Genomic DNA, 458,702 nt, shown 5'->3' with positions numbered 1-458,702 from the left:
GTGTAGCGCCCGCCCGGGCTGCGGCCGGCGTACGGATCGATGTCACAGAACGGCCGGATCGCCGCGCGCAGCCGCGCCGCGGTCGCGTCGTCGATCAAGTACTTGTATTCGCGCCTCTCGATCACGTTTGCCGTCACTACGGACATGACACATCGCCCTCCGTCGCCGCGCCCCACGGCGCGCTGGTTGTGCTCCAATCGCCGCAGCGATCGTTCGGGCCGGGGATGCCCGTCATTTCACATCCGTCCATCCTAGGACCGCCCGCGCTCCGGGACCGTGAGCTCGAGCATTCTCCGGCTCGATCGGGCCGCGCACCCGGTCGCCGGCCCGCTCCACGGCGTCGCCCGCGGCCGCCCGGATCACACGCGCAGCGCCCGCCCCGTCCGCCTCGCTCGGGCCCGCCGGCGATCGTGGCGGACGTCGCTCTTTCGGCGCATTCGTGCGCGCGGCCCCGGCGATCACTCCATCGCCGAAATCACCGCCGGGGGCCCCCGCCGCGGCCGCCCCGCCGGCTTTCGCCGCCGTACCCCGGTGACGCGGACCACCCGCGTCGGGCCACCCCTCACGTGACGCATTCGACACCCGCGAGGCGGATCCGTGGCGCCCTGTGATCAATGGGTCTACGCTGCAATCGTCGACTTCGCGCGCGCGCATCGTAGGAGCGGACCCTGGATCCGCGGCGCGCCGCCCTTGAACCGCGGACCACCCTCTGCAGATTGGTCGAATATGCGCTGCTGTTGGATGACCCTCCTCGCTATCATCACAGTGACTGGATGTCCCGCTTCGACACTGCCTCCGGCACGGGAACGACCGGCGCCGAGGAGGACGACGGCACCACCGACCCGGTCCAGCCGGGCACCGACGCCACCACCACCGCGGACGATCCGACCACCACCGGAGGCGGCAGCGAGTCCACCGGCGGCGTGGAGGTCACGACCGGCACGACGACCTCGACCACCACCGGCGACGAGCCGACCACCACCACCGGCGACGAGACCACCGGCGCCGTCGATCCGCCGCCGCCGGCGTGGGCGCCGAAGGACTGCCCGGAGATCTACGCCCAGGACATCCTGCCGACCTTCGAAATCGAGCTGGACCCCGAGGAGCTGGCGGAGCTCAAGGCCGAGTGGGAGGCCGGCGACGACAACAACACCCCGGACCACCCGGTGAAGCAGTTCAAGTACCAGGACGAGATCATCACCTACGCCTCGATCCGCCTGCGCGGCAACGCGACCTGGTGGCCCGGCCAGGGCAAGATGCAGTTCGAGATCGGCTTCAACACCTACGACAAGAAGGGCCGGTTCCGCGGCTTGAAGAAGATCCTGTTCGACGCCGCCGAGTACAACCGCGCCTTTTTGCGCGACCGCATGGCGATGCACATCTTCCGCGACCTCGGCCTGCCCGCGCCCTGCGCCAACAACGCCCGCCTGATGCTCAACGGCGACTACTACGGCCTCTTCACCAGCATCGAGAAGGTCGACAGCGAGTTCCTCGAGCGCGTGTTCGAGCTCTCCGAGGGCAACCTCTACAAGCGCGGCGGCGGCTGGGACAAGAAGACCAACGAGGATGACCCCGACGAGAGCGACATCGAGGCGCTCGACGACGCCGAGACGCTCGCCGACCTGACCCCGATCCTCAACATCGACGAGGCCGTGCTCGAGTGGGCCGCCGAGGCGGTCATGCCCGACAACGACGGCGCCTGGGCCGGCGGCCTCAACCTCTACGTGTACAACGACCCCAAGACCGGCTTCAACATCATCCCGTGGGACAAGGACGCCACCTTCGACCGCGTCGAGCCCGACGTCGACCCGTACACCTATATCAAGCCCAACGACAAGGGCCGCCCGCTCTACGACATCGTCACCGACGACCCCGAGTGGTTCGCCAGGTACATCGAGGCGCTCGCCCACGTGCGCGCCACGGCCTACGACGTGAGCGTGCTGCACGCCCGCATGGACGCCTGGTCGGCGCAGATCGAAGAGGCCGCATTGACCGACGTGAACAAGCCGTTCACCAACGCCCAGTATTACAACGGCGTCGAGACGATGCGCGAGTTCATCGCCGACCGCGCGGCGTACCTCGACGACTGGCTGGACTGCTGGCAGAACGGCGGCGAGAAGAACGGCACCGGCCCGTGCGTCGGGCCGTGAATCGCCGCCCCCCGCGCTCCTACCAATCGATCGCCACCGGCTCGAACCACTGCGGCGGGTAGCCGTAGTCCTCGCCGCACTCGTCGATCACCCCGAACTCGCGCGCTGACGCCGGTGACCTCGTACGTCGAGCCGACCACCAGGCTCGCGCACCGCGTCTCGAGCTCCGGGTCCCAGCGCAGCGCGCCCGACACCGCGTCGGGCACGAACACCTCGCTGTTGCGCACGCACCTCACGCGCACGCGCTCGAGCGCCGGCAGGCGCAGCACCTCGCGCAGCTCGGCCAGCCGGGCCGCCGCGATCGCCCGCCAGTCGGCGTAGCCGAGCATCTCGAGCACGCAGGCCGCGAACACCCGCGGGCGGTTCAGCGGCAAGAGCCCGTCGCAGTCGTCCTCGCCGCGGAAGCCGGCCGTCGGGCAGCGCTCGACCCACCGGTCGGCGATGCGGTACAGCGAGCGCACGCTCATCCCGGCCAGCAGGATGTGGACCTCCGGCCGCAGCTCCTCCAGCCGCGCCAGCAGGTGGTCCTCGGTGCCCGCGCGCAGCTCCTCGGCCAGCGGCCCCGGCGCGCTCAGCAGCATCTCACGGATGTCCGAACGGACATGGTCGAAAGCGCATGTGAGTCCGCGGTGCCCGGCCTCCGGCGACCACACCCCGCGCTGCGTCGTCGCCCGCCAGAACACCGCGCGGCTGCGCCGGTGCTCGCCCATCGCCGCCCACGCCAGCGCGCGTCGCAGGTGCCGCAGCCGGCGGGCCCGCGGCGGTCCGGCGCCGATCGTCGGTTCGAACAGCACCAGCTGGCGCACCAGCTCGGGCCGCCGCAGGGCCGCGTGGATCGCCGCCGCGCTGCCTCCCGCCCACGCCACCACCTCGGCCGCCTCGCCCATGCTCTCGATCACCGCGATCAGGTCGTCGCCGTGGGTCGCCCACCAGCGCTGCGGCGCGATCGTCCCGCGGCTGTCGCCCCAGCCGCGGCGGTCGTAGGTGACGACGCGGAGGTGCCGCGCCAGGTGCTCGGCCGCCGCGGCGAGCCCACGTCGCGTCATCCCGGTCGGATGGACGAGCACCACCGGCTCGCCCTGTCCGCGCGATTCGCCGACCAGCGCCACGCCGTCGGGCCGCCTGAGGGACCACGAGCGCACGCGTCATGGTCGCACGAGTTCGCCCACCCGTCAGCCCTCGATCGGCGGCGCTCGCCCGCCTGGTACCATTCCACGCATGAACTCGCCTGCGCGCTCTTGCTCCTTCGCCCTCGTGCTCGCGCTCGTGAGCGCGTGTCCGGGCGAACCCGCGACCACCAGCGAGGGCGAGACGTCGAGCTCGACCGGCGCGACGACAGCGGGCTCGACCGTGACCGGCGACGGCGCGACCGCGAGCACCGCCGGCGAGCCGACCGCCACCGCCGAGCCGACGACCGCGAGCACCTCGAGCGCGAGCACCGACGCAACCACCAGCGGCGGCCCCGAGGAAGTCGGCCTGTGGATGGTCCCGCTCGCGGCCACCGGCCCCGTGAGCGGGCACAGCGTCGTCGTCACCGACGAGGGTGATATCGTCGTCGCCGGCGTGTTCGGCGGCATCACCCCGCTGGACGGAGAGATCCTCACCAGCGCCGGCGGCCTCGATCTGTTCGTGGCCCGCTGGACCGCCGCGGGCGAGCTCCTGTGGGCCCGGCGCTTCGGCGGCCCCGGCGACGAGCACGAGGCCACGATCACCGCCGGCAGCGACGGTCGCGTCCTGCTCGTCGCCGAGTTCAGCGACGCCCTCGAGCTGCCCGGCCTGCCGCCGCTCGTCTCGCTCGGCCTCAGCGACATCCTCGTGCTGCAGCTCGACGCCGGGGGCGAGCCCGAGTGGGCGCGCAGCTTCGGCGGCCCCGGCCTCGAGCTCGAGCCGCGCGCGGTCCTCGACGACGCCGGCGACATCCTCCTCTCCGCCGCCTTCGAGTCGATCGTCGACCTCGGCGGCGGCCCGCTCGTCGCCGCCGACGCGCACGACCTCCTGCTCGCCAAGCTCGACGCGAGCGGCGTCCACCTGTGGTCGAAGACCTTCGGCAACCTCGCCGACGTCGGCGCCCACGACCTGGCCGTGAGCGAGGACGGCGACGTCGCGGTCGCCGGCTGGTTCGCCAACTCGATCGACCTCGGCGGCGGTCCATTCCTCGATGGCGGCGCCTACCTGGCGGTGTTCGACGGCGACAGCGGCGAGCATCGCTGGTCGAAGCAGTTCGGCAGCGGCAACTCGGCCGGCTGCGGCGTCCGCTTCGCCGCCGACGGCGGCCTGCTCCTGTCGGGGTGGTTTCAGGGCAGCATCGACTTCGGCACCGGACCCTTGCTCGCCACCGACGCGGACGCCGACTACTTCGCCGCCCAGTACGACGAGGGCGGCGAGCTCGCGTGGGCCGGCGTGCACGGCGGCCCCGGCGTCGACTCGGGCTGCGGGGTCGCGGCCGGCCCCGACGGCAGCTGGGTGCTCGGCGGCACCTTCAACCGGCAGATCGAATTCGGCGGCGAGCTCCTGACCAAAAAGACAGCCCCGTGCGCCTTCCTGGCCAGCCTCGACGACGGCGGCGCGCACCGCTGGTCGATGCCCGTGTGCGCCGCCGCGGGCGGCGGGGTCGACCGCGTCGCCACCTATCCCGAAGGACATGTGGTGCTCCTGGCCCACTTCGCCGGCCCCGTCTCGCTGTTCCGCCACTGGTTCGACGCCCCGGAGCCCTACGGCCTCCTCGCCCGCGTGCCCGTCGACCTGCTGGGGCCCTGATCGCGACCGCGGCCGCACCCGATCGGGCGCGGCCGCGTCGCTCGCCGGTGGGCGCCGACTTCAGTCCAGGAACCAGAAGTACAGGTACGCGTGGGCGACCGCGATGCTGCCGAGCATCAGCGGGAACGCCAGCTTGAGGTACGTCAGGAACTTGAACTGCACGCCCTCGCGCTCGGCCAGACCGGCCACGGTCAGGTTGGCGCTCGCGCCGACCAGGGTGCCGTTGCCGCCGAGGCACGCGCCGAGCGACAGGGCCCACCACAGCGGCATCACGCCCTCGGTGCCGCCCATCGCCGGGGTCATGCTCTTGATCAGCGGGATCATGGTGGCGACGAACGGGATGTTGTCGATGATGGCCGACAGCACCGCCGAGGCCCAGAGGATCACCACCGCGGTGACGTTGCGGTCGCCGCCGGTGACGTCGACGAGGCCGTGGGCGAGGTGGTCGAGCAGGCCGGCGTGCTCGACCCCGGCGACGACCATGAACAGGCCGACGAAGAAGAAGATCGTGACCCACTCGACCTCGCCGAAGATGTCCTGCACGCGGTGCGACTGGTCGTGGCCCGGGACCTTGCGGATGTAGAGGAACATCAGCACCGCCGCGCCGAACATCGCCACCGTGCCCGGCTCGAGCCCGGTCTGCCGCGCGGTGACGAAGCCGGCCAGCACCGCGAACAGCACGCCGAGCGAGCTGACCAGCAGGCCAGGGTCCTTGATCGCCTCGGCCGGCTCCAGCGCCATGATCTTGCGCTGCGCCTCCGGGTTGGCCCGCAGCTTCTTGCCCCAAATCGCATGCAGCGCCAGCACCTGCAGCGCGATCAGCACGCCGACCACCGGCGCCAGGTTGCGCACGAAGTCGTTGAACGACAGCGAAGTCGCCGAACCGATGAGGATGTTCGGCGGGTCGCCGATGAGCGTCGCGGTGCCGCCGATGTTGGAGGCGAAGATCTCCGCGAACAGGAACGGGTAGGCCGGCACGTCGAGCTCGCGCGCCACCAGCAGCGTGACCGGCGTGATGAGCAGGACCGTCGTCACGTTGTCGAGCAGCGCCGACAGCACCGCCGTCACCAGCGTGAGCATGATGAGCAGCTTCCACGGCACGCCGCCGGCCTTGCGCGCCGACCAGAACGCGATGAACTGGAAGATGCCGCTCTTCCGCGTGATGTTGACGAGGATCATCATCCCCGTCAAAAGCGCGATGGTGTTGAAGTCGACGCCGTGGATGGCCTGCTCCTGGGTGAGCACGCCGAGGCAGATCATCAAGCCCGCGCCGAGCAGCGCCACCACGGCGCGATTGATCTTCTCCGACATGATCGCGGCGTAGGTGAGGACGAGCAGCGCGGTGGCCAGCCAGAGGGGATCGAGGCCGAAGATCACGTGTTCGGGCATGGTGAAGATGTCTCGTGGGTCATGATGCAAGAGCCAGCTCACGCCGAGCTCTTGCCTGCGCGGCGGGGCTTAGCCCAAGCGAATCGCGCTTGCTATCACCCGAACCGTGAGTCTACGCGGCGCGGTCCGCGAGACGCTGCAATCAATGCACAGCGGACTCGGCTGCCATCGCAAGCCGGTCCAGCGCCGCGTCTGCGACGACCCGCGGGCGCACGAATCGACGCCGCGAATCACCGGCTCGATGCAGTGCGACCGATCGTTCGCAGCACCGAGATTCGATGTCGCTATCACTGCTGTGAGCACGCGCGGTCGTCGAATCGGCAGACGGCGCCTGCTTCGCCTCGTGAGGATCGCGGTCGTCAGGTCAGGTGTCCGCGATGCGACGTCGCCGAGCAACATCACCGGCCGCGGCGGCGCGCTCGCCGACGGCAAAGAAAACTTCATGATCGCCGGCGACCCTGCGAGGACCTGTCCGCGTGACCATCCGCGCGCGTCGACGGGGCGGGAGGAATCCGCTCGAGTACGGCCGACTCGACGCCGGCAAGCCCACGACGTCGAGCTCGGCGAACGACCTCGAGCCGCGACGTCGAGAGTCACCACGACCCGGCTCGTCCCGCTCGCGCCGCCATGAGCCGTGAACCCGTCCGCGCACTCCGTGCTCGTGCCGACCTCCATCGACGCGCGCTGCCTCGGCCGCGACTCTGTCCACGCACGCGTTGCTCGTGCCGACCGAGGTCGTCACGCTCATGGTCCACGCACGCGGTGCTCGTGCCAACCGGGTCGTCACGCGCATGCGGTCCGTCGCCGACCGCGAGCCGCGGCCGTCGCCCTCGCGCCGAGCCGCCCGGCGCACGGCGTGCGAGTGCCGACCCCGGCCATCGCCGTCGTACTGCCTCGGCCGCCCGGCGCACGTCGTGCGGGTGCCGATTCCGGTCGTCGCCGTCGTACTGCCTCGGCCGTGACCGGTCGGCGCCCGTCGTGCGAATGCCGACCCCGGCCGTCGCGCTCTCGCGCGGCTGCCGCGGCTCCCGAGCCCGGCGGCCTCGTCGCCGCTTTCGGCGCTCGCATTCCCGCGACCCCCTGCGGCAGCTGACCCAGCGAACCCCGCTGGGCCCCCTCGGCGAGTCCTGAGCCGACCTGTCACATCCGGCCGAATCCGGCAACGCCCGCCTTCTCCGGCCGGACGCGGCAACCGACCTCGCCCCGTCGCACTCCTCCTGCGCGCCATCGCCGCAGGTCCGAAGTTATTCTGAGCCATCGCAGGCGGCTCGTGCGACCCCTGGACCTGGATGCCCCTGCGAGTCGTCCGCAGCGATCACGAACCCGAGCGGCCGGGAGCGGCCGACGCCGCGGCGTCGCTGCTCGAGCTCGCGCATGCCGGTGACCCGCGCACGGGAGCCGCCCTGTTCGACCTCGTGGGGGCCCAGGTCAACCGGCTCGTGTGGCGCGTGCTCGGGGCCGACGAGGACCACGACGACCTCGTGCAGCAGGTCTTCGTCGCCCTCCTCGCCGGCCTGAGGCGCGTGCGCGACCCGGCGGCCCTGCGCGGCTGGGTCGCCGCGGTCACCGTCAACACGGTGCGCAGCGAGATTCGCCGCCGACGCGTGCGGCGATTGTTCGGCTTGCAGACCGCCGCCGCCGAGCAGGTCCACACCCTGACCGCCTCGCACGAGGCGCGCGAGCTGCTCGAGCGGACCTACGGCGTGCTCGCCCGCCTCCCCGCCGACGAGCGGATCGCCTTCGCCCTCCGCTTCATCGACGAGCAGCCGCTCGGCGACGTCGCCGCCGCCTGTGACTGCTCGCTCGCCACCGTCAAGCGCCGCCTGTCCGCCGCTCAGGCCCGCTTCCGCCGGCTCGCCGAGCGCGACCCGATGCTCGCCGAGCACCTGCGCGAACTCGAGGTGAAGCGATGACCGACCCCGTACAGCGCCTCGCCCGCGAGGTCGCCCGCAACCTCGGCGACGGCCCCGGCGCGGTCCGCCGCGAGCGTCAGCGGGCCGCGGTCGCCCGCCTCACCCGCGCGCCCCGGCCCCGCGCCTCCGCCACGTGGTGGCTCGTGCCGCTGGCCGCGGCTGTCCTTTTGGCCATGTTCCTCGCCCGCCCCGCGGCCGTGAGCGCGCCGCTCACCGTCACCGTCGCCCAGCAGGCGGTCATGGTCGGCGCCTGGCTGGCGGCCCCCGAGCGCGAGGCCCTGGTCCTCGACTTCCCCGACGACAGCCGCGCCGAGCTGGCCGCCCGGGCCGGCGCGCGGCTCACCCGCGCCGAACCCACGCGTGTCGAGCTCGCCCTCGAGCGCGGCGCTCTCACGCTTCACGTCACGCCCGTCCCCGGCCGCGCCTGGGCCGTCACCGCCGGCCCCTTCACCGTCGCGCTCACCGACGCCGACGTCACTGCCACGTGGAGCGCCGAGACCGGCGTCCTGCGCGTCGAGGTCCACCGCGGCAGCGTCGATGTCACCGACGCCGCCGGCACCACGCACCTCCGTGAAGGCCAGCGCCTCGAGCTGCGCGCCCCGGCAGCCGCGAGCGACGTCCTCGCCCGCCGCGAATCACTCCCTCCCGACGCCGACCCCTCTCCTGCCCCGATTCCCGTCGCCGCCGAGCCCGCCGCGAATCCCTCCGCGCCGACCCGGCCTCCATCACTCCCCCGCCCCAGCGCCCCGCTCTCCGGTGCCGCTGCGCCCTCGCGCTCCACCCCCGCCGAATCACCGACATGGCTCGCCCTCGCCGAGTCCGGTGATTGCACCGCCGCGCTCGCCGGCGCTGCGCGCCTCGGCCTCTCGCAGCTGCACCGCACCCTCGCCGCCGGCGACCTCGACCTCCTGGCCCACTGCGCCCGCGTCACCGGCGACGCCGCCCGCGCGCGCGAGGCCCTGCTCGCCCTGCGCCGGCGCTTCCCGTCCGACCCGCGCGCCCGCACGGCTGCCTTCTTGCTCGGCCGGATCGTCGTCGACCTCGACCACGACCCCACCCGCGCCGCCGACTGGTTTAAAGTACCTGGCCGAAGCGCCAGACGGTGCATTGGCCGCCGACGCGCGTCGCCGCCTCGAGGAGCTCGACGCGCACCGCTAGCAGATCCGACCTCGGTCGGACGTCCTGCCTCGCGCTCGCACCGCCTCCCTCGCCCCGCCGGGGCCGATCTGCCGAATCCCGCGATCCAAGCCCCGCTGCTCGCAGAATCACCGCGCTGGTCGTCGCGTTTTTCCCAAAGGCATGAGCCGTCGCCTCCCGCGACTCCACGCGCATGCCGACATTCCATCGCTCATCACCGCCTGCTCCCTCCCCTGACGCCGCAGCGGACCCTTCCGTCCCGCCCTGGGCGAGCGAATTCTCCTGAGCCATCCGCCCGGCCTCGCGCGACCTATCCTCGCATGCGCCGGGCGCTCCTCCTCGCCATCCTCCACACCGGTTGCGGGCCGGGATTTCTCGACCCGATCCTCACCACCGGCATCGACCCGTCGAGCCCCGGCGAAGCCACCACATTCGCGACCGACGGTCTGCCGGAGACCCCCTCCGGCGCCTCGATCTCCTCGGCCTCCGGCTCTTCGCCGGGCCCCGATCTCACGACCCTCAGCTCCGGCGTCCCCGACGACTGCACCTTCGTCTGCACCGCCACCACCGACGACGGCAGCTTCATCGTCCCGCCCGATCCGCCCGCCGCGTGCGACGTGTGGGCCCAGGACTGCCCCCCGGGCGAGAAGTGCACCGCTGCTGGCCCCCCGCCGCTCGAAGCCGACAGCATCGTCTGCGCGCCGATCGTCTCCGACCCCGATCAGCTCGGCGAGCCGTGCCAGATGCTCGCCGAGGGGTACCTCGGGCCCGACACGTGTGACCTCGGCCTCTACTGCCACGACATCGATCCCTTCAGTCACAAGGGCACCTGCATCCCGCTCTGCACCGGCGACTTCGCCGCCCCGTCCTGTCCCATCGGCCAGGCGTGCCTGAAGCACGACCTCCCGCTGTGCCTCCCCGCATGCGACCCGCTGCTCGATCTCTGCCCGGCCGGCGACACCTGCCTCTGGCTCGGCCACGAGTTCGGCTGCTGGCCCGCCGGTGAACAGCCGAAGAAGGGATTGTTCGAGGTGTGCGAGTACGCCGACCCGTGCGAGGACGGCCAGATCTGCACCAACACCATGACCGCCGCCGAGTGCGACCAGGACGGCGTCGCCTGCTGCATCCCTTTCTGCGACCTCGACGCCCCCGCCTGCCCGGGTTTCGGGCGAGCGTGCGAGACCTTCTACCCGGACACCCCGCCCCCGCCCGGGCTCGAGCACCTCGGGGTGTGCACCCTCCCGTGACCTCGCGCGGACTCTTCACTTCATTTTGAACGAACTCCTGGACATGCCCTTCAAGACATGTCCATTCAGCCACGTTCGTGAGCCGCGGGCTCGTCGTGTCGTCGCGCCGCGAACGGGTCCGATACAGCTCCGCGGGATGCGGTCGCCGATCGCCGGGGCATCGGGCATCCTTGTCGCGCGATGGCTCGCCGCGCCGCATGTCTGCTCGCCGCCACGGTCTGGCTCACCGGCAGCGGCCCTGCCCACGCCGCCACCGTCGTCCTCGTCCACGCCCCCGACGCGCGCTGGCGCCTGGCCGAGCTGCGCGTCCGCGACGAGCTGCGCGCGCTCGGCATGACCGTCACCGACGCTGCCGCGCGCGGACGCGACGACGGTGCGATGGCGACCTTGCTCGCCGAGCACGCCGCCGCCGCCGCCGTGCAGCTGTCCCGCGACGACGAGCGCGCCGCCATCACGCTGTGGTTCGTCGATCCTGCCGCGACCGCGCCCCGCCGCCTCGAGTTTGCGATCGGCGACGGCCGCCAACCCGGCCTCGTCGCCCTCCGCGCCGCCGAGCTGATCCACACCGAGACCCGCGACCGTGCCGAGCCCCTCGCCGCCGCCTCGACGCCCGCCGCCCCGCTGGTCCCGCTGGCCCCGTGGGCCGCCCCCGCGCCACCCGACGCCCCGCGCTCCCCGAGCGTACCGCCGTCGACCTCGGCCGCCGCGAACCCCACTTCGACCTCGACAAACCCAATCACCACGACCTCGGACGCTGCGACCACCACTGCGACCTCGATCGCTGCAACCACCCCTTCGACCTCGACCCATCCCACCACCGCCACCTCGGCCGCTCCGACCTCCCCTGCTCCCCTCTCGAACGCCGCGAATCCCACCGCCGCGACCTCGGCCTCGAACTCAGTCCCGGCACCCCCTCCGCTCACACCGCTCCCCCGCCCGTCACCCGCGCTGCCCGAGTTCGCCGACGACCTCCCGCCGCCCATCACCCCTGCTGCTCCCGAGAAGCGCCACGGCTTGCTCGTCGCCGCCAACGTCGGCGGCGGCCCGGGCGGCGCCGGTGTGCTCACGGGTCTCGAGCTCACGGGCTGGCGCGAGCTCGGACCTCGCCTCGACTTCGCCGGCGGCCTCACCGGCTTGGTGACGCCCGGTTGGCAAACGGATCTCCGCGGATCGATCTTGCTCGGCCTCGTCGGCGGGCGCGCGCAGCTCGGCCTGCGCTGGCAGCCCGGCTCGCGCACCACGCTGCGCCTCGGCCTCGGCGGCGGTCTCGCGCTCGGCTGGGCCCTCGGTCGCGCCATCAGTCCGTACCGCAGCGCCAGCGACTTTCAGCCGATCGGCATGCTCTCCGCGACGTTCACCCTCGCCGTGCGACTCGGCCCGCGACTGTCCGCGCACTGCGGCGCCGGCATCGACGTCCTCCTGCCCCCGCTCAGCATCCGCAGCGGCGGCGTCGAGGCCTTCGCCATCGGTCGACCGCTGCTGCGCGGCCTGCTCGGCCTGGCCTGGGACTGGCCGCTCGCCCGTCGTTGAGTCCGTCTTGCTTTTAGATCTTGGCCATCGCGGCCAGCTGCAGCACAGTCCGCCAGTTACGGCCCGTCAGCGGCGATCCGACCAGGCGGTCGACCAGCGCCGGCGACCACTTGGTGCCCCCGATCCCGTTGGGATAGTGGAACCACAGCACCTCGCCGGCGGCCACCACTCGCTCGCCCGCCGTCGCGCGCTCGAGCAGCTTCGCCACCGCGTCGGTCCGCGGCGGCCGCTTCGGCACCCCCAGCAGCACATGATTGGCCTCCGCCTGGGCCTCTGCCCACAGCGGATTGCCCGCCACGATCTGCCCCCACTGGGCCGCCGTGCGCACCATGACCTCGACCTGCAGCCCGAACACCCGCGTGATGCCCTGCTCGAGCACCGCCTCGTGGTCCTCTGCCGCGCCGTCCGCCGAGAACACGACGTTGCCGCTCTGGATGTACGTCTGCACCCCGGCGAAGCCGAGCTCGCCGCACAGGGTTCGCAGCTCGGCCATCGGCAGCTTGCGCGTGCTGCCGACGTTGATGCCGCGGAGGAGCGCGATGAACGTGGTCATGCTCGATGGTGCGCGCATCGGCCCGGTGCTGACAAGCCCGAAGCAGCCGCGCGGTGCACATGGCCCATCGACCATGTGCTCGCCGCGTGTTCGCCGGCTCTTCCGGCGGCAACCTTCGTCTCACAGCATTCTCTCGCTCGTAGCGACGGCCCCGATTCCCGCCGAAGCACCGCCGCTCGGAAGCCCCCGCGGCGCGCGACCGCCGAGAGAAGACCTCGTCCGCGACCACCGCAGCCAGCCGCCCCGCGCGGTCACCTGTCCTTCTCGCCTCCGCGGCAAGCGCCGGCGATTGCGAGTAAAACACTCGCGCAGTGCCGACCGGCGACATCCTCCCGCTCCTGATCGCCCTCTTCGGGCTCGTCGCCGTCGGCCAGCTGTTGCGGCTCACCGGCGCAGTCCCGACCAGCGCGCCCGACGTGCTCGCGCGCCTCATCTTGACGGTCACCATGCCGGCGCTGATCGTCGTCATCCTCGCCGACGCGCGCTTCGAGCCCGCGCTCGTCCCGGCCGTGCTCGCCTGCACCGTCGCCCTGCTCGGCGCCTGTGCGCTCGGCGTCCTGCTCATGCGGTCGCGCGGCGCCTCGCGGCCGGCCCAGGGAGCGGCCGGCGTCACCGCGGCCTTCGCCAACACCGCCTTCCTCGGCGTCCCCTTCGTCCTCGCCGTGTTCCCTGGTTCGCGCGGGGCCGCCACCGCCGCGGTGATCATCGACACCGTCGACACCACCATCCTCCTGCTCACCTTCGGCGTCGCCTTCGCCGGCGCCATGGCGCGGCCGCGGGCTCCCGTCCGCAGCCCGCTCGGCCCGCGGCTCCTCCGCGCCGGCGGCTCCTTGCTGCGTCAGCCGATGATCGTCGCGGTGCTCGTCGGCCTCGCGCTCGCGGTCAGCGGCCTCGCCATCCCGGCCGCGCTCGCGCGCCCGCTCGCCCAGGTCGGCCAGACCACCGCCGTCCTCGCCTTCCTCACCATCGGCCTCGGCCTCGACCTCCGCTCGCTGCGCGGCCAGACCGTCCCGCTCGCCGGCATCGCCGCCATCAAGCTGCTCGTCGCCCCGGCGATCGCCTGCCTCGTCCTGCTCCTCCTCGACGTCCGCGGCGACGTCGCCCGCACCGCCGTCCTGCAGGCCGCCATGCCCACCGCGGTGGTCTCGGCGATCATCGCCACCAACGCCGGCTGCGACGCCCAGCTCGCCGCCGCCGCCTCCGTCGTCACCACCCTGCTGTCGCTCGCCACCCTCCCGCTCGTCCTCGCCTGCCTGCAAGCGATCGGTCTTTAGCTGCGCCTTCGGACATGCCCCAAAGAGCATGCCCGATCGAACATTTTTTCCAAGACATGTCCCAGGGGACAGCGGCCTCTCCGCCGCGCTGCGAGCCGCTCGCCTCCGCTCCACATCGACGGCCATCGGCTCGCCGCCAGCTCCTCCAGGACCCTCGAGCGTGGTCCGTGCCATGTGCGTGGCCGCGAAAGCGCGCCCGGCCGCGCCCCCGACACGTCTTTCTTTTAGAAGATCACGCGTCGTCGACCGGTCCGCGCGCGCGGCTCGAGCGGCACCCCGAGCTCGCGGCTGAGCTCGCCGAGGTGCAGCAACTTCTCCAAGTTTTGCAGCGACATCTCGCCGAACACCGCCGCGATCGACGGCGCCTTGCCTTGCGGACCGCGAACAGGATCGAGCTGTAGGGCAGGTCGCGGACCGACTGGCCGAACGTGCGGTCGTCGGCGATCTCCTTGCCGCGGGCCAGCGCCGCCTCGGCCTCCGCGCGGAGGGCGAAGAAGCGCTCGCGGACCGCCTGCCAGGCCGGGCGGGCCTCCGGGAAGTACGCCAGGAATTCGTCGCTCTCGTTGGTGCGGACCACCTCGAGCAGGTGGCGGAGGTTGGTCGCCCCGCGCATGTGGTGCAGCGCCACGAACGCCGGCGACTTGATCTTCACCCGGTTGAAGCGCGCGTCGCGGGCCACCAGCCCCTCGTGGCGGGCCGGGTCGAGGTCGCGGGCGATCTGCAGCGCCTGCTTGAGATCGGAGACCGCGTGGGTCGGCACCAGCTCCCACCCGTACGCGCGCGCGAACGGGTCCGGCTCGGCCTCCTGCATCGTCGTCAGGTCGCGCGCCCCGTGCAGCAGCAGGCGCGGCGCGGCGTGGCGGATCAGCACCGGATCGCTCGGCAGGCACAGCTCGAACATGAAGCAGTGGTCGGTGCGGTCGGGCAGCGCGTAGCCGCCGGCGCGGAACACCTCCCAGAACGCCTCGGCCACGCTCCGCTTGGCGTTGCGCAGCTGCCCCTGCGCGTCGGGCAGCGACGCGCTCGCCACGTGCCACGCCCCGCGGTACGAGTACAGCGTCGCCAGCGTCCCGTCGATCTTCTCGAATACGCGCGCGGTGCTCCAGTCGATCGGCGCCGCGTGGCCCTCGTGGGCGTTGAAGAACTTGTCGTACGGGTACGCCACCGGGCGGAAGCCGTCGGCCTCGTCGACCACCAGGCCGCGGCACTGGCGGGCCACCGGATCGCCCATCGGCGTCTCGATCATGTCGTATTTGAGGAGGACCAGCTGCGGGTGCTCGCGGTGCCGGCGGGTCTGCAGCGCCAGGCGCCGCACCAGCCCGTCGAGCCCCTCGCTGCGGAGCGCGCGGACGACGTCGATATCGGACATAAGGCCGCGCAAGTTGCCAGAGGGTCCGGCGATTCGCAAGACCCCCTGCAGCGAACTATGCACAATCGCCGTCTGGGCCGCGGACGCTCGCCATCAGCGTCAGCACCTGCAGCTCGAGCTGGAGCACCTGCTCGCGTCCGCGCAGCTCGGCCTGCTCGATCGCGTGCATCAGCATCACCACCGCGGCCGTCACCAGCAGCGCCAGCGACACCACCAGCATCGCCAGCGCGCCCTGGCCCGGCGACGCAGCGGCCAGCGCCGCGGTCATCAACACCGTGGTCAGCGTGAAGCCGAAGGCCATCCGCGCCGCCGCCCCGCGATCGCGGCGGCGATGCACCGCCCCGCGCCGCAGCACCCCCGCGGCCCACAGCGACCAGCTCGCCCCGAACGCCGCGAGCAGCGTCAGCGCGGCCCGGGTCAGCGGCGGCAGCGTATCCGGCTCGGTCAGCGCCAGCGCGGTGCACACGCCCGCGCCCGCCAGCCCGGCCGCCGCCACCGCCCCGTGCAGCAGCCGCTGCGGCGGCGTCAGCGGGCGCACCAGCATCGCCTCCATCTGCCGCCGATGCCGCTCGCGCAGCCCCGCCGTCGTGTGCGCCTGCTCGAGCTCGAGCAGCGCGTCAGAGAACCTGTCCGAACGGTCAGCCATCACCCTTCTCCTTCCAGCACGGCCCGCAGGGCCTGTCTCGCCTTGAACAGCCGGGACTTCACGGTGCCCGGCGGGATCGTCAGGACCTCGGCGATCTCGGCGATCGAGAGGTCGTTCAAAAAGCACAGCGTGAGCACCTCGCGGTCGACCGGCGGCAGGCGGGCCAGCCCGGCGTAGACCTGCTCCGCGTCGGCCCAGCGGCCCAGCGGGTCGTCCTCGTCGATCGGCTCCGCCGCCTCGGGCCCGGCCCGCTCGCGTTCGGCGTAGCGCCCGCGCAGGTGGGTCATCAGCGTGTTGCGGGCGATCGTGTACAGCCACTGCGGCAGGCACTGCGGCTCGCGCAGCCGATCGATCCGCGACAGCACCGCCACCCACACCTCCTGCATCACCGGCCACGCCTCCTCCTCGTCGACGAGCATCCGTCGGACGTAGAAGAACAGCCGCGGCTCCCACGCGCGCACCAGCTCGGCCAGCGCGGCGGGCTCCCCTCGCCGGCAGCGGAGCGCCAGCAGTTCGTGACGGATGCGTTCGGTCTCGCGGTTCATCGTGTCTCACTGCGGACAGTCGGGGACCGTGCCCCTCCGGTTCACGCCCAGCGAAAATTCTCAGGTCCGCTCGTCCTGGCGTCGGGGCTCGCCCCAGGACCTTCATGTCATGCCTCGCCCTCGCTGCGAAGGATGGGACCCTCCCGCCGGCGACACCTCCGCGGCACGGCACGGCGCGGGTGCAGACCCGGAGCCGCGCCGACGACCTCGCGGACGCCCATGACGACCCGCCGTCGGCCGTCGTGCGACCGGAGAACCTGTCCATGAAGACATATATACATATCACGACGGCGCGCCGGTCGCCGCGCGGCGGGTGCGATGAATGTCGCACAGGCGGGCACTCGCGGCCGGCCGCGGCCTCGTGTGGGCGACGGCTCATATGTAAAGACCGACGATTGACACGAGGCCTCGATCGGCCCGGGCGTGCGCGGCGGGCTCCGGGGCCGCCGCGGGCGCGCCGCTTGTCCAATGAATCCGGCCAGTTCGCCGGGGAGGGTCGCCGGCGGCCCGGACGCGGGCTGCGGCGCGCAGTCCGATCGGGGCGGCGCGGCGGGCGTTTCACATGATGGACTATGTATATTGTGTAGCGCGTTACATCCCGCAGGACCGAGAGCGGCAATTCGTCGCCGCGCGGCCTCGTCCGGCGACCGGCCGGCACACGCGATATCACCGGTCTATTCGCCGCTCCGGACCGCGGCGAGGGGCCCGCTCGGCCGTTCCTGGCCACAATCGCGATTGCTCGGCCGCGCGACGCAATCATCCTTCGAGTCGGGAGCGGCGGCGGGAGTTCACTCGCCGTCATCCGGAAGAAAGGATTGCTACCATGTCTCGCAACATTCTCATGTTGGCCCCTGCGCTCGCGTTCGCACTGCCGTTCGTCACCTCCCAGCCGACGATGGCGCGTCCCCTCGCCCTTCAGGCCCAGGAGACTCTGTGGGACGACCGCCACGGCGACAGCGACGACGACGACGACGACGACCACGGCGGCGACGACCAGATCGCGATCATGGTCTGCTTCCAGGCGCAGCTCGTGCTCAACGAGGACAACCGCTCCTACTCGTGCGACCTCGTCGAAGGTCCGCAGTGCCTGGCGAGCTGCTCCGCCGAGGCGGTCGCCCCGCTGTGCCAGAGCGAGATCGCCAACCGCGCCCGCGCCGGCGACTTCGACACCTGCGTGGAGGAGCGCCTGGCCACCTGCCGCAGTCAGTGTGACACCGGCGGCGCCGCCTTCTGCCACGCCGACGACGACCTCAAGGCCCGCGGCGGCGGCGACCACGACGACGACGACAACGACAAGCACGAGAACGACGACGACGACGACGACGACAACATCGACGGGAACATCGAGGTCCACGAGGAGGACGGCCTGATCTTCATCGACGTGGAGATCTGCCTCGACCTCGTGATCGACCCCGACCGCCTCTGATCCGCGCAGCGCCCACCCCACGGCCGCGATCGGCGCTTCGCCGGTCGCGGCCGCTTTCGCGGCGTCACAGGCCCTGCACGAACTCCCAGATCTGCTGGCCCCCGAACAGCGGCCACCCGTGGGTGGTGCCGTCGTAACCGCCCTCGCTGTGCTCGCACCACACGACCGGCTGGCCGGCGTCGCATCCCTCGTAAGTCGCGCAGGCGTGGCTCTCCGGCTCGGCCTCGACCGCCGCGTGGACCTCGGCGATCGGCGGCGTCGTCGCGGCGTCGCAGCCGTTGCGCTCGCGCCAGAAGTCGCGCGCCTCCTCGCCGTTGGCGAACGGCACGTGGACATCGGCGATCCCGTGGATCACCAGCGCGGCGACCCGATCGACGCAATCGTCCTTCTCCGGCAGATAGCCGGCCACCGGCGCGATCGCCAGCAGCCGGTCGCCGAACCGACAGCCGAGGATGTTGACGAAGTGCGCGCCCGAGCTGGTGCCGGCCGCGAACACCCGCGCCTCGTCGACGCAGTACTCGCTGGTCAGCCGGTCCAGCACCGCGGCGAAGAACTCGGCGTTGATCTCGCGCTCCCCGTCGCCCTCCCAGCCGGTCCCGCCGAGCGACGTCATGTACACGAGGATCGCGTGATCGCCCATCGCCGCCTGGAACCCGGCGCAGTCGCCGTCCTGACAATTGGGCCCGGTGCGATTGCGGCCGTGGAATCCGAAGCCCAGCGGATAGGGGGTGTTCGGGTCGTAGTCGGGCGGCAGCGACACGATGTACTGCCCTGATTGATCCTGCACCTCGATCGTCAGCGGCCCGCTCGCAGGATTCATCACACCACAGCCCGCGCTGCCCGCCGCGCCCGTCGTGCCGTCCGTGGTGGTGGTCCCGTCGGTCGTCGCCGGCGCCTCGGTCGTCGGCTCCCCCGTCGTCGGCGCCGCCGTCGTGCCCGTGCTCGTGCTCGTCGAGGCTTCGGCGGTCGTTCCGCTCGTGGTGGTCGCGTCGCTCGCCGCCTCGGTGGTGGTCGCCGGCGGCTCCGTCGTCCCCGTCGTGGTCGTCGCGGCCGTGGTGTCGGTGCTGCCGTCGCCGCCGCCCGAGCAGCCGCCGATCGACCCGGCCGCCAGCCACGCCGCCCACGAGAATTCGCGCAATCCGCGGATCATGCGTCACGCTACCAAATCCGGCGAATCATCGGTGCGCGTTCCCGATCCATGGACGCCGAGCGGTGAATCGACGATCCTCACCGTATGCGCGATCCTCGTGAGATCTCACGGTCCGACGCCGCGGCCATGGGGGCGGAAGCCCTGAAGGCCTGTCGCGCCGGCAGCTACACCGCGCCGTCGGGCCGCGTCGTCGCGCTGGGCGACGCGATCGCGCGGGCGATCGCCGACACCGCCGATATTCCGCCCGCGCTCGCCCTCGACCTCGCGCCCCGCGGTCGCCGGTCGACCCGCATCGAGGTCGTCAATGACAGCACCCTGGTCGCGGCGCGCCGCATGCACGACGACGGCCTCGACGTCGTCGCCCTCAACTTCGCCTCCGCGCGCCGGCCGGGCGGCGGTTTCTTGTCCGGTGCGCGAGCCCAGGAGGAGTCGCTGTGCCGCGCTTCGGCGCTGTACGTGTGTCTCGAAGGCCGGGCGATGTACGGCGAGCAAGGCGGCTGGCACGACGCGATGCACGGCGACGCGATGATCTACTCGCCGGCCGTCCCGGTGTTCCGCGGCGACGACGGCCCGCTGCTCGAGCAGCCGTGGCAGTGCGGCTTCATCACCGCCGCCGCGCCGAACCGCAACGCCCTGCGCAGCCGCGCGCCCGCGCGAGAGGCCGAGCTGCCGCAAGTGTTCGCCGAGCGGATCGCCCGCGTCCTGGCCCTCGCCGCCCGCCACGGCCACGACGGCGTCGTGCTCGGCGCCTGGGGCTGCGGCGCCTTCGGCTGCGACCCCGAGCTCGTGGCCGACCAGTTTTACGCCGCACTCACCGGCCCGTTCCGGGGCGCCTTCGAGCGCGTGGTGTTCGCCGTCCTCGACACCAGCCTCGAGCAGCGCACCATGGGCCCGTTCGCCCGCCGCTTCGCATGACCCTCAGAACATGTTCTTCATGACATGTTCGATCGCAAACCTCATATCATTCGCTGCTGCAGCCTGAATCGCAGCACCATGAGCGCCAGCGGCATGTAGCGCCCGAGCGCCGTCCCCCCGCTCTGGCCCATGTACAGCAGCGACATCCCGGTCGCCAGCAGCGCCTGGCGCACGTGCGCGTGGGCCAGCAGCTTGGCCTCGGTCGCGCGAGCGATCAGCGCCCCGTGTGCGGGCGAGCCGACCGCGATCTCCTCGCCGCGCCAGCGGAACGACCGCCGCCCGCCCGTGACGACCCGCCGCCGCCCGGACGTCCCGTCCGCCACCGCCGCGCGGGCCGGATCGGTCTCCTCCAGCTTCAAGCACTGATAAAAGCTCCACACGCTGCGGCACGCGACGCGGTCGAGCACGAACGGCGCCGGCGCCTCGCTGGACAGCGGCGCGCCCGAGATCATGTGATCGAGCGGCCGCCGCTGCTGGGCCCGCCAAGCCGCGTACTCGGCCGGCCCGAATGCAAGCGCGCGCCTCCAGCTCGGCCGCCCGCGCGTCTCCGACGATCGCGCGGCGGCCCTCGTAGAGCAGGCCCTCGAGCTGCGGATCGGCCGGATCGATCACGCGACACGCATCGTCGACGCCGCGGCTCCTCACCAGCTCTCGCAGCGGTCGCTCGTTCGCCACGCGACGATTGTACCGCCCTCGTCGCGCACGTCTCGCGCTTCTTGTTACCCTCGGCGCATGCTCGGCCGCTTCTTCACCTCGCGCCGATACCTCGCCGGCGCGCTCGTGCTCCTCGCCTGTCCGTCGAGCTCGCCGAGGCCCGCGCCCGAACCCCCGCCGCGCGTCGACGCGGAGCCCGCGATCGCAGTCCAGCAGCGCCCGGCCGCGCCTGCGCCCGCCGAGCCGCCGCCGCCGGACGTCGCCGCGGCTCCCGACCTCGCGACGCCCGGCCCGCTCGACTACGCCGCCAGCCCCACCGGCGTCCTCGTCGCGTGGTCGCGCCACGACGGCGAGGCCAGCGAGATCGTCGCGCAGCAGCTCGACCCGCGCGGCCGCCCGCTCGCGCCGCCGAGGCACGTCCTGCGGACCGAGGGTGAGATCGTCGACCTCGCGGTGAGCACCGCGAAGGGTCAGGCCTGGCTCGCCTACGTCGCCGAGCTCGAGGCGCCGAGCGGCCTGCTCGGCGCCGCCACCCTCGCTCCCGACCTGTCCGTCACCGGCGCGCGCATCCTCGATCGCTTCACCGCCGCCGCCCTGTCCGCCTGGGAGGGCGACCGCGTGCGGGTGCTCGCCCTCGCCCCCGACGACGCAGTGATCGCGGCCATCGGCGCGCCGGTGCCGTGCCGCGATCGCGTCGTCGGCGGCATCCGACCGTGTCCCGGCTATCACCTCTACACCGTGCGCGGCGACGATTTTAACAGCCGACACGCCGCCGAGGTCGGAGTCGACGGCGGCCAGTCCGACATGGGCGCGCTCGTCGACGTCGGCGCCGGCGTCTTGCTCGACGTCTGGGCGTGGCACGGCGGACCGAGCCACGCCGACCTCTACCTCCCGCGCGGCGCCATCAGGGCGACCACCCCGAAGTTCCGCCGCGTCCGCTGTCGGCCTCCGTTCCACCGCGGCTTCGACGGCGAGGCCCTGGTCTCGTGGTGCGCCGGCGATGGCGCCGGCCTCGACGAGCGCTGTCGGTTGAGCGACGACCCTGCCGCTCGCTGCGCGCAGGTCCACCTCGTCACCTTGCGAGATCGGCCCCTCACCCCGCGCAGCGCCCGCAGGGCGCCCCGATCACCGCTTTGAAGCTCCGCTGCAGCGCCGGTCGGCCCGTGCTCGACGTCGCCTGGGACGGCGGCTCACGCCGGCTCGACCCCCAGGCCCCCGGCGCTGCGCTCGACCTCCGCCGCGAGCTCGGCGTGTGGACCGGCGAGTACGGCGTGCAGATCGCCGAGGACGGACAGATCACTCGCTACCGCTGCGAGCCCGACGAGCGCCTCGCCGCCGACCCCGAGCCCGCCGCGGCGCTCGACCTCACGGCCGCGGCCGGCACCTAGAGATGTCCCGCAGAACATGCCCTCCAGGACATGCTCTTTGGGACATCCTCAACCGGCCCACGCTCAACGGTTGAGGTTCCAGATCGCCGCGTTCAGCGCGAACGCGAACGACACCCACAGCAGGTGGGGGATCTGCAGCAACCCTGCCGCCGGGCGGATCTTGAAGAACGCGCGGGTCATCGACATCAGCGCGAACCACTGCACCCCCACGCACACCAGCGACAGGTCCGGGCGGTGGAGGCCGAAGAACAGCGGCGACCAGGCGGCGTTGAGCAGCAGGTTGAGGAAGAACAGCCCGATCGCCCACGGCACCAGCGGGTGCTTGTCCTTGCGCGCCACCATGTAGATGCTGAGACCCATGGTCGCGTAGAGCGTCAGCCACACCGGGCCGAACACCGAGTCGGGCGGCGTCCAGTCGGGCTTGTGGAGGCGGTGGTACCAGCGGTCGGGCCCGAAGAAGTACCCGGACAGCGCGGGCACGTAGGCCACGCCGATCCAGAACAGCAGGCTCAGGGGTGACAATCGGCGGTGCTGCATGAGCGCAAGACTGAGGGCGATCGGCACGCGCGGCAACTCGCGGCGATCGCGTCCGCGGCCGCGGAGGGTCTCGCTCGCGGCCGCCGTCTCGCGACGCGCTCAGCCGTCGTGCCACTCGGCGAGCGTGGTCAGCAGCGCAGACGTGAACGAGGGCGTCGAATGGGCGGCGAAGCGGGAGAACGGGAACTCGCGCACCCCGGCCCAGCGGAACGAGCCCGCCTCGTCGAGGAACAGCGCGCTGCCGAAGGGCAGCGGGTTACCGATCTCGACCACCGGGATCCACGCGAGCAGCGCCTCACCGTTCGCGCGCGCGGTGGCGTCGACCTGCGGCAGCGAGCGCCACGTCGTCGCCACGAACTCCGCGACCACCCGGCGCGCCGCCTCGATCGTGCGGCGCTCGCTACCCTCGATCGCCAGCGTCGTCACCGAGTTGGTGGCGAGCCAGTGATAGTCTTCAAGAAACTCGACCAGGCTCACCGGCAGCTCGCGGCCCAGGCGGTGGCGCAGCGCCAGGATCGCCCCCGGCAGCGCCCCTCGCGGCGCTCGCTGCAGCGACGCCCGCGTCGCCAGCCACGCGAGCGCCGCCTCGACGCTCGCGCGCGGCATCGCCTCGTCCTCGTCGTCGTCCTCGTCCCTCACTCGCCGCGGCCCGCCAGCACCCGCGCAGCCGCCTGGGCCGCCACCGCCTGCCCGAGCACGCTCAGCTGTTGCTGGGCCGCCACCGCGTTGTGCAGCGCCATCCCGATCGCGTGCGCCGCGACCTGATAGAGCGCCGCGCGGGCCAGGCCTGCGGGATCTCCTGCGGCCGCGCCCGTCGGCGCCCCTTCGGTCATGTCCTTCGGGACATCCTCGCTCAACGCCGGCGTGCTGACCGGCAGCGTCGGCAGCTCGAGCCCGCCGCACGCGGCCAGGGCCACGATCCCGCGGCGCTGTGCGGCCAGCACCGCCTCGAGCTGCGCGATCGCCTGCGTCACCGCCGACGTCACCGCCGTCGCCGTGCGCGCGAACGCCTCGGCCTCCTCGGCCGCCGTCACTTCTTCCCCCTCCCCGAGGCGGTGTCGACCGTGTAGAGCAGCGACACCCCCTGGGTCGTGGCCGCCTGAGCGACCACGTTGAGCTGCTGCTGGGCCGTCACCGCGTTCTGCATCATCAGCCCCGTCGCGTGCGCCATCGTCTGGTAGAGCGAGGCCATCGCCAGCGACGGCGCGTCGCCGAGGACCTTCGCGTTGCTCTGGCTGACGGCGTCGGTGATCTGGGGATTGACGGCGGTGGCGTCGGTGATCTGCGAGTTGACGGCGGTCGGCACGGCGTCGGTGATCTGCGCGTTGACGGCGGTTTCGCTGGCCATGGTGCTCCTGTTACCCGCGAGGATACGCCGCGTCGGCGCGCCGCGACAGCCGCGTCAGAAGCAGATGAAGAAGTCGCAGATCCCGAGGATGTTGTCCTTCACCCCCGCCGGGCAGCAATTCGACTGCGGGTTGTTCTCGTCGAAGATGCAGAACTCGCCCTGCCCGGCGCACATCAGCGTCTCGCAGCCCGACGTGTCGAGCGTGCACGACGGGGTGCAGCCCAGCGCGCCCATGTCGTAGCCGAGGCTGATGCAGGTCTGGCCGCCGAGCTGGGCCCCGTCGCACTGCTCCGCGCCTTCCTGCACCCCGTTGCCGCACGACGCCAGCGGCGTGCAGCCGGCCGTGTCGATGCTCTTGCAGTTCTGCGCGCACACCAGGCTGCCGCCGCCGTAGCCGAGGCTCTGGCAGCTCTTCCCGTTGAAGTTGGAGCCGTCGCACGCCTCGGCCATGTGGACGATGCCGTCGCCGCACGTGTAGCAGCCGTCGATGAACAGCTTGCAGTCGGGCCCGCACAGCAGGGTGCCGGCGCCGTAGCCCTCGGTCATGCACGTGCTGCCGACCAGCGACTCGCCGTCGCACGCCTCATTGGCGTCGACGTTGCCGTCGCCGCACACCCCCGCGGGCGCGCTGGTCCCCGTGGTGATCGGGTCGCTGGACCCCGGCGAGCTCGACGTCGGCTCCTCGCCGGTCTCGCTCTCGCTGCCGCTGCCGCCGTCGCCGCTGCTGCCGTCGCTGTCGCTGACGGACGTGTTCGGGTGGGCCGTGGTGATGTTGTGCGTCGTGGGCAGCGGGATCGACCCGGTGTCGCTGATGGTGCCCTCGGCACACCCCATCAACAGCGCGATCATCAGGCTCGACCCCGCGAACTTGCTCGGCATCCCATCCGAGCCTAACAGCGCCGGCGCGGGTGTGAACTCGCCCCGGCGACGGCCTCGCGCGCCCACGCGCCCGCGGACGCGAGAGGTTCCTCATTGCTCCGCCGAGCCGCGTCCGCGATCGCGCTCCTGCGCGATCGACTCACAGGGGCGCACGCGTCGGACACTCGCCCTCGCCCTGGAAGTCGCCGAGCGTGCGCGCCTGGGCCGCGAGGTAGTCGTATGCGGTGGTCACCGGGATCGACGCGCCGGTCACGGAGTAGCCGAGCTCCGGCGTGAACACCTCGGCGGCCTTCACCATGCGCAGCTCGTCGAGCGTCGTCTCGCCGTCGCGGTCGAGGTCGCTGTCGGCGACCCACTGCGCCCGCCGCTCGGTGATCTCGGCGCCCTGCGTGATGTTGGTGAAGAACCAGTGGTCGCCGTGGATGGTCGGCTTGATCTGCGCCGTCCCGCCCGACGGCACCGCGAAGCCGGCGTCGCCCTCCTCCGGCGCGCAGTCGTCGAACGACGTCCCGGCCGCGAGCCCCCACGCGAACTTCACCTCGGTCGCCGGCGCGCAGTCGTCCGTGCCCGGCAGGCACGACTGGCCGTCGGCCTTGGTGATCGCGCCCTCGACGTAGATCGAGAAGCCGTTGTCGATCATGAACTGCAGATCCGCCGCGGAGGTGCCCTCGGCCGCCTCGACCGACGCCGAGGCGTCGGGGATGTCGTAGCCGACGCGGTCCCAGCGGACCGCGTCGACGTCGTCGAACTCGGTCAGGACGAACCCGCCGACCGGCAGGTTGAGCAGGTCGACCACGTAGACCGCGGGGTCGGACAGCGAGGCCGACGTGTCGGCGCTCCGGCCGGCGCGGAAGTTGCCGACCACCACCAGGAACTTGGTGTAATCCGCGGCCCACCCGTCGACGATGTTCTCCTCGCCGGTGCCCGGCTGCAGCCCCTCGGGGATGGTGTCCTCGGCCTCGACGAACACCTGCACCCTCCCGGTCGCGCCGCCTCCGCCGTTGCAACCGGCGACCAGGGCGAGGGCGAGGGCGGGGACGAGGACCTTCTTCGGACGTGGCATGACGACTCTCCTTGCGCGATGACGCGGGGTGTTTGCAAGTTCTCGGACCGCCGCGCCGCGCTCGGCCAGGCGCGCGTCGGCCCCGGGGACGCCGCGATCGGGCGCTGCGGGGCCCGCACCCGGCCCGACAGGCCCGGCGGCGACGGACAGGCGAAGCGCGGCGGCGGTCACGGCGCGACGGTACGCCGCGCGTTCTTGCAAGTCAAATTGCAAAAGCCCTTCGCTTGCATTTACTGCCGCACCGCTCGCCGCGAGAGCTGCGCCTCGGGCCGCGCGGGCCTGCTTCTCACCCGCACACGGTCTACTCTTGCAATGCGTTTGCAAAAATTGACCTTGCGCACGCCGGGCGGCGCTTGTCCGGCGCGTCCGCGGCTGTCACCGTCTGGCATGACCTCGCAGTCGCCTCTCGCCGATCCGGCCTCGTGGAACCTCGTCGACGAAGCGTACGCCGAGCGCGGCGTCCACTTCCTGCACCCCTACGCCCGCGACGCGATCGCGCTGGCCGCCCCGGCCGCCGACGCGCGCGTGCTCGACGTCGCCTGCGGCCCCGGCACTCTGGCCTTGCTGGTCGCCCCCGAGGTCGCGCACGTCGCCGCTCTCGACTTCGCCGCGGCGATGATCGACCGCCTGCGCGAGCGCGCCGACCGGGCCGGGATCGAAGTCGACGCCCGCGTCGGCGACGGGCAGGACCTGCCGTGGCAGGGCGCCAGCTTCGACGCCGCCTTCTCGATGTTCGGCCTGATCTTCTTCCCCGACCCCGCCCGCGGCCTGCGCGAGCTCCACCGCGTGCTGCGCCCCGGCGGCCGCGCAGTCGTGGGCTCGTGGATCCCCTTCGAACCGTCGCACCCGCTCTCCATGATGTTCGCGGCCCTGCGCGACGTCATGCCCGAGCTCCGCTCGGCTCCGGCACCGCCCCGCTCGGCCAGCCCGGCGAGTTCGCGGCGGCCCTCGGCGCCGCCGGCTTCACCGGTATCCGCGTCGAGCCCGTCACCCACGAGTTCCGCTTCGCCGACGTCGACGCCTTCTGGACCTTTAATAAACGCGGCAACGCCCCGATCGCCCTCCTCCACCAGCGCCTCGCCCCCGAGCGCTGGCAGAGGTTCGAGCAGGACGTGCTCGCCCGCCTGCGCGAGCGCTTCGGCGCCGGCGAGGTCGCCTACGACCAGACCGCCCTGCTCGGCCTCGGCGTCCGCTGAAGCTCATGCAGTGACATGTCTCTTTGGACATGTCATGATGCGCTGCTCGATCCGAGGCGCGACCGTCAAGTGGCGGTTCGACACACGCCCGCGACGCCGCCCTCGATCCGGTCGCACTGCGGCACCACGCCGGGACAGCCCGGCTCGGCCGCCCCCGGGTCGCACCGCGGCACGCAGCACCCTGCGGCCTCGCGACACGGGGCCCCCTCGGGCAGGTCGGAGACCCGCGTCGTCTCGCAGCTGAGCCCCTCGGCGCAGCCGCCCAGCCACGGATCGCACGCGTCCAGCCAGACCCCTTCTTCGGCCTTCACGCACTGGCCGCGCCCGGCGGCCGCCAGCTTCGGCTCGGCGCTCGCCAGGCAGGTGAAGCCCTCCGCGCAGTCGTCCTCCAGCAGCGCGCAGTCCTGGCCGCACACCCGCAGGCGCGCACATCCCTGTCCTTCGGGGCATGTCGTTGGATCGTCGCACTCCGCCGTGCACACCCCGCCGACGCAGCGGGCCCCGACCTCGCAGGCGCGCGGTCCGTCCAGCGCCTGCTCGCAGGCGGCGCCGAGCGGCGCGGGGTCTTCGACCTGGGCCTCGCAGCGGCGCCAGATCGTGCAAACCTGTCCTTCAGGACAGTCTTGCTCGGCGACGCCGCACACCGGCGCGAGGACGACGTCCAGGTCGGCCGCGGGGTCGAGCGGGTGGTGCCAGCGGATCGTGTAGAGCCCCAGCCCCAGCATCAACGGACCCTCCTGCCGCGGCGGCAAGGTCGAGTCGGTGCGCCACGGCGCGTGCACGTCGACCCACCGCCACGCGAAATCGTCCGGCTGGCACAGCGAGATGCTGAGCCGCCCGCGGACCTCCCTGCGCAGTTCGAACGCGCCCGCGTGCTCGGGCGTGACCTCGAAGGTCCACTCGATGAACCCCTCCTGCGCCCCCTCGCCTTCGCGCGGGGGATCGTCCGCAGCGGCAAAATCATTGACGACCCGCGGCGAGCGACAGTCCATGCGCGCCTGCAGCAGCGCCGCGCCGGGCGTGCCGCCGTCCGGGGCCGGCGGCGCGTCGCAGCCGAGATGCATCGGCTCGAACCGGTCGAGCGGCCCGCGCCGCCAGCGGAGGAAGTCGTCGTCGAGCTTCGAGCCGAACCGCTCGCGATAGCGGGCCCGCACCACGTCCGGCGCGGTGTCCCTGGTGGTCTCGGCGAACAGCGCCAGCACCTCGGACGGCCCGAACGCCTTCAGCATCCCGTACACGAGATCGCCGCCGGCGTCGTAACCGTCGCGGTCCAAGGCCTGCGAGCGCGTCTTGGCCAGCAAGAGCTCGAGGTCGACCGCCATACACTCGGGCGTCGACAGGCACCCCTGCGTCAGCGAGCCGCCGCCGATCGCCTGCGCCAGGCCCTCGCCGAACAGCGGCTTGTCGCTGCCGTCCTCCTGAAATTGCCGCGCGTGCACGAGCTCGTGCCGCACCGCCGAGCGAAAGCTGTCACCACGGAGATACACCCGGCTGCCGTTGGCGCATCCGCCCCTGAACATGAAGGCCGAGCACGCCTCCGCCGCCAAGTCGCGCGACAGCATCCATACCGAGAGGGTCTCCGCACGAGGCGCCAGCTCGAGCTCCGCCTCCATCCACGCGACGCGGCGGTCGAGGAACTCCAGCGTGCCGGCGCACACCTCCGGCACGAGGTCGGTCCCCACCGACACCCGCTCCCCGTGCCACGCGAGCGGCGGCAACTCCGGCCCCGACGCCGCCCTCTCGGGCTCGCAACCAGCCATGAAGGCGAGCACCGTCCATGTCCTCCAGGACATGTATTTTCGGACATTCATGTCTCCCTACCTCTTCCGTCCTCGACCGTGAGGACGAGCATCTCTCGTGACCGCGCCCGCTACTCGGCCGGGCACCCGGCCCCCGGCGTCACCTCGCCGTGGGCCATGAAGTAGATCGGGTGGCTGCCGGCGAACGCCTCCGCCGGCAGCACCTCCCAGTTCACCCCGTCCTCGCTGCGAAAGAACTTCTGCTTCTCGTACCAGACCATCCAGCCGGCGTTGCTCGCCACGAACGTCCCGCCGGGGCTGCGCGCGACCTGGCCGATCGAGATGTCGCCCGGCGAGATCGGCTCGCTCTGCCAGCTCGCCCCGTCGGCGCTGCGGTGCAGCGTGGAGCCCTCGTAGACGAAGAACTCGGAGCCGGTCCAGATCGGCGGCGACGACAGGCCCTGGGACACCGGCACGTACTCCCAGTTGTCGCCGCCGTCGGTGGTGCGACAGACGTGGCCGTTGCCGCTGGCCATCACGCCCACACCTGACCCATAGGCCATGCCGATCACGTAGCCCCCGCACTGCGGCGGTCGGGTCGTCGCCGGCGTCCAGGTCACCCCGTCGGCGCTGCGGACGATGGCCCGCTGCTCGCCGCTCTCGCCGGAGACCACGAACCACCCCGCGTCATGCGGAAAGAACTCGATCGCGCGGGTGTTGATGCCGATGTCGAGCGGGCCGCCCTCCGTCCACGTCTTGCCGAGGTCATCGGAGATCTGCGTCGTCGAATTGTTGGCGACGAAGCGGCCGTTGCCGAACGCGATGTCGGCGAACGTGGGCGTGTCGCTGAGCACGGTCTCGAACGCCGAGGCGTCCTCGCTGCGCACCACCGAGCCCGGCGCGCCCCAGCCCCACGTGAGCACGAAGGTCTTGTCGCCGTGGGCGATCCCGCGGCCCGCGAACGGATTGTGGTCGCAGTCGAGGCCGGCCTCGAAGCAGCGCACCGCGTCGTCCTGCGACTGATCTTGAATCCACGTGCGGCCGTCGTCGCAGGAGATCGTCGTGCGCCCGTAGTGCCCCTGGGCGATGAACACCGGCACCGCGGTCACCGGCGGCGGCCCCGTCGTCGTCGACGTCGCGTCGGTGCCGGTCGGCGCCTCCGTGGTCGTCGGCGCCTCGGTCGTGCTCGTCGACGTGCTCCCCGTCGTCGTCTCGACTGCCGTGGTCCCCGGCGTCGTCGGCGACGACGTCACCTCCTGCGAGGTGCCCGACGTCGAAGTCGTCGAACTCGCCTCGCTGGTGCCGTCGACGCCCGCCGACTCCTTGCTCCCGCCCTGACATGCGACGACCAGCGCCGCCCCGATCCACATCTGCCGCACCGCATCACGGTAACGAGGTCGCTGCGAACCTCGCAAGGTGTCTTGCGCCCCCATCGTCGCGCGCGGCCTCGCATCGCGCGTCTACGCGCGTTTGACAGCCCCCTGCGCCCTCCTGTAGCTGTGATCGCCGCGCCGTGTGGCGAGGGCGGGAGGACAGGTGATGATCGACAGGCGACAGGCACGAGCATGGATGCTCGGTGGCACGCTGGTCCTGGGATGTAGCGGTGGTGGCGGCGGCAACGACGACGACACTGCGACCGCGGCTTCGACCGAGGGTCCCGGCACCGCCACCGATGTAGCGACGACGACGCCGACCACGAGCGAGGGCACCGGCGTCGACCCGACCGAGGGCGCGCCCGCCGACTGCGAGGGCCCGCTCGACCCCGGCCCGGCGCCGCTGCGGCGGCTCACGCACACGCAGTACAACAACACGGTCCGCGACCTGTTCCCCGGCGTGACGCTGCCGCCGCAGACGATCTCCGTCGACCCGAAGGTCAACGGCTTCGAGAACAACGCCGACGTGCAGACCCCCTCGGCCCTGCTCATCGAGCAGTACCAGCGCGCCGCGCTGGCCGTCACCGAGGCCGCGTGGGCCTCGCCCGAGGCCTTCCTCCCGTGCGCGGCCGACGGCGGCGGCGAGCCGCAGCAGTGCGGTCACACCTTCATCCTCGACTTCGGCGCGCGCGCCTTCCGGCGGCCCATGACCGCCGACGAGGAGGCCGCGTTCCTCGGCTTCTTCGACCAGCAGCTGGCCGAGACCAACTTCACGGTCGCCCTCCAGCTCACCACCCAGGCGCTGCTGCAGTCGCCCGCGTTCCTCTACTTCCTCGAGTTCGGCGGCGAGCCCGTCGAGGGCGGCGAGGCCGTCGCGTTGACAGGCCACGAGCTGGCCGCGCGCCTCTCCTACTTCCTGTGGGACAGCATGCCCGACGCCCAGCTGTTCGCGGCCGCCACCGCCGGCGACCTCGATACGGTGGAGGGCCTCGCGGCCGAGGCCATGCGCATGCTGGGCGACAGCAAGGCTCGCGGCGCGCTCGTCAACTTCCACCGCCAGTGGTTCGACTTCGACGGCGTCGCGCTCATCAACCCCGACCCCGCGACCTACCCGAACTACACCCCCGAGCTTCGGACCGCCATGCGCGCCGAGCTCGACCGCTTCGTCGAGTCGACCCTGTTCGAAGGGCCAGGTACCTTCGCCTCGCTGCTCACCAGCACCGAGACCGACGTCGACGCCACCCTCGCCGCGCTCTACGGCGTCGACGCTCCGCCGCCCGGCGAGTGGGCGCCCGTCAGCCTCGACCCCGCCCAGCGCAGCGGGATCCTCACGAGGGCCGGCTTCCTCGCCCGCACCGCCCACGCGGTCCACCCCTCGCCCGTCAAGCGCGGCGTGTTCGTGCTCGCGCGGCTGCTGTGCGTCCCGCCCGCGCCCCCACCGGCCAACGTCAACACCAACCCGCCCGACGAGGGCGAGCCCGGCCAGCCCAAGACCAACCGCGAGCGCTACGCCAAGCACACCGCGCAGGCCGACTGCGCCTCGTGTCACACCACGATCGACGGCGTCGGCTTCGGCTTCGAACACTACGACGCGCTCGGCCGCTGGCGCGACCTCGACAACGGCGAGCCGGTCGACGCCAGCGGCGAGCTGGTCGGCACCGACGTCGACGGCGCCTTCGACGGCGCGGTCGAGCTGTCGCAGAAGCTGGCGACCAGCACCCAGGCCCACGACTGCGTGGTCTCGCAGGTCTACCGCTACGCCCTCGGTCGCGGCACCACCGCGGCCGACCTGTGCAGCCTGGGCGACCTGCGGGCCCAGTTCGCCGAGTCCAGCGGAGACATCCACGCCCTCCTCCTCGCCGTCGTCACCAGCGACGCCTTCCGCACCCGAAAGGAGGCCCCATGACCGCCTCGCACCTCCGCGCCCCGCGTCTGCGCCGGCGCAGCTTCCTCGGCGGCCTCGGCCTCGGCCTCGGCGCGCTGTGCCTGCCCTCGCTGCTGCCGCGAGGCGCCCGCGCCGAGCCGCCGGGCCCGGTCAAGCGGCTGCTCATGCTGATGACGGAGCACGGCACCGTCTATCAGAACTGGCGCATGCGCCCGGGCAACCTGCCCGAAGATACAGATTGGGAGGCGCCGCTCGGGGCTCTCGGCGAGTCCGACTTCAGCGAGATCTTGCGGCCGCTGCACGGCTTCCGTGACCGCCTGCTGGTGCTCGACGGGGTCGGCATGGCGACCGGGCACATGACCGGGATCAACGAGCACGAGGAGGGCCACGCTACCTGCCTCACCGGCACGTTGGCGCAGCCGGTCGACGGCGGCGTCGCGCTCGCCGCCGGGCCCTCGATCGACCAGATCGTCGCCGGCGCGGTGGCCGAGCCGGGCCAGATCGCGTCGTTGCAGGTGTCGCACGGCAACTGGGCCTACAGCTACGATCCGAGCGGCAAGGCGCTGCCGTGGATCACCGATCCGTGGCAGCTCTACAGCAAGCTGTTCCCCAACGGCCCGGTCGACCCCAACGAGCCGCCCGACGACCTCAAGACGATCCGCAACCGCCAGAGCAGCGTGGTCGACCTCGTGCGCGAGCAGTACCACGCGCTGGCGCCGAAGATGTCGGGCGAGGACAAGCTCAAGGTCGAGCAGCACCGCGACCTCCTGCACTCGCTCGGCCAGCAGCTCGAGAACCTGGCCAACATCGTGTGCGAGGCCCCGGCCGAGCCCGACGGCGGCCCGCCGTGGGAGGACCCGCAGTTCTACTTCCACCGCGCCCAGGTGTTCACGACGCTGACGACGCTGGCATTGTCGTGCGACCTGACCCGCGTGGCGGTGCTCGCCTTCAGCGGCCTGCGCAACGAGCACGTCAGCGCCCCGCCCGGCGACCTCCACAACGACTACGCGCACCAGGCCTCGTCCGACCCGACGGCGATGCAGGTGATGACGAACTACCACAAGATCCACGCCGAAGATTTTAAAAATATTCTGGCGGCGCTGGACGCCGTGCCGAGCGAGAGCGGCACGCTGCTCGACGACACTCTGGTGGTGTGGGGCAACGAGCTGTGCACCGGCGAACACAGCATGAACCAGTGGCCGATCGTGATGGCCGGCGCGACCAACCATTTCAAAACGGGTCGATACGTCCGCTGGGCCCAGAAGAACATCATCAAAGGGACGTGGGGCGACGAGCCGCAGGGCCCGCCGCACAACCGCCTGCTGGTGTCGATCGCCAGGGCGATGGGCGCCGACGTCGACCAGGTCGGCGAGACCAGCGTGACGCTCAAGGGCGACACGCAATTGCCCACGACGGGGGAACTCGATCGCCTGACGTGATTCTTCGGACCCGCGATACACGCGTGGGCTCCGCGGGAGCCCACGCGTCAGCGCTCTCGACGACTCTTTGGGTGTAGCGCGCGACCGAGGCTTCCAGCGAGCGGCCACGCACGAGACCCAAGCCTTGCGCGCGAGACTCGGCCTGGCGGCAAGCACCGCCCCGAAGCGGGTTTGACGAATACGAAGCGAACAGCGACCCGCGCGTGGCGGGCCGCTACAGCATGTGCTCGTCGGTCATGAGGCAGAACTTCGGGTCCATGTCCTGGCCGATGGTGGGCATGATACGGCACTCGTAGCCCTCCCGCGGACACTCGCTGTCGTCGTCGCATTCGACCGCGCAGGCCTCGAAGTAGCCATCGGCGCCAATACACCAGACGCCGCGGCCGCATGCGGAGTCGTCGGGAACATAGAAGGTTTGGGAGGAAGCTCGCAAGTCTTGCTGCAGTAGCCGTCCGGCAGCTCGTAGATGCCGAGGACGTCCGTCAGGCACACGGCTCCGGCGCCGAGGAGTGCGACGCATTCGTCGTCGTTCGCGCAGGCGTGGCCCCATTCGGCCATCTTGCCGGCATCGGTGCCTGTGCTCTCGGAGGTCCCGGCGTCGGTCGTAGGTCCGCCGGTGGTCGAGGCGTCGGTCGTGACAGCCGTGGATCCCGAGCCCGTGGACGTGGTGGGCGCGGTGGTGCCCACGGTGGTGCCGCCGTCCGTCGGCCCGGTGGTGGCGGAGGGTTCATAGAAGGTGGTGGCGGAGGTGGCGCTGGTGCCCGGCTTGGAGAAATCTGGGCAGCCGGCGAGCACGAGCGTGAGCGACCCGATTCGCGCGTGGGCGAAGAGGCGAGACCCCATGAGGCGCCTTTTACCGCGGGGTTTCAGGGCTCACAAGCAGGGGCTCCTCGCCCGTGCGAGAAACGCAGTGCGGTGCGGCAAGCCGATGACGAATTCCAGGTCGTCCAGCGCCTCCACCTCACGCCTCACCGGAGAGCCGGAGCGGTGCGTCTGCCCGACGTTCTCGTGCTGAATCACGCCATCTGGAGCTCGGCTCGTGATGTCCGGCCGTGGCGACTTCTTCTCGACAGGTTCGGCCTGCTGCTGGGTCGGGTCTTGGTCTGCGCGAGACCAAGCGGCGGCAGTACAAGGCCGCCCATGTCCCATGAAGACTTCGACCTCGATGCCGTGGAGCGCCGCCTCTGTGTTCAGGCGCTCGAGCTCGCCGGCAACATCGTCGACGCCGCCTGGCGCCTCGGCATCACCCGGCAGGCGATGAAGCGCCGGATCAAGAAGCACCGCATCGTCTGGCCTCGACCCGCCGGGCGAGCACCTCGCGCCGACGACGAGGTCGGCAGGGGCCTCTCGCTCGCGGTATGAACCTTGGAAAACATGTCCTTTCGGACTCACGGGCAGTGAAACCCACGTCGCGGCATGGAGGCAGATATCCGCCGCTGCCGTCTGCACGCCCCGGCAAAGGAGCCTCTCACTGCCTTGCATGGCTCGCGGCACCCAAGACGTCTTTCCCGAGCTCTCCCCGCATCCAGGAAGTTCTACTGCCTTGCCGCTGAACCCGCTTGCGTCGCTCCAGCATGGTTGCGAGCCTCTACTGCCTTGCCAGCCTGCACGCTGGCATCGCTCGATGGTTCTCTCTCACGAGCCCGAGAGCTTCAGCATCTCTACTGCCTTGCTGGCGATTGCGAGCATGTAGGCGATCGCGATGTCCGAGTTCCGTCGCTGCGAGATTGCCCCGCGCGATCGCGGTGGTTGACAGGCTCCCGACGATCATGACATCGTCGCGCGATGTCGCGCATCCGCCTGCTTCTGCCCTCCGCGCTACTCCTGGGCGGCTGCGTGGCGCCTGCGCTGAAGTACATCGACGAGCCGCCGATGACGACGACCGGCGACTCGAGCACCACGAGCCAGGCCGAGGCGACCGCGGTCATGACGACCCCGGGGGACGCGAGCGAGACGGACGCAGGTAGCGCCAGCGAGAGCGACAGCCAGACCTCGCAGTCGAGTACCACCACGACGACCGCCGGCGCCGACGCGACCTCGGGTGACTCCGCCACCATCACGACCGGCACCACCGCCGCAGCGGAAGCAGTGTGCGGCGACGGCATCGTCGAGGGCGACGAGGAGTGCGACGACGCCAACGACGTCGCCGACGACCGCTGCCACGCATGCGCCAAGAACCGGTGGATCTTCGCCTCGGCCGCGCTCCACAACGACGGCGACCTCGGCGGCCTCGAGGGCGCCGACAGCCGCTGCCGCCAGTACGCCCTGCAGAGCGGCCTCGCCGACGACACCTGGATGACCTTCATCGCCTGGCTCTCCGACGCCGACCACGACGTCCGCGATCGCCTCTACCCCGGGCGCGGCCGCTACGTCCGCACCGACGGGGTCGTCGTCGCCGAGACTGTCGAGCAGTTCTTCTCCGGCTCGCTCGAGACGCCTATCAACGTCGACGAGCTCGGCAACCAGGACATCGGCGGCGGCGTCCTCACCGGCACGCAGCCCGACGGCACCGCCGCGCCCGGGACGCATTGCAACAACTGGACCAGCAGCGCCCTCTCGGACTTCTCGGTCTACGAGGGTAGCTCCTCCGCCACCGACGAATTCTGGACGATGTACCCCGATCCGCCCACGCCCTGCGCGGGCTTCCTGTCACGGCTCTACTGCATCGAGGGGAAGTAGCTCATGGCTCCGCAGGTTCGCCGCCTCGGGATCATCGCCCTGGCTTTCGGGACAGCCTGCACCGACGATCCACTCGTCTCGATGCCCGCCTCGGACGGCGAGAGCGCGAGCGATGGGCAGACGTCGTTCGACCCGCTCCCGACCTCTTCCACCACACTCGAGCCCACGACCACCGAGCCAGGCACCACCCGCGGAGTTTCGACCGATCTCACGAGCGCCTCGACGACCTCCGTCCAGCCAGTCTGCGGCGACGACATCGCCGAGGGCGCGGAGGAGTGCGACTTCGGCAAGGCCAACGCCGAAGACGCCGGCTGCACCATCGAGTGCAAGCTCGCCACCTGCGGCGACGGCCTCGTGTGGGAGGGCGTCGAGCAGTTCGACATGGGCGCCGGCAACAGCGACGAGTACGGCGGCTGCAGGCCTGATACTTGCCACTGGGCTGCTCGGTGCGGCGACGGGGTGGTGGATCCCGCTCACGAGCTCTGCGATCGCGGGGATCAAAACGGCAGCGGCATCTCGGACGACGAGTTTGCCCCGTGCGATCTCCACCATGGTTATTACGGCCGGTTGTTGTTCATCACGACGCAGGCGTACGACGGAGAGCTCGGCGGTGTGTCCGGCGCCGACCTCAGTGTCACGCCGCCGCCTCCGAGGCCGGCCTCCCGCACTCGAACGCCTATCGAGCGTGGATCAGCGATGACTTCCAGTCACCCGTGACGCGCTTCGAGCAGTGGGAACTCGCCGTCCCGCTGATCCTCAGCGGCGGTCTCGTCGTCGCCGAAGATCTCCTCGACCTCGTCGACAACGGGCCCCGCATCGGCATCGCCCGCACCGAGCTCGGCGATAGCCTGATTCAGCAGCCGGTCTGGACCAACACCTCGGCCTTCGGTGAGACCTTCAGCATCGGCGACCACTGCGAGGCGTGGCTTTCCGCGAGTGATCTCGCGACGGCGCGGCAGGGCTTGAACGCCCTTGCCGTCGAGGATGGTCCAGACTGGGAGAGCTGGCGCGACGAGCGATGGTAGACCAGCTACCTCAACCAGCGCTGCAACAAGCTCGCGCACCTCTACTGCGTCGACGACGGCTTCGTGCTCGAGCAGGAGCGGTGAGCGTCGGGCTACGCGGCGCCTGTGCGGAGGCTCGTCTCTACCGCGCTCGCTGCAGACGAAGCGAGCGCAAGGCTGCCTGCTACACGATATGTCCTTCAGGACATCTCGCCATTCCCCGAGGATCGCGCACGCGGCTCGTGACCCCTCTGCTCGAACGCTCGCGCTCGCTCATTGCTTCGTCCAGGTGTCGTCTTCCACTCGCCCTTGCGCCGGCTTGAGCGCCACCTGCGACGGGTTTGCCGCGGGCGGCACCGAGTCGTCGAGCCATTCGACGTGGAGGCCGTCGCCGGGGGCCAGCAGCAGCCATTCGTCGGCGATCACCTCGGGCACGAAGTAGCCGAACGACTCGCGGTACTGGTGCTCTTGCGGATTGTCGAGCGTGCACGCCAGCAGCGGCTCCGCGTAGCGCGAGTGCTCCGCGGCCTCGAGCTTGCGGCAGCGCAGCAGCCAGCGCTGCGGCGCGAGGTTCTCGTAGAGCTGCTGGCGGCCGCAGCGGCCGTCGTCGACGTTCAGCGTCACGTGCAGCCATTCGCCCTGGAGCTCCCAGCGGCCGCGGTAGCCCTGCTGGTGCGCCGTGCTCGAGAACGAATTGACCCCGGGCCCCGAGTGGCTGCTGCGCGTGCGGATGCCCCGGCACGCGTCCGCCTGACCGTTCGCGTCCAGGTTCAACACGAACGACGCCCGGCTGTCCTCGCTGAGCCAGTTGCGTGCGTGCGTGCCCGACAGCTTCTTGTGAATGTCGACCGCGTAGCGGCCGGGCTGCACCCACCCCGTCGATGCAACCTCAGCCGGAGGCCGCACGGCTGGGGCCCGCGGCGCAGGTGACGGCCTCGGTGTGGCGACTGCGACCTGCGGCGTGAGCGAGGGGGCGAGCTTCTCGGCGTCCGCCTCGTCTTCGGTCGCGGGAGTGACGGGCTGCGCTCGCGCCCGCGTGGCCACGTCGTGACCGGTGCATGCGCTCGCTGCGAGCGCGACGATGAGCGCGACCGGGAGCCAGAGATTGCACGGCGACACCATACCGGCAGCGTAACCGAGAATGCGACCGACGCCGCGCGCATCACCGCGCATCCGGGCGGCGCTCGGGCTCGGAACACGTCCGGGCCGCGAGGTCCCCGAGCGGAGAGATCCAGCCGCGCGGCCGCGAGGGGCGACGCCCATCAGCGCGCCGATCCCGGCTGAAGGACGCACGCCCGGGCAGCAAGACCACGGCCGGGAGCGGACTCTTCAGGGCTGCGACGGAGCCGGGCGCTTCAATCCTGCGAAGGCACCTGGAACCAGCCCCGAGGACGGCCGGGAGCAGCGCGACGGCAACCGGACACGAGAATCCATCGAGTCCGCGCGAATGGCCTCACCGCGGCGACGACAGCTGGAAGCGGAACTCGTCGGCGGCCTCATCGATCGCGCGCAGGTAGTTCTCGGGGTCGAGCTCGGCCTTGAGCTCGTCGGAGATCGGGAAGATCATCGGCGAGGGTTCGTATGCACATGTCTTTCCGGACTGGTCGACGACGTGGCCCTCCTGCAGCGCGCGCGCGGCCTCGGTGAGGCTCGCTCCCGGCAGCGCCTCGCGGATCGCCCGCATGCGCGCGCCGGCGCGGGGGTCGACGAAGCGCAGCCGCTTCTGCCACTGCACCGCGAGGTGGTACTGCGACGGCGTGACCACCAGGCCCGCCAGGCCGACGCGCTCGCAGGCGATGATCAGCAAGGCGACGGTCTCTTCGAAGAGGCCGAGGCCGGGGTAGCGCTGGCCGGGCAGCGCCGGCTTGTCCGCGGAGAAGTGCTCGCGCGGGTTTTGCAGGAGGAGCCAGTCGATCGCCAGCAACTCGAAGCCGGAGATCGTCCGCCGGTCGCGGCGCACGACCAGCTCGAACAGCAGCTCCTTGTGCTCCGCGTCGCCGAAGATCTTGAGGATGTGCCGCTGCGGATCGACGAGGTTGAACTCGAGCGACGGCTGGAAGCCCTTGCCGCGCAGGCGGCCGAGGAAGCCGTGGCGCTCGAGCGCCAATTCGAGGCCCTGGCGCGAGTAGTAGCCCAAAAACCGCGGCTCGCGGGCGGCCGCCGCCAGGCTCGGCACCAGGTCCTCGAGCGTGAGCCCGAGGTCGTCGGTCTCGCCGGTGAGCTCGGACGGCTTGAGCAGCGCCGCGTAGTGGCGCGCCCGCATCAGCGTCAGCTCGTCGTTGTCGGGCGGCTCGAAGCCGCGGTGGCCGCTCTGCAACCAGCGAAGCTGCGCGCGCTGTGCTGCCAGGTGGTCGGCCCGTAACCACCGGCGAGGCAGACCACCACCGCGGCGTCCGGGGCGAACTCGCGGATCGCCTCGAACACCGCGATGTCGCGCTCGAGCATGCCCTCCGCGCTGATCTGCCACACCCCGACGCGGTCGCCGACGGCCGGGTCGGTGCCGGCGAGGAAGTAGATCAGGCGCGGCCGGTGCTGCCGCAGCGCCTCGGTCAGGTGCAGCTGCACCGTCTCGAGGTACAGCGTGTCGCCGACGACGTCGCCGAGCGCGACGCTGGTCGAGGCGACCGCCTCGGTGTCGCCCCAGTGTTGATTGTGGATCGACAGCGTGAACACGCTGGGGTCGTCGGCGAACAGGGCGCGCGTGCCGTCGCCGTCGTGCTGGTCGAGGTCGACGACGAGGATCCGCTCGTGGAAGCCGAGCGCGCGCTGCTCGGCGATCGCCACCGCGACGTCGTGGAACACGCAGAAGCCGCGGCCGACCTGGCGATGCGCGTGGTGAAACCCGCCGCCGAGGTTGATGGCGATCTTGCCGGTGCCGAGGGCGATGTCGGTGGCGGCCATGGTGCCGCCGGTCATCGCCCGCTGGAGGTCGAGGATCCGCGCAGTGTCGACCTCGCTGACCTCGAGCCCGCCGAGGATGTCGATCATGACCTCGGGGCGCTGACAGGCGTCGAGGTAGGCGTCGTCGTGGACCCGCCGGATCGCGTGATACGTCGCCAGCGGCGGGCGCCGCACCTGCTCGAAGGTGACGAGGCCCTCGGCCGCCAGGGCGGTGAGGATCCGTTCGCCGCGCACCTCGTCGACCGCCGAGCCGGGCCACGAACACTCGTAATGCGGGCCGTAGACGAAGGCGGCCGGCGGCGGCCGCAGGCGGGCGAACATCTGATTGGCGCGGCGCCGCAATTGACGAAAGATCTTCTCGCCGGTCGTCATCGCCCGAGGTCGGCATAGTTGGCACGTCCCCCGCGGTTTGGCAACGCTCGCCCGTCCCGCTACGCTCGCCGCTGCGATGCATGTCTCGTCTCGTCGGCTCGCCGCCGCGGCCCTCCTCGGCCTCCACTGGACTTTTGGGACAGGTTGTGCTGCGCCGCGGGACGCGACCATCGTCCGCGAGCTGCCGCCCGTCGACTGGCTCGCCGCCCGCGTCGACGAGCTGGCCCGCGCCGACCTGTTGCGCGGCGCACCACCCCTGGCGCAGGCGCGGCTGGGGGCCCTCGACACCGAGCTGCGCGTGTGGATCCGGACCCCTGCGCGGCGCGCTCTGGTCGAGGTCCGCGAGGGCGCTGACGGCGTCACCGGCGAGATGTGGGTGTTCTGGTCGGCGCCCACGCAAGAAGAGGACGACGGCGTGTTCGCCGAGTACCGCGACTGGATCGACTGCGTCGACCGACGCACCGGCCACGGCCTCGGGATGTGTCGGCCGCGGCCGCGGCAACCGGTCGACTGGGCGATGGTGGCGACCCGGCTGCAGCCGGCGTGGAAGCTGCCGGACCAGGCGAAATTCGCGCCCCCGGGCGGGTTCGACGGCCAGCTGATGATCATCGAGCGGCGAGACGGCAGGCGCGGCGAGGTGGTCCACTGGGACATCGCCGCGCCGATCGCCACCGACCCCGGGCGCAAGGAGTCGGCGATGGCCGAGGAGGTGTGGGAGGCGCTGTGGGACACGCTCAGCCTGGCCGAGCGACCCGAGTGAGACGTGGTAAGGAGACCGCGATGCGCGAGGAGCTGTGGGAGTTCTGGATCGATCGCGGCGGGACTTTTACCGACTGCGTCGGTCGAGCGCCGGGCACCGGCCGGCTGCGCGCGATCAAGGTGCTGTCGACCGACGACGCGCCGCTGCGGGCGATCCGCGGGCTGCTCGGGCTCGCCGAGCACGAGCCCCTGCCGCGTTGCCGGATCCGCCTCGGCACCACCGTCGCCACCAACGCCCTCCTCGAGCGCAAGGGCGCACCCACGGCCCTGCTCATCACCCGCGGCTTCGCCGACCTGCTCGAGATCGGCGACCAGGCCCGGCCCGAGCTGTTCGCGCTGGCGATCCACAAGCCCTCGCCGCTGCCCGCCGCGGTCGTCGAGGTCGACGCGCGCCGGGCGGCCGACGGCGCAGTGATTGTGTCCTTCGAGACAGGTGCATTGGAACATGCTCTGCGGGACATCCGCGCGCAGGGCCTGCGCAGCGCGGCGGTGGCGGTGATCCACGACCACCGCGACGGCGGGCTCGAGCGCGAGGTCGGGGCGGCGGCGCGGGCGGCCGGGTTCGAGGAGGTGGTGCTGTCGCACGAAGTGGCGCCGGCGCAGGGGCTGCTCGCGCGGGCGGAGACCGCGGTGGTCGACGCCTACTTGACGCCGCTGCTGCGGGCCTACGTGCGCGGGCTGCGGGAGCGCCTGGGCTCGGCGGAGCTGCAGCTCATGCAGTCGAGCGGCGACCTGTGCGCGGCGGAGCGGTTCCGCGGGCGCGACGCGGTGCTGTCGGGGCCGGCCGGCGGGGCGGTCGCGTGCGCGGCGATCGCGACGCGGCTCGGCCTGCCGCAGGTGATCGGCTTCGACATGGGCGGGACCTCGACCGACGTGCTGCGCTGGGGCGGCGAGCTCGAGCGCAGCTACGAGACGCGGGTGGCCGGGGTCCGCCTGCGCACGCCGATGCTGGCGGTCCACACGATCGCGGCCGGCGGCGGATCGATCTGCAGGTACCGCGATCGCAAGCTGTCCGTCGGGCCAGACAGCGCCGGCGCCGATCCGGGGCCGATGTGCTACGGGCGAGCGAGCGCACAGGCATTGACGCTGACCGACGTCGACCTCGTGCTGGGTCGCCTGCACCCGGCGCGCTTCCCGTTCGCCCTCGACCGCGAGCGCTCGTTCGCCGGGCTCGAGGCGCTGACCGAGGCGGTGAACGCCGGCGGGGCCGCGATGTCGCCGCTGCAGGTCGCCGAGGGGCTGCGGCAGATCGCCGACGAGCGCATGGCCGCGGCCATCCGCGACGTCACGGTGCGCCGCGGCCACGACGTCCGCGAGCACGCCCTGGTGGTGTTCGGCGGGGCCGGGGGCAGCACGCGTGCGCGGTGGCGCGGGCGCTGCAGATCCGCACGCTCGTGTTCCACCCGCTCGCGGGGGTGCTGTCGGCCGTCGGCATCGGCGCGGCCCGGCCCGGCTGGCACGGCCAGGCCGACGTCGGCGGGGTCGAGCTCGCGGATTCACTGGACCTTTCGGACATGTTCCAAAGGCTAGAGAGCGAGGGCCGGGCGACGCTGGCGGCCGAGAGCGAGCTCGAGGTGTCGGCGGCGCAGCGGGTCGACCTGCGCTACCGCGGGACGCACGTGACCCTGACGGTCCCCTGGGGCCCCGGGCTGCGGGCGGCGTTCGAGCAGGCCCACGCGCGCGAGTTCGGCTACGCCCGGCCGGGTTACCCGATCGAGGTCGTCAGCGCGCGGGTCGAGCTCGTGGTCACCGGCGAGGCGGTCGGCAGCCAGGTGCCCGAAGAGACAGGTCGCTCCGACGTGCCTGCGCTCTCGGACATGTGGATCGCCGGCGAGTGGCAGCAGGTGCCGACGCTGCGGCGCGAGGCGATCGCGGCCGGGCAGCGGGTCGCGGGACCGGCGCTGATCCTCGACGCGACCGCGACGATCGTCCTCGATCCCGGCTTCGTCGCCGAGCTGGCGGAGGGCGGCAGCCTGGTCGCGCGCGACGTGGCGGGCGCCGAACCGGTTCGCGCCGGCGAGGTCGACCCCATCAGCCTCGAGATCATGGGGGCGCGGATCTCCGGCATCGCCCGGCACATGGGCGTCGTCCTCCAGCGGACCGCGCTGTCGACCAACATCCGCGAGCGGCTCGACTTCTCGTGCGCCGTGTTCGACGCCGAGGGCGGGCTGGTGGCCAACGCGCCGCACATCCCGGTCCACCTCGGGGCGATGAGCGAGTCGATCCGCGGCGTGCTGGCGGCGCACCCTTCGCCGCAGATCGGCGACGTGTTCGTCACCAACGACCCGGCCGCCGGCGGCTCGCACCTGCCGGACATCACCGTGATCGCGCCGGTCCACGACGCCGCGGGCGCGCTGTGCGGGTTCGTCGCCAACCGCGGACACCACGCCGACGTCGGCGGCATCACGCCGGGCTCGATGCCGCCGGACGCGCGCACTCTGGCCGAGGAGGGCGTGGTGTTCCGCGCGTTCCCTGCGGTCCGCGGCGGGCGGCTCGACCGCGACGGGGTGCTGGCGATCCTGACCCAAGGGACATGGCCCGCGCGCCGGCCGGAGGAGAACCTCGCCGACCTCGAGGCGCAGATCGCGGCCAACCAGGCCGGCGCGCGCCTCCTGCGAGAGCTCGCCGCGAGCTGCGGCAGCGCGGGCCTGGCGAGCTATCTGCGGGCGATCCAGGACGACGCGGCGGCCTGCGTCGCCGAGCTCATCGCCCGCATGCCGGCGGGCGCGCGCTCGTTCACCGACGCGCTCGACGACGGCACCGCGATCGCAGTGACGCTGACGAGCCGCGGCGCGCGGCTCGGCGTCGACTTCACGGGCACGGGGCCGCAGTCGGCGAGCAACCTCAATGCGCCGCGCGCGGTGACGGTGTCGGCGCTCCTGTACGTGCTGCGCCTGCTGGCGGGGCGGCCGATCCCGCTGGCCTCGGGCTGCCTGCGCGCGGTCGACCTGGTGCTGCCCGCGAGGACGATCCTGTCCCCGGAGACAGGTGCCGCGGTGGCCTCGGGCAACGTCGAGACGGCGCAGCGCGTGGTCGACGTGCTGCTCGGCGCGCTGGGGGCCGCGGCCGCCAGCCAGGGCACGATGAACAACCTGAGCTTCGGCGACGCGAGCTTTGGTTACTATGAGACGATCGGCGGCGGCAGCGGCGCAACCGCCGGAGAGGCCGGCGCGTCCGGGGTCCACACGCACATGACGAACACGCGGATCACGGACCCGGAGGTGCTCGAGGCGCGATTTCCGGTGCGCGTGCATCGGTTCGCGCTGCGCCGCGGTTCGGGGGGATCGGGCGCTGGCGCGGGGGCGACGGGCTCGTGCGCGAACTCGAATTCCTGCGCGGCGGGATCGAAGTCTCGATCGTGGCGGAGCGGCGCAGCAGAGCGCCGTTCGGGCTCGCAGGCGGGGCTGCGGGCGCCTGCGGGCGCAGTTGCTGGACGGCGCGGAGCTGCCTGGACGCGCGCGAATCACGGTGCAGGCCGGCCAGCGCCTCACGATCGAGACGCCCGGCGGCGGAGGCTACGGCGAGCCGGGCTCCGGGCCCGGCGCGCTGAGGCCCGGGGTTTTGCAGGGCCGGGGGGTTCGGCTACCTTGCGGCTTCCGATGCTCGAAGCACTGATCCCGTACATCAAGCCGCCCGAGAAGCTGATCGCCGATCTTCCCGTCATCGGGCCGCTGAAGCTGCAGGTGTTCGGGCCGCTGGTCGCGGTGGGCGTCATCCTCGGGTACCACCGCTGCCTGGCGTTCGCGAAGAAGCGCGACATGGACGAGTTCATCGCGCGCGACCTGATGTTCTACATCCTGATCACGGGCTTCGTCATCTCGCACTGGGTCTCGGTGCTGTTCTACTTCCCGGAGGACGTGGCCCGGAACCCCGCGGTGCTGCTGATGATCTGGAACGGCCTGTCGAGCGTCGGCGGGTTCTTCGGCGCGCTGGTCGGGTTCTTCTGGTACCTGCGCAAGGTGAAGCAGCCGTACCTGATCTGGTCCGACATGCTGGTGTTCGGCCTGCTGGTCGGCTTCACCCTCGGCCGCCTCGGCTGCGCCCTCGTCCACGACCACCCCGGCGCGATCGTCGACCCGTCGCACCCGCTCGCGGTCGGCCCCTGGCCCGGCGGCGAGTACCGCTTCGACAACGGCCTGCTCGAGTTCATGTACCTGGTGCCGATCGTCCTGTTCGTGCACTTCGTGTTCGGCTGGGCCAAGTCGGCCCCGGGCCGCATCACCGGCCTGATGTGCCTGCTCTACGCGCCGTTCCGCTTCACGCTCGACTTCATGCGCGAGAAGGACAAGCTGTACTTCGGCCTGACGACCGCCCACTACGCGACGATGATCATCTTCGCCGCCGGCGTGTACCTGGTGTTCATCCGCAAGCCGAAGCCGGACGACTTCGCCTACGCCAAGGACAGCGAGCGCATCGCCCGCGAGCGCGCCGAGGCCGAGGCCAAGAACGCCGCGCCGGCGGCGACCTGAACGCATCGCCGGGCGAGCGCCGGGCGCCGCTCTGGTGCCCGCGCCGCCAGGCCGCGCGCGATGCCGCGGCGCCCTGATACGGGCCACTTCACCGCCAGCGGCCCGATGCGAGGGGTCATCGTTCTTTCGGCGATGACCGAGGACATGTCCTTCAGAGCATGCCCTTCAGAGCATGCCCTTCAGAGCATGCCCTTCAGGGCATGTCGTCAGCGCGGGCTCCAGCGCGGCAGCCAGTCGACGCCCTTGCGCTCGGTGAGGCGGGTGACGCCGGTGCCGTCGGGGCGCATGAGGTAGAGCTCGGGGTCGCCGTCGCGGTCGGAGGCGAACACCAGCAGCTTGCCGTCGGGCGAAAACGTCGGCTCGCGGTCGAAGCTGGTGCCGGCGGTGAGCGGGGTGATCGCGCCGGTCGCCAGGTCGGCGCAGCGCAGCGCGCCCTGCTGCGAGCCGGTGCGGGTGCTGAACACGAGGCCCTGGCCGTCGGGCGTGAAGGTCGGCTCGGCCTCGGCCGGCTCGAACTTGGCGTCCGGCGCCGCCTTCTCCGCGGTCAACCGGCGCAGCTCGCTGCCGTCGGGCTTGCACAGGAAGATCCGGTCGGCGCTCTCGCGGTTGCTGACGAACGCCAGGAGGCCGCCGTCCTTCGACCACGTCGGCCCCCAGTCGTCGAGCTGGAAGTGGGTGACGCGCTGCGGCTCGCTGCCGTCGGCGTGCATGACGTAGATCTCGGCGTTGCCGTCGCGGCTGGAGACGAAGGCGATCCGGCGCCCGTCGGGTGACCAGGCCGGCTCGTAGTTGCCGGCCGGGTGGTCCGTCAGGCGGTTGAGCTTGGGCTTGGTGCGGTCGGCCAGGTCGACCGCGTAGATGTCGCGGAAGCTCGAGAAGGCGGCCTCGAAGGCGAGCGTGCGCCCGTCGGGCGACCACGCGGGGCTGCGCACCTGCGGCGCGGCGTCGCTGCGCCACAGCGGCTCGCCGAGCTCGCCCTCGGCCCCGAGCGGCCGGACCTCGATGCGCTCGAAGTGCGCGCCCTCGTGCTCGTCGACGGTGATGATCGCCATCAGCTCGCCGCCGGGCGCGACCGGGCCGGGCAGCACCGACGGCGGACCGTCGCCGGCTGTCCCCTGGAGCATGGTCTTTGCGCCCTGTCCCGAGGGCAAGATGACGTCGATGGTGGCCCCGCCCTCGCGCTCGGCGAGGAAGTAGATCCGCCCGGGCGCGACGGCCCGCTCGTCGGCGGTCAGCGGGGGCGTCACAGGCACCGGGGGCAGAGCCGGCGCCGGGACCGACGCTTCGACTGAAGTCGCGGGCGCCGTCGGGGCGGCCGGGGCAGGCTTGGCCGGGCTCTCGGTGCCGCCACCGCAGGCGGCGAGGAGGGCGCCGCCGAGGACGACGGAAGGGAGGATCGTGAAGCGTCGGTGCATCGCGCGGCCGTTCGTGGCAAGGAGTGCGACGATGGCTCATAGCGCAGGTCCGCGGGCGCGGGCAACCCGAAGGGGCCGATCGGGGTCGGATGTGAGCGGATCGCCGGCGAGTCACGCTCTGAGCGTGATGACAACCGCTCGCCGGTCCCTGCTCGTCGCCCTGAGCCTCGCCGCCTGCGCCGAACACGGACCCTCACCCGCGACCTCGCACCCCGAAAGCCCACCGCCGCCGCTGGCCGAGTGGGATGGCCCGAGCATCCCGGAGTCGGCGGTGAAGGCGTTCGAGGCGCTGCAGGCGTCCGCGTACGCGCAGGGCGAGCGCGAGGCCCGGGCTGCGCTGGGCCGCGGCGAGCTGACGCTGCAGACGTTCGGGCTGCCCGCCCCGTGTCGCGAGCGCTACGCCCGACTGCTGTGGCACGAGCACCGGATCGAGCACCGCGCGCTGTCGGACTGCGCAGCCGTCGACGAGCTCCGCATGCGCGCCCACGGTTTTAATAAGGTCATGGAGGCGGAGATCGGGCGCCGCTTCGGGGCCGACGCGCTCGCGGTGGCGGCGCGCAAGGCGGGCTGCCGCTGAGAACCGCTGCATCGATCGGCGCGGTGCAGGCGAGGAAGGCCGGCGCGAGCCCTCGCGGTCGCTCCGCTTCGGTGCCGGCGCGTCGGCCTCACGATCGATGCGCCGTGACACGAGGTCGGCGCGAGCCCGTCGCTCCGCCATCGCGGCGAGCGCGTCAGCCTCGCGACCCATGCGCCGTGGCCACGGTCGATGCGCGGTCGAAATTCGCGCGCCCACGGCTCGCTCCCGCGCGTCACCAGCCGACCGCGCGCACGGCCGCGAACACCAGCCAGCCGACCAGCGCGGCCAGGCCGACGGGGATGAGCACGGCCGCGACTGCGGCGGCGATCACGAGCCGGCGATCGACGACGCGGCGCCGCGCGGGGTCGGCGAGGTGACCCTCGAGCAAGGCGAGGTTGCGCTGGTTGGCCTTGAAGCCGAAATCGAACATGTCCCCGAGGACAGGCACCGAGCCGACCAGGGCGTCGACGAGGACGTTGCCGGTCATGCGCGCCAGGGTGGCCGGCGAGGCGCCGAGGCCGGCCGCGCGCACGACGATCCAGCCCGACAGCACGGACGAGACGGTGTCGCCGAGGCCCGGCGCGAGGCCGAGGAGCGGGTCGAGGCCGACCCGCCAGTCGGTGCCGGGGATCCGCACCGCGTTGTCGAGCCAGGTGGCGATCTGTCGCACGTCGTCAGGAGCGCGCTGCTCGGCGTCGCGGGGCATGCGGAGAGGATGGTGCCCTTCCGCAGGCCCGGCAACGCAGAACATGGGAACGGGTCGCGGCGCCGGAAAGACGACCGACGCCGCGACCGGCGAGCTCAGCGGACGAACACCGCGCCGAACGCCGCGAGGTTCTTGTCGCCGTTGTCGCCGCCGCAGCTGGCGAGGTCACCCACGGAGTAGCCGCTGACGTTGCACTGGCCCCCGTCGCCGCCGATGCCGATGTACGAGTCGGGCGAGTCGCAGTTGGCCTCCTGGTTGGAGACGATGCCGATCCGCGTCCGCGGCCAGCCGGCGACGTTCCACGGCACACTATTAAAACCCTCGCGGTTGCAGTTCGGCTGCAGCGAGCTGTTGTCGATCAGGCTCTTCCACGCGTTGCGGCCGACGGCGGTCGCGACGTAGGCGCCGCTCATCAAGTTCTGCAGCGACGGCCGGTTGAGCCCCGCGAGCTTGACCGTCTTCAGCACCAGCGGGCCGTTGCCGATCGGGTACTCCATGCCGACGAGAACGTCGGCGAACGGCACGGTGTTGAAGCTCTGCAGCTTGGCCTCGTTGTGGTCGAGGTCGGGGAACTGCGGCTGGTGCGTCGCGGTGTTGGTCCACAGCGCAGCGGCGTAGGTGAAGGTGCTCTGCGTGCCGTTGGCCTTGAGCGCGAGGGTCCAGCCGCCGCCGTCGATCGTCATCTCGCAGAAGACGTTGAACGGCTGCTGGGCGCCGGCGCCGTCCGGATCGATCGGGTAGACGCCGTTGCCGGCGCCGGGCGTGGCCTGCTTGATGGCCTTGCAGCTGGTGGCGATGCCGCACTTGCCGGCGTTGCAGTAGCCGGTGGTGCAGTCGAGGCCGCCGGTGCACTGCAGGTTCAGGCCGCACTTGCCGCACGAGCCGCCGCAGTCGACGTCGGTCTCGCTGCCGTTCTTGACGCCGTCGCTGCAGGTGGGCAACACGCATTGGTTGCTGCAGAAGTCGTTGTTGCTCTGGTTGCCGTCGTCGCACTGCTCGACGCCCTGGTAGACGATGGCGTCGCCGCAGGTGGCGGACTTGCAGGTGTTGAGGCAGGCGTCGTTGTTCGACAGGTTGCCGTCGTCGCACTGCTCACCCTTGCCGGGCTGGACGAAGGTGTCGCCGCAGACCGGGTTCTTGCAGGCGAGGGTGCAGGCGCCGGTGTTGCTGTTGTTCATGCCGGCGTCGCACTCCTCGCCGGGCTGCTTGAAGCCGTCGCCGCAGGTGGCGAGCTTGCAGACGTTGGTGCAGGCGTCGTCGTTGCTCTGGTTGCCGTCGTCGCAGGCCTCGCTCGGGCTCTTGTCGCCGTCGCCGCAGACGTTGGTCTTGCACATGGCGTTGCACGGCTTGCCGGGGCCGTTGGCCGCGCCGTCGTCGCACTGCTCGACGTTGGCCTGCACGAGGCCGTCGCCGCAGGTGGCGAGCTTGCACGCGACCGTGCAGGCGCCGCTGTCGCTGTTGAGGCCGCCGAGGTCGCACTGCTCGCCCTCGTTGGGTTGATGAATGCCGTCGCCGCAGGCCGGAGCTCGCAGCTGTCGGTGCAGCCGTCGTCGTCGTCGCCGTTCTGCTGGTCGTCGCAGTCCTCGCCCGGATCGAGGGTGCCGTTGCCGCACTCCTCGAGCTTGCAGGTGGCGGAGCAGCCGTCGCCCGGGTCGATGTTGCCGTCGTCGCAGGCCTCGCCGGGGCCCTGGTCGCCGTCGCCGCAGGTGTTGAATTGACAGTCGGCGTTGCAGGCCTTGCCGGGGCCGTTGTCGACGCCGTCGTCGCACTCCTCGACGCCGCTGCCGGTGTTGTAGAGGGCGCCGTCGCCGCACACGTTGAGCTTGCAGGCGGTGGTGCAGGCGGCGTTGTCGGCGTTGTCGTTGCCGTCGTCGCACTCCTCGCCGACGCTGTCCTGGACGTGGCCGTCGCTGCAGATGGCGTCGGTGCAGGTGTCGGTGCAATCGTCGGTGTTGTCGGCGTTGCCGTCGTCACACTGCTCGGTCGGGGCGACAATGCCGTCGCCGCAGCTGGCGAGCGCGCAGGCGTTGGTACAGTCGTCGGCGTCGTCGTCGTTACCGTCGTCGCAGCCCTCGCCCGGACCGACGGCCCCGTCGCCGCACACGTTGTTGGTGCAGTCGGCCTTGCAGCTGTTGGAATCCATGTTGTCGGCGCCGTCGTCACACTCCTCGCCGGGGCCCTGGTCGCCGTCGCCGCAGGTGTTGCTCTGACACTGCAGGTTGCACGGCTTGCCGGCGCCGTTGTCGGGGCCGTCGTCGCAGGCCTCGCCCGGATCGACGTGGCCGTCGCCGCACACCGGATCGGGCTCGCCGGTGGTCGTGGTGTCGGTGTCGCCGGTGGTCGTGGTGGTGCTGTCGGTGGTCGTCGTGGGCTCGGTCGGCGCGACGGTCTCGCCGCCCGACATGCCCTGCGTCGTGGTCGGGGTGTCGGTCACGCCGACGGTGGTCGTCGTCAGCGGCGCGCCCGTGCTGGTCTGCACGTCGCCGCTCGTGGTCGTGGCCTCGCTCGCGCTGGCCGTGCCGGCCGTGTCGGTCTCACCGCACGCCGCCAACAACAAGGTGGTCGAAAAGACAGATCGCCGTAGTCCAAGCTCCATCATCCGCATGTGCATCCTCCACGCCTCGCCGACCGCTCACCCCACGCATGGGGGCGAATCTCCGCACACTGTCGCCACGAGACCTCATATGCCTGCCAGAAGCCGCAGAAGGGCACAAGCAGGCGATTCGGCCGGGAGAGGTGAGGACGCAGCGCGCGGGTTCGAGCCGCGCGCGGGCGCGACGACGCGCTGGCGCGGGGATCAGCCAGCAGAACGATGATCCGATGGCGACGCGGGCAGGTGTCGGCGGCTCGCGGCGCAGGATCGACGAGCTCGACGTCGGCGATGGCTCCTCGACCGGGCGAGCCCCTCGTGACGAAGGCGACTGCTGCCGCGACCAAGGTGACCACACGAGCCGGACGAGCTCATCGAGCGCGACCGCGACCGAGGTGGCCACGAGCCGGGTCAGCTCATCGAGCACGACCCCGAAAGGTGACCACGACACGGGCCCATCGAGCGCGACCGCCACGAAGATGACCACGAGCCGGGCTCGTCGAGCGCGACCGCGACGGAGGTGCCGGGTGAGCTCATCCATCGTGCCCGCCGGCGAACCTATTGCTCGCCGGCTGCCGCGACGGAGGTGGCTGCGAACCGGCGAGCTGAGCCGCTCGCGCGTTCGTGGCGCGGGCTCAGCTCGCGGCCGGCAGCGGCGCGGCGGGCTTGCTGGCGCGGTTGCGGACGAACAGGCGGCGCAGGCCGAGCTTGGCGGCCAGGGCGGTACCTGTCCCAATGGCCATGACCGCAGGGACAGCCAGGCCGCCGGTCAGGGCGACCGCGCCGGCGGCGACGAGCACGCCGACCGAGGTCGAGGCGGCGCCGGTGCCGGCCTCGACCGTGGCGTGGACACAGGCCTGCTTGCCGGTCATGGTGCCGCGGCGGTAGGCCATCACGCCCTCGGCCGCGCCGAAGGCGGCGTCGACGACGAGGCCGACCACGCCCGCGCGGGCGGCGGTGCGCGCGATCTGGGCCCCGCGGCGCGGGCCGTCGTGACCACCGCGAGGCTGGTGACCTCGGCCGCGCCGGCCTGCACCGCGGCTTCGACCAGCAGCGTCGGCGCGGCGGCGGCGACGGTCCCGGTGGCGGTGCGCGTCAGCACGGTCTGCAGCCCGGCCTGCGCGACGGTCGGGAGGACGTCGCGGCCGCCGGCCTCGTACAGCGCGCGCGCTGCGGAACGAGCGGCGAGGGCGGCCTGGCCGGCGAGCGCCCCCATGACGAGATCGCGGTGACTGCGGGCAGAGTCCTGCATGATGGAGACGCTAGCAAACTGCGCGGGCGAAGGCCCGTGACGGCGACGAAGTGCTGACGCACGCACCCGGCGGGGCGTGCAGACGGCTACGCAGGCGCGGCGCCGAGTCCGCGAGGCGCACGGGAGTTCGCAGGTGCTTTTTTTATAGAAATGCACATGTCCTTTCGGACATATGCTTCGATCCGGCGCATCCTGGCTCTCCGCACGAACGAGGAACGCCGGCCCCGAGACTCTCACGTCACGGCCCTGCGCGCTGCACTCGGTACGACGAGGCGCGTGCGTCACCGCCGACTTCACAAGCTCGTCGGTCGGGGAACCGTCAGCCTCGGCGAGCACGACTGCGAACTCGAGGCTATCCGGAAGCTCGCCACGCCGAGGACTCGCTCGGCTCACGGAGCGGCGCGGCGCTCCGCGCCGGCGACGAACGCGTCGAGCTCTTTATTAAATTCTTCGGAGACGAGCTGCGGGAAGTGATGCGGGCTGGAGATCGTGATCAGACGGCCGCGGCCGAGCGACGCGACCCGGGCGGCGGTGATGTCCATGGCGCGGCTCCAGCCGCCGGTCACGACCAACAGGGGGATGTTCGCCTGGACGACGACGGCGAGCTCGCGCTCGAGGTCGGCCCGCGCGGGGACCCTGAGACGTTCGATGGCCTGGCCCATCGCGACGAACTCCGCGGGCGAGCCGCCGCCGCGGATGTCGTCGGGGATGTGCATGAGCTCGGCGAAGCGGCGGGCGCGGGCCTCGGGCGAGCGCGACAGCTTGAGCGTCAGCACCGTGCGGAGCACGAAGCCGAGGACGGCGGGATGCGGTAGCGCGACCGCCAGCATGGCCGGCTCGATGAGAGTGAGGCTGCGGACCGCAGTGGGTCGCCGGGCCGCGGCCGCGAGCGCGACGCAGCCGCCGAACGAGTGACCGACGAGGTGGGCGCCGTCGCCGAGCAGCTGCGCGACCCACTCGCCGTCGGCCTCGGCGTCGTCGGGGCGACCCGGCGCCGGAGTGCGGCCGTGGCCCGGCCGATCGGGCACGAGCAGCTCGAAGCCACGATCGGCCAGCCGCGCCTGCGCCGAGAAGTGGCGCTCGCCCCCGACCCCGCTGCCCTGCGCGCCGCCGTGGACGAGGACGATGCGCGGACCGCCGGCGCCCCAGCGGGTGATGGCGATAGTCTCGAGACCGCTCATGACGCGCAGTGCTATCACCCGCTGCCGCGCCGCGCAACGCAGTGTGCCGGCGCAGCCCCGGCAACTTCGGCGAGCGTGGCGCGTCGAACTGTCCTCAAGGACATGTCACATGTCCTCGAGGACGCGCTCGTCACCGGTCCCCCGCAACAGCATGTCCCTTCGGACATGCTACGGCACGAGGCCGTTGCGAAGGTAGTTGCCGCGGCCGGTCGGCCACAGCAGGCACGAGGCGGTCGAGCCGGGCACGGTGTAGACGCGCACGCTCTCGACCATGTCCTCGGCGTCCTTGAGCGAGACGACGATGTCGGCCTGGCCGTCGCCGTCGACGTCGGCGAGCGTGGGCACGGGCATGGCGCCGCGGCGCGGCAGCGGCAGCTGGTGCTGGACCGCGCCGTCGCTCCCGAGCACGAACAGCGCCCCCTTGTCGTCGCCGGTGCTGTAGCTGTTGAACACGACCTCGGGCGCGCCGTCGCCCGAGAGGTCGCCGATCACCACGCCGCCGGCCGCGACCTCGGGATCGGTGGTGTACTCGGTGCTCCACAGCACCTGGCCCGCGGCGCTCACGGCGTGCACCCGCCCGTCGAAGCCGACGAACACGATCTCGAGGCCCGGGTGGTCGGCGCGCAGGTCGGCGACCGCGACCTGGTTGGTGATGCCGACGATGTTGGTGTCGCCGTAGTCCCACAGGCCCGAGATAGTCGGGCAGGTGCACCGGCGGGTCGAAGCCGGGACGGCGGCTGGCGTCGGCGCCGACGACCCACACCGCGACGCCCTTCTCGCGGTCGCTCTGGGCCGCGTTCTGCACGCTGGCGAGCATGACGACCTCGCGCTGACCGTCGCCGTCGAGGTCGGCGATCGCCGGCGCGGTGTTGGTGAAGTGAGCCTGCAGCGCGGTCTCCTCGTCCTCGGCGTAGCCCTGCATCGCCTCGGCGAGGACGTGCAAGTAACGGACGCCCGGGGTCTTGGTCACGGGGAACAGGTCGGCGGCGTCGAAGGCCTCGCCGCTGCCCTTGTGGATGCTGGCGTAGGCGTTGTCGTGCGGGGCGACCAGGTCGGCCTTGCCGTCGCCGTCGAGGTCGCCGACAGCCAGGTTCTGGTCGTAGCAGCCGGCCAGGTAGCACTTGTCGTCGCAGCCGAAGCTGCCGCTCTGGTTGGGCGGAAAGCCCGGCAGCGGGGTGCCGTCGCTGCGCCAGGCGTTGACGACGTCGGTCGGGCCGCCGTGGCCGACGCTGACCGCGATGTCGAGGCCGCCGTCGCCGTCGAGGTCGCCGGCGGCGATGCTGCGCAGCTCGTCCTCCCAGGTGACCGGAAAGCCAGGTGCGATCGCCCCTGTGCTGTCGAGCAAGTAGACCTTGTCGCGAGCGGCGAACGCGATCTCGAGCTCGGGCCCGCCGATGAAGTTCGCCACCACCGGGCTCGCCCAGCTCCGCCCGCCCTCGGCCTCGAACTTGAACAAGACCTCGCCGTCGGCGGCCCAGGCCAGGAGCGCCTGGCCGCGCGGGACGATGATCTCGTTGTCGCCGTCACCGTCGAGGTCGGCGACCGCGGGCGAGCCGAGCCAGGCCTCCTCCCAGCGATCTTTCAATGTGATCGAAAGGACAGGTTCGGCGGCGACGGCCGGTCCGCCGCTGCCGTCGCAACTGGGCGCCGGGGGCTCGCCGGTGGTGCCGCTGGTGGTGCCCTCCGGCTGGCCGGTCGGGTCGAAGTCGGTCGTCGAGGTCGGCGCGTCGGAGGTGCCCTCGCTGCCGCCGGCCGAGGCGGTGGGGCTGCTGGGATCGCCGGTGGAGGAGATCGATGTGACCGGGTCGGTGGCGTTGCCCGTGGGCCCGCCGTCGGTGTCGTTGGCCCCGGCCGCCGTGCTGCAGGCGATCGCCAGGGCCGGCACCCCTGCGCCCAAGATCCTCCGAGTCGCTGCCTTCATCCTCGCACCTCCGCGGCCGACGATACGCCAAGGCGACCGCGACGTCGCCACGACGTCGCGGGCGCGTGGCCGCGCCGGGCGAGCGCGCTCAGTCCTCGGCGTCGCGGCTGCCGAAGGCCGCGCGGATGTAGCTCCAGCGCGACGTCGCCAGGTGCTTGATGACGTCGATCGTGCCGGCCTTGACCGCGCCCTTGCCGAGCTGACCGTCGCGGTACAGCTCCGACGTCTTGTTGCGCTGCAGCTTGCCGCTCGAGGTCTTCGGCAGGCTGCCCGGGGGCAGCAGCACGACCTCGTCGGGCTTGAGCGCGAGGGTCTCGAGGATCTTCGCGGCGATCTTGTCGCGCAGGTCGTCGGCGTGCGGCGTGCGGACCTCGGCGGCCACGATCACCCGCTCGCGCCCGAGCGACGCGTCCTCGATGCCGAACGCGACCACGTTGCCGCGGCGCACGCCCTCGACCTGCGAGGCCTGCCACTCGAGGTCCTGCGGGTAGTAGTTGCGGCCGTGGATGATGATGAGGTCCTTGATCCGGCCGCACACGTAGAGCTCGCCGTCGGCCAGGTAGCCGAGGTCGCCCGTGGCCAGCCAGCCGTCCTTGAGCACCTGCAGCGTGCGCTCGGCGTCGCCCCAGTAGCCGCGCATCACGCTCGGCCCGCGCAGCTCGATCTGCCCGACGCGGCGCTCCGGCAGCGGGTTGCCCTCGGCGTCGACGATCCGCAGGTCGTGCTCGGGGAAGGTGCGCCCGCAGCAGACCACCTTGAGCGCGTCGGCGCCGTCGCTCGGCTTGGCCTCGCCGTGGACCAGCGCGTCGGGGTCGACCACGTCGGCGCGCAGGTCCTCCTGCAGATCGACGAAGGTGACCGCGAGGCTGTGCTCGGCCATGCCGTAGCACGACAGGAAAGCGGTGCGCTTGAAGCCCCAGGCGGCGAAGCGCTCGGCGAACGCGTTGAGCGTGTCGTACTGGATCGGCTCGGCGCCGCAGCCGGCCACGCGCAGGTGCGACAGGTCGACGCCCTGCAGCTCGTGGTCCTTGATCCGCGCGGTGCACAGGCCGTACGCGAAGTTGGGCGCGAACGTGACGGTCGCCTTGCGCTCCGACAGCTGGCGCAGCCACAGCGCCGGCCGCTTGAGGAACAGCAGCGGCGACATGAACTGGACCCCGCGCACCTGCAGCACCGCCGGCGCGAACACGAAGCCGATGAGGCCCATGTCGTGGTAGAGCGGCAGCCAGCTGAGGCCGACGGTGTCGCCGTCGGCGTGGAGGCCGGCGCCGAGCGCCGCGATGTTGGCGATCAGGTTGGCGTGGGTGAGCGTGACGCCCTTGGGCTGCGAGGTGCTGCCCGAGGTGAACTGCAGGAACGCGACGTCGTCGGGCTTCACGTCGACGCCGATCGGCGCCGCGCGCTCGTCGACCTGCTTGACGAACGCCGCGTAGACCTCGACCGCGCGCACGCTCGGCACGTTGCTCATCAGCTTGCCGAGGATCGGCCGCACCTTGCCGTCGGTGACGACGAGCGAGCAGCCGGCCTGGCGCAGGATGTGCGTGGTGTTGGCGAGGTAGCCCTCGAACTGGCCGAGGTTCATCGGCGGGTACACCGGCACCGGGATCGCGCCGGCGTACATGGCCCCGTAGATCGCCTCGACGAACTCGGACGAGTCCGGGAGGATGAGGCCGACGCGCTCGCCCGGGCGGACCCCCGCCGCCTGCAGCGCCGCGCCAAAGCGTCGGGCCCGCCGCGCGGTCTCGGCGTACGACAGGAACCTGACCGGGTCCTTCTCCTGGACGAGGTGCGAGTAACCAAAATCGGCGCGGGCGGTCGCCGCGTCGAGGGCCTGCGTGAGCGTCTCTGGCCGCGTCATCGCGCTCAGGCCTCGCCGCGTTCCTGCGCGATGACCTTGACGACCTCGCGCGCCACGTCGCCGACGGTGACCACGTGCTGGAACAGCTCCATCGGCATGGTGATGCCGAAGTGGTCCTCGAGGTCGGACACCATCTCGAAGCTCTGCATCGAGTCGAGCCGCAGGTCCTGGATCAGGTGCGACTGCTCGCTCACGGGAGCGGCTGGCTTTTCGGCCAGGTTCTCGTCGAAGTAGGCGTAGATCTTGGCGAGCACGGCTTCGTAGGTGGGTCTGGCGGCTTCGGTCACGGCGCTCCCCGGAGTACCGGCGGCTATATCGCAACTGGAGCGCGACCGGAAGCCGCGCGCGCGCCGGCCACCGTTAGCGGGGTCACAGCGTGGTCTCGTACACGCGATACTTGGCGATCGGGTAGCCGCCCATGTTCTTCACGGCGGCGTTGACCCGGTCGTTGTCCTCGAGGGTCCAGCCGATCTGCCCCTCGGTCCAGCCGAGCCGCTGCGCGGCCCGGTGGGTGGCGAGGAACAGCAGCGTGTCGATGCCCTGCCCGCGGTAGGCGGCCTTGATCCCGAGCAGGATGAGCCGCCCCCTTGACGACCTTGCGCACCTTCAAGTCCCACAGGAGGCGCACGATCCCGAACGGGAACAGCCGGCCGTCGAGCTTCTTCAGCACCGGGTTCACGTCGAGCATCGTGATCACGAACGCGACCGGCTCGCCCTTCACCTCGGCGATGATCGGCAGCCCGGGCTCCAGCACCATCTTGAGGTCCTTGGCGATGTGCAGGTACTCCTCGCGCCCGACCGGGACGAAGCCCCAGTTCTTCTCCCACGCGTCGTTCATGACCTCGAGCGAGCGCAGGACCTCGGCGTCCCAGTCGTCGAAGCGCATGTCGCGGATGGTGATGCCGCGCCGCTCGGCGACCTTGGCGGCGATCTTCGCCACCCGCTCGGGGATCGGCCGCTGAGGATCGATGCCCCAGTGCAGCAGGTCCTTGGCCTTGGCCATACCTGTCCCTTGAGCAGGCGGTCGTAGTACGGCGGGTTGTACGGCATGTTGATGCCGGGGTCGCGGTCGAAGCCCTCGACCAGCACGCCCGAGATGTAGTTCATCGACAGCTCGAACGGGCCGATCATGGCGGTGCAGCCGCGGGCGGCGAGCCAGGCCTTGGCGGTGTCGACCAGCGCCTGCGCGAGCTCGCGGTCGTCGGGGCACTCGAACATGCCGAGGTAGCCGGTCTGCAGGCCGTGGAATTTCACGAAGTCTTCGTCGCGCACCGCCGCGACCCGGGCGACGTCGCGCCCGTCCTTGCGCGCGATCCAGAACGCCGCCTGCACGTGCTTGAAGAACGGGTTCTTGTCCGGGTTCAGATAGTCCCGCCGGTCCATCAACAGCGGCGGCACCCAGCGCGGGCTCGGGTGATGCTCGCGGTGGACGTACCAGGGCACCCGGATGAACCGCTCGACCAGCTTGCGGTCGCTGAGGGGGACCTCGATGAGCTCGAACGACGACATGGCGCGGCCTCGAAGCCGCACGCTGCGGCTTGTTCAGCCGCGGGGCTACCGCCCGCCGCACGTCGCGTCAAGTGCGCAGAGGCCGCTCGAAACGCCCGCGGGTGCATCCCCCCGCGATCGCTGCGGCGGCGCGAGCTATCCTCGTCGACGTGGCTGGTGCGCTCGCGCGGTTTCATCTTCGACATGTCCATTCGGACATGTCCGAAGAGACTTGCGAGCGCCCCGCCGTGCCCGGCCCGCGCGTCCTTCGCCGCGGACGAGCCGGCCCGTCCGCGGCGCGGCGGCTCGCGTCGGAGCGGGGCCCCGTCGCCCGCGCACCGGCGCCCCGCCGCCGCGGTGGTAGGTCCGGCCGCGTCCCCGCGGACCTCCGCCGCCGCGGGCCGCATCATCCGTGGAAGCGAGCACACCATGCGACATGTCCTTAAAACCATCTTCGCCATCGCCCCGCTCCTGCCCGCCTGCGGCGACTCGGTCCAGAGCAAGGACCCGACCGACTCGACCGGGCAGACCGGCATCGACTCGCTGAGCACCGCCTCCGCCAGCGAGACCTCGACCGACCCTGGCGCGACCGCCAACACCAGCGAGACCGGCGCGCTCACCGAGGGCGGCAGCGACGGCTCGGCGACGGCGGTGACGGTGTCGCCCACGGAGCCCCCGACCACGACCGCGACCACCGGCCCGGACGACACCACGACGAGCACGAGCACGACCTTCCCGATGACCGTCACCTCGTTGCCGGACACCACCGGCTTCGAGCCGCCGGAGTGCGACCCGGTGATGAAGGCGACGATCCGCGACTTCCGCACGAGCCACCCCGACTTCGAGACCTTCGGCGGCGACACGGCCTACGAAGGCCTGGTCCAGCAGGACCTCGGACCCGACCACAAGCCGGTCTACGCCCACCCCGGCGGTACGCCGCAGACCACCGGGCCGAACGAGTTCGCGCAGTGGTACAACGACACGCCGGACGTCAACATGGCGTTCCAGATCGACATCCCGCTGACCGAGGTGTCGCCGGGCCAGTTCACCTACCAGAACAACGCCTTCTTCCCCATCGACGACCAGGGCTGGGGCAACGAGGGCAACCCGCACAACTTCCACTTCACCACCGAGATCCACACCGAGTTCACCTACCAGGGCGGCGAGGTGTTCACGTTCACCGGTGACGACGATCTGTGGCTGTTCATCAACGGCAAGCTGGCGATCGACCTCGGCGGGCTGCACCCCCAGCTGACCGACACGATCGACCTCGACGCCCAGGCGGGCTACCTCGGGATCTCGATCGGCCAGAACTACGCGATGGACATCTTCCACGCCGAGCGCCACACCACCGAGTCGAACTTCCGCATCGACACCAGCATCCAGTGCTTCGTCATCCCGGGCTGACCGGGCTGACCCGAAACATGAAGAAGCTCACGTCGAATTTCGCCCACAGCGAAGCGAACTCAGCAGTAACTTTGTGTGCTCTCGGCCCCGCCTCCGTCGACGGCGGGCCACAGGATGGACCTCTTGAAGCACACGATCGCTCCCCCCCGCGTAGCCGCGCTCCTCGCGGCCGGTTTCGGCCTCTTCTCCCTCACCGCTTGCGGTGACGACTCCAACCCGCTGCTGACGGCCACCGCGACCCTCACCGCGGGCCCGACCTCGAACCCGAACACCAGCAACCCGTCGTCCGCCGGCGACCCGACCGGCGACCCCACCGACGGCACCACCGGCGACCCCACCGACGGCGGCACCGGTGAGACCGACGACCCGACCGGCGAGCCGCAGGACGGCCCGCACGCGCTGGGCACGATCTTCCTCGGCGAGAGCCACCCGGCCGCCGGCGGCAACAGCTCCCCGGCCGTGTCCGCGAGCTTCGTCCCCGACGCCGGCACGGGCGCGGCCCAGGGCTGTACCGAGAGCGTCGCCGGCTGTCAGCTGGCGCTGGTCCCCGACTGCGGCGGCGGCTGCGATGCCGACGAGTACTGCGGCTTCGACGACAGCTGCGAGGCCGCGTGCCTGCGGATCTGCGACGCCTCGTGCGGCGCCGACGAGGTCTGCTACTTCCCGGCCCCGAACACGCCCGGCTGCAAGAAGATCGAGTCGTTCGACGCCGGCGCGCTGACCTTCCTCGGCACGCCGATCCCGATCACCCTGTTCCCGCCGTACGCCTTCATGAGCGACGACAACGCCTCGCCGTTCGCCCCCGGCGGCACGGCCTCGGTGCAGGCCTCGGGCGCCAGCAACGCCGGCTTCGCGGCGTTCGAGAAGGAGTTCACGGGCACGGAGTTCATCCAGACCAGCCCGAAGCTCGACGCCCTCGGCTTCGCCGAGGTGTTCGGCGACGGCCCGCTGCCGGTGCGCTGGAACGCCGGCGACGGCGAGGTCACGATCACCGCGACCGTCACTTCGAGCGACTTCGCCGTCGGCACCATCACCTGCAAGGCCGACGACCCCAGCGGCAAGTTCGACATCCCGCGCGCCGCGCTCGAGGCGGCGGTCGACGGCGACCCGGCGGTCAACATCGCCGTGTCGGTGCAGCGCCAGCGCGTCGACGTGTACAAGGACCTGACCACCAAGGGCGAGCTCACCGGCGTCACCGTGCAGCCGGTCGGCTACCTGAACATCATCACCAGCTCGACCGAGTTCCACGCGTTCCAGGGCTGCAACCCCGGCGAGGCGGTGTGCGACAACACCTGCGTCGACGTGCAGTACGACGCCGCCAACTGCGGCGGCTGCGGCAAGGCCTGCGCCGGCGACGACGCCTGCGTCGAGGGCACCTGCAACGGCATCGAGGCTTGCAACGCCTGCGCCGAGGAGTCCCAGACCGGCGGCTGCAAGGCCGAGAACGACGCCTGCGCCGCCAACGCGGCCTGCAAGGCGCTCGAGACCTGCATCGCCGGCTGCCAGACCCAGGAGTGCCTCTACATGTGCGGCGAGAACGTCGAGGCCTCGACGATCGACCTCTACAACGCGCAGATCCAGTGCCTCTGCGACGAGGTGTGCGTCGGCGAGTGCAACGGCCTGTGCAGCTGAGCCGATCGCCGTGCGCCTGTCCTTCGGGGCAGGCGCGACGCCCCGCCCCGAAGCCCGGCTCACGCCCGCGTCACTCGGACCGTTCGGCCAGGTACTCGGCGGCGCGCTTGACGTAGACCGTCCAGGCGTACTCGATCCACTCGCGGTCCTTGGCGGTGAGCTGGCGGACCACGCGGAACGGGTTGCCCATCACCATCTCGCCCGAGCGCACCACCTTGCCCGGCGGGATCAGGGTGCCGGCGCCGACGAACGACCACGGCTCGACGACCGCGTTGTCGAGGACGATCGAGCCCATGCCGATCAGGCAGTCGTCGCCGATCGTGCAGCCGTGGAGGATGACCTTGTGGCCGACGGTGACGCGCGCGCCGACGGTGGTGTGCGAGACGCCCTCGGTCGCGTGGATGACGGTGCCGTCCTGGATCGACGTGTCGGAGCCGATCACGATCGCCCCGTCGTCGCCGCGCAGGACCGCGGCCGGCCAGATCGACGCGCGCGGGCCGACGACCACGTCGCCGATCAGCGTCGCCGCCTGGTGGACGAACGCGGTCGGGTCGACCTGGGGCCGGATGCCGCGGAGCTGCTCGATCATGCCTGGCCGAAAGGTCAGGTGAGGACCAGGAAGGCGACCACGCCGCCGCCGACCAGCAGCAACAGCAGCACGATGATCCACGCCGAGCCGCCCTCGCCCTTGTTGGTGGGCTCCGGGGACGGGCGGTGCGCGGGTCGGGCGGGATGGTGCGGTTGCCGGGCGGCGGGCGCTTGGGCAGCTTGTCGGCGGCGCTCGGCGAGGTCTTCGGCCGCGGGCTGTCCTTGCTGAGCCCGAGCTGGTCGACGAGCGACGGCTCGTTCTTGTCGGGCAGCGGCTCGGTCGGGGTCGGCGACAGCGCCAGGCGGTTCGGCGTGACCCCGCCGGGCGCCGGCGTGAACACGTCGACGTCGAGCGGCTGGCTCGGGTCGAGCGCCTTCGGCTCGCCGATCGCCACCACCGGCTGCGCGCCCGCGGAGGCCTCTTTCTTCTCCTCCTGGCCGAGCGAGCGGAAGTGCAGCATCTCCTCGTTGATGAGGTTGATGATGAGGTTGTTGCCGCCGGGCGAGCGCTCCTGCTGGGCCTTCGTCTCGGCCTGGCGGCGCTCGGCCTCCTGCTCCTCGCGGACCGGGCGACAGAAGTCGATCAGGTCGCGCGCCGAGACCTTGAGGCGGTGCGTGAACAGGAACCCGAGCAGCGCCTCGGCGAAGTCGTCGGCGGTCTGGTAGCGCTGCGAGATGTCCTTGTGCAGCGCCTTGAACAGCACGTGCTCGAGGTCCTCGGGCACGTTCGGGTTGTACTGACGGATGCTCGGGACCTCGCCCGCGCGCACGAGGGCGATCGTCTCGTAGTCGTTCTTGCCGCGGAACAGCCGGCGCCCGGTCAGCATCTCGAAGCCGAGGATGCCGGCCGCGTACAGGTCGGCGCGCGCGTCGATCTCCTCGGCGCGAGCTGCCTCGGGGGACAGATAGCTGTACTTGCCCTTGACCACGCCCGGGTCGGTCGACTCGAGCTGCGTCGTCGCCTTGGCCAGGCCGAAGTCGGTCAGCTTGATCTCGCCGTTCCACGAGATGAGGATGTTCGGCGGCGAGATGTCGCGGTGGATGATGCCGAGCGGCCGCCCGGTCTCGCTGTCGGTGAGGCGGTGGGCGTACGACAGGCCCTTCAGCACCTCGTTGAGGATGAAGACGGTCAGCGCCACCGGCATCGGTCCGCCGCGCTTCACCTGGTGCTCGAGCAGCGTCTTCATGTTGATGCCATGGACGAAGTCCATGACGATGAAGTAGGTGCTGTCGCTCTCGCCGATGTCGAAGACGGAGACGATGTTCGCGTGGGCCAGTCGCAGGCTCAGCCGCGCCTCGTCGAGGAACATGCGGACGAACCGCTGATCCTTGATGAGGCCCGGCAAGATGCGCTTGATGGCGACCTTCTTCTTGAAGCCCGCCATCGACTCGGCCTCGGCGACGTACACCTCGGCCATGCCGCCGGCGTCGAGCTTGAAGAGGGGTCGGTAGCGTTGCGAGGTCATGACGGCGCGGAGTTTTCGGCGGGTCGGCCCTGTCGGGCGGAGAAATATTCAATCTCGCGGAGCGTGCAAATCGCGGTGGCAAACCGCGAAAACGCGAGGCAGTGTAACAAAGGTTTCGGCTCCAGGGCGCGCTTCATCCGGGCACGGGCCCGGCGGCCGGAACCGCCGCCGGGGGCCGAGCAGGCGGTCCGGCGGGCGCTTGTGAGCTTGTCTGCGGACGCGGTGGATCGTACTGCGTGAGCACCAGGCGGACGACACCGAACCAGATGTCGCTCTCGACGGCCAGAGGGATGCGCCGGCCGTCCGTGCTCACCCAGACCCGCATTTTATACGACTTTTTTCCGGGAATTGCAGCCCCGTAGCGGTCCACGCGGGTGATCGATCCCTCGAATTGTTGCACCTGGTCGGGAGCGATCCCCAGGGCCGTCCCGATCGGCGGCATCCCCTCGAACCGCACCGGCCCCTTGCCGGTGATGTCGACGCGCAGCAGCACCGTGCCGTCGAGGCCGTACGCCTTGACCTTCTCGCCGGGCTTGAGGTCGAGCGAGCGGACCCACGCCATGATCGACAGCGGGTCGAAGGTGTCGACCGGCAAGCGCCGCCGCTGCGTCGCCGACCGCTCGTCGCGCTTGTCCTGGATCTCGACGAAGCCGCGGCCGAAGAACGTGGTCGTCGTCTCGCGCCGCTTGTACGAGCCGGGCAGGCCCTCGCGGCGGGTGATCGAGCCGGTCTCGAGCGGCGCGCCGGTCTTGGCGTCGACGTAGGCGGCCATGTCGTAGACGAGGGTGGTGAGCAGCGCGACCACGCCGCTGGTGCGCGCGAAGCCCTCGAGGCGGAGGCGGTCGGGCGAGCCGTTCGGGCCCGGCTCGCGCGCGACGACCCCGGCCTCGGCGATGCCGGTCGGGTTGCCGCCGAACAGGATGTCGTACTTGAAGCGCTCGCCCGGCTGCAGCGTGAAGCCGAAGTCCGGCGGCCGCGGCGACGCTCGCAGGCGCCGCGAGCGGTCGACCAGCGGCGGCCTCGCCAGCTCGCCGCTGCGACCGACCAGCGGCGACAGCCCCTGCTCGTCGCGCCCCTGCACCAGAGCGTTCGGCGGCTCGACCCGCGGCAGGCGAGAGCCATCTGTTGCAAAAATCCGAGGTCGATCTCCGGCGCCGCGAGTCGACCCTCGGGCCGCGGCGCCGGCTCCGGCGGCGGCTCGCTGCGCGGCTGCTTCGACGGCGTGATGCGGACCGACTTGTCCTTGGTTGCGGGGACAGTGGTTGCGGGTGCAGTCGTCGCGGGTGCAGTCGTCGCGGGTGCAGTCGTCGCGGTGGTTGCAGGTGCAGTCGTCGGCGCCGGGGCCGTCGCGGTCGGCGTGGCGTTCGCCGGCGCCTCGCTGTGCGAGGTCCGGGCTGCGGCTTCACGCGCCATGCTCCAGGTCGTCACCGTCGCCGTGGCGCACAGCACCGATGTAGCGAGGGCCGCGAGGGCCGCGCTCAAGGTCGCGCGTGTAGGCCGCGAGGAGGGAGGGCGCTTCGTCATGACGCGAGGCAAAGATGGTAGAGTGCCGGCCCTTTTCCGCCAACTTCAAGGAGCGCTTGAGTACCGCACTGCCAGCTGTGCCGCATCTCGTGGTGACCCAAGGCGACCCCGAGGGGATCGGTCCCGAGCTCTTGCTCCGTCTGGGTGAGGCCGGCGCGCTCCGCACAGGAGATCGCGTCGTCGCCGACCGCGAGCGCCTCGAGGGGCTCGCCCGCGCTCTCGCCACCCCGTGGGCTGCCCGCGGCTGGGAGGCGATCGCCCCCCTGGTCGACGACGTGCGCGGCGGTCAGGTCGCCGCTCTGGTCCGCGGGGTCGATCTCGTCCTGGAGCAGCCCGGCGCCGCGCTGGTGACCGCGCCGATCGACAAGGCCGCCTGCAAGGCCGAGGGCTTCGGATTCCCCGGCCACACCGAGTACCTGGCCCACCGCGCCGGCGTCGACGACTTCGCCATGCTGATGATCGGCCCGCGCCTGCGCGTCGTGCCGGTGACGATCCACGTGCCGCTGCGGGCCGTGCCCGAGCTGCTCACGCCGGCCGCGATCGTCCGCTGCGGCAAGCTGCTGGCGCACACGCTGCTGCGTCACCTCGGCCTCCCGGCGCCGCGCATCGGCGTGCTCGGGCTCAACCCGCACGCCGGCGAGCGCGGCATGCTCGGCGACGAGGAGCAGCGCATCATCGAGCCGGCGGTCGCCGAGCTGACGGCGTGGGCCGCCGCCGAATCCCTGCAGTGCAGCTTCGTCGGCCCGCTCGCGGCCGACTCCGCGTTCGTCACCCACCTCGAGGGCGGCCTCGACGGCTTGCTCGCCATGTACCACGACCAGGGCCTGGGGCCCTTCAAGCTGCTGCACATGCGCGACGGCGTCAACATGACCCTCGGGCTCCCGTTCACCCGCACCTCGCCCGACCACGGCACCGCGCGTGACATCGCGGGCCGCGGGGTCGCCGATCCCAGCAGCATGCTGGCGGCCGTCGCCCTCGCTCGGGGACATGTACCATGAGCCAGGTATCGAAGACCCGCAAGTCCGCCGCGGCCGCGTCGGCGTCGGCCGCCCCTGCGGCCCCGGCTGCGAAGACCTCCAAGGCCGCGGCTGCGGCCACCTCGTCGGTCGCGCAGGCCGTCGCTCCCGCGTCGACCGCGAAGACCTCCAAGGCCGCTGCGGCCACCTCGTCGGCCACCCAGGTCGTCGCTCCGACCCCGGCTGCGAAGACCTCCAAGGCCGCCGCTTCGAAGGCCAATTCTTCCGCCGCATCGTCGACCCCCGAGGCCGAACCGATAGCCCCGTCTGCGAAGGCCGCCAAGGCGCCTGCTGCGAAGGCCAGCTCCTCCGCGGCATCTTCGACGCCCGAGGCCGAACCGACAGCCCCGACCGCGAAGGCCACCAAGACCGCCGCTGCGACGCCTGCAGCATCCGCGCCGTCGCCGGCTCCCGAAGCCGCACCGATTGCCACTGCTGCCACGACCGTCGCCCCGGCTCCCGAGACCGTCACGCCCGTGACCTCGACCTCCGCGATCCCGGTCCCGCCGAACAGCATCAAGATCCGCGGCGCCCGCACGCACAACTTGCAGGGCATCGACCTCGATCTGCCGCGCGGCAAGCTGGTCGTCCTCACCGGCCCCTCGGGCTCGGGCAAGTCGAGCCTCGCCTTCCACACCATCTTCGCCGAGGGCCAGCGCCGCTACGTCGAGAGCCTCTCGGCCAGCGCGCGTCAGTTCCTCGCGCAGCTCCCGAAGCCGGACGTCGACCTCATCGAGGGCCTGTCGCCGTCGATCGCCATCGAGCAGTCGTCGCCGGGCAAGAACCCGCGCTCGACCGTCGGCACCTCGACCGAGGTCTACGACTTCCTGCGCCTGCTGTTCGCCCGCTGCGGCGAGGTCTTCAGCTGGCGCACCGGCAAGCCGATGAAGCGCCACAGCGTCGAGGACATGCTGAACGCGGTCCTCGCCCTGCCTGCAGGCACCCGCTTCAGCGTGCTCGCGCCGGTCGTGCGCGACACCCCCGGCGACCACCACGAGCTGCTCGAGGACCTGCGCCGCCAGGGCTTCGCCCGCCTCGCGGTCGACGAGGCGGTGCGCGACCTCAGCAGCGAGGAGGTCAAGCTCGACCCCAAGGTCCGCCACACGATCGAGGTCTACGTCGACCGCCTCGTGCTCAAGGACAACGTCCGCGGCCGCCTCGCCGACTCGGTCGAGACGGCGCTGCGACTGTCGGGCGGCCAGCTCAAGGTCGTCACCCTCGACGGCGAGGAGCTGCAGTTCTCCGAGCGCTTCGCCGACCTCGACCACGGCCTCGCCTACCCCGAGCTGACGCCGGGGTTGTTCTCGTTCAACAGCCCCGAGGGCGCCTGCCCCGAGTGCGACGGCCTCGGCGGCAAGCGGATCTTCGACCCGCGGCGGATCGTCCCCAACGAGCACCTCAGCATCAAGGAGGGCGCGCTCTCGGCGTGGACGCGGCGGGCCGGCAAGACCTCCCACGCCCAGCTGCAGGCGCTCTCCGAGCACTACGGCTTCGACCTGTTCGCCCCGTGGGTCGACCTGGCCGAGGAAGTGAAGATCGCGATCATCCAGGGCACCGGCGGCGAGGCGATCCCCGGCCTCGCCGGCAAGAAGGCCGCGCCGTTCGAGGGCGTGATCCCCGGGCTGCAGCGGCGCCTCCGCGAGGCCGAGGACAAGGTCGACGAGGTCGACGCCGACGACAACGGCGGCTCGCTCGAGGAGATCGCCGAGCTCATGGCGGAGGTGCCGTGCCCCGCGTGCGAGGGCCAGCGGCTGCGCCAGGAGGCGCGCATGGTCAAGATCGGCGGGCGCAACATCGCCGAGCTGGCGACCTTGCCGATCGAGCAGCTGGTGCCGTTCCTCGACGCGCTCGACCTCGGGCCCGAGACGGGCGAGGTGGCCGAGGCGATCCTGGCCCAGGCCAAGCAGCGGCTGAAGTTCATGCTCGAGGTCGGGCTCGGCTACCTCACGCTCGACCGCACGACGATGACGCTGTCGGGCGGCGAGGCCCAGCGGATCCGCCTGGCCACGCAGATCGGCGCCGCGCTGGTCGGCGTCACCTACATCCTCGACGAGCCGAGCATCGGCCTCCACCAGCGCGACAACGACCGCCTGATCGCCTCGCTCGTGCGCCTGCGCGACCTCGGCAACAGCGTGATCGTCGTCGAGCACGACGAGGACACCATCCGCGCCGCCGACTTCCTGGTCGACATGGGCCCCGGCGCCGGCAGCCAGGGCGGGCGGGTCGTCGCCGCGGGCCCGCTGCAGGAGGTGCTGCAGAACAAGCGCTCGCTGACCGCCGCGTTCTTGACCGGGCGCATGACGATCCCGGTGCCGGAGAAGCGGCGTGGCAGCAGCGGCCCGGCGATCTGCATCTCGCGCGCGACCGGCCACAACCTCAAGGACATCACCGTCAAGATCCCGCTCGGCGCGCTGACCTGCGTCACCGGCGTCAGCGGCTCCGGCAAGTCGAGCCTGGTGATCGACACGCTGCTGCCCGAAGCGGCGCGGCGGCTCAACGGCGCCTCGAGCTTCGGCCTCGCGCACCACTCGATCACCGGCCTCGAGCACCTCGACAAGGTGATCCACGTCGACCAGTCGCCGATCGGCCGCTCGCCGCGCTCGAACCCGGCGACGTACACCGGCCTGTTCGCCGAGCTGCGCACGCTGTACGCCAACCTCAGCGAGTCGAAGATCCGCGGCTACACGCCGGCGCGCTTCTCGTTCAACGTCAAGGGCGGCCGCTGCGAGTCGTGCCAGGGCGACGGGGTGCGGCGCATCGAGATGCACTTCCTGCCCGACGTGTACGTCACCTGCCGCTCGTGCGACGGCCGCCGCTACAACCGCGAGACGCTGGCGATCACCTACCGCGGCAAGAGCGTCGCCGACGTGCTCGAGATGTCGGTCGCCGACGCCTGCGAGTTCTTCGCCAACTACCCCAACCTGCGCCGCGGCCTCGAGACCCTGCGCGACGTCGGCCTCGGCTACGTGACGCTCGGCCAGAGCGCGCTCACCCTGTCGGGCGGCGAGGCCCAGCGCATCAAGCTGGCCAAGGAGCTGGCGAAGAAGAGCACCGGCAAGACGCTCTTCATCCTCGACGAGCCGACCACCGGCCTGCACTTCGGCGACATCAAGCAGCTGCTCAAGGTCCTCGACCGCCTGGTCGACGAGGGCAACACCATCGTCGTCATCGAGCACAACCTCGACGTCATCAAGTGCGCCGACTGGGTCGTCGACATCGGCCCCGAGGGCGGCGCGCGCGGCGGCAAGCTGCTGGCCGCCGGCCCCCCGCAGCAGGTCGCCAGGGTCAAGGACAGCGCCACCGGCCACTACCTGGCGCGCGCCCTCGGCCTGGCGTAAAGGGCATGTCCTGAAGGACATGCCCCGGAGAGGCGTGTCACTTCTTGGCGCTTTGCTTCTCCCAGTCGTCCATCGCGGTGATGTTGCCGTCGCGCCAGATCCACTCGATCTTCTGGTAGGTCAGGCTGACCTCCTGCACGACCCTGTCGTTCGGGCCCGGCAGCAGACGGATCGCGCTGATGCTCGCGTTCGTCAGCTTGACCGTGTACGTCAGCGTCTCCGCCCCCTTGGCGTCCGGCCCGAACACGTTGAGCTCGACCGAGGTCAGCAGCTCGTTGTCGAGGAAGGCCTGCTGGATCGCCGGCGTCGCCTTGCCGAGCTCCATGGTCAGCACCATCGGCTTGTGCTGGCGCCTGCCCGTCGCCAGGCCCGAGGCGGGGTCGCGCGGCGCGCTGACCTCGTGGTTCAGCGAGAGGATCTCGATCGAGCTCTCGCGCCCCTTCTTGGCCACGCTGCCCTTGATGTCCCCGACCTTCTGGCCCTTCATCCGCAGGTAGGCGTTGAGCGCCGCCTCGGCCTCCGCGAACGGGGCCAGCGCGACCCCCGAGACACACGCCACCAGCGCCATGGAACGCAACCACCGCTTGCTCGACATCGCCATCGTGCTCCTGCGCGACGAATCCTCGCGCGCGCGGCACGTTACCGCGGATCGCCGGCTCGATGCACAGGCGACGAGGGGCGCGCCGGCGCCCTCCACCCAGGTCGCGCGCGATGCCGCGGCGGCTCGCTCGCCACAACGCTTGGGGGTTGCCGAGGACCACGCGGCTTTGCCGAGCTTCGCACTTCATTATCCTTGGGACATGTCCGATAAGTCATGCCATGAATGGTTGCGACGCCGGTGAATGTCATGTGCCCGGAATGTCGATATCCACATGGCTGCCCGCTCCGTCGTGTCGCTTACGAGCGCACCTCGAACCCCGGGGTGACGGAGTGGCTGTCCTCCACCGACGCACCCGCGGACCCCCTCGCTGCGGTTTCGAGCGGTTCGGGCGCACCACGAGTCGCCGCTCGGCGCGTCGCGTGAGGATGTCTTGGAGACGGGTCGTGAAGGCTGTCGCCGGCGTAACTGGCCTGCTCGCCGACGAGCACGAGCCAGCGCGAGGGTCCCGGTCGCGGGTCGCCGGCAGGTCACTCGCCCGCGGTCGATGTGGTAGCGTGGCCATGGGGCGCTCGCGGGGGCGCGGGGAAGGCCGGAGGGGAGCGCGATGCCGCCATACCACCGGGGAACTGGGTTCCGGCGGCCGAGCCGAGGGCGGGTCGCGGTACGAACATTCGCGCGACGCTCGTCGTGCCCCTGGACCATGCCGCCTGCGCCCGAGACGGAGGGCAGGGCGAGGAGCACGCAATGACCGAACCGATCGTCGGGCTCAACATTCGCAAGGAAGCCTCCAGCCGCAGCGCCAAGGTCGGCATCTTGCCGCGAGGCGCTCGCATCGAGGTCGGCGAGCGCTCGGCCGACAAGAAGTGGGGGCGGATCTCCAAGGTCATCGAGGGGCAGATCGCGCCGGTGCGCGCCGGCACGCCGGTCGATCCTGCCGCCTCCACCGGCTGGGTGTTCCTCGGCGAGCTGGACCCCGACACCAACACCGAGCCGGAGCTCGACACCGTCGTCGCGGTCAAGCCGCCGCGGGCGATCCAGGCGGGCAAGCAGATCGGGTACCTCGGCGAATATCAGCGCTATGAGGACGCGAAGCCGGTGCCGGAGCGCGGCAAGCGGCCGCTCTTGCACGTCGAGGTGTTCAGCGGCGACGACGTGCCGGCGTTCATCGAGCGCTCGCGGACCTACGCGAAGACGCTGCCGGAGACCGCTCGCACCCTGCTGCTGGTCGAGAGCACGGCCAAGTTCGTGCAGCCGGCCGCGCCCGACGTCACGGTCCCGGCTGGATCGCGGCTGGCGCCCGTCGGTGGCGCGGCCGCGGGGCGATGGGTCAAGGTCCGCCGCAGCGAGGTGCGGGTCGCCGAGCGCTCGACCCTCGGCACGTTCACGTCGGCGACCAACACCTACTCGAGCGGCGCGGTGTGGACCGGCTGGTACGTCGGGGCGCGTGACGACCAGCGCACGCGCAACGAGGGCGAGGCCGAGCGGGGCAACTATCGCCGGCGCGAGGTCATGATGCCGAGCGGGCCGGAGCTGTGGGTCGAGCGCGGCGCGCTCGGCGAGGGCGGCGCGGGGCCGGCTGCCGATGCCTCGGGGTGGAGCGCGTTCCCGTTGCAGGTCGCCAATCCCGCAGGGCCCGAGGCCGGCTTCACGCGCGTGGTCCCGAAGGCCGAGCTCGAGGCGTTGCCCGCCGAGGACAAGGCCGTCGATCACGAGGGCAAGAAGTGGTGGCGCCTCGACGGGGTCGGGGCCGGCGGTGCGGCGGCGCGGCGCAGCAGCGGCGGGTGGGTCCGCGAGACCGGGCACGACAAGGTGTCGTGGCAATCGCCGTGGGCCTGGCCCGGCTTCGAGTGCGTGTCCGAGGGCGAGGTGCGGCCGGTCGATCTGATGGCGCGCGACCTGCTGCGCGACGGCGCCGCGACGCTGCGCGAGGAGGGCGACTTCACCGCGCGCGCGGACAAGGCCGAGGGCAGCGCGCTGGTGACGAAGATCTACGAGACGATCGACGAGAACCGCGACGGCAACCTCGACGCCCAGGAGTTGAAGACGGCGATGCGGCAGCCGCTGCTGGCGCGCGCGCTGGCGCGGATCGTCGCCCACTACGAGAGCGAGTGGGGCGGCGAGATGACGAAGTGGAACGAGCTCGATCCGCTGATGCTCGAGGGCCTGCCCGAGTGGCAGGTCGAGAAGCAGCGGATCGACAAGCTGCGCTGGTGGACGGAGGTGGCGGGCAAGGTCGAGGGCTTCCCGGCGAGCCCGATGGTGCATCACATCCACCCGATCGCGCTGGTCGCCAACTTCCTCGGCACCGGCGGCGGCTGCCCCAACTGCGAGGCCGAGATCACCGCCGAGGCGCTCAAGCAGATCTTCCCCAGCGCCACGGACGCGCGCATCGACGAGGTCAAGGCGGTCTTCAACGAGGCGTTCAAGAAGTTCGACATCGTGACCTGTCGCCGCAAGGCGCACTTCTTCGCCCAGGTGCGCGAGGAGGTCGGCGCGTCGGTGCGAGCGCTGGCCGAGAGCCTCGACTATCCGCCCGACCGCCTCATCAGCACGTTCAGCTACTTCGCCCGCAACCGCGCCGAGGCGCAGCAGCTCGGCCGCACCCCGGGCCACGCGGCAGAGCAGCAGGCGATCGCCAACCGCGCCTACGCCAACCGCAACGGCAACGGCAACATCGCCAGCGGCGACGGCTGGCGCTACCGCGGCAAGGGCTACCTGCAGCTCACCGGGCGCGGCAACTTCCAGAGCGTGCAGACCGAGATGAACGCCAAGTTCCCCGGGTCCGGCGTCGACATCATGGCCGACGGCGACCAGATCCTCGGACCCCGCGGCGGCATGATCTCGGCGATGGGCTTCTGGACCCACAACAGCCTCAACGAGGTCGCCGACCGCGGCGAGGCCGACGCCAACGTCAACGCCGTGACCGCGGTCGTCAACCTCCACACGCACTCGTACGCGCAGCGACGCACTCACTTCGGCGTCACCAAGGTCGCGTTCAAGCTGTCCGAGTGCACCGACGGCCGGCGGAGCGGCGCAGCGGCCCCCGCCGCCGCGCGCTGAGCCGCGCTCAGCCCTGCGGGTTGCAGGTCACGTTGTTGATCTGCCCGCCCGCCATGTCGCTGTACGTGTACGGCGCGTTGAGCCCGTCGTACGTGGCGATCTCGTAGGTGTCCGGGTGGATCCGGAAGGCCTGCGTGCCGCCGAGGATCACCGCCCAGATGTAGCCGTCGACGTCGATCCCGACCCCGCGCGCGAGCCCCGGGTTCGGCAGCGTCACGGTGTCGCCGACCATCATCGTCTCGGAGTCGACCCACCCGACCCCGCCGGTGGTCGCCTTCCACACGCGGCCCTTGAGGTCGACCGCGACGCCGCTGCCGCCGTTGCCCGGCTGGTTGCCGATCTGCGAGGCCCACTGCATCGTCACCGGGTCGTAGCGCTGGCCGCTGTCGATCCACACGCGGCCCTTGGTGTCGACCGTGATGCCGTACGAGCCGCCGTTGATGGTGTAGTGCTCGAGCGTCTCGTGGTCGACGTGCACGATCGTGCCCGCCGACCAGATGTACATCCAAAAATTGTTGTCGCTGTCGACCGCGCCGCCGTACGGTCCGAACGTCCCGCCGCAGGTGATCTCCGGCATGTGGATGGTGTCCTCGACCTCGCCGGTGTCGCCGTTCAGGCGGTAGACGAAGAAGCCCTGGGCCCCGTCGCACGGCCACACCGCGCCCTTGGTGCCGTTGGCCGCGGCGGTCCAGATCTTCTGCTCCTCGAACTCGCAGGTGGCCTCGTTGTAGGTGCCCGAGGTCCAGGCGATCGGCCGCTGCGTGGTCGCATCCGGAAAGGCGGTGAACCACGCGACGCACTCCTCCTGGTCGAACGGCAAGACGTTGTCCTTGCCCTGCGAGGTCTCGATCGTGCCGTTGCCGTTCTTGTCGGTGCAGTACTCGGGGCGCGCCCAGATCTTGGTGATCCCGCCGGCCCGGTTGGCGACCGCGACGGCCTTGCCGTCGATGCTGACCGAGGTCCGCGAGGGGTTGCCGGCCTGGTCGGCGCGGGTGATGTAGCGCCCCTCCTCCTCCATCGTCCGCGTGTCGATCTTGCTGATCGTGTGCTCGCCGCTGTTGGCGATCCACACGTAGCTCCAGTCGGTGTTGCCGCACTTGGTCGCACACGAGCCGCCCTGGTCCGGAGCGGCGACGTCGAGCTTGAGGCCGTTGGTCGTCGCGGTGCTGGTCGTCGGCGCCACGGTGGTCGCGTCGCTGTCGGAGTCGCTCGCGCCGCTGCTGCTCGTGGTCGTGGTCTGCCCGCCGCTGCCCGTGCTCGTCGGCGCGTCCGCGGTGGTCCCCGGCGGCGCGGTCGTCACGGTGGTGGTGCTGGTGTCTCCGGCCGTGGTGGCCGTGCCGGCGTCGCCGCACGCGACGAGCGCGAGCACGAGCGTGGAACCGAGGACCCGCGACGGATCGATGCAGCGTTGCATTTTATAGAGGGTATCCACGGGCCACCGTCGCGGGCAAGTCCTCCAAAATATCCACATACGCAGGCCCGTGGCTCTCAGGCCCCGAGCCGAGGATCTTCGAGACCTGTCCGAATGGACAGCCGTCGTATTGGCCATGTCTCGGTGGTCACCGTCGCCACGTGGATCGATTCAGTACAGGGATGCATTCACGAAGATCGCGTTCGAACGTATCCGTCGGATGGATTGCGTCTCGCTCGACGCGGGGTGTCCGCGTCGTCGTTCCTCTTCGAGGTGATCGATCCTCCGCGAGCCTGCGCGCAGGTGGGCTCGCTATGCGGCGTGACGCTGACTTCTCGGCGGATCACGCGACCACGAAAGCGGCGAGGTCGGCGAGCGTCGTGCCGGTGGCGTGCGCGGCCCCCGACAGGGCCTCGGGGGCGACGCCCAGGCGATTGAGCCAGACCGTCGGGAAGCCGAACCACGCGGCCCCGGCGGCGTCCCAGCCGCCGAACGCGGCGAACACGATCTGCTCGCGCGCGAGGCCGAGAGCGGCCGGCCCCAGCGCGTACGCCTGCGGGCTCGGCTTGAAGGTCCGGGCGCGGTCGGTGCTGATGTGCGCATCGAACAGGTCGGCGAGGCCGGCGTGCTCGAGCAGCCGCGCGAGCATCGACGGCGAATAGTTGGCGAGCGGGGCCAGGCGCAGGCCGTCGCGCCGCCACGCTTCGAGGGCGGCGCGCGTGTCGGGCCACGGCGCGAGCTCGGAGTACGCGGCCACGAGCCGTCGCCGGTCGGCGGCGGACAGGCTCAGGCCGTGCGCGCCGGCGGCGTAGTCGAGGGCCTCGCCGGTGACGACCTCGAAGTCCCGGTATTGCCCGGCGGTGGCGCGCAGCCATGCATATTCGAACTGGCGGACGCGCCATTCACGGCACAGGTCGGCGGCCTGACCGGGAGCGATGGCCTCGGCGACCCGCTCGACGCCCCGCGGATCGAACAGCGTGAACAGGTCGAAGCAAATCCCGCGGACGACGGTGCGCCGGCTCGGGGGCGGCCGTGGGCCGCTGGCGGCGGGTCCGGACCTGCACGCGCCGAGCAGGCCGCCGGCGCCCGCGACCCACTGAAGGAACTGGCGGCGAGACATGCGGCGAGGATCGCGGGTCCGGACGCCGCCGTCGATTGGCGAAGGGCGTACTGCGTCCATGCATTTTTGTATGGGGCCGCGTATGCTGGCGCGCGATGCTCGACTGGGACGACCTGCGCTTCTTCCTCGCGGTGGCTCGCGCGGGCTCGTTCTCGGCGGCGGCGCGCGGGCTGGGCGTGACCCAGCCGACGGTAGGCCGGCGGATCGCCGCGCTCGAGCGCTCCCTGGGGGCGCGACTGTTCGTGCAGGGGCCCGCGGGCCAGTCGCTGTCGAGCTCGGGGCGGATGATGCTGGCGCGCGCCGAGCAGATGGAGGCGGCGGCGCTGGCCGCCGAGCGGGTCGCCTCGGGGCGCGACGCGGGCCTGCGCGGACGCGTGGCGGTGACGGCCTCGGAGTGGCTGGTCGGTAGCGTGCTGGGGCCGCTGCTGGGGCCCTTCGTCGCCGAACACCCGGGGCTCGAGCTCGAGCTGGTGGCCGACGCGCGGCATCTGAGCCTGTCACGGCGCGAGGCCGACATCGCCGTCCGGCCGTCGCGCTTCGAGCAGGCCGAGGTGGTACAGCGACAGGTGGGGGTGGTCGCGTTCGGGCTGTACGCGTCCGACGGTTACCTGGCGCGGCGCGGCATGCCCGACTTCGCGGCGCAGTGCGAGGGGCACGTGCTCGTCGCGATGAGCGAGTCGCTCGGCAAGATCCCCGATGTCGAGTGGCTGCCGCAGATCGCCGCCCGCGCGCGTGGCCGTGCGCACCAACGGGCGCGAGCCGATGGTGACGATGGCCGCGGCGGGGCTCGGCTTGACCTGCCTGCCGCGCTTCCTCGGCGACCGCGCCCCCAACCTGCGCCTGCTGCCGACGCCGGTGCCGGGGCCGCGGCGACAGCTGTGGCTCGGGGTCCACCGCGACGCGCGCTCGGTGCCGCGGGTCAAGGCGAGCGCCGCGTTCCTGGCCGAGGGCATCGGGCGCTTGGCGTGGGCGCTGGGCTCGGCGTGACGACTCGCGCGAGCACTGGAACTCTTCCAAACGGGACGTGGGTCGATCCCGCGCTCGCCTCGGGGTCGTCGCCGGCGGGCCGAGAGTCTGCGAAATAATCTGTCCGAAAGGCCAGCTCAACCCTCGTCGCCGATCGGCCGAACCCGTCATTGCCTCGGGCGCGATGCGCGATGGCGATCGACGTGCGGCCGCGAGCGAGAGGTACGCGCTGGCCCTCGATGGGCCGGTACCGCGCCACCCCGCCGCGCTCAGGCGCTCGCGCCACCGTGCTACGGTAGTTGCCAAAGGAGGTTCGAGATGAAGACCAAGAAGCAGACCAATCCCTTGCCGATCAAGACGGGCGTCCGCGCCGGCACGCGGCACGATACGGCCAAGAACTCGATCGGCAACATCCGCTGAGCTCTGCCCCGGGACCGCGTCGCTCGCGGTTCCGGGCTCCAAGGTGGGCCGCCGAAGGGCCTGCGAATAGCAATCTGCCTTGAAAGACAGACCTGCTATTTCCTCGCCTCTCGACTCGGGCCATTGCCCAAAACCATGGCGGCTTGACGAATCGGTGAAGCTGGGTCAAAGTGTCCCGCGGTTTGATGGTCGTCCCCGATCACCCGCGGAGCCACGAGCCGCCCGGCGAGTTCGACGAGGTCCGGCGGTTGCTGCATGCGGAGCGGTCGGGCGCCGTGCGGACGTACGAGCTGCGTCGGTGTGGCGGGACCGTGACGGCGACCCGCGGCCGGCCCGAGCGCAGGTTCGCGGCGCGCACGACGACCACGCTCGCGCCCGCGGCCGCGGCCGCGTTCCTCGAGCGCCAGGTCGCGGCGCTGCAGGCCCGGGGCGCGCGGCTGCTGATCGACGGCGCGCTCTTCCCGATCGCCGAGCGGCGCTTCAAGGCGCTCCCGGGCATCGAGCCCGAGGTCGCCAGCGAGGTCGCCCGCAACTTGAGGGCGCACCGGCGCAAGTTCGCCATGCTCGGCAAGCTGCAGTGGGCGGCCGGCGACGACTGGGATCTCTTGTTGTGGTCGCTGGTGCGGGCCGGTCGCGTGCAGCCGCACCGCGACGTCGAGCTGTGGATGCTGCTCGGCGACGCCGCGCTCGAGGCCGACGCGATCACCGTGATGGACCTGTTGACCAAACTCGTCGACCTGCCCGGCCTCTACCGCGCCCGCCGGTACGACGAATACGCCGAGGCGATGCCCGGCGGCGACGCGGCCGCCGAATCGCTATTGTGGAGCGCGTACCTCGACGAGCCCGGCCACGTCGACGCGCGGGCGAGCGAGCTACCCCCGCCCATGCAACTCGGTCTGTGGCTGATCCGCGCCTGCGCCGGCGAGCGCGTGCCCGCGGCGGCTGCCGAGCGGATCGCCGCGTGGCTGCGCGCCCGCCCGCGGCCGTTCACCCCGCTCGAGGCGCGAGCCGGCGACGCCTTCGTCAAGCTCGACGTCCCCGAGCTGCTGCGACGCATCGACCGCGCGCGGCTGCCGGCCGCGCAATGAGGCGTCACGCTCCGTTCCGGCTGAACGACCGCCGCAGGCGATAGAGCCGTTCCTCGTCGACGAACAGCACGAAGAACGCGCACATCTGCAGGGCGAAGAACACCAGCTCGCGCATGGTCACCGCGATGGTGAGGAACATGCCGAAGCCCATCGCGTAGCCGAGCGGGCGCAGGCGGCGGACGGTGAACAGCAGTGGCGAGGCGAGCTCGAACACCAGCGCGAGGTGCTGCAGCCCGGCCCACACCGACATCGGCAGGGTGCGGACCATCCACGCCGCGCTGTCGGTCATGAAGTTGAGCTGGACCTGATGCCACAGGGTGTCGCTGTGCGCCAGCCAATCGCCGTACCTGACCTTGCAGACACCCGCGCCGAACAGCTGGACGATCAGGGTGAATTGCAGCACCCGCAGCGGCCAGGCCGAGCGGATGCTCGCGCGGCCCTCGGCGTCGGTGACGATCGGCGGGGCGAGGGCGAGGATCAACAGGCCGCCGAGGAAGATCTTGTTGATGGTGAACGCCGCCAGCCGGTCGGCCCCGGTGACGTAGGCGGTGCCGAGCAGGACCGGCCAGATCGCCAGGCGCGGCCTGATGCCGACGATCAGCGCCACGATCGCGGCGAAGTAGACGACGCCGAACCACGGCAGCATCGCCTCCGACAGCAGCGGCACCGCCTGCTGAAAGCCCGCGCTCGCGCCCCCGCTCGGGTGATAGCCGACCGGCGTGAGCCACTCCGCCGCGAAGCGCCAGCGGAACACGACGTAGTACAGCAGCGTCGCCGCGAACAGCGAGCGGAACGCGACCAGCCGCCCGGCGGCGACCGGCCCGAACACGAACGCCTGGGCCCGCTGCAGCGGCGTCATCGCCCGCCTGTCCCTTCGGTCACTCGCAGGTCGTGGCTCGACAGCACGCGGACCGTCTGGGGCGTCGGCGCCGGCTTCTGCCAGTGGCCGGTCGGCGGGCGGGCGGGGTCGATCTTCTGCGCCCCGGCGAGGAAGCGGACCGCCACCACCGGCGCGCGGGTCGGGTTCAGCTCGCGGTCGCGGGCGGCGACCCAGCGGGCCAGGTCGAGGCGCGACGCCTCGTGCTTGGCGCCGAAGCGCTCCATGAAGCGGTCGAAGCGGCTGCGGTAGCCGAACGGCTCCATCGGGAACAGCGCCCGCTCGTCGATCGGCTCCCACTCGCGCCGGCCGTCGCGCAGCACTTGAATGAAGAAGTACGACACGCTCTCCGGCCGGTGGCGGAACAGGCAGGAGATCGATCCGAGATCGCGGACGACCGTGGGCCACCACGTCGCCGGCGCCGCCTGGATCGCGCCCTGGCTGATCGGCACCACCCAGACCACGAGCACCAGCAGCGCCGCGGCGACGTCGCGTCGCAGCGGGCGCGCGGGCGCGGGGGCGGGCGCGCTCACCCGGGCAGCACCTTGCCCGGGTTGCACGTGTGCTTGGGGTCGAGGCTGTCCTTGAGGCCAGCCAGGAGCGCGACCCCGACCTCGCCCTTCTCGCGCAGCAGCCACGGCGCGTGGTCGGTGCCGACGCCGTGGTGGTGGCTGATGGTGCCGCCGCCGGCCACGATCGCGTCGGAGGCGGCGCGCTTGATCGCCAGCCACTGCTCGACCTCGGCGCCCTGCTTCTGCGGGAAGATCATCGTGAAGTAGAGGCTCGCGCCGTCGACGTAACCATGGGACAGGTGGCACATGACGATCGCGCGCGCCTCGGGGTCGGCCGCGTTGTCGCGCAGGGCGTCGTGGATGGCCAGGTGGACGCCGCGGTAGAGGTTGTGCAGGTCGGACCAGCGGACCGACGTCTCGAGCGTCTCGACGGCGATCCCGCGGTCGAGCATGGGGTCGCGCATGTACGGCATGGCGAACCGCTTCGAGTACCAGCGCTCGCCGGGGCGGTTGCCGAGGTGCACGCCGCCGAGGCGCTCGATGATCGCGCGGGTGCGGACCTGCGACTCGAGCACCGTCTCGCGGTCGCCCTCGAGGCCGACGATCATCAGGCAGCGGCCCTCGCCGTAGCCTCGCCACGCCAGCGCCTGCATGGCCGCGCGCTCGAGCGCCCCCGGCGGCTTCTGGGCCGCCGAGAAGCTCTGCAGGAAGTGCGTCTCGGGCCCGTCGGACAGCCGCAGCATCGCCACCGGCAGCTCCTCTTGCAGGATCGTCCGCACCGCCTTGGCGCCGGCCTCGAAGTCCTTGAAGAAGAAGCCGCGGTAGTCCCTCTCGGCCGGCACGCGGTGGATCTTCACCGTCGCCGCCGTGATGACGCCGAGGATGCCCTCGCTGCCGGCGACGAACTGGTTGAGGTTGGGCCCGGCCGCCGAGGCGGGAAGCTCTCGGTGCGCCACGGGCCCTTCGGCGTCGCCAGCTCGGCCGACACCAGCCACTTCTCGGCCTTGCCGTAGCGGTACGACTGCTGCCCGGCACCGCGCGCGGCGATCCACCCGCCGAGCGTCGAGAACTCGAACGACTGCGGGTAGTGGCCGAGGGTGAAGCCCTCGCGCTGCAGCGTGCGCTCGAGCTCGGGGCCGTAGATGCCGGCCTGCACCCGCGCGGTCAACGACTCGCCGTCGATCGCCAGCACCCGCCCGAGCCGCGTGGTGTCGAGCGTGACCACGGCCCTGTGCGCGTCGCCGCGGATCGCCGAGACCCCGCCGACCACCGACGAGCCGCCGCCGAACGGGACCAGAGCGACGCCCTCGCGGTCGCAGTGGCTCACCACGGCCTGCACTTCTTCCGCGCTGCCGGGGTAGATCACCGCGTCGGGGGCGTGCCGCAGGTCACCTGCCCGAACGGCCAGGAGATCGAGGTAGCTCTTGCCGCGCGAGTGAAAGGCGCGCTCGTAGCGGTCGGTCTTGACGTGGTCGGCGCCGACGATCGCCCGCAGGGCCGCGAGGTCGGCCTCGGAGAGCGCGCTGGCGGCCAGCTCGAGGCGGTCGAGCGGCGCGGCCGGGCGGTGCGGCAGCGTCTTGCGCCCGAGCTGGTCGGCGACCCAGCGCCACACCTCGGGCTCGCGACGGCCCAGTTCGAACCCGGCGTGGACGAAGCCCCAGCCGTTCCAGCGCAGCGCGCGGCGGTCGATCATCGATCTGTCCCTTCGTACATGTGGTGAGACTCAATAGCGCAGGGTCAGCGCCCCGGGCAACACGGTGAAGGTCGCCGGCAGCCGGCCGGGGGCCTCGCCGTCGATGTCGAGCAGCACCTCGGCGCCCGCGGGCGCGCGCGCCTCGACGCGCGTGCCCGAGAGGTGGCGCACCTTGGGCTTCTGGAGGTGCTCGCCGCGGTAGATCGCGTTCGGGTCTTTCAGCAGATCGAGGATGCCCATGTCGTGCATCACGATGACCTCGAGCCGGCCGTCGCTCGGGTCGGCCATCGGCGCGACGTGCATGCCGCCGCCGAAGTAGCGGCCGTTGCACACCGCCGCGGTGTTGACGACCAGCTTCAGCTCGGGCCCGTCGTCGACCCGCATCACCACCTCGGTCGGGCGGTAGCGCAGCAGGCCGCGCACGGTCGCGGCGAAGTAGGTGAACGTGCCGCCGAACAACTTGGTGAGGCGCGCCTTGTTGACCTCGCGGTCGACCACGCCGGACACGCCGAAGCTGGCGATGTTGATGAAGTAGCGGGCGGCCGGCGAGCCGTCGTCGGCGACGTAGTCGACGCGGCCGACGTCGAGCGGCCGGAGGGTGCCCTCGGCGATCCGTCGCACCTGGGCGTCGACCTCGCCGGCGGCGCCGAAGGTCTTGCGGAAGTCGCCGCCGGTCCCGAGCATCAGGATCGACAGGGCCGCGCCCTCGCCCACGCGGACGTCGGGCCCGCCGGGCACGGGCGGCTCGAAGAAGCCGTTGACCACCTCGTTGTTGGTGCCGTCGCCGCCGCAGGCGATCACCAGCTCGACGCCGTCGCGCAGGGCCTCGCGCGTGAGCCTGGCCGCGGCCATCGGCGCGTCGGTGAACGCGACCTCGACCGGGCCGAGCGCCGCCTGCAACCTCGCGTGCACCTCGGGCCAGGCGCGGGCGAGGCGGCCGCGGGAGGAGTTCGGGTTGACGATCGCTCGCGCGCGCATACGAGGAACCTTCGCGGCCGATGATGGCCCGGACCTGAGCTTATGTCGCTTCGGCCCGGCCTGTCATGCCGGCGCGGCGTAGCGGTCGAGCACGCGGTCGACCTGGCGCACCTGCTCGGCGCGGTCCCAGCCGCGCGGCCCGCCCATCAGGCGCGCGGCGGCCTCCAGCGCGCGCAGCCCGGGATCGCCGAGCTGCCCGAGGCCCGTCCGCCGCAGCACCGCGTCGCCGAGCTCGAGCGCCCACTCCGCCCGCGCCGCGTGCACGATCTCCGCCCCCACCTCCGGCAGCCCCGGCCGCAGCGGCGCGCCCAGCGTCGGGTCGGCCTGGATCAGCGCCAGCAGCTCGCCCGCGCGGGCGCCGTAGTTGCGCGCCAGGTGGTACATCAGCGACTCCGGCAGGCTCGGGTGGCGCGCGTGCAGCCCGGCCACGAAGGCGCGGAAGTTGCCGATCGCGCCGCCCGGCAGCGGGGTGCGGTCGGTGATGCTCGCGGTGCGCCGGCGGCCGAGCAGGCGCAGGGCCAGGTCGACGACCTTCTCGGCGAGCGCGCGCGAGGTGGTCCACTTGCCGCCGATGGCCGAGATCAGCCCGGGCACGCCGTCGGTCGGGCCGTGGTCGCAGACCTCGGCGCGGCGGCTCTTCTGATACGAACCCGACTTCGGGCCGGCGTCGTCGACCAGCGGGCGCATGCCGCCGTAGCTGTGCAGCACGTCTTCGCGGCGCAGCTCGGCCGCCGGGTAGTACTGGTTGACCGTGGCGATGAGCCCGGTGATGTCGGCCTCGGTGACGCGGAAGGCGTCGGGGTGGCCGGAGTAGACCTCGTCGGTGGTGCCGATGAGCGCGTGGTCGCGCCAGGGCAGGACGAAGAAGTGACCTGTCCCGGCGGCCATCATCAGCGCGACCTCGCGGGTCAGCTTGCGGGTGATGATGTGGATCCCCTTCGAGCGGACCAGGTGGGCGTGCGGCTGCTGCCCGAGGGTCTCGAGCATGAGGTCCGCCCACGGCCCGGTGGCGTTGACGACCACCGGGGCGCGCAGCTCGACGAAGCCGTCGCCCGGCTGGCGGCCTTCGACCTTCACGCCGACCACCCGCGCGCCTTCGCGCACGAAGCCGACCGCCTCGACGTAGTTCACCAGCTCGGCCCCGGCCGCGGCAGCGCTGAGCAGGCACTCGAGCTCGAGCCGCTCGGGCGAGAACATCTGACAGTCCCACAGCAGCGCCCCGCCCTTCAGGCCCTCCGGGGACAGGCTGGGCTCGGTGGCGAGGACCTCGGCGGGCTTCAGGCCGCGGTGGGCCGGCAGCCGCTGCTCGGGGTCGGGCAGGTCGTTGCGGTCCCAGGACAGCAGGTCGTAGAGGGTCAGGCCGACCCGCATCTCGGCCAGCGAATTGCCCGCGCCGGCGTAGACGGGCATCAGCATCGGCAGCGGGTAGACCAGGTGGGGCGCGTGCAGCTCCACAGCCGGCGCTCGCGCAGCGACTCGCGCACCAGGCCGAACTCGAGGTTCTTGAGGTACCGCAGGCCGCCGTGGATCAGCTTGGAGGACGCGCCCGAGGTGGCGCTGCAGAAGTCGCGCTTCTCGACCAGCGCGACCCGCAGCCCCCGCAGCGCCGCGTCGCGGGCGACACAGGCGCCGGTGATCCCGCCGCCGAGGATCACGAGGTCGTAGGTCTGCTGGGCCAGGCGCGCGAGGCTCCGCATGCGGGGCAAACCTACTGTCCTTCCGACCCGGCGGCCAGGCCCTCGTGCGCATTGTCCGCGAGACGCCGTTCACACGGTGCCGCTGGGCCCAGCGATCGCGTATTCTCTGCCCGCCGCATGCAGGACCGACCGATCTCCGAGTTTATCCGCCGCCATTACCGCCACTTCAACGCGGCGGCCCTCGTCGACGCCGCGACGGCGTACCGGGCCCATCTGGACCGCGGCGGCAGCATGCTGGTGACCCTCGCCGGCGCGATGAGCACCGCTGAGCTCGGACTCAGCCTGGCCGAGATGATCCGCCAGGGCAAGGTCAGCGCGATCAGCTGTACCGGCGCCAACCTGGAAGAGGACGTGTTCAACCTGGTCGCCCACGACCACTACGTGCGCGTCCCGCACTACCGCTCGCTGACCGCGCAAGACGAGCAGGCGCTGCTCGAGCGCCACCTGAACCGCGTGACCGACACCTGCATCCCCGAGATGGAGGCGATGCGGCGCATCGAGACCGCGGTGCTGGCCGAGTGGGAGCGCGCCGACCAGGCCGGCGAGCGCTACTTCCCGCACCAGTTCATGTACAAGATCCTGCGCTCGGGTGTCCTGAAGGACAGCTTCCAGATCGACCCGAAGGACAGCTGGCTGATGGCGGCGGCCGAGCGCGACCTGCCGATGTTCGTGCCCGGGTGGGAGGACTCGACGCTCGGCAACATGTACGCCGGCCACGTGATCGAGGGTCACGTGAAGAACGTGCACACGGTGCGCACCGGCATCGAGTACATGACGGAGCTGGCGAAGTGGTACTCGGGCACCGCCGACAAGAGCTCGATCGGGTTCTTCCAGATCGGCGGCGGCATCGCCGGCGACTTCCCGATCTGCGTGGTGCCGATGCTGCACCAGGACCTGCGGCGCACGGACGTGCCGCTGTGGGGCTACTTCTGCCAGATCAGCGACAGCACCACCAGCTACGGCTCGTACTCCGGCGCCGTGCCCAACGAGAAGATCACGTGGGGCAAGCTCGGCGTGAACACCCCCAACTTCATCATCGAGTCCGACGCGACGATCGTCGCGCCGCTCGTGTTCGCCTACGTACTCGGCTGGTGACGTCGTGAAGCACCCGCGCATCAACCATCCCCTGAACGAACTGAAGCAGTCGGCGGCCGAGCTCGGCTACCGCATGCCCGCGGAGTGGGAGCCGTTGTCGTCGATCTGGCTGGCGCGCCCGCACAACCCGACGACCTGGCCCGGCTGCCTGGCCGAGGCGCAGACGCAGCACGCCGACTTCGCCGCCGCGGTGCGCCGCTTCGTGCCGGTCCGCATGCTCGGCGAGTCGATCTCGATCGCCACCGACGACGCGTGGATCCGCGACTACGGGCCGATCTTCGTCAAGCGCAAGTCCGACGGCGCGCTGGCCCTGCACGACTTCCATTTTAATAATTGGGGCGGCAAGTACGGCGACTGCGCGAACGACGACGTGGTGCCGCAGAAGGTCGCGCTGATGCTCAGCATGCCGCTGTGGGTCCACGACTTCGTGCTCGAGGGCGGCAGCATCGAGGTCAACGGCGTCGGCACGGTGATGACCTCGGAGTCGTGCCTGTTCCACCCCGGCCGCAACGCCGACCTGGGCCGCGCGGACATCGAGCGCGAGCTGCACGCGGCCCTCGGCACGACCCACGCGATCTGGCTGCCCGCCGGCATCGCCGGCGACGACACCGACGGCCACATCGACGACCTCGCCCGCTTCGTCAAGGAAGACACGATCGCCGCCGTGCGCGCGCCGCAAGGCCACCCGGACCACGACGTGCTCGAGCGCAACTGGGAGGCGCTGACGCAAGCCCGCGACCAGAACGGCCAAAAGCTGCAGCTCGTCGAGCTGCCCGTGCCCGCGCCGATCTTCTGGGACTTCCCCGCGGAGGACGACTGGCCCGGCGGCATCCGCCAGGTGCCCGCGAGCTACGCGAACTTCTTGTTCGCGAACCGCGCCGTGCTGGTGCCGACCTTCGACCAACCCACCGACGCGCAGGCGCTCAAAATCTTCGAGCAGCTGTTCCCCGACCGCGTGGTGGTCCCGGTGGCCGCGAAGTATCTTGTGGTCGGTCTCGGCTCGCTGCACTGCCTGAGCCAGCAGCAGCCGTTTTGAAGGCTTTTTGAAGAGAAGAAGGGGAGCGCGCTCTCGGGCGCGCCTCCCTCAGACAACCCAGCAGGGCGGCGGTCGCCCCGAGAGGAGCTGACGATGATCAGTGACTTGTTGCTCAACTTCCGCCACCTCGAGGGGCTCCAGCTCCGCAACCTCGCGCCCGTGAACATCATCGTCGGGCCGAACAACGTCGGCAAGACGACGCTGTTCCGCGGCATTCAGGCGTTCGTCCCAGGCTCGACGCAAAAGATCATACATGCGTTCTGCATGTTGGATCCCAGTTAACCGCATCGGATGCAGCATCGCTTAGAAAACATCTCAGTCATATACGAGACATAGACCTCGTTTGGTCTTCCACACCGAATACAGGCTTACTAGCCTTCTGGTCTGATAAAGCACAGAAGGTTTACGGCATTCACCAGCAATGGAACACTCTTCGCCTAGGACTCTTGAAAAGTATCATAGAATGGCGAGATGGTCACATCGAGGCGGAACAGCTTAAACCTCTAGCACATCAGGCGAGGTCGACTCACACTACCTGGCTCAAGAGTCTCTATTTCTTATGGCATCGCAGAAAATCTCGTTATACCGAACAACTGGGTGCTTTTCATAATCGACTAGATTCCGAGGCGGAACATTTGACCGGGCGCCTTGACCATTTGTTATCGAGCCTCGAGGGCGGTGCCCTAAAGTTCTATCGATAGATTCATGAATTCTGTCATTCCCGGCGTCGGCACCATTGGAATCCATCGAGTCAGAAGGGAATCATCGACGGAGATCTCTACCGCCTTCCAGGATGGCTCTGGCATGCGCAGCCTCGAGGACCTCGGCGGTGGAGTCGAACAAGTTCTTGCACTTGCGCTCGTGCTCCTCGCAGAGCCTGACGAGGGCGCCGTGTTCATCGAGGAGCCGGAGTCGCACCTACACGAGTCTGCGCAGCGCCGCCTGATTGAGCAAATAGAGCTATACCGCGGCAAGCGCCAGGTCTTCCTCGCCACGCACAGCCCGATCTTCGTCAACGAGTTCCCCGGCGCCAACGTCTACCGCCTCTCGCGAGATCCGACAACCAAGAAGACCAGTGCATACTCCTGCCTCTCTAAGCCCGAACAGCGCCAGGTCCTCGACGAGCTCGGAGTCCTCCCCAGCAGCCTCACGCAGACCAACTGCGTCATCTGGGTCGAGGGCCCGACCGAGGTACGATTCGTCACGCACTGGCTCGGCCTCGTCGCTCCGAAGCTCCTCGTCAACCAGCACTACACCTTCGCCCAGACCGGCGGCTCGAACATCCTCAGCCTCGCTGCCGACATCGCCCCTGACCCGGAAGCGTGGATTCAGGACATCAACCGGATCTGCCGCCACAACTACTTCATATGCGACCGCGACGCCGGCATCGGCCAAGATCCGGCGAAAGAGCCCGTGCGCGACATCGACAAGCTCGTCGGCGACAACCACTGGATCACCCACGGCTACGAGATCGAGTGGTACCTGCCGGACGAGGGCGTCGAACATCTGTGGGGTGCTGCCGTGGCCGAACATGTTCGCAAGCAACGCTCCACCGCCGACGTACCCTTCTACGAGCATCTCAAGGCCTCGGGCATCCGCGGCACGGCGACCGCAGGCGAACGCAAGACCGCCCATGCGGAGCGCATCGTAAAAAGTCTCTCCCCAAGGAGACATGGTTCGCCGGCCCCGCGGGAGCAGACTTGCAGGCTCAGCTCGAAAGACTCGTCGCGTTCATTCGCCGCGCGAACCAGCTCGAAGCGCCGTCTTCCAAGACCTGCGCCACCTGTGAGCGCCCGCTTCCCTGAAACTCCTCTCTCCGCAGGAGCGCCATGGGCCTCAGCTACAGCTTCGAGTTCATCGCCCGCCGCAGCAGCGGCGACGCGCTGCTGACCGCCCTCGCCGATCGCGTCGACGACGGCTACGCCCGCCGCCTGCGCGCCTGTCTGCCCTGGTCACCGAACACCCCGCAACGAGCGAACGCCGGCATCCGCGGCTTGCCGCCGGTGTTCGACATCGTCAACCACCACGACCTCGTCGTGATGGTCCCGGTCGACACCGAGGTCCGACGCTACTTCGACGGCTACAGCGAGCCGATCGCCCGCCACGTGCGAGACGGCAAGGCGGGCGTCGGCCTCGTGTACATGAAGCTCAGCGCCGGCGCGCGGTACATCGCCCTCAACCTGTCCGCCGCGAGCAGCGGCATGAGCCGACTCTTCGCCGCACCCGGCGGCTTCCGCAAGGTCATGACCGCGCTCGCCGCCGCCGGTCAGGCGCGCGCGGCCTTCCTCGACGACGAGGACGACGAACAGTGGGAGCTGCTGTTCCCGCGACCTGCATCGTCGACTGTCTCCCCGCGAGTACCACGGCCGCCCGGCGATCCAGCCACCCCGGCCGACGTCGACGCGTACTGCGAACTCGCGCTCGAGCTCGCAAGCCTATCCGCGTGACTCGGTGTCGCCACATGACCTTTGAGACATCCTCGTCTCGTCCGTCGTTCGCTCGGCGCGCCGCACCACAACGACCGCCGTGAGCGCCGCGCCGGCGGCTGTCTCGCCACCACAACTTCGTGAGCTCGGCCGTGTTCGACTTGGTGGCTCTCGTGGTTGCCGCGGCGGCGCCGCCGGCCATGGTTCCCGGCCATGTATGACGCCTCGCGTGCCATCGATCTCAGCACGCTGCTCGAGCACGCCGACCGGCTCTTGCGGCGGCTCGTCACCGGCCGCGGGCACCTGCGGCGGTGCGGCGGCGACGGCGTCGCCGCCATGTGGCCTGTCCTCGAGGACACCCAGGGTCGGCGGCTGCGCGTCACCCCGTGGTTGCCGATGGACGACTTTTCGCCGCGCCTGGCCGGGCCGGGCGGCCGGCATCCACGCGGCTTGCGGGACTTCTTCGGCCACGACGTCCTGCTCACCGGCGTGCTCGAACGCGACGCCGACGGCGAGCTCGTGCTCGTCGCCAAGCGGGCCCAGGTCGTCCACGAGCTGCACCTGCGGCGGCTCGACGCCGCTCAGCTCGCCGCCGTCTCCGGCGTCGGGGGCGAGGGCACCGTCGGTTACGGCGCGCTCGCGGGGGAGCTCATCATCGACGGCGGCGACCAGCTGCGGCTCGTCACCGCCGACCGCGGCGGCCCGTGCGAGGTCAGCTTCACCCTCGACGTCCTGCGCCGCGACGACCTCGTGCTCGGGCAGCCGATCCACGTCCACGGCCTGATCCGCAAGGCCACCCCCTGGCTCGGGGCGATCCGGCGCGCCGCGGTCGCCCTCGAGGCACCGACCTCCTGACATGCGCGCGATGATCTTGGAGCGCGTCGGCGACCCGTTGCGGCTCGTCGAACGACCGGTCCCCGAGCCGGCCCGCCATCAAGTCGTGATCCAGGTCGCCGCCTGCGGCGTGTGTCGCACCGACCTGCACGTCATCGACGGCGACCTGCCCGACCCGTCGCTCCCGCTCGTCTGCGGCCACGAGGTCGTCGGCCGGATCGTCGCTCGCGGCGCGGACGCCAGCGGCCTGCCTCTCGGGACACGTGTCGGTGTCCCGTGGCTCGGCGGCGCCTGCGGACATTGCAACGCCTGTCTCCGGGGACAGGAGAACCTGTGCCCCGCCGCGCGCTTCACCGGCTACACCCTCGACGGTGGTTACGCCGAGTACGCGGTCGCCGACGCGCGCTTCTGCTTCGAGTTGCCCGCGCGCTACCGCGACGTCGAGGCCGCTCCGCTGCTGTGCGCCGGCCTCATCGGCTACCGAAGCTACCGCCTGGCCGGCAACCCGGTCGCGCTCGGCCTCTACGGCTTCGGTGCCGCCGCGCACATCCTCTGTCAGCTCGCCGCGCACGAGGGCCGCCGCGTCCACGCCTTCACTCGCCCGGGCGACCTCGAGGCCCAGAGCTTCGCGCGCAGCCTCGGCGCGACGTGGGCCGGCGGCTCCGACGAGCCCGCCCCCGAACCGCTCGACGCCGCGATCCTGTTCGCCCCCGTCGGCGCGCTCGTCCCCCTCGCTCTCCAGGCCGTGCGTCCCGGCGGCGTGGTCGTCTGCGGCGGCATTCACATGAGCGACATCCCCGGCTTCCCCTACCGCCTGCTGTGGGGCGAACGCGTGGTGCGTTCGGTCGCCAACCTGACCCGCGCCGACGGTCACGCCTTCTTCGCCGCCGCGGCCCGCACCCCGCTCGTGCTCGCCACGCACACCTATCCGCTGGATCAGGCCAATCGGGCTCTGGCGGACCTGCGCGCCGGCGCTTTCACGGGCGCCGCGGTCCTCGTCCCGTGAGCATGCACCTCACACGACGACCTCACCTTGCACCCGCGTCATCTGCTCGCGGCTCCAGGGTCACCTCGCCTCGCTTTGCCGCGCGTCGCGTGTTGCTCGCAGCACTCGCGGGCCGAGGCCGTCGTCTCGGCACTAGTACAGCCGCCCCGAAGTTCTTCGAGGGTTGTTAGGCCTGTGGCGTGAGGACCCACCCGAAGTCCGCGACGAGCGCCTCGAGCAGTGCGTCGCGGGGGGCGCGGAGGGGAGTCGGTTGCCAGCGGCCCGTGTGGGTGGCCATCTCAAGCTGCCAGATCTGGCCGGCCACGCGGCGCAGGCGAGCGTGCGGGATAGGGTCGTTTGAGGGACCGGACTCGAGGGTGATGAGCGCCCCGCGGTGGCGGACGCGGATGTGCGCGAGGTTTGGACGACGGCGAAAGAACTGTTCGACGGCGCGAAGGTCGTCGTCCGTGTCGGGGACGGCGCGGCGGGCGGTGGTTCGAGGGCGGCTCATGAGGCGAGTCGCCGCTCATTCTGGACGAAGTGGCCGCGGAAGGTCCAGTTGAACGGGTGGGCCTCCTTGCGGTTCCAGTGCCGGATGAAGCCCCTCACGGCGCGAAGCAACGCGTCGGCGTCGGGGAAGTCGGCGTGGCGCAGGACGCGACGCTGGAGCAGCGAGAACCAGATCTCGATCTGGTTGACCCACGACGCGTGCAGCGGCGTGTAGACGAAGTGGAACCGGCCGCCGTGACGCTTGTTGAAGCGGGCCCAGCGCTCCTCTCGACCATCGTAGTGGATGTTGAGGTTGTCCCAGACGACGTACACGTCGCCGGTCGGGTACTTGCGCGCCAGGCCCTCCATGAATGCGACGAGGTCCTTGGCTTCGCGCCCTGCCTTGCACTCGCCGAACAGCTCGCCGGTGCGAACATCGAAGGCGCCGAACAGGCACCACGTACCACGTCGGATGTACTCGAACTCGAAGCGACCGGCCCGTCCAGGGGCCGGAAGCTTGGTCGGAAACCGGCGTCCGAGTGCTTGCATGCCGGTCTTCTCGTCGACGCAGATGACATGAGCCTCGTCCGGCGGGTGATGATAGAGGTCGCAGATATGCTGTACTTTGGGACAGAACTCAGGATCGGGGCTGTGCAGCCACAACCTCATCTTGTGAGGTCTGAAGTCCTCGTTGCGGAGGATCCTGCCCACCTCGGACACGCTGAGCTTCACGCCCGTCTCGCGCAGCAGCACCTTCGCCAGGGCCCCGTAGGTCCACGTGGTCTGGTGCTTGACACCGTGGTTTTCCGGCTTGTCGCATGCGAGCTTGATGAGCTCGCACCGCGTTGCCGCGGAGACCCGCGCTGGACGGCCGCTGCGCGGCAGATCTGCGAGCGTGCTCACCCGGCCGTCCTCGGCGAAGCGCTGGCGCCACTGCCTCACGGTGTCGACGTGGCAGCCCACTCGCCGAGCAATCTCGGCGTTCGGGAGCCCTTGGGCCGCCAGCAGCACGATCCTGGCTCGCTGAACCAGGCGCGCCTCGATGCAACGACTCCGCGCCAGCGCCTCCAGCTCCTTGCGGACGGACGGCGCCAGGCGGAGTCGCTGCGCTCTCGGTCCCGGCACACCAATGAGATCGTTTTCGCGCGCTCTCTATTTCAAGGCCTACGGCCCCTTCAGCGATGGATCCAGGTGGATCCATGAACCGCCGCCGTCGATAAACCCCTGGAGAACTTCGGAGCGGCTGTACTAGGACCCTGCCGGTCGCCGCCGGCGCAGCGCTGCTACTCTGGGCGCGATGCGGAGGTCGTGTTCGTCCCCTGTCGTCGCACTCGCGCTGACCGGCCTGCTCGCGTGTGGCACCGGCCCCGCGTATCAGACCGGCGACGGCACCACCACCACGACCTCGCTCGGCGGCTCGACCTCGACCTTCACGACCCTCACCACCGCGACGCCGACCACCGGCGACGACGCCAGCGCGGGCGCCTTCATCGCGCGCCCCGACGCCGCCATCCTCGAGTGCGACCTCTTTCTCCAAGACTGTCCCGAAGGACAGAAGTGCACCGCGCTGAGCGGCAGCGGCCCGCTCGACACCTTTCGCTGCGTCCCCGTCGCCCGCGATCCCGACCATCCGGGCGAGCCGTGCTCGACCGGCGAGCACGCGTTCGACGGCCTCGACTCGTGCGCCGCCGGCTCCCTCTGTTACGAGCAGGCCGCCGATCCGTCCGACCGCGTCTGCGTCTCGTTCTGCACCGGCAGCCCCGACGCCCCCGCTGTCCGCCGTTGGGCCTGCCCGAGTGCAGCACCGCCCACTGGTGCTCGATCTCCGGCTCTGGCCTGTCCGTCTGCCTCCCGGGTTGTGACCCGATCCACGATCCCTGCTCCGACTCCCAGGTGTGCGTCCCGCTCGCGCTCGGCCGCGGCCTCGTGTTCGAGTGTCTGACCGACGCCTCCGGCTCCGCGGGCGCCTTCGGCGACGGTTGCAACGACGGCAGCGAGTGCGACCCCGGCCTCCACTGCGCCGACCCGGGCGCGGCGCTCGAGTGCGATCCGGACGCCGCCGGCTGCTGCGTCCCGTGGTGCGACCTCACCCAGCCTTCTGGGTGTCCGGGCGCGGGCCAGGCCTGCCAGCCGTTCTACGGGCCCGACGAGGCCCCGCAGTGCCTGCACCTCGGCGTGTGCCGCCTGCCGTGACCGGCGACGAACCCGGCGCTCGGGACATGTCCCTTCAAACATCTGGCCAATCGCGCGACCGCGTCATCCTCATGACATGTCTCTCGGGACAATCGTCATAGTTCTCGACGCAGCGGCGACTCCTTCGGACATGCCCCTTCGGACATGCCCGAACGCGCAGCCGCCAGCAGCAGCCGCTTCTCGGCGGCGGCCACGGTCGCGCGGGTCTGGTGGACCGCGTCGACGTTGACCGAGATCGACGTGATCCCGAGGCGCACCAGCGTCTCCGCGAATTCGGGCCGGTTCGACGGCGCCTGCCCGCACAGCGACGACGTGAGGCCGTGCGCGCGCGCCGTGGCGATGATGCGGGCGATCGCGTCGACCACCGCCGCGTCGGACTCGTCGAACAGCTCGGCGCACAGCTCCGAGTCGCGGTCGACCCCGAGCATCAATTGCGTGAGGTCGTTCGAGCCGATCGAGACCCCGTGGATCCCCATGCGCGCGTACTCGGGGATCCAAAACGCCACCGACGGCACCTCCGCCATCACCCAGCGCAGCAGGCCGCGGTCGCTCCCGAGCGGGCTCTTGTCGAGGCGCTCCAGGCAGCGCTCGAGCTCCCATCGGGTGCGCACGAACGGGATCATCACGTGCAGGTTTTGTGACTCCTCGCGGACCTGCGCCAGCGCCTCGAGCTCGAGGTCGAACAGCGCGGGATCCTTGATGTAGCGGAAGCAGCCGCGGTACCCGATCATCGGGTTGTCCTCGCGCGGCTCGTGGCGCTCGCCGCCGCTGAGCCCGCGGAACTCGTTGCTGCGGAAGTCGTAGGTCCGGTAGATCACCGGCCGCGGCGCGAACGCTCGCGCGATCTGCCGCAGGCGCTCCGTCATCGCCGCCACGAATTCGCGGCCGCCCCCGCGGGCCACCAGGTCGCGCGGGTGCTGCCCGGCCAGCGCGTCGAGGATCATGAACTCCGCCCGCAGGAGCCCCACCCCGTCGACCGGCAGCGCCGCCGCCTCGGCCGCGCGCTCGGCCAGCGCCAGGTTGACGTACAGCCGGGTCGCCAGCGCCTCGCTCGGCGCGGTCGGTTCGCCGACGCTCGGAGTCACCACCTCCACGCGCTCCGGCTTCGCGCCGGCGAGCACCTGCCCGCGCTTGCCGTCGACCGTCACCAGCTCGCCGTCGCGCAGCACGCGGGTCGCCTCGCGCGCGCCGACGATCGCGGGGATCTTCAGCTCGCGGCTGACGATCGCCGCGTGACAGGTCATCCCGCCGGAGTCGGTCACGACCGCGGCGGCGCGGCGCATCGTCGGCACCCAGTCGGGCGACGTCATCGCCGCGACCAGGACCTCGCCCGCCTCGAGGCGGCCGGCCTCGTCGGGCGAGCGCAGCACCCGGACCTTGCCGCTGGCCGTCCCGGGCGACGCCCCGAGCCCGTGCAGCAGCACGCGCCCGCGCTCCGCCTCGGACGGCCCCGGCGCGGCCTTCTGCAGGGTCGTGATCGGCCGCGTCTGCACGAGGAAGAACGCGCCGCCGGCCTCGGCCCACTCGATGTCCTGCGGCGCCCCGTAGTGCGCCTCGACCTGCGCCCCGAGGCGCGCGAGCTGCAGCAGCTCCTCGTCGCTCAGGACCCGGCGGTTCGCCTCGTCTGTCCCGAGAGACACCTTGCTCTCGTGCCCGCGGGCGTCGCGGACGATCTTGAATTGCTTCGACCCGACGCGCGCCGAGCGGACCGTCGGCCCGGCCTTGGCCAGCACGTAGGTGTCGACCTCGACCTGCCCGCCGACCACCACCTCGCCGAGGCCGAACGCCGCCTCGATGACGACCGTCTCGCGGTCGCCGCTGGCCGGGTCGGCGGTGAACATCACCCCCGAGCGGGCCGCGTCGACCATCGCCTGCACCACCACCGCGATCGTCGGCTCCTCGCCGATGCTCTCGGCCTTGCGGTACGCGAGCGCCCGCTGCCCGTAGGCCGAGGCCCAGCAGGCGACGATCCGCTCGCACAGCGCCGCGGCGCCGACGACGTTGGTGTACGTCTCGTGCATCCCCGCGAACGACGTCGAGCCGGTGTCCTCGCTGGTCGCCGACGACCGCACCGCGACCGCCACGTCCGCCCCGAGCTCCGCGTAGGCCCCGGCGACCGCCGCCCGCACGTCCGCCGGCACGCCCGCCCGCTGGATCAGCGCCCGCATCCGCGCCGACGCCTCCGCCAGCCCCTGCGGCGACTCGGCGTCTGCCTTTTTGAACATGTCGAAGAGCTCGGCCCGCACGCCGGCGGCGTCGACCGCGGCGAGGAACGCCGCCGTGGTGACGACGAAGCCGCCGGGCACGGGCAGGCCGGCGCGGGTCATCTCGCCGAGGTTAGCGCCCTTGCCGCCGACGCTCGGGACGTCGGCGGCCGACAGCTCGGAGAGCCATGCGATGTACGTCGCCATGGCCCAACTATGGCGAATGTCGCCGGGGCCGCTACTGCGAGGACTTGGGCCACTCGGTGTGGACGAACACTCCGGGGGCGTCCACGCGTTCGTAGGTGTGACTGCCGAAGTAGTCGCGCTGGGCCTGGATGAGCGACGCGCTGCCGCGCGACTGGGTGAGTGTGTCGAACCACGCCAGCGAAGCGGACAGCCCGGGGATCGGGTGACCGGCCGCAGCCGCCGCCGCGACCACGCGGCGCCAACCGGGCAGGCGGCGCGCCACGTCGGCGGCGAAGTCGGGCGCGAGCACCAGCAGCTCGGACTTGTCGCCCGAGGCCTGGGCGAAGGCGGCCCGGATCCGCTCGAGGAAGACCGCGCGGATGATGCAGCCGCCGGTCCAGATCCGGGCGACCTCGGCGAGGTTGGTGCCGTAGTCGCGGGCCTCGCTGGCCGCCTGCAGCAGCGCGAAGCCCTGGGTGTAGCTGGCGATCTTGCTGGCGTACAGCGCGTCACGCAGGTCGGCCGACGAGACGCCCTGGATCACCCCGCGAGCCGGCCGCAGCGCCGCCTCGGCGCGCGTGCGCAGGTCCTTGGCGGCCGACAGAAGGCGCGCGTCGACGGCCGCGGCGATCGTCGGGATCGGCACCCCGTGCTCGGCCGCCGCCACCACCGTCCACTTGCCGGTGCCCTTCTGCCCGGCGCGGTCGAGGATCGCGTCGATCAGCAGCGCCCCCGGGTTCTGCGGGTCGGGCGCGCGCAGGATGTCGGCCGTGATCTCGATCAAGTAGCTCTCGAGCTCGCCGCGGTTCCACTCGGCGAACGTGTCGGCGACCTGTCCCCAGGGCCAGCCCATGCCCTCGCGCATCAACGACGTGACCTCGGCGATCAGCTGCATGTCGCCGTACTCGATGCCGTTGTGCACCATCTTCACGAAGTGCCCGGCCGAGCCGCGCCCGCAGTAGGTCACGCACACGCCCGAGGCGCTGCGGGCCGCGATCGCCTCGAGCGGCGGGCGCAGGCGCTCCCACGCGTAGCGGTCGCCGCCCGGCATGATCGACGGCCCGAGCAGCGCGCCCTCGGAGCCGCCCGACACGCCCATGCCGACGAACCGCCACGGCCGCGCCTCGGCGCGCGCGACCCGGCGGTCGGTGTCGGTGTAGAGGCTGTTGCCGCCGTCGACGACGATGTCGCCGTCCTCGAGCAGCGGGTCGAGCTGGTCGAGCACCGAGTCGACCGCCGGCCCGGCGTTGACCATCAATACCAGCCGCCGCGGCCGCTCGAGCATCCCGACCAGCTCCTCGAGCGTGGAGGCGATCCGCAGGTGCGCCTCCGGATGCGCCGCCGCCAGCGCGTGCGCGTGCTCGACGGTGCGTTGATAGCCCGCCACGCGCAACCCGCGGCTGGCGAAGTTGCGGGCGAGGTTGCCGCCCATGACGCCGAGGCCGACCACGGCCAGATCGCACAGCCCTGTCTCACTCATCGCTCTCACCCTCCGAATCGATGTCGGTCGCAATCACGAGGTACGCGAGCGCCGTCGTCGGCAGCCCCGCCTCGCGCCTTGTCACTCGCCGCAGCGCGGCCCGCTTGCCCGCGCCCGCGGCCATCATCACCGCCAGCGGCGTCTTCCGCAGCACCGGCAGCGTCAGGCTCATCCGCCGCGCCGGCGGCTTCGGGCTGTCGGCCACGAACACCGCCGCCCCCGCGGCCTGCAGCGCCGGGTGCCCGGGGAACAGCGAGGCGACGTGCCCGTCCTCGCCGAGGCCCAGCAGCGCCACGTCGAGCGCGCCCGCGAAGGTGCGCATGAACTCGCGCTCGAACCGCTCCACCGCGCGCGCCGGGTCGGCGTCGTCGTCGGCCCACAGCGGCAGCGCCGCGCCCGGCGGCGGCAGCCCGAGCCGCAGGAACGCCCCGCGGTTGCTGTCCTCGGAGCCGGCCGGCACGCAGCGCTCGTCGACCCACGTGAGATGTACTCGACCATGTCCCTTGCGGCAGGTCCTTGAGGACATACGGGAGTACGGCCAGCGCCGAGCCGCCGGGGATCGCCAGGCGGCACGCGCCGCGCTGGGCGTCGACGCGGGCGATCGCCCGCGCCAGCCGCTCCGCCGCGGCCTCGCTCGGCTGCGAGGTGCGCACGATCTCGAGCGTCGGCGTCATCCCTCCGACCACCCGCCCTCGCAGCCGTTGAACAGCTCGTCTGCCTGCTCGGGCCCCCACGAGCCCGCCGCGTACTGCGCCGGCGGCGGCGCGTCGGGCCGGTCCCAGGCGCCCCGGAACGCGTCGGCGAACCGCCAGCTGGCCTCGATCTCGTCGGCGTGCAGGAACAGCGTCTGGTCGCCCGAGAGCGCGTCGAGCAGCAGCCGCTCGTAGGCCGGCGCGGTGCGGTCGCCGAAGCGCTCGCGGTAGTCGAAGTCGAGCTCGGCCGGGGCCATGACCATCGCGGCGCCCGGGCGCTTGACCCCGAACGCCAGGCGGATCGCCTCGCGCGGCTGGATCGAGATCGTCAGCGCGTTGGGGCGGATCTGGCACAGGTCGCCCTGGCGCAGGCGCTCGCGGAACTCGTCGTCGCTGATGCCCTCGGGGCGGTTGAACAGCTGCACCGGCGGCACGCGGAACTGGATCCGCACCTCCGTGAATTTCTTGGGCAGGCGCTTGCCGTGGCGCAGCAGGATCGGCACCCCGCCCCAGCGCCACGAGTCGCACTCGGCCCGGATCGCCACGTACGTCTCGGTGCGCGAGCCGTGCGGCACGCCCTCCTCCTCGGCGTAGCCCGGCACCTTCTTGTCGTCGACGCGACCCGCAGTGTACTGCCCGCGGACCGAGTAGCGCAGCGCGTGCTCCGGCCCGGGCACGTGCAGGCTGCGCAGGAACTGGATCTTCTGCCCGCGGATCGCCGCCGGCTCGAGCGAGCTCGGCGGCTCCATCATCGCCAGCGCCAGCACCTGCAGCATGTGATTCTGCAGCATGTCGCGCAGCGCGCCGGTCGAGTCGTAGTAGGCCGCCCGCCCGCGCTCCATCCCCAGATCCTCGGCGACCGTGACCTGCACGTGCTCGACGTGGTGCCGGTTCCACAGCGGCTCGAAGATCGCGTTGTGGAAGCGGAACCCGAGCAGGTTCTGCACCGTCTCTTTCCCGAGGTAGTGGTCGATGCGGTAGATCTGCTCCTCGCGCAGCGACTCGTGCAGCTGGCGGTTCAGCGCCGCCGCCGAGGCCAGGTCGTGCCCGAACGGCTTCTCCACCACCACCCGCCGCCAGGCGCGAGCGTCGTCGGCGCGCACGTGCAAGAGCCCGCCGACCGACAGCAGCGCGACCGTGGGCGCGAACAATTCTGGCTTCAAAGACAGGTAGAACAGGCGCCCCGCCTCGCGCCCGCCGGGCAGCTCGTCGAGCCGCTGCGACAGGCGGTCGAGGTCCTCGGGCGCGCCGACGTCGCCGGGCAGGTAGTGGACGCGCGGCGCGAGGGCGTCGAAGTCGGCCCGCTGCTCCTCGGGCATGGCCTCGCGGATCTGGCGGCGGTAGGCCTCGTCGTCGAGCGGACGACGAGCGACCCCGAGCACGTGGAAGCCGCCGCTCGGGCGGCCGCGGGCGGCGAGGCTGGTGAGGGCGGGCATCAGCTTGCGCAGCGTGAGGTCGCCGCTCGCGCCGAAGATCACGACGTGCGCCGGAGGTGAGGAGGACATGAGGCGCGGCAATGGTAGCCCGCATCGCCGCGCGCGGCAGCCCCCACCGCCGGGCGGGCGAACGCGGGGTCGCGTGGTACATTGCGCGCGGCCATGGATCCCGAGCGCCAGCGCCAAGCCGAACAACGTCGACGAGAGCGCCGCTGGGACCTGTTCGGGCCCTACCTCGCAGAACGCGCGTGGGCCACCGTGCGCGAGGACTACAGCGAGAACGGCGACGTGTGGCGCTACTTCCCGCACGACCACGCGCGCTCGCGGGCCTACCGGTGGAACGAGGACGGCCTCCTCGGCTTCAGCGACGACCACCAGCGGCTGTGCTTCGCCCTGGCCCTGTGGAACGAGCGCGACCCGATCTTGAAGGAGCGGCTGTTCGGGGTCACCGGGCCGCAGGGGAACCACGGCGAGGACGTCAAGGAGGTCTACTTCTACCTCGACAACACGCCGACCCACAGCTACATGCGGGCGCTCTACAAGTACCCGCAGGCGGCCTACCCGTACGAGCGCCTGCTCGCCGAGAGCGCCCGCCGCTCGCGCACCGAGCCCGAGTTCGAGCTGGTCGACGCCGGGGTGTTCGACGAGGGCCGCTACTTCGACGTGTTCGTCGAGTACGCCAAGGCCGGCCCGACCGACATCCTCATCCGGATCACCGCGCACAACCGCGGCCCCGAGCCGGCCCCGCTGCACCTGCTGCCGACGCTGTGGTTCCGCAACACCTGGGCCTGGTCGGGCGACCCGCGCGTCCCCTCGCTCACCCCGATCGACCGCCCGGACGGCCTGCCGGCGATCGTCGCCGAGCACCGCGAGCTCGGCGAACTCTGGTTCGTCGCCGACGCCGCCGGTGAGCTCCTCTTCACCGACAACGAGACCAACGCCGCGCGCCTGTGGGGCGCCGAGAACCGCACCGCGCACGTCAAGGACGCCTTCCACCGCCACGTCGTCGACCGCGAGCCCGGGGTCCTCGCCGCCGACGGCACCAAGTCAGCCGTCCACCTGCGCGCGGTGGTCGCCCCCGGCGCGAGCTGGACGGTCCGCCTGCGCCTGTCCCAAAAGACAGAATCACCGCAGTGCCCGAGCGAGCCGGTCGCGGGCCCCGGGTTCGCCCCCTTCGCCGAATTCGACGCGGTGATGCAGGCCCGCCGGGCCGAGGCCGACACCTTCTACGACGGCGTCCGCGCGCACATGACGGACGACGAGCGGCAGGTGTTTCGCCAGGCGATCGCCGGCCTGTTGTGGTCGAAGCAGTTCTACCACTACATCGTCCGCGACTGGCTCGCCGGCGACCCGGCCCAGCCGCCGCCGCCGCGCGAGCGGGCCAGCGGGCGCAACGTCGACTGGAAGCACCTCTACAACCACCACGTCATGTCGATGCCCGACACGTGGGAGTACCCCTGGTACGCCGCGTGGGACCTGGCGTTCCACTGCCTCCCGCTGGCGCTCGTCGACCCCGAGTTCGCCAAGGCCCAGCTCGACCTGCTGACGCGCGAGTGGTTTTTGCACCCGAACGGGGCGATGCCGGCGTACGAGTGGAACTTCAGCGACGTGAACCCGCCGGTGTTCGCGTGGGCGACCTGGCGGGTCTACAAGATCGAGCAGCGCCACGGGGGCCACGGCGACCGGGCCTTCCTCGAGGCGATGTTCCACAAGCTGCTCTTGCACTTCACCTGGTGGGTGAACCGCAAGGACTCGGCCGGCAAGAACATCTTCCAGGGCGGCTTCCTCGGGCTCGACAACATCGGCGTGTTCGACCGCAGCGCCGGCCTGCCGCGCGGCGGCGTGCTCGAGCAGAGCGACGCCACCGCGTGGATGGGCATGTTCTCGCTCAACATGATGACGATCGCGCTCGAGCTCGCGCAGGGCAATCCGGTCTACGAGAAGATCGCCAGCAAGTTCTTCGAGCACTTCCTGTCGATCGCCGACGCCATGAACAACCTCGGCGGCGAGGGCATCGGCCTGTGGGACGACCAGGACGAGTTCTTTTACGATGTCCTGCACCTGCCCGACGGTCGCGCGCTGCGCTTGCGGGCCCGCTCGCTCGTCGGCCTCATCCCGCTGCTCGCGGTCGAGACCGTCGAGCCGCTGCTGCTCGAGCAGATGCCCGGCTTCCGCCACCGCCTCGAGTGGTTCCTGGCCCACCGCCCCGACCTCGCGCGCCTGGTCTCGCGCTGGTACGAGCCGGGCGCCGGCGAGCGCCGCCTGCTCGCGCTGGTCCGCGGCAGCCGCATGAAGCGCCTGCTGCGGCGCATGCTCGATCCCAAGGAGTTCTTGTCCGACTACGGCGTGCGCTCGCTGAGCAAGATCCACGCGACCGAGCCGTACCGCCTGCACATCGACGGCAGCACCCTCTCGATCGGCTACGAGCCCGGCGAGTCGCGCACCGGCCTGTTCGGCGGCAACAGCAACTGGCGCGGCCCGGTGTGGTTCCCGATCAACTACCTCATCATCGAGGCGCTGCAGAAGTTCCACCACTACTATTCGGACGACTTCCGCGTCGAGTGCCCGACCGGCTCCGGCAACTACATGTCGATCCGCGAGATCGCCGACGAGCTGTCGCGCCGCCTCACCCGCCTGTTCCTGCCCGATGCCCGCGGCCGTCGCCCGTACGCCGGCGACGACCCGCGCCAGCGCGACCCGCACTGGCGCGAGCACCTGCAGTTCCACGAATATTTTCATGGTGACACCGGCCAGGGCCTCGGCGCCAGCCACCAGACCGGCTGGACCGCCCTGGTGGCCAAGCTGCTGCTGCAGCAGTGCCCGAAGGCCGACGACGATCACTGACGAATCGGCGTCGCGCGAGGGGCCGGGCGCGTCAGGGCACCCAGCGCATCTCGGCCCAACCGTGCGACTTCGTGTTGCCGTGGAAGTCCTCCGCGGTCACGTGCCATTTGTAGGACACCGAGGCCAGCGTCCAGCCCGAGTTGCAGGTCGCGTAGTCGCGGAGTCGGACCGTCGGCCCGGTCCACACCCCGTTCGACACGGTCGCGCCCACGGAGCCCGTCTGCGTCTCCACCATCGGGACGAACGACCCCGTCGCGTTCTGCCCGAGGTTGCCCTGAATACAGGTGCGAGAGAACTCGTGGCTGAACGTGACCTTCTTGGTGCCGCCGTCGTCGGTGCCGGCGCCGATGAGCAGGTAGTACTCGTCCGGGTCGTCGATCGGGAAGAACAGCGCCGAGCCGCTGTTGCTGCTGCTGATCGCCACGTGCTCGCCCCCGTGATACACCGCCGCCCACGCGACCGGCGGCGTGCTGTCGCTGGCCGGCACCGTCGTGTCGTAGAAGTAGTCGCAACCCACCAGCGCCAGCACCAGCAAGCCGGTGCCGCCTGACCATTGCCTGTTCAAGCTTCGATCTTTACGCATAACGTCCTCGTCGAGCCGTCCGGCTCGTGACAAAGTGAGAGCCGGCGCCCGTGAGCGCCGGGGAGGCGTAAGGCCTCCCTCTTCATCAGTGTCACGACCTCGGCTTTCGATCGCGGACGGTCGACCCTCGCAGACTTTGCACCGACGCGCGCGAGCGAACCAGCTCGTGCCCGCATCGGCGCGAGCCCGAGCCCTCTCAGGCCTCAGCGGACGCTCGCGGACATGCCTTCAAGAACATGTCCCAACGAACATCTCACCCCGGCAGCGCGTCCGGCTCGTCGCCCTCGACGTCGAGCTCGAGGTTCTCATAAAAGTCGTCGCTGACGATGAACAGCGGCCAGTCGGGCTCGATCTCGACGAAGCCGCGGCGCTCCTGGAACATCGCCACGTCGTCGAATTCGCCCTGGTACCAGCCCCACAGGAAGCGGACGCGCAGCGGGTCGATGTTGCGGGCGCGCAGCTCGTCGACGATGTCGGCGATCTCCTGCTCGTCGAACTCGTCGATGTAGCTCTCGGCCTCGTCGATCAGCTTGCCGAGGTGGGAGATCCCCCGCTTCGTCAGCTTGTAGAGCTGGGCCTTGCGATCGATCTCGATGTAGCCGTCCATCACCAGCTTCTCGAGCACCTCCTCGAGCGGGGCGTGCTGCGGCTCGAGCAGCACGGGCAAGCGGATCCCGCCCTCACCGCCCTTGAGGTCGAGCTTCTTGAGGACGTAGATCCCGGCGTAGACGAGCTTCTTGGCGTGCGAGACGGTCATGGTGCTCCTGTCAGCAGCTGTACCAGCGTGCGGCCTCGAGCTGGACGAACGCGCCGCCTCCGAGCGACCAGTCGGTCGCGCCGGGCCGGCGGCGCAGCCAGGCGACGACATCGCCTGTCCCGTAGTACATGCGCCGCCCGGCCAGCGCGGGCGGCTTGGAGATCCGCGCGCGCCGCGGGTTGCACAGCGCGAGCACGATCGACCTGGCGTCGCCGACGATCGCCGGCGCGCGCGCGGCGAGGAATTCCGACAGCAGCGCGATCGCCGAGTCCTCGTCCGAGAGCGTGAACTCGAGGTTGATGTCGCTCGGCACCCCGCCTCGGCGGGGCACCGCGATCTCGTCCTCGTCGGGGCTGTGGAGCGCGAGCACCAGCGGCGACTCGACCCACAGCGTCTGGTCCTCGCCGACCAGCTCGACCCCCGGCAGCGCGCACCAGCCGTAGCGCGTGTGCTCGTGGCCGACCGGGACATCGCCGTCCCGGTCGAGCCCGAACAGCGCCAGCGGCGGCGTCTGCTCGAACGGCAGGTCGCGCAGCGAGCTCATGTCAGGCGCGCAGCAGCACCCGGCTCCGCTTCGACCCCAACTTGGAGTGGATGCCGAACCCGCCGCCGCGTCGACCGCCGCCGCCGCTCGAGCGGCCCGAGCCGCCGGAGCCCCACGCGCCGCCGCGGCTGCCGTACGAGCGGCCGGAGCTCGCGCCCGACTTCGCCGGGAACTTGCTCGGGTTGGCCGCGCGGTAGCTGTCGCGGTGAGCCGCGAGCGCCCCGGCGCGGGCCGGGCTGGTGCTGTACGGCACCATGTACATCGGGCGGTAGCCCGGCATGAACATGTTGCTGAGGAACGAGCCGAGCATCATGCCCGCGGCGATGTCCCACATCGGCGAGTGGTAGTGCGAGTACGGGCCGGCGCCTGCGATCTGGTACTGCGCGGCGCCCTCGCCGACGATGTCGCGCTTGATCGTGAAGATCTTCTCGGACTCGCCGGCGCTGCCGTCGCCGTCCTTGTCGAAGAAGCCGGTGACCACCTGCGACTTGTCGTCCTGGTCACGCACCGAGACGCTGATGACCTCGTCGCCGGTGTAGATCTCGTTGACGCGCTTCTCGAAGTCCTCCGGCCCCTCCGCGTCGCGGTAGGCCTGGTTGACCGCGTCCCAGTCGATCTCGACCCGCGTGTCCTCGGTGACGACCCAGCGCTCGTTCGAGCGCCCCGACTCGCAGCCGGTGACTCCGCCCAGCGCGACCGCCGCCGAGAGCGCGACAACGAGAGGACGGACCGCAACCATTGACAGTGGACTTTTCATGGTGTCTTTCGCAGCGCGGGCTTCCCGCGCCGCATCGCAAAAACTAATGCCCGGGTCCACCCCCGTCAAGGATCGTGGCGAGAAGCCCGCGCGTGTGCTCACGGGCTCGTGGTCGCGGCCTCGGCCTTGCGGCCCTCGTCGTTCGCGCTCGTCGCGGCGCCTGCGGAGCCGGGGGCGCGCCCGGGGCCTTCTTGCTCGCCTGCCCCGAAGCCGCCTCGATCGCCGCGTCTTCGCTCGGCCGCTCGCCGGGCTCGCCGCGGAGCTCCTCGGGCAGCTCCGTGCCGTCGACGCGCTCGAGCAGGATGAGCCCCATCGTGTCTTCGAGCACGCGGAATTTGCCGCGCTCGACCAGCCGCTTGTAGCGGCGGTCGTCGTCCTTGCTGAAGCTGTAGACGTCGGTAAACAGGACCACGTATTGCGCGTCGGCAATCATGGGCCAGTGGTACGCGTAGCGCCGGTTCGAGAAGTGCGGCCCGATCTCGTGGCTCACCGTCACCTTCGCGTCCGGGCCGACGCGCGCCACGATCTCCTGCACCTTCGCGTAGCGGTCCAGCATGTGCTGCGTCGGCCGGCGCTCGAGGCGGGTCCAGCCGGCCACGAACGAGCTGTTCTCGAACAGCACGCCGCGCTTCCACGACACCAGCAGCGAGCCGGTGAGCATGCCGAGCAGCAGCGTCCAGGCCACGCGGGCGCGCGCCAGGCCGAGCTTGCGCAGGCGCTCGCTGTCGACCGCGCGCGCCAGGCCGTCGGGCAGCGCCGCGAACAGCATCGGGAACAGCAGCGCCGAGTACTGGTAGTGCAGCGAGAACAGGTGCTTGCGGCTGGCCAGGCCGAGGAACAACAGGCCGTGGAGCATCAGCACCACCTTGCGGCCGGCGACGAACGGCAGCGCCAGCAGCGGCAGCAGCAGGTGGAAGAAGAACAGCAGCTTCTCCTCCTTGAACAGCACCAGCAGCGCGAACAGCGGGTTGGCCACCAGCGTGGTGAACAGCCCGCGCGCGCCCTCCTTCTCGTGCGGGATCATCTCCTCGTAGAAGTAGATGTACGAGTACGCCTTGTCGGCCGACATCAGCAGGCTCGAGTCGGCCATCACGAACGCCTTGACGTACGCCAGGTACATCAGGCTGACGGCGATCGTCACCAGCCCGGTGCGCGTGCGGCCGACGAGGATCGCGTAGGCGCCGATGAAGCAGTTGAGGAGGCTCATGTCCTCGCGCGTCGCCAGCAGCAGCGCGAACACCAGCCAGTAGCGGCGCAGGTGGCCGCAGTCGAGCAGGTACACCGCCCACATCGCCAGCGGCACCATCAGCGCCACCGAGTGGAAGTCGAACATGTTGACCCCGTGCAGCGCGGGGTACAGGAAGTAGACGATCGTCAGGACCGTCGCCATCCACTCGTTCTTCAGCCGGCGCCGCGCCGAGAGCCACAGCGGCAGCGCTCCGCTGGCGAGCCACAGCGTCTGCACCACCAGCAGCGTCTCGGCGTGCGGGTAGAGCAGGTAGAGCGGCGCGATCAGCAGCAAGATCGGGTCGAAGTGCGCCGACATGTGATTGCCGCCGCGGATCAGCGAGCAATCGAGGAAGTGCCCGTGCGCCGTCTGCCACACCAGGTTGTCGTAGATCCCGAGGTCGTAGACCGTCGTCGCGATGTTGCGGTGGTCGAGCAGCGCGAACCAGCACAGCAGCGCGCAGTAGCCGAGCAGCCCGGCCGCGAACACGCCTCGCGCCAGCCGCCCGTCGCGGGCCGGCACGAACGGGTCCTCCGGCGGCGCGAACCGCTTGAGCCCGAGCGCGCGGTAGAAGAACGCCATCGCCAGGGCCGTGACGGCCGCCGTCAGGAACGCGGTGAAGACCGGGTGCTTGACCTCGATGCGGACCGCGCTGAGGCCGATCAGCAGCGGCCCCGCGAGCGCCACGAAGGCCCAGCGGTTGGTCGCGGCGAACGACGCGCCGAGGCCGAGCTCCGGCTCGGTCCGCCGGCGGCGCCGCCAGATCGCCACATAGGCCGCGGTGGTCGCCACGATCGACGCGGCGATCGCCGCCAGCACCTCGTACCGCTGGCCGATCGACAGGTCGTTCTTGACGACGTAGCGGAGCGCCGGTGCGCGCAGCAGCGGCCACAGCGTGAGCCCCGGCGAGATGGCGATCAGCAGGTACAGCGGACCCCAGCTCCACAGCTGCGCGACCGTCGCGTCGATGGCCCGCAGCAGGCGTCCCTTCGGCGGTTCGGTCTCCGGTGTCGTCGTCATAAGGCCTGTCTCGCGCGGCCCGCCGCGGGCGAAGGACCGCGTTCCCGGGCCTTTATTCCGGACGGCGGAGTGTAACAGCGGCCCCAGCAGCCCAGCAAGCCGCGCTCTTTTGCGGCACACTTCACCCGTCGTGCTCCTGTTTCTCGTTCGTCACGCCATCGCCGCCGAGGCCACGCCCGACCGTCCCGACGCGTCACGCCCGCTCACGCAGGCGGGCGAGCGCAAGTTCGCCGCCGCGGTGAAGGGCGCGCGCCGACTCGGCTGGCGCTTCGACCGCCTCTACCACAGCCCGCTCCTGCGCGCGGTCCAGACCGCGGAGCTCTTGCAGCCGCTGCTGGAGGGCACAAGCCAGAGTTTGGCCGACCTTGCGCGCCCGCCGGATCTCGAGATGCTCGCGCACGTCGAGGGCGAGCGCGTCGCGCTGGTCGGCCACGAGCCGCACCTCAGCGCGCTGCTGGCGTTCTTGACGGTCGGTGAGATCGCTCGCGGCGAGCGGTTTCCGCTCAAGAAGGGCGGGTTCGCCTTGCTCTCCGGACCGCTGCGTCCGGGGTCGATGGAGCTGCAAGCGCTCGTTCTGCCGAAAATGCTGCGAACGCTCGGCGCCTGATACCCTGGTGCCCGCTGCGATCATGGCGCCCGTCGAGCTCACCCATCCGAGTCTCTACATCAACCGCGAGCTGAGCCAGCTCGAGTTCAACCGCCGCGTGCTCGAGCAGGCGATGGACCCGCGCGTCCCGCTGCTCGAGCGCCTGCGCTTCACCACCATCGTCAGCACCAACCTCGACGAGTTCTTCGAGATCCGCGTCGCCAGCATCAAGGAGCAGGTCGGCTTCGGCCTGCCGCAGGTCGGCCCCGACGGCCGCACCCCGCAGGACGCCCTGCGCGCGCTCAAGGAGGCGGCGCAGAAGCTCGTGCGCGAGCAGTACCTGTTCTTGCAGCAGCAACTGCTGCCCGCGCTCGCGGCCGAGGGCATCCGCCTGCTCAAGCTCTACACCTGGACCCCGGAGCAGAGCGCCTGGCTCGAGGATTACTTCGACCGCGAGGTCCTGCCGGTGCTCACGCCGATCGGCCTCGACCCGTCGCACCCGTTCCCCAACATCCAGAACAAGAACCTCAACCTGATCGTGGCGCTCGCCGGCAGCGACGCGTTCGGCCGCGACAGCGGCACCGCGGTGGTGCAGATCCCCCGCAGCCTGCCGCGCCTGGTGTTCCTGCCGCCGAACGTGGCCGACTGCCCGCACGGCTACGCCCTGCTCGGCTCGATCGTCACCACCTTCGTGCACAAGCTGTTCCCCGGCATGCAGGTGCGCGGCTGCTACCAGTTCCGCGTCACCCGCGACAGCGAGCTGTGGGTGCAGGAGGAGGACGTCGAGGACCTTCTCAACGCGCTCAAGGGCGAGCTCCGCACCCGCAACTTCGGCGACGCGGTGCGCCTCGAGGTCAGCGACACCTGCCCGCCGGAGATGGCGGAGTTCCTGCTCAGCAAGTTCGACCTCCAGCCCGACGACCTGTACCGCGTCGACGGCCCGGTCAACCTGCACCGCCTGGCCGCGATCTACGACGTCATCAAGCGGCCCGAGCTCAAGTACCCGCCGTTCATCCCCGGCCCGCGGCGCACGCCCGGCGCCGAGATCGACCTGTTCGCCGAGCTGCGGCGCGGCAACATCCTGCTGCACCACCCGTACGAGAGCTTCTCGCTGGTGCTCGAGCTGGTGCGCCAGGCGGCGCGCGACCCCAAGGTGCTGGCGATCAAGCAGACCCTCTACCGCACCGGCGCCGACTCGCCGATGGCCGAGGCGCTGCTCGAGGCGGCGCGCGCCGGCAAGGAGGTCACCGCGGTGGTCGAGCTGCGGGCCCGCTTCGACGAGGCCGCCAACATCGACCTCGCCACCCGCCTGCAGCAGGCCGGCGTCACCGTGGTCTACGGCATCGTCGGCTACAAGACCCACGCCAAGGCGCTGTTCATCGTCCGCCGCGAGGACGGCCGCTACCGCCGCTACGTCCACCTGGGCACCGGCAACTACCACAGCGTGACCGCCCAGTTCTACACCGACTTCAGCTTCCTCACCTGCGACGACGCGATCGGCGAGGACGTGCACAACGTGTTCATGCAGCTGACCGGCCTCGGCACCGTGCCGCGCATGAACAAGCTGTTGGTCTCGCCGTTCACCCTGATGGACCGGCTGATCGCGCTGATCGACCGCGAGGCCGAGCACGCCCGCCAGGGCAAGCCGGCCCGCATCGTCGCCAAGCTCAACGCGCTCACCGAGGTCAAGGTCATCGAGGCCCTCTACCGCGCCTCGCAGGCCGGCGTGTCCATCGACCTGATCGTCCGCGGCGTCTGCTGCCTGCGCCCCGGCGTGCAGGGCGTGTCCGACAACATCCGCGTGCGCTCGATCGTCGGCCGCTTCCTCGAGCACCACCGCATCTACCACTTTCACAACGCCGGCGAAGAGGTCACCTACGGCGCCAGCGCCGACTGGATGTCGCGCAACCTGCTGCGCCGCGTCGAGACCGCGTTCCCGATCGAAGAGCCGGCCCTGCGCGCGCGCGTGGTCACCGAGGGCCTGACGACCTACCTCGCCGACAACACCCAGGCGTGGGAGCTGCAGACCGACGGCAGCTACGTCCGCTGCGCCCCCACGCCCCCCGACGAGCCGCGCCCGGCCCAGGAGACGCTGCTCCGCCTGCTGTCCGCCAACCAGGGCGCGGCCCAGACCCAGCGCCAGATCCTCGAGGACCTGCTCGTCCGCCAGGACATGCTCGAGTGACCTATCTCAAGGGACATGTCCACGACGACATGTCTCTTCGAGCTCACTCCGCCAGGACGATGTCGCCGCGGTCGACGAGGACGTAGGTCTCGACCACCTGCCCGCTGTCCTCGAGGTCAGGTTCGCCCGCGCTCGCCGGCGCCAGCCACAGCCCGGCGTTGCCGCCGTACACCAGCCACGACACGCCCGCGCCGCTGTCCTCGACCGGGCAGGCCCACGCGGGCGCGTCGGCGTCGAGGCTGCCGTCGCTGCGGCGCTGCAGGCCGCGCGCCCGCCGGGGCCCCGCGCCGTCGAGGTCGACCGTGTGCACCCGCTGCGGCGGCTCCAGCCGGCGGAAGGTCAGCTGGACCGGCTCGGTGAACGTCGCGTCGTCGACCTCGACGGTCAAAAAGTCGGAGCTCATGCGCCGGGTATCGCACGGACCCGCCCGCACGTCACGAGCAGCCGCGGCGTGTCGATCGGCGCCCACTGCTCGACCGCGTAGCACCCACGCCCCAGCCACACCCCCGCCCGCACCTCCGAGGCCCGCCGCACCAGCTCCGCGCGCGCCGCCCATCGCGACGGCCGCCACCACGGCACCACCGGCGGATGCGCCAGCTCGATCAACGCGCCGCCGCCCTGCACCACCCGCAGCACGTCCGCCGGCGGCTCCACGCCCCCGAGCGCCATCACCACCACCAGGCCGTCGAGCCCGCTCGCGCCCGCGGGAGCGACCCATCCCAGCCGGTCGCGCAGCGCCGTGGTGGTCGCCCGCGCGGCCCGACCTCCGCGCCCGCGGCCCGCGTCCGAACCTGTCCAAAGGGCCACCTTCTTACCGCTCAGCGCGGCGAGCAACCACTCGGCCAGCCCCGGCCCGGGCAGCAGCAGGTCCATGACCCGCGCGGTGTACCACGCCCGCGTCCGCCGAGCCGCCGCGACCCTCTCGACCCGCCGACTCGCCCGCCCGAAGCCGACCTCGATCCTCCCACCGAGACGCGCGCGACTTGCAGCCTCACTGCCGCACGACGTCCGCGACCGCCGAAGCACGCGCGATTGAATCCGTCGCGCATCCCCTGCGGATTGCAGCGAGCTACGGGCGATCTCATCCACGGGACCGCCCGGCGATCGAAGGCCGAGACTGGCTGAGCGTGCGCGGCGCGGCGACGCCGGACAGGTCCTCCCTCCGGGGACGCGGGGCCCGGCACGCGCTCGACGTCCTCACCAGCTCGCAGCGCGATGGGGTCGGGCCAGGTCCTCGCGCATCCGCTACAGTCTCGCCGTGCTCGTCCTCGGCGACTCGCCCGGGCCCGACATCCCGCCCAAGCCGGCTGTCCTGTCGCGCCTGCTCCGCGCCGGCCTCCCGGTCCCGCCCGGCCTCGCCTGCGCGGCCGAGGAGCTGACCGGGAGCGCGGTGCGCGAGCGCCTCGCCGACCTCCTGGCCGGCGGCCCCGTGATCGTCCGGGCTGCGCTCGCGAGCGAGGACACCGTCGACGCTGCCGCTGCCGGCCTCGGCCTGTCCGTGCCCGACTGCCGCGATCTCGCCGACGTCGACCGGGCCGCGGCTGCCATCGCCGAGGCCGCCGGCGATCCGTGGCTCCGGCGCTACAGCGGCGGCGCGCCGACCTGCCGCTGCTCGTCCAGCGTCAGGTCGAGCGCCGCTGGCTCGCAGTCGCTGCCGCCGATCGCGGCGGCGCCCGCCTGCTCGAGCTGCACGACCCCAGCCGCGCCGACGCCCTCGCCGCCGGCGCCAGCCCGAGCTGGTCCGGCCCGCTCGCGCTCGCCGAGCCCGCCCTGGCCGCCGCCATCACAAGCATCTTCGACCATGTCTCTGAGGTCATGTCCGAAGTGCCAGCTCTCGACCTAGAGCTCGTGGTCGACCCGGCAGGCTCCGTGTGGCTGGTCCAGGCTCGCCCGCTCGCGCGCCCCCTCGTGCCCGGCTGGCCCGAATTCCTCGCCGCGGTCGCCCCCGGCGCCGACCGCCTCCCCGACCCGCCCGGCCTGTGGAAGCTCGACGGCGAGCACAACCCGGCCGTCCTCTCGCCCGCCCACGCCGGCGTCGTCACCTGGCTCATCGGACAGGGAGCCGGCCTGCGCGTCCTCGCCGGCTGGCTGTACGAGCGCGCCTCGTCCTCCGGCCGGGCCGGCGTCGACCCGCACCGCGCCCTGACCGAGCTGCGCCGGCGTCATCTCCCGGCCGCGCGGCGGGCCCTCGAAGCGTTCGTCGACGACCTCGCCGGAGATCTCCGCCCGCTGCTCCCGCGCGCTCTCGAGCATCTGCGGGCCATCATCGCGGTCCACGCCGAGCTGCGCGTCGAGCTCCCCCGAGATCTCCCGGCGCCCGATCCGCGGTCCCTCCTGTCCCTGCGCGACCGCGGCGACTACCTCGACGTCCTGCCTGCCGCGTGGGACATCGCCAGCCCGGCGCTCGCTGACCTGGTCGATCCGACAGGTCTCGCGGCCGACGGCGCGACGGGCGATCCCCGGGCCTCCTGCGATCGAGGGCTCGAGAGCGACCCCGCCGACCCGCAGCGGGCCGCCGTCCTCGTCCGCGAGCTCGACGACCACCTGTTCGCCCTCGGCCTGGCGCCGTTGCGGCGGATCTACCTCGCAGCGGGCGGGCGCCTCGGGCTCGGCGACGACGTCTTCCTGCTCGCGCCCGACGAGCTGGGCCACGCGCTCGCCGGCCAGGACCTCCCCGATCTCGCCGCGCGCCGCCGCCAGCAGCGACAGTTCGCCTCGCTGCAGCCGCCACCGGCCCTGTTCGACGGTCGGCCCGTCCCCGTCTCACCGCGGCGGCGGCTCGGCGGGATCCCCGTCGGTCCCTCCGTGCGCGGCGTCGTGGCGCAGCGGAGCGACCTCGCCGACCTGCTCGCGCGCCCGCCGGCGCCCGACGCAGTGGTCGTCCTGCCGGCGCTCACCGCCCAGGCGGCGGTCGCTCTGCGGGCGCTCGGCGTGCGCGCCGTCTGCTGCGAGTACGGCGGCGCGCTCAGCCACGCCGCGTTGATGGCCCGCGAGCTCGGCCTGTCGGCGCTGATCGGCTGCACCGGCTGCACCGAGCTGCCCGACGACCTCGAGGTCGAGCTCGACACCCGCGTCGGTCGCCTGCGCGTGCGCTCTCCCGACCTGTCCTGAAGCACAGGTCATTGTCGACCGCCGCGGCGGGACATGTCCCTTCGGACAGATAGCGGTCCTGTCCCTTCCGCCAGGTGCGCCGGCCCCGGCGCCGCCTCCGCGGCCTAGATCTCGTCTTCCGAGAGGTGCTCCTCGCGGAGCTTCGGGGCCGGGCGCGGCTTCGCGGCCGCGGGGGCGGCGGCGGCCGGCTTGGGCGCGGTGGTCTTGCGCTCCTGGACCTCGACGTCGTCGCCGTCGTCCTCGGCGAGCGGGGCGGTCGACAGGTTGACGCGGGCGCGCAGCTCCTTGCCGACCTTGAAGAACGGCAGGCGCTTCGGCTTCACGTGGACCGACCCGCCGGTGCGCGGGTTCCGGCCCTCGTAGGACTTGTACTGCCGCACGGTGAAGCTGCCGAAGCCGCGGATCTCGATGCCCTCGCCGCGGACCATCGCTTCCGTCATGGCCCCGAAGATCGTCCCGACGACCAACTCGGCCTTGCCCTTGGTCAGCTTCGCAGCTTCGGACACGCGCTCGATGAGTTCGGATTTGGTCACGTCGCAGATCTCCCAGACCGCCGGGGACGATGATGTTAGGCGGAAAAAACGAGGGATCTCAAGCAGTAAGACGGTCCCTGAGGCCGCTAGGGCACTGGCGGTGGATCGCCTGCCCTGGCGTCCCACGGACCCTCACGTCCGAACAACTCCAGGTTGAGCGCCGACAGGTCCAGATTGGCCTGGGCGGCCAGCCAGGCGTACGCCATGCGCACCCGAGCTTGCGGACCGCCGACCCGGACCAGCAGCGCGGGATCCGCCGGCCAGCGATCGGCCGCCGGAGTGCCCTTGACGAACGCCAGCAGCCCTGCTGGGCCGCCCTTTCCGGCCGTCGCCCGCCGCCACGCCAGCAGATCGGCCAGCAGCGGATGCAGGTCGGCCCACAGCGCCACCGGAGCGGCCCCGGCCTCGCGCCAGCGCGCACGCGGCCGCTCCTCGCCGTTCAGGCCGGCCGCCGCCTGTTCATGACGGAGCCGACAGCGAGCCGGACCGGCCAGCTGCGACTCGCGGAGGCAGCCTGGCCAGCGTTCGGCCGCCGCACGGAGGGCCGCGTCCTGGGAGGCGCCGCCGGGCAGCGCCTCGAGGGCGGCCAGGGCCGCGTACTTGGCGGCCATCGCGGTACACGTCGCCCGGTCCAGGGGCCGGTCCCAGTAGCGGGCCCGCCAGGACGAGAGCGCGCCCGTCGCCGGATCGATCACATCGCCAGTGTAACCCTGCTATGGTGAGGCGAAGCGCCCGGAAAAATTCCGCGGAAAGGTTGTCGGATCGGTGACACGCAACGCCCGCCCCATGGATCAGGCCCTGCCGATCACCGATCTGTTCGCCGCCGACGCGACCACCGACGCCGCCGCCACCACCGAGGCGCGCGCCCCCGAGTACCTCACCACCGAGGAGCAGCTCGTCCTCGCCGGCGCGCGCGCCGGCAACCCGCGGGCCTTGCGGCAGTTCTACGAGGCGCACCAGTCCCAGGTCCGCGGCCACCTCTATCGCCTGCTCGGGCCCGACAGCGAGATCGACGACATCGTCCAGACGGTGTTCGCGCGGGCCTTCGCGGCGCTCGGCAGCTTCAAGGGCAACTCGGCGCTCAGCACGTGGCTGTACCGGATCACCACCAACACCACGCACAACCTGCTGCGCCAGCGCTTCCGTCGCAACCGCGTCAAGTCGGCCTTCCAGTGGTGGACCGACGGGCGTGACGCGCACCTGCAGACCGGCCGCGTCGACGTGCGCGGCGAGGCCGAGCGGCTGCTGCAGCGGCTCGCGCCCGACCTGCGCGAGGTCTTCGTCTTCTATCATTACGAGGGCCTCACCCTGCAGGAGATCTCCCAGATCCTCGACAAGCCGGTCTCGACCGTCGGCGACCGGCTCACCCGCGCGCGCAAGCGCCTCCACGACCTCGTCCACGGCGACGCATGAACCCCGCGCTCCACGACGACTCCGCTCCGCGCTACGGCTGCCTCGAGTGCCGCGAGGACGCCGAGCTCGTCGTGTGCGATCGCCTGCACTCCGAGGGCCTCGCCCGCTACCACGCCCACCTGCGCGGCTGCGACGCCTGCCGCCGCGCTCATCAGTTGCTCGCCGCCGTCTACCGCGGCCCTGACCCGGCCAGCTCGGGCCCCGGCATGGTCGCCCGCGATCGCGAGTTCGGCGCGATCCTCCGCAAGGTCCGCGCCTCCGCACCTGTCCCTTGGTACAGGCAGAACGTCAGCCTCGCCGGCGTCACCGCGCTGGCCGCAGTGCTCGCGTGGTTGGTCGTCAGCCCCACGCGCGGCCCCGCCGCCTCGTCCGACGCCGGCGGCGACGCGCCCGACCTGCTCGCCAGCCTGCCCGCCCAGCCGCCCGCGCGAGCCGAGCCCGCGCGCCCCGCCGGCCTCGATCACCACGCCCAGGCCGACTACGGCCGCGTCGTCGCCGGCAACAGCTTCGTCGCCGAGGGCGAGCGCCCCGTCGCCACCGACACCTTCCCGGTCGGCACCCGCTTCGAGGTGTTCCCGGGCAGCAGCATGCAGATCGGCCTGGTCGGGAAGATCCTCGCCAACTTCGGCAGCGGCTCCGAGATCCACTGGACGCGCGCCGATCCGGGCCTCGTCGAGCTCGACCTGCGCCGCGGCATGATCGCCGTCCGCTACGAGCGTCTGCCCGCCGATCCGATCCTCAAGATCCGCACGCCCTCCGCGATCGTCCGCGTCGTCGGCACCGTCTTCACCGTCGAGGTCGACGACCACGGCGACACCGCCGTCGCCGTCCTGCGCGGCGAGGTCGAGGTCCTCGATCTCAAGACCGAAGATCTGCTCGCCGAGGTCAGCGCCGGTTATCGCTTCGACGTCGCCCGCTCGACCTACGCCGACGTCGGTCGGCCCGAGGTCGGCCTCGCCATGCCGCTCAGCGACGGCGACGGCGAGGGTCAGTTCGTGTTCGCCGACGGCACCATCCCGCCGAGCTGGGTCGTCCCCGGCCTGCCCGACGTCCCCGGCCTGCGCCGCCTCGAGCACATCGTCGTGCGCACCCCCGCCGCCGACGATCGCCCCCGCGTCGATCGTCCGCACACCTCCGCGGCCAAGCGCGGCCGCCAGGTCCGCGGCGACGACGGCCAGGCGCTCATCGACAAGCTCGTGCGCGAGACCAGGGCCTCGCGCCGCGAGCAGCTTCATGGCCTCGCTCGCCCACTGCCAGGGCCTCTACGAGTCGGCCGAGACCCGCTACCTCTCGGCCCGCTGCCTCACTCAATTCATGAGCGAGCACGGCGACGAGGACATCGCCGAGGGTCACCTCCTGATCGGCATCCTGCGCATGGACTTCGCCAACGACTACCCGGCCGCCAAGCAGGCGTTCGAGAAGTTCCTGGCCCGCGCCCCCGACCACGCCGACGTCGAGCTCGCGCGCTACCGCTTGTGGCTCGCCAGCACCGAGAACGGCGACATCCACGAGGCCATCGAGCACGGCCGCGATTATTTGCGGCGCCACCCCGACGGCAAGTACGCCGGCAAGATCCTCCAGCGCTTCCCGCAGCTGGTCTCCGAGCTGTAGCGCTCGACGGCTGCGGTCCTCGGCCGCGCCCGACGATCGCGATCCGGCACGACGTTCACGACGAACGGACGCGCCGCGGCCAGACACTGACGATCGGCGAGACCGCCACGCGGCGAGCTGACCGGCGCTTCGGTTTCGCCGTGCTACACCGCGACGTGCGGCTCCAGGACCGCGGGACGACCTTCAGTTTAGCGAAAAGGAGTCAACGATGCCGAAGCGCATCCGCGTAGAAAATATGTCCATGACCACCACGCCGGCGCAGGTGAAGGCCGGCTTCGACGGCTTCGGGTCGATCGTCCGTTGCCAGCTCGACGTCGACGAGACGGGCGCGTCGACCGGCGTCGCCCACGTCGAGTTCACGAACACGCAGTCCGGCAGCGCCGCGATCGCGATCATGAACAATACGCCGTTCAACGGCGCCACCATCAGCGTCACCGAAGACGCTTGAGCCGGCGACGCTTGTCGCCCCGGGCAAAAGCTGGCTGGTTGCCCGCGTGCAGCTCGTCGACCTCACCTATGACCGTCCGGACCTGCTCGAACAGGCAGCCGAGCTCCTGCACGCGCGGATGCCCGAGGGCTGGCCCGACGTGGCGGCCGCGCGCGAGGAGGTCGACGCGGCGCTGGACCCGGCCCGGATCGCGCGGGCCGTGGTCGCGGGGGACACCCTGCTCGGCTGGGCCGCGGCCAACGAGCGGTACACGGATCACGTGTGGGAGATCCACCCGCTCGTGGTCCGGGTCGACCGCGAGCGCTCCGGCGTCGGCCGCACTCTGGTGCGGGACCTCGAGGACCGCGTGCGCGCGATGGGCATCCATACGATGTTCGTCGGCTCCGACGACGAGCTCGGGCCGACTTCGCTCGCCGGCGTCGACCTCTATCCCGACGTGATCGGCCACCTCGCGCGCCTGCAGAACCTGCGCGGACACCCCATCGGCTTCTATCGCCGGCTGGGCTATTCGGTGATCGGCGTCATGCCCGACGCCAACGGATTCGGCCAGCACGACATCTATCTCGCGCGTCGCCTCGTCCCCCAGCATGACCCCCGCGTCATGGCGCGGGCGTCATGTCGACACGCACCTGACAATTGGTTGACGGGGCCGCAAGTCCATCTACCCTCGGGGTCATGACTTTGCTTCGTCTGTCTTCCTCCTTTATCGCCCTCGCGCTCGCCGTCACGGCCTGTCAGCCCGACGGCCCCGACGGCAACGGCCCGAGCCAGGCCCCCGAGGTCGAGCAACCCGCGCCCGATCCGTGGATCGCCGAGAACTACGCGCCGGTGCAGGAGGAGGCCAAGAAGCTCAGCGTCGAAAAGTTCCTCGAGCTCTATCCGCAGCCCGCCTACGTCGCCTCCATCTCGTACGACGCGCTCAAGGCCGCAGGCCTCGAGCTGATCCGCCCCTACGCCGGCCTCACCGACGCGCACGACAAGCTGCTCGCCAACAACGGCTTCGTCGCCGTCGACGCCGCCGAGACCCAGACCTTCGCCACCACCTACCTCGACATCTACGACAACGACCTGCCGGTGCTCGTCACCGCCGACAGCATGCTCTACGCGCTGCACAAGTCGTTCGACTCGATGCTCATGTACTTCGAGCGCACCGTCCTCCGCGTCGAGATGGCGACGATGCTCGAGACCAGCCACAAGGCCCTCGGCGATCGGCTCGCCAAGCTCCCGCCCGAGCTCGCCGCCGCCGCCGCCGACCTCGACGTCTTCCTCACCGTCGCCCGCTCGCTGCTGTCCGGCTTCGCCCAGCCCGTCAGCGACGACCCCGCCGTCCAGGACAAGGTCGACCGGATCCTCGCCGCCGCCACCTCGCTGCAGCCGGCCCAGCTCGACCTGTTCGGCGTCGCCGTCGACTACGACTTCTCGCAGCTCAAGCCGCGCGGCCACTACGAGGACGACACCGACCTCCAGACCTACTTCCAGGCCATGATCTGGCTCGGCCGCACCGACCTGCCGATGGTCGTCTACGACGAGAACCAGAAGCCGCAGTTCAACCGCCGCGGCCTCGAGGCCGCCTTCCTCATGCACCATGTCCTTCAGGACAGCGGCGCCGAGAAGAACTGGAAGCGCATCGACAAGACCATCTCGCTGCTGATCGGCGAGCGCGACAGCATGAGCCCGGCCGACATGACCACCTACATGGACGCGGTCAAGGCCCACACCCCCGAGGAGCTGGTCGAGCTGTCCGACGAGGTCGTCTACAAGGCCCTCATCGACGGCGACTACGGCATCCAGCGCATCATGTCGCAGATCATGTACACCGACCCGAACGCCCCGCAGCTGATGCTGCCGCGCGTGTTCCATCTGATGGGTCAGCGCTTCACGATCGACTCGTACGTCTTCAACAACGTCACCTACGACCGCGTGCAGGACCTGCGCACGGGCACCAAGGTCACGCGCATGCTGCCGAGCGAGCTCGACGTCCAGTTCGTGCTCGGCAACAACGCCGCCGCCCACCACCTCGAGCCCGAGCTCGACGAGTACGGCTACCAGGGCACGCTGCACGAGATGCGCTTCCTGGTCGACAGCCACCCGCAGGAGTTCTGGGACGGCAACTTCTACAACGGCTGGCTCAACGCCATCCGCGCGCTCGGCGACCACAGCGAGTTCGACAACCTGCCCGAGTCGATGCGCACCGCCGCGTGGGCCGACAAGGGCCTCAACACCCAGACCGCCTCGTGGGCCGAGCTGCGCCACGACACCCTGCTCTACGTCAAGCAGTCGTACTCCGGCGGCAACGGTTGCGAGTACATCGACGCCTACGTCGAGCCCGTGCCGACCCTCTACAACCGCCTGGCCCACCTTGGCGACCTCGGCCTCGAGCTCACCGGCGAGCTCGGCGGCGAGGGCTTCGAGGTCAGCCACGCCCAGGACTTCTTCACCCACCTGAAGGACGTCTCGACCACGCTCGAGAGCATCGCCCAGAAGGAGATCGACGGTCAGGCCCTCACCACCGCCGAGTACGACTTCCTGCGCGGCACCATCGAGATGGAGCTCGTCGGCTGCGGCGAGGTCCAGTACGACGGCTGGTACGGCAAGCTGTTCTTCGACCAGGCGAAGATCGCCGAGTTCGAGCCGACCATCGCCGACGTCCACACCGCCCCGACCGACGCCGAGGGCGTCCCCAAGGGCTGGGTCCTCCACGCCGCCACCGGCCGCCCGATGCTCATGGTCTTCACCCTCGAAGACTGCTCCGGCACCCGCGCCTACGTCGGCCCGGTCTCCAGCTTCCACAGCGTCCTCACCGAGAACTACGACCGCCAGACCGACTCCGCCTGGGCCGAGAAGCTCGCCGGCGACCCGCCGCCCCGGCCGTCGTGGACCGAGAGCTTCGTCCGCTAGTCATGGAGCGCCCCGCACCTCCGCGTCGACGCGGAGGTGCTCTCTTCGGGACATGTCCTCGTGGACATGTCCCGCAGCTATTCAGCCCTGCCCGTACGCGGCGATCCAGCGCAGGTGCGGCCAGGTGTAGATGCCGTTGTCGTGGCCGTCGGAGAAGCGGATGCCGAGCGCGTAGGCGCCGACCTCGTGCAGCTCGGCGATCGTCACGCCCGCGGGCGGCTCGTTGAAGCGAATGCCCGGCGTGTGGCCCTGGCAGGTCGCGCACGGGCACCAGCCGCGCAGCAGCGCCGCCGGCAGACGCGACACCGAGTCGTCGTCCCACGTGACCTCGAGGACAGCTTCTTTCACGTGATGGGCGATGTCGACCGGGACCATCGGCACCTCAGCGGAGCGAGCACAGCGGCTCGCCGTTCACTTCGTCGCAAGCAGGGCAGATGGCCACGTAGTAGTAGGTCTTGCCGGCGTCTTCGACGCACAGCTCGACCTTCACGCCGTCGCCGGCCGGATCGCCGCACTGGCTCTGCATCCCCATCGAGCACTCGCCCTTCGGCGTGTCGGCGCAGGCGCACGACCACGCCATCAGCGAACCCATGCAGCCGACGATCTGCGGGTCGGCGAGCCCCGTGTCCGCGCACTTCGACGGATCGCAGAGGAGGTCGTTCTTGACCTGCCATTTGCCCCCCTGGCAGTACAGCAGGTCGCCGAGGACCCCGGGCCCGCCGTCGCACACCAGCATGCCCTCCTCGCCCGGGCAATCGCCACCCTCCATCGGCCCACCGCTCGTGCCCGTCGTCGTGTCGGTCGTGTCGGTCGTCGACGTCGTGGTGGTGGTCGTCGAGTCGGTCGTGCTCGTGCTCGTCGTCTCGGTCGTGCTCGTGCTCGTGCTCGTCGTCTCGGTCGGGTCCGTCGTCGTCGTCGTCGTGCCGGTCTCGGTGCTCGTGCCCGTCTCGCTCGTGCCCGGCCCGGCCGTCGTCGGATCGATCGTCGTCGGGGTCGTCGTCGTGCCGGGCGCGCCCTCGCACTCGTCCTTGCCGAGCTCGAGCGCCTCGCCGAGCGCCGGGACCGCCTCGTTGTAGATCGCCTGGACCATCTCGTCGGCGCTGATCCACGTCACCGTGATGTCGGCGCTGAGCGTGCCCGCGGGCGGCGTGAAGCCCACCGTGGCGAACTTGTCCGCGAACACGCCCTGATCGGCGATCGGAAACGTCTTGCTCAGCGGCTCACCGATGGCGCCGTCGGCCCCGTAGCTCTGAATCGCAGCGACACGCTCGTCGGCGCGCCGCTCATCAAATCACAGGGATACAGCCGCAGTTCGACCTCGGTCGGCTGGGCCCCGCACGCGCCGAGCATCCACACCGTGGAGCCGCCGACCAGCCTCAGGAGGCGAGAATGCACGGCGCGGATCCTACCACAAGCGGCGAACTCGCGCGCACACCGCTGAACATCGTATCAGCCCGCGCGGCGCCGCCTGGCCCAACAGACCTGTCCCAAAGTTTCAGTCGCTACTGGAGAGAACGCCGCGGCTGGCCGTCCGCTCGCCCCCGCGGCCGCGCCGCCTGATCTATGCTCCGCGCCCTTATGTCCGCCCGCGAACTGATCGCCCTCGGCACCGCCAGCCAGGTGCCCACGCGCTACCGCAACCACATGGTTATCTGCTGCGCTGGGACGACCACGGCCTGCTGTTCGACCCCGGCGAGGGGACCCAGCGGCAGATGATCTACGCCGGGGTGACGACCGCCGCGATCACGCGGATCTGCGTGACCCACTTCCACGGCGACCACTGCCTCGGGCTGGCGGGGATCTCCCAGCGCATCTCGCTCGACCGGGTCCAGCACGAGGTCGCCGTCCACTACCCCGCGTCGGGCCAGGTGTACTTCGACCGCCTGCGCCACGCCTCGATCTTCCACGACGTCGCCCACATCACGGCCCGACCGATCCGCGGCCCCGGCACGATCTACGAGGACGCCGACCTGACCCTGTCGACCCTGCCGCTCGACCACGGCGTCGAGGCCTACGGCTACCGCCTCGAGGAGAAGGCCAAGCGGACCATGCTGCCCGACCGCCTGGCCGCCGCCGGCGTGCGCGGGCCGATGGTCCGCCGCCTGATGCTCGAGGGCTCGCTCGAGGTCGACGGCCGCACCGTCCGGCTCGACGACGTCAGCCTGCCGAAGCCGGGCCAGGTGTTCGCGTTCGTCATGGACACCCGCATGTGCAAGAACGCGGTCGCGCTGGCCCGCGGCGCCGACATGCTGGTGTGCGAGTCGACCTATCTCCACTGCGACGCCGACCTCGCCCACGACCACGGCCACATGACCGCCGTCGAGGCCGCGACCATCGCCCGCGAAGCCGGCGTCCGCCGCCTGGTCCTCACCCACTTCTCCCAGCGCTACACCGACACCGAGGCCTTCGTCGCCGAGGCGCGGGCGATCCACCCCGACGTGATCGCCGCCCGCGACTGCGACGTCATCCCCGTGCCGAAGCGCCTCGAAGTCGGCGCCTGAGCCCACGGCGCGCCGCACGTTCCCGCCTGTCCTCTCGAACAGGCTGAACGCCGCGCGCCCATCGTGCCGGGCCGGCGATCGATCGCATGCCTTCGAGAACATGCTCCGAAGCACATGCCCGCAGGGACATGTCGTCCGGAGCATGCCCCGAGGGCCAGCCTAGCCGCCGAGCTTGCTCTTGACCTTGGAGATGCGCTGGGCGGCCTTGGCCTCGCCGAGCTCCTGGGCCTTCTCGTACTGCAGCAGCGCGTCGCGGTAGCGGAGCGCATTGTAATAAGCGTCGCCGAGCTTGATCCGGTACGTGCCGTTGTTGGGGGCCACCGCGACCGCCTTCTCGGCGAAGCGCTGGGCCTTGTCGGCCGAGCCGCGGTCGAAGTAGATGTCCGACAGGCCGATCAGCGCCTCCGCGTTGCGGCGGTCGTAGCTGATCGCCTGGTTGAACAGCGACTCGGCCTCGTCGCGGCGGCCGGACGCCAGCGCCGCCTTGCCCTGGCCGGCGATCTCGGTCGCCTTGGCCGGGTCGCGCTTGACCGGCGCGTCGGGCGCTCGTCGTCGCCCGGGTCCTCCGCCTCGCTCTTCTTCTTGCTGCCCTTGCCCGACTTCGGCGTCGGCTTCGCGGTCGGCTCCGGCGGCGTCTCGACCACCTCGAGCTCGCTCGGCTCCGCCGGCGCATCGACCTGCTTCGGCGGCCCCGCCTCGGGCTCCGTCTCCTTCGGCGCCGCCGCCTCGGGCTCGACCGCCACGCCGGCTCCGCGCGCGACCTCGAGGATCGCCGTCTGGGCCGACAGCGGCGCGTCGGTCCGCGCCTTGGCGATCGCCTTTTTGAAGCCCGCCTCGCGCTTCTTCTCGTCGGGCTGGATCATCGCCACCGCGATCTCGCCGCTCGCCTTCTCGCCCGGGCTCAGCGTACCGGCCTCGGCGCGCTTGACGTAGTCGTCGATCTCCGCCTGCGAGCGGGCCGCGCGGGTCAACGCGCGCTCGCTCTTGGGGTCGAACGCCAGCGCCCACGCGTAGTAGTCCCGCGACAGCGAGCGCGTGCCGTCGGTGTCCCAGAACTTGTCGCCGATCGTCAGCAGCTGGTTCGAGAACTCCTTGCGCAGCTCTTCGCCGCGCTCGTCGGCCATGCGCTCGCCGCTGCCCTCGACCGCCTCGAGCTCCTTGACCTTGAGCAGCGCCGTCGGGCCGCCGTCCTCCGGCAGGTTGACGTAGTGGCCGATGCTCGCCGCCTGGCGGGCGATCCGGCTCAGCGACTCGATCTGCTCCTGCTCCTCCGGCGTCACCTCCGGCGCGGAGGTCAGCATCAGCACCACCGCCGTGACCACCGCCGCGCCCACGGCCGCCACCACCGGCAGCACCCAGCGCCGCTTCTCCGCCTGCTCGGACTGCGAGCCCGGCATGCGCGCGAGCAAGGCAGCGCGCCGCTCCGGATCGATGTCGGGCAGCGGCAGGTCGTCCCACTCGGTGGTGATCCTGGCCGCGATCTGGGCCTCGCACAGCGCCGCCTCGAGCTCGGCCATGTTGGCGTAGCGGTCGGCCGGCGACTTGGCCAGGCAGCGCATCACCACGTCCTCGAGCGCCTTCGGGATGTTGCGCTCCGGCTTGATCTGGCTCGGCAGCGGCGGCGTGATCTTGATGTGCGCCAGCAGCACCTCGGCGAGGTTGTCGTCGACGAACGGCGGGTGGCCGACCAGCAGCTCGTACATCACGCAGCCGATCGCGTACATGTCGAGGCGGCCGTCGAAGTCGGTGTTGTTGATCTGCTCCGGCGGCATGTAGGCCGGGGTGCCGGCGATCGGGCCGGAGCCGCGGTCGTTGGACAGCATCGCCGACACGCCGAAGTCGACGATCTTCGCCATGTCGCGGCGGCCCTCGTGCGTCACGAGGATGATGTTCTCGGGCTTGATGTCGCGGTGGACGATGCCGGCCTTGTGGGCCATGCCGAGGCCCCGGCACACCTGGCGCAGCACGGCGATGAGGCGGCCGAACTCGAGCTCGGTCTCGACCAGGCTGGCGAGGTCGACGCCGTTCAGCAGCTCCATGCAGAAGAACAGGCGCCCGTCGGGCAGCTCGCCGAAGTCGAAGATCTCGACGATGTTCTTCGAGCCGGCGCGGGTCGCCGCGCGCGCCTCGTCGCGGAACACCTGGGCCGTGTCGCTGCGGAGGCTGAGCTCGGCGCGCAGGATCTTCAGCGCCACCCGCCGCTCGATGTCGATGTGCTCGGCTTCATAAACCACGCCCATGCCGCCCTCGCCGAGCCAGCGGAGCAGCTTGTAGCGGGTGCCCGGGATCGCCTTGCCCGCCGTGAGTTTCACCGGCGTGCGCAGCTCGAGGTGCGTATCGGCGTTCGCTATCGCGGGCGGCGTGAACTCGCCGGTGTCCCGCTTCTGGCCCGTGACCGCGCGGATGTCGGGCATCGTGTGGTCCGACACCGGCCGCTCCGCGGCGGCCGGCGTGGCCGCGGAGCCGAAGATCTGCCCGGGCCTGGCGACGATCGTGCGCTTGTCGTCGGCGACCCGCTTGTCGTCCGGACGGGTGAGGTCCCGGACGTCTCGCATGGTGTCCTCGTCCTCCGGCTTCGCGGGGACTTTCACCGGGGGCGCGGGCCTCGGGACCGGGGGCGCGGGCGGCGACACGGCCGGAGCCGCGCGAGTGGCCGCCTGGACCGACGCCGGCAAGCCGATGCCGAAGACCGTGCGCCCCTTGTCGTCGCTCTGACCGCGTCCCTTGTCCTCGTCCGCCATAAGGAGAACCTCGCCGGCGATTATAAATGGAAAGCGCGCGCCGAGATCGTCGGCGCGCACCGACCTCGTGCGCGCGACGAGCGGCGGGGCAGTACCGCGCAAAAGGTGGTAGCCTCGGCGCCTCCATGAGCGCCAAGACCCGCGGCACACCCGCTGTACCGATGTTTCGCCGGCTGATGGTCGCCAACCGGGGCGAAGTCGCGGTCCGGATCGCCAGGGCGTGCGACCTCCTCGGCATCACGCCGGTGTTCGCCACCTCGACCGCAGACCGCGACGCCGGCTATCTGCGCGGGCGCGAAACCGTATGCATCGGCGCCGCACGCTCGCCGCAGAGTTACTTGAATATGCAGGCGATCGTCCAGGCCGCGCGCCAGAGCGAGTGCACCGCGCTGCATCCGGGCTGGGGATTTCTCTCGGAGAATCCCGTGTTCGCGGCGCTGTGCGAGGCCCACGGCGTCACCTTCATCGGCCCGCCCGCCCGCGCGATGCACCTGATGGGCAAGAAGACGCCGGCGAAGACCGCCATGCGCGCCGCCGGTCTGGCGCTGATCCCCGGCAGCGACGGCATCCTCGACAGCGTCGAGCAGGCGCGCGAGGTCGCCGACCGCGTCGGCTACCCGATCCTCCTCAAGGCCGAGAGCGGCGGCGGCGGTCGCGGCATGCGGATCGCCCGCGGCCCCGACGAGGTCGCGTCGGCTTACGCGGACGCGCAGGCCGAGGCGATCGCCGCCTTCGGCGACGGCCGCCTCTACCTCGAGCGCCTGATCGAGGGCGGCCGCCACGTCGAGATCCAGATCATGGCCGACCGCTACGGCAACGTGGTCCACCTCGGCGAGCGCGACTGCACGGTCCAGCGCAATCATCAGAAGCTGCTCGAGGAGTCGCCCTCGCCGTCGCTGTCGCCGGACGAGCGCGAGCGGACCCTCGCCGCCGCCGTGCGGGCCGCCGCCAGCATCGGCTACGTCGGCGCCGGCACCATGGAGTTCCTGCTCGACCAGGGCACCCTCCGCTTCATGGAGATGAACACGCGCCTGCAGGTCGAGCACAGCGTGAGCGAGGTCCGCAGCGGCCGCGACCTCGTGGTCGAGCAGATCCGCGTCGCCGCCGGCCACCCCCTGTCCTTCGGGCAAGCCGACGTCGTCCTCACCGGCCACGCCATCGAGTGCCGGATCAACGCCGAGGACCCGGCCAACAACTTCAAGCCCGCGCCCGGCAAGATCGTGCGCTGGCACAGCCCCACCGGCGAGGGCGTGCGCGTCGACACCCACGTCGACAGCGGCTACGAGGTCCCGCCGCACTACGACAGCCTGCTCTGCAAGGTCATCACCGCCGGCGCCACCCGCGACGAGGCCATAGGCCGCATGATCGCCGCTCTCGGCGAGCTGGTGTGCGAGGGCGTGCCGACCACCGTCCCGCTGCACCTGCAGATCCTCCGCTCCCCCGCCTTCCGCAGCAATCACTACGACACCCGCGCGATCCCCGGCATCTGAAGATCGCCCGCGCTCCCAGGAACCTGACCGATGGCACATGTCCCTTTGGTCCCGATCGGCACCCCGCGCGAGCAGGCCGCCGACTCCCGCACCTTCGACGAGCAGCGCCAGGCGCTCGGCGACCTCGAGGCCACCCTCGCCTCGCGCCGCGCCGCCGTCCACGCCGGCTGGGGTGACACCTACGTCGCCCGCGTCCACGCCAAGGGCAAGCTGACCGCGCGCGAGCGCGTCGCCCAGCTGATCGACCCCGGCACGCGGATCTTCGAGGTCGGCACCTTCGTCAACGACGGCCTGGTGTTCGGCGACAAGCTGACCTCGCCGGCCGCCGGGGTGGTCACCGCGTTCTGCCGCGTCGAGGGGCGGTGGTGCATGGTCATCGCCAACGACAACACGGTCGCGTCGGGCTCGTGGTGGCCGCGCACGCCGGAGAAGATCGAGCGGGCGCAGACGATGGCGCTGCGTCTTCGTCTGCCGACGATCTACCTCGTCGACTGCTCCGGCCTGTTCCTCCCCGAGCAGTCGAAGAGCTTCCCAGGCGGCACCGGAGCGGGCCACATCTTCAAGATGAACAGCCTGCTGTCGGCGAGTGGCGTGCCGCAGCTCGCGGGCGTGTTCGGCGACTGCATCGCCGGCGGCGGCTACATGCCGATCATCAGCGACCGCGTCTACATGACCGAGCAGGCGTACATGGTCATCGCCGGCGCCGCGCTGATCAAGGGCGCCAAGAGCCAGAAGCTGACCAGCCTCGACATCGGCGGCCCCGAGGTGCACGTCCACCTCAGCGGCTGCGCCGACCGACGCGTGCCCAACGACGAGGTCCTGATCGACTGCCTGCGCCGCGAGGTCCGCAAGCTGCCGAGCTCGGGCGCCGACTTCTACCGCGGCGACGCGGGCGCGATCGACCCGCTGTTCCCCGCGCACGAGCTGTGCGGCCTCATGCCCGTCGACCACCGCGAGAGCTACGACTCGTACCAGGTGCTCGCGCGCCTGTGCGACCAGAGCCTGTTCTGGGAGCTCATGCCCGACGCCGGCGAGGAGATGATCTGCGGCGTCGGCCGGATCGGCGGGCTTTACGCCGGCTTCATCATCAACCGCCAGGGCCTGGTCGGCGACCCCGAGCATCCCGGCGCGCGCAGGCCCGGAGGCACCCTCTACCGCGCCGGGATCGCCAAGATCTCCGCCTTCTCGCGCGCGTGCGACAGCGACGGCTTGCCGATCATCTGGTTGCAGGACATCTCTGGCTTCGACATCGGCGTCGAGGCCGAGCGCCAGGGCCTGCTCGCCTATGGGTCGAACCTCATCTACACCAACAGCACCAACACCACGCCGATGTTCACGGTGCTGCTGCGCAAGGCCTCCGGCGCCGGTTACTACGCCATGGCCGGCCTGCCCTACGACCCGGTGGTGCAGCTCTCCACCTGCCTCACGCGGCTGTCGGTGATGGAGGGTCGGACGCTGGCGATCGCCACCTACAACACCAAGCTCGACGACAACTTCGAGATCCTCGCCAAGGATCCCGACGAGCGGCGCGCCATCGAGACCGGCATGCGCTCGGTCGAGCAGCGCATCGAGGCCGACATGGACCCGTACGTCGCGGCCCGGCAGATGGACACCGACGAGATCGTCGGCGTCCGCGAGCTCCGCAGTTACCTTTGCGCGCTCGTCGAGATGAGCTACCAGTACACAGGATACCGGCGGGTCAAGAACCCGCGGATCTGGACCATGCACGACCTCGCGGTGCTTACCGGAGGGATCCGCTGACATGCCCGTGAAGAATTTCGTCCTCGACGCTCGCCTCACTCCGCCGGTGCTCCGCGCGCGCCTGGCCGCCGGGCCCGACGGTCGTCAGCGCCTGCTCGCGCCCGGCGTCGGCATGTTCCGCGGCGCGCCCGACCCCGGCATGCTCGTCGGGCCCGATCAGGCGATCGGTGCGCTCGAGATCCTCGGCGTCGTCCACCACGTCCTCGCGCCCGTCGGCGCCGGCGGCCTCGTGGTCGCCCCCGAGGACGCGCCCCGCACCTCCGCGCCCGCCCGTCGCGCGGTCGGCTTCGACGACCTGCTGCTCGTCCTCGACCCGAGCGCCACCCGCAGCGAGTCGGCCGCCAACCAGTCCGGCCCGGCCGCCGGTCCCGGCGTCAGCGGTGGAGCGGTCCTGCGGGCCCCGACCAGCGGCCGCTTCTACGTCCGCTCCGGTCCGGGCAAACCGGCCTTCGTCAGCGTCGGCGCCGTGCTCGAGCCCGGGCAGACCGTCGGCCTCATCGAGGTCATGAAGACCTTCAGCCGCGTGCTGTACGGCGGGGACGCCTTGCCGTCACGCGCCCGGGTAGTCCGGATCTGCCAGGCCGACGAGTCGGATGTCGCGCAGGGCGACCCGCTCCTCGAGGTCGAGCCGGTCGACGCCGCGGACGACCAAAATACGAAACCCCACCCGGCATAGCGATAGCAGGTGGGGGTCGACTTAGATAGCGTTGAGGGGGGACGGCCTCAGTTGGCGACGGATCCGCTGACTGCGGACCAGCGAACCCGCGTGATCATGAAGTGCCTGTCCGACCGATTTGGATGACAGGTCGATGCGTTTTTTCTGACCCCCGCTGAAGAGGTAATCCGTGGACGAACGAGCCGAAGACAAGCGCGAGAAGGTCCGCTGGCTCATCCTCCTGAGCGGAGTCGCGCTCGCCTTCTACCTCTGCTGGCTGATGCTGCAGCCCTTCGTCCGGGTGCTGCTGTGGGGCCTCGTCCTCACCTCCGCCTTCGGCCCGGTTCACCGGCGGATCTGTCAGCGCATCAAGAACCCGGACATCGCCGCCCTGGTGTCCTGCTTCGCCGTCGTGCTGACGATCGGCGTGCCGACGGCCCTCATCGGCCTGGCCCTCGTCCGCGAGCTCGCGCCGGCCTTCGAGACCTTGCAGGCCATGATCTCGAGCCTGCTCGACCCGAACTCGCCGGTGATCGGCAAGCTGACGCAGTGGCTGTCGGAGCACGGCATCGACATCGAGGCGGCGAAGCAGCAGGCGATCGAGCAGGCCCAGGCGGCGATGGGCGAGGTGACCACGAACTCGATCGGCTACGTGCGCGGGATCCTCGGCGGCATCGCGGGCGTCATCATCGAGGCCTTCTTCGTCTTCTTCACCATGTTCTATCTGTTCCGCGACGGGGCGAAGCTGTGGGCCGCCCTGGCCAACGCGCTGCCGCTGCGCGGGAAGACCATGAACCAGATGATCGTCCGCGTCCGCGAGGTCATCAGCGCCAGCGTCTACGGCGTGTTCGTGATCGCGATCATCCAGGGCACGCTCGGCGGCATCGCCTTCTGGTTCATCGGCCTGCCCTCCGCGGTGGTGTGGGGCCTGGTGATGACCTTCATGTCGCTGATCCCGCTGGCGGGCTCGTTCGTGGTGTGGGTGCCGGCGGCGATCTACCTCGCCATCACCGGCTCATGGGGCGCGGCCATCGGCCTGTCGCTGTGGGGCACGATCGTGATCGGCCTGGTCGACAACTTCATGCGCCCGAAGCTGGTCGGCGAGAAGGCCAAGCTGCACGAGCTGTTCATCTTCTTCGCCGTGCTCGGCGGGCTGCAGCTGTGGGGGATCGTCGGCCTGTTCCTCGGCCCTGTGATCCTCGCCATCGCGCTGGCGCTGTTCGACGCCTTCCTCCACCCCGACACGTCGCTCAAGGGGGACGGCCGACGATTCCGCCGCCGGACCTGCCGCTGCCGCCGGTGCTCCCGCCCGTCGTCTCACCGCCCGACCAGGGCAAGTGACAGCGACGCCGGCCTCGGGTCCTTTTCTTCTTTAAAAGATTGCGACCGGCCACGGCGCACTTGGACCCGAACCCTGGACACCAAGGCCCAGGTGCGCCGTGACCGGTCGAGGACACAGACCGATGACTCGATGAATGAGCGTCGCCTCGGTCCTCAACGGATCACGGATTTTTGGCGGGACCTTCGCGCGCGGATTCGCGCGCCGCGACGTGACCTGCACGTCGCGAGACTGTCACCTTCGCTCAGCCCATCATGACCAGGCGGACGACCGCGCTGATCACGCCACCCGCCGCGAAAAGGCAGCAGAGGTCACTTCTGAGCCTGCGCAACCGCGCCAGGGCGAGCGGGCCCTGGGGGAGATTTCTTCGAACAGCATCGGGAAATCTCGAGTACGCGTAACGTCCATGACTCCCAGTTGTAACAGAACGAAGGGTCGTCGCAAGATCTGTTAGCGCGCGTTATGCGCGCGGAACTGCTCCGACCCTTGTAGAAGCAACGAGCGCGGCGAGCGATCGCTGCTCGAGGTCGTCGCCGGGACGACGTGTCGGCGTCCGGGATGCGCGGCGAGTTCGAGGTCGTCGCCGAGCCAGAGAACGTCCGGCGGCGCCGGGATGCGCGGCGCGCCCGGTCGAGTCGTCGTCGCCGGGCCTGCGGGCGCGTCGTCCGGCGGTCAGGGACGCGCGGTGGGCTCAATCGAGGTCGTCGTCGTCGTCGCCGAGCCGGGACAGCACGTCGTCGTCCAGCGGGGCCGCCGAGGCCGGCGCGTTCGCCAGCTCGGCGGGGTGCTCGTCTTCGTCGTCGGTCTCGGCGGTCGCATCGAGGTCGGCGCTGAGGCGCCGGCTGATCTCCAGCTCCGATGGCCCGGTCTCTTCGGACATGTCCGATAAGTCATCCTCGGCGTCGCCGGCTGATTCCTCCTCCGAGTCGGAGCTGCCGCTCGAGGTCTCGGCCGCCGCTGCTCCGCCGCCGTCGCCCTCGTTGCTCGCGGTCACGGCGGTCACCGGCGCGGTGTCCTGCGGCGGGCGCTTGCTCGCCGTCTTCTTCGCCGTCGCCTTCTTCGCGGTGGTCTTCTTGACCGCGGTCTTCTTCGCGGCGGTCTTCTTCGCGGCCGGCTTCTTCGCCGCCGGCTTCTTCGCCACGGCCTTCTTCGCCGCCTTCTTGGGCGCCGCCTTCTTCGCCGTCTTCTTGCTTGCGGTCTTCTTCGTTGCCTTCTTCCGATATGACGTAGCCATCGCTCCTCCTCCCCAGGCCCGCTCGTTCTTTCGAGGGGCTACTGTGACCGGAGCAGTTTGCCACGGAGCGCGACGACGTTGTCGATCTGGACCAGAGCACGCGGCGACGGACGACGCGCGCGCCGTCGCTCTCGCGGTGCGGCGCTCGTCGATCGGACGTCTCCGACGCTCGCTAGCGGGGGCCGTCCTCGCCGCGGGCGTCGGGCGCGAGTGACGACCGCGGCGGCGTCCTGCGTCTCCGGCCACGGACGCGAACACGACTTCACGGCCGCCGTGAACGCGACCGCGAACGTGGCTACCGGGACCACGAAAGCGGTCGGCGGCCGTCCGGAGGCGACGGGCTCACACGGTCCAGGGGTAGACTCCCGAACGCGCGGGGCTCTCCTCGATCGACTCTTCTTCGCCGTCCATGCTGGTGGCGGCCTCCACCTCCACGGGGGCTCGAGGTCGGCCTCGGCGAGGCGGACGGGCAGGCGCACCGTGAAGGTGGTGCCGCGGCCGAGCGCGCTCTCGACCTCGATGTCGCCGCGCATGAGGTGGCAGAAGTTGCGGCTGATGGCGAGGCCGAGGCCGGTGCCGCCGTAGCGGCGGGTGGTGGCGGCGCTGCCCTGCGCGAACTCCTGGAAGATGCGCTTGATCTGGCTCGGCGACATGCCGATCCCGGAGTCGGACACCGTGAAGACGAGCTGCTCGCCGTGGTCGGTGGCGGTCCGGTGGGCGGCCAGGACGACCTCGCCGCTGCTGGTGAACTTGGCGGCGTTGCTGAGGAGGTTGAGCAGGACCTGGCGGACCTTGACGCGGTCGAGGCGGACCGGGCCGAGGGCCTCCTCGCAGCGGGACGCGAAGGTGTTGCGGTTCTTCTCGATGAGCGGGCGCGCGGTCATCGACACCTCGTCGATGACCTCTCCGAGCTCGAACTCCTCGAGGAAGAGCTCCATCTTGCCGGCCTCGATCTTCGACAGATCGAGCATGTTGTTGATCAGCGACAGCAGGTGCTTGGCGGCCGCCTGGATCTTCTGCATGTCGGGGATGAAGCTCCCCGCCTGGACGACATCGTTGAACTCGTCCTCGAGCAGCTCGCTGTAGCCGATGATGGCCGACAGCGGGGTGCGCAGCTCGTGGCTCATGTGGGCGATGAAGGCGCTCTTGGCCCGCGAGGCGTCGAGGGCCTCTTCGTTGGAGCGGGCCAGGCGACGCGCGCGGCGCTCGAGCGTGTTGCGCTCGAGCTCGAGCCGCTCGGTGTGAGCCGTCTCGAGCGCGAGCGCCAGGTGGTCGGCGATCGCCAGCAGGATGTCGACATCGTCCTGCGTGAACGGCCCGCGCGTGAGCGGCCGGTCGAGGTAGATGACGCCGAAGAAGCGGTGGCCCAGCAGCAGCGGCGCGGCCAGCATGTGCCGCGGCGGCAGCGGGCTGCCGTCGAGCTGCTCGGCGCCGGCGGCGTCGCCCGAGACGGCGAACGGCTCCCGGCTGAGGCGCACCCGCTCGAGCACCGCCGCGCTCGCCAGCGCGAGGTCGGCCTCTTTGCCCTCGGCGTCGCGCGCCGACTTGAGGTGCAGCCGCTCGGTGCTCTCCGAGTAGAAGTACAGGTAGGCCGCGTCGGCTCCGACGATCCGGACGATCTCGGGCAACGCGAGCGGCGTGGGCGACTTCCGGATCATGACTCGAAGGGCTAGGTAGATGACGCGTCCGCGGGCTCGGAGCGCGTCCTGTAGCTAGAATGGCAGCCTAGACCATCGGCGCGGGCGTATCAACTGTTCGACGGGCACGCCCCGCCGGACCCGCCGGACGGCCCCGTGCTCGCGCAGATCCGCCCGCATGCGAGCTGTGCCGCTCGGGCTCGCCTTCGATGTTCTGGGCCGCGTTCTCGGCCTCCGTCGTCACGCGTGCGACCCTACGTCACGAGGTCACATGGCCCATGCGCCATGCGAAAAACGACGGGCGGTCGCTACGTGTAGCGGAGCGCGCAGCGGGTCTCTTCGCCGTCGACCTGAAAGATGAAGCGACAGTCGGGCCGCTCGCTCTCGCAGATCGTGCCGCCGATCGCCGAGGGTCGACCTTCCGGGTCCATGACGGTCTGCACCTCGATGCTGACCCCGAAGGTCTGCTCGAGCGAGCGCACCCACGTCATGTAGTCGTGCGAGCAGTTGGGATCGCGCGTAAGCAATGCACTGCTGCGTTGCGCGATCAGGTTGACCAGATGCGTGTAACGGCGAGGACTGTTAGCGATCACGACACCGAACTCCAGGTGTTCCGCCAGGGGGACTTCAGAGTACTATGGGCTGGAACGCGCGATCCATCCATCGACGCGAGTCGAGGTGGGAAAACTGTGTATCCCAGATCGCAAAAGCCGGGCTCCGCGCCCCGGTCGTCAGGGACTTCCCGTCGCTGCTGCCGCCTCTGAACCGCCGGACGGTTGTCCGTGTGGGAGTTCGCGGCAGAACACTCCGCGGTCCCAGATCGTGTTCGAAGACGCGGCGCAGACGACACCGCGGCGCCAATCGACGGCCAGAGAGCGCACCTGGACCCGCGTCAGCCCCAGCGGCGTCCACGTCGCGCCGCCGTCGTCGCTGCCCCAAACACCCTGTCCCCACGACCCGGCGATCACCCGGGCCCCGTCGTCCGGGTCGGGCACCATCACCCGCAAGTCCGGCGCCGGCGGCGTCCTCGGCTCGAACGACCGGCCAGGCGGTGCGACATGGAGATCGCTCGACCAGATGCCGCTGTGCCACGCGTAGCGCCACCCGCCGCCGACAGCCGGATAGAACCACCCGTCCCCGCGCTCGGGCGGCGTGCGATCGACCCACGCCACGGCACCATCGCGCGACCACCATGACCACCCGAGCGCCGCTGCGGAGCCGCCGCCGAGCGCGACCTGCTCCACCCGACCCGCAAGCTGCTCTTTCGACCATGTCCCTTTCGCCATGTCGAGACGATGCAACGCACCGTCGACGGTCACCAGGAGCTCGCCGCTGTCGACAGCCAGCGACTTCAGTTGACCGGCCGGCCGGCCGATCGAGCGCCACTGCCCGGTGACCGGGTCGCGCCGGTCGAGCCGCGCCACCCCGGTCGGCGCCGTCCACAGCGCGCCGTCGGGCGCGGCGTGAAATTCCCAGGCGCGCCCGCCGGGCGGCTCACCGAGGTCGCGCCAGTCATCGCCGGTCCACGCCCGCACGCGACCCCCGCCGCTCTGCACGACGAAGCCGTCGACCTGCGAGAAGACGAGCAGCGGGTCCGACCAGTCGGCGCTGCCCGCCAGCGGAGTCCACGCCGGATCGATGGGCCGCAACCACTCGACCACGCCCCAACCACCGACGATCAGGTGCGAGGCCACCGCCAGTCGCACCGCCGCCCGTCGCACCCACGCGGGCGCCCACTCGAGCAGGTTTGCGAGCGCCGCGAGGTCGAACCACAGGCCGATCGCCACGAGCACCACGGCCATGGCGGGGATCCCTCTCAACGCCCACCACGGCCCGACGATGAGGAAGCCGCCGGCGAACACGAGCACGATGAACGACCAGCAAACTTGCACGCCCCGGACCACGCGCTCGAGTGGTGTCAGGCGCTGCCCGCCCCGGCTGCGACGCTGGGTCCGCCGGTGCTGCTCCTGGGACTCCTGTGCGGCGGCGACGGGGGGCGGCTGCTGATGGCCACCGGCGTGCTCTACGTGATGGTGTCGCTCGCTCACGGCCCGAGGATGGCACAGCGAACCCATCGGCAGCAGGGCGAATGATCATTCTCGTCGGGTCGTGACCTTCGCTCGCATCGGCGCTGCAGCTCGACGGCCCGCGCTTCGCCAGCAACGACCGAACTCTTCGCACGAGTCGCCTCCTCCGCCATGTTCGAGCTCGCGCTCGGCCCTCCTCGAGCGGCGCCGGTGCTGAAACCAGCTCGCGCCGCATCGCGCTCGAGCTCGACCGCGACGAGCCGCAGGCAGTGCGAGTCCCATCTTCGTCTGCGACGCTCGCATTGCTTGCGGGTCGTCGAGCGGAGTCCGCTCGAGGTCGGATGTCGCGAGTGAATATCGACGACAGGCTCTCGAAGTCCGCGCGACGTCTCTCCGCGAGCTCCTCGCGTGACGACGTCTGGTTCCGAAGCGCGTCCGGTCCGTGCGAGGTCTCGTGCCGTTAACGTGAGACCATGTTCGAGCACTATCTGGATCAGCACGCCCCGGATCGTCGTCGTCGTCTGCGCTTGCTGGTGGCGGCCCACCTCGCGGCGCTGTCCACCGTCGGGGCGCTCGGCTTCACCTGGCTCATGGGCAAGCTGCAGATCGCCCAGGTCGCGCCGCCGAACGCCAGCTTCGTGCTCGTGCAGATGTCGCTCGACACCCCGCTGCCGCCGCCTCCGCTGCCGCCCGCGCCGGCGCGCACCGAACCGGAGGACAAGGTGGTTCCGGAGGAGCCGAAGCCCGACGACGAGCCACCCGAAGACTTCACCGAGCTGCTCCCGCCGCCCAAGCCGCGCCCCGGTCCGGTGGGCAACGGCGCGCCCACGGCCACCGGCACGGCGCCGATCGGCGTGCCGGGCGTGCGCACGGGGATCCCCGGCGTCACCGGTCTGCCGCCCGGCTTCAACGCCCCGACGCTGGCCGCCCCGCGCCAGCCGAAGAGTGAGCAACGAGCCCCGGTGCCGCTCGCGGTCGTGCGCGCGCAGGGCGTCTACACCCCGAACCCCGACCAGCAGCGGCTCGCGGCCACCCGCGCCGGCATGTTCGACAAGCGGCCGGGCGAGAACGAGACCTCGTTCTGCGTCGACGCCACCGGCCGCACCACGGAGATCCGCACCCTCAAGGCGTTCCCCGGCGACCCGGGCGTGGACGAGGTGATCCGCTCGACCATCAAGACCTGGCGGTTCCGCCCGTTCATGGTCGAGGGCAAGGCGGTCAAGACCTGCACCTCGCAGGTGTTCCGCATCACCTTCAAATAGGCATGTGTCCCGCAGGGCATGCCCTCATGGACATGCCCTCTCATGCATGTTCTTTAGAGCATGCCCTTCAGGGCAGGCCGATGGGGGCGCCGGTGATGCCGACCGGCAGGCGGTAGAGGTCGCCGGGGTTGCCCGAGAGGTACAGGCTCTCGGGGTCCCAGCCGACGCCCCAGCCGAACTGGGCGTTGGCGACGTTGCTGTCGAACTCGGCCAGCAGCTCGGGCTGGCCGACGAGCGCGGCCTCGGTGTCGAGGATCCCGCGGAACAGGCGGCTGCCGCCCTGGTCGACCGCGTAGATGTTGCCGCACTGATCGAGCACCAGGCCGTCGAGGCGAGCGCCCGGGACCGTGAGGACCTCGCTCGGCTCGCCGACCGCCTCGCCGAGGTCGTCGACCGCGAGCTTGAGCACCCGCCCGGCGCCGTAGTTGGTGAAGAACAGCAGGCTGCGCGCCTCGTCGAGCACCACCCCGTTGGCGGACGCGGCCATCGGACCCTCGTACACCGTGGTCTTGTTGAACTGCGCGTCGAAGCGGACGACCCGGCTGCCGCCGAACTCGGTGAGCCACACGCGACCCGCCGGGTCGACGTAGAGGCCGTTGGGGCTGACGAGCCCGCCTGCGAGATCGGTGACGGCGCCGTCGCCCGCGATCGCCTGCAGATCGCCCGACTGCGGCAGCGCGACCAGCAACTCGCCCGTGGTCGCGAAGCGGGTGCCGTAGACCTGCGGGAAGCCGCCGGCGAGGTCCGTCTCCAGCATCTCGCCGGTGACGATCACCACGGTGTCGCCGCGCTTGAGGGCGAGCCCGCCCTGGCCGTCGAAGCCGAGGTCCTCGCTGCCGTCGAAGCCGCCGGCGATCAGCTCGGGCGTGAACGGCCCGGGCGCGATCGTCACGCAGTCGAGGTCGTCGCCGGTGGTCCCGTCGGTGCTCGTCGACGTCACCGGTTCGGTGGTCGACGTCGACGTGGTCGCATCGGTGCTGGTCAGCGACGTCGTCGGCGGCTCGCCGGTGGTCGTCGACGGCTCCGAGGTGCCGGTGGTCGGTTCGGCGGTCGAGGTCGTGTCGCTCGTCGTCGAGGTCGCGTCCGTCGTGGTCGCGTCGCTCGTCGAGGTCGTGTCGGCGGTGGTCTGGCCGCCGGAGTCTCCGCAGGCGGGAGAGAGCGGAGCGAGGGTCAGGAGGATCGCAAGAGTAGGTGCGCGCGAGGCCATGGGCCGCACGCTATCGCGTCGTGACCAGGCTCGCCAGGCTGCGTCCGTCGATCTGCTCCGGCGGCTTGATACCGAGGAATTCGGCCAGCGTCGGCGCGACGTCGACGGTCCCGACCGGCTCGGCGAGCGTCTTCGCCACCACCTTCGCGCCGAAGAACAGCACCGGCACGTGCGTGTCGTAGCGGTACGGCGAGCCGTGGCTCGTGCCGCTCGGGAAGCTCGCGGCCAGCGTCCACTCCTTGAAGCGCAGGGTCACGTCGGGGCTGCGCGCGGAGAAGAAGCTGCGGCGGTAGCGTTCGAGGAACTCGGACGCGCCGGTGTCGGGGGCCGTGCCCGACAGCACGTCGGCGGTGAACACCTCGGCCACGAAGTCGAGCTTCGCCAGCTCCTTGCCGACGGCCGCGCGCAGCTGCTCGGGCTTGACTCCCTTGGCCTCCGCCGCGGCGACGTCGAGCCATACGCCCGTCTCGCCGATGTCGAGCAAGGTCTCCGGCGGCAGGTTCAGCGCCTTCGTCGCGAGCCCGACCTTCTCGGTGACCTGCGTCTTGTAGTCGGCCATGACCACGCGACGCGCGTCCTTCTGCTGACCGGTCTGTTTGAGGAGCTCGGGGATCGGGATCGCGCCGTGATCGGCGGTGAGGGCGAGGACGTAGTTGCCGGCGCCGACCTGGGTGTCGAGCTCGCGCAGGAACACGTCGAGGTAGCCGTCGAGGCGCATGTAGTAGTCCTGGGCCTCGTGGCTCATCGGCCCGTAGCGGTGACCGACGTAGTCGGCGCTCGAGCAGCTGACCAGCAGGATGTCGGGGTCGGCGTCGGCGCCGAGCTGCTCCTCCTTCATCATGCGCTGGGCGAACGCCAGCGTCAGCTCGTCGCCGAACGGGGTCCACTGCAGCTCCTTGAGGAAGGTTTCGCGCGCCTGCGGGGAGCCATCGTCGAACTCGTGCGGCAGCTCGGAGTGGACGCCGTCGGCCTCGAAATCGGCCTTGTCGGCGCCCGAGCGCGAGTAGGTCGCCGGGTCGCGCAGCCGCTGCCAGCCCTCGGCGAAGCGGCGGAACACGTTCGTCTCGCCGTTGAAGTCGGCGACCCACGCCGGCAGCGCCTCGCCGTACCAGCTCGACGACACGTAGCCGGCGGCCGCGGCGTCGAACCAGAAGGCGCGGTCGGGGTGCTGGCCGCCCATCATCACGCTCGCGCGGTCCTTGAAGGCGACCGCGAACACCCTGGCCTTCGGGACCTGTTCCTTGAGCCAGTCACCGATCGCCGGGCGCATCAGCTGCTCGGGCGAGCGGCCGTCGGGCGAGCCGGCGCGCTGGCCCGACACGACGATGCGGGCGTCCTTGTCGTCGGCGGCGTAGGCCTTCTTGCGGATCGAGCGGTCGTACCACTCGTTCTCGATGACGCCGTGGTGGCTCGGGTGGGTCGCGGTCGACGCGCTGGCGTGGCCGGGGGCGGTGAACGTCAGCGCGTGCTGGATGTGCGCCTCCTCGAACAGGGCGCCCTGCTGGCGCAACCGGGCCAGGCCGCCGGTATAGAGGTCGGCGTAGCGCGACAGGTAGTCGGCGCGCATCTGGTCGACGACCAGGAGGACCACCAGGCGCGGCCGCGCACTGCAGCCTCGGGGACCTCGGGCGTGTAGACCGTCGAGTGGCCGCCGGACTCGCGCGTGCAAGCCGCGGCCAGGCCGAGGGCAAGAGTCCACGAGAGCGCAGTGTGCTTCGCTGCGGGCATGCGGCGGCAGATCTACGCCCCTTCGCCGCCAGGGTCCAGGTGTGAGGCAGGCACTCATTGACAGCCCCAGGTCGCCCTTTCACACTCCGCGCCATGCACGTCCGCCACGCGATCCTCGCCTCGCTCCTCGGATGCACCGTCGTCGCCTGCCAGGGCCCCGCCGCTGCCCCCGCCGCCCAGCCCGCTGCCGAGCCGGCGAAGGTCGCCGAACCCGCGAAGGCCGCCGAACCCGCGAAGCCCGAAGAGAAGGTCGCCGTCGCCGAGAAGCACGAGGCCGAAGAGGGCTGCATCTACGCCGACGCCCACAAGAAGGAAGGCGACGAGGCAGATTGCCCGCACGGCGGCGCCGAGGGCACCCCGAACTCCGGCGAGCCCAACCACTTCGGCGCGGCCTTCGCCCTCAAGGAGGCCAAGCCGCTCGGCCCGATCCTCGCCGCCGGCAAGGACGCCCTGCCCAAGGACGCCGTCCAGGTCAGCGGCACCGTCGACAGCGTGTGCCAGAAGAAGGGCTGCTGGATGGTCATGAAGGACGGCGATCAAGAGGCCCGGATCCTCATGAAGGACCACGGCTTCACCGTGCCGATGGACACCAAGGGCAAGCCCGTGGTCGTCGAGGGCACCATCGAGGCCCGCACCTTCACCGAGGCCCAGGTCAAGCACCTCGAGAAGGACGCCGGCAAGGACCCGGCCGCCGCCTCGGGCGAGCGCACCGAGTACGTCCTCACCGCCTCGGGCGTGAAGATCCAGAACAGCTGAGCCGAGCCTGGCCTGTAGGACAGGTCGCTACGCTCATGCCCGAAGGGCCATGTCCGCGAGGACATGGCCCTTCGTCTTGGCCGCTAGCCCGACGGCGAGCCGGCGTTGCTGAGGGCGAAGCCGGTCATGTCGCTGTAGGTGTAGGGCGCGGTCAGGCCGGTGAAGGTGTCGACCGTCTTCATGACCGGGTGCACGCGGTAGGCGTACGGCTCCGACAGCGTCACGCCCCAGACGTAGCCGTAGAAGTCGATGCTGATGCCGTGCACGTAGCTGGGGACGTTCAGCACGTCTTTCTGGACCATCGTCTCGGTGTCGACCGCGATGATGAGGTTGGGGTTGCCCGACATGTAGAGGGTGCCGGCGCCGTCCTCCATGCAGCCGCCGCCGCCGGAGACCACGACGGTCTGCCACGTCTCGGTCATCGGGTCGAAGCGGGCCGCGCCGCTGCCGCTGCAGGTCCACACGTAGCCCTTCGAGTCGACGGTCATGCCGTAGCCCGACATCGCCATCGGCCACATCTTGACCTGCAGGCTCTGGCGGTCGATGAACACCAGCTGGCCGACGCCGAGCTGCGAGCCCCAGAAGTTGCCGTTACCGTCGACCGCCGCGCCGTAGATGCCGTAGTAGTCGGGGTTCACGCCGACCACGTTGACGGTCGCCTCGATCGCGCCGGTGTCTCCGTTGACGAGCAGGACGTCGAGCTGGTTATCGGCGTTGACGAAGTCGTCGTTGTTGCCGGATGTCCAGATCTTCTGGTTCTCCCACTGGCACGTCGCCTTGTTGAAGTTGCCCTGCGTCCACGCGACCGGCCGCTGGCTGATGTAGCTCATCGGCGTGTACCAGGCGACGCACTCGTCGGCGCCCCACGGCAGGAAGTTGGCGTCGACGGCAGTCTGGATCCCCGGCGTCCCGTTGGTGTCGGCGCAGCGCTCGGGCTGCGCGTACACCTTCGTCAGACCGCCGGCGCGGTTGGCGATCACGACGTCGCCCGAGAGGTTGACCGAGGTGCGCGACGGGTTGCCCGCCGAGTCGGGACGCACGATGTAACGCCCCTCCTCGACCAGGTTCACCGTGTTGATCTTGCTCATCGTCCCCTGGCCGCTGTTGGCGATCCAGATGTACGAGAAGTCAGGCTCGCCGCCGCCGCCGCCGCTGCAGGCCATGCCGCCGTCGGGCGTGATGCCGAGGTCGAACTTGGGCCCGCCGCTCGCGGTCACCGAGGTCCCGGTGACACCCTCGGTCGGGTCGGTGGGACTCTGGGTGGTAGCGTTGCTGTCACTACCGGTCCCCATCGTGGGCGTCTCACTGGTCGGCCCGGCGGTCTCCGACGCAGTGCCCGGCTCGGTCGCGGTGACCGCAGTCGGACTCGAGGTCGGCGGCGTCAACGTGGCCGACGCCCCGCCGTCGTCGCGCCCGCCGTTGTCCCCGCAGGCGAACACCACCGAGGCGGCGATCAAGGACTTAAGCTCGTTTCTCATGAGAACTCCCCGAAGCCGCACGCTAGCACAGCGAGGGGAAATTCTCGTCGGCGGAAGCGGAGATCCCCTCCCGGTACGGAGGGGCGAATCCGGGGTTCGCCGAGCGCGGAAACTCGCTCAAGCGCGACGACGACGTCGCAGGCCGAGCAGCAACAGACCGAGCGCCCAGGGCGGCGGACCGCCGGTGACGCTGCAGGTCAGCGAGGTGTCGTTCGACGAGGCCGGCTCACCGGCCGCGACGCGCACCGAGATCTGCGACTCGACGCCGTAGGCCCGCGCGGTGATCTTGCGGAACTCCTGCTCGGGGTCGTGCTCGTAGATGAACACGTCGCCCGGCTCGGTGAAGCCGCGGTCCGGCAGCGCCCACTCGAAGTCGACGCCGTAGATCGGCTGCTTGTCCTCGGCGACCGCCTGCCCGACGAGGAGCCACTCGCCGGCGAGCTCGTCAGGGTTGGTCGCGTCGCCGTCGATGAGCTCGACGCCGGCGATCATGCTGCTCGGCACGCCGAAGATGTCGACCTCCTCGACGAGCGTGTCACCGAGCCACAGCTCGGCGCTGTGCCGGCCCTGGGCGCCGACGCTCACTTGCAACCAGTTGCGGTTGTCGACCAGCTCGGAGTGACGGATGGTGGCGTCGATCGCCGCGCTGCTGGCCACCTGGATGTCGGTCGAGCCCTGCAGGCGGATGTCTTCGTGCAAGTACTCGACGGCGAAGGTCGCGGTGCCGCCGACGAGGATCCGCGGGTGCGGGGTCTCGCCGCGGAAGTCGGGGTTGTCGAGCGCGTAGATCGGCGCGGCGAACAACTTGGCGCGGGTGGGCCGCTTGACCTCGACGGCGGCGCTGCCACGGATCGCGCCCGAGGTGTCCTTGAGCAGCAGCTCGGTGACGCCCTCGCCGATGGCCCCGACCTCGACGACGAGGATGTGCGGGCTCATCTTGTACGGCTCGGCGCGCAGCTGCAGGACCTTCGGGTCCATGCTCTCGACCTTCCACCCGAGGAAGTCGGTCTCCTGATCGTTGTCCTCGACGAACACCTCGAACTGGGCCCCGAGCACGTACGGCGTGCTCAGCTCGTCGCCGTACTCGGCGCGCGGCTTGAACTCGTACAGCCGACTGTTGACCGAATCCGAGAAGGTGAACTCGCTGGTACACGCGGCGAGCACCGAGAGGCCGAGGAGCGTGGACGCGACCCGCATACCCACAAGCTAATCGGACACGATGACGCGCTCAAGTGCGACCGGCTGCCAAACTGTCACGCCGGCCGGCCGGCCCGCATGGGGCGGACCACGAGAGGCCACAGTGGGGCGGATCACGCGCAGGCGGGCGGCGGTTTGGGTTAGGGTCCCCGCGCCATGGACCACGCCGCCTCGCCGAAGAGCCTCGCCGCCGCGCGCTCGACCATCCCCTGCTCCGACCCGGCCACCGGCGAGTCGCTCGGCGAAGTGCCGGCCATGGACCGCGCCGAGGTCCAGGCCCGCCTGGAGCGCGCCCGGGTCGCGCAGGCCGCGTGGGCGAAGACGAGCTTCGCCCAGCGCCGCCGGGTGGTGCGCCGGATCCTCGAGCACCTGCTCGACCACACCGACGAGCTGTGCCGCCTCATCAGCCGCGACTCCGGCAAGACGCTCGAGAACGCGACCGTCGAGATGTGGCCGATCTGCGAGATGCTGCGCTGGAACCTGGCCCACGCCGAGCAGGCGCTGAAGCCGCAGAAGGCCTCGTCCGGCGTACTCATGCACAAGGCCGCGCGCATCGAGTACCACCCGCTGGGGGTGATCGCGGCGATCTGCCCGTGGAACTTCCCGCTGCAGAACGTGCTCGCGCCGGCGATCCCGGCGCTGATGGCCGGCAACGCGGCGATGATCAAGGTGTCGGAGTGGACGTCGTGGTCGGCGCCGCGGATCCAGCAGATCTTCGACGAGGCGCTGCGGGCCGAGGGCCACTCGACCGACCTCGTGCAGCTGATCACCGGCTACGCCGAGACCGGCGCGGCGCTGGTCGGCGCGGGCGTCGACAAGGTGATCTTCACCGGCTCGATGGCCAACGGCAAGCGCGTGCTGCAGACCGCGGCCGAGACGCTGACGCCGGTGATCCTCGAGCTCGGCGGCAAGGACCCGATGATCGTCTGCGACGACGCCGACATCCACCAGGCGCTGCACAACGCGCTGATCGGGACGCTGACGTCGGCCGGCCAGCTGTGCATGGCGGCCGAGCGGATCTACGTGTTCGACGCGGTCTACGACGAGTTCGTCGCCGCGGTCGCGCGCATCGTCGGCGGCCTGCGCCAGGGCCCGCCGCTCGGCGGCGGCACGGTCGACGTCGGCGCGATGACGATGCCGGGCCAGGTCGACATCGTCGAGCGCCTGGTCGCCGACGCGGTCCACCGCGGCGCGCGGATCCTCGCCGGCGGCAAGCGCGGCCCGGGCGGGCAGTACTTCGAGCCGACGGTGCTGGTCGACGTCGACCACGACATGAAGATCATGCGCGAGGAGACCTTCGGCCCGGTGATCGCGATCATGCGCGTGCGCTCGGAGGAGGAGGCGATCCGCCTGGCCAACGACTCGGCGTACGGGCTGTCGTCGTCGGTGTTCTCGCGCGACCGCGCCCGCGCCGAGCGGATCGCCCGCCAGATCGTCGCCGGCTCGACGGTGATCAACGACTTCGCGATGCACTACATGGCCCACGAGCTGCCGTTCGGCGGCGTGCGCGGCTCCGGCTTCGGCCGCCTCAACGGCCCCGAGGGCCTGCGCGGGCTGTCCAACGTCAAGGCGGTGATCACCGACCGCCTGCCGATCCACGCCGCGGTCGAGATGTACCCGGTCCGCCCCGGCACCTACGAGCAGGGCAAGGCGATCCTCCACATCCTCTACAGCACCAGCCTGGCCGGCCGCGCCCGCGGGCTCGTCGACATGGGCAAGGCGCTGTGGAAGCGCGCGACGGCCGGGAAGTAGCTGTCTCTGGGGACATGCTCGCAAGGGCATGTCGCGGCGGGGCGCTGGTCCTGCTGGCCGCCGGCTGGGCCGCCCTCCGCCTGCAGATGAACGGCGAGTACAAGGGCGCGACGTGGGCCCAGATCGCCGAGTTCACCGCGCCGCTGCCGTTCGGCCACCGCCCGCTGATGGCGCTCGTCGCCTGGCCGCTGCGCGCCGCGACCGACTGGCCGCTGGCGCTGGTGTGGGGAGTGTGCGAGGCCGCGGCGGCGCTGGGGCTGTGGTTCGCCCTGCGCGTGGCGCTGCGTCCGCTCGTGGGTGCGCGATGGGACATGTTCTTCGCGACATGTTTCTTCGCGCTGCTGGCTTTCCCGTTCCTGCTGAAGCACAAGTGGGCGGTGTTCTACCCGTGGGACACGCCGGCGATGGCGTTCACCGCCGCCGGCCTGGCGCTGGTCGCGGATCGGAGGTTCGCCGCCGCGACCGCGCTTTGCTTCGTCGCGGCGCTCAATCGCGAGAGCGCGGCGCTGATCCCGGCGGCCGCGCTCGCGCTGCACGTCGGGTCTTCGGGACATGTGCTTCGGGACATTCGGGGAATGATTCGGCCCGCGCTGGCGATGGTCGCGGCGTTCGTCGCGGCGCGCCTGGCGGTCGCGCTCGCGCTGCCCGACAACCCCGGCCCAGCCCTGCACTTCGCAATTGGAAAAAACACGCCGCGCTGGCTGCACAATCTCGAGTGGCTGGCAGAGCCGGTCCACTGGTTGTGGTTGCCGATGTACTTCGCGCTGCTACCGCTGGCGTGGGTGCTGCTGTGGAAGACAATTTCCGCGGACCACCGGCGCCTGGCGCTGGTCGCCCTGGCCTGGTTCGCCGGGCTGATGCTGGTCGCCAACATCTACGAACCGCGCGTGTACGGCGAGCTCCTCGTACTCCTGTATGTGCCCGTCGCGGCGGCGGCGTGCCGCTGGCTGCGCGCTGATACACTGGGCGCGGCATGACCAAGATCGAGCTGACGCCGGCGCAGAAGCTGGAGATCTTCGAGGAGTACCAGCGACGCATGCGCAGCTGCGTGCCGTGGGACTCGGCGATGAAGTGGGCGCCGGAGCTCAACATCGTCGGCGCGTCGTACCGGCCGTTCATCGCCTTCCCCGAGCTGGCGCCGAGCGACGCGCCGGTCGCCGAGCTCAACCCGGCCGAGCACGCCGACTCGCCGAACAAGTTGTTCCGCTACTGCATCCGCCTGCACCGCGCCGGTCGCCGATTGTTGACGTGGTGGGGCCCGCAGACAGGCTCGGTGATTTTTGACAGCGACGTGCCGATCCCGGCGATCTTCCAGTGCCGCGAGGGCGAGCCGGGGGTGTGGAGCGAGTCGCCGTGGATGTCGTTGACGCCCGCGGAGCTGATGACGCTGCGCGAGGGCACGCGCCTGGCGAAGGGCCGAGTGGTGATCGCGGGCCTCGGCCTCGGCCACCAGCTCATCGAGGTGTCGCGCCGGCTGCAGGTGAAGGAAGTGGTGCTGGTCGAGCTCAGTCAGGAGCTGGTCGACTTCTATCTGCCGAAGATCCGCCCGCACGTGAAGAAGCGGCTGACGGTGATCGTGGGCGACGCGTTCGCGGTCCTGCCGACGCTCGCGGCCGACGTCGCCTTGGTCGACATTTTTCCCAATTACGGCGGCAACGAGGCGGCGATGCTCGAGCTCCGCCGCCGCTGCCCGAAGATCAAGAAGCTGTGGGGCTGGGGCACGGCGACGATGTCGCTGTGATTCTTCACGGAGCCGGGCCGCGAGTCGTGCTGGTCGAGGCGAGCCCGAACGCCACAAGCTCGTGGCCCCGCCGCTCGGGGGACGCGCCGGGCGAGCGCTCGCGGACGCAGGCGACCCTTCGCTCCTGGCGCGCCGCGTCTCCTCGGGCGCCGCTCTCGCAGCCACATAATGTCTTTCAGGACATGTTCTTCAAGACACGTCGCAGGATGTCGGGCGCGCCGTGGCCGGTGATGCGGCCGGCGGCGTCGATCTGCAGCTCGACGTGATTGCGACCGCGCCACTGCGCGGGGTCGGCGTGGCGCGGGGTGAGGTGAACGATCTGCTGGTTGGTCGAGCCGATCCACCGGCGACCGTCGGGCGGCTCGCGGCGGCGGGCGTCGAAGCGGCCGTCGACGAGCGTGTCGGCGGCGTCGAGCAGCGCGCGCATCTCGGTCAGGGCCTGCAGCTCCGCGTGGGTGCGACCGGTGAACACGATGGTGCTCAGGCCGAGCTCGCGCGCGGCCCGGCACAGGGCGGCGACTGCTTCGGCCTGCTCGCTCGGCTCGCCGCCCAACACGGTGAGGCCGGTGATCGCGTGGAGGTCACGGGCGGCGCGCAGCTCGTCCGCCAGCGCGGCCACGGCCAGTGATTCGCCGCCCTCGCGGGCGAAGAACTCGGGGTTGCAGCAGCCGGGGCACCGCAGGTCGCAGCCCTGCACCCACACCGCGAACCGGCGCCCGGGGCCCTCGGCCTCGGTGCAGGCGACCCGGGCGGCGACGCGGAGCTGGAGTTCGCGGCGAATCTCGGAGCTGCAGGGTGACGAGCTCGCGGCGGAATTACCTGTCCTTTCAGACAGCGAGCCCATCAGCGGCGAGCGCTGCTCGTTCGACGCCTCGCTCGCCGCGGGTGCGCGCTCGCCGGGCCTCGCCCGTGCGGCCGTGTCGGTCCTCGCCCCGGGTGTCTCTTCGGACATGTCACTCGTCCTCGAGCAGCGGGTCGGGCGGCGCCTCGTCGGGCGCCTCGCCGGGGGCCAGCGGCGCGGGGTGGAGGGTGCCGGCGAACAGGGCGTGCAGGTCGATCTCGCGGTGCTCGCCGGCGGGCAGGTCGCGCGGGAGCTCGAGCGGGCCGAATGAGACGCGGCACAGGCCGAGGACCTCGGCGCCGAGGGCGGCGAAGATCCTTCGAACCTCGTGGAACTTGCCGGAGGCGATCGTGATGCTCGCCAGCGCACCTGTCCCTTCGGGCACGTGGAGGCCGGGGTGGGCCTCTTCGGCGGCGAGCGGGCGGAGGTCGAGGATCTCGGGGCGGTGGCCGTCGTCGAGCTCGAGCTCGGGCGGCGGCGCGCGCCACGGGCCGGTCAGGGCGGCCTGGTAGGTGCGGCGCACCGCGTAGCGCGGGTGGGTCAGCCGGTGCAGCAGGGCGCCCTCGGTGGTCCACAGCAAGAGGCCGGAGGTGTCGAGGTCGAGGCGACCGACGGCCCGGAGATCGCGCCCGAGCGGCGCGCCGCGGACCAGCTCGTAGGCGGTGCGGTGGCGATCGTCGCGCAGGGCCGTGACCACGCCGACGGGCTTGTGCTGCAGCAGGTGATAGCGGACCCGCAGCACCAGCGGCTCGTCGGCGAAGATCACCGTCTGCGGCAGGGCGCTCGGCGCGATCTTCAGCCCCGGGTCCTTCAGCGGCGCACCTTCGGGCGACCGTACGCGCCCGGCGCGGACGGCCCGGGTCACCTGCCCGCGCGACAGGCCGAGGTTGTGGGCGATGAGGAGGTCGAGCCGCGGCACCCCGGAGCCTAACCTCGCCGCGCTCGCCACACCGACGAAAAGCGCGATAGTCTCGCGGCGCGTGGGTCGCCCCGAGCCGCTCCCCGACGAACGCAGCGTGGTCGACAAGGCCGCCGCCGGGGACCGCCGCGCCTTCGAGCGGCTGTACCGGGCCTACGCGCCGACCCTGTTCTCGTACGTGCTGGTGCCGATGCTCGGCGACCGCGACGACGCCAACGACTGCCTGCGCGAGACCTTCCTCTCGGCGTATCGCCACTTGCCCAACTTCGTGTGGCAAGAGGCGGGGGTCTACCCGTGGCTGAAGACGATGGCGAAGAACAAGGCGCGCGACCTGCTGCGGGCCTCGGGTCGGCGGCAACGGCTGCGCGGCGCGTTCGAGGAGCACCTCGGCAACGCCGGCGCGGCCGAGCCGAAGAACCCGGCCGAGGAGGAGCTGCAGCGCGACGCCCTGCGGGTCCGCATCGAGGCCGTGCTGTCGGAGCTGAACCCTCGCTACGCCCTGGTGCTGCGCTTGCGCCTGCTCGAAGATCGTCCGCGCGAGGAGTGCGCCGCGACTCTCGACGTGAAGATCGGCACGCTCGACGTGCTCCTCTTCCGCGCGTGCAAAGCCTTCCGCGCCGCGTGCGAAAAACGCGGCCTACCCGTAGGCGCCGAGTTATGACTTTCATGGCCTCGCGTAAGCTTCTTCCGGCTGCCCACGTTCAGCCACCAGACCGCGCCTCAGGAGGCTCGCATGACCGGGTCTGATCCGTCCGCCACGTCCCCCAAGCCCGAAATCGACCGCGCCGCCGCGCGGCGTCCTCGACCCGGCGTGGGAAGACGAGCTGCGACGCGGCCAGGAGGCCGAGGGCGAGGCCGGCTCGATCGAGGACGAGCTGGCGATCGTCCGCCTCTTGCGCCACGCCCGGGCGCCCGAGGCGCTCACGGCCGGCGAGCTCGACAAGTTGTGGTCGGGCGAACTCGCCCCGGCGCTGACGCCGACGCCGTGGTGGCGCCGTCGCTGGCTGTGGGGCGCCGTGCCCGCGGTCGCCACTGCCGCGGTCGTGCTGGTGGTGGTCCGCGGGCCCGAGCCGGAGTCTGCGCCCCGGGTCGCCACCGCCGAGTCCGCCGCCGCTACCGCTGCCGCGGCCTCCGGTCCCTCCACCTCGAAGTTGCTCGCGCAGCAGTTCGCCCAGCTCGAGCACGACGCGCGCCGCGACCTCGACGACCGCGTCGACGACGATCGCGGCGTCCTTCGACATGACCTTTTGGCCATGTCACTCGGAGACAAGCCATGACGCGCCACACGTGGATCGCCACGCTCCTCGGCGCCGTCGTCGGCGCCGGCGTGATGCTGGCCGGCCTGGCCCAGGCCGGGCGGCTGGCGCCGGCGCCACGGCCCGAGGTCCTCGTCACTCTGGCCCAGACCGTCGACGCCGAGCACCGCCGCGTCGACGTGCTGCTGAAGCAGCGCGACTACGCCGGCGCGATCGCGGCGCTCGAGCAGATGCGGACCATCGCCTGGCCCGAGCCCGCGGTCGCCGGCGACGCCGCGGCGGTCCTGCGCCACGACGTCTACGGCCGCCTGGTCCGCCTCCGCCTCGACCACCCCGACGTCGACCCCAAGACCCCCGACGCGCTGGCCGAGCTGGTCGGCGAGGGGCTCGGCGTCGACTACAAGGCGATCGCCACCAACGCCTTCACCGCCCGCCTGGTCGGCCTGCGCGGCGAGATCGCCGAGAAGCAGGGCCGCGACGGCGACGCCCTCCTCGCCTACGAGGAGGCCCTCGACATGAACCGCGCGCTGCTCCAGCAGGCGCTCGCCGGAGCCGCGCCATGAACGCGATGTTGGGGCCTGTCCGTTCAGACCTGTTCCTTCGGACCTTGCGTTTCGGCCCTGTCACAATGAACATGTCCTTGCGAACACTCGCGCTCGCGCTCGCCGGGCTGGCCTCGACCGGGTGCGCCAAGCGGGCGGCTGAGTCGGCCCCGCCCCAGGCGGAGTCCGCGGCGGCCGGCGCCGCCGGGCCCGAGGACATCGACGCGCTCGAGGCCCAGCTGGCCGCGCGCGAGGACCAGCTGCGCGCGCTCGGAGCGACCCCGCCGGCGGCGGCCGGCGGCGGCGGCGAGGCGCTGGCCAAGGCCGAGGCCGAGGACCGCAACGCGCAAGCGGACGCGGACGTGCGGGCGGGCGACAAGGCGGCGAAGTCGGCCGAGCGGCAGACGCCCTCGGCAGGACCCGTGCCCCCGAGCGCGTCGCCGATGCCATCCGCAGCCCCCGCCGAGCCTTCGCCCGCGCGCTGCGAGTCGGTCTGCGACATCACCACGTCGATCTGCCAGCTGCGCGATCACATCTGCGACCTCGCCCCGCGTCACACCGACGAGCCGCGCTACCAGCACGCGTGCGAGCGCGCCACCACCGACTGCGAGTTCGCCACGGAGGCCTGCCATGCGTGCTCGTGATCTCGCCGGCGCTTCACTGCTGGCGCTGACCGCCGCCTGTGCCTCGCAGGACGCCGAGCGCTTCGCCACTCCCGCGCCGCTCGATGCCCCGGCGCCGGTGGCCCCGGAGCGCGAAGAGGCCGAGCGCGGCAACCCCGACGACGAGCTCGGGCTCGCCGAGTACGAGCGCCTGCTCGCCGACAAGGAGTCGCGTCTGCGCGCCGCCGGGGTGTTGCTGGCCGCGCGCGACTCGGGGCTCGCGGCCGATGCCAGGGGTGGGGGCTTCGCGCCGCCGCCTCCGCCCGCGCCAGTGCCGGCCGAAGAGGTCGCGGGCGAGTTCCAGATGAACGCTGCGAAGGCCAAGCGACCGCGCAAGGACGCCAGCGCCGGACGGGCCGCCGACGCGCCCACGGTCGCCCAGGCGCCCGCGCCCGCGCCGGTGAAGCCGAAAGGCGGCGCGACGACCCCTGGCCCCTCGGCCACGCGCGAGAAGAAGGTCGCGTACAACGCCGACGCCAAGCCCGAGGCGAGCGCGCGGGGTTACACCGCCGTCGACGACGAGGCGACGGGCAACCGCTGCCAGAACATCTGCGACCTGTCCGCCGCGACCTGCGAGCTCGAAGGCAAGATCTGCGACCTCGCGACCCGGCACCCCGAAGACCCGCGCTACGGCGACCTGTGCCGGCGCGCGGACGACGACTGCCGCCAGGCCGCCGAGGCCTGTCAGCGCTGCTCGCCGTGATCGTGAATCACGAGACTCCGCGATCCTATTTGTTGTGACATGTCCCGAGGGACATTATCACGACCCCGCCCCGCTGACGTGCAAGATCTCCGGGACCGGGCGGCGCAGCGACGCTTGCGTCGGGGCCTCGGCCTGCGACACCCGGAACAGCAGCACCTCGGCCTGCTCGGGCCCCACCGGGAACAGCCGGGTGAAGCGCGGGCGGGCCTCGGCGAGCGCGGCGACTGCGGCCTCGCTGAGGCCCTCGCCGCCGTGGCGGGCGCGCAGGAACATGTACGCGAGCGTCGTCATCGGATAGATCGCCAGCCCCAGCGTGTGCGCCACCAGCCACATGCGCTGGAGCGCCTGGCCGCCGCGGAAGAAGTCGTCGGCGCTGACGCGCGGCATGGTCAGGAGGCCGACGGCCGAGGCCGAGGCGATGGCCTTGGCGGCCGACTTGCGCAGGCCCTTGCCGCCGCCGAGGGCGCGCAGCAGGGCCAGGGCGTCGCGTCGGCGGCACATCGACAGGCCGGCGAGGTCGGCCGCGCTGAGCTCGAGCGACTCGATGTAGATGCCGTCGCGGGTCGCCTCCGCCTCCTCGGGGGTCCAGCGGACCTCGCGGAACATCTCCTGGTTGAGCCGGTCGTCGATGATGCGCAGCTGATCGCCGATGCCGACGAGCTCGGCGATCTCGGCCAGCTCGGCGTCGCCGCTGACGAACAGCAGCTGCGCCCCGTGGACCGAGCCGGCGGCCGCGGCCAGCGCGGCGTGGTGGGCCGGGTCGAACGGCGCGCGGTCCGAGTTCTTGCGGTTGGTGTGGCGCAGGCCGAGCGCGCCGGCGAGCTCGTCGCGCCAGTGCGGCGCGGCGCCGGGGCCGGGCCCGGGCAGGCGTTCGAACACCGCCGCGAGGTCGGGCTCGTCGGGGCTGGGGAACGCGACCTGCGACAGCTCGAGCCCGCGGGCGTGCGCGGCCAGCCGCAGGCTCTCCGCCGCCGCGCCGAGGGCCGCGACGCCGCCGAGAGTGCGGAAGTCGGCGAGGGCCTCGGAGCGGGCGCGCTCGTGGAACAGGAACAGCCGGCCGCCGCGCAGCAGCCAGCGCCACGGCTGGGTGTTGCCGCCGGAGGGCCCGCGCCGCGATCTCGACCAGCTCGCGCGCCAGCTCGGGCGGCCACGCGTGCGCGGCCGGGCGCCCGTGCGACCAGCGATCGGCGGCGCGCTCCATGCCCTCGGCGGTCCACTCGGGCACGCGCGGGAGCCCTGGTTGACCGTCGCCGCCGCCCGGATCGTTGGGCACGATGTTCTCGATGTCGGCGATGAAGCGGCCCGAGTAGTTCATCTGCCCGAGGTTCATGCGCCGGACGATGTCGGCGGCCGCACCACCGCCGTAGACGACGCACGAGCCGAGCTGCGGCCAGGTCTTGATGGTCGACTCGATCTCGATCATCGAGGTGACCATGCGGCTCGACATGGTGCCCTCGCCGATGATCTTGAGCACGTAGGGGATCTTCTCCTCCGTGGAGAGGTTGGCGATCCGCTCGGGCTCGATGTTGCCGACGAGGCCGTGGAAGATCGGCCGCGTCGGCTCGAGGTCGAAGCGCTCGACGTCGATGAGCGAGCGGTCGCTGGTCTCCATCAACACCGGGATCTTGTGCAGCCGCGCGGTGAACCGCAGCTTGAGCTTGATGTCGATGCTGTCGCACTCGTCGATCAGCACGTCGAGCCTGCCGCCGCGCAAGAGGAACGCGGTGAGGTTGTCGTCGTGGACGCCGACCGGGTAGAGCACGACCTTGAGGAAGGGGTCGATCTCGGCGATGTCGCGGGCGGTGATCAGGACCTTGGAGACGCCGAGGTTGTGGACGGAGCTGCGGATCCGGTTGAGGTTGGACAGGTCGAGGCGGTCGAAGTCGGCCAGGCGGATCTCGCCGACGCTGCGCTCGAGCGCCATCGTCGTCGCCACCGTCTGACCGACCGACAGGCCGACCACGCCGACTCGCTTCTTGGCCAGGCGGGCCTGCTCTTCGGGCGTCAGCTTGTACTTGTTGCGGTTGGTCCGCAGCTCGACGAACTCGGCCTCGTCGAGCAAGTGCACCAGACGCGCGGCCCACGGGTAGTAGACCCACACGCCGTACTCGTCCGGCGGCGTCTCGCCGAGGTACACCTGCACCCGCTCGCGCGCCGCGAGGTCGCTGATCCGCTCGCTCGGGTTGCGCGTGCGGATCAGGTCGATCAGCTGCTCCTCGATGGCGTCGTAGACCTGGAGGCCAGGCACCTCGTCGAGCAGCTTCGACAGCGCACGCCGGTCCTCGGCGACAGCCAGGCGAAAGAGCTGAGGTCGCCACGCCTCGGACTCGTAACGCGCCTCCAGCAGCCTCTTGCCCAGTCGGTCCCCTGTTTCCACGTGCTCTCCCGCCGCTGCCCGTCGCGCCTGCGCGGCCCGTTCTCCCCGCCATGATAGGCTGGGCTCGTCGCGTCGATCCACCGCAGCGCGCGCGCTCGATCGCGCCCGTCCGGCGCCGCGGGCGCGGAACCTGGAGCCGCAGCCCGCCTGCGGGCGGTAACGCACCGCACGCCCGTTCCGCCGCGTCCTCGCGACATGCCCTTTACGGCATGTCGCAAGGGACATGTTTCAAAAAACAGCTCCATGGCCGCAGCGAGCGCGACGATGCGCAAACCCCGCAACCCTCCGATGGGCGAAATCGCGCGCCCTCCGCGGCCCGGTCTCCACGCTCTTGGTCTATACTCTCGCAGGCTCAGCGGGGTCCGCACCGCCGTCGCCACGCCCAGAAGAAGCGCGCCCCATGTCCGCCCCCACGATGGCCTACTCGCTCTACCACTCGGTGCTGGTGGCCGTGCACACGAAGGACAACCCCACCGACGAGGAGTGGAGCGGCTACGTGGACTTCGGGCGCAAGCAGATGGGCAAATACACCAGCTCGCTCGTCATCTCGGAGGGCGGGGGGCCCAACGCGACGCAGCGCGGGGCGATGAACGACCTGCTCGAGGCCAACGGCTTCAAAGGCAAGGTCTCGGTCGTGACGCTCAATCGCCTCGTCCGCGGCATCGTCACCGCCCTCAGCTGGTTCAACCCCAACGTCAAGGCGTTCACGACCGTCCAGATCCCCGCGGCCATCGAGTACCTCGAGATCCCGAAGGACCACCACGAGCGCCTGATGGCCGAGATCAAGCGGCTGCGGGACAAGGTCGGCATCTCGAGCGCGATGACCTAGCGGCCCCGCGAGTCCCCGTCAGACGAGCCCGCAGCGGTCGCGCGCGTCGTCGATCGCGACCCAGCGCGAACGCGACGGCGGACGTAGCGACGATGCTCCGCGTCACAGGGCGCGCCGTCGCGTCACGCCGGGTGCTCGGCCCGACACCCACGCGACGGCGGAGGTCGCGACGATGCTCCGCGTCACAGGGCGCGCTGTCGCGTCACGCCGGGTGCTCGGCCTGCGCGATGCCGGCGATGTGCTCGGACGACGACGAGACCGGGACGTGCTCGCTGGGCTGCACGGGCACGTGCTCTTCGGTCTCGGGCGACCAGAAGATCGGGCAGTGCATGCGCAGCGCCTGGCGGAGGCCCAAGATCCGCCACTTGTGCTCGGGCTCGGCGGTGGCGAGGCGGACGGGGTCGAGGAGGATGACCTTCGAGAAGTAGCGGGCGTCGGGGTACGAATGCACGCCGAGACGCGGCTCCGCGGTGAATCCGATCGGCGCCCAGTGGTTGACCACATAGTGGTGCGACAGCGCGATCAGCAGGTTCGTCTCGCACAGCGGCGCAGCGGCCACGGCCGTGCGCACCAGCGCATTGCTCAGCTTGGTGCCGCGATACCGCGAATAGGCCCACAGGCCACACACCTCGGCGACACCGTGCTGTCGCCGGCTCTCCAACAATCGTGCGAGCTGTGACAGTTGCGAGAGCGTGTGCTCGACCGGCAACTTGGTGCCCGGAAAGCTGAGGTGCAGGCGCAGACCCCCGACCATCGCCCCCGTCTCGTCGCGGGCCACGAAATACACCACGCGGCCACTCATCAGGTCGTCTTGCGCGACCTCGCTGACCGCCGCTTCCGCCGAGAACTCCTCATAGCAGGCCCGTTGGGCCTGCGAGAACTCGTCCACCACGGACGGCTCAAGATGCGGGTTCACCAGGGAGAGCGAGAGCATGTGTGGAACCACCGTCCATGTGTGGAAAGGGCGCGGCAACCCTCACTAGCACGCAAAACCCTGTTTGCCTCCCGCCACCGCATGTTCGGTCGAGAGTACGGGAATCACCTGGCAGTGTCAAGACGCGCTGCTTTCTTGCACATGCAGCAAATGTGTGCTGCGATACACAATTGCAACGAGTTTGCGGTCTTTGGGCCCCTTCGCGTGCGAGAGAATCACGGCGATTTCTTCTCTGGTTGCGGCACGGAGAACACGGCATCGACCGGTCTGCGTAAGGTCCGCAACGGCGCGGGGTCTGCGTAGGAGAGGCGAAACAGCAGGATTTCGACATCGGCGAGCGCGACGGTGAAAGCGCGAGTGAAGCGCTCGCGCATCTCGAGGAAGCGCTGAATCTCGCGTTTGTCGAAGCCGGCCCCGTGGAAGCGTTCCACCCGGGCGAACATATCAATCAGCGTGTTCATCGGATGGACGGCGACCCCGAGGGCGCTGGCGGTGAGCCACAGTTGTTGCATCGCCTGGCCCCCGCGCACCAGCGCCGTGGGCGATTGACCCGGAATGGTGAGCAGGCCGACCGCTGCGGATGAGGCTAGGGCCTGAACCGAGGACATCATCAGCAAGCGCCCACCATTGGTGTCTCGTAGCACCTTGGCGACATCCGTCGAGCGCAGCAGCTGAAACGCCGCGAAGTCCATCGGTGTCACTGCCAGTGCCTCGACGCGAATGCCATCCTGGGTGTCGTGGGCCTCGGCCTCCGACCAGCGGATCTGGCGCATCGTGGGACCGTGAAGCGTCGGGGTGAGCAGTCGCAGCCGTTCGGCCTCACCGATCAGTTGCCCGAGCTCGCCGAGCAGCGCGCGGTCCGTACATAGTTGCAGCTTGGCCCCGCTGTCGCGGGCGGCTGCCGACAACGCTTGCACATGGACCGGCGACAGGTGCGCACGGGTCCCGAGGCCGCGGTTGGTGTTTCGCCGCGGAATCTCCTCGAATAGTGGGTCGTCGGCCGGTCCGCCGGCGCGCAATCCGAATCGCACCTCCGCGACCAGGGACGGGTCTTGTTTGGGCGGGAACAGCTGAATGTTGGCTTCGCGACCCTTGACCCCCGCCGCGATCTGCAAATTGGCCAGCGCCCCACCGATGGCCACCAGCGCCCAGTGACGGCCGATCTCGTCGCGTCCGCCGCCGCGCTCGGTGTCGTGGAGGACGCGCAGGACGCCGTCGCCGTACTCGAATCGCCACGGCTGGTCGTTGCCGTGCGACGGCGCCATGATCGCGTACTGCACCAATTCACGGACCTCCGCGGTCTCGCGGAGCCGCCGCGGGTGGCTCAAGTCGGGCAGCGGCGGCGAGGTGACCTCGGCGAGCTGACCGCTGACGTCGATGTAGACGCGACCCGAGGCGAGCGGCATGCCGAGCGCGAGGCGGCGGACCGCGGTGGTCGTGGTCGCGCCGCCGAGGGTCACGTCGGAGCCGAGCTGGGAGAAGCCCTTGAGCGTGAGGTTGAGCTCGAGCAGCGAGGCGGCCAGGCGCGGCGAGATGGTGTGCAGACCGGCGATCTGCAGGACCAGGCCGAGTCGGGCCGGGGGCGACAGCGTGTTGACCTGGTCGGAGGTCACGTTGCCGACGAGGCCGTGGAGGATCGGGCGGTCGGGCTCGAGGTCGAAGCGCTCGATGTCGAGCATGCCGCGGTCGCTGGTCTCCATCAGCACCGGCAGCCGGCGGGCCCGCGCCTCCTCGCGGAGCTTGAGCTTGATCTGGACGCTGTCGCACTCGTCGATGACGATGTCGGCGCGGTCGCCCGGGCCGGTGCCGTCGATGAACTCGCCGATGTTGTCGGTCGTGACGCCGTCGGTGAACAGCACCAGGTTGGCGTACGGGTTCTGCTCGTAGATCTGGCGCGCCGCGATGATCGCCTTGTTGAGCCCGAGGTGATGCACCGCGCAGCGGATGCGGTTCATGTTCGACAGGTCGAGGGTGTCGAAGTCGGCGAGGCGGAGCTCGCCGAACACGCCCTCGAGCGCGAGCGTGACGGCGACCGCGTTGCCGACGCTGAGGCCGGCGAGGGCGATCTTGATCTTGCGCAGCCGAGCCTGCTCTTCGCTCGTGATCTTGTTGCGGTTGCGATCGGAGCGCAGCTCGATGAACGAGTCGGGCGGCAGCAGGTGGACCATGCGCCGCGACCACGGATAGAAGGCCCAGCGCCCGTAGTTCTGCGGCGTCTGGTCGGCGAGCAGGCGCACGATCTCCTGCGCCACCTCGTCGTCGGTGTAGTTCTTGCTCGGCGTCCGCGAGCGCACGAGGTCCTTGAGCTGGGCCTCGAGCATGTCGTGGATGTACACGACCTCGCCGTCGTTCATCAGCTCGTCCATCGCCTCGGCCTCGGCGGGCACGGAGCGATCGAAGATCAACGGGAACCACGACTCGCGCTCGGCGGACGCGAGCACCTCACGCCACGGAGCCAGAGTCTTCGGCAAACGGCGCGCAGACATCGACGGCTCCTCAGACAACGCGGCGCGTAGGCTCGGCTCGCAACGCCTCGACGATAGCGCAAGGCGCGCGAAGTCGACAAGGGCGGCGCATTGCCTTCAATTCCCGACGTGTCGGCGCGAGCTCGCGGTTCATGCGGCGGCGCTCCCGACGGCCGTCAGCAGGGTCGTCGCGCGCGCCCCGATCGCTGCGAGATCTCCGGACTGCACGAGTTCAGGGGGGAACAGCGGCGTCGTGAAGCCCACGCCGACCGCGCCTGCTCGCAGCACCGCGGCGGTGTTCGCGGCGTCGACCCCATTGGTCGGCAGGATGCGCAAAAACGGCATCGGCCCGAGCGCCGCGCGGACGAACGCTGCCACGTCGCCGGGCGACGGGAACAGCTTCTGCGCCGCGGAGCCGGCGGAGTGGGCTCGCCACAGCTCGGTCGGGGTGAAGCAGCCGGGCACCGCCGCGGCTCCGAGCGCGCGCGCGCAGGCGACGACGCGCTCGTCGAGCACCGGCGAGACCAGGAAGCGCGCGCCGGCGCGGACCGCCGCGCCCGCGGTCTCAGGGTCCATCACCGTGCCGGCGCCGACGGTGAGGCGGCCGTCGCGGGCGAACTCCGCGATGAGGCCGAGCGCGTCGGGCGTGGTCACCGTGAACTCGAGCACGCGGAAGCCGGCCTCGACGGCGGCCCACATCGCCGCGGCCGCGTGGTCGCGGCTGGTCGCGCGCATGATGGCGACCGCGCGGTGCTGGGCGAGCGCCGCGGTGAAGGCTGTCTCCGAGGACATGCTGGTGCCATCGTAGGCCAACGGCCACTCGCGCCGCAAGTTCGCCGCCGGGCCGGGGCAAGGGTGAGCCCGAGGTGAAGCGCACCCGGTCGCACGCGGAGGTGACCGCGCAGGCCCGCGGCCAGCGGCGGTCACGCAGGGTGTGCCTCGCTGCGACTCGCTGCGACTCGCTGCGACGAAGGCCCGCGCCGCGGCCCCGAGACGACGACCGAGCGCGCCGCCGCGGCCGGCGATTTTGGCGCTTGCAACGCGCGAGGCGTCGCTTCACAAGCAGCAGCGCAGTGCTCCCGCTGTACGACACGATCCCCGGGCGCTACCCCGCGGTCGCCAATTGGCTGCTGATCGCCGCGCATGTCTTTGTGTTCATGTTCGAGCTGGGGCTGTCCGACCCAGAGCTGCTGCGGGTGCTGTTCACCTTCGGCATGGTCCCCGCCGAGCTGACCGCCGGCCCGCCCGCCCCCTACTGGTCGCCGCTCACGGCCGTGTTCCTGCACGGCGGATGGGTGCATCTCATCGCCAACATGTGGACCCTGTGGATCTTCGGCGACAACGTCGAGGACCGCATGGGCCCGGCGCGCTTCGTCGCCTTCTACCTGGCGTGCGGGGTGTGTGCCTCGCTGGCCGAGCTGATCGTCCACCCGACCTCGACGGTCCCCGTCATCGGCGCCTCGGGGGCGATCGCCGGGGTCATGGGCGCCTACCTGGCGATGTACCACCACGCGCGGATCGTCCTCCTGATCCCGCTGTTCTTCTGGCCGCTGTTCGTGCAGGTGTCGGCGCTGTTCTTTCTCTTCTACTGGTTCCTGGTCCAGCTCGTCAGCAGCAGCCTCGAGCCGTCGCTCGGCGGCGTGGCCTACTGGGCCCACATCGGCGGCTTCGTCGCCGGCTTCGCCCTGCACCGTCTGTTCATCCCGCACGGCGGGCGCGCCCCCTGCGACGACGAGGGGCCGCTCGCGCGCGCCTGGGAGCTCCCGCCCCGCGGAGGTCGCCGTGTCCGTCTCTGAGGTCTTCTGGCTGTTCTTCATCCTCGTCACGCTGCAGCCGGCGCTGAAGCAACGGCTGCTCGACGCCTCGCGCGCGCGATGATCGGCACCATCGAGCGGCAGCGCGGCTCGCGGGTGATCCTGCTGGTCCACCGGCAGGAGACCATGAGCCTGCTCGGCTTCCCGCTCATGCGCTACATCGACATCCAGGACAGCGAGGCCGTGCTGCGCGCGCTCGACCTCACCGATCCGAACATCCCGATCGATCTCGTGTTGCACACGCCCGGCGGCCTGGCGCTGGCGGCCTCCCAGATCGCGCGGGCCATCCACCGCCGGCCCGGGAAGGTCACCGTGTTCGTGCCGCACTACGCGATGTCCGGCGGCACGCTGATCGCCCTCGCCGCCGACGCGATCGTCATGAGCCCGCACGCGGTCCTCGGCCCGGTCGACCCGCAGATCGGGGCCAACTCCGCCGCCTCGATCCTCACCGTCGTGCGCGACAAGCCGGTCGCGGAGATCGACGACCAGACCCTGATCTGGGCCGACCAGGCCCGCAAGGCGCTCGAGCAGATCCGCGAGCTCGTCCGCGAGCTCACCGCCGCCGACCGCGACACCGAGGCCGGCCGCCGCCTGGTCGAGCTGCTGTCCGAGGGCCACTTCACCCACGACTACCCGATCACCGCCGGCGTCGCCCGCGACCTCGGATTACCTGTCTCCGAGGACATGCCGCAAGAGTTCATGCGCCTGATGGGCCTCTACCCCCAGCCGACCCGCCAGCGCCCCGCGGTCGAGTTCATCCCGTCGCCCTACCGCAAGGTCGACGAGCGCTGACCCGGGCGGCTGGGGTCCTGCGACTGCGGCCCGCAGGCCGCCATGACCTGACCCATGGGACAGCTCGCTCCCGTCGCCGGGCCGCGCTCCGCCTCTGACCTGCCCCATCGCTCGTCTCCGACAGCCGGGCGCGCGCGGATCTTATAAGCTGTCCTTGGGGACATCTCATTCGCCGCGGGTCCCGCGACAACTTGTCAGCGGTGACCCGCCCCGGTTGGCAACGCGTCGCGCTCGGGGGCTCGTCGCCTGGTCTTTCCTCCGCGCGACTCGCGGTCCAAGGCTTGCACGGGGCCGCGGCCATGCGATCGTGGACGTTCGTGGTCGTCGCGCTGAGCGCCGTGTGGTGGCTGTTTCAAACCTTCAGGCTGCTGGGGGCGATCCGCGTGCTCCCGCACGTGTCCGGGATGCCGCGCGAGACCAGGCCCGCCTGGCCCCGGCTCTCGCTCGTGGTGCCGGCGCGCAACGAGTCGACGCACCTCGCCGACGCCGTGCGGACCCGCCTCACCGAGGGCTATCCCGAGCTCGAGGTGGTGATCGTCGACGACCGCAGCGACGACGACACCGGCGCGATCGCCGATCGGCTCGCGGCCGGCGATCGCCGGATCACCGTCGTCCACCTCGATGCGCTGCCGGACGGCTGGCTCGGCAAGGTCCACGCGATGCAGCGCGGCCTCGATCGCGCCGGCGGCGACTGGATCCTCTTCAGCGACGCCGACATCCACCTCGCGCCCGGCACCCTCGAGCGGGTGATCGCGTGGGCCGAGCGCGAGGGCGTCGACCACGTCGCCGCGCTGCCGTCGATGACCGCCAGGCGCTCGCTCGAGCCGACGCTGGCCGGGTTCTTCCGCCTGTTGACGACCCTCCTCCCGCTGACCGCGGTGGCCGACCCGTCGGCGAAGACCGCGGCCGGCTCGGGCGCCTTCAACCTCGTGCGACGCAGCGCGCTCGACCGCAGCCCGGGGCTCGAGTGGCTGAAGATGGAGGTCGCCGACGACTTCGCGCTCGGGGTCATGCTCAAGCGCTCGGGCGCGCGCCAGGCGATGGTCGTCGGCGGCGAGTTCGTGCGCCTCGAGTTTTACCCGTCGTTCGCAGTCTTCCAGCGCTCGCTCGAGCGGACCGGCGCCAACGCGTCGGCAGCGGCCGTGATCGCCGGGGTCGCGGTGCTCGCGACGCTCGAGCTCGGGTGGCTCGCCGGGCTCGCGCAGCCGGAGCCGGCGCGCTGGCTGGCGCTCGTCACCTTCGTCGTCGCCGCGAGCACGCAGTACGCCGCGAGCCGCTGGCTCACCATGCCGCGCTGGCCGGCGGTGGTGCCGGGGCTCTCGATCGTCCCGCTCGGCTGGGTGCTGATGCGCTCGGCGGTGCTCGCGTGGCGCCGCGGCGGCGTGCTGTGGCGCGGGACTTTCTATCCGACCGCGGTGGTGCGGGCGGGGACCCGCCTGGGCCGGCGTCAGCCGAAGATCGGCAGCAGGCGCTCTTCGTAGAGCGAGTCGAGCATCGTCTGCATCGTCTGCTCGACCCTCTCGTAGATCGTGGGGGCGCGCTCGGCCGCCTCGACCTCGCAGCAGGGGCGGTCGTGGAGCGCGAGCGGCTCGCCGACCTGGAACGTGATCTTCGACGGCAGCGGCAGGTAGGGCAGCGCGCAGGTCGGGCCGAGCAGCAGGCCCCAGGGGGCGGCCAGGATGATCGGCAGGGAGCTGATGCGGGCCCACTTCTGGGTCTGCATCAGGCGCGCCAGTCGGTGCCCGCGGGTGAGCACGATCATCGTCTCGTGGCTGCCGGCGCTGACGACCGGGACGATCGGCACGCCTGCGCGAAGAGCCAGGCGGGCGAAGCCCTGGCGCTGGGCCAGGACGATCCGGCGGCGGTCGCGGAACGGGCGCATCGACTCGACGTCGCCGCCGGGGAACACCAGCACCTTGTGCCCTGCCTCGAGCAGCGAGCGGGCCTGGCCCTTGCGGGCGCGGATGATGCCGACCGACTCGAGCAGCTTCGCCACCCGCTTGATGCGGAACAGGATGTCGTGGGCGAGGATGAAGATCGGCTGGTCGTAGCCGCGCTGGCGGTAGTACTCGACCAGGAACAGGCCATCGACCGGATTGAGGCCGCCGTTGTGGTTGGCGACGATGAGGGCCGGGCCCTCGGGGACGTTCTCGACCCCGCGCACCTCGCAGCGGTGGTAGCGGGACAGCACGTCGAAGCCGGCCACCGCCGACCGCAGTGTCGAGCGGCACACCCCCTGGAGGTTGCCGGAGGGAGCGGCTGAGTCCACGGCAGGGGCCGCGCGCAGCAACGGGGGGGCGTTCCCTCAGCAGCCTGCGGCGTGAAGCCCTCGAGGGGGTATGGCTTTGCTAGGCGGATGCTCGAAAAGTGTCATGACCCGGGGCACACGTCGAGCCGCGCTGTGAAACATCCTGCGCAGGCAAGCGCCGCGCGAAATCGAGCACGCGACGCGTCAGCGCCTCTGGTTGCTCCATGAAGCCGATGTGACCGAAGTCGGTGAATTCCTCGAACTCGGCGTGCGCGGGCAGATTTTGCGCGAAGAAGCGATAGTGCGCGCGCGGCAAGATCCGCTCCTCGCGCCCCCACACGAAGAGCACGGGCATGTGGAGGCTCGCGAGCTCCGCCGGCGTGAGCAGCACGGACGGAGAGATCTCCCCGAGCAGTTGGCGCAGCTGCGGATGGTTGAAGCGGCGGCGGAGGTTGTGCGCGATCGGGTGCCGCATGAGGGGCGGCACCTTGGCGAACACGTCGTCGACGAAATCGAGCGCCTGGCCGTAGGTGTCGATGCGGAAGCGGTCGAGGAAGGCCGCGTGCTGGGCGGGGGGCAGCGGGGCCCCGCCGGGCGACACCAGCGCCAGGCCGCGGACCATGTGCGGGCGGGCCAGCGCGTAGCGGATGGCCACCAGGCCGCCCATCGAGTTGCCGAGGATCAGCGCCGGCTGGTCGAGCACCTTGTCGAGCGTCTCGACCAGGGCGTCGAGCAGCACCGTCGGCGGGTCGCCCGGTCGCAGCAGCGAGGAGAAGCCGTGGCCCGGCATGTCGGGCGCGATGACCCGGCGGACGTGCGGCTGGAAGCGCTTGAGCAGCCCGCCGTAGCACACCGCGTGGGCGGCGAGCCCGTGCAGCACCACGATCGGCGGCAGACCACCGCCGCCCGCCCCGTCCAGCACGTGAATGTCGCCGACGCGGGTGGCCACCCGGCGGCTCTTCAGGCCGGAGACGTTGAGGACACGACGGGCGAGTCGCTCGGGCAGGGTCAGCATGCGATCAGGAGACTTCAGAGCCCCAGGAAATGTCCACAAAGCGGCGCGTTCAGACCGTGCTGGGGATCACAGGACCGCTGCGCACCCCCCTGCGCACGCGCGCATGCGGCCGCGCTCCGCCCGACCGCGCCGCCCACGAGTGTGACCTGTCCCGCGAGACAGATGGCGGCCGCGATCGGGGGCGCCCTTGCGACGGCTGCGCATCGGCCGCCCGCACAGCGGCGCCCGCGCTGGGGGCCCGAGAAGACGGCGAAGAGGTCGCATGCCTCTTCGGACATGTCCCTCGGGACTGCTTGACTGCCTCGTCGCCGCCCGCGTAAAACCCGGCGCCCGCGCCATGAAGCTCGTCGACGTGACCGAGTTCTACTCCCAGCGCGGCGGCGGCGTGCGCACGCACCTGACGGAGAAGGCCGCCGCCGCGGCGCGTCGGGGCCACGAGCACCTGGTCTTCGCGCCAGGTCCGCGTCACGCCGCCGACCCGGGCGTGCATTACATCCCGGGCCCCTCGCTGCCCTACGACCCGACCTACCACTTGCTGTGGCGGATCGGCGCGGCGCGGCGGCTGCTGCGGGCCGAGCGGCCCGACGTGCTCGAGATCCACTCGCCCTACGTCGCCGCGATCGCGGCCCTCGGCCTGCGGCCGGGCGAGTTCGGGGCGCGCACCTTCGTCTGGCACTCCGACTTCATCGACACCTACCTGCGCGGCGGGCTCGAGCGGCGCCTCGCGCTGCTGTTCCGCGGGCGCGCCCCGCGGGCCGCCGATCGCCTGGTCGAGCCGCTGTGGGCCCACGTGCGCCGGATCGCCGACGCCTGCGCCATGACCGTGGTCGGCTCGCGCTGGCAGAAGTACAAGCTCGAGCAGCACGGCGTCGCCCGCGTCGAGCACATCCCGTTCGGCATCGAGCCCGGCCGCTTCGCCCCCGAGCGGCGCAGCGAGGCCCGCCGCCAGGAGCTGCTGGCCGGGCGCACCGGGCCGCTGGTGCTGGCGATCGGCCGCTTCGCCGTCGAGAAGCGCTGGGACGTGGTCGTCGACGCCTACGCGCGGCTGGCCGAGCGTCGGCCCGGGGCGGTGCTGGCGGTGTTCGGCGACGGTCCCGAGAGACATGTCTTCAAGGACAGGCTCGGCGACCGCGACGACGTCCGCGTCCTCGGCTTCGAGCGCGACCGCGACCTGCTGGCGGTGACGCTCGCCAGCGGCGACCTGCTGCTGCACGGCTGCCCGTTCGAGACCTTCGGCCTCGGGGTCGCCGAGGCGATCGCCAGCGGCCTGCCGGTGGTGGTGCCGGACGCCGGCGGCGCGGCCGAGCAGGCGCCGCCCGAGAGCGCGGTGCAGTACCCGGCGGGCGACGTCGCCGCCTGCGTGGCCGCCGCGGAGGCGCTGCTCGCCGTCGACCCGGCCGAGCTGCGGGCCCGCGCCGCGATCGCGGCCCGTCGCGTGCCCAGCGTCGTCGACCACTTCGACGCCCTGTTCGGCCGCTACCGCGAGCTGCTGGCGCGCTGAGAAAAACAAATCACCCGCGCCCGCACCGGCTGCGCGCTGCATCACTGCGCCAGCGCCCGCAGGACCCGCGTGGACCGCGGCGTCATTGCGAGCGCACCTCCGGCGTGCCAGCATCCGCGCGTGCCGGTCCACGTATCGATCCACGACGTCACCCCCGCCTGGGCCGCGGAGGTCGACGCCGCCTTGCAGGCGTGCGCCGAGGTCGGCATCAAGCCTGGCCTTCTGGTCATCCCCAACTATCACGGCGCCTGGCCGCTCGACGATCACCCCGACTACGCCCGGCGCTTGCGACAGTGGCAGGCCGACGGCCACGAGATCTTCCTGCACGGCTATTACCACCTCGCAGGCGCCGATCGCCGCGCGACCGCCACGGCCGGCAACGCGGCGCCGCGCGGCCTGCGAAAGTTGTGGGCGCAGAAGGTCGTGTCCGGCGGCGAGGCCGAGTTCAGCGACGTCGACGAGGCCGAGGCCCGCCGCCGCCTCGACGACGGCGAGGCCGTGCTGCGCCGCGCCGGCCTGGGGCAGCTCGACGGCTTCATCGCCCCCGCGTGGTCGATGCCGCCGTGGATGCACGCGGTCCTGCGCGAACGCGGCTACCGCTACACCGAGGATCACCTGCACGTGTACGACCCCGCGGCCGGCGCTCGCCGGACCAGCGTCGTCCTCAACTACGCCAGCCGCACCCCGGCGCGGCTGTGGTCGAGCCTGATCTACTGCCGACTCGCGCGCCCGGCCCGGCGCTTCGTGCCCGCGCGCGTGGCGATCCACCCGGCCGACATGCGCCACGAGGTGCTGCGCAAGGAGATCCGCGGCCTCCTGCGCTGGGCCGTCGGCGACGCGGTGGTGCCCGCGCGCGCCCTCGTCGAGGCCTGAGCCATGGCCCGCGTCAGCCTCGTCGTCCACGGCCGCGGTCGCGGCCACGCCAGCCGGGCCGTCGCCTGCGCCCGCGCCCTGCGCGACGCCGGCCACGCCCTGCACGTGTTCGCCGGCGGCGACGCGGAGCATGTCCTCAAGGACATGTATGAAGTGACATCCGTCCCGATCGTCCGGCCCGGCCTCGGCGCCGTGCGCGGGTGGTTGGGGCGCTTGGCGAGCGACGCCGACCGGTTCGCCGCCGCCGCGCCCGAGTGCGTCGTCAGCGACGGCGATCAGCCGAGCCTCGTGGTGGCGCGCCGGCGCAAGGTCGGCAGCGTGGCGATCGATCACGGCCTCGCGCTGACCCACAGCCGCCTGCCGATCCGCCCGCCCGCGGCGATGCGGCTGTACGAGCGGCTCAACAACGCCCCGCTGGCGCTGGCCGACCGCCTCGTCGCCGTCCACTTCCTGCCGTTCGAGGTCACCGACGCGCGCGTCGCGGTCGCCCGCCCCGACCTGCGCGACGACCTGCGCGGCCCCGTCACCCGCGAGGGCTTCCTCCTGGCCTACTTCCGCGACGACAACGGCCGCGATGCCCTCGCCCTGGCCCTCGCCGCCGGCGCCGAGGTCGTCTGCTTCGGCGAGCGCGACCCGCAGCTGCCCGGCCTCGTGTTCCACCGCTCGGACCGCGCCGGCTTCGCCGACCACCTGCGGCGCTGCGACGGCGTCATCACCTCGGCCGGCAGCAACGTGCTGGCCGAGTGCGTCATGCTGCGCAAGCCGGCTCTGGCGCTGTACAAGCGCGGCGACGCCGAGCAGGCCCTGAACGCCCGGCTCGCCGAGCACGCCGGCGTCGCCCTCGCGCGCAGCTTCGAGGACCTGCGGCCGGGGGACATCGCCGAATTCCTGGCCCGGGTGCGCGGCGGTGAGTTCGCCGCGCCCGACCTCGTCACCGCCATGCCGCCGGTGTCCGAGGTGGTCGTCAGCGCCGTCGCGGCGCTCCTGGTATAAGGCCCACGCGCATGTCCGAGTCGTCGTCCCGCGCCACCGGCCTCGCCGGCCTCGTCGTGCGCCGCCCGCTGGCGATCGTCGTCGTCGCGCTGGTGCTCGGCGTGCTCGGTTACTTCGGCACCCGCCGGCTCGGCATCGACCAGGAGCTGCGCGCGCTCCTCCCCGACGACGCCCCCAGCGTCACCCGCCTCGACGCCGTCACCGAGCGGCTCGGCAATCAGTCCGACCTCTACGTCACGATCCGCGGCCCCTCGCGCGAGGCCAACCTCGCCCTCGGCGCGGCGATCGCCGCCGACCTCGAGCAGCGCGAGGATATCCACTACGTCCTGTTCCGCCGCGACCCCGCGTTCTTCCGCGACAACCTGCTGCTCTACGCCGGGCTGCAGGACCTGCTCGACCTCCGCCGGCAAGTCATCGACGCCATCCAGGCCCGCGTCCGTCGCGAGCTCAGCATGTTCCCCGAGGACCAGGAGGCGAGCGGCGAAGGCGACGACCTCGGCCTCGACGAAAAAGCCCTGCGCGAGCGCTACGGCCTCGACCGCGAGCCCTCGGAGTACTTCGAGCGCGACGAGGGCCGGCTGGTCGTCGTGCGCGCGCGGCCGACCCGGCCCAACACCGACATCTCGTTCGCGCGCGGCCTGTCGCGCAACCTCAAGACCGCGATCGACGGACTCGAGCCCAAGCGCTTCCACCCCGACATCGAGGTCACGATCGACGGCAGCTACGCCGAGCACACCGCTCAGGCCAGCAGCCTCGAGCGCGACATCATCTCCGGCACCGCGTTCGCGTTCGGCCTGCTCCTGCTGGTGGTGGCGATCTACTTCCGCGGCCTGCGGGCGGTCCCGCTGGTGCTGGTGCCGCTGCTGATCGCGGTCGTCACCACCCTCGCCGTCGGCTGGGCCCTCTACCGCGAGCTCAACCTCGTCAGCGCCTTCATCTTCGCCGTCACCCTCGGCCTCGGCATCGACTTCGGCACCCACATCCTGTCGCGCTACCGCGACGAGCGGCGCCGCGGCCTCGATCAGTTCGCGGCGATCCGCACCACCATCGCCACCACCGGTATGTCGACGGCCGGCGGCGCGCTGAGCACCGCGTTCGCGTTCCTGTTCCTGGTGATGGCCGAGTTCCGCGGCTTCTCGCAGTTCGGGGTGATCGGCAGCCTCGGCATCATGATCGCCTTCGTCGCCGCGCTGGTGGTCCTGCCCGCGCTGGTGCTGGTGCTCGATCGCATCGTCCCCTGGCGCGTGCCCGCACCGGCGGCCACCCAGGCTCCCGGCGCCCGCGTCGTCTCGCGCAATTTCCCATGGCTGGCCCTTGGGACAGCTCTGGTCTGCCTCGTCGGCGGGGCCCTCGGCGCCGCCCAGCTGCCGCGGATCGGCTTCGAGTACAACCTCGGCAAACTGGGCCCGCCCGACCGCACCAGCCCCGAGGAGCAGCAGCGGGCCAACGAGTACCGCGACGCCGTCGGCCGCACGCAGTCGACCGACCCGACGATCGTCCTGACCGAGAGCCTGCCGCAGACCGAGGCCGTGAACCGCCAGCTGCAGGCGATCCTCGACCTCGAGCCGGAGCAGATCGCTGAGATCACGGGCCTTGAGCCCTACCCCGACACCCCGCGCAAGCCGAAGCTCGCGCCGAAGCCCGCGCCCGCGCCGAAGCCCGCCGACGAGGAAGAGGACGAGGACGACGTCGAGCCCGACGACCCGAAGTTCGTCCGGCTCGGCGAGCTCGCGCGCACCCGCGGTGCGGTCGACCCCGCGGTGCTCGAACAGCTCAAGCAGTACTCGCCCGAGCGCCTGCGCGAGATGGACGACCTGCTCAGCAGCGTGCTGTCGATCTACAGCTTCGTGCCCGAGCTGCAGGCGGAGAAGCTCGAGGTCATCCGCGACATCCGCACGCGCATCGACAACAAGCGCGGCTCCTTCAGCGACGCCGACCTCGAGAAGTTGAAGTCGTGGGAGCGCTACCTGCAGGTCGACCGCCCGGTCGGGCCCGACGACCTGCCGCCGTGGGTCAAGGTCCAGTTCACCGACATGCACGGCGAGCTCGGGCGCTTCGTCGCCTGCTGGCAGCGCGGGCCCAAGTCGGAGTACGCCCACGCCAAGCGGATCCACGACGCCTTCGACACCATCGACACGCCGCTGGGCCCGGCCCCGGCGGTCGGCTCGCACTTCGTCGTGCCCGAGGTCGTCGACGCCATCCGCGGCGACGGCCCGCTGGTGATGTGCGCCGTGTTCGGCGTGCTGATCTTCACCGCGCTGGTGATGTTCCGCAGCGTCGGCCACGCGGCGATCGTGCTGGCGACCGTCGGCTCGGCGCTCGGCTGGCTGGCCGCGGTGTTCGTGGCGATGGGCTGGACGCTCAACCTGTTCAACCTGGTCGCGCTGCCGCTGCTCGTCGGCATGGGCCAGGACGACGCGCTCCACATCATCCACCGCTACCGCGAGGAGGGCCTCGGCCGGCTGGCCCACACCATGCGCGAGACCGGCGGCGCCGTCGTCCTCACCACCGTCACCACGGTCATCGGCTTCTCGAGCATGCTGTTCGTCGACCACGTCGGCCTGCGCTCGCTCGGCTGGACCGCGGTCGTCGGCATGACCTTCTGCCTGGTCGCCTCGCTCACGCTCGTGCCCGCTTGCCTGCGCCTCGGCGAGTGGCTGCGGGTCCGGCGCGGCGAATGAGAGGTCCTTTACGACATGTTCCGAACGCCAGACGAGCCTCCGGCGCCGCTCGCCGCCGTCCTGCCGGCCGGCGCAGGAGCGGCCGGGCAGCCGTGCTCGCGGTTGCACGGGTCGGCCGCGCGCAAGCGCGCGTACTGGCCTGCTGTGGGGCAAAGCCGCTAAAGTGAGGGCTGTATGCGGATCGCCCTCGTGATGGCCGGCGGCGGCGGCTCACGGCTCTGGCCCGCCTCGACCCCCGAGCGGCCCAAGCAGTTCATGGCGCTGCGCGACGATCGCGGGCAGAGCCTCCTCGCCGCCGCGGTCGATCGCGCCGCCGCGGTCGCCGGCGCCGACTGCACCTTCCTCGTCACCACCCACGGCCTGGCCGCCGCCGTCCGCGCAGCGGCGCCGCAGCTCGCCCCCGAGCAGGTGATCGAGGAGCCGTGCCCGCGCAGCACCGCGCCCTGCGTGGCCCTGTCGCTGGTCCACATCGTCGAGCGCCTGCGCGCGCGGCTGGTCCGAGAGACAGATCGACGAGACCGCGCTGATGGTCCTGCCGTCCGATCATCACATCGGCGACGAGGGCCGCTTCGCCGACCTGCTCGCGCGCGCCTGCGACTGCGCCGCGGAGACCCGCGACGTGGTGGTCCTCGGCGTCACGCCGACGCGGCCCGAGACCGGCTACGGCTACATCGAGCGCGACGGCCTGCCGCGCTCGTCCCCCGGCGACACCGCCTGCGCCGCGCTGAACCTCTATTCCGCGGTGCGCTTCGTCGAGAAGCCGAACCTCGCCCGCGCGCGCGAGTTCCTGGCGAGCGGACGCTTCTTGTGGAACGCCGGCGTGTGCATCACGCCGATCGGTCGCCTGCTCGCGGAGTACCAGCGCCACGCGCCGGCGCTGTGGCAGGCGTTCGCGCCGGTGGTCGCGGCCCTGCGCGAGGGCGAGGCCGAGCTGGCCCGCACGCGCACCGCCGCCGCCTACGCGGCGATCCAGCCGGCCTCGATCGACGTGGCGATCCTCGAGCAGCTCGCCGACCTCCGCGTCGCCGCCAGCGACGTCGCGTGGACCGACCTCGGCTCGTGGGCGGCCATCCGCGAGGCCCTGCCGCGCGACGGCGACGGCTTCGCCGTGCACGCCGAGAACGGCGCGGCCGTCCACGTCGTCGACGGCCGCGACGGCCTGGTGTGGACCGACGGGGCCGACGTCGCCATCGTCGGCCTCGACGGCGTCGCCGTGATCTCCTCGGGCGGCCGGATCCTCGTGTGCCCGCTCGAGCGCGCCCAGGAGGTCCGCGCCGCCGCCGAGGCCTCCGCCAGGCACGCCGCCCGCCCCCGCGACAAGCCCGACGCTTGATCGCTGGCTGTCCCGAAAGACAGCCGCCGCCGAGCCACGGCCCGCCCGCAAAGCTGGCGAGCGCAATCAAAGGCTGTCCCGAAGGACATCTTTCCTCGCAGAGGAGACCGCCGCCCCGACGACCGAGCTCCCCGGTCCTCCCGCGCGGTCCCCGGCCCCGTCACCCGCGCGAGGCCTCGCACGCCGGCGCGCCTGGGCCGGCCGCGCCGCTTCGTTATACTCGCCGCACGTGACGAGCACCGAGGCAAGCACCCGCGCCACCCCGCCGCCGTGGCTGCGGCGCATCGCCATCCTCAACGACTACGCGCGGGTCCCCTACGCCAACGGCTCCTCGTTCGCCTCGCAGATGCTGCGGCGCGAGTTCGCGGCGCGCGGGCAGGAGGTCACGGTCATCGGCCCCAACGACCCGCACGCGCGGCCCGACCAGCTGCCGCCGCGGCGGATCTTGCTGCCCTCGTTGCCGCTGCGCAATCACCCGGGGGTGTACATGCCGTTCCCCTCGGCGCGGAGCTTTCGCGAGGCCGCGGCGCAGAAGTTCGACTTCGTGCTCAGCCAGAGCAACCACGACCTGTGCGACCTCGGCGTGTGGCTGCGCTTCAAGCACGACGTGCCGCTGCTGTGCGTCAACACGCTGCACCTGCCGAGCGTCTACGGCGTGGTCCTCACCGATCGCATGCGCAAGAACCGGACGATCAACGGCCTGTTCCAGGACCGCTTGATGCCGTGGCTCGAGCACCACTCCGCCGAGGTCTACAACCTCGGCGACGGCCTCATCGTCCTCGCCGAGGGCCTCGTCGACTACTGGCGCGAGCGCGGCGTGACCGTGCCGATCCACGTGATCCCGCGCGCCGTCGCCCCGCACATCTTCGACGCCCCGGCCGGCGCCGATCCGTTCCCCGCGAGCGCCACCGCCGGCCAGCGCCTCCTCGTCGTCTGCCGCCACTCGCGCGAGAAGGGCGTCGAGCGGCTGCTGCGGCTGTTCGCTCGCCACGTCGCGCCCGCGTGCCCGCAGGCGTCGCTCACCCTGGTCGGCGACGGCCCCGACCACGACGTCTTCCGCGCGCTCGCCGAGCGCCTCGGCCTCCGCGGCCGCGCGCACTTCGTCGGCGAGGTGCCCGTCACCGAGGTCCCGAACTACTACCGGCACGCCGACCTGTTCGTCTACACCTCGCTGTCGGAGACCTACGGCCAGGTCGTCAGCGAGGCGATGTGGTGCGGCCGCGCGGCCGTGGCCTTCGCCGACGGCATGGGCGTGTCGCAGCAGATCCGCAGCGGCCGCGACGGCTGGCTGGTCGAGCCCGGGCCCGACGCCGAGGCCGCCGACGCCGAGTTCGGCGCCCGCGTGGTCGCCCTGCTGCGCGACGAGGCTGCTCTAAAAAACATGTCCGAAGAGGCAGCCCGTCACGCCCGCGACCGCGCCGACCCGGACCGCAGCATCGCCCGCTACTACGCCGCCTTCGAGGCCGCCCGCGAGCACTGCCGCAGCACCGCCGGCGAACGCCGGGCCCAGGGCCTGAACACGCCCCGGCTGATCTCCCGCTGGTTCGCGGTCCACGGCGCCGTGGTCGGCCTCAGCGCCCTGCGCCCGCCCGCCCTGCTCAACCGCAACGGCGGCGAGCAGCCGGCGTGGAGCTGACGCCCGACCTGTCCTTTCGCGCAGCCTCGCCTGTTGCCGCTGGCCGCCTCTCGCGGCTGCACGTCGCGCTCGCCAGCCCCGGAGTCGCTGCGCGCGGCCGCAAGCAGCGGCCCCGCGCTGTGACGCACGCACGATCGCCACGCGAACCTCTCCGTCTGAGCGATGTTCTCCGCCGCGTCATGCCGCGCGCGTTCCCGGTAGTCGCGGCACATCGGCTTGCCTTTCGCCCGACGGGGCGTGATGCTGCGAGGGCATGACATCGCCCGAGCCGCGCGTGCTCCTCGCCTGGCGAGGGAGCGATCCTCTCCACCGGCGCCGTTCGACGAGGCCTACTACTGCCCGGCGTGCAACGCATACTTTGGCCTGGCACTCGCACCGGTATCGCAGCCGCTCGCGCCCGGGGTCACCGTCCTCGCCACTCTGAACGGACCCGCCGGCCCCGTGGACATTCGCTGCCCCGGCTGCGGCGCGGCTCACCCCGAGTACGGCACGCTCGGCGACGCCGCCACTCCTCCGGCACGTCCGACGGTCGCCGAGCTGCTGGTCACGACCTTCCCGCCCCGGGCGCCGCGCGCTGCCCAGATACGCGTGGGGCGGCTCGTCGTCGAGCGGTTCGTCCTCCTGCTCGCCGGGCCGCTGCCGCCGCCCTCGATGCTCGCGGACTTCGTCGAGACGGCCTGCGCCTCCATGATCGAACTGATGCTCCGCGCTCCGGTCCGCGGCGGCGCGGTCCCCTTGAACGTGCTCGCCGTGGACAGCCTGTTCGACGACACTCAGTGGCTGTCGGCCTTGCTCGACACGCACGTGTACAGGGGTACCCTGGGGGTGAGGGTGTTCGCCAGCCTGGGCCCGCTAGAGGCGCCGAGCGGGACGCAGGTACTGCTGTGTCCGGTCGGAAGCGGGCCCACGCGCTGAGTTCAGGGGCCGTCAGCCGCAGGACGAAGACAGTGGTAGCGAGGACCGAAGTTCTTCGTCAAGTCATCGAGCGGAGGTACCTCGTAACGCGGAGCGTCTCGTAGATGTCTTCGCCCCCGCCATCGTGGAGATCTTGAATGTAAGCCATCATGTTCTCGACTTTGTCCTTCAACTCGTCCCACCGTGAGCACTTCGCGGCGGAACGGATCAGTCGACCCTTGAGATCCTCCGAGAGCGCGCTCTGGGCGACGAACGACACGAAGGCGGCCCGCTTCCTGGTGAACGCCTCGGCGAGCGCGGCTTCCCGCACCAGGGGCTCGTCCACGCCCGCCGCTCGAAAGAGACGCCGGACGATCGAGGTGATGCGCTTGAAGATCCGCACGGCTCACGTCACTTCAGCGGAGGCGCCCATTCAGGTTTCATGCGCCCACGTATGTCGGGCTCGAGCCAGCCTCACTCCGGCGCGTTCGCCAGCGCGACGTCGAGGTACGGCTGGACCATGTCGAGCACGCGGCTGCGGGCGCGGACGCGGCGGAGGTTGCCGTAGTGCCCGGCGATCGCGCGGTCGATGAAGATGATCTCGCGCGGCGGCTGGAACGAGGCCATGCGCTTGATGGCCGCGGGGATCAGGCGGATCACGTCCTCGTGCAGGGTGGCGCGGGCGTAGTCGAACGGCTCGCCGGTGAGGAACGGCAGCGCCAGGGTGTCGCGCCACTGCTTGTAAAAAGCCGGCTCGACCGGCGGCCCCTCGGGGTTGCGCACGCCGAGCTCGCGCAGGGCCTCGTCGACGCCGTCCCAGTCCTCGGCGATCCCGCGGCGGATCGTCTTCGCGTAGGCCGCGGCGATCTCCGGCCGTACCTGCTTCACGCATCCGAAGTCGTACAGCACGATCTCGCCGTTCGGGCGGAACGCCAGGTTGCCCGGGTTCGGGTCGGCGTGCAGGATCCGGTGCTCGAACAGCTGGGCCGCCAGCGCGCGGAACAGGTTGTCGCCGATCCGGTCGCGGACCTCCTGCGGGTAGCCGCGCGCGTCGAGCTCGTCGATGCGGTCACCGGGCTCGAAGGTCAGGGTGAGCACCCGCTGCGACGAGCGCTCGCCCACCACCTCGGGGACGATGATGTGCGCGTCGCCGCGGTGGATCTCGCCGAAGCGGCGGACGTTGTCGGCCTCGTTGCAGTAGTCGAGCTCTTCCACGAGGCGGGCGCGGATCTCCGCGAACACCTCGTCGAGGCTCTGCTGCTTCACGTCGACGAGGCCGGTGGCGCGCTTGACGAACCCGCCGGCCTTGAGGGCGAACTTGAGCTGCGCCAGGTCGGAGTCGACGGCGCCGTCGACGCCCGGGTACTGCACCTTGACCACGACCTCGCGGCCGTCGTCGGTGGTCGCGCGGTGGACCTGGCCGATCGAGGCTGCCGCGAACGGCTCGACCTCGAAGCGTTTGAACAGGACCTCCGGCGCCGCGCCCAGCTCGCTCTCGATCTGGCGGGCGATCACCGCGAAGTCGACCGGCGGCGCCTGCCGCTGCAGCGAGCGCAGCGCCTCGGCCAGCTCCTTCGGCAACAGGTCGCTGGCGATCGACGCCATCTGCCCGACCTTCATCACCGCGCCCTTGAGCTCGCCGAGCGTCCGGGCGATGCGCCCGCCGTTGAGCTCGTGGGCCGCGTTGCGCTCGCGCTCGGCGTCCTCTTCCGACTGGAACAGGCCCTTGATCCGCGTCTTCGCGTAGCTGCCTGCGACCTGCGCGGTCATGCCGGCGAGCTTGAAGAAGCGCCTCCCCTTGGTGACCGGGCCCTCGTTCATCGCGCCGCTCGCTCCTCTTACTCTGCCCGCCCGCTCAGGCCCGCGCAAGCCCACGCGCCCGCGCGTCGCAGACCCGCGCCCGCGGGCCTCGCCGCCACCTGACCGTGACCCGACCGCCGCCGGCGGACCTGACGCAGATGTCCCTCGGGACAGGTCTTCCGCCCGGGAATAAATGTCCTGAGGGACATGTTCCTACGAGCAAGTTCGTCCTGCCCTGCGGCTCGCCGTCGAGGGAGTGATTACCCGCGTCCCCGTGTGCGCTGGCTCGCGGCCGCGGCCCCGCGGTCTCGCCGAGGCGGCGCTGCGAACGCCGCAGATCGGTCGTCCGCGCCGGGATCGGGCCGAACGCCCCTCCGAGCCGCGGCCCGGGCGCTCGCGGGGACGGGGCCCCGCCCGCCCGGCCTTGCGAGGAGCCCGCGCCGCCGGGCCCGCGAGCCTGTAGGATGGGCGACGGAGCAGACCGTGACCCGCGAAGCGAAGCCAGACTCGTCGAGGACCGTCCAGGAGACCGCGCGCTTCATCCTCCGCTACTTGCGAGAGAACGGCGACGGCGCGACCAAGGAGACGCTGTCCACCAAGGCCGGCGTCGCCGGCGTGACGGTGCAGCGGGCGCTCAAGTACATGCGCGAGGAGTGGGACGCCCCGCTCGAGTTCGTGCACGCGAGCAAGGTGTGGAAGCTGCTCGACGACAAGTTCACGCTGCCGCTGACCGACCCCGACCCCGAAGATCTCGCAGCGGTCGTGTTCGCCTCGGCGCTGCTGCAGCCGGTCGCCGACGCCGAGCTCAACGCTCGCGTCAAGCGGCTGGTCGAGCAGATGGACGCCGCCGTCGAGGAGACGCAGAAGAACGCCGCCAAGGTGCGGCCGAAGAGCGTCACCGCGACGATGACAACCGGCACGCGGGTCGACTCGCGGCTGGTGTCGAAGCTGCTGCAGGCGGTCGGCTCGGGCGTGGTGCGCATCGAGTACGACAGCCCGTGGTCGGGCACGCGCAAGACCCATGACGTCGAGCCGTGGCAGCTGCGGCTGCACGACGGCGTGATGTACATGCGCGCGTTCTCGCGGACGACCGGTGACGCGCGCAGCTTCCGGGTCGCGCAGATCGTCCACGCGCGCGTGCTCCCGGGCCAGACCCCGCGCGAGGCCGTGCCGACCAAGAGCAACCTGTGGGGCGGGTCGGAGCCGGGCTACGGGATCGACAGCGACCGCCCCGGCGTCGCGACCTTGCGCGTGCGCGGCGGCGTGGCCCGGTGGATCGCCAACCTCGTGTGGGACCCCGGCCAGGAGGACAAGTGGATCGAGCCTGGCGAGCTGCTCGAGCGCAAGGTGCCGTACCACTCGTGTCGCGAGTTCGCGCGGCGGCTGTTCACGATCGTCGACGGCCTCGAGTCGATCGAGCCGACCGAGCTGCGCGAGGAGGTCGTCAGCGACGCGCGCGCCTTCCTCGATCGCCTCGATCGCCACGGCGCGCAGGCGTGAGCGGCGCGTTGTCTGCCGCGGATCAAGCGCCCGTGGCAAGCTCCTCCGCGAGGTCGAGGGGAGATTGACTCTGGGAGGGTGACTCCATCGCCCCGGGGCCGAAGCTGGCCTTTCGGGCTTGGAGTCGTGGTGACCTCAGGCCCCGGCGGGGGACCGATGCGACGCAGGTCGTCGCATCGGTCCCCCGCCTCCTTTTGCTATCATCCGCGCGTGAGCACGCGCCCGCGAGTCTGCGTCCTGCACGTCGGCGGCACCATCGGCATGGTCCGCACCGAGACCGGCTACGCGCCGCAGCCGGGCTTCCTCGGCGAGTACATGGACGCGATGCCCGAGCTGCGCCGCCCCGAGCTGCCGACCTTCGACGTCGTCTCGCTCGAGCCGCTGCTCGACTCGGCCGACATGGCGCCGGAGGACTGGGTCCGGATCGCCGAGGCCATCGCCGCTCGCTACGCCGACTACACCGGCTTCGTGGTCGTCCACGGCACCGACACGATGGCCTACACCGCCTCGGCGCTGAGCTTCCTGCTGCCCGGCCTGGCCAAGCCGGTCATCCTCACCGGCTCGCAGCTCAGCCTCACCCACGTCCGCAGCGACGGCCGCGAGCACATCATCACCGCCATCCTGCTCGCCGGGACCTGCGAGATCCCCGAAGTGTGCATCTACTTCGCCTCTCGCCTCCTGCGCGGCAACCGGGCCCAGAAGGTCCACAACCTCGACTTCGTCGCCTTCGACAGCGGCAACCTCCCGCCGCTCGCCCACGTCGGGGTCGGCATCGAGGTCGCGCGTCACCTGGTCCGAAAGCCAGGTTCAGCCGGCGCCGCCGGCCTCACGATGCTCCCGCAGGTGCGCCGGCCCGAGGTCGCCGCCCTCCGTCTGTTCCCCGGCATCGGCGCGGCGATGATGTCGAAGCTGCTCGAGCCCCCGCTCGAGGCGCTGGTGCTCGAGACCTACGGCGTCGGCAACGCGCCCAGCCGCGACCAGGCGCTGCTGTCGGCGATCGCCCGCAGCGCCGCGCCGCCACGCGAGGTCGTGATCGTCAACTGTTCGCAGTGCCACGGCGGCTCGGTCCGCCAGACCACCTACAGCACCGGCGCCGCGCTCGCCCGCGCCGGCGTGCTGTCCGGCTTCGACATGACCCCCGAGGCCGCGCTCACCAAGCTCTACTGCCTGCTCGCCTCCGGCCTGGCGCCGGCCGCCGTCCGCGCGCGCATGCAGCAAGACCTCGCCGGCGAGCTGACGCCGGACCCCGCGAGCGCGACCGTCTCGTGAAGGTGCGACGATGCGTGATCTCTTCGTAAGCCTGTCTGTTTGCACATGTCTCCTCGCACATGTCTCCGGGTGCAGCTCCGACCCGCCGCCCGCGCCGGCCGCCGCTCCTGCCAAGCCGATTACTAAACCCGCCGGTGAGGCGCTGGTCGGCTACGACCTGCGGCGCCTGCGACCGCGCGACGAGGAGACCCTGGCCGCGATGTTCGACCGCCTGCGGGCTCAAGCCCTGGCGGAGGGCAAGCGCGTGGCGGTGCTGTTCAGCGCCGACTGGTGCGAGCCGTGCCGCGAGCTCGAGCAGGAGCTCGGCAACCGCCACCCGGCCGCGGAGATCGGCGACGTCCGGTTCCTCGAGCTCAAGGAGGAGGACTGGAGCGCCGCCGCCCGCATGGACGAATTCAACGAGCTCCGCCGCCGCTGGGTCGGCCAGACCGGCTCGTATCCGCTGCTGATGTTGCTCGACGACGAGGGCAAGCCGCGCGAGGAGATGAAGCAGGCGATCGAGCGCCTCGAGGCTGCGAAGATCGAGCCGACCCTGGCCCACTGGCTGGCCGACACGCGGCCGAAGAGCGCGACCTAGCCGGTCGCCGAGACGGTCCCGCTCGTCCGAGAGCGACCTGTCTTTTCAGGCAGGATACGGCGGCTCGGCCCCGGAGCGGCTGTTCTCGACGACGGGTCGAGCAGCTCGCAATGCCGCGAGGCCCCGCGAGCGCGGCTTCCGCTTCACGAACGGCTCGAGCTCGGCGGAGCAGCGGACGTGAACGGCCGCGCGTCGAACACCACCCGGGCCGCGCGTTCGACCACGAGGCCCACGCCACCAGCCCCGGCCGCAAGCTGCTGCTCGATCGACTGCTCGACATCCTGTTCGTGCAGGCCGTCCGCGCGCACTTCCAGGCGCCGACGAACGCGCCGCCCGGCTGGCTCGACGCCCTCCGCGACCCGCAGATCGGCGCCGCGGTGGCGCTCCTCCACCGCGAGCCTGGCACTTCGGACATGTTCCGAAGCGCTGGCGCGTCGAGCCCGCGGGCCTGCGCGTGTGCCGGGCGCGAAATGCCTGCCCTTCAGGACATGGCGCAACGCACATGTCCCAAAGCGCTCATGTTTACCGCCGACGTCGATGCGGAGCCTGACCTGAAGACCAGGCTCTTCCGCTTTCGGGTTGCGCGGATCCGAGGGCCAGGGTGCTCTCGGGCCCGCAGCGCGCCTAGCGGCGGCGGCGGAGGATGAAGCCGGCGCCGAGGGCCAGGAGGACCATCGCGCCGTTCCAGGCGTTGCCGTCGGCGTCGACGGAGCAGCCCTTCTTCTTCTCGACCGGGGGCGGGCCCTCGCTGGCGGAGCCGGGGTTCGGCGTGCTGCTGCCGTCGCCCTCGTTGCCGTCGCCGCCGCCGAGGGAGTCGTGCGCGTCCTGCTCGGCCGCGGCCTCGTCCTCCTTCTCCTCTTCCTTCGGGGCCTCGGGCTTCTTGCCGCTCTTGATCAGCTTGATCTTGCCGCTGGCGAGGGTGAGCTCCTTGCCCTTGGCGTTGACCTGCGTGACCTTGATGTCGTAGGTGCGGTTCTTATCAAAACCCTTGCGGCCGTCGAGCTCGAGCTCGCCGTAGAACCACTTGTCGCCGGCGAAGTCGTTCTCGTCGTGGCGCCACACCGACGACTTGTTGCCGTCGAGCTCCTGGAAGAACTCGATGTAGAGCGGGCCGGGCGCCGGGTTGTCGAGCTTGGCGTGGATGTAGGCGATCCAGCGGTCCTCGCCGGGCACCTCGTCGAGCGTGTCGACGACGGCCGACTTGCCCGTGGCGGTGATCTTGCCGGTGCCGTCGATCTCGATCGGAGTGGCGCCGACCTTCACCTCGCCCGCGTAAGCCGCGGCGCTGCTGAGCGCGGCCAGCGCGAACGCCGAGGAGAGCGTCAAGCGTCGAAGGAAGTTGATGCGCGGTGTGCTTGTCATGGCGGTCGGGACGGAGGGTAGCACAGCCCGCGCCGGGGACTGTGAACCCCAAGATACGTCCCGCTGCCGCGCGCCCCGGAGCGAAAGCACGTGCAAAACGCGCGGGCTCAGCCAGCCAGGGCCGTCGCCAGCGCTCCGTTGCGGTCCATCGCCGCCAGCTCCGTGAAGCCGCCGATGCTCCGATTCTTGATGAAGATCTGCGGGACCGTGCGGCGGCCGGTGCTCTCGATCAGCCAGCTGCGGGCCTCGGGCAGGTCGGTCACGTCGACGGCGACGAACGCGATATCGCGCCGTCGCAGCAGCGACTCGGCCATGCGGCAGTACCCGCACGTGTCGGTCACGTACAACACGACGTCGGCGCCGAGCTGCTCCGGCGTCTTGAATTCAGTGATGGCCTCGGCGACACCCATGACGGTTCTCGCCGAGGGTGTAGCAGAGAATCAGTCCTCGGCGAGCAGGGCGAGGATCTCGTCGTCGAGCTTGTGCTGGTGCTCGCTGGCGAACTTGCCGACGATGACGTCGCGCCGCTGGGCGATGGGCGTGCCGGCGGTGACGCCCTGTCCGCCGATGCCGCCGATCGGGCGCCGACCGACGCGGCTCGGCCCGCGGCTCGGACGCGGCGGACCCTGACCCGCGGCCGAGGCGGCCACCTGGGCCTGCGCCTCGGGGGCGGTGAACACGACGTGACCGAGCGTGGGATCGAGGGTCGGGCCGGGCTCCCCGGCGGCGAGCGGCGGACCCTGCGGCACGACCTCGCGCGGCTCGGGCGGCGGCCGCCGATCGGGTCGCTTCGCCGGCGCCTTCTCCTGCACCACCGGCGCCGCGACCTCGGGCTTGTTCGAGGCCTCCGGGTGAGCGCCGATGTACTTGATGATCCGCTCGTCGAACGACCCGCTGCGCAGCTGGCGGATCATCGACTTGTGCGAGTCCTGCATCGCCGCGACGATCACCGCGTCGAGGTTCTCGCTCTCCAACCGGTCGCGATAGTCGACCTTGTTGGTGGAGATGATCGTGCCGTCGTAGAACACGTGCGTGAAGATGTGGGCCTTCTGAATGCCCGAATCCTCGGTCTGCACGTGATAGAGCCGCCCCCGGTGCGGGATGTTGTGGTTGTAGCCGAGCTGGGGGGACTGGTTGGCCGCCATGGTGCTGCTCGCAGGAGCGTGCCGGTCTAGGTTGCCGGCGATTTACGCGCACCGCAAGCCCAACTGTACTTCGCAGGCGGTCCACTCACACAAATGTCCTGTAACTACGGCGGCGAAGGCTCCTGCTATGCTGCGGCACCCGACATCGTCGGGCCGCGAAGTCCCGTGTCCGCAGCCGTCGTCCCGCTCCTCCCCTCCCCCGGCGAATTGCTCGCACCGGCCGTCCAGGCCGGCAAAACGGGGGAGATCCCCGAAAGCGCGCTCACTGCGCAAATCGCCGCCTGCGCCGAACGGGTGGCGGCCATCGACCCGCGAGAGGCCTTCGACCGTCTCAGCGAGGCGTTCTGCGGCCGTTACCCCGAGGTCGCGATGCAGTGGCTCCGCGACGCCGGCCTCCTGGTCCACCTGTTGCCCGAGCTCGACGCGACGGTCGCGTTCTCCCAGGAGGGCGGCCGCCGGCACAAGGACGTCTGGGAGCACACGAAGGCGGTGGTGCGCCAGTCGGTGCCGCGCCCGGCCGTCCGCTGGGCAGCGGTCCTGCACGACATCGGCAAGGTCACGACCCGTCGCTTCGTCGGCCCGGGCAAGGTCACGTTCCACGGCCACGCGGAGGAGGGCGTTCGCATGTACCGGCGCGGCCCGGCCCGCCGCATCGGCTTCCCCCGAGCTGCGCGAGCAGGTCGAGCTGCTCATCCTCCATCACCTGCGGCCGGGCCAGTACGACGGCAGCTGGACCGACGCGGCCGTGCGGCGCTTCAACCACGAGATGGGCCCGCTGCTCACCGACCTGCTCGACCTGTCGCGCGCCGACGTGACCAGCAAGCGGCCGGGCAAGCGCCAGCGCTGCCTCTTCCTGATCAGCGAGCTGAGCCGGCGGATCCGCGAGATCGCGGAGCTCGACGCCCGCGTGCCCCCGCTGCCCTCCGGCGTCGGCGACGTGCTGATCCGCGAGCTGGGCCTCGCGCCCGGCAAGATCATCGGCCTGCTGCGCAACCGCCTGACGGCCTTGTGCGAGGCCGGCGAGATCGAGGCCGGTCAGCCGGCGGAGTATTACGTGGGGGTCGTGCGCGAGCGCGGGCTGTTGACCGAGCTCGCCGGGCCGACGACCTGAGCTGCCTCTCGGGACAGATCTCGCCGAAGAGCTCCCGTGAAGCTGTCCCGAAGGACAGCTCGTTCCGCGACCGCTCAGGTCTTCTTGCCGTCGTCGGCCTTCGCGTCGGCCGGGGCCGTGCCGCCCGCCGCGGGGGCGCCGTCGACGGGGATCGCCTTGCCATCGCCGGCCTTGCCGTCGCCGTGCTTGGCGCCGCCGCAGCTGCCCTCGCCGCACTTGCCCTCGCCGCACTTCATCTCGCCGGGCTTGGCGTCCGCGGGCTTGGCGTCGACCGGCTTGGCGTCCACCGGCTTCGCGTCGGCCGGCTTCACGTCGGCCGGCTTGGCGTCGGCGGCCTTGGCGGGGGCGGCTTCCTTGGCGTCCTTCTTGGCCTCGCCGCCGCACGCGCCCGCGCCGAGTCCGAGGAGAGCGAGGGTGGCGGTGATCGTCTTGAGATCCATCAGTCTTTGCGTCCTTGCGCCGAGGATAACAGCCGGCGCCGGCGATGACGACGCGCTCGCCCGGAGCGGGCTCATCCAGCGCGATCGACCCGGCGACGCAGGCCCAGGGCGAGTGCGGGCGCGAGCCAGGGCATCGCCGCTCGGACCGAGCGCGCCGGCAGCGACCCGACCGCGTTGACCGGCGAGCCCGGCTCAATCGCGCCAGGATCGGCCCAGGGCGGCGGCTCGGCGCGCACGTCGACGGCGACGCCGGTCAGCGGGTGCGTGAAGGCGAGACGCACGCACGCCAGCTCGAGCACCTCGCCGGCCGCGGCGCGACCGATGATGGGCCGCTCCAGCGCCTGCGCGTGCAGCGAGATCTGCTCGGTCGGCCCGCGCCGCAGCTCGACCTCGACCAGCGTCGCGCCGTCCCCCGCGGCCAGCGGGCGGAACTCCGTGCGCGCCGCCACCACCTCGCGGTCCTCGGGGCGGGCCAGGCGGACGCCCGCGCTCGTCTTGACCAGAGGTGTCTCGCAGGACATGTCCTTCTCGACATGTCCTGAAAGCCTGGCGCGATAGACCCTGAGCATGTCGAGCTCGCTGAACTTGGGCAGGAAGCTCGACCGGTCCTGGCCGCGGGCGGTGAACAGCGCGAGGCCGGCGGCGCCGGGCTCGAGCGCGTGGACGAGGCCGACGTAGGGCCGCAGGACGCCGTCGCGCGCGAGCAAATGGACCAGCGCCTGGCTCACCGCCCCGCGGCTGCCCTCGCGGGTGGCCGCCGCCGGGACGCCGTGGGGCTTGTCGACGATGATGCAGTGCTCGTCGCGGTGGACGACGACCAGGCTCTCGGGCGCGAGCGGCTCGGCGCTGGCGGCGTTGGCGTAGATGGTGACCCGCTCGCCCTCGCGCACGCGCAGGGTCGGGATGCAGGTGCGGACGTTGCCGATGTAGACCCCGCCGGCGCGGATGAGGTCGGACGCCCGCGTGACGCCCAGGCCGAGGCGCCGGCCCAGCAGCTGGCGCAGGGTCATGCCGTCCTCCATCGAGATCACCCGCACCCGCACCCGCCCCGCCGGCTGCGCGGCGGGTCCCGGCTGCGTCGGCTCGTCGGACCTGTTCATACGGACCTGCCCACCTCTCTCGTCGCGGCCGCCCCTCCGCGCCGTAGCGAGCGCGACCGGCCGGCGTCGCCTCGGCTCGTCGGAGGCATGCCATTCAAGACATGGCCCACAGAACATGTCTGAAAGCGCATCCCTCGCCGCGGCGCACTACTGGTCGCCCATGTCTCGTGCGACATGTCTTTTGAGCAATGGCGGTGAGGACATGACTGCATGGACATGCCTACGATCGCCGGAGGCGCAGCTCGCCGGCCAGCTCGCGCAGCTCGGCGGCGGAGAGGAGGTAGCGCTCGCCGCAGTAGGAGCAGCGGACCTCGGTGGCCTCGCGCTCGCCGGCGAGGGCGTCGACGTCGTCGGCGCCGAGCATGGCGACGATGTCGCGGGCCATCGCCGGGCCGCAGTTGCAGCGGAACGCCAGCGGCGTCTCGCCGACGACCTCGAACGGGGCGTCGCCGAGCGCGAATCGCAGCAGGTCGGCCGGCGCGCGCGGCAGGAGCAGCAGCGACGACAGCGCCTCGCCCGCCAGCCGCTCGCGCAGCGGCGCCAGCACCTCGCCGTCGTTGCCGGGCAGCGTCTGGCACAGGATCCCGCCCGCGCGCAGCACCCCGCCGGTCGCGTCGAGCAGCACCTCGCAGCGCAGCAGCGACGGCACCTGCTCGCTGGTGTTGAGGTAGTGCTCGAGGTCGAGGTCGACCTCGCCGGCGACCAGCTCGACGGTGCCCTGATAGCGCGAGTCTGTCTCTGCGGACAGGTCGAAGTCGCGGGTGACGGTGAGCGCGCCGCGCCGGCCGAGGAACGGCGACAGCGGCAGGCGGCCCATCGCGCGCTCGAGCGTGGCCTGCAGCGGCGAGTCGCCGAAGCCGCGGCGGAGACAGCCGCGCACGGTGCCGTCGCCGCGAGCGTCGAGGAGGAAGCCGCCGGGCTCGCCGTCGCCGCCGCCCGCCCCGGGCAGGTCGGAGAAGCAGCGCGCGTCGACCCGCAGGCGCTCGGCCGGTGACTTCGTCAGCGTGGTCAGCAGACAGCCGGCCGTGAGCGCCCGACCCAGCGCGATCGCCTCGAGCCCGCGGATGCCGTGGCGGCGGCACGACTCCTGGACCAGGTCGGTGGTGACGGCCGCCAGCGTGCGCATCGCCGGCGCTTCGGGCGAGTCGGAGTCGGGCGCAGCGGCGATTGCGCGGAGGAGCACGTCCACGGCGAGAGGGTAGCGCGCCGCTCAGGGCAGGTCGATCAAGTTGAGGCGCACGCTGGCCGGCGCGCCGTCGCGGACCAGCTTGACCTCGACCTCGTCGCCGACCTTGTAGCGGTCGAGGGCGTTGTACAGGTCGTCGTAGTTCTTCACCTTGTGCTCGTTGATGCCGACGATGATGTCGCCGAGCAAGATCTCGCCGGTGCGGTCCTGCTGCAGCCCGCGGATGCCCGCCTTGGCGGCGGGGCCGCCGGGGGCCGTGCGCGTGATGACGACGCCCTTGACGCCGACGCGCGCGGCGTAGGCGTCGGGCAGCGGCTCGATGCCGAGGCCGGGGTGCTCGACACGGCCCTTGTCGATGATCTGCGGGACCACGCGGCGCACCGTGGCCACCGGCACCGCGAAGCCGATGCCGGCGCTGCTGCCGGTCTTGCTGAAGATCATCGTGTTCATGCCGATGAGGTGGGCGCCGCTGTCGAGCAGCGGGCCGCCGGAGTTGCCGGGGTTGATCGAGGCGTCGGTCTGGATCATGTCGCGGATGGTGACGCCGCCGTAGCCCTGGACCTCGCGGCCGATCGCCGAGACCACGCCGGTGGTCAGCGTGTGGTCGAGGCCGAACGGGTTGCCGATGGCGATCGCGGTCTGGCCGACCTCGAGCGGGCCGCCCTGCGGGAGCACGCGGATCGGGGTCAGCGGCTCGTCGCAGTTGATCAGCTTGAGCACGGCGATGTCCTTGTTGGGATCGCCGCCGAGCAGCTGGGCGTCGTAGGTCTTCTGGCTGTAGAGCGTGACGCTGTAGGTGCCGCGCGCGCGGCCGGCGTCGACGACGTGGTAGTTGGTGACGACGTGGCCCTGCGTGTCCCAGACGAAGCCGGTGCCCGAGCCGGCGGGGACCTCGAGCGCGCGCATCGAGTAGTCGCGGACCAGCCGCTTCTGCGTCACGAACACGGTGGCGGGCGCGGCGGCGCGGAACACGTCGATGACGTTTTGTTCAGCTTCGAGGCGCGCGGCCGGCGACGGTGCCTTGACCTCGGGCGTCGCTTGCGACGGTGCCGGTGCGGCCGCGAGCCCCGTCAGCGTGGCGTGCGCGCCCATGTCCGGGGCGATCTCTCGCGGCGCGGGGGCGGACACAGCGACCGTCTCGGGCTGGGGCGACGGCGGCGCTGCAGCCTGGCACTCGGTCATGCCCGGCAACACCGTGAGGCAGCCGAGGAGGACCAGGGACGAAGACAGCAAAGTACGGCGTGAGGCGGCCATGGCTGGCTCTGTTTTAGGCGCCCGCCCGGCGTCCGCAAGGGCCTGCTGCACCCGCTGACGGCCGCGAGGGCTGCATTTATGTGCAGGCCGAAGCCGCGCAGGCGGGGTTTCGCCCAGCGCCGTGATATACCTTGCCGACCATGAACGGTGCCGCCGCGCCAGCCCCATGCCCCTTCTGCCAGCAGTCGCACCCGGAAGACGTGTTCGTGTGCCCGACCGCGGGGAAGGTCCTGCCGCTCGAAGGGAGGCTCTTGGACGGCAAGTTCAGGTTCACCAAGCTGCTGGGGGCCGGCGGCATGGGGGCCGTGTGGCGGGCGCAGAACATCCGCGTGCGCAAGGCGGTCGCCATCAAGCTGATGCACCCCGAGTTCGCCGGCAACCCGGGCATCCTCGACCGCTTCAAGAACGAGGCCACCGCGGCCGGGCAGATCGGCAACCCGCACATCTGCGACATCTACGACTTCGGCCAGAGCGTCCTCGGGCCCTACATCGTGCTCGAGATGCTCAACGGGCGCTCGCTCGGTGAGCTGGTCCAACAGACAGGTCAGGTCGACCCCGGCCTCGCGGTCCTCATCCTCCGCCAGGCGCTCATCGGCCTCGACGCGGCGCACGCAGTCGGCATCGTCCACCGCGACCTCAAGCCCGAGAACATCTTCCTCCACGAGCCCTCGCCCGGGCACCTGCTGGTCAAGCTGATGGACTTCGGCATCTCGAAGTTCTCGCAGGGCGGCACCGAGGGCGGCGGGCGCACCAGCGCCGGCGTGCTGATGGGCACGCCCGAGTACATGTCGCCCGAGCAGACCGAGGGCGCGGCCGGGGTCGACCACCGCACCGACATCTGGGCGATGGGAGCGATCCTGTACAAGGCGCTGACCGGCGCCGACGCGTTCAGCGGCGCGACGATGGCGGCGATCCTCGTCGCCGTCTCGACCAAGCAGCCGACGCCCATCGCCCAGCTCGCGCCGCACGTGCCGCCCGGCCTCATCGCCGTGGTCGAGCGCTGCCTGGCCAAGGAGGCGAACGACCGCTTCGCCTCGTGCTCGAAGCTGTCGGCCGCGCTCGCGCCGTTCGAGCAGCTCGGCGCGCCGCTGCCGGCGATGGCCTCGCACACCCACGCGCCGCCGATGACCTCGGCGCCGATGACGGGCGCGCCGTCGTCCGTGCCGCCGGCGCAGGCCTCGACCGTGATCACCGGTGGACCGCCGCCGACGTCGAACCCCGGCTTCGCGCCGCCGGTCGCGACTCTCATCACAGGTGGACCGCCGGTCTCGCAGCCGGTCTCGCAGCCGCCGACCTTCCAGCCGGCGAGCAACAAGCCGACCTGGTCCGGCGAACTCGGCAAGCCGAACCTCGCCGAGGAGTCGTGGTCGCTCGGCCGCGGCGAGGGGACCAGCACCCAGCCGCCGATGCCGACGAGCAGCGGCGGCGGCAAGGGCATCCTCATCCTCGTGGTGCTGCTCGTGCTCGGCGGCGCCGGGGCCGGCGTGTTCCTGATGATGAAGCCGAAGGCGAGCGTCACGCCGCCGCCTCCGCCCGAGCTCGTCGGCGCCGGCACTGCGGGCAGCGAGACCAAGACGACGCCGACGCCCGACACCAAGGTCGACACGCCGCCGACGCCCGACACCAAGGTCGACACGCCGCCCGACACCAAGGTCGACACGCCGCCCGACACCAAGGTCGACACGCCGCCCGACACCAAGGTCGAGACGCCTCCCGACACCAAGGAAGACAAGGAAGACAAGAAAGAGGACACCAAGAAGCCGACGCCCAAGCCGAAGGAGCTGATCAGCGACGCTGACGTCCCCGGCCTGCGTCTGCCGGGCAAGATGCTGTGGGAGAAGGCCAAGGAGCACTGCGACAGCTCCACCGAGGCCGGCCTCAAGACCTGGCGTCTGCCCAAGAGCGGCGAGGTGCTGAAGTTCCGCAAGAACCCCAAGCTCGCCAATCGCAAGGTGTGGACCAGCGAGATGAGCGCGGGTCGAGTCAAGGTCGTCGACACCAACACCGGCGCGGTCGAAGAGGTCGCTGCCAACACGCCGAAGATCGACGTCACCTGCGTCGCGCTCAAGTGAGACCGGCGCGCAGGCGCGCCCAGGCGTGTGTTAGGCTGCCCGCCATGTCTTGGCAGAACTTCGCCCGCCTCACCCTTCTCCCTTGCGTCACGCTGCTCGCGTGCGGTGACGACGGCAAGGCCTCCGGCACCGACGCCTCGACGTCCGCCGGTCCCACCACCGACAACCAGACCGGGACCACGGACACCTCGACGACGACGGGCACCGGCACCGACGGCACTGCGACCGCCACGTCGACGGTCGATCCCACCTCCGCCGGTCCCACCACCGACACCCCGCCGACGTCGACCACCACCGTCGACCCGACCACCGACGGCACCTCGACCACCACCGGCGAGCCCGCGTGTCCCTACACCCCGGTGCCCGGACGCCCCGGCTTCGCGCTCGAGGTCGTCGCCACCGGCTTCGACCGCCCGCTCATGGTGCGCGCCGATCCCAGCGACCCCGAGCGCCTGTTCGTGCTCGAGCAGGGCGGCCGGATCAAGATCCTCGAGCCCGGGCAGAACACCGCCCCGGCCGAGAGCTTCCTCGACATCGACGTCAAGAACAAGGTGCCGAACCAGATCGGCCCCGAGCAGGGCCTGCTCGGCTTCGACTTCCACCCGAACTTCCCCGCCGACCCGCGGATCTTCGTCAACTACAACCCGGGCATGTGGCAGGGCCCCGGGCCGACGTACGTGGCCGAGTTCACGCTCGACCCCAACGACCCCGACAAGGTCGACCCGGCGTCCGAGCGGCTCGTCATCGCCATCTCGCAGCCGGCCAGCAACCACAACGGCGGCATGATCGAGTTCGGGCCCGACGGCATGCTGTACATCGGCATGGGCGACGGCGGCGGCGCGGACGACCAGTTCGACACCGGCCGCGACAAGCAGTCGCTGCTCGCCAAGATCCTCCGCATCGACGTCGAGCCCGACGGCACGCCCGACATGAACGAGCCGTGCGGCCAGTGCGAGATGCTCGACGGCTTCGACTACACGGTGCCGGCCGACAACCCGTTCGTGAACGACCCCGAGTTCGCGCCCGAGATCTACGCGTGGGGCTTCCGCAACCCGTGGCGCTTCAGCTTCGACGAGGACGGCACGCTGTACGCCGCCGACGTCGGCCAGAACCAGTGGGAAGAGGTCAGCGTCGTCGCGGCCGGCGCCGACTACGGCTGGAGCCTGATGGAGGGCAACCACTGCTTCAACGGCGGCTGCGACGACGGCAAGGGCGTCAACGAAGTCAACGACCAGGGCCTCACCACCCCGATCGCCGAGTACAACCACGGCGAGGGCTGCTCGATCACGGGCGGCACCGTCTATCGCAGCTGCGAGGTGCCCGAGTGGAACGGCACCTACTTCTACGGCGACTACTGCTCCGGCGGGGTCTACGCCCTCAACTGGGACGGCACCAACGTCGAGCTCCTCGGCATGGTCGCCGGCCAGGAGGACCGCGTCCTCGGCTCCGGCAGCAACGGCTTCGGTGACGTGCTGTTCACCGTCGTCGAGCTCGACGGCTTCAACGCCCCCGTCGACGGCAAGATCCTGCGGGTCGTCCCGCAGTGACGCGAACGTGAAGACCAACGCCGCCAGGATCCTCGACAACCTCGGCATCGACTACGAGCTGCGGCCCTACCCGGTCGACGCCGAGCACCTCACGGCGGCCGAGGTCGCAGCCCTGGTCGGCCTGCCGCCCGAGCAGGTGTTCAACACTCATCGCCCGCGGCGACCGCAACGGGGTGTGCCTGGCGGTCGTCCCGGGCGACGGTCACCTCGACCTCAAGGCGCTCGCGCGCGCCAGCGGCGACCGGCGCATCGAGCTGGTCGCCCTGCGCGAGGTGACGCCGCTGACCGGCTACGTCCGCGGCGGGGTCACGGCCCTCGCCGGCAAGAAGGACTACCCGGTCTACCTCGACGAGACCGCGATCCTCTTTGAAAAGATCGCGGTGTCGGCGGGCACGCGCGGGCTGCAGATCGTGCTGCACCCCGACGACTACGTGCGCGCGACCCGGGCGACCCTCTGTCCGCTGGTACAGGGTGCTTGAGCCATGTCCGAAGGGCAATGCCCCTTCGGACATGTCCTTCAGTCGTCGAGCGCGCCGGCCTCGATCCACGCGCGCAGCTTGGCGACCAGCGGGTCGGGCAGCAGGGTCGGGGCGTTGAACGGCATGTGGCGGACGGTCGCGCCGTCGCCGTTCTGCGGCTCGCACTCGGCGACCAGCCGGTACAGCCAGCTCGCCTGCGGGTCCCCGGGGGTGACGAGCGCGTCGGGCGTGTCGGCGACGACCTCGTGGGCGAGCAGGCGGGCGCCGAGGCCCTCGGCGGTCTGCAGGTCGAGGCCGGCGGCCGGCGCCGAGGCGTCGTGGCACGACGAGAAGGTGCAGCTCGGGGTGAAGATCGAGTCGCGCACGCTGGCCAGGGTGGTGGGCGTGTCGGGCGCGGCCGTCGGCGCGCTGTCGATGCAGCTCTTGGTCGGCTCGAGGTCGACGTCGCCCGGGTCGGCCGGCGGCACGTAGAGCGGCCGGGCGATCTCCTCCGGCGTCGGCGGGCCCTGGGCCGGGTTCTTGAACACGGCATAGTTGGCGCACTCGGCCTCGTGCAGCACCACCTCGCCGTCGACGCCGACCAGCTGCGAGCCCTCGCTGACGCGCGACTCGATCATCACGCGCGCGTCGACGAGGCCGAGCATCATGCACATCTCCTGGTCGCCGATGCCGTAGCCGATGTCCTTGCCCAGCCAGTTATTAAAGCCGCAAGCGAAGCGCAGGCCCTCGGCGTCCGACAGGTCGACCGGCGGGTCGAACGCGGCCCCGTTGGCGCCGCCGTTGAAGCCGTCGAGCTTGAACAGGAACTCGCCGTCGCGCGCGCCGCCGAGGACCTGCAGGCCGAAGTACTCCCCGAGGTAGTGGTAGTGCGGGAGCACGTAGTAGAGCTTCATGTCGAACGGCTTGCCGGTCGACTTCTCGAAGGTCGCCTTGAACGAGCAGTTGCCGGTGAAGCGGCTGTGCTTGTTCGCGGGGATCGCCAGGTCGCGGTAGTCGAGGTGCATCGCCGCCAGCACCGCGCCGATGTCGCGCGGGTGGATGATGTCGAGCGCCATCCGCAGCTCGGAGTCGAGGTCGGTGCTGCCGAGGTTGAGCAGATGGGTGCCGGCGATGATCTTGTGCCGCGCGGGGATCTTGATGACCGCGCCCGCCGGCAGCTGCATGACCTCCTGGCGCGACTGGGTCGACTGGGCGAACAGCACCGTGCCCTCGACCGCGGCGGTGATCTCGTTGTAGCTGCGCGAGGCGCAGTCCCAGAACCCGTCCTCGCCCGGGAACACCTCCTCCGGCACCGCGAACCAGTTGCTGTGGTGGAACCCGCCGTCGTTGACCAGCGTCACCGCGTTGACGTAGATCGCCTCGTCGTTGTGCAGCGTCCACTGCACGCACGGCTCGATCTCGAGGTACGGCGTCATCAAGTAGCTGCCGAAGCTGTGGACCACCGTCGCGGTCTCGGTCGCCGGCTCGCCGGTGGTCGACGTCGGCGGCTCGCCGGTGGTGCCGGTCGCCGCCCCGGAGGTGGTCCCGCTGGTGGAACCATCGCTGTCCGAAGAACCAGGTTGTGGACGACAGGCGCACGCGAGGGCGAGGACGACGAGCGAGCGACGGGTCATGGCAGTACTCAGTATTCTCGGCGCCGGCGTTGATCCACGCGCGGATCAGCGCGACGGCGCCGTCGGTGAGCAGGGTGGGCGCGTTGTAGGGCATGTGCCGGACGGTCTGGCCTTCGCTGTCGGTCGGGTCACAGCGCGAGACGATGCGGTACAGCCAGCTGCCCTCGGCGTCGCCGGGAGCGACGAGCGGGACGTCGACCCGGGCCGCGACCTCGTGCGCGAGCAAGCGCTCGTGCAGGCCCGGCGACTGCAAGTCGAGGCCGGCCGCGGGCTGCTTGGCGTCGTGGCACGACGAGAACACGCAGCCCGGTGCGAAGATGGCGCCGGAGATGTCCCGCAGGCTCGGCGCGCCCTTCGACGGCACGCTCGGATCGGCGTCGACGCACTGCTTGAGCGGCTCGAGGTCGACGTCGCCCGCGGCGCCCGGCGGGACGTACAGCGGCGCGGCCTTCTCCTCCGCGGTGGGCTCGGTCTGGGCGCCGTTCTCGGGAACGCGAGCACCTGACACGGGCCCTCGTGGAGCAGCACGTCGCCCTCGACGCCGGTCGGCTTCGAGTTGACGAGGACGCTGACGTCCATGATCGCGCGGCTGTCGGCGAGGCCGAGCATGACGCACATCTCCTGGTCGCCGATGCCCCAGCCGATCGACACGTCGCGCCAGTTGTCGAAGCCGCACGAGAAGCGCAGGCCCTCGCTGCCGTCGAGGGCGAGCGGCGGGTCGAACGCCTTGCCGCCGGCGTCGGCGTTGAAGCCGGTCTTCTCGAACACGACCTCGCTGTTGCCGTCGGCGTCGAACGTCTCGAGGCGGAACTGGTCGCCGAGGTAATGCGTGTGCGGCAAGACGTGGTAGAGCTTGAGGTCGAACTCGCCGCCGACGGCGCCGACGTAGGGCCCGCGGATCTTGCAAGTCCCGGTGAAGCGGCTGCGCCGGTTCGGCGGGATGTCGAGGTCGTAGTAGGTCAGGCGGAACGGGGCGACCAGGACCTCGACGTCGCGCGGGTGGATGATGTCGAGGGCCATGCGCAGCTCGGTCTCGATGGCGACGCTGGCGAGGTTGAGCAGGTGGACGCCGGCGATGATCTTGTGGCGCGGGGGGATCTTGATGACCACGCCCGGCGGGAGCTGCTGGACCTCGCTGCGCGACTGGGTCGACTGGGCGAACACGACGGTGCCCGAGAGCGCGGCGTCGAGCTCGGAGTAGCCGCGGTCGGAACAGCGGAAGAACCCGTCCTCGCCCGTGAACTTGTCCTCCGGGACCGTCAGCCAGTTGCTGTGGTGGAAGCCGCCGTCGTTGACCAGCGTGACCGCGTTGACGTACAGCGGCTGATCGTTGTGCAGCGTCCACTGCACGCACGGCTCGGTCTCCTCGAAGGCCGCGAGCGTGGTGAGCCCGTAGGTGTGGACCAGCGTGGCCCGCGAGCCGTCGTCCGGCTCGCCGCCGCTCGCGGTCCCGGTGTCGCCGGTGGTCTCGGTCGCGGCCGGGTTCTCGGATGTCCGACAGGACAGGCTCGCAGCGACGAAGCCCGCCGCGGCCGTGCGCGCCAGCGCGTGCATGTACAATGCCTCCAGGACCGGCCCGGGCCGCCCCACGGCAAAATATCATCGCCCCCGCCGCCGGGCTACGAAGACCTGCGCGCGGCCGTCTGGGACGCCAACACCGCGTCGATCGCCGCCTCCAACCGGGGCACCACCAGCGCCTCGAAGCGACCCCGCACCGCCGGGTCACCGAAACACCAGTAAGCCACCAGCGCCTCGAGGCCGGTCGCCGCGCGGTAAGCCCGCACGTCCCGCACGCCGCGGCCGGAGGCCTTGAGATTGACGTTGCGGCCGCGCCGCACGACCCCGGCCTCGTCGTCGTCGAGCTCGGGCTCGATGGCCGCGAGCAGCTCGGCCTGCGCCTCGGCGCAGACGATGCGGGCCTTGATGGCGTGGAGCCGGTCGGTCGGGTAGTCGCCCCGCCGCGCCAGCCGAAGTCGGACCTCCCGCTCGAACTCGGCGTCGCCGAGCCAGGCGAGGGTGCGGATCGATCTGCCGCGCAGGTCCATGGCGCGGCGCAGGATAGTCCAGAGGCGCGCATACCCGCGCGTGAGCCCGTGCACGTGCGAACCGCGGGTCGGCGTCGGTGACGCTGCCGGGCAGCGCTATGCTCCGGCCGCCCATGGCCGAGCGCCCCCGCTTCTCCTCCCGGTATCTGGCGTACGCGCTCGCGGTCGTGTTCTTCGCCAACTTCCTCAACTACGCCGACCGCCAGGTGGTGAGCGCGCTCGAGGTCGAGATCAAGGGCGCCTTCGCCATGGACAAGGCGGAGTTCGGCATGCTGTGGTCGGCGTTCACGCTCGGCTACATGGTGTTCGCGCCGCTGATCGGCTACTGGGCCGGACGCTACCGCCGCACCATGATCTTCGCCGCGTGCGTGTTCATCTGGTCGCTGGCGACGATCGGCTCGGGCCTGGCGACCGGCAAGACGGGGCTGTTCCTGTCGCGCTTCCTGATCGGCGTCGGCGAGGCCGGCTGCCTCGTCATCGGCCCGACGCTGGTCGCCGACTACTTCTCGGACCGCGTCCGCGGCCGCGCGCTGGCGCTGTTCTTCCTCGGCATGCCGCTCGGCGGCACCGCCGGATACCTGATCGGCGGCCTCGTCACGCACTACTCCGGGAGCTGGCAGAACGCGTTCTTCGTGGCCGGCGCGCCGGGGCTGCTGGTCGCGATCCTGATCGCCATGCTCGCCGAGCCGCCGCGCGCCGGACAGTCCGGGACAGGTCCCGAAGAACATGTCTCGGGGGTCAAGTCGTACCTGGCCCTGCTGCGCAACAAGACGCTGATGCTGATCATCCTCGCGCAGGCGTTCGCGGTGATGATCCTGGTGCCGATCCTCCACTACAGCATCGAGTTCTTCCAGAAAGAGCGCGGCATGACGAAGGTCGAGGCGTCGCTGGCGCTCGGGGTGATCGGCCTGGTCGGCGGCCTCATCGGCTCGGGCCTGGCCGGCCTGCTCGGCGACCGCCTGGCCCGCCGCACCCGCGGCGCCTACGCCCTGCTCGCCGGCATCGCCTACGCGCTGGCGCTGCCGGCCTTCTTCATCGGCTTCTCGACCGAGAGCCGGGCGATCTTCCTGCCCGCGCTCGGCGTCGGCGCGACCTGCCTGTTCCTGTGCATGCCGTCGGTCAACACCCAGATCGCCAACGTCGTGCCCGGCACGCAGCGGGCGATGGCCTACGCGCTGGCGGTGTTCATCCTGCACTTCCTCGGCGACATGGCCGCGCCGCCGCTGTTCGGCAAGGTCGCCGACATCTACGGCTCGCAGCAGACGTTCCTCGTGACGTCGTCGACGCTGATCCTCGCCGCGACCTGCTGCTTCATCGCAGTGCGCACGGCCGAGAAGGACATCAAGAAGTTCGTCGAGGGCCAGCCCTAGCGAATCATCGCTGCCCACAAGGACATGTCCTTATGTCCTTGTGGGCCGCAGGCCGGGCGCGACCGACCGGCTTTGCCGGCGCCCGCGCGGGCCCTCGCAGTGTCCGTCCCTCAGCTATCTACTTCGCGCTGCTTCTGCGCATCATCGATGCTAGCAACCGCGCGCGGCAGCGACAAGCCGCGGCGGGACCCCATGTGGCCTTTGCGACAGGCGACGTACGGCGTCAACCGTCGTAGCTCTCGTCGCCGATCGTGGCCTTGAGCGCACCGGTTGCGGCGTCGTACACCTCGACGGAGCTCATGCGCACCAGGAAGACGTGGTTCGCGCTGGCCTCGATGCCGCGCAACCAGTCGACCGCGAAAATGCTGCGCAGCTTGTTGTCCCACAGGCGATCGCCGGTCTTCGCGTCGAAGGCGACGAGGTGCCAGTGCTCGGGGCCCTCGCCGTAGGTGCCGAAGTAGCGACCCCCGGCCAAAATGTCCTGTTCGTTGTCGCGCTCGCGCACGGAGGCGAGGTCGACCGCGGGCACCGGGCTCTTCCACCGGACCTCGCGCGACGCGGGGTCGAAGCCGAAGACCATCGGATAGGCGGTGCCCGGCGACTTCACGCCGCGCGCGACCCCCAGCGTGCCGTCGAGGTGCACGCCCGAGACTTCGATGCCCTCGACCTTCGGCGCGCGACGCAGCCGCTCGCCCGTCGACAGCGACGGGTCTCCGCCGCGCGGGGCCCATACGTTCTTCGCGTCGCAGGCCTTCGGCAGCTTCTCCTCCTTGAGCGCCGGCGTGGCCACGTCGACCATGAACTGGCGCCGGTCGACCAGCGCGAGGTACAGGCGCGGGCTCTCGGCTGTCTCATCGAGCAGGCAGAAGCGCTCGGCGCGATCGGTCAGCGCCATCTCCTGCACCGACTTGCCGCTGGCCAGGTCGAACGCCTTGAGCTTGCCGCGGAAGTCGGTCACGAAGAGGCGCTCGCCGACCACGCTGAAGTGGGTCGCGCGGTAGGCCTCGCCGTAGCTGCCGAACGGGCCGACGCGGTAGCGCTCCTTGCCGTCGTCGGCCGCGAACACGGCGACGTGCAGCTGGTCGTCGGGGCGCACGCGCAGGCGCCCGAGGACGTGCTCCTTGCCTTCGATGGTCACGACGATCGGCGGGCCGCCGACCTCGTCCCACATGAAGTCGGCCTCGTTGCGCATCGGGTCGGCCTTGACCGGCGGGCCGCCGATCGTCGGCGTCTGGGCCGGCGCGCCCGGGGTCGTCGGCACCAGCGCCTGCGTGACCGAGGTCGAGGTCGCCGGCGACATCGCGAGATACGAGGTGACGACGCCGAGCACCGTCATCGTCGCCACGCCGGTGACCAGCGCGCCGACGACCTTCGGGGCCGCCTGGGCGCCGGCGTGGATGTGCTGCGGCTGCACCGCGGTGGTGCGCGGCAGGTCGAAGTTGGCGCCGCAGTACTGACAACGAGCGCGGCGCTTGCTGTCGTCGGGCTGGAGCTTGGCGCCGCAGTTGGGGCAGTCGAAGCTGATGACGGCCATGCGGCGACGACGGTACTACGACTCGCCGCGCGGGGGCGCACTCGCTGCGGCCCCGCCCTCGCTGAGGGCCTCGTGGATCCGCTGCGCCAGCGCTGCGCCCACGCCTTTCACCTCCGTCAACCGCGCCGGCGCCGCGTTGCGGATCTCCGCGACCGTGCCGAAGTGCTGGATGAGCGCCTTCTTCAGCGCCGGGCCGACGCCGGGGATGTCGTCGAGGGCGCTGTGGAGGGCCCGCTTGCCGCGGCGCTTGCGGTGGTGGGTGATCGCGAAGCGGTGGGCCTCGTCGCGGATCTGCGTCATCAAGTACAGCTCGGAGCTGCCGGGGCGCAGGCGGATCGCATCCTTCGCGCCGGGCACGAACACGCGTTCCGGCTTGACCTCCCACTCCTCGGGGTCGTCGTCGGGCGTGCGCACGACGAAGTCCTGGTAGCTCTGGCCCGGGCGCTGCGGCGCGTCGGGGTCGGGCTCCACCGGCGTCGGCGCGTCCTCGGCCGTGAGCGTGCCCGCGGCGTCGAGCGCGGCCGCGGCGTCGGCGTAGGTCTTGAAGGTGCGCAGCCGCTGCAGCGCCGCCTTGCCGCGCCCCAGGCCCTGGCGCCGCTCCTTGGCCAGCGAGACGACGTCGACCCCGCCCTCGCCGATCGGCACCCCGAGGTCGTGCAGCGCGGCGATCACCCGCCCGAGCTGGCCCTTGCCGCCGTCGATGACCAGCAGGTCGGGCAGCGCCCAGGTGTTCTCGACGACCTCGTCGAGCGCGTCGATCGTCGCCTCGGCCTCGACCTCGGCCTCAGCGGATTCATCTGCCTCTTCGGACATGTCCTCACCGACATTCGCGCGCTTGAGCCGGCGGCCGAGCACCTCGTACATGCTGCGGAAGTCGTCGTTCTGGCGGTCGCCCTGGGCCAGGCCGCCGAGGCCCTTGATCTTGAAGCTGCGGTAGCGCTTCTTGGCCGGGGCGCCGTCGACGAACACGACCATCGACGCGACGGTGTCCTGGCCCTGGATGTGGCTGATGTCGTAGCACTCGATCACGCGCGGCAGGCGGGTGAGGCCGAGGCGCTGCTGCAGGGTGCGCAGCGCCTGCTCGCTGTCCTCGGCGCGGTTGCGGCGCGAGGTGAAGTTGGAGGCGGCGTTGCGCTGGGCCAGGAGCAGCAGCTTCTTGCGGTCGCCGCGCTCGGGCACGAGGAGCGCGACCTTGCGGCCGCTGTGCTCGCGCAGCCACGCCTTGAGCGGCGCCTCGTCGTCGTCGAGCAGCTCGGCGGGCAGGAGGATCTCGTCGGGGATCGTCGGCGCGTCGTCGTAGTAGGCGACGAGGAAGCTGCCGAGCACGTCGGGGTCGGGCAGCTCCATGCCGCGGGCCGAGAAGGTGCGCGTGCCGAGCAGCTTGCCCTGGCGCACGTGCATGACCACGAACTCGACCTGGCCGCCCTCGCGGTACATGCCGACGACGTCCTGGTCGAGCGCGGCCGAGCCGACCACCTGCTGGCGCTCGAGGCTGGTGCTGATCGCCGACAGCTGGTCGCGCAGGCGCGCGGCGGTCTCGAACTCGAGCGCGCCGGCGGCGTCCTCCATCTGCGTGGTGAGGCCGGCCACCAGCTCCTTGTGCCTGCCCTCGAGGAACAGGCCGACGCCCTTGACCTGCAGGCCGTAGGCGTCGCGGTCGACGGGGTAGACGCACGGCGCCGGGCAGCGGCCGATCTGGTGCTGCAGGCACGGGCGCTTGCGGTGCGTCAGGGTGTAGTCGGTGCAGGTCCGCAGCTTGAAGTAGCGGTTGACGACCTTGAGCGTGTGGCGGGCGCTCTGGGCCGAGTGGTACGGGCCGAAGTAGCGGGCGCCGTCCTGACGCATGCGCCGGACCAGCTCGAGCCGCGGCCACTTGGCCTTGGGGTCGAGGCGCAGGACCAGGAACTGCTTGTCGTCGCGCAGCTTGACGTTGAAGCGCGGCTTGTACTTTTTGATGAGGTTGTTCTCGAGCAGCAGCGCCTCCTTGTCGTTGGAGGTCACCACCGTCTCGATGTCGCCGAGCGTGTGCGCCAGGTAGGGCACGAACAGCCGCGGGTCGGTGCCGTTGAAGTACTGCCGCACGCGCGCGCGCAGCCGCTTGGCCTTGCCGACGTAGACCACGTCGCCCTTGCGGTCGCGCATGATGTAGACGCCGGGCAGGTCGGGCAGGCGCTCGACGATCTCCGCCAGCTCCTCGGCCGTGCCCGCGCGCGGCTGCCACTCGGCGTCGGCCTGGATCGCCGCCAGCGCCTCGGTCCGCGCCGAGCCGACGAACCGCCCCGGCGCGTCGAGGTCGCCCGCGCCGCCGTCGGCGACCTCGAAGCTCTCGAGCACGTCCTCGGTCTCGGGGGTGTACGCCTCGGTCGACGGCGCCTTCGGGGCGTCGTCGGAATATGGCTTTTGGGACATGGCCTCAGGAGCCTGTCCCGCAGCGCCTGCTGCCTGGGACATGTCCTCGGGGGCCTGTCCCAAGCACCTTCAGCCGGAGGACCGGCGGGGGGCGGCGGCGCGGCGGCGGGGGAGGCGGAGGGTTTGTGCGGGGGTCGTCCTTGACGCGCGGCCATGGGCCATCTCAGCCGAAGAGGTGCGAGAACAGGTCGTTGCGGATGGTGACCCAGAGGATGAGGCCGAGCAGGGCCAGCATGCCGATGCCGTGGACGGTCTCCTCGATGCGCGGGGTGACGCGCCGGCGAGTCACGGCCTCCCACAGGAGGAAGACGAAGCGGCCGCCGTCGAGGGCGGGCAGCGGGAGCAGGTTGAACAGGCCGAGCAGGGTGCTCATCTTGATGGCGATCTCGAGGAAGGCCTCGATGCCGCGCTCGGCCGACTTGGCGATCTCGCGGACGATGCCGACCGGGCCGCTCATCTTGCCCTCGATGCGACCGGTGACCCACTTGCCGAGCGCGTCGAGCTGGAAGGCGCTGAACTTGATCGGGAACAGGACGGCGGTCTTGGCGGCGATGCCGACCGGGTGGGTCTCACGCGTGACGTCGCCAGGCGACATCTGGATGCCGATCTTGCCCTCGGCGGTCAGCGGCAGGTCGAGCGCGACCTCCTGGCCGTCGCGGCGCACGACCATCGCCACGGTCTCGCCCTTGTGCGCGGCGGTGGTGGCGAGGATCTTGTCCTGCGTGCCGCGACCGGTGACATCCTCGCCGGCGATCTTGTACAGCTCGTCGCCGGGCAGAAGGCCCGCGGTCTGGGCCGCCGGCTCGACGACGTTGTCGACGCGCATCGACAGCGGGACCTCGTTGCCGATCATGGTCAGGGCGACGAAGCCGAGCACCATCGCGGTGAGGTAGTTGGCCAGCGGACCGCCGAGGATGGCGAGCATGCGGGCCCAGATCGGGCGGTTGCGATAAAGGGTGGGATCGTTCGGGTCGTGCTGGGGGACCTCGCCGGGGCGCCCGCCCTCGGCCACCGCGAGCGAGGGGGCGTCGTCGGCCTCCATGCCGACGATGTGCACGTAGGCGCCGAAGGGGATCGCGCTGATGACGAACTCGGTGCCGCGCCACACGCCGAGCCGCGCGACCACCGGACCGATGCCGAACACGCTGAAGCGGTCGACCTTCATGCCGGTGGCGACCGCGCAGATGTAGTGCCCGAACTCGTGAACGATGATTAAAAGCGAGAGCGCGACGATGGCGAGGATTGTGGCCACCGCGGGACTATAGCAGCGGGCGAGCTCAGGTCCCGAGCGGGCGGTCGAGCTGGCTCAAACCGACCCAACCCAGGCGCTGGCGCACGAACAGCGCGGCGCGTTCGGCGACGCCGCGGTCGGGCGCGGGGCTCCACGCCGCCCGCTGACCCCGTGCCGCGAGCTCGTGTTCGACGGCCTGCTGGGCCGAAACGAGCCCACCGGCGAGGTGGCCGAGCACCTGCGCGCCGAGCTTGGCCTCGACCGCGAGGATCTCCCCCGGCACGATCGCGGCCCGCTTGCCGCTCTCCAGCTGATTCAAGCCCCAGGTCATGAGCTGGGGGTCGACGACGCGGTCGACCAGCAACCAGCGATCGCCGCGGGCCGCCCGCGCCGCCTCGATCACCGCCATGCCTTGACGCACGTCTTGCAGGATCCGCAGCTCGGGGATCCGCGCGTGCAGGACGCTCAGCAGGCTGAGCGTGTTGTCGACGGAGGTCTGGTCGACCGCCAGCAGCTCGAACGGCCGCCCCTTGGCCCCGAGACTCCGCACCACGTCGACAGCCCGCCGCACCATCTGGGTCACGGCCGGTTCACGGTTCCGTAGCAAGAGGATGACGCTGAGCGACAACTGCATGGCGGCGTACGTGGGGAGTACTCCTCACTATGCCCGGTAATAGTCCCGAACGCCGCTCATCGTCAACAAATCACCGGTTGGCGGCCAGGCGGACGCGGAAGAATCAGGGATCGCGGCGTCCCCACTCGGGGGCGGAGCGGTGTACTTCAGGGCGGGCCCGAGTCGCGACGATCTCGGCAGCGTCGCCCGAGCCCAAACTATCGTGCGCAAAGTCAAGCGTCCGAGCGCACTTTGCCGCTACGCCGCGTCCGAGCGCGCGCAGGGGTCGCCACGGCGACACGACGGGCTCGACTTTCTTCGCGGCACCTGCAAACAGGCAGCCGCACCGAGCGACCTCCCCGCGGGGGCAGTTTCGCGTATCATCCGCGCGCCGCTCGTGATTGCCCCTCACGGGCCTCGTGCGACCACAGGAAGAACCAGAGCAATCTCATGGCTGGCGTCAACAAAGCCATCGTCCTCGGCCGCCTCGGCCGCGACCCGGAGCTCCGCTACATGCAGAACGGGCAGCCGGTCTGCAAGCTCAACGTCGCGACCTCGCGCAAGTACCAGAACAAGAACAACGAGATGGTCGAGGAGACCGAGTGGCACCGGATCACGGTGTGGGGCAAGCAGGCCGAGCACTGCAACAACTTCCTCACCAAGGGCCGCGAGGTCTACGTCGAAGGCCGCCTGCGCACCTCTTCGTACGAAAAAGAGGGCCAGAAGCACTACACGACCGAGATCGTGGCCGACACGGTCCAGTTCCTCGGCGGCCGCGGTGAAGGCGGCGGCGGCGGTGGTGGTGAGGGCGGCGGCGGTGGCGGCGGCTTCGGTGGCGGCGGCGGCGGTGGTAGCCGCGGCGGCGGCGGTGGCGGTTACAACCGCGGCGGTGCCGGCGGCGGTGGAAATCGCGGCGGCGGCGGCGGCGGGTACAACCGCGGCGGCGGCGGTGCCGGCGGCTTCGGCGGCGGTGGTGGCGGTGGTGGCGGCGGCGGCTTCGACGACGACGGCGGCGGCGGTGCCGGGCCGGGCAACGAGCCGTACGACAACAACTACATGCCGTCCGACCCGGGCGACGACGACATCCCGTTCTGAGCCGCCGCAGCGGGCGGAGCTGGCCGCGAGGACCTGGCGCGAGGAGCATGTCTCGCGTGCCAGGTCCCGAGGGACATGTCTACAAAGACTGCCGAGGCCTGCCTGAAGATCTCGGTGGTCTGAGGCCGCGAACTCTCGACCTGTTCAGAGAGTATCCGCCGCCGAACGGCGCGGTTGCGCGCGGGGCACGGCTGCGCTCGAGTCGAGACCGCGGGCTCATCGCGACGCTGCGGCCGAACCTCGCGCGTGTTCGCGCCGACCTCGTGACTCGGCCCCTCGGAGGGTCGCGCGATCGCGCGCTCATGGCCTTCTTCGCTCGGGCATGAGCGACAGGTGCCGAGTGCAGGTCTCAGCGCGGGTCACCGAGCGGCTTCTGCGACGCGTCACAGAGGCATGCCTCAGAACATGTCTCGAAGGACATCTTCGGAGCAACGGCCGGGACGGCGCGGGCTCGGCTCCCAGTCGGAGCCCGGACTGCGCCCGGGGCAGCGCGGTCGGGCGGCGCGGACCCGACTTCGGCCGTAGCCCGGGTTGCCGGTGCTCGTCGCGCGCGGCACGTACACATGTCCCGAAGGACATGTTGATCGCAGCGTCAGGGCAGCACGGTGAGGCGGCGCGGGCCCGGCTTCGTGGGCTGGGGCAGGTCGGGCACGGCGACCTCGTCGGGCTCGCCGCGCGCGAGCAGGCGGGGGTCGAGCAGGTGCGAGGGCGCCACGTTCTTGAGCGCGCTCAGCATCACCGAGCGGACGTCGGGGTTGTCCTGCTCGAGCTGGGTGATGAGGGCGGACATCTTGTCGCGGCGGAGGTTGTCCTGCGAGCCGCACAGGTTGCACGGGAGGATCGGGTAGCCGGCCTCGCTCGCGTGCGCGGCGATGTCGGCCTCGGCGCACTCGATGAGCGGGCGAATCACGCGGAATCGGCCGTCGTCGGTGGTGTAGCCGGCGGGCATCGCCTGCAAGCGACCGGCGTAGAACAGGTTGAGCAGCAGCGTCTCGAGGCTGTCGTCGCGGTGATGGCCGAGCGCGATCTTGTTACACCCGAGCCGCTCCGCCGCGGTGTACAGGATCCCCCGCCGCAGCCGCGAGCACATCGAGCAGAACGCCTTGCCCGCGGGCGTGTGGGCCACCACCGGCGTGTACGTGTCCTCGCGCAAGATCTCGAACGGCGCCCCGAAGCGCTCGAGCCAGCGGCGCAGCGGCGCCCCGTCGTAGCCGGGCTGCACCTGGTCGAGGTGGACCGCCACCACGTCGAAGCGGAACGGCGCCCGCGCCTTCGCCTCCCACAACAAGTCGAGCAGCGTGTAGCTGTCCTTGCCGCCGGAGACCGCCACCATCACGCGGTCGCCGGCGCCGATCAGCTCGTAGCTGGCGATCGTCTTGACCATCGCGCGCGCGAGCAGGCGGCGCCGCGAGGACCGGCCGCTCGGCGGGAGCTCGGGGGACAAAGGCGCCGATGAGACGGCGCTCGTGTCCTGCGACGAGTCGGTCATGAGCTGGTGAGGGTGAGGCGCCTTGGGCGTGGCCGCGGCGTTGTCGTCGGTCGAGTCGGTCACGAGCCGATGAGGGTGAGGGTGAGGCGGCGGCGGTGGGCCGCGTGGCGGTGCTCCCACAGGTAGATGCCCTGCCAGGTGCCGAGGGCGCAGCGGCCGGCCTGCACGGGGATCGACAGCGACGTCTGGGTCAGCGCGCTGCGGACGTGGGCGGGCATGTCGTCGGGGCCTTCGGCGTCGTGGCGGAACAGCGGGTCGCCGTCGGGCGCGAGGCGGTGGAACAGGCGCTCGAGGTCGCGGTGGACCTCGGGGTCGGCGTTCTCGGTGATCAGCAGCGAGGCGCTGGTGTGGTGGATGAACACGGTGACGAGGCCGTGGCGCAGCTTGCTGTCGCGCACGAACGCCTGCACCTCGGGGGTGACGTCGACGAGGCCGCGCCCGCGGGTGGCGACCTCGAGCTCGTGGGATGCGAGCGACAGCGTCATTTCTGGTGCTTCGCCTTCCACTCGCTGTACGGCATGCCGTAGACGCGCTCGCGCGCCTCGTCCTGCGTCAGCGGGATGCTCCGCTCGGTCGCGGCCTCCTGGTACCAGCGCGACAGGCAGTTGCGGCAGAAGCCGGCGAGGTTCATCAGGTCGATGTTCTGCACGTCGGTCCGCTCGCGCAGGTGCGCGACCAGGCTGCGGAACGCGGCCGCCTCGAGTTGCTCGGTCTGCTCCGGGGTCAGGCGCTCGCTCGTCATGACATGTCCTCTCGTACAGGGTACATCGTGCATGTCCCGGGGGCCATGTCTCGGGAGACATGACCGATCGACCAGGACCGCACGGGTGGGCTCAGAAGAAGATGCCGCTCACGAGGGTCAGCGGCTCGTGGCGCAGGGTCCGCCAGGTGAAGTCGAGCAGCACGCGGTCGAAGTTGTCGCGCGGGTAGGCGGCGAACACGGCGGCCACCGGCGCCTTCGGCAGGCCGAAGCGGAGCAGGCCGTGGGTGTGCTCGATCTGGACCGCCCGGCGGAACGCGTCGGCCTGCGGCGACAGGTTCGGCACCGGCAGCAGGCGGTGGTTGTAGACCAGGCACTCGTCGACCACGTCCTGCGCGGCGGAGAGCTTGAAGCCGGCCATCTCGCGGGCGAACAGGCTGCGGCTGCGCTCGAGGTAGGTGCGCCCGGTGTCGCCGCGGCTGACGATCCCGAGGTCGTGGCACATGGCGATCGCATACGCCAGGTCGCGCGCGAGCGGGGTGCCTTCGCGCGCGAGCAGCATCTCGGTGAACAGGAACAGGCGCCGGCAGTGGTTGCGGAAGCCGTCGCCGTCGTAGGGGCTGGTGGCCTCGAAGACCTCCTCCGCGTGCGCGGCGAGCGGGCTCGTCGGTAACGAGGGGGCGGCCGGGGCGGTGAAGGTCTCGGTGGCGGACTCGAGCACTGGCCAAAATCTACCGCAGACCCGCGCGAGGCACGACAAAACCGGCGTGAGGCTCCCCCGCGCAAGGCCCGTGGCAGCGGGACGCACGCCTGGGGCAGAACGCGCGCGGGGCGGCGTTTCAGGCCATCGGACGCACACCGAGGTCGCCTAGCAGCAGCTCTACCACGAGGCGCTGCAGCTCGATCCGCCGCGGCTCCGGCAGGCCCATCCATGTCTCGACGCAGATCCCCACGCAGCCGGTGGCGTCGACGATGACCTCCGTGGACGACGTCGCGACAGGGTAGTACTGCGGGGCCCAGCGCTCGTCCTCGCCGGCGATCCGCGCGTTCAGGCGGTCGATCGTGCGGCCGATGATCGCGGGCATCGGCTCCACGCCGTAGACCAGAGTCTGACCGAACGACGGCTTCACGTCGGGGTGGTAGCGCTTGTGGCTCTCGTGCAGCGTGGCCATCAGCGCCGGCCGCTCGGCCAGCACGAGGTCCATGAAGCGGCGGGCCAGCCGGCGCTCGCGCTCGGGTGCGTCGGCGTCGCCGGGGAAGCAGCGGTTGAGATCGAGGCCGCCGGGGGCGCAGCGCTGGCGCGCGCGGTAGGCCGGCGGGTTCATGACCGGGACGACGATCAGGCGCCCGCGCGCGGGACGGATCTGCTCCTCCAGCAGCTCCTGCAGCGCGTGGACACCGGCGATCTCGTCGCCGTGGATGCCGGCCTGGATCAGCGCGACCGGGCCCGGCTCGGCGGCGTCGAAGACGTGGATCGGCAGCGTGGGCGAGAACCAGTGGACCCCGGGCGACAGACGCGACACGCCGCGAGGGTGCCTCACGGGCGCGCCCGAGGGCAAGAGGTCGCGGCTGTCCCGAAGGACATGTCGATCACGGCGGGCCGGGCAGGTCGGTCGGCGCCTCGATCCCAAGCGTGCGGCAGGTGGGCGAGTTGGGGACCGCGGTGTGGTCGGGCATGGTGCCGAGGATCCGGTCGCCGAGGTGGGTGGTGACGCCCTGCCAGTAGTGCTCGTTCTTGAAGTGGTGCAGGCGGTGGTAGCGCCAGATCCGGCGATAGAACTCGCCCTGGGGCTTGTAGCCGGTGTGCGTGAGGTAGTGCGTCCACTCGTAGAGGAAGGCCATCGTCACGCTGCCGACGACGCCGGTGAGGGCCATCTGCGGCGTGGGCGCGAGCATGAACCACACGGCGGAGAACATCGCCAGGCCGAGCCAGCCGGCGCGTCGGGGGATGAAGACCAGCTCGAGCCGCCACGGGTCGCGGTGATGGGCGCGGTGGAACTTGGCGATCTGCAGGTCGAACTTGCGGCCCCACACCGTGGTCGGCTTGAAGTGGAGGATGTAGACGTGGATCAGCCACTCGACGAAGGGCTGGGCCGCGAGGAGGATCGGGACGACGAGTAAGTCGGCCCAGCCGAAGTCGCCGACGGCGATACGCGTGGCGACCAGCAGCGGCCACATGACGGCGAAGATCCGCGGGCTGTGAAAGGTGAAGAAGGCGCGCGCGGCCTGGCCCAGCGTGGGGTTCTTGCCGCCCATTGGATCGTGCTCATTGCTCGTCATCGTCGTCCTCCTCTCCGTTGGCTGCCTGATCGTCAGTGGAGCTCTCGAGCGCCGCGAGCAGCTGCAAGATGCCGCGCGAGCCGTGCTGCATCAGCGCCTGGGCGCTCTGGCCGGCGCCCTCGCCGTCCTTGCGGCGCACCGCGTCGGCGATCCGGCGGTAGGCCGCGAGGTCGCGCAGCTCCTCGCTCATGACCTCGACCAGGGCCTCGCGCATGCCCTCGTAGCTGTGGCGCAGGCCGTTGAAGGCGAGCTGGTAGGCGATGTTCTCGCTGCAGACCGTGAGCAGGTCCCAGAACTGCAGCGCGAGGACCTGGAGCGCGAGCAGATCCTGCTCCTGCGCGGCCATGGCGGCGACCATCTCGTCGAGCTGCAACACCTGGCCGGGGCTGCGGCGCAGCGCGGCCAGGCGGGCGATGTCGGGCGCCATCGCGGCGCGCATCTCCATCACGCTGCGCGCGACGCGGAGGTCGACCGTGCCGTCGTGGTGAAAGAGGAGGCGATTGAGGAGGTCGAGGCTGGCGGTCTGCTTGAAATCGAGCACCCGCGTGCCACCGCCGTGCTGGATCGCGATCAGCCCGGCCTGCGACAACCGCTTGAGCGCCTCACGCACCGCCCCTCGGTTGACCCGCAGAACGTCGCACAGCGCGCGCTCGCTCGGCAGCGGAGTGCCGGGGCGCATGCGGCCATGCACGATCTCCTGGGATAGCTGCTCGAACACAGCGTCGGACAGGGACTTTCGGGCAACGGGCTTGAGGCGCATGAGCGGTGCCTGATGCGCTCAGCATGTCATGCCGAGATTCGATGGTCAACTGGTCATACCAGTTATTAAAATGCGCATGACTTCGCGGCCGAGGCGCGGCCGGCCGGAATCGGCCGAGCGGCGGCCGCGAGCGGCAACCGGGCGAGCGCCGCGGGGCTAGCGCGGATGCGCAGGCCGAAGGGCATCCCCTCACGGTCGGCCGATTGCGAGCCCTCGCAGTCGGGGCACTCGAGCGCGAGGCTCGGCCGACGCGCGGCCGAGGACCATCAGGGGTTCGGAGCGGCGAGGCGAGCGCTCGGGCGAGGCGAGCGCGGCGCTACGCCTGTCTCTTGCGTCATGTCTCTTCGGACACTGCCTCGACGGCCGCGCCGACGCGCTCGAAGCGGCGCCAGCGGCCGGCGATCCGGCGCTCGTGGGGCAGGTAGCGGGCCTTGTAGGCCATCGACGGGCACTCGCGGATGTACAGGCCGAGGTACAGGTAGCGGAGGCCCCAGGCGCGGCACAGCTCGAGCTGTTTCATGATCGAGAACACGCCGGGGGACAGCGGCTCGAAGTCGGGGTCGAAGTAGAAGTAGACGGCGGACAGGGCGTCCTCGGCGCGGTCGACGACGGCGACGCCGATCAGGCGGCCGTCGACGCGGTAGCGGAGCTCGAACGACTCGCAGCAGGTGTCGACGAGGAAGGCGCGGTAGCCGACCTCGTCGATGTCGTGGCCGTCGGCGTTGAGGTCGCGCTCGGCCTTGTGGCGGTTGTAGAGCGCGACCTTCTCGGGGGTGAGCTCGGGCGGACCGATCTCGACGTCGATGCGGCCGAGGCCGCGACGGTACACGCGGCGCTGGGTCTTGTCGGCCACGAAGCGGTCGACGTCGATGCGGATGGGCTCGCAGGCCTGGCAGGTCGGGCAGGAGGTGCGGTACAGCAGGACGCCCTGGCGGCGGTCGCCCACCCGCAGGCGCTCGGCGAACTCTTGCGGGGTGAGCATCCGCGTCGGCACGCGGAGCGGCATTCGAGCGTCGCGCCCCTGGAGATAGGGGCAGACGGTCGCCTCGTCGTATACCAGCAGCTCGGGCGGGTCGGCCGCGAGCAAGCGGGGGCGCCAGCGCATCATCGGTCAGTATACGGGTCCTCGCCGCCGCGAGGCGCGCCATCGGTTTGTACTGGGCGGACTGGGCACTACACTCGCGTGTCATGGCCGAGCCTGAAGTCCTGGACCCCGGCGTTTGGCGGGTCCCGTACGAGACGCCGACGCTGCCGCCGGCGACTGCGACCAATACTTTGATCGTCGGCACGCGGCGCCTCGCGGTCATCGAGCCGGCCACGCCGTTTGCGACTGAGCGGGCCGCGCTCGATGCGTTGCTCACGGAGCGAGCCGGCGTGGGCGCGGAGATCGTCGCCGTGCTCGTCACCCACCACCACGGCGATCACATCGGCTACGCGTTCGAGCTCGCGCAGCGGTGGGGCGCGCCGATCTACGCCCACTCGCTCACCGCGGCCCGCGTGGATTTCCCGGTCGACGTGGCCCTGGCCGACGGCGACCGGCTCGAGCTGGACGACGGATATGTCCTTCGAGCCCTGTTCACGCCGGGCCACGCGCCGGGCCACCTCGTCTATTGCGAGGAGCGGACCGGGATCGCCTACGCCGGCGACCTCGTCGCCGGCATCGGGACGATCCTCATCGACCCTGCCGACGGGGGAGACATGTCGGCGTACCTCGATTCGCTCGCCCGCCTGGGGGCGGCGCGACCGACGGCCCTCGTCCCCTCCCACGGGCCCGTGATCACGGCGCCGCAGGAGTGCCTCGAGCGCTACATCACCCATCGCAGACAGCGCGAGGGCCGGGTGCTCGCCGCCCTGAACGCCGGCGCCACGCGGATGCCCGAGCTGCTCGCCGGCGCCTACGGCGACACCCCGCGGGAGATCTGGTGGCTGGCCGAGCGGTCCCTGGACGCCCACCTGCGCAAGCTCGAGGGCGAGGGCCGGGTCCGCCGCGAGGCCGACGGACAGTTCATCCTGACCTGAACGGGCGCGCCGCCGTACACGGGCTTACCAGACGCGAGCTTGGCGGCGCGCAGTCGCCCGGCGCGTCGCGCGGTCGCCCTTCGCCGGCCGCTGGTGTTAGGATGGACCCGGTTATGCCCAAGGTCTTGATCGTCGAGGACAACGAACTCAGCCGGGACATGCTCTCGAGGCGACTGCGTCGCAAGGGCTACGAGGTGCTCGTCGCCGTCGACGGCGGCGAGGGCGTCGCCATGGTGAAGAAGGAGAAGCCCGACATCGTGCTGATGGACTTGAGCCTCCCCGACATGGACGGTTGGTACGCCACGCGGGTGTTGAAGGAGCACGAGGCGACCGCGAATATCCCCGTCATCGCCCTCACCGCGCACGCCATGTCCGGCGACCGCGAGAAGGCCCTCGAGGCCGGCTGCGACGATTACGACACCAAGCCGATCGACCTGCGGCGGCTGCTCTCCAAGATCAACCGCTTCGTGCCCGACCCTGAGGGCGGCGCCGGCGATCCCAGCGATAGCCGGGCCGGCTGATCACCGACTCTGCGGACGCAGCGTCGTCCGTCGCCGCCTCGCCGGCTCTTGCGATGCCGGCTCGCAGGCCCGACCGACGGCGCGTTCGCGTCTGTCCTTTCCGCCATGTCATCGGGCGCGCCGCGGTCACCCGTCCGCGGACCTGTGCGTCCGTCCGAGCGCCGATCTCCCGGAAAATCGCGCCGGAGGGGCCGGAAAACCGCGATAGAACCGCGTCCGGACCGCCTCCTCACGCGTCCTGCAATTGACACCCCTCGCGGGCCCCTGTAACGCTCTTTTGGCGGGGTTTTCCCCGCGGAGAGCTGCGATCACGGACGCCCACGCACATGCCGGACCGCCCGCCGAGAGCGGGCTCGAACCCCAGGGGGAGGTCGGGGCCGGAGGCCGCCTGGCCGCCCTGCGCGCGCAGATCGAGCAGCGTTTCGGCTACCTGCCGGCGTTCTTCGAGCCGGCCTTCGCCTGTCCGGACACCCTCGCCGACCTGTGGCACGCCGCCAGACACGCCTATCTCGAGTGCCCGCTGCCCGCCGTCTTCAAGGAGCTCACCCTCCTCCTGACCCTGCGTCGGGCCGGCGCCGGCCTCGTCGAGCACGCGCTCGCGCTCACCCGCCTGGGCCTCGCGCCCGCGGCCGTGCTGGCGGCCCTCGACGACCCGCGCGCCTTCATCACCCAGCTGCCGGCCGCCCGCGACGCTCTCGCCGCGCAGCACCTGCACCTCGAGACATGGCCTGAAGACCCTGTCCTTCACGACAGGCTCATGACCTGCGGCCTGGCCTTCGCCGCCGACCCGCAGGGCGGCGCTGACGGGCGGGCCGCGCTGGCCGGGGCGCTGTCGCCGGCGCTGTACACCCGCTGGACCGCGCTGGTCGCCTACGCGCGCGCGGGCCGCGTGGTTCGAGCTGCACCCCGACCTGGCGCAGCGCGTCGACCCGCCGCTGGTCGAGACGCACGCCTGGCTGCTGCGCGAGGCCCGGGGCTCGCGCGTCACTTCGGCGACCCGGCCGTCGGCGCCCGCCCGCTGGTCGCCCCGGCGCTGCTGCGCCTCATCGACGCCGTCCCGACCGGCATCCTCCAGCTCGACGCCCGCGGCGCGATCGTCATGTCGAACACCACCGCGCAGCGGCTGCTCGGTCACAGCGCCGAGGCCCTCGCCGCGCTGACGATCGACGACCTCGAGCGCGGCGCCCTGCGCGACGACGGCCACCCGCTCGCCTCCGCTTCGCCGCTGCGGCGCTGCCTCGAGCAGCACAAGCCGCAGCCGCCGCTCACCGTCGGCCTGCGCACCGCCCGGGGCGAGCTGCTGTGGACCCAACTCGCCGCCGTTCCGGTCGAGGACGACGACCAGGGCGCGGCGATCATGATCACGCTGGTCGACATCAGCGAGCGCCGCAAGATCGAGCGCGCCCTGCAGGAGAGCGAGATCAAGTACCAGCTGCTGGTCGAGGCCAGCGACGTCTTCCTGCTGTGCTTCGACCGCGACGGCGTCATCTTCCACGCCAACGAGCTGATCGCCGACCTCTTCTCTTCGACCGTCGACAGCCTGATCGGCAAGAGCCTCGGCGACCTCGCGCCCGACATGCCCGATCTGGCCGAGGCCTACCTCGCCCGCTTCGCCCAGGTCATGGAGAGCGGCATCGGCGTGTCGGTCGAGGAGATGATCGAGGTCCGCGGCAAGAACGGGTGGTTCTCGTCGACCGTCGTGCCGCTGCGCGACTTCGACGGCGAGGTCACCGGCGTCCAGGTCGTCGCCCGCGACATCACCCGCCGCCGCCGCGCCGAGATCGCCCTGCGCGCCCGCGAGGAGCGCTCGCGCCACGACTCGCTGCACGACCCGCTGACGCGCCTGCCCAACCGCCAGGCCTTCATGGAGAAGCTCGAGACGGCGCTGCAGGGCGTGCGCCAGGGCCGGGCCGCGTTCGCGGTGCTGTGCCTCGACCTCGACCGCTTCAAGAACGTCAACGACAGCCTCGGCCACTCGACCGGCGACCGCCTGCTGATCTCGGTCGCGCGCCTGCTGCAGGACTGCGTCGGCCCCGACGACCTGCTCGCGCGCCTGTCGGGCGACGAGTTCGGGGTCCTGCTGCCCAACGTCCAGGACGCCAGCGACGCCATCCGCGTGGCCGACCGGATCCTCGGCCAGCTCAAGCAGCCGCTCGCCCTGCGCGACCAGGAGGTCTACACCTCGATCAGCGTCGGCATCACCTGGAGCGCGCTCGGCTACGAGCGCACCGAGGACATCCTGCGCGACGCCGACACCGCGATGCACCGGGCCAAGCGGCGCGGCAAGAGCCGCTACGAGCTGTTCGACGCCGACATGCACGCCGAGGCCGTCGCCCAGCTCACGCTGGAGGGCGACCTGCGGCGGGCCATCGAGCGCGGCGAGTTCGAGGTCTACTACCAGCCGGTCATCGACCTCGTCAGCGGCCAGATCAGCGGCTTCGAGGCGCTGCTGCGCTGGAACCACCCGACGCGCGGCCTGGTCCTGCCCGGCGAGTTCATCGGCTGCGCCGAGGAGACCGGCCTCATCATCCCGATCGGCGAGTGGGTCCTGCGCGAGGCGTGCGGCCAGATGCAGCGCTGGCACGCCAAGTACCCCCACCGCGAGGCGCTGTCGATCAGCGTCAACCTCTCGGGCAAGCAGTTCGCCCAGCCGGCGCTGATCGCCAAGGCCCTGCACGAGAGCATGCTCGTCCCGTCGAGCCTCAAGCTCGAGATCACCGAGAGCGTGATCATGGAAGATCCGAAGACCGCCTCCGAGCTGATCGAACAGCTCCGACTCGAGCAGGTCCACTCCTACGTCGACGACTTCGGCACCGGCTACTCCTCGCTCAGCTACCTGCACCGCTTCCCGATGTCGGCGCTGAAGATCGACCGCTCCTTCATCAGCAACATCGGCCCCGACGGCGAGAACGCGGAGATCGTGCGCACCATCGTCACGCTGGCGCACAACCTCGGGATGAGCGTGATCGCCGAGGGCGTCGAGACCCGGGCCCAGCTCGACCTCCTGGCCGAGATGGGCTGCGAGTTCGGCCAGGGCTACTACTTCTCGCGCCCGGTCAACCGCGGCGTCGCCGAGTCGATGATCTCGCGCGACTGCAAGCCGTGACCGCGGCTGTCTCTCGGGACATGTCCCTCAGCGTCCGGCCGCGATCAGCTCGGCCGGCGCCTGCACCAATTCGATGAGCACGCCCTCGCCGCCGATCGGCGCGCCGCCGTCGTCGCCGCGGGGGTGGATGAAGCACACGTCGTGGCCGGACGCGCCGCGGCGGATCCCGCCGGGGGCGAAGCGGACCCCCTGTCCCGAGAGCCAGGTCACCGCCGCGTCGAGGTCGTCGACCCACAGGCCGACGTGATTGAGGGCCGGCTCGTGGACGCGGGGTCGCTTGTCGGGGTCGAGCGGCTGCATCAGGTCGACCTCGACCTGCCACGGCCCCGTGCCGGCGACCGCGATGTCCTCGTCGACGTTCTCGCGCTCGCTGCGGAAGGTGCCGACGATCGGCAGGCCGAGCAGGTCGGACCACAGCCGGCGCAGCGCCGCCTTGTCGCGGCCGCCGACTGCGATCTGCTGGACCCCGAGGACGCGGAACGGGCGGTGTTCGCTGGTCATGCGGGCCTCAATGTAGCGCAGGGTCGACCGCGCTGTGCAGCCGCGGCTCGCCCGGGTCGCCCCGCAACACCTCGGCCTCGTGCGCAGCCAGAACATCGAGCCGCGCCATGAGCTCCGCTTCAGGAACCAGCTCCAGCTCCCGCGCCAGCTCCACGTAACTGTGAAAGTGGCGCGCCTCACATGCCAAGAGCCCGCGGTACAGCTTCACCAGCCCCGGGTCGTCCAGCGTCTCCGCCAGCAGGCGCATCCGTTCGCAGCTGCGGGCCTCGATCAGCGAGCAGCACAGCAGCGTATCGAGCAGGCGCATCGGCTCGTGCGTGCGGGCGGCCGCCATCAGCTTGGCCGCGTAGGGGCTCGGCGTCTGGCGGCGGAACTCCAGCCCGCGCGCGCGCATCACCGCCACCACCTCCTCGAAGTGGGCCAGCTCCTCGCGCGCCAGCCGCGACAGCGGCACCACCATCGCCGGCCGCTCCGGGTAGCGGAAGATCAGCGACAACGCCGTCGACGCCGCCTTCTTCTCGCAGTGCGCGTGGTCGAGGAGGATCTCGGGCAGGTGCTCGCGCGCTCGCGCGGCCCAGCGCTCATCGGTCGGCGCGGCCAGGTGCAGCATCGGCGGCGGCAGTGTACCCTGGCGCTCGCGTGCCTGCCCTGTTCCGTGTCGCGGCCGCCCTCGCGTTCGCCGCCTGCGCCGTCGCCCCGTCCGACATGCCGCCGCAGCCTCCTGGCGGCGCCCCCGCGGCCGCGCGCCCGCTCGGCGTACCCACCCGGATCCTCTCCGCCCACGCCCAGCCCCCGCCCACCGGCGACGAGCGCGAGTACTTCGGCGTCCCGGTCGGCACCCTCGTCTACCTCGTCTTCACCCGCCCGCTCGACCCGGCCGCGCTGATCCCCGGCCGCTTCGTCGTCCTCGCCCGCGACGGCACCCGGCGCGTCCCGATCGCCGCCAGCCTCGCCCCCGCCAGCGAGCGCGACGAGCTCCGGGCGCTCGAGCTCGTCATCCCCGCGCCGCAGCGCGAGCTCGTCAGCGTCACCGTCGCCGGCCAGCTGTTCGACGCCGACGGCCGCGACCTCGACGGCCAGTCCGCCGACGTCGTCGCCGCCGACGCCCCGCCCTTCCCCGTCGCCGCCGAGCTCGTGTCCCAGGGGACAGATTGCCCCGCCCAGCCCGGCGCCGGGGCCCCTGCCGCCGTGCGCGTGGTGGAGCGCCCCGGTCGCCGCGGGGACCGCGGGCGTGCGCCTCTCGCTGGCCGACGGTCGCGCCCTCCCGCCGCTCGCCGTCGCCGACGTCGCCTGCACCCCCGAGCAGCGGCTCGCCGAGGCCGCGCCCGCGTGCGACCCCGAGGACGACAGCGTCCTCGACTACTGCACCCCGGTGGGCGCCGCCATCGAGCGCGTCGAGCTCGACCCTGGCGCCGCGCGCGGCCGCGGCGGCAGCCCCAGCGCCGCCGGCTCGCTACAACTTTCGCACATGTCCTCGGGAACATGAGCTTATCGCCATGACCCGAGGGACACGCACCATGGCGATCGCCCGCATGACGCGGTCGATCTCCCTGCCGATCATCCTCGCCTCCGGGGCCGTCGCCCTGTGCCTGGCGCTGCTGGTCGGCTGGAGCTACCTCTTCCTGCAGAACCCCGAGCTGGTGGCCGACCTGCGGGGCAACTGGTGGCTGCTGGCCGCGGGCATCGGCTCGCTGGTGGTCATCATGTTCGTGATCGTCCTCTTCACGGTCTTCCTGGTCCGGGAGATCCGCGAGGTCCGGCGGCAGACCAGCTTCATCGACTCGGTCACGCACGAGCTCAAGAGCCCGCTCGCCGCGCTCAAGCTGTGCCTCGAGACGCTCGCGCGGCCCGACCTGCCCGGCGCCCAGCACGAGCGGCTGCGGCGGATGATGCACGACGACGTCGAGCGGCTCACCGCCTTCATCGACCGGGTGCTCACCGCCACCCGGCTCGCGGGCGAGGTCCGGCCGTCGCAGCACCTCACCGACATCTCGCTCGCCGAGCTCGCGCGCCGCTGCGCCGCCGGCGTCACTCGCCGCGCCCACCTGGCCGACGACGTCGTCCGCGTCGACATCGCCCCCGAGCTGCGCATCGTCACCGACGAGGTCGCGCTCGCGGCCGTGCTCGAGAACCTCATCGACAACGCGATCAAGTACAGCGGCGACGACGTCGCCGTGGTCGTCAGCGCCGACGCCGTCGAGGCCCGCGGCCAGGTCGCGCTCGAGGTCCGCGACCGCGGGATCGGCATCCCGCGCACCCACCTGCGCCGCGTCTTCGAGCGCTTCTACCGCGTCCCCGACGAAGCCGTCCGCGAGCGCCGCGGCACCGGCCTCGGCCTTTACGTCGTCTCCGCCCTGGTCCGCTCTCTCGGCGGCCGCGCCGAAGCCCTCTCACCCGGCCCCGGCCAGGGCACCACCCTCCGCGTCACCCTCCCCATGCGCCTCCGCTCGGCGTGAACGCTTTCGGAGAGGACGGCGAATTCAGCATGTTTTCCCAGCCGCCTGAAGATTTCTGGAGCCCTCGCCGCCTCGCCGAACCACTCGCGGAGGACCTCGAGTGAGCACCTCGCCCCGACTCCTCCTCGTCGAGGACGAGCAGCACCTCGCCGCCGGGCTCAAGTTGAACTTCGAGCTCGAGGGTTACGCCATCGACCTCGCCAGCAACGCGCGGAGGGCCGCGGAGCTGCTGCTCGCGGCGCGCTACGACGCCATCGTCCTCGACGTCATGCTCCCCGACACCGACGGCTTCGAGCTGTGCAAGAAGTTGCGCGACGGCGGCAACTTCACCCCGGTCCTCATGCTCACCGCTCGGGACTCCACCGACGATCGAGTGCGGGGTCTCGAGGTCGGCGCCGACGACTATCTCGTCAAACCGTTCGAGCTCAGCGAGCTGCTCGCCCGGGTGCGCTCGCTGTTGCGCAGGCGTTCGTGGGAGCGCGAGCAACGCCCGCCGCAAGAGCGACCTGCGCAAGATCTGGCCGCGGTCGCCCCGATCCGCTTTGGCGACGCCGTCATCGACGTCGAGCGCGGCGAGGCGCGCATGGGCGAGCAGGAGGTCAAGCTCACTCGCCTCGAGTTCGACCTCGTGCGCTACTTCGCGGCCAACCCTGGGCGGGTGCTCTCGCGCCAGGAGCTGCAGGAGCAGGTGTGGAAGCTGGCGAACTACCCCAACACGCGGATGGTCGACAACTTCATCATGCGCCTACGGCGCCACTTCGAACCCGACCCGGTGAATCCCGTGTATTTCGTCTCGGTGCGCGGAACGGGTTACAATTCGTGGTCCCGAGTCCGGTGACCAAACCGTGACACGGATTGACCACTCGAGGACAGGCGTCGTTCGGGCATCTCCGGCACCTTGACCGGTGCGAATGCAGATCGACTCGCCGATCCCGATCCCCGAGAAGTACCGCGACCTCCCGCCGCCGGAGCGCCCGGGCTACGACTGGGGGAGCATCGCGCCGGTGGCGATCGTCCATCTGCTCCCGCTCGCGGCCATCTGGACGGGCACGCGCTGGCAGGACTGGGCCATGTGCTTCGCCCTCTACTTCGGGCGCATGTTCTTCGTCACCGGCTGGTACCACCGCTACTTCTCGCACCGCACCTTCAAGACCAGCCGGATCGTCCAGTTCATCGCCGCCTTCCTGACCCAGACCGCCTCGCAGCGCGGCGTGCTGTGGTGGGCCGCGCACCACCGCAACCACCACAAGTTCAGCGATCTGCCGTGGGACACCCACTCGCCGATCCAGCGCGGCTTCTGGTACTCGCACATCGGCTGGATCTACGAGAAGAACGCCGGCAACTGCGATTACAACAAGGTCCGCGACCTCGCCAAGTACCCCGAGCTGCGCTGGCTCGACAAGTACTGGCTCGTCCCCCCGACCGTCCTCGGCACCCTCGTCTACCTCACCATGGGCGCCTCGGGCCTCTTCATCGCCTTCGCCCTCAGCACCACCCTGCTGTGGCACGGCACCTTCACCATCAACTCGCTCGCCCACGTGTTCGGCAAGCGCCGCTTCGAGACGACCGACACCAGCCGTAACAACTGGCTGCTGGCGCTTATCACCCTCGGCGAGGGCTGGCACAACAACCACCACCACTACATGGGCTCGACCCGCCAGGGCTTCTACTGGTGGGAGGTCGACATCACCTACTACATCCTCAAGGCCATGAGCTGGGTCGGCCTCGTGTGGGACCTACGACCTGTCCCCGAGACCATCCTCGCCGAGGGCCGCCGCAAGGCCCCGCGGCGCCGCAAGGGCCCTCGACCACCGACCTGCGCGACGCCCTCGACGCCGCCCTCCCCGACCAGGCCTGAGTACCTGTCCCGGGGGACATGTCGAGCTGCAGCGTCGGCATCTATCCCGAGAGACAGAACATACGAGCTGGCCCGAAAGCCAGCTCGCAGTCTTTAACCCTCAGGGCCGCTCTCCGAGCGTCAGCTGCACGCTCGCCCCGCGCGCGAGCCCCAGCGTCAACGTCGTCTGCGCCGGCGCCTGCGTCAGCCCCGGGAACAGGTAGCTGTTCGCCCCCTGCACGTCCTGCCCGTCGACGCTGACGATCTCGTCGCCGACCGCCACGCCCGCCTGCGCCGCCGGGCTGTTCGGCCGCACGTGGGCCACGATCCACTGCCGCTTCAGCGGATCGGCGCCGGGCGCCGCCTCGTGGGTCGTGAAGCCGAGGTCGCCCGCGTACTCGCCGGACGGCGTCCGCCGACGCGCCATGCGGATCGGCGGCAGCTCGATCGTCGACGCCTCGCCCGACAGCGTCGCCGGCAGCGACGTCCAGCTGAACTCGTCCGAGTTCGTCGGCGACACGTAGATCTGGACCAGCCCGGTCGGCGCGTTGCGGAACTCGAACCGACCTGACGCATCGGTCATGTTGGCCTTGCCGTCCTGCGCGCTCGAGCCGCCGCTGCCCGACACCGAGACAGTCGCCCCCGGCACCGGCTTGCCCTCGAGGTCGACCACCGTCCCGCGCACCGTCACCTTCGGCGCCAGCTCGATGCGCACCCCCGACAGCTCCTCCCCGGCCGCCACCTTCACCGTCGTCTCCGCGGCTCCGCTCGACGCGCTGACCTGCACCTTGTACTCGCCCGCCGGCACCTCGGGGAAGCTCCACGCCCCGTTCGTGCGGTAGAAATAATCGCTGCGGCCATATCCGGACGCCGCCTCGCGGATCGCCACCGAGAATTCCTCCGGCGCCGCCCCGCCGCGCAGCGCCACCGTCCCCGCCAGCCGGGCCGCCGGCGCCAGAGTCAGCGTCACCTCGCTCCCGACCGCCACGTGCTCCGCGATCGCCTCGCCGCCGCCGCGACGGTGCGCCCGCAGCGTGTGCTTCCCGTCGCTCAGCTCGGACAGCGTGAAGCGCCCCTCCGCGTCGGTCATGTGGGGCTGCTTGCCGAACGTCCACCGCGTCTCGCGTGACGCCGTCCCCTGGGCCGCGCCCGCGCGATCCACCTCGCGCGCAGCTCCGACGAACGCGTCCGCCACCGGCGCTCCGTGTTCGTCGCGCACCACTCCCGTGATCTTCCCCGAGGCGCTCGCCACCACCAGGTTCACCGTCGCCACCGCGCCCGCCCGCACCTCGACCTTCTCGCCCTGGATGTCGTCGTCGCTCGTCCCCGGCGCACGCAACTTCTCCCAGGCCTTCTGCACCTCGGCCCGGTACTCGCCCTCGCCCACGTGCTCGATGCGGAACGTCCCGTCGTCGGCGGCCGACACCCCGAACCGACTCCTCCCGCCGGTCAACGACACCGCCGCCCCGCGCACCGGCTGACCCTTCGCGTCGCGTACTGTCCCCCGCACCTCCCCGGCAGCCGGCAGCTCGATCCGCAGCCCTTCCACGTCCTGTCCTTTGGGCAAGGTCATTTCCATCGGCTTCGGCGTCGAGCGCGGTGGGTCCCACGCCGACAGCTCCACCTCGTAATTGCCCGGCAAGAGCCCCGCCAGCTCGAAGCGCCCGCTCGCGTCCGTGCTGCCGTTGTACGCCGAGGTCCGCTGCGCGTGCGGCCGGGCCGGATCGGGCTTCGCATCCGCGCGCACCGCGACCTGCGGCACCGGTCGCCCGCGCGCATCGACCACGACCCCGCGGATCGACTGCGCCCGCCGCACCTTCCACTCGAGCCCCGACACGCTGCGGTCCACCACCTTCACTTTCTCGTACGTGTCCTCCGAGACATGTCCGGTGCACCGCACATCGACCCCGTACTCGCCGGGCCGCACCGCTCGCAGATGGAGCAGTCCGCCGTCGATCGCCCCGCGCGTCGCGCGACCGCTCGCCCCGTCGCGCAGCACCACCGAGCCGGACTCGCAGCTCCCCCGCCCTCGATCACCACGCGCCCCTCGACGAAGAACGCCGGGTGGGCCGCGATCACCAGCGGCTCCGACGTCTCGCCCAGCCCCAGCATCACCAGCTCCTCCGCTTGCCCGTACGTCTCGTCGGACACCGCGCTCGGCTTGTACCCGCCCGGCTGCAAGCGATCGAGGCGGAACATCCCCTGCGCGTCCGTCATCGTCGTCGTGTACGAGCTGCCGCCGCTCGACACCTGCATGCCCGCGAGCGGCTCACCGCTGCCCGCGCGCACCACCTTGCCGACCAGCACCGCCTCCGGCGTCATGAACACCTCGTAGAAGTGCCCCGGCGCCACACCGTGGTCGCGCCCGTCCGCGTAGCCGTCGGCCATCGCCCGCACCGCGAGCTCCCCGGCCTCACCCACATCGAGAACTCGCCCTCGGGCCCGGTGACGACGACCGGCTGGCGATTGCCGAGGAGCTGCGCGCCCTCGATCGGCCCGCCGCTCAGATCTTTCACGACGCCGCGGATCTCGACGCCACCGGCCTCGAGCACGATGTCGGCCCCGAGCATTTCCATCCCCTGCCGCAGCTCGACCCACTCGCGCCGACTCGCGCCCTCGCCTTGCGCGTACAGGGCCGGGATGAACCCCGGCGCCGAGCCGACGACCTCGTGACGCACCGGGAACAGCCCCGCGATCCGGTAGTGCCCGTCGCGCTCGCTCGTCGCGCAGTCGGGACGGCGGCGCTCCTCCGTCGTCACCCGCTCCGAAGTCGCCAGCGCGCACACCTGCGCCCCCGCGATCGGCGCCCCGCGCGAGTCCTTCACGAACCCGGCGATCGACGCCCGCGCCCCGAGTCGCGGATCGATCTGCAACACCGCCGCCTCGACCCGCGCCACCGTCACCGCCTCGACCGCCGCTTCCCCGACCTCGCTCGCCGCGACGGCGGCCGCGTCTTCCTTCTCCTCGCGCAACCACCACAGCACCCCCGCAACCACCACCAGGGTCACACCGATCACGACTCTCCCGCGCATCTCGTCACTCCTCGCTCGCGCATCGACGGGTCTTCGGCGCGTCCGCACGCGCCCTACCCTCGCCCGTCCGTATTCCTGCCGCAACGGTCACGAAGGACATGTCCTTCGTGACATGCCCTTCAAGACATATGATTCTCGGTCACGGCGCCTTGCCGGCCGTCACCGGGACGCTCTTTCCGTTCGCCAGGCCCAGCGTCACCGTCGTGCCCTCGAGCACCTGGGTGAGCCCCTGGTACAGATACGAGTTCGCCCCGGTCACGTCCTGCCCGTCGACGCTGGTGATCTGATCGCCGATCTGCACCCCGCTGCGGCCGCGGGGCTGCTCGGGCGCACGTACGCCACCACCAGCTGCCGCGCCAGCGGGTCCGCCCCCGGCTCCGGCTCCTTGACCTTGATCCCCAGCTCGCCGGACTTGTCGCCCTCTTTCACGCGCCGGCGCGCCACCTTGATCGGCGCCAGCTCGGTCACCGACGCGTCGGACGACAGCATCACCGGCATCGACGTCCACGAGAACTCGTCGCTGCCCCAGCTGCGCGGGTACACGTTCACTTGCACCTTCCCGCTCGGCGCGTTCGACACCTCGTAGCGACCCTGCTCGTCGGTCACGTTGCGCTTGTCCTCGTCGTCGCCGCTCGACGACCAGACGCCCGGCGCGGTGACGTAAACCTGCATCCCCGCGATCGGCTTGCCGTCGGTGTCGACCACCGTCCCGCGCACCGACACCTTCGGCGCCAGCTCGATGCGCACCCCGCTGGTGTCCTTGCCCGCGGCCATCGCCGCGTGCGTCTCGGCCGTGCCGCCGCCTGCGGTCACCGACACCTTGTAGTTGCCCGCAGGCAAGTCCGGCACGCTCCACGCCCCGCCGGTGCGGAAGAAGCTGTCGTGGCGGCGATACCCCGTCGCCTCGTCGACGATCGCTATCGAGAACTCCTCCGGCGCCGCTCCGCCGCGCACCTGCACCGTGCCCGACATCCGCCCCGGCGACGCGATCGTCAGCACCACCTCGCTGCCGAGCTCCACGTGCTCGACGATCGCCTCGCCCCCGCCCTTGCGGTGCGCGCGGAGCGTGTGCTTCCCGGTCGGCAGCCGCTCGAGCGTGAACCTCCCGTCCTGGTCGGTCAGGTTTGGTTTTTCAAAAACTCGCCCCAGCGACCCTGACGCACCCCTGCGCCCGCCGACTTCGTCGCGCTGTCCGGCTCGCGCGACGACTCGACGAACGCGTCCGCCACGGGCCCGCCGTCCTCGTCGCGCACGACCCCGGAGATCCGCCCCGACGCGCTCTCGACCACCAGCTTCACCGTCACGACCTTGCCGTCGCGCACCTCGACGCGCTCGCCCTGCACGTCGTCGTCGCCCGTCCCCGGCGCCCGCATCGCCCCCTCGAACCAGCTCGTCTGCGCGACGACGCGGTAGTCGCCCGCGGCCATGTGCTTGAATACGAAGCTCCCGTCGTCCTTCGCCGTGGTCGACTGCCAGTGCACCCCGTCGCTGGCCATCAGCTTGACCGAGCCGATCGGCTGGCCTTTCGGATCGCGCACCGACCCCTGCAGCTCCCCGGTGGCCGGCATTTCGATGCGGATCCCCGTCGCGTCCTTGCCCTTCGGCACCTCCACCACCGTCGGCTTCGCCGGCGTCGCCCGCGGGCTCCGCCACGCCTCCACCGACAGGTCGTAGGTCCCCGGCAGCAACCCCGACAGTTCGAAGCGCCCCTGCGCGTCGGTCTCGGGTCCCCACACGTTCGCGGTCTGGTGCTCCCGCGGCTTGCTCGGATCGGGCTTGAGCGACGCGCTGACGCCCATCTTCGCCACCGGCTTGCCGCTCGCGTCGACCACCACCCCGCGGATCGACTGCCCCCGCGACACGTCCCAGCGCAGCCCCGTCACGCTCTTGTCGACGATCTTGATCCGCTCGTAGCGCTCCGCCGACACGTACCCGCGGCAGCGGACGTTGACCTGATAATCACCCGGCAACACCCCGCGCTTGCGCACCGTGCCGTCGCTCTCGATCGTCATCCACTCGTCGCGCCCCTGCGCCGGATCTTCGAGGTTCACGCTGCCGTTGTCGCAGCCTCCGCCGCCCTCGGTCACGATCTTGCCCTCGATGGTGAACGCCGGGTGCGCCTCGATCACGATCGGCGCCGACGTCTCGCCGAGCCCGAGGATCACCTGCTCCTTCGCCAGCCCGAGCGCGTCGTCGGCCTCGGCGCGCGGCTTGTAGGCGCCGGGCTCGAGCCCCTCGATGCGGAACTCGCCGTTCGCGTCGGTGTACACCGACTTCGGACCGAAGCCCCAGCCGCCCGACACCGCCAGCACCCGCGCGCCCTCGATCGGCCCGCCGTCCTCGCCCGCGCGCACGACCTTGCCGACCAGCACCGCCTCGGGCGTCAGGAACAGCTCGAACTCGTGCCCCGGCGCCACCCCGTCTTCGTGGCCCATCGCATAACCGTCGGCGGTCGCCATGGCGAAGATCGGCCCCTCCTTCACCCACGCCGAGAACGACCCGTCGGCCGCCGTCCAGGTGAACGTCGCGTCGACCGCGACCTGGGCGCCCTCGATCGGCCCGCCGCTCAGATCCTTGACGAAGCCGTGGAGCTCGACGCCGCCGTCCTCGAGCGCGATGTCGATGCCGAGCGCCTCCATCTTCGGCCGCAGCTCGATCCAGTCGCGCAGGCTCGCCCCCTCGCCGTGTCGGTACTTGCCCGGCGCGAAGCCGGGGGCGCTCGCCAGGATCACGTGGCGCACCGGGAACAGCCCCTCGATGCGGTAGTGACCGTCGCGCTCGGTCTTCGTGCAGATCGGCTTCTCCCTGTCCTTCGACGCCAGCTCCTCCGCGTGATTGGCCGCGCACACCTGCGCCCCGGCCACCGGCTGCCCCCGCGGGTCTCGCACCGTCCCGGCCACCGTCGCCCGGTCGGCGAAGCGCGGGTGCAACGCGAGCTCCGGCTGCACCTCCGGCAAGCTCGTCGCGAACGCCTGCGCGGGCGCATCGCCGGACTCTGCCGCCACCGGCTCCGTCGCGCTCTCGGCTCCGCTACGCCACCACCATAACGCGGCCCCCGCCAACCCCGCGACCACCAGCCATACCGGCCCCGATCCTCGCGCTGTCTCGTCGTTGCTCACGAAATACCTATCCTTTCAAACATGCTCGAAGAAGCATGTTCCAAAACCATATCAACGGCGCACCGCCCACGGCGAAAATCTCCCCGCGCACCACGCCGATCCGACCGTCGCCGTGCGTCGCCCCGCGCGGCTCATCCTCCGCGAGCCGCCCGCTCTCCACCTCGTCGCTGCGCGTCGCCCCGCGCGACTCGTCCCCCCGCGCGGCTCATCCTCCGCGAGCCGCCCGCGCTCCCCCTCGTCGCTGCGCGTCGCCCCGCGCGACTCGTCCCCCGTGACCTGCGCGCGCGCGACGCTCCACGACGCTCCACGCTTCGATCGCGTCGGCGAGCGCGAAGTCGATCGCCGGCTCGCCTCGCGGGCCGCGCCGTGAGCATCGAGCCTCGCCCGCCCGCGGACCAGCGGAGCCAGCTTTTCGAGCGAATCGCTGGTGCCGCGCTCGCTCGCGCGGACCCGCACCCACGCTGCCGCGGCCCGATCCATGCCAACTCTCGGACACCGGCCGAGACGGGCGAGGGCAGCCGTTCCCGGCGATGCGCGCTTCAGCGCCGCCTCGTCGTGCTCGCCGCCTCGACGCGACCCGGCCTTCATCCCGAACTGTCTCTTCCGTGGATCTTCGGCCTTCAGCACGCGCGTCTCTCGTCTCGGCGACGTGTCACTCGGGACATGTGATTTTTCCGCTACGCCCGAGGGTCCGCGGATGTTCCCGGGTTTGGGGACGTACGCAGGAGCGGCGCCCACGATCTCACGATCCGTCGCCATGCGATCGCCTCCTTGCGACGCTCTCCTGCGGCTCTGCCCGAGCCTCGCCACGGCGTCTGCGCCGCCCCGACAGCGCCCGGAAATTTCACCGCCGCGATGCGAAGAAACATCTCGTCGGCCCAGAGGCTCGGGCTGCGAGATCGGCCCCCAGGGAGCTCTGGCCCCCAGTTTCCTCGGCTTCGATCCATGACCGCGGCGGCGCCGCCCCGGCGCCGCCGCCCTGGCACCGGGCGATCAAAGGTGCCACCGTCACCGGGGATGAGGGTCATCCACGCCGCCGACCTGCACATCGACAGCCCGCTCCGCGGGCTCGGTCGCATCGAGGGCGCGCCCGTCGACGACATCCGCCTGGCCACCCGTCGCGCCTTCAGCCGCCTCGTCGACACCTGTCTCGAAGACCAGGCCGCCCTCTTGATCCTCGCCGGCGACGTGTTCGACGGCGAGTGGCGCGACTTCAACACCGGCCTCTTCTTCGTCCGCGAGCTCGCCCGCCTGCGCGACGTCGGCACCCGCGTCGTCATGGTCCGCGGCAACCACGACGCCGAGTCCGTGCTCGCGCGCCACATCCCCTTGCCGGAGCACGTGCACACCTTCCCCGCCGAGGCCGCCGGCACCCTCGAGCTGCCCCGCCTCGGCCTCGCCGTCCACGGCCAGAGCTACGGCAACCGCAGCGTCGAGGACAACCTCGCCGAGTTCTACCCCGACCGCCGGCGCGACCTCGTCAACATCGGCGTCCTCCACACCAACGCCATCGGCGCCGCCGAGCACAGCAACTACGCCCCCTGCACCGTCCAGCAGCTCGTGCGCCGCGGCTACGACTACTGGGCTTTGGGACATGTCCACAAGCGGAGCATCCTGCACGCCGACCCGTGGGTCGTCTACCCCGGCAACCTGCAGGGCCGCCACGCCCACGAGTCCGGCGCGCGCGGCTGCACCGTCCTCGACATCGACAATTGAAGATTCGCAGCGTCGCCCACCGCGACCTCGACGTCCTCCGCTGGGCCGAGATCTCCCTCGCCGCCGCCGCTGCCGCCGACACCGACGACCTGCTCGGCACCTTGCGCCTGCGCCTGCAGCAGATCGTCTTCGAGGCCGGCGGTCGGCCCGTCCTCGCGCGCGTCCTCGTCGACGGCGCCACGCACCTGCACGCGCGCCTCGCCGCTCACCCCGAGCCCTTCGCCGCCCAGGCGCGGGCGATCGCGGCCGACCTCGGCGACGTGTGGATCGAGCAAGTCCGCTTCCGCACCCGGCCGCCCGCGGAGACCGAGCACGGCGAGCTGCTGGCGCTGCATCAAGCCCTGCGCGACGAGCTCGAGGCCCTCGCGGCCGACCCGCAGCGCCTCGCCGAATACGGCCCCGCCCTCGCCCCGCTCGGCTCGCTCGTCGCCCCCTACCTCGGCCTGCGCCCCGACGACCCCGAGCACCTCGCCGCCCGCCTCTCCGAGGTCGAGGCCCTCCTCCTCGGCCTCCTCGCCCCCGACCACCCGCACCCGCGCCCCGCCGCGCACCTCCCCGCGCAAGACCCGGCCCCGGTCCGCGCGAGCGAGCACCCCGAGCCCCGGTGAGCCGATCGCCTCTCGCGCCTCCGCTCGCCCGAGGCCCGGCGAGCGCCCGCACTCGCTCGCGCCGCGCGACGTTTTTGCATGTCTCCTGGACCATGTCTGAAGAGACACATTCCGCCCTCTCCGTCCATGGCGCATCGGACATGTCCCCGAGGACAGCCATCGACCTCGTCTCTCCAGCCTCTCGACCCCTCTGCAGCAGCGCCGCGAGGGCCGCCGTCCCCCGATCTCCCCATGCGTTTTGAGCGCCTGACCGTCGAGCGCTTCGGCCACTTCGAATCGCTCGACATCGACCTGCCCGGAGGGCCAGGTCTCGTCGTCCTCTACGGCCCCAACGAGGCCGGCAAGACCACCCTCCTGCGCGCCCTCCACGGCCTGCTGTTCGGCGTCGACGACCGCACCCCTTACGCCTTCGAGTACGACTACCGCGCGATCGCCCTGCGAGCGGTCCTGCGGGACAGCGCCGGCCAGCGCCTGCACGTCACCCGCCTCAAGAAGCGCAAGGACTCGCTGGCCGGCAGCCTGCACAGCGAGGCCGGCGAGGTCCCGCTCGACGGCCCCCGCTTCGCCCGCTACTTCGGCGCCATCACCGAGGAGCTCTACCGGGCGATCTTCGGCTTCACCCACGCCGACCTGCAGCAGGGCTCCGACGTCCTCCAGGTCGCCGGCCTCGCCGAGCTGCTCGGCGGCGGCGCGCTCGGGGGCAGCGCCGAGAAGATCCGCGGCGCCCTGGCCGGCCTCCAGAGCGAGAGCGAGGGCCTCTTCAAGGCCAAGGGCAAGAACCCCGCGATCAACCGCGGCCTCACCCAGCTGCGCGACGCCAAGCTCGCCCTGCGCGACGCCATGTTCGCCCAGCCGCAGTACGCCGCGCTGACCACCAACCTCGCCGCCGCGCGCCACGACGCCGACGCCGCCGAGCACGAGCTCGCCCGCCTGCGCGAGCGCGAGGCCCGGCTGCGCACCTTGCTCGGCGTGTTCGAGGACTTCCACGAGCACCTCGGCCTCGTCCGCGCCCTCGCCGACCCGTCGCTGCGCACCGACCTCGACGAGCCCTCCGCCGAGCGGGCCCGCCAGCGCCACGCCGAGTTCACGACCGCCGACAACCAGCTGCGGGCCCTCGACGCCGAGCTCGCGCGCCTGCTCGCCCGCGCCGACCAGCCCGCCGCCGACCCCGCCCTGCTCGCCGAGGCCGCGGCCGTCGAGCGGCTCGTCCGCCGCGTCGAGGCCGTCGCCGAGCAGCGGCTCGTCGTCCCGCGCGAGCGCGAGCGCCTGGCCCGCGAGACCGACGCGCTCGAGTCTATCCTTGCGACCATGTCCCCGGGACACGCCCTGAAGACCATGTCCGATGGGTCATCCAGCCGCACGAGCTCGACCGCCTGCGCGCCCTCGCCACCCGCTGGCAGCGCGCCCGCCAGGAGCTGATGCTGTCGTCGCGCGGCCTCGCCGACGACGAGGCCGAGCTGGCGGCCCTGCGCGCCAGCGTGGCCGAGCTCGCCGCCGCCGCGCCCGACCCCGAGGACAGCGCCCTGCTCGCCGAGCTCGAGGACGCCCTGGCCCGCCGCGCCGAGCTCGAGCGCGAGGAGCTGGCGCTCGCCCGCCTGCGCGCCGACCTCGACCTCGGCCTGCTGCGCCTGCACCCGCCGCTCGCCGCCGCCGACCTCGCCGCCGCCCCGCTGCCGCGCCCCGCCGAGCTCGACGACCACCACGCCCGCGGCCTCGACCTCGAGCGCGAGCGCCGGGCTGCCCTTTCGGACCTGTCCCGAGAGCAAGACGAACTCGCCCGCGCCCGCGCCGAGTGGGGGCCCTCGCCGCCGCCGACCTGCCCGACCCCGACGCCCTCGCGACCGCCCGCGCCCGCCGCGACGAGGTCTGGCACGAGGTCCGCCGCCGTCTGCACACCCAGGAGGGCTTCGGCGCCCTGTTCGCCGGCGCCGACGCCGACCTCGGGCCCGACACCGCCGCCGCGCGCAAGCAGCTCACGCGCCGGTTCGAACGCGCCCAGACCGACGCCGACGACCTCGCCGACCGCCTGCGCGACGCCGCCGACCAGCTGGCCAAAAAGACAGGCCTGCAGCGGCAGATCGATCGCGCCGAGCAAGACGTGGCCCGGGCGCAGGAGCGGGTCGCCGCGGCCACGCGCGCCGAGCAGCGCTGGGCCGCCGAGTGGGCCGCGCTGTGGCGCCCGACCAAGATCGTGCCCGGCCCGCCGGCGGCGATGATCCCGTGGTACCGCGACGCCGCCAACCTGCGCGAGCTGGCCGCGGAGCAGGTCCGCCGCGAGGAGGTCGTCCGCCGCCTCCGCCCCGGGCTCGAGGAGTTCACCGCCCGCCTGCAGCGCCGCCTCGCCTGGCCCGGCGCCAGCTTGCCCGCGCTCGCCCAGGGCCTCCGCGACCGCGAGCGCAGCGCCCTGGCCGCGCGCGCCCGCCTCGAGGCCGCCTCTGCCCGCCTCGCCGGCCTCGAGAGCGCCGTCGGCCGCGGCCACGCCGCCCACGCCGCCCTCACCCGCGAGCTCGCCGACATCCGCGTCGCCCTGTCCGCCTTGCTCGTCGACCTCGGCCTGCCCGCCGACCTCGAGCCCGACGCCGCGCTCGCGCGCATCGATGCCCTCGAGGACATGTCCCAAAAGCTAGTCAACCTCGAGTCCCGCCGCGAGGCCCTGGCCCGCGGCGAGGCCCTGCTCGCCGGCTTCGACGCCGAGTTCACGGCGCTCCTCGCCCGCCTCGGCCGCCCCGCCGACGATCAGGCCCCCGAGCACACCGTCGACCGCCTCAGCCGCCGCCTCGCCGAGGCCCGCACCGCCGCCGCCGCCGCCGCCCAGGCCCGCGAGCAGGCCGAGGCCAAGCAGCGCGAGCGCGACGCCCTGGCGGAGCTCCGCGCCGCCGCCCAGGCCGAGCTCGCGGCCCTGGCCACCCGCGCCGGCGCCCGCGACACGGCTGAACTCTTGGACATGTCCGAACGGGCACTCCAGCGCGCCCGCCTGCACAAGCGCCAGAGCGAGCTCGCGCTGCGGCTGGCTCGCGCGCTCGGCGACGGCCCCGCGCGCGACAGCTACGACGCCGAGCTGCAGGCCGCCCGGCGCGAGGCCCTGCTCGCCGAGCGCGACGATTTGGCGCGACGGATCTCCGACCTCGATCGCCACCGCACCACCGCCGTCGAGCAGAAGGGCAAGCTCGACAACCAGCTGCAGCACCTCGGGGGTGACCGCGCCGCCCGCCTCAACGCCGAGTGCGAGGCCCTCCACGCCGACCTCACCCAGCACGTCGACCGCTACGTCCTGGTCCAGCTGGCCCAGCAGGTGCTGGCGCGCGTCACCGACCGCTACGCCCGCGAGAACCAGCCCGCGATCCTCCATTACACCTCCGACCTGCTGGCCACGATCACCGGCGGCCGCCACCTCCGCGTGGTCCCCCAGCCCGAGGCCGGCACCCTCGCCGCGGTCGGCCGCGAGGGCCGCCTGCGGCTCCCGAGCGAGCTGTCCCTCGGGACACGCGAGCAGCTGTTCCTCGCCCTCCGCCTCGCCTACGTCCTCGACTACTGCGACCGCAACGAGCCGCTCCCGCTGGTGATGGACGACGTCCTCGTCAACTTCGACGAGGACCGCGCCGCCACCACCTTGCAGGCCCTCCGCGACGTCGCCCGTACCACCCAGATCCTCTTCCTCACCTGCCACCGCCACCTGATGCACCTCGCGCGCCAGACCACCGACACCGGCGCCGCCCTGCAAATCGTAGAGCTCCCCGAGCCGCCCGCCGCCACCCTCTCGCGCGCGGCCGAGGCCTGAGCTCTTTCAGACATGCCCTGTGGGCCATGCCCGATCGAGCATGCCCCAACGGACATGCCCGATCGGCCATCTAGTCAAGGTACATGCGCTGCCACTGCTCGAGCACGATGAGCGACCAGATCCGCAGCGCGTGATCGCGGGTGCCGCGGCGGTGCTCGCCGACGATGCGCGCCACCCCGTTGACCTCAAAAAGCCCGCGCCGCTTGATCACGTCGGGGTGCAGCCAGTCGGCGACGATGCGCGCCTCGGCGGCCTTGAGCCACGCCCCGAACGGCGCCGAGAACCCGAGCTTCTTGCGCTGCAGCACCGCGGGCGGCAGCCACTTGCCGGCGATCGCCCGCAGCACCCGCTTCGACGCCAGCGCGGTCACCCGCATCGACGACGGCGCCGCCGCCATCTGCTCGAGCAACACGTGGTCGCAGAACGGCACCCGCACCTCGAGCCCGTGGGCCATGCTCATGCGGTCGGTGCAGCGCAGCACGTTCTCGGGCAGAAACCCGTGGATGTCGGCGTACCACGCTCGCGCGACCAGATCGCCGAATACAGGGCGATCGAACGCCTCGGCGATGAAGCTCGGCGCCCGCACCTCGGCGATCCGCCGCGCCGTCTCGCGCGCGTAGGGCCGGTCGCGCGCCGAGTCCGAGCCCTTGCCGACCCACGCCGCGTAGCGCTCCCCGGGCGGCAGCGCCAGGCTGTCGAGGAATTGCCGGCCCCAGCGGCGCAAGCTGAGCGCCGTGGTCGGCTCGCCGAGCACCCGCAGCGCCCGCCCGGCCAGCGCGATCGCCGTCGGCGGCACGTGCCCGAGGTGCTCGGAGATCCGCAGCCCCCGGTAGCGCGGATAGCCGCCGAACACCTCGTCGCCGCCGTCGCCCGCCAGCGCCACGGTCACCCGCTGCCGCGCGAAGCGAGACAGGTGATACGCCAGCAGCGCCGTCCACGAGCCGAACGGCTCGTCGAAGCCGGCCACCATCGCCGCCAGGTCGTCGAGGATGTCGATCTTCAGCTCGAGCTCGTGGTGCTGCAGCCCGAAGTGCCGCGCCACCGCGCGCGTGGTGCCGCTCCTCGTAGCTCGCCCCCTCCGGCCCGTAGCCGACGCAGAACGTCTGCAGCGCCGAGCCCCGCCGCGCCAGCGCAGCCACGATCGTCGACGAGTCGAGCCCGCCCGACAGGAACGCCCCCACCGGCACGTCCGACACCGTGTGCAGCTCGATCGCCTCGGCCAGCGTCGGCGCCACCGCCTCCGCCCACGCCTGCACGCTCGGCAGCCGCGGATCCGGCGGCCGCGGCTCGCAGTCCCACCAGCGCGCGATCGTCACCTGTCCTTCACGCCAGGTCAGTCGATGCCCCGGCGGCAGCTGCTTGATGCCGGCGAAGATCGATCGCGGCGGCGGGACATAGTAGAGCTCGAGGTAGCCGTCGAGCGCGGCGAGGTCGAGCGAGCGGTCGACCGCCGGGCACTGCAGCAGCGCCTTCGGCTCCGACGCGAACAGCAGCACGCCGCCCGGCAGCTGGGAGTAATAGAGCGGCTTCTGCCCCAGGCGGTCGCGCACGAGGTGGAGCTCGCGGGTCCGCCGGTCCCACACCGCGAACGCGAACATGCCCCGCAGCCGCTGCAGCGCCGCCGGGCCCTCGCGCCGCCACAGCTCGAGCAGCACCTCGGTGTCGCCGCGCGTGCGCAGCGGGACGCCGGCCGCCAGCAGTTCGGCCCGCAGCGCGGCGAAGTTGTAGATCTCGCCGTTGTAGACGATGACGAGGTCGCCGCTGGCGTCGACCATCGGCTGGGGGCTACCGGCGAGGTCGAGGATCGCCAGGCGGCGATGACCGAGCCCGACGTCCGGCTCGAGGTGGACGCCGTCGCCGTCGGGCCCGCGGTGCCGCAGCGCCGCGGTCATCTGCGCCACCAGAGCCGCGTCGCACGCCCCCGCCATGCCGGCGAGCCCGCACATCAGGACCCGCCCCTCTGCGCGCGCGCGCATCGGCCAGATTCGGGTCGCCAGGGCGGCATCAGGGGCGAGCTTGGCATACTATGGCGCGGCCCGCCTGAAGCTGCCCTCATCATGACCGCCGCGACCGACGCCCCCACCGACGCCCCCACCGTCGAACCCGTCGATGCCTGTCCGGTCTGCGGCGCCCGCGATGCCCGCCCGCTCCTCCCCGAGGTCCACCGGATCGGCGTCGTCCGCTGCCAGGGCTGCGACCTCGTCCACGCCACCGGCCACTACGCCGCCACCTACCTCAGCGAGTCCTACTACGGCACGCGCGCCAGGCAGCGCCAGTCGCCCACGCAGCCGTCGGCCCGCGACGCCGACCGCAAGCGCCGCAACGTCGAGCTCTACGATCGCCTCAGCGGCGGCCGCCTCGGTCGCCCCCGCGCGGGCGCTCGCGCCCTCGACATCGGCTGCGACACCGGCCTCCTGCTCGACGTCCTGCGCGAGCTCGGCTACCGCACCGAGGGCATCGAGCGCTCCCCCGCCGGCGCGCAGGCCCAGGCCGCCGGCCACGAGGTCCACGCCCTCGACATCGAGGTCACCGACCTGGGCCTCGGCCGCTTCGACCTCATCACCATGACCCACGTGCTCGAGCACCTGCGCGAGCCGGTGCGCGGTCTGGTGTGGATCCGCCGCCACCTCGCCCCCGGCGGCCTGGCCGTGATCGAGGTCCCGAACTGGGGCGATCTCCTGCGACCGCTGTGGGGCCGTCGCTTCCGCCCGCTCGAGCTCGGCGATCACATCAGCTTCTTCGAGCGCGCCACCTTCACCGCCGCCCTCACCCGCGCCGGCTTGGAGCCGGAGATCTTGTGGAGCGCCCCGCAGATCGGCACCTCGCTCGCGCCGAGTTTGCTCACGGCTGCCGACCTCGCCCTCGAGCTCCGACGCCAGCTCCGCCCCGGCCACGCCGCCCCGACCGTCGCCGGCGTCGCCGGCGATCGCCTTCGGTCCTCCAAACAGGGCCGGCGTTGGCAGCGCCTCGCCGGGCCCCTGGTCGTCCGCGGCCTCGACAGCCTCGACAGCGCCCTCGGCCCCTGGCTCGAAGGCGTGTTCGGAGCCCACTGCGCCTGGGGTGCAAACCTCGTGGTCGTCGCCCGGGCACACGCGCAGTGAAAAACCCACGGCCCAATCTCCCCACCCTCATCCGGGCTTTGCCGCCCTCGCTTTCGGGTGCTGGGACCCTCGGATCGTGCTTGACTTCCGCTCAGAACCGGAGCATCTTCCTGGCCCCTCGCACCGAACGGCGCGAGGGCTCAGGGGTGGTAGTTAAGTTGGTTATAACGCCGGCCTGTCACGTCGGAGGTCGCGGGTTCGAGCCCCGTCCGCCCCGCCAGAGAAACTGAAGCGAAGCCCCGAAACCACCCGGTTTCGGGGCTTCGTGTTTTGGTCGCGTGCACCGAGCCGACGCCCCTGCACCGACCGGACGAGCTCGCACCCGGGCGCTCCGCCGAGACGCGGCCTCGCTCGAGTTCGCGGACCCTGCACCGCGAAACAGCCCGCGCGCCGAAGCTCGCCGCCGCGGACCTCCGACGAGATGCTCGCGCCGGGTCGGCGGACCAGACGCCGCCGCAGACCCCCGGGGACGGTCTCCGCCGCAGCTCACCGAGGACGCACCACCAGCACCCGGCCACAGCAGCCCGTCGGCGTCGACCCATCCGAGCCGGTCTGCTCGACCGGCCACTTTACTCTTTGACAGACAGAGAACTTCGCACCGACGCGCTCACAGCGTCGAGTAGACCGCGTGCCGGCCGACGCCGATGCGCTCGACCCGGCCTTGCTTGACCAGCACCCCGAGGTGGTGGCGCAGCACCTTGCGATCGATGCGCGAGTACTCGGCGATGTCTTCGATCGTCACGTCGCCGTTGCCCTCGATGAAGGGCAGCACCTGGCGCGCGACCTCGTCGGTCGACAGCCCGCCGTCCTCGGGGGCCTCTTCCTTCTCCTTCTTCAGCGCCTTCGCCTCGGCCTCGACCTCGGCCAGCTCTTCCTCGAGGATCCGGCGCTTCTTCTTGCGCCCCGTCGGCTCCGGCTCGGTGGCGACCGGCTCCGGCGGCGGCCCGAAGCCGTCGCGCAGGTCGCCGAGGGTGATCTTCCCGAACTGCGCCCACAGCCCGCGCGCCTCCAGGAAGTGGACCAGGTCCCCCAGCGACACCGTGTCGCGGTTCTTGAGGCCCTTGAGCGTCTCGAGCGCGCTCAGCCGCTCGAGCGCGCCGCTCTCGGCGCGGAAAATGGCACTGGCTTCACGTGTCATGGATGTTCCAGATCGGGCGCTGCGGGCGTTCCAGCCGGCGCTGCGCGCTTCGGCGGGTATTGCTCATCCGATCGGCCCGCGCAAGCCGCGATCGGCGGGACATCGGGGAATCATTGTCCCAACCGCCTCCGGGATTCACCTGCGCGCGGAGAGATCTCTTCGTCGCCTCCGCACAGGGGCGTGAAGCCGCGCCCGGGAATGTACGTAAGCGCCCCTACAGGTACGAGTCCTGACACCCCCAAGGCCCATGTGGACAACTTCGGCGCGGTTTTCGCCGCTTGGCGAGCCCGCCGCCTTGTGCGGACCGCGCGAACCCTTCGAGGCACCTCCCCGCTCGACTAAACACCATTCCAGATTCGCGCAGGACAGGCGGGCTCGACTGCGGAATTCCTGTGAATGCGGGAGGGCTCGGGGCCCCCTCCCTAGAGCCTGCTGACGGGCGAACAGCGCGGAGCGCGGAAGTTCTCTGCCCCAACATGTCGTGCTACAAGGCCCCTCACCCACAAGATGTGGGGGTCGCGGAGCGCTTCCGTCCGGCTTGCATCCGGGTGCTCCTCGGTCCATCTCTGCCCGACTTTACAATTCGCCCCTGCTGCTCGACTTCGCTCGCCCCGGCCCTGGGAGCGCGCGGAGCCTGGTCGCGGCTGGCCGGGTCTTGCATTCGCAAGGCCGGTCGCGCTTTTCCCGCCCCCCCGACAACTCTGCCCCCGGAGTCCGCCCCGTCATGAAGCTGTCCCGGCTCTTCACCAAGGATCAACCCCGTCCTTTCTCCGGCGTCGATTTCGAGCGCCGTAGCTCGCGGATCACCAACCCAGACGGGACGGTGGTGTTCAGAGCGAGCGACATCCAGGTCCCGCAGGGTTGGTCGCAGGTCGCCGTCGACATCATGGCGCAGAAGTACTTCCGCAAGGCCGGCGTGCCCGCCCGCCTGCGCAAGGTCGCGGAGGAGGGCGTGCCCGAGTGGCTGTGGCGCAGCGAGGCCGACACCGACGCGCTCGCCGCCTTGCCGCCCGAGCAGCGCATGGTCGGCGAGACCGACAGCCGCCAGCTGTTCCACCGCCTGGCCGGCTGCTGGACCTACTGGGGCTTCAAGCACGGCTACTTCAGCGACGAGGACTCGGCCCGCGTCTTCTACGACGAGCTGACCACCATGCTCGCCGACCAGGCCGTCGCGCCGAACAGCCCGCAGTGGTTCAACACCGGCCTGCACTGGGCCTACGGCATCACCGGCCCGGCCCAGGGTCACAGCTACTGCGACCCCGTCACCGGTGAGCTCGGCCTCTCGAACAACGCCTACGAGCGCCCGCAGCCGCACGCCTGCTTCATCTCCTCGGTCGGCGACGACCTCGTCGGCCCCGGCGGCATCATGGACCTGTGGGTCCGCGAGGCCCGCCTGTTCAAGTACGGCTCGGGCACCGGCACCAACTTCTCGACGCTCCGCGGCGAGGGCGAGCCGCTGTCGGGCGGCGGTCGCAGCAGCGGCCTGATGAGCTTCCTGAAGATCGGCGACCGGGCCGCCGGCGCGATCAAGAGCGGCGGCACCACCCGTCGCGCCGCCAAGATGGTCATCGTCGACGTCGACCACCCCGACGTCGAGAAGTTCATCGACTGGAAGGTCATCGAGGAGCAGAAGGTCGCCGCGTTGGTCGCCGGCAGCCGCCTGTGCAGCCGCCACCTCAACCTGGTCCTCGGGGCATGTCACGACGTCGCCCTCACCGGCGACGACCGCTTCGACCCGCGCAAGAACAAGGGCCTGCGCAAGGCGATCCACAACGCCCGCGCCGCCGAGATCCCCGAGAGCTACGTGCAGCGGGCGATCGCCCTCGCCAGGCAGGGCGCGCGCGAGATCGAGTTCACCGAGTACGACACCAACTGGGACAGCGAGGCCTACGCCACCGTCTCCGGCCAGAACTCGAACAACTCGGTGCGCGTCACCGACGAGTTCCTGCGCGCCGTCGAAGAGGACGGCACCTGGGACCTCATCCGCCGCAGCGACCGCAAGGTCCACCGCACCGTGCGGGCGCGCGAGCTGTGGGACAAGATCACCTTCTCCGCCTGGGCCTGCGCCGACCCCGGCCTGCAGTTCGACACCACCATCAACGAGTGGCACACCTGCCCGAACGACGGCCGGATCAACGGGTCGAACCCGTGCTCCGAGTACATGTTCCTCGACGACACGGCCTGCAACCTGGCGTCGCTGAACCTGGCCAAGTTCCTCACCCGCACCAGCGGCGCCAGTGACCTCGACCTCGACGTCGACGCCGTGCGCCACGCCTGCAAGCTGTGGACGATGGTGCTCGAGATCTCGGTGCTCATGGCCCAGTTCCCGAGCGAGGCGATCGCGGTCCGCAGCTACAAGTACCGCACCCTCGGCCTCGGCTACGCCAACCTCGGCACCTACTTCATGCTGCGCGGCATCGCCTACGACAGCGAGCTCGCGGTGGCGATCTGCGGCGGCGTCACGGCCCTGATGACCGCGGCCTGCTACAGCACCAGCGCCGAGCTGGCGCGCGAGCACGGCCCCTTCCCCGGCTACGCCGCCAACCGCGAGCCGATGCTGCGGGTCATCCGCAACCACCGCCGCGCCGCCTACAACGCCGCCCGCGCCGAGTACGAGGGTCTGTCGATCGCGCCGATGGGCATCGCCCAGCACGTGTGCCCGAGCTACCTGCTCAAGGCCGCCCAGGCCGAGTGGGACGCCGCCCTCCGCCTCGGCGAGCAGCACGGCTACCGCAACGCTCAGGTCACCGTCATCGCCCCGACCGGCACCATCGGCCTCTTGATGGACTGCGACACCACCGGCATCGAGCCCGACTTCGCCCTGGTGAAGTTCAAGAAGCTCGCCGGCGGCGGCTACTTCAAGATCATCAACCAGTCGGTGCCCGCCGCGCTCGCCACGCTCGGCTACACCGAGACGCAGATCGCCGACATCGTCCGCTACTGCAAGGGCGCCGGCACCCTCGTCGGCAGCCCGCGGATCTCCCACACCGACCTCAAGCGCAAGGGCTTCACCGACGAGGTCCTCGCGCGCATCGAGTCGGAGCTGGCCGGCGCCTTCGAGATCGGCTTCGTCTTCAACCGCTACGTCCTCGGCGACGACTTCTGCCGCGACGTCCTCAAGTTCAGCGACGCCCAGCTCAACGACCCGACCTTCAACATCCTCGAGGGCCTGGGCTTCTCGGCCGAGGACATCCAGCGCGCCAACGACTTCGTGTGCGGCACCATGACCGTCGAGGGCGCCCCGCACCTGCGCGCCCAGCACCTGCCGGTGTTCGACTGCGCCAACAAGTGCGGCCGCTACGGCACCCGCTACATCGCCCCGATGGCGCACGTCCGCATGATGGCCGCCGCCCAGCCGTTCCTCTCCGGCGCGATCAGCAAGACCATCAACATGCCGAGCGACGCCAGCGTGCGCGAGGTCGAGAGCGTCTACGTCGCCTCGTGGAAGTACGCGCTCAAGGCCAACGCCCTCTACCGCGACGGCAGCAAGCTGAGCCAGCCGCTCTCCTCCGCGCTCGCGGTCGAGGCCGAGGACGACATGGGCGACGCGCTGGCGACCACGCAGCCGCAGGTGATCGAGAAGGTCACCGAGAAGATCGTCCACCGCTACCTCGCCAAGCGCCGGCGCATGCCGGACCGCCGCGGCGGTTACACGCAGAAGGCGACCATCGGCGGCCACAAGGTCTACATCCACACCGGCGAGTACCAGGATGGCTCGCTCGGCGAGATCTTCATCGGCATGCACAAGGAGGGCGCCGCCTTCCGCAGCCTGATGAACTGCTTCGCCATCGCCATCAGCCTCGGCCTGCAGTACGGCGTCCCGCTCGAGGAGTACGTCGACGCCTTCGTGTTCAGCCGCTTCGAGCCCGCCGGCCCGGTGGTCGGCAACTCGCGGATCAAGATGTCGACCTCGATCATCGACTACATCTTCCGCGAGCTCGCCGTCACTTACCTCGACCGCAACGAGCTGGCCCACGTCAACCCCGAGGACCTCGAGCCCGACGCGCTCGGTGACCAGAGCCAGAACGAGGGCGTCGAGTTCCAGGACGAAGAGGTCGTCTCGGAGCGCATCGTCACCCCCGGCCCGCTCAAGCTCAGCGCCAACCTCCCGCGCGGCCCCGTCCCCGGCCAGAAGCGCCACGCGATCGAGGTCGAGGACCGCACCGCCCCCGCCGAACCCGCCCGCGCCGCCGCCAAGCCGCGCCCGGCCGCCGCCGCCGCCAGCGTCAGCGAGCAGGTCCGCGTCGCCCGCATGTCCGGCTACGAAGGCGACGCCTGCGGCTCGTGCGGCAGCTTCACCATGGTCCGCAACGGCTCGTGCCTGAAGTGCGTCAGCTGCGGCGCCACCAGCGGCTGCTCGTGAACCGTCCGCCGTGCGCGGATCTTGCTCTCCAGCGGGATCCGCGCATCGCGTCGCTGCACCACTGTTGCCCGCAGGGCCCTGGGCGGTACTCTTGGCCGATGACGACGGCCAGGTCGCCGCGTAGGGACGCACCATGACAGCCAAGCTCCGCGCCGTCGCGCTCGTCGGGATGGGCATGCTCTTCGGGGCAGGTCTCTCGGGATATGTCCAATCGGCCATCGCCCAGCCCGGCACGCAGGTCGCCCAGTCGGCGCCGGCCGACTACTCGCGCTACCGCAAGCTCGACATGTTCGCGCGGGCGCTGACCATCCTCGAGAACCACTACGTCCGCCCGGTCGACAGCGAGAAGTTGATCTACGGCGCCATCGCCGGCCTCGTCGCCGAGCTCGACCCGCACAGCGAGTTCCTCCCGCCGCGCGAGGCGAGGCTCTTGCGCGAGGACATCGAGGGCAGCTTCGGCGGCGTCGGCATGGTCGTCATCCTGCGCCAGGAGACCGAGCCGCAGGCGCGCTACGTCCTCGAGGTCCGCGAGGTCGTCGCCAAGGGTCCGGCCGAGCGCGCCGGCGTCGTCGTCGGCGACCTCATCCCCTCGATCGAGGGCAAGCCGATCAGCCACTTCTTCGACCTGCGGCGCGCCATCATGGCCATGCGCGGCGCGCCTGGCACGAAGGTCACCTTCACCCTCGAGCGGCCCGCGCCCAAGGTCGACGGCAAGCCCGGCAAGCCGAGCGTGCGCAACGTCGTCGTCACCCGCGAGTACATCGACAGCCCCGCCGTCACCAGCAAGGCCCTCGGCGAGGGCCTCGGCTACGTGCGCCTGCGCGACTTCTCCGAGACCAGCGGGCGCGAGCTGGCGGCCGCGCTCGCCACCTTGCGCGACCAGTCGCGCGACGGCCTCGCCGGCGTCGTCTTCGACCTGCGCGACAACGGCGGCGGCCTGCTCGACCAGGCCATCCACATCGTCGATCTCTTCGTCAACGAGGGCTCGATCGTCCGCACCCGCGGCCGCCGCGGCGAGCTCCTCGACGAGGCCCGCGCCACTCCCGGTCAGGCCTGGTCCAAGCTCCCGCTGGTCGTGCTCGTCAACAAGTCGTCCGCCTCCGCCTCCGAGATCGTCGCCGGTGCGCTGCAAGATCACCGGCGCGCCCTCATCGTCGGCGAGCGCACCTACGGCAAGGGCTCCGTCCAGGCCCCCTTCGAACTCGGCGACGGCTCCCTGCTCAAGCTGACGATCGCCCTCTACTACACCCCCAACGATCGCCTCATCCAGGCCAGCGGCATCCAGCCCGACGTCGTCGTCGGCGCCGACTTCCGCCCCTACAAGGACAGCCAGCCCGAGCTCGAGCCCGAGCGCGCCCAGCCGCGGCACCTCAAGCCCGAGGAATTCGGCTACCCCGCCGTCCCGCTGACCGACGACAGCGAGGCCGTGCGCGCCGCCGGCGAGGACGCCCAGTTGCGCGTCGCGGTGCAGCACCTGCGCGGCCTCGTGCGGGTGCCCGCGCGCGGCGGTCGGCGGAGGTAGCGCCTGGACTCGCCCGGCGCTCCGCTGCTCCGGCCCGCTGCGATGCCGCCGTGGGCGCGCGCTTGTTGGTCGCGTGGTGGGTGCTCGCTGCGGCGTTGTTCTGGCTCGCGCCCGCCCCGCCGCTCGCCCCGCTCGCGGCCGCGGAGGACGAGGCGATCTTCCAGCGCCAGCTCGACGAGACCGTCGCGCGCACGCGTCGCTGGCAGGACTCGCGCGGTGACTTGCAGATCCCCTGGGACGAGGCGCGCGGTCACCTTGCGATCGTCATCGACGACATCGGCCGCGAGCTGCACTACTTCGACCAGCTGCTCGCGCTGCGCTTCCCGTTGACCTTCAGCGTCGTCCCGGGCGGGGTCTTCGCCGCGGGCGCCCAGCTCCGGCTGCGGGGCGACCGTCGCCGGCCGCGGGAGATCCTCCTCCACCTTCCGAGCGAGCCGCTCGACGCCGGCAAGATGACCGCCGGTCCCGAGGCGCGGGAGCAATTCCTCCGCGTCGGCGCCTCGGCCGAAGAGCTGCGGGCGGCGCTGCGGGCGGCGCTGGACCGCGTCCCCGTCGCGGTCGGCGTCAACAATCACATGGGCTCGCGGCTCACCGCCGACCGGGCCGCCATGGACGCGCTGATGCCCGAGCTGCGGGCGCGCGGTCTGTTCTTCCTCGACTCACGGACGACCGCGCACAGCCAGGGCCTCGCGGCCGCGGGCGCCGCGGGGGTCCCGGCGCTCGGGCGCGACGTGTTTTTGGACCACGATCCGCGGCCCGAGGCGATTTTGGCCCAGCTTCACCAGGCCGCCGCCCTCGCCCGCGAGGCCCCGACCGTCGTCATTGCCCATCCCTCGCAGGAGGTCGTCGAAGCCCTGCGGACCGAGCTTCCGCGGCTCTACCGGGACGGGATCGGCGTCTTTTCGCTGCGCGAGATCCTCGCACGCCGCGGCCTCGACAAAGTGCGGGAGTGAACGTTGTTATTGCCGAACCGGCAGCAACGGCTGGGTTGGCTGGCTCCGAACGTGCGGATGCGGAGCCGCGGCGCCGCGGGCTCGCTTGACAGTAATTCGCTGAACTTCCTACCCTGAAGCTCACACGGATGGCCCTGCGACTGATCATCGAGGACGAAGAGGGCGCGACCACGATCGTGCCGCTCGGCGAAGAGGAGATCACGATCGGACGGGAGCCGGGAACACCATCCAGCTCACCGAGCAGAACGTCTCCCGACAGCACGCGCGGCTCACCCCAGGTTCGGACGGGTGGGTGATCGAGGACCTCGACAGTTACAACGGGGTCCGGGTGAACGGAGTCCTCATCGAGGGCACGGTCAACCTCAACGAGGGCGACGTGGTGCAGATCGGCGATTACCACCTCGCCATCACCAACAACGCCGAGCAGACCACCCTCAACATCGAGCGTCAGGGTGGCGTGCCGGGGACCGACCCGATGCGCGCCGCCCCCAGCATGGATCTGCCGCGGATCCCGGCCACCGAGGCCACGGCGATGATCGCTCCGCCGCCGCCGCTGCCCGACACGTCGCGCGATCGCGACGACGAGCGGCACACGGACCAGCCCGCTGAGGGCAAGGGTCGCGGCTTGTTGTTCGCGTTGCTCGCGGTGTTCCTGATCGGCGGAGGCTTCGTCGCCTATCAGTTCGCCGGCGGTGGTGGTGGTGGTGCCGGCACCGAGACGCCGAAGGGTCCGAAGGTCGACCCGCCGGCCAAGGTGGAAGAGCCGCCGGCGCCCGATCCGAAGGTCGAGGCCAAGGCGCCCGAGCAGCAGCCGCCGCCCGAGCAGCCGCCGCTGCCCAACGATCCCGTCCCCGGAGTCACCTCCGCCGAGCCGAGCGATCCGCCGGTCGAGGAGCCGCCGCCGACCAAGACCGACAAGCCCGCGGTGCCCAAGGGCGAGAAGGTCGTCAAGCCGCCGCCGCCGACCAAGGCCGAGAAGCCGCCGGTGCCCAAGGGCGATCCGGTGCAACTCCTCGAGGACGCGCGCAAGGCCAACCTCGCCGGCAACGCCACCCAGGCCTACGACCTGGCCAAGAAGAGCTACGAGATCGACAAGACCTCGAACGCGCTGGCGCTGATGGGCGCCTCCGCGTGCAAGATGGGCGACCAGGCCAAGGCCAAGTCCGCCTTCAAGAAGCTGACCGATCCGAACCGACAGAAGCAGATGGTCTCGGTATGCGCCGAACGCGGGATCGTGCTCGAGTGAGCGGTGGTTCTTCGGGACATGTCCTGAAGAACATGTTCGAACTCCTGACCGTCACCGGCGTCGTCCTCGTCGCCGCGCCCGCGCGGGCCGCCCCGTGGGAGGACGCGACGGCGATGACGATCGGGACCACCGCGGAGTGGTCGAACAAGGTCGAGCTCGCCGACATCGACGGTGACGGGCGGGTCGACATCCTGTTCGCCAACGGGGCCGGCTACGCCTCGCCCGAGGACCCGGAGCTGAACCGGGCCTTCCTCAACCAGGGCCCCGGCATGCCGTTCCTCGACGTCAGCGAGGACGTGTTCGGCGGCGAGCCTGACTTCACGCGCGCGATCAAGGTGCGCGACCTCGACGGCGACGGCAACGTCGACATCATCGTCGCCAACACCTTCGAGACCCCGAGCCGGCTCTACCTCGGCGACGGCCAGGGCGGCTTCACCGAGACGAGCGACAACCTCCCGCAGGTCCCGCGCAGCTTCGGCGACGTCGAGCTCGGCGACGTCGACGGCGACGGCGACCTCGACGCCGTGCTCGCCGACTGGGGCCCCGGCGCCGCCAACCAGAGCTCGGGCGTCACGCGCCTGTGGCTCAACGACGGCGGCGTCTTCACCGACGTCACCGACACCAACATGCCCGACGCCCTGGTGGCGTGGTCGTGGGAGCTCGAGTTCGCCGACGTCGACAACGACCTCGACCTCGACGTCCTCGTCTCGTGCAAGTCGTGCACGGGCTCGTACATGTTCGTCAACGACGGCACCGGCGTGTTCACCGACGCCTCGGACAAGCTGCCCCAGTACGGCAACAACTACGAGTTCGAGGCGATCGACCTGACCGGCGACGGCTACCTCGACCTCATCACGATCAACGACGGCCCGCAGTCGCGCGAGCACATCTTCGTCAACGACGGCGCCGGCGGCTTCGTCGACGCCACCGCCGACCTCTGGCCCGACAGCGACAACCCGGCCGGCGACGACAACATGGTCGCCTTCCTCGACTACGAGAGCGACGGCGACGCCGACTTCGTGATCGCCGGCCTGTTCGGCAGCGACGATCGCCTGATGCTCAACAGCGGCGACGGCCACCTCGAGATCGCCGACGCCTTCATGCCCGCCAACTCGATGGGCACCCTCGGCATCGCGGTCGCCGACCTCGACGGCGACAAGAAGATCGACGTCGTCCTCTCCGAGGGCGAGGCGCCGCAGAGCGCCGACCGCGTGTTCCTCGGCGTCGACGTCGCGGAGGACACCGCGGCCCCGAAGATCTCCCTCGTCACCCTGGTCGACGGCGACGTGGTCGCGCGGATCCACGACAACAAGACCCCCGTCATGCCGCACGACTTCCAGTCGGTCGTGCTGGTCGCCGGCGGCACCGAGGTGCCCATGCAGTGGTACGGCGAGGCGCTGTGGCGCGGCACCCCGAGCGAGGCGTTCGGCCAGCTGTGCGCCGTCGATGCCGCCGGCAACGAGACCTGCGTGATGTTCGGCGAGGACCCGGGCGAGACCGACACCGACGGCACCACCAGCACCAGCGACGGCCCGGACCCCACCACCAGCACGAGCGACGCGCCCACGACCGGCGGCGACCCGACCACCGGCCCCGGCCCCGGCACCACCACCGGCGAGCCCGGCACCACCGCCGACGCGACCTCCAGCGACGACACCGCCAGCACCGGCGACACCAGCGGCGTCGACGACGACGGCGGCTGCGGCTGCCGCCAGCAGCCTGCCAATTCCGCCGGCCTGCTCGCCCTCGGCCTGCTCGCCCTCCTGCGGCCGCGTCGCCGCCGCTGACTCGCTCCTGTCCTGCAGGACATGTCTCCTCGGGGCAGTCCAGGCTGCCCGTGAGACCATGTCCTTCAGGGCATGCCCCTTCGGCCAGGCGCAGCGACCGAGACCAGCGCGCTCGAACGGAGCCGGACCTCCGCGTCGTCCGACGCCCACAGGCCCTCGCGCCGGAGTCGTGCCTGTCCCTCAGGCCAGGCCTCACGAGCGCGCCGGCGCCTCCCGCCGCCTCCGCGGTCCGGACCTGTCCCTCAAGCCAGGCGCCGCGCCCCTTGCCGCCGCCCCGTCCCTCGGCACGCCCTTCGCCGCGAGGATGCGACCGCCAAGCGCGCCCCGGCCGTCGACCGAGCTCGACCGCGGCCCGTCGGCACTGCGGAGCCGAGTGAGCTGCCGACCGCTCCCTGCATCGCGTCGCTCGAAGACCGGCGCGTGATCCGCGGACTCGCGGAGGCGCCGATCTTTCTTCAAGCGGCCGTCACTCGGACGACCCGGAGGGTTGCGAGGCCAGGTGGCCCCGCAGGTGGTGCGCTCGGCAGGATTCGAACCTGCGGCCCTCGGGTTCGAAGCCCGATGCTCTATCCAGCTGAGCTACGAACGCAGCCGGCCCAGGATACCCGAACTCGCGCCGGGCGAAAAGCGCACGCGCAGCGCGCCGTGCATGGGCCATGCCGCCCTTTTATACTGACGGACGAACTGACCGCCGGCCTCAGGCCCCTCCCAGGAGCACCCATGCGTCTCGTCTCGGCCCTCTCGCGTCACCGCACCCTCCTTTCAGCCTCAGGCCTCGCCGCCGCCAGCGTCTGGCTGGCCATCGAGCACCGCTCCACCGACGACGGCGTGCGGGCCGCGGACATCACGCCCGTCTCCGTCGCCGACCTCGACCTCGCCGAGGGCACCGGCGCCCTGCTCCTCGACCTCGTCGAACCCGAGGACGGCGAGGGCGGCAGCGAGGCCGAGCTGCGCGCGCTGCTCGACGACCTCGGCCTCGCCTGGGAGCCGGCCGGCTTCTACAGCGAGGGCGAGCACCTCTTCCGCGTCGTCGGCGAGCCCGACGAGCTGGCCGCGCTGCAGACCACTCTGGCGAGCAACCCGCTGGTCGAGGTCGTCGAGCCCGAGCTCGTCTACTCGCTCGTCGGCGACGTTGCCACTTCACGGCCCTCCGGGCCTGTCAGCGAGCCCGCCGAGTCCGCCGACGAGATCGAGCCGACCAAGGAGCGCCGGCCCCGCTTCGAGCCCGACGACCCGATGTACGCCCGCCAGTGGCACATGCAGATGATCCACACCCCCGAGGCGTGGGGCGTCACCAAGGGCGAGGGCGTCATCGTCGCCGTCATCGACACCGGCGTCGCCTGGAAGGACCTGCCCGGCGTCGCCAAGCAGGCCCCCGACCTGGCCGGCACCGCCTTCACCCAGGGCGTCAGCTTCGTCCCCAACTCGCTCCCCGACGGCCTCGACGATCACCTCCACGGCACCCACGTCGCCGGCACCATCGCCCAGACCACCCACAACGCGCTCGGCGTCACCGGCGTCGCCTTCAAGAGCACGATCATGCCGCTCAAGGTGCTGTCGGGCGACGGCCGCGGGCAGATCCCGTGGATCGCCAACGCCATCCGCTACGCCGCCGACAACGGCGCCCAGGTCGTCAACATGAGCCTCGGCGGGCCGATGCCGTCGAGCGTGCTCGCCAAGGCGATCGACTACGCCAACAGCAAGGGCGTCACCGTCGTGTGCGCCGCCGGCAACGAGAGCCGCGGCCGCGTCGGCTGGCCGGCCTCCAACAACGGCTCGGTCGCCGTCGCAGCCGTCGACGCGATGGGCGTGCGCACCTGGTACTCGAATTGGGGCAAGGACCTCGACGTCTCCGCGCCCGGCGGCGACACCCGCGTCGACAAGAACGGCGACGGCTACCCCGACGGCGTCCTGCAGAACACCATCCTCCTGCAAGATCCGATGAAGAACGATTACATGTGGCTGCAGGGCACCTCGATGGCCTCGCCGCACGCCGCCGGCGTCGCCGCGCTGGTCGTCTCGCGCGGCGTCAACAACCCGCCCGAGGTCGAGCGGATCTTGAAGAAGACCGCGAAGCACCCGAACAACATCGAGTGGGACAAGGAGTACGGCGCCGGCATCATCGACGCCGTCGCCGCCGTCGACGCCGCGATCGAGAGCTACCAGGTCGAGCGCGGCGGCCTCCTCGGCCTGCTCGGGCTCGCCGGCCTCGCGGGTCTCGGCGTCGCCGGCCTCGCGGGTCGACGCGCGCGTGGCTGCCTTTGCGAGCATGTTCCTCGGGGCAGGTCTCGCCGCCGGCGCGTTCGGCCTGGCGCCGATCGCCTACGCCGCGGCCGACCTCGCCGGCGCCACCGCGATCGGCTCGCCGATCTTCCTGTCGGCGCTGCTGCCCGTGCTCGCCACCCTGTTGCTGGTCGGCTTCCGCCCGCTCCGCGGCGTCCTCGTCGGCCTCAACCTCGGTTACGCCGCCCTGCTCCTCCACGGCGCGATCGTCCTGCCGACGCTGCTGAACGGCCTGCCCGGCGGCCCGACGATCGACCGCCTGTGGCTGGCCGCGCACGCCCTCGTGGCCCTCGCGCTCGCCCGCCGCGTCTCGCGGATGTGAGCCGCAGATAACCCACGAAGCCCGCGCCCGCGCGGGCTTCGCTTCTCGAGCGCCTTCGAGCCCGCGTCCGCGCGGGCTTCGCTTCTCGAGCGCTTCCAAGCCCCCCGTCCACCCGGGCTTCGCTTCTCGAGCGCGCCCCTCGCATCTCGTGACGTGCGCCGCTCCGTGATGCAGACGACGCCCCCGGCATTTCTGAGGTCGAGGTGACGCGCGGCACTTCGTGCTGCAGGCGATGCACCCGGTCACTCGCATCGACGTGACGCTCACTGCTTCAGACGAGGTTCGTCTCGTCCTTGAGCGCGTGCTGCAGACGACCCTGAACTCACGCGATGCCTCTCCTCCCGACACTCGGCCCCGCGTGACGCACGACTCGAAGCTGCCGTTGCAGCAGCAGTCTCGCTCGCTACGACTCGATACCGGCCTTCCCAAACCGTCGAGGACTCGCGCCCTTCGTCGCAAGAATCGTCGCTCCCGGTCGAGCCGCCGAGTCTCGTCTTGTCGGCCTGCTCCGCGGCGGCTCTCTCCTTCTTCACCACCATCCCTTCCCCGCCGCCCTGCCTCTCCCTTCATCGAAGACTCCCTTCAGGGTCTATCTCTCCGCGAATCCCTCCCCGCCGGACCGCCCGAGGTCTCCCTCGCTCCGCTTCCTCTCTCCGCCAGAGCGCGGCATCCTTCTCGGTCGCTGCCGGCGCAGCCCCGCCCGGGCTCGCCCGCGCCCCTGCCTCGTGCGCCGATCTCCCGCTCCCCGCCGGGCGTGAGCCAGGAGCGCGGCCCGCCGAGCGGACTCGTCCGCATGTCCAAGCGCCCGCAGCGGGGCCTCAATTCCTCGAAGCGCACCCTCCGCACTCTGTCCCGCACCGGCGCGCCTGCCGCGCGAGCGGAATCAATCCTGAAAATCACTTTCAAACTCCTTGCGAACCGACCTCGAGGTGGGCACCCTGAGAGAGTCGTTTTGACAATGAATTTCACCGCCATCCTCAGGACCAGGGCGCGTAAGGCATCATGATCGTCTGTCTGTGCAAGGGTGTTTCGTGTCGCACGATCCTCGCGGAGGCTCGTCGAGGGCCTGCACGCTGAAGCAGATCCGGCAGACCTGTCAGGCGGGCACGGGCTGCGGCGCGTGCGTCCAGCAGATCCGGCAGCTCCTCGAGAGCGCCGCGCCGGCGCGGCACGAGCATCACAGCGGCAGCGTCGGCGGCAGCGAAGCGACCTGAGGCTTCGCGCCGAAGTTGAAGGTCTTTTTCACCGCGGCGCTGCTGTCGGCGGCTCGCGCGAGCCCGTGCTAGCGTGCGCCCACGATGAAGGGCAACGACAAGATCCTCAACGCGCTGAATGACGTGCTGACAGCCGAGCTCACGGCGATCAACCAGTACTTCATCCACGCCAAGATGTGTAAGAACTGGGGCTACAACAAGATCGCCCACAAGGTTCGCGACGAGTCGATCGACGAGATGAAGCACGCCGACGACCTCATCGAGCGGATCCTCTTCCTCGACGGGATCCCCAACGTCCAGCGCTACAACAAGGTCAACGTCGGCGAGTCGGTGAAGGAGCAGTTCGAACTCGACCTCAAGCTCGAGTACGACGCCGTCCAGCGCTTCAACACCTGCATCGCCCTGTGCCGCGACCTCGGCGACAACGCGACCCGCGAGATGCTCGAGCGCATGCTCGTCTCCGAGGAGGAGCACGTCGACTGGCTCGAGACCCAGCTCGGCCTGATCCAGGCGCTCGGCGAGCCGATGTACTGCGCCCAGCAGCTCTGAGCGCCGCGCGCTCGCAGAGCGACCGCGGCTGTCCTCAGGGACAGCCGCGACGGCACCGCTGCCGCCTCCGCACACATCGAGTATCCGCTGCCCCATCGGGCAGCTCTTTGAAAGGGCCGATAGAAGCCGCCGTCCGAGAGCTCGACCTGCTCTCGCCGGAACGGCGGCGGATCATCGCGTCCGAACTCCCGGGTCGCCGCGCCTGCTCGCGACAGCGGCGGCTCACCCCCTCGCCTCCGTCCTCTCGAGCAGTCGCGCTTGCTCCGGACGACGGCTCATCGCCTCGCGCCCGTCCTCGCCTGCTCCGGATGGCAGCTCATCGCCCCGCGCCCGTCCTCGCGGCCTGCCTCGCCTGCTCCGGATGGCAGCTCATCGCCCCGCGTCCGTCCTCCTGAGCAGCCGCGCCTGCTCCGAATGGCAGCTCATCGCCCCGCGCCCGTCCTCGCGGCCTGCCGCGCCTGCTCCGGATGGCAGCTCATCGCCCCGCGTCCGTCCTCCTGAGCAGCCGCCTGCTCAGACGGCGCGGCTCATCGCCTCGCGTCCGTCGCGGCTCACCGCCTCGGTCCGCCGCTCGGACAGCCGCGCGCATTCCGTGTTCAGCCGCGAGCGTCGGACCGCAACACCCTCGCGGCTCCGTGCCTATCCGTCTGCCCGGACAGCCAGGGAGCTCGTCGCAGACCTGTCCCTGCGGACAGCCTTACTTCTTCGCGTCGGTCTTCGCGTCCGCTGGCGCCTTCGCGTCCGCCGGCGGCTCGGAGCCTGGCACTGCGAACTTCGTCTCGTCGACCGGCACGTTCAGCTCGAGCTTGGTGGTCGTCGTCTTGAGCTTCTGCAGCTTCATGTCTGCGACCTGCTCGAACGCGAACCACACCCCGTCTTGCTCGCGGTAATCAGACAGCGTGACCTCGACGGGGATCTCGCCCATCGAGCTGAACTGCTTGAGCCGTTGCGTCACCACCCGGTTGTCGCCGAGGTCGATGCGCAGCGTCACCGAGTTGCCCGACTTGCTCGCGGTGAGCGTCACCTCGGCGAACTTCTTGCCCGCGACCTCCTCGACCTTGGTCGTCTCCGCCTTGTCGAAGAAGCGCTTCCAGTCGTGGGCGATGTTCAGCGACGTGCCCATCTCGGCCATCGCCGCCTCCTTGCCCGTCAGCTCGCGCAACCCCTGGATCGGGTCGAGCGTCCACAGCTTCCCGGCCTTGCCGCCGCCCGTGCTCACGCCCACCCCGGGCAGCGTGATCTCGAGATAGAAATCGTCGCCCTTCGACCAGGTCTTGCCGGCCCCGGAGATCCCCGCGCCGAGGATCTCGACCTGCATCTCCTGATAAAAACTCTTGATCTCGTCGAGCTTGGCCGCGCCGCCGCTCGCCTCGACCACCTTCGCCAGCAGCTCCGCCGCGTCCGGCATGGCGTTGGCCGCCGGTGTCGCCGCCTCCGCCGGCTTGGCCTCGGTCGCCGGCGTCGCCTTCGTCGCCTCGGCCTTCTTCGCCTCGCCGCCGTCGCACCCGCCGAGGGCCATCAGGGCGGTCAGACACAGGACTTGCAGCCGTCGCATGCGGATAGCTCCTTGGGACATGTTCTCAGGGACTCTTGCTGTCGAACGCCGCCACCGCGGCGGCCAGCACCGGGTCGCGGCCGGCCACGAAGTCGGCGCGGGTCTCGACCGCGGTGATGTCGGGGCTCACGCCGTCGCCCTCGGCCACCGTGCCCTTGGCCGAGTGGTAGTCGCCGACGACGTATTGCAGCAGCGCGCCGTTGTCGAGCCGCTCGAGCAGCGACGGCAGCGCCGCCCCGGCCGAGGCCCGCGCTCCCGCCACGCGCACGCGCCCGAGGTCGCGCAGCCCGGCGGCGAAGATCTCCGACGTGCTCGCCGTGCCCTCGTCGACCAGCACGATCACCGGCCCCGCGAACGCCTGCGGATCGCCGGCCACGTTGAACTCCTGCGTGAACTCGCGGAACTGCAGCTTGCCGAGGCTACCTGACTCTTGGAGCAGGAGGCGCGCCACCGGGATCGACATCGCTCCCACGCCGCCGGGGTTGCCGCGCAGGTCGAGCACCAGCGCCTCCATGCCTTGCCCGCGCAGGTCGGTCATCGCCGCCTTCACGCGCTCGACCATCGGCAGCATCCAGTAGTTGAACGCGATGTAGCCGATCTTCTTGCCGCCGCCCTCGCTCGCCAGCATGCGGTGCTCGACCGTGGTCGGCAGATCGCGGAGGTTGCCCAGCGACACCAGCTCTCCGGGCGGCGTGACGCAGGCGACCTCCTTCGTCACCTCGCGGTCCTTGGACTGGGGGTCGAGATACGTCAGGCTGCGCTTTTGGCCAGGTTGGCACGACAGCGCCCGCCCCGCCTCGAACGCCGCGTGATAGGCCACCTCGCCCGGGCGCATCGCCTCGCTGCGGGCGCGATCGATCAGCGCCTCGGCGGTCTTGTCGCCGATCTTCACCAGCGCCGCGCCGGCGGGCACGCCGCTGGCGACGCCGCCGACCTTCGGGTCGACGACCACGAGTTGCTCGCCGATCATGCGCACGTGGATCGGCACGCGCGCCGGACCGCCGCGGGTGTCGTCGGGCTCGGCGCCGCCGAACGGAGGCACGACCTTGAAGTGACTCTGCCCGAGCGTCTCGAGCAGGTCGTTCATCACCTTGTACGCGGCAGGCGCGTCGGCCACCGTGGTGAGCTTGGCGCCGTACTCGGCCCGCAGCGCCGGCCAGTCCTTGCACGCCAGCGTCGGGTCGAAGTGCTTCTCGAGCACCGTCCGCCACACGCGCTCGAAGGTCGGCGTGTACGGCGTTTCGGGCAGCGGCGGCAGCGTCGCCGGGTCGAGCTCGGCCCAGCTGCGGCAGGTGTCGCCTGACGGCCTCGCGGCGGAGCCCGGCGCCTCGCTCGCCTCCTCGCCGGACGGCGTGGCGGTCGCCGCGTCGTGGCCCGCGGCCTTCTCGTTTTTGGCGGCAGGCGTTTCCTGGCCCGCCTTCCCGGACGTGGCCGGCTCGCCGCACGCGCAGACGAGCGCCACCGCGGCGGCGCTCACCAACCTGGGGAAGCGCATCGGCTCACTCGTAGGTCACGCGCTCGAGCGCGTTGAGATCGAGGACCACGATCTCCTGGCGGCTGAGGCTCAGGATGCCCTCGCGCTGCATGCGGTTGAGGGCCCGCGAGATCTCCTCCCGAACGGTGCCCAGACGGGCCGCAACGGTGTTCATGTCGAGCTGCCGCGGGATCACGCACGGCTTGCCCGGCTCGGCCCCGGCGCGCATCGCCAGCGACAGCAGGAACGACGCGAGTCGGCGCTCGACTGACCGAAGGGACAGGTCGAGCACGAGGTCGATCAGGCGGTTGGCGCGGAACGCCATGTGCCGCATCAGCGCGAACGCCAGCGGCTGAGAACGCCCTATAAGGTTGATCACCGGGTCCGTCTCGAACTGCCACGCCTCCGAGTCGAGCATGGCGAAGGCCGAGGCTGCGCACTGGACGTCGCGCGGCAGGAAGCCCTCGCCGATCAGCTTCCCGGGCTCCGCGAGGTACAGGATCTGCTCGCGGCCCTCGGAGGAGATGAGGCTCAGCTTGAATTCGCCCGACTTCACCACGAACAGACCGGGACCTGGCTCACCCCGGCGAAAGACTGAGCGTTTGCGCTTCACCTCGACGAGGTTCGCGCCGAGACATAGCTCGGTCATCGTCTCCTCTGGAACCTGGTCCCAGCCGGCGTATCGCAGCAGCGCCTGGCGGACTTGTTCGACTTCCGCGCCCTCGATCGGCATGGCGCAAGTGTAGCCGTTTTGCGCTCATGATGAGTCTCTCATTTGGTCTGAAGTGAGTTCATCCGGGGCCGTCAGCGGTTTTGCGCAACTCCCGCCGAACGGCGCAGGACCCGGCTTCGCCGATCTTTTGGATGGCCCACATGTAGGACATACACTCGCGCCAACTTACCACCCCGCGCCAGAGAACGGAGCCACCCATGGAAACCCAGCAGATCGAGAAGCGCCCCCTTCGCCTGCCCCCCTCCCGCGGCCCGGCAAGCCTCTCTACGAGCGGCGCCGTAACCGCTTCCAGGACACCAAGTCCGCGCTGATCGCGGCGTTCGACGGCGCGGTCAGCCGCGGCGAGCTCGACCTCGTGGTCATCGCCGACGAGAGCGGCTTCGTCGTCTCCCAGAGCACGACCGATCTCGACCTGACCATGCTCGCCGCCGTCGCCCCGCTCGTCGGTCGCGGCCGCGCGCGCGCCACCGTCAAGCGCGACGGCCAGGAGCGCGGCCTCAGCGTCAAGACGATCGAGGTCCTCGGCGAGACCCTCTACGTCGCCTGCCTCGGCGGCAAGTTCGGCTCGCGCGAGCGCGAGCTGGCCACCAGCGCCAACGCCGCCAAGCGGATCCTCCTCAGCTAGCCGGGCGGCCGGGTGGCCTCCACCCCTCGCTCGCGCCCGCGTGCTCGCGCCCCGCGGTTCGGCGGCCGGCGCGAGGGGTTCCCGACCGCGGAATCGACTTCCCCTTAGTACATGTCTCTTACGACAGGGTCGAAAGACCCTGTCCCATCGAACTGGTCCAACTTACAGGGCCGTGAGCGCCGCGCGCAGCGCAGCCTCTGGTTGCGTCGCCATGTCGGCGACCGCGACGTCCGGCTCGACGCCGAGCCCGTCGATCAGGCGATCCTTCGGCGAGAAGTAGCGCGCGATCGTCAGCGTCAGCACCGAGCCGTCGTCGAGGCCGATGACGTCCTGCACCGTGCCCTTGCCGTAGCTGCGCTCGCCGACCACCTTCGCGCGCCCGTGATCCTGCAGCGCGATCGCCAGCAGCTCCGAGGCCGAGGCCGAACGGTGATCTTGCAGCACCACGACCTTCGTCGCGTCGTCGGTGGCCGCCTGCGTCGCTCGCTCCTCGCGGAGGATCTGCCCGCCCCGTCCGCGCGTCCGCACGAGTACGCCCTCGCCGACGAACGTGTCGGCGATCAGCACCGCCTCGCCGACATCACCGCCCGGATTGCCGCGCACGTCGAGCACCACGCCGCCGAGGCCCGCCGCGCCGGCGGAGCGACGCAGCTCCTTCAAGGAGTTGCGCACGCTGTCGGCCACGCCGGCGCGGAAGGCACGGATCCGCACGTGGGCGAACTTGCGGCCGGCGTGCTCGACGAGCGCGCCGCTGACGACCGGGAGCGACTGACCCGAGAGCACCAGGCGTTGCGCGGTGGGGCCGGGATCGTTGCGTCGCTGCACGGTGAGATCGATGGTCTCACCGTCGCCGCCGAGCAGCAGCACGTCGACCTCGGCCCGCGAAAGCATGAAGGCGACGTCCTGATCGCGGATTCTTAAATGGAGTCGCCGGGCTGCAGACCGACCTTCTCGGCCGGTGAGCCGGGCAGCACCGCCGATACCTCGAGTCGCGCCGGTTTGCGCGAGCCGGCCTCGGCGCGCTGGAACTCGACGATCATCCCGGTCGTCCCGCCGCGGCTGCGCTGCTTGAGCAGCGCGCGCTCGTCGGCGGTGAGATAGTGACTGTGACGATCGAGGCCGCTGACGATCCGCTTCAGCGACTCTGCCAGTACGCGGCTCGGCTCGACCGGGTCGACATAGCGATCGAGGACGGTGCGGAGCGCCTTGCCGTAGGCGTCGGTGCCGAGGTTGTTGCCTGCCTGCGCGTCGGGGAGCCCCGACTGCACGCACCACATCGCCGCAGCGCCGAGCGAGAAGGCCAGAAGCGAGCGCCAGCGAGACACGGGGTTCATCGTGGCGGAAAGACGCCCGAGGGTCCAGGTTGGTTCCCGACCTCGCGCGCGGCGGCACCTGTCATGCGGCGTGCGGCAGGGCCGCCGGAGCGGTGACAGGCGCTGCGGGCTCGCGCGTCACGGGTCCGGCCGCGCGGCGCTGCTCCAGCAAGTCGTGGAGCAGCGGGCGGGTGGTGACAGCATCGACGAATACGCGGGTAAAGAGGGCTGGGCGAGAACGGAGGCGCATGGTGCCGACCGTCTTGCACGTCGCGGGCCAGCGGGATGACGAGGAGCTACGGGGACGGGAGGGTAACCGGGAGCGGGGGACCCAAGAAAAATGGCAACGGCGCTTGGCTACCGTTGCCAACTTGCGACGCGGCCCGCGGCCTGGACCGACCGGCCGATCGGGCCTGGTGGGACTCAGCCGCCTTCGAGCGTACGAGCGACCTTGACGAGGTCGCGGATCTGCTTGGGCGACAACTGGGCGGCGACCGCGTGAAGCTCGTCGAGAAGCTCGCCCTTGGGACCGCTCTTCGCCTTGGTCTTGGGCAGCAGGTCGGTCGGCTCGCAGCCGAACGCCTGGGCGAGGAGCAGGAGCGACTCGATACGCGGAGCCTTGTAGCCGAGCTCGAGCTTGTTGACCGTGGTGACCGTCAGACCTGTCTGTTTGGCCAGCTCTTCGATCGTCAGGTGCGGCCGCCAGCCGGTCTCGCCCTCACGCTTGCGGCGGGTCTTGGGCGGCGGAGTCGCGGTGCGCCACAGCCTGATCCGTCGTCCGATTTCCTGTGCAACTTCGTTCATCTTGAGCTCCTCGGTCGGATGTCCCGAGCCCCATCATGACACAAGTTACTTGGTGCTTCGAACCGTCCTCCGTTGCGGATGCTCACACGGGCATGTCCCATGGGACTTGTCCTTCGGGGCTTGTTGGCCCCCGCCTAGAACACCCCACGAAGGCCTAGAGAGGGCAAAATGTATCTTAAGCCACGCGAGCCGCAAGCCGTGTCGCTGACGATCGAGCCTGCACCGGATGATGCGACGTCCGAATTTCCTTGGAGCACGCACGCGATCACTTCGCTCGAATACGTGGAGTTGAGCAGGTCTGCGACGAAGTGCAGGCTCCACGCGCGGAAGCGCCAGGTTCGTTCGGCGCGCAGATCGAGCTGAAAGTAAGCGGGCAAGCGACGGTTGTTGCGGTTGTACAGGAGCGCCTCAGAAGCCGTCTGATCGCCGATTTGGACGGTGTACGGGCGACCTGAATGAAAGTGCAGGCGACCGCCGAAGCTCCAGCGATCGCTGATGCGATAGCCGAGCACGACGTTGACGATGTGACGCTGATCCCAGTTCGAAGCGGCGCGTCCGCCGTACTCGTACTCGCGGGTCGAGCGCGACAGCGTGTACGCGGCCCACCCGTAGGCGCGCTGACCGGGCAGCAGGCGCGCCATCGTCTCGAGCCCGTACGACCAACCCTTGGCCGAGATCACGAGGTCGTCGATCTCCTGCAGCTTGCCCGAAGACAGCGACGCGAGGTCGTAGTCCTGCAAGTTCGTCAGCCGGCCGAGGTACACGTCCTGCGTGATCGCCAGCTTGTTGCCGAGCACCAGCTCGTAGCCGACGCTGCCCTGGATGTTGCGCTGCAGGCCGCGCTCGAAGCCGAAGCTCTCGAGCCCCGGCAGCGGCACGGGGAAGCTCGGCGGCTGGTGATACACGCCGACGTTCTGGCGCAGGGTCCAGCGCTCGCCGACCTTCTCGCGCACGAGGATCCGCGGGTCGATGCCGAACGCGTGCGTGACGGTGCGCGCCTGCGGCAGCACCGGCGAGTGACCGACCTGGGCGTAGAGGTCGGCGCGCACGCCGGGGCGGATGTCGAACCGACCCTTGCGCCACAGCAGCTCGGCGTACATCCCGGTGGCCGAGACCACGCGGTCGCTGAACAGCTGCGTCAGGCTCTCGAGCTTCCACCCCTCGCTCGCCGTCGCCGCCGTCGCGCCGCGGAAGATCTGCACCTCCTGATCGATGCCGGCCCCGAACTCCGCGTTGCCGCTCTCGCCGACCGGCACGCGCACGTCGACGCGCGGCGCGACGAGCCACTCGTTGCTGCGCGTGCGCGACAGGCCGGTGCGGTCGAGGCCGAGGCCGAGGCTGTAGGTGGCGACGCCGCCCCGCGGCAATCCATGGCGGATCTTCTGCACCAGCCGGTAGAACTCGAAGCGCACGAACGGGGTCGGGTTCGACTTCTCGCCCAGCTCGTCGAAGCTGCCGAGCGCGAACGCGGTGTAGGTCGCGCGCTTGCCGAGCGCGTGGTCGAAGCGGGCCTGGTAGTCCCAGAAGCGCAGCTTGAGGTTGGCCTGCACCAGCGTCAGCACGCCGGCGGTGTAGCTGTAGCGGCCCGCGAACGTCAGCGAGCCGCGCGCCGGTCCGCGCCGGCACGCCTCGCGCTTGACGCGACCTGTCTTTTTAGACCTGGCCTTTTGGCGCTGTTCTGCGAGACATGCTCGATCATACTTGTAGTTGAGCGGGATCTCGACCAGGCCGCCGGCGTCGGTGAGGCGGACGTCGAACTCGCCGTAGGCGCGGTCGCGCCGGGCCGCGCGCGTGCGGCCCTCGATGATGCCGCTGGCGTAGCGTCCGAGCCGCACCGGGGCGCCGCTGGCGTAGAAGTCGACCTGGTCGATGAAGTAGGGGTGGATGACCGACGGCCCGAGCGCGACGTGGAACAGGATCGGCACGCGCACGCCGTCGAGGTAGTAGCCGGTGTTGCCGGGCGCGGCGCCGCGGACCACCACGTACGGCAGGAAGCCCGCGAGCTGCGACACGCCGGGCAGGCTGCCGACCACCCGGAACGGGTCGCCGAAGGTCCCCGGGATCGCGCGGATCTCCTCGTCGCGCAGCGTCGTGCTCGACACCGCGACCTCGCGTTGCTGCCGGACGACCGTGCGGAACTTGTTGCCCGCGACGTCGGGCGCGAGGCGGTACTCGTAGACCAGGTCCTGCCGGTCTTCGAGCTTGATACTTACGGACAGGTCCTGAAAGCCAGCCGCGCGGATCAGCAGCTCGTGCTCCCCGGGCGGCAGCCACAGCTCGAAGTGGCCGGTCTTGTCGGTCTCGGTCGAGTTGTCGTCGCCGAGCAGGCGGGCGCCGGCGACCGGATCGCGGCTGCCGTAGACCATCACGCGTCCGCGCAGCCGCGCTCGTCCGAGCGGGCTCGCCGGGGTCGTGGGCGTCGCAGCGGTCGTCTCACTCGCGGCCGGCCCGCCAGGCGCGCTCGTCGGCGCCGAGGTCAGCGCGAGCGCAAAGAGGAGGGCGAGCACCATTGGTAGATCCTACTTTCCTTTCCGCATGAGGCGGAGAAGTTGGGCAAGACCCCCGTTCAAACCGTGCATGCGAATTTCCCGCACACGGCTTACCGGTGGTCTCTCGGGCCGTCGCATTACGCGGCCTCCGGGTACTGCACGGTCCCACGTAGTCGGTGGAGCCCGTGGTCATGGAAGAAGTCGCTTGTCCAACCTTCGACGTCGTTGGCTCGCAGGTGTCGGCCATGGCGCCGCACCATGAAGTGCGTGAGCCGGCGCCATACGTACGTGTCGATCTGATTGAATTTCGCGGCGGCGTTCCCGGTGCGGAAGTAGTTACCCCAGCCGTGCAGCACGGGGTTGATGTCGCGGATGAGCACCCGGACATCTTTGACCCCGTTGCGGTTCGAGCCAGTTAGCTCCTTCACGCGGTGCCGAACCCGCGTCATGCTGCGCTGCGAAGGCCAGCGCTGGAGGAAGTACACCCTGCGATGCTCCTTCTCCCAGATCGGCCCGGACATGCGCTTGCGCAGGTGACAGCCGAGGAAGTCGAAGCCTTGCCGTCCCCGGCTCAGCTCGACGCGCCTCGTCTTTTCGGGATGCAGCTCCAGCTTGAGCCGTCGCAGGATCTCGCGGACCCTGACCTCGGCCTCCTCGCACGCCTTCGCGGTCCTGCACAGGATCACGAAGTCGTCGCAGTAGCGCACGAGCTCGCCCAGGTGGGCGTGTCGTCGCTGCCACAGCTTGTCGAGGACGCCGAGGTAGATGTTCGACAGCAGCGGTGAGATGACGCCGCCCTGGGGTGTCCCCGAGAGCATCGCCGTCACTTCGCTGTCCTCCATCACACCGGCTTCGAGCCACTGCCGCACCAGCTTGAGGACCCTGCGATCCGAGATTCGCATCGCCACGAGCTTCATCAGTCGCTCGTGATCGATGCTGCCGAAGTAGTCGCGGATGTCGGCGTCGAGCACGTGGTTCCCACCGCGCGCTCCCAGCACGCGCAAGCGCTCGAGCGCCTGCGTCGCACTGCGCTTCGGCCGGAAGCCGTACGAGCACGGAAGGAAGTCCGCCTCGAATATCGGCTCCAGCACCAGCTTCGCCGCCATCTGCACCACTCGGTCCCGGACTGTCGGGATCCCCAGCGGCCGCTTCTTCCCGTCCGCCTTCGGGATGTACCGCCGCATGACCGCGCTCGGCCGGTACGTCCCGCCCTTGAGTTCGTCGGCGATCTCTTCGAGGAAGCGATCGACGCCGTACTCCTCCACCTCGGCCAGCGTCTGTCTGTCGACGCCCGCCGAGCCCCTGTTCCTCTTCACCCGCCTCCATGCTTCCCTCAGGACGTCACGCCTGAAGATGCGGTCGTACAGCGCATGGAAGCGGCGACCCGGATGCCGCTTGGCCGCGGCCCACAGTCGGCGTCGAAGTTCTCGCACTTTGTCACGCGGCCTGCGCCGCGTGGGGTTGTTGGGACCTGTCCTGCAGGCCATGCCCTCGCGCTTACCTTCTTCTCCGACACGACCACCCCAGGGGCCCTTCCCTCCGGCGGCGTTGTTCTGCGCCGCCATCGCCGGTACTACGACCCCCTCGGACTCCCGCTGCACAGCGCTCGACTTCGCCTTCGGCTTATACGAGTCGCCTCGCCCCGACACGGGCCGTGCAGACGGGCCTCTCCTGTTCCGCATCGCTCCTTGAACGCGTGCTGCGCCCCGTACCCCGGGAGGACCCACCGCGCTTTCTGATCCGGATGACTGCGCGGTGGACGTGGCCTTCGCCGTGACATGAGCGGCTCGGCTCCTCCATTGTTTCTCTGTCGAGGCTGCAGGCTTCACTTCATGTTGCGGCCCGCGTTCTTGCTCCCTCCGTAGAGGCTTTTGACGCCCCGCTCGGGCCGCGAGAATCTCTCCTCGCGCCTGGGGCCTGCTACCGGGCGCTCCGGCGCCTACCCGGGCGGGACTCTCACCCGCTGGAACGGTGCAGCATGACGCGGCCGAGCCGCCCCTTCGGGGTCCTGCTCGCCCTCGTCTTCAGGACGCACCACGCGGCCAGGATATCGAAGGTCCGCCGCGTCGAGGTCGCGAATGCGCGCGAGGCCGGCCTTCCTCCGGTGACCGGCGACGGGGCGCCGCGGGCCCGCGAGACGCGCTCCCGGCCTGGCTCCCGCGTCGTCCCTTCGATCATCGCAACGAAGACATGTCTTTTAAGGCATGTCCATGCCGTTCATGGCTCGCCGCGGCGGAGCGCCGCTCGGCGCGCGCCGGGCAGGCGGGCATCGTCCGCGCTCGACGGTCCGCGGCTCGGCGCCGGAGCCCGCGCCTCGGCGGTTCTCGTCTCGGCGGGCGGAGCCGAGCGGACGGCGGCTTGCGACGGCCGGGGCAGCGATCGACGGCGCTCGCCCGGCGGCTCCTTCGAGTTCGTCGCGCGCGTGGGCGCCTCGACGTACTCGCCGAAGATCCGCTGCTTCATGTCCTCGAGCATCGGCGAGATCCGCCCGCGCGTCCCGTCGAGCAGCTCCTTCGCCTGCGGCGTCTCACCGATCCGGTCGACGTGCTCCGAGAGCGTGTAGGCGCCGAGCTTGACCGTGCAGCTCGCCCACAGGATCGCGATCAGGAACACGAGGCTGAGCAGGGTGCGCATGAGGCCGGGCGCGCGGCCTGCCCGGGCGCGCGCGCGCGATCTTCGAGCCCGCGCGCTCTCGAGGCAAGTCTTCGACCGGCGGTGCCCCGCGCCTGCGAGCCGCGCGGACCGCCGCGCCGTCACTTCTCGGCCGAGCTGTCGCGGCCGAGCTCGCTGGCGACCTTGGCGGCCTCCTGGATCGTGCGCGCCAGGACGGAGCGGATCCGGCCGTCCTCCATGGTCAGGATGCCGGCGATGGTGCAGCCGGCGGGCGTGGTGACCTGATCCTTCAGGGCTGCCGGGTGGAAGCCGGTCGACAGCACCATGCGCGCCGCGCCCTGGAACACCTGCGCGGCCATCTGCAGCGCCACCGGGCGGGGCAGGCCCATCATCACCCCGCCGTCGGCCATCGCCTCGATCATCACGTAGACGAACGCCGGGCCGCTGGCGCCGAGGCTGGTCACCGCGTCCATCAGCTTGTCCTCGACCTCGAGGCACAGGCCCACGGTGTCGAACAACTTCTTCGCCAGCGCGACCTCGGCGTCGCCGGCTCGCTGGCCGCGCGCGAGCACCGTCATCCCCTGTCCGATGAGACATGGCGTATTGGGCATGGCCCGAATGACAGGGCTCTCGGGTAACCAGCCCTGCAACTGGGCGAGCGTGACGCCGGCCGCGATGCTGATGACCGGCTTGTCGACCAGCGCGGCGCGGACCCCCTCCTCGTGGAGCACCTTGCTGACGCGCTGGGGCTTGACCGCGATCAGCACCGCGTCGGCCTCGGCGATCGCCTGGAGGTTGTCGGTGGCGATCCGGACGCCGTGGCGCTGGCGGACGGCCTCGGCGGCCTCGTGACGGCGCGTGGTCGCCACGATCTGGGTCGGCGCGAGCAGCCCCGCGCGCAGCAGGCCGGCGACGATCGCCTCGCCCATGGTCCCGCAACCGATGATCGCCAGAGTGCGCCCTGCCAGCAGCATGGCCGGCGCTTACCACAGGCCGCGGGCTCGCGCCTCAAAACGGGCGAGCGGGCTGGTACACCCACGACACTGCGACGGGCTCACGATCGACGGCCTCGCCCGGCTCGCGGCTCGGCGCGGCCTCGTCGACCCATGGATCGACGTCGTCGTCGGCCGCGACCACGGCCGGCTCGAGCGGGGCCGCGGCCTCCATGGGCGCGGAGATCGCCGCCGTGAATTCTCTCGGGATGTCGAACCCGCGAGGCGGCCAGGCGCCGCGACCGATCGCGGCGATCTCCGTCAACAGGCTGCCGCCGGCGATCGCCTCCTCGAGCCGCCGCTTGAGCGCCTGCACGGCCGGGAAGTAGTCCTTGCGCGAGTAGCGCTGATTGAGCACGCAGAACTCTTCGTTTTTCAGGCCGACGCAGGCGAAGCACTGCGTGCAGCCGGTGCAGTCGACGCAGAGCACGAGGTACTGCGAATCCTCACAACCTTCGCAGAATTCGAGGTGACCCGAGCGGACGCACGAGCGGCTCATGCGCGAGCGGGTGCAGGCGCGGCAGTCGTGGCACAGCTCGCAGTTGCTGCAGTCGTTGCAGCGGACGCACTGGACGCAGAAGCGGCAGCGGTTGCAATCGAGGCAGCCGTCGCAACGGAGGTTGCCTTCGCCGGCGCGGGTCGGTGCCGTCCCGGCGCGGTGGGCGTCGAGGAGCCCGCGGAACTGGACCAGCAGCTCGTCGAGGGTCGGATGCACGGCCTACGAGGGTGCCACGGATCGCGGCGTGACCCAAGTAGAGGGCCGTGTATGCTCCGCGCGCGCCTATGGCCTCCAGCCGCCTCCTGATCGTCGTTGCGCTGCTCGCGCAAGTCATCGCGCTCGGCGCCTGTCAGCGAAAGATCGGCAGCGCGTGCCGGGTGAGCACCGACTGCAGCTTCCGCGGCGAGCGAATCTGCGACCTCTCGTACCTCATCGACAGCAACGGCAACCCCGACCCCAACGGCAAGGGCGAATGCACGATCGAGGGCTGCACACCCGGCTCGTGCCCAAAAGAAGGCGCCTGCATTCAGGTCTTCAACACGGAGTTCCTGAGCGTCGCGTGCGATCCCGACTGTGAAGATCGCCGCCCCGTCGACCCGGGCGACAAGCTGTCGCCCGACGACCCGCAGTACAAGTGCCGCGAGCTCGACGACCCGACGATCTACAACCGCTGCACCGACCAGGAGCTGTGCCTGCCCGAAGGCCTGTGCGCCGACCTCCTGAGCGCGCGGATCTCCTGCCGCAAGGAATGCAACAGCGACCGCGGCTGCCGCGACGGCTACGAGTGCCGCGAGACCGGCAGCAACGGCGTCTACGTCGCGTTCTCGCCGACCAACCCCGAGTCGCTGCCGATCGAGAAGATCTGCATGCCCGTCGAGCCGAAGGCCGGCGAGTAACATTTTGGCGCTGCCCGCTCGCGCGCGGGCGTGAGGGCTGAAGAGCACGGACTGAGCTGTCGTTGGCGACATGTCCGTAGGGACATCTTGCGAAGCGAGCAAGCCGGTCGCTTGGTGCGATGGACATGTTCTTTGGGTCATGTCCGGTAGTGAGGTCGATATGCTGTTCGGCGACCCGGCCTTGATTCGATCTGCGCGGCCTTCTCCCGCGGGGCGATGCGGGTCACGCCGAGGTGGATCGATGGGCTGCGCGGAGTATCACTCCTGCAGTCCAACGGCTGCCCGGTCGCACCGCCCCTGCTGCCCGGTCGCATCGCCCCTGCTGCCCGGTCGCATCGCCCCTGCTGCCCGGTCGCATCGCCCCTGCTGCCCGGCTACATCGCCCTGCTACCCGGCTGCATCGCCCCTGCTACCCGGTAGGCCGCCCGGTCGCATCGCCACTGCCGCCCCGCTGCATCGCCGCTGCTGCCCGGCTTCCTCGCCCCTGCTACCCGGTAGGCTGCCCGGTCGCATCGCCCTTTCGCGGGCCGCTCCGCTGCTCCGCCCCCTGCTGTCCAGCGGGCTGACAGGGCGTCCCGCCGGCTGGCCACCTGGCCCCGGCGCCACGCTGCCAAACGCTTGAAATGCTTCGATCCACGTCGCGGCGTTCGGCTTGCTCAAGGTCCTGCGTCGGCGCAACGCCGAACGGAGACACCATGTTCAAGCAGATCCGCAATTTCCTGTCCCTGTCCGCACTCACCGCCACGCTGCTCGCCGCCACGCCGGCCTTCGCGGCGCCCACGCTCGAGGGTCAGGTCAACCTCAACACCGCCACCGTCGAGCAGCTCGAGCTGTTGCCGGGCATCGGCCCGGCCATGGCCAAGAAGATCGTCGACTACCGCGCCAGCAAGCCGTTCCAGGAGACGGGCCACCTCGTCCGGATCAAGGGCATCGGGCCCAAGACCTACGCCAAGCTCAAGCAGTATCTCGTGCTCAAGGGCGAGACCACCCTGCGCGAAGTCCCGAAGGACGAGTTGGCGACCAAGCCCTGAAGTCCGCGCGCTCCGACCAGCCGGGGCACGGGCACGGGCGCGACGGGCGAGGGAAACTCCGTGGCCCCGTTCATCGCGACGGTCTGCACTCCTCCATGGCGATGACGCTCGTCGCGTCCGTGCCCGTGCCTCGGCCGGTTCCTGCTCGATAATACATGCTCTAAAAGCCAGACTCGTTCACCCGGTTCGTCTCGACGGACATTCCTTCCTCTCGCCTCGGGAGACCGCGACCGGCGCGCAGCGCTCGGCGAGCGTCCCTCCTTCACCTCCCACCGACGATAAAGCCGCCGGTTCGCGGTCCTCCGAGCTCTTCGCCTGACTCCGAGCGCATCCGTCTCGCAGCCTCATGTCTCGCTCTCACCCAAGCCTCGCCTGACTCCGAGCGCCATCCGTCTCGCAGCCTCCATGTCTCGCTCTCTCCCAAGCCTCGCCTGACTTCGAGCGCTTCCGTCTCCCAGCCTCCATTCCTCGCTCTCATGCATTCCTCGCCTGACTCCGAGCATCACCCCTCTCGCAGCCTCCATGTCTCCTTCTCACGCAATCCTCGCCTGACTTCGAGCGCTTCCGTCTCGCAGCCTCCATACCTCGCTCTCACGCGATCCTCGCCTGACTCCGAGCACCATCCCTCGCGCGGCCTCCGTGTCTCCTTCTCACGCGACTCCTCCTTCCGACCACCCTACTCGCCCTCCGCCTCTCGGTCTCCGCGTCCGATCGCCCTGCGACCTCGCGCCCGCGAGTTCCGCCCCTTCGCCGGGCTCGCGCGCCTCTCGGCGGCCGCGTGCATGTCGTGCCGGGACGGGTTAAGGTTCCGGGGCGTGCGTTCGCGTCTCCTCGCTCCTGTCTTCGCCGCGCTTCTCGCCGCTGCCGCGGCAGGGTGTCGTCCGCCCGAGATCCTCCCGCCCTACGCGACCGGTCAGGCGCCCGAACCCCAAGCGTTGCTGGGCGCAGCGGCGCCGAAGATCTCCGCCTTGCAGGTCCCGGTCGCCAAGATCCGGATCGGTCGCGCCCCGAGCGGCAACCTGATGTTCCTGGCCCAAATGCCAGGTCGCTTCTCCGGGCAGATCCAGATCGCCGGCCACGAGTTCGTGTCCCTCGCCTTCAACGAGCGCGGCTACACCCTGCGCAACGTCGCCGCCGACAACCTGCCCACCGGCTTCTTCGCCGGGCCGCCGGCCGACTGCGCGATCCAGCGGCTGCTCGGGGTGCCCTTCGCCGCGCGCGAGCTGGTCTCGCTGGTGCTCGGCGGAGCGCCGGTGCTCGCTCCCCTACGAGGTCGTGGCGCAGTCCTGGGATCCACGCCACGGTCACGAGGTGCTGCGCCTGCGCGCCCCCGGCTACGAACAGGAGCTGCGCTTCGCCTTCGTCGACGGCGTGTGGTGGCCCGCCGGCGGCACCTTGTGGCAGCGCCGATCGGACGGCGAGCTCGCGCGCATGTGGTCACTCCTGCACGAGGAGCTGCACCCGGTCGACGGCACGGTGTTGCCACGCCGCACTCGCCTCGCCGGCCCCAGCTCGCGCCGACAGGACCTCGTCATCATCACGTACGGCGCCCAGACCGTCGATCCGGCGCTCGGAGACAGCTCCGCCACTGCGAGCGACGACGACGCCGGCTGGGAGGACGAGGACACCGCCAGCCCCCCGTCGGACGGCGACGGCGGCGACGGCGACGCCAGCCCGCCACCTGTCCCCGGGGACACACCCGCCGCGACCCCGCCCGCGCCCGCCGAGGCGGCCATTCCTCCGCAATTCACGCTCGACGGCGCCGGCCTCGCGCCACGCGGCGAACTCTGTCGCTGAAGAGCAGCGAGAACACCGCGAACGGCGGAGGTTCAACCCTCCGTCGCGTCGGACGCGAGCCACGGGAGGTGGCGCCGACACCATGTCCCGCAGGACGACATGCCTCGGTGTTCATGCCTCCATCAGGACATGGCGCGATGGACATGTCCCGAAGGTCATACCTCCCGACACTCATGCCCCAGAGGCATGCTTCTCATTCCCCATCAGGACATGGCGCGATGGACATGTTCCGCAGGCCATACATCGATGTCCATGCCCCAAAGGGCATGCTCCTCATTTCCCCATCAGGACACGGCGCGATGGACATGTCCCGAAGGACATGCCCCAAAGGACGTGCCCCTGCGAGCACTTCCCGCAGCCCAATCACTTCGAGCCGAAGAAGTACTGCAGGCTGCCGCCGAAGTAGAAGCCGGTGTTCCAGCCGCCGGTGAGGTTGATGCCGAACGTGTCCTTGATGAGGAAGCGGGCGGTGAGCAGCAGGTTGACGATCGGGATGACCGGCAGGTTGATGCCCTTCGCGCGGCCGAGCGCGTTGAGGTCGGCCTCGTTGCAGCCGTCCTTGTTGCACTTGGCGAAGCGGCCGGGGTTCCCTCCGGGCTGGTCGTCGAGCTGCAGGCTGCCCGCGGCCGGCGGCGGCGCACCCGGGTTGTCGGGATCGGGCGACCAGTGCGGCGTGCACTTGGTGAAGTCGGAGTAGTCCGAGATCGAGTTGCAGGTCGCCTGCGGGTTGCCGTCGGTCGAGCCGGCGGCCGGGCTGCCGAGCGGCGTCTGCCACAGGCCCTTGCCGGTGATGATGCCGAGGCCGAGACCGCCGCCGCCGCCGAGCTGGAACGCGAAGTCGGGCGTCTCGACGACCGTCCCGCGGCCGATGAAGTCGACCTGCAGGGCGACGAAGCTGAAGTTGACCTGCGTGTAGTCGGCGGCCCCGAGTTTTGGGCCGTTCTCGTCGCGCTCGCTGTCGTCGAGCCACAGGCCGTCGGGCGCCTTGAGGCGGTGGTAGGCGACGGCGGGGACGATGTCGAAGTTCTTGGAGAAGCGGTAGATGTACTCGCCGCCGATGTAGAAGTTGCAGCCGTCGACGCGGGACAGGCCGGCGCCGAACTTGCCGCCGGGGATCGAGTCACCGCGGCACAGCGCGTTCGTCAGGCTCTGCACGTAGCCGCGGACCGCCCAGGTCGGGATGATCGAGATGCCGCCGCGGATACCGAAGCCGTGCCGCGTCCACTTCGGCTTCTCCGGCTCGGGCGGCGGCGGCTCCGGCTCGGGCGTCGGCTCCGGCTTCACCTCGGGCGCCGGCTCCGGCTGCGGCGTCTCCTCGAGCTCGTTGCTCTTCGGCGCCTTCGAGCTGGTCGGCTGCCACTGCTCGCCCGCAGGCTGCGTCGTCGTCGTCTCCTGCGTGGTCGTCGTGGTCGTCGTGGTCGTCGTGGTCGTCGCGGGCTGTGTCGCTGCCGCCTGCGCCCACACCGAGCTCGCGCGCGCATAGGGGTTTGCGAGGGCGAGCTGGGGCGTCAACACAAAAACACAAGCGACAGCAAGAACCGAGCGACGCATGACCTCTACTATACGCAGATCGCGTCGCGCGCGGCAAAACTGCTGCCGTCTTCAAGCCCCAGCCCAAGCGCGATTTCGCACACTCTCCAGTGCGCACTTCACGCTCGTCGGTAAACCGGCAAATCGCAGTTCTCGATCTCGCCTGACCCCGGCGACATGGCCTTTGCGCCCGGCGGCTCGCCGGCCAGCGACGCGTCAGCGCGACAGGACCGCGCGCGCCGGCTCGTCTGGTTCGTCGAGGAACTCGCGGACGGCGGCATAGAACGGCTGCGCGATGACCAGCGAAGAATGACCGCCCGGTAACACGACGTAGTCGTGCTCGCGGTCGACGCCCTCGATCGGCCCGGGGTCGGGGCACAGCGCGTCGGCGTCGGCGTGGATCTGCCGCAGCCGCACGCCCGCCGGCAGCGGAGCGGCGCGCAGCTCCTTGATGAACCGGCTGCCCGGTCGGACCTGCCACACCGAGGCGCTGACGAGCCCGACGGTCGCCATGCCCGCGAGCGACATCCACGTCCCGCCGAGCGGCGTGCCCATCAGCGCCAACCGCCGCACGTGCCGGTGCGCTTGCAGGAACTTCACCGCGTGCAGCGCCACGAGCCCGCCCATGCTGAAGCCGACCACGTCGACCCGATCGATCTCGAGGCTCTCCGTCAGCCCGCGCAGCTTGACCGCCAGCTCCTCGGCCGAGCGACTCAGCGAGCCGAGCTGCAGCATCCCGTGGTGGTAGCTGAACACCACCTTGCCGTCCGACTGCAGCCGCCGGGTCAGCGGCAACATCGTCCCGCGCGTGCCGAGGAAGCCGTGCACCAGCACCACCGGCCGGCTGCCGGGTTCGACCCAGGACATGTCTCCGGCGACACGATTGCCGCGCAGGAGGTGACGGGCGTAGCCGAAGCCGTGGCTGATCGTCTCCGTCGCGTGCTGGATCATCCCTCGCTGTCGCTTCGCCACTGCTTCCTACCTTAGCAGCACGAGGGGGCCGGGTCGCAAGACTCGGCGCCGCACGCGGAGGTCGTACACGTGTCCGGAGGCCGGGGGTCAGCGCGTGCGATCGGAGCGCGACAGGGCCAGCGCGGGCGTCGGCGACTCGGGCAGCATGCCGCGGAACAGCTCGTCGCGACCGCCGGTCCCGAGCGCGAGGCAGCGGGCGCGTGCCTCGCTGGCCAGGCGCGTGCCGGGGAACGACTGCATCGCCTGCTCGTAGCGCGCGACGGCATGCCGGCGCTCGCCGATCTGCTCGTACGCCTGCCCGAGGTGGAACAGGTAGACCACGCGCGCCGGGTTGTAGCCGAGCGACTCGAGCCCGTGCTCGAGCAGCGCGGCCGCCTCGCGTGCGCGACCCATGCGCGCCAGGCAGAGGCCCTCGAGCGCGTTCCAGGCCTGGGCCACGGTCGGCTGGTAGGCCGGCGGGACGAAGCGGAGGCAGGCGTCGCGGTCGCCGCGGATCCTCGCCAGTCGCTCGGCCGAGGCCGGCTCGGCGAGGCAGGCGATCTCGTGCCGACCGAAGGCCGCGAGCGCGTGCAGGTGCGGCGACAGCTTGGTCGACTGCTCGTCGTAGAGCGCGCCGGCCTCCTCGAGCCGCCACTCCGCCACCAGCAGCCCGCCGAGCTGCGCGCGAGCCAGCCACTGGCGCTCGACGCTCACCGCCTCGCCCGCGGCCGCCAGCGCGAGCTCGCGCCGCAGGTGTTGCTCGATCTCTCGGTGGCGTCCGGTCGCGATCGCGCGGCGCAGCACCTCCGCCTCGAGCATCGCGCGTCGTCGCCGGTCGCGCCCGACCAGCCACGCGCCGAACGACATGCTGAACACGAGGGCCGCCAGCGCCGTGACCTCGCCGGAGCAGCCGGGGAGCAGCACGAGGGTCGGCAGCAGGGTCCACGCGTCGCGCACCTCTTCACCATAGCGCGACGCGACCGCCTGGCGGGAGCGTGCGGATTTTTGCTCGCCGTGCAAAAGAAGGCCGGCTCGCATCGACCTCAGGGGGACCATGTCGCACGTCCCGCCTGATTTTGCCTCACGACCTCGCCGAGCGGCGCAGCTCTCGGCCCGCGCACCCGCACTCGCCGCCGGCCCCGCCCTGCTCGCAGTCGTCCCTCCGCCCGCATCGGTGAATGCGCGAGCCCCGGGCGCCCGGGCTGCTCGCGCGCCGAGATCGTCCGCACCCGTCCGCTTGCCCGACCTCGCGCGACCGCTCGCAGCTCGCTCCCTCCGGGCCCGCCTGCCCGCCGCCGGCACCACCGCCCTCGCCTCCGCCCCTGCGCTCGCCCGCCGAAGCATGACGACCTCGCAAGCTCCCGCGAGCTCCTCGACCACCCGCGCGAACCGACGAGCCTCGCCCTCGCCTGCTCCCGCCGAGAGCTCCCCGCAGATCTCGAAGGCGACGAGCGGCACGAGCCCGCGAGCGTCGTCCGCACGCGCTCGGGTCACGGGCGCCCAGGCGGCACCGGCGAAGCCACGACCTCCGAGGTCGCCCTTCGTCGCTCCCCCGTCACCCGCCGCCGAGTCACCTGCGAAGTCGCCCCTCGTCACGGCGACCCGGTCACCCGTCGCCGAGTCACCTGCGAAGTCACCTCTCGTCACGGCGCCCCAGTCACCCGCCGAGTCATCACCTCCGAAGTCGTCTCTCTCCGCCGCTTTTCAATCACCCGCCGCCAAGGCGCGACCGCCGAGGCCGCCCGTCTCTCTCGCCACCGTTCCCCAGTCACCCGCCGCCGAGTCACCTCCGAAGTCGCCCCTCGCCACCGCTCCCCGATCACTGGCCGCAAAGCCGCGACCTCCGAGGTCGCCCCTCGCCACCGCTCCTCAGCCGCCCGCCGAATCACCGCCTGCGAGATCGTCTCTCTCCGCCGCTCCTCAATCACCCGCCGCGACAGCGCGACCGCCGAGGTCGCCCGCCGCGAACTCGCGCCCGCCTGCTCGAGTTTCCGCGCCCGCGGCCGAGCTGCGCCCGCCCCCGCCGAGCGCCGCCCATCGGACCGGCACGAGGACGTCCATCGTCGCCTCCACGCAGCATCGGTCCGTCACCCGCGACTGCGCAGCGCCGGCGCTCCGGTCCTTGCTCGTCCATTCCGGCGAGTGCGGCCGCCACCCCGGCGCGCTCGCCCGCGAGCTCGCTCCGGGTCTGTGCGAGCTCGTCGCCTGCGCCGTTCCGGACGGCCGCATCGAGATCCCCGACCGCCGCGAGCTCGCGGCCACCGGGCTCGGCCCGGCCGGCTTGTTCCATCGCGCGCGCCTCGGCACCTGCAGCGAGCGCCTCGAGTTCGCGCTCGCCGCTCCCGCGCCGGGTGTCCATGCGTACATGCTCGGAGGGCCAGGTCGGGTCGACACCACCGCCGCGGTGCTCGAGCTCGAGGCGCTGCTCGGACAGCCGCCGGGTCCCGTGGGCACCGTCGTCGCGTTCCCGGCTCGCGGCACCGCCCTGTTCATCGCCCCGGGCGCGCGACGGCTGCGGCGTTCGCTGGTCGCCTGGGGCCTGCGGCAGTTCTGGTGCGCCGAGCCCGAGGCCGCGCCGCTCAACCTCGGCGACACCCTCCGCTTCATGGCCGGCTGGGCGCGCGACGCCTATCGCACCCTCCCCGGCCCGGTCTCGCCGCTGCTCTACTGGCACCATCAGGGCAAGCTCAGCGTGCTCGGCGACCTCGGCCTCTCGCACCTGCCGAGGAGCTGGCGCGGCTGGTCCTCGCCAGCTCATGAGCCGCCCATTTTATGCACGACATGTCCGGTGGAGCATGTCCGCTCGACGGTCACTCTCCCTGGTGACCGCGAGGGAACGCGTCCCCTTCGCCATGCCAACGTCGCAGGAACCATGATCTTTGGAGCAGGCCTCCTTCGCCATGCCACGCGTCGCATCGACATGATCTTTAAAACATGTCCCATTCGCCATGACGAATTGCTCATGACATGTCCGTTTGAGCATGTCTCGTTCGCCATGTCATGCTTCCCCAAAAACCTGTCCGACGGAGCATGTCCGATTCACCATACTGAGCCCGAGGTCCCTGTCTCATTCGGCATCACCGCCTCACGGACCCGGCAGATCGGCCCGACGCCATTTCTCTCTCCTCGCCCCCTCCGACCCGCGGGCGGCCTCCCCGCCGCCCGCATCTTGGCCTGTATCCCTCTCCGCAGCGCACGCCGCTGCCACCCCCTCGCGCGCCTGCTACGCTCGCCGCTCATGCCGCGCCCCATCGACAACCCGCCGAACCCGTGGCTGTCGACCCACGTCGAGTACTTCGGCGAGCCGCCGCCGGCCGGCCTCGAGGTGTTCGAGGAGGACGCGCGCAGCGTCGTCAGCACCAACGACAGCCCCGACATCCCGTTTCGCTACAGCGTCAATCCGTACCGCGGCTGCTACCACGGCTGCGCCTATTGCTACGCCCGGCCGACGCATCAGTACCTCGGCTGGGGCGCCGGCACCGACTTCGAGCGCAAGATCGTCGCCAAGGTCAACGCCCCCGCCCTGCTGCGGCAGTTCCTCGCCCGCCCCAAGTGGACCCGCGAGCTCCTCGCCTTCAGCGGCGTCACCGACTGCTACCAGCCGCTCGAGGCCCACTATGGCCTCACGCGCGGCTGCCTGGAGGCGTGCCTCGAGTTCGCCAATCCGGTCGGCATCATCACCAAGGGCCCGCTGGTCGCCCGCGACGTCGATCTGCTGGCCGAGCTGAACCGCCGCGCCGGGGCCTCGGTCACGATCAGCATCCCCTTCATCGACGACGCCATGGCCCGGCGGATCGAGCCCTCGGTCGCGCGGCCGTCGAAGCGGTTCCAGGCGCTCGCTACCCTGAGCGCCGCGGGGATCCGCACCGGCGTCGCGGTGGCGCCCGTGATCCCCGGCCTCAACGACAGCCAGATCCCCCAGATCCTCGCGCGCGCCCGCGAGTGCGGGGCGCAGAACGCCTTCCTCACCCTGCTGCGCCTCCCGGCCGAGGTCTTGCCGGTGTTCGAGGGCCGCCTCAAGGAGGCCGAGCCGCTGCGCCACGCCCATGTCCTCTCCGCCATCCGCGACGTCCGCCGCGGCGCCCTCAACAACGCCCAGTTCGGCCGGCGCATGGAGGGCGAGGGCCCGCGCTGGCAGGCCATCGAGCAGCTGTTCGAGCTGCACGCCCGCCGCCTCGGCTTCAACACCGATCCGCCGCGCATGCCCGCCCAGGCGACGATGCGCGCCGAACCTGCCCCCAAGGCCAGGCCGCAGCAGCGCTCCCTGTTCGGCGACGACTGACTCTTTACGGCCTGCCGCGGAGCGCAGGTCGGTCCCACGGCACGTGTCCCGCGCGCCAGGTCAACTCGGCTTCAGCGCCCCGACTCGCTCTTCGGCGACAACGAATGCTCCTCGTCGCACATGTCCCAAGCGCCAGGCCGCTGCAGCTCGTTCTTCGCCGGCGACTGCTCAACGCCCTGTCCCGAAAACATGTGGATCGCCTCGATCCACCTGTCCCGAGCGCCAGGTCGCTTCAGCTTCAGCTCCAGCGCGCGCACGATCCAGAAGCCGGGCGCCTCGAGCGTCTCGATCTGCGCGCGCATGTCCTTCAGCACCTGCGTCAGGCGACCCGAGCGATTGACCACGAACCATGCCTCTCCGCCCTCGCGCAGCCAGTGGGGCAGCGGCTTGACCAGCGCCGCGAACGCCTCCGGGGGCGCGTGCGTCGGCGGGTTGACCAGCGCCAGCTCGACCGTCCCGCGCCACGGGTGGGCCGCGGGCAGCCCGTCGGACAGCAGCGCCTCGACGCGCTCGCAGCCGAGGCGGGCCGCGTTCTCGCGCACCAGGCTCGCGGCGATCACGTTGCTCTCGACCGCCATCACATGTCCTTTCGGCCATCTCTTCGCCGCCCACAGCGCCAGCGGTCCGATGCCCGCCCCGAGGTCGATCACGCGGCGCGGCGTCGGCAGCTCGGCCGCGGCCAGCGCCGTCAGCAGCGCGCGCGTGCCGTCGTCGAGGTGCTTGCGGCAGAACACCCCGGGCGCCGACAGCAGCGGCACCTCGCCGAGCAGTGGTTCGGCGATCTCGTAGCGCACCGCGAGCAGCTCGGCGGCCGCCTTCGCGTCGAAGCGGTCGGTCTTCTCGGCGGCCAGCAGGTGGTAGCCGCGGTCGCGCTCGACCGTCTCGCACGAGCCGAGCAGCGCGGCGATCGTGCGGGCCAGCGAGGGCGCGCCCTTGTCTTTGCGGACGGCGCACAGCAGGCGTCCGCCGGGCAGCAGGACCGAGGCAGCGAGGGCCAGGCAGGCCTCGGAGAAGTCCTTGCCGAGGTGCGCGCGCGGCCACACCGCGGCGGCGCGGAAGCGCGGGGTGGTGTCGACTGCCCACGGAGCCACGAGCGCCGCGGGTTCTTCCGCAGACTGCTCGCGGACATCGATGGCCCAGCGCGTGGCGCCCTGGCGCAGGCCGGGCAGCGGTCCGCCGTACACCAGCGCCAGCGCTTGCGGCGGCAGGTCTTGCACGGCTTGGGCGAGCAGGCGCACGCCCGGGTCCGAGGGATTAAAGAGGTTCTCGCCCTGCACGGCGCGGAGGGATAACAGCGGGGCGCCTGGCGCGCAATTCAGCTCCTTGGCAGCGCCGTCGACGTCGCCTGCGCCCGCGTCAGTCCACGCACGACGGTGACCCCCGCCAAACGCCCCTGGAGCGGCCCCTGAATGCGCGCTGGACACCGCCCTCACGGTGGATCGGCCGCGAGCAGCCGAGCAAATGCGCCCGAATGCGAGATTGGGGGTGGACCCACGAAACGGCCCGTGTTAAGCACCTGCGGACCCTCCGCCGACCTGGCGTGTACTCGCCGCGGTCGCCGTCGGGCCCATGTGCTTGTTGGAGCTCTCGGCGACTCTTCCGCGGGTCGCCGCGCGGGTCCGGCTACCGAGGCGTGGCCGACCGTGTCTGGCCCGTCATCGTCCCAGGATCTGCGTGTCCACACTCGAAGCGTTCCTCCCCCTGTTCGAGCCGGAGTCGCTGGCGAAGATCGCCAGCAAGAAGGCGTACGCCGCCGGCGTCGAGCTGTTCGAGGCCAAGGCCGTCAGCGACATCGTGTTCGCCGGCAACTGTCTCAAAGGCAAGGTCAAGGGGTCGCATCCGCAGCCGCACGCGACCACCATCAAACTGTTGGAGTCGGGCGCCATCGAGGCGACGTGCGACTGCCCGACGTACACCGACGGCTGGGAGAAGATCTGCCACCACGCGGTCGCGCTGGGGCTCGCGCTGCGCAAACAGTACCAGGCCGGCGGCGAGATCACGCTGACGCAGAACCCGTGGACCGCCGACGTCGCGGGCACCGGCGCCAACGCGCAGCGCTACACGATCGAGGCGCGGCGCGGCAACTGGCACGTCATGGCCTTCCGCGGCGGCGGCACCCCGGTGGTCAGCCGGCGGCGCTACGAGGGCATGAGCCCGGCCGACCGCGTCATCCACCACTACCTCTCGCAGGAGGTCGACGACGCCGACGACGGCGGCCACGTCATCGACGACATGGCGCTCTCGGGCCTCCTCTACTTCGCCCGCGTCGGCAGCACCGTCAGCCTCAAGGGCGTCGGCAAGCTGCAGTTCGCCGCCGAGCCGCTGACCCTGCGCGTGCGCGCCGAGCCGCGCCCCGGCGACAACAGCGTCGTCCTGCACGCCTTCCTCGAGCAGCGCAGCACCGGCCGCGACCTCGAGGTGCCGGCCGGTCGCATCATCGTCGGCGCGCCGACCTGGTACCTCCTGCCCGAGACCGCCGAGGTCTTCCTCGTCCCCGACACCCCGCCGTGGGTGCTCGAGGCGGTCGCCAAGCAGCCGCGCATCGTCATGGACGCCCGCGTCAGCGCGCAGGCGATGGACGCCCTCAGCGAGTCGCTCAAGACCGTCGGCGTCCCGCATCAAGACCTGTTCGCGCTCGCCTCCGACTCGCGCAAGATCGACGCCATCATCGCCACCGTCGAGGGCGACGCCGCGCAGATCAAGGTCGGCCTGGCGGCCCGCTACGGCAACGTCACCATCGGCGTCACCGGCAGCGAGCCCGAGTCGGCGCGCTACACCATCAACCTCGGCGACCAGCCGCTCAGCTTCTACCGCGACCTCGAGGGCGAGGCCGTCGCGCGCAAGACGCTGACCGACCTGGGCCTCAAGTACAACCCCGACGCCGACGGCTTCATCGCCACCGGCGACGCCGCCGTCGAGTTTACGATCGTCGGCATCCCGCTCTTGCCCGAGACCTGGGAGAAGCGGGTCCCGCAGCTGCCGCGCGTGCGCAGCAAGTCGCCGACCCCGCGGCTGGCCGTGCGCAGCAAGGAGGGCAGCGTGCTCGACCTCGACGCGATCGTCGACGTCGAGGGCGAGGAGGACCTGATCTCCTTCCGCGACCTGCTGCGCTGGCTGCACGAGGGCCGGCGGTGGATCACCCTGGCCGACGGCTCGGTCGCCAAGCTCGACCCGCAGATCCTCCAGCCCATCGCCGAGGCCGCCGGCGCGATCGAGTTCGACAAGAAGGGCCACGCCGAGATCAGCACGCTCGAGCTCGGCACCTTGACCCGCCTGCTCGGCGCCGTGCCCTCGGCCGACGTCGCCAAGGAGGTCAAGCGCCTGATGGAGAACATGACCGGCGAGCGCTCGGCCAAGGCGCCCAAGCGGGCCAAGTCGCTCACCGCCAAGCTGCGCGAGTACCAGCGCTCCGGCTTCGCGTGGTTGTGGCAGCTCCACGAGAACCAGATGACCGGCATCCTGGCCGACGACATGGGCCTCGGCAAGACGGTCCAGGCGCTGGCGCTCTTGACCAAGGCCAAGGAGGAAGAGGGCGACCAGCCGACGCTGATCGTCTGCCCGACCTCGGTGCTCAGCGTGTGGAAGCAGGAGGTCAAGAAGTGGGCCCCGAGCCTCGTGCTGACCACCTGGCACGGCGCGGAGCGGGCCGAGAACCGGCGCATGCTCAAGAAGGCCGACATCGTCGTCACGACCTACGCGATCTTGCGCCGCGACATCGACGAGCTGAGCAAGATCCGCTGGCGCTACGCGATCCTCGACGAGGCGCAGTACATCAAGAACTGGGCCACCACCACCGCCAAGAGCGCCAAGCAGCTGACCGCCGACCACCGCCTCGCGCTGTCCGGCACCCCGGTCGAGAACCACCTCGCCGACCTCTGGGCCATCTTCGACTTCCTCGCGCCCAACTTCCTCGGCAAGCTGTCCGACTTCCAGAAGAACTACGTCCGGCCGATCGAGGAGAACGACACCAAGACGCTCGAGGCCCTGCGCGCGCGCATCCGGCCGTTCGTCATGCGCCGCAAGAAGGAGGACGTGGCGCAGGAGCTGCCGCCGAAGACCGAGCAGACGCTGTTCGTGCAGTTCGGCCGCAGCCAGCTCGGCCTCTACAACCGGATCCTCAAGACCGCGAAGGACGAGATCAAGGGCCGCATCGAGGAGGTCGGCCTCGAGAAGTCGCAGATGACGATCCTCGCCGCGCTCACGCGCCTGCGCCAGGTCTGCTGCGACCCGCGCCTGCTCGGCCTGCCCGACGCGTCGACCCTGCCGCCCTCGGCCAAGCTCGACGCCTTCAAGGAGCTCATGGCCGACTGCGTCGGCTCCGGCCGCAAGGTCCTGGTGTTCTCGCAGTTCGTCGAGATGCAGAAGCTGCTCGGCGACGCCCTCACCGAGCTGAAGATCCCCTACCTCTGGCTGCACGGCGGCACCAAGAACCGCGAGGAGCTGGTCCAGCAGTTCCAGAACAAGTCCGGCCCGCCGGTGTTCCTCATCTCCCTCAAGGCCGGCGGCTCCGGCCTCACGCTCACCGAAGCGGACACCGTCGTCCACTTCGACCCGTGGTGGAACCCCGCCGTCGAAGACCAGGCCACCGACCGCGCCCACCGCATCGGTCAGGACAAGCCCGTCATGGTCTACCGTCTCGTCTGCGAGGACACCGTCGAGCAGAAGATGGTCGAGCTCGGCGCCCGCAAGCGCGAGGTCGCCGAGAGCGCGCTCGGCCGCGACGTGTCGGCCGGCAAGAAGCTCACCATGGAAGACGTCGAGGCGCTGCTCGAGACCCCGAGCGCCGCGGCGACCTGGGATCAGTGAGGACACCATGGCCGGCGACCCCGACGCGATCGTCATCGGCTCCGGCCCCAACGGCCTCGTGGCCGCCTGCATGCTCGCGCGCGCCGGCCTGCGCGTGCTCGTGTGCGAGGCCCACTCGCGGCGCTGGGGCGGCGCCCTCGGCTCCGAGGAGGCCACCCTGCCAGGCTTCGTCCACGACGTCGGCGCCGCGTTCTTCCCGTTCCCGCGCATCAGCCCGGCCTTCCGCGCGCTCGAGCTCGAGAAGCACGTCGAGCTGTGCTTCGCCGAGTTCGAGAGCTGTCACCCGCGCCCGACGGCTCGGTCGCGTGTATCAGCCGCGACCTCGACGTCTGCGCCCGCAACTTCGGCGACCCGCGCGACGGCGAGACCTTCGCCGCGCTGGCCCGCTGGTACCGCGGCGTCGAGCCGGCGGTGCTGGGGATCCTCCTCAACACGCTGCCGACGATCGCACCTGTCCTGAAGTTACTGCCGTTCGGGATCTTCAAGCTCGCGCGGATCTTGCTGTCCTCCGGCGGCGGTCTGGCGCGCCGGCTGTTCCGCGGCGAGGCGGCGCGGCGCGTCATGCCCGGCCTCGCGCTGCACGTCGACGTCGGTCCGCGCGACCCGCTCGGCGCCGCTCTCGGCTTCATGCTCGGCATGACCGCGACCACCGGCGGCTACTCGATCCCGCGCGGCGGAGCCCAGGCGCTGGCCGACGCGATGGTCGCCGACCTGCGGCGTCACGGCGGCGAGATCCGCCTCGCCAGTCGGGTCGAACGGATCCTCACGGAAGGTCGGCGGGCCGTCGGCGTCCGCCTCGCCGACGGCACCGAGCTGCGCGCCGCCCGTCGTGCCGTGCTCGCCGACACCGCCGCCGCGTCGCTCCTGCTCGACCTCGTGGAGCGCGACCTCGTGCCCCGGCGCGTGGTCCGCTTCATGGAGAAGTTCCCGCAGGGCTGGGGCACCTTCAAGGTCGACTGGGCGCTGTCGTCGCCGGTCCCGTGGTCTGTCCCCGAGGCCAGGCGCGCCGCGGTCGTGCACGCCGGCGACAGCCTCGCCGACCTCGAGCGGTTCACCGCCCAGGTCCGTCGCGGTGAACTCCCCGACAACCCGTACCTCGTCGTCGGCCAGCAGACCCTCGCCGACCCGACGCGCGCCCCGGCCGGCAAGCACACGCTGTGGGCATACTCGCGCGTGCCGAGCCGCCCCGCCGGCGGCTGGCAGGCCCACGCCGAGGCCTTCGCCGACCGCGTCGACGCCCGCATCGAGGGCCTCGCGCCCGGCTTCCGCAGCACCGTGCTGGCGCGCCGGATCGTCGCGCCACCTGACCTCGAGGCCATGGACGCCAACCTGGTCGGCGGCGACCTCGGCGGCGGTTCGAACGCCTGGCACCGCCAGCTCTTCTTCCGCCCGCTGTTCCCGTACTTCCGCCACCGCATGCCCGTCGAGGGTCTTTACCTGTGCTCGAGCTACGCACATCCGGGCGCAGGTGTGCACGGCATGTGCGGCTACAACGCGGCCCACGTCGCGCTGCGCGACCTCGGCTGAGCGACCACCTCGTCTGCGTCGCGCGACCGGTTCGCGACGGCTCCGGGATCGATCCGCGGCGAGCGTCGTCGAGGCAGACCTCGCGGTCCTCGACCGCGGTCCGCAGCGCCCGGAGGTCGCCGGCGGACCGTCAAAGCAGCGATGCCGGCGGCCGCCCGATGGGCACGACGGATCGCACCGCGAGGTCGCCGGCATCACCCGCGCGAACTCGATCTCTTCGCTGCTCGCCCCCTCCTGCGACCCCTGCAGCGGCTCCTTCGCCGGCTCGACGACGGCATCGTCGCCGGACGTCGGCTCGGCGGCGCGCAAGCTTCACGCAAGACGTTCGCGTTCGGCGACGTGTCGAGCACGTCGCGCTGGCCGGCGCAGCTCCAGCAACTCCGGATGACACTCGCGCCGCCTCGTCACCGGAAGCCATCTGCACGCTTCGCAGCGTCACGCGACGGCGTGCGCGCGTGGGCGCGCGAGCAAGCGTGTCGCAACGCGGCGTCACACTCGCTACCATCGATGCGCATGACAACCTGGTTTGGCTCTTTTTCTGCGCTGCTCGGCGCCGCGATCGTCCTCGCCGCGGGCTGCGGCAACACCAACAATAACGTCACCGCGTCGGAAGGCGGCTCCGACTCCGACGCGACCGCCGGCCCGACCTCCGCTGCCACCGACGGCACGACCACCGCGAGCGGCAGCGACAGCGACAGCGGCGAGACCGACGGCACCGGTTCGGCCAGCATGACCTCGCTGCCGACCACCGGTGAGCCGACCTCGACCAGCAACGGCTCGGCGACCTCGTCGACGACCGATCCGGACACGACCTCGACCACGAGCCCCGTCACCGACGGCAGCGCCACCGATCCCGACACCGCCACCACGATCGAGCCCGGCACGACCACCGAGCCGGGCACCACGACGATGGGCGAGAGCACCACCACCGGCCCGGACTGTATTCCGGCCGAGGAGGTGTGCAACGACCTCGACGACGACTGCAACGGCGTCGTCGACGACGTCGACGTCGGCGGCGACGGCATCTGCGACTGCCTCAACATCGCCATCTTCGGCAACGAGGGCGCCAACCCTTCCGCGGAGTTCCAGGCCTGGCTCGAAGCGCAGGGCACCCAGGTCGACCGGATCTCCCTCGACGCCACCCCGATCGACGCGGTCACCCTCGAGAAGTACGACATCGTCATCCTCGACTGGCTGGTCCGCACCTACAGCGCCGACGAGGCCGCCATCATCAAGACCTGGATCGAGGGCGGCGGCGGCCTGATGTCGATGACCGGCCACACCAACAACAACACGGTCGTCGAGCGCCCGAACTCGATCATCGCCCCGATGGGCCTGGCCTACAACCAGAGCAAGGGCTTCTTCAGCGGTCCGGTGACGCAGTGGGCGATGCACCCGATCACGCAGGGCATCACTTCGGTGTCGTTCTACGGCGGCCTCTACGTCGACATCACCGAGGACGGCGTCGCCGTCAACGAGGTGATCGGCACGCTGCCGCAGGGCCCGGTCGCGGTGGGCCAGACCCGCATCGACGGCAAGCTGTTCATCTTCGGCGACGAGTGGATCGAGTTCGACTCGGAGTGGCAGCAGATCCCGCAGATCAAGCAGTTCTGGGTCAACATCCTCGGGTGGCTGTCGCCGCAGAACTACTGCACGATCCCGCAGTGATCCGCGCGCCTCGCTCGTCCGCCGCCGCTCTCGGCGAGCGAGGAGCGTCACAGCGCTGGCGCCTCGCAGGAGCTCAGAGCTCGTAGCGACGAGCTCGTGGGGCCCCGTCAGCGGGCGTGGCTCAGCGCAGTTCGAAGGTCCGCAAGACCACGCGCCCGGCCAGGGTGCGCAGCCCGGGCGCGAGGCACCACGGGTACAGCCACCAGAAGCCGGGCAGGATCGGCACCAGCGCGCGCCCGGCCTCGGCGCCGGCCTGGCGCGTCTTGACGTCGGGTGTGACGATCACCAGCGCGCCCGCGGGCACGGACGGATCGGTCTCGAAGCGCAGGCGCGCGCCGAGGTCCCACATGCGCAGCAGCGCGACCCGGCGGATCGACGCCTCGTCGGCCGCGTGATGGACCACGTACGGCTCGCGCGGGCCGCGGTAGCGCAGACGGTCGAGCGGGCGCAGCAGCGAGGCCTTCCAGCCCGGCTTGTGCTTCGGTCGGTCGCCCTCGCCCTCGCCGAGCGGGCGCGACATCAGCGTGCGCCACACCGCGTCGAGCTCGCTCGCCGACAGCCACGGGATGTAGACCGCCAGCATCACCTGCACGAAGGTCCCGACGTTCATGGCCACGTCGATCACCAGGTGCATGACGACGCCGAGCCCCAGCCACAGCCGCTTGCCGCACAGCCACCGCAGCACCCACGCGTGGGCCCGCGGCCGGCGGGCTCGCAGCCACGAGTACGCACCCAGCAGCAGCGCCGGGAACGCCAGCACCCCCGCGACCACGAGCGCCTGCGCCTGCTGGCGGGTGATCGCCACCGGCGCCTCGCCCGGGCTGTAGTAGTACCAGGCGGTCAATCCGCCCACGTACGCCAGCACGCCGACGACCGCGGCGATCAGCGCGTACGACAGCAGCCGGCGCCACGCCTGCACCTTCGGCCATGTCCCTGCGGACACCTCGCGTTCGAACCGGCGCAGCGCCACCCCGACGAGCGCCAGCGGGAACAGGGTCTCCCACGCCTTGGTGACCCACGTCGAGAGCGGCAAGAAGCCGATCCAGTGCAGGAACGTGGCGATCTGGATCTGGACCGGGTGGCGGTAGAAGTGGTCGAGGCTCAGCGCGTAATAAAGCGCGGTGCCGTCGAACCAGGTGAGGCCGCTCTTGAGCGCCCCGGTGGCGCAGTAGATGATGGCGAGCTGCAGCATCATCAGCCGCAGCGGCCACGCGGGGATCTTGCGCAGCGCGGGGACGACGAGGCTGCCGCCCAGGAGCTCGCGCTTGCGTCGCCACCAGGCGTCGAGCGAGTAGGCCTCGCCCCAGCGAGTGAGCAGGCCGAGGAACAGGAACACCCGCAGGACGGTGTCGCCGCCGCTGTAGAAGACCGGGCTGTAGCTGTAGAAGGTGTTGACGAGAAACCAGCTGAGCAGCGTGCTGAGGCGCGTCTTGACGCCGAGGATCATGGCGGTGACGCTGGCGCAGGTCAGGCCGAACACCGCCCACACGAAGGCCGGGTCGGCGCGCAGGTGGAACAGCGAGAACTTGGCCCACAGCGCCGGGACGACGCTCCACCAGCTCTCGAAGCCGTACTCCGGGTCCCACAGCCGCCGCAGCTCGCCGCCGTAGTTCTTGCGCGCCATCGCCGGCAGCCACAGGCCCTCGTCGGTGAACAAGAAGCGCAGCAGCGGGATCAGGTCGAGCAGCGTCCACAGCACCACCACGCCGAAGACGATCCGGAACAGCCCCGCCGGCCGCGGATCGACCCGCTCGAGCCACAGCCGCCGCCACAGCTCCGGCCGGACGAGGAAGAACGCGACCGCGCAGCCGAGGCCGAGCCACAGCGCACCTGTCGCAAGGGACATGTGCGCCGACAGGTCGACCGCGGGCGCCTTGGCCGGGGCGAGCAGCGCGGCCAGCATCAGTCACCACCCCCGTCGGCCCCGCCGCCCTCGTTGCCGCCCTCGTTCGCCAGCGCCGGCTCGTCGCCGGGCGCGCCCTCGGCCCCGCCACCTTCGCCCGGCGCACCCTCGGCCCCGCCCTCCGCCGGCGGCGCCGCGTCCTCGCCCCGCGCGGCCTTGCCCGCGGGCGCCTTGCCGCGCCCCGCGTCGGCGGCCCGCCGGCGCTGGAGGATCCGCGCCTTCGCGTCGGCCCGGTCGCGCCAGGTGTTCTCCTCGATGTCGACGAACGCGCCGTCCGGCAGCGGCGTGAAGCCGTAGCGCGCGCGGATGTCGTTCGGCAGCTGCGCGTGCGGGGTGGTGGCGCAGTCGAAGCCCTTGAGCGGCTCCTTGTACAGCTTGAGCGCGAACGGGTCGAAGCCCATGGTGGCGATCGCCTTGTCCGGCGGCGGCACCTTCGTCCACATCTTGGTGAAGTTGATCCGCACCGGCGCCTCGCCCCCGTGGGTGCGCGCCCACTCGCGGCAGACCCACGCGGCGTACGGCGACTGGTAGCGCTCCTGCTCGAGCAGCCGGCGGTTGATCTTGCCCATCCGGTCGTAGAAGAAGTACGGGTAGTCGCGCCGGCCGTAGATGTCGTGCAGCAGGTCGAGCTCCTCGCCGTCCTGCGTCACCACCCGCACCTGCAAGAACTGGTTGGTCCGGTGTGGGTTGGGGGCGAACATCGCCCAGCTCTGCACGCTCGAGGTGGCCCGCATGTACGCGCCCGCGCGCAGGAACCCCGCCAGCTTGCGGTTGAACCGCTCCGCCAGCCCGGCCGCCGGCGTGGTGTGCTGCAGCAGCGCGACCGTGTGATAGAGGATGAACAGGCTGACCAGCAGCGCCGCCCACCCGCGGTAGGCCCACGGCTCGTCGGACGGGTCCTCGGCCGCGGGCGCGCGCAGCAGCGCGTCGGCCAGCCGCGAAGCGGGCTGCTCGGCCGCCTGGCTCATCGCACATGCTCCTCGAGACATGTCCCGCACGCCATCCCGCGAGCCTCCGCTCGACCGGTGCGCGGACCGTCCTGTCCTTCGAGCCATGTCCCGCGCGCCACCCCGATCCCGCGAGCCCCTGCTCGCCGGGGGCCCGGTCCGATATGTCTCTCAAGCCATGTCCCGTAAGCCATCACGAAAGTCCAAGGATAATTTACAAAGGGGGAGCTCGAGGTCCTCCGCGACCCGGGCGGGTCGCTCGCGGCGATCGATTCTACTCGCCATCGCCGTCCTCGGCGCCGCGGGCCGGCTCGGGCGGCGGCTGCTCCTGCGCGGCGGCAGGCGGGTTGACGCTGGGGGTGCGGGGCTGGGGGCTCCCGCCCCAGTCGCGGCGAGAGGCCCATTGCGCCGGCGCTGCTCGGCCTGGCGGGCCTGCTTGTCCCGGGCGGCCTCGAGCTCGCGCTGGTCGGCCTCGTCGAGCTCGAGGCCGTAGCGCTGCTTCATGAACGCGGGCAGCTGGCCGTTCTTGAGGCAGCTGTGCGACTCGACCAGCTCGTGGGTGGCCTTGAGGTCCTTGGGCCGGTACCAGCCCTTGGTGGCGACCTGCTCGGGGGTGGGGATCTTCGTGGTGATCCGCCACATCTCGACCTTGGCCGCGGGGGTGCCGTAGTCGAGGAACCAGTTGCGGCAGACGAAGAACGACCACGGCCGCAGGTACGACTTGCCCTTGCCGATCATGCGCCGATGCATCTTGCGCATGCGGTCGTTGTAGATCCACGGGAACGGGCGGTAGCTGTAGCTGTTGTAGCCGATGTCCCAGCGGGTCCCGTCCGGCAGCACCACCACCGTCTTCATGAAGGTGTTGGCCCGCGGCGGGTTGGGCGCGAACATGTTCCAGCTCTGCGAGGTGCCGGTGACGCTGAGGTAGCTGCCGAACACGCCGCGCGCGGCCGACCGCCACTGGCTGAAGATGTTGCTGCCGGGGAACAGGCTCAGGCCGACGGCGCAGAAGTGCCAGGTCATCAGGCCGGAGCGACTGCCCGGTACAGCGCGCCCCCGGCCAGCCCCGGCGCTCCCCCGAGCGCGGCGCTGTGTGGCACTTCGGACATGTTTTTGAAGACATGCCGAAGACGCCGGGCCGCGAAGCGGAACACCAGAGCGACGGCGGCGACCAGGCCGAGCCAGGCGTAGACGAGGCCGCCGACGTCACGGTCGCCGCCGATCCGCTTGTAGATGATGGCCAGGAGCAGCAGGCCGAGGACGACGACGACGGCGTCGGCGATCTTGCTGCCCCGCGCGGGCAGGTCCTCGGGCCGCTGGGCCGGGCCGAACCACTGCTCGCCGCTCGCCGGCAAGACCCGTCGCAGGCCGGTGCGCCGGAGCTGCCGCCACACCCAGTGCAGGGCCGCGGCGATCTCCTCGCCGCGCAGCCACGCGACGTAGACCATCAGCATGATGAACGGGAACATGCCGATGTTCATGAACAGGATCAGGAAGCCGTGGAAGACGACCCCGAGGGTCAGCCACAGCCGGCGCCCGAGCAGCCAGCGCTGCACGAACGACTGATCGATCGTCCACCGACGCACCTTCAGCGGCCAGCGCCCGAGCGCGAACCAGGCCGCGACGAGCAGCGGCACCACCACGCCCATGGTGATGTGCACGCGGAAGATCCCGCTGCTGACGATCGTCGCCACCTGCTCGGGCTGGTTCTTCGGCAGCTCGCCCACGTACGGGTAGGCGAGCACGCTGATGCGGTAGAGCGCGAGGTAGCCGAGGACGAGCGCGACGCGGCCGAGCCAGCGACGCCATGGCCGGTCCTGGGCGACAAACCACGGCTGGTCGCGGTGGCGCAGCTGGAACCCGACGATCGCCCCGAGCATGGCGATCGCGAAGTGCTCCTCCCACCAGCGCGTCACCCACGTCATCAGCCGGAACAGGTTGGTCCCGAAGATCGCCGAGACCTGCTGCGTCCAGTCCTCGAAGCGATAGAAGTGGTCCATGTTGAGCGCGTAGTACAGCGCGTCGCCCTGGACCCACACGTTGCCGGTCTTGACGATGCCCGTGGCGGTGTAGATCGCCACCAGCTGGGCCATGATGAGGTAGCGCGGCCAGCTCGGGACCAGGCGGTAGACGGGCTGCTTGCCCGGCTGCGCCGGCTCGCCGACCTCCTGCAGCTTGCCGGCCCGGCGCAGCAGCTTGCAGCGGACCCAGTTGTCGACGCTCCACGCGTCGCCGGTGCGGGCGAAGATCAGCACCCACCACAGCGTGCGGTACACCGTGTCGGTGCCCTCGAGGTAGAGCCCGTTGTGGTTGTAGACGCTGCACACCAGCAGCCAGCTGAGCACGCCGGTGAGCCGCGACAGCACCCCGAAGGCGTACAGCAGCAGCACGCCGAAGATGCCGTACATCACCCACTCGACGCCGTCGGGCGACGACCAGAAGTAGAACAGCGAGTGCTTGCCCCACAGGTACTTGAGGACAGCCCAGTGGTCGAGGAAGCCGTCCTCCGGGGTCCAGCCCATCAGCGCCGAGCTGCCGAACCGCGAGCGGATCTCGTCGAGGTCGTAGAGGCCCTCGTCGCTCCACAACATGCGCCAGTACGGCTTCAGGTTCCAGAAGCACTGGATCGTCATCAGCGCGGTGCCGATCCGCAGGGTCGCGAACATGCGCGGGTCCTCGAGCCCGAGCAGGCTGCGGCGCACCGACTCCATCCGCGTCGCCGCCCACGCCAGCGTCGCCACCACCACCGCCAGACAGAGCCAGCCGACGTGGCTGCCGAGCTCGGGGGGACGCGGCTGAAGTCGAGCGCCTCGGGTGCCAACATCGGGTGAGGCCGCCGACACTACCACGTGGAGGACCCTCCTCAGCGCCGGAAGACGGCGTGCAAAATTTGCGCGATGGACACAATAGGGGCTACTAGGGCGGCCTGGGCGGGGGAATCTGCCGGAGGGTCAAGTTCGGGGGCGCGCGCCGTGAGCTGTCCCGAGAGACATCTGGTCGGGCGGATCCGTCGCCGCCGGGCTTTCGCGGGCGGGCGGGTTCGCGGTACAGGAGAGCCGTGCCTTGGAGCAGGCGGCGGGTGCTGGGGCTCGTGGCGGTGGCGGCGGGGTGTCGCCCGCCGGAGATGCCGCCGTCGGCGCCGACCAGCCTGCTGGGCGAGGCGGCGCCGCAGTTCTCGCGGCGGGGCCTCGACGGTCGGGTGGTCGACCTCGCGGCGCTGCGCGACCAGGTCGTCGTGGTCGAGTTCTTCGCCCGCTACTGCGAGCCGTGCTGGAAGCACCTGCCCAAGGTCCAGCGCTGGGCCGCGCGCCAGCGCGACGTCGCGGTGATCGGCATCGGCGCCGACGAGTTCGCGGGCGACACCCAGGCGATGGTGCGCGCGCTCGGGGTCGCCTTCCCGGTCGTCCACGACAGCGGCCTCGTGCTCACCGCCCGCTTTCGGGTCGACAAGATCCCCTCCACCCTCGTCCTGGGCCGCGGCGGGCGGGTCCGCTGGCGCTCGTTCCCCGGCGACGGCGTCGGCGCGATGAACCGCGCGGTCGCGGCGGTCCGCCGCGCGCGCGATTGAGGTACTCTGGCGGCGTGACCGCCCCCCGTCCGGCCGCGATCGCGTTCGGGTTCGCCGTGCTCCTGTCCTCCGGGACAGGTTGCCGCAACGCCAACCTCGCCAGCGCCATGGCCCAGACGCCGACCTACGAGCCGGAGGGCCAGACCCGCTGCGGGGTCGCGCGCAGCCACGCGCGGCCGCTGATCATCGAGTGGCCGGCGCACGACCGCAGCGAGCTCGAGACGCTGGTGGCCGAGGGCGAGCGGATGGTCGCGGTCCGCTACGCCGGCTGCGAGATGGAGCTGCTGCGCGGCTGCACCGCGGCGGGCAGCTACCGCTACCAGGGCGTGCAGCCGAAGCGCGAGGACTACGTGTTCAAGCGGGCCGACGACCTGTACGCCAAGATCCCGCTCGGCGCGGCCAACCTCGAGGCGGAGCTCGAGCGCCACGGGGCGCTGACGCTCGGCATGACCGTGGTGGGCCGCTGGCAGGGCGGTCACGGGCGGCCGGCGCGGGTCGACCTGCGCGGCGACTGCGAGCGGGCGACGCACGTGATCTCGGGGCTGTCGGTCGGGGCGTTCCGCCTGTCCTCCGAGGCAGGTGCGGAGATCCGCGGGGAGGTCGGGTGGATGAACGCGGGCGGCGGGGCCGGCTCGTCGGCGGCGCGCGGGCTGGTGCGCAGCGACGGCGACCTCGGGGCCTGCGGCGACGACCGCGGCGACGGCCCGCCGAACCGCTGCCGGGCGCTGCTGCGCGTCGAGGTCGAGGCGATCCGCGAGCCCGCGGAGGTGGCGGCGGCGCGGGCCCGCCAGGTGTGCCCGCGTGACGCGGCGCTGGTCGAGGGCGGCCGTTTCCGCGCCAGCGTCGGCGGCCAGGTCGAGGTGGCCGACTTCTGCCTCGACCGCGAAGAGGTGCGCGTCGCCGACTACGCCGCGTGCGCCGCCAAGGGCCCGTGCTCCGAGGCCGCCACCAGCGCCCGCTTCAAGACGTCGGCCGCCGAGCTCGAGTGGGCCAGCGCGCAGTGCAACGGCGACCGCTCGGGCAAGCGCCGCCACCCGATCAACTGCATCAGCTGGAACCAGGCCGCGGCCTACTGCCAGTGGGCCGGCGGCCGCCTGCCGACCGAGGTCGAGTGGGAGTGGGCCGCCCGCGGCGGCGAGCAGGAGCGCACCTACGCCTGGGGCGAGCAGGAGCCGGGGCCGCGGCTGGTCAACGCCTGCGGGGAGGAGTGCGCGCGGGCGCGGGCGCGGCTGCAGCCCGAGCTCAAACATGGCCTGAAGGACATGCCCCCTCCGACATGGCTCAAGTTACACAACAAGAGCGACGGGGTGGTCGGCACGGCGCGGGTCGGCAGCTTCTCCGGCGGCCGCGGCCGCGGCCAGGTGGCCGACCTGGCCGGCAACGTGTGGGAGTGGACCGCGAGCGCGGAGATCTCCTATCAAACGGGTGAGGAGCAGCACATCGGCTGGGGCGGACCCGACACCGGCCGCCGCGCCACCCGCGGCGGCGGCTTCCTGTCGACCGACGACGCCGACGTGCGCACCACGGCCCGCCGCCTGCGTGACCTGAAGGACAGGCGGCCCGACCTCGGCTTCCGCTGCGCCTACGATCCTTGAGACGCGGAGGAGCCATCTGGCCCGAGGGACAGGTTCACCACGGACACTTCCGGTCGCAGCTCGCCTCGACGAGGCAGGCGGTCAGGGCTTTCCACGCGGTCATCGACGGGCTGTCGGGAGGGCCGTAGAAGTTCATGACGGTAGCGCACGGCGCGTCGCACTCGTCGCCGTAGCAGCCGTTGGTCTGCGCGCACTGCTGGATCGCCGTGCAGCCCTCGTCCGCGTGGCACGCGTCCCACTGCATCAGGCATTCGGTGCAGATGCACTCGTTGCACTCGTCGCCGGGGTCGACCTCGGCGAGACAGGCCTCGACCGGGTCGAGCATCGTCGTGCTGCTCGCGTCGCCGGTGGTCGTCGTCTCGTCGCCGGTGGTGGTCGTCGTCGAGTTGCTCGTGCTGCTCGAGGTGCTCGTGCTGCTCGAGCCCGCTTCCGTGGTCGCGGTCGAGGTCGTGCTGCCGGTACCCGCGTCGCTGCCGCCGCTGCTGCTCGAAGTCGAGCCCTCGGTCGTGCCGGTCGCGGGACTGGTGATGTCGGTGGTGGCGCCGGTGACGATCGTCGTCGGGCCGTCGCCGTTGTCGCTACAGGCGGCCAGAGCGAGCGCAGCGGCCAAAACGAGGGCGGCGGGGGGCCGATCCATATCGCCCGACGATACCCGCTCGCTTGCGCGCCGGTCAAAATCGCGCAACAGGCGCGAATGTGACCTCGCCCGGGGGCGAAAACAAACGCCGGCGCAGGGGCTGCGCCGGCGTGGGCACCGGGAGGGTTCAGACCCGGTGCGAGGCGTGCGAGCCGGGGCTCAGCACTGGCCCTGGCACTGCTGGTCGACGCAGGTGCCGATGGCCTGGGCCTTCATGCCCGACGGGCCGAACGGGCCGCCGTTCATCTGGATGACGTTGCCGCACGGCCCGAGGCAGTCGATGCCGCCGCAGCCGGCCATCTGGGCGCAGTCGCGGATCGCCTGGCAGCCGGGGTCCTCCGCGCAGATCTGCAGCTCCTCGAGGCACTCGGTGCAGGCGCACTCGCCACACGGGTCGCCCGGGTTCACCTCGTCGAGGCACTGCATGACCGGGTCGTCCGTGGTGGTGCCGTCGGTCGTCGTCGTGCTGGTGCTGGTGTCCTCGGTCGTCGTGCCGGGCTCGGTCGTCGACGTGGTCGACGTGCCGGGCTCGGTCGTCGTCGTCTCGGGCTCGGTCGTCGTCTCGATCGGGCCGGACGTCGAGGTCAGCGGACCGGTCGTGGTCGGGTCGTCGCCGGTGATCGAGGTGCCGGTGCCTTCGGTGCTCGGCGTGTTGGTGGTGCCCGGCTCGGTTGTGCCGTTCGTGGTGTCCGTGGTGTCCGTGGTGCCCTGGGTCTCCTGGACGTTGGTGTCGCTGGTCTTGCCGTCGTCGCCGCAGGCGCCGAGAGCGAGCAGGCCGAACGCCGTCACAGAGCTGAAGAAGAAGTTGCGAATCATTAGGTCAGTGCCTCCTGAGGGGGCGCCTGGCGCCCTTTCCGCCGCACCCTAACACGCCCCCCGGGCAGGTGAACCAGAAAGGAGCGAAAAGGCGCTCGTGTTCGCGGACTGTGACGCGCTTCACAACTGCGTAGCAGCCCCGCGCGCCGGGCCCGTCGCGGCGCTCGCAGACGCGGGCGCAGCGGGCGACGCGGCGACCTTCTGCAGCATGTCGAAGCGGGCCTGATAGAGCTCGGCGATCCGCGCCAGACCCTCGATGTGGTGGCCCTGGCCGGCGAATTCGACCAGCGTCACCGGCTTGCCGAGCGCGCGGGCCTTCTCGTAGAAGGCGCGCGACTCGCCGACCGGCACGCGCCAGTCGTTGCTGCCGTGGGTGAGGAGCAGCGGCGCCGCGAGCCGGTCGACGTGCGTCAGCGGACTGCGATCCTTCATGCGCGCCAGGTCGTCGGGCCGGCTCGGGTCGCCGCTCTCGAGCACCACCCAGTCGGGGATGTTGCACTGGTCGTGGAAGCTCTTGATGTCGGAGAAGCCGGCGTGCGCCAGGCCGAAGCCGAACTCGTAGATCTCGTTATGTCCCTTGGTACCTGGCGGAAAGGTCAGGGCGCGCATGGTCGCGTAGCCGCCGTGGCTGCCGCCGAACACGCCGATCTGCGCCGGCCGCAGGCCGAGGGTGCGCTCGGTCCAGCGGGCGACGTGGAACAGGTCGACGATCTCGTCGCCGCCGAGGTCGCGGTCGTTGAGGGCGGCGAACGCCTTGCCGAAGCCGTCGCCGCCGCGCACCGTCGGCGAAACCACGGTGAGGCCGGCCGCGCACATGACGTGGGCGAAGGTGCTGTAGCGGTTCTCGCCGCCGTAGAACGCCTCGATCAAGGCGAGGCGATGACTCGGGTCGGCCGGGGCGTGCAGCGGGGTGAGCACGAAGGCGTGCAGCTCGCGCGGCTTGCCGGTGGCCTTGTCGCGGTCGAAGGTCGGGATCTTGACGCGCTCGGCCTTGCACTGGACGACCGCCTCGCGCACCGCCGGGGTGAGGCCGACGCTCCAGCCGCGGCCGAACGCCGGGCCCTGGGCGTCGGCGAGGACGCTCTGGACGTTGAGCTCGAAGTACTGGTCGGGTGCCTCGTGGGTCCAGAGCACCCGGCCGCCGCGGCCCTCGAGCACGTCGGCCGCGCCGGGCAGCTTGCGCGCCGCGAGGACCTTGCCGCTGCGCGGGTCGATCACCGCCAGCGACGCGCCGAGCGGGCTGCGGTGCACGCCGACCACGCCGATGTCGGTGATCGACGCCGAGGTCAGGTCCTCGGTGAAGCGGGTGAGCTGCTTCATCGCGCCTGTCTTTCGGGACATGCTGAAGAGGTTGCGGTAGCCGTCGTCGTTGGCGAGCAGGAGCGCGGTGTCGGCGTCGAGCCAGCCCTCGAGCAGCTCGGCGTCGGTGCGCGTGAGCTTGGGGTCGGTGACGACGCGGACGGCCGGGCGCGCGGCGGTCAGGTCGACGGCGACGAGCTGGGTGCGGTTGCGGTCGCCGTCGACCTGGGCGGCGAAGTAGACCTCGCGGCCGTCGGGCGAGAACCGCGGCACCGACCATGTGAACGACAGTGCAGGCGTATCGCAGACGACCTCACGCGCCGCCTTGCCGGCGACGTCCATGACACGCAGGCAGGTGCGGTACGGCGGCGCCACACCGGCGCGCGGGAGGTAAGCGATCTGCGATTCGGCGTCGTCGAGGCCGAATCCGTAGACGTAATCGTGGTCGGTGACCTGCTCCAGAGCGCCTGTCTTCAGATTCAGGGTCCACAGATTCATGTGCTCGTCATTGCGAGCATCGGCGTGCAGCCATAGCGTGTCGCTCTCGGCGTGGTGGTGCAGGCGCCACAGGCTGCGCTGCGACCAGTCGACGTCCGAGACGGTGACGGCCCGCGCCAGGCTCTTCGCCTCGTCGCCGGCGAGGTCGAGCATCTGCAGCTCGTAGCGCTCGCCGGTCTTGAGCACGAACAGCTTGTCGGTGCGCAGGCTCGGCATCCATTGCACATACGGGAAGCCGGTGAGGAACGGCGCGAGGTCGACGGCGCGGTCGAAATAGCGGACCACGCCGGCCTCGCTCGCGGGCTTCGCCGCGCCCGCGGGCGGCTCGGCGTTCGGATAGGGCTTCGCCGCGTTCGGGGGCGCAGGCGGCGAGCAGGGTGAGCGACGCGACGAGGGGGCTGCGCATGGCCCTACCCTGCTAGCAGCCCACCGGCGCCCAGGGCAAGGGGGCGCCGGCAGCGGCGCGCGGGTCAGAGCGGATTGGCCTGGGTCATCAGCAAGCCGCCGAACTCGGTCGGGTTGTTGTTGGTGCAGTAGGGCAGCACGCCCTTGCCGGCGGCCACGCACTCGGCGATCACGGTCGCGCGGGCCCACGACTGCCGCCGCGGCGTGTTGAGGCACACCGCGCCGTTCGGGCCCCACTTGGCCTCGACCGGCCAGGCGGTGCCGGGCTCCTGGATGCTCCACTTGTCGCTCACGTCGATCGGGTTGCCGTTGATGGTGTGGGTCACGCCCGTGCCGCAGTAGTCGGCCCGGATCATGCGCACCGCGGCCTGGTGGGCGTCCTTCAGCGGGGTCGCGCCGGCGCTCCGCCACGGCGCGTAGCCCCACTCGACCGCCTTGGCCAGGGCGGCGCCGCGGCAGGCCCAGGTGAACGCGTCGGCGTACTCGAGCCGGCTGCCGGTGCTGTCGTCCCACGCGAAATTGAGGGCGATCGCCTCGGTCGGGTTGCTGGCGCCGTCGCGGCACAGATAGTCCCAGGTGACGGCGTCGACCTGGTAGCGCACGTCGTTGAAGTAAATGTCGGCGTCGGTGCTGCTCTGCACGACGCTGACGATCCGCAGCTTCTTGTTCTCATAGTTGCCGGGCACGACCTCGTAGTCGAAGTCGTACTCGGCGCCCGCGAGGTCGGCCCCCGAGCGCTGGATCGAGTCCAGCAGCGCGGTGATGAGGCTGCCCGCGGTGATGGCGAAGTTGTCGAGCTCGGATGTGTTCATGCGCATGCCGTTCATCCGCATCCCGTTCATCCGCATCCCGTTCATTCGCATCCCGTTCATCCGCATCCCGTTCATCAGCGGGCCGTTGAGCTCGACGCCGTTGTCGATCACCGTGCGAAACGTGATGCCGTCGTCGATCGGCGTGCCGACGTGGGCCTGCTCGATCGGCTCGTCGCATCCGACCAAGGCGACCGACAGCGCAGCGACCGCGAAAATGTTCTTATCAAGCGAAAACGAAAGCATGTCGTCCCTCCCCGAGCACCGGCCAATCCGGCGCCACCGTCCCCTTCATAACGCGGGCGGTCCGATTTTACGAGCGACGCGACGCCGCGAAATCTTCGCAGCGCGGCGCTGTCCGGGCGCCCGCCCAGCGCCCGCTCGCGGGGTCTTCGACTATTGTCGACTGTCGCCTCCGCACCCGCGAATCATCGCGCAGAGCGGATGACCTCTTCACGATCCGCCGGTCGGCCGTGTCGGCGGGATCGAGGCGCAGACACGCAGCCCGAGCGTCGAATCGCGGGTGTCCGGAGACCACGGATAACGGTTGACCGAGCGACAGGTCACCTCGTCGTAATAATAAGCCCCGCCGCGGATGATGCCCTCATTCGCGGCCAGGGACGAAGTCGTCCACTCCCACACGTTGCCGACCAGATCGTCGACGCCGAACGGGCTGCGCGAGGCCGGGTGAGCGCCCCCGACGTCGGGACCGCCGTGCTCGGCGACGCGGGCGTAGGTCTCGTCGAAGTTGGCGTCGGCGCGCGTGATCGTGTCGGCGTGGGGGAAGTTGCGAGCGTCGGCGCCCCGGGCCGCGCGCTCCCACTCCCACTCGGTGCAAAGCCGGGCGCCCGGGACGCGCCCGGAGCGATCGAGCCAGGCGAGGTACGCGAGCGCGTCGTCCCACGAGATCGCGGAGACCGGCATGTCGAGCCAGTCCTGCTCCGCCAGCACCTCGCGCCCGGCGTACTTCAGCAGCTCGCCCGCGCGGGCGGCGTACGTGGCCTCGCCGGCCTTCATCACCAGCCGCCAGCCGCCCCCTTCCGGCTCCAGCCGCACGCCGACGTGGAACTTGTCGGCCTCGACGCCCGGGGTCCGCAGCGCTCGCTCGGCCGCGGGCAGGTCGTCGAGGAAGGCGATCCAGTCGCGATAGGTCGTCTCGCGCCGCGCGATCGCGTAGCTGCCGGTGACGACCTCGTGCTGCGGCGCGGCGAAGAAGAACTTGCGGCGGATCGTGTCCTCGTCGGCGCTGCCGAACAGCGACGCGCCGGCGGCCACGAACGCGAAGCCGGCCGGGATCGCCGAGGCCGGCGGGAGGTCGAGGGCGAGCCTCCGCTGCTCGGCGCGCCGAAGCAGGACGGGGTAGAAGATCGGCTCGCGCCCGTCGACCGCGATCTCGAGCAAGTACGAGCCCGGCGCCAGCTCGAGCGGCGCGACTGGAGCGGAGCCCAGCTCGCGCGGCTCGACGAGGACGTAGCGGTGGGCGTCGTCGCGCTCGTAGCGGGCGATCTTCACGCTGGCGGCGTCGGGCCCGACCGCGACCGAGAGCGACGCGGGCGCGCTCCAGCGGGCCTGCCGCGAGCCGTCGTCGTAGAGCTTCACGCGGGCGATCAGCTCCTCGGCCAGCTCGGGCCTGTAGCGCTCCTCGGCCAGCACCGCCCGCTCGTACAGCGCGTCGGCGATCAGCTGCTTGGCCTCGGCGTGCAGCGGGTCGAAGCCGAGGGCCACCTCGGAGGCCGAGATCGCCTCCTTGTAGGTGCGGTCGGCCTCGTCGAAGCGCTGCAGCGTGCGCGCCCACTCCTCCTCGCCGCCCGGCACGTCGCGCGCGTCGAACTTGCGCAGGGCCTCCACGCGGCTGGTCTCGGCCGCCTGGTCGTGCGCGTGGGCGGCGGCGAAGGCCTTGCGCGCGCGCGCGAGCTGGCCGTCGACCTTGCCCGCCAGCGCCCGCGCCTCCTGGACCTTCACGCCGGTGAACGCGAGCCCGGCGACGAGCGGCAGGGTCGCGACCGCGGCGCGCCGCAGCCAGCGACGACGCCGCAGCTCGGTCGCGCTGGCGGTCAAGAACTCGCGCTCGCGCGCCCGCAGGCTCGCGGCCTCGAGCTTGTCGGCCTCGCCGAGCTGCTCTGCCGTCCACAGGCCGACGCGGCCCTGGCCGAGGCGCTGCCACTCCACTGCCGCCTGCTCGAGGCGGTGACGGATCTCCCGCGACTCGCGCTCCTCGTTGATCCACCGCTGCAGGGTGCTCCAGTTGCGGATCAGCGCCTCGTGGGCGATCTCGTGGACCGTGCCGTCTTGGGCCTCGCGCGCGACCACGAGGCGGCCGCGGACCAGGGCCTCGAGCGCGGCCTCGCTGGCCGGGTCGGCGCTGACGAGGTCCTCCAGCGGCAGGCTGGCGCGCGTGTCCTCGATGGTGACGAGGCGCATCAGCAGGCGGCGCACCGCGATCCGCTGCGACGGCGGCAGGCCGGCGACGACGTTGTCGGCGTGACGCGCGAGGGCCCCGGTGACGCGACCGATGCGCTCGAGATCGGCGGCGGTGATGATCTTGCTGCCGGCCTCGCGGGCCTCCCACAGCTCGGCGAGGGCGAACTGCAAGAGCGGCAGGCTGCCCTCGACGCCGGCCTGGATCAGCTCGTCGACGAGGCCCTCGGACTCGAAGTGCACGCCCTGCAGCGCGGCCGGGCCGACGATCGCCTCGCGCATGCCCTCGCGCGTGAGCGGCGTGAGCAAGTAGACCGCGGGGTTGATGAACGGGCCGAGCTGCGGCAGCGCGGCCGCGCGGGTGAGGAAGTCGCCGCGCACGCTGGCGAGCAGGCGCAGGCTCGGGATGCCCGAGGCGAAGGCGGTGAGGAAGCGGCCGAACGGCTCGACCTGCGGCGCCTCGCTGAGGGTGACGAGCTCCTCGAGCTGGTCGATGAAGAGGATGAAGCCGCGGTCCTTGCCCTGGCGGCGGGCGAGCAGGCGCACCAGGCCCTCGGGCTCGCCCATCAGGAGCGTGCGCAGGGCCTCTTCTTTCAGCGTGAAGTGAGAGGCGAGCGCGGACACCAGCGTCTGCAGCGGGCGCCGGCCGGGGATCATCGCCAGGCTGCTCCACGTGCGACCGCCGACCCCGGGCGGCTCGCTCGCCTGCGGCAGCACGCCGGCGCGGCACAGCGACGACTTGCCGACGCCCGAGTCGCCGGCGACGAGCACGAACGACTGCACGCGCAGGCGATCGACGACCGCGCGGATCTCCTGGACCCGGCCGAAGAAGACCGCGCGGTGGCGGGCCTCGAAGGCCTGCAGGCCGCGGTACGGGTTGCCGTGGATGACCTCGGCGATAGGTCCCGTGGTGAGCAGCAGCTCGAGCGCGGTGCACAGCTCGTCGGCCGAGGCGAAGCGGGTCGTCGGCGAGCGCTGCAGGCAGCGGTCGATCAGCGCGGCGAAGCGGGCGTCGACGCCGGGCGCGACCTCCTGCAGCGGACGCGGCACTGTCTCTTGGGACAGGCGGGCGAGCTCGAGGGTGCTGCTGGCCTCGATCGGCGGGTGACCGGCGCACAGCATGTAGAGCAGCGCGCCGAGGGCGTAGATGTCGGAGCTGCGGGAGGCCGGCTCGGCGCGCCACAGCTCGGGCGCCATGTAGTACGGCGTGCCGACGAGCACCTCGGAGCTGTCGTCGTCGGGGGCGGCGCCCGACAGGCGGTCGTCGAGCGAGGCGACGAGGTCGACGCGCGGAGACCCGAACTGGACGGTGTCGCCGAGGTGGTCGTCGGTGTCGACGACCACGGGCGGCGGCGTCTTGATGTCGGGCAGGCGCGGGCCGCCCTGCGGGACCAGCTTGGCGAGGCCGAAGTCGAGGAGCTTGATCTCGCCGAACTCGTTGCGGATGACGTTGGCGAGCTTGATGTCGCGGTGCAGCACCCCCTGGCGGTGCGCGGCGGCCAGACCGCGAGCGAGGCCGACGGCGATCGTCAGCGCCTCCTGCCACGGCAGCGCGCCCTTGATCTCCGACAGCGGCTGGCCGCGGACGTACTCGGAGATGATGTAGAGCCGGCCCTCGAGCTCGCCGATCCGGTGGATCGACATCACGTTCGGGTGGGCGATGCGGGCCGCCGCGCGCGCCTCGGTGACGAACCGCTCGCGCGTGCGCGGGTTCGCCTCGCGGGCGTTGATGAACTTGATCGCTACCGGCCGGTCGAGGATCGTGTCGTGGCCGAGGAACACGACCCCCATGCTCCCGCTGCCGAGCACGCGGACGAGGCGGTACTCATCGAACTGTTGCGGAAGGGTCCATTCGCCGCCGGCCGACATCGCTTGCGCGTCGACCGCTCCTTTCAACGTTTCCTGGATGCCGGCAAGTATATACGGCGCAGGCGCCGCTCCGAGGCGCTGCGGGCCCTTCGCTCAACCGACGGCCCCGCCGGTCCTGGCCATGCGCCGCTCGCGGATGCGCCGCTGCGGGCGTCGGCACCGGAGCCGTGGGCCAGCCGTCGTCCCTCGACCTGATACAAGAACTCGAGCGCGCCGTCGAAGCTGCCGCCCTCGCCGACGACCTGCACGACGATCGTGCCAGTCCCGGCGCCGATCTCGAGCACCAGCCGGCGCGAGGTGCCGTACAGCAGCATGAGCAGCAGCGCCACGCCGAACAGGCCGTAGGTGATCGTCCGGTCGTACTCGAGGGCGGCGATCCCGAGCACCGCGGTCACTGCCGCGAGCCACAGCAGCCACGGCAGATGATGACGTCCCAAGCGGACATACTGCACCGCGTCGATCGGGATCGACGTCAGCGCCGCCGACGAGCCCTCGCGCGCCTCCTGCCAGATCCGGTGAGAGGTCAGCGTGACGTCTCGCCAGTTGGAGATCAGGTGCTCGCCGCGCAACAGCTTGCGGTTCATACGGTGGCGAGGATGCTACCGCCGCCGCGAGGGGCGAGAAAGCGCGGCGCCGAAGCGGTGGGGGCTGGGTTATCCTGGGCCGCTTGTCGGTGCGGACGCTGCTGACCCTGGTCGCGAGCGGATGGCTCGTACACGCGGCCTGTGACGCCTCTGCGGGCCCTCCGGCGCGCGCTGCCGAGCGACCGGACGCGGCCGCGGTGCCGCTGGCGACGGCGTTGCCGGTTGCAGCTACACCGGACGGCGCAGCGTCCGCAGACAGCGACTGGGGCGGACCACCAAGGGCCGCGGGCGAGCCTGTGCCGCTGACGCCGTCGCAGGCGGCCGCGCTGGAGCGGGTGCGGTCCGAGCGGATCTTCGTCACCCCGCTCGAGCACTTCACGGTCAGCAACGAATACCGCCACGCGCTGTGGTTCCCGTTCGTGCGCGAGCTCGGCGGGGTCTACGTGGGCGTCGCCTCCGACCAGAACTACACGCTGCTGGCGGCCGCTCGCAGCGAGTTCGCGTTCCTCGTCGACATCGACCGCCAGGTCGTCGACCTGCACCGGATCTACGCGGCCCTCATCGCCGCGGCGCCCGACCCCGCGGCGTTCCTGGCGCTGTTCGAGGTGCGGGCCCGCGGCGCGGCGCACGAGGCGATCGCGGCGGGGCTGGCGAGCGACAGCCAGGACCGGCGGGCCCGGGCGCTGGCGCTGTTCGAGGCCCAGCGCGAGGCGCTGGTGGTGTACCTGCAACGGGTGCGCGAGGAGCAGGCCGGCTCATGGTTGGCCGACCCCGCCGCGTACACCTATGTCCGCAAGATGTTCGCGGCCGGACGGATCCGCGTCCTCCAGGGCAACCTCACCGGCCGGACGACGATGGCCGACATCGCCGCGGCCGCCCGCGCCCTCGCGTCGCCCGTGACCGTCCTCTACCTCAGCAACGCCGAGGACTATCTGTTCTACACCGACCGCTTCGCCGCCAACGTCGCGGCGCTGCCGAGCGACGCGCGCAGCGTGCTGCTGCGGACGATCCACGACCGCTTCCCCGGCTGGGAGAGCGCCGAGGGCGACGCGCGCTGGAACTACCAGGTCCAGGCGCTCCCTGACTTCCAGCGCCGACTCGGGGAGCGCTCCCATGGCCGCAATCAGGACCGCACGTCGATGCTGACCGCGGCCCTCGCCGCCGGGGCGGTCGAGCGCAAGGCTCGCGGGGTGAGCGTGATCGCCCTGCACACGGCCAAGCCCTCCGGCGGGGGAGATCTCCTCATGGCCCGCGCCGGCGACTCCGTCGACGCGCGGCGAGACTGACGCCGCGGGAACGTCGTCGATCGCAGGTCCCTTCGGACATGTCCCGCGGTGCGATCTCCCGCTGGATCGACGCGAGGCGGGCCCTGGGCAGGCAGCACTGCGTCAAGGGTCGGGTAGAGAGGGCCGCGAGGTTCACCGAGTCTTGCCGAGCGCTCTGGTCGCTCGGATAGGTCTCCTCGCGGTCCTCCCCCCACGGATCCGGACGTGCAGATTTCCCGCATCCGGCTCTTCTTGTCAGAGGTTCGCTGAGCGGTACACGGAGTGCACGACGCGTGGCAGTGGGAGTGGGAACCTGGCCAGGATGGTCTTGGAGAAGCGCGCCGCGGAGAGTCTCCGTTGCGAGCGTCGCCTCAGACTCTTCCACCAGGCGAGCTCGACCCAGTATCGCAGCCTGCGAAGAGCACGGAAGTTGCCCGTGATCCCGTAGTACTGGTCGTGTCCGCGGAGCTTCGCCGCGAGTATCTTCGCCTGATAGGCCACGGGTGCGTGGAGATGCTGGCGACACCAGTCGGTGATCGCTCGCACCGCCCGCGTGAAGCGCGACCGCATCGTACTGCGCAGCACGGCCCACCCGCCTCTTAGCGTCTTCGCCCACGTGTGGGTGAAGCCCAAGAAGTCGAACGAGCGCGACTGACCCGGTCCGCTTCTCGGCGCTTCGTCGCCGCGAGGGCGCTCGAATCGCAGCAAGCGAGTCTTCTCCGGATGCAGGCGCAGGTTGTACTGCTCGAATCGCTTCGGCAGCACGGCCTGCACTCTCCTCGCGTCGTCCTCGTGCTCGAAGCAGATGACGAAGTCATCGGCGTAGCGGATGAGGAACGCCTCGCCACGCATGCGCGGCAGCACGTCTTCGACCCACCATCGGTCGAGCACTTCATGCAGGTAGATGTTCGCCAGCAGCGGCGAGATCACGCCCCCTTGCGGCGTGCCCGCCTCGGACCGTCTCACGACGCCGCCCTCGAGCACACCCGCGTTCAGCCACTTGCCGACGAGGCGTACGATCACCCCGTCGCTCACCCTCTTGCTCAGCAAGTCCCGGCAGACCTGATGATCGAGCGTGTCGAAGAAGCTCTGGACGTCGACGTCCAGCACCCAACCGATCCGCTTGTTCATCAGGCCCCGCCACAACGCCTCCAACGCTTGATGCGCGGAGCGCCCGGACGGAAGCCGTACGAGAAGTCGTAGAACTCCGTCTCGTAGAGCGGCTCCAGCACCATCGCCACCGCGCGCTGCAGGACCTTGTCCTCGTGCGTCGGGATCCCGAGCGGCCGCGTCTTGCCGTCGCCCTTCGGGATCTCCACGCGCCGCACCGGCGGGGCCCTGTACAGCCCCGTCTTCGCGGACCCGAGCAGGCGCTCGAGGTTTCCCTCGAGGTCGCGCTCGTACGCCTCCGCGGTCACGCCGTCGACCCCGGGTGCCGCATCCTTGCGCGTCATCCGATGGGCCTCCGTCAGCCACTCGATGTCGATGTGGTGCGCCAGCGTCCTCAGCGCCGTCCCGGGCATCTGCTGCGCAAGCTTCGCTATCCGATCTTGTTTCGTTGAGATGTTGGTGGGTTTCGGTGTTCCCGACATCTTTCCCTCCTCGGTTCTCTGACAAGGCGCCCCCTTCCCTCCGCCGGGTCCTCGCGGGTCGAGTTCCCCGGCCTCCTCGGTACTACGAGGCGCTCCGACTCCCTGCTGCCCTTCCACGCGCGCTTCGGTTCGCCCTCGCGTCGCATGTACCACCTGTCCGTGGAGACAGCAGGGCCTCCCAAGTTCCTGGGTGACCCCCTTGCACACGTGCCGTGTTCCACGACCCCGGAGGAGTCCTCGGGAACGACCGAGCCTTCAGCCCGAGGATGTTGCCTTCCGCCGCATGTAGAGCGTCGGCCTCCTCGACTTCTGAACCTTTCGAGGCTGATTCCACGGCCCACGTGCTCCCTGTGTACGCTTCGCGTTTCCGTCTCCGGATCCCGCGCAACACTCGGTTCCGGCCGGGACTCGGCCTTGCCGGACGAGGGCAGGTCCCCTCGCACAGGGTCACTCTCAAAGGTTTCTGCTTCCTTGCTTCCTCCTTCGCCAGGCTTCCTTGGCGCACACATGCTCGATCGAGCATGCCATTTTTGAAGATGTTCACGTCGTCGCGCCTCGTCCCGGGTTCGCGAGCGCCGCGTCGGCAGCGAACCGCCTCAGCTCGGCCGCCGCGCTTCGCTCCTCACACCGCGAGCACGGCGTCGGCGGCGGGGAACAGCAGGACGACCTCGACCTGCTTCTTCTCGAGGCCGGCCTGCTCGGCTGCGGCGGCGCGCCAGGCGGACACCGCGTCGCGGTAGCCCTTGGCCCGCTCCTCGGCCTCGGACAGCTTCTCGATGTTGTCGAGGCAGAGGCCGTAGACGGTGGCCTTTTGCACATGTCCCTCGAGACCGATCGCGTCGAGCTCGCCGAGGTCGAGGTCGAGGTCGAGGTTCGGGTCGAGCTCGAGCACGAGGCGGGCGATCTCGCCGGTCTGGAGGGCGCCGCTGCCGTCGAGGCGGGCGAACGGGATCTGCCGCTCCACGCGCGAGGCGGCCGGGTCGCGCTCGCCGCGGCTCAGCGCGGCGCGCAGGTTGGGGCCCTCGAGCACGCGCAGGAACTCCTGCACCCGCGCGCGCACCCACGTCTCGTCGCGGGCCGGCGTGGCGGCGCGGACGATCGCCTCGAGCCGCGGGGTGCTGGGGTTGAACTCCTCGAACCAGGCGATCTCGCCGAACAGCGCCCGCATGGCCGCGCCCCACTGCGACAGCGGCGTGTCGGCCAGGTGCATGTGGTCGGCCACCGTGCGGCCCGGGTCCTGCGCCATCACGGCGGCGCGCACCAGCGGGCCCTGCGAGGGCAGGAAGCTGAGGCTCGTCGGCTCGCTCGCGGTCGCGTCGGCGGCCGGGCGCTCGCCCGCCTGCGGGCGCGACGACTCGAGGTGCGGGTCCGACGGGTCGAACACGTCGGGCGCGACGTAGGCGTGCGGCGCCAGCCAGCTGCGGTCGCCGTACTCGAACAGCACGCTGTCGGGCTCGACCGGCCCCTCGTGGAGCGCGTGGATCAGCAGCGCCGAAGCCTTCGCCGGCGCGCCGCGGCTGCCCTCGCTCGGCGGGTCGACCAACATGAACAGGCCCTCGCGCGCGCGTGACCGCGACGTAGAGGAGGCACAGGCTCTCGTGGGCCAGGCGGTCGATGTGCTGCTCGAAGATCGGGCGCAGGTCGTCGAACTGCTGCCACATGTCCTTCGAGACATGTCGAGCGATCCGCACCACCGGCCCGGCGTCGCCGTCGCGCTCGTAGACGACCTTGAGCGTACGCGTCGAGGCCAGCTCGATCTCGAGCTCGGGCAGGATGACGATGTCGAACTCGAGGCCCTTCGACTGGTGGACCGTCATCACCTGGACCGCGGAGGCCGCCGGGTCGGCGACCGGGCGGGTCTCGACCATGGCGACGAACTGGTCGCAGCGGAGGGTCCGCCGCTCGTCCCACACCTGGGCCAGCTGGATGAGCTGCATGCAGCGACGGTACTGCCGCTCGTCGACCTGGCCGGCGATCGCCCGCACCCACTGCTGCAGCGTCGGCGCCAGGCCGTCGCTGGCGATCTGCCGGCGCACCCGCGCGGCGACGCGGCGCTGCAGGTTGCGGTCGTCCTTGTCGAAGCCGACCACCTGTCCCAAAGGACTGGCGAACACGTTGAAGCCGGCGATCGAGTGGTCGGGGTGATCGGCGAGGCGCAGGAGGTCGAGGATCGCGTTGACCGCCGGGGCGTCGGTCAGCGGACCGCCGCCGCGGCCGGTCGCGGGGATCTTCAGGCGCGTGGGCCCGAGCTCGTAGAGGACGCGGCCGACGGCGCCGTTGGTGCGCAGGAGCACGCCGATCGTCTTGCCCGGGTGGCGGTGGTACAGCTCGGCGACCAGCGCCGCGGCCTCCTGCAGGCGCAGCGCCTGGCGCTTGCCCTGGTCCTCGCAGCGACCGACGGCGCGCACCTGGACGTAGCCGGCGATCTTGCGGGTAGTGGTGTGCTGCTCGAACTCGGAGTCCCAGCGCCTGGCGGCGTACGGGTAGCGCAGCAGCGTGGGGTTGTCCTTGAGGTTGGTGAAGATCTTGTTGACGACCTCGATGACGGCCGGCGACGAGCGGAAGCTGGTCGCCAGGGTCTCCTTGTGCAGGACCTGGCCGCCTGGCCGATGGAGCAGGTCGTCGAGGCGCGAGAGGATCTCCGGGCACGCGTTGCGCCAGCCGTAGATCGACTGCTTGACGTCGCCGACGCAGAAGAAGCTGCGCTCGTCGGTCGAGTAGGAGACGGTCTCGTCGACGATCGGCCGCAGCGCGTTCCACTGCTGGATGCTGGTGTCCTGCATCTCGTCGAGCAGGACGTGGCGCAGGCGAGCGTCGATGCGGAAGCAGATCTCGTCGAGGTGGCCGGCGAGGTCGGCCTGGGCGAGCGCGACGGTGAGGTCGGCGAAGGTGAGGACCTTGTGCTCGCGCTTGACCCGGCGATAACAGCTGTCGAACAGCTGCAGCAGGGTGCAGGTGGCCCGCGTCTGCTCGATGACGCGGCGGCGGAACACCCCGCGCGCGTGGCTCAGGAGGCGCCGGTAGGCGAACACGGTGCCCGGGGCGATCGGCTTGTTGTAGTAGACGAGCTCGTTCTCCGCGACCTTCTTGGCCAGGCCGGTGGTGAAGAACTCCATCCAGTCGTCGGAGCTGCCGGTGCGACACTGCTCGGCGCGCTGACAGTCCTTGGTGTGCGCCTCGATGCCGCGCTTGCCGAGGTCGGTCGGCACCGCGAAGCGCAGCGCCGCGATCGCGTCGTCGAGCTCCTGCTCTCCCAACGTCGGCTCGGGCGCGATCGCCTCCCACGCGGAGGTGTCCTGGGCCTCGCGGTAGAGGTCGTAGAGCGAGCTGACCGTGTTGTCGATCGTGTCGGTGACGGCCCGCTCCGAGCTGCCCTCGGTCAGCGACGCGAGCAGCTCGATGATCGCCTCGGTGTCGCCCTCCTCGAGCATGAGGCCGATCGCCTCGCGGCGGAGACGGAAGGCCTCGTCCTCGTCGACGATCCGCGCGTCGGTCGGCAGGCCGAGCTCGAGCGAGAAGCAGCGCACGATCGTGCCGAAGAAGCTGTCGAGCGTGCGGATCTGCAGGCGGTGCAGGTTGTTGGCCAGGCTGGCCAGGAGGTCGAGCACGCGCGTGCGCGCGAGGTCGCGGTGCAGGCGATGCCCGAGCTCGTCGCGCTTGGCGGCGTCGTCGGCGGCCTCGGCGAGGGTGCGCAAAATTCGATCGCGGATCTCGCCGGCCGCGGCGCGGGTGAAGGTGCTGGCCAGGATCGAGTACGGGAAGGCGCCCCGGCTCAAGATCTGCAGGTAGCGGTTGGTCAGCTGGTAGGTCTTGCCCGAGCCCGCGGAGGCGAGGATCCGCATGTGCTCGAGCCGGTGCCCGCCCGCGAGCCGCGGGTCCGGCGGCAGGTCGAGCGCGGCCTCGGCGACCCGCTCGGCCTCGGCGATCACCGCCAGGACGTCCTGCCGCGGCGCGGGCGGGACTTCTTCGAGGACCTGCGACCTGTCCTTTCGCGCATGTCGCTTGCGCGCGTGCGGCGGGTCGAGCACGACGGCCTCGGCGAGAGCGATCGCGTCGGCGAGGCTGTCCGCAGGTTCAGGTCGATCGGAGGCCTCGCGGTGGCGATCGAGGGCGTCGAGCTCGCCGAGACCGGCGCGCATGTCCTCGGCGACGAGCTCTCGCTCGGCGCTCAGCTCGGGGTCCGCAGGTTCGAGGCGCGACCACTCGAGGTCTTCGGAAGGAACGCTCTCAAGACCAGGCTCGCGCTCGGAGTGAGAGTCAAGACGGGCCTCCGCGGCGCGGGCTTCCGCGCGGCGAGTGCGCATCCCTCGACTCCTGGGCGCCGACCTCGGCGGTCTTCTCGGGCTTGGCGCCGCGCGAGCGCTGGCCGCAGAAACCGAGCGCTCCGCGTCCGTCGGCTCCGCGAGATAGCGGTCATCGAGCGCGATACCCCAAACCTCGGGCTTGCCCTCGAGGATAGGCCGCTCCGCCTCGCCCGTGGCTCCCGCGACGACGGCTCCTGAGCTAGCCGGCGTGTCGCTCGCGCCCCGCGATTCACTCGCTCGCGCGTCCGTCGTACGCCCCTGCCTGTCTGTCGGGACAGATTCGCTCGCTCGCGCGTCCGTCGTGCGCGCCTGCCCGTCCGTCGGGACAGGCCCACCGGAGGCGTCGCTCACGCGGCGCGGCTTCTTGTCCGCGGGGGCAGGTCCGCCTGTCGGCGTGTCGCTCGGCGTCCTCCTGTCCGAAGGGACAGAGCTTCCGACCTGGCTGTCGCTCAGGCCGCGCGCCTGCCTGTCCGTCGGGACAGGACCGCCGGCCTGCGCGTCGCTCGCGCCGCGCGCCTGCCTGTCCGTCGGGACAGGCCCGCCGGCCTGCGCGTCGCTCGCGCCGCGGGTCTTCCTGTCCGTCGGGACAGGTCCGCCGGCCTGCGCGTCGCTCGCGCCGCGGGTCTTCCTGTCCGTCGGGACAGGTCCGCCGGCCTGCGGGTCGCTCGCGCCGCGGGCCTGCCTGTCCTCGGGGACATGTCCTTCGCCGCCGCGGTCGCCCTTGCGGCCGCGCTTGCGCGGCTCGGCGATCGGCTCCGCGGGCTGCGGCGCCGGCCGGGCGGCTGCTTCGGCGCTGCGGGCGAAGGCGCCGGCGACCGCGTTGAAGAGGTCGCGGGCCGGGCGGGCGACCTGGCGCGGCGCGGGTCGGTTGCGCCTGGCCTTGCGGACAGGTGGGGGCTGGGCCGCGGCCGCCTCGGGCTCGCCGAACAGCCACAGCGACTCGGGGCGCGGCGGCTTCTCGGGGTCGCTCACGCCTCGGCCTCCAGGTCGTCGGCGCCGCCGAACACGCGCGTCTGGCAGATGTTGGCGAAGTCGTCCTGGTAGCGGGCGGCGAAGTCGCCCATGATGTCGAAGCGGCCGGCGCGGATGCTGCGGACGATGTCTCGCGCGGTGCCGACGGCGTCGTCGAGGTCGGCCGGGGTCCAGCGCGCGATGTGCAGCGCCTCCTGCTCCGGCTTCTTCGGCAGGTTCATGTAGGCCAGCTGCACCGGCCCGGTGTAGCCGTGCTGGGCCGCGAGGTGGTGGTAGAGCGGCAGCTGCAGGTCGCTCCACTGGCTCGCCGAGCCGCGCGCCGCCCGGTGGGTCTTGTCGGGGCTGTGGCCGGACTCGCTGGTCTTGTAGTCGATGATCATCCACGAGCCGTCGCGGACGTTTTGATCGATGCGATCGATCTTCCCCTTGATCCGCATCGGCGCCTGATCGGGAATTTGCAGATATGTCTCTTCGGGCAGCTCGAACTCGCAGCGGCGGATCTTCCACCCGTCGGCGCGGCGGCGGGCCTGGTGCGGCGCGAAGGCGACGAGGCGCTGGCGCAGGCGGGAGATCTGGATCCGGATCGCCGGCAGCGGGCGCGCGCCGAAGGTGTCCCGCGCGCGGTCGTCGAGCACGCCGTCGAGGTACTTGGCGATCGCCTCGGGGTCGACGCTGTCGGCGATCGACGGGTCCTCGCCGAAGCGCTGCAGGACGTCGTGGGTCAGGTTGCCGAACTGCAGGGCGTCGAGCTCGACGGCGCTGTCGTCGACGAGGCGCAGGCGGCGGACGTACTTGAGGTAGTAGCGGAACGGACAGCGCAGATACCAGCCGAACTCGGTGACCGTCATCGCCGGGGGCTCGACGGCGGGGCCGGGTTCGGGGATCCGGAAGCCCGAGGTGGCGCCCGAGGGCGGGGCGCCGTACGGCAAGGCCCAGCGGCGCGCGTGGTTCGGATCGCAGAGGCGGAGGATCCGCGCGGGCAGGCGCTCGAGGTCGCCGGCGAGCAGGAGCCGCGAGGGCGTGAGCGGCTCGCCGTCGGCGGCCTGGCGACCGGCGATGAAGGTGCACTTGACGCGGCTGCGGCGGATCGCCTCGATGAGGTAGGCGTCGCGGGCGTAGCGGCGGCCGTTGCTGAGCACGCCGAGGTGCTCGCGCAGGCCGTCGGGCAGGAACGCGTCGGCGGTGACCGCCTGCGGCACGGCGCCGTCGTTGCACCCGGCCAGCACCAGCACCGGCGCCGGGTCGTGGTGCAGCTCGAGCCAGCCGAGCATCTCGATCTGGCCCGAGCGCGGATCTTCCGGGACGCGCAGGCCGGCCAGCTGGGCGAGCACGAGGCGCAGCGCGGTCGGACCGTCGACGTCGGGCTGGAGGCCGGGCGCGGCGCCGGTGAGGCCGCCGAGATTCTTGGCGATCTCGATGCAGGTGTTGGCGACGCGCTGGTCGCTGATCGCCTTGGCGTGGACGTCGAGGTGGCCGTAGGCGTTGCGCAAGACCTCGAGGATCGGCTCGAACCACTGCGTCAGCGGCCGGCGGTCGCCGACCAGCGGCGAGTACAGCTTGGCCACGATGTCGTGGAGGATCTGCATCCGCCGCGCGACCTTCTCGTCGCCCAGCCAGGCGCTGCCGAGGTTGTCCTGCAGGTGCTCGGTGTGATAGCGGTCGAGCACCGTCAGCCACTCGACGATCGTGTGGTCGTCGGCGGCGACGTCGCCCTTGCTGTCCTTTGAGCCCTGTCCTTCGAGACCTGCGCTGAAGGGCACGTCCTCGGCGACCTGCTCGACCGGCTTGCCCTCGGCCCACTCGGGCGCGGGGCCGGCCTGCGGCTTGGCCTTGCCGAGCAGGCGGCGGACGAAGCCCTCGACGTCGGGGTGGCGGATGAGCGCGGCGAACGGGAAGAACCGCGAGTCGCGGACCCACTCGAGGCCGGCCTGCAGCAGGCGGAACGGGCGGCCGTGCAGGGCCAAAAGGCCGCGCGGGTCGTGGACCGCGATGTCGGCCCACTGCCCGGCCTGGGTCATGGTGGGCGCGAGCTTCTCGTCGCCGAGGCCGATCGTGACCTCTTCGGGGCGGTAGGCGCCGCGAAGGTCGGCGAGGCAGCGGATGACGGCCTGGGCCTGGTCGGCGGGGCGGTCGGCGATGACGAGCTGCTCGTCGGGGATCTCGATCGGGCGGCCGGACCAGAAGTTGCGCTCGACGCAGCCGTCGGCGTCGAAGCCGGCGTAGAGGTGCTCGGGCGCGTGGATCAGGGCGGTGGCCCGGTCGCCGTAGGCGCGGACGATGGCACGATGGACGCGGGCGAGGTCGACGACGCCGACGAGCACGAGCTGGTGATCGGGGTCGACGGGGGTGGCGCCGTCGACGAGGGCCGCGATGACCTCGCGGCGGCGCTCGTGCGGGCAGATGCGGTCCTCGCGGGCGAGGCGCTCGCGGTAGCGGGCCTCGAGGCGCTCGAGCACGGCCCAGCGCTCGGCCTCGCGGTCCATGTTCATGCGCGCGGCGACGCGGGCGACGTCGCGGAGCGCGAGCAGCTCGGCCGACAGCTCGTCGACGACGCCGACGACGGTGCCCGCGAGGTCGTGCCAGGCCGGCCAGTCGTAGAAGTCGGGGCGGCTCGGCAGGAGCGGCGTGATGTGCTCGGGGCGGGCCTCACGCAGGACGTGCATCCACGCGAGGGTGCACTCGAGGGTCGAGGCGGTGCGGGAGTCGCCGGGGACCAGGAGCTCGGCGAGCGCCCCAGGGGTCAGGACCTGCGGCGGGACCAGGCGGAGGCCGCGCTCGGCGCATTGCCGGAGCAGCAGGTGGAGCAGGACGCGACCGGCGCGGGCGCCCGGCAGCACGCAGCGGACCGCCCGAAGGTCGCAGCGACGACCTTCGGCGTGGCGCTCGATGAGCCAGGCGGCGGCCGCGGGGAGCAGCGGCCCTTGCCAGTCCAACCATTGACGCTGCATGGGCCTCTCGCCGGACAGGCAACCTACGAAACGAAAGGGGCCGTGCAAGGGCCGCGGCGCGCCGGAGATCGCTCGAGCGGGCCTGGGGGCTGCTAGATCCATCGGACAGATCGGACAAGGGACCGCCGCGAGTGTGAGGTCCGATACAGACTCGGAAGTTCGGCCCATCGCCGGAGATTCGCGGCTTTTTGCGGCCTCGCCGGATTTGTCGAAAATTTGACAGGCTCGGCCTCGGCGCCATGCCCGTGACCCTCACGCGCGGCAGAGGTCGGCGTCCGGCGGGGTCGGCGTGGTAGCGTGAGGACCGGGTGTTCACGACGGTCTTCGCCGCGGCCGCCATGGTCCTGACCCTGGCCCTGCCGCCCTTCCCGCAGGGCCTGACCATCCTGATCACGATGTACCTGCTGCTCGTGACCCTGGCGGGCTTCGGCGGCTTCCTGCGCTCGTCCGCGGCCAGAGCGCAGGTCACCCTGCTGCTGCCGTGGGTGCTGGCGCTGATCGTCGGGCTCGCGGTCGGCACGATCGGCGGCAACTCGCTCGGGCAGTCGCTGGAAGACGCCCTCTCGTACCTGCTGTTCGCCCTCGGCCTGTGCGCCGGGCGGGCCGCGAGTCGGCCGCGGTGGCTGTTCGCGGCGATCCTGCTGGTCGCGGTGGTCGACGGCCTGGCGTCGCTGTACCTGATGCCGACGTGGGACCTCAGCCGTTACCGGTCGGTCTACAACTACTTTAAGATGGCGATCGGGCACCCCCTGGTCGGGCTGTTCTGCGCCACGTTCCTGCTGCACTTCGTGCAGAGCCGGTCGCTGCGGCGGGTCTGCTCGCTCTCGCGCGCGGTGCTGGTAGTCGTGGTGATCGCCACCGTGAGCCGCGGCATGGTCCTCGGCATGGCGCTCGGGTGGCTGACGAGCCTGTCGATCCGCTCGCCGCGGAAGGGCGCGCTGGTGGTCGGGCTCGGGGTGCTGGCGGCGGTGGTGTTCGCCACGGTGCTGTCGGACTTCGCGGTGACGTACCTGCGCCTGGGGCAGCAGGGCACGGTGGACGCGCGGGTGCGGGAGATCGAGGAGTGCCTGCACATCTTCGCCGAGAACCCGATCTTCGGCGCGGGTCTGGGCGCGGAACTCGAGGTCGACGGCCATCATGCGAGTTACGTGCACAACATGGTCGCGTACCACCTGTGGAAGTTCGGGCTGTTCGGCTCGGCGCTGTTCGCCCTGCCGGTGTTCTCGCTGGCGCGGCAGGCGATGCGCACGCCGGTGCACCTGCGCGCGACGATCTTCTCGGGCGCGGTGGCGGTGATGCTGTACGTGGTCACGGCCGCGTCGTACAAGAGCTACATCCTGGTGCCGATGGTCGGCATCGTGGTCGGCGCGGCGCTGCAGGTCTCGCTGCCGGCGCGAGCCCAGGTGGGCGGCTCGCCGGCGCTGCAACAACATGTCCCGAGGGCCCGCTCATGACACCGTTCGCCGTCGTCATCCTCACGCGTGACGAGGAGCTCAACCTGCCGAAGGCGCTGGCGTCGATCGCGGGCCGCTGCCCGGTGCTGATCGTCGACTCGCACTCGGTCGACCGCACCGAGGCGGTCGCGCGCGAGTACGGGGCCGAGTTCGTGGTCCACAAGTTCGAGGACTACTCGAAGCAGCGCAACTGGGCGCTCGAGCAGGTCCAGGACCGCTTCGAGTGGATCTACTTCCTCGACGCCGACGAGGAGTTCACGCCGGCGCTGTGGGACGAGGTGCAGGCGACGATCCGGCGCGACGACCTCGACGGCGCGTACGTCCGCTGGGACGTGCGCATCCTCGGGCGCAAGCTCAAGCACGGCGAGTTCACCCACGCGATGATGCTGCGGCTGATGCGGCCGACGGTGGCCCGCTTCAGCCGCGGGATCAACGAGCGCGTCGACGACAAGGACCTGCGGGTCACCCTGCTCAAGGCGCGCATGATCCACCGCGACGCCAAGCCGATGTCCGAGCTGTTCCGCAAGCACGTCGGCTACGCGGCCCGCGAGGCCAGGGTCTACGTCGACGGCCTGAGCCAGCAGCAGCGGCTGGCCGAGCTGCACCTGCGCACCAAGGCCGGCCGCGTGGCGGTGCTGCGGCGGATCTACAACAAGCTGCCGCTGTTCGTGCGGCCCTTCATCAACTTCAGCCGGGCGATCGGCCTCGGCGCCTGGCGCGACGGGATCCCCGGGGTCCTCCACGCCGGCATGCACGCGCTGTGGTACCCGATGCTGATCGACCTGCTGATCCACGAGGAGCTGCTGCGCCGCGCCGGCAAGCTCGACGAGGAGTTCGCGCCCCGCTGGGGCGGGGAGGACGCGTAGTGGCGGCGCGCTTTTTCAAAGAGCTGCTGACGCGGGTCGGCGCGCGCCTGTCCTCGCGGACAGTTCACAGGCTCAACGCGACGATCAACTACGTCGAGGTCGGGCGGTGGATGGCGGCCCGTGGGTTCGACACGTCGCGCCGCGCGGGGCATCGGTTCGAGATTTACGAGCAGATCGCGCGCGAGCTGGGGGCGGCGCAGGTGCTCTACCTCGAGTTCGGCGTCCACCGCGGCGAGTCGATCGCGCGCTGGGCCGAGCTGCTCCCGGGGACAGGCTGCCGCTTCGTCGGCTTCGACAGCTTCGAGGGCCTGCCCGAGGACTGGACGGCGATCGACCGCAAGGGCACGTTCGCGACCGGGGGCGCGGCGCCGGTGGTGAGCGACGGGCGGGTGTCGTTCGTCAAGGGCTGGTTCGACGCGACGCTGCCCGAGTTCGTGGTGCCGCCGCACGAGCGGCTGGTGCTGCACTTCGACGCCGACCTCTACAGCTCGACGCGCACGGCGCTGCAGGCGATGGAGCCGCACATGTCCGTCGGGACATATCTGCTCTTCGATGAGTTCGCCGACCGCAACCACGAGCTGCGCGCGTTCGAAGAATTCTGGGCGACCCATCCCGAGTGGGGCTTCCGCCTGGTCGGCTGCGACCGGATCCTCGCGCGCGTGGCCTTCGAGAGGGTGCGGTAGTGGGCGACCGGGCGAGTGACGCGCGGTGAGCGAGGCGCGACAGCAGACCCCGCGCGGGCACGCGTCGGCGTTCGTGTGGATGGCCGGGCTGTCGGTCGTGACGCTGCTGCTCGGGGCCACCCGCGAGTTCTTGATCGCCCGTGAGCTGCGGGCCAGCGGCGCGGCCGACCTGTTCTTCCGCGGCCTGGTCGCGATCTCGGCGGCGCGCATGGTCGGCCTGTCGCTCTACCGGTCGCGGTGGATCCCCGCACCCCGCGAGGTCCTCGGGACAGTGCTCTTGCGACAGGAACGATGGGTCAGCCTGGCGATGGCCGTGGTCGGCGTGGCCGCGCTGCTGGCGATCGTCGGGCCGCGCGCGTGGGCGGACCCCACCGTGTGGGTGTTCGCGCTCGGCGTGGGCCTGGCGGTCCACGGCTCGGCGCTGCGGGCCCTGGCCGAGCGGGCCGGACGGGAGCGCCGCGGCTTCGCGCTCGAGTGGGGCATCCCGTTGGGGACGATCGCCGGGGCGACGCTGCTGCCGGGCGGGGCCCTCGGACCCTCGCTCGGGCTGGTGGCGGGGCTGGCGGTCGGGGTGGTCGGGGTGTGGCCGGCGGCTCGCTGTCCCGGAGGACATGAGACGAAGGACATGCCCCATGAGACACCCGGAGGACGACCGCGCTGCTGGTCGACGCCCTGGTGTACGCCAACCTCGGGCTGCTCGACGCGGCGCTGTCGCACCTGTTCGCCGTCGGCGGGTTCGCGCGGTTGAACTACGCCTATCTGTTCGTCAACGCCGCGATCATGGTGCCGTCGGCGGCGGCGACCGTGGTGGCGCTGCGGGCCTCGGCCGGCGATCCCGCGCGCGCCCACGCGGCGCTGCGGCGCTGGGCGGTGCTCGGCGGGGTGGCCGGTGCCGTAGCGGTCACGGCGGTGGGCCTGCTGTTCGCGTGGGCGCCCGCCGCGGCAGTGATCGACCGGGCGATCGGCTGGGACGTGTCGGCGCAGACGGGGGTGCTGATCTTGTGGAGCGCGCCGTTCGCCGGGCTGCGCCTGGCCAACACGATCGGCCGGCAGTCGCAGGTGGCCGCCGACCCACGCGGGCTGCTGGCCTGGGACCTCGGAGGGATCGCGGGTCGAGCGCTGATCCTCGGGTTCGGTGCCGGGCTCGTGGGGCTGATCGCGTCGCCGATCGGGCTGGCCTTCGCCGAGGTCGTGCAGCTCGGCGCGTGGTGGCGCGGCCCTCGACGCAAGGGCGAGTGACTTCTCTTCCGGGGACGGGATGCCCGGTCGCTCAGGGCACGAGGCGTCGCAGCGTCACGCGGGTGTGCTCGGGGTCGCGATCCGCGGCGATGAAGACGCTGTCGCACGGAGCGAGGAGCGGCGCGCCGTCGACGGTGCCCAGCGGATCGCCGATGGAGAGGAGTGCGCTCCGGGGGACCTCGATCGTGACCTGGCCGCGGACCTTCACGATCTCGAGGCGCGGGCCCGGATGAGCAGACGGCAGCGGTCGATGGGTGCGAGTGCAGATCGTCTCGATCGCATCGAGCGGGGCGTTGCGGCCGTGCGTGGCGACGCGGGCGGCGTAGGCGACGAGCGCGGGCAGATCGTCGGCGGTCCCCCAGCGGCGCAGACCCTCGACGGCGGTCTCACGCACTGCGCCGTCGCGGTCGAGCAGCAACTTCGCCAGTCGCGGAGCGACCTCGACCTGGCCACGCGAGAGCAACGCGTAGAGAGCGTGCCAGCGGATCGTGCCCTTGCGATGGCCGAGCGCGGCGATCAGCAGCTCGGCCGCGTCCGGGCCGGGAATCTTGGCGAGCGCGCCGACGACCTCGGCCCGATCGAGGGTCGCCGGTTGCTCGCGGACTTCACTCAAAATGTTTGCGGGTGGTGCTCGGCGAGCTGCATCAGGCACGCGTGGGCCTCGCTCTCGATCGCGCGGCGGCTGGAGCCCCTGGCCGTGGTGAGGCGGTTCTCGGTCAGGAGCGCGGCGAGGAACTCGCGGACGCTGGCGGGGCCGTGCGCGCAGTAGGCGGCGATGGTGCTCGCGGCGTCGAGGCCTCCGAGGGCGGCCAGCAGCGTCGAGAGGGTCGGCTCGGGCACGCGCGGAGCATCGCACGGCGGCTGCGTCGAAGACATCCGCGCTGTCACACAGGCCTGATTCGCGGTGCAGTGCATGCGGCTGTCGAGGTCGCCCGCGACGACCGGCGCTGATTTGCAGCGCAGCGCAGCCGCTGCTCAGCGCGCGACCGCGTAGACCTCGAAGCCGGTGCCGAGGCCGGCGCGGTCCACCAGGCGGGCGACCGGCTCGGCGGCCAGGGCGAGGCCGGCGGACACGGCGCGGGCGGGCAGCGAGCTGCCGAGGACGAAGCGCTGGAAGCCGCGGCTGAGGGCCGCGCGGTCGAGGCCGGAGAAGCTGGTCCAGCGCACCGGGTCGAAGTCGGCGGCGCCGAGCAAGGTCTGCAGGCCGCGGCGGCTGAACAGCGACAGGTGGTCGGGCGGGATGACCATCGGGAAGCGAGGCCCGAGCGCGCGCGCCGGCAGGCCCGAGCTCGACGGCGTCGACAGGGCGAGGAAGCCGCCGGGGCGCAGCCACTTGCGGGCCTGAAACAAGATGTCCTTTGGGTCAGCCACGTGCTCCACGACCTCCCACAGCGCCACGGCGTCGAAGCGCGGCGCGGGCGGGCCGAAGTCGGAGAACCACACGTCGTGGACGGTGTGGCCGCGGCGGCGCGGGCCCTCGGCCGTGCGAGCGCGGTCGACGCCCTCGACCTGCAGGCCGAGGTCGCGGCAGGCGTCGAGGAAGTGGCCGGGGCCGCAGCCGACCTCGAGCACCGAGCGCACGCCGAAGCGGCGGAGGATGGCGGCGCGCGCGTCGCCCTCGGCCCGCATGCGCTGCTCCTGGCCCACGGCGCTGCCGTGGTAGTCGGGCGCGAGGTAGAGGGTCTCGAGCGCCTGCGGGTCGGGCAGCGGCGTGACGAACACCGTGCCGCAGCGGCGGCAGCGGGCGTGGTCGAAGTCGCGGACGCGGAACGCGAAGTCGGCGTGAGGGCCGTCGCAGGCCGGGCACGGGCGAGCCGCCGAGTTCACGCCCTCCTGATTAACACGGGCGGCGGAGGCTCGCCAGCCCGCCGGCGCCCCCGCCGTGCTAGGGTTCGAACCCCGTGGCCTACGTCGTCCTCGCCCGCAAGTACCGCCCGCAGCGCTTCGCCGACCTCGTCGGCCAGGAGCACGTGACGCGCACGCTGGCGAACGCGATCGCCCACGACCGGGTCCACCACGCCTATTTGTTCTGCGGCGCGCGCGGCCTCGGCAAGACCACCGCCGCGCGGCTCCTCGCCAAGTGCCTGGTGTGCGTGAAGGGCCCGACGATCGACCCCTGCAACGAGTGCAGCGAGTGCGTCGCGGTCACCGAGGGCCGCTCGGTCGACGTCATCGAGATCGACGGCGCCAGCAACAACCGCGTCGAAGACGTTCGCAACATCCGCGAGCAGGTCCGCTACCTGCCGCAGACCGCCCGGCGAAAGATCTACATCATCGACGAGGTGCACATGCTGACCGGCTCGGCCTTCAACGCCCTGTTGAAGACGCTCGAGGAGCCGCCGCCGCACGTCACCTTCATCTTCGCCACCACCGAGGTCCACGAGCTGCCGGCGACGATCCTGTCGCGAGTGTCGCGCTTCGACTTCCGCCGGCTTTCGAGCGCGCAGCTCGTCGGCCACCTCAAGTCGATCCTCGCCCGCGAGGGCGTGAGCGTCGAGGAGGCCGGCCTCTACACCGTCGCTCGCGCCGGCGACGGCTCGGTGCGTGACTCGCTGACGCTGCTCGACAAGGTCATCGCGTTCGCCAGCGACACGGGCAAGATCAGCGCCGAGGAGGTCCGGGTCGTGCTCGGCGTCCCGAGCACGCTCGCGGTCGCCGGCCTGGTCGAGGCGATCCTGGCCCGCGACGCCACCCTGACCCTGCGGCGCTTCGACGAGATCTTCACCTCCGGGCAAGATCTCCTGGCCCTCGCGCTGGAGCTGCTCAAGCACCTCCGCGACCTCACGGTCGTCAAGCTGACCGGCAGTCGCGACGTGCTGCTCGACGCCTCAGACCAGGAGTTCGAGCACCTCACGCGTCAGGCCGCGGGCGTCGACGCGACCGCGCTGTCGCAGCTGTTCGACCGCTTCACCCGGGTCGTCGACGCCCTGCAGCGCACGCGCGTGCCGCGGCTCGTGCTCGAGATGGGCCTCCTGGACCTGGTCCACACCGAGCCGCTCATGCCGCTCGGCGATCTCATCGATCGCCTGGAGCAGATCTCTGCTCCGGGCCCCGGCGGCAACAGCGGCGGCTTCAATCCGGGAGGTTCGGCACCGCGCGGTGGGGGTGAGGCGTCTCGACCTCAGCGCCCGACCCCGGACTTTCCCGCGCGGCCGCCTCAGCGCGCCAGCGCCCCCGCGGCGGATATCGACACGTTCCTCGCGAATCTGAGGCCGCCCACGAGCGCTTCGGGCGCTCCGCCGCAATCGGCCAGCCCCCCGCCGCAGCCGGCAAGCTCACCGCCACGCCAGCCCGACCCGCCGCGAGAGGCCGCCCGCTCGTCAGCCCCGACCCCGCCAAGGCGTCCCGAGGCGACCCCGGCGCCGTTCACTCCGCCCGGGCCGCCGGCCTTCTCGCCGCCGCCTCCCAATAGCTTCTCGCCGCCGCCAGCTCGAGTTCCCCGGCGCCGCCAACCTTGAGTTCCTTCTCGCCGCCACCGGCTCCGAGTTCCTTCTCGCCGCCGCCGGCTCCGAGTTCCTTCTCGCCGCCGCCGGGCCCAGCCTCGTTCGCGGCCCCCGCCCCTGCCGCTCCGCCGGCTTCGGCAACGCCGGCGGCCGAGGCCTGCGCCGTCTGCCCGGGCACCCCGCGGGAAGCGCCCGGCACCGGAGCGATCGCCTGGGCCACGCTGCCGCCGTTCACCGCCTGGGAGGACTGCAATCGAATGCGCCGCGAGGAGATGGCGATCTTCGCCCTCCTGGCCGAATTCGGGCTGCTCGGGGTGGGCGAAGGGGTCGTCCGCCTGATCGGCAGCAACTATTACCGCGACATGCTCCAGAAGCACCGCGGCCAGATCGACGAGGCGCTGCATCTGCACATGGGGATGCCGTTCCGCCTCGAGCTGATCGAGGGCGAGCCGGTGCTGCCGGACACGCCGTCGCTGCGCCAGATCGAGCGCCAGCGCCAGGAAGCGCTCCAGGCCGAGGTGCTGCAGGAAGCCCGCACGCACCCCCAGATCCAGGCGCTCCTGGCCCAATTCGAGGGTCAGCTCAGGGGGTCCGGCCGCTGGTCGCGCCGCAGGCTAGTGAGCAACCCGGGCGCAGAATGGCGCACGCGACGGGCCCCCGAGCCTTGGACCTGTGCCCGGACGCTTTCCGAGTAGGATGAACCCATCATGAGCGAGTTTGACCTCGGAGCGATGATGCGGCAGGCGCAGGTTTTGCGCCAGCAGCTTGAGAGCATGCAGCAGAACCTCGATCACGAGGTTGTCGAGGGCAGCGCGGGCAGCGGCCTGGTGAAGGCCAAGGCGTCGGGGACCCAGCGGCTCATCAGCATCGAACTCGCCCCGGCGGCGATGACCGAGGACCGGGAGATGGTGCAGGACCTCATCGTCGCCGCGGTCAACAACGCGCTCGACAAGGCCAAGTCGCTGCAGCAGCAGCGGGTCGGCAACCTGATTCCCCCGGGGATGATGGGCCCTGGCGGTTTCCCTGGGCTGTGACCGGCGACGACGCGCAGAACCCCCTGCAGCGCCTGGCGGCGCTGCTGACCCGCTTGCCCGGGATCGGCGAGAAGACCGCGATGCGCCTGGCGCTGTCGCTGGTCAAGGCCGACGGCGACTACGTGGCGGCGCTGGCCGACGCGATCGCCGGGGTCCATCGTCAGCTCGGGCTGTGCGAGGTCTGCTTCGACCTGTGTACCGGCGGCACCTGCGAGCGTTGCCGGGACCGGCGCCGCGACCACGGCATCATCTGCGTCGTCGCGCAGCCGCAGGACCGGATGGCCATCGAGCGCACCGGCGCCTATCACGGGCTTTACCACGTGTTGCACGGGGTACTCGACCCGCTCGGCGGCGTCGGGCCCGACGAGCTGCGGGTCAAGGAGCTGCTGCGGCGCCTGCAGGGTGACAGCGTCCGCGAGGTCATCGTCGCCACGAGCCCCAACGTCGAGGGCGACGCCACCGCGGTGTATCTGGCGAAGCTGCTGCGCCCGCTGGGGGTGCAGGTGTCGCGGATCGCCAGCGGGGTCGCCGTCGGCGGAGAGCTCGAGTACGCCGACATGAACACCTTGAATCGGGCGCTCGCGGATCGCCGCGCGCTGTAGGGCCCGAGGGCGCGCGGAACGACTCGTCGCGAGGACGCGGTCCGGGTCGGGGTCTCGATGCCCACGCGCGCCATGGCCGCGTCACGCGGACAGAGCGCCGCGCGCTCGCGTGACCCTGAACGTCGGGCCATGGCCCTGGAGAGGTGTTGCGCCGGCATTCGCTCGAGGCTGCCATCCGTGATGGACTTGCCCGAATGACTTTGTTACGGTTTTGGCGCCCATGGACATAGGTCCGGGTCCCCACGTCGAGCCTCAGGAGTCTCACCCTTGAACCCGCTGAATCCCCAGCTCGTGATGTATGAAGAGGAGCAGAAGCAGATCCAAGCGATCGCTGAGCGGCTCCATCAGGACTCGCGAGCGAGAACGATTCTCCTCATCGACAAGAACGGACAGCTCGTCGCAGCCGCGGGCGACAGCGCCGCCCTCGATACGACCTCGTTGAGCTCACTGGTGGCCGGCAACGTCGCGGCGACCGGTGGCATCGCTCAGCTGTTGCGCGAGGACGAGTTCACCGCCCAGTTCCACGAGGGCAAGGGCATGTCGATCCACATGTCGCTGGTGGGCCGGCGGATCATCCTTGTCGTGCTGTTCGACAAGAACACGACGCAGGGACTGGTCCGTCTCCGCGTCAAGAAGGCCCAGGACGAGCTCGTGCCGATCTTCGAGGCTCTGGCCAAGAAGGTGCCCACGCAGTCGGCCCCGTTCGCGGAGATCACCGACCAGGACATCGACAACCTGTTCAACGACTAGCGAGAACCGATGTCGTTCATCAACTACAGTTCGCGCGAGATCAACTGCAAGCTCGTCTATTACGGGCCTGGACTCTGCGGCAAGACGACGAACCTGCAGTACATCTACAACAAGACGCGTCCGGAGGCGAAGGGCAAGATGATCTCGCTCGCCACCGAGACCGAGCGGACCTTGTTCTTCGACTTCCTGCCCCTCAGCCTCGGCGAGATCCGGGGCTTCAAGACGCGCTTCCACCTGTACACCGTCCCGGGCCAGGTGTTCTACGACGCGAGCCGCAAGCTGATCCTCAAGGGCGTCGACGGCGTGTGCTTCGTCGCCGACTCGCAGGACGCCCGTTACGACGCGAACATCGAGAGCCTCGAGAACCTGCGCATCAACCTGCAGGAGCAGGGCTACGACCTCGACAAGCTGCCGTACGTGATGCAGTACAACAAGCGCGACCTCCCGAACGCGATGTCGATCGAGGAGCTGTCCGCCGCGCTCAACCCGACTCGCGTCCCCGAGTTCGAGGCCATCGCACCGAACGGTCAGGGCGTGTTCGACACGCTCAAGGCGCTCGCCAAGCAAGTGCTCGCCGAGCTGCGCAAGGGCACCTAGCGCCCTGCGAGCGCAGCTCGCTTTCTGTACGTCCGGACATGTTGGATCGGACAGGTCTCTTGCGACAGCCTCGTGCAGTCCGCCGGCGCCCGTCGCGTGGTCGCGCCCGCGTGGAGATTAAAGTCACAGCCGCGAGGCCGCGACTGCATGGGACGACGCTCCCGGCCGTGACACACCGGCCGCTCGGTCGACGCGTTCCCCGCCTTACGGCCGCGAGAGCCCGGAATTATTCAGTTGGAGCGCCTCTAACGCTGTGTATTATCCCCTCGAGTGGTCCGCGCTGCCTCGCGCGAGCCGCCTGACCGAAGCGGAAGCCCCATCATGGCCACGGAAGAATGGATTCAGGAGTCCCTCGCGCGGCTCGAGAGCCTCGAAGAGGAGCGGAAGAAGCACGAGGACGCGCTGGAGACCGCCAGCGATCCCGCCACGCTCCGCATGCACACGCAGGCCGTCGAGCGCCTCGAGGTGAAGATCCGGGCGCTGTACGCCGAACTCGAAGCCGTCGCCGCTCAGGACGGTGGTGACGACGCCGAAGACGCCGGCGACGACCTCGACGACGCGGCACCGGAGCCCGAGCCCGTTCGTGCCGCTCCCGCCCGTCCTGCCGCCCCCGCCGCGGCCCCGTTCAGCTCGCCGCCCGCAGCCGCACCGTTCAGCGCGGCTCCCGTCTCGCCCTTCGGCGAGGTGCCCCCGGCCGCGCCGTTCAGCTCGCCGCCCGCCGAGAGCCCCGCGTTCGCGTCCTCCCCGGCGTTCGCCTCCACGCCCGCCGCCTCGTTCGACTCCGGCGACGACGGCGAGAGCAGCGGCTCGGGCAGCAAGATCGGCATCATCATCGGCCTCGTCCTCGTGCTCGGCGGCGCCGGTGCCTACTTCGCCCTGGGCCGCAAGCCCGCCGAAGAGGCGCCCCCGCCGGCCGCGCCCACCGAGGTCAAGGTGATCAAGAGCGGCGAGGTCCCGCCCGACACGCAGGGCCCGCGCACCGCCAAGGGCGGCGAGATCGACGCGACCCACGGCGCCCAGATCAAAGAGACCGATCGCCGCACCGGCGGCGGCAGTGGCGGCGGCAGCAGCAGCGCCCCGCCGTCTTCCACGGAGCCGAAGAAGAAGAAGGAAGACAAGGCCACCAAGATCGAGTCGACCGACGACCCGCTGGCCGGCATCCGCTGAGCTGACTTCTCGCGCATGTCGAAAGGGCCATGTCGCTTGCGACATGGCCCTTCGTGCATTCGAAGATCGACGGCTCGGGCCACGCACGTGCCGACGAGCGACCCCTTCTCTTCGGCCCCGCACGCGCCCAGCCTCGACCGCGTGCGCGAGGCCGGCGACGCACGTCGGCAGTCCGCGGTGCGTTGCCTCGAAGAGCTGCCGTCTGCTCGACATGTATCGACACGAGGAGCTGCCGCCCGCTCGAGATGTCCGCGGGGAGCCGACGCCGGCTCGACATGTGTCGTAGCGGGGAGCTGCCGCCTGCTCGACATGTGTCGTAGCGGGGAGCTGCCGCCTGCTCGACATGTGTCGTAGCGAGGAGCTGCCGCCCGCTCGAGATGTCCGAGGGAGCCGACGCCGGCAGCCGCGGCGCGACGGGCTACCCCTTCTTCTCGTCGTTCTTCTGCCCCGGCTTCGGCGGCGCCCGGAACACCGGCGCGGGGCCGGCGGGGTTCTGCGGCGGCGGCGAGCCGATCGCCGGCAAGTCGAGCCGCGTCGTGCCGCGCGTGGGCAGCCCCGTCCGCGGCATCGCCGGCGCGAACGGTGCGCCTTGCGGCGGCGGCGGTGCGCCGACGTTGTTGAGCGACGGCAAGCTCGGGGCCGGCGGCTTGCTCGGCTCGTTCGTCGGCAGCACGCCGAGCAGCGTCTGACGCCGACGCATCGTCGGCGCGTCGCTGTCGGGCTTGGCCTCCGGCGGCGTCGCGGCCGGCGTCGCTACGGGCGGCGTCACCGGTCCGGGCATGAAAAGCGACGTCGCCCGCGGGGTCGGAGCCGGCGGCGGAGCGGCCGGGGCCGCGGCCTTCCCCTCGGGAGCGGGGCCCGGCGTGAACGGCATCGTCCCGCCGACGCGCGGCGCCCCGATGACGGGCGGCGCGACCGGCAGCGGCGTATGACCGATGTCGGGCACGATGAGGCTCGGCGGCGGGGCCGGACTCGCGGGCACCTCGGACGACAGCGCCGCGGCGACCGAGTCGATGCGAGGCTTCGAGTCGTCGCTGTTCCTGTCCTTGAGCAGCTCCGACAGCGGCGGCGCCGACGTGTGCGGCGTCGAGAACAGATCGATCTCGAGGCCCTGGCGCGGCGCGTCGGGGTCGCGCTCGATCGGCGCGGCCGGCTTCGGCGGCGCAGCGACGGGGGCCGGCGTCGGCGTCTCGACCGGCCCGAACCTCCGCGTCGGCTCGGCGGCCTCGGAGCGCGCCTCGTTGGTCTCGCTGGCCGTCGGCTCGCCGCCGCTGCCGATCTCGCCCGACACGATCTCGCTGGCTGCGGCCTCGCTCGACACCACGATCGTCGTGCGCCGCGAACGAGCGCGACGCTCGCGACGGAGCTGCGCCTCGAGGTAGTCCTGCAGCCCCTTGCGGGCGCGCTTGATCAGGTCGTCGGCGACCGAGTCGTTCGTCGCGTCCTTGGTCGCGATCTGCACCTGCTCGAGCAGCACCGACGCCTCGTCGATGCGCTCGAGCTTCTGCAGCGCGAGCGCCTGCGCGGCGACGACGCGCGGGTGCTCGCCGATCGTCTTGCGCGCGTTCTCGATGTAGCTCAGGGCCTGCTTGAACTTCTTGCTCTCGATCAGCAGGACGATGCCGAGGTCGAGCTGGTCGCGCGGGCCGAGCAAGTTGGCCGTCGTCAGCTTCTGCAGCAGCTCGCGGGCCTTGGTGCGCTCGCCGGCGAGCACGTGCGCGTGGGCCTGCGCGCTGATCAGCATCACCGCCTCGGGCTGGCCACACAGCTCGGCCGTCTCGGCGAAGCCGGCCGCGGCCGCGTGACCGTCGCCCAGCTTGAGGTTGAGCAGCGCGAGCTGCAGCGAGCGCCAGCCGGCCGGCGCGAACAGGCGGACGATCGGCCGCTCGGGCAACTCCGTGATGAGCTCGCTGGCGCGGGAGCGATCGGCGGCCAGGACCTCGCGGCCGAGCGCCTCGAGCCGGCTGGTCACCAGGCCCGGCAGCAGCAGGAACACACCGAAGCCCGCGAGCACGAAGCTGACCCGCAGCGCGGTCGTCGACATCAGCAGCCCGACCAGGATCAGCACCCCGGGCACGGCCCACTGCACGACCTTCCCCTGGACGGGGCGGGGGCTCCGCAGCCAGAGGTGCTGCGGGACCACGACGGCCGGGAGCTCGCTGTGTTTGGGACCTGCCATGAGTTATCCGCAGCCGGGCATACCTAGATCGGCGCAGGCCTGCAAGCTGGTTGCGCCCGCTCCGGCTTTTCGGCCGGACCGGCGACAGATCGCGTGGCACGCCTGCTAGAATCGCTCCGGTGAGCTCCCCACTCGACCTCGGCCGCTTCGTCCAGCGCCGTCAGCTCCGCGGCTACGAGCAGGACCTCGCCCGCGCCACCTACGCCTACGGCGTCGACCTTCGCCGCTTCCAGTGGCTCAGCCACTCGTTGGCGGCTCAAACCGCCATGCGCGCGCTCGAGTTGCGGTGGAGTACACATGCGACGACGCTGATGACCGCGGGGGACCTACAGTACCCCGAAGGTGCCGAGAGTCTCCCGATTCTGCAAGAGCTCATCCAGATCGCCGAGCTCCTCCACGCCGGCTTACCCGGCATCCGCTTCGTCTCTGCGAAGGGTCGCGCCTCGGGCATGTGGCCGCTCGTGGCGCCGCTCGCCAACTCTCGCGGCGGCGACGCGTGGCTCGTCCTCGACCACGACCGCCTGCAGACCGAGGCCCCGGCCGTGCGCGCCTTCTTCCTCGCGCAGGGCCTCGCTCACCTGCAATGCGGCCACGGCGGCCTCTTCATGGCACACCTCATGAGTGCGCGCGACCGCGTCACGCACGGCCTCGTCCGCGCCGCGCTGCGCTCGTGGAGTCAGGTCGCCGTTTTCTCGGCCGACCGCGCCGGCCTGCTCGCCGCGGGCGAGCTCGAACCCGCCTTGCAGGCGCTCGACCGGCGCGGCCGCCCGCAGCCTGACTGGCTCCCCAGCTTCTCGCCGCGATCCGAGCGCGAGCGCGCCCTGCGGGAGTTCGAGCGCAGCCGCGTCGTCGCGCGCATTCGCTCGCAACAACGCCACCGCCGCGAACAAGCCTCGCCCGAGGAGATCGTCGCGGCGCTCGAGGCCGGCGAGGCGACCAGCGCCGCTGCGCAGCCGGCGGACGCTCCCGCCGCCGAGGTCCCGGCCGACGCCTGGCCGCTCGCGCGCTGTGATCAGCGCCTCACCACGCGACTGAGGCTCCTGTAATGACGAGCTCTCCTACGGACTCCGTTTCCTCCGCCCTCCTCCACCTCGCCGATGGCCTGCGCCAGGCCGCGGACCAACTCGGCCTGCCGCGCCTCGGCGCCCAGGTCCTCGAGGAGACCACGCGTCGCCTCACCGAGTCGCGCTTGCGCGTGCTCGTGCTCGGGGAGATCAAGCAGGGCAAGAGCACCCTGATCAACGCGCTCCTCGGCGAGGCGCTGCTGCCCACCGGCGTCACGCCGACCACCGGCGCGGTGGTCCAGCTGGTCCGCGGCGACACCACCGAGCGCCGCTTGCACGGCGCCGCCGGCTCCGAGATCCTCGCACCCGAGCGCTTCGCCGAGCTCGCGCGCGGCAAGTCGCCGATCGAGGGTTCGCTGGTCGTCACCACCACCAGCGAGCAGCTCCCGCCCGAGCTCGAGCTGATCGACACGCCCGGCATCAACGACATCCTCCGTCTGCGCACCCTCATCAGCCGCGGCGAGCTGCCCCGCGGCGACGCGCTGTTGCTCGTCCTCGACGCCACGCAGGTGCTCAAGCGCACCGAGCTCGCCTTCCTGCGCGACGCCTTGATCGCCGTGGGCGGTCTCGGTGACAGCGGCGCCACCTTGCTCCTCGCGCTCAACCGCGTCGACCTGATCCCCGAGGCCGAGCGCCCGGCGGTCCTCTCGCACATCGAGGCCCAGCTCGCGAGCATGATCCCGGGCCCGCTCGAGATCTTCCAGACCGACGCGCGCACCGCCGCCAAGGACCCGGCCAAGGACACCTCGGCGTGCGCGAGGTGCTGCGCCTGCGCGAGCGCCTCAAGCAGCTCGCCGGAAAGACCCGCGACCTGTCGCCGCCGCGCGCCCGCACTTACTTGCTGCGCAACGCCGACCTGCTCGCCCACCACGCCGCCACCCTGGCCCGCGCCCTGCGGCTCGAGCACGCGGCCGTGCGCGACGAGCTCGAGGCCGTGCGCAAGGCCTTCATCGAGCAGCAGCTCGACGTCGAGCAGCAGCGCGCCACCATCGCCACCCGCCGCGCCGAGATCGTCGCCCGCACGCGCGAGCACCTGGCCAACTTCCGCGGCGAGCTCGAGGAGGCGATCTTCAAGCAGCTCGAGCGCGCCGACCTGCGCATCACCGCCGAGCTGCTGCCGAGCGCCTCGCAGGACGCGCTCATGCACTTCGTCTACAGCGAGGCCGAGCGGCTGCGCCTCGCGCTCGAGGGCCTCACGCGCGAGGTCATGCAGACCTGCGGCGAGCAGGCGCAGCGCCGCCTCGCCACCGCGATGCTCAGCCTCGGCCTGCGCGGCCCGGTCATCCACATCCGCCCGCCCTCGGTGTTCGTCGAGGCCGGCACGCTCGCCGTCGGCATCGCCGGCACCGCGGTGATGTACTTCGGCAACATCGTCACCGGCCTGGTGATGACGGTCGCCGCCCCGCTGGCCACCATGGTCCTGCGCGAGCGCTCCGTCCGCGAGGTCCGCACCGCCGCGCGCGAGAGCGTCCCCTCGGCGCTGGCCACCGCGTTCGGCGAGCTCGAGTCGGCGCTGGTCCGCGCCGTCGACGACCATGTCGCCACGCTCGAGGAGATCCTCGTGCTCGCCCACGGTCAGCTCGGCGATCAGCTGCAGTCGCTGCTGCAGCGCGTGCTCGACCTCGACGAGCACGCCGCGTTGCCGCCCGCCGATCCGACACCAACGCCGACGCCGCCCGCGAGCGAGCCCGTCCTACAACCTGTCTCTTCAGCCAGCGAGGCGCGCAAGACCGCGGCCGCCGAGCTCCGCGCGCTCGAGCCCCGGCTCGCCGACCTTCGCGCCCAGATCGCCGCGGTCCCGATCGCCCCCGAGCAAGCGCGATGAGCAGCGACGACACCCGCAAGCCGAAGGACGAAGACAAGAACCCGCTGCGCTCGATGGGCTCCGCCCTCGGCGGGTGGGCCAAGCGCATGGGTACGATCCTCAGCGAGGTCACCCAGCAAGGCCCGCCCGAGGAGGTGGCCCGCGCGATCTCCCAGGCCCGCGAGCTCAGCCTCACCGGCGACTACGCCGGCGCCGCCACGCGCCTGCGCGAACCGCTGATGCAGCGCCCCGGCGACGCCCACCTCAAGCTCGCCCTGGCGATCACCCGCGTCGCCCAGGTCCTCACCGGCAACGCGCACCTGAGCGTCCTGCTCGAGCTCGCCGAGCCGCCGAACAAGCGCGGCGAGCGGGCCCTGCCCGAGACTCTGGCCGAGGCCACGCGCCTGCTCCTGCGCGACGAGTTCGACCCCGCGCTCGACCAGCTCCGGCGCGGCCGCAAGCTGGTCGAGGACGCCGCCGAGCCGGCGCTCCACGACGCCCGCTTCCTCCTCAACCTCCTCACCACCCTGCTGCAGGTCCGGCGCGGTCGCTTCGAGCGCGGCCTGCTCGAGTTCCAGCGGGCCCGCGCGCGCCTGCCCGAAGGGACACGTGGTCCGCTGCGCGCGCTGCTGATCCGCGAGGGCGCGCAGCTGCTGCTCGCCGAGGATCACCTCGACGAGGCGATCGCCTGGCTCACCGGCGAGGCCGACCTCGGCAACACCGCCGCCGAGGTCGAACAGGGCACCGCCGCCGCGCGCTTACCTCTCGGTGGCCCTCGCGGCCAAGGGAGATCGCGTCGGCGCCGAGGCCGTGCGCGCGAAGCTCCCCGCTCGCCCCGAGTGGGAGGAGCACCTCGTCCGCATTCACCTGCTCCTCGGGACAGGGTCCGAGGCGCGCGCGCTCGCCCTCCGCCACCTCCAGCAAGACCCGCAGAGCCCGCGGCGCAAGCGGTTGTGGGCCCTGTGCGAGGTCGCGGCCTGGCCCGTCGGCGGCTGCGACGCGAACCCCTCGATCCGCGCGAGCGTGCTCGACGCCCTCGTCGACGCCGCCGCCTCGGCTGCCGGCGAGCGGCAGGAGCGGCACCTCCAGGAGCTGGCCCACGTCGCCCTGCGGGCCGATCTCCTGTCCGATGGGACAGTCGCGCTGATCCGCCGGCGCCTGCAGGACGGGGCCGCATCTGCCCCCGAGGAGCTGCGGCTCGTCAACGCCCGCCGGCGCCTGCAAGACAACGACGAGCGCGCCGGCGAAGACTTCCTCCCCGGTCCGCCGCCGCGCTTCCGCAGTCAGCCCGACCTCGGCGGTCCGTTCGGCCCCGACGAGATCTCCCCCTCCGCGACGCCAGCCAGCGCCTCGGCGTCCTGCGCGGCCAGCGGGCCCTGGCCTCCGCCGAGTTCTGCCTCAAGAGCCATGTCCCCGGGGACAGCCAACCCGTCAACCTCCACGAGGCCGCGCAGGAGTACCTGGTCGAGGTCCTCACCGAGTCGCCCGAGCACACGCGGGCCCGGGCCCTCCTCGCTCAGCTCGCGCAACCACTGCAGAGCAACCGCCTCGAAGACCTGCTCGCCGCCGCCACCGCGTTGCTCGCGGCGATCCCGAGCCGCGTCCTCGGCGTCCCGATCACCGGCGTCGCCGACGCGCTCAGCGGCGTGATCGCGGCGCGCGAGCGCCTGGCCCGGCCGCTGACGATCGCGGTGATGGGCGAGTTCTCGTCGGGCAAGAGCACCTTCGTCAACGCGCTGCTCGGCGAGGTCGTCGCGCCGATGGGCGTGCTGCCGACCACCACCACGATCAACTTCTTCCGCCGCGGCCCGACCGGCGGCGCGCGCGTCCACTACCGCGACGGCAGCATCAGCACCGTCGCGCGCGGCGAGGTCCACACCTTCCTGCGCGGCCTCGACGACGTGGCGGCGAGCCGGGTGCGGCACATGGAGATCGAGCGCACCTCGGCGCGCATGGGTGAGGCGGCGGTGGTCGACACGCCGGGCCTCAACGCGCTCGACGGCTTCCACGAGCGGGTCGCCCGCGAGTTCGTCGACGAGGCCGACGCGATCATCTGGATCTTCTCGGCCACGCGCGGCGGCGCGGCCTCGGAGGCGGGCGTGCTCAAGAGCATGCGCGCCGACGGTCGCCAGGTCCTCGGTGTGCTCAACAAGGTCGACACCCTCGACCCGGAGGAGCGCGCCGAGCTCACCGACTACCTCAAGCAGCAATTCGGCGACGTCCTGCTCGACATCATCCCGGTGTGCGCGAGCGATGCGCTCGAGCTGCGCACCGGCTCGGCCGACCCCGAGGCGCGCCACGACGACCCGTTCCGCGCCGTCGAGGACGCGCTCGAAAAACACTTCCTCGCCCACGCCCGCGAGCTCAAGCGCTCGCTCGCCGCCCGCCGCCTCGGCGACGCGCTCGCCCGCACCGGCGCCGCCGTCCGCGAGGCGATCGCCGGCCTCGAGATCCGTGCCAGCCAGACCGGCCCCGTCGGCTCCGACCCCACCCACCTCGAGGCGCGCCTCGTCGCGCTGGGCGACAAGGTCTACGGCCAGCTCCTCGCCCTCGACGACCTGCTCACCCGCGAGTGCCTCGCCCTCGGCGTCCTCCGGGCCGGCGCGGGCGGCAAGATCCTCGTCACCGAGCAAGACGTCACCTACCTGACGGCTGTCCTTCGGGACAGCATCCTGCGCGCCCTCCAGGCCGACCTCGGCGAGCTGTCCCAAGAGCCAGACTCCGACGCCTTCTCCGACATCCTCGCCGCCCGCCTGGTCCCGTGGGCCCAGGGCTACCTCGACAGCCTCGAGTCTTCCGGCTTCATCGCCTCGCTGATCCACGAGCACGGCCACGGCGTCGCCAAGGGCGAGGCGGCCCTGCGCGAGCGCTACCGCAGCGCGCTCGCCCCGGTCGCCGCGAGCTGGCGCAAGTTCATCCGCGGCCAGGTCCGGGCGATCCGCCAGAGCATCGCGCAGATGCAGCACCGCACCGCCTCGGCCCCGAGCGCCGAAGCCCTGCGCCTCCGCGCCACGACCCTCGCCGGCGTCGACGCGCTGCTCTCGGGCCTCGAACAAGTCGCCCCCTGAGCCTCGAGCCAATCCCCGGACCGCGCGTCACCTGACCTTCGGCGCGCGGCTCCGGATCGCGACCTCCGAGCCGCCCTCACCAGCGCGCCTCTCTTCTCGGACCTCGAACAAGTCGCCTCATGAGCGCGGCCTTCGAGCCGCCCTCACCGGCGCGCCTCTCTTCTCGGACCTCGAACAAGTCGCCTCATGAGCGCGACCTTCGAGTCGCCCTCACCAGCGCGCCTCTCTTCTCGGCCGCGAACAAGTCGCCTCATGAGCGCGACCTCCGGCCGCCCTCACCAGCGCGCCTCTCTTCTCGGGCCACGAACAAGTCACCTCGTGAGCGCGACCCGCGAGTCACTCTCGCCGGTGTCTGCTCTTGGGCCACGAACACCCGAACGCGACCTTCGAGTCATCCACCCCTCGCCCAGTCGGGGCATCGCCGCCGACCGCGCGGCGATGAGAGCCTGCGCCGCGCGCCGCCCGCAACTTGCCTCCGGTTCGCGTTCTCGCCTCCAGCTGAGCCTGTCTACATCTTTGCCGCCCCCGCAGGCACCCCGTCCCCTCGGGTCTGCCCTGTTCCACGCGCGCGGCGATGCGCTATTGTCCGGCCTCGAGCCCATGAGCCTTGAACACACCTGGCCCGCCTGGGGCCTCGATGAGGCCGGTCGCGGCCCGATCCTCGGCCCCATGACCCTCGCGCTGGTGGCACTCGACGCCGCCGCCGCCACCGAGCTCCGCGGCCTCGGCGTGCAGGACAGCAAGCGTTTCGGGGCAGGTCCCAAGGCACAGGAACTTCGGGCCAGCTTGACCGTCGAGATCCGCCGGCTCGCGCGCGTGTGCGTGTGCGTCGAGATCCACGTCGACGTCATCGACGAGCACACCTTCCGCGGCCAGCTCAACGTGCTCGAGCAGCAGACCGCGCTCAGGCTGCTCGCCGACGCCGGCACCCCCGAGGACGCCCACATCATCGCTGACGGCTGCCGGATCTTCACGCCCCTCCAGCGCAGCTACCCCCGACTGTGCGCCGTCGACAAGGGCGAGTCGGCCCACGTCGCCGTCGCCGCCGCCTCGATCGTCGCCAAGCACGCCCGCGACGAGGCCTTCTCCGCCATCGCCGCCCGCTACGCCGCCGACTTCGGCCCGATCGCCGGCGGCGGCTACCTCAACAAGGCGACCCGCCGCTTCCTCGACGCCTACAACAAGGTCCACGCCCGCCTCCCGCCCGAGGCCCGCAAGAGCTGGGGCGCCGAGAAGGTCGACGCCGGCGATCAGCTCTCGCTCATGGCGGACTGACTCCGGCTGTCTCTTCGCGTAGGTCTCTCGTGACATGCTCGTGAAGCCATGTCACGAAGGACATGTCCATTCACGCATGCTCTACAAAGACTGTCGCGAGGGACATGTCCTCGCGACATCAAACGTTGAAGTCGGCCAGATCTTGCCGCAGCTTCTCGAGCGCGTAGCGCATGCGGCTCTTGACCGTGTTCTCGGGCGCGCCGACGATGTCGCCGATCTCTTTGAAAGAGAGCCCGTTGATCTGGCGCATCAAAAACACCTCGCGCTGGTCTTCGGGCAGCAGGTCGATGGCGCGGGCGATCCGCTGGCGGATCTGCGGGGCGGCGGCGCGATCGTCGGTGGGCACGTCGTCCGCCGCGACGGTCTCGACCATCGCCGGGCCCTCGTCGTCGACCCCGCGGCGCGGCGTGTCGAGCGACGTCGTGCGGCGGAACTTCGCGCGGCGGCTCTCGTCGACGCAGAGGTTGCGGGCGATCGTGTACAGCCAGGTCGTCAGCTTGGCCGTGCGCTCGTAGCGGTCCTTCGAGCGCACCACCCGGAGGAACACCTCCTGCAGCAGCTCTTCGGCGCGGCTGCGGTTCTGCACGCTGCGCAGCAGGAAGTTGAACAGCCCGCGGCGGTGGCGCGCGACCAGCTCTTCGAACGCCCGCGCGTCGCCGTCGCGGAAGCTCAGCATCAGCGCCTCGTCGCTGCGCGGCTCGGGCGGGCGGCCGTTGCGGTGCGGGTCGTCCATGCCTTCGATGGCGGCCCTCAGTGTGCGCCCACCGCCAGCGCTCTGGCAAGACTCAGGCCAGAACCGCCGCGAGCGGCTCAGCGGACCTGGCGCGTGCGGGGTCGCGGCTGGCAGCGCGGGCAATACGCCCCGCTGCGCCCGCCCGACACGAACCCGACCAGCTTCGCCCCGCAGCGCGGGCAGGCTTCGTCGGCCCGCCCGTAGACGCGCAGGTCGTCCTGATTGCGGCCCACCTCGCCCTCGACGTTGCGGAAGTCCTTGAGCGTCGTCCCGCCGTTGTCGATCCCCCGCTGCAGCACCGTCACGATCGTCCCCGCGAGTCGCTCCCACGCGCTTGCGTGCAGTCGCTGCGCTTCTACGAGGGGGAAGATCCCGGCCGCGAACAGCGCTTCGACCGCGTAGATATTGCCGAGCCCGGCGATCGCCTCCTGGTCGAGCAGCGCGTCGCGGATCGGCCGGCGCGACGACCCGAGGCGCTCGGCCAGCACCGCCCCGCCGAACCCGCGCTCCAGCGGTTCGGGCCCCAGCGCCCCGAGCGGCTCGCTCGCCATCAGCTTGGCCAGCGGCCCCGCCCGCAGCCCGCCGAAGCGCCGCGGATCGACCAGCCGCACCTCGCGATCGTCGGCCATGCGCAGCGCGAAGTGGGTGTGCGTCACCTTCGGCTGCGCCGCAGTCGTCACCCCGCAGCGGCCGCTCATCCCCAGGTGGATCACCAGCCCGTTCGTCTCCCCGCCCGGGCCCGCGAACTCCCACACGATGTACTTGCCGCGCCGCCGGATGTCCTTCGGGACATTGTCTTTCAGGCAGGCGAGATTCTCCTCCGCCCAGCTCTTGCCGACCCGCAGCTTGAACGCGCTGCGCCACACCTCGACCACCGGCGCGCGCAGCTGCGCGGCCTGCAGTCCGCGGCGGACCGACTCGACCTCAGGCAGCTCCGGCACCGGCCGCCTCTCGCGCGCTGCAGCGCCGCGAATTGTTCCGGCCCCAGCGTCTCCGGCCGCACCCCCGGATCGATCCCCGCCGCCGCGCACCACGCCTGCGCCTCCGCCCGGCTCCCGAGCGCGGCCAGCGAGTTGACCAGCACCTTGCGTCGCTGCTGGAACGCAGTGCGCACCAGGTGCCGCAGCCCCGCCTCGTCGGCCACCGCCCCGAGCGGCTCCGGTCGGGCGTCGAGGCGGATCACCGCCGAATCGACCCGCGGCGCCGGCAGGAAGCAGCCTCGCGGCACGTTGCGCACCCGCGCGATTGTCCGCACCCGCGACAGCACCGCGGTCACCCCGCCGTAATCGTCCTCGCCAGGCCGCGCGCACAGCCGGTCGGCGACCTCCTTCTGCACCATCACCACCCACGGCCCGCCCGTCGGCGCCTGCTCGAGCAGCGCGAACAGCAGCGGACCCGTCAGCTGGTACGGCAGGTTGCCGACGATCGCCACCGGCTCGGCCTGCCCGGCGATCGCCGCCGCGTAGTCGAAGCGCACCGCGTCCGCCTCGTGCAGCGTGAAGTTCGGCCGCTCGCCGAGCTCTGCTCGCAGCACCGCGCACAGATCGCGGTCACGCTCGATCGCCCACACCTCCGCCCCCGTCCCCAGCAGGCGGTCCGTCAGCGTCCCAAGACCTGCGCCGATCTCGATGACCCGCCGCCCCGGCCGCGCCCCGCTCGCCACCGCGATCGCCGCGTGGACCTCGGGCGCGATCAAGAATTCTGCCCCGCTGTGACGCGCGTGCAGGCCGTAGCGGCGGAGCAGCGCTCCCGGTGAATCGATCGTCATGCCCGCCCCTCGACCTGTCCCTGCGGACATCTTCGCAACCTCGCCTCGCCGCTCCGCGCGACCTTCACGGCTCGCTCATCGACCTGTCCCTGCGGACATCTTCTCGAATTCGCCGCGCCGCTCCGCCCGACCTTCACGGCTCGCCCCTCGACCTGTCCCTGCGGACATCTTCGCAACCTCGCCTCGCCGCTCCGCGCGACCTTCACGGATCGCTCACCAACCTGTCCCTTCAGACAGGTCTCTAAACCTGTCCTAGAGGTCAGCTCAGCCATCGCGTGCCCGCCCCTCGTCGAGCGCCAGGCTCGCATAGACCTCGACCGGTGGCTCGCGGCGGAGCCCGGCTGCCCGGCGCAGCGCCGCCGCTCCGCCGATCATCGCCGCGTTGTCGCCGCAGTAGCGCAGCGGCGGCGCGCGCAGCGTGAAGCCGTCGCGCGCGGCTGCCTCCGCGAGCGCCGCTCGCAGCCCGCTGTTCGCCGACACCCCGCCGACGATCGTCACCAGCGACGTCCCCACGCGTCGTCGTGCCACGCGGAGCTTCGCCACCAGCACCGACACCACGGCCGCCTGGAACGACGCGCACACGTCGGCCAGCGCCTGCCGCGACGACGGCTGCCCGTGTTGGTCGACGTACACCGCGACCGCCGTCTTGAGCCCCGAGAACGAGAACTCGAGGTTCTCGCGCGACCCCAGCATCGCCCGCGGGAACGGCACCGCGTTCGGATCGCCCTCGGCCGCCAGGCGATCGATCACCGGCCCGCCCGGGTAACCGAGCCCGAGCAGCTTCGCCGCCTTGTCGAACGCCTCGCCGGCCGCGTCGTCGCGGGTGCTGCCCAGCACCTCGTAGCGCCCCAGCGCCTGCACGTGGACCAGCTCGCTGTGCCCGCCCGACACCGACAGCGCCAGGTGCGGCGCGAACTCGGCGGGCGGCGAGTCGGCGTCGCCGAGGAACGGCGACACCAGGTGACCTTCCATGTGATGCACCCCGACCAGCGGCAGACCTGTCGCAAGGGACAGGCCACGAGCCAGCTGCACCGCCACCAGCAGCGCGCCGACCAGCCCCGGGCCCTCGGTCACCCCGATCGCGTCGAACCACTCGAAGCCGACCCCCGCGCGCGCCAGCGCCTCGCGGACCACCGGCACCGCCGCGGTCAGGTGATGCCGACTCGCCAGCTTCGGCACCACGCCGCCGAACTGCGCGTGCAGCTCGACCTGCGACGCCACCACGCTCGCGCGCACGAACAACCCCTCGACCACGGCGCAGGCCGTCTCGTCACACGACGATTCGAGCGCGAGGATGCGAGGAGCGGCCATCGACCAGGTCGGTCACGGCGCAGGGAGCTTGCGCTGGAGAGAGCGCAACTGCGCGCGGACCGTGGTGGCGTAGCGCGCCTTGGGGTCCAGTTCAAGGTAGCGCTCGTATGCGTGGACCGCGGTAGCGACCTCGCCGAGCTCCTCCGCGATCACCCCGAGGGCCAGCTGCGCGTCGGCCAGGTCCGCATCGGCCTCGACCGCGGCCTTGGCCGCCGGCAGGGCCTCCGCGAACTTGCCCTGATCGAGCCGCGCGTTGGCCAGCAGCGCCTGCGCCTCCGCGTAACGCGGCGCCTCCGTCACCAGCTCGACCAGCGTCGCCTCGGCGTCCTTCGCCTTGCCGTTCTTGTACTGCTTCTGCGCCTGCTCGAGCTTCGCCTGCTGCTCCGGCGTGATCGCCGACGGCGGCTCCGGCGGCGTCTCCGCCTTCGTCGGCACCGGCGGCTCGGGCGCTGGCGGCGTCACCTGGGCCGGCGGCTCCGTCTTCGTCGGCTCCGCCTTCAGCGGCTCCGCCTTCGCCGGGGCCCCCGGTTCGCTCGCCGCCATCGGCTCCGGCGGCGCCGGCTTGCCCGCCACCGCCTGGACTGGCCTGTCCCTTGGGACATCCGCAGCAGTCGGCCGCCACAACAGCGCCGCCATCGCCGCCGCCGTCCCCACCGCCATCAGCCCCCACGGCCACAGCGAGCGCCTGCGCGGCACCTCTTCGGCCGCCACCGCGAAGCTCGCCGCCGACAGCTGCGACGGCGCCGGCGCCGGGTTCACCCCCGAGTTCATCGCCAGCGTCTGCGCCACCAGATCGTTGAGGCGACCCAGGTCGGCCGCGCTGTCCGACAGCAGCGGCTGATTTCCGCTGAGCGACGACTCGAGCGCGCCCACCGTCGGGATCGCCCCGCTGTGTTCACGCCGACGCACGATCACCGACGACGACGGCCGTGCCCGCGGCGCCGGCACGTCGCGCGGCATCACCAGCTCGCCGACGGCCTCCGCGCTCGGCGCTCCCATCGGCGACGCGATCGTGAACGGGCCCAGGCGATCGGTCACGCGATCAGGATGACCCACGCCCCCCTCGTCTGGCGAGTCACCTGGCCCGTGAGACTCGTCAGAATTCCGCCGACCAGCACATCGTCGTGCTCCGCCCCGCTCGCCCCCGGGAACGGCTGGGGATAATTCGGCAGCGGCGGCAGATCGGCGACCGCCTCGGGAGGCGCCGCCTCCAGCGACGGCGGGATCTGGATCGCCCTCGAGGTCGCCCTGTGCAGATCCCACAGCTCGAGGTTCCCCTCGACGGGCGTCTCCTGCGACCGCTCTTCCAGCGACGACTCGCCCGGCTCGAGCAGCAACCCCTTGAAGTAGAGCTCGCTGACGTACTCGAGCGCCTCGAGGTCGTCGAGGCCCGAGTCGTCGATCGCCTGGATGATCGTGCGCTTCGCGTTGAAGCGGCGCAGGATCGTCTGCTGCTTCGGCGTCAGCTTCGGGTCCGACTTCACCGCCATGTTGGCGTCGATGATGAGGACGTGGTCCAGCGGCGGCAGGCCCTCGAGCAGGCGGCCCCACTCGTCGACCCGGCGCATCCCTTCCATCAGCAGGCTCTGCGTCGACTCTTCGATCGTCGGCACCCGGCTGATCGACTTGAACTCGACCTCGAAGCGCCCGTCGCTGAGGCCGAGCAGGCGGAACACGGCCGCGTCGGCCTGCAGGCGCCCCATCTCCGCGTCGATGAGCCGTCCGTCGCGGAACCACACCGCCGCCGGGCCCAGGTCCGTCTCGAACTCGATCGTCCCGCTCTTGCGGGAGATCTCGATCGTCTGCATCAAGTCCACGATCGCCATGTCGGCGAGCTGCCCGCTGAACTTGGTGCGCGCGTCCTTCTTGCCGATCCGCTCCTGCTGCTTTCGTTGCAGCAGCATCTTCACGCGGACCATGATCTCTTTGACGTAGATCGGCCGGGTCAGGTAGTCGTCGACGCCGAGCTCGAGCCCGTGAACCTTGTCTTCCAGCTCGGTGGCCGAGGTCAGGAAGATGAAGGGGATCTGGCCCCACTTCGCGTGGCTCTTGACGATCCGGCAGAACTCGAAGCCGCTGCCGTCGGGTAGCCGCGTATCCGACACGATCAGCTCGGGGTCGGTGAGATCGAGGAACTGCAGCGCCTGCTGCATGTTCTCGGCCGCCGTGATGCTGTAGCCCGCCTTGCGGAGGCTGACCTCGAGCACCCGCCGGGTCCGGGCGTCGGCGTCGACGATCAGCAGGTTCTGCCGGGCCATGTGCCTTCACCTGCGCGGGAGCCCCCGGCCCCCCGGCTCCACGACGCGCCTGCTCTCCCCGACTTCCCCACGGCTCGTAAAACGATAGCAACCCCGCGAACCGGGCGGCAAGCGGCCGCGCCGCGCGCTGGCGGCCTAATATGTCCCAAAGGCCATGGACGTTAGTGCGCCTCTCGTCTTTTCCGCGCGCAGGGTTTCTCTGCTAGCTTGTCGCCGTGGCCGGGGTGCCGTCACATGTCGCAGAGGACACGTCGCCGCGAGACCCCCACGCGATCCCTGCGAAGCCCCCGCCCGAGCCACCGTTCGATGCCGCGGAGGGCCCTTCGCTGCGAGATCCCCGCCACGCCGGCGCGAAGCCACCATCCGATGTCGCGGAGGACCCTTCGCTGCGAGATCCCCGCCACATCGGCGCGAAGCCCCCGCCCGACCTACCATCCGGTGTAACGAAGGACCCCTCGCTGCCAGTTCCCAGCCACTCCGGCGCGAAGTCCCCGCCCGCCACACCATCCGATGTCGCGGAGGACCCTTCACCGCCAGTTCCCCGCCACTCCGGCGCGAAGCCCCCGTCCGACCCACCATCCGATTTCGCGGAGGACCCTTCGCTGCCAGTTCCCCGCCACACCGGCGCGGAGTCCCCGCCCGCCGCACTGCCGCCCCAGCTCGAGCCACTCGGTGTCCGCCTCCGCCGCGCACCCGTCACGGCCGGATTGCTGGGCCTGTGTATCGTCCTCTACGCGATCACCTTCGTCGCCACCCTCGCTCACGCCGCAGACCCGCTGGACACCGCGCTGCGGAGCCTCTGGACCCTGAGCCTCACCGACAGCACCGACATCTTCCGCCAGCTCGGCGCCCTCGAGCTCTCGCGCGTGTGGCTGGACGGTGAGTGGTGGCGCGTGGCGACCACCGGCCTCCTGCACGGCAGCCTGCTCCACCTGGTGCTCAACAGCATCGCCCTGCTCTCGGTCGGCGAGTGGATCGAGCAAGCATGGGGCCATTTCCGAACATTCGCGCTGTTCACGCTGGCGAGCATCGGCGGCGCACTCGCCTCACTCGCCTGGTGCGAGTCGCCGATCGTCCTCGGCGCATCGGCGGGCATCCTTGGTGAGGCCGGCGCGCTGTGGCTCGCGCGTCGCTGGGGCTCCCTTGAGCTTCAAGAGGAACTCGCGCCGATCTCGGCGACTAGCCTGGCGATCTTGATCCTCGTCTGTCTGGGCCTCGGCCTCGCGGTCCCGGGGATCGCGCAAGCCGGACACCTCGGTGGCCTGGCGGCCGGCCTCTTGCTCGGAGGTGCCTGTGTCGCCCGCGCCCGCTGGCTCAGAGCCGCCCTCTCGCTCGCCCTCGCGCTCCTGCTCGGCGGCCTGGCGTGGCTCGGCGCGCACCCGACTCACCGCACCAACTACTACGCCATCCTCGGCTTCCGCCTGCTCGCCGACGAACGCCCCGCCGACGCTCTCATCCTCTTTAACAAGGGGCTCGAGCGCGACCCCGAGAACGCGAACTTCAGCAACGCCGTCGCCTACCAGCTGGCCGTCGACGGCCTCGAGCTCGACCGCGCCGAGTCTCTCTCCCTCGCCGCGCTACAGCCCAACCACCTCAACACCAGCTACCTCGACACCTCGGATGGATCTGGTGTCGGCAAGGACGAGCCGAAGCTGGAACCCGCGTCCTGCAAGCAGCCGCATGGCTCGCAGACGACCGCTTCCCCGAGCTCGACGAGCACCTCGCCGGCTGCCCCTCGGCCGCCATACCCTGAAGCTGCTCCACTCGCGCCCCGGTAGCAGAGCACCGCGCGCCGGCGCTATCCGCTGTCTTACTAGAGCTGCCCATTCGCTGCGACCTTCCCGCAGCGGAATCCGCGTCACCGCAGCTCGGCCGTCATTCCCTGAAGCTGCTCCGCTTGCCGCGATGCTCCCGCAGCAGAGCAAGGCGCCAGCGCCAGCTTCCGCCGCATCAAGCGCTCCCCGCCGCTTCTTTCTCAGTCCCTTGGCCGCGCCCCGCAGTGTTCCACGTGAAACACTCGGCCCACGGTTTGAGGACGGCGAACCCGGCCGGTGTTCCACGTGGAACCTCTTTCCGAACTAAGCCCGATTCACGACGGTCCTTCGGCGCCCCCTCGGCTTCTCGGGTCACCCTGTTCCACCGCGTCACCCGCGCTCGAGCGCGTGCCGCCGAGTTGCTCGGTGTTCCACGTGGAACTCTGCGCATGCATTGAACCGACCGATCACACCCTTATCGGCCCGCAAGCTGATCGTTCGCCGAATCTCGGTGATCAACGTGGCAACCGACTCCAGAGCGATCTCGCCGCCCCTTGAGTTCTGGCGCCGCTTCGGCAGGCCTTTCACGGCGACGAGCCAGTTGGCCCAACTCTTTTGAGTGGCCATCGGCGAAACCCAGAGTCCAGGGGCATCGGCCTCAATCCATAGAGGGGCCAGCTCCACGGCCTACCAGACCCGCAACGGCAAGAGTTTCCTCGACAAGCTGGCCGGCGCGCCCGGTCTACGACAAGGTCGAGGTAGCGACCGTGACCGACCCGTCGGCGCCGGTGCTCGCGCACAAGAACTCGGTCGACCTGGTCGTCACGTTCCGCAACGCCCACGGGTGAACCGAGGACGGCATCGACGGGGCATCCGGTCCGCAGACGTTCAAAGTTGATCGTCTAGCCCCGGGTCCGAGCATTCGCGCCCGGGAGATTCTCCCGGCTCGACTTCCGGGCTTTCCGATTCTCTCAACGACTCATTCGAAGTCGTCGGACTGAGCCTCGCTGGCGTTCCACGTGGAACGATCATGGGATCGGCGTTCGGTGTCTCAGCCCACAGGACTCACGTGCCGGCGGGCTCCTCTCCGAGCCCATTGGGCAACTCCGCTCGAACGCGTCGCCCAGCCCTCTCCGGGTCCGAGCGTCACCACCCTGGCGAGTCCGCAGGTGATTCACGCGAGACGCCAATCCAGCATGTGCGCGTGAAGAACGCCGGCCTCACTCGAGCCACCGTCAGCTGGGTTGCTTCCGATTCATCAATCTGCGCCCTGCTGGATCAGAGCACGCAAGGGCCGCGTACCCATACTCTCGCCACTGAGCGCCCCGGGGCCACCGCTCCAGTGTTCGAAAACCTTGCGAGCGCAGCAGCAGACGACGCTCCTCATCGTCTTCCCTCCAACTGCCGAATCTCGTGCCCCACGCCTGCACCGAAGCACGCGTGCTGCCCCGGAACGCCAGTCCCCATTTCCGCTCCGACACGCGGCCCCAGCGACCAGCGCCAGCTGTCGCTCGTAGCGACCTGCCGCCATCGTTCCACGTGGAACATCACCCGCCACCAGACCCCCGCCTAGGGCTCCAGCCGCCACTGCCCGAATTGACGCCCGGCCAGCACCGCCCCGCACCGCCGGCTTCTCTGTCTGCCACCAGCACTCCAGGTCGCCCGCCCCACGTCGGTATCCAGGACCTTCGCCGCTCCCGCACTCGAACATCGGAGTCGGCGCTTGTGACGGCTTGCCGTCCTCACTGTCGCGCCCCGGGCTGGCCGACGTGTGGACGAAGCTCGTCGGCCTGGACCTCCTTAATCGCCGTGCCGCGAGCACAACTTCGTAAGCGCCGTCTGTAGAACTGAAACCGCCACGCGATCTTCTCGGAGCCGAATGGGCGAGCGAACCCTCGACCAAGGGCCATTTTGCCCAAGCAGCGTGCTGCCCCCTACTCGTTCGCGAAGCCACCGCGCGTCCGACCAACTCTCGCGCTTGGCGCAACCTCGCCCCAAGCCCTCAGGTCGACGGCTGCACTAGCGCGGCATCGACCCGCGCTAGCCCGACCCTGAGTTGCCCGCCCCTGGCCGCAACCATCGCCACGCTGCCCCGCGCGCGATCTTCGAAACCGGCTCACCCGCCTCGCACCCCACGGATGGACCAGCGCTCGCCATCGACCCGCGCCACCTCGCCCGCGAACGCTCCGCTCTCCGCTTTCACGTGCGCGACCACGACTCCGCCCGGCTTGACCCACTGCTTGCCCAGCTCGACCCAAACCTCGGGGGCGAACACTGCGCGCGCGCTTGCCCAATCGAAGCTGCCTGCGACCAAGGCTTCCCCGGCCTTGATCGGTCGCCACGCCGATCCGTCGACGTGCCCGCGGACCACGCGACAGTCGCTTCGCCCGATCTGGTTGACCGCCAGGTCGAGGAAGGAAGCTCGGCGCTCTCGCGGCTCCACCAACGTCACTTGCACCTCGAGACAGGCGGCGATCACCAGCCCCGGGAAGCCTGCGCCCGATCCCACGTCGAGCCAGCGCTGCGCCGAGTCGCAGCCGATCCGACGGGCCAGGGCGACCACCTGCAAGCCCTCGAGAACATGTCCCAACAGACCTGCCTCATCGGTCGCCCCGCTCAGGTTGAAGGCGCGACCGAAGCGGTGCCACAGCCCCAGCAGCAGCCGCAGCCGATCCACCGCGACGGTCTCGATCTCGAATCCGAGACGCGTCGCCGCCGCCTCGAGCTTGTGGCCAACATCGACGTTGCTCCCCTGCACGCTCGCGGAGTAAGAAGAGCCCTCGCTCCTGTCAAGCATGTCCGAGCTGTTGAACCAGCGACTTCGTCGCCGCCTGGCCGCCCTGCAGGATGAGGGCCTCACCCGCGAGTTGCCGCGGATCGGTCGACGAGACGGGGTTCGCTACGAGCTCGACGGCAAGTGGGTCACGGGCTTCTGCAGCAACGACTATCTCGGCTTCGCCAACCACCCGCGCCTCCGCCCGGCGAGCTTCGCGTCCCTCGACACCACGGACGCCGCTGGTGCGACCGCATCGCGCCTCGTCGCTGGCGATCTCCCGGCTCACCGCGGCGCCGAGCGCTCGCTCGCCGCGCTGGCTGGTGCGGACGACGCTGTGCTGTTCCCGAGCGGTTTCCAGCTCAACGTCGGCGTGCTGCCGGCGCTGATCGAGCCGGAGGATCGCGTCTTCAGCGACGCCCTCAACCACGCCAGCCTCATCGACGGCCTCCGCCTGGCGCGCTCGCGCCCGACCATCCTCCCGCACCGCAGTGGTCCGGGCGACAGCGACGGCCCGAGCTGGTGGGTGACCGAGTCGATCTTCTCCATGGACGGCGACACCGCCGAGCCCGCCCTCCTGCGAGAGTTCAGCGACCGCGGCGGCATGCTCTACCTCGACGAAGCGCACAGCCTCGGCCTCTTCCCCGCCGGTGCGGGCTTCGCCCGGCATCACAGGATCCGCCCCGCCGTGCTCATGGGCGGCCTCGGCAAGGCGTTCGGCCTGGCCGGCGCCTTCGCGGCCGGCAGCCACGAGGTCTGCACGTGGATCCGCACTCGCGCGCGCAGCTTCGTGTTCAGCACCGGCAACGCCCCGGTACTCGCCGAGCAGGCGCGGCTCGCCGCGGAGATGCTGGCCGGTCCGGAGGGAGACGAGCGCCGCACTCGCATGTGGACGAACGCTCGCCTCCTGGCGGCCGCACTCGAGCGCCCCCCACCTGCCTCCCCGATCTTCCCGGTGGTGATCGGCGCCAACCACCTCGCCGTCACCGTCAGCCGCGCCCTGCTCGAGCGCGGATGGCACGTCCAGGCGATCCGCCCGCCCACCGTCCCGGCGGGCTCGGCCCGCCTGCGCATCACGATCTCCGCCGCTCACGACGAGGCCCAGATCCACGGCCTCGTGGCCGATCTGCGCTCCCTCCTGCAGCAGTTCGGCCTCTCACTCGCAGATACGCGGCCGCCGGTCGAGCCCCACTGACCCGATCGCGGCCTGCTCTTTAGCACCTGTCTCTTCGAGCAGACGCCCTTCGGAGCTCGTGCCCCCGCGACCTGTCCTTTCGGTCAGCCCTCGTCGAACTCGCCGACCCGCAGATCCAACGACCTGTCCCTTCGGTCAGCTCAGTCCGCTCGGTCTGTACCGCTCCGGCAAGCACCGCGCATATCCCAAGCTTCAACTCGGACGCCCGCGCCCGGCCCAGAATCTTGGTTCAGCAAGGCGCACGGCGCAGCCTGCTTCCTCGGGAGCTTCGCATCACCGATGCAGAGGCTCCGGAAGTCCTAGCTTCAGCCTCGCAGGTTCGTGCGACCTGTCCTTTCGCTCCGCTCAATCCGCTTCCCGCGCGAGCTTCGCTCGCAAGCGCAAGCCGATGCCCTGAGCAATTTCACTTGCCGATGCAGAACTGGCTGAAGATCCGCCCGAGCACATCCTCACCGACCGGGCCGAGCGTGTCGCGCCCCGTGATCTCGGCCAGCTGGCGCTCTGCCACTCCGAGCTCGAACGCCACCAGCTCGAGCGGTGCCGTGCGCTCCAGCAGCGCCTGCGCCGACGCCATCGCCGTGGCCGCCTCGGACGCCCTGTCGCGGTGACGCGCCAGCCCGATCCACGGGGCCGCCTCATCCCCCCGCACCGACCGACCGATCTGCGCGCGCAGCTCCTCCAGCCCTTCGCCGCTCTGCGCGCTCACCCCGAGCCAGTCGGGGCGGCGGGCGCCGAGGTCGCGCTTGCTCTCCACACGCAGCGCCTCCGGCGGTCCCGCGTCGAGCGGCTCCGCGTCGGCCGGTTCCAACCACAACACCAGCTTCGCGCCCGCGATCTGCTCGCGGCTGCGACCGATCCCCTCGTGCTCGATCGCGTCTTCGGTCGCGCCGCGCAGGCCGGCGGTGTCGACGACGATCACCTCGAGCCCGTCGATCTGCAGCTCCGCCTCCACATAGTCGCGGGTCGTCCCCGGCGTCGGGGAGACGATCGCGCGTGAGCGACCGAGCAGCGCGTTGAACAGCGCGCTCTTGCCGGCGTTAGGCGGGCCCGCGATCACCACTCGCGCACGTTCGCGGGCTCGCTGTCCGGCCGCGAAGCTCTGCAACCACGCTCGCGCCGTCGCCTCGTGCCGTCGCAACTCCTCGCGCCAGCGGCTCACGTCGCCGTCAGCGACATCCTCCGGAAAATCGAGGTTGGCTTCGATCTCCGCGCGGAGATCTCCCACCGCGCTGCGCAGCGCTTCCACCTCGCGACCGAGTTCGCCGGCGACGAGGCGTCGCGCCTGATCGATCGCCGCCGACGTGCGCCCTGCGATCAGAGCGGCGATCCCCTCGGCCTGCTCGAGGCTCAATCGCCCGTGCTCGAACGCCCGCCGCGAGAACTCTCCGGGCCCCGCGGCGCGGGCGCCTCGCAGTTGCAGCGCAGCGACGATCCGTCCCACGTTCCGTACGCCCGCGTGGACGTGCAACTCGATCACGTCCTCGCCGGTGAACGACTTCGGCCCGGGCATCCAGGCCACGAGCGCCTCCTCGGCCGCGCCCTGCCCGTCGCGCAGCTGGCGACGGGCGAGCATCCGCGGCGGCGGGAGCGACTCGACGAGTGGTTCGACGATCGCACGCGCCTCGGCTCCGCTGACGCGAACGATCGCCACGCCGCCGTCGGGGGTTCCGGTGGCGACGCCGACGATCGTCGAATCGGGGCTCTGCGAGGCGCGCGGCCGGGTCAAGCGCGGGCGTCGTCGAAGCCGTTGCCACCGCGGCGCGGCGGGTCGCCGTCGCGAGCGGGGAACACGACCACGTGGCGGAAGCGGCCTTCGCCTTCGGACTCGGTGCGCAGGCCGTTGACGTCGACGAGGGCGAGGTGGACGACGCGGCGTTCCATCGCGCTCATCGGGTCGAAGTGGTACGGCTTGCCGGTGCTGAGCACCTTCTGACCGATGCCCTGAGCGAGCTCGCGGAGGCTCTTCTCGCGGCGCATGCGGTAGCCGCCCACGTCGAGGGTGATCCGCATGCGCTCGAAGCCTTCGGCCTGGAGGACGCGGAGCGTCAGGTACTGCAGCGCGTCGAGCGTGGCGCCGTGGCGGCCGATGAGCAGGCCGCCGTCCTCTTCCGACGTGTTGAGGTCGCAGTGGAGGCCGTCCTCTTCGACATCGATGTCGACCTCGACTTCGACGCCGAGGAGGCCGAGGACCGACTCGAGGAAGGAGCGGACGACGGGGACGGCTTTCGCGTAGCGCTCGTCGGCGCTGAGCTGCGCGTCGTTAACGTTGGCTTCGGGCATGCTGTTGATCGCCTCCTAGGACTTCTTCACGGCCGCGGTCTGCGTCGGTCGGACCTGGATGAGGGTCTGGATGAGCGACAGCAACACGTTGGCGAAGATATAAACCCCGAGGCCGGACGGGAGGAAGAGCATCATGACGGTGAAGATGATCGGCATCATCCACGCCATCATTCGCGCCTGCTCGTTGTCCACGCCCGACGGGGTGGCCTTCATCTGGATGTACATCAGGGCGCCCATCGCCAGCGGCAGGATGTAGTACGGGTCCTGCTGGGTCAGGTCGGGCAGCCACAGGAACGGCACGCGATACAGCTCGACGGCCGTGTTGAGGGTCGCGTAGAGCGCGATCCAGATCGGCAGCTGGATGAGCATCGGCAGGCAGCCGGCCAGCGGGTTGACGCCGGCGCGCTGGAACAGCGCCTGCATCTCCTGAGCCTGGCGGACGCGGTCCTCGCCGTACTTCTTCTTGATGTCCTCGAGCTCCGGCTGGATCTCGCGCATCTTCTTCATCGAGCGCATCTGCTTGAACGTCAGCGGCAAGGTCAGCACCTTGACCACGATCGTCAGCAGGATGATCGCCACGCCCCACACGCCGGTGAGGTTGTAGAAGGCGCGGAGCAGCCAGATCATCCACTCGCCGAGGATGCGATTGAGGCCGCCGAACCAGCCCCAGTCGATCATGTCCTCGAGGTGGACGCCCGGGACGGCCTGGATTTCTCGAGCCGCTCGAGCTCCTTCGTGCCGAAGTAGACGCCGAACACGTACTGATGCGACTCGCCGGCCGCGAGCGTCACCGGCTCGACCGCCAGGGTCGTCGTCAGCGCCTTGCCGTCGCTGCTCTGGCCGACGCGGCACGCCTGGACCGCGACCTCGGGGGCCGGCACCACCGCCGACGCGAAGTACTTGCTGTCGAGCGCCGCCCAGCGGATGCGGCCGCGGACCTCGCCCGAGCTGTCCTTCACGTCGCTGGGGGTGTAGGCCTCCCAGTCGTCGGCCGTGGCGCACACGCCCCGATGGATGTCGTAGCTGTTCTCGCCGCCGATGCTGTAGGCGCTGAGCAGCGTCAGGCGGTGCTGCTGCGTCTCGGCCGAGCGGTTGGCCACGTCGACCGTCAACGTGCCCTCGTAGCCGGTCGTCAGGTCGAGCGTGCCCTTGACCTCGACGTCGCCGTTCTTGAACGCGACGGCCCACTGCGTGTCGCTCTGGCCGGTCGGCTCCCACGCCGGGTCGCGCGGGAACTTGAAGTCGGTCTCCGAGCCGTCGAAGCCGATGACGAGGCTGCGGTTCCCGTCGAGCTTCAGGAAGTCTTCGCCCTTGCCGTCGGGGTTGATGAAGTGCTTGCTGAGCAGCTCCGTGCCGCGGACGAGGCCGCGGTGGTTCGTGACGTCGAGCGCCAGCAGGTCCGTCTTGAGGCGGTGCTCGGCGACGGGGACCTTGGGCGCCGCGGCCGCGGCCTTGCGCTCCTCAGCCCGCTCTTCCGCCGCCTTCGCGTCGGCTTCCGTCTTCTTGGCCTCGACTTGTTGCTGCGCCTGGGGCTCGGGCAGCGGCGGCGCAAAGAAGCGCTCGTAGACCAGCCAGATCAGGACGCACGAGACGATCGCCAACAGGGTACGACGCTGTAAATCCACGGCTCAGCAGCTTTCGGGTGGTAAAGCCGGCGGCGGCAGGTCGACGCCCCCGGGGTGCCACGGGTGACAGCGGAGCAGCCGCCGCGCGGTCAGCCAACCGCCGCGTAGCACTCCGTGGTCGGCGATGCACGCGCAGGCGTAGCGCGAACAGCTCGGCGTGAATCGACAGCACGGCCCGAGCAGCGGCGAGATCGCCACCTGGTAGCCGCGAATCAACGCGATGATGATGCGCCCTAGCACGCAGACGACCCTGGCAGAGGTCCAGGCCCGGTGGGCCGTGGAGGTGTTCCCGGCCCGGCGGGCCGCGGAGAGATTCGTCGAGACATGGCGTCCATCGCCGCCACGACTTCAGCATAGCGCACGGTCGACGCGCTCTGTTTGGCGACCCAGACCATATCGCACGGTGACGCGAACTGGCTGCGTTTACGCCGGAAAGCCTCGCGTACGAGGCGCTTTATGCGATTTCGCACGACGGCCGGGCCGACCTTTCGCGTCACCGTGATGCCGAGGCGAACCATCGCAGCGAGCTCTTCGGCTTTATTCTGCGGGTCGCTCGCCGGCATCTGACCGGCCGGCGCCACGAACACGAGGAAGTGTCGCGTGTGGTGCTTCTGGCCGCCGTTCTGGACCCGCAAGAAGTCCCTGCGCTTCCGCAACCGGAAGATCGCAGGGAACCCTTCTGGCTTCATCTCGACAGTCCAGAGCCAGCGCGGCTCACTTGCCGCCGAGCTGGACCGCGAGCCGCTTGCGACCGCGACGACGACGGGCCGCGATGACCTGGCGACCGCCACGGGTGGACATACGGGCGCGGAAGCCGTGCGTACGGGCGCGGCTGACGTTGTGGGGCTGGTAGGTGCGCTTCATCGGGACGTTCCCTGGGTGACTCGGCGGCTACGTCGTCGCGGAAGCGGGAATTGCCCCGGACGAGCGCCTGTGAACAAGGGGACGGATCGATACCAGCGGACCTCCCTCCTGTCAAACGCCAGCCCACCCGGCGGCCCGTCCGCGGCCCTGCGATCCCTCTCATGTCACCGCGGTCTCTCTCTCTCGCTCGCAATGCTCCGCCTCCACAGTAGTTCACATCACCAAAGTGGCACAGAACAGCGGCCCCCGCCTCATCTGTTCAGTCCCCACGCGAAGCCGCGCCGGCTCCGCGACCGGTCCGGCGGCGAGACCCGACTTTCAGTGCGGCCCTCTCGTCGGCTCCACAAGCCAACTTCCGCGCCCCGACCCACGCAAAGTCGCTTGCCTGGAGAGCCGCTTTACCACCCTCCCCCACAGCACGGGATTACGCTCGGCCCAGGGTAGGTGCCAGGCTCGACCTGGCTCCCGCGGCAGATCGATACCGCGCAGATCCCGCGCGCCGTGCGCTCCTTTCCTAACAATTGCCGTCACTTACACTTTCCGGCCCTTCCTCCCTTGCCCCCCTCCCACCGCCCGAGTAAAAGAGCCCTCCCGCGTCGCCACCCCCTCAGGGCACGGCGCGGCTGGAACCTCAGCGACCGGAGCGACCGGACAGCAAGACCGGACAGTTGCTCCACGGTCACCCCCCAGACCGGACAGTTAGCCCTAGTTGTCTCCGGCCCGGCGGGCCGAAATTCGGCCTCCGGGCCCTGAATTTCTGCCCGGCACGCGCCGGCCCCTGAAATTCACAGATGTGGAGAATCGCCGAAACGATTCGGCGATCCATACGACACTATTGGGCAATTCACGCAATCCACAGGGCTTCGGAACCTGTGGACGGAGGCTTCATGACCAATATCTGGAGCGAGGCGATTCAAGGACTGCAGCCGAGGCTCGGCGCACAGACCTACGACCTCTGGATCCGGCCGCTCGAATTGCGCCAGGTTCAAGGCCAGCGCCTTCTTCTCACGGCTCCCAACCGGTTCATGAAGGAGTGGTTCGAGAACCACTACCGTGACGTGGTCCTCGACGAGCTCCGCGCGCGCACGGCGCAGGATTATCACATCGAGATCGACATCTCCGCCGCCGGCGAGGCCTCTCCGAACGCCGCTGCTGCCGCCGCGGAGCCCCGCGCGGAGCCCGAACCGCCGCCGCCTCCGCTGCCGCCCCTGCCCGCGCTGCCGCCGATCGGGTTGTCGAGTCGCTACCGCTTCTCCAACTTCATCAAGGGCAGCTCCAACGAGCTCGCCGCCTCGGCCGCCTGGTCGGTCGCGCAGGACCCCGGCAACCGCTTCAACCCCTTCTTCATCTACGGCGGCGTCGGCCTGGGCAAGACCCACCTGCTGCACGCGATCGGCCAGCACATCCACGTCCACCGGCCGCACCTGCGCATCGTCTACCAGAGCGCCGAGCGGTTCATGAACGAGTTCATCTCGGCCGTCCGCTTCAACCAATTCGACCAGTTCCGGGCCCGCTACCGCGAGCAGTGCGACGTCCTGCTCATCGACGACATCCAATTCATCGCCGGCCGCGACCGCACGATGGACGAGTTCTTCCACGTCTTCAACGCGCTCTACGAGGCCGAGAAGCAGATCGTCGTCACCGCCGACCGCATGCCCGGCGACATGCAGGGCATGGAAGACCGCCTGATCTCCCGCCTCAACTGGGGCCTCGTCGCCGACATCAAGGCCCCCGACCTCGAGACCCGCGTCGCCATCCTCAAGCAGAAGGCCGACGTCGATCGCATCGACCTCCCCGACGACGTCGCGCTCCACCTCGCCACCCACGTCCGCAGCAACGTGCGCGAGCTCGAGGGCTCGCTCGTCCGCGTCTCCACCTTCGCCGCGCTCAAGAATCAACCGCTGAGCCGCGAGTTCGTCAGCGAGGCGCTCGGCGTCTCGGCCGCCCCCGCGCAGCCGGCGCCCATCAGCATCGAGAGCGTCCAGAAGGTCGTCGCCAGCCACTTCTCCGTCCGGATCGCCGACCTCAAGGGCCCGCGGCGGCACCAGGGCATCTCCCGCCCGCGGATGATCGCCATGTACCTCAGCCGTCAGCTCACCGGCGCCAGCTTCCCCGAAATCGGCCTGCGCTTCGGCGGCAAGGACCACTCGACCGTCATCAACGCCTGCAAGCGCATCGAGAGCATCCAGAGCGAGGACAGCGAGCTCCGCGAGACCGTCGCCGCGCTGCGCCAGCTCCTCGCCCACGAGCCCGCCCACGCCGCCCGCTGCCCTCCTGATCGGCACCCTAGCGAGCGCCCGGTCCGTCGAGCGCGCCCTCCAGCGCGCCGCTCGCCGGACTCGCGTTCAGCAAGCAATTCCAGCTCCCTGGCCTCCCCGCCTCGTCGACGCCGTATCTCACGGCACCGCGAGGCGTGGGGCTCACGCCCGTCGCCCACCGCCGGCCCCGCCGCACCACGACTTCGCCGACCGTCAGCCGAGCCGCCCCGAGCGGCCCGGCTTTTTGTGCTTTCTCGGCGGCGCGTACACTTTCCACAACGATCTGTGGAACAGCCTGCGGACAACCTGGGGACCCTTGCCTCGCCCCTGCGTCGGGGGTAACTCTGGCTTCGCTCACCACTCTTTCACCCCCTCTGATCTCCCGATCCACCAATCATCTCGGCCCGATCGCCGCTTCTTCCCCCGACTCACAGCGACGATCACGAGGACGAGCTTTAGTACTCTTTAAACCCTTAATAAATCTCCCGCCCACATCCTCCCGAGGCCTCGATGGAATTCGAGATCGATCAAGCCAGGTTCCTCTCCGCACTCGCGCTCGCGCAGACCGTCGCCGACAAGCGCAGCAACAACATGCCGATCTTGGCGAACGTCCTGCTGCGCACCACCAAGGACAACCGCCTCGTCTGCAGCGCGACCGACATGATGATCTCGATCACCGAGAGCATCCCGGTCGAGGTGAAGACCCCGGAGCGCTCACCCTCGGCGTCCGCTCGCTCCACAACGTCGTGCGCACCCTGCCGAGCAAGCCGATCCGGGTGAAGTCGGCGGAGAACCACTGGGCCGAGCTGTCGGTGGCGCGCAGCAGCTTCAAGCTCATGGGGCAGGTCCACACCGACTTCCCCGAGCTGCCCGACCCCAAGGGTCAGAAGTTCATCACCATCCCGGGCCACGCCTTCTCGGACCTGATCCAGCGCACCCAGTTCAGCGTGTCGACCGACGAAGCGCGGGTCAACCTCAACGGCGTCCTGTTCGAGTGTGACGGCGTCACCGGCACCATGGTGTCGACCGACGGCCACCGGCTCACCAAGTACAGCCTCCCGCTCGCCGGCCCCAAGCTCGAGCGCGGCATCATCATCCCGCGCAAGGGCATGCTGGAGATCAAGCGCGTGCTCGACCGCGTCCAGGGCGAGGTGGGCCTCGCCGTCGACGGCCAGCACATCTTCGTCCAGGCCGCCGACCTGACCCTCTCGGTCAAGCTCAACAACGTCGTCTTCCCGCCCTACGAGAAGGTCATCCCGGGCGACCACAAGCGCCGCGTCACCGCGCTCCGCGACGAGCTCGTCGACGCCCTCAAGCGCGCCGAGGTCATGGCCCCCGAGAAGACCGCCACCGTGCGCGTCCAGCTCGACAAGGGCACCCTGCACCTGACCGCCGACAACCCCGACCTCGGCGTCGCCCACCAGGAGCTCGAGATCGACTTCGAGGGCGAGCCGCTGGTCGCCGGCTTCAACGCCCGCTACCTGATCGAGGTCCTCGAGGCCATCGACGCCAAGCAGGTCTGGCTCGACTTCCAGGGCGAGCTCGACCCCTGCGTCGTCCGCCCGGTCGACGGCGTCGACCTCCTGGGCGTCGTCATGCCCATGCGGATCTGACCTGCCAGATTGGCAGCGCCCAGGTCGGGGGTAGGAGCCCGACCCAGGCGCTTAGCTCAACAAGGAGAACAAGCTGTGACGCCCAAGTCCCCTGTGAACCATCGCGAGAATATCAAGAAATACTACGTGACGGTAGGCTTTGCTGCCTTCCTCATCGGCCTCGTTGCTGCCGGACTTCTTCCCGAGTGGGTTCTGCACGTCGCCTTGCCTGGGGCGGGATTTACGCATCTCGCATCCCGAGGTGCATGAACAAGTACCCTTCACCAACTGAACTTGAGGCTTCTCGGGCGCGTGCTGCTGCAACACCTCAGTCTCCGCGAGTTCCGCAACTTCGCCGCCGGTGACCTCGACTTCGGCGCCCGCTTCACCGTGCTGCATGGCCCCAACGGGGTCGGCAAGACCAACATCCTCGAGGCGCTCTACCTCGTCGCCACCTTGAGGTCGTTCCGTTCGGCCGACCTCGGCCCGCTCGTCCGCCACGGCGCCGCCGAGGCGCGGGTCGAGGTCAGCGGACACGACCGGCAGCTCGGCCTCGGCACCAAGCTCGCCGTCCACCTGACCCGCACCGCGCGCCAGACCCGGCGCCTCGCCATCGCCGACGGCAAGACAGTGCGCTCGGGCCCCGACTTCTACGGCCGCCTGCGCGCCATTCTCTTCACTCCCGAGGACCTCGGCGTCTTGCGCGGCTCGCCCACCGGCCGGCGCCAGTTTCTCGACCGAGCGCTATTCGCGCGCGATCGCGCGCACATCGCCGACATCGCCGACTACGACAAGCTCCTGCGCTCGCGGAACCGCGTCCTCCGCGGCGAGGACGCCGGCATCGCGCGCGGCCAGCAGGACAGCCTCCTCGACGCCTACGACGCCGGCCTGGCCGCCGCAGGGGCCCGCATCCAGGTCCGTCGGGAGCGGCTGCTCGCCGACCTCCGCAGCGCCTTTGCCGAGGCCTTCGCCCAGATCCACGGCCGGCACCTCGGCGTCACCCTGGAGTACGTCAGCAAGCTCGCCAGCGAGGCCGGGGCCGAGCCGGGTGACCCGCAGATGCGCCTCGCCGAGGCATTGCGCGGTGCGCGGCGGCACGACCTCGTGCGCGGCACCACCACCGTCGGCCCGCACCGCGACGACTTCGACGTCCGGCTCGACGGCCAGGACGCGGGTGCCTTCGCCTCGCAGGGTCAAGCGCGCGCTCATCCTCGCCTTCAAGATCGCCGAGCTGCAGGACGCCCGTGCGCGAGCCGGCGAAGCCCCGGTGCTGCTGCTCGACGACGTCTCGAGCGAACTCGACCCACAGCGCTCTGCGCAGCTGTTCGAGGCGCTTTTGCGCGAGGCTGGCCAGTGTGTCCTCACGACCACCGCCCCGCACTTCATCGGCCTGCCGGCGGGCGGCGATTGCCGTTACATCGAAGTCGACAAGGGTCACATCAAACTCGGCGGCGACAGCGGCCCGAAACCGGCCTAAAACCGGGAAAAACGCCTGTTTGGGCGTGGCACGCGCGACCTTCGGGTGGTAGGATCCGGGCGCTGTTTTCAGCCGCAGGGCCGTCGCCCGCGCCCTGGGAATCCCCATGTCAGAAGTCGACAAGACGCAAGCTCCCGCCGACGATTACAACGCCGACTCGATCTCCGTGCTCGAGGGTCTCGAGGCCGTACGCAAGCGGCCCGGCATGTACATCGGCGACACCAGCGACGGCTCCGGCCTCCACAAGATGGTCTTCGAGGTCGTCGACAACTCGATCGACGAGGCCCTCGCCGGTTGGTGCAAGAACATCGAGGTCACGATCCACCCCGACAACTCCGTCTCGGTCGACGACGACGGGCGCGGGATCCCGGTCGGCGCGATGGAGGTCGGCGGCAAGGTGATGGACGCGGCGATCGTGATCCTCACGGTCCTGCACGCCGGCGGCAAGTTCAACAACAACAACTACAAGGTCTCGGGCGGTCTGCACGGCGTCGGCGTCTCGGTCGTCAACGCCCTGTCCGACTGGCTGAAGCTCGAGATCTGGCGCGACAACAAGGTCCACAACGTCCGCTTCGAGCGCGGCGACGCGGTGACGCCGGTCGAGGCGGGGGCCGCACCGAGCGACGCGGCACCCGGGTCCACTTCCACCCCGACCCGCTGATCTTCAGCACCACGGAGATCGACTTCGAGGTCCTGTCCAACCGCTTCCGCGAGCTCAGCTTCCTCAACCAGGGCGTGCGGATGCACCTGCGCGACCTCCGGAGCGGCCGCGAGAAGGTGTTCGACGGTGAGGGCGGGATCCCGAGCTTCGTCAAGCTGCTCGCGCAGCACAAGGAAGTCGTCGGCGACCTCATCTCGTTCAGCCGCGACATCGAGTTCGAGTACGAGGGCGAGCAGAAGACGCTCGGCGTCCAGGTGGCGATGCAGTGGACCGACGCCTACCAGGAGACGATCCTCTGCTTCACCAACAACATCGCCAACCGCGACGGCGGCACCCACCTCACCGGCTTCCGCACCGCGCTGACGAAGGTCGTCAACGCCTACGCCGACAGCAGCGGCCAGCTCAAGGCGCACAAGACGAACCTCGCCGGCGAGGAGGTGCGCGAGGGCCTCGTCGCCATCGTCTCGATCCGCCACCCTGACCCGAAGTTCAGCTCGCAGATCAAGGACAAGCTGGTCTCCGGCGAGGTCACCAGCCTGGTCTCCACCGTCGTCAACGAGGAGCTCGGCAAGTACCTCGAGGAGAACCCGCGCTCGGCCAAGCTCGTGGTCGAGCGGGCGATCCTCGCCGCCCGCGCCCGCGCGGCGGCCCGCAAGGCCCGCGAGACCATCACCCGCAAGGGCATCCTCGACGGCCTGTCACTGCCGGGCAAGCTGGCCGACTGCCAGGAGAAGGCCCCGGAGCACGCCGAAATCTTCATCGTCGAGGGTGACAGCGCCGGTGGCTCCGCCAAGCAGGGCCGCGATCGTCGGACCCAGGCGATCCTCCCCTTGCGCGGCAAGATCCTCAACGTCGAGAAGGCGCGCGTCGACAAGATGCTCTCCAGCCAGGAGATCATCACCCTCATCACCGCGCTCGGCACCGGCATCGGCCCCGACAGCTACGACATCAACAAGCTGCGGTACCACACCATCGTCATCATGACGGACGCCGACGTCGACGGCTCGCACATCCGCACGCTGCTGCTGACGTTCTTCTACCGCCACTTCCCCGAGATCATCGAGCGCGAGCACCTCTACATCGCCCAGCCGCCGCTCTACAAGGTCAAGGCCGGCAAGGTCGAGACCTACCTGAAGAACGAGGCCGCGCTCGACGAGTTCATCATCAACAACGCCGTCGGCGACCTCGAGCTCGTCATCGGCAGCCACGCCGTCTCGGGCGAGGTGTTCGCCGCGATCGCCCGCCAGGGCGCGCGCTACAAGCAGCTGGTCGAGTCGCTCGCGCGCGAGCACCGGTCGCAGGTGGTCGAGTTCCTGGTCGAGCAGCTCGAGGCCGACCCGAACCTCGCCGCCAGATTCACCGACGAGGCCGCCGTCCGTGCCCTCGGCGCCGCGCTGGTGACTGGCCTGAAGGACAAGATCGAGAACAACCCGGCCATCGAGACCAACCCCGAGGACGACCCCGTCGACCCCGCGCGCAAGCAGCTCCGCGTGCAGATCCTCGTCGACGGCGTGCGCCACGACGAGCTCGTCAACGTCGAGCTGCTCGGCGGCTACCAGCTCACCGAGCTGCTCAAGATCCGCCGCCAGCTGGTCGACTACGGCACCGGCGACCTGGCCCTGCGCCGCAAGGGCGAGGTCGTGGCCAGCCCCAAGCGCCTGCTCGACATCGTCCACCACATCGGCGAGCTCGGCCGCAGCGGCCTGCAGATCCAGCGCTACAAGGGCCTCGGCGAGATGAACCCCGAGCAGCTGTGGGAGACGACGATGGACAAGAGCCGCCGCGCCCTCCTCAAGGTCAGCGTCGGCAACAACCTCGAGGCCGACAACGTGTTCGCCGTGCTCATGGGCGACAACGTCGAGCCCCGCCGCGAGTTTATTACGCAGAACGCCCTCAACGCGCGCAACCTCGACATCTGAGGTTCTCTCTGAGCGGCATGCCCCTTCGGACATGTTCGCAGGTGCAGTGAAGGACATGCCCGTAAGGACATGTCCTTCAGCGTTTCATGATCCGGAGCGAGCGTCCGCAGCCGCTCGTAGCGTTCGCGCGGCAGCGGGCTGATCGGCCTTGTCGGGTGTACGCCCTCGCTCAAGACTGCATTTTCAAGACGTTCTCAGCATGTCCCGAGGGACACATCACGTCAGCCCGGCGCCTTGTCCCACGCGACCTTGTCGCCGCAGTGGAGCATCATCATCCCGTGGTACGGGTTGATGATTTCGCCCGTCTTCTGCACCCAGTAGGCGCCCTTGTTATTGAAGGCCATCGGGCAGAAGACCACCTCGTAGCCGGCGCGCTGGTCGCTGTGGGTCTTTGAATAGGAGATGAGGCCCATGCTCATCTTCTCGAAGCCTGCGCGGGCCGTGTCGATGTCCTGGGCCGCCACGCGCCCGGCGCCGGCCACGACCTCGGGGATGCCGGCTTCGGCCTGCAGCGGTTCGGCCGCCACCACCACCTGGGCGGACAGCTCGGACAGCTTGTCGAGACGGTCCGCCGCCAGCGTCTCCTGGATCGTCACGTAGGGCTGCACGACGGAAGACGGCGCCGGTTGGGCAGACTTGCCGCCCTCGCTGCTGCAGGCCACGGCCGCGATGAACGTGAGCAGGATGCGCCTCGGCACGTTACCGGCGTACCACATGCGTGGACCTTGCGGTAGAGTCCGGCCGGCTCATGCTCGCGCCCGTCCTCGCTCTCTGGCTCGCGCCGGCGCCACCGGAGACCGCCTCCAGCGCTCGCTTGCCGGAGGACGTCCCGCTCGCAAGCGAACCGTCCGGCACCGGCACCGCGACACCCACCGAGCCGACGAGCGGTGGCGACACGACCGAGCCCAGCAAGCCTACGAGCGGTGGCTTCTTCGGCGGCGACGTCACGACCGCTGCGCCCGCGCCCGTCGAGGGCCCGAGCAAGGCCCCGCCGATGCCGGAGGTCGAGGACCTCCCGTCGCGCTCCGCTCCGCCGGCCAAGAAACCTGGCCTTTCGGCCCTGTTCGGCCCCAAGGATCGCAAGCCGGTCAGCGGCGGCGGCGTCGGTTTCTTCGACCCCGGCAAGCTCGACGACACCGGCCCGGGCGGCAGCGGCGGCATTCAAGTCCGCGGCTACCTCGGCTTCAACTTCACCGTCGCCCAGCGCACCGACCTCAGCGCGCGCGACCCTGAGACCGGCACCTTCCCGCAGCTCAAGACCTTGCCGTACTTCGGCGGCGGCGCGGCCAACCTCTACGTCGGCGCCCCGATCTACAGCGACGTCGTCTACGCCCGGATCGCCTTCGAGTTCATCTCGATCCCCCGCGCCAGCCCCGTCGCCCCCGACGTCACCCCGAACTACGCCCCGATCGTGCTCATGGAGGCCGCGGTGCTCGAGGTGAACCCGTTCGCGTGGGCCAAGAAGGGGCCGCGGTGGTTCGCCGAGGGTTTCAGAATTTCGGGCGGCGTCTTCATCGTCCCGTTCGGCCTCGAGGACGAGGAGCACGACGCGCCGGTGCGCTGGTGGGTCACGCGGCCGCTGGCGATGAGCGTCGGTCGCGTCTATCCCGGCTCGTGGATCGACATGGGCGTCACCATCAAGTGGAAGCCGACCTTCGGCGGGGCTCGCCCGATCCGCCCGATCGAGATCGACCTCGGCGTCGTCAACGGCGACGCGTGCACGCAGACCCGCACGATGGACGCGCTTTACCGCTATCAGCCGGTCGGCCAGGCGGTGCCGCCGTGCGAGCGACAGCTGCGCGACGTCGAGGTCCCGCGCGGCGACGGCTTCGTCCTCGGCATCACGCCCGACAACAACGGCAACAAGTCGCTGCTCGCTCGCCTCCAGATCCGTCCGGTGCCCGCGCTCAACTTCGGCGGCTCGTACATCTGGGGCACGCACCCGCAGAGTCAGTTCCCGTCGCCGCAGTACATGGGCAAGGGCTATCCCGACACCGTGCAGGCGCCGACCTGGCGCGTCGGGGCGCACTTCGACTTGAACCTCGACGAGGTCGTCGCCAGCCGCTACCCCTTGCCGCACCTGCGCGGCGAGGTCGTGTACGGCGTCGACAGCGTCGGCAAGACCACGGGCATGATGATCGGCGAGCAGGCGCTCGCCGATCGGCGCATGCTCGGCGGCTACGCCCAGATCGCGCAGCCCTTGTGGCGGCGCAAGAAGACGAGGCTTCCTGGCCTCATCGTGCAATACCGCTTCGACTTCGCCGACCCCGATCGCGCCGTCCCGGGCCGCACCAAGGACGGCTACGTGCTCTCGGACTTCGCCGATCGGTATCTCTACGACGAGGCGTTGCAGGCGCACGTCGTCGGCCTGCGGTTCCCGGTGCTGCCGCGCTTCAACCTCAAGGGCGAATACATGTTCGTGCGCGAGGAGGGCGGGCGCAGCAACCGCGTGTTCAACGACGCTTTCAGCCTGCAGGCCGTGGCCGACTTCTAGCGCCACGCGCGCCCGTGCGAGCGCGCACAGGGGTGCTGGCGCGGCGGTTCGGCTCGCTGAAGCTTTCTGGGTGCCTTGACGTCCCGGCCATCACGCGGGGATGCTTTCCCAAAGGCCCGCAGGACGTTCATGACCCGCCTGACCCGCTTCGTCGCCAAGGTTTGTACCGGACTGCTCTTTTGTCTCGCGCTCGCGCCTCAGCAGTCCGAGGCGCACCTGGCGAAGTGGGGGAGCTGGGAGATTACCCACCGGAACTTGATGAAGTTGTTTCCGGAAGCGGACCCCAACGGCTGGCGGATCAAGCGTTACCAGTACTCGGACAGCGAAGTGAAGCTGCTCGAGGCCGAGCTCGGGTTCGAGCTCTATCCCGAGGACAAGCTGCCCGAGTTCTTCATCGCCTCGGACGCGCAGGGCAACTTCCTCGGTGTCGCCATCTTCATCGATCCGCGGACGAAGCCGAAGATCCTCGACGGCGGCATTTTGACTCTCGAAGTCGGGATCGGTGTCAACGCCGAGGGCAAGATCAACCGCATCAAGGTCTACGACTACCGCGGCAACGTCGCTCTCGCTCAGGACGCGTTCCTCAACCAGCTCCGCGGCCGCGAGCTCGACTCCAACTTCAAGATGGGCACCGGCGGCCTCGTCGCCGTCGGCGGCGAGCCGGAAGAGAGCCAGCTCGTCGGCAACGCCGCCCGCGAGGCGCTGCTGCTCATGAAGGTCGCGCTGGGGCGCCGCGACGGCTGAACCGCCGCGCTCGTCTGTGCTAGCGTCACGGGCGATGGCATCGTCCCGCGCGCTCCGTGTCCGCAGCTTCGGCCTCGTGCTCTGTTCGACGAGCCTCGTGCTGTCGCCCGGCTGCCTCGAGGACAACCCCATCGAGCCGACCGACACGGCGAGCACCGAAGATCCGACCGCCGGCACCGGCGAGACGACCGCGGGCGCCGAGGACGGACTCCTCGCGTGCGCGAGCCCGCCCTGCACCGTGCTGGTCGTCAGCCAGACCCTCGACGACCGCATCGACGTCTACGACGTGACCGCGACCCCGTTCCTGCGCGGACGGATCGGCACCGACCTCAAGTTCGACGCCTCCGGCGAGCAGGTCATGGGCAACTTGCTCGACGAGCCCTACGGCCTCTTGCTCGACGGCGACCACCTCTGGGCGGCGATCGGTCACTACCCCGACACCAACCGCGGCTCGCTCCTCGCCTTCCCGCACGCCGCCTTCGCCGACGTCGCGCAGGGCGAGGTGTTCGCCGAGGACAAGTACTTCGGGGCAGGTAAGTTCTCGGCCGGCGTGCTCGACCTGCCGTTCGGCCGCCAGGAGGCCATCTTCCTGCTGCGTCATCCGAGCGGAAAGATCCTCGTCGGCGTGTTCGCCAACGACCTCCGCGCCGCCAGCTGGCCCGAACCCAGCGAGCTCCTCGTCGTCGGTCCGACCGACCTGCGGCCCGAGGCGATCGGCGCGTTCAGCCTCGACCTCGACACCACCCCTTGCAACGGCGGGTGGAAGATCGCCGCCCTCGACGACGCAGTCTCGCGCGTCGCGGTCGCGTGCGACGGCAACGACGCGGTCGCCGTCGTCAGCTTGCCGGGCGACTTCGCCGGCCTCGCCCCGGCCGACGCCGCCGCCGGCATGAGCGCCTGCAGCACCCCGCTGGCGAGCGGCACCGTCACCACGCAGTTCGTCGCGCCCGACGGCGCCGGCGGTCTGCTCGCCGTGCAGTCGCAGATCCTCGAGCCTCCCAAGCTGTGGAGCATCAACGGCAACTGCGGCATCGCCGGTGCTCCCGGCGACGAGCTCCCGCCCGAGCTCGACACCGTCCGCGTCGTGCGCGAGCCGGTGCTGTTGCGCCCGGCGGGCGGCGGTCAGCCGGCGATGTGGCTGCTCGCCAGCGAGACGCCCGCGCCGGGGGTGTTGATCGTCCGCGGCGGCGCGTCGCCGACGGTGTGCGGCCAGGTCAGCGGCATCGACGCGATCGAGGGCGCCGAGAACGCCCCGTTCGCGCTCACGCTCGACAGCACGCGCACGCACCTGGCGATCGGCGCCGGCCCCGTCAGCAACCCGCCGTTCGCCGAGGGCCGCGGGCAGGTCCTGTGGGCCACGCTCGACGTCGCGGAGCTCGACAGCTGCGCAGTCACGGCCACGGAGGTGGTCGACCTGACCGAAGGGACATTCGTGGCGACCGACCCACGCACGTGGGTGCGTGCGCCCAACATGTTGCTCATCGCCGAGCTCGGAGGCTCGTGATGCAGCGGCGGCGTCTCCCGATCTTGCAACCGCGCCTCGAGGGCGGCGACGAAGATCCGCTGGCGCTGCTCCGGGGCGGTCGCTTCGCCCGCTGGTTCGCGTCGTCGCTCGCGGTGGTCGGCCTGTTCTGGATCGTCAGCGACCGCGTCGAGGCCCGCGACACCGCCCACGCCGTCGTCCTCGTCCACACCGCTTTGCAGGCCCCGCCGCAGCCGCCGATCGAAGACATCACGCCGCCGCGGCCTCTTGAGGCCGACGCCCCGACACCGCCGAAGCCGCCAGTGGAGGACATCACGCCGCCGAAGCCGCCGGTCGAAGACATCACGCCTTCACGCGCGCCGCCGAAGCCGCCGGTAGAGGACATCACGCCGCCGAAGCCGCCGGTCGAAGACATCACGCCTTCACGCGCGCCGCCGCCTCCGCCGGTCGAAGACATCACCCCGCCGCGCAAGCCCGGCGAGTCCACCGACGCCTTCGGGCGCAAGCGCACCGGCACCGGCGCGCTCGTGCTCGAGGAGGGCGAGCCGGACGAGTCGGTCGGCTTGCCCGCGCAGCAGCGCAAGGAGATCGCCGGCGGCGGCTTCTTCGACCCCACGGCCTTCGACGACGTCAAGACGGTCAAGAAGAAGGCCTACGTCCACCTGATGCCCGGCATCCCGAACGAGGCCTTCTTCGCCGGCGTCGTGCTCATTCTGCTGCTGTCGTTCAGCCTGTTCGAGCGCCACGGCAGCCGCGACAAGCGGGCGCGCAACTACTGGCACCTCGAGCTCACCAAGTTCGCCTGGCTGAAGCGGGCGATCAAGAGCCGGTGGTTCCAGCCGGCCGTGCAGCTCCCGGTGGTGCTCGCGTTCCTCGGCGTGATCGTCATCGGCCTCATCGGCTCGCAGGAGCCGGGCCGCAACCTCGCGCCGGTGCTCACCTGGAACATCTGGTGGATCGGCCTCATCTTCATGGTGCTGCTGTTCGGCAACCTGTGGTGCTTCATGTGCCCGTGGACCGCGATCCCCGACTGGATCATGCGCCGCAGCTTCACCAAGGTGCGCCCGGTCGCCTCGCTGGCGAAGAAGTACCCGCGCTTCAAACTGTGGATGTGGCCGGCGATCGTGCTGTTCGCCTTCATCACCTGGCTCGAGATCGTGTTCGACGCGGCCAACCGCCCGTGGCTGACGTCGGTGCTCGGCATCTTCATGATCCTGCTGAGCTGGGTGCTCCTGGTCGTGTACGAGCGCAAGGCGATGTGCCGCTACGTCTGCTACGTCGGCCGCGTCTCGGGTCAGTACGCGATGATGGGGATGATCGAGCTGCGCCGCCGCGACAACGACGTCTGCCGCCACTGCCGCACCAAGGACTGCTACCGCGGCAGCCCGCGCGGCTATCCCTGCCCCACGCACGAGTTCATGGGGGCGATGAACGAGAACCAGTACTGCACGCTCTGCACCGAGTGCGTGAAGAGCTGCCCGCACGACAACATCGCCTTGAACCTGCGGCCGAGCGGCGAGGACGTGCTGCACGCCCATCGCTCGCGCTCGGACGAGGCCTACATGGCGCTGCTGATCTTCATCGTCAGCGCCTTCCACGGCGCGGCCATGATCCCGCTGTGGATGGAGTGGGAGAACGCGCTGCGGACCGCGATCATCGAGGGCCAGACCGCGCTGCTCGGCGCCGACGTGCTCGGCTTCGGCGGCAGCCACGGCGGCACGATGACCTTCACGGTGATGATGCTGGCCTGCATCCTCGGCCCCGCGGCCATCTACGCCGCGCTGTGCTGGCTGATGCGCCTGGCCAGCGGCCGCCGCGACATCACCACGCGCAAGCTGTTCGTCAAGTTCAGCTACACGCTGCTGCCGATCGCGCTCTTCTATCACCTGGCCCACAACGCCGTGCACGTGTTCTGGGAGTGGTCGAAGCTGCGGCGCCTGGTCAGCGACCCGCTCGGCTGGGGTCACGACTTCTTCGGCACCGCCCGCGCGCCGCTGACCGCGTTGTGGTCGCCGGAGACGATCTGGTACGTCCAGGTCGCGCTCATCGTCATCGGCCACATCTACGGCATCTACGTCGCGCAGCGCGAGTCGAACCGCCTCTACGCCGATGACCGCCGGGCCGCGCTGCGCGTCCACCTGGTGATGATGGTCGGCATGATCCTCATGAGCCTGCTCAGCCTGTGGCTGCTGGCCCAGCCGATGTTCATGCGCACCGCCGACCTGTGAGGCTGGTCGCGACCCGCTAGTGCTCGACATGTCCTGCGGGACATCTCGAAGCGGGACGGGGTCCGCTCCCCCGCCGGGGCGCGCTCGAGTCCGCCGGACGTGCGCTCGCCAGAGACACGTCCTGCGGGACAAGTCGGTGCGAAGACCTTCCCTTCGAGCCGCGCTCGAGCCCGCCGGTCGTGCGCTCGCCAGATACATGTCCTGCGGGACATGTCGGTGAAGACCGTTCCCTTCGAGCCACGCGCGGGTCCGCGGGACGTGCGCTCGTCAGAGACACGTCCTGCGGGACATGGTGAAGCGAGACGGGCCCGCCCCCCGTCGGGGCCGCCGAACGTGCGCTCGCCGGAGACATGCCCCGCGGGACATGTCGAAGCGAGGCGGGGACTCGTCCCCCGCCGAGGACGCCGCGCGCGTCTCACGAGCCGCGCTCGACGGACATGCGCCCCCGCGTGCCTCGATCAGGGCGGTGCTCAGGCGTGGGCGGGGAACATCTCGTCGAGCTCGCGCACGACGTCGGCGCCCTGGACGCCCTTGGCGAGGGCGAGCTCTTGCACGAGCAACGTCCTGGCCGTGTCGAGCATCTTCTTCTCGCCGAAGGACAGGTCCTTGTCGGCGCGGAGGATGCAGAGGTCGCGCAGGACGCTGGCGATCTCGAGGAGCGACCCGGTCTTGATCTTCTCCATGTACTCGCGGTAGCGCCGGTTCCAGGTGGCCGTCGAGATCTTCTCGCCGCGGCGGGAGAGGACCTCGTAGACCTCCTGGACCTGCACGTCGTCCACGATCGGACGCAGGCCTACCGAGCCTGCGTTCTTCTTCGGGACCATGACCTTCATGTCGTTCTCGAGCACGCGGAGGACGTAGAATTCCATGACGGAGCCGGCGATTTCTCGCCGATCGACGCCAGTGACCTCCGCGACTCCGTGGGCGGGGTAGACGACCTTGTCACCGATGTTGAACTCGCTCATGGAGCGCCTTCAAAGACGGCCCTTCCCAGCCCAAAAGCCGCGAAACGATGGCAAAAAAGCGCAGTTTTGTCAACCTTGGACTGGAGCACGAAGCCAAAAACGGGTGTCCTGGCCATTTGGCCAGGCTGACCTCGCTGGACGCGTGAGTAAATCCACGGAGTGTGCCGGCCTCCGTCCCATCGATCGCTGCATTCTTGAACCCGAACGCCGCTCTCCTATGATGCGCCCCATGTCACCGCGCACCTCCTCGCGCCGCTCTCTGCGCCCGCGTTTTCAGCGGGCCGCGGCCCGGCTCCTCCTCGGCCTCGCGTTCCTCGGCCCGCTGGCGTGCGCGATGACCCCGGATCGATTGCCCCCGCCCGACCGCCAATTGTATTACACGCTGCCTTCCGCCGAGGACAAAGCCAAGTTCCTCAAGCTCAAGGAGACCGAGCGCAAGCCGTTCCTCGAGCAGAAGGGCCTGTGGACGAAGTGGATGGAGCTGTCGCCCGAGGAGCGCGAGGCGGCCCAGCGCGGCGAGGTCAAGGCGGGCTACAAGGAGTTCACCGCGCTGATGGCCTGGGGCGCCCCGGCCGACACGCAGGAGAGCAAGACGCCCGAGCGCAACGTCCGCTTCCACACCTTCATCCGCTGCACCAGCGGGCCGCGCGTCGGTCGCTGGGTCGCCAGCAACCTCGCCTGCGACGGCACCTCCAGCGAGGTCGAGATCGCGGTCGAGAACGGCCTCATCACCGAGGTCAAGTACCTCAACTAGCGGACGAGGCTGTCCGAAGGAACCTGTCGCCCGAGACAGGCGGTGCGCTGGCGCGGGCGCACCGCCGACCACGGGCGAGGCCTCAGCCTGCTCGAAGGAGCATGTCGCCCGAGACAGAGTGCGCCGGCGCGGGCACACCGCCGCCACGAGCGAGAGCCTGCTCAAGGAGCAGGTCGCCCGAGACAGGTCCACGACCGAAGCAGCGGGCCGTCCGGCAGCACGGCCAGGAGTGAACCCTTCGGCAAATTCCTCGCCGTTCGCACGGCAGCGAGCGGACCGTCAAGCGCTCCAACGGAGACAGCGCAGAGGCGCGTGCTCGACTCGGCCCGGACGAGGCGATGGGCCGCCTGTCCGAAAGCGCAGGTCGCTCCGCGTTCGTCGGGGAAGGCGCCGGCGCACGAACTGCCCGCAGGGACAGTTCGCGCGCCGAAACCCGGGGCTCTCTTTTATTGAAAAGGCTGTCCCGAGAGACAGCCGAGCTCAGGCGCGCGCGAGGAACTCGAGGATCGTCGCCACCGCGAAGCCGGAGCCGCCCTCGTCGCACACGCCGAACGGCTTGCGGACCATCGCCGGGCCGGCGATGTCGACGTGGACCCACCGCTGGCCGGCCGTGAATTCCGTGAGGAACAGGCCGGCCGTGATGGCGCCGCCGTAGCGTTCGCCGGTGTTGCGCATGTCGGCGATCGGGCTCTTGAGCTGCTCCTTGAGCGCCTCGGGCAGCGGCAGGCGCCACATCTCCTCGCCGACGCGCTCGCTCGCGCTGGTGAAGAGGTTCGTCAGCTCGTCGTCGCGGGACATCACGCCGGCGCAGCGGGGCCCGAGGGCGACGATGCAGGCGCCGGTCAGCGTCGCGAAGTCGAACATGTAGGTCGGCTGCAGCTTGCCGGCGTAGACCAGCGCGTCGGCCAGCGTCAGGCGGCCCTCCGCGTCGGTGTTGTTGATCTCCACGGTCTTGCCGTTGCTGGCCGTGAGCACGTCGCCGAGGCGGTAGGCGTCGCCGCCGATCATGTTCTCGGTCGCCGGGACGATCGCGTGGACCTCCCACGGCACGCCGAGCTTGGCCGCGGCCTCGAGCGCGCCCAGCACCGCCGCCGCGCCGCCCATGTCCATCTTCATGTCCATCATCGCGTCGCTCGGTTTGAGCGACAGGCCGCCCGAGTCGAACGTGACGCCCTTGCCCACCAGGCACACGCGGCCCTTGGCGGTGCCCTTCGGCGTGTACTGCAAGTGGATGAACTTGGGCCGCTGGGCGCTGCCGCGGGCGACCGCGAGGTAGCAGCCCATGCCGAGCTTCTCGCAGTCCTCGCGCTCGAGGACGGTGAGCCGCACGCCGCGATCGGCGAGGTCGTCGGCGATCTCTCGGGCCACCTCGGCGAGGTAGCTCGGGGTCACGAGGTTGGCTGGCCCATTGACCAGGTCACGCGCCCGCGCCACGCTGGCCGCGACGATCTGGCCGCGCGACGTGCCTTCGCCGGCCGCGGTCTCGCCGAGCACGCGCACGCGCTGCACGGTCGAGGGCTTGCGCTTGGCCTCGCTGAGGTAGCGGTCGTAGCGGTAGGTGCCGAGCGGAGGCCCTGCGCCACGAGCTCGCCGAAGTGGACCGGCTCGCTCGTCGCTCCGAGGGCGCGCAGATCGAGGACGACCTCGGCGACGCCCGCGGCCGAACCCGCACGCACCGCGTCGAAGGCCAGCGTGCGCACTGCCCCGGCCGAGGGCGCGCTCGCGCCGGTGCCGAGGAGCAGCACCTGCTGTGGTTCGCCCTGGTGCTCGCGCAGGAACGAGAACTTCTCCCCCGGTTCACCGCGGAACCGCGCCGCATGGGCCGCGCGCGCCAGCGGAGCACCGAAACGGCGTTCGATCGCCGGACCCGTGTCGCTGCTGGCGACCGCCACCGCGAGCAGATGATGGCCCGTGCCGGCCGCCTCCTGAGAAGTCCACTCGATGCTGAGCATGTCGGCTGTTGTCCCCCACCGCCGCGTCCGCCGCAAGCCGATCGGGGGTCGGCCGGGAAACGGAGGGGACTCACGGAGTAAGTCGCAAAAACCACGCCAGTCGCGCGAATGCACGCAAAATTTCTAGCGAAACGAACACCTGGACCCCTAAGGTGTTACAAGATCGTTCACCTTCCTATAATTGAGTAAAAAGATGTTAATTGGCGTTGACACTACATGCTCTTTATATGTAGCGTTTTGAGTACGTAGCCCCTGAAGGAGGGACCACACGATGCTCACCGACGATACCAACACGAACGCTGCGCCCGAGGAGGGCAAGAAGGCCTCGAAGCGCAAGACCGCCAAGAAGAAGGCGGGCAAGAAGGCCGCCAAGAAGGCGGGCGCGAAGAAGGCCGCGAAGGCCGGCGCCGCCAAGAAGACCGGCAAGAAGGCCGCCAAGAAGGCGGGCAAGAAGGCCGCCAAGAAGACCGGGGCGAAGAAGGCCGCCAAGAAGACCGGTAAGAAGGCTGCCAAGAAGGCCGGTAAGAAGGCCGCCAAGGCCGGTGCGAAGAAGACCGCGAAGAAGGCGGGCAAGAAGGCCAGCAAGCGCTCTGCCGCCGCGTAAGCTGCCTCTCGGGGCCGACCGAGCCCCGATTCGCACGAAAATCGCCGCGAACCTGCCCAGGTCGCGGCGATTTTCATTGGGTCGATGCGCGCGATCGGCGAGCGCCCGCCAACGAGCCGCGCTCTCCCGTCGCGCCCGGCGCAGCCCATGCCGCGTTCTCGCGTCGCGCCCGGCGCAGCCCCATGCCGCGTTCTCGCGTCGCGCCCGGCGCAGCCCCATGCCGCGCTCTCGCGCCTCAAGCGCGGTAACCGAGCCGTCCGAGCTGCGCCCGGCGGCCGATGCGTGAAGCTGAAGACAGGAGAGCGCTGCGGGCGCGAGGCCGAACGGCCCAGAGGTCACAAGGCCTCGATAGCGAGGCGGGCCCGCACTCCAGCGGCCTACGCGCGGCTAGAAGGACGGAGGAGCGCGAGAAACTGCGTCGAGCGGCCTGCGCGCAGGTTGGTGGGCGATCGGGGCCGCGTCGAAGCGGCCCACGTGCGAGCGCCGTGAGCGCGCACCGTGCCCGGAGAAGCCGGGCGCGCGAGAGCGCCTACAGCTCGGCCGCGTCCAGCGCGCGCGCAAAACTGCGCAGGTTGGCGTGAGCGCGTGCGCCGCTGAAGAGGATGGTGGTGTCCTCCAGGGCGTCGGCGTTGGCCAGCGCGAACACCAGACTCTCGGCGAGCGCGCCGCGCAGGCGTTCGGTCGCGCCCGCGGCGTCGATGCGCAGCCACCGGTGCTCGTAGGTCTGCTGGACCGGTCGGCCGGTGCCCTCGAAGGCGGGCACCAACGTGTCGATGGACAGCTTGCGCGCCAGCGCGAGCGTGGCGGCCGGCTCCCACAGCCCGTCGAGCTCCCACACCACGTGCAGACCCTCGGCGGCGCGCGCCTCGGCGAACGCGGCCAGCCGGGCCTGGTTCACCGTGCCGGGCGTGAAGCTCGGCGGCGTGCGCAAAACGACCGTGTCGGCGCCCATCTCCTTGGCGCAGCGCAGGCTCGCGTCCCAGGCGCTCTGGACCTCGGGCGTGTCCTGCAGGTGGCCGAAGCGACGCGCCTCGCCGGGCAGCGTGCGCGTGCCGGTCTCGCGCAGGCCGTCGCTCGCCGCGTGGCTGACGAGGTGCCACACGTACGGCACCACCACGGCGTTCGGATGGACGCTGCGGACCTGCTCCGCGAGCGCCCGCGCGGCCGCGGCGCGCGGCGGGTTCAACAGCGTCGAGCGCAGCACGACGAGCTCGACCGGGTCGCCGGCCTCGTCGCCGGCCTCATCGGAGGGGTCGGGCCGGGCGGGACGCGCGGCGCGGAGAGCGTGCTCGTCCTGAAGGATCACACCGAGGCGGGGCATGGCGGCCGGAGGCTAGTGCGGACGCGCGGCATATACAAGCGCGCCCCGCTGTGTGCTATGGGGCGCCCGTGAAGCTCTTCATCGATACGGCGGACGTGAAGGAGATCCGGGAGGCGGCGGCCATGGGCCTCCTCGACGGCGTGACGACCAACCCGTCCCTCGTGGCGGCGACCGGGCGCGACATGCGGTCGGTGTTGCAGGAGATCTGCAGCATCGTCGACGGCCCGGTCAGCGGCGAGGTGCTGGCGACGACGTACAAGGAGATCATGGACGAGGCCCACGACCTCGCCGCGATCGCGCCCAACATCGTCGTCAAGGTGCCGCTCATCGAGGACGGCCTGCGCGCAGTCAAGACGCTCACCGGCGAGGGCATCAAGACCAACGTGACGCTGTGCTTCTCGCCGATCCAGGCGGTGCTGGCGGCCAAGGCGGGGGCGACGTACATCTCCCCGTTCGTCGGCCGGCTCGACGACGTCGGCCACGAGGGCATGGAGCTGGTGGCCCAGATCGTCGAGGCGTACGCCAACTACGGCTACAAGACCGAGGTCCTGGTCGCGTCGGTGCGCTCGCCGCTCCACGTGCTCGAGACGATCCGGATCGGCGCGCACGTGGCGACCTTGCCGTTCAAGGTCATCCACCAGCTGATCAAGCACCCGCTGACCGACGTGGGCCTGGCCCGCTTCCTCGCCGACGCGGCCAAGATCCCGGCGGCGAAGAAGAGCTGAGCACCTGTCCGTAAGGACATGCGGGTGAGGGGATGCGGAAGATCCGCCAGCACGTCAACCCGCTGAGCGCGCACTTCATGCGAGCGCGCGCGAGCCGGTCGCGCGCCCGCCAGGCCTCGCGGCCGACTGCCCGATCGAGGTCGAGCTCGGCTGCGCCGACGCCGAGTTCAGCTTCGCCCGCGCCGCGGCGCGCCCCGAGGCGCTGATGGTCGGGCTCGACATCCGCGAGCCCTGCCTGGCCCGCAACCGCGTGCGCGCGGCCGACGAGGGCCTCGCCAACCTGCTGTTCGGCTACGTCAACCTCAACGTCGACATCGACCGCGTGTTCGAACCTGCCAGCGTCGACCGCTTCCACCTGCTGTTCCCCGACCCGTGGGTGAAGAAGAGCCACCAGAAGCGCCGCGTCATCGAGCCGGCGCTGGTGGCGTCGCTGGCGGCGCAGCTGCGCCCGGGCGGGGAGCTGCACGTGGCCAGCGACGTGTTCGACGTGGCGCTCGAGATCATGGCGACGGTGGAAGACCCGAGCTGGCGGGCGTGGGGCTCGTCAACCTGGCGGGCCCGTGGAGCTTCTGGCGCGGCAACCCGTTCGCCGAGGCGAGCCGCCGCGAGCAGACGACGCTGCGCCGCCAGCAGCGGGTGTGGCGGGTGCGCTATGTCCGAAGCGACATGTCGATTGCGACAGGTGATTTAAGGCAGGTTTGAAGGGACATGTCCTGAAGGACGTGTCTCGCGGCGCCGTTTGACGCCGGCGAGGCGGCGACGACGAGGCCGGCCGGGCGAGAGGTCGCCCGCCGCACTTGACGAGGGCCGCGAGGAACCGGCGAGGCGGCTGCGACGAGGCAGGGGCCGCGAGGGAAACCGGTGAGGCGCTGCGACGAGGCAGGGCTGAGCGAGAGGTCGCCGCCGTACTTGACGAGGGACGCGAGGAAATCGGCGAGGCAGGGCGAGGGGTCGCCGCCGCACTTCACGAAGGCCGCGAGAGGGGTCGCTCGCGGGCGTGCCGAGCTCGGCAGGGTTCGACGCCCAAGCCGACGCGAGCTCCGAGCTCCGGGGAGCACAGCCGCTCTCGGGTCACCGCGCAGCAGCGTCGCCGCAGACTTTCGACGGGTCACGTGGCGCTCGGGCGACGGGTCATCGACGAAACTCCGCACGTGAGCGTGAGACCTCGCGCTCCGAAGAGGCTGCTCAACCAGGCCGCCGTGCGCGGTCGCAGGACGTATCCCTCGGGCGCGGCGAGGCCGTCTCCTCGGAATGTCGGCGTGCGAGCCGCCGGCGTGCAAAGACAGGTCGGCGCCGTGCATCGCGCCGCACGGCCTTCGCTCCCGCCTGCGTCCGCGGGACTCACCGCCCCCCCGCGCAACCTGACGCGCCCGCAAGCTCGCGGGACGGTACCGCCGAGCGAGCCCGGCCGGGCTGTCTCAAGCGCCAGGCATGAGCGTCTCGATCTCGGGCAGCGGGAAGGCGTCGGGCAGCTCGAGGCACTTGCCGACCCGCTGGGCCTCGATGCGGGCGGCCTGGGGGTCGGCCGCCTTGTCGACGCGCTCCTGGACGGCGTCGACGCACGAGCAGAAGGTCAGCGAGGCGCGGCGGGTGGCGACGTCGGCGCAGGTCGTATGATGGCGCGCGAGGCTCCACGCGAGGAAGGGGTCGCGGCAGTCGAGGAGGGGACCTCGATGGCGAGCACGCACTCGCACAGCTCCTCGTCGCGGGGGAGGACCATGGCCTGCGCGCAGAGGGTTTGCATGTACGCGTCCTCGGCCCGCAGGCGCTGGTCGTAGCTGACGGCGTTGCCCTGGATCATCCCGGCCAGGCCGGGCAGCAGGAACCACGCGATCAGGCCGACGATGGGCAGGCCGACGAGGGCACCGAGCAGCAGGTCCCGCGTGCGTGAGCGTGGTGGGTCATCGAGATCGGCGAGCATCGGCATAAGATCCCCCCGGGATCGTGGCGGATTTTGCGCTGCGGCGGCTGTGGAGGTCCCACAAGGGTCCGATCTCGCAGGCGCTTGGGGCTTGTGAAGCGCGGACGAACCGTACAATACTCAGCCACAGCGCCGGTGCTAGCCTGTCCGGCCCTTCCCCAATGACGGCCATGCTCCGCTCCCGATCGTTCGTCGCAACCGTCCTCGCCGTGGCCATGGTGCCGGTGCCCGGCCTCGCGGCCCCCGCGGCCCCCGCCGCCGCACCCGCGGCTCAGCCCGCCAGTCCGGCCGACGCGCCCCCGCCCGCCGACTCGGTGCCGAGCGACGCGCCGCCCGACGAGGTCCCGACGAGCGACGCGCCGCCCGACGAAGTGCCCGTCGAGGAGCCGAAGGAGGAGCCGAAGGCCGAGGAGCCGCCGCCCGAGACCCCGGAGACGGTCGTCCCCGAGGGCCCCGAGCGCCCGCCCGAGCCGACGCTCGGCAACGGCAAGTTCGAAGCCAAGGGCACCGGACTGATGATCTCCGGCGGCGTCCTGCTCGGCGCGGGCCTCGTCGGCGTCATCACGTCGTACTTCCTCACGCGCTGTCCGGAGGAGCAGATCGAGAACTCCTTCGCCTGCAAGAACCGCCAGCACAACACGTTCGCGGTCCCCGCCACCGGCGCCGCGGCCCTGCTCGGCGCGGTCCTCCTCATCGTCGGCCTGACCTACCGCGCCCGCTACAAGCGCTGGGAGAACTGGGACCCGACCCGCGCCAAGACGGCCTTCCGCCCGAGCTTCACGGCGAACGGCGTCAGCTTCAAGTTCTGAACGCCTCCCGCCCCGCGAGGACGCCGCAGCACCGGCACGGTGCGCGCCGTCCTCGTTCGCGTTTTACGGGGCTGCCAACCGATCGAACTCGAGAACATGTCTGAAGAGACATCCGGCGATTCGCTCCGCGCTTGAGTCCTTCCGGACATGTATCGAAGCGCCGCAGTGAAGGTTCCAGCCTCATGGTCGCAGCCGAGGGCGACCTTGGTGTGGTCGGCGCAGCACAGGCGGTCGCGGCCGAGGACGACCTTGGCGAGTTCGTAGCGGCTCGGGCTCACAGGCCGGTGCTCCGGGCCTTCAGGGACGGTCGCGGCCGATGACGACCTTGGCGAGGTCGAGCAGCAGCTCGAGCTCGTGAGGCTGGGCCCGCTGCGCGACCGAGTTGAGCAGGGCGAGCAGCGTGCTCTCCGGGGATGCAGTGGGCCCGGGCAGGTCCGGCAGGAGCAGGGCCAGCGGCACGCCCATGCCGTCGGCGATCCGCAGCAGCGTGCGCAGGCCAGGGCTGGTGTAGTGCCCGTTCTCGAGCCGCGAGACCATGTCGGACGCGATGCCGGCCGCGCGCGCGACCGACTGCTGGGTCAGCCCGCGCTCCTCGCAGATTGCCCGGATCCGCTGGGCCAGCGCCGCCATGTAGTGGCGCTCGTACTGCTCGCGCGCGATGTCGTAGGTCTCTTCAGACATTTTAAAGGCAGCAGCGAGCGCCGCCGGAGCACGGCGACCGTAGCGTTTCCCGCGCGAGGTCGTGGTCTCTTTGATCATGTCTTCCCGAAGAGGAGGACAGAGTCAGCTCGCGAACTCGAGGCGGCGCGCCTCGAGCACGCGGATGCGGTCGCGGATCCGTGCGGCCTCCTCGTAGCGGAGGGCCTTGGCGAGCTCGACCATCTGCGCCTTGAGCTCGCCGATCCGCGAGTCGAGCTCGCTCGGCAGCAGCTCGCCGTCGGTCAGCGGGCCGAGGCCCACCGGCAGCTCGTTGACGGGCGCCTTGGCCTGCTTGCCGCGCGACGGCGCCGTGTCGGGCTTGGCCTCGGCCTCGAGCGGGTTGATGGCCGCGTGGGTGCTGCGCGGGACGATCCCGTGCTCCTTGTTGTAGGCGGCCTGGACCTCGCGGCGGCGGCTGGTCTCCTCGATGCACGCGCGCATGCTGTCGGTCATGCGGTCGGCGAACATGATGACCGTGCCGTGGAGGTTGCGGGCCGCGCGACCGCAGGTCTGGATCAGGCTCTTGTACTCGCGGAGGAAGCCCTCCTTGTCGGCGTCGAGGATGGCGACAAGGCTGACCTCGGGCAGGTCGAGGCCCTCGCGCAGGAGGTTGATGCCGACTAGCACGTCGAACTCGCCGCGCCGCAGGCCGCGGAGGATCTCCACGCGCTCGAGCGTCTCGACGTCGGAGTGGAGGTAGCGGACGCGGATGCCGAGGTCGCTGTAGTACTCGGTGAGGTCCTCGGCCATGCGCTTCGTCAGCGTGGTGACGAGGACGCGCTCGTTCTTGGCGATCCGGATCCGGATCTCCGCCAGCAGCTCGTCGACCTGGCCGGCGATCGGGCGCACCTGGATCTCCGGGTCCAGAAGACCCGTCGGGCGGATGATCTGCTCGACCACGACGCCCTCGGTCTTGCGCAGCTCGTACTCGGCCGGGGTCGCGCTCATGAAGATGGCCTGGTGGACCCGGCTCTCCCACTCGTCGAACTTGAGCGGGCGGTTGTCGAGCGCGGAGGGCAGGCGGAAGCCGTGCTCGACCAGCGTGGTCTTGCGGCTGCGGTCGCCGTTGTACATCGCCCCGATCTGCGGGATCGTCTGGTGCGACTCGTCGATGACCATCATGAAGTCGGGCGCGAAGTAGTCGATGAGCGTCGGCGGCGGCTCGCCGGGCTTGCGCATGGTGAGGTGGCGCGAGTAGTTCTCGATGCCGGAGCAGAAGCCCATCTCCTCGAGCATCTCGAGGTCGAACATGGTGCGCTGCTCTAGCCGCTGGGCCTCGACCAGGCGGATCTTCTCCTTCAGCTCGACGAGGCGGTCGTGCAGCTCGAGCTTGATGCCGTTGATGGCCTTGCGCAGCTGCGAGGCCGGGGTGACGTAGTGGCTGGCGGGGAAGATCGTGACCCGCTGCATGGTCCCGCGCACCGCCCCGCGGAGGGCGTCGACCTCGCGGATCGCCTCGACCTCGTCGCCGAAGAACTCGATGCGGATCGCCTTCTCGTCCTCGTAGGCGGGGAACACCTCGACGACGTCGCCGCGCACGCGGAAGGTGCCGCGGTGGAAGTCGATGTCGTTGCGCTCGTACTGCATCTCGATCAGGCGCCGCAGCAGCTGGTCGCGGTCGAGGCTCTCGCCGACCGAGACGGTGGCGACCATGCCGTAGTAGGCCTCGGCCGCGCCGATGCCGTAGATGCAGGAGACGCTGGCGATGATGATGACGTCGCGCCGGCTGAGCAGCGAGTAGGTGGCCGCGTGGCGCAGGCGATCGATCTGCTCGTTGATCATCGAGTCCTTCTCGATGAACGTGTCGGTCGACGGCAGGTAGGCCTCGGGCTGGTAGTAGTCGTAGTACGAGACGAAGTACTCGACGGCGTTGTCGGGGAACAGCGCCTTGAACTCGCCGTACAGCTGGGCCGCGAGCGTCTTGTTGTGGGCGAGGATCAGCGTCGGCCGCTGGACCTGGGCGATGACGTTGGCGATCGTGAAGGTCTTGCCCGAGCCGGTGATGCCGAGCAGGTGCTGGTATTTGTCGCCGCGCTGGACGCCCTCGACGAGCTGCTTGATCGCGTCGGGCTGGCCTCCCGCGGGCTCGAACTGGGTGACGAGGCGGAACGGCCGGTCGGCGGCGATCGTCGGCTTGACCGCGCTGGCGAGGTCCCACTCGATGCCGGGCTCGTTGACGGGGACTTGTTCTTTACTGCGGGCGCGGCTGCGGGCCATCGCGGCGAAGATTAGCAGCGGCGTCGGGCGGGGCGAGTCCGCGCGGGTCGTACGAAGCTCACGCGGAAGGACGGCGCTTGAACACGACGAACAGGTAGGCCAGCGAGGGGAACAGCACCAGGCCGCCGATGGCGAGGGCGACGAGGATCGGCGTCAACACCGAGGCCGGGGCGGCCGTGCCGGCGATGGTGTAGCCGGGATAGGCGAGGTAGGGGTACTGCGCGACGGCCCAGCCGACGACGATCAGCGTCACCTGCGCCATGGCGCTCGCGCGCGCGAGGCGGTCGCGGCGGGTCCCCAGGGCGTAGATCGCGACGACGGCGGCGAGGCCGGTGGCGAGGTGCAGCGGGGTGGCCCACGGGCTGGCCGAAAGGTCATGTCGGATCACGGGCGGCGCGACGAGATAGGCCACCAGCGCGGTGACGCCGACGACGACCGCCGAGCCGAGCGCGCGGGCGCGGAAGTCGGCGCGCAGGTCGGGATCGCCGGCCTCGCGGACGAGGTAGACGGCGGCGAGGAAGGCGAACAGCGCCAGGGTGAACAGGCCGACGGCGAGCGGATACGGGGCGAGCCACTCGGACAGGAAGTCGGTGTCGACGAGGCCGGTCACGGGGTCGACGTCGAAGCCGGTGCCGAGCGCGCCGAGGACGACGCCGAGAGTGATCGGGGTGAGCAGGCTGGCGACCGCGAACACGCCGCCCCAGCGCAGGGCCCCGCGGCCGTGGAGCGGGTCGTAGTGAGCGAACACGAAGGCCGAGCCGCGCAGGACGATGCCGACCAACATCAGCGCGAGCGGGAGGTGCAGGGCGGTACAGACGGCGGCGAAGGCGGTGGGGAAGCCGACGAAGAGGAGGACGATCAGGAGGATCAGCCACACATGGTTGGCCTCCCAGATCGGTTTAATAGAATCATCGACGAGCCGCCGCTGGGCGGCCTTGCGCGGACCGGACGCCAGCAGCTGCCACACGCCGCCGCCGAAGTCGGCGCCGCCGGTGAGGGTGTAGAGCACGAGGGCGACGAGCATGACGCCGGCGATCATCAGCTCGGGGGTCATGCGACCTCCTTGGATGGCCGATGGGGCATGTCTTGAGGTGCAGGTCGTGAACAGCGCCCGCGACCGCGAGCCCGCCGGGGCACTTCGCCAGGTGGCTGCGAGGGAATCATCGCGGCGCCTCCGTGGGGAGCTGTTCGTGGGTGTCCGAAGGGACAGGTTGTTTGCGGTCGGCGGCGAACACGACGCGGCGCAGGAGGACGATCACGGTGACGCCGAGGAGGACGTAGAGGCCGGTGAAGGCGAGGAACGGGATGACGAGGTGAGGCGTCGGCGTGACCGCGTCGGCGGTGCGCAGGATGCCTTGAATGATCCACGGCTGGCGGCCGACCTCGGTGACGGTCCAGCCGGCCTCGATGGCGATGACGCCGAGCGGGGCGCTGACGACGAGGAGGCGCAGGTACCAGTCGGGCAGCTCGCGGCGGCGGATCGCGAACGCAGCGCCGAGGCCGGCGACGGCGATCATGGCGAGGCCGCAGCCGACCATGATCTGGAAGGCGACGTGGACGACGGCGACGGGCGGCCGTTCGTCGCGCGGGAAGTCTCTGAGGCCGACGACCTCGGCGTGCGGGTCGCCGTGGGCGAGGAAGCTGAGGAGGTACGGGACCTCGAGGGACCAGCGGGTCTCCTCGGCCTGCTCGTCGGGCCAGCCGAAGATCCGGAAGGGCGCGCCGCGCTCGGTGTCCCAGTGGCCCTCCATCGCCGCGAGCTTGATCGGCTGATACTCGGCGACGTGCTTGGCGGCGACGTCTCCGGTGATCGGCTGGAGCAGGGCGAACGCGGCGCCGACGACGAGGGCGATCTTCAGGGCCGGGCGGTGGAGCTCGGGCCTGACGCCGCGCAGCAGCATGGCGGCGTGGATGCCGGCGACCGCGAAGCCGACGCTGGCGAAGGCGGCGCAGGTCATGTGCAGCACCTCGCTGAAGGCGGCGGGGTTCCACATGGCGGCGAACGGGTCGACGCCGGTGACGCCGCCGGCGGGGCTGCCGGTGAAGCCGGTCGGGGTGTTCATCCAGGCGTTGGCGCACAGGACGAAGGCGGCGCTGGCGGTGCCGGCGAGCAAGACCATGACGCCAGACAGCAGGTGCACGCGCGGCGAGACGCGGTCGCGACCGTAGAGAAAGATGCCGAGGAAGATCGCCTCGAGGAAGAAGGCGAAGCCCTCGAGCGAGAAGGGCATGCCGATGATCGGGCCGGCGAAGGCCATGAACTGCGGCCACAAGAGGCCGAGCTCGAACGAGAGGACGGTGCCCGAGACGGCGCCGACGGCGAACATGATCGCGGTGCCCCTCGACCATCGCTCGGCGAGCTCGCGATAGATGGGCTCACCGGTGCGCTGGTGCAGCCGCTCGGCGATCACCATCAGGAGCGGCATCGCCATGCCGACGATGGCGAACAGGATGTGAAAGGCCAGCGACATCGCCATCTGGGCGCGGGCGGCGAGGAGGTCGGTCATGGTGCCTCGGTTCAAGAGTACGACCGGTCGGGAGTCGAGGCGGCAGGATGTCGCGGGCTTGTGCACGGTCGGCGCGAGGTGCTAAGCCGACGAGATGCGGGCGCGAGTTCCGGCGTGGCGAGGGCTGTACGCGATCCTCGACCTGCCGCACGCGGGTGGGCTCGCGCCGGCGGCGGCGCTGGCCGGGCTGCTCGGGGTCATGGAGATCGGTCCGGAGAAAGCTCCCACGATCGTGCAGTTGCGGGCCAAGCAGGCCGACGCGGCGGAGCGCGGGCGGCTGGTGCGTGAGCTGGCGCCCATGGTCCGCGCGGCGGGAGCCCTGCTGATCGTCGACGACGACGTCGAGGCGGCGACGGCGGCGGCCGACGGGGTCCACTTGGGTCAAGAGGACATGGCGGAGCGGACAGGTGACCGGCCGTGGTCCGAGTGGCTGGCAGAGCTGCGTCGCGCCGCGCCGCCGGGCTTCTTGATCGGGCTGTCGACGCACACGCGGGCCCAGGTCCTGCACGCGGCGAGCCTCGACGTCGACTACATCGGCTTCGGACCGATCCTGCGGACCCGCTCCAAACTCGCGCAGGAGCCCGCTGTCGGCTTCGAGGAGCTGGAGCAGGCGTGCGCGATGAGCCCGCACCCGGTGGTCGCGATCGGCGGCCTCGGAGCCGAGGAGGCGCTGCGGTGCGCACGGGCGGGAGCGGCCGGCGCGGCGATGATCGGCGCGCTGGTGGGTTCGACCCAGGCAGAGGTCCGCGCGCGGGCGACGGAGCTGGCGACGGCGATCCGGCACGCGATTGACGCGCTCGGTCAGCCGTCCAGCCGGTAAGGCGAGCGGGCCGCCCGATCGCTGACGCACAGACCGGCGGTCGTGCCGCGAACTTGCGGCGGCGGCCGATCGGGGGCATCACAGAAGGGTGCAGCTAGCGGGCGATACGGCGGGTAGGGCAGTGCGTCGCATGGCGACGTCCGCCGAGCCCGGTCGCGAGGTGGTCGATGTGTTCGTGGCGCGTCGCCATGTCCGCACCGGCCCCCTGCACGTGCGGCCGCTCGGCGACGTCGACGACCGCTCGGGGCTCGAGACCCGGCTGCCGCTTCTGATCCTGCTCGGCCTCGGCGTGCTCGTCGGCGTGCAGGTCTATCTGGCCGTCTAGCGCCGTTTCGAGCGGGTTCGCGCTGCTCGCTTGGCGCGTCGCCGCGGTTCGCCGACAGCTCGGTCCGCTGGCTCGCGCTCGCGCTTTCACGCGCGGGCGGCCGTCGCCTCGGCTCCTACATGGGCGCGAAGCGGGGTTCGTGGCTCGGGGCTCGCATGAACGAAAGACCCTGTCCTCGCGGACAGGGCCCTGGGAGCATGCGCGTCGGAGCATGTCGCAAGGGACATGGTCCTTGCGACAGGTGACTCAGCTGTGCTCGAGCACGAGGGCGATGCCCTGGCCGCCGCCGATGCAGGCGGCGCCGACGGCGTAGCGGCCGGAGCGGCGGCGGAGCTCGTGGACGAGGTGGGCGGTGATGCGAGCGCCCGAGGCGCCGAGCGGGTGGCCGAGGGCGATGGCGCCGCCGTCGACGTTGGTCTTCTCGCGGTCGAGGCCGAGCTCCTTCTCGCAGGCGAGGTACTGGGCGGCGAAGGCCTCGTTGATCTCGAACAGGTCGACGTCGCTCTGGGCGAGGCCGGCGCGGGCGAGGGCGCCGCGGATCGCCGGGACCGGGCCGATGCCCATGATCGTCGGCTCGACGCCGGCGACGTGCCACTGGACGATGCGCGCGAGCGAGGTGAGGTTGTGGCGCTTGACGGCCTCCTCGCTGGCGAGCACGAGCGCGGCGCCGCCGTCACAAATGCCGGAGGCGTTGCCGGCGGTGACGACGCCGTCCTTCTTGAAGGAAGCGGGCAGCTTGGCCATGTTGTCGAGGTTGGCGTCGCGCCGCGGGTGCTCGTCGACGGCGAACTGGACCGGGCCCTTCTTCGACTTGATCTCGACCGGCGCGAGCTCGGCGGCGAAGCGGCCGGCGTCCTGCGCGGCGGCCCAGGTCTGCTGCGAGCGCAAGCCGTAGGCGTCGCACTCGGCGCGGCTGATGCCGTACTTCTCGGCCAGGTTCTCGGCGGTGATCGCCATCGAGCAGCCGGCGTACGGGTCGGTCAGCGAGGTCCACAGGCTGTCCTCGAGCTTGAGGTCGACGCCGAGCCGGGCGCCCCAGCGCAGGCCGCGACCGACGTGCGGGGCCTGGCTCATGCTCTCGGAGCCGCCGACGAGCGCGATCTCGGCGTCGCCGGCGAGGATGTCGTGGACGCCGCTGACGACCGCCTGGAAGCCCGAACCGCACAGGCGGTTGACGGTGAGCGCCGGGACGGGGATCGGGACGCCGCTCTTGAGGCCGACGTGGCGCGCGAGGTAGATCGCGTCGGCCGAGGTCTGGGCGACGTTGCCGAACACCACGGTGTCGACGACCTCGGGGCTGACGCCGCCGGCCTGCAGCGCGGCCTTGGCGGCGACCACGGCGAGGTCGGTCGCGGTGAAGTCCTTCAGCGCGCCGCCGAAGGTGCCGAAGGGCGTGCGCTTGGCCGCGACGATGTGAATGGCGCGAGAGAGTGGCTTCTTGGTCATACGTGGGCTCGTTGCTCGAAGTATGCGGGAGGGGTGCAGACCGCGAAAGGTTGAGCATCCTCACGGTTTGCGCTTCAATCACGGAGGTTGCTGCTCTCGATCGTCATCGCGGCCTCGACGCTGCTCGCCTCGCCCGCGCCACCGTCCACGCCGGAGCCGGCGCCCGCGCTCGGCAGCGTGTCCGTCGCTCCGCCGAAGTCGACGCTGCAGCGACTTGAGGTTCCGCAAACCCCCGCGAGCGCGACCCCGCCGCGCCCGTCGGCGCGCGAGAGGCTGCGGCGGTACCTCACTCGTCCGGTGGCGCGCTCGGTCCGCTACCTCGATCACGGCGTGATCGGGGTGGGCGTGGCGCTGGGGCTGCCCGAGATCTATCGCGTCGAGCTGCAGCTCGGGCTGTTCGACCACGTGACGCTCGGGGCGACCGCACACTGGCTTCCGGGACAGGTGCGGCCGAACTGGTCGCCGAAGGCGGCGGTGGCGTTCTGGCGCGGGCGCCTGCTCGAGGTCGGGGCGTTCTATCAGCAGGTGCTGTACCCGCCGACGCGCGACGACGGCGACCCGATGACGATCGAGTTCCAGCGCAAGGCGCAGTACCTGATGGCCAGCGTGAGCCTGTCGCAGGCGTGGCTGACCGGCGGCTTCGACATCGGCTGGGCCCGCGGCCGCGAGGCGCAGGCGCTGCTCACCGGCGAGGACCTCCAGAACGGCACGGCCTTCGTGGTCCGCGACCGCCTCGGCGGCGGGCTGCACCTGCGCTTCGGCACCCGCCGCGTCGGCGTGACGATGCAGGGCTGGTACCCGTACCTGGCGGCCGAGCTGGTGCTCGACGTCCGCTTCGGCGCGTTCGAGATGCGAAGGCGCGGCGGCTGGCGCGAGCTGTGAGCTGTCCCCGGGGACAGCTCACAGAAGATGTCCCGAGGGTCAGGCGCGGAGGCGGGCGACGCCGAGGCGCTCGGCGTGCTTGAGCAGGCGGAGGGTGGCGGCGACCTGCCGGGCGCGGAAGTTCTCGTCGAGCTGGACGCCGAGGCGGTCGAAAAGCTCGTGCTGGCTGGTCGTGCGACCGACACGGGCGGTGATCTGGTCGATGGAGACGTCGACGAGCGGGATCGGCGGACCCGGCTGCGGGTCGCTCAGGTACTCGGGGTTGATGCACGACGAGACGTCGTTGGCGGTCGCCATGCGGTCGTTGAGGGCGGCGATGCCGAAGCGACGCATGAGGGTGGCGCCGATCGAGCAGTGCTCGAACTGAGTGCTGACGACGCAGCCCTTGCGCACGCGCGGGCCGATGACGAGCGAGGGCACGCGGAAGCCCATCTGGGTGAACTCGGGCTCGTCGTCGACGGTGGTCGGCGGCGGGACGTGGTCGTAGAAGCCGCCGTGCTCGTCGTAGGTGATGATGAAGAGGGTCTTCTCCAACCCGGACCCTCGGCGAGGGCCTTGTAGATCGCGCCGATCAAGATCTGGCCGAGCTGGATGTCGTGGTCGGGGTGGTCGTCGTTGGAGGTGAAGCCGGGGTCGATGATCGTGAAGTTGGGCAGCGCGCCGGCGGCCGCGTCGGCGAAGAAGCGGTCGAGGTCGTTGGGGTTCGTCAGCGCGTCGAGGCTGAAGCCGTCGATGCCGTCAGCCAGCTTGCCCCACACCGTCGGCACCAGCGGGAAGGCGCCCGCGACCCACGGGACGTCGGTGAAGTAGATCCGGCTCGATACGCCGGCGTCGTCGCAGGCGTGCCACAGGGTCTGCAAGAAGGGCGAGGGGAAGTTGCTCTTGCCGCCGTCGGAGCTGCAGGCGTGGACGTAGTAGCGGTTCGGCCAAGTCGGGCCCATGACCGAGCAGAACCACCGGTCGCACAGGGCGAAGTTGTCGGCCAGCGCGTAGAGCACGGGGATCTGCTCGCGCACGTGGTAACCCATGACCTGCTCGCCGTAGCCCGGGTTCTTCTTCTCGTTCTCGAACACGAAGCCGTTGCAGTCGCCGAGGTTGAACTGCGTGTGGCACTCGTCCCACTCGTGCGGCGGATCTTGCGGCTGGAACTCGTCGAGCTTGAAGACGGTGACGTCGCCGAGGCCGATGCTCGGGTTCCATTCGTCGCCGTTCAGGCCGTCCACCACGCGACCCTCGAGGAAATCGAGCGAGCCGAAGTAGTGGTCGAAGGAGCGGTTCTCCATGACGAGCACGACGACGTGCTCGATGCCCGCGAGCAGCTCCTCGGGGCTGAGATCGCTCTTGGCGCACTCGCTGACCGGCGACTCGGTGGTCGACTCGCCGGTGCTGTCGTCGCCGGTCGTCGTCGTGGTGTCGTCGCCGGTGGTGCTCGAGCCGGTGCTGCCGGTGTCGCTGTCGCTGCCGCCCGACGTCGTCGGCACGCCAGTGGTGCTCGAGACGTCGCCGCCGGTGGTCGTGGTGCCGGTCGATGGATCGGTCGAACCGCCGTCGGTGGCGCCGCTGGGCCCGCTGCCGTCGTCGCCGCAGCCGAACGCAGTGCCGCCGACGAGCGCGCCGATCGTCTGCAGCGCGCGTCGTCGGGAGAACCGCGTACGGGCGGCCCGCAGGTACTTCTTCGTCATTCGCCGGCGAGACTACCGCCTCGATCCGCCGACCGACAGGCCCGCTGAGGCCGCTCGCTGGAGCTACGCGAAGATGTCGCGACCGCGTGTCGTCGGGAGGCGGCGAGCGCGGCGCCGCGCGAAGGGAGTCGTCGCGCGCGCTCGAGCAGGGGCGAAGGGTCGGCGACGACGGCGCAGCGCTAAAAGGTGAAGTGCTGCGAGACGATGTCCTCGTTCTCGATCAGCTTGGCCGTGGGGCGGGGCTTGACGACGGTGGGTACCGGCACGCCGGCCGCATCCAATTTTTCCGCAATAATCTCTTCGAGATACCCGCTGACGCTGAGGCCGGTGGACTCGCAATAGTCCTTGAGCCGCTGATAGGTGATGCCCTTGACCGAGATGCTCCTGCGGGTCTGTCGCTTCGCCATGCTGTCCTCCCTTCGCCTGGTGGCTCCTGCTCTCCAGCCTCTACGTCAAGCGCTCTCCGCACGCAAGGCCCATTCCACACTGCCCTAGGATGCGCGAGAGGCGCAACCCGGTAGAGGCTGCCATCATGACAGTCAAGTATAGGATATCGTTAGAAGAACCGGATCTCCGTGAGGCTCGTTCTCATTGGTGAATCAGTCGAGTTCGAGCATGGTGGATCACAGATATTTTCTGTAATCGGAGAGATCTCGGAGATCTCCTCAGCTATTTTAACCTAGCCAGAAGCCCCGCAGCAAGGGGCAATTTCGCATCGAATGCACGGCCAAACACCGGGCACCGTGATGTGAAATACAGAAAAATCGCCGCCATGAACAGGTGCGAATTCTGACCTTCCGCAGCTGCGGAGGTTCAGGCTCCTCGGCATCTTCCGAGGATGCATCGCCGACGGGCACCTACGCGGCCTCAGGAACGAAGTCGTCGGCGAACGTCGAGGTGACCCACGGGTTGCGTGGTATGCGGGCTTCGTCGGCCTCACCGTTCACTGCGGCGGCGGTGAGCGAGGGCTCGGGACCGCGGACGTGATCACACCCGGGGATTGACGTATCGTGCCACCATCGCCCTGTTCGGGGGTGTTCGCACCGTGCCCTCGTCGGTCCGCACCATGGAGCTCGAACCCGAGACGAAAGTGTTGCCTCGCGGCAACGCCGACGTCGCGCCGCCGCCACCCGGCGACGGTTCGCTGCACGCGCTGCAGCGGATCGGCCGCTACGAGGTCGTGCAGCGGCTGGGGCACGGCGGCATGGCGACCGTGTACCTCGGACGCGCCACGGGCTCCGCAGGTTTCGAACGCGTGGTCGCCATCAAGGTGATTCACCAGCACCTCGCCGCGGAGCCCGAGTTCGTCGGGATGTTCCTCGACGAGGCCAAGATCGCGGCGCGGATCCACAGCCCGCACGTGGCCGGCATCCTCGACCTCGGCGAGGACTCCGGCTTTACTTCATGGTCCTCGAGTACATCGACGGCGAGACGCTGTCGGCGCTGCTGCGCCAGCTGCGTCCGGCCGACGAGCGGCTGCCGCTGGCGGTGGCCCTGCAGGTCCTCGCCGACGCGTGCGAGGGCCTGGTCGCGGTCCACGGCCTGCGCGACCCCGACGGCCGGCCCTACGGGCTCGTCCACCGCGACATGTCGCCGCAGAACCTGATGGTCAACTTCGACGGCTGGACCAAGATCGTCGACTTCGGCCTGGTCAAGGCGACCGGCCTGCGCAACAGCAACCACACCGGCCATCTGCGCGGCAAGCTGGCGTACATGGCGCCCGAGCAGGCCCGCGGCAAGCCGCTGTCGGCCGGCACCGACCTGTTCGCGCTCGGCGTGATCTTCTGGGAGATGCTGACGGGCCGGCGGCTGTTCGCCGGCGAAGGCGACGCCGAGACGCTCGAGAACGTGATGCGCTGCGAGGTGCCGCCGCTGCGCGAGTTCCGGCCCGACCTGCCGCCCGGGGTCGAGGCGCTGCTGCGCCGCGCGCTGGCGCCGACGCCCGAGGAGCGCTACGCGAGCGCCGAGGCGATGCTGGCCGACATCCGCGCGCTGCTGCGCGAGTGCGGCGACACCAGCGAGCCGCGGCGAGCCCTGGGGGCGATCATGCGGCACCACTTCGCGGAGCAGGCGAAGTACCGCATGGCGGCGATCCGCGGCGCCTCGCGCGGCGAGCTGCGCGGACGGTCGGCCCACATCGGCTCGGCGCCGCTGCCGGCCGCCGAGCTGTCGCCGCCGCCCGCCGCCGCCGACGAGCAGACCCAGACGCGCGTGCTGGCCGAGCCGCGCGGGGCCGTACCTGTCCCGGACGACATGTCCTCGCCGACAGATCGGCTGGCGGTCGTGCCGACGCGGCGGCCGTGGCTGCTGTGGCTGTCGCTGCCGCTGGTGGGCGCGGGCGTGGCGGCGGTGCTGCTGCTGTTCGTGTTGCCGCGCCAGAGTCCGCCGCAGCCCGAGCCGAAGGCCGCGCCGGCGCCGACGGTGCCGCAGCCGCAGGCCCAGCCGCCGCGGCCGGCGACGGTGGTGTGGTTCTTCCAGACGGACCCGGTCGGGGCGACGGTGACGATCGACAAGGGCCCCGAGTCGGTGCTCGCCGCGCTGGCGCCGCAGATCGAGGGGCAGGTGACGCCGCTGCGCCTCGTGGTGCCCTACGACGATCAGGTGCAGCTGCAGCTGACCGTGACGCACGAGGGCTACAAGCCGAGCAAGCGCAGCCTGATCCCGATGGACAACCAGAACTTCATCGTCGAGCTGCAGCCCGAGACGCCGACGCCGGTGCCGGCGATCACGCCGGTGACGAACACGCTGGCGAGCCCGAAGAAGAAGCCGCCGAGCGCGAAGAACCCGGCCGGCGCGACCGCGCCGACGCCCGCGAGCAAGAGTGAGAAGGGCGAGGAGAGCGAGCTCAAGGACGAGCCGATCTTCAGCCCCGTCAAGGGTGGCGGATGAGGCGCGGCCCGTCGCGATGGCGCGGAGCCGTGGCCGTGCTCTGCGCCGCGGAGCTGACCTTCGCGCCGGTCATCGCGCGCGCGCAGGAGCCGGTCGCTCCGACGGCGTCGTCTGCTTCGTCGGGGGAGTCGGTCGCGCCGGCATCGCCTTCGGAGGGGTCTTCGCCGGCTCCGTCGCCCTCTTCGGAGAACGAGGCGCCGGGCTCGCCGGAGGCGGCGGCGCCGGTGCCCGACCAGGCGGCCGCGCTGGTGTACTTCCGCGAGGGCAAGCAGCACTACAGCGAGCGCCGCTACGCCGAGGCCGCGCAGGCGTTCGACCGCTCGCTGGCGGCGGCGTGGTCGATCAACGCGGCCTACAACAAGGCGCTGTCGCTCGACCGCGCGAGCGACCTGGTCGCCGCGCTGCAGGCGTACCGCGACTACCTCGAGCACGCCGAGACGCAGGATCAACACCGCGTCACCGCGCTCGAGCGCAGCGAGCAGCTGCGGCAGCGGCTCGGCGAGGTGCTGCTGCAGGTCGACAGTCCGGAGGCGATCCGAGAGATCCGCATCAACGGCGACGCGGTCGACAAGGACGCGTTCCCGCGGCTCACGCTCCCCGGTCCGCTCGACGTCGAGTTCGTCGGCGAGGCGCCCGGGCAGCGCAAGCACGTGCGCGCCGACGTGCGCGCCGGCGGGACGGTGACGATCGTGTTCCCGGGGTTCGTGCGGCCCGAGGTGCGGCCGCCTCCCGCGGTCAAGCCGCCCGCGGGGCCGCTCGTCCCGGAGGAGTCGCGGCGCCTCAAGGGGCTGCGGGCGGGCTTCTGGACCACGACGTCGCTGGCGCTCGCGGGCGGGGTGACGGTGGCGATCCTCGGCTCGCGCGTGCTCGTGGCCCGCGACCGCGCCCACGCCGGGTGCGACGGCCTGTGCGAGGAGGGCGAGAAGCAGGGGCTCTATCGCACGTTCTTCGCGCTGCAGGACGCGACCAACGTGGCGATCGCGGTGTCGGCCGCGGTCGGGGTGGCCGCGCTGGCGCTGGGCATCGCCCTGGGCCGCGAGCGTGCGCGCCGGCCGGTGGCGACGCGGGCCGGTTTGCGCTGGCTCGGCTCCACCGTCGAGCTCACGTTCTGAGGCGCTTGCACCGGCGCGCCCGGGCTGCCATGACTCACCCCATGCAAGAGCTCCGGTGGCCGACCTATGCCCTCCGCGACCTCGTCCTCGAGGAAGCGGTGCCCGACGAGCGCGGCTCGCTGCGCGTGCGCGACAGCGCCGGTCGCGTCTACCTCGACGCGGTGAACGGCGTCGGCTGTGCGCCGCTCGGGCACGCGCACCCGCGGTGGGTCGCGGCCTTGACGGCGCAGATGCAGCGGCTGAGCGCGGCCGCCAACTCGTTCAGCACCGAGCCGCAGCGGCGCTTCGCGGCGGAGATCGTCGCGCGCATGCCGGTGCCCGACGCGCGGGCGTTCATCGCCACCACCGGCACCGAGACCACCGAGGCGGCGATCAAGGTCGCGCTGCGGGCGACCGGGCGCAACACCATCGTCGCGTTCGAGCGGGCCTTCCACGGCCGCTCGCTCGGGGCGCTGGCCTGCACCGCCAACACCGCCTACCGCCACCCGTACGTGCGCTGCCTCGGCGAGAGCGAGCCCGCCGAGCCGTTCGCCACCGCGCGGGTGCTGCGGCTGCCGTTCGGCGACCTCGACGCGCTGCGCAGGACCTTCGCCGAGCACGGCGCCGCGATCGCGGCGGTGTTCCTCGAGCCGATCCAGGGCGAGGCCGGCGTCTACCCGGCCACGCGCGAGTTCCTGGTCGGACTGCACGGCCTGTGCCGCGAGCACGGCGCGCTGGTCGGCGCCGACGAGGTCCAGTGCGGCTTCGGGCGCACCGGCTCGTGGTCGGCGTGGGCGCACATCGTCGGCGACGACCCGGCGCTGGCGCCCGACTTGATGTGGATCGCCAAGGCCCTCGGCGGCGGGTTCCCGATCGGCGTGTGCCTCGCCCGCGGCGACCTGGCGCAGGCGATGGGCAAGGGCACCCACGGCACCACCTTCGGCGGCAACCCGCTCGCCTGCGCCGCGGGGCTCGCCAGCATCGACATCCTCGAGCGCGACGGCCTGCTCGCCGCCGCGGGGGCGCAGCTGCCGACGCTGCAGGCGATAGCGCGCGAGGAGCCGTGCGCGCGGGTCCAGGAGATCCGCGGCCACGGGGCGCTGATCGGCGTGCAGGTCGGCAAGCCGGCGGAGCAGCTCGGCGCCGCCGTCGGCGACCGCATGATGCGCGACCACGGCGTCCTCGTCACCGTCTGCGGCGGTCACACGATCCGCCTGCTGCTGCCCTACCGCGCGGGCCCCGACGAGCTGCGCGAGGTGTGGCGCGCGATCAGCCGCTCGCTCGAGTCCGAGGCAACATGACCTTCAAGCAATGTTCTAAAGTACATGTCCTGATGGCCATCTCACTGCTCGCGCCCGCGCTCGGGTGCAAGCGCGAGGCCAGCGAGGCCCCCGAGTCGACGGCGGCGCCGGAGACCGAGGCGCCCGCGCCGGAGACCGAGGCGCCCGCGAGCGAGACGCCCGAGGCGCCGGCGAGCGACACGCCGGCGCCGGCTGTCGGCACGCCGCCGAACGAGGTCGTGGCCGCCAGCGAGCCGGCGCCGACCGCCGAGCCGACGCCCGCGAGCGGCGAGCCCAAGCCCGCGGCCGCGAGCGCCCTGCCGGCGCCGCTGCACGCCAAGGTCGACGAGTCGTGCGGGCGCGACGCCGGCGTCGGCACCAACGCGCTGCCGTTCGCGCTCAAGACGCCCGAGGGCAAGGACATCAGCATGGCGAGCCTGCGCGGCAAGGTCGTGCTGCTCAACTTCTGGGGCACGTGGTGTAAGCCGTGCCTCAAGGAGCTGCCCGAGTTCGACCGCCTCGTCCGTCACTACAAGAAGAGCGGCGCGGTGCTGGTCGCCATCGCCACCGACACCGAGCCGGAGAAGGTGCTCGAGTTCGCCAAGGAGCGGAAGATCTCCGCCAAGCTGGCGCTCGGCGGCGAAGACCTGGCCAAGCAGTACGACAGCCCCAACTTCCCGTTCTCGTTCGTGATCGACGACACGGGCAAGATCCGCGGCTCGTACCGCAGCTACAAGCCGGAGTGCATCGGGCGGATCGAGCAAGACATCCGCACGAGCCTCGAGCAGAAGAAGCGGTAGCGCCTTCGCTGGGGGGCGCTGCCCTGGCGGCGGATCGGTGCGCGCGTCAGGCCGTCTCGACGCGCAGGGCCGCGGCGACGATGAAGGCCGGCGGGTTGCTGCCGTCGTGCGCGCGGAGCACGAACACGTGCGCGTCGGCGATCGGTCCCGACGAGAGCGACGGCAGAAGATTGGCGACGTCACCGTCGAACAGTTGCAGCGTCATACCCCACTCGAGGCGGAGCGGCATCTGCACGTACGACGGCTCGACGAAGCACAGCCTGCCGAAGGCCGGCAGCGCGGGCGGTGGCCCCTCGCAGTGATGGACCTCGAGGACGAGGAGGTCGCCGTCGACCGCGACCACGCGCGGCGCGGCCAGCGGGTGCGTCTCCAGCAGAGCGTTCGCGGCCGCCAGAGATTCTGTGAGCTGCGCCGGGCGCATGCGGACGATGGTCGCGCCCGCGTCGGGCTCACGAGTACTCGACGACTCGCTTCTTGCGCAGCTCGACGATCAGCTTGGTGAGGGCGAGGTCGTCCTGCGGGTACGAGTCGAGGATGAATGACCAGCTCCGGCCCTCGGCGAGGTCTTGCACGACGTCGAGCTGCTCGGGCGGCAGGGTGTGCCAGCGGACGGGCGACGGCTGGACCAGCGACACCTCCACGCCGTAGGTCGGCACGGGTGTCTTTTCGGCCAGGTGGAGGATCTCGTCCTGCTGGCGCGCCGACTCCATCAGGATGTGTTCGATGGCGCTGCGGATCTCCTGCGCCGGCGCCTGCTCGGGGGCGGCGTTCTCGAGCGCGAACGTGCCGCGCTTCCACGCCAGCATGCGCATCAGCGCCTTCTCGGGCAGCAGCGCCGCGGCGCTCTTGTCGATCGTCGCCGAGAACGCGTAGCCGTCGCGGAGGTAGACGCGGCCGGTCTGAACGGTGTCGAGGTTGCGGACGTTGAGCGTGCCGGTCTTGCGGCTCGCCGCCAGCCACTGCAGCACGTCGACCAGCGGGATCTCCTCGATGCTGCCGGTCATCGAGCGGTTGGAGAAGTCGACCGTGGTCGGCGCGCGGTGCTTCTTCTCGCCGGCGCGGGGGGCGGCGCCCACCTGGCTCGGCTTGGCGACGACCACGCTCATGAGGCTGCCGCCGATCGAGATCCGGTCGCCGGCGCGCAGGCAGTGGCGCTGGATGAGGTTGCCGTTGACGTGGACCCCGTTGCGCGAGCCGAGATCGCGGACCCATACGCGCTGACGCTCGGCGAAGAAGCGGGCGTGCTTGCGGCTCACGGCGTCGTCGGCGAGCACGAGGTCCGATTCGCTGCTGCGGCCGACGATGTAGTGGTCCTTGTCGGCGTCGAGGGGAAACTCTTCGCCCTTGTACTTGCCCGTCAGGAACTTGAGGACGTGAATTTCCGCACTCATGAGCGCACCCTCGAGCATAGGTTTGGAGCCACACCCACGTCAACGCTGTGCGGTGGCGGATGAGGGGAAGCAGGACGCGGGGTCGGGGGCGCAGGACCCGTGACGGCGCACACGGCTCGCTGTCGGCACGATACGTTTCGCGCGGCGCTGCCGCGACCGTGGGCGGTGATGGCGCCCCTTCGTGGCCCGGCCTGCCAATAAACGCTAGGCTAGGCGTCAACCTCGACATCTTCGCCGAGGTGGAGTCACGGTCATGAACAAGCGTCCCTGGATCGGCCCCGTGAGCGCACTGGCGCTCGTGCTTTCGTTCGCTGGCGGTTGCACGCGGAACGTCGGGGCCGGAGCGGTCCATCCGGACGAGATCCCGCGCTCGGTAGCGGCCTCGCCGGCGGCCTACGAGACGGTGTACGTGCAGAGCCAGGCCTACGCCACGCCGACGGGGGCGCCGCAGGCCAACGGTTACGCGATCCCGGGCGAGGCGCCGGTCGATCCGGCGGCGCAGACCGAGGCGAACATCGAGAACCCGCCGGGGCTCGTCGGCACCGAGACGCTCAGCGACGGGCAGCAGGTCAAGGTCGTGACGTACGTGCACACGTACCCCGAGGCGATCGAGACCTACCCGCGCGTGTGGTGGTCCAATCGTTGGTACTACAACATCAACGGCAACTTCGTTTACTACAGCCCCTACTACAACAACTGGGTGTACTACTGGGGCCCGCCGTCGCCGCTGGTGTACGCGTGGAACTACTACTACCCGTGGGTGCCGTATTCGTACGGCTGGGGCTTCTACGGCAACGGCTGGTACTGGGGCGGCCCGGGCTACTGGGGCTACCACGCGTGGGGCATGCCGCCGTCGTACTATTACAACTACTACCCGCAAGACCCGGGCTCGGTGCGGCACACCACCCCGAGCCAGGGCGGGCCCACGGGCAGCACGCGGCACACGATGAACGCGTCGCAGGGCGGCCCGACCGGGACGCCGGGGAATCAGGGCTTCGGCGACAAGCTCGGCCGGCCGAACGGCAACAACGGCGGCCTGGGCCCGTCGGGGCGGCCGAACGACCTGGCCGCCGGTCCGCAGGGCGGTGGTCTGGGCGCCAGCGGGCCGCGTGGGCTCGCGGCGGCGCCCGAGGGCGGGCGCGGCGGCCTCGGCCCGGGCGGTCAGGCGGCGGGTCCGTCGAACCTCGCGGCTCCGAGTTCGCGCCCGACGCATTCGCCTCAGGGGCCGGGTGCGTGGACCTCGAGCGGCACGCGCACGGTCGCGGGCGCGAGCGCCAGCTATCCGAGCATGCCGCTGTCGGGCGGCGCGCGGCCGGGCGGCGAGGCGAGCGGCGGCGGTCGCGGTTACATGGCCCCGGGGGCAGGTAATCTGTCGGCCGGCAGCTCAAGACCGCGGGTGGCATGAGCGCCACGTACCGCCCGACCTACGCGCCTCCCGGAGGCAGCGGCGGCGGCGAGCGGGGCACGATGGCGGCCGGGGCCGCGCGGCCGAGCAGCGGCGGCGGGTTCGCGTCGTCGCAGGCGACCTACGTGCCGGCGACCTCGGGCTCGCGCGGCGGTCCGCGCAGCGCGACCAGCTCGTTCGGCGACGGCGGCGGCTGGGGCGGCTCGCGGGGCACCGGTCCGAGCTACAGCGGTGGAGGCTTCAGCGGCGGCAGCCAGGGCGGCTTCAGCAGCGGCGGTTCGAGCGGCGGAGGCTTCAGCGGCGGCGGCGGCAGCTTCGGCGGCAGCCGGGGCGGCTTCAGCAGCGGCGGAGGCGGCGGCTTCGGTGGTGGTGGCGGAGGCGGCGGCTTCGGCGGCGGGGGCGGCGGAGGCTTCAGCGGCGGCGGCGGGGGCGGCGGCGGAGGCGGTCGCGGAGGCGGCGGAGGCTTCAGCGGGGGCGGCGGTCGCGGCCGCTGAGCTCGAGCACCTGGCTCTCATCCGGGGGCGCACGAGCATGGCCGTGCGCCTCTGGCCGATCTGACGACCGAACTGCGTCAGCAAGAGCCGGCGTCGCAAGGATATGTCTTGAAGGACAGATAATCTGTCTCAAGGGGCATGTCGACTTGAGCTCGCGGGTTTGCTCCGCTAAGACAACGGGGTGTTGACCATCGAGCCCGTCCCGTGCCTGCGCGACAACTACGCCTACTTGCTGCGCGATCCGGGCACGGGCGACGTCTGGCTCGTCGATCCTTCGGAGGCGGACCCGCCGGCGCGGGCGATCGCGGCGGTGGGCGGGCGGCTGCGGGGGATCCTCGCCACCCATCATCACCACGATCACGTCGGCGGCATCGACGAGCTCGTCGGTGAAGACGGGGACGTGTGGGTCGCCGGGCACGCCAGCGATCGCGGGCGGATCCCCCGGCAGACCGAGTTCGTCGAGGCTGGCACCGACGCGTGGCAGGACACCGGCCTCGTGCTCGCGGGGCGGCGATTGCTGGGGCTGCACATCCCCGGGCACACGCGAGGGGCGATCGCCTGGCGGCTGGTCGGCGAGAGCGGTGAGCCCGACGACGTGTTCACCGGCGACACCTTGTTCGCCGCCGGTTGTGGTCGGCTGTTCGAGGGGACTCCCGCGCAGATGCACATGAGCCTGCAGCAGCTCACGGCGTTGCCTCCGTCGACGCAGCTGTGGTTCGGCCACGAGTACACGGCGGCGAACCTGCGCTTCGCCGCGGCGGTCGAGCCCGACAACCGGGCGGTCGCCGAGCGAGCCGACGGATTGCCGGGCCGCACGACGCCGACCACCGTGGCCGACGAGCGGGCCACCAACCCGTTCGTCCGCGCGGACTCGGTCGAGGAGCTGGCGGCGCGCCGGCGGGCCAAGGACGAGTTCCGCGGCTGAGGCTGCTTCAGGCGACACGCGGGCTTCGAGACGATCCCGAGCGCCTGGAATCTCTCGCAAGCCGGAGCTCAGCTCGCCGCGACTCGACGCAGACCCAATAAAAGCGCCCCGAGCACCCGTTCTCTCGCTACCGTTGCTACCTTCCGGTCCTGGCGGGGTTTACGAGAGAGCCGTCGCTCGGGGCATAAGTGCCGGTTGTTGAGGCCGGTGCGGAGAGGGAGGGATTCGAACCCTCGGTGGGTTGCCCCACACAAGATTTCCAATCTTGCACCTTAGACCACTCGGACACCTCTCCGGGTGTTCTGGTTTGCTGGGCTGTGGGGCGTCGTCTCGGAGAAAAGTTTGCGGAGAGGGTGGGATTCGAACCCACGGTGACTTTCGCCACACCAGATTTCGAGTCTGGCACCTTCGACCACTCGGACACCTCTCCAGGTGGCGGGGCGCGGACATTACCAGAAATTCTAAAAGGGTCCAGCTCTCGAGCGCCGCGAGCGGGCGGCTTTGAGGGACCTGGGACGAGGTCGGGCGTGAGGAACGGCGCACACCGGGGGGCCGGCGCCCGGGCGAGGACCACGCACACTCCAGACCGGCCATGAACCGCCTCGCGCAATCCAAGAGCCCCTACCTCCGGCAGCACGCGGAAAACCCGGTCGACTGGTACCCCTGGGGCGATGAGGCGCTCGAGCGCGCTCGCCGCGAGGACAAGCCGATCTTGCTGTCGGTCGGCTACAGCGCCTGCCACTGGTGCCACGTCATGGCCCACGAGTCCTTCGAGGACGCGGACACCGCGGCGCTGATGAACACCCACTTCATCAACATCAAGGTCGACCGCGAGGAGCGGCCCGACATCGACGAGATCTACCAAAAGGTCGTGCTGCTGATGGGCCAGGGCGGCGGCTGGCCGCTGACCGTGTTCCTGACCCCCGACCACCGCCCGTTCTACGGCGGCACCTACTTCCCGCCGGTCCCCAGCTACGGCCGCCCCAGCTTCCGCCAGCTGCTGCTCGCGCTCACCGACCTGTGGAAGAACCGCCGCGACGACGTGGAGGGCCAGGCCGAGCAGCTGCTCGAGGGCATCCGCGAGCTCGCCGCCGGCGGGCAGGACGGCGAGGGCGCGATCGTCGGGCCCGAGCCGCTGGCGACCGCCGCGCGCGACCTGCTCGCCCGCCTCGACCCGGAGTGGGGCGGGTTCGGCCGCCAGCCCAAGTTCCCCAACGCCACCTGTCTCGAAGTTCTCATGCTTCAGAACAGGGTCGATGGGACAGGTTCGGACGAGCTGCTGCTGACGCTCGAGAAGATGTGGCGCGGAGGGATCTACGACCACCTCCGCGGCGGTTTCGCCCGCTACGCCGTCGACCGCGTGTGGCTGGTGCCGCACTTCGAGAAGATGCTCTACGACAACGCCCTGCTGCTCGGGCTGTACGCCGACGCCAGCCTGCGCTGGCCGGAGCACGGGTTCTTGCGCCGGGTCGTGCGCGAGACGGTCGCCTACCTCGAGGCCGACATGCGCGGGCCGGCGGGCACCTTCTACGCCGCGACCGACGCCGACAGCGAGGGCGTCGAGGGCAAGTACTTCTGCTGGACGCCCGCCCAGCTCGAGCAGGTGCTCGGCAGCCGCGACGACGCGGCCTTCTTCGCCGCGGTCTACGGCGTCGACCCGCGCGGCAACTTCGAGCACGGCATGTCGATCCTCCACTTCGCCCAGCCGCCGGCGCAGATCGCCCAGGCCCTCGGCATGACCGAGGCCGCGCTCGAGGCCCGCCTCGCGCCGCTGCGCGCCCGGCTGCTGGAGGCCCGCTACCAGCGCATCCCGCCGCTGCGTGACGACAAGATCCTCACCTCCTGGAACGGCCTCCTGATCTCCGGCCTCGCCCGCGCCGCCGCGTCCGCCGAGCAGTGGGGCGAGCCGGAGCTGCAGGCGCGGTGCCTCGCGCTGGCGACCGCGGCCGCGCGCCGGCTGCTCGACGCCCACGTCGGTGCCCACGGCGAGGTCATGCGCGTCGACTTCGACGGCGTCGTGCACACGCGCGGCTACCTCGAGGACGTGGCGTTCTTGGCCCGCGCCTGCCTCGACCTCCACGAGGCCACGCTCGAGCTCGCGTGGCAGGACGCCGCGGCCAAGCTGGCCCGCTACGCGCTGGCGCACCACGCGGTGGCCGGGGGCGTCGGCTTCTACGTCACCGCCGACGACGCCGAGCGGCTGATCGAGCGCACCGAGTCGCAGCACGACTCGGCGATCCCGAGCGGCCTCGGGGTGTTGGTCGAGGTGCTCCTGCGGCTCGACCTGGCCGGCGTCGCTCCGGCGGGGGCGCGCGCGGCCGCGGAGGCGTGCCTGCAACGGCAGGGCGCGGCGATCCGCCAGCCCTTCGCGTTCGCCAGCCTCATCGCCGCCGCGCAGTTCGCGGCGCCCGAGGCGGCCCACGTCACCCTGCGCGGCGCCTCGACCGAGGCCGTCGCCGAGCTCGCGCGCACCGTCGCCGCGGCCCGCCCGGGCATGCGCGCGCGCCTGGCCGTGAGCTTCGAGGCAGCCGAGGGTCCGCGGGCGGCGCTGGTCTGCCGGGCCCAGGTCTGCAGCACCCCGATCCACGCTCCCGACGCGCTGCGGGCGGCGCTGCAGGGCGGGGCTTCGCGGTAGACTCGGGCGGCGCGACTTATGCCCTACGTCGAGTACGCCTGCGAAGGCCGCCTGCTGTTCCGCACCGAGACCACCGAGGACGTGCAATTCGTCCCGCGGATCCACGAGGTCGTGGTCATCGACGACGTGCCGTACCAGGTCGTCGACGTCGAGTACTGGGCCCGCCGCCTCGGCTCGACCGACCGCCGCCTGGTCTGCCCCACCGTCTACGTCGTGCCGATCGCCGGCGTCGAGTGGGAGCAGCGGCTCGAGCGTCGGGTGCCGCGCAGCAAAGACGGCAAGCCGCCCACGCGCTACTGACTTCTTTTAAAAAAATGTCCCCACGGGCATGCCCGATTGAGCATGTCCTGCGAGGCATGTCCTCGAACATGCCCTGCAGAACATGCACTTTTTTACGGAGTCCCCGGGGGACGAAGCGCGAAAGTAGCGGAGGAGGAGGATTCGAACCCTCGGTGCCCTTGCGGACACGGCGGATTTCAAGTCCGCTGCCTTAGACCGCTCGGCCACTCCTCCGGCGGGGTGGCGAGTATCGACAAGCCGGGCCCGCGCGTAAAGGGCTCAAGGTGTGCGCACCAGGCGGGCCAGCGCGCGCTCCGCCTCACGTCGGCCGGGCGCGGCCGCGGGCGCCAGGCGCAGGAATTCCTCGTACGCAGTGCGGCTGGTAGCCACGTCCCCGTGGGCCTCGGCCGCGCGCGCCAGCCACAGGTGGGCGTCGGGCAGCCAGGGGGTCCCCGGCGCGGCGCCGCGGACCGCCCGGCCGAGGCTGACGGCGGCCTCGGCGTCGAGTTGCAGGTCGTGTTCGCAGCGGCCGAGCCAGTAGTGGGCCTCGGTGAGGCCCGGGGCCAGCGCCACGGCGCGCTGCAGCTGCCGGCGGGCCTCCTCGAAGTTGCCGCGCTCGAACTGCGCCTGGCCGAGGGCCACGAACGCGGCCGGGAACGCGTCCGTCGCCCGCGTGACCGCGCTGAGCTCGGTCACGGCCTCCTGGGCGCGCCCGAGCAGCAGCAGCGCGCGGCCGTACAGGTAGCCGGCCTCGTGGAGCGTCGGCGCGAGCTGATGCGCGCGGCGGTAGGCCGGCAGCGCGTCCTGGAGGCGACCCCGCGCTCGGCGATCTTGCCCGCCACGAGCTCGACGTCGGCCTGCGGCTGGGGCGGCCGACTGAGCCGCAGCTCGCCCTGCGCCAGCCCCGGTTCGCCGCGCTCCAGCAGCACCTTGGCTTTCAGCAGGTGCCCTTCCCACGAGTCGGGCGAGCGGAGCAAGATCTGGTCCGTCAGCGACTCCGCCGCCTCGACCGCCGCCTGGGCCAGGCGCAGGCGCGCGATCGCCAGCACCACCTCGTCCGGCGCCCGCACGTCGCTGAGGTGCGGCTGCACCAACGCCTCCAGCGCCCGCAGGTCACCTGACCGAATGTACAGGCGACTCAGCGGCCCGAGCAGCCCCGCGAACCCCCCGGTGCGCTCGTGGACCGCCAGCAGGTCGACCCGGCCGGCGTCGCTGCGCGGCGTGTCGATCACCAGCACCCCGCGCCGCAGCTGCGCCGCGTTGTCGTCGCAGTCGCGCGCCAGCGCCGTGTCCAGGACCTCCACCGCGGCGTCGCGCCGGCCCATCTCGACCAGCACGTTGGCATGCGCCAGCGCCAGCGCCCGCAGATCGGCGCGCGCTCTCGGTCGGGTCGCGACTGCGTCGCTCCTCCAGATCCTCGAGCAGCAACAGGGCGTCGGCGTTGGGCCGCAGACGGGCGTACTCGACCGCCGCGCGGACGTGATCGGCCTTGGCGGCATCCTTGAAATGATCGGCCGCCTCGTCGCCGTGGCCGGTGAGCAGGGCCAGGCGCCCGCGCAGGAACGTCGACTCGATCAGCGTCGGCGTCTCGGCCGCGAGCTTCTCGATCGCCTTCAGGGCCGCGCTCTCGTTGCTCGCGCGCAGCGCCAGCTCGGCCTGGAGGATCTGCGCCGCGAGGTCGTCCGGCGCCTCGCGCAGCCGCGCCGTCAGACCTTGTTGCGCGCGCGCCAGCTCGTCCGCCTCGATCAGCACCCGCAGCGATCCGTGCACCACCTCCGGGTCGCGCGGCGCCAGCTTGATCGCCTCGTCGGCCAGGTACACGCTGCGCGACACCTCGACCGACGCCGCCGCGACCCGGGCGTGGCGCACCAGCACCCGCGCCTGGTGCATGTCGCTCACCCCCGGCTCGCGCACCTGCGCCTCGAGCCGCTTGCGCGCCTCCGCCAGCCGCCCGCGGGCGATCAGCGCGTCGACCAGCAGGAGCTCGAGCGCCGGCCGATGCGGCTGACGATCGGCCGCGTCGCGCAGCGCGTCGAGCGTCGCCCGGCGGTCCTTCGCCAGCTCGGTCGCGAACATCAGCCATCGCGCCGCTTGATCACCTGGCCGTAAGGACATGGCCTCCGAGGCATAGTCTGCCGCGGCCGCGTGGTTGCCGGCGGCCAGCGCCAGCAGCCCGCGGTACAGCGGCACCCCCGGCTCGGCGGCCGTCGCCAGCAGCCTCTGCGCCAGCGCCGGGTCGCCGTCGGCGATCGCGGCGAGGGCCCGGATCCGCGCCGCACGGAGGTCGTCGCGGGGGAAGTTCGCGGTCAGCCACGACTTCGCCTGGGCCGCGCGCACCGGATCGGGCCCGTAGCGCAGGTGGATCCGCAGCGCCGCCTCGGCGCGTCCCAGCGGGTCCTCGGTCTGCTCCGCGACCGCCATCGCCGCCAGGTAGCTCTCCATCGTGTCGTCGTCGAACAGCGCCGCCAGCCGCTCGTCACGCTCGCGGATCGCGGCCGGGTCGGACAGCACCTTCGCCGCGTACGACCCGACCACCAGCGACACTTCCTGCGCGCGGCCGTAGCCGTAGTAGAACCCGAAGCTCGCCACCAGCGCCGCGAACAGCCCGACCAGGCCCGCGTAGGCCAGCGCTCCCGGCTCCGGCGTCGTCGGCGTCAGCACCACCGTCGCCCGCCGCGACTGCAGCTGCGGCCGCGGCGGGGGCAGCGGCGCGTCGGGTTGCGTCGGCAGCTCGCGCGTCTCGGCCTTGATGTCCGCGAGGTCGACATCGACGTCGTCCGACCGCGACACCGCGCGCGAGGTGATCTGCGACATCTCGCTGAGGTGCGGCAGGTCCAGCTCGGCGCTGTTCTCGAGGTCGCGGCTGTCGATCACGGCCGGCACCCGCGGCGGCACCGTGATCCGCGGCAGCGTGAACGGTCGCGTCGTCGACACCGGCGCGGGCAGGTCGTCTTCGCCGCTGCCGGCCTCGGGCAGCGGCGAAGACGTCGGCGGACTCGCGGCGTCGCTGCGCTCGCTCGGGGCCGATCGCCGACCAGCGTCGGCGGCACGAAGAACCCCTCCAGCGTCGTGTTCGCGGGCGTCTTGCGGATGCTGCCGATCGGCGTGCCGGGCAGCGGCAGCGAGGTCAGCCGCGGCAGGATCACGCGCCCTGGCTCCTCGGGCGGCGCTTGCGTCGGCGTCCCGCATCCGGGCAGCGCTCGAACGTCATCCCCGCCTCGAACACGAACGCGCACTTGCGGCACGCGGGCGAGTTCGGCGGCGTGGCGGGCGAATCGACCATGAACGACGGCGCGCAGGATAACACGCCGCCTCGGGCCCGAAGCCCACCTGCCGACCGCCGAGGTCGGCGCCGCGCGCTAGCGAGACTTGATTCACGACGTGAACCTTTCCTCGTCTGCGAGCGCGCGCGACCTACCTCCGCAGTCGCGCCGAGCCCAGGATCTCGCGCTCACCGCCTCCCGGGGCCTTCGCGTAATCGCAGCCTCCCCTGCCTCCGCCCCAAGGCCTCGCGCTCATCGCCTTCCCGGGACCTTCGCGCCTTCGCGGCCTCCCTCCGCAACCGCCCCAGGGCCTCGCGCTCGCCGCCCGCCAACGCCTTCGAGTGCCGGCCTGCCGGGCTTGCCGGATCGCCAGCCGCCCGCGCCTGCAGTAGGCTCCGCGCGATGCTCCTGCGCGATCCCGTGCATGGCCTGATCTCCTTCAGCGGCGCCACCGCCCGTCTCGTCACGCGGCTGCTCGACTGCGCCGAGGTCCAGCGGCTGCGACGGATCCGCGCTCTCGGCCTCGCTGCGCTCGCCTTCCCCGGCGGCGAGCACTCGCGCTTCGCCCACGCCGTCGGCGCCATGCACGTCATGCAGCGCTACCTCGATCGCGTCCGCACCCTCGCGCAGGAGCTCCCGCCGCACGATCGCATCGACGATCACTGGGCCCACGTCGCCCTCGCCGCCGCGTTGCTGCACGACCTCGGGCACGGCCCGCTCAGCCACACCTTCGAGGCCGTGCTCCCCGGCGCCCCGCGCCACGAGGTGTGGACCTCGCACATCTTGCTCGACCCCGACACGCAGGTGCACCGCGTGCTCGCCGAGCTCGACCCGACCGCGCCGGCGCTCGTCGAGCGGCTGATCCACGGCCAGGGCCCGATCGGTCACCTCGCGCGCGCCGTCTCCGGCACCTTCGACGTCGACCGCTGCGACTATCTCATGCGCGACAGCTACATGACCGGCGTGCGCTACGGCCTGCTCGACGTCGACTGGCTGCTCGCCTCGCTGCGGCTCTACGTCCCCGAGGGTTCGACCTCCGCGCGGCTCGCCGTCGACGGTGAGAAGGGCCTCACCGCGGTCGAGGGCTTCTTCCTCGCCCGCCTTTACATGTACCGCCAGGTCTACCTGCACAAGGCTGCGCGCGCCGCCGAGATGATGATCCGCGCCCTGTTCCGCCGCCTGTGCGAGCTCGGCCCCGAGCCCGGCACGCCGCCTGTCCTCGAGGACCTGTTGCGCGGACGCCCCGTCCACGTCCACGACTACCTCCGCCTCGACGACCACGCCCTCGCCGAGGCGCTCGCCGCTTACACCCGCAGCGCCGACCCCGTCTTGCGCGACCTCGCCGACGGCCTCGTCGGCCGGCGCCTTTTCAAGACGCTGCGGCTCGGCCCGCAGGTCGACTCCGCCGCCGCCGAGGTCCGCCTCGCCGAGGTGCTCGCCGCCGAGGGCGTCGCGCCCGCCTACCTCGGCGCCATCGACCGCGTCGAGATCGACGCCTACACCGACGACGAGGCGCTCATGGTCCTGCGCGGCGGCGGCCGCGTCCAGCGCCTCCTCGACGCCTCCCCGCTGCTCCGCGGCCTCGCCCGCGAGCGCTTCGTCCACCACCGCGCCGTCTTCCCGCCCGCCTTGCGCGCCCGCGTTTCGGCTGCCCTCGCGGACATGACCTGAAACACCTGTCCTTTCAAGCCTTGCCTCTCGAGCATGTCCCATCCACCATGACTCCTCGGACATTGCCTAGCGACCCTGTCCCCGGCGACCGGACCTATCAGACATTGCCTTTTGAACCTGTCCACAACGACCTTTGCTATCTCGCTCGAGCGGCGCTTGCTCGATCAGCCTGGTCTCGCCTCCGCGACCGCAGCACCCCGACCCTCGAACCCGACCTGACCTCGCCCCATGTCCTCGCGTAAGAGCTCACGCCCGCGCTGCCCCGTCTGCGGCCTCCACCTCGAGCGGTGCCTGTGCGCCGAGCTGCCGGTGCTCGACCTGCCGACCCGCTTCGTCCTCGTGCAGCACAACCGCGAGCGCCACAAACCGACCAGCACCGGCCGCGCCGCGGCGGCCGTCCTGCGCGCGCCGATCCTCCACTACGGCGCCCAGGACGTGGCCATGGAGACCGGCCCGCTCACCGAGCCCGACCTCGACTACGTGGTCCTCTTTCCTTCCGAGGACGCCCAGGTCGCCGGCCCCGAGCTGCTGCAGACCGCCCCGGGCCGCCGGCGCTGCGTCGTCATCCTCGACGGCACCTGGCACCAGTGCTCGCGCATGGCCCGGCGCGCCGCCCACATCGCCGATTTTTCAAAGTGTCCCTTCCGCCAGGTGGCCCCTCGCGCTGGGGCATCCGCCACGCCCCGCGCCCCGAGGCCGTCTGCACCTTCGAGGCCGCCACCCGCCTCGTCGAGGTCCTCCACGGCCCCGACGTCGCCCGCCCGATGGAGGCTTTCTTCCTCGAGCTGACCGCCCGCATGCACGCCCAGCGCGGCTCCCTCCCGCCCGGCCACGACGACGACGAGGACTGACCGCCAGCATCACCGTGCTCGCAGCTCTCCGTCGGGCCTGCGCACGAAGTCGTCGCCGACCGCCCGCTTCACCACCCCGCTGCGCGCCTGCTGCGGCAGCCGGGCCAGGTACACCCCCGAGCGTTCGCCGTCGGACACCGAGTACGTGATGAGCCCCTCGTCTTCGAACCAGTTCGTTGCGAGCGAGAGGCCAGCCACGTGGTCGTCGACGCGCCGTTCCTCCCCGCTCGACGCGTCGTTCACCACCAGCATCCCGAGCCAGTCCTCGCCGACGTCCACCGGCCCCACGCTCCGCCCGTCGGGCAGCGGTCGCGTCAGCCGGCTCCCGCGCGGCGCGATCTGCTCGGCCTCGCCGTCGAACGACACGCGCCACAGCGGCCCCTCGTCGCGCATGTCGCCGTCCACGCAGCACTGCTTCGTCGTCTCGAACAACACGAGCCCGTCTGCCTCGAACCACGCCAGATCGGCCGGCCGCTCGAACAGCCGCTTCTTCGTCCCCGCCTGCAGGTCGAACAGCTCGAAGAAGTTCTCGAACATCGACCCGCCGAGCCAGCGCCCGTCCTCCAGCCTCCCGTTGAAGAACAGGTCTCTCGGCACCTCCATCGACTGCAGCCCCGGCAAGAAGAACAGCTTCTTCTGCGACGACGATTCGAACTCGAGCTGCACCATGCCCGCCTGCGTGTAGCCGAGCGCGAGCGCGGTGTATTGCAGCGCCGTCTCGCCCAGGAGCTCGTCCTGCCCGTCGGGTAGCTCGCGCAGGAAGACCTTGCCCTCGAGCGCGCGCTCACCCTCGCGGGTCACCGTCATGTCCTGCCACATTACATAGTTGCCGTCGCGCGACGCCTCGATCTCTCGCACGCCCGTCTGCAGCGTCGTCGCCGAGCGGTCGGCCAGGTCGACGCGGACCAGCGCGTCCTCGGCGTCGATCGCCAGCACCGAGTCGGTGAACGCGCGGATCGAGTTGGCGATGATGTTCGAGCCGCCGCGCCCGGTCGAGGTGATCCGCACCGGGTCGAGCAAGGTCACCGGCTCCGAGGTTTGCGTCCGCGGATCGTCCGGGTACGGGCTGAGCATCAGCGCGCCGAAGTCTTCGTCGCCGCGGACGACGCTGACGAGCCCGTGGTCCGTCCAGCGCAGCGCGCAGCCGTACCTCTCCACGTCGCCCTTGAACACGAGGTGCGGCGCGCGCTCGCCGGCCGGATCGATCTCGAAGATCTCGCCGGTCGCCATCTTGCACCCCAACAGGACGTCCGGCCATCGATCGATCGTGAAGACCTGATCGAGATCGTCGGCCAGCTGCATCGGCGATTCACCGCACAGCCCCGTCGACCAGATCTCCGAATCGATCACGTCCGGGAACGGCCCCGCCCCGTCATCCGTGGCGCGGTCGACCACGAAGACCCGCCGGTCGCCGATGCGCAGCGTCGAGCGCGACAGCTGTTGGTCCGGATCGATCTCGAGGACGCGGAACGGCCCCTTCTCGCCGCATACCTCTTCGAGCTCTTCCTGCGCGATCGGATCGGGCCCACACGCCATGCCCAGCACGATCGCGCCGATACACCCCGTCGTCACTCCGATACACCGCATCATCATCGCCCCCAGATATAGCGCGGCCCCGTGCCCCGCGCTCATGGTTTTCGCGCCGCGCAGCCGACGTCAACGATAGATGCGCGTCTCGTCTTCGTGCAGCGTCAGGTACGTGAACACCGTCCAGTCGGCCGCCACCAGCCCCGTGACCACGCGGCAAGCGACCACGGTCCCGGTCAGCGCGCGCGTCGGCCGGACCGACGGTGACATCTCGAGCACGCGCGGCGAGCTCGGCCCCAGGTGGTCCCGGGCCTCGCGCTTGAACAACCACTCCGGCGCGTACTCGATTCCCGTGTCGAGGTCGCGGATCAGCGGCATGTCGAGCTGCTCGCTGTACTCCACGCTGAAGAAGCCCGTGTCGCGCTCGAAGAACTGCAGCTCCACCCGGTGGCCGACGGGGATCGGCGCGGCGTGGTGGAATACGTAGACGACGGGCTCGGTCCCCATCCTGCGATCCTCTTATCAGAGCCGCGGCGCCGCGTCGACGAGCGCCCGGGTGGCCGCGTGCCGCGGCTCGGCCAGCACCGTCGCCACCGGCCCCGCCTCGACCGGGCGGCCGTCCGCGAGCACCAGCACCCGATCCACCGTGCCTGGCAGAAAGGACAGGTCGTGGCTGATCATCATCAGCCCGATCCCCGCCGCTCGCAGCGAGCGCAGCAGGTCGACGATCGTCCAGGCGACCGGCCGGTCGAGCGCGCTCGTGACCTCGTCGACGATCAGCAGCTCCGGCTCCGCGGCCAGCGCCCGCGCGATCGCGGCCCGCTGCCGCTGCCCGCCGCTCAGCGCTCCGGGCAGCCGATCCAGCAGCACGGGATCCAGCGCCACGCGCTCCAGCAGCGCCGCCAGCCGCGGGTCGTCGCGCGTGAACCGGTCGCGCCCCGCCAGCAGCCGCGCCTCCGCGATGCTGTGCCGCACGGTCAGGTGCGGATCCATCGCCGTCGCCGCGTCCTGCCACACGAGCTGCACCCGCGCCCGCAGCTCCGCCCACGCCGATCGCGGCGCCCCGATCAGCTCGCGCCCGTTCATCCGCAACGACCCCGCGAGCTCCGGCTCGAGCCCGACCAGCGCGCGCGCCAGGGTCGACTTCCCCGAACCCGAGCGACCGATCACCCCCAGCCCCGCGCCCCGCTCGAGCTCGAGGTCGACCCCACAGAGCCGCACCCCGACCGTCAACCCGCGCCCCAAGAGCATGTCTTTAAAACATGCCCTGAAAGACCTGGCGCTTGCGACATGCCCATAAATCAACCTCGGCGCGCCGCCGCCACCATCGCCGCGGTGATCGGCTCGGGCGGCGTCGCCAGCAGCTCCGTCAGCGCCCCGCTGGCCACCACACGTCCGCGGTCCAGCACGATCGCCCGCGGGCAGCAGCGGACCACCCGCGCCAGGTCGTGCGACACCAGCACCAGCGCGACTCGCTCGGCCGCGCAGCGCGTCACCAGCAGCTCGACGAGCTCCGCCTGGCTCACGCAGTCGAGCGAGGCCATCGGCTCGTCCGCCAGCAGCACCGCCGGTCGACACGCGAGCGCGAGCGCGAGGGCCACGCGCTGCGCTTGCCCGCCGCTCAACTCGTGTGGATAGCGCAGGGCAAACTCCTGTGACAGACCGACCTCCGCGAGGCGTTCGCGCGGACGGCTGTCCGTCGCGTGCAGCGCACAGACCTCGCGCAGCTGAGCGCCGACGGTGCGCATCGGGTCGAGGCTCGCGGCCGCGGCCTGGGGCACCAGCGCGAGCCCGCGGCCGCGCAGTCCCGCGAGCGCGCGTCGGTCGGCCAGCGGCACCCGGCGCTCGTCCCGGAGCAGCGTCCCGGTGACCTTCGCCTGCTCTGGCGCCAGCCCCAGGAGACAGCGCAGCACCAGGCTCTTGCCGGCCCCCGACGGCCCGAGGATGGCCAGCGCCTCGCCCTCGCCGATCGAGAAGGACACCGCTTCGAGCAGCGTTCGTCCGGCGATCGTGCAGCCGAGGTCGTCGACCCGCATCACGACCAGCGTAACGGCTGTCGCATGTGACAGCCAAGAAACGCGTGAGAATACAAGTCACGCCCCAGGGCGATGTCACAGAGATGGAACATTCGCGACATCGGGCTGCAAAGGCTGTTCGTCATAAACCCTCGCGTCCCGATGTTCCACGGCTTCGACCCCGCGACCCGCGATCAGGTGTTCGTACGCCGGAACAAGCGGGCGATCGTCCTGGCCCTGTTCGGCCATATGTTGGTGATCGGCACCTGGGCTTGGCGTGACCGCCTCAAAGAGCCCGAGGTCGCCGTCGTCCTCGAGCCCGAGATCAAGGATTTCGCCGTCGACGAGCAGCCCGAGCCCGAGGTGGAAGAAGAGCCGCCTCCGCCTCCGCCGCCCGACGTGCCGAAGCCCCAGCCGCAGGCCAAGCCCAAGCCCAAGCCCAAGCTCGAGCCGCCGAAGGTGATCCCCGAGGGTCCGCCGCCGGAGCAGGCCGCTCCGAGCAGCGACAAGAACTTCGGCGGAGGCGAGCCTGGCCAGGGCAACGGTCAGCCGAAGAAGGCCGACAAGCCGCCGCCGCCGAAGAAGCCGGACCCGCCGCCGAAGAAGCCCGACCCGCCGAAGAAGGTCGAGGAGCCGATCGATCCGACCAAGCCGGTCGATCGGCCCGAGCGGGCCAGCGTGCCGGCTCCGGACCCGGGCAACAAGATGCCCGACTACCCCGGCGAGCTGCGCGACGCCGGCATCGAGGGCGAGGTCGTGCTCAAGCTGCACGTCCACCGCGACGGCACCGTCAAGGGCGCCAAGATCTTGCGAGCCACCAACACGGCCTCCGGCGACGAAGAGAAGACGGGCGCCGAGAAGCTGTTCAAAGCCGCCGTCATCGGCGTCGTCAAGGGGTGGAAGTACACCCCGTCCAAGCTCGACGGCGAGCCGATCTCGGTTTGGATCATCGTCAACTTCCCCTTCAAGCTCACCGGCGGCGGATGACGCGCGCGCGCAGCAACACTGAGAGGACTTGAGTCATGGAGCTGTCACTGTTCGAGATCTGGGAAAGCATGAGCCTCCTCTCCCGCCTGGTGGCGATCTCGCTGCTGGGCATGGGTGTGGCCAGCTTCGCGGTCATCATCGAGCGCACCTGGGTCTTGCGCCGCACCGACCGTGAGTCGATGGAGTTCGCCAGCAAGTCGCGCTCGCAGTTCGCCGACGGCGACATCGCCGGCGTGCTCGAGCTGGCGCGCCGCTTCACCCGCAACCCGCTCGCGCGCCTGAGCGCGATCGGCGTGCAGACCTTCCAGGCCAACGAGCACAAGGACGGCGGCCCGTCGGCGGCCGCCGAGCTGACCCGCCGCGAGCTCGCGCGCAAGCTCGAGCTCTACAGCGCCGAGGGTCGGCGCGGCATGGGCATGCTGGCCTCGATCGGCTCGACCGCCCCGTTCATCGGCCTGTTCGGCACCGTCATCGGCATCATCGTCGCCTTCCAGGGCATCGCCTCTGCGGGCGGTGGTGGCATCGCGGCGGTCTCCGCCGGCATCGCCGAGGCGCTGATCGTCACCGCGGTCGGCCTCATCGTCGCCATCACCTCGGTGCTGTTCTTCAACTACCTGTCGGGCCGCTTCGACCGCCTCGACATGCAGATGCAGCACGCCGCCGGCGAGCTCATCGACTACCTGGAGGGCGCCCATGGGCATGGCGGTCGAGACCGGTAAACCCGGTAAAGGGCCGAAGCCCAGCATCAACGTCACCCCGCTGGTCGACGTCGTCCTCGTGCTGCTGATCATCTTCATGCTCATCATCCCGAACATGCAGGATGACAAGCCGATCGAGCTCATCAACGTCATGTTCCCGGACAAGGACGCCGACAGCAAGGAAGAGCCGCTCGTCGTCACGATCGACCGCAACGAGGTCTACACGCTCGAGGAGCAGGACATGGCCCGCGAGCAGGCGATCGCCGTGCTGAAGGGCGTGTACGCCAAGAGCCCCAAGCGCAAGGTCTTGCTGCGCGGCGACGCCAAGGTCCCGTACAAGGCCGTCCGCACCTTCTTCAAGGACGTGCAGGACCTCGGCTTCGGCGGCGTCTCGCTGGCCGTCGGCGCCCAGCGCAAGTGGGACGGCGGCGGGGAGGTGGACTGACCATGGGAGCCAGCCTCAACACCGGCTTCAAGAAGGCCAAGGTCCAGCCCGAGATGAACGTCACCCCGCTGGTCGACGTCGTCCTCGTGCTGCTCATCATCTTCATGGTCCTCGCGCCCGTGATGGCCAAGAGCTTCTGGGTCCGCCTGCCGCCCAAGGACGACAAGGAAGAGCAGCTCGACCAGGCCAACGACCCTGACAAGCCGCTCGTGCTCAGCGTCGCCGCCGACGGCAAGACCGCGATCAACAAGATCGAGGTCGACCGCGCCGAGCTGACCGACAAGCTCACGCGCATGTTCAACGCGCGCCCCGACAACTCCCTGTACCTCGACGCCGCCGACGACACCGAGTACGGCATGGTGCTCGGCGCCGTCGACCTCGCCCGCGGCGCGCAGGCGTTCCCGATCGTCATCCTCACCTCGAAGCCCGAGTGAAGCCGCCGTGACTTCTTGGTGACACCACAGCCGCCCCCTTGGGCGGCTGTTTCGTTTCCAGTACAACCCCCGCGCGGCCGACCGGGCCGCATCAACAATCGAGATCTGGATCGCCATGTTCTTGCGACATTGCAAGAGCCCGGCCCTGCTGTCGCTACTGGCAGCGGTCGGCGCTGGAGTCTGTGCGCGTACCGTTCGAGCCGAGGGTCCCCGTGATTACGAGGGCCCGACCGGCTTCGACGAAGATGGCACCGTGATCGAGCAACCCGCCCCGGGCCAGCAACCGCCCGCGGACGGCGAGCAACCTGCCCAGGAGCAGCCCCTCGAACAGCCGGCGGAGCAACCCGCCGAGCAGCCGGCCGAGCAGCCCGCCAAGGCGCCGCCCGCCGAGGAGGAAGAGGAGGGCGGCTGCGCCGAGGACGACGGCTTCTGCGTCGAGGACCTGACCAACGACGCCGAGGCGCTCAAGAAGGAGATGGCGCCGAAGAAGCAGGTCAAGGTCGCCGGCGACGCCGGCACGATCAAGGGCCGCGTCCTCGACGCCACCAGCGGCTCGCCGCTCATCGGCGTCGGCGTCGCGGTGGTCGGCACCGACTACAAGACCAAGACAGACATCAACGGCGAGTACGAGCTGTCCGTCCCGCCCGGCACCTACCAGGTGCGGATCTCCTACGACGCCTACGAGGGCATGACGATCAGCGGCGTCGCCGTCGCCAAGGACGGGACCGAGTCGTTGAGCCGCGAGCTCAAGCCGATCGCCGGCATGACCCAGACCGTGGTGGTCAAGGCCGAGATCAACAAGGAGAGCGCCGCCGGCAAGCTGGTCGAGCGCAAGAAGGCCGCGAGCGCGCGCGACGTCATGAGCCGCGACGACATCCGCAAGTCGGGCGGCGGCTCGGCCTCCGCGGTCGCGCGCCGGATCGTCGGCACCACCGTCGTCGGCGACCGCTTCATCTTCGTCCGCGGCCTCGGCCACCGCTACGGCAACACCCTCCTCGACGGCGCCCGCCTGCCGAGCCCCGACCCCAACCTGCGCACCGTCCCGCTCGACATCATCCCCTCGGGCGCGCTGTCGGCGATCAACGTCCAGAAGACCGCCACCCCCGACGTCCCGGCCGACTTCGCCGGCGCCTCGGTCCAGCTCGAGACGCGCGAGACCCCCGACAAGCTGTACTTCGCGGTCGACGCCCGCGTCGGCGCCAACACTGCCACCACCTTCCGCGACGCCAACACCGGCAACCACTTCGCCGGCGACAACGCCACCTTCGGCAACCTCGGACGTGGCCTTTCGGACAGCTTCGACACCGCGCGGCCGATCCGCCCGACCGAGATCGAGGGCGGCAAGCCGGTCTACTCGGCCGAGCAGCTCGAGCGGTTCGGCGAGGGCCTGCCGTCGACGCAGACCGCGATCGGCACCAAGACCGCGATGCCGAACTTCGGCGCCGGCGTGCAGCTCGGCAACACCTTCAAGCCGTGGGGCACGCGGCTCGGCTTCCTCACCGCGCTGCAGTACTCGAACGTCCACCAGACGCTGCGCGAGACCCACCGGATCTACAGCGTCACCGGCGACCAGAACAGCGGCTACACCCTCGACACCGACCAGCCCACCGTGCGCTGGGACGGCGTCAAGACGACCCAGAACGTCCAGGGCTCGGCGCTCGCGCTCATCAAGTGGAACTTCGACAAGAACCACCGGCTCGAGCTCACCGCCGTCTACACCCGCGACGCCGACAACGAGTCGCGCGCGCTCACCGGCAACGCGCGCAACACCAGCGCCACCGAGAACACCACCAGCCTCAACACCCGCCTGCGCTACATCATGCGCTCGGTGGTGTTCACCCGCCTGGGCGGTCGTCACACCTTCGACGGCGCCAAGGGCCTGACGCTCGACTGGTTCGGCAGCTACGCCCAGGCGCGCCAGGACGACCCGTTGCTGCGCGAGATGTTCTTCAACAACATCGGCGGCGACTACCAGGTCGCGCCGAACGAGGCCGGCAAGTTCCAGTTCTTCAAGCTGCGCGACAACACCGGCACCGGCGCGCTCAACCTGACCATGCCGTTCAAGCAGTGGCGCGGCCTCGACGCCCGCGTCAAGGCCGGCGGGTGGGTCGAGGCGCGGCAGCGGCAGTTCGACGCTCGCACCCTCGACCTCGAGCCGCGCGGCTGGACCGGCGCGCTGCCCTCGGGCTCCGGCAACATCTTCACCAAGGACACCATCGGCGGCGGCGTGCCGATGAACCAGGGCGGCAGCGAGCCGTTCGTGATAAGCGAGATCACCCGCCCCGGCGGCCAGGACGGCTACAAGGGCTCGCAGCAGATCTACGCCGGCTACGCCATGCTCGACCTGCCGTTCACGCGGTGGTTCCGGCTCGTCGGCGGCGCCCGCTTCGAGGCCAGCAACATCAACGTCTCGCCGTACAGCCCGTACAGCCCGAACGCCGACCCGGCCTACCGCGCCGCGCTGCGCGACCGCCAGGTCCTGCCCTCGGGCAGCCTGATCTTCTCGCCGCGCAGCGACATGAACATCCGCCTCGCCGGCGCCGAGACGGTCGCCCGCCCGGAGATGCGCGAGCTGTCGAAGTTCCTGTTCGTCGACTTCGCCGGCGGCTTCGGCGTGCAGGGCAACCCGGACCTCAAGAGCACCAAGATCTGGAACGCCGACCTGCGGTGGGAGTGGTTCCCGAGCGCCAACGAGGTCATCGCCGCCAGCGTCTTCTACAAGTACTTCGACAGCCCGATCGAGCGCGTCATCGCCACCTTCCCGCGCGTTCAGACCTTCCGCAACGCGACCCTGGCGCAGAACGTCGGCGTCGAGCTCGAGCTGCGCAAGAACCTGTCGTTCATCCACCGCGACGCCCGCGACTTCTCGATCGGGGCCAACTTCGCCTACGTCCACTCGCGCGTCGAGATCCCCGCGCCCGTGCCCGGCGACCCGCTCAACGCCCTCACCTCGACCAGTCGTCCGCTCGAGGGCCAGTCGCCGTTCGTGGTCAACGCCTACTTCGCCTACGACAACGACAAGTCGGGCACCAACGTGCGCCTGCTCTACAACACCTTCGGCCGCCGGATCGCGTTCGTCGGCGCCAACCGCCTGCCCGACGTCTACGAGAAGCCGATCCACACCCTCGACTTCGCGATGTCGCAGCGGGTGCACAAGGGCCTGAGCCTCAGCTTCATGGCGCTCAACATGCTCAACTGGCGTCAGACCTACGTGCAGGGCCCGCTGGACAGCGTGTTCTATCAGACCCGCAAGGGCGTCTCCTTCATCCTCGGCCTCAGCTACAGCATGTGACGGTGAAAGGGCGCGATAATGTCGCGTTCGCGTCACCGACCCGTGGGACCGGCGTCACGGGCTTCTTTAAGGATACCGCCGCGACCTCTCCGACTCCGACGAAGGCTCTCCCCGTGATGACGACCAAGAAGATTCTCCCGATGTTCGCGGCCGCCGTGGCGCTGCCGCTGGTGTTCGCCCAGGGCTGCGGCGACGACGGCATGCAGACCTCGGACACCGCCGACACCAACGACACCGCCTCCGGCGAGGAGGAGTGCGACAGCGAGATCGAGGGCACCATCGAGTCCGACACCACGTGGACCTGCGGTCACACCCTCAGCGGCGTCGTCACCGTCAAGAACGGCGCCAAGCTCACGGTCGACCCCGGCGTCACGATCAAGGGCCTCAACGGCTCGGCGCTCGTCATCTCCAAGGGCTCGCAGCTGATCGCCGAGGGCACCAAGGAGCAGCCGATCGTGTTCACCTCGGCCCTGGCCGAGGGCAGCCGCGCGCGCGGTGACTGGGGCGGCATCGTCCTCCTCGGCGACGCCAAGAACAACCTCCAGACCGGCTCCGGCATCGCCGAGGGCCTCGACGCCGGCAACCCCGACTACGCCTACGGCGGCGGCGAGGACGCCTACTCGTGCGGCTCGCTCAAGTGGGTCCGCGTCGAGTACGTCGGCTTCGAGCTGACGAAGGACAACGAGCTCAACGGCGTCACCTTCTACTCGTGCGGCTCCGGCACCAAGGTGGACTACCTGCAGGTCCACATGGGCAAGGACGACGGCATCGAGATGTTCGGCGGCACCTGGAGCGGCAAGCACATCGTCGTCTCCGGCGCCCAGGACGACTCGGTCGACTGCGACCAGGGCTACACGGGCTCGCTGCAGCACGTCGCGATCATCCAGGACCCGGCCGCCGGCAACTACGGGTTCGAGCTGTCGAACCAGGCCGACAACCTCGACGCCGAGCCGCGCACCAAGCCGAAGTTCGTCAACGTCACCGCGATCGGCACCGCCGCGGGCGGCGAGATCGAGACCCAGAGCGCCGGCGTCCGCCTCAAGGAGGGCGTCGCGGCCGAGTTCTACAACGCGATCTTCACCGGCTTCCACAACGCCGCGATCGAGCTGACCGAGGGCGCGACCGAGACCGTCGCCACCGCCGGCGGGATCGTGTTCAAGAACAACCTGTTCTTCAACAACTCGGCGGTCGACGACGGCGCGACCCCGTACGTGGTCGGCGAGGGCTCGACGTTCGACCTCAAGGCGTTCATCGAGGATCCGGCCAACAACAACCTGATCGACAGCGACCCGCAGCTCACCGGCCTCGACTTCACCGCGCCGAACTTCGCCCCGGCGGACGGCTCGCCGGTCCGCGGCGCCGGTGCGGCCCCGGCCGGCTTCGACGCCGCCGACTACATCGGCGCCGTGGGCAGCGTCGAGGCCGACTGGACCCTCGACTGGACCACCTGGGCCGCGAACTAGTCAGGATCGCCGTGCTCCGCGTCGCCGCCACGCTCGCGCTCTGCCTGTCCTTCGGGGCATGTGAGGCGCCGCCCGTCGGCGACGCGAGCCCGACCGCGCCCGCAGAGCCGCACGTCGGCGACGAGCCGCTCGCGGGCGGTCTGCCCAGCGTCGAGGCGCTCGGCGAGGCGGTGGTGGCCGGCCTCGTCGACGGCGACGCCGCGGCCCTCGCCGCGCTGACGGTGAGCCACGACGAGTACACCGGCCGCCTGTTCCCCGCGATCGCCAACCACCCGGCCGCCGAGGCGATGGGCCGCGAGCTGCTGTGGGACATGCACGCCCGCCAGAGCGCCGACGACCTCCAGCGCGCGCTCGACCACCACGGCGGCGCCGCGCTCGAGTTCGTCCGCTTCGAACCACGCCAGACCGTCCGCCGGGCCGGCATCGTGTTCCACGAGCGCCCGCACCTCGTCGTCCGCGGCGAGGACGGCGCCGAGCGCCGCCTGCAGATCCTCGCCTCGCTCGTCGAGCACGAATCCACGCAGACCTTCAAGCTCCTCGGCTTCCGCGATCACGACTGAGTCACGACGTTGTCGCGAGCCTGTGGGGCCGCCCCGCAGCGCACCTGTTAGGAAGAAACCATGCCCGCCACGATCCTCATCGTCGACGATGAGCGCGACCTGCTCGACTCGCTGCGCTTCAGCCTCGAGCGCGAGGGCTTCTGCGCCCTCACCGCCCAGAACGGCAGCTCCGCCCTGTCGCTCATGGGCCAGAGCCCGCCGCCGGACCTGGTCCTGCTCGACTGGATGCTGCCCGACATGGCCGGCACCGAGGTCTGTCGCAACATCCGGATGACCGAACGGACACGTGGCACGCCGGTCATCATGATCACCGCGCGCAGCGAGGAGATCGATCGGGTGGTCGGCTTCGAGCTCGGGGCCGACGACTACGTGACGAAGCCGTTCAGCGTGCGCGAGCTGCTGCTGCGGGTGAAGGCGATCCTGCGCCGCCGCACCGCCGACGACCACGCGACGGAGGAGCAGCACTACGAGCTCCTGCGCGTCGACCACGACGGCCACCAGGTGTGGGTGCAGAACAGCCGCGTGACCCTGACCGCGCTCGAGTTCCGCCTGCTGGCGACGCTGCTGGCCCGCCGCGGCCGCGTGCAGACCCGCGACACGCTGCTCAACGACGTGTGGGGCGTGCAGGTCGACGTCACGACCCGCACGGTCGACACCCACGTGCAGCGCCTGCGCAAGAAGCTCGGCGCCGCGGGGCAGTACATCGAGACGCTCCGCGGCGTCGGCTACCGCTTCCTGCTGCCCGAGCGCGAAGCGACGCACTGAAGCACGAGCGACGCCGTTCGGCGCGATCGAAGTCGACGGGTCGACGCGTTCATCCGCGGAAGTCGAGTCGATCGGCGAGGACGTGACTCGGCGCGAGCCGAGCCGACGCGCTCACCCACTGACGCCGTGGCTGCGAGCGAAGACCGGCGCAGTGAGTCCGCGTCATGAAGTCGCGTCGCGGCTCAGCTCGGGCGGAGCCCGCGGCGGAGGGCGTCGCGCAGCTCGCGTTCGAACCGCTGCGCCACCTCGGCGTGCGTGACCATGTCGAACCCGTGGAAGGCGCCCGGGTACACGTGCAGCTCGGTCGGCACGCCCGCCCGCAGGAGCCGCTGCGCGTACGCGACGTCTTCGGCGAGGAACAGGTCGAGCGCGCCCACTGCGATGTAGGTCGGCGGCAGCCTCGAGAGGTCGGCGGCGCGACCGGCCGCCGCGTATGGCGAGACGTCCTCGCCGCCAGGTTGGCCGCCGAGCAGGGCCTTCCAGCCGAAGTGGTTGTTGTCTCGCGTCCACACGAACTCGCCGACGAGCGGGTTCGGCTCGACCTCGACGCAGGTGCGATCGTCGAGCATCGGATACACGAGCAACTGGAACGCCACCGGCACCTCGCCGCGGTCGCGCGCCAGCAGCCCCAGCGCGGCCGCCAGCCCGCCGCCGGCGCTCTCGCCCCCGATGGCGATCCGCTTGCGATCGACGCCCAGCTCCTCGGCGTGCTCGTGCAGCCACTTCAGCGCCGCGTAGCAGTCCTCGACCGGGCCGGGGAACGAAGTCTCGGGCGCGAGGCGGTAGTCGACCGACACCACCACGCAGCCGAGCGCGCTCGCCAGCGCCTGGTTGCGCGCGGCGGCCATGTGCGGCGAGCCCATCACGTAACCGCCGCCGTGCATGTGCAAGTAGGCCGGCCCGAGCCCCAGTCGCCGCCGCGGCTCGTAGACGACCACGCGCACGTCCGGTGCCCCCTCGGGCCCGGGGACGAGCCGCTCCGATGCAGCCAGATCCGGCAACGGCTCGCTCGCAGGCGGCATGAGCGCGCGGATCTGCGTGAGCGCCTGCGGGCTCAGCTCGATCGACGGCAAAGCATTTAATAAAGGGGCCAGCTGCGGATCGACCAGGTGACGTGAAGACATGGACTCCCGTGCGGCCGCGGCAGCGACCGCGACGAGTCTGAAGGATGCGCGCACGAGGGTCCACCGAAGTCGAGGCGCGCCCGCGCGCGACGGCCGATCTTCATGATGTCCTTTAAAGCATGTCCTCATGGACATGCGAATAGATCGCCCGGCGGCACCCGACCCGGCATCTGCCGACCGATGGACGAACGGCGCGGAGGCGCGCGCCGTCGGGCCGTAAAAAGATTGTGCGAGCCCGGGAAGATCGCGGCCGCCCGGCGTTGTCGGAGGGAACACCCCGCCGAATTGCCAAGGAGGAGCGCCCCCGGCCGTCGACACGAGCGGCCATCTCTCTCGCCAGAAATTCAAGAGATAGGATGCGTTGCGCGAGCAGCCCGCGAGGGTCTCCTCGCCGTGAGCGCGACGAGTCACTCGTCGAGGTCTCTCGTCGCGTCGACGCTGTCGTCGTCGAGTCGACGCACCTGCGGTCGCGAGGCCGCGCATGTGAACGCGAGCACGCGCGGTCGCGGCCGCGTTTGCAAAAACTCGAGGTTGGTAGAGTGGGCCGCCGCGCGGGCGGCCGAGCGCGCCGAGTCGTGCGCAGGAGGATCGGAGCCATGAACCTAGCACTCGTCATCATCGCCGCCTGGTGGTCGGCCGTCCTCGCGCCGATCGAGCCGGCGAACCCGAAGGGTCAGGTGCCGATCTTGAACCCCAAGGTTCTGCGACCGGAGCAGGTCGACACCGGCAAGTTTCCCCAGGTCCCGCAGATCCTCAGTTCCCGCCGCAGTCCGAGCAGATCGACACCAGCAAGCTGCCCAAGGTCACGCAGGCGCCCAAGTTCGCGTTCAAGTCGGGCAGTTATTCCGCCGAGTCGATGAAGCTGCCCGAGGTGTTGCCGCTGGAGAAGTTCGAACACTGGCAGGGCGGGCCGAACTGGCCGTACCTCGAGAGCTCCGTCGTCGTCGTCACCGACCATGGGCAAGATCCGAACCGCTTCGTCGCCTTCCTCGTCGACCTCAAGGACCAGCGGATCGCGGCGATCCGCGACGGCGACATCCACAAGCACTTCGCCACGATCGGCCACATGACGCCGCTCGACGGCAAGTACCAGGAGGGCCTGCCGCAGACGATCATGGGCCTCGCGGGCAGCGGCGCGGTGATCATCTTGCGCCCGCCGGTGCCGCCCGGCCCGCCCGGATTTCCCGACGAGCTGGTGCGGAGGATCCTCGACACCGGCAACATCGCCGGCGTGGCCGGTCAGCTGATCCAGGGCAAGCTCGGCCGCGGTTGACCGTCGATCTGTCGCGTGGCATCGTCCGCCGTCGCCATCCATGGTCCCGCCGCCAGTCATCGATCCGCCGATCGACGCCGCGGCGGACTTCCATCGCGCCCTGCGGGAGCACGAGCACGCGCTGCGCGACCTCGCCTTGCGGCTGTGTCGCAACCCGGCCGACGCCGGCGACCTGCTGCAGGACACCTTCGAGCGGGCGCTGCAGCGACGCGCGCAGTTCCAGCCGGGGACCAACCTGCGCGCGTGGCTGTGCACGATGCTGCACCACCTCTTCCTCGACCGCTGTCGCGCGCGGGTGCGCGGGCCGACGCACGCCTCGCTCGACGAGGTCGCCTTGCCGGCGCCGGAGCCGGCGGCCGAGCCGGCCTGGGCGGCGCTGACCCGCGACGACGTCGTCGCCGCGGTCGAGCGGCTCGAGCCCGACTTTCGCCGCGTCTACCAGCTTCACAGCCTCGAGGGCGTGCCGTATCAAGAGATCGCCGCGCGCCTCGGGATCCCCAAGGCCACCGTCGGCACTCGCCTCGCAAGGGCCCGCCGCAAGCTCCGTGACCTGCTGCTGCCGGCCCGCGCCGCCGACGAGAGCCACCCATGACCCGCCGTTGCGACGACATCGACCGCTACTTCGACGGCGAGCTCGAGGGCGACGCGCGCGCGGCGTTCGAGGCCCACCTCGTCGAGTGCGCGGGCTGTCAGCAGGCGCTGCACGTGCTCATGCAGCTGCAGGTCGCGACCGGGCCCGAGGCCGCGCCGGCGGCTCCGGTGATCTCGCTGACCTCACGCAAGCGGCGGGGCTGGTGGGCCGCGGTGCCGCTGCTCGCCGCCGCCGCCGCGCTCGCCCTGTACTTGCGCGGGCCGGGCGGCGGGCCCGAGCTCGGGCATGTCCCCGAGGGCATGTCGCAAGAGCCAGATGCTAGGTCACTCACTCTGACGCCGACGCGCGGGGTCGAGGCGCGCCTCAGCTTCGCGCCGGCCGATGTCCACCGCGACTACGCCGTGCTGCGCGCCGGCGGTGCGGTCGCGGGCGAGCCGATCCCACTGAGCGAGCTCTCGCGGCTCGAGCAGGCCGGCGAGCTGCGCGGCCTGGCGGCAGCGCACGCGCTGCGCGGCGAGCTTGCCCAGGCCCAGGCCGTCTTGCTGCGGCTCGGCCCCTCGCCCGACCGCGACAGCGACCTCGCCGCGCTGGCCTTGATGCAGGGCCAGGCCGAGCCGGCGCTCGCGCTCGCCGACGCCGCGCTGGCGGCCGCGCCCGAGCACCTGCAGGCGCGCTGGAACCGGGCCCTGGCGCTGCGCGAGCTGGGCCTGCCGCGCCTGGCCGCCGACGCGCTCGAGCAGCTCGCGGCCGTCGATACCCCCGCGTGGGGCGCCGAGGCGCGGGCCCAGGCCGCCGCGCTGCGGCGTTCGCCGGCCGCGCGCGAGCAGCTGTTCGCCGACGTGCAGGCGGCCGGGGCGGCGCTGGTCGAGCGCGGCGAGCCGATCGCCGAGGCCACGATCGCCGCCGCGCCGTCGCTGGTGCGCCTCTACTTCTACGACGCGGTGCGCGCCGCTCCCACGCCGGCGCGGGTGCTCGCGCTGGCGCCGCTGGCCGAGCGGCTCGATCGCCTCGCCGGAGGACATGTCCTTGGGGACATGCTGCAAAAGACAGCGAAGGCCCCGTTCGCCCGGCGCGGCCCGCTGGCCGCGGCGTACGCCGAGCTCGCGCTCGGGCGCGGCGGCGACGGGGCCGACCTGGCCGCGCGGGCGCGGGCCGCCGGGCAGAACGACATCGCTCTCGGCGCCCTGGTCCACGCCGGCCGCGCGCGCGCCGATCTCGAGCGCTTTACCAAGCTGGCCGAAAGTACAGGCGACCCGTGGCTGCGGATGCTCGCCGCCCAGGAGCGGGCCGCCGCGCAGGTCGACGCCGGCGAGTACGCGGCGGCCGAGGCGACGCTGACCGCAGCGCGGGCGCTGTGCGGGCCTGGCCTCGGCTACCGCTGCGCGCGGCTCGAGCTGGCCCACGCCGAGCTGCTGGCGCTGATGCACCGCCTCACCGAGGCCGCGGCGCCGCTCGACGCCGGCGCCTTGCGAGTGCTCCAGGATCGACACTGGGGCGCCGAGACGACCTTCCTGCAGCTGCGCGCCGAGGTGGCCCGCCTGCGTGGTGCCTTCGGCCTGGCGCGGGCGATCACCGGCGAGACCCTGCTGCGCCTGCCTGACGCACCCGCGGCTCGCTGCCGGGCCGAGCGCCACGCGCGGGATGTGCTCGCCGGCCTCTCGATCGTCGCGCTCGACGTCGCGGGGGCGCGGCGCGAGCTTCAGGCCGCGTCCGACTGCGAGCTGCCGCCGTCGCTGCCGCGGCTGTTCGTCGAGGCCGACCTGGCGCGGATGAGCGGCGACCGAGGCGACCTCGACGCGGTGCTTGCCGGGCTGCCGGCGCTGCGGGCCGCCGGCCTGAGCCCCGGCGAGGCCGCGCTCGCGGCTCACATCGAGGGCCGGGCGCGCATCGCCGGCGAGCCCGAGGTCGGCCGCGCCCTGCTGCGCGAGGCGATCGCTGCTGCCCGCGAGCTGCCGCGCAGTGACCCGCACGCGCTCAAGGCGATGTCGTTCAGCTACGCCTCGCTCGTGCTCGACGCGGCGGCCCGGGGCGATCACGCGGCAGCGCTCGGCCTGCTCGCCGAGGAGGTCGGTGCGCCGGCGCCGACCTCCTGCGCGCTCGGCCTCGCCGTCGATCACGAGCGCAGCTACAGCGTCGCGCTCGGACAGGCCGGCCCCGCGCTCGGTGGCCTCGTCACCCGCACCGCGCCTGTCGCCGCCGACGAGTCGCTGGTGCCCGCCGACGCGATCGCGGCGGTGCGCGCCTGCCCCGAGGTCGCGGTGTTCGCCCGCCCGCCGCTCTCCGGCCGCCCGGGCCTGCTGCCGCCGGAGATCGCGTGGTCGTACCGCGTCGGCCACCAGTCCCTCGGGACAGTTTCAAAGGACATGTCCCATCGGACATTCGACTGGTCGTCGCCGATGCATCCACCCCGCCCGCGCTCGGCCTGCCGCGCCTGTCCCCGTGGACAGGTGCGAGCGACGCCACCACGCGGCTGCTGAGCGGCCCCGAGGCGACGCCGACGCGGGTGCTGCAGGCCTTGCCGGCGGCGGGGGAGATCGAGTTCCACGTCCACGGCCTGGTCGACCTCGCGGTCTCGGACGCTTCGTTCCTGGCGCTGACACCCGAGGCCGACGGCCGCCACACCCTGACGGCCGGGCAGATCCGCGGCGTCGCCCTGCCGGCCCGTCCGGTCGTGATCCTCGGGGCCTGCCACGCCGGTCAGGTCGCGCCGTACCTGCACGAGGCGTGGAGCCTGCCGAGCGCCTTCCTCGAGGCCGGCGCGCGGGTCGTCATCGCCTCGCCGGCGCCGGTCGAGGACCGCGAGGCCGGCCCGTTCTTCGACGCAGTGCGCGCGCGGATCCGCCGAGGCGCGTCGCCGGCCGTCGCGGTGCGTGACGAGCGGCTCCTCCGCGGCGGCGCCGACTGGGCCGCCCACGTGCTCGTGTTCGAGTAGTGCTACCGTGGCGCGTATGTTCGACCCTGCCGCGTGGCTGCAAGCGTCCCGGCCGCTGGCCCAGGTCAACCTCGTCGTCCCGCTGTGGCTCGGGCAGGCGCTCGCTTTCGCCTACACCGGCGCGTTCTCGCTGGGCACCCTGTACGCCGCGCACATGTTCGCCGCGCTGCTGCTGCTGGTGATCGTGTTCAGCAACGACTACGCCGACCGCGACACCGACGCCGCCAACACCACCTACAACGAGTTCTCCGGCGGCTCGCGGGTGCTGCCCGACGGCCGCCTGCGCCCGGGCGAGCTGCGCGACGCGGCCTGGCTGGCGCTGGTCGGTCTGCTCGGGCTCTCGCTCTACCTGGCCCTCGGGACAGGCCGCCCGTGGACCCCGCTGTTCGTGGCCGCGGCCGCGTTGCTGGTGTGGATCTACAACTTCCCGCCGCTGCGCCTGTCGTACCGCGGCGGCGGCGAGGTCGTGCAGGGCCTCGGCACCGGCGTCGTGCTGCCGCTGTTCGGCTTCTACGTCCAGGCCGGCTCGCTCGCGGCGTTCCCGTGGCTGGCGCTGGCGCCGCTGTTCCTGATCGGCGTGGTCGGCCACATCCTCACTTCGCTTCCGGATGTCCCTTCGGACAGGTCGTCGGGCAAGCGCAGCTACGCGGTGCGCCGCGGGCAGTGGGCGGCCCGGCGCCACAGCCTCGAGCTGCTGGTGATGGCCGCGCTGATGGGCGGCCTCGTCGTGCCCGGCCTCGGCGTCGTCGGCGTCGCCATGCTGGCGGTCCCGACCCTGGCGCTGGTGGTCCGCAGCGTCGCCCTGCTCGGCAGCGCCGACGCCGAGCAGCGCGACGAGTGCCGCCGCTTCATCCTCCTCGTCGCCGGCGCCGGCCACCTGCAGTGCGTGCTGTGGAGCCTCGCGCTGGCGGTGGTCGGCCTGCTGCGGCCGTGAGCAGCGGCGGGGCCGCGAGCTCGCGGGCGCATCGTCGGGGACACGCGCACCTGCCATGTCCCGCGAGACGAGCGACTTCGACTTGCGAGCCCGGGGCGCATCGTCGGGGACATGCGCCCCGCCATGTCCTGCGAGACAGGCGACTCCGACTTGCGAGCCCGGGGCGCATCGTCGGGGACACGCGCACCTGCCATGTCCTGCGAGACAGGTGACGTCGACCCGATATTTATATGTCTCAAAGAACATGGCGAATAGAGCATGTCCTTAAAGACAGCATAGAAGCCTCACGGGCACGGCGGCGTCAGCAGCCCCAGCGCCTTGAGCCGCTTGTGATTCGCGGGCGACGGGGCGCCCGAGCGGCGGCGGAGCTGCTCCGCGAGGCAGGCCGACTCGCGCGCGCGGCTGCGGTCGCCGCCGGTGCGGACCAGCGCGATCGCCAGAGTCTCGTGCAGCTCGGCGGCCGGCTCGAGGTCGGGGTGGGCGTCCGCCAGCAGCGCCAGCGCTCGCTCCGCCAGCGCCAGCGCCTCCGCCGGTTCGCGCTCGCGCAGCAGGTCGGCGAGGGCCAGCAGCGATTCGAACCGGCGCGGGTCGTCCGGCGCCAGCGTCGTGTCCTGCAGGGCGATCGCCTGGCGCGCGTGCTGCTCCGCCGCCGCGGCGTCGCCGAGGTCGCTCTCGAGCACCGCGATCGTCGTGTCGAGGTCGGCCAGGTAGACGTGCGACTCGCCGACGCGCTCGGACAGCCGCTTGCGCACGCGCGACACCAGCGCCAGCGCCTCCTGGGCCCGGCCGAGCCGGCGCAGCAGCACCGCGTAGTTCTGCTGCACCATCGCCGCGCCGAGGTGGTCGGGCGCGCGGCGCAGCTCGATCACCTTCAGCGCCGCCAGGTAGTGGCGCTCGGACGCCGCGTAGTCGCCGAGGCTGTGGAACACCCCCGCCAGCAGCGCTTGCGTGAACATCGTCTCCGCGTGGTATGGCACCAGAGTGGTGCGCTGGATCTGCTCGCTGCGCTGCAGCAGGCGCAGCGCCTCCGCCTGGTGGCCGAGGGTGTGCAGCGCGCTGCCCAGGTTCATCAGCGTCACTGCCAGCTCCGGCGAATCGGGCCCGTACAGCTTCTCCTCGATCCGCGCCGTCTCGCGCAGGTAGCTCGCGGCGCGCGGCAATTGGTCGAGCTGCATCAACACTCCGGCGAGGTTGTTGTACGACTGGGCCACCACCACCGTGTCGCGGCCGACCGCGGCCAGCCGCAACGCCAGCGCCTCCTCCTCGGCCTCGGCCGCCTCCTGGTAGCGCCCGAGCAGCTCGAGCGACCCGCTGATGTTGTCGAGCGCGCCGGCGACGACGGGGTGGCGCGGGCCGAACATCTCGGTCCAGCGGGCCAGGGCGCGGCGGTTCATCGCCAGCGACGCCTCGCCGTCGCCGAGCTCGGTGTAGACGATGCCGAGCGCGTCCATCAGATACGGGCTGAGCGTCGAGCTGCGGCACTCGCGATCGGCCTCGCACGCCTCGAGCGCGGGGAACAGCAGGTCGTAGGCGCGGGCGTACTCGGTCGTGGCCGAGCGGAGGTAGTTGGCGCGGGCGAGCTGCAGCGACAGCCGATCGCGCAGCGTGCCCGAGCGCTCGACCTCGACCTCCGCCAGCCGCGACCACAGGTCCCACAGCGGCCGCAGGCGGTGGTCGTCGTTGAGGCGGTTCATCCGCGACAGGGCCGCGCGCCGGGCGACCGCGTCGTCGCCGACGCGACGGGCCGCCAGGTAGGCCTGTTCGAAATCTCGCGAGCGGCGGTGCGGCGCGAGTTGGCCACGTCGACGTACGCGCGGACCAGCGCGAGCTCGGGCGCCAGGTGCTGCGGCAGCGCCAGGCGCTCGACCTGCTGCAGCTCGCGGTCCGCCTCGCGTCCGCGGTCCGCGTGCGTCAGCGCCTCGATCCGCTCGAACCGCTGGCGCGCGCCCGCCTCCGCGATCGCCTCGGCCGCGGTCGCCGGCAGCGGGTGTTCCGCGCGCACGTAGCTGGGGTTTTCGCACGGCTCGATCGCCGGCAGGCCCTCGACCGCCTCGACCGCGCGCGTCAGCATCGGCGCCTCGGCCTCGCGCAGCAGCGCGACCGTCTCGGCCAGCGCGTGGCGGCGACCCTCGAGGCACGCCATGCGCAGCTCGAGCAGCTCGGGCGACTGCTCCTTGCGCACCGCGGTGTCCTCGCACGCGTCGCGGTGGGCCGCCGCCCACGCCGCGGCGTAGGCGTCGAGGCGCACGCCGACCCGCGCCCCGAGGTCGCGGGCGTAGGGCAGGCCGGTCGCTGCCAGCGCCGCGGCGAGGCTGTCCTTTTGGACCTGTCCCCAAACACTCGTTATTTTCGCCGCCCCGTCGACGCACAGCTCGGCGCGGCCGACCACCGCGTTGCGCACGCCGAGGCCGGTCAGCGCGGTCAGGCACAGCAGCACCGCGGCTCCGAGCAGGCGGACGCGGGCGCGCTCGGGGTCGCGGCCGATCGCCGCCAGCAGCGCCTCCATCGACGGGAACCGCCGCGCCGGGTCCGGGTCGAGGCCGCGGACCAGCGCCGCGTGCAGCCACGCCGGCGCGCGGCGGCCCGGCGGCGGCGGCGTCACCTGGCCCTCGCAGATCGCCATGGCCAGCGCTTGCAAGGTCGCGCCCTGGAACGGACGCTGGCCGTAGAGCCCCTCCCACAGCGCGACGCAGAACGCGAACTGGTCCGAGCGCGCGTCGGCCGGAAGGCGCAGGTACAGCTCCGGGGCGATGTACGCCGGCGTGCCGACCACCGCCCCGGCGACGGTCAGCTGCGAGCCGAGCGTGTTGCGTGTGGTCGCGATCGCGTCGTGCTCTGTCGTCGTCGCCGCTTCGGGCTCGGGCGCGCGGGCCAGCCCGAAGTCGAGCACGCGCACGCGGCCGTCGTCGCCGACCATCGCGTTGTCGGGCTTGAAGTCGCGGTGGACCAGCCCGGCCGCGTGGGCGGCCGCGAGCCCGCGACCGGCCTGGATGAACACCCGCAGCACCTCGCGCCACGGCCGCGGGGCCGCCTCGAGCCACGCGCGCACGCTCGCCCTGGACGTACTCCATGGCCAAAAAGACATGGTCCAAGAAGCTACCGACCTCGTAGACCGCGACCACGTGCGGGTGCGACAGCCGGGCCAGCGCCTGGGCCTCGCGCAGCAGGCGGGCGTGGCCCTGCGTCGTCGCGTGGTCGGCCGCGCCGTGCAGCAGCTTGATGGCGACCTTGCGGTCGAGCTGCTCGTCGTAGGCCGCGTAGACGACCCCCATCCCGCCCGCGCCGAGCTCGCGGATGATCGTGAAGCGGCCGATCCGGCTCGGCTGCTCGCGCGGGCGCTCGCTCGCGGCCGGATCGGCGGCGAGGGTGGCCCCATCCGCGAGCGAGTACGCGGGGAGGGTGGCTGCGTCGCTCGAGGCCGGGGGCTGCGGCGCGGTCACGCCCGGCAGTTTGGCAAACTATCGCCGACGTGGGTGGCGCGGAGGCGCGCCTCAGCGCAGCAGGCCGCCGATCCGGCGACTCAGGCGCGCGCGTTCGAAATCGGCGCGCAGCGAGGATATCCCCACCGCGTAGATCGCCCAGAACACCAGGCCGACGCCGAAGCCCGCCAGAGTCGAGCCGAGGATCGGCGCCTCGGCCTGCATCTGTCGCAGCTCGCCGGCGGCCTTCTGCCAGTTCACGGCGATGAACGCCAGCAGCACCGTCAACGCCAGCGCCTTGAGCGCGGACAGGCCCGACAGGCGCGGCCTGGGGCCGAGGCCGCCGCGGTCGCCCTCGAGCAGTTGCATGAGCAACCCGAGCCACGACGACAGCATCGGCAGCACCAGCGCGCCCGCGATCCCGCCGAGCCCGGTCACGGCCAGGCGGAGGCGTTCGGTCGACAGTGGGATCTCGGCGGCGAGTTCGGGCGCCACGCGCGTGAGCCTACCGCAGAACGTGCGCGCGCGCGTCCTCGTCGGCGGCATACACTCGCCCCGTGGTGTCCGCGACCAGTTTTCACACCGAGTTTCAGCGCCGCGCGCACGACGCCGTCGTCGAGGTGCAGTCGACGATCTGCGCCGCCATCGAGGCGCTCGAGCGCGAGGCCGGCGGCAGCGGGGTGTTCCAGAGCGACGCCTGGGACCGGCCCGGCGGCGGCGGCGGCCTGACGCGGGTGATCCGCGGCGACGTGATCGAGAAGGGCGGCGTCAACACCTCGGCGGTGTTCGGCGAGCTCAACCCGCAGTTCGCCAGCCAGCTCGCCGGCACCGGCGCCAGCTTCTTCGCCGCCGGCGTCTCGCTGGTGCTGCACCCGACGAACCCGTTCGTGCCGACGGTGCACGCCAACTTCCGCTACATCGAGCAGGGCGACCGGCGGTGGTTCGGCGGCGGCGCCGACCTGACCCCGTACTACTACTTCGCCGAGGACAAGGCGCACTTCCACGACGTGTGGCGCCGCTTCTGCGACGCCCACCCCGGCATCGGCGACTACCCGCGCTTCTCCGACTGGTGCGATCGCTACTTCTATTCGAAACACCGCGGCGAGTCGCGCGGGGTCGGCGGGATCTTTTTGACCACCTGTTCGTCGACGCCGCGCGGCCCGGCCACGACGAGGCGCTCCTGCGCTTCATCCGCGACGGCGGCATGCGCTTCCTCGACGCCTGGCTGCCGATCGCGCGCCGGCGCCTGCCCACGCAGTACGGGCCCGACCAGCGCCGCTGGCAGGAGCTGCGCCGCGGCCGCTACGTCGAGTTCAACCTCCTCTACGACCGCGGCACGGTGTTCGGCCTCAAGACCGGCGGCCGCACGGAGTCGATCCTGATGTCGCTCCCGCCGCACGTGCAGTGGGGCTACGCCGAGGAGCCCGCGCCCGGCACCCCCGAGGCCGCCCTGCTCGCCGAGCTGCGCAAGCCGTTCCCCGGCGACGAGCCGAACCCCTGAGCGGCAGCGTCCGAACCTCGCTGCGAAGGCAGCGCTCGCGGTCTTCCACAGGACATGTCGAAATGGGTATGTCCTGTGGGACATGTCTTTGTCGACATGAAAGGCCGCTGCGCCGGCCAGAGACGTGCGGGGCGTGGAGCCTGTCCGTGAAGACATGTCGCTGGCGGCGCCCGGCCGCCCGGAGGTGTGCCGAGCCTGTCCGCCAGGACATGTCGCTCGCGGCGGCCGACCGTCCGCGCCGTCCGTAGATTTGCCGAGCTTCGAGCTCGTCCGCGAGGAGATGTCGCTCGTGACTCGCCGGATTGGCCCCGCCGCCCGGAGATGTGCCGGGCCTGGAGCCTGTCCGTCAGGACATATCGCTCGCCGTGCGCCCGCCCTCGCTGCCCGGAGATGTACCGAGCTTGGAGCCTGTCCGTCAGGACAGATCGCTCGCCGTGCGCCCGCCCTCGCTGCCCGGAGATGTCCCGAGCTTGGAGCCTGTCCGTCAGGACAGATCACTCCCCGTGCGCCCGCCCTCGCTGCCCGGAGATGTACCGAGCTTGGAGCCTGTCCGTCAGGACAGATCACTCCCCGTGCGACCGCCCGCGCCGCCCGGAGATGTACCGAGCCTCGAGTCTGTCCGTCAGGACAGATCACTCCCCGTACGACCGCCCGCGCCGCCCGGAGATCTGCCGAGCCTCGAGTCTGTCCGCCGGGACATGTCCCGCTCGGCGCGTGAGCGGCGGCGCGCGCCCGACCTTCCAAGCCGGCGGCGAAGTCGCCTCGGCGCCGGCGGCGGCTGCCCACCTTTCGAGGATTTCACGGTTTTCCCGCGCCTGTCCGCGCCGGGAGCCGGCGTGGTCGGGTGGATCCACCTGCTCCAATTCCGGGGTTTGCCCTGCAGGCACCTCGGCGCGACAATCCGCGGGCCCGGTGGTCTCCCCCTCCGTTCGTCGTGGCTCGTCGTCGCCGTCGTCGTGGCGTTGGCGCGACCCGCCGCGGCCGCGCCGGCACCTGTCCTTCGAGGCATGCCCTCTCAGACAGGTCCGAAGGGACCTGTCTCCGAGGGCCCGAGCGCCCCGACCTCCGCGCCGACCGCGGCCCCGACCAAGCTGACGCGCGAGGCCAGCGAGCAGGCGCGCACCGTCGGGCGCACCACCGTCCGCGACACGCAGGCGCAGGCCACCCACGACACGCGGGCCGCCAGCGTCGTCACCCGGCGCGACCTCGAGGAGCGGCTGCCGCGCTCGGCCCCGGACGCCCTGCGCTTCGAGCCCGGCGTCTACGTCCAGCAGACCGCGCACGGTCAGGGCTCGCCGTTCGTGCGCGGCCTGACCGGCCAGCAGACCGTGATGATGTTCGACGGCATCCGCCTCAACAACAGCACCTTCCGCTACGGCCCCAACCAGTACTTCTTCACCATCGACTCGCGCACCCTGCAGAAGCTCGAGGTCCTGCGCGGCGCCTCCTCGACGCGCTACGGCTCCGACGCCATGGGCGGCGCCCTGCTCGCCACCCCGATCGATCCGTCGCTCGCGCTCGGCGGCCCGCGCGGCTGGTACGGCCACTCCAAGGCGATGATGCGCACCGGCACCGCCGACGGCGAGATCGGCGGGCGGGCCCAGCTCGACGTCGGCTACAAGGGCAAGGTCGGCCTGTTCGGCGGCGTCGGTTACCGCGACGTCGGCCTGCTCCGCGCCGGCGGCAAGCTGCTGTCCCCGAGCACGGGTCAGCCCGTCAAGTCGCCGCTGTTCGCCTCTGACGGCGTGACCCAGCGCGGCACCGGCTTCCGCGAGTTCACGGCCGACGCGCGCCTCGTCTATCAGGTCAACGACAAGCACCGCCTCACTCTCGGTTACTACGACTACCGCCAGTTCGACGCCCCTCGCACCGACCGCTGCCCGCCCGTCACCGCGCCGCAGAGCGAGTGCCTGACCTACGACGAACAGTTCCGCACCCTCGTCTACGGCGCCTACGACGTGCACGACGGCCCGTCCGCGGCCGAGACGGTGCGCTGGACCGTCAGCTACCAGCACCAGCACGAGCGGCGCCGGTTCGACCGCGGGCCCGACTCGACCTACCGCATCATCGGCCGCGACGAGGTCTACACGATCGGCACCGGCCTCAACATCGGTACCAAGCAGTTCCGCCTCGCCCGCGGCGTCGACCTCCAGGTCAACTACGGCCTCGACGCCTACTTCGACACCCTGCGCAGCCACGCCTGGAACACCTTCCTCGACGTCGGCATCACCACCCCGACCACCTCGCAGTACGCCAGCGGCAGCCGCTACCTGACCTCCGGCGTGTGGACCGAGGCGCGGCTCGGCCTGTTCGACCGCGTCGAGCTGCGCGCCGGCGGCCGCGGCTCGCTGGTCGTCGCCCAGGCGCCGGGCAACCTCGACGCGATGGTGGGCCGACGACCGATCGATCAGATCTGGGGCGGCGGCGTCGGCGGCGGCGGCGTCGCGGTGCGCCTCGTCGACGGGCTGCGCTGGATCACCAACCTCGACCAGGGCTTCCGCGCGCCCAACCTCGACGACCTCACCAGCCGTCAGGCCACCGGCGCCGGCCAGCAGTACGAGAACCCCAACCTCCGGCCGGAGCGAGCCCTGTCCTTGGAGACAGGTCTCAAGATCGAGCGTCCGCGCATCGAGCTGCAGCTGTTCGCGTTCCAGTCGTGGATCGATCGCCTGATCACGCGGGTCCGCTTCGACCGCGACCAGTGCCCGCCGGAGGACGTGGTGTGCGGCGCGGCGGTCTACAACGTCACTCTGGCCAACATCGCCGGCACCAGCCACATCCGCGGGGTCGACGGCGCGGTGCGCCTGTTCTTGCCGAAGGGCTTCGGCATGCGCGCGACCGCGGCCTACACCTGGGGCGACGGCCCCAACCCCGTGGCCGGCCTCGACCCGGTGCGCGTCCCGCTGTCGCGGATCCCCCCGCTCAACGGCACCGTCGAGATCAACTGGCGCCACCGCCTCGGCTTCTTCGCCGCTCCGCCTTGCGCTGGGCCCGGCCCCAGACGCGCCTCACCGAGACCGACAAGAACGACCAGCGGATCCTCAGGGAGGCACCCCCGGCTTCGCGGTGCTCGATCTACGCGCGGGTTACCGCCTGCAGCCGCACGCCCTCGTCGTCCTCGTGCTCGAGAACGTCACCAACGCCGCCTACCGCTACCACGGCTCCAGCATCAACGGCCCCGGGCGCGGCGCCAACGTGCTCATCGAGGTCGGTTTTGAAAATGGAGTACACCGTGGCCATGGCCGAGACCGCCGACCCGCGCGCCTCCGCGTCGCTCGCCGCCCTGTGGGCCGCGGTGCTGCTCGGCGTGGCCGGGGTGGCGATCCTCGCCGCGGTGTTCGTCGCCCCGCTGCTGGCCGGCTCGAATGGCCCGCCCTTCCTCGAGGGACAGGTCCCGAAGAACTCGCTGCTCTACCAGCGCTCGACCCCGCGGCCGCACGGCGTGCTGCACCTGGCCGGCTCGGGCAGCAACATCCCGCTGACGCGCGCGCTGGCCGACGCGTTCGTGGCCAGGAGCCCCGACGCGCACATCGTCGTGTTCGAGAGCATCGGCTCGTCGGGCGGCGTCATGGCGGTCTACGACGACGTCGTCGACCTCGGCCTGATCTCCCGCCCGCTGAGCGAGCGCGAGGCGCTGGTCGGCGTCGACGCGATCCCCTACGCCCGCGTGCCGGTGGTCGTCGCCGTCAACCTGTCGGTGCCCGACACCGCGATCACCACCGACGAGCTCGCCGACATCTTCGCCGGTCGCAAGACCCGCTGGTCCGACGGCGCGCCGATCACGGTGCTCCAGCGCGAGCGCGGCGACTCGGGCCACGTCGCCGTCGCGAAGGCACTGCCGGCCTTCGCCGCCGCCGACGAGGCCGCCTACCGCGAGCACCGCTGGCGCGTCGTCCTCCACGATCGCGCCATGCAGGAGGCCCTCGCCATCACCCCCGGCGCGGTCGGCCTGCTCGACGTCGGCGCGATCAGCCTGCAGCGCCTGCCCCTCCGCGCGCTCGAGCTCGACGGCTACGGCCCCAGCGAGGCCAGCGTCCAGTCGGGGCGCTACCCCTTCTCAAGGACCTGGCCTTCGCCGCCCTCGAGGCCCCGAGCGGCCTCGCCGCCGAATTCATCCGCTTCGCCCACTCCGACGAGGGCCGGGCGCTGATGAAGACCCACGGCTACATCCCGCTGCCGGAGGTCCAATGACCTTCCGCGCAGGTACGAAGGGACATGTCTGCGGGAGCGCCCGCCGCATCGAGCGGCCGCGCCTCACCGCGAGCCGTCCAATGCTCGCTCGCGCCAGGGCGATCGGGCATGTCCTCATGGGCATGACCATTCGCGCAGGTGCGAACGGACATGTCCTTACAGATATGTCATTCGCCGAGCCGCGCCCGGAGGCCGCACATGTCTGAAAAGACAGCTCCCGGAGCACGCGCCCGGTCCGCCAAGGTCGGCCTGCGCCGCTACCTCTCTGCGCGCATGCTGCCGCTGGTGGTGCTGCTGCTCGTGCTGGTGTCGGCCTCGGCGCCGCTGGCCTACGCCGCGCTGCAGGCCCGGGGCCTGCGCGAGCAGGCGCGGACGACCGCGGTGCAGGCGGCCGACGCGATCGCGCGCGAGGTGCAAGAGCGGCCGGTGCTGTGGCGCTACGACGCCGGCAAGCTGCTGGCGCACCTGCGGGCCTACGTCGACAACGCCGGGGCCGCGCGCATCGAGATCTCCGACCGCTCGGGCGTGCGGATCCCGCTCGACACCGAGTCGATCGCCAGCCCGACCGCCGGCGCCGGCCCGCTCGCCTGGGAGGCCGCGCCGATCGTCCTCAACGAGCAGGTCGTCGGCCACGCGTGGGTCGCGGTCAGCCTGGCCGAGGCCCGCACCGCCGCGCTGCTGCTGCTCGGCCCGTTCGGCCTGCTCGGCGTCGGCCTCGCCGGCCTGCTCTACTTCATCCCGCTGGGCGCGATCACCCGCGCCGAGCGCCGCATCGAACAGAGCCAGGCCGCGCTCGCCCGCTTCAACCAGACGCTCGAGCAGCAGGTCGCCGAGCGCTCGTCGCAGCTCAGCGAGGCCTACGAGCAGCTGCGCCAGAAAGAGGGCCGCCTGCGCGAGCTGTCGGCCCGCGCCGTGCTGCTGCAGGAGGCCGAGCGGCGCGTCATCGCCCGCGAGCTGCACGACTCCGCCGGCCAGGCGCTCACGGCGATCCGCATCAACCTCCAGCTCATGGTCCAGCTCGCCGAGCCCGACAGCAAGGTGGCGAAGATGGCCGCGCGGACGCTGACGATCGTCGACGCGACGCTCGAGGAGATCCGCCGCGCCGTCAGCATGCTGGGCCCGGCGATCCTCGACGACGTCGGCTTGGTCGCCGCGATCGAGCGGCTGTGCGACGACTTCGAGCGGGAAGACCTCGAGATCTCGCGGGAGCTCGAGGTCCCCGACGGCGGGCTGTCCGCCGCGCTCGAGAGCGTGTGTTACCGGGTGATCCAAGAGGCGCTCACCAACGCCGCCCGCCACGCTTGCGCCAGCGAGTTGCGGGTGGTCCTGAGGGTCGAGCCCGCGCACATCGTGCTGGAGGTCCACGACAACGGTCGAGGGTTTGTCCCCGGCGAGCGCGGCGAGGGAAGTGGCGGTCGCGGGCTCGTCGGCATGCGAGAGCGCGTCGAGCTGCTGGGCGGCAACCTCCGCATCGACACCGCGCCCGGCTCCGGCACCGCCATCCGCGTCGAGCTGCCGCGGCGGGCCCTGAGCGACGACGGCGACGACTCGGCGGTCGTCGTCGCATGATACAGTCCGCGCGTGAGCACCAAGAAGACCATCCGGGTCGTCCTCGCCGAGGACCACACGATCGTGCGCGAGGGCCTGCGCGCGCTGCTCGACGTGCGCGACGACATCGAGGTCGTGGCCGAGGTCGCTGACGGACGCGCCGCCGTCGAGGCCGTCGCTGCGCACAAGCCGGACGTCGCGATCATGGACCTCGGCATGCCCGAGCTGAACGGCGTCGACGCGACGCGAGCGATCCGCAAGGACTTCCCCACCACGCAGGTGCTCATCCTGTCGATGCACTCGGGCGAGGAGTACGTGCGCCCCGCCATCCGCGCCGGCGCCAGCGGCTACTTGCTCAAGGGCTCCGGCCTGTCCGACCTGGTCGCCGCGATCCAGGCCGTCTCGCACGGCGACGCCTTCTTCAGCCCGTCGATCGCCAAGATCGTCCTCCACGACTCGCGGCGCGACGCGCGTCCGGGCGGGCGCGAACCGCAGCCGGGAGACGCCCTCACCAACCGCGAACGCGAGATCCTCCAGCTCGTCGCCGAGGGCCGCTCCAGCCCGGAAATCGCGCGTCAGCTCAGTCTCAGCGTGAAGACGGTCGAGGGCCATCGCGGCCGCATCATGGCCAAACTCGACGTGCATCACGTCGCCGGCCTCGTGCGCCACGCGATCCGCATCGGCCTCGTCTCGCCCGACGCATAAGACCATTCGGGCAGGTGCTGGGCCGATCGTGGGGGCCACCCAGGGCGATTCTGCGCCGGGTGGATCCACCTGAAAGGCGACCGCGGGGAAATGCCGTAGGCCGAGGGTACCGGCGTGGATACCGTCGCGGGTAACCCACACCGAGAGTTTTCCCATGAGAAGTAGCCCTTTGCACCGCTCTGGTGGCGCTCACCGCCTGTCCGGCCGAGGACCGGGCACCACCGATTCGCCTACGACTGCCCCGACGACCGACCAGACCACCACGGACACGACCGACGGGACTGACGGGACCGACACGACGGCCACGACGGACGTCCCGACCGGGACGACCGACACGCCGACCGGGACGACCGACGAGCCCACGGGGACGACCGACCCGGGCACCACCACGCAAGGTGCCTGCGAGGGCATCGACATCCCCGGCATCGACGAGTCCGGCTGTGAGCCGCTCGCCACCGACTACCAGCCGCGCGAGAACAACTCGGCCGACGACGAGTGGCCGGCTTGCGTGTCCGACATGGGCCCGTACACCCTCGTCGACAGCCCGCCGAGCACCATCGCCCGCATCGTCGCTTACGAGAACATCGCCGACCTGCTGTGGCGCAAGGCCGACCCGACCGCCGACGACTTCACCGCCGCGCGCAACGAGTACGTCCTGCCCGAGGGCCTCGAGTCGCGCCTCGTCCGCCGCGAGGACCTGCACTACCCCGCGATCCCCGAAGCCGAGTGGGACCCGCAGGTCGACGCCGACAAGCAGTGCACCGTCGAGGCGCTGGCCGCCAAGTACCCCGAGCGCTGCGTCGGCCCGGCCGGGATGAAGCCGCTCGTCGACGAGGCGTTCGCCGCCGGTCAGGCCGGCGAGGGCGATGCCAACATCCACGCCGCCCGCATCCACGGCGGCCTGCTCTGGTTCCTCTACCTCTCGGTGTACAAGGAGGCCAACACCTGCGCCACGGTCGCGCCGAAGGACTGCGACTCGGCCTGGGCCTACTACACCGGCGGCGAGGCGATCGACGCCCCGATCGGCATCGGCGCCGAGGTCAACGCGCTCAGCGCCAACGCCCACGAGCGCATCCACGACGGCATCATGGCCAACCGCTGCTGGCGTGACATCGCCCAGGACATGGGCAACTACCCGCTGCTCGACGAGCGTCCGCCGACCAGCAGGACCTGTTCGAGCAGGGCTGGGAGCAGCTCGACCAGGGCCTCCACCGCGGCTACGCCGTGATCGTCCGCGACCACATGCAGCAGTACATCGACGCCGCGTGCAGCAGCGCCGAGACGAACGTGCTGTGGGCCTTCCTGCAGGTCGCCGGCCCCGTCCTCGACCGCGAGGCCACGGAGCGCGACGCCGCCGCCGCCGCCGACCTCACCGGCCTGTGGAGCGCGAGAGCCCCGCCCCCGAGGATGTCGCCAAGGGCATCGCCGCCCTCGACGCGATCTTCCCCTGCCCGTAAGGCCAGGTTCGAGAGCTGAAACCGGAGGCCGAGCGCCGCGCGCTCGGCCTCTGCCGTTGTTCGCGGTATGCCCCGAAGAAACTTGTCCAGAAGGACATGTCCGATGGGGAGCAGGACAGGGGCGCCGTATCGTCTGCCTCCAGAGACATGTCATATAAAACATGTCCGATGGAACATCGATGAAGCGACCTCGCGCTCGACCTGGCGTCGCCAATCGGCGGTTCTCGAACTAAGAGTGAACGCAGCCGCCGGGCCCCGCGAGCTCGCCAGACACGCGCTCGCGCTTCGCCGGCGAATGCATGAAATGTCCCGAAGGACATTTTGGAGCGCTCTCGTCCTGCGTGTGGACAGCAGAGCTGTCCCGAGGGACAGGCGCATGGACGCTTGAGTTCGTGCGGGCAACGAGAAGGGGCCGAGGCATCCGCGCGCTCGACCCCTTCTTGCTGTCATAGGCGGAACAGGGATCGAACCTGCGACCCGCGCCTTGTAAGGGCGCCGCTCTACCGCTGAGCTATCCGCCTGGGCGCCGGGAAGCTAGCACAGCGGCGGGCCGTCGTGCGCGAGGATCGTGCGGTCGGCAGGGGGGAGCGCGGCCAGCAGCTCGGCCGCCGTGGCGCCGCCTCCTGGGCGCAGGTCCGGGCGCAGCGCCGCCAGCGGGGCCAGCACGAAGTCCCGGCGGGCCAGCTCCGGGTGGGGCAGCACGAGCCGGTCGGTGTCGACCTGCCGCGAGCGGCCGTCCTCGGTCATGACCAGCAGGTCGAGGTCGAGCGTGCGCGCCTCCCAGCGCTCGCGCCGGGTCCGCCCGTGTCGCGCCTCGAGCGCGAGCAGCTCGGTCAGCAGGTCCTCCGGCGCCAGCTCCGTCCGCAGCTCGACCGCCGCGTTGAGGAACGGGTGCAGCGACGGCCCGAGCGGCCGCGTCTCGAACACCGGCGAGCAACGCAGCAGCTCGGTCGCCGGAATCGCCCCCGCGCGCAGCTCCTCGATGGCCGCGCGCAGCGTCGCCAGCCGGTCGCCGAGGTTGCTGCCGAGCCCGACATACGCCAGCGCCGTCATCGCCACCTCGCTCGCAGCAAATCAATGCAGCGCTCGGCGCCCTCGTCCTCACCCCCGCCGATTCGAGCATCGTGCGCCGCCGTCATCGACACCTCGCTCGCAGCACAGCTCGACGCAGCGAACTCGTCCTCGCTCATCCCAGCATGATGCGCCGGCGCCGTCCGCCACCTGCCGCTCGCACCGATCCATCGCCGGGCTGTTCCCGTCGGGAGCTCGCGCCTCGCAGCCGTCACTGCGCCCCCGACCGGGCCGTGCCCGTGTGCGGCGCGTCCGCAGTGTGCGCGTACGGAGCGACCAGCGAGATCGGCAGCGCCCCCGCGAAGCCGACCCGCAGCGTCGCCGCCAGCGCTCTCGGAGAAGCATCTGTCTCCGGAGACATCTCGCTCTCGGCCGGCAACGTGAAGCGCACGCGGCCCTCCGCGTCGGCGTTGCCGGCGAGCACGCGGTCGCCGAGCACCAGCTCGACCGCGCGACCGCTGGCCGGCCCGGAGGGCGGGTCGCACGGCTGCACCGGCCCCTCGCGCAGCGCCACGGTGTCGCTGACCCGAACCTGGTCGCGCGCGCGCACGCTGTCGACGATGCCCGCGGTCAACAGCCCCAGGCCGACCGCCGTGAACACCCCGCCGACGCGACGTCCCGTCTTCGGATCGCGGACGTACTGCATGCGCTCCGCGTCGTACGCCGCCTCGGCCGCGAACAGCTCGGGCCGCGCGAACGCCAGCGCCGACACCCCGAGCGCCACCGCGGCCAGCCCGTACTCGAAGTAGATCATCGCGTCGGGCTTGCGGACGATCCGCTCCTCTTGCCGCGCGGGCAGGTGCGCCACCGTCTGGCACGAGCGGAGCTCGCGGAGCTCGACCTCGAGGTTGCCCCCGCGCTGCGACCAGCGCGCCTCGACTGCGATCGCCACCACCTTCGTCTCGCTCACCTGCGGCCTGGCGTCGGGGCGGACGGTGGTGCGGAGCTCGGTCTCCGAGGTGATCTGCGAGCACGCGGCCGCGAGCGCCGCGAAGAGGCCCAGAGCCGCCGAGGAAGGTCGGACCTCGCGCACGCGATCACCTGGTCAAGGGACACCTCGGTCCCGAGCTTGGCGCCGACCACCCGCGCGACGGTCGCCATCAATTCCTCGTCGGACTTGCGCGCGATCCACTGGCCCTGCTCGGGCACGAAGTCGAAGTGCCACGCGGTGGTGCCGGCGGCCATCCAGATCTGCCCGGCCGCGCTGTGGGCGTTGATGACGAAGCGCGCGCCGTCCTTGAACGAGAGCGTGAGCACGTCGCCGGCGAGCTGGACGTCGAGCTCCTCGAGCTCGAGCCCGCCGAGGCCGGCGTCGATGTGCTCGAGCGCCTTGGCCGACCGCTTGAAGAAGTCCTTCTGCTCCATGGCCCGTGAGGGTTACGCGATCGCGCAGATCCGGTCAATTCGCCGGGGCGGGGGCCGGCGGGGGCGATTTGGACTCCTCCGCGGCGGGCGCGGGCGCGGGCGCTTCGGCCTTGCTCGGCGGCCCGCTCTTGCTGGGGTCGAACCCCATCTGTCGCGCCTGGTCCTCGGAGATCTCGACGACCTCGACCGACTTGCCGTCGGGCAGCGTGAAGGTGTGCTTGCGGCCCTCGATCTCCGGCGCGGCCTTCTCCGCCGCTTGCTCGGCCTTGTACTTCTCGCAGGCCTGCCAGCCGAAGAAGGCGAGCAGCGGGACGTAGATGCAGATCCGGATGAGGACGCCTCTGGATGGCAGTTTCATGGGATGTCTCAAGGGTCAGACGTGAACTTGAGCTCGCGCCAGGTAGCGACGGAGGCGCGGCTGTCGGCGTGGAGTCGGGAGGCGCCGCTCGCGGGCTCGAGCGCGCCGGTGGCCACGCGCGACAGGCGGAGCGTCGCGCTGCACGGCTCGGGCCGGGTCAGCCCGGTCTTGAGCTGCCCCTGGGCCACCTGCGCCGCGCCCTCGTCCGGCAGCTCGAGCACGATCGGCTCGGCCAGGCAGGCGATGCCGTCGATGGCGTCGTCGATGCGCGCGAGGATCGTCGCGTCGGTCCGCGCCGGCGTCCACGCGACGTCGAACGCCTGCGTGCGCGGCAGCTTGGCGCCCGCCTTGGGCGCGGTGATCTCGAACGCCGGCGCGTCGACCGAGACGCGGTAGGTCGCCTCGTAGTCGTCGTCGACGAGCCGCAGCTCGTGCGTCACCGTGCCGCCGTCCTTGGCCATGTCGAAGCCGTCGACCTTGTACACGTAGGAGCCGCTGGGCCGGCGCACGCGCGTGGCCGCGGTCCCGTCGACGCTGAGCGAGCTGCGCTTGCACAGCGCCAGCGACAGCCCGGCGTCGTCGTCGACGCGCCGCACCTCGATCTCGGTGCGCGCCTGCTTGCCGTTGTGGTCGATGTACGCGGTGACCAGCAGGCCCTCGTCGGCGAGCGCGGCGCACGACGCGTCGGCGTCGTCACAGCCGGGCAGCCACGCGCACGCCGCCAGCGCCAGCAGGCAGGACGCGCAGCGGGACCGCGAGACCATCCTCGGCAGGATAGCAAAAATCCGGGGCCGCGTCGTACGGCCGCGCGCGGCCGCGAACAGCCGGCCGGACCGCCGAGCAGCCGCGCTCAGCCGCCGAAGTGCGGCTTCACGACGACCATGATGACGATGAGGAACAGCGGCACGAGCGGCACCTCGTTGAGCAGCCGACATTGCCGCGAGGTCAGGTCGCAGCGCCCGGCCGCGAGGTCCTTGCGGACCTTGCCGCAGTACAGGTGGTAACCGATCAGCAGCACGAGCCCGAGCAGCTTGGCGTGGAACCACCCCTGCGCCATGTAGAAGCCGGGCATCTGCACGAACAGCGCGATCCCGAAGGCCGCGGTGAAGATCATCGCGGGCCAGCAGATCCCGCGGTACAGCCGCCGCTCCATGACGGTGAGCAGCTGGACGATCTCCGGCTTGTCGCGGTTCTCCACGTGATAGACGTACAGCCGGAAGATGTAGAAGAGCCCGGCGAACCACGCGACGAAGCCGATGATGTGGAACGCCTTGAGCCAGGAGTAGAGCACGGCCTTGTTTTACTCCTCCGCGCGGCGCGAGCTCAGGTGCCGGGCGTGTGACCGAACATGTGGATGTGGAGCCGCTCGCCGAGGCGAAACCCGCGCTCGACGCAGATCGGCATGAGCGCGCGATAGGCCGCGCCCAGGGCCTCGCTGTCGGTGCACTCGGGCATCAGCAGCACCCGGCTGCGCTGGTCGTCGGGCACCGCGAGCTCGCGCAGCAGCGCCTCGACCTCGGCGACGTCGGCGGCGCCGGCGTCGGCGCGGACGACGAACTTGAGCTGCCACGGGAAGCTCGCCAGCAGCCGCGCGAGCACCGGCAGGTCGAGCCGCGCGCGCTCGTGCCGCTCGGCCTGCGCCGGGTCGCGCTGCCACGGCGTGCTGTGGCGCAGCTTCGGGCTCACCGACAGCAGGTCGCACGCGAGCCCCTCGAGCCACACGGTGCCGGCGGTCTCGACGGTGATGTGATGCCCGGCCGCCTGCAGCCGGCGGCTGAGCGCGGCGATCCCGGCGAACAGCAGCGGCTCGCCGCCGGTGAGGACGACGTGACGCGGCCCCGCGGCGCAGAAGGCGACCAGCTCGGCCAGGTCGGTGCGGCGGCCCGAGGGCGCCCAGGAGGTCGCCGGGGAGTCGCACCACGCGCAGCGGAGGTTGCAGCCGGACACGCGGACGAACGAGCTCGGGACGCCGACGAGCGTGCCCTCACCCTGCAGCGAGACGAAGCGCTCGTGGATCGGCAGCCAGGTCGGCGGCGCGGTCGGGAGCGACGGCCCGCCCGGATTCGGGGCGCGGCCAGGCGGGTCGTAGGCGGCGGTCATGCTCGCGGCGTCGCTGTACCGCACTTGCGAACCACGGGCCAGGGGTTCTACGCTCCCGGCCGCCATGCAGACTCCACGGACCCGTATCGTGGACGTGCTCCAGCTCGAGCCCCCCGCGCCGGCGTGCGCGTCAAGGGCTGGGCCCGCACCGTCCGGGACAGCAAGCAAGTCGTGTTCATCGAGCTCAACGACGGCTCCTGCTTCGCCAGCCTCCAGGTCGTGGTCAATCCGGAGCTCGCCAACTACGAGCAGCTGCGCAAGCTGACGACCGGCAGCGCCGTCGAGGTCGTCGGCGAGGTCATCGCCTCGCCCGCGGCCGGCCAGCGCGTCGAGCTCAAGGCCACCGAGGTGACGGTCATCGGCCTCGCCGACTCGACCTTCCCGCTGCAGAAGAAGCGCCACAGCTTCGAGTTCTTGCGCGAGATCGCCCACCTGCGCGCGCGCACCAACACCTTCGGCGCCGTCTTCCGCGTCCGCAGCGCCCTCGCCCAGGCCGTCCACGAGTTCTTCCAGCAGCGCGGCTTCGTGTACGTACACACGCCGATCATCACCGGCTCGGACGCCGAGGGCGCCGGCGAGATGTTCCGCGTCACCACCCTCGACGTGAACAAGCCGCCGCGCACGCCCGAGGGCGCGGTCGACTGGCACGAGGACTTCTTCGCCCACTCGAGCTTCCTCACCGTGTCGGGCCAGCTCAACGGCGAGGCCTTCGCGCTCGGCCTGTCCGACATCTACACGTTCGGCCCGACGTTCCGCGCCGAGAACTCGAACACCAGCCGCCACGCCGCGGAGTTCTGGATGATCGAGCCGGAGATGGCGTGGTACGACCTCGACGACGACGCGACCCTGGCGGAGGCGTTCGTCAAGCACCTCATGCGCACGGCGCTCGAGCGCTGCGCCGACGACCTCGCGTTCTTCAACAAGCAGATCGATCCGGGCCTGGTCGCCCGCCTGCAGCACGTGCTCGAGTCGAGCTTCGAGCGCATGACCTACACCGAGGCGGTGCGCCGCCTCGAGAGCTCGGGCCAGAAGTTCGAGTTCCCGGTCCACTGGGGCGCCAACCTGCAGGCCGAGCACGAGCGCTACCTGACCGAGACGGTGGTCGGACGCCCGGTCTTCGTCACCGACTACCCGACCGAGATCAAGGCGTTCTACATGCGCCGCAACGACGACGGGAAGACCGTCGCGGCGATGGACCTGCTGGTGCCGAAGATCGGCGAGCTCATCGGCGGCTCACAGCGCGAGGAGCGGCTCGACGTGCTGACGCACGCGATCCGCTCGATGGGCCTGAACCCGGAGCACTACGGCTGGTACCTCGACACCCGTCGCTTCGGCACGGCGCCCCACGCCGGCTTCGGCCTCGGCTTCGAACGCCTCGTCATGTACGTGACGGGCATGGAGAACATCCGCGACGTCATCCCCTTCCCGCGGACGCCGCGGAACTGCGAATTCTAGAGCCACTGGCCGTGTGGGCCCAGGTATCAGGCGCCGCGGGAGTCGCGCACGGCCCCGAAACGCGTGAAAAAACCCAAAGAAATTGAGCAATTGGCTGCAGCAGTCGGAAATCTCTGGCGACCCTCTGGCGCAAACGCTAGCCTTGTGTTCGTGGGCACAGGGGGCCTTGGGATGCAGGCAAACAGGGGCACAGACCACGGGGACAAGGTTGAAGGTTTGCCCGGCAACTGCGTCCAAAACGGTGCCGGCCTGATGCCGGGGTCACGCACGCAACCTTGGATTGCCTGAGGAAGGATTATCCCTATGTATCTGCGGAGAAACAAAGTCCGATGTGGTGAGTCGCGCAGGACCTACCTGTCCATCGCGCACAACGTCTGGTGGTCCGGCGAGGGGAACAAGAAGGCGCAGAGCCGACCCATCGTCGTGGCAAGCTTCGGAGTCGAAGATCAGGTCGATGTCGACCTGGCCCGCGACCTGGTCGCAGCGGTCGAACGCTGCGCCCCGAAGTTCCAAATCCGCCGAGGCGAGGGCAAAGAAGCGACGATGCGGATCGCCCAGGAGATCCGCAAGATCGAACCCTTCCTCAAGGTGCTCGCCAGCCGCAAGCTGGGCCTCGCCCAGCACCTGCCGCCGCACCCGGAGCGCATGGTGATCCTCGAGGCGCTGATCCGCGACAAGCTCAGCGACCCGGCCGACACCACGATCGCCGCCCGCGAAGAGGCGATCCTGTCGAGCCTCAAGACGCACCTCTCCGCGTAACCATCCGCGGCGACCAGGCGCATCGCTCTCCCTCCGGGAGACGATGCCCTTTGTCGCCCCGATGATATTTTTCCTCGGCCCATCCAGCGCAGACGGCACCGCTCTCCTCCCGAGACGGTGCCGTTTGTCGCGACCGGAGATCGCTTCACAGGCGATCTCGCAACGCGCCAGCACCATCGCCCGCGAGACCTCGGCGAGACGATCTCCGCTCGGCGCCTCGGACGATCCTTGCAGGTGCAAAGGCAGGCCGGCGTGCGCGTGGGCGCGCCACGAGCCGCGCCCCCGCGCGAGCGCGAGCCTCCGAAGGCCACGCGAGAGGCGATCTCCGCGAAGAGATGCGCCGTCATACGGGCCCGCAGCGCGCGTTTCACAGCACTCCCGGCCCGAGGCGCAGCCGCGAACCGACGGATTCCGGTGCATGCACGGAGGGCAGCTCAGACCGCGAGCAGCGAGCGCAGCATGCGAACCGGCAGATTCCGGTTCGCATGCACGAGGGGCAGCTGAGACCTCGAGCAGCGAGCGCAGCACGCGAACCGGCAGATTCCGGTTCGCATGCACGGGGGCAGCTGAGACCTCGAGCAGCGAGCGAAGCACGCGAACCGGCGGATTCCGGTTCGCATGCACGGGGGCAGCGAGACCTCGAGCAGCGAGCGCAGCATGCGAACCGGGGGTCCCGGTTCGCATGCACGGAGGGAAGCTGAGACCGCGAGCAGCGAGCGCAGCACGCGAACGGGCGGATCTCGGTTCGCGTGGACGCAAGTACAGCTCAGCTCTTGAGCAGCGAGAGCAGCACGCGAACCGGCGGATCTCGGTTCGCGTGCACGCAAGTACAGCTCAGCTCTTGAGCAGCGAGAGCAACAGCTCCGCCGGCAGCGGGGCGTCGGGGCGGCGGGACACGAACACGTTGGTGCTGCCGAGGCGCAGCAGCGTGCCGATGCCGAGGCGTGGGGCCAGGACCTCGAGCGCCTTGACCTTCGTGCCGCCGAGATCGATCTCCTTGGCGCGCTCCTCGAATTTGGGGCGGTTCAGCGGCTGGGCGTCGACGAACACCTCGCTGAAGAACTCGACCTTGACCGCGAAGTCGATCGAGCGACCGGTCAGCGTCTTCAGCAACGCGGGCGGCAAGCCGTCGGGCAGCGAGCTCTCGATTACCGGCACCGTGTAGTTGCTCAGCACCGAGGTCTCGGACAGCTCGACCGGGACCAGGACCACGAGGCCGCGCTCGTCCTCGACGAACCGCAGCGACTTGGCGGCGCTCTCGCTGCGCGCTAGCTCCTGCAGCTCGGCCGCGCGCTCCGTGGCGCGGCGCTTGGCGTCGTCGGCGGCGCTGACCTGCGGCGCCTTGGCGGGAGCTTTGGCGGGCTGGCTCGGGGCGCTCGTGGGGCCCGCAGCGCTCGGCGACGGCGGGGCCGAGAAGCCCTGCGTCAGACCACCACCACCGCCGCGAGGGCGGGGGCGGCGGGGGCGGCGGCTCCTCGCCCATGTCGTCGAGGTCCTCGTCACCGGCCTCGCCAGGGGGTTGGCCGACCAGCGTCATCAGCAGGTTCTGGTCGTTGCCGGTCGGCTCCATCAGCGACAGCTCGATGCGCGGACCGCCGGGGAAGCCGTTGGCGAGGTCGCTGACGGAGATCCGCAGCTGATCGACGAGGCGCGTGACCGGCCAGTGCTGCCCGCTCGCGTCGCGGTCGCTGTCGTCGGCGGCCAGCGCCTGGCCCCGCTGCGCCACCAGGAAGCCCTCGCGGCGGTTGGGGCCGGTGCGCACGTAGTAGGCGAAGCACTGGCGCGGCACCGCCTGGCTGGCGGCCAGCGCGATGTCCGGGTTGGTGCGCCAGAACTCGGCGGGGTCCTCGCCGACGACGCTCCCGTGGATCCGCGCCAGTGCCAGCGGCGACGTCGGGTGCCGGGAGATCTCGAGCGTCGCGTCGAGGATGTTGCGGACCTTGCCGAGCAACAGCTCGGCGATCACGGCCGCAAGCACCGTCGGTCGGAACATGTCGAGCGGGAAGATCAGCCCGCCGTGGCTCGTGGGCGCGGTGGAGAGGGTGTCCATACGGGTGGCCGGAGGATATTAGCCCGGGCCGAGTACAGCCAGCGAGAAGTGCCACTGGCCCGCGGCCAAGTTGGTCGGGAAGCGGCCGACCACGACCTCCGCGCCGGTGGCGGTCGGGCAGCGATGGAAGTCGGCCAGAGCGTTGTCCGCGCGGCTCGCGGAGGCCCACGGCTCGCGACAGATGCCGCGCAGGCGCTGCATGATCTGACGGACCAGTTCGCCGCTGTCCTGATCGGAGAGGTCCCGGGCGACCAGGCCGATCGTGCTGTCGCGGCCGAGCTCGAGCTCGAACTCGTGGCCGAGCGCCGCGAACGGGGACTTCGGCGCGCACCGGACGGCGTCGGGCGGCGGGTCCTCCGACAGCGCCTCCGGCACCTCGCTGCACATCTGCTTGGCCAGCCGTGGGACCGAGACGGTGGTCGAGCCGCCGGACAGGGTCTCGCTGGCGTCGGTGGTGAATTGCGCGAGCGCCTGCCAGTTGTCCCGCGGGGCGTTGCCGCGAGTGCTGCCGCGACCGCCGCCGCTGCCGCCCGCGCCCTTGCTGGCGCCGTCGCGCCCGGTGACGGCCTTGTCCCACGCCCGACGCGACTTCTCCGTCGCGCTCGTGCAGGCGACGCCCGCGAGGACGAGGACGAGGAGAGGACGCACGGTGCGGACGTAGCACCGGCGGCAGTGGGGGTCTAGCCCCACGCCTCGCGCGGCTTCCGGCGCGACTTCTCCGTCGCGCTCGTGCAGGCGACGCCCGCGAGGACGAGGAGAGGACGCACGGTGCGGACGTAGCACCGGCGGCAGTGGGGGTCTAGCCCCACGCCTCGCGCGGCTTCCCGGTCACGCGTGCAGGCGACGCCGCAGGGCGGGGATGCACGGACTGACCCGGGGAGCGGGATGCAGGCGATGCAGCGAGGAGGGGACGCACGGCCTCTCACCCCGGAGTCCCACGCCTCGCGCGCCCTCGTGCAGGCGACGACCGGGAAGGACGAGAGAGGAGAGGCGCGAAGAGGGCGTCGCACTGGTGCCGTCGTACGCCGCCGGTGGCGCGGTGAGGGCGGCACACCGTCGGTGGCGCCGCCGACGACACCCGGTCGCGCGGTGAGGGCGTCGCACCCGCCTTAGCGCCGTCGCACGCCGCCGACGAACACCCGGTCGATGGCCGCGGCGGTGCCGGACAGCCACAGGGCGTCGTGGGCCTGGTCGTCCGGCAGGTCGGCGAGGTGGGGGTGGTCGAGGTCGGCGGCGCAGGCGTCGAAGGGGTTCCCGGGGACGAGGCGGCCGAGCTCGGGGCGCCCGAGGGCGCGAGCGCCTCCGACGGTGGCGATGTCGAGGAGCGTGCGGGCGACAGGCTCCGGGCCGGCGAGGCACAGGCGCGCATGCGCGCGCAGACGCTCGTGCATCTCGAGCAGGCGGGCCTCCTGGACGAGATCGATCACCGCGTTGCTGTCGCTGCCGAGGGCGAGACCGGTGCCGTGCTGACGGTGTCGCGGGGCCGGGATGATGCCGTCGCCGAGGTCGGCCTCGGTGGTGGGGCAGGCGCAGACGTTGTGGCCGGCGAGCAGCTCGTGGTCGCGGTCCGCGAGGTGGATCGCGTGGACGGCGGTGAAGCTGCCGGGACGCGCGAGGCAGCCGGCGTCGGCGAACACCTCGGTCGGGGTGCGGCCGTGCTCGGCGCGGCACTCCTCGTTCTCGCGGCCTTGCTCGGACACGTGGGCGTGGATGACGAGGTCGTGGGCGCGGGCGTACGCGGCGAGCTCGGACAGGGCGGCGAGCGGGACGGCGCGCACGCTGTGCGGGGCGAGGCCGATCGCGTGGCCCTCGCCGCGCAAGGTGTCGACGCGGGCGAGGTAGCGCTCGACGGTGCCGTCGCAGAAGCGGCGCTGCTCCGCGAGCGGCGGCCGGTCGGCGCCGGCGCGCGCGTAGTAGACCTCGAGCAGGACCACGCGGATCCCGACCTCCGCGCCGGCGCGCAAGACCTGGCGCGACAGCTCGTTCGGGTCGGCGTACGGGGTGCCGTCGGGCGCGTGGTGCAGGTAGTGGAACTCGCCGACGCAGGTGATGCCGGCGCGCAACATCTCGGCGTAGCAGCGGCGGGTGACGGCGTAGACCTCGTCGGGTCCGAGGCTGCTGGCGACGCGGTACATGGCCTCGCGCCAGCTCCAGAAGCTGGACGGGTCGCCCTCGCCGCGCCGATGGGTGCCGCCTCGGATCGCCCGCTGAAAGGCGTGGCTGTGGGCGTTGACGAGGCCGGGGTAAAGCAGGCGGCGGCCGAGGTCGTGGACGACGATGGGCGCGTCCGCCGGCCGCCCGCTCGCGGTGCGGACGATGACGCCCCGGCCGTCGACCTCGACGTACGGCCGCTCGACCCAGCTGTCGCCCAAAAGGCCCCAGGCCGCGAGGTAGCCGACGCGATCGTCAGGTGTTGCTTCGGTCATCGTTTACCCGTGGTGTGAGGTCCGAGGGAAGGATGTCTCTCGAGACATGTAGAGAGTCGCCGAGGGCGAGTCGCTCGCTCCGCGGTGGGGCATGCCGAGCGAGCGCCGGAAGGGCGCTTCGCCCGCAGGGGAGAGATGGCTCTCGGGGCATGTCCTGAAAGACTGGCGTGGTCGCTGCCGGGCGCTGGGAACCTGCTCGCCTCGCGCGTCGCGGAGATGGCTCTCGGGGCATGCCGAGAGGGCGCCGGGAAAGGGTGCTTCGCCCGCATGGGAGAGATGGCTCTCGGGGCATGTCCTGAAAGACTGGCGAGGTCGCCGCCGGGCGCCGCCCTGCGCGTCGCGGAGATGGCTCTCGGGGGCATGCCGAGAGAGCGCCGGGAAGGGCGTTTCGCCCGCCTGGGAGAGATGGCTCTTGGGGCATGTCCTGAAAGACTGGTGAGCTTTGATGACTGCTCGCCCCACACGTTGCGTGGATGGTTTTCGGGACATGTCCTGAAGGCCTGGTGGAACTCCCCGGGCGGGGCGCCGAGAGCCTCGCGGGCATGGGCTTGCGGGCGGCCTACTTGCCCTTCGCCGGAGCAGCAGCGGCGGCCGGTGCGGCGGCCTCGGCGGGGGGCGCGGCGAAGTAGAGCTTGCGCTCGGGGTAGTCGATCGTGAGGCGGCCGCGGCCGACGAAGTCGAGGCCGAGCATGCCGTCGATGCGGAACTGGTCGCTGCTCTCGTTCTGCTCGAAGTAGCCGTAGGCGCCGCGGAGGCCGAGGGCCTTGAAGGCGTCGCCCACGGTGAACTCGGCCACGTCGACGAGGGCGGCCTCGTTGCGGCGCAGCGGCGGAGCGCCGATGCCGGCGCGCGCGAACGCCTTGGTGGTCGCGGTGACGGCGACGCCCTGCATGCCGGTGTTGACGAGGAACAGGCCCTCCGCGCCGTTCATCGCCGCGAGCACGTAGAGGAAGTGCGTCTCGTGGAGGTAGAACGGCGCGCCGCTGCCGGTGCGGTTGGCGGCCAGCGCCGACTTGCACTTGGCGACCGGGTTGACGAGCACGAGCTTGTTGTTCGGCAGGTCGAAGTTGACCTGGAACAGCTCGAGCACGCGGGCGCCGAGGACCGCCTGCGGCGCGGCGCCGACGCCTCCGGTCATCTGCTCGAGCACCTGGTGCGGGAACACGTCGACGGGGATCCCCGAGATCGTGGCGTTGCCGGCGGTCAGCGCGTCGATCTGGCCGTGGCCGATCTCCGGCCCGCCCTCGCCGCCGAGCCGCGACTTCGAGCGCACCGGGAGCTTCAGCTTGGCCGCGACCTCGCCGTCGAGGATGACGTCGGACGCGCCGGTGTCGACCAGCGCGCGCACCTTCTCCTCGCCGATCTGGACGTCGACGAAGGTGACGGTGCCCTCGGTGGCGATCGGCAGCTCGGCGGTGCAGCCGTTGCCCTTGAAGCTGACCTGCAGCGGCTTGCCGGCGAAGTTGCGGTAGCGGCCGGCGAGCTGGGCGTTGGCCTCGCCGAGGTGGTCGAGGGCGTCGGCGACCGCCGGGAAATCGCGCTGGTGGCTGCCGATCCAGGCGCGCTGGGCGTAGACGAGGACGTCGCGCACGCCCGCCTTGCCGGCGCGGTCGAGCAGCGGGCCGGCCTCCTTGAAGCGGCCCTGCAGCAGCGCGCGCGGGCGAGGATCCACAGCGCCTCGGCCTCCTTGGGCTGCAGCTTGAGCGCGACCTGGGCGGCGTCGGCGGCCTCGTCGAAGTGCGAGGCGGCCCACAGCGCGCGGGCGAGAGAGACCTGGGCGTCGAGGTTCTTGGGCTCGGCGGCGGCGGCCTCGCGGGCCTTGGCGAGGGCGACGAGCTTCTCGTCCTTGGCCTTCTCCGGCGGCGGGACCTTGGGGACCTGGAACACCTCGGGCTTGATCGGGGCGTGGTCGACCCGCTGGGTCACGAACACGACCTCCTGGGTGCGGTCGCCGAACTTGTTGACGAGGCGGATCTTGTGCGCCACGAGGACGCCGTCGATCGGGCGGTAGTCGTCGTAGATGATGTGCTGGCTGATCGGCGGCTCGGCCTTGTCGTCCTCGAGCAGCTCCTCGGCGAGCAGGCCGGTCGCGCGGTCGTACCACTGCGTCTTCGGCGGCACGAGGTCGTTCTTGGTCGACCAGCGCACGCCGTCCAGCACCCGCGCCTTGCCGTCGAAGTCCTTGTCGCGCGGCTTCTCCAGCGCGAGGCTGATGCCGCGCTTGTCGAAGTCGAAGTACCAGTGCAGCGCGGCGTCCTCGCGGGTGATGACCGACTCGTCCTCGTCCTCGAGCACGAGGAAGCCGCGGCGGAACTGCCAGCCGGTCTTGCCGTCGAAGCCCTCTTCTTCGATCTGCTTGTCGATGACGGTGCGCCGGTAGAGCCGCTGGTCGGCGGTCGACTGCAAGGTGAAGGTGCCGACGGTCTCGGTGCTGCGGCAGTTCTCGTCCTTGTCGGTGCAGCCGGTCTCCGGCAGGAAGGTCATGCGCGCCTCGACGGTGCGCTGGGCGATCTTGCGCAGCGCCTCCTCGCCGCCGAGCGCGGCGATGAAGCGGTCGATGACCGCCTTGGCCTCGGCCGGGTTGCCTTCCTTGCCGCCGGGCGCGTCGAGGTCGCCGACCGGTACTTTGAGACAGCCGGGGACGGCGGCGGCGAGCGCGAGGGTCAGGCTGGCGCTCAGGCGGAGACGGGGTGCAAGAGACATGGCCCGGGAGAGTGCCCGAGCGCGCCCCCCGGCTCAAGTCGGCGGGCGCGCCGGGCGTGGTAAGCTGCCCGCGGTGCTGCGCGGCAAGGGATCGGAGCTCCGGCGCGGCGCGCTGCTGCGGTGGCTTGGCTGCTGGTCGCCGGCTGCGCGCGGCTCGGCGGCCGCGAGCCCGTGCGCGGGGAGATCGATCCGCAAGTGACGGCCGCCGTGGCCGCCCGCGTGCCGGAGTCCTGCCGCGCCGCAGTGACGACGGCCATGACCGCCGGGGAACGGCTCGCCGGCCCGTGCGCCACGACGCAGAGTCGGGCGGCCCAGGAGGCCCTATCGGCCACCCGTCAGCGGTCGTTCGGGCTCGTCGATCGCACGACGGTGCGGCTGGCGAGCATGGGGCTGGTGCTGTCGCAGGCCCATCTCTGTCGCCGCTGGCCGCTGCGCGCACCGGGCCAGGCCTCGCTCGACGTGGGCGCGGCCCGGCTCGCCGGCTGCAACGTGCGCCGCTACGTCGGCCCGCTCGCGGTGTCGGTGAGCGCGAGCGACGGGACGAGCTTGCCGGTGATGACGGTCCGCTCGGACCAGGACGGGCAGGTCGAGGTGTCGTTCGCCGAGGTGGATGCGCTGCTCCGCGCGCGCGGCCGCGGAGGGCTCGGCTCGTTCACGGCGCTGCTGGTCGGACGCGACGGCTGGGCGGCGCGCGTCAAGCTGCCGGAGCTGCGGGCGCAGCTGGCCCAGTGGCACGCGACATGGGTCGGGCGCGGCCGCGGGTCGCCGGCGCTGTTCGCCGAGCTCCACCCCGACGACGAGGCGGCCGCCGGGATGCGCACGCGGGCGCTCGAGGCGTCGCTGAAGCGCCAGGCCGAGGACGCGGCGGCGGTCGACCGCGGCGAGCTGTCGGCGCGGCGCTTCCTCGAGCGACACGCGTGGTCGCCGTACCGCTCGCTCGTCGAGCAGAAGGACGGACGCTCGTCGCCGTGACGAGGCCGCTGCAGCGCCTGCGCGTCCACCTGCGGATCGTCGACGGCGACGTCGCGCCGGTGGTCGCCCGCTACCGCGAGCACATCCAGTGCCGGCCGGGCTGCGGCGAGTGCTGCCGCCAGAGCTTCAAGGTGTCGGAGCTCGAGGGGGCGCTGCTGCGCGAGGGGCTGGCGGCGGCCGAGGCGACGACCCGCGCCGAGATCGTGGCCCGCGCCCGCAACTACGCGGCCGGCGAGGCCTGCCCGGCCCTCGGGAGCGCGGAGACGTGCCTGCTCTACGCGCACCGACCCCGGATCTGCCGCAAGTACGGGATCCCGCTGTGGCACCCCGAACGCCCGCACGAGCTGAAGACCTGCCGCCTCAACTTCCGCGGAGTCGCCGACCTCGACGCCGACCTGATCGTGGAACCGCAGGCGGGCTGGGCCGCCGACTGGATCGCGCTGCGCGAAGAGCTGGCGCTCGGACCGCAGGACAACCGCACGATCGCCGCCTGGCTGGCTGGCGATTCGGACATGTCGGAAGAGTAATGTGGAGCTGCGCCGAGCGGCGCGGCGACGCCGGCAGGTCGTCGCCGTGAGCGGGCAGAGGAGCCGCTAACTGGAGGCAGGCATGGCGGCGTTGACGTGGACGCCGCGCCGAGCGGTGACGCTCCGCTGCCGGGGGAGCTCGTCGGCAGCGGAACGAGGATGCCGCGCCGAGCGGTGACGCTCCGCTGAAACGTGGACGCCGTGCCGAGCAGTGAGGCTCTGCTGCCGGCGGAGCTCGTCGGCAGCGGAGCGTGGACCCCGCGCCGAGCGGTGATGCTCCGTTGCCGGCAACGTTGTGGCTGTCTACCCGCTCGTCGCGATGTGACTCGAATGTACGAAAGGGCATGTACGAATGGACATGCCCTTCATGCCCTGGCTTCAAGGGCATGTCTTATTAAACATGCCCGAACGGTCAGTGCGCGGGGGCCGGCGCGGGGGCAGTCGTCGGGGCCGGCGCGGGGGCCTTCGCCGGGGCCGGGGTCGTCGGCGCAGGGGCGGTGCCTGCGGGCGACGGGGCGCCGGACGGGCCGGAGGTCGCGCCGCCGGCGGGGGCGGGCGTGCCGGCCGGCGGCGTGGCGAGGGAGCCGGCCGGGTTCGGCGGGTTGACGGTGCCGGGGGGCGGGCGGCGCTCGATCTGCAGCGGCACCGTCTCGCCGCCGGAGCTCATGAACGGGCCGACCGGGCCGGTGCCGCGCTTGACCTGCGGCGTCATCGGCGGCGGCGTCGGCGGCTCCGGCACGCGGTGGACGGAGAGCAGCCCGGGCGCGCGCGTCGGCAGCAGGCCGATGTAGTCGATCTTGGCGCTGCCGTTCTCGTAGACGAACTTGAAGGCGAGGACGTCGAGGCCGTCCCTGCTGAGATAGGCGCACCACATCGGCTCGGCGCCGTTGCGGACGTAGATCTGGGCCGCGGGCGGGACCACCGGCGGGCAGAAGAACGCCTCTTTGCGGGCGAAGCGGCTGGCGGCGTCGCGGAACACGTCGAAGAACTCGCGGCCGCCGTCGGCGAAGATCGGGCGAGCGTCGAACTCGCGGCGGTCGGGGATGCCCCAGCGCGCGTGCCGGGTGAACACGGCCGGCAGGCCAGCGAGGTCGTCCTTGGCGGCGAGGGTCAGGAGCGCGACGGCGATCCGCTTGGCCTGGAAGGGCAATTGCCAGGTCGCGATCTCGGCGGCGGACGCGACCTCGCGGCTCTCGTACTCGTGCAGCAGGCTCTCGGGCGCCCCCTCGGCGGTGCCGGCCGGCAACGGCCGCGCGGCGGCGGGCGCTGGTGCGGGAGGGCTCTCCTTCGGCACCTTGCCGGCGTGGTGCGGCGTGGTGCAGGCGACCACGAGGCCGGCCAGGACGACGGTACCGAAGCAATTCAGAGGAGCGCGAAGCATGCCGCACTCTTTAGACCGCCGCGTGCCGATGAGCAAGCGCACAGGACGCCCCTGGGGCCGGTTCGTGACGCGTTTGCGGACGAGCGGGTTGTGAGGCCGCGAACGCACCGGTTAGGATGCGCTGCGCGGTACACCCCCCACCGCGTGAAGGCCGCGAGCGTGCGACGAACAGGCAATGGCGCCCCGAGGGGCGCGAGTCGCTGCGGGCTGCAGGGCGCTGCAGCGGCGCTGGCGTGCCTGGCTTGCAACCTCGAGGTGCCTCGCGTCGAGCGCGGCGCGGCCGAGGGTGACGCGATCGAGCGCGCGGAGCGACCCGAGCCCACGCCGACGCCGGCTGCGGCGCGCGAGATCCGTCTGCCCGCCGCGCACGTGCCGACCGCCGACGAAGAGCCCGAGCTCGAAGACCCGCGCGCGGCGGGTCCGCGCACCGTGCCGGCGGGCACGCCTCCCGCGATCGCCCGCGTGTTCGAGCGCTTGCCGGTGGGGATCCACGACGAGCCGCCGGTGGGCGCGATCGGGGCCTCGGGGATCCACGTCGACAAGATTTGGGTCGGGCAGGCCTACGAGCGCGAGGGCTGCACCGGCGAGTCGGACAAGTTCTCGCTGGCCAAGCACGGGGCCGTCAACGTGTGCTTCCGGGTGGTCCACAGCCGCGTCGAGGAGAAGGTCGACGTGCTGTGGGAGAAGGACGGCGAGCTGTTTCGCCGGCGGGCGATGCAGATCCCCGAGCTGCACGCGTACCGCACCCGGGCCTATCTGGTGCTGCGGCGCGAGTACATCGGCAGCTGGAAGGCGCGCGTGGTCTCGGTCGACGGCATCGAGCTGGCGGCCGCGTCCTTCGTCGTGGTGGAGTGAGTCATGCGTGGCGTGGTCGTCGGACTGTTGGCGAGCTGGTTGTGGGTGACGGGGGCGCGCGCGCAGGAGCCCGAGCCGGTGGCCGCGGCGCCCGAGGTCGAGCCGCCGCCGACGTGGCGCTTCAAGCAGAAGGAGCGCCCGGTCAAGGTCGTGGTGCTGGCCGGGTCGATCGGCGCGTGGCCCAAGCAGCCGTACGCCGAGCGCCTGGCCGAGATGTGCAGCAACGTCGAGGTCCGCAACCTGTCGAAGGTCGGCTTCGGCGCGCTGCAGCTCAAGCAGCGGTTCAAGCAGCAGTTCCTGGAGAACCCGTACGTCAACCTGCGCGACCCGGAGCTCGAGTATTGGCTGGTGTTCCAGGGCGGGCTCAACAGCGTCGGCACGCCCGAGCGGACGAACCACGACATCCGCGAGCTGTTCACCCTGGCTCACGCGCGCGGGCTCAAGGTCGTCGCGTTCAGCCTGACGCCGTGGGGCGACGACACCGACCCCAAGCGCTGGGCCGGCGCGGCTGGGCTGCGTTACCTGCGAGCGACGCGGACGGTGGTCGATTTCGTGCTCGGGGCGCTGGCGCCCCAGCAGGCGCTCGGGGACTACGCCCGCAAGCGATCTGCCGGCACCGACGCGCCGTGGCAACCCGAGGAGCTGCCGGAGGTCGCGGTCGACCTCTACCGCTCGTCCTTGCGCGCCACGACTGCGCCGCTGCGCGACCTCGAGGCGATGCGCACCGCGCTGACGAAGGACGGCCTGTGGAAGCGGCAGCACGCCGAGCTCGACGAGACGGCGCGCGCTGCGGCGCTCGAGGCCGACGCGGCCGAGGCCGCCGAGGTGCCGCGCTGGTTCTTGCGCACCGAGCTGCGGAGCTTCGACCATATCCACCCGAACGCCGAGGGCCACCGGCTCATCGCCGAGACCGCTTGCCCGCGCCTGCCCGCGAGCTGGGGCTGCACCTGTCCGAACGCGCCCGTGGCCGCGGAGAGCCCCGCAGAGGCGCCTGCGTCGCAACCGCCGCGGCTGCCGATGACGACTCTGCTACTTTTGTACCCGCACTGGCTCCGGGTACTGCTCGGGGCGCCTCTCCTGTGAGCCACACGCCATGACCGAGCTGCTCAACACCATCTTCACCATCCTCGTCCTCATCGCGGGGATCATCGCGGGGTTGTGGTTCGGCGCCAAGCTGGCGGAGAGCACCCGCGACGAGCACGGCCGCACGCGCAAGAGCCTCACCTCGGCGCTGCGCGAGACCACCACCAGCGCCGCGCTGAAGCTGTGGCGCTGGCGCCGCGCCCGGGCCCGCGAGGCGGCGCGCGAGGGCAAGAAAGAGTAGGCGCGGCTGTCTGTTCGGGCATGCCCTGGAGAGCATGCCCGATCGAACATGTCCCGAGCGCTATGTCTTTTCGGCCATGGCGCGGCGCTTGTTGTCGCGGTCGAGCTGGCGCCAGCGCAGGCCGGCGGCGCCGACCACGACGACGCTGACGAGCAAGATCCACGGGATCTGCGGCGACTTCGGTTTCTTCTTGTTCCACGCGCTCAGGTGGTTCTTCACCCACGGGCGGAACTCGCCCGGGCCGAGCAGCGGCAGGCCGTGGCGGGCGCGGATGGTGTTGGGCAGCTGCGCGTTGATGTCGGTGCACTCGCCGGTGTAGACCAGCTTGCGGAAGCGGTTGGCCGCGAGCCGCTCCTCGGGCTTGTAGGGGCCGCTCTTGGCGACCTCCTCGGGCGTGGGGATCGTGTACGAGAGCTTGTAGAGCTCGACCTTCTTGGGCGCCTGGCCGCCGTGCTTGAGGGCCCAGTCGCGGCAGACCCACCGCGCGTGCCACTTCTGGTACCACTCGCCCTTGCCGCCCTCGCCGCCGATGATCCGGCGGTTGATCTTGCGCTGGCGGGTGTAGCCGAGCCACGGGATCGGCTTGTTGGCCGGGTGGTAGACGTCGGTGTTGAGGTCGTAGGCGGTGCCGTCGTGGTCGGTGACCATGACCTGCATGAAGATGTTGCTGCGCGGCGGGTTGGGCGCGAACATCTTCCAGCCCTGCGCGGTCTGGCTGGTGCGGATCCACCACTTGAACGGGTCCTGCGCGCGCACCCGCCAGCCGTCCTTGCCCTCGCCGCCGAGGCTGTCCTTCTCGGGTAGCAGCCAGATCGCCACGCCCGTGCAGTGGTAGACGACGAACGCGCCGGCGAGGAAGCGGCCCATCGAGCCGTAGGCCCACGGGCGCCGGGCGCGGCCGCTGTGCGGGTCGATGACGGGAAGCTGCTGGGCCCCGCGCCGCTGGGCGACGCCGAAGCCGACCACCGCCAGGCCGGCGAAGATCACCGCGCCGGTGGCCGCCCACGGGACGCCGAGGTCGGTCTCGGCCGCGACGTAGACGCCGCTCACGGCGACCGCCAGCGCGCTCCACAGCGCCCACGCGGGCAGGGCCGCGGCGTCGCGGTGGAGGTGCGGCAAGCTCGGGTCCTCGGCCGGGAGCGGGGCGTCGCCGCGGGTGATGTCCTTCGGGACAGGTAGGCCGAGGCGCCCGAGGCGCTCGCCGATCGCCCGCAACAGGAAGGCGACCTCGCTGCCGTTGAGGAACGCAACGTAGGTCGCCATCGTCGCCGGCGTGAACCAGCCGATGTTCATCATCACGATCAGGTGAGCGTGGAAGATGAGCCCGAGGCCGAGCCACAGCCGGCGGCCGAGGAACCAGGTGCAGAACCAGTCGAGGTCGAGGGTGAGGCGACCGCCGCGGAGCGTGACGCTGGGCGGGCGTCGGCCGAGCCAGTAGAAGAGGCCGCCGACGACCGCCATGCCGGCCAGCCAGACCACCGGGAACCACCGCTGCCAGGTCGCCAGGCCGGCCATGCCGGCGCGCGGCTGCGCGGGGATGTGGAACGGCAGGGTGATGTACACGACGACCAGGCCGACGAGGCCGAGGCCGAGCCAGCAGGCGCGCACCGCCCAGCGCTGCCACTCGGGCAGCGGCGGCAGCTGCTCGCGGCGGACGAAGCGGACCACCAGGCCGAGCACGACCAGCGGGAAGAACGCCTCCCAGTAGTGGGTGACGATCGTGTTGATGCGGAACAGGTTGGTGCCGAAGACGGCCGACAGCTGCTGCGGCTCGAAGCGGTAGAAGTGGTCGAGGTTGAGCGCGTAGTAGAAGGCGTCGCCCTTGGCCCAGATGTCGCCGTTCTTGACGGTGCCGGTCGAGCAGTAGAGCGCCGCGAGCTGGAGGATCATGATCATCCGCGGCCACGCGGGGATCAGCCGGTACACGGCCTCGAGGCCCTGCGGGTGCTCGGGGCCGGGCGCGACGCCGGCGCCGGCGCCCGGGCCGTCGCGCTCGCTGAGGCGGCCCTGCTTGCGCAGGCGACGGCAGCGCAGCCAGTTGTCGACGCTGTAGGCGGCGCCGCACCGCGACATGCACAGGTAGAGGAGGAAGCAGCGGTAGACGTTCTCGGTGCCCTCCCAGAACACCTGGTTGCGCAGGATGATGCTGTGAAACAGCAGCAGCGTGACCCACTTGGTGATGTTCGTCTTGAAGCCGACGATCATGCACACGCAGGCGACCTCGAACGCGCCGAGGACCAACCAGAAGGCCGACGGCGAGTCCCAGAAGAACAGCGGCGAGTACTTCGGACCCTTGAGCCACTCGACGACGCCGCCCCAGTCGAAGAAGCCGTACGGCTCGGGGTCGATGCCGTCGCCGAAGCCGAGGAACTGCTCCTTGGCGAACACCTCGCGCGCGACGTCGGTGAGGAACAGCCCCTCGTCGGTGAAGAGGTAGACGAAGAGGTCGGACAGGCCGTTGATGTTGAACAGCGTGACGAGGCCGAAGACGATGCGGAACAGGCCCATCGTCCGCGGGTCCTCGGCGCGCAGGAACAGCCGGCGGAACGCCTCGCGGTGGAAGATGCAGGCGCTCACGAAGAAGACGAAGCCGAGCAGCATCCACCAACCGACGGTCGGCGAGAGCGCGAGCGCTTCGGCGTTGGGGATCCGTTCGTCCGCGAGTAAGCCCAGCAGCATGCGCACGGATTAAAACAAAGGCCCGGCAGTGCGCCGGGCCTCCCGCTGTGAGGTGCCGTGTCTCAGTCGACCGGCTTCGCCGGCGGCTTCGTCTCCGCCGCGGCCGGCTCCGGCGCGGCAGCCTCGCCCTCACCCCTGGCCAGCGACGGCTTGACGGTCGCGGCGCGCTTGCCGGCGGTGGTCGAGGTCGTGCTGGGCCGGGTCCCGTCGGTGGTCTTCGGCGGGTCGTAGCGCTTGTCCCACGCCTTCTTCTTGTTGTGGATCCACGGCTTGAACACGCCCTCCTCGAGCAGCGGCAGGCCGTGACGCTCGCGGATGAAGTTGGGCAGCTGCCCGTGGTCCGAGGACGCGCACTTGGTGGTGTGCTGCCGCTCCTCGCGGCCGGTGTCGTAGAGCAGCTTCTCGGGCACGTACCAGCCCTGCTTGGCGACGATCTCCGGCGCCGGCATGCGGTACGAGACCTTGTAGAGCTCGACCTTCTGCGGCATCACCCCGCGGTGGCTCAGCGCCCACTGGCGGCAGATGAAGCGCGCGTACCACTGCTGGTACCAGTCGCCCTTGCCCGACTCGCCGCCGATGATGCGCCGGTTCATCTTGCGCATGCGGTCGTTCCAGACCCACGGGATCGGCTTGCGCTCGAGCGCGTAGGTGTCGGTCCGCAGGTCCCAGCGCTCGCCGGTCTCGTCGGTCACGACGGTGCGCATCAGCACGTTGTGGCGCGGAGGGTTGGGCGCGAACATGCCCCACTGCTGGTCGGTCTGCGTCGCCAGCACCCAGGTCGAGAACGGCTCGCGCGCCTTGATCCGGAACGTCGAGATGCAGTCCTTCTCGGGCAGCTCCCAGATGGCGATGGCGATGACGTGATAGAGGACCAGCGAGCCGACGAGGAGGCGGCCGCCGGGCCCGTACGACCACGGCGCGATCGTGTGCCCCGTCTGCGGGTCGATCGCCGGCATGTCGGGCTCGCGCTTGGGCCGGTCGGGCGGTGAGAAGGTCAGACCGAGCTTCGCCAGGTGGCGGTGGATCGCCGGGACCTGGTTGAGGCAGAACACCAGCAGGAGCGTGCCGCTCGCCGCCAGCTTGTAGTAGAGCAGCTGGTCCTTCTCCTGCGTGGTCTCGCCGGTCAGGCTCATCACGCCCACGTAGGCGACGATCAGGGCCGCCAGGCCGAGCAGCTTGAGGACGAAGTGCTTCGTCCCGCGGTGGCCCTGCACGTAGGTGTAGATCGTCATGAAGGAGAACATGGCGATCAGGGTCCAGGCGAAGTGGATCCCCAGGTTCGCCCCCGGCGCCGTCTCCTCGCGGCCCAGCACGCTCACCTTGAACCAGGGCACCAGCGGGCTCGCGTGCAGGACCACGCCGACGATCGCGGCCACGAGCATCCCGTAGAGCACGGTCGGCGGCAGCCGGCGGCCGTCGCGGCGGTGATGCGGCAGCGTGCGGTCCTCGGCCGGCAGCGGCGGCTCGCCGCGGCGCACGTCGGCCGGGAGCGGCAGCCACGGGAAGGCCTTGGCCAGGCCGCGGCCGAAGAACCTGAGGATCCGCCCCGGCTCGTTGCCCTGGAGGAAGAACAGGTACGTCGACATCATGATCGGCGGGAACATGCCGATGTTCATGAGCAGCTGCAGGTTGCCGTGGAAGATGAGGCCGAGGGTCAGCCACACCCGCCGGCCGAGGAACCACCGGCAGAACCAGTCGAGGTCGAGGAGGTAGCGCTTGCCGCGGATCTTCAGCGTCGGCGGGCGCCGGTTCAGGAACCAGAACCCCCGCCGATGGCCGCCATCAGCGCGACCCAGCCCACGGCCGTGAAAATCTGCACCCGCTGGGTGGTCCACCAACTCTTCGGCAGCTCGACGTGGTGCACCGGCAGAGTGATGAGCACCACCGCCAGGCAGCCGAGGCCGAACGCCACCCAGCAGGCGCGCACCGCCCACAGGCGCCAGCCCTCGAGCCGCGGCAGCTGCTCGCGGATGCCCCAGCGGATGATGGTGCCGAGCACCATCATGGGGAACATCGCCTCCCACCAGTGGGTGATCCACGTGGCCAGGCGGAACATGTTGAGGCCCAGGATCGACGACACTTCCTGCGGGTAGAACCGGTAGAAGTGGTCCATGTTGAGGGCGTAGTAGAGGGCGTCGCCCTTGGCCCACACGTGGCCGTTTTTGACCACGCCCGTGAAGCAGTACAGCACCCCGAGGTTGAGCATCATCAGGTTGCAGGGCCACGCCGGGATCAGCCGGTAGACCGCCTGCAGGCCCTGCGGGTGCTCGGGGCTCGGGGCCACACCGGCGCCGCCGCCGGGCCCGTGGCGCTCGGACAGCAGGCCCTGCTTGCGCAGCTTCCGGGTCCGCAGCCAGTTGTCGATGCTGTACGCGTGGCCGCTCTTGGCCAGCAGCAGGTAGAAGAAGAACACCCGATAGACCAGCTCCGTGCCCTCCCAGAACAGGTGGTTCCGGAGGAAGAAGCTGTTCATCATCAGGAAGCTCAAGACGCCCATCACCCGCGTCTTCCACCCGAACATGAACAGGACGGTGACGGTGTAAAAGCCGATGAGCTGCACCCACATGGCCGTGGGCGTGTCCCAGAAGTACAGCAGCGAGTACTTGTGGCCCTTGAAGAACTCGAGGACCGCCGGGACATCGAAGAAGCCGTAGGGGTCGTCGCCGATGCCGTCGCCGAAGCCCTTGAACTGCGCCGGCGCCACCAGCTGGCGGGCCGCATCACTGATGAAGATGCCTTCGTCCGAGAAGAGGAAGGTGAAGTACTCCCACAGGTCGTTGATGTTGCAGATGCAGAGGAAGGCGAAGACGATGCGGAACGCCGCGATCGGCCGCGGGTCCTCGTTCGTCAGCCACCAGCGCCGCCAGCGCTCGCTTTGGAGCAGGAAGATCAGGCATGCAAAAACGGCGCAAGCCAACATGACCCACCCGACGGTCGGCGACATGGCGATCGCCACGTCGTTCGGGATCCGGTCGGGGTCTGCGAGCGCGAACGCAAATGCTGCGGCCGAGGAGAACCCAAGCATAGGCAGGGAGTGTCCGGGACGGCACTAGGCGGGCGCAAGCGCAAAAAGGCCAGTCCTTCCGCGGGTGTTGGCCGTCGCACTCGCCGCCGAGGCTTGACTCGACCGGCGTCCCCGGCCATCGTCCCCGGCCATGTTCGTCCCGCGCGAACGCGTCCGCCTGCAGGGTTTCAACAACCTGACCAAGGTGGTCAGCTTCAACCTCTACGACTTCTTCGTCGCCCGCACGGACGACGAACGGCACGCCTACGTCCGCTATATCGACGAGAAATTCAGCGCCGAACGCATCACCGACATGCTGCGCGAGATCGCGCACATCATCGATGCCGAGGTCCTGTCCGTCTCGGCCCAGGACTACGAACCCCAGGGCGCGAGCTCGCTGGTGCTGATGAGCGATCTCGGACAAAAGAAGGTCGCCGACGAAGTGATGGGCCACACGACCGTCGGCGCCCACCTCACCAAGAGCCACCTCTGCGCGCACACCTACCCGGATTGGTACGACCCGAAGGGGATCTGCAGCTTCCGGGTCGACATCGACATCGCCACCTGCGGGACGATCGTGCCGCTGCGGGCCCTGAACTTCATGTTCGAGAGCTTCGAGAACGACGTCGTCATCATCGACTACGTGGTCCGCGGCTTCACTCGCGACGCCGAGGGCCGGCGCGTGTACATGGACCACACGCTGAAGTCGATCCAGGACTTCATCGACCCGAAGATCCTCGCCGACTACCACTGCGAGGACCTGGTCCTGCAGAACGAGAACATCTGGCAGACCAAGATGATGCGCACGCGGCTCGACCCGTCGGCCTACTTCCTCCCGACGTCGATCCCGCCGCGCCCGAGAGCATCGCCCGCCTCGACGACGTGCGGCGCGAGATGGTCGGGATCTTCTACGGCTGGCCCGGCTGAGCGCCGCGGCGAGCGAGATCTCTTCTACGGTCGACCCGGCTGGCTCGCGCCGGTCGGCCTGCGCGTGAGCAAGTAGCCGGCGACGACCAGGAGCGCCGCGCCGACGAGCGCGCTGGCCGGCGCATGCGCATTCCAGAAGAGGATATCGACGCCGAGGCCCAGCGGGATCGCGGCGTACGCGACCATGGCGATGCTCGAGGCGGGCGCGAGGCCGTAGGCGCGGGTCATCCACAGCTGGCCGCACGTCCCGAACATCGCCGTGCTGCCGATGAGCGCGAGGTTCTTGCGTGTCAGGTGTCCGGGTTGGAAGTCGCCGTGCGCGAGGCCCCACACGAGGCCGGCGATCGCGGCGAGCGAGGCGAAGTGGAAGACCACCAGCTCGGGCGCCTCGGTCTCGGAGGTCTTGCGGATCGTCACATGTGCCAGCGCCGAGAAGACCGCGGCGGCGACTCCGGCGAGCGCAGGCATCGGTGGGAGCGCGGAGAGATCTCCCAGCGGCGCCAGCACGAAGAAGGCGCCGCTCGCGGCGAACACGAGGGCGAGCAAGACGAGCCGGTGCATGCGCTCGCGGAGGACGAGCGGGGCGAACAGCGCCACGAACACCGGCTGAAGCAGATGCAGGGTCTGGTGCTGGACGAGTGTCAGGGCTCGCACGGCATAGAAGGTGGCGGCCATGGCAGCGATGCCGAAGAGCGAGCGCAGCGCGACGAGATCTCCTCGCACCGGCCGCAGACTCAGCTGTCGTCGGCGGAGCTCGAGCCAGATCCACAGGAGCCCGGGCGTGGTCCTGTAGAAGATGAGCTCCGCCGTGCTGAACCCGTCCTCGCGCAGGACCTTGGCGCAGGCGTTCATGGCGACGAGAGCGGCCATGGCGCCGAGCATCCAGGCGAGACCACGGCGGAGTTGGGCGACGGAGGCGGCCAAGGAGGCCGGGCCGATCTAGCATCTGCCGGGCGGACGCAGGGCTGTCGCGAGATGGTCGCTCGCCGCGCCCTCCGCGAGGGGGAGATCTCTTCC

General features: G+C 71.1%; 384 protein-coding genes, 6 tRNA genes, 1 other RNA gene and 24 pseudogenes (1 of these 415 only partly in view). 201 read left to right on the top strand and 214 right to left on the bottom strand.

All coding sequences use genetic code 11. From position 1 onward, the window contains the following. A protein-coding gene (locus OV079_RS39045) for a polyphosphate polymerase domain-containing protein (protein WP_267774733.1) crosses the window boundary here: on the bottom strand, nucleotides 1–125 show its 5' end (the start). 649 nt of this gene lie to the left of the window's left edge; 125 of the gene's 774 nt are visible here — the first part of the coding sequence; its start codon is at nucleotides 123–125; the stop codon falls past the left edge of the window. A 648-nt stretch (nucleotides 126–773) separates the two neighbouring features. Between OV079_RS39045 and OV079_RS39040 the strand changes: the two are divergent. Then, nucleotides 774–2,021 (top strand): annotated as a pseudogene (locus tag OV079_RS39040) (CotH kinase family protein); the annotation flags it as partial. A gap of 5 nt (nucleotides 2,022–2,026) precedes the next feature. Here OV079_RS39040 and OV079_RS56590 read toward each other — a convergent pair. Beyond that, nucleotides 2,027–3,292, bottom strand: a complete 1,266-nt coding sequence (locus OV079_RS56590) for an alpha/beta fold hydrolase (protein ID WP_338088984.1) — start codon at nucleotides 3,290–3,292, stop codon at nucleotides 2,027–2,029. 76 nt (nucleotides 3,293–3,368) lie between these two features. On the opposite strand from OV079_RS56590, the gene OV079_RS39030 reads away from it, so the two are divergent. Beyond that, nucleotides 3,369–4,907 (top strand): hypothetical protein, encoded by a 1,539-nt coding sequence (locus tag OV079_RS39030; protein WP_267774731.1) that lies wholly within the window; start codon nucleotides 3,369–3,371, stop codon nucleotides 4,905–4,907. Nucleotides 4,908–4,967: 60 nt separating this feature from the next. Here OV079_RS39030 and OV079_RS39025 read toward each other — a convergent pair whose 3' ends face one another. Further along, nucleotides 4,968–6,296 (bottom strand): ArsB/NhaD family transporter, encoded by a 1,329-nt coding sequence (locus tag OV079_RS39025; RefSeq protein ID WP_420829575.1) that lies wholly within the window; start codon nucleotides 6,294–6,296, stop codon nucleotides 4,968–4,970. 1,289 nt (nucleotides 6,297–7,585) lie between these two features. Here OV079_RS39025 and OV079_RS39020 point away from each other — a divergent pair. The 3 genes from OV079_RS39020 (at nucleotide 7,586) to OV079_RS39010 (ending at nucleotide 12,123) form a co-directional block, all read left to right on the top strand. After that, complete coding sequence (locus OV079_RS39020; RefSeq protein ID WP_267774728.1) at nucleotides 7,586–8,209, top strand: RNA polymerase sigma factor; 624 nt, start codon at nucleotides 7,586–7,588, stop codon at nucleotides 8,207–8,209. Further along, entirely contained in the window at nucleotides 8,206–10,593 is a 2,388-nt protein-coding gene (locus OV079_RS39015) for a FecR family protein (RefSeq protein WP_267774727.1), read from the top strand. The genes OV079_RS39020 and OV079_RS39015 overlap by 4 nt, the downstream gene beginning before the upstream one ends. A gap of 180 nt (nucleotides 10,594–10,773) precedes the next feature. After that, nucleotides 10,774–12,123 (top strand): hypothetical protein, encoded by a 1,350-nt coding sequence (locus OV079_RS39010; protein ID WP_267774726.1) that lies wholly within the window; start codon nucleotides 10,774–10,776, stop codon nucleotides 12,121–12,123. A 13-nt stretch (nucleotides 12,124–12,136) separates the two neighbouring features. Here the strand turns inward: OV079_RS39010 and OV079_RS39005 are convergent, their stop codons facing one another. Next, complete coding sequence (locus OV079_RS39005; RefSeq protein WP_267774725.1) at nucleotides 12,137–12,676, bottom strand: DUF1697 domain-containing protein; 540 nt, start codon at nucleotides 12,674–12,676, stop codon at nucleotides 12,137–12,139. Between the two features lie 311 nt (nucleotides 12,677–12,987). On the opposite strand from OV079_RS39005, the gene OV079_RS56585 reads away from it, so the two are divergent. Beyond that, nucleotides 12,988–13,950: an AEC family transporter gene (locus tag OV079_RS56585; RefSeq protein ID WP_267774724.1), complete on the top strand. Its 963-nt coding sequence runs from the start codon at nucleotides 12,988–12,990 to the stop codon at nucleotides 13,948–13,950. A gap of 232 nt (nucleotides 13,951–14,182) precedes the next feature. Here OV079_RS56585 and OV079_RS38995 read toward each other — a convergent pair whose 3' ends face one another. Genes OV079_RS38995 through OV079_RS38985 form a run of 3 tightly spaced genes read right to left on the bottom strand, consistent with a single transcriptional unit; the run spans nucleotide 14,183 to nucleotide 16,510 of the window. Then, the gene (locus tag OV079_RS38995; RefSeq protein ID WP_267774723.1) at nucleotides 14,183–15,319 is read right to left on the bottom strand and encodes an RNA ligase; all 1,137 of its coding nucleotides are present in this window, start codon (nucleotides 15,317–15,319) and stop codon (nucleotides 14,183–14,185) included. A 55-nt stretch (nucleotides 15,320–15,374) separates the two neighbouring features. Then, on the bottom strand, nucleotides 15,375–15,965 hold the full coding sequence (locus tag OV079_RS38990) for a hypothetical protein (protein ID WP_267774722.1): 591 nt from the start codon (nucleotides 15,963–15,965) through the stop codon (nucleotides 15,375–15,377). Next, nucleotides 15,965–16,510 carry an RNA polymerase sigma factor gene (locus OV079_RS38985; RefSeq protein WP_267774721.1) on the bottom strand — a complete coding sequence of 182 codons (546 nt, stop codon included), beginning with the start codon at nucleotides 16,508–16,510 and terminating at the stop codon, nucleotides 15,965–15,967. Before OV079_RS38985 ends, OV079_RS38990 begins: the two co-directional genes overlap by 1 nt. A gap of 823 nt (nucleotides 16,511–17,333) precedes the next feature. Between OV079_RS38985 and OV079_RS38980 the strand changes: the two genes are divergently transcribed. After that, nucleotides 17,334–17,936 carry a hypothetical protein gene (locus tag OV079_RS38980; protein ID WP_267774720.1) on the top strand — a complete coding sequence of 201 codons (603 nt, stop codon included), beginning with the start codon at nucleotides 17,334–17,336 and terminating at the stop codon, nucleotides 17,934–17,936. A gap of 64 nt (nucleotides 17,937–18,000) precedes the next feature. Here the strand turns inward: OV079_RS38980 and OV079_RS38975 are convergent, their stop codons facing one another. Further along, on the bottom strand, nucleotides 18,001–19,086 hold the full coding sequence (locus tag OV079_RS38975; protein ID WP_267774719.1) for a CE1 family esterase: 1,086 nt from the start codon (nucleotides 19,084–19,086) through the stop codon (nucleotides 18,001–18,003). 84 nt (nucleotides 19,087–19,170) lie between these two features. Between OV079_RS38975 and OV079_RS38970 the strand changes: the two genes are divergently transcribed. Beyond that, nucleotides 19,171–20,001: a TIGR02452 family protein gene (locus tag OV079_RS38970; RefSeq protein WP_267774718.1), complete on the top strand. Its 831-nt coding sequence runs from the start codon at nucleotides 19,171–19,173 to the stop codon at nucleotides 19,999–20,001. Between the two features lie 41 nt (nucleotides 20,002–20,042). Here OV079_RS38970 and OV079_RS38965 read toward each other — a convergent pair whose 3' ends face one another. Further along, a complete protein-coding gene (locus tag OV079_RS38965; protein WP_267774716.1) occupies nucleotides 20,043–20,453 on the bottom strand; it encodes an NADAR family protein in 411 nt (136 codons plus the stop codon). A gap of 280 nt (nucleotides 20,454–20,733) precedes the next feature. On the opposite strand from OV079_RS38965, the gene OV079_RS38960 reads away from it, so the two are divergent. Both OV079_RS38960 and OV079_RS38955 read left to right on the top strand, forming a co-directional pair. Further along, nucleotides 20,734–21,792, top strand: coding sequence for a hypothetical protein (locus OV079_RS38960; protein WP_267774715.1), 1,059 nt, complete (start codon nucleotides 20,734–20,736; stop codon nucleotides 21,790–21,792). 26 nt (nucleotides 21,793–21,818) lie between these two features. Then, nucleotides 21,819–22,043, top strand: coding sequence for a hypothetical protein (locus OV079_RS38955; RefSeq protein WP_267774714.1), 225 nt, complete (start codon nucleotides 21,819–21,821; stop codon nucleotides 22,041–22,043). A gap of 63 nt (nucleotides 22,044–22,106) precedes the next feature. Here OV079_RS38955 and OV079_RS38950 read toward each other — a convergent pair whose 3' ends face one another. The 6 genes from OV079_RS38950 to OV079_RS38925 all read right to left on the bottom strand — a co-directional run bounded on the left by OV079_RS38950 (nucleotide 22,107) and on the right by OV079_RS38925 (nucleotide 25,870). Next, complete coding sequence (locus OV079_RS38950) at nucleotides 22,107–22,607, bottom strand: TspO/MBR family protein (RefSeq protein ID WP_267774713.1); 501 nt, start codon at nucleotides 22,605–22,607, stop codon at nucleotides 22,107–22,109. 72 nt (nucleotides 22,608–22,679) lie between these two features. After that, nucleotides 22,680–23,219 carry a hypothetical protein gene (locus OV079_RS38945; RefSeq protein ID WP_267774712.1) on the bottom strand — a complete coding sequence of 180 codons (540 nt, stop codon included), beginning with the start codon at nucleotides 23,217–23,219 and terminating at the stop codon, nucleotides 22,680–22,682. Continuing rightward, on the bottom strand, nucleotides 23,216–23,614 hold the full coding sequence (locus OV079_RS56580) for a RebB family R body protein (protein ID WP_267774711.1): 399 nt from the start codon (nucleotides 23,612–23,614) through the stop codon (nucleotides 23,216–23,218). Before OV079_RS56580 ends, OV079_RS38945 begins: the two co-directional genes overlap by 4 nt. Next, nucleotides 23,611–23,928, bottom strand: a complete 318-nt coding sequence (locus OV079_RS38935; protein WP_267774710.1) for a RebB family R body protein — start codon at nucleotides 23,926–23,928, stop codon at nucleotides 23,611–23,613. Before OV079_RS38935 ends, OV079_RS56580 begins: the two co-directional genes overlap by 4 nt. A 54-nt stretch (nucleotides 23,929–23,982) precedes the next feature. After that, nucleotides 23,983–24,807, bottom strand: a complete 825-nt coding sequence (locus tag OV079_RS38930) for a hypothetical protein (RefSeq protein WP_267774709.1) — start codon at nucleotides 24,805–24,807, stop codon at nucleotides 23,983–23,985. 139 nt (nucleotides 24,808–24,946) lie between these two features. After that, nucleotides 24,947–25,870: a hypothetical protein gene (locus OV079_RS38925; RefSeq protein ID WP_267774708.1), complete on the bottom strand. Its 924-nt coding sequence runs from the start codon at nucleotides 25,868–25,870 to the stop codon at nucleotides 24,947–24,949. A gap of 18 nt (nucleotides 25,871–25,888) precedes the next feature. Here OV079_RS38925 and OV079_RS59340 point away from each other — a divergent pair. Both OV079_RS59340 and OV079_RS38915 read left to right on the top strand, forming a co-directional pair. Beyond that, nucleotides 25,889–26,632 (top strand): annotated as a pseudogene (locus OV079_RS59340) (class I SAM-dependent methyltransferase); the annotation flags it as partial. A gap of 59 nt (nucleotides 26,633–26,691) precedes the next feature. Further along, complete coding sequence (locus tag OV079_RS38915; protein ID WP_267774706.1) at nucleotides 26,692–27,066, top strand: hypothetical protein; 375 nt, start codon at nucleotides 26,692–26,694, stop codon at nucleotides 27,064–27,066. 65 nt (nucleotides 27,067–27,131) lie between these two features. Here OV079_RS38915 and OV079_RS38910 read toward each other — a convergent pair whose 3' ends face one another. Both OV079_RS38910 and OV079_RS38905 read right to left on the bottom strand, forming a co-directional pair. Further along, on the bottom strand, nucleotides 27,132–28,877 hold the full coding sequence (locus OV079_RS38910; protein ID WP_267774705.1) for a hypothetical protein: 1,746 nt from the start codon (nucleotides 28,875–28,877) through the stop codon (nucleotides 27,132–27,134). A gap of 59 nt (nucleotides 28,878–28,936) precedes the next feature. Then, a complete protein-coding gene (locus tag OV079_RS38905; protein ID WP_267774704.1) occupies nucleotides 28,937–30,184 on the bottom strand; it encodes a WD40/YVTN/BNR-like repeat-containing protein in 1,248 nt (415 codons plus the stop codon). Between the two features lie 190 nt (nucleotides 30,185–30,374). On the opposite strand from OV079_RS38905, the gene OV079_RS38900 reads away from it, so the two are divergent. Continuing rightward, the gene (locus OV079_RS38900; protein WP_267774703.1) at nucleotides 30,375–32,084 is read left to right on the top strand and encodes a DUF1592 domain-containing protein; all 1,710 of its coding nucleotides are present in this window, start codon (nucleotides 30,375–30,377) and stop codon (nucleotides 32,082–32,084) included. After that, nucleotides 32,081–33,502 carry a DUF1552 domain-containing protein gene (locus OV079_RS38895; protein ID WP_267774702.1) on the top strand — a complete coding sequence of 474 codons (1,422 nt, stop codon included), beginning with the start codon at nucleotides 32,081–32,083 and terminating at the stop codon, nucleotides 33,500–33,502. The genes OV079_RS38900 and OV079_RS38895 overlap by 4 nt, the downstream gene beginning before the upstream one ends. Nucleotides 33,503–33,716: 214 nt before the next feature. Here the strand turns inward: OV079_RS38895 and OV079_RS38890 are convergent, their stop codons facing one another. Beyond that, complete coding sequence (locus tag OV079_RS38890) at nucleotides 33,717–33,935, bottom strand: hypothetical protein (protein WP_267774700.1); 219 nt, start codon at nucleotides 33,933–33,935, stop codon at nucleotides 33,717–33,719. A 138-nt stretch (nucleotides 33,936–34,073) separates the two neighbouring features. On the opposite strand from OV079_RS38890, the gene OV079_RS38885 reads away from it, so the two are divergent. From OV079_RS38885 to OV079_RS38865, 5 genes are all read left to right on the top strand, one after another. Further along, the gene (locus OV079_RS38885) at nucleotides 34,074–34,235 is read left to right on the top strand and encodes a hypothetical protein (RefSeq protein WP_267774698.1); all 162 of its coding nucleotides are present in this window, start codon (nucleotides 34,074–34,076) and stop codon (nucleotides 34,233–34,235) included. A gap of 407 nt (nucleotides 34,236–34,642) precedes the next feature. Then, complete coding sequence (locus tag OV079_RS38880) at nucleotides 34,643–34,864, top strand: helix-turn-helix domain-containing protein (RefSeq protein ID WP_267774696.1); 222 nt, start codon at nucleotides 34,643–34,645, stop codon at nucleotides 34,862–34,864. A 474-nt stretch (nucleotides 34,865–35,338) separates the two neighbouring features. Then, complete coding sequence (locus OV079_RS38875; RefSeq protein WP_267774695.1) at nucleotides 35,339–36,181, top strand: DUF4215 domain-containing protein; 843 nt, start codon at nucleotides 35,339–35,341, stop codon at nucleotides 36,179–36,181. Nucleotides 36,182–36,184: 3 nt separating this feature from the next. Further along, on the top strand, nucleotides 36,185–36,898 hold the full coding sequence (locus OV079_RS38870; RefSeq protein WP_267774694.1) for a hypothetical protein: 714 nt from the start codon (nucleotides 36,185–36,187) through the stop codon (nucleotides 36,896–36,898). Beyond that, nucleotides 36,895–37,206, top strand: coding sequence for a hypothetical protein (locus tag OV079_RS38865; RefSeq protein WP_267774693.1), 312 nt, complete (start codon nucleotides 36,895–36,897; stop codon nucleotides 37,204–37,206). The genes OV079_RS38870 and OV079_RS38865 overlap by 4 nt, the downstream gene beginning before the upstream one ends. 252 nt (nucleotides 37,207–37,458) lie before the next feature. Here the strand turns inward: OV079_RS38865 and OV079_RS38860 are convergent, their stop codons facing one another. The 3 genes from OV079_RS38860 to OV079_RS38850 form a co-directional block, all read right to left on the bottom strand. Then, a complete protein-coding gene (locus OV079_RS38860; RefSeq protein ID WP_267774692.1) occupies nucleotides 37,459–38,055 on the bottom strand; it encodes a hypothetical protein in 597 nt (198 codons plus the stop codon). Between the two features lie 583 nt (nucleotides 38,056–38,638). Beyond that, nucleotides 38,639–39,502 carry a hypothetical protein gene (locus OV079_RS38855; protein WP_267774691.1) on the bottom strand — a complete coding sequence of 288 codons (864 nt, stop codon included), beginning with the start codon at nucleotides 39,500–39,502 and terminating at the stop codon, nucleotides 38,639–38,641. Beyond that, complete coding sequence (locus OV079_RS38850; RefSeq protein ID WP_267774689.1) at nucleotides 39,454–40,458, bottom strand: histone deacetylase family protein; 1,005 nt, start codon at nucleotides 40,456–40,458, stop codon at nucleotides 39,454–39,456. The genes OV079_RS38855 and OV079_RS38850 overlap by 49 nt, the downstream gene beginning before the upstream one ends. 76 nt (nucleotides 40,459–40,534) lie before the next feature. Here OV079_RS38850 and OV079_RS38845 point away from each other — a divergent pair, with 76 nt between their 5' ends. Genes OV079_RS38845 through OV079_RS60670 form a run of 3 tightly spaced genes read left to right on the top strand, consistent with a single transcriptional unit; the run spans nucleotide 40,535 to nucleotide 45,686 of the window. After that, the gene (locus OV079_RS38845) at nucleotides 40,535–41,218 is read left to right on the top strand and encodes a hypothetical protein (RefSeq protein WP_267774688.1); all 684 of its coding nucleotides are present in this window, start codon (nucleotides 40,535–40,537) and stop codon (nucleotides 41,216–41,218) included. 20 nt (nucleotides 41,219–41,238) lie between these two features. Beyond that, nucleotides 41,239–42,747: a hydantoinase/oxoprolinase family protein gene (locus OV079_RS38840; protein WP_267774686.1), complete on the top strand. Its 1,509-nt coding sequence runs from the start codon at nucleotides 41,239–41,241 to the stop codon at nucleotides 42,745–42,747. Further along, nucleotides 42,732–45,686, top strand: a complete 2,955-nt coding sequence (locus OV079_RS60670; protein WP_338089127.1) for a prolipoprotein diacylglyceryl transferase family protein — start codon at nucleotides 42,732–42,734, stop codon at nucleotides 45,684–45,686. Before OV079_RS38840 ends, OV079_RS60670 begins: the two co-directional genes overlap by 16 nt. Nucleotides 45,687–45,892: 206 nt before the next feature. Here OV079_RS60670 and OV079_RS38830 read toward each other — a convergent pair whose 3' ends face one another. After that, nucleotides 45,893–47,101: a tolB protein precursor protein gene (locus OV079_RS38830; protein ID WP_267774684.1), complete on the bottom strand. Its 1,209-nt coding sequence runs from the start codon at nucleotides 47,099–47,101 to the stop codon at nucleotides 45,893–45,895. Nucleotides 47,102–47,228: 127 nt separating this feature from the next. Between OV079_RS38830 and OV079_RS38825 the strand changes: the two genes are divergently transcribed. Next, a complete protein-coding gene (locus OV079_RS38825) occupies nucleotides 47,229–47,678 on the top strand; it encodes a hypothetical protein (protein ID WP_267774683.1) in 450 nt (149 codons plus the stop codon). A gap of 232 nt (nucleotides 47,679–47,910) precedes the next feature. On the opposite strand, the gene OV079_RS38820 is transcribed toward OV079_RS38825, so the two are convergent. From OV079_RS38820 to OV079_RS38775, 10 genes and pseudogenes are all read right to left on the bottom strand, one after another. After that, nucleotides 47,911–48,384 (bottom strand): DUF4112 domain-containing protein, encoded by a 474-nt coding sequence (locus OV079_RS38820; RefSeq protein WP_267774682.1) that lies wholly within the window; start codon nucleotides 48,382–48,384, stop codon nucleotides 47,911–47,913. A 95-nt stretch (nucleotides 48,385–48,479) separates the two neighbouring features. Further along, entirely contained in the window at nucleotides 48,480–49,718 is a 1,239-nt protein-coding gene (locus tag OV079_RS38815) for a fibrinogen-like YCDxxxxGGGW domain-containing protein (protein ID WP_267774680.1), read from the bottom strand. A gap of 290 nt (nucleotides 49,719–50,008) precedes the next feature. Next, a pseudogene (locus OV079_RS38810) lies at nucleotides 50,009–50,527 on the bottom strand (DUF4215 domain-containing protein); the annotation flags it as partial. 1,082 nt (nucleotides 50,528–51,609) lie between these two features. Continuing rightward, nucleotides 51,610–51,915 (bottom strand): hypothetical protein, encoded by a 306-nt coding sequence (locus tag OV079_RS38805; RefSeq protein WP_267774679.1) that lies wholly within the window; start codon nucleotides 51,913–51,915, stop codon nucleotides 51,610–51,612. Further along, a complete protein-coding gene (locus tag OV079_RS38800) occupies nucleotides 51,867–52,226 on the bottom strand; it encodes a hypothetical protein (RefSeq protein ID WP_267774677.1) in 360 nt (119 codons plus the stop codon). Before OV079_RS38800 ends, OV079_RS38805 begins: the two co-directional genes overlap by 49 nt. Before the next feature lie 389 nt (nucleotides 52,227–52,615). Next, complete coding sequence (locus OV079_RS38795; protein ID WP_267774676.1) at nucleotides 52,616–53,407, bottom strand: alpha/beta fold hydrolase; 792 nt, start codon at nucleotides 53,405–53,407, stop codon at nucleotides 52,616–52,618. A 130-nt stretch (nucleotides 53,408–53,537) separates the two neighbouring features. Further along, a complete protein-coding gene (locus tag OV079_RS38790) occupies nucleotides 53,538–55,328 on the bottom strand; it encodes a hypothetical protein (RefSeq protein ID WP_267774675.1) in 1,791 nt (596 codons plus the stop codon). 88 nt (nucleotides 55,329–55,416) lie between these two features. Continuing rightward, nucleotides 55,417–57,186 (bottom strand): fatty acyl-AMP ligase, encoded by a 1,770-nt coding sequence (locus OV079_RS38785; RefSeq protein ID WP_267774673.1) that lies wholly within the window; start codon nucleotides 57,184–57,186, stop codon nucleotides 55,417–55,419. A gap of 5 nt (nucleotides 57,187–57,191) precedes the next feature. Continuing rightward, nucleotides 57,192–57,473 carry an acyl carrier protein gene (locus OV079_RS38780; RefSeq protein WP_267706062.1) on the bottom strand — a complete coding sequence of 94 codons (282 nt, stop codon included), beginning with the start codon at nucleotides 57,471–57,473 and terminating at the stop codon, nucleotides 57,192–57,194. Between the two features lie 23 nt (nucleotides 57,474–57,496). After that, complete coding sequence (locus OV079_RS38775; protein WP_267774671.1) at nucleotides 57,497–58,189, bottom strand: hypothetical protein; 693 nt, start codon at nucleotides 58,187–58,189, stop codon at nucleotides 57,497–57,499. Nucleotides 58,190–59,103: 914 nt separating this feature from the next. On the opposite strand from OV079_RS38775, the gene OV079_RS38770 reads away from it, so the two are divergent. Further along, nucleotides 59,104–60,081, top strand: a complete 978-nt coding sequence (locus OV079_RS38770; protein WP_267774669.1) for a fibro-slime domain-containing protein — start codon at nucleotides 59,104–59,106, stop codon at nucleotides 60,079–60,081. 123 nt (nucleotides 60,082–60,204) lie between these two features. Then, entirely contained in the window at nucleotides 60,205–61,713 is a 1,509-nt protein-coding gene (locus OV079_RS38765; RefSeq protein WP_267774668.1) for a hypothetical protein, read from the top strand. A 70-nt stretch (nucleotides 61,714–61,783) separates the two neighbouring features. Here the strand turns inward: OV079_RS38765 and OV079_RS59320 are convergent, their stop codons facing one another. From OV079_RS59320 to OV079_RS38755, 3 genes and pseudogenes are all read right to left on the bottom strand, one after another. After that, the gene (locus tag OV079_RS59320) at nucleotides 61,784–62,008 is read right to left on the bottom strand and encodes a gamma carbonic anhydrase family protein (protein WP_420829572.1); all 225 of its coding nucleotides are present in this window, start codon (nucleotides 62,006–62,008) and stop codon (nucleotides 61,784–61,786) included. Nucleotides 62,009–62,972: 964 nt separating this feature from the next. Next, nucleotides 62,973–63,767 (bottom strand): annotated as a pseudogene (locus OV079_RS59315) (serine/threonine protein kinase); the annotation flags it as partial. A gap of 133 nt (nucleotides 63,768–63,900) precedes the next feature. Next, nucleotides 63,901–64,848 (bottom strand): DUF3108 domain-containing protein, encoded by a 948-nt coding sequence (locus OV079_RS38755; RefSeq protein WP_267774665.1) that lies wholly within the window; start codon nucleotides 64,846–64,848, stop codon nucleotides 63,901–63,903. A 532-nt stretch (nucleotides 64,849–65,380) separates the two neighbouring features. On the opposite strand from OV079_RS38755, the gene pdxA reads away from it, so the two are divergent. Both pdxA and uvrA read left to right on the top strand, forming a co-directional pair. Beyond that, nucleotides 65,381–66,289 carry a 4-hydroxythreonine-4-phosphate dehydrogenase PdxA gene (gene pdxA, locus OV079_RS38750; protein ID WP_267774664.1) on the top strand — a complete coding sequence of 303 codons (909 nt, stop codon included), beginning with the start codon at nucleotides 65,381–65,383 and terminating at the stop codon, nucleotides 66,287–66,289. 494 nt (nucleotides 66,290–66,783) lie between these two features. Continuing rightward, nucleotides 66,784–69,645, top strand: coding sequence for an excinuclease ABC subunit UvrA (gene uvrA, locus OV079_RS38745; RefSeq protein WP_267774663.1), 2,862 nt, complete (start codon nucleotides 66,784–66,786; stop codon nucleotides 69,643–69,645). Between the two features lie 37 nt (nucleotides 69,646–69,682). Here uvrA and tssD read toward each other — a convergent pair whose 3' ends face one another. Beyond that, nucleotides 69,683–70,213 carry a type VI secretion system tube protein TssD gene (gene tssD / locus OV079_RS38740; protein WP_267778753.1) on the bottom strand — a complete coding sequence of 177 codons (531 nt, stop codon included), beginning with the start codon at nucleotides 70,211–70,213 and terminating at the stop codon, nucleotides 69,683–69,685. On the opposite strand from tssD, the gene OV079_RS38735 reads away from it, so the two are divergent. Next, complete coding sequence (locus OV079_RS38735; RefSeq protein ID WP_267774662.1) at nucleotides 70,212–70,487, top strand: hypothetical protein; 276 nt, start codon at nucleotides 70,212–70,214, stop codon at nucleotides 70,485–70,487. The two genes, tssD and OV079_RS38735, sit on opposite strands and share 2 nt — an antisense overlap. Nucleotides 70,488–70,990: 503 nt before the next feature. After that, nucleotides 70,991–73,306, top strand: a complete 2,316-nt coding sequence (locus OV079_RS38730) for a hypothetical protein (protein ID WP_267774661.1) — start codon at nucleotides 70,991–70,993, stop codon at nucleotides 73,304–73,306. Nucleotides 73,307–73,313: 7 nt separating this feature from the next. On the opposite strand, the gene OV079_RS38725 is transcribed toward OV079_RS38730, so the two are convergent. Both OV079_RS38725 and OV079_RS38720 read right to left on the bottom strand, forming a co-directional pair. Then, entirely contained in the window at nucleotides 73,314–74,720 is a 1,407-nt protein-coding gene (locus tag OV079_RS38725; protein WP_267774660.1) for an NHL repeat-containing protein, read from the bottom strand. 340 nt (nucleotides 74,721–75,060) lie between these two features. Beyond that, a complete protein-coding gene (locus OV079_RS38720) occupies nucleotides 75,061–75,837 on the bottom strand; it encodes a haloacid dehalogenase type II (RefSeq protein WP_267774659.1) in 777 nt (258 codons plus the stop codon). 95 nt (nucleotides 75,838–75,932) lie between these two features. Between OV079_RS38720 and OV079_RS59310 the strand changes: the two are divergent. From OV079_RS59310 to OV079_RS38705, 3 genes and pseudogenes are all read left to right on the top strand, one after another. Beyond that, a pseudogene (locus OV079_RS59310) lies at nucleotides 75,933–76,478 on the top strand (LysR family transcriptional regulator); the annotation flags it as partial. A gap of 97 nt (nucleotides 76,479–76,575) precedes the next feature. After that, on the top strand, nucleotides 76,576–76,824 hold the full coding sequence (locus OV079_RS38710; RefSeq protein ID WP_267774658.1) for a LysR substrate-binding domain-containing protein: 249 nt from the start codon (nucleotides 76,576–76,578) through the stop codon (nucleotides 76,822–76,824). Nucleotides 76,825–77,393: 569 nt separating this feature from the next. After that, nucleotides 77,394–78,311 carry a hypothetical protein gene (locus tag OV079_RS38705; protein ID WP_267774657.1) on the top strand — a complete coding sequence of 306 codons (918 nt, stop codon included), beginning with the start codon at nucleotides 77,394–77,396 and terminating at the stop codon, nucleotides 78,309–78,311. Nucleotides 78,312–78,315: 4 nt separating this feature from the next. Here the strand turns inward: OV079_RS38705 and OV079_RS38700 are convergent, their stop codons facing one another. From OV079_RS38700 to OV079_RS38675, 6 genes and pseudogenes are all read right to left on the bottom strand, one after another. Next, nucleotides 78,316–79,170, bottom strand: coding sequence for a hypothetical protein (locus OV079_RS38700; RefSeq protein ID WP_267774656.1), 855 nt, complete (start codon nucleotides 79,168–79,170; stop codon nucleotides 78,316–78,318). Then, complete coding sequence (locus tag OV079_RS38695; protein ID WP_267774655.1) at nucleotides 79,167–79,721, bottom strand: hypothetical protein; 555 nt, start codon at nucleotides 79,719–79,721, stop codon at nucleotides 79,167–79,169. Before OV079_RS38695 ends, OV079_RS38700 begins: the two co-directional genes overlap by 4 nt. Further along, nucleotides 79,718–80,656: an FAD-binding oxidoreductase gene (locus tag OV079_RS38690; RefSeq protein WP_267774654.1), complete on the bottom strand. Its 939-nt coding sequence runs from the start codon at nucleotides 80,654–80,656 to the stop codon at nucleotides 79,718–79,720. The genes OV079_RS38695 and OV079_RS38690 overlap by 4 nt, the downstream gene beginning before the upstream one ends. Next, nucleotides 80,554–81,393 carry an FAD-binding oxidoreductase gene (locus OV079_RS38685; RefSeq protein ID WP_267774653.1) on the bottom strand — a complete coding sequence of 280 codons (840 nt, stop codon included), beginning with the start codon at nucleotides 81,391–81,393 and terminating at the stop codon, nucleotides 80,554–80,556. Before OV079_RS38685 ends, OV079_RS38690 begins: the two co-directional genes overlap by 103 nt. 30 nt (nucleotides 81,394–81,423) lie before the next feature. Beyond that, nucleotides 81,424–82,371 carry a diacylglycerol/lipid kinase family protein gene (locus OV079_RS38680; protein WP_267774652.1) on the bottom strand — a complete coding sequence of 316 codons (948 nt, stop codon included), beginning with the start codon at nucleotides 82,369–82,371 and terminating at the stop codon, nucleotides 81,424–81,426. A gap of 63 nt (nucleotides 82,372–82,434) precedes the next feature. Beyond that, nucleotides 82,435–84,120 (bottom strand): annotated as a pseudogene (locus OV079_RS38675) (glycerol-3-phosphate dehydrogenase/oxidase); the annotation flags it as partial. Nucleotides 84,121–84,185: 65 nt separating this feature from the next. On the opposite strand from OV079_RS38675, the gene OV079_RS38670 reads away from it, so the two are divergent. The 7 genes from OV079_RS38670 to OV079_RS38640 all read left to right on the top strand — a co-directional run bounded on the left by OV079_RS38670 (nucleotide 84,186) and on the right by OV079_RS38640 (nucleotide 90,465). Then, entirely contained in the window at nucleotides 84,186–85,163 is a 978-nt protein-coding gene (locus tag OV079_RS38670; protein WP_267774651.1) for a deoxyhypusine synthase family protein, read from the top strand. A gap of 4 nt (nucleotides 85,164–85,167) precedes the next feature. Continuing rightward, nucleotides 85,168–86,199: an agmatine deiminase family protein gene (locus OV079_RS38665; RefSeq protein ID WP_267774650.1), complete on the top strand. Its 1,032-nt coding sequence runs from the start codon at nucleotides 85,168–85,170 to the stop codon at nucleotides 86,197–86,199. A 93-nt stretch (nucleotides 86,200–86,292) separates the two neighbouring features. After that, on the top strand, nucleotides 86,293–86,481 hold the full coding sequence (locus OV079_RS38660) for an AAA family ATPase (RefSeq protein WP_267774649.1): 189 nt from the start codon (nucleotides 86,293–86,295) through the stop codon (nucleotides 86,479–86,481). 522 nt (nucleotides 86,482–87,003) lie between these two features. Then, complete coding sequence (locus tag OV079_RS38655) at nucleotides 87,004–88,089, top strand: ATP-dependent nuclease (RefSeq protein WP_267774648.1); 1,086 nt, start codon at nucleotides 87,004–87,006, stop codon at nucleotides 88,087–88,089. Beyond that, complete coding sequence (locus OV079_RS38650) at nucleotides 88,029–88,646, top strand: hypothetical protein (RefSeq protein ID WP_267774647.1); 618 nt, start codon at nucleotides 88,029–88,031, stop codon at nucleotides 88,644–88,646. The genes OV079_RS38655 and OV079_RS38650 overlap by 61 nt, the downstream gene beginning before the upstream one ends. 192 nt (nucleotides 88,647–88,838) lie before the next feature. Then, a complete protein-coding gene (locus tag OV079_RS38645; protein WP_267774646.1) occupies nucleotides 88,839–89,480 on the top strand; it encodes a hypothetical protein in 642 nt (213 codons plus the stop codon). 1 nt (nucleotide 89,481) lies between these two features. Continuing rightward, a complete protein-coding gene (locus tag OV079_RS38640) occupies nucleotides 89,482–90,465 on the top strand; it encodes a zinc-dependent alcohol dehydrogenase family protein (protein WP_267774645.1) in 984 nt (327 codons plus the stop codon). A gap of 166 nt (nucleotides 90,466–90,631) precedes the next feature. On the opposite strand, the gene OV079_RS38635 is transcribed toward OV079_RS38640, so the two are convergent. Then, nucleotides 90,632–90,955, bottom strand: a complete 324-nt coding sequence (locus OV079_RS38635) for a hypothetical protein (protein WP_267768255.1) — start codon at nucleotides 90,953–90,955, stop codon at nucleotides 90,632–90,634. Next, nucleotides 90,952–92,058, bottom strand: coding sequence for an IS630 family transposase (locus tag OV079_RS38630; protein WP_267769327.1), 1,107 nt, complete (start codon nucleotides 92,056–92,058; stop codon nucleotides 90,952–90,954). Before OV079_RS38630 ends, OV079_RS38635 begins: the two co-directional genes overlap by 4 nt. Nucleotides 92,059–92,230: 172 nt before the next feature. Here OV079_RS38630 and OV079_RS38625 point away from each other — a divergent pair, with 172 nt between their 5' ends. Both OV079_RS38625 and OV079_RS38620 read left to right on the top strand, forming a co-directional pair. Beyond that, entirely contained in the window at nucleotides 92,231–92,875 is a 645-nt protein-coding gene (locus OV079_RS38625; protein WP_267774643.1) for a hypothetical protein, read from the top strand. After that, nucleotides 92,860–93,126 carry a hypothetical protein gene (locus tag OV079_RS38620; protein WP_267774641.1) on the top strand — a complete coding sequence of 89 codons (267 nt, stop codon included), beginning with the start codon at nucleotides 92,860–92,862 and terminating at the stop codon, nucleotides 93,124–93,126. Before OV079_RS38625 ends, OV079_RS38620 begins: the two co-directional genes overlap by 16 nt. A gap of 95 nt (nucleotides 93,127–93,221) precedes the next feature. On the opposite strand, the gene ppsA is transcribed toward OV079_RS38620, so the two are convergent. The 4 genes from ppsA to zwf all read right to left on the bottom strand — a co-directional run bounded on the left by ppsA (nucleotide 93,222) and on the right by zwf (nucleotide 99,193). Next, nucleotides 93,222–95,537, bottom strand: a complete 2,316-nt coding sequence (gene ppsA / locus OV079_RS38615) for a phosphoenolpyruvate synthase (RefSeq protein WP_267774640.1) — start codon at nucleotides 95,535–95,537, stop codon at nucleotides 93,222–93,224. A gap of 31 nt (nucleotides 95,538–95,568) precedes the next feature. Then, nucleotides 95,569–96,996, bottom strand: coding sequence for an NADP-dependent phosphogluconate dehydrogenase (gene gndA, locus OV079_RS38610; RefSeq protein WP_267774639.1), 1,428 nt, complete (start codon nucleotides 96,994–96,996; stop codon nucleotides 95,569–95,571). Further along, on the bottom strand, nucleotides 96,989–97,522 hold the full coding sequence (locus OV079_RS38605; protein ID WP_267774638.1) for a 6-phosphogluconolactonase: 534 nt from the start codon (nucleotides 97,520–97,522) through the stop codon (nucleotides 96,989–96,991). Before OV079_RS38605 ends, gndA begins: the two co-directional genes overlap by 8 nt. A gap of 144 nt (nucleotides 97,523–97,666) precedes the next feature. Beyond that, on the bottom strand, nucleotides 97,667–99,193 hold the full coding sequence (gene zwf, locus OV079_RS38600) for a glucose-6-phosphate dehydrogenase (protein ID WP_267774637.1): 1,527 nt from the start codon (nucleotides 99,191–99,193) through the stop codon (nucleotides 97,667–97,669). A gap of 93 nt (nucleotides 99,194–99,286) precedes the next feature. On the opposite strand from zwf, the gene OV079_RS38595 reads away from it, so the two are divergent. Beyond that, nucleotides 99,287–101,968: an MGH1-like glycoside hydrolase domain-containing protein gene (locus tag OV079_RS38595; protein ID WP_267774636.1), complete on the top strand. Its 2,682-nt coding sequence runs from the start codon at nucleotides 99,287–99,289 to the stop codon at nucleotides 101,966–101,968. A gap of 31 nt (nucleotides 101,969–101,999) precedes the next feature. Here OV079_RS38595 and OV079_RS38590 read toward each other — a convergent pair whose 3' ends face one another. From OV079_RS38590 to OV079_RS38570, 5 genes are all read right to left on the bottom strand, one after another. Further along, nucleotides 102,000–102,533, bottom strand: a complete 534-nt coding sequence (locus tag OV079_RS38590; RefSeq protein ID WP_267774635.1) for a hypothetical protein — start codon at nucleotides 102,531–102,533, stop codon at nucleotides 102,000–102,002. Between the two features lie 271 nt (nucleotides 102,534–102,804). After that, nucleotides 102,805–103,308 (bottom strand): hypothetical protein, encoded by a 504-nt coding sequence (locus OV079_RS38585; RefSeq protein WP_267774634.1) that lies wholly within the window; start codon nucleotides 103,306–103,308, stop codon nucleotides 102,805–102,807. Between the two features lie 10 nt (nucleotides 103,309–103,318). Beyond that, entirely contained in the window at nucleotides 103,319–103,852 is a 534-nt protein-coding gene (locus OV079_RS38580) for a hypothetical protein (RefSeq protein ID WP_267774633.1), read from the bottom strand. A 1-nt stretch (nucleotide 103,853) separates the two neighbouring features. Next, nucleotides 103,854–104,591, bottom strand: a complete 738-nt coding sequence (locus OV079_RS38575) for a hypothetical protein (protein ID WP_267774632.1) — start codon at nucleotides 104,589–104,591, stop codon at nucleotides 103,854–103,856. A 61-nt stretch (nucleotides 104,592–104,652) separates the two neighbouring features. Further along, nucleotides 104,653–106,857, bottom strand: a complete 2,205-nt coding sequence (locus OV079_RS38570; RefSeq protein WP_267774631.1) for a DUF2079 domain-containing protein — start codon at nucleotides 106,855–106,857, stop codon at nucleotides 104,653–104,655. Nucleotides 106,858–106,987: 130 nt separating this feature from the next. Between OV079_RS38570 and OV079_RS38565 the strand changes: the two genes are divergently transcribed. Together OV079_RS38565 and ppk1 are read left to right on the top strand one after the other, a co-directional pair. Beyond that, nucleotides 106,988–107,464: a SixA phosphatase family protein gene (locus OV079_RS38565; protein WP_267774630.1), complete on the top strand. Its 477-nt coding sequence runs from the start codon at nucleotides 106,988–106,990 to the stop codon at nucleotides 107,462–107,464. A gap of 22 nt (nucleotides 107,465–107,486) precedes the next feature. After that, the gene (gene ppk1 / locus OV079_RS38560; RefSeq protein WP_267774628.1) at nucleotides 107,487–109,628 is read left to right on the top strand and encodes a polyphosphate kinase 1; all 2,142 of its coding nucleotides are present in this window, start codon (nucleotides 107,487–107,489) and stop codon (nucleotides 109,626–109,628) included. Nucleotides 109,629–109,671: 43 nt separating this feature from the next. Here ppk1 and OV079_RS38555 read toward each other — a convergent pair whose 3' ends face one another. Both OV079_RS38555 and OV079_RS38550 read right to left on the bottom strand, forming a co-directional pair. Beyond that, the gene (locus OV079_RS38555) at nucleotides 109,672–110,031 is read right to left on the bottom strand and encodes a hypothetical protein (protein ID WP_267774627.1); all 360 of its coding nucleotides are present in this window, start codon (nucleotides 110,029–110,031) and stop codon (nucleotides 109,672–109,674) included. Continuing rightward, the gene (locus OV079_RS38550; protein ID WP_267774626.1) at nucleotides 110,028–110,501 is read right to left on the bottom strand and encodes a hypothetical protein; all 474 of its coding nucleotides are present in this window, start codon (nucleotides 110,499–110,501) and stop codon (nucleotides 110,028–110,030) included. The genes OV079_RS38555 and OV079_RS38550 overlap by 4 nt, the downstream gene beginning before the upstream one ends. Before the next feature lie 385 nt (nucleotides 110,502–110,886). Between OV079_RS38550 and OV079_RS38545 the strand changes: the two genes are divergently transcribed. Beyond that, nucleotides 110,887–111,471 carry a hypothetical protein gene (locus tag OV079_RS38545; RefSeq protein WP_267774625.1) on the top strand — a complete coding sequence of 195 codons (585 nt, stop codon included), beginning with the start codon at nucleotides 110,887–110,889 and terminating at the stop codon, nucleotides 111,469–111,471. Next, on the top strand, nucleotides 111,444–112,739 hold the full coding sequence (locus OV079_RS38540; RefSeq protein WP_267774624.1) for a PEP-utilizing enzyme: 1,296 nt from the start codon (nucleotides 111,444–111,446) through the stop codon (nucleotides 112,737–112,739). The genes OV079_RS38545 and OV079_RS38540 overlap by 28 nt, the downstream gene beginning before the upstream one ends. Before the next feature lie 104 nt (nucleotides 112,740–112,843). On the opposite strand, the gene OV079_RS38535 is transcribed toward OV079_RS38540, so the two are convergent. Both OV079_RS38535 and OV079_RS38530 read right to left on the bottom strand, forming a co-directional pair. Beyond that, complete coding sequence (locus OV079_RS38535) at nucleotides 112,844–113,272, bottom strand: HU family DNA-binding protein (protein ID WP_267774623.1); 429 nt, start codon at nucleotides 113,270–113,272, stop codon at nucleotides 112,844–112,846. An 86-nt stretch (nucleotides 113,273–113,358) separates the two neighbouring features. Continuing rightward, nucleotides 113,359–113,967: a hypothetical protein gene (locus OV079_RS38530; protein WP_267774622.1), complete on the bottom strand. Its 609-nt coding sequence runs from the start codon at nucleotides 113,965–113,967 to the stop codon at nucleotides 113,359–113,361. Between the two features lie 91 nt (nucleotides 113,968–114,058). Between OV079_RS38530 and OV079_RS38525 the strand changes: the two genes are divergently transcribed. The 6 genes and pseudogenes from OV079_RS38525 (at nucleotide 114,059) to OV079_RS38505 (ending at nucleotide 119,642) form a co-directional block, all read left to right on the top strand. Next, on the top strand, nucleotides 114,059–114,685 hold the full coding sequence (locus tag OV079_RS38525; RefSeq protein ID WP_267774621.1) for an RNA polymerase sigma factor: 627 nt from the start codon (nucleotides 114,059–114,061) through the stop codon (nucleotides 114,683–114,685). Then, a pseudogene (locus tag OV079_RS59305) lies at nucleotides 114,682–115,473 on the top strand (FecR family protein); the annotation flags it as partial. The gene OV079_RS38525 and the pseudogene OV079_RS59305, both read left to right, overlap by 4 nt. 445 nt (nucleotides 115,474–115,918) lie before the next feature. Next, nucleotides 115,919–116,296: a tetratricopeptide repeat protein gene (locus tag OV079_RS38520; RefSeq protein ID WP_267774620.1), complete on the top strand. Its 378-nt coding sequence runs from the start codon at nucleotides 115,919–115,921 to the stop codon at nucleotides 116,294–116,296. 208 nt (nucleotides 116,297–116,504) lie between these two features. After that, the gene (locus tag OV079_RS38515; RefSeq protein ID WP_267774618.1) at nucleotides 116,505–116,744 is read left to right on the top strand and encodes an RNA recognition motif domain-containing protein; all 240 of its coding nucleotides are present in this window, start codon (nucleotides 116,505–116,507) and stop codon (nucleotides 116,742–116,744) included. Between the two features lie 46 nt (nucleotides 116,745–116,790). After that, entirely contained in the window at nucleotides 116,791–117,423 is a 633-nt protein-coding gene (locus OV079_RS38510; protein WP_267774616.1) for a GNAT family N-acetyltransferase, read from the top strand. After that, a complete protein-coding gene (locus OV079_RS38505; protein WP_267774614.1) occupies nucleotides 117,420–119,642 on the top strand; it encodes a DUF3160 domain-containing protein in 2,223 nt (740 codons plus the stop codon). The genes OV079_RS38510 and OV079_RS38505 overlap by 4 nt, the downstream gene beginning before the upstream one ends. 81 nt (nucleotides 119,643–119,723) lie before the next feature. On the opposite strand, the gene OV079_RS38500 is transcribed toward OV079_RS38505, so the two are convergent. The 3 genes from OV079_RS38500 to OV079_RS38490 are packed head-to-tail and all read right to left on the bottom strand — an operon-like array spanning nucleotide 119,724 to nucleotide 121,037. Continuing rightward, nucleotides 119,724–120,017, bottom strand: a complete 294-nt coding sequence (locus tag OV079_RS38500) for a gamma-butyrobetaine hydroxylase family protein (protein ID WP_267774612.1) — start codon at nucleotides 120,015–120,017, stop codon at nucleotides 119,724–119,726. Between the two features lie 7 nt (nucleotides 120,018–120,024). Further along, entirely contained in the window at nucleotides 120,025–120,825 is an 801-nt protein-coding gene (locus OV079_RS38495; RefSeq protein ID WP_267774611.1) for a hypothetical protein, read from the bottom strand. Nucleotides 120,826–120,854: 29 nt separating this feature from the next. Further along, nucleotides 120,855–121,037 carry a hypothetical protein gene (locus OV079_RS38490; protein WP_267774610.1) on the bottom strand — a complete coding sequence of 61 codons (183 nt, stop codon included), beginning with the start codon at nucleotides 121,035–121,037 and terminating at the stop codon, nucleotides 120,855–120,857. A gap of 183 nt (nucleotides 121,038–121,220) precedes the next feature. Here OV079_RS38490 and OV079_RS38480 point away from each other — a divergent pair. Beyond that, nucleotides 121,221–122,143: pseudogene (locus OV079_RS38480) on the top strand (ribonuclease Z). A gap of 159 nt (nucleotides 122,144–122,302) precedes the next feature. On the opposite strand, the gene OV079_RS59300 reads toward OV079_RS38480, so the two are convergent. Further along, on the bottom strand, nucleotides 122,303–122,572 hold the full coding sequence (locus OV079_RS59300; protein ID WP_420829571.1) for a hypothetical protein: 270 nt from the start codon (nucleotides 122,570–122,572) through the stop codon (nucleotides 122,303–122,305). After that, entirely contained in the window at nucleotides 122,539–124,698 is a 2,160-nt protein-coding gene (locus tag OV079_RS38470; RefSeq protein WP_267774607.1) for a serine/threonine-protein kinase, read from the bottom strand. Before OV079_RS38470 ends, OV079_RS59300 begins: the two co-directional genes overlap by 34 nt. Before the next feature lie 311 nt (nucleotides 124,699–125,009). Here OV079_RS38470 and OV079_RS38465 point away from each other — a divergent pair, with 311 nt between their 5' ends. The 4 genes from OV079_RS38465 (at nucleotide 125,010) to OV079_RS38450 (ending at nucleotide 130,387) form a co-directional block, all read left to right on the top strand. Beyond that, nucleotides 125,010–126,374 carry an acetyl-CoA carboxylase biotin carboxylase subunit gene (locus OV079_RS38465; protein WP_267774606.1) on the top strand — a complete coding sequence of 455 codons (1,365 nt, stop codon included), beginning with the start codon at nucleotides 125,010–125,012 and terminating at the stop codon, nucleotides 126,372–126,374. Between the two features lie 30 nt (nucleotides 126,375–126,404). Continuing rightward, the gene (locus tag OV079_RS38460) at nucleotides 126,405–128,135 is read left to right on the top strand and encodes an acyl-CoA carboxylase subunit beta (RefSeq protein ID WP_267774605.1); all 1,731 of its coding nucleotides are present in this window, start codon (nucleotides 126,405–126,407) and stop codon (nucleotides 128,133–128,135) included. A 1-nt stretch (nucleotide 128,136) separates the two neighbouring features. After that, entirely contained in the window at nucleotides 128,137–128,811 is a 675-nt protein-coding gene (locus OV079_RS38455; RefSeq protein WP_267774604.1) for an acetyl-CoA carboxylase biotin carboxyl carrier protein, read from the top strand. Between the two features lie 169 nt (nucleotides 128,812–128,980). Continuing rightward, on the top strand, nucleotides 128,981–130,387 hold the full coding sequence (locus OV079_RS38450; protein ID WP_267774602.1) for an AI-2E family transporter: 1,407 nt from the start codon (nucleotides 128,981–128,983) through the stop codon (nucleotides 130,385–130,387). Between the two features lie 433 nt (nucleotides 130,388–130,820). On the opposite strand, the gene OV079_RS38445 is transcribed toward OV079_RS38450, so the two are convergent. The 4 genes from OV079_RS38445 to OV079_RS38430 all read right to left on the bottom strand — a co-directional run bounded on the left by OV079_RS38445 (nucleotide 130,821) and on the right by OV079_RS38430 (nucleotide 134,904). After that, nucleotides 130,821–131,363, bottom strand: a complete 543-nt coding sequence (locus OV079_RS38445; protein WP_267774600.1) for a hypothetical protein — start codon at nucleotides 131,361–131,363, stop codon at nucleotides 130,821–130,823. Between the two features lie 38 nt (nucleotides 131,364–131,401). Next, nucleotides 131,402–133,021 (bottom strand): sensor histidine kinase, encoded by a 1,620-nt coding sequence (locus OV079_RS38440; RefSeq protein WP_267774599.1) that lies wholly within the window; start codon nucleotides 133,019–133,021, stop codon nucleotides 131,402–131,404. Nucleotides 133,022–133,308: 287 nt separating this feature from the next. Further along, nucleotides 133,309–133,593, bottom strand: a complete 285-nt coding sequence (locus OV079_RS38435) for a hypothetical protein (RefSeq protein ID WP_267742522.1) — start codon at nucleotides 133,591–133,593, stop codon at nucleotides 133,309–133,311. 138 nt (nucleotides 133,594–133,731) lie between these two features. Next, on the bottom strand, nucleotides 133,732–134,904 hold the full coding sequence (locus OV079_RS38430; protein WP_267774598.1) for a hypothetical protein: 1,173 nt from the start codon (nucleotides 134,902–134,904) through the stop codon (nucleotides 133,732–133,734). A gap of 596 nt (nucleotides 134,905–135,500) precedes the next feature. Here OV079_RS38430 and OV079_RS38425 point away from each other — a divergent pair. Further along, entirely contained in the window at nucleotides 135,501–136,289 is a 789-nt protein-coding gene (locus OV079_RS38425; protein ID WP_267774597.1) for an energy transducer TonB, read from the top strand. A gap of 67 nt (nucleotides 136,290–136,356) precedes the next feature. Here the strand turns inward: OV079_RS38425 and OV079_RS38420 are convergent, their stop codons facing one another. Together OV079_RS38420 and OV079_RS38415 are read right to left on the bottom strand one after the other, a co-directional pair. Further along, the gene (locus OV079_RS38420; RefSeq protein ID WP_267774596.1) at nucleotides 136,357–137,496 is read right to left on the bottom strand and encodes an SMP-30/gluconolactonase/LRE family protein; all 1,140 of its coding nucleotides are present in this window, start codon (nucleotides 137,494–137,496) and stop codon (nucleotides 136,357–136,359) included. A gap of 10 nt (nucleotides 137,497–137,506) precedes the next feature. After that, nucleotides 137,507–139,087 (bottom strand): alkaline phosphatase family protein, encoded by a 1,581-nt coding sequence (locus OV079_RS38415; RefSeq protein ID WP_267774595.1) that lies wholly within the window; start codon nucleotides 139,085–139,087, stop codon nucleotides 137,507–137,509. 230 nt (nucleotides 139,088–139,317) lie between these two features. On the opposite strand from OV079_RS38415, the gene OV079_RS38410 reads away from it, so the two are divergent. Next, a complete protein-coding gene (locus OV079_RS38410) occupies nucleotides 139,318–139,980 on the top strand; it encodes a DUF4920 domain-containing protein (protein ID WP_267774594.1) in 663 nt (220 codons plus the stop codon). 83 nt (nucleotides 139,981–140,063) lie between these two features. Here OV079_RS38410 and OV079_RS38405 read toward each other — a convergent pair whose 3' ends face one another. Both OV079_RS38405 and OV079_RS38400 read right to left on the bottom strand, forming a co-directional pair. Next, nucleotides 140,064–141,458 carry an NHL repeat-containing protein gene (locus OV079_RS38405; protein ID WP_267774593.1) on the bottom strand — a complete coding sequence of 465 codons (1,395 nt, stop codon included), beginning with the start codon at nucleotides 141,456–141,458 and terminating at the stop codon, nucleotides 140,064–140,066. 117 nt (nucleotides 141,459–141,575) lie between these two features. Continuing rightward, on the bottom strand, nucleotides 141,576–142,655 hold the full coding sequence (locus OV079_RS38400) for an MYXO-CTERM sorting domain-containing protein (protein WP_267774592.1): 1,080 nt from the start codon (nucleotides 142,653–142,655) through the stop codon (nucleotides 141,576–141,578). A 156-nt stretch (nucleotides 142,656–142,811) separates the two neighbouring features. Between OV079_RS38400 and OV079_RS38395 the strand changes: the two genes are divergently transcribed. The 3 genes from OV079_RS38395 to OV079_RS38385 are packed head-to-tail and all read left to right on the top strand — an operon-like array spanning nucleotide 142,812 to nucleotide 146,148. Next, on the top strand, nucleotides 142,812–144,407 hold the full coding sequence (locus OV079_RS38395; protein ID WP_267774590.1) for an aldehyde dehydrogenase family protein: 1,596 nt from the start codon (nucleotides 142,812–142,814) through the stop codon (nucleotides 144,405–144,407). A gap of 14 nt (nucleotides 144,408–144,421) precedes the next feature. Beyond that, on the top strand, nucleotides 144,422–145,384 hold the full coding sequence (locus tag OV079_RS38390; protein ID WP_267774589.1) for a hypothetical protein: 963 nt from the start codon (nucleotides 144,422–144,424) through the stop codon (nucleotides 145,382–145,384). Beyond that, a complete protein-coding gene (locus OV079_RS38385) occupies nucleotides 145,381–146,148 on the top strand; it encodes a polyamine aminopropyltransferase (RefSeq protein WP_267774588.1) in 768 nt (255 codons plus the stop codon). The genes OV079_RS38390 and OV079_RS38385 overlap by 4 nt, the downstream gene beginning before the upstream one ends. 175 nt (nucleotides 146,149–146,323) lie before the next feature. Here the strand turns inward: OV079_RS38385 and OV079_RS38380 are convergent, their stop codons facing one another. After that, nucleotides 146,324–147,100, bottom strand: coding sequence for a 4Fe-4S single cluster domain-containing protein (locus OV079_RS38380; protein WP_267774587.1), 777 nt, complete (start codon nucleotides 147,098–147,100; stop codon nucleotides 146,324–146,326). Nucleotide 147,101: 1 nt separating this feature from the next. Then, entirely contained in the window at nucleotides 147,102–147,908 is an 807-nt protein-coding gene (locus OV079_RS38375; protein ID WP_267774586.1) for a pseudouridine synthase, read from the bottom strand. 61 nt (nucleotides 147,909–147,969) lie between these two features. On the opposite strand from OV079_RS38375, the gene OV079_RS38370 reads away from it, so the two are divergent. From OV079_RS38370 to OV079_RS38350, 5 genes are all read left to right on the top strand, one after another. Beyond that, the gene (locus OV079_RS38370) at nucleotides 147,970–148,569 is read left to right on the top strand and encodes an RNA polymerase sigma factor (protein WP_267774585.1); all 600 of its coding nucleotides are present in this window, start codon (nucleotides 147,970–147,972) and stop codon (nucleotides 148,567–148,569) included. 232 nt (nucleotides 148,570–148,801) lie between these two features. Further along, the gene (locus tag OV079_RS38365) at nucleotides 148,802–149,185 is read left to right on the top strand and encodes a hypothetical protein (protein WP_267774584.1); all 384 of its coding nucleotides are present in this window, start codon (nucleotides 148,802–148,804) and stop codon (nucleotides 149,183–149,185) included. Then, on the top strand, nucleotides 149,182–149,727 hold the full coding sequence (locus OV079_RS38360; RefSeq protein ID WP_267774583.1) for a YfgM family protein: 546 nt from the start codon (nucleotides 149,182–149,184) through the stop codon (nucleotides 149,725–149,727). Before OV079_RS38365 ends, OV079_RS38360 begins: the two co-directional genes overlap by 4 nt. 71 nt (nucleotides 149,728–149,798) lie before the next feature. Further along, entirely contained in the window at nucleotides 149,799–150,350 is a 552-nt protein-coding gene (locus tag OV079_RS38355) for a hypothetical protein (protein ID WP_267774582.1), read from the top strand. Further along, complete coding sequence (locus OV079_RS38350; protein WP_267774581.1) at nucleotides 150,337–151,071, top strand: hypothetical protein; 735 nt, start codon at nucleotides 150,337–150,339, stop codon at nucleotides 151,069–151,071. The genes OV079_RS38355 and OV079_RS38350 overlap by 14 nt, the downstream gene beginning before the upstream one ends. Before the next feature lie 57 nt (nucleotides 151,072–151,128). On the opposite strand, the gene OV079_RS38345 is transcribed toward OV079_RS38350, so the two are convergent. After that, a complete protein-coding gene (locus OV079_RS38345) occupies nucleotides 151,129–151,950 on the bottom strand; it encodes a nitroreductase family protein (RefSeq protein ID WP_267774580.1) in 822 nt (273 codons plus the stop codon). A gap of 283 nt (nucleotides 151,951–152,233) precedes the next feature. After that, a pseudogene (locus OV079_RS59295) lies at nucleotides 152,234–153,673 on the bottom strand (Rv1355c family protein); the annotation flags it as partial. A 175-nt stretch (nucleotides 153,674–153,848) separates the two neighbouring features. Here OV079_RS59295 and OV079_RS38335 point away from each other — a divergent pair. Then, nucleotides 153,849–154,277: a hypothetical protein gene (locus OV079_RS38335; RefSeq protein WP_267774579.1), complete on the top strand. Its 429-nt coding sequence runs from the start codon at nucleotides 153,849–153,851 to the stop codon at nucleotides 154,275–154,277. 202 nt (nucleotides 154,278–154,479) lie between these two features. Here OV079_RS38335 and OV079_RS38330 read toward each other — a convergent pair whose 3' ends face one another. The 3 genes from OV079_RS38330 to OV079_RS38320 all read right to left on the bottom strand — a co-directional run bounded on the left by OV079_RS38330 (nucleotide 154,480) and on the right by OV079_RS38320 (nucleotide 158,468). Further along, nucleotides 154,480–155,211 carry a CoA transferase family protein gene (locus tag OV079_RS38330; protein ID WP_267774578.1) on the bottom strand — a complete coding sequence of 244 codons (732 nt, stop codon included), beginning with the start codon at nucleotides 155,209–155,211 and terminating at the stop codon, nucleotides 154,480–154,482. Nucleotides 155,212–155,426: 215 nt separating this feature from the next. Then, nucleotides 155,427–157,652: an Rv1355c family protein gene (locus tag OV079_RS38325; protein WP_267774577.1), complete on the bottom strand. Its 2,226-nt coding sequence runs from the start codon at nucleotides 157,650–157,652 to the stop codon at nucleotides 155,427–155,429. A 174-nt stretch (nucleotides 157,653–157,826) separates the two neighbouring features. After that, nucleotides 157,827–158,468, bottom strand: a complete 642-nt coding sequence (locus OV079_RS38320; protein WP_267774576.1) for a bifunctional 4-hydroxy-2-oxoglutarate aldolase/2-dehydro-3-deoxy-phosphogluconate aldolase — start codon at nucleotides 158,466–158,468, stop codon at nucleotides 157,827–157,829. A gap of 281 nt (nucleotides 158,469–158,749) precedes the next feature. Between OV079_RS38320 and OV079_RS38315 the strand changes: the two genes are divergently transcribed. The 3 genes and pseudogenes from OV079_RS38315 (at nucleotide 158,750) to OV079_RS38305 (ending at nucleotide 161,763) form a co-directional block, all read left to right on the top strand. Then, nucleotides 158,750–159,472 (top strand): rhomboid family intramembrane serine protease, encoded by a 723-nt coding sequence (locus tag OV079_RS38315; protein WP_267774575.1) that lies wholly within the window; start codon nucleotides 158,750–158,752, stop codon nucleotides 159,470–159,472. Beyond that, nucleotides 159,459–160,282, top strand: a pseudogene (locus tag OV079_RS38310) (SDH family Clp fold serine proteinase). The gene OV079_RS38315 and the pseudogene OV079_RS38310 overlap by 14 nt, the downstream one beginning before the upstream one ends. 299 nt (nucleotides 160,283–160,581) lie before the next feature. Beyond that, the gene (locus OV079_RS38305) at nucleotides 160,582–161,763 is read left to right on the top strand and encodes a glycosyltransferase family 2 protein (RefSeq protein ID WP_267774573.1); all 1,182 of its coding nucleotides are present in this window, start codon (nucleotides 160,582–160,584) and stop codon (nucleotides 161,761–161,763) included. On the opposite strand, the gene OV079_RS38300 is transcribed toward OV079_RS38305, so the two are convergent. After that, nucleotides 161,730–162,515, bottom strand: a complete 786-nt coding sequence (locus OV079_RS38300) for a lysophospholipid acyltransferase family protein (RefSeq protein ID WP_267774572.1) — start codon at nucleotides 162,513–162,515, stop codon at nucleotides 161,730–161,732. The genes OV079_RS38305 and OV079_RS38300 overlap by 34 nt on opposite strands. Before the next feature lie 115 nt (nucleotides 162,516–162,630). Then, nucleotides 162,631–163,545, bottom strand: a complete 915-nt coding sequence (locus OV079_RS38295; RefSeq protein ID WP_267774571.1) for an alpha/beta fold hydrolase — start codon at nucleotides 163,543–163,545, stop codon at nucleotides 162,631–162,633. Nucleotides 163,546–163,882: 337 nt separating this feature from the next. Here OV079_RS38295 and OV079_RS38290 point away from each other — a divergent pair, with 337 nt between their 5' ends. The 8 genes and pseudogenes from OV079_RS38290 to OV079_RS38260 all read left to right on the top strand — a co-directional run bounded on the left by OV079_RS38290 (nucleotide 163,883) and on the right by OV079_RS38260 (nucleotide 173,477). Continuing rightward, nucleotides 163,883–165,046, top strand: coding sequence for a glycosyltransferase (locus OV079_RS38290; RefSeq protein WP_267774570.1), 1,164 nt, complete (start codon nucleotides 163,883–163,885; stop codon nucleotides 165,044–165,046). Nucleotides 165,047–165,166: 120 nt separating this feature from the next. Then, nucleotides 165,167–165,919 carry a polysaccharide deacetylase family protein gene (locus OV079_RS38285; RefSeq protein WP_267774569.1) on the top strand — a complete coding sequence of 251 codons (753 nt, stop codon included), beginning with the start codon at nucleotides 165,167–165,169 and terminating at the stop codon, nucleotides 165,917–165,919. A 3-nt stretch (nucleotides 165,920–165,922) separates the two neighbouring features. Next, nucleotides 165,923–166,912 (top strand): glycosyltransferase family protein, encoded by a 990-nt coding sequence (locus OV079_RS38280; protein WP_267774568.1) that lies wholly within the window; start codon nucleotides 165,923–165,925, stop codon nucleotides 166,910–166,912. Between the two features lie 11 nt (nucleotides 166,913–166,923). Beyond that, complete coding sequence (locus OV079_RS38275; protein WP_267774567.1) at nucleotides 166,924–169,593, top strand: efflux RND transporter permease subunit; 2,670 nt, start codon at nucleotides 166,924–166,926, stop codon at nucleotides 169,591–169,593. 174 nt (nucleotides 169,594–169,767) lie between these two features. Beyond that, nucleotides 169,768–170,052 (top strand): annotated as a pseudogene (locus OV079_RS59290) (sugar phosphate nucleotidyltransferase); the annotation flags it as partial. 49 nt (nucleotides 170,053–170,101) lie between these two features. Beyond that, nucleotides 170,102–170,926, top strand: coding sequence for a sugar phosphate nucleotidyltransferase (locus tag OV079_RS38270; RefSeq protein ID WP_267778751.1), 825 nt, complete (start codon nucleotides 170,102–170,104; stop codon nucleotides 170,924–170,926). A gap of 229 nt (nucleotides 170,927–171,155) precedes the next feature. Next, entirely contained in the window at nucleotides 171,156–172,562 is a 1,407-nt protein-coding gene (locus OV079_RS38265) for a glycosyltransferase (protein WP_267774566.1), read from the top strand. A 441-nt stretch (nucleotides 172,563–173,003) separates the two neighbouring features. Continuing rightward, nucleotides 173,004–173,477, top strand: a complete 474-nt coding sequence (locus OV079_RS38260) for a hypothetical protein (protein ID WP_267774565.1) — start codon at nucleotides 173,004–173,006, stop codon at nucleotides 173,475–173,477. A gap of 58 nt (nucleotides 173,478–173,535) precedes the next feature. Here the strand turns inward: OV079_RS38260 and OV079_RS38255 are convergent, their stop codons facing one another. Further along, entirely contained in the window at nucleotides 173,536–173,859 is a 324-nt protein-coding gene (locus tag OV079_RS38255; protein ID WP_267774564.1) for a hypothetical protein, read from the bottom strand. 71 nt (nucleotides 173,860–173,930) lie between these two features. Then, on the bottom strand, nucleotides 173,931–175,277 hold the full coding sequence (locus OV079_RS38250) for an ABC1 kinase family protein (protein ID WP_267774562.1): 1,347 nt from the start codon (nucleotides 175,275–175,277) through the stop codon (nucleotides 173,931–173,933). 104 nt (nucleotides 175,278–175,381) lie between these two features. On the opposite strand from OV079_RS38250, the gene OV079_RS38245 reads away from it, so the two are divergent. The 4 genes from OV079_RS38245 to OV079_RS38230 all read left to right on the top strand — a co-directional run bounded on the left by OV079_RS38245 (nucleotide 175,382) and on the right by OV079_RS38230 (nucleotide 178,602). Continuing rightward, nucleotides 175,382–175,516 carry a hypothetical protein gene (locus OV079_RS38245; RefSeq protein WP_267774561.1) on the top strand — a complete coding sequence of 45 codons (135 nt, stop codon included), beginning with the start codon at nucleotides 175,382–175,384 and terminating at the stop codon, nucleotides 175,514–175,516. Nucleotides 175,517–175,739: 223 nt separating this feature from the next. Beyond that, the gene (locus OV079_RS56575; protein WP_267774560.1) at nucleotides 175,740–176,756 is read left to right on the top strand and encodes a helix-turn-helix transcriptional regulator; all 1,017 of its coding nucleotides are present in this window, start codon (nucleotides 175,740–175,742) and stop codon (nucleotides 176,754–176,756) included. A gap of 210 nt (nucleotides 176,757–176,966) precedes the next feature. Next, a complete protein-coding gene (locus OV079_RS38235; protein WP_267774559.1) occupies nucleotides 176,967–178,025 on the top strand; it encodes a type I asparaginase in 1,059 nt (352 codons plus the stop codon). Between the two features lie 10 nt (nucleotides 178,026–178,035). Continuing rightward, entirely contained in the window at nucleotides 178,036–178,602 is a 567-nt protein-coding gene (locus tag OV079_RS38230) for a TlpA family protein disulfide reductase (protein WP_267774558.1), read from the top strand. Nucleotides 178,603–178,745: 143 nt separating this feature from the next. Here the strand turns inward: OV079_RS38230 and OV079_RS38225 are convergent, their stop codons facing one another. The 4 genes from OV079_RS38225 to OV079_RS38210 all read right to left on the bottom strand — a co-directional run bounded on the left by OV079_RS38225 (nucleotide 178,746) and on the right by OV079_RS38210 (nucleotide 181,109). Continuing rightward, the gene (locus tag OV079_RS38225) at nucleotides 178,746–178,994 is read right to left on the bottom strand and encodes a hypothetical protein (protein ID WP_267774556.1); all 249 of its coding nucleotides are present in this window, start codon (nucleotides 178,992–178,994) and stop codon (nucleotides 178,746–178,748) included. Nucleotides 178,995–179,226: 232 nt separating this feature from the next. Then, nucleotides 179,227–179,928, bottom strand: a complete 702-nt coding sequence (locus OV079_RS38220) for an MYXO-CTERM sorting domain-containing protein (protein ID WP_267774555.1) — start codon at nucleotides 179,926–179,928, stop codon at nucleotides 179,227–179,229. 143 nt (nucleotides 179,929–180,071) lie between these two features. Then, complete coding sequence (locus tag OV079_RS38215; RefSeq protein ID WP_267774554.1) at nucleotides 180,072–180,374, bottom strand: glutaredoxin domain-containing protein; 303 nt, start codon at nucleotides 180,372–180,374, stop codon at nucleotides 180,072–180,074. Between the two features lie 30 nt (nucleotides 180,375–180,404). Beyond that, nucleotides 180,405–181,109 (bottom strand): hypothetical protein, encoded by a 705-nt coding sequence (locus tag OV079_RS38210; RefSeq protein ID WP_267706224.1) that lies wholly within the window; start codon nucleotides 181,107–181,109, stop codon nucleotides 180,405–180,407. A 93-nt stretch (nucleotides 181,110–181,202) separates the two neighbouring features. Between OV079_RS38210 and OV079_RS59285 the strand changes: the two are divergent. After that, nucleotides 181,203–181,739 (top strand): annotated as a pseudogene (locus OV079_RS59285) (HDIG domain-containing metalloprotein); the annotation flags it as partial. A gap of 115 nt (nucleotides 181,740–181,854) precedes the next feature. After that, complete coding sequence (locus OV079_RS38205) at nucleotides 181,855–182,220, top strand: hypothetical protein (protein WP_267774543.1); 366 nt, start codon at nucleotides 181,855–181,857, stop codon at nucleotides 182,218–182,220. A 74-nt stretch (nucleotides 182,221–182,294) separates the two neighbouring features. On the opposite strand, the gene OV079_RS38200 is transcribed toward OV079_RS38205, so the two are convergent. The 4 genes from OV079_RS38200 to OV079_RS38185 all read right to left on the bottom strand — a co-directional run bounded on the left by OV079_RS38200 (nucleotide 182,295) and on the right by OV079_RS38185 (nucleotide 186,200). Then, a complete protein-coding gene (locus OV079_RS38200; RefSeq protein ID WP_267774542.1) occupies nucleotides 182,295–182,660 on the bottom strand; it encodes a hypothetical protein in 366 nt (121 codons plus the stop codon). Between the two features lie 71 nt (nucleotides 182,661–182,731). Further along, nucleotides 182,732–183,760, bottom strand: a complete 1,029-nt coding sequence (locus tag OV079_RS38195) for a pseudouridine synthase (protein WP_267774541.1) — start codon at nucleotides 183,758–183,760, stop codon at nucleotides 182,732–182,734. Between the two features lie 220 nt (nucleotides 183,761–183,980). Further along, complete coding sequence (locus OV079_RS38190) at nucleotides 183,981–184,949, bottom strand: Hsp33 family molecular chaperone HslO (protein WP_267774540.1); 969 nt, start codon at nucleotides 184,947–184,949, stop codon at nucleotides 183,981–183,983. Nucleotides 184,950–184,970: 21 nt separating this feature from the next. Beyond that, entirely contained in the window at nucleotides 184,971–186,200 is a 1,230-nt protein-coding gene (locus tag OV079_RS38185) for a S1C family serine protease (RefSeq protein WP_267774539.1), read from the bottom strand. A 140-nt stretch (nucleotides 186,201–186,340) separates the two neighbouring features. Here OV079_RS38185 and OV079_RS38180 point away from each other — a divergent pair, with 140 nt between their 5' ends. From OV079_RS38180 to ybaK, 3 genes and pseudogenes are all read left to right on the top strand, one after another. Next, complete coding sequence (locus OV079_RS38180; protein WP_267774537.1) at nucleotides 186,341–188,272, top strand: serine/threonine protein kinase; 1,932 nt, start codon at nucleotides 186,341–186,343, stop codon at nucleotides 188,270–188,272. A gap of 44 nt (nucleotides 188,273–188,316) precedes the next feature. Further along, nucleotides 188,317–189,819, top strand: a complete 1,503-nt coding sequence (locus OV079_RS38175) for a PQQ-dependent sugar dehydrogenase (protein ID WP_267774535.1) — start codon at nucleotides 188,317–188,319, stop codon at nucleotides 189,817–189,819. 7 nt (nucleotides 189,820–189,826) lie between these two features. After that, nucleotides 189,827–190,298 (top strand): annotated as a pseudogene (gene ybaK / locus OV079_RS38170) (Cys-tRNA(Pro) deacylase). 38 nt (nucleotides 190,299–190,336) lie between these two features. Here ybaK and OV079_RS38165 read toward each other — a convergent pair. The 3 genes from OV079_RS38165 to OV079_RS38155 all read right to left on the bottom strand — a co-directional run bounded on the left by OV079_RS38165 (nucleotide 190,337) and on the right by OV079_RS38155 (nucleotide 193,956). Next, nucleotides 190,337–191,911 carry a Rossmann-fold NAD(P)-binding domain-containing protein gene (locus OV079_RS38165; RefSeq protein WP_267774534.1) on the bottom strand — a complete coding sequence of 525 codons (1,575 nt, stop codon included), beginning with the start codon at nucleotides 191,909–191,911 and terminating at the stop codon, nucleotides 190,337–190,339. A gap of 45 nt (nucleotides 191,912–191,956) precedes the next feature. After that, complete coding sequence (locus tag OV079_RS38160) at nucleotides 191,957–193,465, bottom strand: hypothetical protein (protein ID WP_267774533.1); 1,509 nt, start codon at nucleotides 193,463–193,465, stop codon at nucleotides 191,957–191,959. A 65-nt stretch (nucleotides 193,466–193,530) separates the two neighbouring features. Continuing rightward, nucleotides 193,531–193,956 carry a ribonuclease III domain-containing protein gene (locus OV079_RS38155; RefSeq protein ID WP_267774532.1) on the bottom strand — a complete coding sequence of 142 codons (426 nt, stop codon included), beginning with the start codon at nucleotides 193,954–193,956 and terminating at the stop codon, nucleotides 193,531–193,533. A gap of 113 nt (nucleotides 193,957–194,069) precedes the next feature. Here OV079_RS38155 and OV079_RS38150 point away from each other — a divergent pair, with 113 nt between their 5' ends. Then, on the top strand, nucleotides 194,070–195,326 hold the full coding sequence (locus tag OV079_RS38150; protein WP_267706243.1) for a spinster family MFS transporter: 1,257 nt from the start codon (nucleotides 194,070–194,072) through the stop codon (nucleotides 195,324–195,326). A 223-nt stretch (nucleotides 195,327–195,549) separates the two neighbouring features. On the opposite strand, the gene OV079_RS38145 is transcribed toward OV079_RS38150, so the two are convergent. The 4 genes from OV079_RS38145 to OV079_RS38130 all read right to left on the bottom strand — a co-directional run bounded on the left by OV079_RS38145 (nucleotide 195,550) and on the right by OV079_RS38130 (nucleotide 201,134). Further along, entirely contained in the window at nucleotides 195,550–196,860 is a 1,311-nt protein-coding gene (locus tag OV079_RS38145; protein WP_267774531.1) for a hypothetical protein, read from the bottom strand. Between the two features lie 15 nt (nucleotides 196,861–196,875). Continuing rightward, a complete protein-coding gene (gene uvrC / locus OV079_RS38140; protein ID WP_267774529.1) occupies nucleotides 196,876–199,269 on the bottom strand; it encodes an excinuclease ABC subunit UvrC in 2,394 nt (797 codons plus the stop codon). Nucleotides 199,270–199,432: 163 nt separating this feature from the next. Next, nucleotides 199,433–200,521 carry a M50 family metallopeptidase gene (locus OV079_RS38135; protein WP_267774528.1) on the bottom strand — a complete coding sequence of 363 codons (1,089 nt, stop codon included), beginning with the start codon at nucleotides 200,519–200,521 and terminating at the stop codon, nucleotides 199,433–199,435. Between the two features lie 25 nt (nucleotides 200,522–200,546). Beyond that, a complete protein-coding gene (locus OV079_RS38130) occupies nucleotides 200,547–201,134 on the bottom strand; it encodes a glycosyltransferase family protein (protein ID WP_267774527.1) in 588 nt (195 codons plus the stop codon). 429 nt (nucleotides 201,135–201,563) lie between these two features. On the opposite strand from OV079_RS38130, the gene OV079_RS38125 reads away from it, so the two are divergent. Further along, nucleotides 201,564–202,208: a single-stranded DNA-binding protein gene (locus OV079_RS38125; protein ID WP_267774526.1), complete on the top strand. Its 645-nt coding sequence runs from the start codon at nucleotides 201,564–201,566 to the stop codon at nucleotides 202,206–202,208. A gap of 592 nt (nucleotides 202,209–202,800) precedes the next feature. Here the strand turns inward: OV079_RS38125 and ttcA are convergent. The 8 genes from ttcA to OV079_RS38085 form a co-directional block, all read right to left on the bottom strand. Then, nucleotides 202,801–203,760 (bottom strand): tRNA 2-thiocytidine(32) synthetase TtcA, encoded by a 960-nt coding sequence (gene ttcA / locus OV079_RS38120; protein WP_267774525.1) that lies wholly within the window; start codon nucleotides 203,758–203,760, stop codon nucleotides 202,801–202,803. After that, nucleotides 203,757–204,182 (bottom strand): secondary thiamine-phosphate synthase enzyme YjbQ, encoded by a 426-nt coding sequence (locus tag OV079_RS38115; protein WP_267774524.1) that lies wholly within the window; start codon nucleotides 204,180–204,182, stop codon nucleotides 203,757–203,759. Before OV079_RS38115 ends, ttcA begins: the two co-directional genes overlap by 4 nt. Further along, nucleotides 204,179–204,424, bottom strand: coding sequence for a DUF1244 domain-containing protein (locus OV079_RS38110; RefSeq protein ID WP_346660396.1), 246 nt, complete (start codon nucleotides 204,422–204,424; stop codon nucleotides 204,179–204,181). The genes OV079_RS38115 and OV079_RS38110 overlap by 4 nt, the downstream gene beginning before the upstream one ends. A gap of 106 nt (nucleotides 204,425–204,530) precedes the next feature. Then, nucleotides 204,531–205,118, bottom strand: a complete 588-nt coding sequence (locus tag OV079_RS38105) for a hypothetical protein (RefSeq protein ID WP_267774523.1) — start codon at nucleotides 205,116–205,118, stop codon at nucleotides 204,531–204,533. A gap of 118 nt (nucleotides 205,119–205,236) precedes the next feature. After that, nucleotides 205,237–205,920, bottom strand: a complete 684-nt coding sequence (locus tag OV079_RS38100; RefSeq protein WP_267774521.1) for a succinylglutamate desuccinylase/aspartoacylase domain-containing protein — start codon at nucleotides 205,918–205,920, stop codon at nucleotides 205,237–205,239. Nucleotides 205,921–205,987: 67 nt separating this feature from the next. Further along, nucleotides 205,988–206,677 carry a sterol desaturase family protein gene (locus OV079_RS38095; RefSeq protein WP_267774520.1) on the bottom strand — a complete coding sequence of 230 codons (690 nt, stop codon included), beginning with the start codon at nucleotides 206,675–206,677 and terminating at the stop codon, nucleotides 205,988–205,990. Next, nucleotides 206,664–207,437 (bottom strand): FadR/GntR family transcriptional regulator, encoded by a 774-nt coding sequence (locus OV079_RS38090; RefSeq protein WP_267774518.1) that lies wholly within the window; start codon nucleotides 207,435–207,437, stop codon nucleotides 206,664–206,666. Before OV079_RS38090 ends, OV079_RS38095 begins: the two co-directional genes overlap by 14 nt. 334 nt (nucleotides 207,438–207,771) lie before the next feature. Continuing rightward, complete coding sequence (locus tag OV079_RS38085; RefSeq protein WP_267774517.1) at nucleotides 207,772–208,545, bottom strand: arginyltransferase; 774 nt, start codon at nucleotides 208,543–208,545, stop codon at nucleotides 207,772–207,774. A gap of 80 nt (nucleotides 208,546–208,625) precedes the next feature. Here OV079_RS38085 and OV079_RS38080 point away from each other — a divergent pair, with 80 nt between their 5' ends. The 3 genes from OV079_RS38080 (at nucleotide 208,626) to OV079_RS38070 (ending at nucleotide 213,083) form a co-directional block, all read left to right on the top strand. Beyond that, complete coding sequence (locus OV079_RS38080; protein WP_267774515.1) at nucleotides 208,626–209,456, top strand: MBL fold metallo-hydrolase; 831 nt, start codon at nucleotides 208,626–208,628, stop codon at nucleotides 209,454–209,456. Between the two features lie 113 nt (nucleotides 209,457–209,569). Continuing rightward, nucleotides 209,570–209,977, top strand: coding sequence for a response regulator (locus OV079_RS38075; protein ID WP_267706268.1), 408 nt, complete (start codon nucleotides 209,570–209,572; stop codon nucleotides 209,975–209,977). Nucleotides 209,978–210,254: 277 nt separating this feature from the next. Continuing rightward, nucleotides 210,255–213,083: a bifunctional diguanylate cyclase/phosphodiesterase gene (locus OV079_RS38070; protein WP_267774514.1), complete on the top strand. Its 2,829-nt coding sequence runs from the start codon at nucleotides 210,255–210,257 to the stop codon at nucleotides 213,081–213,083. A gap of 27 nt (nucleotides 213,084–213,110) precedes the next feature. Here the strand turns inward: OV079_RS38070 and OV079_RS38065 are convergent, their stop codons facing one another. Together OV079_RS38065 and OV079_RS38060 are read right to left on the bottom strand one after the other, a co-directional pair. Continuing rightward, entirely contained in the window at nucleotides 213,111–213,584 is a 474-nt protein-coding gene (locus OV079_RS38065; RefSeq protein WP_267774512.1) for a VOC family protein, read from the bottom strand. A 7-nt stretch (nucleotides 213,585–213,591) separates the two neighbouring features. Further along, nucleotides 213,592–214,194 (bottom strand): MiaE family protein, encoded by a 603-nt coding sequence (locus OV079_RS38060; RefSeq protein ID WP_267774511.1) that lies wholly within the window; start codon nucleotides 214,192–214,194, stop codon nucleotides 213,592–213,594. A 29-nt stretch (nucleotides 214,195–214,223) separates the two neighbouring features. Between OV079_RS38060 and OV079_RS38055 the strand changes: the two genes are divergently transcribed. The 4 genes from OV079_RS38055 (at nucleotide 214,224) to OV079_RS38040 (ending at nucleotide 217,995) form a co-directional block, all read left to right on the top strand. Beyond that, nucleotides 214,224–215,084, top strand: coding sequence for a hypothetical protein (locus OV079_RS38055; RefSeq protein WP_267774510.1), 861 nt, complete (start codon nucleotides 214,224–214,226; stop codon nucleotides 215,082–215,084). Next, entirely contained in the window at nucleotides 215,081–216,040 is a 960-nt protein-coding gene (locus tag OV079_RS38050) for a sensor histidine kinase (protein ID WP_267774508.1), read from the top strand. Before OV079_RS38055 ends, OV079_RS38050 begins: the two co-directional genes overlap by 4 nt. A gap of 100 nt (nucleotides 216,041–216,140) precedes the next feature. Further along, nucleotides 216,141–216,878, top strand: coding sequence for a response regulator transcription factor (locus OV079_RS38045; RefSeq protein ID WP_267774506.1), 738 nt, complete (start codon nucleotides 216,141–216,143; stop codon nucleotides 216,876–216,878). A 73-nt stretch (nucleotides 216,879–216,951) separates the two neighbouring features. Beyond that, nucleotides 216,952–217,995, top strand: coding sequence for an acyl-CoA desaturase (locus tag OV079_RS38040; protein WP_267774504.1), 1,044 nt, complete (start codon nucleotides 216,952–216,954; stop codon nucleotides 217,993–217,995). 3 nt (nucleotides 217,996–217,998) lie between these two features. On the opposite strand, the gene OV079_RS38035 is transcribed toward OV079_RS38040, so the two are convergent. From OV079_RS38035 to OV079_RS38015, 5 genes are all read right to left on the bottom strand, one after another. Next, the gene (locus OV079_RS38035) at nucleotides 217,999–219,804 is read right to left on the bottom strand and encodes a carboxypeptidase regulatory-like domain-containing protein (protein WP_267774502.1); all 1,806 of its coding nucleotides are present in this window, start codon (nucleotides 219,802–219,804) and stop codon (nucleotides 217,999–218,001) included. Next, nucleotides 219,732–220,199 (bottom strand): carboxypeptidase regulatory-like domain-containing protein, encoded by a 468-nt coding sequence (locus tag OV079_RS38030; RefSeq protein WP_267774500.1) that lies wholly within the window; start codon nucleotides 220,197–220,199, stop codon nucleotides 219,732–219,734. Before OV079_RS38030 ends, OV079_RS38035 begins: the two co-directional genes overlap by 73 nt. Then, nucleotides 220,196–220,909, bottom strand: a complete 714-nt coding sequence (locus OV079_RS38025) for a carboxypeptidase-like regulatory domain-containing protein (RefSeq protein ID WP_267774498.1) — start codon at nucleotides 220,907–220,909, stop codon at nucleotides 220,196–220,198. Before OV079_RS38025 ends, OV079_RS38030 begins: the two co-directional genes overlap by 4 nt. A 255-nt stretch (nucleotides 220,910–221,164) precedes the next feature. Continuing rightward, complete coding sequence (locus OV079_RS38020; protein WP_267774497.1) at nucleotides 221,165–221,929, bottom strand: carboxypeptidase-like regulatory domain-containing protein; 765 nt, start codon at nucleotides 221,927–221,929, stop codon at nucleotides 221,165–221,167. A gap of 98 nt (nucleotides 221,930–222,027) precedes the next feature. Continuing rightward, the gene (locus OV079_RS38015; RefSeq protein ID WP_267774496.1) at nucleotides 222,028–223,857 is read right to left on the bottom strand and encodes a carboxypeptidase-like regulatory domain-containing protein; all 1,830 of its coding nucleotides are present in this window, start codon (nucleotides 223,855–223,857) and stop codon (nucleotides 222,028–222,030) included. Between the two features lie 1,188 nt (nucleotides 223,858–225,045). Here OV079_RS38015 and OV079_RS38010 point away from each other — a divergent pair. The 4 genes from OV079_RS38010 (at nucleotide 225,046) to OV079_RS37995 (ending at nucleotide 230,130) form a co-directional block, all read left to right on the top strand. Further along, nucleotides 225,046–225,744: a metallophosphoesterase family protein gene (locus tag OV079_RS38010; RefSeq protein WP_267774495.1), complete on the top strand. Its 699-nt coding sequence runs from the start codon at nucleotides 225,046–225,048 to the stop codon at nucleotides 225,742–225,744. Further along, entirely contained in the window at nucleotides 225,741–226,352 is a 612-nt protein-coding gene (locus tag OV079_RS38005; protein ID WP_267774494.1) for a hypothetical protein, read from the top strand. The genes OV079_RS38010 and OV079_RS38005 overlap by 4 nt, the downstream gene beginning before the upstream one ends. 231 nt (nucleotides 226,353–226,583) lie before the next feature. Beyond that, complete coding sequence (locus tag OV079_RS38000; protein ID WP_267774493.1) at nucleotides 226,584–227,771, top strand: AAA family ATPase; 1,188 nt, start codon at nucleotides 226,584–226,586, stop codon at nucleotides 227,769–227,771. A gap of 373 nt (nucleotides 227,772–228,144) precedes the next feature. Beyond that, on the top strand, nucleotides 228,145–230,130 hold the full coding sequence (locus OV079_RS37995) for an ATP-binding protein (RefSeq protein ID WP_267774492.1): 1,986 nt from the start codon (nucleotides 228,145–228,147) through the stop codon (nucleotides 230,128–230,130). A gap of 70 nt (nucleotides 230,131–230,200) precedes the next feature. On the opposite strand, the pseudogene asnB reads toward OV079_RS37995, so the two are convergent. Further along, nucleotides 230,201–232,022 (bottom strand): annotated as a pseudogene (gene asnB / locus OV079_RS37990) (asparagine synthase (glutamine-hydrolyzing)). Nucleotides 232,023–232,187: 165 nt separating this feature from the next. Between asnB and OV079_RS37985 the strand changes: the two are divergent. Both OV079_RS37985 and OV079_RS37980 read left to right on the top strand, forming a co-directional pair. Next, nucleotides 232,188–233,231, top strand: coding sequence for a class I SAM-dependent methyltransferase (locus OV079_RS37985; protein WP_267774491.1), 1,044 nt, complete (start codon nucleotides 232,188–232,190; stop codon nucleotides 233,229–233,231). Nucleotides 233,232–233,374: 143 nt separating this feature from the next. Continuing rightward, nucleotides 233,375–233,451, top strand: a tRNA-Asp gene (locus OV079_RS37980). Between the two features lie 387 nt (nucleotides 233,452–233,838). Here OV079_RS37980 and OV079_RS37975 read toward each other — a convergent pair. Then, the gene (locus OV079_RS37975; RefSeq protein ID WP_267774490.1) at nucleotides 233,839–234,369 is read right to left on the bottom strand and encodes a winged helix-turn-helix domain-containing protein; all 531 of its coding nucleotides are present in this window, start codon (nucleotides 234,367–234,369) and stop codon (nucleotides 233,839–233,841) included. Nucleotides 234,370–235,093: 724 nt separating this feature from the next. On the opposite strand from OV079_RS37975, the gene OV079_RS37970 reads away from it, so the two are divergent. The 5 genes from OV079_RS37970 to OV079_RS37950 all read left to right on the top strand — a co-directional run bounded on the left by OV079_RS37970 (nucleotide 235,094) and on the right by OV079_RS37950 (nucleotide 244,240). Further along, on the top strand, nucleotides 235,094–238,732 hold the full coding sequence (locus OV079_RS37970) for a vitamin B12-dependent ribonucleotide reductase (RefSeq protein ID WP_267774489.1): 3,639 nt from the start codon (nucleotides 235,094–235,096) through the stop codon (nucleotides 238,730–238,732). 133 nt (nucleotides 238,733–238,865) lie between these two features. Next, on the top strand, nucleotides 238,866–240,254 hold the full coding sequence (locus OV079_RS37965) for a S41 family peptidase (RefSeq protein ID WP_267774488.1): 1,389 nt from the start codon (nucleotides 238,866–238,868) through the stop codon (nucleotides 240,252–240,254). A 50-nt stretch (nucleotides 240,255–240,304) separates the two neighbouring features. Beyond that, entirely contained in the window at nucleotides 240,305–241,207 is a 903-nt protein-coding gene (locus OV079_RS37960; protein WP_267774487.1) for a divergent polysaccharide deacetylase family protein, read from the top strand. A gap of 226 nt (nucleotides 241,208–241,433) precedes the next feature. After that, nucleotides 241,434–242,453: an FHA domain-containing protein gene (locus OV079_RS37955; RefSeq protein ID WP_267778750.1), complete on the top strand. Its 1,020-nt coding sequence runs from the start codon at nucleotides 241,434–241,436 to the stop codon at nucleotides 242,451–242,453. A gap of 32 nt (nucleotides 242,454–242,485) precedes the next feature. Continuing rightward, complete coding sequence (locus OV079_RS37950; RefSeq protein ID WP_267774486.1) at nucleotides 242,486–244,240, top strand: FG-GAP repeat domain-containing protein; 1,755 nt, start codon at nucleotides 242,486–242,488, stop codon at nucleotides 244,238–244,240. A gap of 512 nt (nucleotides 244,241–244,752) precedes the next feature. On the opposite strand, the gene OV079_RS37945 is transcribed toward OV079_RS37950, so the two are convergent. Continuing rightward, nucleotides 244,753–244,829 (bottom strand) — tRNA-Arg (locus OV079_RS37945). Here OV079_RS37945 and OV079_RS37940 point away from each other — a divergent pair. The 4 genes and pseudogenes from OV079_RS37940 to bfr all read left to right on the top strand — a co-directional run. After that, nucleotides 244,802–246,346: pseudogene (locus OV079_RS37940) on the top strand (S8 family peptidase); the annotation flags it as partial. The gene OV079_RS37945 and the pseudogene OV079_RS37940 overlap by 28 nt on opposite strands. 163 nt (nucleotides 246,347–246,509) lie before the next feature. Continuing rightward, on the top strand, nucleotides 246,510–246,845 hold the full coding sequence (locus tag OV079_RS59280) for a DUF5942 domain-containing protein (protein WP_420829570.1): 336 nt from the start codon (nucleotides 246,510–246,512) through the stop codon (nucleotides 246,843–246,845). 1,031 nt (nucleotides 246,846–247,876) lie between these two features. Next, complete coding sequence (locus OV079_RS37935; RefSeq protein WP_267774483.1) at nucleotides 247,877–248,059, top strand: (2Fe-2S)-binding protein; 183 nt, start codon at nucleotides 247,877–247,879, stop codon at nucleotides 248,057–248,059. 84 nt (nucleotides 248,060–248,143) lie between these two features. Next, entirely contained in the window at nucleotides 248,144–248,608 is a 465-nt protein-coding gene (gene bfr, locus OV079_RS37930) for a bacterioferritin (protein ID WP_267774482.1), read from the top strand. 697 nt (nucleotides 248,609–249,305) lie between these two features. On the opposite strand, the gene OV079_RS37925 is transcribed toward bfr, so the two are convergent. From OV079_RS37925 to OV079_RS37915, 3 genes are read right to left on the bottom strand one after another with little or no spacing between them, the layout of a single operon-like run. After that, on the bottom strand, nucleotides 249,306–250,163 hold the full coding sequence (locus OV079_RS37925; protein ID WP_267774481.1) for a hypothetical protein: 858 nt from the start codon (nucleotides 250,161–250,163) through the stop codon (nucleotides 249,306–249,308). Nucleotides 250,164–250,188: 25 nt separating this feature from the next. Further along, complete coding sequence (locus OV079_RS37920; RefSeq protein WP_267774480.1) at nucleotides 250,189–251,658, bottom strand: S41 family peptidase; 1,470 nt, start codon at nucleotides 251,656–251,658, stop codon at nucleotides 250,189–250,191. A gap of 4 nt (nucleotides 251,659–251,662) precedes the next feature. Continuing rightward, nucleotides 251,663–252,370 carry a Crp/Fnr family transcriptional regulator gene (locus tag OV079_RS37915; protein ID WP_096328992.1) on the bottom strand — a complete coding sequence of 236 codons (708 nt, stop codon included), beginning with the start codon at nucleotides 252,368–252,370 and terminating at the stop codon, nucleotides 251,663–251,665. Nucleotides 252,371–252,725: 355 nt separating this feature from the next. Between OV079_RS37915 and OV079_RS37910 the strand changes: the two genes are divergently transcribed. Next, on the top strand, nucleotides 252,726–252,995 hold the full coding sequence (locus OV079_RS37910) for a hypothetical protein (RefSeq protein WP_267774479.1): 270 nt from the start codon (nucleotides 252,726–252,728) through the stop codon (nucleotides 252,993–252,995). Nucleotides 252,996–253,157: 162 nt separating this feature from the next. Here OV079_RS37910 and OV079_RS37905 read toward each other — a convergent pair whose 3' ends face one another. From OV079_RS37905 to OV079_RS37870, 8 genes are all read right to left on the bottom strand, one after another. Beyond that, nucleotides 253,158–253,886 (bottom strand): S41 family peptidase, encoded by a 729-nt coding sequence (locus tag OV079_RS37905; protein ID WP_267774478.1) that lies wholly within the window; start codon nucleotides 253,884–253,886, stop codon nucleotides 253,158–253,160. A 26-nt stretch (nucleotides 253,887–253,912) separates the two neighbouring features. After that, complete coding sequence (locus OV079_RS37900) at nucleotides 253,913–254,320, bottom strand: S41 family peptidase (protein WP_267774476.1); 408 nt, start codon at nucleotides 254,318–254,320, stop codon at nucleotides 253,913–253,915. A gap of 411 nt (nucleotides 254,321–254,731) precedes the next feature. Next, a complete protein-coding gene (locus tag OV079_RS37895) occupies nucleotides 254,732–255,112 on the bottom strand; it encodes a helix-turn-helix domain-containing protein (protein WP_096328995.1) in 381 nt (126 codons plus the stop codon). Nucleotides 255,113–255,246: 134 nt separating this feature from the next. Continuing rightward, the gene (locus OV079_RS37890; RefSeq protein ID WP_267774475.1) at nucleotides 255,247–257,622 is read right to left on the bottom strand and encodes a TonB-dependent receptor; all 2,376 of its coding nucleotides are present in this window, start codon (nucleotides 257,620–257,622) and stop codon (nucleotides 255,247–255,249) included. 116 nt (nucleotides 257,623–257,738) lie between these two features. Further along, complete coding sequence (ltrA, locus tag OV079_RS37885) at nucleotides 257,739–259,088, bottom strand: group II intron reverse transcriptase/maturase (protein WP_267778429.1); 1,350 nt, start codon at nucleotides 259,086–259,088, stop codon at nucleotides 257,739–257,741. 730 nt (nucleotides 259,089–259,818) lie between these two features. Then, nucleotides 259,819–260,235 (bottom strand): hypothetical protein, encoded by a 417-nt coding sequence (locus OV079_RS37880; protein ID WP_267774474.1) that lies wholly within the window; start codon nucleotides 260,233–260,235, stop codon nucleotides 259,819–259,821. A 119-nt stretch (nucleotides 260,236–260,354) separates the two neighbouring features. Then, on the bottom strand, nucleotides 260,355–261,188 hold the full coding sequence (gene proC / locus OV079_RS37875; protein ID WP_267774473.1) for a pyrroline-5-carboxylate reductase: 834 nt from the start codon (nucleotides 261,186–261,188) through the stop codon (nucleotides 260,355–260,357). Between the two features lie 34 nt (nucleotides 261,189–261,222). After that, nucleotides 261,223–261,921, bottom strand: a complete 699-nt coding sequence (locus tag OV079_RS37870) for a hypothetical protein (protein ID WP_267774472.1) — start codon at nucleotides 261,919–261,921, stop codon at nucleotides 261,223–261,225. 68 nt (nucleotides 261,922–261,989) lie between these two features. Between OV079_RS37870 and OV079_RS37865 the strand changes: the two genes are divergently transcribed. From OV079_RS37865 to OV079_RS37855, 3 genes are all read left to right on the top strand, one after another. After that, entirely contained in the window at nucleotides 261,990–262,601 is a 612-nt protein-coding gene (locus OV079_RS37865; protein ID WP_267774471.1) for a hypothetical protein, read from the top strand. A gap of 695 nt (nucleotides 262,602–263,296) precedes the next feature. Next, nucleotides 263,297–263,632, top strand: coding sequence for a ComEA family DNA-binding protein (locus OV079_RS37860; RefSeq protein ID WP_267774470.1), 336 nt, complete (start codon nucleotides 263,297–263,299; stop codon nucleotides 263,630–263,632). Between the two features lie 1,275 nt (nucleotides 263,633–264,907). Next, nucleotides 264,908–265,429, top strand: a complete 522-nt coding sequence (locus tag OV079_RS37855; RefSeq protein WP_267774469.1) for a hypothetical protein — start codon at nucleotides 264,908–264,910, stop codon at nucleotides 265,427–265,429. Between the two features lie 363 nt (nucleotides 265,430–265,792). Here the strand turns inward: OV079_RS37855 and OV079_RS37850 are convergent, their stop codons facing one another. The 3 genes from OV079_RS37850 to OV079_RS37840 form a co-directional block, all read right to left on the bottom strand. Further along, on the bottom strand, nucleotides 265,793–266,944 hold the full coding sequence (locus tag OV079_RS37850; protein WP_267774468.1) for a hypothetical protein: 1,152 nt from the start codon (nucleotides 266,942–266,944) through the stop codon (nucleotides 265,793–265,795). 231 nt (nucleotides 266,945–267,175) lie between these two features. Beyond that, nucleotides 267,176–267,931, bottom strand: coding sequence for an alpha/beta fold hydrolase (locus tag OV079_RS37845; protein WP_143140464.1), 756 nt, complete (start codon nucleotides 267,929–267,931; stop codon nucleotides 267,176–267,178). Between the two features lie 87 nt (nucleotides 267,932–268,018). Next, nucleotides 268,019–268,867, bottom strand: coding sequence for a tetratricopeptide repeat protein (locus OV079_RS37840; RefSeq protein ID WP_267774467.1), 849 nt, complete (start codon nucleotides 268,865–268,867; stop codon nucleotides 268,019–268,021). Nucleotides 268,868–270,032: 1,165 nt separating this feature from the next. Between OV079_RS37840 and OV079_RS37835 the strand changes: the two genes are divergently transcribed. After that, on the top strand, nucleotides 270,033–272,192 hold the full coding sequence (locus OV079_RS37835) for a PA0069 family radical SAM protein (RefSeq protein ID WP_267774466.1): 2,160 nt from the start codon (nucleotides 270,033–270,035) through the stop codon (nucleotides 272,190–272,192). 71 nt (nucleotides 272,193–272,263) lie between these two features. On the opposite strand, the gene OV079_RS56570 is transcribed toward OV079_RS37835, so the two are convergent. Continuing rightward, entirely contained in the window at nucleotides 272,264–273,469 is a 1,206-nt protein-coding gene (locus OV079_RS56570; RefSeq protein ID WP_267774465.1) for a class I SAM-dependent methyltransferase, read from the bottom strand. A gap of 397 nt (nucleotides 273,470–273,866) precedes the next feature. On the opposite strand from OV079_RS56570, the gene OV079_RS56565 reads away from it, so the two are divergent. The 4 genes from OV079_RS56565 (at nucleotide 273,867) to OV079_RS37810 (ending at nucleotide 280,193) form a co-directional block, all read left to right on the top strand. Further along, nucleotides 273,867–276,998, top strand: coding sequence for a DEAD/DEAH box helicase (locus OV079_RS56565; RefSeq protein WP_267774464.1), 3,132 nt, complete (start codon nucleotides 273,867–273,869; stop codon nucleotides 276,996–276,998). Between the two features lie 7 nt (nucleotides 276,999–277,005). Next, nucleotides 277,006–277,458 carry a phytoene desaturase family protein gene (locus tag OV079_RS37820; RefSeq protein ID WP_267774463.1) on the top strand — a complete coding sequence of 151 codons (453 nt, stop codon included), beginning with the start codon at nucleotides 277,006–277,008 and terminating at the stop codon, nucleotides 277,456–277,458. After that, complete coding sequence (locus OV079_RS37815) at nucleotides 277,410–278,525, top strand: phytoene desaturase family protein (protein WP_267774462.1); 1,116 nt, start codon at nucleotides 277,410–277,412, stop codon at nucleotides 278,523–278,525. Before OV079_RS37820 ends, OV079_RS37815 begins: the two co-directional genes overlap by 49 nt. 513 nt (nucleotides 278,526–279,038) lie before the next feature. Then, nucleotides 279,039–280,193: a hypothetical protein gene (locus tag OV079_RS37810; RefSeq protein WP_267774461.1), complete on the top strand. Its 1,155-nt coding sequence runs from the start codon at nucleotides 279,039–279,041 to the stop codon at nucleotides 280,191–280,193. A 121-nt stretch (nucleotides 280,194–280,314) separates the two neighbouring features. On the opposite strand, the gene OV079_RS37805 is transcribed toward OV079_RS37810, so the two are convergent. From OV079_RS37805 to OV079_RS37790, 4 genes are all read right to left on the bottom strand, one after another. Next, on the bottom strand, nucleotides 280,315–282,096 hold the full coding sequence (locus tag OV079_RS37805) for a hypothetical protein (protein ID WP_267774460.1): 1,782 nt from the start codon (nucleotides 282,094–282,096) through the stop codon (nucleotides 280,315–280,317). Continuing rightward, nucleotides 282,096–283,064 carry a hypothetical protein gene (locus tag OV079_RS37800; RefSeq protein WP_267774459.1) on the bottom strand — a complete coding sequence of 323 codons (969 nt, stop codon included), beginning with the start codon at nucleotides 283,062–283,064 and terminating at the stop codon, nucleotides 282,096–282,098. The genes OV079_RS37805 and OV079_RS37800 overlap by 1 nt, the downstream gene beginning before the upstream one ends. Nucleotides 283,065–283,214: 150 nt before the next feature. Then, nucleotides 283,215–284,066, bottom strand: a complete 852-nt coding sequence (locus OV079_RS37795) for a hypothetical protein (RefSeq protein ID WP_267774458.1) — start codon at nucleotides 284,064–284,066, stop codon at nucleotides 283,215–283,217. Continuing rightward, a complete protein-coding gene (locus OV079_RS37790; RefSeq protein ID WP_267774457.1) occupies nucleotides 284,066–285,790 on the bottom strand; it encodes a hypothetical protein in 1,725 nt (574 codons plus the stop codon). Before OV079_RS37790 ends, OV079_RS37795 begins: the two co-directional genes overlap by 1 nt. A 311-nt stretch (nucleotides 285,791–286,101) precedes the next feature. Here OV079_RS37790 and OV079_RS37785 point away from each other — a divergent pair, with 311 nt between their 5' ends. Together OV079_RS37785 and OV079_RS56560 are read left to right on the top strand one after the other, a co-directional pair. Next, nucleotides 286,102–286,611, top strand: a complete 510-nt coding sequence (locus tag OV079_RS37785) for a TlpA family protein disulfide reductase (RefSeq protein ID WP_267774456.1) — start codon at nucleotides 286,102–286,104, stop codon at nucleotides 286,609–286,611. A gap of 14 nt (nucleotides 286,612–286,625) precedes the next feature. Then, entirely contained in the window at nucleotides 286,626–288,206 is a 1,581-nt protein-coding gene (locus OV079_RS56560) for a formylglycine-generating enzyme family protein (RefSeq protein ID WP_267774455.1), read from the top strand. A 34-nt stretch (nucleotides 288,207–288,240) separates the two neighbouring features. Here OV079_RS56560 and OV079_RS37775 read toward each other — a convergent pair whose 3' ends face one another. From OV079_RS37775 to OV079_RS37750, 6 genes are all read right to left on the bottom strand, one after another. Beyond that, nucleotides 288,241–288,843: a hypothetical protein gene (locus OV079_RS37775; RefSeq protein ID WP_267774454.1), complete on the bottom strand. Its 603-nt coding sequence runs from the start codon at nucleotides 288,841–288,843 to the stop codon at nucleotides 288,241–288,243. A 159-nt stretch (nucleotides 288,844–289,002) separates the two neighbouring features. Then, nucleotides 289,003–289,659 (bottom strand): hypothetical protein, encoded by a 657-nt coding sequence (locus OV079_RS37770; RefSeq protein WP_267774453.1) that lies wholly within the window; start codon nucleotides 289,657–289,659, stop codon nucleotides 289,003–289,005. Between the two features lie 120 nt (nucleotides 289,660–289,779). Beyond that, nucleotides 289,780–291,741 carry a S9 family peptidase gene (locus tag OV079_RS56555; protein WP_267774452.1) on the bottom strand — a complete coding sequence of 654 codons (1,962 nt, stop codon included), beginning with the start codon at nucleotides 291,739–291,741 and terminating at the stop codon, nucleotides 289,780–289,782. A 185-nt stretch (nucleotides 291,742–291,926) separates the two neighbouring features. Next, nucleotides 291,927–292,859: an ADYC domain-containing protein gene (locus tag OV079_RS37760; protein WP_267774451.1), complete on the bottom strand. Its 933-nt coding sequence runs from the start codon at nucleotides 292,857–292,859 to the stop codon at nucleotides 291,927–291,929. A 264-nt stretch (nucleotides 292,860–293,123) separates the two neighbouring features. Then, nucleotides 293,124–296,957, bottom strand: a complete 3,834-nt coding sequence (locus OV079_RS37755; RefSeq protein WP_267774450.1) for an nSTAND1 domain-containing NTPase — start codon at nucleotides 296,955–296,957, stop codon at nucleotides 293,124–293,126. A gap of 23 nt (nucleotides 296,958–296,980) precedes the next feature. Next, nucleotides 296,981–297,541 carry a hypothetical protein gene (locus OV079_RS37750; protein ID WP_267774449.1) on the bottom strand — a complete coding sequence of 187 codons (561 nt, stop codon included), beginning with the start codon at nucleotides 297,539–297,541 and terminating at the stop codon, nucleotides 296,981–296,983. Between the two features lie 296 nt (nucleotides 297,542–297,837). Between OV079_RS37750 and OV079_RS37745 the strand changes: the two genes are divergently transcribed. Further along, complete coding sequence (locus OV079_RS37745; protein ID WP_267774448.1) at nucleotides 297,838–298,827, top strand: LIC_10091 family protein; 990 nt, start codon at nucleotides 297,838–297,840, stop codon at nucleotides 298,825–298,827. A 234-nt stretch (nucleotides 298,828–299,061) separates the two neighbouring features. Here the strand turns inward: OV079_RS37745 and OV079_RS37740 are convergent, their stop codons facing one another. The 4 genes from OV079_RS37740 to OV079_RS37730 form a co-directional block, all read right to left on the bottom strand. Next, complete coding sequence (locus tag OV079_RS37740; protein ID WP_267770215.1) at nucleotides 299,062–299,937, bottom strand: reverse transcriptase domain-containing protein; 876 nt, start codon at nucleotides 299,935–299,937, stop codon at nucleotides 299,062–299,064. Beyond that, nucleotides 299,937–300,329, bottom strand: a complete 393-nt coding sequence (locus OV079_RS56550; RefSeq protein ID WP_267770216.1) for a reverse transcriptase family protein — start codon at nucleotides 300,327–300,329, stop codon at nucleotides 299,937–299,939. Before OV079_RS56550 ends, OV079_RS37740 begins: the two co-directional genes overlap by 1 nt. Nucleotides 300,330–300,994: 665 nt before the next feature. Continuing rightward, a complete protein-coding gene (locus tag OV079_RS37735; protein WP_267774447.1) occupies nucleotides 300,995–305,674 on the bottom strand; it encodes a UvrD-helicase domain-containing protein in 4,680 nt (1,559 codons plus the stop codon). Beyond that, nucleotides 305,671–308,622 (bottom strand): PD-(D/E)XK nuclease family protein, encoded by a 2,952-nt coding sequence (locus OV079_RS37730; protein WP_267774446.1) that lies wholly within the window; start codon nucleotides 308,620–308,622, stop codon nucleotides 305,671–305,673. The genes OV079_RS37735 and OV079_RS37730 overlap by 4 nt, the downstream gene beginning before the upstream one ends. Nucleotides 308,623–308,930: 308 nt before the next feature. Between OV079_RS37730 and OV079_RS56545 the strand changes: the two genes are divergently transcribed. From OV079_RS56545 to OV079_RS37705, 5 genes are read left to right on the top strand one after another with little or no spacing between them, the layout of a single operon-like run. Beyond that, nucleotides 308,931–310,076 (top strand): O-antigen ligase family protein, encoded by a 1,146-nt coding sequence (locus OV079_RS56545; RefSeq protein WP_267774445.1) that lies wholly within the window; start codon nucleotides 308,931–308,933, stop codon nucleotides 310,074–310,076. Next, on the top strand, nucleotides 310,073–310,942 hold the full coding sequence (locus tag OV079_RS37720; protein WP_267774444.1) for a glycosyltransferase family 2 protein: 870 nt from the start codon (nucleotides 310,073–310,075) through the stop codon (nucleotides 310,940–310,942). Before OV079_RS56545 ends, OV079_RS37720 begins: the two co-directional genes overlap by 4 nt. Next, nucleotides 310,942–311,625: a TylF/MycF/NovP-related O-methyltransferase gene (locus OV079_RS37715; RefSeq protein ID WP_267774443.1), complete on the top strand. Its 684-nt coding sequence runs from the start codon at nucleotides 310,942–310,944 to the stop codon at nucleotides 311,623–311,625. The genes OV079_RS37720 and OV079_RS37715 overlap by 1 nt, the downstream gene beginning before the upstream one ends. A gap of 25 nt (nucleotides 311,626–311,650) precedes the next feature. Beyond that, the gene (locus OV079_RS37710; protein WP_267774442.1) at nucleotides 311,651–312,373 is read left to right on the top strand and encodes a hypothetical protein; all 723 of its coding nucleotides are present in this window, start codon (nucleotides 311,651–311,653) and stop codon (nucleotides 312,371–312,373) included. Then, the gene (locus OV079_RS37705; RefSeq protein WP_267774441.1) at nucleotides 312,301–312,864 is read left to right on the top strand and encodes a hypothetical protein; all 564 of its coding nucleotides are present in this window, start codon (nucleotides 312,301–312,303) and stop codon (nucleotides 312,862–312,864) included. Before OV079_RS37710 ends, OV079_RS37705 begins: the two co-directional genes overlap by 73 nt. Nucleotides 312,865–312,895: 31 nt before the next feature. On the opposite strand, the gene OV079_RS37700 is transcribed toward OV079_RS37705, so the two are convergent. The 3 genes from OV079_RS37700 to OV079_RS37690 all read right to left on the bottom strand — a co-directional run bounded on the left by OV079_RS37700 (nucleotide 312,896) and on the right by OV079_RS37690 (nucleotide 314,691). Then, entirely contained in the window at nucleotides 312,896–313,477 is a 582-nt protein-coding gene (locus OV079_RS37700; protein ID WP_267774440.1) for a HEAT repeat domain-containing protein, read from the bottom strand. Next, the gene (locus OV079_RS37695; protein ID WP_267774439.1) at nucleotides 313,474–313,704 is read right to left on the bottom strand and encodes a hypothetical protein; all 231 of its coding nucleotides are present in this window, start codon (nucleotides 313,702–313,704) and stop codon (nucleotides 313,474–313,476) included. Before OV079_RS37695 ends, OV079_RS37700 begins: the two co-directional genes overlap by 4 nt. A gap of 135 nt (nucleotides 313,705–313,839) precedes the next feature. Next, on the bottom strand, nucleotides 313,840–314,691 hold the full coding sequence (locus tag OV079_RS37690; RefSeq protein WP_267774438.1) for a class I SAM-dependent methyltransferase: 852 nt from the start codon (nucleotides 314,689–314,691) through the stop codon (nucleotides 313,840–313,842). A 74-nt stretch (nucleotides 314,692–314,765) separates the two neighbouring features. On the opposite strand from OV079_RS37690, the gene dnaX reads away from it, so the two are divergent. The 7 genes from dnaX (at nucleotide 314,766) to OV079_RS37655 (ending at nucleotide 320,457) form a co-directional block, all read left to right on the top strand. Continuing rightward, the gene (gene dnaX, locus OV079_RS37685; RefSeq protein ID WP_267774437.1) at nucleotides 314,766–316,322 is read left to right on the top strand and encodes a DNA polymerase III subunit gamma/tau; all 1,557 of its coding nucleotides are present in this window, start codon (nucleotides 314,766–314,768) and stop codon (nucleotides 316,320–316,322) included. Between the two features lie 242 nt (nucleotides 316,323–316,564). Further along, complete coding sequence (locus OV079_RS37680; protein WP_267774436.1) at nucleotides 316,565–317,002, top strand: hypothetical protein; 438 nt, start codon at nucleotides 316,565–316,567, stop codon at nucleotides 317,000–317,002. Nucleotides 317,003–317,014: 12 nt separating this feature from the next. Beyond that, entirely contained in the window at nucleotides 317,015–317,341 is a 327-nt protein-coding gene (locus OV079_RS37675) for a YbaB/EbfC family nucleoid-associated protein (RefSeq protein WP_224197196.1), read from the top strand. Then, a complete protein-coding gene (gene recR / locus OV079_RS37670) occupies nucleotides 317,338–317,943 on the top strand; it encodes a recombination mediator RecR (RefSeq protein WP_096329031.1) in 606 nt (201 codons plus the stop codon). Before OV079_RS37675 ends, recR begins: the two co-directional genes overlap by 4 nt. A gap of 294 nt (nucleotides 317,944–318,237) precedes the next feature. Continuing rightward, nucleotides 318,238–318,693 (top strand): roadblock/LC7 domain-containing protein, encoded by a 456-nt coding sequence (locus OV079_RS37665; protein WP_420829569.1) that lies wholly within the window; start codon nucleotides 318,238–318,240, stop codon nucleotides 318,691–318,693. 9 nt (nucleotides 318,694–318,702) lie between these two features. Further along, complete coding sequence (locus tag OV079_RS37660; protein WP_267706392.1) at nucleotides 318,703–319,290, top strand: GTP-binding protein; 588 nt, start codon at nucleotides 318,703–318,705, stop codon at nucleotides 319,288–319,290. Nucleotides 319,291–319,611: 321 nt separating this feature from the next. Then, the gene (locus tag OV079_RS37655; RefSeq protein WP_267774435.1) at nucleotides 319,612–320,457 is read left to right on the top strand and encodes a hypothetical protein; all 846 of its coding nucleotides are present in this window, start codon (nucleotides 319,612–319,614) and stop codon (nucleotides 320,455–320,457) included. Nucleotides 320,458–320,875: 418 nt separating this feature from the next. Here the strand turns inward: OV079_RS37655 and OV079_RS37650 are convergent, their stop codons facing one another. Next, entirely contained in the window at nucleotides 320,876–322,636 is a 1,761-nt protein-coding gene (locus OV079_RS37650) for a tetratricopeptide repeat protein (protein ID WP_267774434.1), read from the bottom strand. Nucleotides 322,637–322,686: 50 nt separating this feature from the next. Here OV079_RS37650 and OV079_RS37645 point away from each other — a divergent pair, with 50 nt between their 5' ends. The 5 genes and pseudogenes from OV079_RS37645 (at nucleotide 322,687) to OV079_RS37625 (ending at nucleotide 329,847) form a co-directional block, all read left to right on the top strand. Continuing rightward, nucleotides 322,687–323,682, top strand: coding sequence for a M48 family metalloprotease (locus OV079_RS37645; RefSeq protein WP_267774433.1), 996 nt, complete (start codon nucleotides 322,687–322,689; stop codon nucleotides 323,680–323,682). Beyond that, a pseudogene (locus OV079_RS59275) lies at nucleotides 323,682–324,188 on the top strand (dynamin family protein); the annotation flags it as partial. The gene OV079_RS37645 and the pseudogene OV079_RS59275, both read left to right, overlap by 1 nt. A 263-nt stretch (nucleotides 324,189–324,451) precedes the next feature. After that, complete coding sequence (locus OV079_RS37635; RefSeq protein ID WP_267774431.1) at nucleotides 324,452–325,525, top strand: hypothetical protein; 1,074 nt, start codon at nucleotides 324,452–324,454, stop codon at nucleotides 325,523–325,525. Further along, entirely contained in the window at nucleotides 325,522–328,572 is a 3,051-nt protein-coding gene (locus tag OV079_RS37630) for a dynamin family protein (RefSeq protein ID WP_267774430.1), read from the top strand. Before OV079_RS37635 ends, OV079_RS37630 begins: the two co-directional genes overlap by 4 nt. Nucleotides 328,573–329,172: 600 nt before the next feature. Beyond that, nucleotides 329,173–329,847, top strand: coding sequence for a ribonuclease H family protein (locus OV079_RS37625; protein WP_267774429.1), 675 nt, complete (start codon nucleotides 329,173–329,175; stop codon nucleotides 329,845–329,847). A gap of 118 nt (nucleotides 329,848–329,965) precedes the next feature. Here the strand turns inward: OV079_RS37625 and OV079_RS37620 are convergent, their stop codons facing one another. The 6 genes from OV079_RS37620 to OV079_RS37595 form a co-directional block, all read right to left on the bottom strand. After that, the gene (locus tag OV079_RS37620) at nucleotides 329,966–330,580 is read right to left on the bottom strand and encodes an RNA polymerase sigma factor (protein WP_267774428.1); all 615 of its coding nucleotides are present in this window, start codon (nucleotides 330,578–330,580) and stop codon (nucleotides 329,966–329,968) included. 77 nt (nucleotides 330,581–330,657) lie between these two features. Then, nucleotides 330,658–331,467, bottom strand: a complete 810-nt coding sequence (gene mutM / locus OV079_RS37615) for a bifunctional DNA-formamidopyrimidine glycosylase/DNA-(apurinic or apyrimidinic site) lyase (RefSeq protein ID WP_267778746.1) — start codon at nucleotides 331,465–331,467, stop codon at nucleotides 330,658–330,660. Continuing rightward, nucleotides 331,380–332,378, bottom strand: coding sequence for a 16S rRNA (adenine(1518)-N(6)/adenine(1519)-N(6))-dimethyltransferase RsmA (rsmA, locus tag OV079_RS37610; RefSeq protein ID WP_267774427.1), 999 nt, complete (start codon nucleotides 332,376–332,378; stop codon nucleotides 331,380–331,382). The genes mutM and rsmA overlap by 88 nt, the downstream gene beginning before the upstream one ends. A gap of 234 nt (nucleotides 332,379–332,612) precedes the next feature. Continuing rightward, nucleotides 332,613–333,659 (bottom strand): tRNA (adenosine(37)-N6)-threonylcarbamoyltransferase complex transferase subunit TsaD, encoded by a 1,047-nt coding sequence (tsaD, locus tag OV079_RS37605; protein ID WP_267774426.1) that lies wholly within the window; start codon nucleotides 333,657–333,659, stop codon nucleotides 332,613–332,615. Between the two features lie 12 nt (nucleotides 333,660–333,671). Next, nucleotides 333,672–334,697, bottom strand: coding sequence for a tetratricopeptide repeat protein (locus OV079_RS56540; protein WP_267774425.1), 1,026 nt, complete (start codon nucleotides 334,695–334,697; stop codon nucleotides 333,672–333,674). Continuing rightward, nucleotides 334,694–335,917: a response regulator gene (locus OV079_RS37595; protein WP_267774424.1), complete on the bottom strand. Its 1,224-nt coding sequence runs from the start codon at nucleotides 335,915–335,917 to the stop codon at nucleotides 334,694–334,696. The genes OV079_RS56540 and OV079_RS37595 overlap by 4 nt, the downstream gene beginning before the upstream one ends. Nucleotides 335,918–336,624: 707 nt before the next feature. On the opposite strand from OV079_RS37595, the gene OV079_RS37590 reads away from it, so the two are divergent. Continuing rightward, nucleotides 336,625–337,695, top strand: coding sequence for a rhomboid family intramembrane serine protease (locus tag OV079_RS37590; RefSeq protein WP_267774423.1), 1,071 nt, complete (start codon nucleotides 336,625–336,627; stop codon nucleotides 337,693–337,695). Nucleotides 337,696–338,061: 366 nt separating this feature from the next. Here the strand turns inward: OV079_RS37590 and OV079_RS37585 are convergent, their stop codons facing one another. Together OV079_RS37585 and OV079_RS37580 are read right to left on the bottom strand one after the other, a co-directional pair. Continuing rightward, nucleotides 338,062–338,355 carry a hypothetical protein gene (locus tag OV079_RS37585; protein WP_267774422.1) on the bottom strand — a complete coding sequence of 98 codons (294 nt, stop codon included), beginning with the start codon at nucleotides 338,353–338,355 and terminating at the stop codon, nucleotides 338,062–338,064. A 1,432-nt stretch (nucleotides 338,356–339,787) separates the two neighbouring features. Then, nucleotides 339,788–340,429, bottom strand: coding sequence for a 16S rRNA (guanine(527)-N(7))-methyltransferase RsmG (locus OV079_RS37580; protein ID WP_267774421.1), 642 nt, complete (start codon nucleotides 340,427–340,429; stop codon nucleotides 339,788–339,790). 37 nt (nucleotides 340,430–340,466) lie between these two features. On the opposite strand from OV079_RS37580, the gene OV079_RS37575 reads away from it, so the two are divergent. Then, complete coding sequence (locus OV079_RS37575; RefSeq protein ID WP_267774420.1) at nucleotides 340,467–341,639, top strand: aminotransferase class I/II-fold pyridoxal phosphate-dependent enzyme; 1,173 nt, start codon at nucleotides 340,467–340,469, stop codon at nucleotides 341,637–341,639. Between the two features lie 403 nt (nucleotides 341,640–342,042). Here OV079_RS37575 and OV079_RS37570 read toward each other — a convergent pair whose 3' ends face one another. Genes OV079_RS37570 through rpmH form a run of 7 tightly spaced genes read right to left on the bottom strand, consistent with a single transcriptional unit; the run spans nucleotide 342,043 to nucleotide 346,408 of the window. Beyond that, nucleotides 342,043–343,365: a tRNA modification GTPase gene (locus OV079_RS37570; protein WP_267774419.1), complete on the bottom strand. Its 1,323-nt coding sequence runs from the start codon at nucleotides 343,363–343,365 to the stop codon at nucleotides 342,043–342,045. After that, nucleotides 343,362–343,919, bottom strand: coding sequence for a Jag family protein (locus OV079_RS37565; RefSeq protein WP_096329047.1), 558 nt, complete (start codon nucleotides 343,917–343,919; stop codon nucleotides 343,362–343,364). The genes OV079_RS37570 and OV079_RS37565 overlap by 4 nt, the downstream gene beginning before the upstream one ends. 15 nt (nucleotides 343,920–343,934) lie before the next feature. Further along, nucleotides 343,935–344,597: a YidC/Oxa1 family membrane protein insertase gene (locus OV079_RS37560; protein ID WP_267774418.1), complete on the bottom strand. Its 663-nt coding sequence runs from the start codon at nucleotides 344,595–344,597 to the stop codon at nucleotides 343,935–343,937. Further along, entirely contained in the window at nucleotides 344,594–345,544 is a 951-nt protein-coding gene (yidC, locus tag OV079_RS37555; protein ID WP_267774417.1) for a membrane protein insertase YidC, read from the bottom strand. Before yidC ends, OV079_RS37560 begins: the two co-directional genes overlap by 4 nt. Before the next feature lie 3 nt (nucleotides 345,545–345,547). Next, nucleotides 345,548–345,784, bottom strand: coding sequence for a membrane protein insertion efficiency factor YidD (gene yidD / locus OV079_RS37550; protein ID WP_096329049.1), 237 nt, complete (start codon nucleotides 345,782–345,784; stop codon nucleotides 345,548–345,550). After that, nucleotides 345,778–346,233, bottom strand: coding sequence for a ribonuclease P protein component (rnpA, locus tag OV079_RS59270; protein WP_420829447.1), 456 nt, complete (start codon nucleotides 346,231–346,233; stop codon nucleotides 345,778–345,780). Before rnpA ends, yidD begins: the two co-directional genes overlap by 7 nt. Before the next feature lie 25 nt (nucleotides 346,234–346,258). Beyond that, nucleotides 346,259–346,408 (bottom strand): 50S ribosomal protein L34, encoded by a 150-nt coding sequence (gene rpmH, locus OV079_RS37545; protein WP_224197218.1) that lies wholly within the window; start codon nucleotides 346,406–346,408, stop codon nucleotides 346,259–346,261. Nucleotides 346,409–347,295: 887 nt separating this feature from the next. On the opposite strand from rpmH, the gene dnaA reads away from it, so the two are divergent. The 7 genes and pseudogenes from dnaA to gyrB all read left to right on the top strand — a co-directional run bounded on the left by dnaA (nucleotide 347,296) and on the right by gyrB (nucleotide 354,315). After that, entirely contained in the window at nucleotides 347,296–349,008 is a 1,713-nt protein-coding gene (gene dnaA, locus OV079_RS37540; RefSeq protein ID WP_267774416.1) for a chromosomal replication initiator protein DnaA, read from the top strand. A gap of 168 nt (nucleotides 349,009–349,176) precedes the next feature. Continuing rightward, nucleotides 349,177–349,446: a hypothetical protein gene (locus tag OV079_RS37535; RefSeq protein WP_267774415.1), complete on the top strand. Its 270-nt coding sequence runs from the start codon at nucleotides 349,177–349,179 to the stop codon at nucleotides 349,444–349,446. Continuing rightward, the gene (gene dnaN / locus OV079_RS37530; RefSeq protein WP_267774414.1) at nucleotides 349,413–350,279 is read left to right on the top strand and encodes a DNA polymerase III subunit beta; all 867 of its coding nucleotides are present in this window, start codon (nucleotides 349,413–349,415) and stop codon (nucleotides 350,277–350,279) included. Before OV079_RS37535 ends, dnaN begins: the two co-directional genes overlap by 34 nt. Before the next feature lie 75 nt (nucleotides 350,280–350,354). Further along, nucleotides 350,355–350,528: a hypothetical protein gene (locus OV079_RS59265; RefSeq protein ID WP_420829446.1), complete on the top strand. Its 174-nt coding sequence runs from the start codon at nucleotides 350,355–350,357 to the stop codon at nucleotides 350,526–350,528. Between the two features lie 42 nt (nucleotides 350,529–350,570). Continuing rightward, nucleotides 350,571–351,401, top strand: a pseudogene (gene recF / locus OV079_RS59260) (DNA replication/repair protein RecF); the annotation flags it as partial. A gap of 124 nt (nucleotides 351,402–351,525) precedes the next feature. Beyond that, nucleotides 351,526–351,735, top strand: coding sequence for a hypothetical protein (locus OV079_RS37515; protein ID WP_267774411.1), 210 nt, complete (start codon nucleotides 351,526–351,528; stop codon nucleotides 351,733–351,735). A gap of 106 nt (nucleotides 351,736–351,841) precedes the next feature. After that, nucleotides 351,842–354,315 (top strand): annotated as a pseudogene (gyrB, locus tag OV079_RS37510) (DNA topoisomerase (ATP-hydrolyzing) subunit B). Between the two features lie 221 nt (nucleotides 354,316–354,536). Here the strand turns inward: gyrB and OV079_RS37505 are convergent. Beyond that, nucleotides 354,537–355,031, bottom strand: coding sequence for a hypothetical protein (locus OV079_RS37505; protein ID WP_267774410.1), 495 nt, complete (start codon nucleotides 355,029–355,031; stop codon nucleotides 354,537–354,539). A 32-nt stretch (nucleotides 355,032–355,063) separates the two neighbouring features. Here OV079_RS37505 and OV079_RS37500 point away from each other — a divergent pair, with 32 nt between their 5' ends. The 4 genes from OV079_RS37500 (at nucleotide 355,064) to OV079_RS37485 (ending at nucleotide 361,264) form a co-directional block, all read left to right on the top strand. Then, nucleotides 355,064–356,809, top strand: a complete 1,746-nt coding sequence (locus OV079_RS37500) for a hypothetical protein (RefSeq protein WP_267774409.1) — start codon at nucleotides 355,064–355,066, stop codon at nucleotides 356,807–356,809. 129 nt (nucleotides 356,810–356,938) lie between these two features. Further along, nucleotides 356,939–357,553 carry a hypothetical protein gene (locus OV079_RS37495; protein WP_267774408.1) on the top strand — a complete coding sequence of 205 codons (615 nt, stop codon included), beginning with the start codon at nucleotides 356,939–356,941 and terminating at the stop codon, nucleotides 357,551–357,553. 34 nt (nucleotides 357,554–357,587) lie between these two features. Then, nucleotides 357,588–359,057, top strand: a complete 1,470-nt coding sequence (locus OV079_RS37490; RefSeq protein ID WP_267774407.1) for a hypothetical protein — start codon at nucleotides 357,588–357,590, stop codon at nucleotides 359,055–359,057. A 23-nt stretch (nucleotides 359,058–359,080) separates the two neighbouring features. Further along, nucleotides 359,081–361,264 carry a 4Fe-4S binding protein gene (locus OV079_RS37485; RefSeq protein ID WP_267774406.1) on the top strand — a complete coding sequence of 728 codons (2,184 nt, stop codon included), beginning with the start codon at nucleotides 359,081–359,083 and terminating at the stop codon, nucleotides 361,262–361,264. A gap of 470 nt (nucleotides 361,265–361,734) precedes the next feature. Here the strand turns inward: OV079_RS37485 and OV079_RS37480 are convergent, their stop codons facing one another. Next, nucleotides 361,735–362,229 (bottom strand): CarD family transcriptional regulator, encoded by a 495-nt coding sequence (locus tag OV079_RS37480; RefSeq protein ID WP_267706439.1) that lies wholly within the window; start codon nucleotides 362,227–362,229, stop codon nucleotides 361,735–361,737. Between the two features lie 229 nt (nucleotides 362,230–362,458). On the opposite strand from OV079_RS37480, the gene OV079_RS37475 reads away from it, so the two are divergent. After that, a complete protein-coding gene (locus OV079_RS37475; RefSeq protein ID WP_267774405.1) occupies nucleotides 362,459–362,983 on the top strand; it encodes a hypothetical protein in 525 nt (174 codons plus the stop codon). Nucleotides 362,984–363,463: 480 nt separating this feature from the next. Here OV079_RS37475 and OV079_RS37470 read toward each other — a convergent pair. Both OV079_RS37470 and OV079_RS59255 read right to left on the bottom strand, forming a co-directional pair. Next, nucleotides 363,464–364,549 (bottom strand): annotated as a pseudogene (locus tag OV079_RS37470) (leucyl aminopeptidase); the annotation flags it as partial. 17 nt (nucleotides 364,550–364,566) lie between these two features. After that, nucleotides 364,567–364,935: pseudogene (locus OV079_RS59255) on the bottom strand (M17 family peptidase N-terminal domain-containing protein); the annotation flags it as partial. A 271-nt stretch (nucleotides 364,936–365,206) separates the two neighbouring features. On the opposite strand from OV079_RS59255, the gene OV079_RS37465 reads away from it, so the two are divergent. Beyond that, nucleotides 365,207–365,539, top strand: coding sequence for a hypothetical protein (locus tag OV079_RS37465; RefSeq protein WP_267774404.1), 333 nt, complete (start codon nucleotides 365,207–365,209; stop codon nucleotides 365,537–365,539). 529 nt (nucleotides 365,540–366,068) lie between these two features. Here OV079_RS37465 and OV079_RS37460 read toward each other — a convergent pair. Then, a complete protein-coding gene (locus tag OV079_RS37460) occupies nucleotides 366,069–366,860 on the bottom strand; it encodes a hypothetical protein (protein WP_267774403.1) in 792 nt (263 codons plus the stop codon). A 68-nt stretch (nucleotides 366,861–366,928) separates the two neighbouring features. On the opposite strand from OV079_RS37460, the gene fsa reads away from it, so the two are divergent. Continuing rightward, nucleotides 366,929–367,585, top strand: coding sequence for a fructose-6-phosphate aldolase (fsa, locus tag OV079_RS37455; protein WP_267774402.1), 657 nt, complete (start codon nucleotides 366,929–366,931; stop codon nucleotides 367,583–367,585). Between the two features lie 133 nt (nucleotides 367,586–367,718). Continuing rightward, nucleotides 367,719–368,276, top strand: coding sequence for a tRNA (guanine(46)-N(7))-methyltransferase TrmB (gene trmB, locus OV079_RS37450; protein WP_267778744.1), 558 nt, complete (start codon nucleotides 367,719–367,721; stop codon nucleotides 368,274–368,276). Between the two features lie 882 nt (nucleotides 368,277–369,158). On the opposite strand, the gene OV079_RS37445 is transcribed toward trmB, so the two are convergent. Then, nucleotides 369,159–369,506, bottom strand: a complete 348-nt coding sequence (locus tag OV079_RS37445; RefSeq protein ID WP_267774401.1) for a hypothetical protein — start codon at nucleotides 369,504–369,506, stop codon at nucleotides 369,159–369,161. A 170-nt stretch (nucleotides 369,507–369,676) separates the two neighbouring features. On the opposite strand from OV079_RS37445, the gene OV079_RS37440 reads away from it, so the two are divergent. Further along, on the top strand, nucleotides 369,677–370,315 hold the full coding sequence (locus OV079_RS37440; RefSeq protein WP_267774399.1) for a hypothetical protein: 639 nt from the start codon (nucleotides 369,677–369,679) through the stop codon (nucleotides 370,313–370,315). 297 nt (nucleotides 370,316–370,612) lie between these two features. On the opposite strand, the gene OV079_RS37435 is transcribed toward OV079_RS37440, so the two are convergent. The 4 genes from OV079_RS37435 to OV079_RS37420 all read right to left on the bottom strand — a co-directional run bounded on the left by OV079_RS37435 (nucleotide 370,613) and on the right by OV079_RS37420 (nucleotide 375,738). Beyond that, a complete protein-coding gene (locus tag OV079_RS37435; RefSeq protein WP_267774397.1) occupies nucleotides 370,613–370,996 on the bottom strand; it encodes a helix-turn-helix domain-containing protein in 384 nt (127 codons plus the stop codon). A 102-nt stretch (nucleotides 370,997–371,098) separates the two neighbouring features. After that, a complete protein-coding gene (gene uvrB / locus OV079_RS37430) occupies nucleotides 371,099–373,231 on the bottom strand; it encodes an excinuclease ABC subunit UvrB (protein WP_267774396.1) in 2,133 nt (710 codons plus the stop codon). 58 nt (nucleotides 373,232–373,289) lie between these two features. Then, nucleotides 373,290–374,285 (bottom strand): cytochrome d ubiquinol oxidase subunit II, encoded by a 996-nt coding sequence (locus OV079_RS37425; RefSeq protein WP_267774394.1) that lies wholly within the window; start codon nucleotides 374,283–374,285, stop codon nucleotides 373,290–373,292. A 106-nt stretch (nucleotides 374,286–374,391) separates the two neighbouring features. Then, nucleotides 374,392–375,738, bottom strand: coding sequence for a cytochrome ubiquinol oxidase subunit I (locus OV079_RS37420; RefSeq protein WP_267774392.1), 1,347 nt, complete (start codon nucleotides 375,736–375,738; stop codon nucleotides 374,392–374,394). Nucleotides 375,739–375,832: 94 nt separating this feature from the next. On the opposite strand from OV079_RS37420, the gene OV079_RS37415 reads away from it, so the two are divergent. Next, entirely contained in the window at nucleotides 375,833–376,558 is a 726-nt protein-coding gene (locus OV079_RS37415; protein WP_267774391.1) for a thiamine phosphate synthase, read from the top strand. Between the two features lie 130 nt (nucleotides 376,559–376,688). Further along, a complete protein-coding gene (locus OV079_RS37410) occupies nucleotides 376,689–376,883 on the top strand; it encodes a hypothetical protein (protein WP_267706467.1) in 195 nt (64 codons plus the stop codon). 246 nt (nucleotides 376,884–377,129) lie between these two features. Here the strand turns inward: OV079_RS37410 and OV079_RS37405 are convergent, their stop codons facing one another. Beyond that, nucleotides 377,130–378,329, bottom strand: a complete 1,200-nt coding sequence (locus OV079_RS37405) for an acetyl-CoA C-acetyltransferase (RefSeq protein ID WP_267774390.1) — start codon at nucleotides 378,327–378,329, stop codon at nucleotides 377,130–377,132. A 297-nt stretch (nucleotides 378,330–378,626) separates the two neighbouring features. On the opposite strand from OV079_RS37405, the gene OV079_RS37400 reads away from it, so the two are divergent. Continuing rightward, entirely contained in the window at nucleotides 378,627–379,211 is a 585-nt protein-coding gene (locus OV079_RS37400; RefSeq protein WP_267774389.1) for a hypothetical protein, read from the top strand. Nucleotides 379,212–379,250: 39 nt separating this feature from the next. On the opposite strand, the gene OV079_RS37395 is transcribed toward OV079_RS37400, so the two are convergent. From OV079_RS37395 to OV079_RS37385, 3 genes and pseudogenes are all read right to left on the bottom strand, one after another. After that, complete coding sequence (locus tag OV079_RS37395) at nucleotides 379,251–379,508, bottom strand: hypothetical protein (RefSeq protein WP_267778895.1); 258 nt, start codon at nucleotides 379,506–379,508, stop codon at nucleotides 379,251–379,253. Between the two features lie 78 nt (nucleotides 379,509–379,586). Further along, nucleotides 379,587–380,494, bottom strand: a pseudogene (locus OV079_RS59250) (alkaline phosphatase family protein); the annotation flags it as partial. Nucleotides 380,495–381,072: 578 nt separating this feature from the next. Then, nucleotides 381,073–381,300: a hypothetical protein gene (locus OV079_RS37385; RefSeq protein ID WP_224197245.1), complete on the bottom strand. Its 228-nt coding sequence runs from the start codon at nucleotides 381,298–381,300 to the stop codon at nucleotides 381,073–381,075. A gap of 997 nt (nucleotides 381,301–382,297) precedes the next feature. Between OV079_RS37385 and OV079_RS37380 the strand changes: the two genes are divergently transcribed. The 4 genes from OV079_RS37380 (at nucleotide 382,298) to OV079_RS37365 (ending at nucleotide 386,953) form a co-directional block, all read left to right on the top strand. Then, the gene (locus OV079_RS37380) at nucleotides 382,298–383,782 is read left to right on the top strand and encodes a serine/threonine protein kinase (RefSeq protein ID WP_267774388.1); all 1,485 of its coding nucleotides are present in this window, start codon (nucleotides 382,298–382,300) and stop codon (nucleotides 383,780–383,782) included. Between the two features lie 224 nt (nucleotides 383,783–384,006). Further along, entirely contained in the window at nucleotides 384,007–384,894 is an 888-nt protein-coding gene (locus OV079_RS37375) for a tetratricopeptide repeat protein (protein ID WP_267774387.1), read from the top strand. A 41-nt stretch (nucleotides 384,895–384,935) separates the two neighbouring features. Continuing rightward, a complete protein-coding gene (locus OV079_RS37370) occupies nucleotides 384,936–386,174 on the top strand; it encodes an aspartate aminotransferase family protein (protein ID WP_267774385.1) in 1,239 nt (412 codons plus the stop codon). Then, the gene (locus tag OV079_RS37365; protein ID WP_267774384.1) at nucleotides 386,171–386,953 is read left to right on the top strand and encodes a TlpA disulfide reductase family protein; all 783 of its coding nucleotides are present in this window, start codon (nucleotides 386,171–386,173) and stop codon (nucleotides 386,951–386,953) included. Before OV079_RS37370 ends, OV079_RS37365 begins: the two co-directional genes overlap by 4 nt. A gap of 46 nt (nucleotides 386,954–386,999) precedes the next feature. On the opposite strand, the gene OV079_RS37360 is transcribed toward OV079_RS37365, so the two are convergent. Continuing rightward, nucleotides 387,000–387,374: a hypothetical protein gene (locus OV079_RS37360; RefSeq protein ID WP_267774382.1), complete on the bottom strand. Its 375-nt coding sequence runs from the start codon at nucleotides 387,372–387,374 to the stop codon at nucleotides 387,000–387,002. A gap of 28 nt (nucleotides 387,375–387,402) precedes the next feature. After that, nucleotides 387,403–388,344 carry a DUF4388 domain-containing protein gene (locus OV079_RS37355; protein WP_267774380.1) on the bottom strand — a complete coding sequence of 314 codons (942 nt, stop codon included), beginning with the start codon at nucleotides 388,342–388,344 and terminating at the stop codon, nucleotides 387,403–387,405. Nucleotides 388,345–388,597: 253 nt separating this feature from the next. On the opposite strand from OV079_RS37355, the gene OV079_RS37350 reads away from it, so the two are divergent. From OV079_RS37350 to gloB, 3 genes are all read left to right on the top strand, one after another. Beyond that, nucleotides 388,598–389,749, top strand: coding sequence for a hypothetical protein (locus OV079_RS37350; protein ID WP_267774378.1), 1,152 nt, complete (start codon nucleotides 388,598–388,600; stop codon nucleotides 389,747–389,749). Beyond that, a complete protein-coding gene (locus OV079_RS37345) occupies nucleotides 389,746–390,243 on the top strand; it encodes a hypothetical protein (protein WP_267774376.1) in 498 nt (165 codons plus the stop codon). Before OV079_RS37350 ends, OV079_RS37345 begins: the two co-directional genes overlap by 4 nt. A 181-nt stretch (nucleotides 390,244–390,424) precedes the next feature. Continuing rightward, on the top strand, nucleotides 390,425–391,168 hold the full coding sequence (gene gloB / locus OV079_RS37340; protein ID WP_267774375.1) for a hydroxyacylglutathione hydrolase: 744 nt from the start codon (nucleotides 390,425–390,427) through the stop codon (nucleotides 391,166–391,168). Nucleotides 391,169–391,262: 94 nt separating this feature from the next. Here the strand turns inward: gloB and ffs are convergent. The 3 genes from ffs to OV079_RS37325 form a co-directional block, all read right to left on the bottom strand. Next, nucleotides 391,263–391,358, bottom strand: an RNA gene (gene ffs / locus OV079_RS37335) — signal recognition particle sRNA small type. A gap of 20 nt (nucleotides 391,359–391,378) precedes the next feature. After that, nucleotides 391,379–391,463: transfer RNA gene (locus OV079_RS37330), tRNA-Ser, on the bottom strand. 50 nt (nucleotides 391,464–391,513) lie between these two features. After that, nucleotides 391,514–391,598: transfer RNA gene (locus tag OV079_RS37325), tRNA-Ser, on the bottom strand. Nucleotides 391,599–391,760: 162 nt separating this feature from the next. On the opposite strand from OV079_RS37325, the gene OV079_RS37320 reads away from it, so the two are divergent. Continuing rightward, entirely contained in the window at nucleotides 391,761–393,803 is a 2,043-nt protein-coding gene (locus tag OV079_RS37320) for a thioredoxin domain-containing protein (RefSeq protein WP_267774374.1), read from the top strand. Between the two features lie 18 nt (nucleotides 393,804–393,821). Next, nucleotides 393,822–394,103, top strand: coding sequence for a hypothetical protein (locus tag OV079_RS37315; protein WP_267706490.1), 282 nt, complete (start codon nucleotides 393,822–393,824; stop codon nucleotides 394,101–394,103). Nucleotides 394,104–394,230: 127 nt separating this feature from the next. Here OV079_RS37315 and OV079_RS37310 read toward each other — a convergent pair. From OV079_RS37310 to OV079_RS59245, 4 genes and pseudogenes are all read right to left on the bottom strand, one after another. Then, nucleotides 394,231–394,316: transfer RNA gene (locus tag OV079_RS37310), tRNA-Ser, on the bottom strand. Between the two features lie 45 nt (nucleotides 394,317–394,361). After that, entirely contained in the window at nucleotides 394,362–394,880 is a 519-nt protein-coding gene (locus tag OV079_RS37305) for a tetratricopeptide repeat protein (RefSeq protein WP_420829568.1), read from the bottom strand. Then, entirely contained in the window at nucleotides 394,775–395,173 is a 399-nt protein-coding gene (locus OV079_RS37300) for a hypothetical protein (protein ID WP_267774371.1), read from the bottom strand. Before OV079_RS37300 ends, OV079_RS37305 begins: the two co-directional genes overlap by 106 nt. 153 nt (nucleotides 395,174–395,326) lie before the next feature. After that, nucleotides 395,327–395,407, bottom strand: a pseudogene (locus OV079_RS59245) (hypothetical protein); the annotation flags it as partial. Nucleotides 395,408–397,747: 2,340 nt separating this feature from the next. On the opposite strand from OV079_RS59245, the gene OV079_RS37290 reads away from it, so the two are divergent. Together OV079_RS37290 and OV079_RS37285 are read left to right on the top strand one after the other, a co-directional pair. Next, entirely contained in the window at nucleotides 397,748–399,016 is a 1,269-nt protein-coding gene (locus OV079_RS37290; protein WP_267774367.1) for an HD domain-containing protein, read from the top strand. Between the two features lie 228 nt (nucleotides 399,017–399,244). Beyond that, entirely contained in the window at nucleotides 399,245–399,805 is a 561-nt protein-coding gene (locus OV079_RS37285) for a DTW domain-containing protein (protein ID WP_267774365.1), read from the top strand. Between the two features lie 71 nt (nucleotides 399,806–399,876). On the opposite strand, the gene OV079_RS37280 is transcribed toward OV079_RS37285, so the two are convergent. The 4 genes from OV079_RS37280 to OV079_RS37265 form a co-directional block, all read right to left on the bottom strand. Then, complete coding sequence (locus OV079_RS37280; RefSeq protein ID WP_267774364.1) at nucleotides 399,877–401,460, bottom strand: hypothetical protein; 1,584 nt, start codon at nucleotides 401,458–401,460, stop codon at nucleotides 399,877–399,879. Between the two features lie 63 nt (nucleotides 401,461–401,523). Then, complete coding sequence (locus OV079_RS37275) at nucleotides 401,524–401,901, bottom strand: hypothetical protein (RefSeq protein ID WP_267774362.1); 378 nt, start codon at nucleotides 401,899–401,901, stop codon at nucleotides 401,524–401,526. 15 nt (nucleotides 401,902–401,916) lie between these two features. After that, nucleotides 401,917–402,645 (bottom strand): ATP-binding cassette domain-containing protein, encoded by a 729-nt coding sequence (locus tag OV079_RS37270; RefSeq protein WP_267774360.1) that lies wholly within the window; start codon nucleotides 402,643–402,645, stop codon nucleotides 401,917–401,919. A gap of 50 nt (nucleotides 402,646–402,695) precedes the next feature. Continuing rightward, the gene (locus OV079_RS37265; RefSeq protein WP_267774358.1) at nucleotides 402,696–403,430 is read right to left on the bottom strand and encodes an ABC transporter ATP-binding protein; all 735 of its coding nucleotides are present in this window, start codon (nucleotides 403,428–403,430) and stop codon (nucleotides 402,696–402,698) included. A 141-nt stretch (nucleotides 403,431–403,571) separates the two neighbouring features. Here OV079_RS37265 and OV079_RS37260 point away from each other — a divergent pair, with 141 nt between their 5' ends. From OV079_RS37260 to OV079_RS37225, 8 genes are all read left to right on the top strand, one after another. Beyond that, a complete protein-coding gene (locus OV079_RS37260; RefSeq protein WP_267774356.1) occupies nucleotides 403,572–404,396 on the top strand; it encodes an energy transducer TonB in 825 nt (274 codons plus the stop codon). Nucleotides 404,397–404,431: 35 nt separating this feature from the next. Next, on the top strand, nucleotides 404,432–405,115 hold the full coding sequence (locus OV079_RS37255; protein WP_267774355.1) for a MotA/TolQ/ExbB proton channel family protein: 684 nt from the start codon (nucleotides 404,432–404,434) through the stop codon (nucleotides 405,113–405,115). Continuing rightward, nucleotides 405,090–405,539: an ExbD/TolR family protein gene (locus tag OV079_RS37250; RefSeq protein ID WP_267774354.1), complete on the top strand. Its 450-nt coding sequence runs from the start codon at nucleotides 405,090–405,092 to the stop codon at nucleotides 405,537–405,539. The genes OV079_RS37255 and OV079_RS37250 overlap by 26 nt, the downstream gene beginning before the upstream one ends. 2 nt (nucleotides 405,540–405,541) lie before the next feature. Next, nucleotides 405,542–405,973 (top strand): ExbD/TolR family protein, encoded by a 432-nt coding sequence (locus OV079_RS37245; RefSeq protein WP_267774353.1) that lies wholly within the window; start codon nucleotides 405,542–405,544, stop codon nucleotides 405,971–405,973. Between the two features lie 253 nt (nucleotides 405,974–406,226). Beyond that, nucleotides 406,227–409,265, top strand: a complete 3,039-nt coding sequence (locus OV079_RS37240; RefSeq protein ID WP_267774352.1) for a TonB-dependent receptor — start codon at nucleotides 406,227–406,229, stop codon at nucleotides 409,263–409,265. Between the two features lie 116 nt (nucleotides 409,266–409,381). Continuing rightward, nucleotides 409,382–410,728 (top strand): hypothetical protein, encoded by a 1,347-nt coding sequence (locus OV079_RS37235; protein WP_267774350.1) that lies wholly within the window; start codon nucleotides 409,382–409,384, stop codon nucleotides 410,726–410,728. Nucleotides 410,729–410,739: 11 nt separating this feature from the next. Next, nucleotides 410,740–411,288, top strand: a complete 549-nt coding sequence (locus tag OV079_RS37230; RefSeq protein ID WP_267774348.1) for a hypothetical protein — start codon at nucleotides 410,740–410,742, stop codon at nucleotides 411,286–411,288. A 60-nt stretch (nucleotides 411,289–411,348) separates the two neighbouring features. Continuing rightward, nucleotides 411,349–412,053 (top strand): response regulator, encoded by a 705-nt coding sequence (locus OV079_RS37225; protein ID WP_267706518.1) that lies wholly within the window; start codon nucleotides 411,349–411,351, stop codon nucleotides 412,051–412,053. A gap of 182 nt (nucleotides 412,054–412,235) precedes the next feature. On the opposite strand, the gene OV079_RS37220 is transcribed toward OV079_RS37225, so the two are convergent. Continuing rightward, on the bottom strand, nucleotides 412,236–413,177 hold the full coding sequence (locus OV079_RS37220) for an alpha/beta hydrolase (protein ID WP_267774346.1): 942 nt from the start codon (nucleotides 413,175–413,177) through the stop codon (nucleotides 412,236–412,238). Nucleotides 413,178–413,805: 628 nt separating this feature from the next. Between OV079_RS37220 and OV079_RS37215 the strand changes: the two genes are divergently transcribed. Genes OV079_RS37215 through OV079_RS37195 form a run of 5 tightly spaced genes read left to right on the top strand, consistent with a single transcriptional unit; the run spans nucleotide 413,806 to nucleotide 418,908 of the window. Next, the gene (locus OV079_RS37215; protein WP_267774344.1) at nucleotides 413,806–414,450 is read left to right on the top strand and encodes a hypothetical protein; all 645 of its coding nucleotides are present in this window, start codon (nucleotides 413,806–413,808) and stop codon (nucleotides 414,448–414,450) included. Between the two features lie 40 nt (nucleotides 414,451–414,490). Then, nucleotides 414,491–415,042, top strand: coding sequence for an RNA polymerase sigma factor (locus tag OV079_RS37210; RefSeq protein ID WP_267774343.1), 552 nt, complete (start codon nucleotides 414,491–414,493; stop codon nucleotides 415,040–415,042). Continuing rightward, nucleotides 415,039–417,519 (top strand): zf-HC2 domain-containing protein, encoded by a 2,481-nt coding sequence (locus OV079_RS37205; RefSeq protein ID WP_267774341.1) that lies wholly within the window; start codon nucleotides 415,039–415,041, stop codon nucleotides 417,517–417,519. The genes OV079_RS37210 and OV079_RS37205 overlap by 4 nt, the downstream gene beginning before the upstream one ends. Further along, on the top strand, nucleotides 417,420–417,974 hold the full coding sequence (locus tag OV079_RS37200; RefSeq protein WP_338089123.1) for a CHAT domain-containing protein: 555 nt from the start codon (nucleotides 417,420–417,422) through the stop codon (nucleotides 417,972–417,974). The genes OV079_RS37205 and OV079_RS37200 overlap by 100 nt, the downstream gene beginning before the upstream one ends. Nucleotides 417,975–417,990: 16 nt before the next feature. Beyond that, nucleotides 417,991–418,908 (top strand): prenyltransferase, encoded by a 918-nt coding sequence (locus OV079_RS37195; RefSeq protein ID WP_267774338.1) that lies wholly within the window; start codon nucleotides 417,991–417,993, stop codon nucleotides 418,906–418,908. 284 nt (nucleotides 418,909–419,192) lie between these two features. Here OV079_RS37195 and OV079_RS37190 read toward each other — a convergent pair whose 3' ends face one another. From OV079_RS37190 to OV079_RS37180, 4 genes and pseudogenes are all read right to left on the bottom strand, one after another. Beyond that, on the bottom strand, nucleotides 419,193–420,602 hold the full coding sequence (locus tag OV079_RS37190) for a tetratricopeptide repeat-containing protein (RefSeq protein WP_267774336.1): 1,410 nt from the start codon (nucleotides 420,600–420,602) through the stop codon (nucleotides 419,193–419,195). Next, nucleotides 420,599–421,993, bottom strand: a complete 1,395-nt coding sequence (locus OV079_RS37185) for a serine/threonine-protein kinase (RefSeq protein ID WP_267774335.1) — start codon at nucleotides 421,991–421,993, stop codon at nucleotides 420,599–420,601. Before OV079_RS37185 ends, OV079_RS37190 begins: the two co-directional genes overlap by 4 nt. Before the next feature lie 25 nt (nucleotides 421,994–422,018). Next, a pseudogene (locus tag OV079_RS59240) lies at nucleotides 422,019–422,180 on the bottom strand (serine/threonine protein kinase); the annotation flags it as partial. Between the two features lie 219 nt (nucleotides 422,181–422,399). Then, a complete protein-coding gene (locus OV079_RS37180; RefSeq protein WP_267706525.1) occupies nucleotides 422,400–422,822 on the bottom strand; it encodes a hypothetical protein in 423 nt (140 codons plus the stop codon). A gap of 65 nt (nucleotides 422,823–422,887) precedes the next feature. On the opposite strand from OV079_RS37180, the pseudogene hemF reads away from it, so the two are divergent. The 7 genes and pseudogenes from hemF (at nucleotide 422,888) to OV079_RS37140 (ending at nucleotide 431,748) form a co-directional block, all read left to right on the top strand. Next, a pseudogene (gene hemF, locus OV079_RS59235) lies at nucleotides 422,888–423,828 on the top strand (oxygen-dependent coproporphyrinogen oxidase). Nucleotides 423,829–424,835: 1,007 nt separating this feature from the next. Further along, nucleotides 424,836–427,046 carry a TonB-dependent receptor gene (locus OV079_RS37165; RefSeq protein ID WP_267774333.1) on the top strand — a complete coding sequence of 737 codons (2,211 nt, stop codon included), beginning with the start codon at nucleotides 424,836–424,838 and terminating at the stop codon, nucleotides 427,044–427,046. Nucleotides 427,047–427,066: 20 nt separating this feature from the next. Next, on the top strand, nucleotides 427,067–427,978 hold the full coding sequence (locus OV079_RS37160) for a PstS family phosphate ABC transporter substrate-binding protein (RefSeq protein WP_267774331.1): 912 nt from the start codon (nucleotides 427,067–427,069) through the stop codon (nucleotides 427,976–427,978). 239 nt (nucleotides 427,979–428,217) lie between these two features. After that, the gene (locus tag OV079_RS37155; protein ID WP_267774329.1) at nucleotides 428,218–429,588 is read left to right on the top strand and encodes an ATP-binding protein; all 1,371 of its coding nucleotides are present in this window, start codon (nucleotides 428,218–428,220) and stop codon (nucleotides 429,586–429,588) included. 12 nt (nucleotides 429,589–429,600) lie between these two features. Then, nucleotides 429,601–430,272: a response regulator gene (locus OV079_RS56535; RefSeq protein WP_267706534.1), complete on the top strand. Its 672-nt coding sequence runs from the start codon at nucleotides 429,601–429,603 to the stop codon at nucleotides 430,270–430,272. Between the two features lie 154 nt (nucleotides 430,273–430,426). Next, the gene (locus OV079_RS37145) at nucleotides 430,427–431,500 is read left to right on the top strand and encodes a hypothetical protein (protein ID WP_267774327.1); all 1,074 of its coding nucleotides are present in this window, start codon (nucleotides 430,427–430,429) and stop codon (nucleotides 431,498–431,500) included. Next, nucleotides 431,497–431,748 (top strand): hypothetical protein, encoded by a 252-nt coding sequence (locus OV079_RS37140; RefSeq protein ID WP_267774325.1) that lies wholly within the window; start codon nucleotides 431,497–431,499, stop codon nucleotides 431,746–431,748. The genes OV079_RS37145 and OV079_RS37140 overlap by 4 nt, the downstream gene beginning before the upstream one ends. Nucleotides 431,749–432,178: 430 nt before the next feature. Here the strand turns inward: OV079_RS37140 and OV079_RS37135 are convergent. From OV079_RS37135 to OV079_RS37100, 8 genes are all read right to left on the bottom strand, one after another. Next, nucleotides 432,179–432,250: transfer RNA gene (locus OV079_RS37135), tRNA-Val, on the bottom strand. A 13-nt stretch (nucleotides 432,251–432,263) separates the two neighbouring features. Continuing rightward, entirely contained in the window at nucleotides 432,264–432,782 is a 519-nt protein-coding gene (folK, locus tag OV079_RS37130; protein WP_267774323.1) for a 2-amino-4-hydroxy-6-hydroxymethyldihydropteridine diphosphokinase, read from the bottom strand. A 229-nt stretch (nucleotides 432,783–433,011) separates the two neighbouring features. After that, nucleotides 433,012–433,710: a hypothetical protein gene (locus OV079_RS37125; RefSeq protein WP_267774322.1), complete on the bottom strand. Its 699-nt coding sequence runs from the start codon at nucleotides 433,708–433,710 to the stop codon at nucleotides 433,012–433,014. Further along, nucleotides 433,707–434,165 (bottom strand): iron donor protein CyaY, encoded by a 459-nt coding sequence (gene cyaY / locus OV079_RS37120; RefSeq protein ID WP_267774320.1) that lies wholly within the window; start codon nucleotides 434,163–434,165, stop codon nucleotides 433,707–433,709. The genes OV079_RS37125 and cyaY overlap by 4 nt, the downstream gene beginning before the upstream one ends. Before the next feature lie 34 nt (nucleotides 434,166–434,199). After that, the gene (locus tag OV079_RS37115) at nucleotides 434,200–434,523 is read right to left on the bottom strand and encodes a hypothetical protein (protein WP_267774318.1); all 324 of its coding nucleotides are present in this window, start codon (nucleotides 434,521–434,523) and stop codon (nucleotides 434,200–434,202) included. Between the two features lie 8 nt (nucleotides 434,524–434,531). Beyond that, nucleotides 434,532–435,287, bottom strand: coding sequence for a hypothetical protein (locus OV079_RS37110; protein WP_267774316.1), 756 nt, complete (start codon nucleotides 435,285–435,287; stop codon nucleotides 434,532–434,534). A gap of 86 nt (nucleotides 435,288–435,373) precedes the next feature. Beyond that, nucleotides 435,374–435,814 (bottom strand): protoporphyrinogen oxidase HemJ, encoded by a 441-nt coding sequence (hemJ, locus tag OV079_RS37105; RefSeq protein WP_267774314.1) that lies wholly within the window; start codon nucleotides 435,812–435,814, stop codon nucleotides 435,374–435,376. Between the two features lie 32 nt (nucleotides 435,815–435,846). Continuing rightward, nucleotides 435,847–436,647 (bottom strand): 7-carboxy-7-deazaguanine synthase QueE, encoded by an 801-nt coding sequence (locus OV079_RS37100; RefSeq protein WP_267774312.1) that lies wholly within the window; start codon nucleotides 436,645–436,647, stop codon nucleotides 435,847–435,849. Between the two features lie 99 nt (nucleotides 436,648–436,746). On the opposite strand from OV079_RS37100, the gene asnS reads away from it, so the two are divergent. After that, complete coding sequence (gene asnS / locus OV079_RS37095) at nucleotides 436,747–438,078, top strand: asparagine--tRNA ligase (RefSeq protein ID WP_267774310.1); 1,332 nt, start codon at nucleotides 436,747–436,749, stop codon at nucleotides 438,076–438,078. A gap of 423 nt (nucleotides 438,079–438,501) precedes the next feature. Further along, the gene (locus OV079_RS37090) at nucleotides 438,502–438,837 is read left to right on the top strand and encodes a hypothetical protein (protein WP_267742441.1); all 336 of its coding nucleotides are present in this window, start codon (nucleotides 438,502–438,504) and stop codon (nucleotides 438,835–438,837) included. Between the two features lie 834 nt (nucleotides 438,838–439,671). Here OV079_RS37090 and OV079_RS37085 read toward each other — a convergent pair. The 5 genes from OV079_RS37085 to OV079_RS37065 form a co-directional block, all read right to left on the bottom strand. After that, nucleotides 439,672–440,340, bottom strand: a complete 669-nt coding sequence (locus OV079_RS37085) for a hypothetical protein (protein WP_267774309.1) — start codon at nucleotides 440,338–440,340, stop codon at nucleotides 439,672–439,674. Between the two features lie 565 nt (nucleotides 440,341–440,905). Continuing rightward, nucleotides 440,906–441,535 carry a hypothetical protein gene (locus tag OV079_RS37080; protein WP_267774307.1) on the bottom strand — a complete coding sequence of 210 codons (630 nt, stop codon included), beginning with the start codon at nucleotides 441,533–441,535 and terminating at the stop codon, nucleotides 440,906–440,908. A gap of 461 nt (nucleotides 441,536–441,996) precedes the next feature. Continuing rightward, entirely contained in the window at nucleotides 441,997–443,313 is a 1,317-nt protein-coding gene (locus OV079_RS37075; RefSeq protein WP_267774305.1) for a formimidoylglutamate deiminase, read from the bottom strand. A 559-nt stretch (nucleotides 443,314–443,872) separates the two neighbouring features. Beyond that, nucleotides 443,873–444,661 carry a retropepsin-like aspartic protease gene (locus OV079_RS37070; RefSeq protein ID WP_267774303.1) on the bottom strand — a complete coding sequence of 263 codons (789 nt, stop codon included), beginning with the start codon at nucleotides 444,659–444,661 and terminating at the stop codon, nucleotides 443,873–443,875. Beyond that, the gene (locus tag OV079_RS37065) at nucleotides 444,595–446,016 is read right to left on the bottom strand and encodes a hypothetical protein (protein ID WP_267774302.1); all 1,422 of its coding nucleotides are present in this window, start codon (nucleotides 446,014–446,016) and stop codon (nucleotides 444,595–444,597) included. Before OV079_RS37065 ends, OV079_RS37070 begins: the two co-directional genes overlap by 67 nt. A gap of 120 nt (nucleotides 446,017–446,136) precedes the next feature. Here OV079_RS37065 and OV079_RS37060 point away from each other — a divergent pair, with 120 nt between their 5' ends. Both OV079_RS37060 and OV079_RS37055 read left to right on the top strand, forming a co-directional pair. Further along, nucleotides 446,137–446,988: a hypothetical protein gene (locus tag OV079_RS37060; RefSeq protein ID WP_267774300.1), complete on the top strand. Its 852-nt coding sequence runs from the start codon at nucleotides 446,137–446,139 to the stop codon at nucleotides 446,986–446,988. Then, complete coding sequence (locus tag OV079_RS37055; protein ID WP_267774298.1) at nucleotides 446,985–447,515, top strand: YkgJ family cysteine cluster protein; 531 nt, start codon at nucleotides 446,985–446,987, stop codon at nucleotides 447,513–447,515. The genes OV079_RS37060 and OV079_RS37055 overlap by 4 nt, the downstream gene beginning before the upstream one ends. Before the next feature lie 412 nt (nucleotides 447,516–447,927). Here OV079_RS37055 and OV079_RS37050 read toward each other — a convergent pair whose 3' ends face one another. Then, nucleotides 447,928–448,896: a hypothetical protein gene (locus tag OV079_RS37050; protein WP_267774297.1), complete on the bottom strand. Its 969-nt coding sequence runs from the start codon at nucleotides 448,894–448,896 to the stop codon at nucleotides 447,928–447,930. 144 nt (nucleotides 448,897–449,040) lie between these two features. On the opposite strand from OV079_RS37050, the gene OV079_RS37045 reads away from it, so the two are divergent. The 3 genes from OV079_RS37045 to OV079_RS37035 are packed head-to-tail and all read left to right on the top strand — an operon-like array spanning nucleotide 449,041 to nucleotide 451,075. Continuing rightward, the gene (locus OV079_RS37045) at nucleotides 449,041–449,751 is read left to right on the top strand and encodes a DUF2914 domain-containing protein (protein WP_267774295.1); all 711 of its coding nucleotides are present in this window, start codon (nucleotides 449,041–449,043) and stop codon (nucleotides 449,749–449,751) included. Nucleotides 449,752–449,754: 3 nt separating this feature from the next. Then, nucleotides 449,755–450,834, top strand: coding sequence for an SGNH/GDSL hydrolase family protein (locus OV079_RS37040; protein WP_267774294.1), 1,080 nt, complete (start codon nucleotides 449,755–449,757; stop codon nucleotides 450,832–450,834). 10 nt (nucleotides 450,835–450,844) lie between these two features. After that, nucleotides 450,845–451,075, top strand: coding sequence for a hypothetical protein (locus OV079_RS37035; RefSeq protein WP_267706567.1), 231 nt, complete (start codon nucleotides 450,845–450,847; stop codon nucleotides 451,073–451,075). Nucleotides 451,076–451,135: 60 nt separating this feature from the next. Here OV079_RS37035 and OV079_RS37030 read toward each other — a convergent pair whose 3' ends face one another. The 3 genes from OV079_RS37030 to OV079_RS37020 all read right to left on the bottom strand — a co-directional run bounded on the left by OV079_RS37030 (nucleotide 451,136) and on the right by OV079_RS37020 (nucleotide 456,779). After that, nucleotides 451,136–453,754, bottom strand: coding sequence for a hypothetical protein (locus tag OV079_RS37030; RefSeq protein ID WP_267774293.1), 2,619 nt, complete (start codon nucleotides 453,752–453,754; stop codon nucleotides 451,136–451,138). 62 nt (nucleotides 453,755–453,816) lie between these two features. Next, nucleotides 453,817–455,592: a hypothetical protein gene (locus OV079_RS37025; protein WP_267774292.1), complete on the bottom strand. Its 1,776-nt coding sequence runs from the start codon at nucleotides 455,590–455,592 to the stop codon at nucleotides 453,817–453,819. Then, complete coding sequence (locus OV079_RS37020; protein ID WP_267774291.1) at nucleotides 455,505–456,779, bottom strand: hypothetical protein; 1,275 nt, start codon at nucleotides 456,777–456,779, stop codon at nucleotides 455,505–455,507. The genes OV079_RS37025 and OV079_RS37020 overlap by 88 nt, the downstream gene beginning before the upstream one ends. A 130-nt stretch (nucleotides 456,780–456,909) precedes the next feature. Here OV079_RS37020 and speD point away from each other — a divergent pair, with 130 nt between their 5' ends. After that, the gene (gene speD, locus OV079_RS37015) at nucleotides 456,910–457,761 is read left to right on the top strand and encodes an adenosylmethionine decarboxylase (RefSeq protein ID WP_267774289.1); all 852 of its coding nucleotides are present in this window, start codon (nucleotides 456,910–456,912) and stop codon (nucleotides 457,759–457,761) included. On the opposite strand, the gene OV079_RS37010 is transcribed toward speD, so the two are convergent. Further along, a complete protein-coding gene (locus OV079_RS37010; protein ID WP_267774287.1) occupies nucleotides 457,710–458,609 on the bottom strand; it encodes a DMT family transporter in 900 nt (299 codons plus the stop codon). The genes speD and OV079_RS37010 overlap by 52 nt on opposite strands. Nucleotides 458,610–458,702 lie beyond the last annotated feature (93 nt).

The organism is Nannocystis pusilla (genome assembly GCF_026626665.1).
Classification (GTDB): domain Bacteria; phylum Myxococcota_A; class Polyangia; order Nannocystales; family Nannocystaceae; genus Nannocystis; species Nannocystis pusilla.
The sequence above is the reverse complement of the archived record's forward strand: the minus strand, read 5'-3'. Positions and strand labels throughout refer to the sequence as shown.

Bases quoted from the DNA above. Each gene is read 5' to 3' on its own strand.
- OV079_RS39030 (WP_267774731.1), top strand. From the start codon at position 3,369: ATGAACTCGCCTGCGCGCTCTTGCTCCTTCGCCCTCGTGCTCGCGCTC.
- OV079_RS39025 (WP_420829575.1), bottom strand. From the start codon at position 6,296: ATGCCCGAACACGTGATCTTCGGCCTCGATCCCCTCTGGCTGGCCACC.
- OV079_RS39020 (WP_267774728.1), top strand. From the start codon at position 7,586: ATGCCCCTGCGAGTCGTCCGCAGCGATCACGAACCCGAGCGGCCGGGA.
- OV079_RS39015 (WP_267774727.1), top strand. From the start codon at position 8,206: ATGACCGACCCCGTACAGCGCCTCGCCCGCGAGGTCGCCCGCAACCTC.
- OV079_RS39010 (WP_267774726.1), top strand. From the start codon at position 10,774: ATGGCTCGCCGCGCCGCATGTCTGCTCGCCGCCACGGTCTGGCTCACC.
- OV079_RS39005 (WP_267774725.1), bottom strand. From the start codon at position 12,676: ATGACCACGTTCATCGCGCTCCTCCGCGGCATCAACGTCGGCAGCACG.
- OV079_RS38995 (WP_267774723.1), bottom strand. From the start codon at position 15,319: ATGTCCGATATCGACGTCGTCCGCGCGCTCCGCAGCGAGGGGCTCGAC.
- OV079_RS38990 (WP_267774722.1), bottom strand. From the start codon at position 15,965: ATGGCTGACCGTTCGGACAGGTTCTCTGACGCGCTGCTCGAGCTCGAG.
- OV079_RS38985 (WP_267774721.1), bottom strand. From the start codon at position 16,510: ATGAACCGCGAGACCGAACGCATCCGTCACGAACTGCTGGCGCTCCGC.
- OV079_RS38980 (WP_267774720.1), top strand. From the start codon at position 17,334: ATGTCTCGCAACATTCTCATGTTGGCCCCTGCGCTCGCGTTCGCACTG.
- OV079_RS38975 (WP_267774719.1), bottom strand. From the start codon at position 19,086: ATGATCCGCGGATTGCGCGAATTCTCGTGGGCGGCGTGGCTGGCGGCC.
- OV079_RS38970 (WP_267774718.1), top strand. From the start codon at position 19,171: ATGCGCGATCCTCGTGAGATCTCACGGTCCGACGCCGCGGCCATGGGG.
- OV079_RS38965 (WP_267774716.1), bottom strand. From the start codon at position 20,453: ATGATCTCGGGCGCGCCGCTGTCCAGCGAGGCGCCGGCGCCGTTCGTG.
- OV079_RS38960 (WP_267774715.1), top strand. From the start codon at position 20,734: ATGCTCGGCCGCTTCTTCACCTCGCGCCGATACCTCGCCGGCGCGCTC.
- OV079_RS38935 (WP_267774710.1), bottom strand. From the start codon at position 23,928: ATGGCCAGCGAAACCGCCGTCAACGCGCAGATCACCGACGCCGTGCCG.
- OV079_RS38930 (WP_267774709.1), bottom strand. From the start codon at position 24,807: ATGCCGAGCAAGTTCGCGGGGTCGAGCCTGATGATCGCGCTGTTGATG.
- OV079_RS38925 (WP_267774708.1), bottom strand. From the start codon at position 25,870: ATGCCACGTCCGAAGAAGGTCCTCGTCCCCGCCCTCGCCCTCGCCCTG.
- OV079_RS38910 (WP_267774705.1), bottom strand. From the start codon at position 28,877: ATGAATGTCCGAAAATACATGTCCTGGAGGACATGGACGGTGCTCGCC.
- OV079_RS38900 (WP_267774703.1), top strand. From the start codon at position 30,375: ATGCTCGGTGGCACGCTGGTCCTGGGATGTAGCGGTGGTGGCGGCGGC.
- OV079_RS38895 (WP_267774702.1), top strand. From the start codon at position 32,081: ATGACCGCCTCGCACCTCCGCGCCCCGCGTCTGCGCCGGCGCAGCTTC.
- OV079_RS38880 (WP_267774696.1), top strand. From the start codon at position 34,643: ATGTCCCATGAAGACTTCGACCTCGATGCCGTGGAGCGCCGCCTCTGT.
- OV079_RS38870 (WP_267774694.1), top strand. From the start codon at position 36,185: ATGGCTCCGCAGGTTCGCCGCCTCGGGATCATCGCCCTGGCTTTCGGG.
- OV079_RS38850 (WP_267774689.1), bottom strand. From the start codon at position 40,458: ATGACGACCGGCGAGAAGATCTTTCGTCAATTGCGGCGCCGCGCCAAT.
- OV079_RS38845 (WP_267774688.1), top strand. From the start codon at position 40,535: ATGCATGTCTCGTCTCGTCGGCTCGCCGCCGCGGCCCTCCTCGGCCTC.
- OV079_RS38840 (WP_267774686.1), top strand. From the start codon at position 41,239: ATGCGCGAGGAGCTGTGGGAGTTCTGGATCGATCGCGGCGGGACTTTT.
- OV079_RS60670 (WP_338089127.1), top strand. From the start codon at position 42,732: ATGTTCCAAAGGCTAGAGAGCGAGGGCCGGGCGACGCTGGCGGCCGAG.
- OV079_RS38830 (WP_267774684.1), bottom strand. From the start codon at position 47,101: ATGCACCGACGCTTCACGATCCTCCCTTCCGTCGTCCTCGGCGGCGCC.
- OV079_RS38825 (WP_267774683.1), top strand. From the start codon at position 47,229: ATGACAACCGCTCGCCGGTCCCTGCTCGTCGCCCTGAGCCTCGCCGCC.
- OV079_RS38820 (WP_267774682.1), bottom strand. From the start codon at position 48,384: ATGCCCCGCGACGCCGAGCAGCGCGCTCCTGACGACGTGCGACAGATC.
- OV079_RS38815 (WP_267774680.1), bottom strand. From the start codon at position 49,718: ATGTGCAAGACCAACGTCTGCGGCGACGGCGACAAGAGCCCGAGCGAG.
- OV079_RS38800 (WP_267774677.1), bottom strand. From the start codon at position 52,226: ATGCAGGACTCTGCCCGCAGTCACCGCGATCTCGTCATGGGGGCGCTC.
- OV079_RS38795 (WP_267774676.1), bottom strand. From the start codon at position 53,407: ATGAGCGGTCTCGAGACTATCGCCATCACCCGCTGGGGCGCCGGCGGT.
- OV079_RS38790 (WP_267774675.1), bottom strand. From the start codon at position 55,328: ATGAAGGCAGCGACTCGGAGGATCTTGGGCGCAGGGGTGCCGGCCCTG.
- OV079_RS38785 (WP_267774673.1), bottom strand. From the start codon at position 57,186: ATGACGCGGCCAGAGACGCTCACGCAGGCCCTCGACGCGGCGACCGCC.
- OV079_RS38775 (WP_267774671.1), bottom strand. From the start codon at position 58,189: ATGGCCAAGGCCAAGGACCTGCTGCACTGGGGCATCGATCCTCAGCGG.
- OV079_RS38770 (WP_267774669.1), top strand. From the start codon at position 59,104: ATGCGACATGTCCTTAAAACCATCTTCGCCATCGCCCCGCTCCTGCCC.
- OV079_RS59320 (WP_420829572.1), bottom strand. From the start codon at position 62,008: ATGGGCTCGATCGTCCTCGACAACGCGGTCGTCGAGCCGTGGTCGTTC.
- OV079_RS38735 (WP_267774662.1), top strand. From the start codon at position 70,212: ATGGAACGCAACCACCGCTTGCTCGACATCGCCATCGTGCTCCTGCGC.
- tssD (WP_267778753.1), bottom strand. From the start codon at position 70,213: ATGGCGCTGGTGGCGTGTGTCTCGGGGGTCGCGCTGGCCCCGTTCGCG.
- OV079_RS38730 (WP_267774661.1), top strand. From the start codon at position 70,991: ATGACCGAACCGATCGTCGGGCTCAACATTCGCAAGGAAGCCTCCAGC.
- OV079_RS38725 (WP_267774660.1), bottom strand. From the start codon at position 74,720: ATGCAACGCTGCATCGATCCGTCGCGGGTCCTCGGTTCCACGCTCGTG.
- OV079_RS38720 (WP_267774659.1), bottom strand. From the start codon at position 75,837: ATGTCTCGCCGCCAGTTCCTTCAGTGGGTCGCGGGCGCCGGCGGCCTG.
- OV079_RS38700 (WP_267774656.1), bottom strand. From the start codon at position 79,170: ATGACGCCGCTGCAGCGGGCCCAGGCGTTCGTGTTCGGGCCGGTCGCC.
- OV079_RS38685 (WP_267774653.1), bottom strand. From the start codon at position 81,393: ATGATCGACCGCCGCGCGCTGCGCTGGAACGGCTGGGGCTTCGTCCAC.
- OV079_RS38680 (WP_267774652.1), bottom strand. From the start codon at position 82,371: ATGCGCGCGCGAGCGATCGTCAACCCGAACTCCTCCCGCGGCCGCCTC.
- OV079_RS38670 (WP_267774651.1), top strand. From the start codon at position 84,186: ATGCAGGACCGACCGATCTCCGAGTTTATCCGCCGCCATTACCGCCAC.
- OV079_RS38660 (WP_267774649.1), top strand. From the start codon at position 86,293: ATGATCAGTGACTTGTTGCTCAACTTCCGCCACCTCGAGGGGCTCCAG.
- OV079_RS38655 (WP_267774648.1), top strand. From the start codon at position 87,004: ATGCGCAGCCTCGAGGACCTCGGCGGTGGAGTCGAACAAGTTCTTGCA.
- OV079_RS38650 (WP_267774647.1), top strand. From the start codon at position 88,029: ATGGGCCTCAGCTACAGCTTCGAGTTCATCGCCCGCCGCAGCAGCGGC.
- OV079_RS38645 (WP_267774646.1), top strand. From the start codon at position 88,839: ATGTATGACGCCTCGCGTGCCATCGATCTCAGCACGCTGCTCGAGCAC.
- OV079_RS38640 (WP_267774645.1), top strand. From the start codon at position 89,482: ATGCGCGCGATGATCTTGGAGCGCGTCGGCGACCCGTTGCGGCTCGTC.
- OV079_RS38635 (WP_267768255.1), bottom strand. From the start codon at position 90,955: ATGAGCCGCCCTCGAACCACCGCCCGCCGCGCCGTCCCCGACACGGAC.
- OV079_RS38625 (WP_267774643.1), top strand. From the start codon at position 92,231: ATGCGGAGGTCGTGTTCGTCCCCTGTCGTCGCACTCGCGCTGACCGGC.
- ppsA (WP_267774640.1), bottom strand. From the start codon at position 95,537: ATGGCGACGTACATCGCATGGCTCTCCGAGCTGTCGGCCGCCGACGTC.
- gndA (WP_267774639.1), bottom strand. From the start codon at position 96,996: ATGAGTGAGACAGGGCTGTGCGATCTGGCCGTGGTCGGCCTCGGCGTC.
- OV079_RS38605 (WP_267774638.1), bottom strand. From the start codon at position 97,522: ATGTCCTCAAGGACCTGCCGCAAGGGACATGGTCGAGTACATCTCACG.
- zwf (WP_267774637.1), bottom strand. From the start codon at position 99,193: ATGTCCTCCTCACCTCCGGCGCACGTCGTGATCTTCGGCGCGAGCGGC.
- OV079_RS38595 (WP_267774636.1), top strand. From the start codon at position 99,287: ATGGATCCCGAGCGCCAGCGCCAAGCCGAACAACGTCGACGAGAGCGC.
- OV079_RS38585 (WP_267774634.1), bottom strand. From the start codon at position 103,308: ATGACCGTCTCGCACGCCAAGAAGCTCGTCTACGCCGGGATCTACGTC.
- OV079_RS38580 (WP_267774633.1), bottom strand. From the start codon at position 103,852: ATGAGCTCGCTGCGCGACCTGCCGTTCGAGCAGACGCCGCCGCTGGCG.
- OV079_RS38575 (WP_267774632.1), bottom strand. From the start codon at position 104,591: ATGGTTGCGGTCCGTCCTCTCGTTGTCGCGCTCTCGGCGGCGGTCGCG.
- OV079_RS38570 (WP_267774631.1), bottom strand. From the start codon at position 106,857: ATGACGACGACACCGGAGACCGAACCGCCGAAGGGACGCCTGCTGCGG.
- ppk1 (WP_267774628.1), top strand. From the start codon at position 107,487: ATGGCGCCCGTCGAGCTCACCCATCCGAGTCTCTACATCAACCGCGAG.
- OV079_RS38555 (WP_267774627.1), bottom strand. From the start codon at position 110,031: ATGAGCTCCGACTTTTTGACCGTCGAGGTCGACGACGCGACGTTCACC.
- OV079_RS38550 (WP_267774626.1), bottom strand. From the start codon at position 110,501: ATGGACCTGCTGCTGCCCGGGCCGGGGCTGGCCGAGTGGTTGCTCGCC.
- OV079_RS38540 (WP_267774624.1), top strand. From the start codon at position 111,444: ATGTCCGAAGTGCCAGCTCTCGACCTAGAGCTCGTGGTCGACCCGGCA.
- OV079_RS38525 (WP_267774621.1), top strand. From the start codon at position 114,059: ATGGATCAGGCCCTGCCGATCACCGATCTGTTCGCCGCCGACGCGACC.
- OV079_RS38520 (WP_267774620.1), top strand. From the start codon at position 115,919: ATGGCCTCGCTCGCCCACTGCCAGGGCCTCTACGAGTCGGCCGAGACC.
- OV079_RS38515 (WP_267774618.1), top strand. From the start codon at position 116,505: ATGCCGAAGCGCATCCGCGTAGAAAATATGTCCATGACCACCACGCCG.
- OV079_RS38505 (WP_267774614.1), top strand. From the start codon at position 117,420: ATGACTTTGCTTCGTCTGTCTTCCTCCTTTATCGCCCTCGCGCTCGCC.
- OV079_RS38500 (WP_267774612.1), bottom strand. From the start codon at position 120,017: ATGGTCCCGGTCGACATCGCCCATCACGTGAAAGAAGCTGTCCTCGAG.
- OV079_RS38470 (WP_267774607.1), bottom strand. From the start codon at position 124,698: ATGCGAGACGTCCGGGACCTCACCCGTCCGGACGACAAGCGGGTCGCC.
- OV079_RS38465 (WP_267774606.1), top strand. From the start codon at position 125,010: ATGAGCGCCAAGACCCGCGGCACACCCGCTGTACCGATGTTTCGCCGG.
- OV079_RS38460 (WP_267774605.1), top strand. From the start codon at position 126,405: ATGGCACATGTCCCTTTGGTCCCGATCGGCACCCCGCGCGAGCAGGCC.
- OV079_RS38455 (WP_267774604.1), top strand. From the start codon at position 128,137: ATGCCCGTGAAGAATTTCGTCCTCGACGCTCGCCTCACTCCGCCGGTG.
- OV079_RS38445 (WP_267774600.1), bottom strand. From the start codon at position 131,363: ATGGCTACGTCATATCGGAAGAAGGCAACGAAGAAGACCGCAAGCAAG.
- OV079_RS38440 (WP_267774599.1), bottom strand. From the start codon at position 133,021: ATGATCCGGAAGTCGCCCACGCCGCTCGCGTTGCCCGAGATCGTCCGG.
- OV079_RS38425 (WP_267774597.1), top strand. From the start codon at position 135,501: ATGTTCGAGCACTATCTGGATCAGCACGCCCCGGATCGTCGTCGTCGT.
- OV079_RS38420 (WP_267774596.1), bottom strand. From the start codon at position 137,496: ATGGCCTCGCGCGCACCTACTCTTGCGATCCTCCTGACCCTCGCTCCG.
- OV079_RS38410 (WP_267774594.1), top strand. From the start codon at position 139,318: ATGCACGTCCGCCACGCGATCCTCGCCTCGCTCCTCGGATGCACCGTC.
- OV079_RS38405 (WP_267774593.1), bottom strand. From the start codon at position 141,458: ATGAGAAACGAGCTTAAGTCCTTGATCGCCGCCTCGGTGGTGTTCGCC.
- OV079_RS38400 (WP_267774592.1), bottom strand. From the start codon at position 142,655: ATGCGGGTCGCGTCCACGCTCCTCGGCCTCTCGGTGCTCGCCGCGTGT.
- OV079_RS38395 (WP_267774590.1), top strand. From the start codon at position 142,812: ATGGACCACGCCGCCTCGCCGAAGAGCCTCGCCGCCGCGCGCTCGACC.
- OV079_RS38390 (WP_267774589.1), top strand. From the start codon at position 144,422: ATGCTCGCAAGGGCATGTCGCGGCGGGGCGCTGGTCCTGCTGGCCGCC.
- OV079_RS38385 (WP_267774588.1), top strand. From the start codon at position 145,381: ATGACCAAGATCGAGCTGACGCCGGCGCAGAAGCTGGAGATCTTCGAG.
- OV079_RS38380 (WP_267774587.1), bottom strand. From the start codon at position 147,100: ATGTCCGAAGAGACACCCGGGGCGAGGACCGACACGGCCGCACGGGCG.
- OV079_RS38360 (WP_267774583.1), top strand. From the start codon at position 149,182: ATGACGCGCCACACGTGGATCGCCACGCTCCTCGGCGCCGTCGTCGGC.
- OV079_RS38355 (WP_267774582.1), top strand. From the start codon at position 149,799: ATGTCCTTGCGAACACTCGCGCTCGCGCTCGCCGGGCTGGCCTCGACC.
- OV079_RS38350 (WP_267774581.1), top strand. From the start codon at position 150,337: ATGCGTGCTCGTGATCTCGCCGGCGCTTCACTGCTGGCGCTGACCGCC.
- OV079_RS38335 (WP_267774579.1), top strand. From the start codon at position 153,849: ATGTCCGCCCCCACGATGGCCTACTCGCTCTACCACTCGGTGCTGGTG.
- OV079_RS38330 (WP_267774578.1), bottom strand. From the start codon at position 155,211: ATGCTCTCGCTCTCCCTGGTGAACCCGCATCTTGAGCCGTCCGTGGTG.
- OV079_RS38320 (WP_267774576.1), bottom strand. From the start codon at position 158,468: ATGTCCTCGGAGACAGCCTTCACCGCGGCGCTCGCCCAGCACCGCGCG.
- OV079_RS38305 (WP_267774573.1), top strand. From the start codon at position 160,582: ATGCGATCGTGGACGTTCGTGGTCGTCGCGCTGAGCGCCGTGTGGTGG.
- OV079_RS38295 (WP_267774571.1), bottom strand. From the start codon at position 163,545: ATGCTGACCCTGCCCGAGCGACTCGCCCGTCGTGTCCTCAACGTCTCC.
- OV079_RS38290 (WP_267774570.1), top strand. From the start codon at position 163,883: ATGAAGCTCGTCGACGTGACCGAGTTCTACTCCCAGCGCGGCGGCGGC.
- OV079_RS38280 (WP_267774568.1), top strand. From the start codon at position 165,923: ATGGCCCGCGTCAGCCTCGTCGTCCACGGCCGCGGTCGCGGCCACGCC.
- OV079_RS38275 (WP_267774567.1), top strand. From the start codon at position 166,924: ATGTCCGAGTCGTCGTCCCGCGCCACCGGCCTCGCCGGCCTCGTCGTG.
- OV079_RS38250 (WP_267774562.1), bottom strand. From the start codon at position 175,277: ATGAACGAGGGCCCGGTCACCAAGGGGAGGCGCTTCTTCAAGCTCGCC.
- OV079_RS38230 (WP_267774558.1), top strand. From the start codon at position 178,036: ATGCGTGATCTCTTCGTAAGCCTGTCTGTTTGCACATGTCTCCTCGCA.
- OV079_RS38215 (WP_267774554.1), bottom strand. From the start codon at position 180,374: ATGGGTGTCGCCGAGGCCATCACTGAATTCAAGACGCCGGAGCAGCTC.
- OV079_RS38210 (WP_267706224.1), bottom strand. From the start codon at position 181,109: ATGGCGGCCAACCAGTCCCCCCAGCTCGGCTACAACCACAACATCCCG.
- OV079_RS38200 (WP_267774542.1), bottom strand. From the start codon at position 182,660: ATGGATCTCAAGACGATCACCGCCACCCTCGCTCTCCTCGGACTCGGC.
- OV079_RS38195 (WP_267774541.1), bottom strand. From the start codon at position 183,760: ATGAACAGGTCCGACGAGCCGACGCAGCCGGGACCCGCCGCGCAGCCG.
- OV079_RS38185 (WP_267774539.1), bottom strand. From the start codon at position 186,200: ATGGCCGCCTCACGCCGTACTTTGCTGTCTTCGTCCCTGGTCCTCCTC.
- OV079_RS38180 (WP_267774537.1), top strand. From the start codon at position 186,341: ATGAACGGTGCCGCCGCGCCAGCCCCATGCCCCTTCTGCCAGCAGTCG.
- OV079_RS38175 (WP_267774535.1), top strand. From the start codon at position 188,317: ATGTCTTGGCAGAACTTCGCCCGCCTCACCCTTCTCCCTTGCGTCACG.
- OV079_RS38165 (WP_267774534.1), bottom strand. From the start codon at position 191,911: ATGACCCGTCGCTCGCTCGTCGTCCTCGCCCTCGCGTGCGCCTGTCGT.
- OV079_RS38160 (WP_267774533.1), bottom strand. From the start codon at position 193,465: ATGCACGCGCTGGCGCGCACGGCCGCGGCGGGCTTCGTCGCTGCGAGC.
- OV079_RS38155 (WP_267774532.1), bottom strand. From the start codon at position 193,956: ATGGACCTGCGCGGCAGATCGATCCGCACCCTCGCCTGGCTCGGCGAC.
- OV079_RS38150 (WP_267706243.1), top strand. From the start codon at position 194,070: ATGGCCGAGCGCCCCCGCTTCTCCTCCCGGTATCTGGCGTACGCGCTC.
- OV079_RS38145 (WP_267774531.1), bottom strand. From the start codon at position 196,860: ATGGCCGTCATCAGCTTCGACTGCCCCAACTGCGGCGCCAAGCTCCAG.
- uvrC (WP_267774529.1), bottom strand. From the start codon at position 199,269: ATGTCCCAAAAGCCATATTCCGACGACGCCCCGAAGGCGCCGTCGACC.
- OV079_RS38130 (WP_267774527.1), bottom strand. From the start codon at position 201,134: ATGCAGTTGTCGCTCAGCGTCATCCTCTTGCTACGGAACCGTGAACCG.
- OV079_RS38125 (WP_267774526.1), top strand. From the start codon at position 201,564: ATGGCTGGCGTCAACAAAGCCATCGTCCTCGGCCGCCTCGGCCGCGAC.
- OV079_RS38115 (WP_267774524.1), bottom strand. From the start codon at position 204,182: ATGACGCTGTCGCTCGCATCCCACGAGCTCGAGGTCGCCACCCGCGGG.
- OV079_RS38095 (WP_267774520.1), bottom strand. From the start codon at position 206,677: ATGACGAGCAATGAGCACGATCCAATGGGCGGCAAGAACCCCACGCTG.
- OV079_RS38090 (WP_267774518.1), bottom strand. From the start codon at position 207,437: ATGCGCCTCAAGCCCGTTGCCCGAAAGTCCCTGTCCGACGCTGTGTTC.
- OV079_RS38085 (WP_267774517.1), bottom strand. From the start codon at position 208,545: ATGATGCGCTGGCGCCCCCGCTTGCTCGCGGCCGACCCGCCCGAGCTG.
- OV079_RS38080 (WP_267774515.1), top strand. From the start codon at position 208,626: ATGGCCGAGCCTGAAGTCCTGGACCCCGGCGTTTGGCGGGTCCCGTAC.
- OV079_RS38075 (WP_267706268.1), top strand. From the start codon at position 209,570: ATGCCCAAGGTCTTGATCGTCGAGGACAACGAACTCAGCCGGGACATG.
- OV079_RS38065 (WP_267774512.1), bottom strand. From the start codon at position 213,584: ATGACCAGCGAACACCGCCCGTTCCGCGTCCTCGGGGTCCAGCAGATC.
- OV079_RS38060 (WP_267774511.1), bottom strand. From the start codon at position 214,194: ATGCTGCACCTGGCCGCGCCGACCGATGAGCGCTGGGCCGCGCGAGCG.
- OV079_RS38050 (WP_267774508.1), top strand. From the start codon at position 215,081: ATGACCCGAGGGACACGCACCATGGCGATCGCCCGCATGACGCGGTCG.
- OV079_RS38040 (WP_267774504.1), top strand. From the start codon at position 216,952: ATGCAGATCGACTCGCCGATCCCGATCCCCGAGAAGTACCGCGACCTC.
- OV079_RS38030 (WP_267774500.1), bottom strand. From the start codon at position 220,199: ATGACGCCGGAGGCGGTGCTGGTCGGCAAGGTGGTGCGCGCGGGCAGC.
- OV079_RS38025 (WP_267774498.1), bottom strand. From the start codon at position 220,909: ATGCGCGGGAGAGTCGTGATCGGTGTGACCCTGGTGGTGGTTGCGGGG.
- OV079_RS38010 (WP_267774495.1), top strand. From the start codon at position 225,046: ATGAGGGTCATCCACGCCGCCGACCTGCACATCGACAGCCCGCTCCGC.
- OV079_RS38000 (WP_267774493.1), top strand. From the start codon at position 226,584: ATGCGTTTTGAGCGCCTGACCGTCGAGCGCTTCGGCCACTTCGAATCG.
- OV079_RS37985 (WP_267774491.1), top strand. From the start codon at position 232,188: ATGACCGCCGCGACCGACGCCCCCACCGACGCCCCCACCGTCGAACCC.
- OV079_RS37975 (WP_267774490.1), bottom strand. From the start codon at position 234,369: ATGACACGTGAAGCCAGTGCCATTTTCCGCGCCGAGAGCGGCGCGCTC.
- OV079_RS37970 (WP_267774489.1), top strand. From the start codon at position 235,094: ATGAAGCTGTCCCGGCTCTTCACCAAGGATCAACCCCGTCCTTTCTCC.
- OV079_RS37965 (WP_267774488.1), top strand. From the start codon at position 238,866: ATGACAGCCAAGCTCCGCGCCGTCGCGCTCGTCGGGATGGGCATGCTC.
- OV079_RS37950 (WP_267774486.1), top strand. From the start codon at position 242,486: ATGTTCGAACTCCTGACCGTCACCGGCGTCGTCCTCGTCGCCGCGCCC.
- OV079_RS59280 (WP_420829570.1), top strand. From the start codon at position 246,510: ATGTTCCTCGGGGCAGGTCTCGCCGCCGGCGCGTTCGGCCTGGCGCCG.
- bfr (WP_267774482.1), top strand. From the start codon at position 248,144: ATGAAGGGCAACGACAAGATCCTCAACGCGCTGAATGACGTGCTGACA.
- OV079_RS37925 (WP_267774481.1), bottom strand. From the start codon at position 250,163: ATGCGACGGCTGCAAGTCCTGTGTCTGACCGCCCTGATGGCCCTCGGC.
- OV079_RS37920 (WP_267774480.1), bottom strand. From the start codon at position 251,658: ATGCGCTTCCCCAGGTTGGTGAGCGCCGCCGCGGTGGCGCTCGTCTGC.
- OV079_RS37915 (WP_096328992.1), bottom strand. From the start codon at position 252,370: ATGCCGATCGAGGGCGCGGAAGTCGAACAAGTCCGCCAGGCGCTGCTG.
- OV079_RS37905 (WP_267774478.1), bottom strand. From the start codon at position 253,886: ATGCTTTCGCGGGCCGAGGTCGACGTGCTGCTGCTCGGCGGCGACGGT.
- OV079_RS37895 (WP_096328995.1), bottom strand. From the start codon at position 255,112: ATGAACGAAGTTGCACAGGAAATCGGACGACGGATCAGGCTGTGGCGC.
- OV079_RS37890 (WP_267774475.1), bottom strand. From the start codon at position 257,622: ATGGTGCTCGCCCTCCTCTTTGCGCTCGCGCTGACCTCGGCGCCGACG.
- ltrA (WP_267778429.1), bottom strand. From the start codon at position 259,088: ATGGCCTGCAGGACAGGTCCCAACAACCCCACGCGGCGCAGGCCGCGT.
- OV079_RS37880 (WP_267774474.1), bottom strand. From the start codon at position 260,235: ATGCGCACCCTGCTCAGCCTCGTGTTCCTGATCGCGATCCTGTGGGCG.
- proC (WP_267774473.1), bottom strand. From the start codon at position 261,188: ATGCTGCTGGCAGGGCGCACTCTGGCGATCATCGGTTGCGGGACCATG.
- OV079_RS37865 (WP_267774471.1), top strand. From the start codon at position 261,990: ATGGCCTCCAGCCGCCTCCTGATCGTCGTTGCGCTGCTCGCGCAAGTC.
- OV079_RS37860 (WP_267774470.1), top strand. From the start codon at position 263,297: ATGTTCAAGCAGATCCGCAATTTCCTGTCCCTGTCCGCACTCACCGCC.
- OV079_RS37820 (WP_267774463.1), top strand. From the start codon at position 277,006: ATGGCCGGCGACCCCGACGCGATCGTCATCGGCTCCGGCCCCAACGGC.
- OV079_RS37810 (WP_267774461.1), top strand. From the start codon at position 279,039: ATGACAACCTGGTTTGGCTCTTTTTCTGCGCTGCTCGGCGCCGCGATC.
- OV079_RS37805 (WP_267774460.1), bottom strand. From the start codon at position 282,096: ATGCTGGCCGCGCTGCTCGCCCCGGCCAAGGCGCCCGCGGTCGACCTG.
- OV079_RS37800 (WP_267774459.1), bottom strand. From the start codon at position 283,064: ATGAGCCAGGCGGCCGAGCAGCCCGCTTCGCGGCTGGCCGACGCGCTG.
- OV079_RS37795 (WP_267774458.1), bottom strand. From the start codon at position 284,066: ATGACCTGGCACTTCTGCGCCGTCGGCCTGAGCCTGTTCCCCGGCAGC.
- OV079_RS37775 (WP_267774454.1), bottom strand. From the start codon at position 288,843: ATGGATCGGCCCCCCGCCGCCCTCGTTTTGGCCGCTGCGCTCGCTCTG.
- OV079_RS37770 (WP_267774453.1), bottom strand. From the start codon at position 289,659: ATGATTCGCAACTTCTTCTTCAGCTCTGTGACGGCGTTCGGCCTGCTC.
- OV079_RS37755 (WP_267774450.1), bottom strand. From the start codon at position 296,957: ATGTCGGCCGGCGGCGAATGGACCCTTCCGCAACAGTTCGATGAGTAC.
- OV079_RS37750 (WP_267774449.1), bottom strand. From the start codon at position 297,541: ATGAACCGCAAGCTGTTGCGCGGCGAGCACCTGATCTCCAACTGGCGA.
- OV079_RS37740 (WP_267770215.1), bottom strand. From the start codon at position 299,937: ATGAACAAGCGGATCGGTTGGGTGCTGGACGTCGACGTCCAGAGCTTC.
- OV079_RS56550 (WP_267770216.1), bottom strand. From the start codon at position 300,329: ATGCCCGGGACGGCGCTGAGGACGCTGGCGCACCACATCGACATCGAG.
- OV079_RS37730 (WP_267774446.1), bottom strand. From the start codon at position 308,622: ATGCAGCGTCAATGGTTGGACTGGCAAGGGCCGCTGCTCCCCGCGGCC.
- OV079_RS37720 (WP_267774444.1), top strand. From the start codon at position 310,073: ATGACACCGTTCGCCGTCGTCATCCTCACGCGTGACGAGGAGCTCAAC.
- OV079_RS37680 (WP_267774436.1), top strand. From the start codon at position 316,565: ATGCGCCGCGAGGAGATGGCGATCTTCGCCCTCCTGGCCGAATTCGGG.
- OV079_RS37675 (WP_224197196.1), top strand. From the start codon at position 317,015: ATGAGCGAGTTTGACCTCGGAGCGATGATGCGGCAGGCGCAGGTTTTG.
- OV079_RS37665 (WP_420829569.1), top strand. From the start codon at position 318,238: ATGTATGAAGAGGAGCAGAAGCAGATCCAAGCGATCGCTGAGCGGCTC.
- OV079_RS37660 (WP_267706392.1), top strand. From the start codon at position 318,703: ATGTCGTTCATCAACTACAGTTCGCGCGAGATCAACTGCAAGCTCGTC.
- OV079_RS37655 (WP_267774435.1), top strand. From the start codon at position 319,612: ATGGCCACGGAAGAATGGATTCAGGAGTCCCTCGCGCGGCTCGAGAGC.
- OV079_RS37650 (WP_267774434.1), bottom strand. From the start codon at position 322,636: ATGGCAGGTCCCAAACACAGCGAGCTCCCGGCCGTCGTGGTCCCGCAG.
- OV079_RS37630 (WP_267774430.1), top strand. From the start codon at position 325,522: ATGAGCAGCGACGACACCCGCAAGCCGAAGGACGAAGACAAGAACCCG.
- OV079_RS37625 (WP_267774429.1), top strand. From the start codon at position 329,173: ATGAGCCTTGAACACACCTGGCCCGCCTGGGGCCTCGATGAGGCCGGT.
- OV079_RS37620 (WP_267774428.1), bottom strand. From the start codon at position 330,580: ATGGACGACCCGCACCGCAACGGCCGCCCGCCCGAGCCGCGCAGCGAC.
- rsmA (WP_267774427.1), bottom strand. From the start codon at position 332,378: ATGTCCGCAGGGACAGGTCGAGGGGCGGGCATGACGATCGATTCACCG.
- tsaD (WP_267774426.1), bottom strand. From the start codon at position 333,659: ATGGCCGCTCCTCGCATCCTCGCGCTCGAATCGTCGTGTGACGAGACG.
- OV079_RS37595 (WP_267774424.1), bottom strand. From the start codon at position 335,917: ATGGCCCGGCAGAACCTGCTGATCGTCGACGCCGACGCCCGGACCCGG.
- OV079_RS37575 (WP_267774420.1), top strand. From the start codon at position 340,467: ATGTCCGAGCTGTTGAACCAGCGACTTCGTCGCCGCCTGGCCGCCCTG.
- OV079_RS37565 (WP_096329047.1), bottom strand. From the start codon at position 343,919: ATGCCCGAAGCCAACGTTAACGACGCGCAGCTCAGCGCCGACGAGCGC.
- OV079_RS37560 (WP_267774418.1), bottom strand. From the start codon at position 344,597: ATGATCGACTGGGGCTGGTTCGGCGGCCTCAATCGCATCCTCGGCGAG.
- rnpA (WP_420829447.1), bottom strand. From the start codon at position 346,233: ATGAAGCCAGAAGGGTTCCCTGCGATCTTCCGGTTGCGGAAGCGCAGG.
- rpmH (WP_224197218.1), bottom strand. From the start codon at position 346,408: ATGAAGCGCACCTACCAGCCCCACAACGTCAGCCGCGCCCGTACGCAC.
- dnaA (WP_267774416.1), top strand. From the start codon at position 347,296: ATGACCAATATCTGGAGCGAGGCGATTCAAGGACTGCAGCCGAGGCTC.
- OV079_RS37535 (WP_267774415.1), top strand. From the start codon at position 349,177: ATGGAATTCGAGATCGATCAAGCCAGGTTCCTCTCCGCACTCGCGCTC.
- OV079_RS37505 (WP_267774410.1), bottom strand. From the start codon at position 355,031: ATGTGGTACGCCGGTAACGTGCCGAGGCGCATCCTGCTCACGTTCATC.
- OV079_RS37500 (WP_267774409.1), top strand. From the start codon at position 355,064: ATGCTCGCGCCCGTCCTCGCTCTCTGGCTCGCGCCGGCGCCACCGGAG.
- OV079_RS37495 (WP_267774408.1), top strand. From the start codon at position 356,939: ATGACCCGCCTGACCCGCTTCGTCGCCAAGGTTTGTACCGGACTGCTC.
- OV079_RS37490 (WP_267774407.1), top strand. From the start codon at position 357,588: ATGGCATCGTCCCGCGCGCTCCGTGTCCGCAGCTTCGGCCTCGTGCTC.
- OV079_RS37480 (WP_267706439.1), bottom strand. From the start codon at position 362,229: ATGAGCGAGTTCAACATCGGTGACAAGGTCGTCTACCCCGCCCACGGA.
- OV079_RS37475 (WP_267774405.1), top strand. From the start codon at position 362,459: ATGTCACCGCGCACCTCCTCGCGCCGCTCTCTGCGCCCGCGTTTTCAG.
- OV079_RS37465 (WP_267774404.1), top strand. From the start codon at position 365,207: ATGCTCACCGACGATACCAACACGAACGCTGCGCCCGAGGAGGGCAAG.
- OV079_RS37460 (WP_267774403.1), bottom strand. From the start codon at position 366,860: ATGCCCCGCCTCGGTGTGATCCTTCAGGACGAGCACGCTCTCCGCGCC.
- OV079_RS37445 (WP_267774401.1), bottom strand. From the start codon at position 369,506: ATGCTCGCCGATCTCGATGACCCACCACGCTCACGCACGCGGGACCTG.
- OV079_RS37440 (WP_267774399.1), top strand. From the start codon at position 369,677: ATGCTCCGCTCCCGATCGTTCGTCGCAACCGTCCTCGCCGTGGCCATG.
- OV079_RS37435 (WP_267774397.1), bottom strand. From the start codon at position 370,996: ATGTCTGAAGAGACCTACGACATCGCGCGCGAGCAGTACGAGCGCCAC.
- uvrB (WP_267774396.1), bottom strand. From the start codon at position 373,231: ATGGCCCGCAGCCGCGCCCGCAGTAAAGAACAAGTCCCCGTCAACGAG.
- OV079_RS37425 (WP_267774394.1), bottom strand. From the start codon at position 374,285: ATGACCCCCGAGCTGATGATCGCCGGCGTCATGCTCGTCGCCCTCGTG.
- OV079_RS37420 (WP_267774392.1), bottom strand. From the start codon at position 375,738: ATGACCGACCTCCTCGCCGCCCGCGCCCAGATGGCGATGTCGCTGGCC.
- OV079_RS37415 (WP_267774391.1), top strand. From the start codon at position 375,833: ATGCGGGCGCGAGTTCCGGCGTGGCGAGGGCTGTACGCGATCCTCGAC.
- OV079_RS37410 (WP_267706467.1), top strand. From the start codon at position 376,689: ATGGCGACGTCCGCCGAGCCCGGTCGCGAGGTGGTCGATGTGTTCGTG.
- OV079_RS37405 (WP_267774390.1), bottom strand. From the start codon at position 378,329: ATGACCAAGAAGCCACTCTCTCGCGCCATTCACATCGTCGCGGCCAAG.
- OV079_RS37395 (WP_267778895.1), bottom strand. From the start codon at position 379,508: ATGGCGACCGCCAACGACGTCTCGTCGTGCATCAACCCCGAGTACCTG.
- OV079_RS37385 (WP_224197245.1), bottom strand. From the start codon at position 381,300: ATGGCGAAGCGACAGACCCGCAGGAGCATCTCGGTCAAGGGCATCACC.
- OV079_RS37380 (WP_267774388.1), top strand. From the start codon at position 382,298: ATGGTCCTCGAGTACATCGACGGCGAGACGCTGTCGGCGCTGCTGCGC.
- OV079_RS37370 (WP_267774385.1), top strand. From the start codon at position 384,936: ATGCAAGAGCTCCGGTGGCCGACCTATGCCCTCCGCGACCTCGTCCTC.
- OV079_RS37365 (WP_267774384.1), top strand. From the start codon at position 386,171: ATGACCTTCAAGCAATGTTCTAAAGTACATGTCCTGATGGCCATCTCA.
- OV079_RS37360 (WP_267774382.1), bottom strand. From the start codon at position 387,374: ATGCGCCCGGCGCAGCTCACAGAATCTCTGGCGGCCGCGAACGCTCTG.
- OV079_RS37355 (WP_267774380.1), bottom strand. From the start codon at position 388,344: ATGAGTGCGGAAATTCACGTCCTCAAGTTCCTGACGGGCAAGTACAAG.
- OV079_RS37350 (WP_267774378.1), top strand. From the start codon at position 388,598: ATGAACAAGCGTCCCTGGATCGGCCCCGTGAGCGCACTGGCGCTCGTG.
- OV079_RS37345 (WP_267774376.1), top strand. From the start codon at position 389,746: ATGAGCGCCACGTACCGCCCGACCTACGCGCCTCCCGGAGGCAGCGGC.
- OV079_RS37320 (WP_267774374.1), top strand. From the start codon at position 391,761: ATGAACCGCCTCGCGCAATCCAAGAGCCCCTACCTCCGGCAGCACGCG.
- OV079_RS37315 (WP_267706490.1), top strand. From the start codon at position 393,822: ATGCCCTACGTCGAGTACGCCTGCGAAGGCCGCCTGCTGTTCCGCACC.
- OV079_RS37290 (WP_267774367.1), top strand. From the start codon at position 397,748: ATGCTCCTGCGCGATCCCGTGCATGGCCTGATCTCCTTCAGCGGCGCC.
- OV079_RS37285 (WP_267774365.1), top strand. From the start codon at position 399,245: ATGTCCTCGCGTAAGAGCTCACGCCCGCGCTGCCCCGTCTGCGGCCTC.
- OV079_RS37280 (WP_267774364.1), bottom strand. From the start codon at position 401,460: ATGATGATGCGGTGTATCGGAGTGACGACGGGGTGTATCGGCGCGATC.
- OV079_RS37275 (WP_267774362.1), bottom strand. From the start codon at position 401,901: ATGGGGACCGAGCCCGTCGTCTACGTATTCCACCACGCCGCGCCGATC.
- OV079_RS37270 (WP_267774360.1), bottom strand. From the start codon at position 402,645: ATGCTCTTGGGGCGCGGGTTGACGGTCGGGGTGCGGCTCTGTGGGGTC.
- OV079_RS37265 (WP_267774358.1), bottom strand. From the start codon at position 403,430: ATGCGGGTCGACGACCTCGGCTGCACGATCGCCGGACGAACGCTGCTC.
- OV079_RS37260 (WP_267774356.1), top strand. From the start codon at position 403,572: ATGTTCCACGGCTTCGACCCCGCGACCCGCGATCAGGTGTTCGTACGC.
- OV079_RS37255 (WP_267774355.1), top strand. From the start codon at position 404,432: ATGGAGCTGTCACTGTTCGAGATCTGGGAAAGCATGAGCCTCCTCTCC.
- OV079_RS37250 (WP_267774354.1), top strand. From the start codon at position 405,090: ATGGGCATGGCGGTCGAGACCGGTAAACCCGGTAAAGGGCCGAAGCCC.
- OV079_RS37245 (WP_267774353.1), top strand. From the start codon at position 405,542: ATGGGAGCCAGCCTCAACACCGGCTTCAAGAAGGCCAAGGTCCAGCCC.
- OV079_RS37235 (WP_267774350.1), top strand. From the start codon at position 409,382: ATGACGACCAAGAAGATTCTCCCGATGTTCGCGGCCGCCGTGGCGCTG.
- OV079_RS37225 (WP_267706518.1), top strand. From the start codon at position 411,349: ATGCCCGCCACGATCCTCATCGTCGACGATGAGCGCGACCTGCTCGAC.
- OV079_RS37220 (WP_267774346.1), bottom strand. From the start codon at position 413,177: ATGTCTTCACGTCACCTGGTCGATCCGCAGCTGGCCCCTTTATTAAAT.
- OV079_RS37210 (WP_267774343.1), top strand. From the start codon at position 414,491: ATGGTCCCGCCGCCAGTCATCGATCCGCCGATCGACGCCGCGGCGGAC.
- OV079_RS37205 (WP_267774341.1), top strand. From the start codon at position 415,039: ATGACCCGCCGTTGCGACGACATCGACCGCTACTTCGACGGCGAGCTC.
- OV079_RS37195 (WP_267774338.1), top strand. From the start codon at position 417,991: ATGTTCGACCCTGCCGCGTGGCTGCAAGCGTCCCGGCCGCTGGCCCAG.
- OV079_RS37190 (WP_267774336.1), bottom strand. From the start codon at position 420,602: ATGAACCGCCTCAACGACGACCACCGCCTGCGGCCGCTGTGGGACCTG.
- OV079_RS37185 (WP_267774335.1), bottom strand. From the start codon at position 421,993: ATGTCTTTTTGGCCATGGAGTACGTCCAGGGCGAGCGTGCGCGCGTGG.
- OV079_RS37165 (WP_267774333.1), top strand. From the start codon at position 424,836: ATGCCCTCTCAGACAGGTCCGAAGGGACCTGTCTCCGAGGGCCCGAGC.
- OV079_RS37160 (WP_267774331.1), top strand. From the start codon at position 427,067: ATGGCCGAGACCGCCGACCCGCGCGCCTCCGCGTCGCTCGCCGCCCTG.
- OV079_RS37155 (WP_267774329.1), top strand. From the start codon at position 428,218: ATGTCTGAAAAGACAGCTCCCGGAGCACGCGCCCGGTCCGCCAAGGTC.
- OV079_RS37145 (WP_267774327.1), top strand. From the start codon at position 430,427: ATGAGAAGTAGCCCTTTGCACCGCTCTGGTGGCGCTCACCGCCTGTCC.
- folK (WP_267774323.1), bottom strand. From the start codon at position 432,782: ATGACGGCGCTGGCGTATGTCGGGCTCGGCAGCAACCTCGGCGACCGG.
- cyaY (WP_267774320.1), bottom strand. From the start codon at position 434,165: ATGGAGCAGAAGGACTTCTTCAAGCGGTCGGCCAAGGCGCTCGAGCAC.
- OV079_RS37115 (WP_267774318.1), bottom strand. From the start codon at position 434,523: ATGAAACTGCCATCCAGAGGCGTCCTCATCCGGATCTGCATCTACGTC.
- OV079_RS37110 (WP_267774316.1), bottom strand. From the start codon at position 435,287: ATGGTCTCGCGGTCCCGCTGCGCGTCCTGCCTGCTGGCGCTGGCGGCG.
- OV079_RS37075 (WP_267774305.1), bottom strand. From the start codon at position 443,313: ATGACCGAAGCAACACCTGACGATCGCGTCGGCTACCTCGCGGCCTGG.
- OV079_RS37065 (WP_267774302.1), bottom strand. From the start codon at position 446,016: ATGTCTCTTGCACCCCGTCTCCGCCTGAGCGCCAGCCTGACCCTCGCG.
- OV079_RS37050 (WP_267774297.1), bottom strand. From the start codon at position 448,896: ATGCTTCGCGCTCCTCTGAATTGCTTCGGTACCGTCGTCCTGGCCGGC.
- OV079_RS37040 (WP_267774294.1), top strand. From the start codon at position 449,755: ATGCGTGGCGTGGTCGTCGGACTGTTGGCGAGCTGGTTGTGGGTGACG.
- OV079_RS37035 (WP_267706567.1), top strand. From the start codon at position 450,845: ATGACCGAGCTGCTCAACACCATCTTCACCATCCTCGTCCTCATCGCG.
- OV079_RS37030 (WP_267774293.1), bottom strand. From the start codon at position 453,754: ATGCTGCTGGGCTTACTCGCGGACGAACGGATCCCCAACGCCGAAGCG.
- OV079_RS37020 (WP_267774291.1), bottom strand. From the start codon at position 456,779: ATGCTTGGGTTCTCCTCGGCCGCAGCATTTGCGTTCGCGCTCGCAGAC.
- speD (WP_267774289.1), top strand. From the start codon at position 456,910: ATGTTCGTCCCGCGCGAACGCGTCCGCCTGCAGGGTTTCAACAACCTG.